The following is a 441,139-nucleotide window of genomic DNA, read 5'->3' as shown; positions in this document are numbered from 1 at the left end:
CTTGCCCGATCGGGACCAGCGTTGGGCGCTGCTGCCGGTGCCGGCGGTGGTGGGCTGGCTCGTCACCATGGGCTGGGGCTGCCTCGAGGACCTCGCGCGGCTGGGGCCGGGGGCGCTGCAACTGGGCGTGAGCCTGCCCTGCCTCGGCTTCATCATCGGGCTTGGCGTGCCGATGACGGCCGCCATCGCCTTCCTCACGCGGCATGCGGCGCTGCTGCGGCCGGTGCCGGTGGCGGCACTCGGGGCGCTCTCGGCGGCCGCCTTCGCCAGCTTGGGCCTGACGCTGGTGCATGAGCTGGATGCGGCGGTGATGGTCCTCGTCTGGCATGGCATCGCCGTGCTGGTGGTGACGGCGCTGGGCGCCATGGCCGGGCCGCTGCTGATGCGGCGCGCGGCGCATTGACGGGCCGGCGCGCCACGCTCGCCCTGCCCCTGGCCGCACCGCTTGCCGCCCGGGCCGAAGCGCTGGACCCGCGCCTGGCCGAGGCGGGCTGGCGCCTGCAGGGGGTGCGCGGCCGCGCGGTGGCGCAATTCGCCTGGGATGAGGCGGGGTTCGTGCGGATCACCGCGCGGGATTCCGTGGGCTTCCTGCTGCGCCCCTTTCCCGGGCCGGCCGAGCGCCTCGGCTGGCGCTGGCGCGTGGACAGCGCGGCCCCGCCGAGCGACGCGGCCCTGCGCGGCGCCGATGACCGCTCCGCCGCCGTCCATGTGCTCTTCGCGGCGGAGGGGCCGCTCTCCTTCATGCGCCGGAGCCTGACGCCCGAGGGCATGGCCGGGCGCGGCCTGACCTATTGCTGGGGTGGGGGCGCGCCGGGCCGGCGCCTGCCCAACCCCTATGCGCCGCGCGATGGCGCCGTCATCATCCTGCGGGGCACGGAGGCGCCGCTCGCCACCTGGCTGGAGGAGGTGGTGGATGTCGCCGCCGATTACCGGCTGGCCTTCGGTGAGGCCGCGCCCGCCGTGACCCATCTGGCGCTCTCGGCCGACACGGATGACCGCGGCGGCCTGGCCGTCGCGCGGATCATCCCGCCGCGCTGGCAGTGATGGGCGTAACCTCGTCCCCGGATGCAGCGAAACCGGCACAGCGCAGCGACAGGCCCAGCATGACCCATGATGACACTCCGCCGGCGGCGGCCCGCCGCCCGCGCCTGAAGGGCGGTGTCCTGCACGCCGATCTCTGCGTGATCGGCGCGGGTTCGGGCGGGCTCTCGCTGGCCGCGGGCGCTGTGCAGATGGGCGCCTCCGTCGTGCTGGTCGAGAAGCACCGGATGGGGGGCGATTGCCTGAACACGGGCTGCGTCCCCTCCAAGGCGCTGCTGGCGGCGGCCCATGCGGCCGACGCCGCCCGCGGGGCGGTGCGCTTCGGGGTGGATGTGGCCGAACCCGTGGTGGATTTCGCGCGGGTGCACGCGCATGTGCAGGGCGTGATCGCCGCCATCGCGCCGCATGACAGCGTGGCGCGCTTCGAGGCGCTGGGCTGTACCGTCATCCAGGCCGCGGCCCGCTTCACGGGGCCGCGCGAGGTGGCGGCGGGCGGGCAGCGCATCCGCGCCCGGCGCTTCGTGGTGGCGACCGGCTCAAGCCCCGCGATCCCGCCCATCCCTGGCCTCACCGGCACGCCGTACCTGACGAACGAGACCATCTTCGAGCTGACCAAGCGGCCCGCACATCTGCTGGTGCTGGGCGGCGGCCCGATCGGCATCGAGATGGCGCAGGCCTTCCGGGGGCTGGGTTCGGCCGTGACGGTGATCCAGCGCGACACGATCCTCCCGCGCGACGAGCCCGAGGCGGTGGCCATGCTGCGCGAGATCCTGGTGGGGCAGGGCGTCACCCTGGTCGAGGGCGCGCAGGTGGCGCGCATCCGCCCCGGGGGTGGGGCCGGGGTGGAGGTCGAGCTGGGGGATGGCACGGTGATCGCGGGTTCGCACCTGCTGGTGGCGGCAGGCCGCAGGCCGCATCTCGATGGCTTGGACCTGCAGCTTGCCGGCGTTGACACCACGCCGCGCGGCATCACCGTGGATCAGCGGCTGCGCTCCAGCAACAAGCGCGTCTTCGCGGCCGGCGATGTCGCGGGCGGGCCGCAATTCACCCATGTGGCCGGCTATCACGCGGGCGTGCTGATCCGGAACATCCTCTTCGGCCTGCCCGCCCGGGTGGATTACGGCGCCTTGCCCTGGGTGACCTATTGCGACCCCGAACTCGCGCATGTGGGCCTGACCGAGGCCGAGGCGCGGCTGGCCAGCCACCCGGTCCAGGTGCTGCTGCAGCCGCTCTCGGGCAATGACCGCGCGGTGGCCGAGCGCAGCACGGAGGGGCTGGCCAAGATCATCCTGGGCGGCGACGGGCGCATCCTCGGCGCCACCATCCTCGCACCCCGCGCGGGCGAGATGATCGGCCTCTGGGGCCTCGCGATCCAGCAGAAGCTGAAGATCGGCGCGGTGGCGCAGATGATGGCGCCCTATCCCACCATGTCCGAGCTCTCGAAGCGGGCGGCGGGCGGCTTCTACACGCCCAGCCTGTTCTCGGCGCGCACGCGGCGGATCGTGGGCTGGATCCAGAGGCTGCTGCCATGATGCCTCCATCCGATGGCCAAAAGCCCGAACGGCCTGGAGGGCTGAATCGGCTCGGCCGTTTGCTCAAGGACCGGCGCATGTGGCTCGCGCTCGGCGCCATCGCGCTGCTGCTCGGCCTGCGCGCGGCGGGGCTGGGTGAGCTGCTTTCGCTGGAGGCGCTGGCGCGGCATCGCGAGGCGCTGTCCGCGCTGGTCGCGCAGCATGCGGTGCTCGCGGCCGGCGGCTATGTCCTGACCTATGCGGCGGCCGTCGCGCTCTCGGTGCCCGGCGCGGTGATCCTCACGCTCGCCGGCGGCTTCCTCTTCGGCGCCTGGCTCGGCACGCTGCTCACCGTGCTGGGGGCCACCATCGGCGCCACCCTCGTCTTCCTCTTCGCCCGCACCATCTTCGGCGAGAACGCGCTGGACCGCTTCGGCGCCCCGGCGCAGCGCCTGGCCGAGGGCATCCGCCGCAATGCCGCCTCCTATCTGCTGGTGCTGCGGCTGGTGCCGCTGTTCCCCTTCTTCCTGGTCAATCTCGTTCCGGCCTTCGTCGGCGTGAGGCTGCCGATCTATGTGCTCACCACCTTTTTCGGGATCATGCCCGGCACCTTCGTCTTCAGCCTGACCGGAGCGGGACTCGGCTCCATCCTGGATGCCGGCGGCACGCTCGATCTCGGCTCGGTGCTGACCCCGCAGGTGCTCGGCGCCCTGCTGGGCCTTGCCGCGCTCTCCCTCGCCGCCATCCCGCTCAAGAACAGGTTCGCCGCGAAATGATCCGGCGCCGCGCCCTCGGCCTGCTGGCCCCTCCCATCCTGGCGGCCCCCGCACGGGCCGCCGAGTCCGCGCTCGACATGCTGCTCGGCCGCTACGCCAGCACGCCGGCCGATGGCGTCACGCGTGTCGCCTATGGGCGCTGGAAGGCGAATGCCACCGACATGGCGGCGCTGGATGCCTGGATCGCCGAGGCCGCGACGCGCCGACCCTCCGCCATGCCGCGGGGCGAGGCTTTTGCCTTCTGGGCCAATCTCTACAACGCCCTCACGCTCAAGGTCGTGCTGGAGCGATACCCGGTGCGCTCCATCAAGGAGATCCGCTCGACCGGCGTGGGGCTCGACCCCCGGCAATTCCTCGGGCCATGGCGCACGCGCCTCGTCACCATCGAGGGCACGCGCATGTCGCTCGACGACATCGAGCACGGCACCATGCGCCCGACCTTCCGCGACCCGCGCGTGCATGACGCGGTGAACTGCGCCTCGATCGGCTGCCCGAACCTGCCGCCGCGCGCCTGGCGCGCGGCGAGCCTGGAGGCGGATCTGGATGCGGCCGCGCGCGCCTTCGTGAACCATCCGCGCGGCGCCGCGTTGCTGCCGGGCGGGGGCTTGCGCGTCTCCTCCATCTATCGCTGGTTCCGCGAGGATTTCGGCGGCGATGATGCGGGGGTGATCGCGCATCTGCGGCGCTACGCGGCGCCGCCGCTGGCCGAGGCGCTGCGAAATGTCACCCGCATCGCGGAAGATGCCTATGATTGGGCGTTGAACGACGCGACACCGACCTGATTCCCGGAGAGCCCCGCCTTGTCCCTTCGCAGCCAGACCACCCCACCGCTCCAGCCCGGCAAGTTCCAGGACCCGGTGCTGACGTTGAAGGGCGAGCGGCGGGCCAGCGTCGGCCTCGCGGCGCTGGAGACGCTCTGGTTCAACACCGGCACGCTGTGCAACATCACCTGCGCCAATTGCTACATCGAGAGCAGCCCGCGCAATGACGCGCTGGTCTATCTCAGCGCCGCCGAGGTGCGCGACTACCTGGACGAAGCGGCCGCCTTCCCGGTGCGGGAGGTGGGCTTCACCGGCGGCGAGCCCTTCATGAACCCGGACCTCGTTCCCATGCTGGACGACGTCCTCTCGCGCGGCTTGCGCGCGCTGGTGCTGACCAACGCGATGCAGCCCATGCGGCGCTACGCGGCGCCGCTGCTGGCGCTGCGCGAGAAGCACGGCATGGGCAACCTCATCCTGCGCGTGAGCCTCGATCATCACGACGCCGCCATCCATGACCTGGAGCGGGGCCCAGGCAGCTTCGCGCGCAGCATGGAGGGAATCGTCTGGCTCGCGCGGGAGGGCTTCACGCTGAATGTCGCCGGCCGGGCGGGCTTCGGCGCGGAGGATGAGGCGGCGATGCGCGCGGGCTTCGCGGGCCTCTTCGCCGAATATGGCATCCCGGTGGATGCCCATGATCCCGTGGAGCTGATGCTCTTCCCCGAGATGGATGCGGGGCGGGACGTGCCCGAGATCACCGAGGCCTGCTGGGGCATCCTGAAGAAGTCGCCGGACTCCATGATGTGCGCCTCCTCCCGCATGGTCGTGAAGCGCAAGGGCGCCGCGCGCCCCGCCGTGCTGGCCTGCACGCTGCTCGCTTACGACGAGCGCTTCGAACTGGGCGACACGCTCGCCGAGGCGAACCGGCCGGTCGCGCTCAACCACCCGCATTGCGCGACCTTCTGCGTCCTGGGCGGGGCGGCCTGCAGCCGGTGATGCGCCACCTCCCTCGCCAGAAAGGCCGCGCCGCATGACATCCCGCCGTTCCCTCCTCGCGGCACCCCTGCTGCTCCCGGGCTTGGCCGCCGCGCAGTCCCGCACGCCGATCCGCTTCGCCGTCGGTCCCTTCCAGCCGACCGCGGGCGATACGCGCCGCGCCTTCGAGCCCTTCTTCGCGCATCTCGCGCAGGCCCTCGGCCGGCCCCATGAACTCACCGTCACCACCGACTGGGCGGGCATCGCCGTCGCGCTGGGGTCGGGCCAGGTTGATGCGGCCTGGATGGGGCCCTGGGGCTATGTGCTGGCGCGGGACCGCGCGCGGGCCGAGGCGCTGGCGACGGTGCTCTACCAGGGGCGGCCCACCTATCACGCCATCATCCTGGCGCGCGCCGGCCTCGCCCTCGCCCGCTTCCCGGATGATGCGCGCGGCCTCTCCATCTCCTTCGCCGATGCGGGATCCACCAGCGGCTGGCTCATCCCGCATCACTGGTTCGCGCAGCAGGGCATCGATGTGCGCCGCTTCTTCCAGTATCGCGACGGTGCCAGCCATGCGGCGAACGTGATCTCGGTGGCGTCCGGCCAAGTGGATCTCGCGACCGATTTCGACCGGAACTTCAACGCCATGCTGGCGGCCGGCCGGGTGCGGCCCGAGCAGGCGCGCATCGTCTGGCAGAGCGAGCCCCTGCCCAATGACGCGCTGGCCGTGCGGCATGACCTGGATGCGGGCACGAAGTCCGCCTTGGCCGCCGCCGCACTCGCCATCACACCCGAGCAGGCCCTGCGCGTCATGCCGCCCAATTACACGGGCTGGGTGGCGGCGACCCCCACCACCTATGCGCTGATCGAGGCGGCGGGGCGTTCGCTGGGGCGGCTGCGGACTTCGTGAAGCCTGTCGGCTGGCTTGCCTTTGTCGCGCTGCTCCTGGGCTCGGCCTGGGTGGTGGCGCCTGATCCGGCGCGGCTCGCTTCCGGCCTGCCGCGCCTCATGGGCTGGCTGGCCGGCGCCTGGCCGCCGGATTTCTCGGAAGGGCGCGACATCGCGCGCCGCGCGGGCGAGACGCTGGGCATCGCCACCCTGGGCACCTTTGCCGCCGCGCTGATGGCCGCTCCGCTCGCGTTGGTTGCCACACGGCAGGTGACGCCGAGCTTCGCGCTCTACCACCCGCTGCGCGCCGTGCTGGATGCGCTGCGCGGGGTGGATGGCTTCGTCTTCGCCCTGCTGTTCGTCGCCGCCGTGGGCCTCGGCCCCTTCGCCGGCATGCTGGGGGTGGCACTCCATTCGGCGGGCTCCGTCGCCAAGCTCTGGTCCGAGGCGATGGAGGAGGCCGACCCGCGGCCGGCCGAGGCCATCCTCGCCGTCGGCGGTTCGCGCTGGCATGTGGCGCTCTGCGCGCTGGTGCCGCAGACCCTGCCGCAGAATCTGGGCGGGCTGCTCTATGTGTGGGAGGCGAATATCCGCGCCTCCACCGTGCTCGGGCTGGTGGGCGCGGGCGGCCTCGGGCAGGAGCTGAAGAACGCGGTGGACCTGCTGGATTTCAACCGCGTGCTGGCCATCCTCATCGTCATTGTCGCGCTCACCCTCGCCGCCGATCGCATCAGCGGCGCGCTCCGGAGAAGCCTCGCATGATCCCGCTCATCCGCCTCGACGCGCCCATGCTCGTCTTCGGCGGGCCTTATTCGAATCTCCAGGCGACACAGGCCGTGCTGGCGGAAGCCGCCCGGCGCGGCATCGCGGGCGATCGCATCCTCTGCACCGGCGATGTCGTCGCCTATGCCGCCGATGCGGCCGCCTGCTGCGACCTCATGATGGAGAGCGGCGCCCTCGTGCTGATGGGCAATTGCGAGGAGAACCTGGCCGCCGAGGCGGAGGATTGCGGCTGCGGCTTCGAGGAGGACACGGCCTGCGACCTGCTCTCGCGCGCCTGGTACGCGCATGCCAACCGGCAGGTCACGCCGCGCCACCGCGCCTGGATGGGCGGGCTGCCGCGCCAGCTCCATCTGGAATTGCCCGACCGGCGGCGGCTGGCCGTGCTGCATGGCGGCGCCACCGAGATCAGCCGCTTCCTCTTCGCCTCCGCGCCCGAGCCGGTGCTGCTGGAGGAGCTGGCCGAGACCGCCTGCCAGGGCGTGATCGCCGGGCATTGCGGCATCCCCTTCGCGCGGCGGCTCATGGGCGGCGGGCTCTGGCTCAATGCGGGGGCGGTGGGCATGCCCGCCAATGACGGCACGCCGCGGAGCTGGTTCGCGCTGCTGACGCCCTCGCCGCGCGCACTCACCGTCGAGATCCTGCCGCTCGACTACGACCATGCGGCGGCGGCGGCGGCCATGCGCGCGGCCGGCCTGCCCGAGGGCTATGCGGCGGGGCTGGAGACCGGGCTCTGGCCTTCCTGCGACGTGCTGCCGAGCCTGGAGCTGGCCGCGCGCGCGCGGGCGCTGCAGCCGCTGCGCCTCGTCTGGTGAAAACGGCTACCGGTGCTCGCCGAAGCGCGCGCCGATCAGCGCATCCCAGGCGCGCAGCATGTAGGCGCGGGCCGAGGCATCGAGCTGCGGCGCGATGGCGCGGCCGGTCAGCCCCGCCCGCAGCTCGGGCGTGAGGCCCGCGGTCCAGAGCCGGTCGGTCGGCTGGGGGTCCGTCGCCATCGGGCCGGTGCCGGGCACGAGGCCGCGGCCGAAGACGCGGCGCTGCATCTCGGGCTGGCGCAGGAAGGCCAGCAGGGGCTCGATCAGCGCCACCCGCTCGGCCGCCACGCCGCGCGGCAGGGTGAGGATCATGCTGTGCGGCAGCAGGGGCGCCGCGTCGAAGAGCGTGCAGGCGATATCCGCCGGCAGCATGTCCTGCGCCACGCCGAGCAGGTAGGAGCCGAGCACGATGGGCGCCAGGTCCACGCCGCCATCTAGGAATTCCTCCGCCGCCGCCTGGCCGGAGCTGGGGTAATAGGCGACGTGGCGGCCGAGCTCGGCAAGGTAGGGCCATGTGCTGGTCCAGCCCCGGCGCGGATCGAGCGGGTCCGGGTCGTTCAGCAGGTAGGGCAGGCCCGTCACGAAGGCCTGGCCGAAGCGGGACTGGCCGGGGCGGGTGTATTGGAAGCGCTTCGGGTTCTGGCGCGCATAGTCCAGCAGTTCCGCCGCCGTGCGGGGCGCGCGGGCCAGGACGGAGCGGCGGTGCAGCAGCACCGGCCCGCCCGGCAGGCTGCCCAGCACGAGGCCCGTGCCGCCCAGGCGCGCCTGCACCATCCGCCCCGCTTCCGTCAGCCCCGGCGTGTTCCCGGCGAGCCAGGGGGCGGGTACCTCGCGCCAGAGATCGCGCGCGAGGCCGAGCGCGTGGCCCGCGGTGTTGGTCAGCACGGCTTCCGCCCCGGGGCTGCCGGCCTCCACCTCCTCGCGCAGGTCGGTCGTGATCCAGGGCAGGCCCTCCACACGGATCTCGGCGGGCGGGTTGAAGTCCGGATGGTGGTGCAGGTCGCTCAGCACGGCGGCGTTGAGGCGCCGGCCTTCGCCGGCCGCGACGACATAGGGGCCGTTCGCGGTCTGGGCGCGGGCGGCGGCCAGCGGCAGGGTGGCGGCGATCAGCCCGCGGCGGGTGAGGGCGCTCATCGGGGCGGAGCCAGGCCGCGCATCCCGGCGGCGACGCCGCGCACCTGCGGCTGCTCGGCATGCAGGTTGCGCGCCCATTGCGCCTGGGCGGGCGTGATGACGGGCAGGGGCTCGGCCTCCTCCTCGGCCGGGTCCCCGCGCCAGCGGGACCAGGCGGCCTGGGCCGCGCCCATCAGGCGCTCGGTGCGGCTGGGCGGGGTGGCGGGCGTGGGCGGCACCAGGGCGGGCGGCTCGATCGCCATGTGAGGCGCGATGCGCGTCTGCAGGACCAGCGCCGCGCCGAAATAATCCGGCGCATCCGCCACGCCGAGCGGCGCGCCCGTGCGCTCGCCGAAGCGGCTGCGGACCAGCGCGTGGATGGAGCGGACGCCGGCATGGCCGGGATAGGGGGCGATGGCGCCAGTGTTCAGATCCACCCAGGCGGGCGGGCGCTGGGTATGGCTCGGGGAGTCCCAGAAGCTGCGCGCCGAAGGCAGGGGCGTGGCATCCAGTTGCTGCCACGCGAGGTTGAGCGGCACGCGCACGGCATCCCAGGCGAAGCGGTTGGGCCAGCGGCCGGTGGCGACCGGCGGGCCGCCATGGGCGGGCAGCAGGAGCCAGTCGGGCGGCAGGCGCCAGCGGCCGAAGGCGGCCTCGCGCATCAATTGCAGCCCATCGCGCTCCAGCGCCGCCCAGCGCGCATCGGGCACGGCGCGGGAGAGGGCGCGCAGGGCGGGGAAGGCGTAGTAGGAGAGGTTGATGACGACGCCCTGCGAATCCTCGAAGCCATGGATGCCGGGCAGCAGCAGCGTGCGGCCGCGGAACTCGATGACGCAGCATCGCAGGATGTCGGCCGTGATGCGCTGCGCCTGCTCGCGATAGGCCGGCGCCTCCCAGCGTTCGGCGGCCATGAGCAGCGACCAGGCGATGAAGATGTCGCCATCCGTCGCGTTGTTCGTGTCGGTCACGCCGGCGCGGCTGTTGGGGTCGAAGCGCCAGGCGGAGAGGCTGTCGCCAGGGCGGGCGAGGTTGCGGCGCGTCCAGTTCCACATCTGGTCGAAGCGCGCGCGGTCATTGAAATGCAAGGCGAAGAGCATGGAATAGCCCTGGCCTTCGCTGTGCGAGATGCCGCGATTGGCGGTGTCGATGATGCGGCCTTCGGGGGCGAGGTAGCGGCGGACATAGGCCTGCCATTCGGCAGGGCCGGGCGGGGGTGGCGGCGCGGCGAGGGCGGGGGTGGGCAGGAGGGCTGCCAGCAGGGCGAGGGCATGGAGCATGGCGGCCAGTTTCATGCGGGCTTCTCCGGATGCATGAAACGGTTGCATGCACGCGCCCCGCCTTCAAGCGCGCATGCAAAATTTGCGTGCATGTCACTCGGCGCGGATGTTCGCCGCCCGCACCACCGCCTGGTAGCGCGCGAGTTCGGCGCGCAGCAGGGCCGTCATTTCCTCGGGCGTCTTGCGCCAGGGCGTCATGCCGATCTGGCCGAGGCGTTGGCGGAACCCGGCCTCGGCCTGCATCGCATCCAGCGCCGCGGCGAGCCGGGCGATGATGGCCGGATCGGTGCGCGCGGGGGCGAAGAGGCCCTGCCAGGCCAGCATCTCCACACCCGCGAAGGCCGGCAGGCTGGCCAGCGGCGGGAGGTCCTCGATGACGCCCAGCGAGGAATTGGCGAAGCCCTTGATCCGCCCCTCGCGCAGCAGCGGCGCCGTGCTGGTGATGGTCAGCACCGCGAGGTCGAGCCGCCCGGCGATGAGGTCCGAGGGGATCTGGGCCGCGATGCGATAGGGCACGTGCTCCAGCTTCACGCCCGCGCCGCGCGCGATGATCTCGCCCCAGAGATGCAGGGAGGTGCCGGTGCCGGAGGTGGCGAAGGTCAGGCCATCGGGACGGGCGCGGGCCAGCGCCAGGAGGGCGGGGAGGTCATTCGCCGGCAGGTCCGGGCGGCCAACCAGTGTCAGCGGGAGCGAGGCCAGCATGCCGATCGGCGAAAAATCGCGCAGCGGCTCGTAGCGCACGGCATTCGGCGTGACGAAGGGCGAGATGGTGAAGGGGCTCTCCACGCCGACCAGCAGGGTGTAGCCATCGGGCGCCGCGCGGGCCACGCGCTCGGTGCCGATGGTGCCGCCCGCACCCGGCGCGTTCTCCACCACCACGCTTTGGCCGAGGTGGCGGGTGAGTTCGGCCGCCGCCAGCCGCGCCACCGTGTCCACATTGCCGCCGGGGGCGAAGGGCACGACGAGGGTGACGGGCCGCGTCGGCCAGGATTGCGCCAGCGCGGGTGTCGCCAGCGGCGTGGCCAGCAGGGCGCGGCGGGGGATCATGCGATGGCTCCATCGGGGAAGGTCTCGGCGGCCAGCGCGTCGAATTCCTGGGCGAAGGCGCCCTCCAGGTGGCGGCGGGCGGGCTCGGGCAGGAAGGAACCGCGGATGCCGTTCAGCATGAAGCTGCGCAGATCGCCGAGGCCGAAGCCGAAATCCTCCGCCATCATCCGCCAGCAGCGCGTGGGCGTGACCTGGTGCAGCGGCGGGTCGTCGGTGTTGGGGTGGATCAGCAGCCCGGCCTCGGGCATGCGGGCGAGCGGGTGTCCGTCCGGCCAGTTCTCCAGCGTGCGGAGATAGTAGGAATTGGTGGGCACCACGGTGAAGAGGATGCCCCGCTCCGCGCAGCGCGCGGTGAGCGCGGGATCTTCCAGGATGGTGTAGCCGTGATCAATCCGGTCCACCTCGCAGAGGTCCAGCGCGGTCGCGACGTTGCGCGGGTGGCAGCCGAATTCGCCGGCATGGGCCGTCAATTTGAATCCGGCCTGCTTCGCGATGCGCCAGGCGCGCCAGAAGAGCTCGGGCGGGCGGTCGGTCTCGCGGTAGTCGATGCCCATGCCGATGATGGCGTCGCGCCGATGCGCCACCATCCACTCGGCCATCTCGGTGGCGGCCTCGGGCGGGGCCTCGCGGTCGATGGAGGGGATGAGCAGGGCGGAGACGCCGAAATCGGCCGCCGCATCGGCGAAGCCGGCGAGGATGGCGTCCGCGCCCTTGGCGTAGGGAAACAGATGCGCGGTTCCGGTCGGGTTCCAGAAGATCTCCGAATGGCGCACGCCATGCGCGGCGGCGTCCTGGAGATGTTCATAGGCGATGCGGTGCAGGTCACGCGCGTCGCGCAGGATGCGGCTCTCCAGCGCGCGCAGGATGTGCAGCACGCCCTTGGGCCTGGCGTCGCGGGCGTAGAGCTGGTCCACCTCGGGCGCGCCCATGCCGCAGCGGGCGGCCATCTCGGCGAAGGTGGATTGCCGCACGGCCCCCAGCAGGTGGACATGCAGGTCCACCTTGGGCAGCGCGTGGCAGAAGGTCTCGAGGCGGTCGGTCATGCGGGCCATCCTGCCATGCCCGTGGGGAGATGACAGGCCCGGCCGCGCGTGCCACGAAGCCTCCCATGCAGAAGCCCGCCAACCCCCGTTTCTCCTCCGGCCCCTGCGCCAAGCGGCCCGGATTTTCGCTGGACGCGCTGGAAGGCGCGCTGCTTGGCCGCAGCCATCGCGCGGCCGCCCCCAAGGCCCGCCTCGCCGAGGTGATCGAGCGCTCCCGGGCCATTCTGGGCATGCCGGCGGATTATCGCCTGGGCATCGTGCCGGCCTCGGACACGGGCGCCGTCGAGATGGCGCTGTGGAGCCTGCTCGGGGCCCGCGGCGTGGATGTGCTGGCCTGGGAGAGTTTTTCCGCCGAATGGGCGCATGACATCCAGGCCGAGCTGAAGCTCGCCGACCTGCGCCTGCTGAAGGCGCCCTATGGCCAGTTGCCGGACCTCTCGGCGGTGGACCCGGCGCGGGATTGCGTCTTCGTCTGGAATGGCACGACGAGCGGCGTGCGCCTGCCCCATGCGGACTGGATCCGCGACGACCGCGAGGGGCTGACCATCTGCGACGCGACATCGGCCGCCTTCGCCATGGATCTGCCCTGGCCCAAGCTCGATGTCGTCACCTGGTCCTGGCAGAAGGTGCTGGGGGGCGAGGCGGCGCATGGCATGCTGGCGCTCTCGCCCCGCGCCGTGGCGCGCCTCGAATCCCACAAGCCGGCCTGGCCGCTGCCCAAGGTGTTCCGCCTGACCAAGGGGGGCAAGCTGATCGAGGGCATCTTCAAGGGCGATACGATCAACACGCCCTCCATGCTCTGTGTCGAGGATGCGCTGGACGGGCTGCGCTGGGCCGAGGGCGTGGGCGGCCTGCGCGGGCTGAATGCCCGCGCCGAGGGCAACCTTGCCACCATCGCGGGCTGGGTCGCTCAGAGCGAGTGGGCGCGCTTCCTGGCGGAAGACCCGGCCACGCGCTCCTGCACCAGCGTCTGCCTCCGTATCGTCGCACCCTGGTTCACCGCGCTCGATGCCGGCGCGCAGGTCAAGGCGGCGGCGCGGCTCTCGGCGCTGCTGGAGGAGGAAGGCGTGGCGCTCGATGCCGCGAGCTATCGCGACGCGCCGCCGGGGCTGCGGATCTGGTGCGGGGCCACGGTGGAGCAGGCCGATGTGGCGGCGCTGCTCCCCTGGCTCGATCAGGCCTTCGCGCGGCTCGCCGCCGAATTCGCCGGCTGAGCGCGCCCGCCCATCCGCCAGCCATGCCGGCCGGCCCAGGGGGAGCCCTGGTCAAGGGCCGCCTGGTCCAGCAGCGCCTCGGCCATGGCGCGGATGGTGGCGTGGCGGCGCGTGGTCACATGCTCGCCGATGTTGCGGACCAGGCGCTGCCACCGCCGCGTGAGGGGCGCGGCCGAGAGCAGGTAGGCCCCGCGCGACTGCTGCTGCGTCATCTGGCGCCAGAGGGCCTCGGCATGCGCGGCATCGGCGCCGGCCGGCGGCTGGTCCCCCGGCATGCGCTTGCGGAAGGTGATCGAGGTGTGGGTGAGGTTCTCGCCCGCGCGCGGCGTGAAGCCCGCCTGCCAGGCCGCGGCGATCAGCGTCTGGGGCGTGAAGTTCCAGATATGGGCGGCGTGGAAGGTGTTGGCGAGCTGCTTGCGGATGCCCGCCAGGTTCGGCACCTCGATGAAGAGCAGCCCCTCGGGCGCGAGGGCCGCGTGGATGCGGCGCATCGCGGCCCAGGGGTCGGTCAGGTGCTCCATGACGTGGTTCATGGTGACGAGGTGCAGCGCCTCGCGCGGGAATTCGGGCGCGTCCCAGCCGCCCTGGCTGATGTCCACCGCATATTCGCGGCGGGCGAATTCGGCATAGCCCCAATTGGGCTCGAGGCCCGTGGCGGTGAAGCCCGCCTCGCGCATCACGAAGGTGAATTCGCCGGAGGAGGCCCCGATGTCCAGCACGCGGGCATGGGCGGGCAGCAGGGGGGCCAGGCGGCGGGCGCGGGCCATGGCGCCGCGCAGCGCGCGCAGCGCGTGCTTCCGCTTGGGCGAGAAGCCGCCCTTGTATTCCAGGCGGTAGCGCGTGGCGTAGAAATCGCTCACCTCGGCGTCATCCGGGATCTCGGCATGGCTGACGAGGCCGCAGCCGGTGCAGAGGACGGTCTCGAGCGGCGCGCCGCCGCGGCCGCGATCGGCCACCAGCCGGCGCGAGGCGGTGCCGCAGAGGCGGCAGGAGGAAGCCGGGTGATCGTGGCCGAGGGGCATGCGCGTCTCCATGGTTCGGCGAGCGCAATAATCGGCGGGCGCCCCGGCTGGCTGACACGGCGTGTCAGCGCGATGTCAGGAAAGGGGCGCTAAGGGGAGGGCATGCGGATCCTGGTGGTGGAGGATGAGGCGGGCATCGCGCGGGACGTCCTGCGCGCGCTGGCCCATGCCGGCTTCGCAGCCGAGCATCTGGCCGATGGCGCCGCCGCCTGGGAGCGCGGCGGGACCGAGCCCTTCGCCGCCGCCATCCTTGACCTCAACCTGCCCGGCGTGGACGGGCTCTCGCTGCTGCGCCGCTGGCGGGCGGAGGGAGTGGCGTTTCCCATCCTCGTGCTGTCGGCCCGCGCCACCTGGGCGGTGCGGGTGGAGGCGATCGACGCGGGGGCGGATGACTACCTCGTGAAGCCCTTCGCGATGGAGGAGCTGCTGGCGCGGCTGCGCGCCATCCTGCGCCGCAACGCGGGCCTGGCCGGCAATGTGCTGCGCGCGGGCGGGCTCGCGCTGGATACCCGCGCGCGGCGGCTGACGCAGGGCGGCGAGGCGGTGGAACTGACGCCGCTGGAATTCCGCCTCATCGCCTATCTCATGCATCATGCCGGCCGCGCCGTGCACCAGACCGAATTGATGGAACACCTCTACGCCGACGAGGCCGACCGCGCGGACAATGCCGTGGAGGCGCTCGTGGCGCGGCTGAGGCGCAAGATCGGTGCGGCCACCATCCGCACGCGGCGCGGCCATGGCTATGTGGTGGAGCCGTGACGCGCTCGCTGCGCGCGCGCTTCGCCTGGGCCGGCCTCGGCATGACGGCGATGGTCATGCTGGTGCTGGGCCTGGTGCTGCAGGGCCTGTTCGAGCGCCATGTGGAGCGCGAGGCGGAAGTCCAGCTGGAGGTGGATCTGCGCGTGCTGGGCCGCGTGGTGGCCACGGGCGAGGGCGTCTGGACGCGCCTTCCGCCGCTACCCGATCCGCGCTTCCTGGAGCCCTATTCGGGCCTCTACTGGCAGGTGCGCGATGCCCGCACGGGCGAGACCTGGCGCTCGTCCTCGCTGGGCGGCTTCACGCTGGAGATGCAGGCAGCGGCCCCCGCGCCGGGTGGGCTGCACCGGCTGATCCTGCGCGGCCCGGAGGGCGGCAAGATGATCGCGCTCGAACGCCCGCTGGGTGAGGCGGCGGGCGCGGATCTGCGCGCGGTGGTGGCGGTGGACCGCAAGGTGCTACGCGCGGCGAATCGCGCCTTTCTCTGGGAATTCCTGCCGGTGCTGGGGCTGCTGGCGCTGGCCCTGCTGGCCGCCTCGCTGGTGCAGGGCGTGATCGCGCTGCGGCCCATCGCCGATGCGCGGCGCGCGCTGGGGGCGCTGCGGGCGGGCCAGCGGGAGCGGCTGAGCGGGGCGCTCCCGGCGGAGCTGGACGGGCTCGCGCAGGATTTCGACGCGCTGCTGGAGGGGCAGCGCCGCGCCTCGCGCATCGCGCGCGAACGCGCGGCGGACCTGGCGCATGGGCTTCGCACGCCGCTCGCCCTGCTGGGCGCCCGGGCGCGCGATCTGGAAGGGCGCGGCGAGGCGGAGGCGGCGGGCGAGCTGCGCGAGTTGGCGGGCGCGATGGAATCGCGGATCGCGCGGGAATTGGCCCGCGCCCATATTCATGGGCCGGCGCGGCTGGGCGGACGCGTGGCGCTCGCCCCTCTCGCCCGCCGCATCGTGGACGCCCTGGCCCGCTCGCCCGCGGGCGAGCGCCTCACCTGGGAGGTGGCGGTGCCCGAGGGGCTGACGCTGACGGGCGATGAGGGCGATGTGCTGGAGCTGCTGGGCTCGCTGCTCGACAATGCGGGGAAATGGGCGCGGAGCCGGGTGCGCGTGGCGGCGGAGCCGGGCCTCGTCCTCCGCGTGGAGGATGACGGGCCGGGCATCGCGCCGCAGAACCGGCGGGCGGCTCTGACGCGGGGCGTGCGGCTGGACCCCTCGGTCAGCGGCACGGGGCTGGGCCTCGCCATCGCGCAGGATGTGGTGGCCGCCTATGGCGGGGCGCTGGAACTGGCCGCGAGCGAATGGGGCGGGCTGTGCGTGCGGGTCACGCTGCCCGCCGGAGCATGACGCGTCGCGCCGGAACCGGCGAGGCGCCGAATCATCCGCTCAACGACCGTCAGACGTCCACCACCACGTAGTCCTCCTCGACGCGCACGGGGAAGGTCTCTGCCTGCAGCGCCTCGCCCTTCTCGACGCAGGCGGGGAAGGCGCGGACCTTCATGCGGCGCGGATCGAAGCGGGATTTCCCGGTGCGGATGTCGAATTCCCAGGCGTGCCAGGGGCAGCGGATGATCTCGCCCGCGCGGCCATAATGATATTCGCCGGGGCAGGGGCTCTCGACCAGGCCCATGACCGGGCCGGCGGCCAGCGAGCCGCCCTGGTGCGGGCAGCGGTCGGACAGCGCGAAGAACTCGCCGCCCAGGTTGAACACCACCACGCGCTTGCCATTGGCCTCGACGAGGCGGCGCTCGCCGGGGGGGATTTCGGCGACCGGCGCCACGATGTGCTTCATGTCAGAAGCCGTAGAGCTTGCGCGCGTTCCCGCCATAGATGGCGGCGCGCTTGTCCTCGGGGATGAAGCTCGGGATCGCGGTGCGCGGGTCGTCGAAATCCCAGTGCGGGTAGTCGCTCGCGTAGAGGATCTTCTCCCAGCCGATCCAGCTCATGCAGTCGAGCAGATGCTCCGGCCGCGGCGGTTCCTCGATGGGCTGGGTGCTGACCCAGATCTGGTCGCGGATCTGCTGCGAGGGCAGGCGCTTCATGGCCGGCAGTTCGGACTTGAGCATGGGCCAGTGCTTGTCGAGGCGCCAGGCCACGCTCGGCAGCCAGCCGAAGCCGCATTCGATGAGGATGATGCGCAGGCGCGGGAAGCGTTCCAGCACGCCCTCGATGACGAGCGAGTTCACGAGGGACTGGCAGGAGGTGGCGTGCTCGCTCACCTCCTCGATGTAGAAGCTGGGCCAGCCGCCATTGGTCATCGCCCAGCCACTGTAGCCGAAGGCGTGGATGCCGATGGGCAGGTTCGCTTCCTGCGCCGCCTCGAAGATCGGCCAGTATTTCGGATTGCCGAGCGGGTGGGAGGTGCGGCTCATCAGCAGCACCTGGCAGAAGCGCGCATCGCCCGCGCGCTTGCGGATTTCGCGCGCGCTGGCTTCCGGGTCCTCGTAGGGCACGACGACGCTGGCGCGCAGCCGCGCATCGCGGTCCACCCAGGTGGCGAGCTGCCACTCGTTGACCGCATGCGCCATGGCGACCGAGAAGGGGTTGTTCTGGTCGCCCTGGGCGGTCGGCTGCAGCGGGTTCAGCACGCCGATATCCACACCGTGGAAATCGAGCATCTGTTCCTGCATGAAGGCGAGGTCGCTGGCCGGCGTGCCCTCGGCCGGCCAGGCGTCGCGGCGGCAGGCGAGCGGCTGCGACTTGAAATACGGCGTGCCCTTCACGAAGCCGTGGCGCGGGCGGATGCCGAAGGTGTTCAGCCGCTCGCGCATCTCGGCCGAGAGCCAGGGCTCGTAGTCGTTGATGGAGCGCGGACGGGGATGGATGTCCACATCCACGAGGCCCTGCGTGGCGGCCAGCGGGCGGCCGGGCGAAGCTTGCGGGCGGATCACGTTCATGGGGTCACCTCCAGGGCGAGCCGGTTATAGGTCGAAACCGCGTTCTCCACGCAGATTTTCCGCGCCAGCGTGGCGTCGATGCCGGGCGGCAGGCGGGGCGGGCCGTCGAATTGCCAATGCGGCCAGTCACTGGACCAGAGCAGCATGGCATCGCTGCCCAGGTGGTCCATCACGCGCTGCACCGTCTCGGCGTCTTCCGGCGCGTCGCAGGGCTGGATGGAGAGGCGCACATTCTCGCGCACCACGTCGAAGGGGTTGCGGTCGAGCCAGGGGACCTCGAAGCGCACGCCCTTCCAGCCCTTCACCAGGCGCCAGAGAAAGGCGGGCAGCCAGGAGACGCCGCTTTCGAGCAGCACGACCTTGAGCGTGGGGAAGCGGACGAAGACGCCCTCGGTGATCAGCGAGGCCATGGTGCTCTGGAAGGCCTGCTGGTTGGCCGCATAATCCTCGGCATACCAGGAGGGCCAGCCGAGCGAGGTCACCGGGTTGCGATAGGCCGTGCCGGCATGGATGGCGAGCGGGAGGTTGTGCTTCACCAGCGCCTCGAAGACCGGCCAGTTGTGCCGTCGGCCGAGTGGCGTCTCGCCCATCACCAGCACCATGGCCTGCACGAAGCGGGGATCGGGCGCGCAGCGTTCGATCTCGGCCACCGCATGCTCGGCGTTGAACATGGGCAGCACGATGGAGCCGGCGAGGCGCGGATCGGCGTCCAGCCATTCGGCGCGCGTCCAGTCGTTCAGCGCGGACGTGAAGGCATGCGCCATGTCCTCGTTGAAGATGAGCTGCACACCGTAGAGCGGTGTGACGATACCGCGCGAAACCTTCCACGGGTCCAGCACCTGCTGCTGGAGATGCCCGATGCGCGAGGCGGGCCATTCCCCATCCGGGCGCCAGTCTGCCCGCACCGTCTTGGGGGCTTTGGGCGGATAGGCCTGGGTGTCGAAGCCCTCCATCCCGCGCAGCGTGATCTGGTCCCGCCAGAGATCGGGCAGGTAGGGTGCGAGGGCCGAAAGCCCCGGCACCATGGGGTGGAGATCGGCGTCGATCGCGCCGGCGGGCAGGTCCATGGCTTATCCTCCGCCGGCGAGCCTCGCACGCGCTGGGCTCAGCGGCAAACCATCCGGCCATCCGAGGGGCGGCGCCAGCAATTGCGGCGCGGCGGCGGCTGCGGCGTGGTGATGGCGCCGACCGCGGCCCCCGTCAGCGCGCCCGCCACGGCGCCGATCGCCGCCCCCTCGCCACCGCCCGCGAGCGCGCCGATGGCGGCACCGCCGCCCGCGCCGATCAGCGCCCCGCCGGCCGCGCGCTGGCCGGTGCTGTAGGGGTTGGTGCAGCCCGCAGTGCCGAGGGCCAGCGTGGCCAGCAGCAGGGTCATCGGGATCGCGCGTGCGCGCATGGGAACCTCCGTTTCTGTTGCGGCTGGTGTCCCTCGCGAAAACGGCGAAAAGATGGGCGGATGCTACAGCTTGCAGATGTGGATGGTGCGGTCCTCGATCAGCGGTTCATAGGCGGCGCGGGTACGCGCGAGGCGCGGATTCTGCGTGTGCGCCTTGAAGGCCGCGTCATCGGCATAGACCTCGTAGAGCATGACGCGGGAGAGGTCGGGCCCTTCCTTGCTGCCCGGCTGCAGCACGTCGAAGCGTTCGCAGCCCGGCTCGTCGGCCAGCGTGCCGGCGGCGTGGTCGCGGATGATGGCGTCGAAGGCGGCATGCGCGCCGGGCTTCAGCTTGAATTCGACGACGAGGGCGATCTTGGCCATGGGGGTCCTCCCGGTTGTTTCCGGGGGCCATTGCGCGGCTTTCGCGCGCCTGCGTCAATCGGCCCCGATCCGGCAGAGGCGCGCGGAGCGGCCCTGGATCAGCGGCGCGAAGGCGGCCTTGGTCGCCTCATGGCGGGGCTTCGCCCAATGCGCCTCGCGCGCCGCCTGGTCGCGGAAGACCTCGTAGAGCATGAGGCGGGATGGGTCGGGCCGGCCCTCGGCATCCATCACCTCCAGCACGTCGAAGCGTTCGAGGCCGGGTTCGTCGGCGAGGCATGCGGCGGCATGCGCGCGCATCACGCCGAGCAGCGCGGCATGGCAGCCGGGCCGGACCTCGAACTCCACGATCAGGGCGATGCGGGCCATGCGGAAACCTCCTCGCGCCGCGCGCGATGAGATGGCATACCACGCACAAATCGGAGGAAATACATGTCCCAGATCACCCGCCGGACCCTTGGCCTTGGCTCCGCCCTTCTCGCCACGCCAGCACTCGCCCAGATGGGCTCCCCGGGCGGCTTCCCGCAGCGCAACGTCACCATCGTCGTCCCCTTCGCGCCCGGCGGCAGCACCGACGTGCTGACACGCCTGATGGCCGAGCGCATGACGCAGACGCTCGGCCGCCCCGTGCAGGTGGAGAACAGGCCCGGCGGCAACACCATCGTCGGTGCCGAGGCGGTGGCGCGCGCGCAGCCCGATGGCCACACGCTGCTGATGGCGGCCGGCACGACGCTGACGGTGAACCCCATCATCCAGCGCAACCTCTCCTACAAGATCGAGGATTTCGCGCCGGTGACGCTCTGCTCCACCTTCCCCTTCGCGGTGATCGCGCGCCATGACGGTCCGCGCGACATCCCGGCCCTGGTCGCCGCCGCCCGCGCGCGGCCTGGGCGCATCACCTACGGCACGAACGGGCCCACCACCCTCACCAACGTGGCGATGCTGATGGTGCTGGAGCGGCTGGGAGTGACGATGCAGGACGTGACCTATCGCGGCGATGCGGCGCAGCTGAACGACTTCCTCGCCGGCAACCTCGACCTTCTGGTGGTGGCGGGCAGCACCGCGCTGCCGGTGCACCGCAACAACCAGGGCCGCCTGCTCGGCTGGACCAGCGCGCAGCGCGTGCCCTCCACGCCCGACGTGCCGACCTTCGCCGAGTTTACCCCGGGGCTGGAGGCGCTGAGCTGGTTCGGCCTGCTCGCTCCCGCCCGCACCCCGCCGGCCGCGATCGAGGCGCTGAACGCGGCCGCCATCGCCGCACTGGGCGACGAGCGCATCCGAGACCGGCTGACCAATGACGCGCAATTCGTCCAGGGCAGCACCCCCGAGGCCTTCAGCCGCTTCCTGGCCGCGCAGCTCGAGGCCTGGCGGCCGGTGCTGAGCCGCATGGAGGTGCCGCTGAACTGATCCGATGCCCGCGGGGCGGATGCAGCGGCTGGCGCGGGGGGCGAGGCGGGATGCGCGCGCGCGCCGCGGATTGCTGGGAATTGTATTTCCGCGGGCTGGCCTGTTGGCTTGTCCCCACGCTGCTCTAGCCTGGGCCAACTCAATGCATCGTCCCCCGAATTGAGCGGCTTCCTCCACGCCCCCACCATCCTTTTCGCCGCGGGCTTCGTCGGGCTGGTCGGCAGCCTGCTTCTGGCGCGCAACAGCGCCCATGGCGCTGGGCGGGTGGTGCCGGGGGTCTGGCTGCTCGCCGCCTTCCTCCAGGCGCTTGCCTCCTTCGGGCATGCGATGCGGGGCGAGCTGCCGCCGACGGTGGTGTTCATGGGCGTGAACGCCACGCAGCTGCTGGCGATCAGCCTGCTCTGGCTCGGCGCCCGCGGCATGGCGGGGCGCGCGGCGGCGGCCCCCCTCGCGCTGCTGCCGCCGGGCCTCTGGCTCCTGGCCTGCCTCGTGCCGGGCTTCATGGAATCGCCGGTCGCGCGCCTCGCCCTCTACACGCCGCTCGCCTATGTCACCGCGCTCTGGGCCGCCTTCGAGATGTGGCGCCTGCACCGGCGGGAGGGGCTGCGCGCCGCGCTCGACATGGCGGTCCTGGTCACCATCGTCGTGCTCGGGCTGGTCGGCGTCGTCATCCATGCGCTGCTGGCGCCCCCCTTCCCGGACGGGCCGCAGGTCTTCTTCTTCGCCCTCCCGGCGCTGCTGACGGCGCTCTACGGCACCACGCTGCCCTTCCTCATGCTCGCCGTGACGCGCGAGCGGGATGCGCGCGAGGAGGGGGCGCGCCGCGCCGCGCTGCTGCGCGAGGGGCGCGCGCAGGTGGAGCGGCTGCATGCCGGGCTGCCCGCCCTGATCTTCCTCTCCGAGGTCTCGCCCGACCGGACCACGCAGCTGCTCTATCGCGGCGGCGATCTGGCGGCGGTGACCGGCTGGCCGGCGGAGGAGGTCGGCCGCCGGCCCGACCTCGCCGAACTCGCGCACCCCGAGGACATGACGCTGCATCGCGCCATGCCGGGCCTGCTGGCCGAGGGCCGCGCCAGCTATGAATGGCGCATCCTCCAGCCGGATGGCGGCTGGCGGTGGCTGCATTCGCTGGTGCGCGTGCTGGAGCGGAATGCGGCGGGCGGCGGCGTCATCGTCGGCTACACCATCGACACCCATGCCAGGCACGAGGCCGAGGCGCGAGCCATGGCGGCTGCGCGCCTCGCCTCGCTGGGCGAGATGGCGGCCGGCATGGCGCATGAGCTGCGCCAGCCGCTGCAGGTCATCTCGCTCGCCGCCGAGCTTGGCCAATATGCGGTCCGCGACGGCGATCTGCGCGAGGTGGATGAGCGGCTGGAGCGCATCGTGGAGCAGACGCAGCGCACCTCGCAGCTGCTGGACCGACTGCGCCGCTTCGCCCGTGGCGCGGAGGATGCGGCGCCGATGCAGCCCGTGCCGCTGGACGGCGCGGTGGCGGGCGCGCTGGAGCTGATGCGCCGCCGGCTGCTGGACCTTGACGTGACGGTGGAGGTGGCGCTGGGCGAGCCGCCGCCCGTGCTGCTCGCGCAGGAGATCCTGCTGGACCAGCTCTTCTCGAACCTGCTGCGCAATGCCTGCGACGCGCTGGCCGCGCGGCCGCCCGACGCGGTCCGGCGAATCCGCATCACGGCAGGGCCCGGGCCGGCGGGACTGGTGCGGGTGACGGTCACGGACACGGGCGGCGGCATCGCGCCCGAGGTCATGCCGCGCATCTTCGAGCCCTTCGTGACGACCAAGGGCCCGGACAAGGGCACGGGGCTCGGGCTTTCCATCTGCCACGGCCTGGTCACCGGCATGGGCGGGACGATCGAGGCGCGCAATGAGGGGGAGGGGGCGGTGTTCACGCTCACCCTGCCGGCGGCGCCGGCGTAAGGACCTGCCGGCGGCGCCGGCGTAAGGACCTGCCGGCGGCGCCGGGTTCAGCCCGCCGTCTCGGCCCTGGCCTCGGCCGCCAACAGCGTGATCACGAAGCAGGCGCCCTCCCCCTCGTTGCGCGCCTCGATCCGCGCGCCCAGCTTCTCGGCGAGCCCGGCCGCGACCGAGAGGCCGAGGCCGATGCCGCGATCGGGCCCCTTGGTCGTCACGAAGGGCTCGAAGATCCGGTCCATCACCTCGGGCGCGATGCCGCCGCCCGTATCGGTCACGCTGAGCCGCACCGTGCCGCCCGCCTGCTCGGCATGGATGGCGAGGCGGCGCGGCGCGCCGGGGGGCTGGCTTGCCAAGGCATCCCGCGCATTGCCGATCAGCGTGACGAGGATGTGCTCCAGCAGCGTGCGGTCTCCCAGCACGACCGGCGGCGTCGGGCCCAGCTCGACCTCCAGCTCCACATCGCGCAGCAGGCCGCTGGTGAGCGCCAGCGCGCCGGTGACCGGCCGGTCGAGCGGCACGGGCCGGATGCTCGGCTGGTCCTCCGGCCGGCTCGCGAAGCGGCGCAGGTCCTCGATGATGCGCGAGGCGCGCAGCGCCTGGTCGATGATGACGTCGAGGCCGCGCAGGGCGGAGGGGTCCGCCACCCCGTCGAGGGTGGCCTGGGCGTTCTCGGCCGTGAGCAGGATCGCGGTGAGCGGCTGCAGCAGCTCATGCGCGAGGCCGGTGGACATCTCGCCCAGCGAGGCGAGGCGCGAGGAGGAGATGGCCCGCGCCTCGGCCCGGCGCTCGCGGTCGATGTTCAGCGTGTAGGTCAGCACCTCGGCGCCGCCCGTGGCATCCTGCCGCAGGCGTATGGCGCCGCGGCGCACCCAGCTCCAGCCGCCATCGGGCCGGCGCAGCCGCACCTCGTCCTGGTGCGAGCCGTCGCGAAGGGTCTGGCGCAGCATGGCCGGCAGGTCGGGCGCGTCGGGGGCGAAGAGGTGGCGCGCGTCATTCGCGTGCCGCAGGGGCTCGGCCGGCCAGCCGGTGACGGCGGTGATGTCGCCCTCGCGGAACATCAGGCTGGAGCTGCCATCGGGTGCCACGCGCCGCAGCGTGACGACGACGGGCAGCGCGCCGAGGATGCGGCCGAGCTCCGCCTGGCCCTCGCGCAGCACCGCCGCCTCCCGCCGCGCGGCGATGAGCGAGGCGCGGCGGGCGAACCAGGCGGCCAGCGCGAGCCCGATGGCCACGGCGGCGCCGCCCAGCAGCAGCCAGCGCAATGCGGCCCAGGCGGTGGCCTCGATCTCGGCCTCGGGCTGCGCCACGGTGACCGACCAGCCGGGGGCGCTGGTCAGCCGCTCCACCGCATAGACATTGGGCTGGCCCTGCCAGCCGGGGCCGGTGATGAGCAGGCGCTGCGCGCCGGCGATCGCGGGGGCCACCCAGGCGGGGGCGGCCACGCCCGTGCGCTCGCCCGAAGGGTCGCGCGAATGGGCGATGATGCGCAGGCCGCCATCGGCGATGGCGGCGAAGCTCTCGCCCCGCCGGGCGAGGCGCCGCACCAGGGGACGCAGGAAGGAGGGCGGATACTCGAAGCACAGCAGGTGCTCCACCTCGGCCCCGCGCATCACCGGCAGGGTGATGGCGAGGCGAAGCGGCTGGCCCTCCTCCTCCAGCAGGTCGGAGACGCGGGCGGGCGGGCGGGGCTTCGGGCCCGGGTCGGTGGAAAGGGCCGTGGGCGGGAGGAGGGTAATGCGCCCGCCCAGCTCCTCGCCGAACTGGGCGATGTCTCGCAGCGTCATCGCGTCGGGCTCGCGCGGCAGCAGCCGGTGCGAGGCGGCGAGCGTCCTGAGCGCCGCCTCCAGCAGACCGAGCTCGGAATCCACGGCGGCGGCGAGCGCGCGGGCGGTGTCGGACAGCCGCGCATGCTCGGCGTTGCGATAGGCGGCGAGGCTTGTGCTGACCGCCGCCGCGAGAAAGGCGAGCAGACCGAGCAGCAGCGCGAGGATGGCGCAGAGGCGGTTCAACTCGATGCGCTTGCGGGCTTCGAGGGCGCTGGCCGCGCTGGCAGGGGCAGGGGGCTGCACGGGTCGCTTTCTGCAGGTCGGTGCGGATGGTGCAGCCGGTGGCGGGCTTCGCAAGCCGGAATGCGTTACATCGACAATTCTATGCAAAACACATCGCTCGCCCACGGCGGGGCGTGTCAGGCTATGGCGCGCCGCGCGACGGCGCGTGCATGGGCACGCGCGACCGCCGCCTCCAGCTCGGCCAGGCGGAAGGGCTTCTGCACGAATTCCAGCCCGCCGCCGGCCGCGGAGTCATCCGGGGCCAGCCCGTCGAGGTCGCGCGGCATGGCATGGCCCGAGATCAGCACCACCTCCAGCGCCTCGGCCTGGCCGCGCCCGGCCAGCGCGCGCAGCGCGAGATCAAGCCCGTTCTCGCCGGGCATGCGGATGTCTGTCACCAGCACGGCGATCTCGGGGTGGGCGCCCAGCAGCGTCGCCGCCGCCTCGGCCGAGCTGGCCTGGAGCACCGGGCTCCAGCGGCGGGAGAGCGCGCGCGCCATCTCACGCAGGATGTGCGGCTCGTCCTCGACCAGGAGCAGGCTGAGGGCTTCGCGCATGGGTTCGCTCATGGAGTTGGGGTCTCACGCTCCGGCGTGGCGGCCGGCTCAGCCACGGGGAAATCCAGCGTGAATTCCGCGCCGTCCGTGCCGTTGCGGACCCGGATGTCGCCGCCGAAGCCGCGCATGGCGGATTGGCAGATGGCGAGGCCGAGGCCGGTGCCCTTGTCGCTGCCCTTGGTGGTGAAGAAAGGGTCGAAGACCCGGCCGAGCAGTTCTGGCGGGATGCCGCCGCCGGAATCGGCGAAGCGTATGGAGAGGCGGCCCTCGGCCCGCCCGCCCGTCGCGGTGATCCAGATCTCGCGCGGGGCGCCGGGGGGCCGGGCCGCCAGCGCGTCCCGCGCGTTGAGGAAGAGGTTCACGAAGACCTGCTCGGCGCCGACGGCATTGGCGCGGATGGCGGGCAGGCCCGCCGGCAGGTGGTTGCGCAGCGTGATGCCGGCATCGCGCAGCGCGCCGCCCACCAGCAGCAGGGCGCCCTGCACCACTGTCTCCAGCCGCACATCCGCCAGGGTCTGGCGCTCATCGGGGCTGGAGAAGAGGCGCAGATGCTGCACCACCTCCTTGCAGCGCGCGGCCTGCTGGGCGACGAGGTCGAGCGTCTCGAGCGCGTCCGGGATTCCGGCCGGGCCGTCCTCGTCCAGGGCCGCCGCCGCGTTCTCGGCCGCGAGCGAGATGACGGCGAGCGGCTGGTTCAGCTCATGCGCCATGTTCGCGGCGAGTTCGCCCAGCATGTTCAGCCGCGCGCTGGCGGCGGCCCAGGCGGCGGCCTCGCGCTGTTCGGTCACGTCCAGCAGGTAGCCCACGATGTCGGATGCTTCGGCGTCGCCGTCGGGGCCGACGCGGCGCGCCTCCTCGCGCAGCCAGCGCCAGCCGCCATCGGGCCGGCGCCAGCGGTATTCCAGCAGCGCCCGGCCCTCGGCCTGGAGGCGGCGCTGGAAATCGGTGCGCGCGGAGGGGGCGCTGGCATCCATCCGGGCCTGCGCCTCTGCGGCGTCGAGGAAGATCCCGGGCGGCCATCCCGTCACGCGGCGCAGGTTGGGCGAGGCGAATTCGGCGCGGAAGCCCGAAGCGTCCAGCCGGCCGGCATAGATGGCGACGGGCGCGGCCTCGAGCAGCTGTTCGAGGCGCGCCCAGGCGGCCCGGGTGGCGGCCCGGTCGGCCTCGGCATCGGCCAGCAGGCGGCGGGCGGCGCGCAGCCCGCCGCCACGCAGCACCGCCACCTGCCCCGCCCCCAGCAGCAGCATGATCAGCGCGAAGGACCACCAGGCCACGCGCCGCAGGGCCACGAAGGGCTGGGCGACGACGGACCAGTCCTCGGCGGCGGCCACCACCATCCGGCCCTCCGGCACGCGGCGGAAGCAGATGAGAAGCTGCCGACCATCGAGCGCGCTGGGGGCGCGGACGCTGCCGCGCGGGGCCTCGCGCGCGGCGAGCACCGCGGGGTGGTCCGCCATGGGCGGGCGGGCGAGCTGCGCCTCGGCATCGCGGCTGCGCGCCAGCAGGGCGCCGTCATCGAGCCGCATGAGGGCCGAGAGGGCGCCCTCGGCGGTCGAGATTTCGGCCAGGCGGGCCGACAGGAGGATGGGGTCGAGGGAGACGATGGAAACGCCGCCGAAGCCGCCCTCGGCGTCGCGCAGCGGGTAGGTGAGCTGCAGGCTCCAGCGCCCCGAGATGCGGCCGACCAGCGGCTCGCTGACGTAGAGTTCCGCCGGGCGTTCCGGCGGGCGGGCGGCGTGTACGGCCACATGCGCGCGGTCACCGAGCGGGATGGGCGCCCAGCCCGGCACGGTGGAGAATACGAGGAGGCCCGCGGCGTCGGTGGCGGCGATCTCGAAGATTCCGAAGGGCTCCTGCGCCGCGACGCTGGCCAGGTGGTCGCTGATGGCGCTGGCGCCGCCCCCCTGGCCCCGGCGGAGCAGGTCCCGGTGCATCTGCTGCAGGGCATGGACGCGCTGGACCGCCTCCAGCGTGTGCAGCAGGGTGTGGTTGAGCGCGTCGACGGTGGAGAGGCAGCGCGCCTCGACCTCCCGCGACAAGCGCCGCTCCTCATGGCGGAGGAAAAAGAAGATGCCGCCCGCCCCGGCGACGAGGATCACCAGCCAGGCGGCCGCGGCGATGGAGGCGCGCCCCCTGGGGAGCGTTTCCTCCCGGCGCGTCTCAGCCACCTCTGGACCCGGCCATGGAGGGCTCAGCCATGGCGGGGCCTCGCGGGCGGGCCGGCCGCCGCGTCGAACCCCACGAAGACATAACCCACGCCGCGCAGCGCGTGGATGCGGCGCGGCCCGTTCTGCTCCGGCTCGATCTTGCCGCGCAGCTTGGCCACCAGCGTGTCGATCGCGCGATCCTCCACGCGGTAGGGGCGGCGGAGCACGCGGCGATGGCATTCCTCGCGGCTGACCGGCTGGCCCTGGCGCTCATGCAGCAGGTGCAGCAGCTCGAACTCGGAGGAGGTGAGGCGGACGAGCTGGCCCTCGGGGTCTCGCAGCGTGCGCTCGGCGGGGGAGAACTCCCAGCGGGCGGCCGGCGGCGCGGGTGGGGGCAGGGCCGCGCCCCGGCGGAGCGCGATGCGGATACGGGCGAGGATTTCCCGCGGGGGGGCGGATTTCACGATGTAGTCGTCGGCGCCGCCCTCGAGCCCCGCGATCCGCGTGGCCGCATCCTCGCTGCCGGTCAGCATGATGCAGGGCATGTCCGAGCTTTCGCGCAGGCGGCGGAGCACCTCCATGCCGGTGGCGCCGGGCATCATCTGGTCGAGGATGACAAGATCGGGCGCGGCGTCGGGCAGGGCGGCGAGGAAGGCTTCGCCCCCGCCATAGGCCACGGCGGTGAAGCCTTCGCGCCCCAGAAGGCGCGCGAGCTGGGTCCCGAAGGCGGGGTCATCATCCACGACGGCGATCTTGGCGGGCACGGGGTGCGGGCTGGTCCAAAGGGTTGCGACCGGCGGCTGGTTTGTCGCTCCGGTCATGGTTCAATCATCGTAGGTCGGCCGTACGGCCACGTGAATACGCGGCGTAAACCCTACTATAAAAAGAAACTTTATGGTTTGGCTCTCCCGTCATTTGCTGCGCTGCAAAATTTGTCTGGACATTTAGTAAAAAGAAACAAATTCTTGTTGAATTAAGTCTTGAATACACAAAAGGGCTATTTTGTAGAATTTTGTTTGTGTCTGTCGAGCGTCGTGGTCGTGAACATGATTTTCCGGGTCGGGACTTCAATGGCGTAGGTAGGGGGCACGCCAGCTCCGCGCGCAGGATGGCGGGCCGGCCGGTCAGGCGGGCGCGCAAGCCGGATGGTCTGCGCGTGTCTCGCCAGGATCGGCGGTCGGCTGCTGGCTGCGCCTCGTCGGGTCACCCGCCGGCCTGGCCCGGGCGCCCGCTTGGCCTGGCCGCCGGGGCCCTACGGCCTGCGTTTTCATTGCGGGTCCACAACCATGCGATGTGCTGGTTCAGCTTTCATCAAGCTTGCGCTTTACGGATTGTGGATTTTTGTACCTTTGCTTGTGAAGCGACGGCCCAGCGCGCAACTTCTTTCCCACATTGGCAGGAATTTATTGCGCGTGATGCATCGGGAGCCTTCCTCATTATGGCGGAGTTTCGATCCGGGTCGGGCCCGGCTCGTGCGGCTGCCTTCCGTCCTGACGGGGGCTCCCTCCCGCGCCTTGCCGAAGCACCGCAGGGAAACCCAAGCATGTCCGACATGATGCCCCATGCCCGTGACGGCGCCGGCGCGCGCCGCCAGCGCCTGGATCGGGAGCTGGACGCCGAGATCGGCCGTCGCCTGCGCGCCCGTCGCCGCGCGCGGCGGCTAACGCTGCAGCAGTTGGCCGACATTTCCGGCCTCACGGTGCAGCAGATCCAGCGCAGCGAGTCGGGCGCGGCACGCGTCACCGTCGTCGTCCTGCTGCGCCTGGCCGAGGCGCTGCAGACCCCGCCGCTCGCGCTGCTGCCCGACATGGCGCCCGAGGACCCCGCCGAGCCGGAGGTCGAGGAACCACCCGGCGCCACAGCGCATGACCTTGCGATCGGCCTCGCGCAGTATCTCTGGAAGCAGGGAAACACGCGGGGGGGGGCGCGCTGAGGCGCGCGGGCGAGGTTCGCTGAGGCGGCGCCTCAGCGCCGCGCGAGGCGCAGCGCCAGGCTGACGGCGAAGAGCGCCGCCGGCAGCAGCAGCCCCTCTGGCGGGCGCGCCCTCCGCTTCGCCTTCGCCCCGCCGCCCAGTCCGCCGTCCAGCCGCACCAGCCCCTCGGGCGTGCGCCGGACATGGTGGACGAGGGTGGGGCTCGCGGGTTCCTTGCCGCTCCAGGCGCGGGTGAACTCCGCGCCGAGCAGAAAGATCGCCACCGAATAATACAGCCAGAGCAGCACGACCGCGAGCGACCCCGCCGCGCCGAAGCCGGCCGAGACCTCGGCGTGGCCGAGATAGAGGCCGATTCCCGCCTTCCCCAGCGTGAAGAGAAGGGCGGTCGCGATGGCGCCCACCACGACGTCCCGCCAATGCAGCCGCCGGTCCGGCAGGATCTTGAAGACGGCGGCGAAGAGGCAGGCGATCAGCGTGAAGGAAAGGGCGAAATTGGCCAGGCGCAGCAGCCAGGCCGCCCCGGGCTGGCCGCCGGTCAGCCAGTCGCCGAGGGCCGCGATGGCAGCACTGGCGATGAGCGAGGCGAGCAGCAGGAAGCCCGTGGTGCCGACCAGGCCGATGCTGAGTGCGCGTGCCTTGAGGAAGGCCGCGATGACATTGCCCTGTGCCTCGGCGAGGGGCGCCTCGGTCTTCCAGATGGCATTGAGCGCGCCCTGCAGCGCGCCGAAGGCGCCGGAGGCGGTGATGACCAGCGTGGCCAGGCCGATCGTGAGCGCCCAGCCGCCGCGCACCTGGCCGAGCGCGCGCGCCGCCATCTCCTGCACCGTCGCCGCCGCCTCGCGCCCGAGCAGGCCGCCGAGCTGCGTGGCGAGGGCCGCCTGCACCTCGGCCTCGCCGAAGATCAGGCTGGCCAGGCCGGAGGAGAGGTAGATGAGCGGGCCGAGCGAGAAGAGGGTGAAATAGGCGATCGCGGCCGCGCGCGTCAGCGCGTCATCCTCGATGAAGCCGCGCAGCGTGTCCCGTGCCAGCCGATACGCCCCGCGCAATGCCGCATCCCCTGTCTGCCGCCCGCGCAAACGCGAGGGCGGCGGCCGGGTTGCGGCGCTCAGTGCAGGCGGGGCGCCTTGAGGTGGCGGGAGCGGTCCGTGCTGGTGATGGCGAGGTCGAGCTGGCGCGCGCCGCGGGCGAGCGTCAGCCGCACCTCGGCGCCCGCGGGGCCGGCCGCGCGGACGGCGGTCCAGAGCGAGGCGAGGTCATTCACCTTGCGGCCATCCACGGCGACGATGCGGTCGCGCGGCTTCACGCCGGCGCGCTCGGCCGGGCCGCCCTTGGCGAGCGAACCTACGCCCACCTCCTCGTCATCCTCGGTGGCATAGAGGCCGAGCCAGGGGCGGGCCGGGCGGCCGGAATGGCCGGTGCGGCGCAGCGTCTCGAGAATGGGCAGCAGCTCGCCCGTCGGCACCACCATGTTGAGGTCGAGCCTTTTGCCGCCCCGTTGCCCCTGCTGGAGGATGAGCGAGCCGATGCCGGCCAGACGCCCGGTGGCGTCGAACAGGCCCGCACCGCCCCAATGCGGATGCGCGGGCGCCGTGAAGATCGCGTTGTCCAGCAGGTATTCCCAGTAGCCGGCGAAGGGTTGGCGCGCGGCGACGGTGCAGGCCAGCGCGTGGCTGAGGCCGCCGGCCGCCGCCAGCACGCCCTGCGCGCCATGGCGCATCGCCTCGGAATCGCCGAGCTCGGCCACCTTCTGGCCGGGCAGGCGGCCCAGCGTCTGCACCAGGCCGAAGCCCGTCTCGAAATCCATGGCGAGCGGCGTGGCTTCCACCACGCGGCCCTCATTGTTGGTGATCCAGATCGTCTCGGCCTCGGTGATCAGGTAGCCGATGGTCAGCACGAGGCCACCCGCATCGATCACCACGCCCGAGCCCTCGCGCTCCACGCCCAGCGCGGCGGCGGAGGTCGCGTCGGGGGGGACGAAGGATTTCAGCGCGACGACGGTGGCGAGGCGCGATTCCAGGTCGAAGGCGAATTCGGTCGGGTCGGGCTGGAAGGCTTCCGGCACCTCCCAGTCATCGTCGTCATCGTCGGGCATGGCGCAACGTCCTTGTCATGCGCCCTTATATCAGGCCTCAGTCCAGGAGCGAGTGCGCCATCTCGAAGCAGCGCGCGACGGTCGCGGCGCGGATGGCGGCGCGGTCCCCCGGAAAGATCCGGCTTTCGGCGATGATGGCTCCGCCGCGCCGCCCGGCGGCCATCCAGACGAGGCCGACGGGCTTGAGCAGCGAACCGCCGCCCGGGCCGGCCACCCCGGTGCAGGCCAGCGCCATGTCGGTGCCCGCCGCGCGCAGCGCGCCCTCGACCATGCGGCGGGCCACCTCCTCGCTGACGGCGCCGACGCGCTCGATCAGCGCCGGGTCCACGCCCAGCATCCGGGACTTGGCCGCGTTGGAATAGGTGACGAAGCCGGCCTCGACACTGGCCGAGGAGCCGGGGATGGCGGTGAGTGCGGCCGCGATCAGCCCGCCCGTGCAGCTCTCGGCCGTGGAGATCGTCAGGCCCTTGGCCTGAAGGGCCAGCAGCAGGCGGGCGGCATCGTTCAGCGTGGCGTCTGGCAGCATCAGCGGATTCCGAAAGGGGCGAGGAGGAGGATCACCACCGCCGCCATGGCGCCGGCGATCACGTCATCGGCCATGACGCCGAAGGGGCCCTTTTGCCGGTCGGCCCAGCCGACGGGGCCGGGCTTGGTGATGTCGAAGAGACGGAAGAGGACGAAGGCCAGGATCACGCCGACCCAGCCGGTGGCGGCGGCCAGCGCCAGGGATTGCCCGGCGGCCTCGTCCACCACGACCCAGCCCGGGTCGGCGGCGGCCTCGGGCAGGCGGGTCAGCGCCCAATAGCCCAGCGCGGTGAAAAGCACGCCCGCCAGCAGCGCGGCCCAGGGCGGCAGGAAGGCCAGCGGCAGCACGGCGGCCGAGCCCCAGGTGCCCGGCGCCGGCTTCAGGAAGCCGATGCCACCCAGGGACGCGATGGCCTTCACCGCGCCCGCCCTTATCGGGTCCATTGCGCCATGGGATGGTCGAGCGAAGCGGCGCGGGGGTCCTTCGCGCGATAGACGGCGACGTTCTCGATGACGCGCTGCACGTAGTTCCGCGTCTCGCCGAAGGGGATCATCTCCATCCAGTCGAGCATGCGGATGCTGCCCGAGCGCGGGTCGCCATAGGTGGCAAGCCATTCATCCACCCGGCCGCTGCCGGCATTGTAGCCGGCGAAGGCGAAGGGCATGACGCCGCCGAAGCGATCCAGCCGCTCCTGGATATAGGCGGAGCCCAGGCGGATATTGTGCGTGGGGTCGCTGGTCAGCCAGGCGGGCTGGTGCGGGATGTTGAGGCGCCGTGCCACGGATTGCGCGGTGGCCGGCAGCAGTTGCATCAGGCCGCGCGCATTGGCGGTGGAGACGGCCTCGCTCTCGAAATTGCTCTCCTGCCTTGTGATGGCGAAGACGACGGCCGGCTCGGCGCCGGATTCGGGGGCGGGGTAGGGGCGGGGCCAGCCATCCTCCACCAGCATCGCGCCATGGGCGCCGGCGCGGCGCGCCACCCAGACGGCCTGGTCCGGACGGCCGAGCGCGGTGGCGAGGCGGGCGACGAGCAGGCGCTCGGCATTGCTGGGCGCGGTGTCCTCCAGGCGAAGCAGGAAGATGCGGCCGCGCCGCGCCTCGCCCAGTTCGGCGAGTGCCAGGAGGACGCGCGGCAGTTCGCGGTTCATGAAGGCCCGGGCCTCGGCCTCGGTGGGCCGAGGGATGGCGAGGTTGTTGATGCGGGCGGAGATCTGCGCGCCGTTCTCTCCGAGCGCGAGGGCCCCCATCTGGCCGTAGAAGGTGACGGGGAAGCCGGCGGCGCGCTCGAAATGGGCGCGGGCGCGGGCCTGGTCGGGCTCGGCGCGGCCCTGCCAATAGGCGACGCGGGCCTGGGTGATGGCGCTGCGGCTGCCCTCCGCCAGCCGCTGGAAATGCGGCAGCGCGCGGGCCGGGTCGTCCTGCAGGCGGAGCGCGATGAAGCCCGCCAGGAACTCGGCCTCCTGCCGGGGCTCGCCCGCGACCGTCTGGCCGTGCTGGGAAGCGACCTGATAGGCGGCGGTCGGGTTGCCCAGGCGCATCAGCTTGCGCGCGAGGATCTGGCGCTCGGTCCAGATCGCGCGCTGCGCTTCGGGCGGCAGGCCCGCCTGGAAGGCGGCGCCGGCGGCCCAGGCGGCGGCGGCCTCGGCGTCGCGATCGGCGCGGCGGAGCATGCGGGCGCGCTCCAGCGTGGCGCCGGCATCGCGGGCGGCAAGGGCCGGGTTGGGGTCGCTGCCGGAGGAAGTGGCGTAGGCGAGGCGGAGTTCGGCCATGGCACGGCGCTGCGCGTCGAGCAGGGGCACCACGCGCTGGGCCGCGCCGAAATCCCGGCCGAAGGAGAGGCGGTTGAAGCGGCGCCAGTGGTCGTCCGGCGTCAGGAACTCGCCGGCGCGGGCGAGGAAGGCGGCCTCGGCGCTCGCATCGGGGCCGGTGTCCTCGCCCCAGGCGCGGCGCGCGGCGGCGCGGGCCTCGCTCGCGCGGCCGGTGTTGACCAGGGCGGCGACGTGGCGGGTCGCGCCATCCAGCGTGCGGGCGGGGCGGCCGGTGAAGAAGCGCAGCGCCAGCGCGTCATCGCCGTCGGTCGCCAGCAATTCCTCGGCGCGGCGGGCGAGCGCGTCCTGGCTCGGCCAGTCGGACGCGCTTTCGATGAAGCCCACGATCTCGGCGGCACTTCCGGCGCCGCCGCGCTGCGTCAGGCGCATCCAGGTGACCATCTTGGCGATGAGCGGGTCGGCCTGGGCGGCGGCGGATTGCGCCTCGCCCCAGCGCTGGGCCTGGGCGGCGGCGATGGCGGCGCGGCCGGCATCGCGTGCGGGTTGCGCGAAAGCGGGCTGGATGGCGAGCAGGAGGCCCAAGGCCGGGAGGAGACGACGCATGGAGGCTTATTAGCCCGGGCGTGCAACCGGGTCATCCGGGAAGCGCGCTTGTGGCAAAGCGCGTGCGCTCCTAATTTGTGCGACTTCGATAAGGAAACACGCCATGTCCGCCACCCCGTTGCGCCTGCAGGGTCAGCTCACCGCCCTGATCACGCCCATGCGTCCCGATGGCGGCCTGGACGAGAAAGCCTTCGCCGATTTCGTGGAGTGGCAGATCGTGGAGGGCATTGATGGCCTGGTCCCGGTCGGCACCACCGGCGAATCTCCCACGCTCTCCCATGACGAGCACAAGCGTGTTGTGGAGATCTGCGTCGAGGTCGCGCGCGGGCGCGTGCCCGTCGTGGCCGGCGCCGGCAGCAACAGCACGGCCGAGGCCATCGATTTCGCGCAGCATGCTAAGAAGGCGGGCGCGGATGCCACGCTGGTGGTGACGCCCTACTACAACAAGCCCACGCAGGAGGGGATGTACCAGCATTTCTGGGCCATCGCCGAGGCGGTGGACCTGCCGATGATCATGTACAACATCCCCGGCCGAAGCGTCGTGGACATGACGCCCGAGACGATGGGGCGGCTCGCCAAGCACAGGAACATCGTGGGCGTGAAGGACGCGACGGCGAACCTCGCGCGGCCGCTGCACCAGCGCGCGACCTGCGGGGCGGATTTCATCCAGCTCTCGGGCGAGGACCACACCATGCTCGCCTTCAATGCCTCGGGCGGCCATGGCTGCATCTCGGTCACGTCGAACATCGCGCCGCGCCTGTGTTCCGACCTGCAGCGCGCCTGGCGCGAGGGCCGCGTCTGCGAGGCGATGCAGATCCAGGACCGGCTGCTGCCGGTGCATGACGCGCTGTTCTGCGAGACCTCGCCGGGGCCGGTGAAGTATGCGGCGAGCCTGCTCGGCAAGAGCAGCGCCTTCTGCCGCCTGCCGCTGGCGCCCATCGCCGAGAGCACGCGCGTGCGCGTGGAGGCGGCGATGCGTGAGGCCGGGCTGCTGAATTGATGCGTCCCGATGCTGAAGCGCAGCCGAAGCTGAATCGGACCGCGCCGTGAACGCGGCGCAGGTTCCACGCAAGAAGCCCATCATCAGCACGGGCACGGCGGCACAGAACCGCCGCGCCCGCTACGACTACAAGATCGGGCCGACCTATGAGGCCGGCCTCGTGCTCTACGGGCCGGAGGTGAAGAGCCTGCGCCTCGGCCGCGCCTCGATCGCCGAGGCCTGGGCGGGGGAGCGCGAGGGGGAGATGTTCCTCTTCGGCTGCCACATCCCGGAATACCAGGCCGGCAGCTTCATGGCGAAGTTCGACCCGGTCCGGCCCAAGAAGCTGCTGCTGCACCAGAAGCAGATCCGCGAGCTCGTGGGCGCCATCACGCGCGAGGGCGCGACGCTCGTGCCGCTCGAGATCCTGTTCAACGAGAAGGGCCGCGCCAAGGTGCTGCTCGGCCTCGCGCAGGGCAAGAAGATGCACGACAAGCGCGCCGACATCGCCAAGCGCGACTGGCAGCGCGACAAGGCGCGGGTGATGCGCAACAAGGGCATGGATTGATGCGCCGTCTCGCCGCGGCCGCGCTGCTGCTGCCGCTGCTGGGCGCCTGCGCCATCGCGGAATCCGACCTCAGCGCCGAACAGGCGGGCGAGACGGTGATGCTGCCGGCCGAGCATGTGCCGGGCGGGCTCTACACGCGCCTCTGCGCGCCGCCGCGCGGGGCGCCGCCGGGCCGTCTGGTGGTGATCAACCATGGCTCGCCGGGCGACCCCGCGATCAGGCCGGCGATGCGCCCGGCCTCCTGCCAGAGCGAGGCGGTGCGCTGGTTTACCGCGCGCGGGCATCTGGTGGCCTTGCCGATGCGGCGCGGTTATGGCCGCACGGGCGGCGTCTGGGCCGAGGGCTATGGCCGCTGCGATGCGCCCGACTATGTCCGCGCGGGGCGGGAGACGGCGCGGGACATCCTGGCGGCCACACGGGCGATGCGGGCGCGGCCGGGCACACCGCCGGGGCCCGCCATCATCGTCGGCCAATCGGCCGGCGGCTGGGGCGCGCTGGCGCTGGCGGCGCAGGACCCGCCCGAGGTGAGCCGCATCGTGAACATGGCGGGTGGGCGCGGCGGGCGGCAGAACGACCAGCCCAACAATGTCTGCCGGCCGGAGCGGCTGGTCAGCGCGGCGGGCGCCTTCGGCCAGATGGCGCGGATGCCCACGCTCTGGATCTACGCCGCCAATGACAGCTTCTTCGGGCCCGGCCTGGCGCGCGACATGGCGCAGGCCTGGCGGCTCTCCGGCGCGCCGGTCACTTTGCGGCAGAAGCCCGCCTTCGGGCGGGATGGGCATGGCCTGTTCTTCGGGCAGGGCGGCAGCGCGATCTGGGGGCCGGAGGCGGAGGCCTTCCTCCGGTAAGCTGCGGCCTCAGCGCGTCGCCTGCTCCAGGAAGCGCAGCAGCGCCGCCATCTCCTCGGCATTGCCCACCCGCTGCACCGGCATGCGCGTGCCAGGTGTGACGATGTCCGGGCCGCGGGTGAACAGATCGGCCACCGTCTCGGGTGTCCAGATGATATCGCCCTGGGCCAGGCGTTCGGAATAGGCGTAGCCCGGCACGCTGCCCATGCGGCGGCCGAAGAGCTGGTGCAGATGCGGGCCGGCCATGGGCCCCTGGTCGGGCCGCAGCGCGTGGCAGGCCTGGCAGGCGCGCCAGACCTCGGCGCCCTTGCGGTCGAGGCCGGCGGGCAGCGCCTCCTCCGCCTCGGGGGCGAGGGGGCCCAAGGGGCGGGCATTGGCGGCATCCCAGCGGCGGACGCGGCGGTCCTGCCCGCCGGTCCAGAGGGTCCGGCCATCGGCGGCGAAGAGCAGGGACCAGACCGGCAGGCCCGGGCCGTCCAGCCGGTGGCGCAGCCGGCCGGAGGCGACGTCGTAGAGGGCCACGCCGCCGCCGATGATCGCCACGGCAATGTTTCGTCCATCTGGACTTGCCGCCAGCGCCACCACGGGGCGGGGGCCGGCATGCAGGGCGCGCTGCGTGCCGTCGGGCTGGACGAGATGGACCGTGCCGTCCACGCCGGCAGTGGCGAGGCTGCCATCGGGGAGCGCCAGCAGCGCATTCTGCGGGAAGCCGAATTCGGCCAGGGTGGCGGGCGTCCCATCGGCGTCCCAGCGGCGCAGGGTGCCGTCCTGCCCGGCGCTGAACAGCGCCTCGCCCTGGAAGGCGACGGCATTCACATTGCCCTGGTGGCCCTCCATGACGCGCGCCGTGCCGGTGGCGAGATCCCACAGGCGCACCGTCCCGTCCCAGGCGGCGGAGGCGAGGAAGCCGGGCCGGGCGGCGAGGCCGGCGACAGGCTCGGAATGGCCTTCCAGCAGCAGGGCGGGCGCCTCGCCCTCGCCCCAGATGGCGATGCGCGCATCCTCGCCAGCGGAGGCGAGGCGGCCATCGGGCAGCGCCACCAGCGTGTTCACGGCGCCCTGGTGCCAGCGGATCACGCGTTCGGCCCGGCCGGTCGCCGGGTTCCAGAGGATGATGGCCTGGTCGAAGCCGGCGGAAGCGAGGCGCGGGCCGAGCACGGCCAGAGCCCGCACCGGCCCGCCATGGCCGGTGAGGTCCTGCGCGGTGGCGGGGGCCGCGGCGGAGAGGGCGAGGAGAATCAGCAGGCGGCGAAGCAGCATGCGGCATTCTCGCCAGCGGGGGCGGCTGCGCCAAGCTGGGCGGGCCGGCGGAGGTGAAGAAAGCCTTGCGTCTGGGGATGCCATAAATTACTGTTCAGCAATCTTACGGAAACAATGGAGAGAGTCATGCCGGCCCCTGTCGAGAATGACAAGATCCAGAATGGCAAGATGCAGACAGACAGGATTGCGATCCTGCTCCTCCTGCTCGGCGTCGGCCTCGCCATCGTCGCCACCTTCCTGCCCGTGATCCAGGTCGGCCCGCGCGGCGAGTTGCTGAGCATGACGACCTGGGACGTGCTGCCCTGGTTCACCAAGCTGAAATTCGTGGCGCTGACGCTGCTGCTGGCGGCCGCCTTCCTGCCGCAACTGCACAAGTGGCGGCTGCTGGTCGCGGTCATCGCCGTGGTCATGGTCTTCCTGCCGGCCATCGCCTCCTTCATCTCGGCGCTCTACGCCTGGGGCACCGTGCGGGCCGACATCGTGCGCCTCTCCGGCCAGCGGCAGCCCTTCGTGAATCCGGGCATCGCGAACCTCGTGCTGGTCTTCGCGGCCGTGATGGTCAGCTACGCCGTCTGGCGCATCGAGACCTTAGGCCAGCCGGCCCAGCCCCAGGGCGAGATGGCGGAGGCCTGAGCCCGCCCGCCGGGGCGTGCCTTGCGCATTCCCCGGCCCGCCGCTTTGCGTTACACCCGGCCCCGACAGATGAGGGTGTGATCGCATGGATGGCTACTTCTTCGAGGATCTCTCGGTCGGCCAGAGCGCCAGCTTCGGCAAGACCATCACCGAGGCGGACATCCTCCTCTTCGCCGGCGTCTCGGGCGACACCAACCCCGTGCACATCAACGCCGAAGTCGCCGCCGCCTCCATGTTCAAGGAGCGGATCGCACATGGCATGCTCTCGGCCAGCCTGATCTCGACGGTGCTCGGCACGCGGCTGCCGGGGGCGGGGACCATCTATCTCGGCCAGAACCTCAAGTTCCGCGCGCCGGTGAAGATCGGCGAGACGGTGACGGCGACGGTGACCGTGACCGCGCTCGATGCCGTGAAGAAGCGCGTGACGCTCAGCACGGTCTGCACCGTGGCGGGCAAGCCGGTGATCGATGGCGAGGCGACCGTGATGGTGCCCTCGCGTGGCTGAGGCTGCGGCGGGCGTGAACCTCCGGCGCGTCTGCGTCTTCTGCGGCGCGCAGCCGGGGCATGACCCCGTGCATGCGCGCCTCGCCGCCGATCTCGGCCGTGCCATCGCGAGCCGCGGCCTCGGCCTCGTCTATGGTGGCGGCAAGGTCGGGCTGATGGGCATCGTGGCCGATGCGGCGCTGAAGGCCGGGGCCGAGGTGATCGGCGTGATCCCCGAGGCGCTGATGGACCGCGAGCTCGGCCATGGCGGTGTCACGGAGCTGCGCGTCGTCCCCTCCATGCATGTCCGCAAGGCGCTGATGAATGACCTCTCCGATGGGTTCGTCGTGCTGCCGGGCGGCATCGGCACGCTGGAGGAAAGTGTGGAGATCCATTCCTGGGCGCAGCTTGGCATCCATGGCAAGGGCCTCGTCTATCTCGACGTGGATGATTACTGGGCGCCCTTCTTCGCCCTGCTGGACCGCATGACGGAGGGCGGCTTCGTGCGGCCCCAGCATGCGGGGCTCGCCCTGCGCGCCGGGACGCCCGAGGCGGCGCTGGATGCGCTGGCCGGCTGGACGCCGCCCAGCGTCACACGCTGGATGACGCAGAAAGAGGCATGAGCGCGCCCGTGATCGTGACCGACTGGCGCGCCGCCCCGCCGGAAGCGCGCGGCGCCACACTGGCGCTCGGCAACCTGGATGGCGTGCATCTGGGCCATGCCGCCGTGCTGGCCGCCGCCCACCAGGCGCGGCCGGACCTGGCCTTGGGCGCGCTCACCTTCGAGCCGCATCCGCGCGAGCATTTCCGCCCCGATGACCCGCCCTTCCGCCTGACCCTGCTGCCCGCCAAGGCGGCGGCGCTGGGGGCGGCGGGTGCGCGCGTCGTGGTGGCGCTGCCCTTCGGGCCCGAGCTCGCCGCCATGTCGGCGCGGGATTTCGTGGAGCAGGTGCTGCACCAGGGGCTGGATGCGAAGCACCTGGCCTGCGGCCCGGACTTCGCCTTCGGCCATCGCCGCGGCGGCGATGTGGGCTTCCTGCGCCAGATCGCCGAGGAACTCGGCATCGGCCTTTCCATCGTGCCGCATGTCGCCGACGGCGAGGGGACCATCAGCTCGACCCGCATCCGGCGGCTGTTGCAGGATGGCTATCCGGAGCGCGCGGCGGCGCTGTTGGGGCGGCCTTTTTCGATCGTCGGGCCCGTCACGCATGGCGATGCGCGCGGGCGGACCATCGGCTTCCCCACGGCCAACATCCCGCTCGGCCGGCATCTGGAGCCGGCGCGGGGCGTCTATGCGGTGCGCGCCACGCTGCCCGATGGGCGGGTGGTGCCGGGTGTGGCCAATCTCGGCCGCCGGCCGACGCTGGGGGGCGATCCGATCTCGCGGCTGGAGGCGCATCTCTTCGACCTGGCCGAGGATCTCTACGGGCAGGAATTGCGCGTGGCGCTGGTGGCCTTCATCCGGGAGGAGCGGAAGTTTCCCGACTTCCCGGCGCTGGTCGCGCAGATCCAGGCGGATGCGGCGACCGCGCGGAAGCTTCTGAAGGGTTAGGCCCCGCCCGGCAGCTCCATCTGCACGAGATGCGCGGGCAGGCCGCGCCGCTCCAACAGGCCGCCCGAGGCGGAGATGTAGAGGAACTGCCCGCCCGCCGGCCGCGGGGCGAGGGCGACGGCGGTGCAGCCCGCGATGTCGGGCGTCTCGAGCAGCGGGCTGATGGCGCCATTGGCGGCGACGCGCAGCACCACATCGCCATGGGTGGCGGCGAGGAAGCCGCCCTCGGGCAGGACCACGAAGTCATCCACGCCGGGCAGCGCCACCACGCGCTCCACCGGCCCGCCCGGGCTGCCATCGGCCGCGAGTTGCAGGCGGTAAATCCCCGGCCGCGCCGAGTTGGAGAAGAAGAGCGCGCCGCCGCTGATCTTGAGGCCATTCACCCCCGGCAGGCCGGGCCGCGCCGCATCGGGCGCCATCTCGGGCAGTTCGAGCCAGGTGGTGGCGGCGCCCGAGGCCAGGTCCAGCCGCCAGATGCGCCCGCGGCCGCTATCGGCGATCAGGTAGACGCTGTCGGATTGGCGCACCATGCCGTTGAGGAAGCCCACCTCGGGGAGCGCGATACGCCGGCCCGGCCGCCCCTCGCGGCTGAGCTGGAGCACGGCGCCGCTGCCGGCGAGGCGCGCGCCCTCGGTGAAGGGCACGCCGTGCAGCGCCAGCACCAGGCCTTCCGTGCCATGTGCGAGGGAAACGGGGTGGCCCTCGATGCGGGCGAAGACGGCCTGGCCCGCGCTCTCCGACCAGATGCCGATCTCGCTGGCGAAATAGCTGGTGAAGAGCACGGCGCCGTCCGGCCGGACCATCAGGTTCTCCAGGAAATGCCCGGAGGGGTAGAGCGCGACCACGCGATGGGCCGGCTGCTGCGCCGCCGCCGCGAGCGGGGCCGCGAGGGCCAAGGGGAGAGGCAGGGCGAGGGCGGCGCGGCGGGGCAGGGGCATCGGGTGGGGTCTCGTTGGCCAGTTGCGGCAAGCTCCCGCGCCGGGCGGATGCATGACAAGTGACGTTTCCGTGAGCCGCGCCGCCCTTGACCGGAAGGCCTGGAACTCCGCATACGCAAGGGATGCGCGTGACCCGCCCCTGCCGGTGCCGAATTCGGCGCCCGGCCTTCGCCTGAAGGCCGGGACCAGCCCCGCACGCCCCTTCCTTTTCCGCGCCCCGCGCGACCCGAGATCCCCATGAACGACGCCCCCGAGACGCCCGCTCGCGATTACCGCAAGACGGTCTTCCTGCCGCAGACCGGCTTTCCCATGAAGGCGGACCTGCCGAACCGCGAGCCGAAGCTGCTCGCCAAATGGGCCGCCGCCGAGAGCTGGACGCAGCTGCGCGCAAAGTCCAAGGGCCGCCCACCCTTCGTGCTGCATGACGGCCCGCCCTACGCCAATGGCCCGCTGCATATCGGCCACGCGCTGAACAAGATCCTGAAGGATGTGATCAACCGCGCGGCGCAGATGTCCGGCACCGATGCCGACTACGTGCCGGGCTGGGACTGCCATGGCCTGCCGATCGAATGGAAGGTCGAGGAAGAGTATCGCGCGAAGAAGCTCGACAAGGACCAGGTTCCGGTCCTCGAGTTCCGCGCCGAATGCCGCGCCTATGCGAAGAAGTGGCTCGCCGTGCAGTCGGAGGAGTTCCAGCGCCTGGGCGTCGCGGGCGATTGGGCCAACCGCTACGCCACCATGGATTTCCCGGCCGAATCCGTGATCGTCGGGGAGATCGGCCGCTTCCTGATGAACGGTTCGCTCTATCGCGGGCTGCGTCCGGTGATGTGGAGCCCGGTCGAGAAGACGGCGCTGGCCGAGGCCGAGATCGAGTACATGGATCACGTCTCGCCCACGCTGCACGCGCTGTTCCGTGTCCTGCGGGCGCCGGGCATGGCGGAGCTGGCGGGCAGCGACGTGGCGATCTGGACGACGACGCCCTGGACCATCCCGGGCAACCGCGCGCTGGCCTATGGGCCGGAGATCCAATACGCGCTCATGCATGTGGACAGCGTCGCCGAGGGCGCGCTGGTGAAGCCCGGCGCGCGGCTGATCGTGGCGCTGGCCCTGCTGCCGCAATTCTGCGCCGAGGCGGGCATCGCGACGCATACGCTGGTGACAACCTTTCCCGGTACCGCGTTCGAGGGTGCGGCCTGTGCCGCGCCGCTGCGCGGGCATGCGGGCGCGTACAATCACGAAGCGCTGATGCTGGCGGGCGACTACGTGACGGATGATGCGGGCACCGGCATCGTCCATATCGCGCCCAGCCATGGCGAGGAGGACTTCGCCCTCGTCGTGGCGCATAACCGCGCGCATCCCGAGGCGCGGATCGAGATCCCCGAATGCGTGGGCGATGACGGCACCTATACGATCCAGGCGCCGGGCTTCGAGGGCATCCATGTGTTCCGCGCGCATGAGCCGGTCTATGCGGCGCTCACCGCGCTCGGCACGCTGGCGGCCAAGGGGAAGCTGAACCACAGCTACCCGCATAGCTGGCGCTCCAAGAAGCCGGTGATCTACCGCGCGACGCCGCAATGGTTCATCGCGATGGATGACGGGAATGCGATCCGCCAGAAGTCGCTGGACGCGATCGCGGCCACGCATTTCGTCCCGGATATCGGCCGCAACCGCATCGGCGCGATGGTGGCCGGCCGCCCCGACTGGTGCATCAGCCGCCAGCGCGCCTGGGGCGTGCCGATCGCGGTCTTCGTCGAGAAGCGCACGGGCGAGGTGCTGCGTGATGCGAGCGTCATGCAGCGCATCGTGGACGCCTTCCGCACCGAGGGCGCCGACGCCTGGTACCAGCCGGATGCGGCCGCGCGCTTCCTGGGGAATGAGCGCAACCCGGATGATTACGAGCAGGTGATGGACATCGTGGATGTCTGGTTCGAGAGCGGCAGCACGCACGCCTTCGTCCTGCCGCCGCGCAACCTGCCCTTCCCGGCGGATCTCTATCTGGAGGGCTCGGACCAGCATCGCGGCTGGTTCCAGTCCTCGCTGCTGGAATCCGTCGGCACGCGCGGGGTCGCGCCCTTCAAGGCCATCCTGACGCACGGCTTCGTGCTGGATGAGAGCGGGCGGAAGATGTCCAAGTCGCTCGGCAATGTCACCGCGCCGCAGGAGGTGATGACCAAATATGGCGCCGACATCCTGCGCCTCTGGGTGATGAATTCCGACACGGCCGAGGATCTGCGCATCGGCAAGAACATCCTGGAGCAGCAGGCGGAGCTCTATCGCCGCCTGCGCAACACGCTGCGCTGGCTGCTCGGCAACCTCGCCGGCTTCGAAGAGAGCGAGCGCGTGCCGGTGGCCGAGATGCCGGAGCTCGAGCGCTGGGTGCTGCACCGCCTGACGGAGCTGGATGCGCGCATCCGCAAGGCCGCGCGCGACTATGACTGGAACGGCGTGGTGCCCGAGATCCATGCCTTCTGCGCGACCGATCTCAGCGCCTTCTATTTCGACATCCGCAAGGACAGCCTCTACTGCGACGCGAAGGACAGCCCGCGCCGCCGCGCCGCGCGCACGGTCCTGGACCAGCTGCATCGCTGCCTCTGCGCCTGGCTCGCCCCCGTGCTGGTCTTCACGGCGGAGGAGGCCTGGCTTTCCCGCTTCGGCGAGGAGGCGGAGAGCATCCACATGCAGGATTTCCCGGCCCTGCCGGCGGAATGGAAGGATGAGGCGCTGGCCGAGCGCTGGGTGGAGATCCGCCGCATCCGCAAACTGGTCACGGCCAGCCTGGAGGATCACCGGCGGGATGGGCTCTTCGGCTCCTCGCTGCAGGCGCGGCTGGGGCTGACCCTGCCCGGCGGCACGCTGAATGCCGCCGAGTGGGAGGAAATCCTGATCGTCTCCCAGGTCGCGATGGGCGAGGGCGCGGAGGTGGCGCTGGATGTGGCGCTCGCCCCGGGCGCGAAATGCGAGCGCTGCTGGCGCGTGCTGCCCGAGGTGGGCGCCTCGGCCGCGCATCCTACGCTCTGCCGGCGCTGCGAAGCGGTGGTGGAGGGCTGATGGCGCCGACGCTCCGCACCGGCCTGGTCTTCGCGGCCCTGCTGCTCATCGCCGACCAGGTGAGCAAGTACTGGATCCTGGAGGTGGTGAACCTGCCCGAGCGGCGGAACATCCCGATCTTCGAGATCGGCCCCGCCGGGCTCGACCTCACCATGGTCTGGAACCGGGGCGTCACCTTCGGGCTCTTCTCGGGGGAGGGCGCCTGGAACCACCTGATCCTTGCGGGCCTGGCGCTGATCGTGGCGGGCTTCCTGCTGCGCTGGCTGGCGCGGTCCGAGACGCGGATGGTGACCTATGCGCTCGGCGCCGTGATCGGCGGCGCCATCGGCAATGTCATCGATCGCATGCGCTTCGGGGCCGTGGTGGATTTCGTGGATGTTCACGCCTGGGGCTGGCACTGGTATGTCTTCAACGTCGCGGATGCCGCGATCGTCTGCGGCGTCCTGGCCCTGGTGGCGGATGCCTTGATCCGGCCGGAAAGCAAGCGCAAAGAGGCTCCATGATGAAGACGAATCCGGCCCCGCTCCTGCTTCTCGCCCCCCTGCTGCTGGCGGGCTGCGGCGACACGGCCCGCACCTTCGGCCTGACGCGCGACGCGCCGGACGAGTTCCAGGTGACGACCCGCGCGCCGCTCTCCATGCCGCCGAGCCTGGGCAGCCTGCCCACGCCGCGCCCCGGCGCCTCCCGCCCGCAGGAGCTCAGCATCCGCGAGCAGGCGGAATCCACGCTGGTGCCGGGCGCCGGCCTCGCCGCCGCCCGCGCGCCGCAATCCTCGGGCGAGCGCGCGCTGCTCTCCTCCACCGGCACGCCGGTCCCCGACAACATCCGCGACCGGGTGGATGAGGAAAGCATGCGTCTCGAGCGGGTGGACCGCAGCATCGTGGACCGCGCCCTCTTCTGGCGCCCGGCGCCGACCGAGCCGGGCATCCCGGTGGATGCGGCGCGCGAGTCGCAGCGCCTGCGCGAGAATGCGGCGCTCGGCCGGGATCTCTCCGAAGGGGCGACGCCGATCATCCAGCCGCAGCGCCGGCCCTGGTATGACGCGCTGAAATTCTGGTGATGGACGCGGCCCGGTTACACAAGGTGACGGGCCGCAACACGGAATGGCGAAGCTGGCGCTGGCGCGAAGCGCCGGCCACCCCCACATTAGGGACATGGATTCCCTGACCCGCCGAACCGCCCTCAAGGGCGCTGCCGCCGCCTCATTGGTCACTCCCTTGGTGGCCCCCTCTCTCGCCGCGCCGGCGCTGGCCCAGAGCGAAGCGCGCCGCGCGCACCGCCCGCTCTTCGGCGCGGTGAGCTGGAAGCTCGCCAATGGGCTGACCGTGGTGCTGGCCGAGAACAAGCGCGCGCCGGTCGCCGCGCATTACCTCTATGTCTCGGCCGGCGCGGGCGAGGACCCGGCCGGCAAGTCGGGGGTGGCCCATTTCCTCGAGCACATGATGTTCAAGGGCAGCCCGCATATCCCGTCCGGCGCCTTCAGCCGGACCGTGGCGCGGGAGGGGGGGCAGGACAATGCCTTCACCAGCCGGGATGTGACCGCGTATTTCCAGATCGTCGAGGCCTCGCGCCTGCCCCTGATGATGCGGATGGAGGCGGATCGCCTGGCCGCGCCCCTGATCCCCGAGGCGGAGACGGAATCCGAGCGCAACGTGGTGCTGGAGGAGCGCAGCCAGCGCACCGATGCGGTGCCGCGCGGCCGCTTCCGCGAGGCCTTCGACGCCGCCATGTGGGGGCCGCAGCATTGGCGCGGCCGCCCGCTGATCGGCTGGGAGAACGAGATCCGCGCCATCACCCGGCAGGACCTCGTGGATTTCCACGCGACGCATTATGCCGCCGCCAATTGCACCCTGGTCGTGGCCGGTGACGTGCGGGAGGCCGATCTGCGCCGCTGGGCGGAGGAATTCTACGGCCCCGTGCCCACCCGCCCGCGCCGCGCGCGCGACCGCGCCGCGCCGCCCGCTTCGGCGCCGGAGGCCCGCCTCGTCACGCGCGACCCGGCGGTGCGGGAGGCGAGCTTCCTGCAGGCCTTCGCGGCACCCTCCGCCACCTGGGGCGAGACGGGCAAGGCCGATCCGCTGGAGGTGATGGCGCATGTGCTGGGCGGCGGCCCTGGCTCGCGCCTGCACCGCGCGCTGGTCGAGGCCGGGCACGCGGTGAGCGCCGGCGCCGGCTATGACGGCGATGTCGTGGGCGTGGGCGGCCTCTTCGTCGCGGTGACGCCGCGGCCGGGCGTCACCCAGGCGCGCATCGAGGAGATCGTGGCCGCCACGCTGGCCGAACTCGTGCAGTCCGGCGCCACCGAGGCCGAGACGCGCCGCGCCATCCGCCAGCAGACGGCGGGCGCGCTGCTGGCCCTCGACGGTCTGGGGGCGGCGCCGCGCATGCTGGGGGGCGCGCTGGCCATCGGCCTGCCCATCGAGGCGGTGGAGCAATGGCCCGCGCGGATGGAAGCGGTGACGCAGGCGCAGGTGAATGACGCGGCCCGCGCCGTGCTGGCCCAGCCAAGGATCGCGACGACGGCCTGGCTGCTGCCCGCGTGAGAATGCACCCCTTTCGAAGCCCGGCAACCGCCCTTCGAGAATCCGGCCGCACAGCGGCCGGCGCCGCCCGCCCGACCTCCAACCCAGCGCACCCGATGCGCGGCGCAGCCAAGCCGGCGGAGCCGGCGCGTCGCGCCAGCGGCGCGCTTCCAGCGCGACTTGCCAGCGGCGCGCTTCCAGCGCGACTTGCCAGCGGCGCGCTTCCAGCGCGACTTGCCAGCGGCGCGCTTCCAGCGCGACGCGCCTGAGGGCCTAGAATCATGTCCCAAACCATCTTCGGCGTGACCCTGCCGCCCCGCCACGGCTTTTCCGTTCCCATCCAGCTGGTCGAGCAGGGCGGGATTTCCGCCTGGCTGGTGGAGGACCATACGGTGCCGGTCGTCTCGCTCGCCTGGGCCTGGCCCGGGGGTGCCGCGCGCGATCCGGTGGGGCGGGAGGGGCTCTCCGCCTTTGCCGCCGCCATGCTGAGCGAGGGGGCGGGCGAGTATGACAATATCGGCTTCGCCGATGCGCTGCGCGATTCCGGCATCGGCCTCTCCTTCTCGGCCGGGCGCGACAGTTTCGATGGCAGCTTCCGCGCCCTGACCACGGCCCTGCCGGACGCCGTGCGCCTCGCGCGCCTGGCCATGGCGCGGCCGCGCATGGATCAGGCCGCCATCGCGCGGGTGCGGGCGCGCGCCGTGCTGGGCGCGCGCCAGCAGCTGGAGACGCCGGCCGGCATCGCGCGCCGCGCCTTCTGGGAATCGGCCTATCCGGGCTTCCCGGCCGGGCGGCTTTCCACGCCGGAGAGCCTCACGGCCATCACCGAAGCGGAGATCCGCGGCGCACTCGCGGCCCAGCTTCGCCAGGGCGGCGTGATGGTCGCGGCGTCCGGCGCCATCAACGCCACGCAGCTTCGCGCCATCATGGCCGAGCTGTTCGCCGACCTGCCGCCCGGCGCGCCGGAGGCGGTGCCCGCCCTCCCGCCGCTCGCTTCCTTCGGGGTCGCCTCGCGGGAGAAGGCGGCGCCGCAATCCACGCTGGTCTTCGGGCAGGATGGGCTGGCGCCGAATGATCCGGGCTGGGAGGGCTTCCAGGTGGCGCTGCGCATCCTGGCGGGGGGCGGCTTCACCAGCCGCCTCATGCGCTCGGTGCGCGAGGAGCGCGGGCTGACCTATGGCATCGGCGCGGGGCTCGATCTGCTCTTCGGGCGCGGCATCGTCATCGGCAATGTGGCGACCGAGAACGCCAAGGTGGGCGAGGTCTGGGGCCTGGTCCGCGCGGCCTGGGCCGAGATGGCGGCGAATGGCCCGACCGTGGATGAGGTGACGGAGGCGGTGGATTTCCTGGGCGGTTCGCTGCCGCTGCAATTCACCGACAGCCGCCGCACCGCCTCGCTGCTGCTGGGGCTGCGCCAGGCGGGCCGGCCGCTCGACTGGCTGGCCGGGCGCCCGGCGCGGCTCGCGGCGCTGAACCGCGAAAATGTGGCCGCGGTGGCGAAGCGCATCCTGAAGCCGGATGGCCTGGTCCTGGCAGTGGCGGGGCAGCCACAAGGGCTGTAGTCTCAGTGTCTTGGCGAGATGGGTCAGGACATGACGCGCGATTCCCTGGAGGCGGCTTGGACGAGGGTCACGGAGCTGGGGGCCGCCCCGGGCGCTTCGGCGATCCGACCGCTCTTCGCCGCCGAGCCGGATCGCTTCGCGCGCTTCCATGCCCGCGGCGCGGGGCTGCTGCTGGACATCTCCAAGACCGCCATCTCGGATGAGGTGCGGGCCGCGCTGCTCGACCTCGCCCGCGTGGCGGGGGTGGAGCGGCGGCGCGACGAGATGGCGCAGGGCGCGCTGGTGAACGAGACCGAGCGCCGGGCCGCCCTGCACATGGCCCTGCGCGAGACCCTGCCCGGCGCGCCCGGCCCCTCGGCCGAGGCGGCGGCGACGCTGGAGGCCATGCGCGTCTTCACCGAGGCGGTGCATCGCGGCGAAATCCGGGGTGCCACCAACCAGCGCTTCGACACGGTGCTGAACATCGGCATCGGCGGCAGCGACCTCGGCCCCGTGATGGTCGGGCGCGCGCTCTGGCGCGCGGGCGACCCGATGCGGCCCATCCATCTGGGCAATGTGGACGGGCATGGCTGGGAGACGGTGCTGCCGCAGCTGGACGCCCGGCGCACGCTGGTGCTGGTGGCGTCAAAGACCTTCACCACGCAGGAGACGATGGCCAACGCCCATCTGGTGAAGCGCTGGATGGAGGCCTCCGTCGGCAAGCTCGGCGCGACCGCGCATTTCGTCGCACTCTCCACCAACATGAAGGCGACGGCGGAATTCGGCATCGCGCCGGAGCGCGTCTTTCCCTTCAATGACTGGGTGGGCGGGCGGTTTTCGCTCTGGTCCTCCATCGGGCTGTCGCTGGCGCTCTCCCTGGGTTGGGAACGGTTCCGTGCGCTGCTGGATGGCGCGGCGGCGATGGACCGGCATTTCCTCTCGGCGCCGCTGGCCGGGAACCTGCCCGTGCTGCTGGCGCTGACCGAGGCTTGGCATGTGAACGCGCTGGGGCTGAACCGCCGCGCCGTGCTGCCCTATGATGAGCGGCTGCGCCGCCTGCCCGCGCATCTGCAGCAGCTCGAGATGGAGAGCCTGGGCAAGCGCGTGCATCTCGATGGCAGCATCGTCTCGCGCGCGACGGGGCCGGTGGTCTTCGGCGAGCCCGGGACCTCGGCGCAGCACAGCTTCATGCAGCTGGTGCACCAGGGGCCGAAGCCGGTGCCGGTGGATTTCATCCTGGTGGCCAGGCCCGACCACACGCATGCCGAGAATCACCGCATCCTGCTGGCGAACGGCCTGGCCCAGGCCGAGGCGCTGCTGATGGGGCGCGATGCGGCGGGCGTGGAGGCGGATATGCGGGCCGCGGGCGCGGATGCGGCGACCATCGCGCGGCTGCTGCCGCACCGCATCTTCCCGGGCGACCGGCCATCCGTGACCATCGTGCTGCCGAGCCTCGACCCCGCCTCGCTCGGCGCGCTGATCGCCCTCTATGAGCACAAGGTCTTCGTGCTGGGCGCGCTGTGGCGCATCAACCCCTTCGACCAATGGGGGGTGGAGCTGGGCAAGGTGCTGGCGACGCCGCTGGTGCGCGAGCTGGAGCAGGGTGTGGCATCCGACGCGCATGACGGCTCGACGCGCGGCCTGCTCGCCGAGGTGCTGAAACTCCAGGGCAACTGAGCTAGACTAGGGGATGGTGATTCGCCGCCTCCCCGAGACCACCGCCAACCGCATCGCCGCCGGCGAGGTGGTGGAGCGGCCGGCCGCCGTGGTGAAGGAGCTGGTGGAGAACGCGCTGGATGCCGGCGCGCGCCAGATCCGCGTCAGCCTGGAGCAGGGCGGCATCGGCCGCGTGCTGGTCGAGGATGACGGGTGCGGGATGGGGCCGGAGGATCTGGCGCTCTCGGTCGAGCGCCACGCCACCTCCAAGCTGCCGGAGGAGGCGATGCTCTTCGCCATCGGCACGCTGGGCTTCCGGGGCGAGGCGCTGCCCTCCATCGGCGCGGTGGCGCGGCTCGCCATCACCTCCCGCCCGCGCGAGGGCGCGGCGCATCGCATCACGGTGGAGGGCGGGCGGGTCTCCGCCGTGGCGCCGGCCTCGGGCGCGCCGGGCACGCGGGTCGAGGTGAATGACCTGTTCTTCGCGACCCCCGCGCGGCGCAAATTCCTGCGGACGCCGCGCGGCGAGGGCGAGGCGGCGATGGACGCGCTGCGGCGGCTCGCCCTGGCCTGGCCGGAGGTGGGATTCGAGGCGGTGCTGGATGGGCGGGGCGTGCTGAGCCTCCCGCCCGCCACGCGGGATGCGCGCATCCGCGACCTGCTGGGCGAGGACTTCGCCGCCGCCGCCCTGCCGATCTCCGGCGGTGCGCCGGGGGTGCTGGAGCTCTCAGGCCTCGCCGGAGGGCCGGCCTATACGCGGGCGACGGCGATGGAGCAGCACCTCGTCGTCAACCGCCGCCCGGTGCGAGACCCCTTGCTGCGGGCCGCGCTGCGCGTGGCCTATCGGGAGGTGATGGCGCCGGGGCGGCATCCGGTGGCGGCGATCTTCCTGGACCTGCCGGCCTCGGAGGTGGATGTGAACGTGCATCCCATGAAGACCGAGCTGCGCTTCCGCGATGCGGCGGGCGTGCGAGGGGCGGTGATCTCGGCGCTGCGAAGGGCGCTGGGGCATGGCGTCGGGCAGGTGGCGGGGCCGTCGGGGCCCACGCTCGGCTATGCAGGGCCGGCGCGCCTCTCCTTCAGCGCGCCGCCGCGCCCGGCCTACAGCTCCGGCGGTTTCGCCGAAGCGCCCTTGCCGCTGGCCTTTCCCGCCCCGGCGCCCGCCGCAGCACCGCAGGCCGCGCCCGTGCCAGCCGAGCACCCGCTGGGGCGCGCCCTGGCGCAGGTGCTGCAGACCTACATCCTGGCGGAAGCGCCGGATGGCGCGCTGATCCTGGTGGACCAGCATGCGGCGCATGAGCGGCTGACGCATGAGCGGCTTTCGGAGGAAATGCGAGCCGGTTCCGTACGCGCCCAGCCCCTGCTGATTCCCGCCGTGGTGGAGCTGCCCGGCGCGGCGGTGCTGGCCGAGGCGGCGCCGGAACTGGCAAGGCTCGGGCTGGAGCTCGAGGGGTTCGGGCCTGGCGCCGTCATCGTCCGCGCGCTGCCCGCGCTGCTGGGCGCGCCCGACCCGGCGCCGCTGCTGCGCGACCTCGCCGAGGAACTCACCGAATCGGGCGAGGGGACGGCGCTGGCCTTGCGGCTGGATGCCGCCATCGCGCGGCTGGCCTGCCATGGCAGCATCCGCGCCGGGCGGCGGCTGACGCCGGCCGAGATGGACGCGCTGCTGCGCGCCATGGAGCGCACGCCGCGCGCGGCCACCTGCAGCCATGGGCGGCCGACCTATCTGAGGCTCGGCGCCTCGGAATTCGCACGATTGTTCGGGCGGAGCTGAACGCCCTCCCAGAGCACATCGCAGGCGGCGCCCGCGCGCAGCGTGAGGGTGAGGCCGTCCAGCTCCGCCAGCGGCAGCGGGCCGCGCAGCGCGGTCAGCACCGGCTCGACCGGGCCGGGCAGGGCGCAGCCCGGCAGGGTGATGCGCGCCACCTCGCCCGCCTGGAGGCGCAGGAAGGGCCGCGCGGGGCCGGCGGCGAGCGCCAGCACCGCGCCCTCGCCCAGGATGCGCGCGCGGCGCCAGTGATCCTCCGGGATGAGGCCCGGTTCCGCCTGCCAGAGGCGGCAGGCGGGGAAGGCCGGGCCCTCGCCCAGGCCGCCGGAGAGCTGGAAGGGCGGGCCCTCCGCCCGCACCGCGAGGGGCGGCCCCGGCAGCTCCAGCACCACCCAGCCGGCGGCGGGCGCGGCGAGGCGCGCCGCGCCGGCTTGCGTCTCCACGACCAGCGCCGAGGATGGCGCGGCGCGGGGCAGGTGCAGGGCCAGGAGGTTGCCGTCGGGCGGCAGGTGCAGCCTCTGGGGCGCCGCGCCCAGCCAGAGCCGGGTCTCGCCCGGCCAGCGCTGCCGGATCAGGCGCATGTGGCGGCCAGCAGGACGGCGGTGCGGCGGATCATCGCCGCCTCGTCCCAGGCGGCGGCGACGGCGCGCGCATGGGCGACACGGCGGGCCGTCCCCTCTTCGTCGGCCATCGCCTCGGCGAAGGCGGCCGCGATGTGGTCGGGCTCGCGCAGGATGATCCGGGCCATGGCCTCGGCCTCGGGCCAGGCTTCCAGCGCGGCGCGGGTGGCGAGGATGGGGCAGCCGGCGCGCGCCGCCTCCAGCACCGAGAGCGGGCAGCCCTCATGCTCGGAGGCGAGGAGGAAGGCGTCCACGCTGGCGAGGAGGGCCGGGATGTCATGGCGGGGGCCGAGGGTCAGCACGTTGCTCGCGCCGGTCAGCCGCGCGCGCAGCGGGCCATCGCCGGCCAGCACCACCTGGCCCGGGCGCAGCCGCGCGCCGATGGCGGGTGCGAGCTGCGCGCCCTTGCGGATGTCGAGCCGGCCGACCTGGGCCAGCAGGGGCACGCCCTCGGGCAGGCCGAGCGCCGGGCGATCCGGGGCGGCGGGCGGCCAGGGCGGGATGCCGTTCGGCACCGATGCCACGCGAAAGGGCGGCCAGCCGAACAGCGCCTCCAGCCGCCGGGCCGAGACCTCGGAGACGGCGATCCAATCGGCGCGGAGCCGGGGCAGGGCGGCGTGCTCGGCCTCGGCCAGCTCCCAGCCCAGCCGCACGAGATGCGCGACGGCCAGCGCCGGGATGCGCGCCGCGGTCAGCGCCTGGAGCGCGCCGAAGCCCTCCGTCGGCAGCGGGCAGCAGAGCAGGGCCGCCTCGGGCCGCAGGGCGGCGAGCGGCGCGGCCAGCGCGGCCCGCTGCCAGTCCATCGCGGCGTCACGCGGCATCTTGTCGGGCGGGCGCAGCGCGGCGGGAAGGCGGTGGGCGCCGCCCAGCGCGGGGCCGGCGGCGGCCAGCACCGCGGGCTCGGCCGCGACGGCGACCTCGGCGCCCATGGCGATCAGGCCACGCGCCACCTGGAGCGTCTGCGCCTCGGCACCGCCGAAGACGGGCGAGGGGATGATGACGAGAATGCGCGAGGGCTGGCCGCGCATCGCGGGCTCAGCCTTGCAGGATCAACAGGCGGGCCTTGCCGTGGCGGCGGTCATCCAACGGTGTGAAGCGCGTCTCGGGCGGCGTGTCGCGCTCGGCGAGCTCGGTGCAGATCAGCGCGCCGGCGGCGATCCAGCCCGCCGCATCCAGCGCCTCCAGCGCGGGAGCGAGGAGGTTCGCGCCATAGGGCGGGTCGAGGAAGATCAGCGTGGCGGGCTTCAGCGCGCGGGGGGGCTTCGTCGCGTCGCCTGCGATGACGGTCGCTTCCGCCTTGCAGTTCGCGATATTGGCGCGGAGTGCGGCCAGCGCCGCGCGGTCCTTCTCGATGAAGCTCGCCGCCGCCGCGCCGCGCGAGAGCGCCTCCAGCCCCAACGCGCCCGTGCCGGCGAAGGCGTCGAGCACCTGCGCGCCCTCGACCAGCTCCCGCCCGGCCCATGGGGCGTGCCAGAGCATGTCGAAGAGGGATTGGCGCGCCCGGTCGGAGGTGGGGCGGACGGTGTCGCCCTCGGGGGCGGTGAGGCGCTTGCCCTTCCAGCGGCCTGCGATGATGCGCATCACTTTGCGCCCTCAGACGCGTCACGCCGGAGGCGTGCTCTCCGCACGACGCGCCGGCTCCGCCGGCTTGGCTTCGCCGCGCCACGATGGGCCATGAGGCCGGTTGGGCGGTGCCGGCCGCTTTGCGGCCGGAGCTTGGCGGAGGCGGTCGCGGCGTCCAGGAGAAGCGCGCCGGGCCCGGCGGACCCTGCCCCGGTCTGGCGGTGCGCCTCGCGAATCCGCGCCGAATAGGCGCGGCGGAACGCTTCAGCGGTCCGGAGCCAGGCGGCCGGAGGCCGCGCCCGGCGCTTGAGGGCGCGAAGCATCAGCCCTTGCCTCGCCGCGTCGGCGCGGCCAGGCCCAGCTGCTCGCGCAGCACCTTCGGGTTCACCTCATCCACCATGCCGCGCTCCAGCGTGCCGAGCTGGAAAGGCCCGTAGGCGATGCGGATGAGGCGCGAGACCTCGAGGCCCATCCAGGCCAGGACGCGGCGAATCTCGCGATTCTTTCCCTCCTGCAGCGCGACCGTGAGCCAGGCATTGTCGCCCTTGCGGCTGTCCACGCCGGCCTCGATCGGCGCGTAGCGCACGCCCTCGATGGTGACGCCCTTCGCCAGGATCTCCAGCGCGCGCGGATCGAAATCGCCGAAGACGCGCACGCGGTAGCGGCGGACCCAGGCATTCGAGGGCAACTCCAGCCGGCGGGAGAGGGCGCCGTCATTGGTGAGCAGCAGCAGGCCCTCGCTGTTGAGGTCGAGGCGGCCGACGGAGATCAGGCGCGGCAGGCCCTCGGGCAGGCGCTCGAACACCGTGGGGCGGCCCTCCGGGTCGCGATGGGTGGTGACGAGGCCGGCCGGCTTGTGGAAGCGGAAGAGGCGCGTGCGCTCCGGCTCGTTCACCGCGCGGCCATCCACCGTCACGATGTCATCCGGCTGCACGAAGGTGGCGGGCTGCGTGACGAGCTTGCCGCCCAGCTTCACGCGGCCCTCGGCGATGATCTTCTCGGCGTCGCGGCGGCTGGCCACGCCCGCGCGGGCGAGCCACTTGGCGATGCGTTCGCCGCGTGCAGCGTCATCCGTATCGGGCGGGGTCATCGGCAGGCCTCCACGAAGGCGCGCAGGATCAGCGGGTCGGCCGGGTCCACGCTGTATTCCGGATGCCATTGCACGCCGAGCGCGAAGCGATGCGCGGGCGCCTCGATGCCCTCGATCAGCCCATCCGGCGCGGTGGCGTTCACCACCAGCCCATCACCCACGCTCTTCACCGCCTGGTGATGCGCGGAATTCACCGCCATGCGCGTGCGGCCGGTGATGCGGGCGAGCAGCGTGCCGGGTGCCACCAGAACCTCATGCCCCGGCTCGGTGCGCGGGTTGGGCTGTTCGTGCGGAATCTCGCTCGGGTGCTCGTCTGGGATGTGCTGGATGAGGGTGGCGCCCAGCGCCACCGCCAGCAATTGCTGCCCGCCGCAGATCCCGAGCACGGGCTGGTCCTTCGCCAGCGCCCGGCGCGTGGCGGCGAGTTCGAAATCGGTGCGGCCGGGCTTGAGCGTGACCTTGGGGTGAGGTTCGCCGCCGCCCCAGAGCGCGGGGTCCACATCGAAGGCGCCGCCGGTGACGAGCAGGCCGTCCACCGTATCGAGATACGCGGCGGCGAGCTCGGGCGCATGCGGGAGGGCGACGGGCAATCCGCCAGCCGCGATGACGGCGGAGAAGTAGTTCTGCCGCAGCGCATACCAGGGCAGCCTGGACCAGCCGCCCGCCGGTTCGGCATCCAGCGTCAATCCGATCACGGGGCGTCTTGTCATGGCCCCTGTGAAGCAGCGCCACGCGGCCAGCACAAGATGGCGTTTGCGTGATGCCGCCCGGCTCGGGCAGAAGCCAGCGCATGACACCGATGGAAATCGCGCTGGAAGAGGCGCGCGCGGCGGCGATGCGCGGCGAGGTGCCGGTGGGCGCTGTCGTCACGGATGCGCGCGGAACCGTTCTCGCCCGCGCCGGCAACCGCGTGGAGGAGCGGCGCGACCCCTCCGCCCATGCGGAGATGCTGGCGCTGCGCGAAGCGGCCGCCACGCGCGGCGAGAAGCACCTCGCGGATGCGACGCTCTGGGTGACGCTGGAGCCCTGCGCGATGTGCGCGCAGGGCGCCTCGCTCTTCCGCGTGGCGCGCGTGGTCTTCGGCGCCTATGACCCGAAGGGCGGCGGCGTGGAGCATGGCGCGCGCGTCTTCGCGCATGCCCAGTGCAACCACGCGCCGGAAGTGGTGGGCGGCGTGCGCGAGAGCGAGGCGGCGGCGCTGCTCAGGGAATTCTTCGCCGCGCGGCGCTGATCGAGGGGCCAGCCCCTCGAGCACCCCGGCCGGAACCTCAGGTTCCGACGCCTCCGATCACGCCGCGTGGATGCCGGTGATGGGGGCTTCGCCCGCGCGCCAGAGGCCGCGATACATGCCCTCCGTGCCGAAGGGCAGGGCCGCGTTGCCCGCCGCATCCACCGCGATCAGGCCTCCGCGCCCGCCGGCTTCCGGCACGCGGCGCAGCGCCACCTCCTCGGCCGCCTCCGCGAGCGACTTCCCCGCGAGGCGCATCAGCGCCGAGATCTCATGCGCCGCCGCGCTGCGCATGAAGGCTTCGCCCGTGCCGGTGCAGGAGATGGCGACGTGCCGGTCGGCCCAGGTGCCGGCGCCGAGGATGGGCGTGTCGCCGACACGCCCGGCGCGCTTGTTGGTCATGCCGCCGGTGGACGTCGCCGCCGCCAGCGCGCCGTGCCGGTCGCGCGCCACGGCGCCGATCGTGCCCATCTTCGTCGCCACATCATGGTCCAGCGCCACCACCTGCGCCGCCTGCGCGGCGAGCAGCTGCGCGTGGCGATGCTCTGTCCGGAAATAGGCGGGGTCTTCCATCTGAAGCCTCTGCTGCGCGGCGAATTCATCCGCCGCCGCGCCCGCCAGCAGCACATGCGGGGTTTCGCGCATCACGGCCTGCGCGGCGAGGATCGGGTTGCGGATGCGCGTCACCCCCGTCACCGCGCCGGCCTCACCGCCGCTGGTCATCAGCGCGGCATCCATCTCGATGGTGCCGGCGGCGGTGAAGGTGCTGCCGCGCCCGGCGTTGAAGAGGGGACAATCCTCCAGGCTCATGGCCGCCGCCAGCACCGCCTCCTCCGCGCTGCCGCCGGCTTCCAGCACGGCGCCACCCGCCTGCAGCGCGGCGAGCAGGCCCGCGCGATAGGCGGCCTCCTTCCCGGGGGTGAGTTCGTCGTGCCGGATGGTGCCGGCGCCGCCATGGATGGCGAGGGTCCAGATGTCTTGCATGCAGGGAAGCTTACGCGGCTACCCGCCGGGGCGCAGCCCCAGCTCGCGCACCGTCGCGATCTCCTGCGCGTTCACCTGGATCACGTCATTCGCATAGGCCTCGCTGTCGAGGTAGCGCACGGGCATGTCGAAGCGGGCGAGCACGGCCAGATGCTGCGGGTCATGCACCGCGGCCTTGAAGGCGTCGTGCAGGATGTTGACGATGGCGGGCGGCGTGCCGCGCGGGGCCGCGATGCCATAGGCGCTCTCGGCCACCACGTCATGCCCCATCTCGCGGAAGGTGGGCACATCCGGGAAGCGCGCGGCGCGGGCTGACATCCAGAGCGCCAGCGGCCGCACGCGGCCCTCCAGCGCCATGTCGGCCCAGGCCGAGGTCTCGGCCGAGAAATGGATCTGCCCGGCGAGCAGGTTCTGCAGATTGGGCGCCGCACCCCGGAAGGGCACGGCGGTCCATTCGATGTTGAGCATGCGGGCGAGGCGCGTCATCCCCACATCGGTCGTGTTGGCGCCGGGCGTGCCGTAGAAGAATTTGCCCGGATTGGCGCGGGCGTCGTCCAGCAGGGCGCGCATGCTGCGCCAGGGCGCGTCGGGCCGCACCACCACGCCGCCCATGTAGCCCACCATGCGCAGCACCCAGGTGAAGTCCTGCATGGGGTCGAAGGGCGGCGTCATGCCCTGGGCGCGCATCATGGCCGGCATGCGGAAGACGCCATTGGGCATCTGGCTCAGCGTATAGCCATCGGGCCGCGCCTCGCGCGCCAGCGTCTGCGCGCCAAGCGTGCCTGACGCGCCGGGCTTGTTCTCGACGATGACGGGCTGGCCCAGATGGCGCGAGGCGATTTCGCAGACCATGCGCATCTGGATGTCGGTGGCGCCGCCCGGCGTCCAGGGCACGAAGACGCGCAGCGGCTTGTCGGGGAAGCGGGATTGCGCGAGCGCGAGGCCGGGCGCGGCCAAGGGGGCAGCCAAGCCGGTGATCAGGCTCGCGCGGCGCGTCAGATGCATGGGGGCGCTTCCTCCGTTTGGGGGAAGCCTGCGGGTTTTGGGCGAAGCGGCGCAACACACCGCCTCGCAGGTGCAGCAATCAGCTCAGACGGAGACCGAGCTGCTGGATGAGCCGCCGCTCCTCCTCCATCGTCTGGCGGACGAAGGCGGTGTAGTCGGCGCTGCTCTTGTAGTTGGGCTGCATGTCGAAACGCTCCAGCACCGCGACATGCGAGGGATCGTTCAGCGCCTCGCGGAAGGCGTCGTGCAGGACGCGCACCACGCCCGGGTCCATGTTCTTCGGGCCGGCCAGGCCGTAGGGGCTGATCGAGACGATGTCGATCCCGCTCTCCTTCAGCGTCGGCACATTGGGGAAGCGCTTGGCGCGGCTCTCGCCCCAGGTGGCCAGCACACGCACGCGGCCTTCCTCGGCCATCGGCACCCAGCCCGAGCTGTCGGCCGTGATCTGGATCTGGCCGCCCAGCAGGTTCTGCAGATTCTCGGCCACGCCACGGAAGGGGATATGCGTCCACTCGATGCGCTGCATCTGCGCGATCTGCTCCATCGTCAGATGGAGCGAGGTGCCGACACCGGGCGTGCCGTAGTTGAGCTTGCCCGGCTCGCGCCGCGCGGCGGCGATGAGGTCGGCGAGCGTCTGCCAGGGCGCGTCATTGCGGACCACGATGCCGAAGAGATAGCCGGTGACGTGGATCACATAGGTGAAGTCGGTCAGCGGATCGAAGAGGGCGCGGCTGTTGAGCAGCGGCTGGCGGAAGACGCTGATGGGCATCTGGCTCAGCGTGTAGCCATCGGGCGCCGCGGTGAGCAGCGCCTGGGCGCCCAGCACGCCGCCCGCCCCCGCGCGGTTCTCCACCACTATGGGCTGGCCGAGCCGGCGGGAGGCGGCCTCGCAATAGGCGCGCATCTGCACATCGGTGGTGCCGCCCGCACCCCAGGGAACGATCATGCGGATCGGCCGGTTGGGGAAGTTCTGCTGGGCATAGGCCGGCGCGGCCAAGGGTGCGGAGATCGCGGCGGCGCCGGGCAGGAGGAGGGCATGGCGGCGGGTGAGCATGGGCGGGCTTTCCTCGGCTGTTCTTGTGCCCGTCTATCGCCCCCGTTCAGTCCATCCGCAAGCCCAGGCGGCGCACGGCCGCACTCTCTTCGGCGTTGAGCCGCCTTGCGAAATCCGCATAGGCCTCGGGGTCCATGTAGCGCAGCGGCATGTCGAAGCGCTCCAGCGTCGCCACATGCTGCGGGTCGAACAGGGCGGGCTTCAGGCCGTCATGCAGGGCGCGGACCACGCCGGGGTCCATGCCCTTGGGCCCGGCCAGGCCGAAGGGGCTGTCGGAGACGATGTCGATGCCCACTTCGCGCAGCGTGCGGACATCCGGGAATCGCTTGGCGCGCTCGGCGCTCCAGACGATGAGGAGGCGGAAGCGCCCCTCCTGCACCATGGGCGCCCAGCCGGTGCTGTCGGCCACGCATTCGACCGAGCCCTGAAGCAGCGCCTGCGTCGTGTCGGCGCCGCCGCGGAAGGGGACGTGCAGGAACTCGATGCCGCGCTCGGCCGCGATGCGCTCCATGGTGATGTGGAGCGAGGACCCCACGCCGGGCGTGCCATAGCTGACCTTGCCCGGATTGGCCTTGGCAAAGTCCAGGAACTCCTCCCAGCTCCGGTAGCGGCTGTCGCTGCGCACCACCACGCCGAAGACATAGCCGGTGAGGTGGATCACCCAGGAGAAATCCGTCATCGGGTCGAAGGTCGGGCGGCGGGACATGGCGGGGATGCGGAAGATGGTCACCGGCATCTGGCCGATCAGGTGGCCATCGCCGCGCGGCTCCTGCGCGATCATGGCGGGGCCGAGCGTGCCCGAGGCGCCGGGCCGGTTCTCGACGATGACCGACTGCCCGAGGTTGCGGCCGGCGATCTCGGCCAGCACGCGCAGATGGGTGTCGGCCGAGCCGCCGGGCAGCCAGGGGATGACGAGGCGGATCGGCCGGTTGGGGAAACCTGGCTGCGCGAGGGCGGGAGTGGCGAGGGCGATCGGGGCGAGAAGGGCGGCGCGGCGGGAGAGCATGGCGTTTCCTGTTCTGGTTTGCGCGCAGCATGGCAGGGCGAGGCGCCGCCGGTCCATCAAATCGGCTTGCCCGGCTGCCGGCCTGCGGCTAAGCGGCGGCGTGCCCGAAATGGAGAGATTTTCATGCAACGTCGCGCCCTGGCGGCCGCCTTCCTCGCCGCGCCCTTGGTCGCCCGCGCGCAGGGCTTCGCCTTCATCCCCGACGAGACGCTGCTGCCGCTGCTGCGGGCGGGCGGGCTGAACCTCTATGTCCGCCACGGCATCACCGATCGCAGCCAGGTGGATACCGGAAGGCGGGGCGACCGCGCCGGGCAGCGCAACCTGAGCGAGGCCGGGCGCCAGCAGGCGACGCGGCTCGGCCAGGCGTTCCGCGTGCTGGACATCCCCGTGCAGGAGGTGCTGACGAGCGAGGTGTTTCGCGCGCAGGACACGGCCGAGCTGGCCTTCGGCCGCGCCCGCGTGCGTGTCGAGCGCGACCTGATCGCCGATGACTATACGCCGGGCAATGCGATGGATGACGCGCGTGCCGTCTCCCGCCGGCTGGCGCAGCCCATCCCGGGGGGCAACCGCGTCATGGTGGGCCACATCGTGCCGCTGGGCATGATCCTGGGGCGCGGCCTCGCGCAGCAGGAATTCCCGGAAGGCGCGGCCGGCGTGTTCCGGCCGCGCGGCGGGGATTGGGAGTTCCTGGGCTTTTTCCGGGCCGAGCAGCTCATCGCGCTTGCCCGGCTGTGACGCCCGGCCTCAGCCGGTCGTGTGAAAGCTGTGCGCCAGTTCGCGCAGCAGCGTGTTCTCGCGCTCCGAGATGGGCGAGGTGAGGCCGAGGAAGCTGCCCGTCGCCGCCGCCACCTTGTGCGCCTGGGCCAGCACGCTGGCCTCCAGCGAGCGGCGTTCCTCCGGCGGCAGCGTCCGGGTCAGCGCCGCCACATAGTCCTTCCAGGCCTGGAAGAGCTCGGGGGCGGGGCGGCTGTGCAGCCAGGCCTCCAGCAGCTCCAGCGCGGGGCCGCCCTGCTGCAGCCCGGCCTGCTGCGCGCCGGCGAGCACGGCACGGCGTTCCTCGGTGGAGATCGCCCCATCCGCCCAGGCGACCAGCACCATGGGCACGAGGGTGAGGGCGGCCAGCGTGCCCGTGCCGATCTGCAGCGCCATGAGGCGGGCGATCACCGCCTCATCCACGATGCCGGTGGCGGCCATCAGCGCCTCGCGGCGGAACTTCTCCGCATCGGCCTGGAGCATGCGCTGGCGCAGCGCCTCATTGTGGCGGGCGAAGAAGGCCTCCTCCAGCCCGGCGCGGCGGCTGGCGAGAATGCTGTCGGACATGGCGGTTCCTCCTTGTGGTCCGGAGGCCATGTTATCGCGGGGCGGGATGGCGCTGTGTTATGATCTGGCGCAAGGGCGGCTCAGCCCGGCTGCACGACCGTGGCGAGGCGTACGCCGTGCCGCGCCATGGACTGCGCGATGAAGCCCGAGCGCGTCATCTCCGCGATGAAGGCGCGCAGCCAGGCCAGCGCCGCCGGATCACGGCCCCCGGCCAGGCCCATGGCATAGGGCACGGCGTGGAAGCGGCCGGGCAGCAGGCGCAGGCCACCGAAGCGGAGCGAATCGGCCTCCAGCTGCTGGCGCACCCCGGCCGCGACATCGATGTTCTGGCGCAGGAACTCCTCCACCACGCGCGGCGAGGTGGCGACGCGCACCAGCGTCGCGTCGCGGATCTCGCGGCGGAGGAAGATGTCGTAGACGCTGTTGAACCCCACGGCGATGCGGATGCCGCGCTGGTCCACCTGGTCATTCTCGGTGATGGGCGAATGCTCGCGCACCAGGAAGGTGCCCTCGACCTCGAGGAAGGGCGGCGTCAGCTCCACGCCCTGGCCGCGCGTGGCATCCACCGCGAAGAAGCCGACATCCCCCTCCTCGCCGCGGAGGAGTTCGATGGTCCGCGCGGCCGAGGCGACCACGATCAGCTCGACGGGCAAGGCAAGGCGGCTGGCGAGTTCACGCACCAGGTCCACGCCCAGCCCATAGGGGTCCGTCTCGCGCGGGCGGCGGTTGGCGAAGAGCGGATTGCCGACATTGATCACCGCGCGCAGCGTGCCGGTGGGGGCCATCTGCCGGGCGATGGCGATGGTGTCCTGAGCGCGGGCGGCGGGTGCTGCGGCGAGGAGGGCGAGGGCGGTCCGGCGGGCGATCATGCACGGCCTCGCGCGAGGGGGGATGGTGCCCGGGGGCGGAATCGAACCACCGACACTGCGATTTTCAGTCGCATGCTCTACCAACTGAGCTACCCGGGCGCGCTTGGTGGGCGGGTGATAGCGAAGCGGGCGGGGCCTGTCCAGCCGGGGTCAGCGTTCTTCTTCCTGATCCTCGGGGTCGACGGCGGGGACCGTGTAGCTTTCCGTCAGCCAGCGGCCGAGATCCACCTGGCGGCAGCGCTCGGAGCAGAAGGGCTGCGGGCCTTTCTGGCCCGGCACGCGGGGCGGGACGGGGCGGCGGCAGATCGGGCAATCAGGCATGGGCGATCCCGGGGGTGGGGGCGGGGCGCAGCGCCAGCGGGTGGCCGGCGCGTTCGGTGAATTCGGCGAGCGCCCCGGGCAGGGCTTCCAGCGCGGCGAGAATGGCGGGCGGCGCCTCCAGGGCCAGGCGTTGGCCCGGGCTCGCGGCCGATTCGCGCATGGCCTGGCGCAGCAAGGCGAGGCCGGCGGCCAGGGCACGGTCGGCCAGCACCTCGTGCAGCGGCGGATGGATGCGGGCGCGGCGCAGCTCGAACAGGCCGAGCGGGCCGAGGCCGAGACATTGCGTCAGCCCATCCGGGCCGCAGGCGCTGCGCAGATCCGGTTCGAGTGCCGCGCGCTGCTTCACCGAGAGGCCGGCGAGGTCGAGCAGGATGGGGCCGGCGAGGTCGCGCAGGCGAAGCTGGCGTGCGAATTCGGCGATGGCCCGGCGATTCACCTCGCGCGGGTCGGCGCCGCCGGAATCCACATCCACGGCGGTGAGCGCAGGCAGGGGAGAGAAGATCAGGCGGCCGCCCCCGGCCAGATCCCAAACCGGTTCGGCGAGGCGGGCCACCTCGTCTTCCAGCCCGGAATCGAAGGCCTCGGGGTGAAGCAGCACGCGCGTCGCGCCGAGCGCCCCGCGCAGCCGCGCGGCTTCGCCGGGCTCGTCGGTCACGATGCGTGCCTCGGGGTGGCTGGCGGCCCAGCGGAGCGCGGCGTCGGGGCCGCGGGCGATCAGGGCCAGGGCGCCGGGCGATTGTGGCGTGCGGGCGGAAAGGCGCGGGCCCTTGCCGCCCTGGCCGGCGCGGGTAACGCGCAAGGTCAGGATCGTGCCCTCGGGCGGGAGCTTGCGGCCCTCGCACTCGCTTTCGGGGAGGAAGCCGTTCTCCCCCTCCGGCAGGGCCACGAAGGCGCCGGCCAGCGCCGGCATGGCGGCCGCGATTCGTCCGCGCAGGATGTCGCCCACGCCATCGGGGCGGGCGGGGCGTTCGCAGCGATAGGCGAGGAGCGCGCCATCGCGCAGCAGCGCCACCCGCCGCTCGCCGGGCGAGCGGGAGAGGCGGATCTGCATCACGGCCTGAGCCAGCCGCAGCCGCGGAGAAGCTGCGCCGTCTCGAAGAGCGGCAGGCCCACCACGTTGGAATGGCTGCCCGAGAGGAAGCGGACGAACATCTCGGCCGCCCCCTGGATGGCATAGCCGCCCGCCTTGCCCCGCCATTCGCCGGATTCGACGTAAGCCTCCATCTGCTGGTCGGTCAGGCGCTGGAAGGCGAGGATGGTGCTGACCAGCCGGTGCGTCACGCGGCCATCGGCGTGGCGCAGCGCGACGCCCGTATGAACCTGGTGCCGCCGGCCGGAGAGAAGTTCGAGGAAGCGCCGCGCCTCGGCGGCATCGGCGGGCTTGCCCAGGATGCGGCGGCCCAGGCCCACCACCGTGTCGGCCGCCAGGACAAGCGCGCCGGGCGCATCCGCCGCCTCGGCCTTGGCGCGGGCGAGGCGGAGCGCCAGTTGGCGTGGCAGCTCGGCGCGTCTGGGCGTCTCATCAATGTCGGTGGGGGCCACGCGATCGGGCACGATGCCGATGCGCGCCAGCAGCTCGATCCGGCGCGGGCTGGCGGAAGCGAGGACCAGCGGTGGCCGCTCGCCTGGATTCGTCACGATGGGAGCCGGCTTACTTGAAGCGGAAGGTGATGCGGCCCTTGGTCAGGTCATAGGGCGTCATCTCGACATTCACCCGGTCCCCCGCGAGGACGCGGATGCGGTTCTTGCGCATCTTCCCCGAGGTGTGGGCAAGCACCATGTGCTCATTGTCCAGCTTCACGCGGAACATCGCGTTGGGCAGAAGTTCAACGACCTGGCCGCTGAACTCGATCATATCCTCTTTCGACATCAGATTCCTTTGGTGGGCTCTGTCCGGGGCGCATGGGGATGCGCCGCGGGCAACCCCCGGCGCTGGTGGGCCGCTGAATGCGCCCGGAATGAAGCAACGTCAAGCTTTGGCGGGATGGACGCGCGCGGCGCGCCAGGTTCAAGCTGGTGAAAACAGGGGGGAACGCGCCATGGCGCTGGTGGCTGCCGAGCGGATCGAGATCCAGGTGCTGGTGGACAATGTGCTGGACATGCTCTCCAGCACGCCGCGCTTCGTGACGCGGGAGACGCAGCAACTCCTCCGCCGGGGGATGAAGCGGACCACGGGCGGCGCGCTGTGCTGCGCGAGCCATGGGCTCTCGCTGCTGGTCACGGCGCATGGGCCGGGCGGGGCGCGGACCATGCTGTTCGATGGCGGGCCGGTGGACATGACCTTCGCGCGCAACACGGAGCGGCTGGGCGTGGATTTCGCGGGCATTGACGCCGCGATGCTGAGCCACGGCCATTGGGACCATGCGGGCGGGCTGCCCCAGGCCCTGGCGATGATCCAGGCGGCGACACCGGGGCGGCGCGTGCCGCTCTACCTGCATCCCGGCATGTTCCGCGAGCGGGGGATGCGCCAGGGCGATGGCGGCGTGCTGCCGATGGACTACATCCCGACCCCTGCCCAATGGGCGGAAATGGGGGCGGAGCCCGTGGTGACGGCCGAGGCGCGTCTGGCGCTGGATGACCTGTTCTACGTCAGCGCCGAGATCCCGCGCGTCACACCCTATGAGCGCGGCCTGCCCGGCCAGGTGGCGCGGGATGCGGAGGGCGCGCCCTGGGTCGCGGATGAGGCGCTGATGGATGAACGCTTCCTCGCGGTGCGGTTGGCGGGCAAGGGCATCGTGGTGTTCTCGGCCTGCTCGCATGCGGGTGTCGTGAACGTCCTGCATGCGGCCCGCGCCGCCTTTCCGGGGGAGAATCTGTTCGCGGTGATGGGCGGCTTCCACCTCTCGGGCGAGAACGAGAAGATCATCCCCGAGACGGTGGCCGACATCGCGGGCTTCGACCTGCCGCTGGTGATCCCGGCGCATTGCACCGGCTGGCGCGCGGTGAACGCGCTGGAGCGTGCGATGGGGGAGCGCGTGGTGCCGGCGGCGGTGGGGAAGCTGTTCACGCTGACGGCGGGGATGTGACGTTGCCGCAGGGGTCCGGGGAGCCCGTGGCTCCCCGGCGGCGTCCAAGGGGCGGAGCCCCTTAGGCGGCCGCGGCCAGAATCCGCGCCAGCGCCTCGTCCCGCCCCAGGGCAAACAGGGTCACGTCGATCGGCGGAGACATGGTGCTGCCGGTCAGCGCCACGCGCAGCGGCTGGGCCACGTCCTTGAGCTTGATGCCTTTCACATCGGCATAGTCGCGCAGCCAATGTTCCAGGTCGGCCTTTTCCCAGGGCGCGGCGGAAAGGAATTCGGCGAGGTCGGCCAGCCGCGCCTTGGCGTCGGCCGTCAGCAGGGCCGCGGATTTCGCATCCGGCTCCGGCGCGCCGTCGGTCACGGCGAAGGCGGCGCTGGCGGCGAGTTCGGCCAGGTTCTTCGCGCGCTCCTGCAAGGCGGGCAGCAGGATCTGCAGGCGGGCGATCTTCTCCGTGCCGAAGAGCTCACCCTGGGCCTGCAGGCGGTGCAGCACATCGGGCAGCAGCGCGGCGGGGTCGGCCTGGCGCAGATAGACGCCGTTCACATGCTCCAGCTTCTTGTAATCCATGCGGGAGGCGGCGCGGCCGACATCCTTGAGATCGAAGATCTGCTCGGCGCGGGCGCGGGGGATGATTTCCTCATCGCCATGGCCCCAGCCCAGGCGCAGCAGGTAGTTGCAGACAGCCTCGGGCAGCAGGCCCTGGTCGCGGAAATCGAGCACGGAGACGGCGCCGTGCCGCTTGCTGAGCTTGGCGCCGTCCGCCCCGTGGATGAGCGGGATGTGGCCGAAGCGCGGGCGGTGCCAGCCCATCGCGTCATAGACCATGCATTGGCGGAAGGTGTTGGTCAGGTGGTCATCGCCGCGGATGACGTGGGTGATGCCCATGTCGTGGTCGTCCACCACCACGGCGTGCAGATAGGTGGGCGTGCCGTCGGAGCGCAGGATGATCATGTCATCCAGCTCGGTGTTCGCGACGGTGACCGTGCCCTGCACTTGGTCTTCCACCATGGTCTCACCATCGCGCGGCGCCTTCAGGCGGATGGCGAAGGGCTTGCCGGCTTCCGCGGGGCCGGGCTCGCGGTCGCGCCAGGTGCCGTCGTAGCGGGGCGGGCGCTTCTCGGCGAGGGCGCGCTCGCGCATCGCGACGAGTTCCTCGGGGGTTTCGTAGGCGCGGTAGGCCTTTCCGGCGGCGAGCAGCTGGTGCGCGACCTCGGCGTGGCGGGCCTCGCGCTGCGACTGGAAGACGGGCGGCTCATCCGGCGAGAGGCCGAGCCAGGCGAGGGATTCGAGGATCTGGTCCACCGCCTCCTGCGTGCTGCGGGCGCGGTCCGTGTCCTCGATGCGCAGCAGGTAGGCGCCGCCATGCCGGCGGGCGAAGAGCGCGTTGAAGAGCGCGGTGCGGGCGCCACCGATGTGCAGGTAGCCGGTGGGCGAGGGGGCGAAGCGGGTGCGAACGGTCATGCCCCTTCATATCACGGCGCTGGACGGCGGGTGAGGGGTGGTGCTCCCTTGCTTGTGCATGGATGCCGCGACTCAACCCTGGGTGATCCGCCGCCTGGAGGGCGAGGTGGGGCGGCTCGCGCTCTGGTTGCCGGTGGCGCTGGGCGCGGGGGTGCTGCTCTATTTCGCGTGGCGCTTCGAGCCGCCGCTCTGGTGGGGGCTGGCGGGGCTGGTGCCGGGTGCGCTGGCGCTGTGGGTCCGGGCCGCACGGCCGCTGCTGGCCTGGGGCTTCGCTCTGCTGACGGCGGTGGCGGCGGGCTTCGCGCTCACGGCCTGGCATGCGGGGCGTGCCGCGCCGGTGCTGGAACTGCCGCGCGGCGCGGTACAGCTCACCGGGACGGTTGTGGAGGTGGACCCGCTGCCGGGCGGGCTGCGCCTGACGCTGGCGGGCGCGCGCTGGGCCGAGGGGATGCCGCCCGCGGCCCGGCTGATCCGTGTCCGGCTGCGCGGCAACGACCCGGCGCGGCCGGAGCCCGGCGATGCGGTGAGCCTGCGCGCCCTGCTGCGCCCGCCCGCGCCGCCGGCCTATCCCGGGGCGTGGGACTTCCAGCGCGCCGCCTTCTTCGAGGGGCTTGGCGGCTCGGGCTTCGCGCTGGGCCCGCTGGAGATCACGGCGCAGGGTGGCGCGGCGCCACCGCTCTCGGGCTTGCGCGCGCGGATCGAGGCGCGGGTGATGGCCGCACTCCCGGGCCCGGACGGCGCGATCGCGGCCGCGCTGCTGACCGGCGGGCAGAGCGGCATCCCGCCCGAGGCGATGCAGGCCATGCGGGATTCCGGCCTGGCGCATCTGCTCTCCGTCTCCGGGCTGCACATCGCGATCGTGATGGGGCTGGTCTTCGCCGTGGTCCGGGGCGGGCTGGCGCTCTGGCCGGGCTTCGCGCTGCGCTTCGGCACCAAGCCCTGGGCGGCTGTGGCCGCACTTGTGGCGGGCGGCTTCTACATGGTGCTGACGGGCAGCCAGGTGCCCATGCAACGCAGCTTCGCCATGGCGGCGCTGGTCACGCTGGCATTGCTGGCCGGGCGGCGCGCGCTGAGCCCGCGCGTGCTGGCCTTCGCGGCGCTGGTGGTGCTGCTGGTGCAGCCGGCCGCGCTTCTCGGCCCCTCCTTCCAGATGAGCTTCGCCGCCGTGCTGGCGCTGATCGCGGGTTTCGAGGCCGCACGGCCCTGGCTGATGCGGGGCGGCGCGCCGCGCCCGCTCTGGCAGCGCGGCCTCCTGCTCTTGGCGGGCACGGTGCTGACCTCGGTGATCGCGGGCCTCGCCACCACGCCCTTCGGCCTGCACCATTTCGGCCGGGTGCAGGTCTATGGCGTCGCGGCCAATGCGCTGGCCGTGCCGCTGACGAGCTTCCTCGTCATGCCCGCCGGGATGGCGGCGCTGCTGCTGATGCCGTTCGGCGCGGAGGGCGCGGCGCTGGCGGTCATGGGCTGGGGCATCGCCGGCATCCTCGCCGTCGCGCGCTGGGTCGCGGCCTGGCCCGGGGCGGCGCTGGCCGTCGCACCCTTGCCGGGCGCGGCGCTGGCGGTGCTGGCCTTCGGCATCTGCTGGCTCTGCCTCTGGCGCCGGCGATGGCGGCTGCTGGGCTTGGTGCCGATGGCGCTCGGCCTCGCGGCCTGGGGCTTCGTGCAGCTGCCGGCGGCACTCGCCGCATCGGATGGCCGGCTCTTCGCCTTCCAGGTGGCGGGCGAGGTGTTTCTCGAGCGTCGCCCCGGCGCCGCGCGCTTCACCGGCGAGGCCTGGCTGCGCGGCCTGGGCGACGAGGCCGCCACACCCTTGCCGGGTGAGGGCGAGCTGGCCGCGGGGCGCATCGCCTGCACGCCCGCCTCCTGCCTGCTGCGCGACGATGCCGGCGCGCCCGCCATCCTGCTGCTGCGCCCACCGCCCCCGCCGCGCGGCCAGCGCCCGGCGCCCGATTTCCGCCGCGGCCCGCATCCTGCCTGCGGCACGGCGCCCGTGATCCTCTCGCCCGAGCCGGTGCGGGGCGATTGCCCGGGCAGCGTGGTGGTGGATCGCTTCGCCGTCTGGCGCGATGGCGCGCATGCGGTGTGGCTCGACCCGCCGCGGGTGGTCTCGGACCGGGCGTGGCGCGGCGACCGCCCCTGGGTGCCGCCGCGCCCGACGCCACGCGGCGTGGGGCAGGAGCCGCTGGCCGAGACGGAGTGAGGCGCGCCTCAGTCCAGCCGGGCGCCCACCGCGCGGGCGATCGCGCCGAGGCGTTCCGTATCGGCGGCCAGCAGCCGGCCGAGCGCCTCCGGCCCTGTCGCCTGCACCTGCACCCCCTGCTCGGCCATCCCCGCGCGCAGGGCGGGGCGGGAGGTGACCTCCATCAGGGCGGCGCTGAGCTGCGCGAGGACGGGCGGCGGCACGCGCACCGGGGCGAAGAAGGCGAACCAGGTGGTCGCGTCATAGCCCGGCACCGTCTCCGCGATGGCCGGCAGCTCCGGCAGGGCGGCCAGGCGCTGCGGGGTGGAGATGCCGAGCAGCCGCACCTGCCCCTGGCGGCCGCGGGCGATGGCGGCATGCGCGCTGTCCAGATGCAGGTCCACCCGGCCGGCGATGAGATCGGGCACCGGCGTCCCGCGATAGGGCACGTGCAGCAGGCGGATGCCGGCCTCGCGCTGCAGCAGCTCCATCGCGAGATGGATCGGCGTGCCATTGCCCGGCGTGGCGTAGGTGATGGCGCCCGGCCTGGCGCGCGCCGCCGCCAGCAGCGCGGCCATGCTGGTGATCTCGTTCTGCGCCCCCGAGGTCAGCACCAGCGGCACATGGCCGAGCAGGCTGAGCGGCGCGAAATCCTTCAGCGGATCGAAGCTGAGGTTCGGCATGACCGCCGGCGCCGAGGCGATCGCGGCCGAGGTGAAGAGGATGGTGTGGCCATCCGGCGCGGCGGTGGCGACGGCGGCGGTGCCGATGGTGGAGCCGGCGCCGGGCCGCGTCTCGATCACCACGGCCTGGCCCAGTGCCTCGGAGAGCGGGGTGACGATCATGCGCGCCGTCACATCCATGGCCGCACCGGGCGGGAAGGGGATGATGATGCGCACCGGCCGGTTCTGCAGGGTTTGCGCACCCGCCTTGACGGCCGGGGCCAGCGCGGCGCCGGCGAGGATGAGCGTGCGGCGGTTCAGGCTCATGACTTGTCCTCCTTCTTGCGGGGGAGGTCGGGCGGCACCGGCGCGCGATAGGGCAGGCGCGAGCGGATCTTGGTCAGCGTCGGGCTGTCCCCGCTGCGGACATATTGCTTCGCGGCGTCGCTGGGCGGCTGCCAGTCCCAGGGCGGGCGGCGGCCATGGCCCAGCGCCTCGCGCAGCATGTGCCGCCGCGCCTGGCTCTCGCGCGCGGTCCGGTCCACGCAGGCCACGTCCCAGTGGGCATGGATGGCCGCGATCATCGCGGCCACCTCCTCGGCGTGCCCGGGCAGCTTCGCGAGGTCGCGCGCCTCATGCGGGTCGGCCGCGAGGTCGAAGAGCTGCGGCCCGTGCGTCCGGCTCCAGATCATCTTGCGATGGCCGCGGCGCAGCATGAACCAGGGTTCGTCGCAGCCCTCGGCGGTGTATTCGCAGAGTACGTCGCTGGGCCAGTCGGTGGCCGTGCCATGCGCCAGCGGCTGCAGGTCATGCCCCTCGAAGGCCGTTGCGCGCGGGCCATCCGCCGCCTGGGCCAGGATGGTGGGGGCGAGGTCGAGCAGCGAGGTGTTCTCCTCGCGCGACGCCCCCTCCGGCCAGCCGGGCCCGGCGATGATGAGCGGCACGCGGACCGAGCCCTCGAAGAGGCACATCTTGAACCACATGCCGCGCTCGCCCAGCATCTCGCCGTGATCGGCGGTGAAGATCACGACGGTGTTCTCATCGAGGCCGGCCGCCTTCAGCGTGGCCATGAGCTGGCCGAGCTTGTCGTCGATGTAGCTCGTCATCGCGTAATAGGCGTGGCGCGCGTCGCGCAGCCGGTCGGGCGTGATGTCGTGCTCGTCGCAGCGCGTCAGCAGGTAGTGGCGCTGGCTGCGGCCATCCTGCTCCTCGAAGGGGATGGGGCCCACCGCAGGCATGTCGATCTCGGCCGGATCGTAGCGGTCCCAGTATTCCTGCGTGGTGACGAAGGGGTTGTGCGGATGCGTGAAGGAGACGGTGAGGAAGAAGGGCCGCTTGTCCTCGTCGCGCGCCAGGTCGAACAGCTTGCGGTTGGCGGCGAAGGCCACCTCCTCGTCATAGTCGAGCTGCAGGCTGCGCGTGCAGAGCCCGGCCTCCACCACGCCCAGCAGGCTCATCCGCGCGCCGGAGACGGGCGGGTTGGAGGACCAGTCGGGCGTCCAGGTGAAGTCGGAGGGGTAGATGTCGGTGGTGATGCGCTCCTCATAGCCATGCAGCTGGTCCGGCCCCACGAAATGCATCTTGCCGGCGAGGATGGTGCGATACCCCTCCATGCGCAGGTGATGCATGAGCGTGGGCGTGGAGGAGGGGAAATCCGCGCCATTGTCGAAGGCCCCGATGCTGGTGGCGCGCTGGCCCGTCAGCATGGAGGCGCGCGAGGGCGCGCAGATCGGGAAATTGCAATAGGTGTTGCCGAAGACCGTGCCGCGCGCGGCGAGCGCATTGATGTGCGGCGTCTTCGCGACCGCATTGCCATAGGCGGGCAGCACGCCGGCGGTGAGCTGGTCGGCCATGACGAGGATGATGTTGGGCTTGCGCATGGAAGGCTCCGTCACGGGATGAGAACCAGCTTCGCCGCCGCGACGCGGCCGGCATCAATGTCGGCGACCGCCGCCGCACCCTCGGCGAGGGGGCGCGTCTCCAGCCAGTCCAGCGCGCCGAAGCGGCCGCCGATGAGCAGCGCGACCACGGTGCGGAATTCGGCGGGCGTGTAGCAATAGGTGCCGGTGAGGGTGATCTCCTGCAGCGTGATCCGCCGCACGTCGAGGCCATCCGCGCCCGGCAGCAGGCCGGCATGGACGATGACGCCGCCGGGCCGCGCGATGCGGCAGGCGGCGGCGCGGGTGGCGGCATGGCCGACCGCGTCGAGGATGAGGTCCGCGCTGCCATCCTCCGGCCCGTCTTCCGGCGCGCGGGCGAGTGCGATGCCCGCGCGCAGCGCCGTCTCGCGCCGGGCCGGGTTGGGTTCGATCAGCCAGACCTCGCCCGCGCCCGCCTGGCGCAGCACCAGCGCGCAGGCGAGGCCGATGGCGCCCCCGCCCAGCACCAGGCAGCGCGCGCCGGGCAGTGGGCGGCCCAGCAGCCGCGCGCCGTGATGCACCGCGTGATAGGCGACGGCGATGGGCTCGGCGAGTGCGGCGTGCTGCGCGGGCATCGCCTCGGGAATGACGCAGAGATTCTCGATGGGCGCGCGCACCCATTCGGCGAAGGCGCCGGGGCGCGGCGGCATGGAGAGGATCTCGCGCCGCGGCGAGAGATGCGGGCGCCCTTCGCGTGCGAAGGCGCAATCCGCCGGCACCCAGAGCGGGTTCACGGCCACGCGTTGCCCGGCGAGCGGCCCGTCCAGCACGCGGCCCGCCGCCTCATGGCCCAGGATGATCGGCGTGGGGCGGCGCGCATCATGGCCATGGATGGCGTGCATGTCGGAGCCGCAGATGCCCACCGCCTCCACCCGCACCAGCGCCTCGCCCGCGCGCGGCTCGGGTTGCGGCTCGTCGCGATAGACGAGGGTGTTGGGGGCGGTCTGGACCAAGGCTTTCATTGGAGGGCTTTCATTTGGCGAGGAATCCTCCATCCACCGCCAGGACCTGGCCCGTGACGTAGGCGCTGGCGTCGGAGCAGAGGAAGACGGCGGTGCCGTGCAGATCCTCGAGCCGCCCGTTGCGGCCGATGCAGGTGCGTTCGGCCAGGGCCGCGGCGCGGGCCGTGTCGTTGAAGACAGGGGCGGTGAGCGGCGTGGGGAAGAAGCCCGGTGCGATGGCGTTGCAGGTGATCCCCTGGCGGGACCAGGCCTCGGCGATGGCGCGGGTGAGCTGCGCGATGCCGCCCTTGCCCGCCCCATAGGGGGCACTGTCGGGAAAGGCGCGGAAGGATTGCAGCGAGGCGATATTGAGGATCCGCCCCCAGCCGCGCGCCGCCATGCCGGGCGCGAAGCGCTGCGTCAGCAGGAAGGGCGCGCGCAGATGCAGCGCCATATGCAGGTCGAAGGCCTCGGCCGTCACCTGCTGGAAGGGCTCGCGCAGATTCACGCCCGCCGCATTCACCAGGATGTCGGGCGATGCGGTCAGCGCCCTGAAATCGGTGGCCGTGAGGTCGAGCGGCAATGCCTCGGCGGCGATCCCCTCCGCGCCCAGTTCCGCCACGGCTTCGGCCAGTTCCGCCTCGCGCCGGGCGGAGAGGATGAGCCGTGCGCCGGCCTGGCCCAGAGCGCGCGCGATGGCGAGGCCGATGCCGGAATTGCCGCCGGTGACGAAGGCCGTGCGGCCCTCCAGCGAAAAGAGCTGCGCGACGCGGTTCACGACGGGCGGACCGCCATGGCGAGCGTCCGCTCATCCATGCGCGCCTCCATCCTGAGCCCGCTGCGGACGGCCCAGACATTGACGAGGTTATAGAGCGGGATCACCGCCACGTCGTCCGCCGCCATGCGCACCGCGTCGCGCAGCATCGCCTCGCGCGTCGCGTCATCCGTCGTGGTCAGGGCGCGCTCCACCAGCGCATCCATCGCGGGGTTGCTGTAGCGGTGGTGGTTGAAGGTGCCGAGGCGCCGCTCGCGGCTGAAGCTGCCGACCACGCTCATCAGCGCGCCGAAGGAATCCGCGGCGGAGGAGCCCCAGCCGATCAGGTGCATGGCGAATTCCTGCCGCGCCGCCCGCGCGGGGAAGGCGGCCCAGGGCATCGCCACCACCTCGGTGCGGATGCCGATGCGCGTCCACATCTGGGCAACGGCCTGGCAGGTGCGGCTGTCATTCGGGTAGCGGTCATTGGGCGTGTGCAGGGTGAGGCGGAAGCCCTGCGGGAAGCCGGCCTCGGCCAGCAGGCGGCGCGCGGCCTCGGGGTCGTGGGCGGGCGGCGGCACGGCGGGGTTGTGCGAGAAGATGCCGGGCGGCAGCCATTGCCCGGCCGGGCGCGCCGTGCCCTCCATCACGCGCGTGGCCAGCGCCTCGCGGTCAATGGCGATGGAGAGCGCGCGGCGCACCCGCACATCGCGCAGCGGGTTGGTGGCGAGCGGGCGGCCGTCATGGTCCGCGACGAAGACCGGGTTCTCCAGCCGCGAGAAATCAGGTGCCAGGAAGATCAGGCGCAGGCTCGGCGCCTCGGCGATGCTGACCCGCGCCTCGCGCCGCAGGCGGCCGAGATCGGCGGAGGGCACCTGGTCGATCACATCCACATCGCCGGCCAGCAGGGCGGCGAGGCGCGCGCTGTCATTGGTGATCATGCGCGTGCTGACGCGCGCCCAGGGCTGGGCGCCGCGCCAATAGGCCTCGTTGCGCACGAGCTCGATACGGTCCCCCGCGCGGAAGGAGATGAAGCGGTAGGGGCCGGTCCCGATGGTGGCCTTTCCGCTGTTGAAATCCTCGGTCGCCGCGCCGGTCGCCGCGTGGCGGGCGATGATGGCGATGAAGGACATGTCGCTCGGCATGGAGGGATGTGGGCGCTCGGTGTGGAAGCGCAGCGTCAGCGGGTCCACGACCTCCACGCGCTGGATGGCGCGCAGATAGATGGCGAAACCGCCCGGCGCGTTGGGGACATTGGGCGCGCGCTCGATGGTGAAGGCGACGTCATCCGCGGTGAAGGGGCGGCCGTCATGCCACGTGACGCCCGCGCGCAGCTTGAACTCCCAGATCGTGTCGGAGACGAGGCGCCAGCTCTCGGCGAGGCCGGGGACGAGCCGCGCATCGGCCGTGCGCTCGGTCAGCCGGTCGAAGACGTGCGAGGCGATGGCGCTGTTGAAGGAGGCGTTGAAGAAATGCGGGTCCATCGAGGTGACGGGCGCGCCGATGCCGACGGTCAGCGTGGGGCCTGAAGGTGCCTGCGCCCAGGCCGGGGTGGCGGCTGCGGTGATGAGCGCGGCGCGGCGAGTGATCGACATGGGCTTGATCCTTCTCATCGGGCGCGGATGACGCGGCCGGGGCTGGCCTCGGTGCGGCGGCCGTCGCGCAGGGTGCAGACGCCGCCGAGGACGACATGCTGGAACCCCTCGGGATGCCGGCGCGGTTCGCGAACGCTGCTCACGTCGCGCACGCGGGCGGGGTCGAAGACGACCAGATCGGCCACCGCGCCCGCATGCACCCGGCCACGATCCGTGAGGCCGAGGCGCTGGGCGGGCAGGGAGGTGATGCGCCGCACCGCCTCAGGCAGGGTGAGCACGCGCTCCTCGCGCACGTAATGGCCGAGCAGCCGCGCCACCCAGCCATAGCCGCTGAGCGAGCCAATGGTCTCGGCCAGCGGCCCGCGCGGCGTCAGCGCCTTGGTGTCGGACATCACGGCGCATTCCGCCTGTTCCAGGCAAAGGCGCACATCGGCATCGTCGAAGCCGCGCGACGTCCACATCACGTTGTTCAGCCCATCGCCCTCGGCCTCCAGCAGGTCGAGCGCGGCCTCCATCGGCTCCGTATTGCGGCGGCGGCCGATCTCGCTGAAGGAGAGGCCGACCAGCTCCGGATGCGCCTCGGAGCGCAGCAGCAGGATCTCCTCGAAGCGCCGCTCCGCGACGAGGCGCCACATGGGGCGGGGGTTGTGCTTCATCGCCTCGCGCTGGGCGGGGTCCCGCAGGCGGGCGAGAAGGCCGGGCGGCCCGCCCTCCCGCGCCCAGGCGGGGAGCGAGGAGACGACCGAGGTGTGGTTCCAGTCATGCGGGATGATGTCGAAGGCGACGTCCACATCCTCACGCCGGGCGCGGTCGAGCAGTTCCAGCGTGTGGGCCATGGCGTTCCGCGGCGCGCCGTATTTCGGCTGGATGTGGGAGATCTGCAGGCGCGCGCCGGATTGGCGGGCCGTCGCCACGGCCTCGGTGAAGCCCAGGTCGTAATGCACATCGCGGTTGCGGACATGCGTGGCGTAGAGGCGGTTGTGGCGCGCGCAGCACTGGCAGAGTTCCACCACCTCCTCCATCGGCGCGATATTGCCGGGGAAGTATTCGAGGCCGGTGGAGAAGCCGATGGCGCCCGCCTCGAACGCCTGTTCGGCGAGGCGGACCATCGCCTTCATCTCATCGGGCGTGGTGGGGGAGACGCTGTCGCATTTGATGGCCTGGCGGATCGCGCCATGGCCCACCATGGCGGCGACATTCACGCCGAGCGGCTGCGCGTCCAGGCGATCCAGATATTCACCGAAGCTGCGCCAGTTCACCTCCACGCCCGCATCATGGAAGCCGATGAGCTGGCTGGGCTTCATCTCGCCGGTGAAGGGCGCGCAGGAGAAGCCGCATTGGCCGATCACCTCCAGCGTGACACCCTGGCACACTTGGCTGTCGGCGCGGCCATCCACCAGCAGGGTGAAGTCGCTATGGGTGTGGATGTCGATGAAGCCGGGCGCCACGACGCTGCCCGTCGCGTCCAGGGTTTCACCGGCATGGCCGAGGTCGAGGCCGATGGCCGCGATACGGCCGCCCTTCACACCGATGTCGGCGCGATAGGCCGGCGCCCCGGTGCCGTCCAGGACCGCGCCGCCCGTGATCAGCAGGTCCAGCATGGTCAGGCCTTTCGCGCGGCAGCGAGTTCTTCGCCGATGATGGTGGCGATGACGCCGCATTCCGCTTCTGTGAGCGTCAGCGGGATGCGCATGTCGCAGAGGCGTTCCAGGACGCGGGCGGTCCCGGGTGGGGTGTGCGGGTCACGCAGGTAGCGCCAATGGGCGGAGACGCTGGTGTAGCCCACGGCCTCGCGCGCGCCGAACCACTTCAGATAGACGCCGCGCGCGCGGCAATGTTCCAGGAAGCGCGCGAAGGCGGCCTCATCCAGCCCGCTCACCGCGAACTGGATGGAGGATTGCACGAATTCCTCCTCCTGCGGGCGGTGCGGCAGGCGCAGGCCGGGCAGGGAGGCGAGGGCCGCGGCCAGCCGCCCGTAGCGGTCGTTCCAGACCCGCGCGCGCTCGGCGAGGAGCGCCAGTTGCGGCCGCGCGGCCGCGGCGACGAGGTTCGACATGCGCAGCGAGTAGTTGGGCGTGGCATCGCGCCAGCGGGCAAACACCGACTCATCGGGCCGCGCGCGGTGCTGGCCGTAGAGCATGTAGCTGCCCGAATGCAGGATGGCGCGGGCCGCCACTTCCGCGTCATCGGTCGCGAGCAGCCCGCCCTCGCCGCCATTCACATGCTTGTAGGCCTGCAGGCTGAAGCAGCCGACGCGGCCGAAGGTGCCGGTGGGCCGGCCCGCCCAGCCCGCGCCCATGGTGTGAGCGCAATCCTCGATGACGGTGATGCCCATCCGGTCGCAGAGCGCCATGAGGCGCGGCATGTCCGCGATGTGGCCGCGCATGTGGGAGAGCAGCAGGTGTTTCGCGCCGGACGCCTCGGCCTTGGCGGCGAGGTCGTCGAGATCGATCACCAGATCGGCCGTGACTTCCACCAGCACATGCTCTGCCCCCGCATGCGCCACGGCGCCGGGGACGGGCGCCAGGGTGAAGGCGTTCATCAGCACAGGATCGCCCGGCTTCACGCCGGTGCAGAGCAGGGCCAGGAACATGGCGCTGCCGCAGGAATTCACCGCCACCGCGTATTTCGTGCCGAGCAGCGCTGCGAACTCCGCCTCGAGCAGCGAGGCCTCGGAGGCATCGCCCCTCGTCTCGCCATAGCGGTGCAGCCAGCCCGCGCGCAACACGCTCTCCACGGCCGCGATTCCCTCCTCCGGGATGGGCGGTGGCGAGGAGAGATCGCGGTCCAGGCGCAGCATCAGCTCTTCACCGGCTCGCCCAGGTCGAAATTCGCGCCGGGGAAATAGCGCGCGAGGCGGATATCGGCCGAGCGCGCATGCGCCTCCATCCCCTCGGCACGGGAGATGCGGGCGGTGGCCAGCGCCACCTCGCGCGAGCCCTCGCGCGTCATGCTCTGCCAGGAGAGGGGCTTGAGGAACTTGTGCACCGAGAGGCCGGCGGAATAGCGGCCGGCGGATTTGGTGGGCAGGATGTGGTTGGGTCCGCTCGCCTTGTCCCCGTAAGCGACGGTGGTTTCCTCGCCGAGGAAGAGCGAGCCGTAGTTGGAGAGGTTCTCCCGCCACCAGTCGAGGTCGCGCGCCTGCACCTGGAGATGCTCGCAGCAATAGGCGTCGGAGACCTGCACCGCCTCCTCCCGCGTGTCGCAGAGCACGACTTCGCCGAAATCGCGCCAGGCGGCACCGGCGGCGTCGCGCGCCGTGGGCGGCAGCGCCTCGATCAGCGTCGGGATATGGGCCATCGCCGCCTCGGCCAGCGCGCGGTCGGTGGAGATGAGCCAGCCTGGGCTTTCATGCCCATGCTCCATCTGCGCCACGAGGTCCACGGCGACGATCTCGGGATCCGCCGTCTCATCGGCGATCACCGCGACCTCCGAGGGCCCGGCGAAGACGTCGATGCCGACCTTGCCGTAGAGCTGGCGCTTGGCTTCCGCCACGAATTTGTTGCCCGGTCCCACCACGATATCGGCGGGCTTGCCGGTGAAGAGGCCATGGGCGAGTGCGGCGATGGCCTGCACACCCCCCAGCGTCATCACGATGTCCGCGCCCGCGGCCCGCAAGGCGTAGAGCACGAGGGGATGCACGCCCTCGGCCCCCCGCGGGCCGGAGCAGGCGATGACGGTCGGCACGCCCGCCGCCTTGGCCGTGGCGACCGACATATAGGCGGAGGCGATATGCGCGTAGCGGCCCGCCGGCACGTAGCAGCCGGCCACCTGCATGGGCACGAGCTTCTGCCCCACGATGACACCCGGCGAGAGCTCGACCGAGAAATCCTGCACGCTGGCGCGCTGGGCCTCAGCGAAGCGGCGCACGCGGTCCACGGCGAAATCGATGTCCTCACGGATGCCAGCCGGAATATCGGCGAGGCGGCGATCAATCTCCTCGCCGGTCACGATGATCTCGCCGGTCCAGCCATCGAGGCGCGCGGCATGGGCGCGCACCGCCGCCTCGCCGCCGGCCGCGATATCGGCCAGCATGGTCTCGACCACGCCGCGCGCCTCGGCGGTGCTGTCCTCTGGCGTGCGGCTCGCGCGCTTGAGATGGGTGATGGCCATGGGGCGTGTCCTGAAAATGGGGGGCGCGGGCCGGAGCCCGCGCCGTGCGGTTACTGGTTCAGCGCGAAGGCGCGCAGCTGCGGGTTGTCGGCGATGCGGCGCAGCACCGCATCCGTCAGGTAGGCCGAGGTGGGCGGCGCGGTCGGCACCGTGCCCACCTGCTGCAGGAACTCGCCCAGGCCCTGGTACCAGCGGTCAGCCTGCGAAGGCCCATTGGCGCGAGACATCAGGCGCAGCTGCTCCTCCAGCCCGAAGATCGGCCGCCGTGCCACTTCGGCACGCAGGGCCGCCTCCGTCACAGTGACGCCGCCCGCCTGGTAGAAGCGGTTCATCACCTGGAGGGTCTGGTCCGGATTGGCCTTCATCCAGGCGATGCCCCGCAGGATCACCGCGAGGTAGCGGGCGACCATCTCCGGGTTCCGGTTCAGGAACTCCTCACGCACGATGATGTTGCCGGGAACGATGGCGTCCGCGTCGCTGCCGCTGCACAGCGGCACGGCGTTCATCCGCTCCTCCGCGGTGTAGATGTTGGGCGCCCAGAGGCCCGCGAGGCGTCCCTCGCCGGTTGAGAAGGCGGAGAGGATCTGCGCCTGGTTCAGGTTCACGACCTGGAGGTCACTGCGCGGGATGTTCCAGCGCCGCAGGCAGTTCTGCAGCACATAATCCACCGTGGTGTTCACCGTGATCAGCACGCGCTGGCCGCGCAGGCTGGCGGGGTTCGCGCGGATCGCCTCCACCTGGTCGCGGCGCGCCATGAGCACGTTGGTCGCACTCTCGTCGTTCGAGATGCCGATGGTGCGGATGTTGAAGCGCGCGGCCCCCAGCACGCCGGGGGCGGAGCCGGTGATGCCCACATCCCAGGTGCCGGCCGCGGCGGCGGCGATCTGCGGCGGACCCGCAGGGAAGGAGGAGAAATTGGGCTCGATGCCCATCTGCCGCCACCAGCCCTGCTCGGTGGCGAGATGCAGCGGCACCATGGAATACAGCGCCGGCTGCATCGAGATGTTGAGCCGCGTTGTCTGCTGCGCCATGGCCGGCAAGCCGGCGATGGCGAGCCCGGCCGCGACGAGGCCGCCGGTGAATGTCCTGCGAAGCATATGGGTCTCCTCCTTCGGGTTCAGTGATCGGCGGCGGCCTGTTCGCGCGCCTTGAGCAGCTTCCAGATCCGGCTGCGCATGTGGGTGAAGGCCGGCGTGTCCATCACCTCCTCGATCGGCATCTCCTCCCAGCCGCCTTCGGCGCGCAGCGGCTTGATGTCGATCGTCTCGATGATCCGGCCGGGCTTGCGGCCCATCACCACCACGCGGTCGGCCAGGTAGATCGCCTCATCCACCGCATGGGTGATGAAGATCACGGTTCGCGGGTTGCGGCGCGCGAGGCGCACCAGCTCCTCCTGCATCACGATGCGCGTCTGCGCGTCCAGCGCGCCGAAAGGCTCGTCCATGAGCAGGGCGGCCGGGTTCATCACATAGGCGCGGGCGATGGCGACGCGCTGCTGCATGCCGCCCGAGAGCTGGTGCGGGAAGCTGTCCTCGTGCCCCGCGAGGCCCATCAGCTCGATGTAGCGGTGGATCGCGGCATCGGCCTCGGCTTTGGGCGTGCCCTTGCACATCAGGCCGAAGCCGATGTTCTCGCGCACCGTCTTCCAGGGCATCAGCGCGAATTGCTGGAACACCACCGCGCGCTCGGGCCCCGGGCCGCGCACCGGCTTGCCGCCGACCTCGACGGAGCCGGTCGAGGGAAACTCGAGGCCGGCCGCCATGCGCATCAGCGTCGTCTTGCCGCAGCCCGAGGGGCCGACGATGGCGACGAATTCGCGCTCCTCGATGCGCAGGTCCGTCGTGTCGATCGCCAGGAATTCGCCGCCGCGGGGCAGGCGGAAGGTCTTGGTCACCGCCTTGAAGACGATCTCACTCATGCCGATTGGCCCCAACGCCTGCGGAACCAAGCCTCGACGCCGCGCAGCGCGACATCGATGGCGAAGCCCACCACCCCGATCCCGATCATCCCCGCGATCACCACATCGGTCGCGAGGTTCCCCTGGCCCTGCACCATGAGGTAGCCGAGCCCCGCCCCCACCACGATCAGCTCGGACCCCACCAGCGACTGCCAGCCGAGGCCCGCCGAGACGCGCAGCCCCGAGATGATGGAGGGCATGGCCCCCGGCACCAGCACATGCTGGATCACCTGCCGGCCACTCGCGCCCATGGTCTGCGCGGCTTCCACCAGCCGCGCCTCGACCAGGCGCGCGCCGCGATAGGCGCTGATGACGCAGGGCGCGAAGGAGCCGACGAAGATGATGAGCAGCGGCCCGCCGATGCCCGTGCCGAACCACAGCGCCGCCAGCGGCACCCAGGCGAGCGGCGCCACGAAGCGGATACTGTCGAAGAGCGGGGTCACGATCTCGTCCAGCAGCCTGTACCAGCCCATGAGCAGGCCAAGCGGGATGCCGATGGCGACCGCGATGGCCCAGCCCATCAGGAAGCGGCCCAGGCTCGCCAGCATGTGGTCGGCATAGACATGGCCGGCGAAGGGGTTGTTCCAGAGCCGCTCCAGCGTGGCCCACACCGCGCGCGGCGAGGGCAGGAGGTTGGGCGGCAGCCAGCCCGACCAGGCGAGCAGGCTCCAGCCGCCGAAGAAGAGCGCGAAGCCCGCGATGGTCAGCAGCCAGAACTCGCCGAGGCCCAGCACGGTGCCATGCGGCCCGAGGAAGTTGCGCTTGGCCATCAGACCGCCGGCCGCCAGTTGAGGACGCGCCGCTCCAGCAGGCCCAGCAGCCAGGTGGTGCCCGCGCCGCAGACGGCCACGGCCGCCATGCCCACCAGGATCATGCCCGGATAGATGTCCTGCCCCGCGATGTTCAGCACGCGCCCCAGGCCGAAGAAGGCGCCCACCAGCTCGGCCGCGACCAGCGTGGTCCAGGAGGCCTGGAGCGAGAGGCGCAGCCCGGTGAAGATCATCGGCATCGCCCCGGGGATCACCACATGGCGCAGCACCTGCGCGGTGGAGGCGCCCTGGGTGCGCGCGGCGGCGATCAGGATGGTGTCCACCTGACGCACGCCGGTGAAGGCGTTGATGACGGAGGGCACGAAGGCCGTCAGCCAGATGACGAAGACCTTGCCCGTATCGCCCAGGCCGAACCAGACGATGGCGAGCGGAATCCAGGCCAGCGCCGGGATGGGGCGCAGCAGCAGGAAGATCGGGTTCACCAGCGCCTCGGCCCGGCGGCTCCAGCCCATCAGCAGGCCGAGCGGCACGCCGGTGATGACGGCGACGGCAAAGCCGCGCGCGACGAGGCCCAGGCTGTGCAGCGCGTGCTCGATCAGCGTGGCGCCGGCATAGCCGCGGCCGTTGATCTGCTGGAAGGCGGCCCAGACCTCCGAAGGCGCGGGCAGGCGCAGCGGGTTGAGCAGGCGCAGCCCGGAGGTGGCGAGCCACCACAGGCCGAGCACGGCGAGCACCGTGGCCGCACCCACCAGCACGGCACGCGATGGGCGCAGCAAGGCATCGCCTGCGGCCAAGGACATCCTCCCACTCTCGCGGTTTCACGAAAGAATTTTCAGGATGGTTTCACCGGCTTTGCGCAGAGTCAAACACAATGCGCGCTCCATGGCTGAGTTCATGCTTGAAAAATTTTTCAGAACCGGCAGGATCACGCCATGAAACCGCGCCCCCGCCCGCGCCTCATGGACATCGCGGCCGAGGCCGGCGTCTCGCTCGCCACCGCCTCGCGCAGCCTGGCGCAGCCGGAGATCGTGGCCCCCGAGACGTTGGCCCGCGTGCGCGCCGCGATCCTCCGCCTGGGCGGGCCACGCGCGCTGGAGGCGCCACGCGCGGCGCAGGGCAGCGGCGTCGCCGCCATCGTCCCCACGCTGGACAACCCGATCTTCTCGCGTGCGCTGCAATCCATGCAGGCGGTGCTGAACGGGGCGGGGCATCACCTTCTCGTCGCCTCCTCCGACTACCAGCCCGAGACGGAACTCGCCGTGCTGCGCGGATTGCTGGCCCGCGGGGTGGAGGGTGTGATCCTGGTCGGCGCCCAGCGCCCGCCCGAGGCGTGGGAGCTGCTGGAAGCAGCGGAGATTCCCGTCGTTCTCACCTGGTGCGAGGCGCCGGGCTTCGACGCGGTGGTGGTGGATAATCGGGAGGCCGGGCGCATCGCGGCGGAACACCTGATCGCCCTCGGTCACACGCGCCTCGGCGTCGTCTGCGGCCTGACGCGTCACAATGACCGCCAGCGCCTGCGCCTCGAGGGCGTGCGTGATGCCGTGGCCGCGCATGGGCTGGAACTGCCCGAATGGCGCGTGGTGGAGCAGGAGTTCAGCCTGGCCGGCGGCCGCACCGGCTGCGCCGCGCTGCTCTCGCTGGCCGAGCCGCCGACCGCCATCATCTGCGGCATTGACCAGCTGGCCGTCGGCTGCCTGGTCGAGGCGCAGTCGCGCGGGATCGCGGTGCCGGAGCGGCTCTCGGTGGTCGGCATCGACAATCTCGAGATGGCCGCGCATCTCTCGCCGCCGCTCACCACCGTGCATGTGCCGACCGCGCGCATCGGCGCCGCGGCGGCGGAGCTTGTGCTGGCGCGGCTGCGGCGGCAGGCGCATCCCCGGCGCGTGGAGCTGCCGGTCGAACTCGTGACCCGTCGCTCCTCCGCGCCGCCGGCCGACGCCGCCGGCTGAGGCGCCCTCACGCCGCGATGATTTACAGCGCCGGGCCCGCCGCCCAGGATGCATCACGCATGATCGTCTCGTCGAGGAAGAACCCCATGACCTTTCGCGCCCCCCGCCGTGCCCTGCCAGGGCTGCTGGCCGCGCTCGCCCTCGCCGCCTGCGCCGGCCCGCCGCCGCAGCCCGCGCCGGCGCCGGACATGGTGGCCGCCCCCGGCTCGCTCTTCACGCTCTCGCCCGGCACGCCGGTGGACGGCCAGCTGCGCCTGACGCTGCGCCGCGGCCAATCCGATGCGAGCGGCATCCTCACGACCAATGGCCAGAACCTGCCCGTCACCGTCACCGGCCTCACGGTGCAGGGGGGCGGTGCGCGGGTGGATCTGCGCGGGCAGGTCTATGGCCTGCCGCGCGGCGGGCCCGACTTCCCCGGCACCTACAACATCGTGGATGCCGGCGGCGGCTCGGCCACGCTCACCGGAGGCCTGAGCCTCGGCAATGACAACCTCGTCCTCATCCTCCTGCAGCCCCCGCGCGAGGGCATGGTGCTGGGCGTGGCGCAGGGCGGCATGGTCGCGCGGCTCGGGCGGTGATGCGCCGCCGCCTCGCGGGGCTGCTGCTCGGCCTCGGGCTGCTCGCGGGCTGCCAGAGCCTGACCGTGCCGATGAACCAGCCGCTGCCCATGAACGCGGCGGGCGAGCCCGACTACGCCGCGAATTACGGCCTGGCCGGCACGCTCACGGAGCAGGCGACGGCGGCACGCCCCGCGGCGCGGAGCGACCTGCTGGTCTTCGTCACCTTCTCGGGCGGGGGCAAGCGCTCCTCCGCCTTCGGCCATGGCGCGCTGCGCGGCCTGCGCGCCATCCCGGTGCGTCCGCCGGGCGAGGAAGGCTGGACGCTGCTGGATGACGTGGACTACCTGGCCGGCGTCTCGGGCGGCAGCTTCCCCGCCGCGCATTACGGCCTGCACCGCGCCCGGCATTTCGAGACCTTCCGGCAGGATTTCCTGACGCGCGACATCAACAGCTACATCTGGGGTACCTACCTGCTGCCCTGGAACTGGGACTGGCTGGTGAACCCGCTGGTCGGCACCAATGACTACATGGCGCGCGTCTATGACCAGCTGATGTTCCACGGCGCCACCTTCGCCGACCTGCAGCGCCAGGGCGCGCCCATGGTTTCGATCAACGCGACCGATGTGGTGAATGAGACGACCTTCCCCTTCACCAACGGCCTCTTCGGCCTGCTCTGCTCGGACCTGAACAGCTTTCCCGTGGCGCGCGCGGTGGCGGCCAGCAACGGCTTTCCCATCCTGTTCAGCCCGATCACGTTGCAGAACCACGCGGCGCAGTGCGGTGGCCGCCGGCCGCCCAACACGCCGCCGCATGCCTGGGCCGAGCCGGCCTCCGTCGCCTCACGCCGTGCCGCGCTGGCCCGCCAGGCGGACCGCTACGCCAATGTGGAGGAGACACGCTGGATCCACCTGATGGATGGCGGCATCGCCGACAACCTGGCCCTCCGCGGCCTGCTCGATTCCATCACCGTCACCACGCAGAACAGCCCGGTCTTCCGCGAGATCGCGCTGCGGACGCGGCGCATCCTGATCCTCTCCGTGGATGGCGAGGCCGCACCCGACCGCTCGCTTGGCCGCCAGCGGGTGGTCAGCGGCATCGGCCAGGTGCTGAACGCCGTCTCCGGCACTGAGATCGACGCCTACAACTTCGAGACGCTGGGCCTCGCGGCCGAGATGTCGCAACACCTCGCCACCGCCTTTCGCGAGGTGCGCTGCCAGACCGCGCCCGTCATCGCGGGGCGGGCCTGCGGCGATGTGCAGGGCCAGTTCGTGCATGTGGCGCTCTCGGGCATTGACGACCCGGTCTGGCGCGCGCGGCTCGAAGCCATCCCGACAGGCCTCACCATCCCCGACGCGGATGTGGACGCGCTGGTGCAGTATGGCGAGCAGCTGGTGCGCCAGCACCCGGCCATCCTCGCCATCGCGGGTGCCGCGGGTGGGGTGGCGGCGGCGCCGCCGGCCCGCGCGGTGGCGCGGCGGGCGCGGGGCGGATGAACCTGCATGAGGTCGGCTTCTTCGAGCATGCCTGGGTCTGGGGCGTGCCCCTCCTCGCGATCACGGTCGTGATCCATGTGCTGGGGCTCGGCCTGGTCCGGCTGATGCTGGGCGGCTTCTACGAAACCGGACCGGCCCGGGCGGCAGGGCACCTCCTGGGCTTTGCCACGCTGATGGGCATCACGGTGACGCTCACCACCATCCTGCACATCATCCAGGCGGAGGTCTGGGCTCTGGCCTATCTCTGGCTCGGCGCGCTGTCCGGCGCGCGTGAGGCCATCGTCTATTCGCTGAACGCGCTGACCTCCTTCGGCCACACGGACGTCACGCTGCCGGCGCATCGGCAGGTGCTGGGCGCGCTGGAGGCGCTGAACGGGATCATGATGTTCACCCTTTCGGGCGCCTTCCTCTTCGGGATGATCCAGCGCGCCTGGCCGCGGAGCGGCGACTGAGGCTCAGTAGTAGTTGTTGATGACGGTCGGTGGCTGGCTGTAGTTCGCGACGCTGGCCGCTGCCGTGCCCACGGCCGCCCCGGCCGCCGCACCCACCAGCGCCCCGGCCGCGAAGCCGCCCGCGGGCGCGGCGTAATAGGGCGCGACCGCCACCGGCGCGCGCCAGGCGGTCGCCGGATAGGGGTGATAGCCCGCGACATAGCCGTGATAGCCGCCGCCATAGGCGTAGGCCCCGCCCCAGCGATTGCCGCCCGCATGCCAGGCGGTGCCGCCCGGCGTCACGCCGCCCGCGCGCCAATAGACCAGTTCCAGGCCCGGCAGCGGGCCGGGCGCCTGGAGATGCAGGCCGTGCTTGGGCCCGGCATCCGCCGGCAGCGAGACAAGGCCGAGCGCGAGCGCGCCGGCGGCAAGGGGGATCATGCGCATCGGGATGCTCCGGGCCATGGTGTCAGCGATCCAGCCGGTGCTGCTGCACATGCCGTCGCCAATCGGCCAGGCTGCGCTCGCAATAGCTGCGGTCCACCTCGTGGGAGGAGCCGGCGCCGAAGGAGGTGGCGAAGCGGAAGGCGGCGTTGGAGCCCATCTGCGCGATCAGCAGGCTGTTGAAGGCCAGCAGCGCCCCCTGGGCGGCGGGCCGGTCGGCCTCGGGCATGCACTGGAAGGCGTGGCCGGCCATGAGGCCGAGATTGACGAGGCCGCGCTCCAGGTTCTGCTCGGTCAGCGGCGGCGAGGTCTGCGCCAACGCGCCCCCGCTGATCGAGGCCACCAACAGCGACGACAACGCCATGCCCAGGATCTTCACCGGCTCTTCTCCTCAACCTTCGTTCAGCGATGTTGCGTCCAGGCTAGGTCAGGCGCTCCGCCCACGGCAAGCGCCCTCGCATGACGATTCATCAAGGCAGCACGAAACCCTGCACCAGGCTGGAGGAGAGCAGCGCCCAGCCATCCACCAGCACGAAGAAGATCAGCTTGAAGGGCAGCGCCACCACCGAGGGCGGCAGCATCATCATGCCGAGCGACATGAGGATGGAGGCCACCACCATGTCGATCACCAGGAAGGGCAGGAACAGCAGGAAGCCGATCTCGAAGGCACGCTTGAGTTCGGTGACCAGGAAGGCCGGCATCAGCGTGCGGAAGGGCGCGGCATCGGGCGTCGTGGCCGGCAGGCGGGCCAGCTGGGTGAAGAGGTTGAGGTCGCTCTCGCGCACATTGGCGGCCATGAACTTGCGAAAGGGCTCGGCCATGGCGGCGAGGCCCTCCATCTCGGTGAGGCGGCCCTCGTTCATCGGCACGACGCCCTGCGTCCAGGCCAGCTCCAGCACCGGCTGCATGACGAAGAAGGAGAGGAAGAGGGCGAGGCCGATCAGCACCGGGTTGGGCGGCACGCCCTGCGCGCCGATCGCGGTCCGCAGCAGGGCCAGCACGATGACGATGCGCGTGAAGGCGGTGGCCATCACCAGGATGGAGGGAGCGAGCGAGAGCAGGCCGATCAGCGCCGTGAGCTGCACGAGGCGCGCGGTGGCGCCGGGCTGGCTGCCGCCCAGGTCGAGCGAGACGGACTGCGCGAGCGCCGCGCCCGGCAGCAGCAGGGGCAGCAGCAGCGCGAGGAGGAGGAGCCACCTCATGGCGCGGGCGGCAGCCAGCCGAGGAACTGGTCGCCGGAGGGTCCGGTGAGCAGCAGCGCCTCGCGTCCGTCACAGCTGACGAGGATGAGGCGGCGGCGCGCATCGATCCCGATCGCCGAACGGATGGAAAGCCGCCCGGGCTGCGTGGTGACCAGGCCGCGCCGCCGTGCCACGCGCGCGGCCCCCCAGGCCAGCAGCAGCACGGCGGCGAGTGCCGCGAGCGCCTGAAGAGCGGGTTCGAGGGACATGGCGCGGCCTCCTGCCGGCGCTGGAGGGAAGGGCGTCTCAGGGCCGCGGCATGCAGAGGGAAAGCGCCTCCACCTCGCCCGCGAGGCGCAGCAGCGGCGGCAGCAGCGCCTCGCCGGAATCGCCCGGCATGCAGGCGACGGCGGCGCAGAGGCGCGCGGCCTCGCGGTCGAGCCCGCCGAGATCCACCTCGCGGCCGGCCAGCACCAGGGCGCGGGCCATGGTGAGCGTCGCGTGCAGGCTTTCGATCGCGGCGAGCATGGCCGCGATCTCGAAGCTGGGCGGCGGGGTCTCGGCGTGGCGCTGGGACTTCGGCATGCGCGCAGGATGCGGGGCGGAAGGTTAAGACTTCCTCAGCGCCGCGCTTCACGAAGTCTTAACCCCGGATGGTGTTGCCTGCGCCCATGGATGTCATCGGCCATTCCCCCGTCTCGCTTGCGGAGCGCCGCCTCGCCTGGCTCGATGCGCGCCAGAAGCTGCTGGCGCGCAACGTCGCCAATGCGGATACGCCCGGCTTCCGGCCGAGCGATGCCGTGCCCTTCCGGGCGGTGCTGGCGCGCAGCCATGCCACCGCCGGGCTGGTCACGACGGATGCGCGCCACCTCGTGCCCGCGCGCATGGCGAGCCTCGCCGCCGAGGCGCGCCGCGTGAGCGAGCGCACGCCCAATGGCAATGCCGTCTCGCTCGATGAGCAGGCGGTCCGCATCGCCGAGACCGACCAGGCGCATGCGCTGGCGATGGGCCTGCACCGCAAATACATCGGCCTGTTCCGCATGACGCTCGGCCGCTGATGCCCCACACCACCGACGCAGGAGACAGATGATGGACCTTGATCGCGCCCTTTCCATCTCGGCCGCCGGCATGGCGGCGCAATCCACGCGGCTGCGCGTGGTGGCCGAGAACATCGCCAATCGCGACAGCACCGGCCAGTCGCCCGGCGCTGACCCCTATCGCCGCAAGACGGTGACCTTCGCGAACCGCCTTGACCGGAACCTGGGCGCCGAGACCCTGCGCGTCTCCCGCATCGGCCGCGACCAGCGCGACTTCCCCGAGCGCTTCGACCCCGGCCACCCGGCCGCCGATGCGCGCGGCTATGTGAAGACCCCCAACGTGGACAGCCTGGTGGAGAACATGGACATGCGCGAGGCCAATCGCAGCTACTCGGCCAATCTGGCCGTGCTGGAGACGACGCGCGGCATGCTGCTGCGCGCCATCGAGACGCTGCGCTGATGGCCGCCCCGGTCATCGCGGCGCCCAGCCTCGCCATCGGGGGTGCGGCCGCCGCCTATCGCGCCGCCATGGGGGGTGCTGAGGCGCTCGCCCAGGGCGCCGGCTTCGGCGAGGCGCTGACCCGCGCCGCGCAGCGTGCCATCGATGTGGGGCAGGGGGCGGATGCCGCCTCGGCCCGCGCGCTGACGGGCGAGGGCAGCGTCACCGATGTCGTGCTCGCCGTCTCGCGCGCCGAAATCGCCTTGCAGACCGCGACCGCGGTGCGCGACCGCGTGATCAGCGCCTATCAGGACGTGATGCGCATGCCGATCTAGCGGGGCCGCTTTCCCGCTGGCGGCGCGCACCCGCAGGAGGCGGGGCCGCATGCTCGAACAACCTGTCGCGATGGCGATGCGCGAGGCGCTCTGGGTCAGCCTGCAGCTGGCGGGGCCGCCCCTGCTGCTGGTGCTGGCCATCGGCCTGGCCGTCTCGCTGTTGCAGGCGCTGACGCAGATCCAGGAGGCGACACTTGCCTTCCTGCCCAAGCTCGCCGCCATCGGCGGGCTTCTGCTGGTCATGGGGCCCTGGATGACGGGGCTGATGCAGGCCTGGTCCATCCGCCTCTTCGACCAGGTGATCGCGCTGGGCGGCCTGCCGTGACGCCAGCCGACGCCGCGCTGCTGGAGGCGCTGCCCGGCCTCGCCTTCCACGCCGTGCTGCTGCTCTGCCGCCTGGGGGCGGCCGCCATGCTGCTGCCTGGCCTGGGCGAGGCGGAGGTACCGGCGACGCTGCGCCTCGCGCTGGCGCTCGGCCTCGTGCTGGTGCTGCTGCCGGTGGTCTCGCCCGGCCTGCCCGCCATGCCGGGCGATGTTCCGGGCCTCGCCTTCCTGCTGCTGGCCGAGATCGGCATCGGCCTCTGGATCGGGCTGCTGGCGCGCTTCCTCGCCATGGCGCTGGCCCAGGCGGGGCAGGTGGTGGCGCTGCTCATCGGCCTCGCCTCGCCCTTGCAGGGGGATATGGTGCTGGGCGCCTCGGCCACCGCGCTGGCGCGCATGTTCGCGCTCGCCACCGCGGCGCTGGTGCTGGCCACCGGCCTCTACGAAATCCCGCTGCGCGCGCTGGTCGAGAGCTATGCCGTGCTGCCGGCGGGGATGGGCCTGCCCGGTGGCGCCGCGGCCGAGACGCTGGCGCGCAAGGCGGCGGACAGCCTCGCACTCGCCCTGCAGCTGGCCGCGCCCTTCGTGCTGGCGGCGATCCTGTTCAATGCCGGGCTCGGCCTGATCGCGCGCCTCGCCCCGCAGGCGCAGGTCTTCGTGGTCGCCGCCCCGGTGCAGATTCTGGGCGGCTTCCTGCTCATCATCCTGTTGCTGCCCGCCATCCTCGCCGTCTGGCAGGGCGCCATGGTGCAAGGCTTCCAGCGGCTGCCGGGGGGCTGAGCCATGGCCGAGGAGAATGAGGACGACAGCAGCGCCGAAAAGACCGAGCCACCCACCCAGAAGCGGCTCGACCAGGCGGCGCAGCAGGGCAATATCGCCCTCTCGCGCGAGGCGGTGGGCTTTGCCACGCTGCTTGCCACCACGCTCCTCGCCGCGATCCTGCTGCCCGGCCAGGTGGCGGAGGTGGCGGCCACGATGCGTGGCACGCTCGGCCGCGCGCATGAACTGGGCGTGGGGCTGGTGGCGCGCGAATGGCTAGGCCTATTCCTGCAACTGGCCTGGCCGGTCGCGGCGGCGGCGGCGGCGGGTGCCGTCATCGCCACCCTCGTGCAGACGCGCGGCGTAATCTCGGCCACCTCCATGGCGCCGACCCTCTCCAAGATCTCGCCCATCGCCGGTGTCACGCGCATCCTGGGGCCGGAGGGGCTGCTGGAATTCGCGCGCACGCTGATCAAGATCATCATCGTGGCCGCGGCCATCTGGTATGTCGCGGCGGACCTGCCGGCGCTGGCCGCGCTGCTCAGCGCGCCGCCGGCCGCGATGTTCGGCGCGGCGGGATGGGGCGTGCTGCGCCTGCTGGGCGCGACCCTCGCCGCCTTCGCGCTGCTCGTCATCCTGGACGTGATCCTGGTGCGCTTCCGCCACCTCGAACGCCTTCGCATGTCCCGCCAGGAGCTGAAGGACGAGATGAAGGAAAGTGAGGGCGACCCGCTCATCAAGGGCCGCCTGCGCCAGCTGCGCGAGGCGGCGGGTCGGCGGCGCATGATGGCCGCCGTGCCGCGCGCCACCGTCGTCATCACCAATCCCACGCATTATGCCGTAGCTTTGGCCTATGAGTCCGGGCAGGCGGCGGCGCCGCGCGTGGTGGCGAAGGGGGTGGATGAGATGGCAGCCCGAATCCGCGAGGTCGCGCGCCAGGCGGGCGTGCCGGTGATGGCGGATCCGCCGCTCGCCCGCGCGCTCTATCGCGTCGAGCTGGAGGAGGAGATCCCGGCCGAGCATTGGGACGCGGCGGCGCGCATCATCGCCTATGTCATGCGGCTGAAGGGCAGGCCGTGACGCGCGTGCCCCCCACGGCCGAGGCGCTGGTGACTGCCATGCCGCAACCCGCGGCCCTGCTGGATATCGGCGGCCGGGTGGTGCTGGCCAATGCGGCGATGCGCGGCGCGCTGGGCGGCGCCGTGCTGATCCGCCCGGGAGAAATCGCCGCGCGCCTCTTTCCCGCGGCGGAGGGAGCGATCCGCGCCGCGCTCGCCGGCCAGTCGCCGCCCCTGGTGGAGATCGCCTCGGTCGGCCTGCTGCGCCTCGTGCCGCTGAGTTCCGGCAGCGGCGCGCTGCTGCTGCTGGAGGGCGTGGCGCCCGGCCTCGGCGCGCGGCTTGAGATCCTGGGCCGGCTCGCCGGCGGTATCGCGCATGATTTCAACAACCTGCTCTCGGTGATCCTGGGCGCGGCGGGCTCGCTCCGGCACGTGGCCCCGGGCATGGCCGCCATGACCGAGCTGGAGGCGATCGAGGCGGCGGCCGAGCGCGGCTCGGCCCTGGTGAAGCAGCTGCTCGCCTTCGCGCGGCAGCAGGTGATGGCGCCCCGTGTGCTGGACCTGAACGATTCGATCCGCGCGCTGGCCGTCATGCTGCCGCGCCTGCTGGGCGCCCGCATCGAGCTGATGCTGGACCTGGAGGAACCCTCGCGCCGCATCCGCGTGGACCCCTCGCAATGGGACCAGGTGCTGCTGAACCTCGTGGTGAATGCGCGCGACGCCATGAAGGGGGAGGGGCGGCTGCGGATCGCCACCGGGCGGCGGCTGGTGCTGGACAGCCTGGCCCTGCCGGCCGGGCGCTACGCCATGGTGGAAGTCACGGATAACGGCCCCGGCATCGCGGCCGAATTGCTGCCCCACATCTTCGAGCCCTTCTTCACCACCAAGCTGGAAGCGGGCGGCACCGGGCTCGGCCTCGCCACCGTGCAGGGCATCATCGGCCAGCTCGGCGGCCAGATGGAGGTGGAGAGCGCGCCGGGCCAGGGCACCACCTTCCGCATCCTGCTGCCGCGCCACGAGGGCCCGGCCGATGCGCCGCCGCCCCCGCCCCGCCCGATTCCGGTGGCTGTGCCCGTCGGGCCTGTGCTGCTGGTGGATGACGAGCCCTCGCTGCTGCGCGTGGCCTGCCTCTGCCTGCAACAGGCCGGCTTCGAGGTGGTGCAGGCGTTGGATGGCGAGGAGGCGCTGGAGCGGCTGGAGGAAGGGCTGAAGCCCTGCCTGATCGCGACCGACGTCGCCATGCCCGGGATGGACGGGCTGACGCTGGCGCGCGCCGCGCGGCGGCTGATGCCCGATGTGCCCGTGCTGCTGCTCTCCGGCTATTCGGCCGCGGTGGTGGATTCCGACCTGGCGCAGGAGGGGTTCCGCTTCCTCGCCAAGCCCTATACGCCCGACACGCTGAAAATGGCGGTGGCGGGCGCTTTCCTCCCCCTTGCAACGCGGCGCGATATGGAACATTAATAGAACACGAACCCGAGCCGCCGTCCGGATTCATAATTTGAATCGGGTGGGCGGTGCGGGCATTGCGTGTAATCTGACCCGGCAAGGGTTGTAGAGGATCTCCAATATGGAAAAGGGAAAGGCGCTCGACGCCGCGCTGAGCCAGATCGAACGGGCGTTCGGCAAGGGCTCCATCATGCGGATGGGCAGCAAGAGCGCCATGGAGGGGATCGAGGTGATCTCCTCCGGCTCGCTTGGGCTGGATCTTGCCTTGGGCATCGGGGGCTTCCCCAAGGGCCGCATCATCGAGATCTACGGCCCGGAATCCTCGGGCAAGACGACGCTCGCGCTGCACGCCATCGCCGAGGCCCAGAAGAAGGGCGGCACCTGCGCCTTCATTGACGCCGAGCACGCGCTCGACCCCGGCTACGCCCGCAAGCTCGGCGTGGATGTGGAGAATCTGCTGATCAGCCAGCCCGATGGCGGCGAGCAGGCGCTCGAGATCGCCGATACGCTGGTGCGCTCGGGCGCGATCGACGTTCTGGTGGTGGACAGCGTTGCGGCTCTCGTGCCCAAGGCCGAGCTGGAGGGCGAGATGGGCGACACCCATGTCGGCCTGCATGCGCGCCTCATGTCCCAGGCGCTGCGCAAGCTGACCGGCACGGTCAGCCGCTCCAACACGCTGATGATCTTCCTGAACCAGATCCGCCTGAAGATCGGCGTGATGTTCGGCAACCCCGAGACCACGACCGGCGGCAATGCGCTGAAGTTCTACGCCTCCTGCCGGCTCGAGATCCGCCGCATCGGCGCGATCAAGGAGCGCGAGGAGACGACGGGCAACCAGACCCGCGTGAAGGTGGTGAAGAACAAGATGGCCCCGCCCTTCCGGCAGGTCGAGTTCGACATCATGTATGGCGAGGGCATCAGCAAGGTGGGCGAGTTGATCGACCTCGGCGTGAAGGCCGGCGTGGTCGAGAAGTCGGGCGCCTGGTTCAGCTGCGATGGCCAGCGCATCGGCCAGGGACGCGAGAACGCGAAGCAGTATCTGCGCGACAATCCCGCCATGGCCGACAGCATCGAGAAGCGCATCCGCGGCCAGGCCGCGACGGTGGCGGGTGCGATGATGGTGGCCCCCGACGGCGAGGGTGACGACGAGTAGCCAAGCGCGCTGCGCGCGGCCAAGCTGCGCGCTCCATCGCCTGGAGCGCGCCGCATGACATCTCCCTTCGTCCCTGGAAGCTCGATCCGCATCGAGGGCCGGCCGGGCGGCCCGCTCGCGGGCCTGACCTTCGCGGCGAAGGATCTGTTCGATGTGGCGGGCACGCCCACCGGCGGCGGCAATCCTGATTGGGCGCGGCAGAACCCCATCCCCACGCGGCATGCCTGGGCGGTGCAGACGCTGCTCGACGCGGGTGCGACGCTGGTCGGCAAGACCATCACGGATGAGGTCTCGCTCGGCATCCTGGGCGAGAACGCCTTCGAGGGCACGCCGCTCAACCCCGCCGCCCCCGGTCATGTGCCGGGCGGCTCCTCCTCCGGCTCGGCCAGCGCGGTGGCGCAGGGGATCTGCGACACGGCGCTGGGCACGGATACCGGTGGATCGGTCCGTGTGCCGGCGAGCTTCTGCGGGCTCTACGGCATCCGGCCGACGCATGGGCGGCTGGACCTGACCGGCATGCTGCCCCAGGCGCCGAGTTCGGACACCACGGGCTGGTTCGCGCGCGACGCCAAGACCTTCGCCCGCGTCTCCGAGGTGCTGCTGGGCGAGTCTGTCCCGGAGGCGCTGCCGACCCGCCTCGTCATCGCCACCGACGCCTTCGGCTTCGCCGAACCCGCGACGGCGGCGGCGCTGGAGCCCATGGTACGGCGCCTGAAGGCCATTATCCCGGACACCCGCTTCGACCTGATGGCCCCGCCCGGCCTCTCCGTCTGGGGTCGCGCCCAGCGCGTGCTGCAGCCGGTCGAGGCCTGGGAAACCTTTCGCGAATGGGTGGAACGCGACAATCCGCGCTTCGCCTTCTCCGTCGCCAAGGGCCTCGTGCTGGGGGCGATGTCGAGCGAGGCGGATCGCGGCTGGGCTGCGCTGATGCGGCAGGAGGTGCGCGGCCGCATGCGGCATCTGCTGCCGCCCGGCACCGTGCTGGCCCTCCCCACCACGCCCTTTCCGGCGCCCAGGGCCGGGCTGCCGCTCGGTGAGCTCATGCCGCTGCGGGACCAGATCCTCTGCCTCTGCGCCCAGGGCGGCCTGGCCGGCCATCCGCAGCTCAACATCCCCGGCGCCACGGTGGAGGGGCGGCCCGTCGGCCTCTCGCTGATCGCCGCCCGTGGCGCCGATGCGCTGCTGATCCGCACCGCCCTTGCTTTGGAGAACGCCGCATGACCCCCAATATCCCGGAAGTCGTCGAGGAAATCCGCGAGAAATTCGAGCGCTATGAGGCCGCGCTGATCTCCAAGGATGTCGAGGTGCTGGACGACACCTTCTGGAATTCGCCGCACACGCGCAGGCTGGCCATCCATGAGAACGGCTTCGGCTTCGACGAGATCCAAGCCCATCGCGTGCGCCGCCCGCCCGGGCCCGGCATCAAGCTGGAGCGCCTGCGCCTCGACATCCTGACGCTCGGGCGCGACTTCGCGGTGGTGAACCTGATCTTCAAGATGCGCGGCCGCGGCGACCTGCCGGCGCGCCAGACGCAGACCTGGGTGCGCTTCCCGGATGTGGGTTGGAAGGTGGTTTCCGCCCATGTCTCGGTGACGGAGGCGACGCCGGCCTATTGAGGCGGCTGCCCGGCCGGGGTAATTCCACGCCCTCAGTCATTTGGGCGCCCTTCATGAGCAGCAGCAACGACATCCGCGCGACCTTCCTCGGCTATTTCGCGCGCAACGGCCATCGCGTGGTGGAGAGCAGCCCGCTCGTCCCCCGGAATGATCCCACGCTCATGTTCGCCAATTCCGGCATGGTGCAGTTCAAGAACGTCTTCACCGGGCAGGAGAAGCGCGACTACGTGACCGCCACCACGGCGCAGAAATGCGTGCGCGCCGGCGGCAAGCACAATGACCTCGACAATGTCGGCTACACCGCGCGCCACCATACCTTCTTCGAGATGCTGGGGAATTTCTCCTTCGGCGACTATTTCAAGGAACAGGCGATCGAGCACGCCTGGACGCTGATCACCAAGGATTTCGCCCTGCCCAAGGACCGCCTGCTGGTCACGGTCTACTCCGAGGACGAACAGGCCGCGGGCTACTGGAAGAAGATCGCGGGCCTGCCCGACAGCCGCATCATCCGGATCAACACCGACGACAATTTCTGGCGCATGGGCGACACCGGCCCCTGCGGCCCGTGCTCGGAGATCTTCTTCGACCATGGTGACAAGATCCCGGGCGGCCCGCCGGGCAGCGACGACCAGGATGGCGACCGCTTCATCGAGATCTGGAACCTGGTCTTCATGCAGTTCCTGGAGGAGCCGAAAGGCACCCGGAACCCGCTGCCGCGCCCCTCGATCGACACCGGCATGGGGCTGGAGCGCTTCGCCGCCATCCTCCAGGGCAAGCACGACAACTACGACACCGACACCTTCCGCGCGATCATCCTCGAATCCGCGCAGCTCACGGGCCAGGAGCCGGACGGCCCGTTCCGCGCCAGCCACCGCGTGGTGGCGGACCACCTGCGGGCCGGCTCCTTCCTGATCGCGGACGGCGTGCTCCCCTCGAACGAGGGCCGCGGCTATGTGCTGCGCCGGATCCTGCGCCGCGCCATGCGCCACGCGCACATGATGGGCGCGGCGGAGCCCCTGCTGCACCGCCTCTTCCCCGCGCTGGAGCGGCAGATGGCGGCGGCCTACCCGGAACTCAGCCGCGCCGCCTCGCTCATCACCGAGACCTTCAAGTTGGAGGAGACGCGCTTCCGCACCCTGCTGGACCGCGGCCTCGGCCTGCTGGAGGCCGAGAAGGCCAAGCTCGGCGAGAAGGAAGCGCTGCCGGGCGACGTGGCCTTCCGTCTCTATGACACCTACGGCTTCCCACTGGACCTGACGCAGGACGCGCTGCGCGCCGAGGGCCGCGCCGTGGACGTGGCGGGCTTCGACGCCGCCATGGCCGAGCAGAAGAAGCGCGCCCGCGCCGCCTGGGCCGGCTCGGGCGAGGCGGCGACCGAGACGCTCTGGTTCGACCTGAAGGAGAAGCTCGGCGCCACGGAATTCCTCGGCTACTCGACCGAGAGCGCCGAGGGCAGCATCGTCGCGATCGTCGCCGACGGCGCCTCGGTGAACAGCGTGGCCCAGGGGCGCGAGGTTTCCGTCATCCTGAACCAGACGCCCTTCTATGGCGAAAGTGGCGGCCAGCAGGGCGATGGCGGCGTGATCCGCGTGGGCGATGCCGTGATCCGCATCCGCGACACGCAGAAGAAGCTGGGCGACCTCTTCGTGCATCTGGGCGTGGTGGAGAAGGGCGATGTCAGCGTGGGCCAGGCGGTGATCGCCGAGGTGGACCACACGCGCCGCGGCGCGATCCGCGCGCACCATTCGGCGACGCATCTGCTGCATGAGGCGCTGCGCCGGCGCCTCGGCACGCATGTCGCGCAGAAGGGCTCGCTCGTCGCGCCCGAGCGCCTGCGCTTCGACGTCTCGCAGCCCACGCCCATCGCGGCCGAGGACCTCGCCTGGGTCGAGGCCGAGGTGAATGCCCGCATCCGCGAGAATGCCGAGGTCACGACGCGCCTGATGACGCCCGACGCCGCGGTGGCCGAGGGTGCCATGGCGCTCTTCGGCGAGAAATATGGCGAGGAGGTCCGCGTCGTCGCCATGGGGCATGACCCGGCGGCGACGGACCGCGCGGGCCATTACTCCATCGAGCTCTGCGGCGGCACGCATGTGAAGCGCACGGGCGATATCGGCATGTTCCGCCTGGTCTCCGAGGGTGCGGTCGCGGCCGGCGTCCGCCGCATCGAGGCGGTGACGGGGGCTGCCGCCTATGCCGCGATGGAGACCGAGGCGCGCCTGCTGCGCGAGGCTGCCGCCGTGCTGAAGGTGAGCCCGGCCGACCTGCCCGCGCGCGTGGCCGCGCTGATGGAGGATCGCCGCCAGCTCGAGCGCGACCTGACCGAGACGCGCAAGAAGATGGCGACCTCGGGGGTCGAGGTGGAGACGGTGGCCGGGCTGCGCCTCGCGCTGAAGAACCTGGGCGACATGCCGGCCAAGGAGCTGAAGGGCATGGCCGAGGCCATCCTGAAGGGCGGCGCCGCCGATGTGGTGGCGCTGGTCTCGGGCGCCGAGGGCAAGGCCAGCATCGTGGTCGGCGTGGGCGAGGTGGCCAAGGGCCGGGCCGATGCCGTGGCGCTGGTGCGCGCGGCCTCGGCGGCGGTCGGCGGCAAGGGCGGCGGCGGCCGGCCCGACATGGCCCAGGCCGGTGGCCCCGATGGCGACAAGGTGGATGAGGCGCTGAGCGCGATCCGCGTGGCGCTGGCGACGGGCTGAGAAAAGGGCCTCCCGCGGCCGGGGCCGGGAGGCCCCGGACCCCGATCCTTGGGGCGGCGCCGCTCCTGTCAGCTCGGCTCCGGACCGAACGCCTGGGGTCTGGGGCCTCTCGGCCCCAGCCGCCGGAGGCCTCTTTTCTCTCTGCTCAACCCCGCCCTTCCCACGGCATGAGCGAGGCCTTCACCGTCAGGAAGGGCACATTCGCCTCGGGCGTCACGCTGTCCATGAACAGCACGGCATTGGCCACGTTCTGCACATCCATCGTGGCTTCCACCATCATCTCGCCATTGGGCTGCTTCACGCCCTTTTGCATGCGCGCCGTCATGTTCGTCGCCGCATTGCCGATGTCGATCTGACCGGCGCAGATGTTGTACTTGCGCCCGTCCAGGATGAGCGACTTGGTCAGGCCCGTGATGGCGTGCTTCGTCGCCGTATAGGCCACGCTGTCCGGCCGCGGCGTATGCGCGCTGATCGAGCCATTGTTGATGATGCGCCCGCCCTGCGGCGTCTGCTCCTTCATCATGCGGAAGGCCTGCTGCGCGCACATGAAGCTGCCGGTCAGGTTCACATTCACCACCTCCAGCCACTTCTCCACGGGCAGGTCCTCCAGCAGGTAGCCCTGCACGCCCATGCCGGCATTGTTGAACAGCAGGTCGCAGCGGCCCCACTTGGCCTTGAGCGCGGCAAACAGCGCGTTCACGCCATCGGGCGAGGCAACGTCGGTCGCCATGGGCAGGGCGTTGCCGGAATTGGCGCCGGCCATCTGGGCCGTCTCATCCAGCGCATCCTGGCGGCGCGCGGCCAGCGCCACGCGGTAGCCCGCCTTCAGCAGGCCCAGAGCCACGGCGCGCCCGATCCCCGTGCTCGCCCCCGTCACCACCGCCACCTTGCTCATCGCGTCTCTCCCTGAATGATGTGGGCGCAGATTGCGCCGGCCGCGCGATGCCCGCAATCTCACCCCATGGAACTCAGCTACACCTGCGCCCCCGCGAACGCCGTGACGAACCCGCCCCGGCAGCGCGCGCCCGAGGGCAGCTGCGACAGCCATTTCCACATCTTCGGTCCCTATGACCGCTGGCCCCTGAGCGCCACGCGGCCCTATACGCCGCCGCCCGCGCTGATCGGCCACTACCTCGACATGGCCAACACGCTCGGCCTCTCCCGCCGCGTCGTGGTGCAGGCCAGCGTCTATGGCACCGACAATGCCGTGACGCTGGATGCCGTGGCGCAATTCGGCCTCGACAACGCGCGGGCCATCGTCGTTGTGGATGACGCGGCGCCCGCGGCCGAATTGCGGCGCATGGCCGATGCGGGGGCCGTCGGCGTGCGGTTCAACGCCGTCAGCGGCAATGGCACGCCGGTCGAGCAGCTGGAATCGCTGGCGCGCCGCGTGGCCGATCTCGGCTGGCACATCCAGCTCTACATGAAGGGCGATGTGCTGGCGGCACTCGCCCCGCGCCTCGCCGCGCTGCCGGTGCCGCTGGTGCTGGACCACATGGCCGGCGTGGATGCCGCCCATGGGCCGTATGGCGCGCATCTCGCGGCCGCGCTCCGGCTGATCGAGACCGGGCGCGTGCATGTGAAGCTCTGCGGCTACCGCGCGAGCCGCGCCCCCTATGCCGACCTCACGCCCATCGCGCGCCGCTTCGTGGATGCGGCGCCCGAGCGCTGCGTCTGGGGCACCGACTGGCCGCACACGCAATTCGCCACACCCGCGCAGATGCTGGATGACGGGCTGCTGCTCGACTGGCTCTTCGACTGGGTGCCGGATGAGGCCGCGCGCCATCGCATCCTGGTGGACAACCCGGCCGCGCTCTACGGCTTCGGCCAACAGCCGCGCTGACGCTTTCCGGGGGCCGGCTGCAACCGGGCCGCGGATTGGGGCGTTCCCACGGGGTATTCGGACAACCCGTCCCGGAGGACTCCACATGCCCCAACGCCGCTTCTTCCTGCTTGGCGCCGCCGCCCTTCTGCCCGCCCCGCTCTTCGCCCAGGGCGTCGTGCTGGGTATCGTCCAGCCCACCAATGTCGTGGATACGCTGGCCGCCGCCGGCAACTACGACAACTTCATCGAGATGCTCTCGCGCGCCGGCCTGGTCGAGACGCTGCGCGGCGCGGGCCCCTATACCGTGCTCGCGCCCGACAACGCGGCCATGGCGCGCATGCCGAATTCCCTGCGGGAGATGCTGGACCCCAGCACCGGCGGCTCGGGACCGCAGCGCCAGGACCCCGACCGCGTGCGTCTGCTCGCCTTCGGCAACATGCACATCATCGAGGGGCGCTACCCCATGGAGATGATGCTGGGCCGCACCACCCAGGTGCGCACCCGCAACGGCAACCAGGTCGAGTTCATCGGCGGCCAGGGCAATGTCGTCCAGGCGCGGATCGTGGGCGACAGCGGCTTCGGCGTGGGCGGCATCAACATCCCCCTCTCGCCCATCACGCTGGGCGCGCGGGAGATCATCTGCAGCAACGGCATCGTCCTGCCGATCAGCGAGCCGCTGCTCCAGTAGCGGCCGCGACGCTGGTGGCGAAGGACTGGCGCAGCGCCTCGAAAGCGGCGCTGTGCAGTCTCTCCCGCCCCAGCAGGAAAACGCGCTGCGCGCCCCGCGTCAGCCCCGCCATCGCGGGATCGAGGACATCGAGCCCGCCGGTGAAGGCGCCGAAGGCCGGCAGCACCAGCCGCTGCCCGCTGGCAAGGAAACAGGGGCGCGTGATGCCCCCGGCGCGGGTCGGCAGCGTCGCCTTCGGATGGTAGTGGCCGCTCAGCTCGGCTTCGTGCCGGGGCAGGGGAGCGGTGCCGCCGATGTGCCGGAAATGCAGCCGCCCTTCCTTCCATTCCGGTACGCAGGTCCCAGGCAGTTCCGGCTGCGGCGCGGGGTCGTGATTGCCCGCGATCCAGAGCACCTCCAGCGGTGAGAGCAGGCGCGCGAGCGTCGCGCGGTCGGTGGGTGCCATGCGGGCCAGCGCGCCGTCATCATGCAGCGCATCGCCGAGCACGATCACGCGGCGGGGCGCGTAGCGGCGCAGGCTGACGCCCAGGCGCTCCAGCGTCTCCCGCGTGTCATAGGGCGGCACGGGGTGGCCGCGCATGGCCTGGGCGCTGCCCTTCTCGAAATGCAGGTCGGCCACGATCAGCGTGCGTGCCGCCGGCCAGAGGGCGACCCCGCTGGGACACAGCATCAGGCGTTCGCCCGCGAGGTGCAGGGGGGCAGCGATCATGGGGCGTTCCGGCGGGGCATGGCGCCCGTCTCATAGAGCATGATCGGCCGCCGCGGAATCGCGCCCGGCCGCGATCCATCCATCCCGAGGGCTTGAACGGGCAGGGGGAAGCCGGGTGAAGGCGGCATCGCCGGCCGGGTATTGCCGCTTGCCTGAACCGGCGCTTCGCCATCACCATGACCTGGAACGCATCGGAGCGGATTGGCGCGTGTTGCAACGGCTTTGGCTTCTGGCTCTCTGCTTCTGTCTCGCCTGGGCCCCGGGACGGGCGCAGGAGCAGCCCCCGCTCCGCATCGGCTGGTATGCCGAGGCACCCTTCCAGAAGGAGGGGCCCTCCGGCCTGACCGGGCTCGACATCGAGATGGTGCGTGCCGTCGCGCGCCACGCGGGCCAGGGCCTCGCCTTCACCCGGGTGCCCTATACCGAGCTGATGGAGGAGGTGGCCACCGGCCGCCGGGACCTCGCTTCCGGCATCGCCTGGACGCCGGAGCGCGCCGCTGCGGGGCGCATGAGCCGCGCCTATCGCCAGGATGTGAACGTGCTGATCCAGCGGCGAGAGGGCGGGGCGCCGCCCAGCGCCTTCGACGCGCCGGGCCTGCTCGCGCATCTGCGCAACTCGGAGTTCCGCATCGGCGTCATCGCCGGCTATTCCTATGGCGACGCGGCGCTGGACGCCTGGCTGGCCGATCCCGCGCGGGGCGCGCGGGTGCGGCGCAGTGGCGATGACGCCGCCAACCTGCGCCTTCTGCTGGCGGGCGAGATTGACGGCTTCCTGGCGGAGCGGCTGAGCGCGGCCGCCCTGGTCGCCGCCAGCGCCGCCCCGCGCGCGGTGGAGGAGAACCGCCATCTGCGTCTCTTCATCCCGCTGCACCTCATGTTCAGCCGGGAGGTGCCCGAAGCGACGGTGGTCGCCTTCGACGCCGCCATCGCCGCGCTGCGCGCCGATGGCACGCTCGACAAGATCGCCGTGCGCTTCCGTGCGCCCGTGCTGCTGGGCCTCACGCTCAATTCGCGCTGGTTCTTCGTGCTGGAGGTGATCGGCACGCTGGCGGGCGCGCTGGCCGGCTATCTCGCGGCGCGGTCCGGGCGCTACAGCCTGTTCGGCGCGCTGATCCTGGCCGCGACGACGGCCGTCGGCGGCGGCGTGCTGCGCGACCTGCTGGTGGGCCGGCATCCGATCGGCGTGATGAGCAGCCCGGTCTATCTGCAGCTGGTGCTGGGCACCGTGCTGCTGGCCTATGCGGTGGGGCGGGTGGCGGCCGCCCTGCCGCGCCTCGCGCCCCCCAGCCTCGGGCGAGCCTGGCGCGAGCGCCTCTTCGACCTCGCGGACGCGATCGGGCTTGGCACCTTCAGCGTGGTGGGCGTCGCCGTCGCGGTCGGCACGCCGGGGCCGCTCTGGCTCTGGGGGCCGCTGCTCGGCGCCATCACCGGGGCGGGTGGCGGCATCATCCGCGACATCATCCGCGGCGGTGGCGACGTGCCCAACCTCAAGACCGGCTTCTATGGCGAGGTGGCGCTGATCTGGAGCTTCCTCCTCGCCTCCTGGCTCGAGTGGCGCAGCGCGGTGATCGAGCGGGAGGAGGTTCTGCTGGCCGTTCTCGTCACCGTCTCGGGTGCGGTGGTGACGCGCATGGCGCTGCTCCGGATGCGCGCGCCGGGGCTGCCCTAACGCCGCCTTCGCTCGCGCGGGCGGCGGGGGCGCGGCTCGGGCGGCGGCTCGCCGGCTTCGAACAGCGGTTCCTCGAAGCTCTCAAGCCCGCCCGTCGCTTCCTCGACCAGCGCCGCGGCCTCGGCCAGCAGCGCCTCCTGCGCATCGCCCGCCACCCATTCGCGGCCGATCTCCAGCATGACCGGCACGGCGAGTGGCGAGACCTGGTCGAGCCCGCGGTGGCGGATGCGGCCCTTGGCGCGGGCCAGCATGGCGCCGATGCGGCGGATGTCCGTCAGGCCATGCGCGGCCTCGGCCCGGGTGGCGCGGAGCAGGATATGGTCGGGCTCATGCTTGCGCAGCACGTCGTAGATGAGGTCGGAACTGACGCTCATCTGGCGGCGGTTCTTCTCCTGCCCCGGATGGTGCTTCTCGAGCAGGCCCGCGATGGTGGCGATGTTGCGGAAGGTGCGGCGGAGCATGGAGCTTTCCGCCATCCAATCTTCCAGATCCTCGCCCAGCAGATCCTCGATGAAGAGTTCCGCGGGGTCGCCCGGCTCGAAGGCGGTCCAGCAGGCGAGGATATAATCGGTCGCGACGAAGCCGAGCGGCGCCCAGCCCAGCCGCTCCATGCGCCGGGTCGCGAGCATGCCGAGCGTCTGGTGCGCGAGGCGCCCCTCAAAGCAATATGCCACCAGATACCAGCGCCCGCCGCGCGGGAAGGTCTCGACCAGCAGGCCGTCGGCGCTCGGCAATTCGCTGCGCAAGCGCTGCATGCCGAGCCATTCGCGCACGCTCTCGGGCAGCATGGCCCAGTGGGTGGGGTCGCTCAGGATGCCGCGCACGCGGTCCGCGAGGTGTGTGGAGAGCGGCATGCGGGCACCGCCATAGGTGGGCACGCGCGGCTCCCGTCCGCCGCCGCGCGAGACCTCGGCCGTCACACCCGAGATGCCCTCATAGCAGAGGACCTGGCCGGCGAAGCGGAAGGTATCGCCCGGTGAGAGGGTGGAGATGAACCATTCCTCCACCTCGCCCAGGATGGGCCCGCCGCGCAGCTTCACCTTCATGAGCGGGAGTTCGACGATCGTGCCCAGGTTCAGGCGCAATTGGCGGGCCACGGCCGTGCCGCGCACATGGACGAGGCCCTCGGAATCGCGGAAGAGCCGCCGCCAGCGCTCGTAATTGGCGAGCGCATAGCCGCCATCCTCGACGAAGCGCAGCACATCGTCGAAATCGCGGCGGCTGAGTTCGGCATAGGCGCCGGCGCGGGTGACTTCGGCGTAGAGGTCATCCGGCCGGAAGGGCGCATGGCAGGCCATGGCGAGGATATGCTGCGCCAGCACGTCGAGCCCGCCGGGGCGCGGTTCCTCGCCATCCAGCTCGCCTGCGGCGATGCTCTCCAGCGCGGCCGCGCATTCGATCACCTCGAAGCGGTTGGCGGGGACGAGCATGGCCGCACTCGCCTCATCCATCCGGTGATTGGCGCGGCCCACGCGCTGCAGCAGGCGGGAGACGCCCTTGGGCGCGCCCACCTGGATCACCTGGTCCACATCGCCCCAGTCAATGCCGAGGTCGAGCGAGGAGGTGGCGACCACGCCGCGCAGCTTGCCGGCCGCCATCGCCGCCTCGACCTTGCGGCGCTGCTCGACCGTGAGGCTGCCGTGATGCACGGCGATGGGGAGCGAATCCTCGTTGATCTTCCACAGCGCGGCGAAGATCAGCTCGGCCTGGGCGCGGGTGTTCACGAAGACGATGGTGACGCGCGCCGCCGCGATGCGGGCCAGGATCTCGGGCGCGGAATCGAGGCCCATATGCCCACCCCAGGGCAGGCGGCCTTCCGGCAACTGCACGCCCAACTGCGGCGGCGCGCCGCCGGCCGCGCGGATGAGCGCCACATCCTCGGCCCGCGCGGTGGGCGAGAGCCAGGCGCGCAGCGCCTCGGGGTGGTTCACCGTGGCGGAGAGGCCGACGCGCCGCGCATCCGGGGCCAGCGTGGCGAGGCGCGAGAGGCAGAGGCATAACTGGTCGCCGCGCTTGGTGCCGGCCAGCGCATGCGCCTCATCCACCACGATGGCGGCGAGGCTGCCGAAGATCTCGCCCGCATCGGGCAGCGAGAGCAGCAGCGTCAGGCTCTCCGGCGTGGTCAGCAGGATATGCGGCGGTGTGGCGCGCTGCCGGGCGCGGCGATTGGCGGGCGTGTCGCCCGTGCGGGTCTCGACGCGGATGGGCAGGCCCATCTCGGCGATGGGCGCCTCCAGGTTGCGCGCGATATCCACCGCCAGGGCCTTGAGCGGCGAGATGTAGAGCGTGTGCAGACCCTCGCGCGGGTTCTCATGCAAGGCGATGAGCGAGGGCAGGAAGCCCGCCAGCGTCTTGCCGCCGCCGGTCGGCGCGATCAGCAGGGCGGAATGCCCCGCGCGCGCGGCTTCCAGCATGTCGAGCTGATGCGCCCTGGGCGCCCAGCCGCGCCCGGCGAACCAGCGCGTGAAGAGTTCTGGCATTGTTCTCACGGCACCCCAGCTATATGGGGTGGATCTCCCGAGGTGAAGTCCGAATGCCCCCCCATCCCGAAACCTGGCTGCGCGTGACGCCCGATGGCCTGTTCTGCGAGCCGGGCGGCTTCTTCGTGGACCCGGTGCGGCCGGTGGAGCGCGCGGTCATCACCCATGGCCATAGCGACCATGCGCGCCCCGGCCACACCCATGTCCTCGCCACCAAGGAGACGCTGGCCATCATGCGCGCCCGCATGGGCGAGGATCGCGCCGGCGCCACGCAGCAGGCGCTCCCCTATGGCGAGGTGCTCGGCATCAACGGCGTGAAGCTCTGGCTGCGCCCGGCCGGGCATGTGCTGGGCTCGGCGCAGGTGTGCCTGGAATGGCAGGGCTCCCGCGCCGTGGTCAGCGGCGACTACAAGCGCCGTCCTGACGCGACCTGCGCGCCCTTCGAACCAGAGCGCTGCGACGTCTTCGTCACCGAGGCGACCTTCGCTCTGCCCGTCTTCACCCACCCGCCCGCGGGGCAGGAGATCGCGCGGCTGCTGCGCTCCGTCGCGCTCTTCCCCGGCCGCACGCATGTCATCGGCTGCTATGCGCTCGGCAAGGCGCAGCGGCTGATCTCGCTGCTGCGCGAAGCCGGGTGGGATGCGCCCATTCCGCTGCATGGCGCGCTGATGAAGCTCTGCACGCTCTATGAGGAATTGGGCGTGCCGCTCGGGCCCCTCACACAGGCCACGGTGGCGGGGAAGGAGCGCCTGGCCGGCGCCATCGTCCTGGCGCCCCCCTCCGCCATCGCCGATCGCTGGGCGCGGCGGCTCTCGGATCCCATCCCCTGTCTCGCCTCGGGCTGGATGCGCGTGCGGCAGCGCGCCCGGCAGGGCGGCGTGGAGCTGCCCATGGTGATCAGCGACCATGCCGATTGGCCCGAATTGCTCGCCACCTGCACCGAGGTGGAAGCCGGCGAGGTCTGGGTGACGCATGGGCGGGAGGAGGCGCTGATCCATGCGCTCGCAAGCCGTGGCATCCGAGGCCGCGCGCTGCACCTGGTGGGCCGCGGCGAGGGAGAAGAGGAATGAGCGGCAGCCTCGAAGCCTTCGCGGAGCTGCTGGAGCGGCTGCTCTTCACGCCCGGGCGCAACGGCAAGCTGGCGCTGCTGCGGCAATGGTTCGCGGGCCAGCCCGACCCGGATCGCGGCATCGGCCTCGCCGCATTGGCGGGCGAACTCAGCCTGCGCACCGCCAAGCCCGCGCTGCTGCGCGAACTCATCGCCGAGCGCACGGACGCGACGCTGTTTGCGCTGAGCTACGACTACGTGGGCGATCTTGCCGAAACCATCGCGCTGCTCTGGCCGGAGGGCGACCGTCGCAACGCGCCGCCGCCGGGCCTGGCCGAGGTGATCCAGACGCTGGAGACGGCGCCGAAGGCCGCGCTGCCCGGCCTCATCGCCGCATGGCTGGATTCGCTGGAGTCCGGCGCGCGGCTCGCGCTGATCAAGCTCATCACCGGTGGCTTGCGCGTCGGCGCCTCGGCGCGGCTCGCCAAGGCGGCGCTGGCGGAATGGGCCAGCGTCGAACTAGGCGAGATCGAGGAGGTCTGGCATGGCGTCGCACCACCCTACCTGCCGCTTTTCGCCTGGCTGGAAGGGCAGGGGCCGCGGCCCGACCCGAATGGCGCGCCTGTGTTTCGCCCCCTTATGCTGGCGCATCCGCTGGAGGAGGCGGATTTCGCCAAGCTCCATGCGCCCGATTGGCGCGCCGAGTGGAAATGGGACGGCATCCGCGTGCAGCTCACGGCGGGGCCCGGCGGGGCGCGCATCTGGTCCCGCTCGGGCGAGGATATCTCCGCTGCCTTCCCCGAGATCCTCGCGGCGATGCGCTTCCACGGCGTGGCCGATGGGGAGTTGCTGGTGATGCGGGAGGGTGAGGTCGCCCCCTTCGGCGATCTGCAGCAGCGCCTGAACCGCAAGAGCGTCACGGCGAAGATGCTGCGCGACCACCCCGCGCATGTGCGCCTCTATGACCTGCTGTTCGAGGGCGAGACGGATTTGCGCGCGCTGCCCTTCGATGAACGCCGCGCGCGGCTTGAATCCTGGTTCGCGCGCGAAGCGCCGAGCCGCATGGACCTCTCCCCGCTCATCGGCTTCGGCACGATGGAGGAGTTGGCCGAGATCCGCGCCGGCACCCGCGCCGCCTCCATCGAGGGGCTGATGCTCAAGCGCGGCGACAGCGTCTATTCGCCCGGCCGCGTGAAGGGCCCCTGGTGGAAATGGAAGCGCGATCCGCTGAACGTGGACGCGGTGCTGATGTATGCGCAGCGGGGCCACGGCAAGCGCAGCAGCTTCTATTCCGACTACACCTTTGGCCTCTGGCGCGGGGATGAGCTCGTGCCCATCGGCAAGGCCTATTCCGGCTACACCGATGCCGAGCTCGCCTTCCTCGACAAATGGATCCGCGACCACACCACGGCCCGCTTCGGCCCGGTGCGGGAGGTGGAAAAGGCCCTGGTGCTGGAGGTGGAGTTCGACGCCGCGCAATACTCGCCGCGCCACAAATCCGGCGTGGCGCTGCGCTTCCCGCGCATCGCCCGCATCCGCCGTGACAAGCCCGCGGCCGAGGCGGACCGGCTGGAGACGCTGGAGGCGCTGATCAGGCGTTGAATCGCGGGCGCGGATGTCCCTAGGCTGGCAGCCCCGCCACGGAGACCGCCATGCTGATCCGCGCCGGCCTTGTGCTTCTCGCCCTCGCCAGCCCCGCGCTGGCGCAGCCGCAGGTGATCTCGACGCCCAATTCCCCCGCGGCCATCGGCCCCTGCAGCCAGGCGCTGCGGGTGGGGAACACGCTCTATCTCGCGGGCCAGATCGCGCTCGACCCGGCGACCAACCAGATGATCGCCGATCGCAGCATCGAGGCCGAGACCCGCCGCGTGCTGGACAACCTCAAGGCCGTGGTGGAGGCGGCCGGCTTCCGCATGAGCGACATCGTCAGCACCACCGTCTTCATGGCGGATCTGAACGAATTCGCGCGGATGAACGCGGTCTATGCCACCTATTTCCCGACCAATCCGCCGGCCCGCGCCACGGTGCAGGCGGCGCGCCTGCCGCGCGACGCGAAGGTGGAGATCGTGGGCATCGCCGCCCGGTGAGCGCTGGTTGACCCCCGGCACCCCGCGTGATGCGCTGGGCGCAAACCCAAGGGAGGTCATCCATGCCCATCGTGAAAAATCTCGCCAAGCAGCGCCTGGCCGAGGGCGGTCTCGCCATCGGCTTCGGCGTCCATCATCTGCGCGGCTCGGCGGTCGGCGCGCTCGGGGCGGCCACAGGCTTCGACTGGCTCTTCATCGACATGGAGCACGGCGCGATGAGCGTGGATGACGCGGCGCAGATCTCCATGGCCGCACTCGGCCAGGGCTGCACGCCCATCGTGCGCTGCTGCAAGGACGCGCTCTTCGAGGGCACGCGCTGCCTCGACAATGGCGCCATGGGCGTCGTCGTCCCGCATGTGGACACGGTGGCCGAGGCGAAGCGGGTGGTGGAGGCCTTCCGCTTTCCGCCGCTGGGCATGCGCAGCTGGGGCGGCCCGCCCATCCTCTACGGCTTCCAGGCGCCCGATGCGGCGACGGCGCAGCGCGAGAGCAACGAGCAGGTGCTGATCGCCTGCATGGTGGAGACGGAGGAGAGCGTGGCGAACGCCGACGCCATCGCCGCCATCCCGGGCGTGGACGTGCTGATGTTCGGCACGAGCGACCTCACCGCCACCATGGGCATCCCCGGGCAGATCGGCCACCCTCGCGTGCGCGCGGCTTACGCGAGCGTGGCGGCGGCCTGTGCGCGGCACGGCAAGGTGCTGGGCATGGGGGGTGTGTATGACGAGGTGGTGGCGCGCGACTACATCGCGCTTGGCGCGCGCTTCATCCTGGGCGGTTCGGACCATGTGTTCCTGATGGCGGGTGCAGGCCAGCGCGCGACATTCCTGCGCGGGCTGGCGCCGGGCTCAGCGGCCGGTTGATCCCGATCAAGGTGGGGGAGGGGCGTTGCGGCGCATCATGGCTCCAGTTGCGAAACATTCGCAAATAGACTTGCGAGTGGTTCTCAGTTGCGATAACCAGCGCCCAGACACCTCCACCCACAGGGAACGCCATGCACCGCCGCAGCCTGCTCGCCGCCACCACCGCCTCCCTCTTCACGCCCGCCCTGCTCCGCGCGCAGGAGCGGGTGCTGAGCCTCTATTCCTCCCGCCACTACGACACTGATCGGGAGCTGTATGACGGCTTCACCCGCCAGAGCGGCGTCCGCATCCGCCTGATCGAGGCCAATGCCGACCAGCTGCTGGAGCGCATCCGCTCCGAGGGTGCCAATAGCCCGGCCGATGTGCTGATCACCGTGGATGCCGGCCGCCTCTCCCGCGCGCAGGAGGCGGGCGTGCTCCAGCGGGTGGATTCCGCCGTGCTCCAGAGCCGCATCCCGGCCCATCTGCGCGACCCTGACGGGCACTGGTTCGGCTTCTCGATGCGTGCGCGCGTCGTGATGTACGACAAGACGATCGGCCTGCCCGCCGGCCTCACCCGCTACGAGGACCTCGCCAAGCCGGAATATCGCGGCATGGTGGTCACGCGCTCCTCCGGCAACATCTACTCGATCGGCTGGACGGCGAGCATGCTTGCCGCCAATGGCGCCGAGGCGACCGAGGCCTGGGCGCGCGGCATCGCCGCCAACCTGGCCCGCCCGCCCGCCGGCGGCGACACCGACCAGATCCGCGCGGCCGCCGCCGGGCAGGGGCGGCTTGCCATCTCCAACACCTATTACCTGGGCAACCTCGCGCGGTCGCAGCGCGCCGAGGATCGCGCCATCGCCGAGAAGATGGCCGTGCTCTTCCCGAACCAGGGTGACCGCGGCACGCATGTGAACATCTCGGGCGCGGGCGTCGTCCGCACCGCGCCGAACCGCGAGGCGGCGGTGGCCTTCCTGGAATACATGAGCGGCCAGGCGGCGCAGTCCATCTTCGCCGACGGCAACAGCGAATATCCGGTGGTGGCCGACGCCCAGCCCAGCGCCTTCCTGCGCGGCCTCGGGGCCTTCAAGCAGGACCAGCTGAACGCCGCGCGCATCGGCGCGCTCTCGCCCGAGGCGCTGCGGATCATGCAGCGGGCGGGTTGGCGCTGATGGTCGCCCGGGAGGGCGCGGGGCCATGGTGATCTGCCTCTGCAATGGCATGAGCGATGGCGACGTGCGGGCCGCCATCGCGCAGGGCGCATCCCGCCCGGCCGAGGTCTACGCCTGCTGCGGCGGCCGCGCGCAATGTGGTTGCTGCGCGCCCACGATTGTGCAAATTTTGAAGGAAGGCTCAACCAGGGGCTGAAACAGGAACGAAGGACAGCGCATGCCCAAGGGCGACCCCAAGGTCATCGAGCACCTGAACATCCAGCTCACCAACGAGCTGACGGCCATCAACCAGTATTTCCTGCATGCCCGCATGCTGGATGACTGGGGTGTCACCAAGCTCGCCAAGCACGAATACGCCGAGAGCATCGAGGAGATGAAGCACGCCGATGACCTCATCAAGCGCATCCTCTACCTCGGCGGCCTGCCCAATGTGCAGCGGCTGAACCCCATCCTCATCGGCCAGAATGTGAAGGAGGTCCTGGAATGCGACCTCAAGCTGGAGGTGAAGGCCCTCGCGGACCTGCGCGAGGGCATCGCCCATTGCGAGGGCGTGCGCGACTATGTGAGCCGCGACCTGCTCAAGGCCATCCTCGCCAATGAGGAGGAGCACGAGGATTTCCTCGAGACGCAGTTCGACATGATCCGCCAGATGGGGCTCGAGAACTACATCCAGCTCAACAGCGCGGCCGCCCCGGAACAGCACGGCTGAGCCTTCCCACGGCTTTTATGTTGCATCGCAGCATGGGCTGGGTGAAAACCCTCCTCGGCGCCCCTCGGGGTGCCGAGCGAGGAGCCAGCCATGCCGGATGATCTTCCCCCGCGTCCAGACGCGCCCCCCATCTTCTGGCCCTTCGGCGCCATCCAGGATTACTGGCTGGATGCGGCGCAGCGCGCCATCCTCACCCTCGACGCGCTGCGGCAGCGCGGCGACAACCAGATCGAGCGCGCGCGCGCCACCGCGCCGCACGTCCTCACCTTCGAGGTGGAGGTGCTGGTGGATGGCCGCCAGCTTGCCCGCCCGGTGAATTATGGCCTGGTCCGCATCGTGCCGCCGAAGGGTGTGACGGTGGACGCGGCCAAGCGCCCCTTCATCGTCTTCGACCCCCGCGCGGGCCATGGCCCGGGCATCGGCGGCATGAAGCAGGAGAGCGAGATCGGCGTCGCACTCGCTGCCGGGCATCCCTGCTATTTCGTGGGCTTCCTGCCCGACCCCGTGCCCGGCCAGACGATCGAGGATGTCTGCGCGGCGGAAGCGCATTTCGTCGAGACCGTCATCGCCCGCCACCCGGAGGCGGAGAGCAGGCCGTGCCTGATCGGCAATTGCCAGGCGGGCTGGCAGGTCATGATGATGGCGAGCCTCAACCCCGAGCTCCCGGGCCCCATCCTGCTGGCTGGCGCGCCGCTCTCCTACTGGGCGGGCGTGCGGGGGAAGAACCCGATGCGCTACACGGGCGGCCTCTATGGCGGCAGCTGGCTCACGGCGATGAGCGGCGACCTCGGTCATGGCGTCTTCGACGGCGCCAACCTCATCGCCAATTTCGAGGGGCTGAACCCGGCCAATACCTGGTGGAAGAAGCTCTACAGCCTCTATTCCAAGGTGGACACGGAGGCCGCGCGCTTCCTCGATTTCGAGAGCTGGTGGGGCAACCCCGTCACGCTGAACGCCGAGGAGATGCAGTTCATCGTGGATGAGCTCTTCATCGGCAACAAGCTCTCGGCCGCCGCCATCACCGCGCGCGACGGGCGGCGGATGGACCTGCGCAACATCGGCGGGCCGATCATCGTCTTCTGCTCCTGGGGGGATGACATCACGCCGCCGCAGCAGGCGCTGGGCTGGCTGACCGACCTCTACGACACGGATGAGGAGCTGCGCGCGGCCGGTCAGACGGTCGTCTACACCGTGCACCAGACGATCGGGCATCTCGGCATCTTCGTCTCCGGGCAGGTGGCGAGCCGCGAGCATGGCCGCTTCACCAACTGCATGGACATGATCGAGATGCTGCCGCCCGGCCTCTACGAGGCGGTGATCACCGAGGTGGACGAGGACACGGCGAACCCCGAGCTGATCCAGGGCAGATACCTGTTCCGGCTGGAGGGGCGCGGCCTGGACGATCTGCGCGCCATGGGCGGCAACGACGCGGCGGACCAGCGGCGCTTCGAGACGGTGGCGCGCGTCTCCGAGATCAATCGCGGTCTCTACGCGCAGTTCATGGCCCCCGCCCTGCGCGCGATGAGCACGCCGCAATCGGCGGAAGCGCTGCGGGCGCTGCATCCGCACCGCCTGCGCTTCGGGATGTTTTCGAGCCGCAATCCATTCCTCGCCGCCCTTCCCGCGATGGCCGAGGCGGTGCGCCAGGATCGCCGGCCGGTGGAGCCGGAGAATCCGCTGCTGGCGATGGAGCGCCAATTCTCCGATGGCGTGGTGCGCGCGCTGGATGCGTATCGCGACGCGCGTGACGCGATGAAGGAGGCGGTCTTCCTCTCCACCTACGGCTCGCCGCTGCTGCAGGCGCTGGTGGGCCTGGGCGCCGAGACGGGCCGCACGGGACGCCGCGTGGCGCGGGATCTGGTGCGCGAGGCTGCGGCCGAACGCGCCGCCGCCGCCCTCGCGCGCCGCATGGCCGAGGGCGGGCTGCCCGAGGCGATGCTGCGCGGCCTGATCCATGTCCTGCGTGGCGAGCGCGGCTTCGATGAACGCGCGGCGCATGTCATCGAGGCGCTGCGTGCGGCCCAGCCGCGCGAGATCCGCCTCACGCTGCCGCAATTCCGCGAGCTGGTGCGCGACCAGGCGCAGCTGCTCCGCATGGATGAGGCGCGCGCGCTGGCGACCCTGCCGGAGCTGCTGCCCCAGGATGCCGCGCTGCGCGCCAAGGCCTTCGCCGCGTTGCGCGCGGTGGTGCTGGCGCAGGGCGCGCTCTCCGCGGAGGGGCAGGCGCGGCTTGAAGCGCTCGCCGCCATGTTCGGCGCGGCGACGCCGGCGCTGGAATCGCCCGCGCCCCGGTTCGCCAAGCCGGAGCCCTCGCCACCGGAGCCCAAGCGCGCCGCGCTGCCCCGCACGGCCCGTCCGCGCAAGGCCGCAACGCCCGCGCCCGGGCCGCGCCGCCCGCGGGGGCGCGGCTGATGCAGGCCCCCCCGAGCCCGGTCCTCAAGGGCCGGCGCGCGCTGGTCGTCGGCGTCGCGAACGAGCACTCCATCGCCTATGGCTGCGCCAAGGCGTTCCGGGAGCTGGGCGCCGATCTTGCCATCACCTACCTGAACGAGAAGGCGCGGCCGCATGTGGCCCCGCATGCCGAGGCGCTGGGGGCGGAGATCCTGGCACCCCTCGATGTCTCCGTGCCCGGCCAGCTGGAGGCGGTCTTCGAGGAGATCACCCGCCGCTGGGGCCGCCTCGACATCCTGGTGCATTCCATCGCCTTCGCGCCGAAGGAGGACCTCCAGGGCGGCCTGCTGAACTGCTCGGCGGAGGGCTTCGCGAAGGCCATGGACATCTCCTGCCATTCCTTCGTCCGCATGGCGAAGCTGGCGGCGCCGCTGATGACCGAGGGCGGCTCCATGTTCGCGATGAGCTATTACGGCGCGGCCCGCGTCGTGCCCAACTACAACGTGATGGGCCCGGTGAAGGCGGCGCTGGAGGCCTCCTGCCGCTACCTCGCGCATGAGCTGGGACCCCAGGGCATCCGCGTGCATGCGATCTCGCCCGGGCCGCTCAAGACGCGCGCCGCCTCGGGCCTCAAGGATTTCGAGCTGCTGCTGGCGGAAGCGGCCGAGCGCGCGCCGATGGGCGAACTGGCCGACATCATGGATGTGGGCTTCGCCTGCGCCTATCTCGCCACTCCCTATGCGCGGCGCGTCACGGGGGGCACCATCTATGTGGATGGCGGCGCCAACATCGTCGCCTGAGAGGGCGCCAGCATCGTTGCCTGAGACATCGCATGACCTCCCGCTATGACCGCCTGATCACCGCCTGCGCGCAGCTGCCGCCGACCCGCGTGGCCGTCGCGCATCCCTGCGACGCGACCTCGCTGTTGAGCGCCATCGAGGCGATGCAGGCGGGCATCATCATGCCGATCCTGGTCGGGCCGCAGGCGAAGATCGCGGCGGCCGCGCAGGCCGCCGGTGTCAGCCTGGACGGCATCGAGCAGGTGGACGCGCCGCACAGCGACGCCGCGGCCGAGATCGCCGTCGGCCTCGTGCGTGAGGGCCGGGCCGAGGCGCTGATGAAGGGCAGCCTGCACACGGATGAGCTGATGCGCCCGGTGGTGGCGAGGGAAGGGCTGCGCACCAAGCGCCGCGTCAGCCACTGCTTCGTGATGGATGTGCCCGGCCATCCCGATCCGCTCATCATCAGCGACGCCGCGGTGAACATCGCGCCCACGCTGGCCGAGAAGGCGGACATCACGCAGAACGCCATAGACCTCGCGCATGCCCTGGGCTTCCAACAGGTGCGGGTCGCCATCCTCTCGGCGATGGAGACGGTCAACCCGGCCGTGCCCAGCACCATCGAGGCTGCGGCGCTGTGCAAGATGGCCGATCGCGGGCAGATCACGGGCGGCGTGCTGGACGGGCCGCTGGCGCTCGACAACGCCATCGATCCGGATGCGGCGGCGATCAAGAAGATCGTCTCGCCCGTGGCGGGCCGCGCCAATGTGCTGATCGTGCCCGACCTCGAGGCCGGGAACATGCTGGCCAAGAGCCTCACCTTCCTGGCCGGGGCGCAGGCGGCGGGCATCGTGGTCGGCGCGCGGGTGCCGATCATCCTGACGAGCCGGGCCGACAGCCAGGTGACGCGCATCGCCTCCTGCGCCATCGCGGCGCTGGTGGCAGCGGGGCGGCGGACCATGCCGGCGCGCGCACTGGGCGACTGAGGGATGGCTGAATTCTTCCTGGTGGTGAATGCCGGCTCCTCCAGCATCAAGTTCGGGCTGCATGAGACGCGCCCGCCCTTCGCCGCGCATCTGCGCGGGCTGATCGAGGGAATCGGGACCGCGCCGCGCCTGCGCCTGCGCGACGCGGCCGGCGAGACGGTGCTGGAACGCGACTGGCCGGCCGAGGGCTTCGACCATGCCCGCGCCATTGGCGAGATGCTGGCCCTGGAGCGCGAGGCGCTGGGCGGCGCGCGGGTCCTCGCGGCCGGGCATCGCGTGGTGCATGGCGGGTTGGATTTCGCGGGGCCGGTCATGGTGACGCCCGCCATCCTGGAGCGGCTGGCCACCCTCTCGCCGCTCGCGCCGCTGCACCAGCCGCACAACCTGGCCCCCATCCGCGCGCTGGCGGAGCTCGTGCCCGGGCTGCCGCAGGTGGCCTGCTTCGACACGGCGTTTCATCGCAGCCAGGCGCCGCTGGTCCAGGAATTCGCCCTGCCGCGCCGCATGACGGAGGCCGGCATCCGCCGCTACGGCTTCCATGGCCTCTCCTACGAATACATCGCGACGCGGTTGCCTGCGCTGGGCCTCGCGGATGCGCGCGTCATCGTTGCGCATCTCGGCAATGGAGCGAGCCTCTGCGCCATGCGGGGCGGGCGCAGCATCGCCAGCACCATGGGCTTCACCGCCTGCGACGGGCTGATGATGGGCACGCGCTGCGGCGCGCTGGACCCGGGTGTGCTGATCCATCTGATGGACAGCGAGGGGATGGATGCGCGCGCGCTGGAGGCGCTGATCTACAAGGAAGCCGGGCTGCTCGGCGTCTCCGGCATCTCGTCCGACATGCGTGCGCTGCGGGCTTCCGACGCGCCCGCGGCTGGCCACGCCATCGCCCTCTTCGTGCATCGCATCCTCCGCGAGATCGGCTCGCTGGCCGCGGCCCTGGGCGGGCTGGATGCGCTGGTCTTCACCGCCGGCATCGGCGAGAACGACGCGGCCACGCGTGCGGAGGTGGCGGTGGGCTGCGCCTGGCTCGGCCTGACGCTCGATACGGCGCGGAATGCGGCGGGGGAGGGGCGGATCAGCGCGGATGGCGCGCGCGTCTCGGCCTGGGTGGTGCCCACCGACGAGGAGGGCATGATCGCCCGCCACGTCGCGGAACTTCTGGCCTAGACCGCGCTGCGTTCGCAGGCGTTCACTGCGCGCGGTCCAGCCTTTCACTGAGAGGATGATTCAGCGTTTCGGCGTTTCCGCCTCAACGCATCATGCTCTAGCTCCGCTTCATCGCCCGCGTCAGCGCATAGACCGGCAGCAGACCGGCCAGAACGATGAGCAGCGCCGAGGTGCTGGCCTCGGCCAGCCGCTCGTCGGAGGCGAGGTTGTAGACGCGCACCGCCAGCGTGTCGAAATCGAAGGGACGGACGATCAGCGTCGCGGGCAATTCCTTCATCGTGTCCACGAAGACGAGGATTCCCGCCGTCAGCAGCGCGCCGCGCGAAAGGGGCAGCTCCACGCGCCACACCGCCTCGCCCGGGCCGCAGCCGAGCGAGCGCGCGGCCGCCTGGAAGCTGGGCTTGAGCCGCGCCAGCCCGCTCTCGACGGAGGAGAGGGCGACCCCCAGGAAGCGCACGAGATAGGCGAAGACGAGTGCGGCGATGGTGCCCGAGAGCAGCAGGCCGGAACTCACGCCGAAGCTCGCGCGCAGCCAGGAATCCAGCGCATTGTCGAAGATGCCGAAGGGCACCAGCGTCCCCACCGCGATGACCGAGCCCGGGATGGCGTAGCCCAGGCCCGCCGCCCGGTTCGCCCAGCGCGCGGTGGCGCTCGGATAAAGCCGCGCCGCCCAGGCCAGCCAGGCGGCCAGCAGCACGGCGAGCGCCGCTGTGATGGCCGCCAGCGTCAGCGAATGCGTGAGAAACGGCAGGAAGCGCGAGGGGGAAAGCGGGTCGCCCGCCTCGATCATCAGCGCGAAGAGCGCGCCGCCCGGGATGACGAAGCCCAGCAGCAGCGGCAGGGCGCAGCCCAGCGCCGCCAGCGCGCCCTTCCAGCCGGTGAGCTGCACGGGCCGGAAGGGCGCGTGGCGCGTGGTCATCGGGTGGAAGCGCCGCCCGCCGCGGCTCGCCTGCTCCAGCGCCAGCAGCAGGGCCACGCAGAAGAGCAGGGCGGCGGCGAGCTGGCTCGCGGCGCCGCGATCGCCCATGCCGAACCAGGCCTCGTAGATGCCGGTGGTGAAGGTGCGCAGGCCGAAATGCTGCACCGTCCCGAAATCGGCGAGCGTCTCCATCAGCACGAGCGCGAGGCCGGCCACCAGCGCCGGCCGCGCGAGCGGCAGCGCGACCCGCCAGAAGCAGCGCGAGAGCGAATGGCCAAGCGTGCGCGAGACCTCGACCAGGCAGGTGGACTGCGCGAGGAAGGCCGAACGGCAGAGCAGGTAGACGTAGGGGTAGAGCACCATGGCGAGCACCAGGGCCGCGCCATGCAGGCTGCGCATCTCCGGGAACCAGTAGTCGCCGTAGCGCCAGCCCGTGGCCCCACGCAGGCTCGATTGCACCGGCCCCGCCACATCCATCAGCCAGGTCCAGGCATAGCCGCTGACATAGGCGGGCATGGCGAGCGGCAGCAGCAGCGCCACCTGCAGGAAGGCACGGCCGCGGAACTCGCAGGCGGTGACGAGCCAGGCGGTGATGGCCCCCGCGCTGCCCGCCATGAGCGCCACCAGCAGCGCCAGCGCCGCGGTGGTGCCCAGCATCTCGGCCAGCGAGGTGCGCCAGATGTGCAGCCAGGCCTCGCCCGCGGGGGCGATGGCGGCGGCCAGCACCGCGGCGATGGGCAGCAGGATGATCCCCGCCACGCCGAGCGTCAGCCGCGCCCAGAGAGGGACACGGCGCGCGGGGGCGGCGGCCAGGGGGGCTGCGCTGGTGGTGACGCTCATGGTGAGTTGCGACGCATTCTCATCTGCGGCGCAGTCCTACAGCAAAGCCGGGCGGCGGTCAGCCCTTCTTGGCCGCTTCCCATTCGGCGAGGCTGATGCGCGGCACCTCCACCCGGTCCGTCGTCCGGGTGTACCAGCCGCGGCCATGCATGCGGCCCACCAGGTCGAGCTTGGGGGTGTCGATGTAGCGCTTCGCTTCGTCCATCACCGCGTCGTCGCGGACATGCATGGCGACGACGCGCCCCAGCACGATGGTGTGGTGGCCGACGGGGACCAGCTGGAAGGTCTTGCATTCCAGCGCCACCGGGCTCTCGCCGATGCGCGGCACGCGGATCTTGCTGGAGGGGATCTTGGTGAGCTTCGCCTCCTCCAGCTCATCCACCTCGGGGCCGAAATCGGTGGCGGTGATGTTCATCTGCGGCAGGTGCGACTGCGGCACGAGGCAGACGACGAACTCGCCCACGGCCTTGATGTTGGCCAGCGTGTCCTTGGTGGCGCCGGAGGGCTTGGGCCCGCAGCCGATGCCGATGACGACGGGGTCGTCCGAGAAGGCGTTGAAGAAGGAATAGGGGGCCGCGTTCACCACGCCCGCCTCGTCCTGGCTCACCACCCAGGCGATGGGGCGCGGCACCACGGTCGAGACGATGAGCTTGTAGCGGTCGGCGGTGGGGAGGGTTTCGAAGTCGAAGAGCATGGGGCGCGGCCTTCCGGATGGGGTGCCGGCAAATTGAGCGCGGGGCGCCGATCTGTCGAGGGGGCGTTCACCGGACCTTAAGTGCCGATGCCGGAGACTGGAACGGACAAGGAGAATCCTTCCCATGCGCTTCTTCCGGAATTTGTCCGTCGGCCGAAAACTGGCCCTCAGCGCCGGCGTCGCCCTCTTGCTGCTGGGCGTGCTCATCGGCCTCGTCACGCGCGAGAATGCCATGGTGACGGAGCAGCAGGCGGCCGAGCGCCGCGCCGCCGCCGCACGCTTCGCCGCCTTCGAGGCCGGACGTCACCTGATGGAGGCGAACAACGCCCAGCGCGGCGCGCTGCTCGCCAACCAGCCCCAGCGACTGGCCGCCGAGGCGGCGCTGATGGAGGAGAGCCTGACCGCCGTGACGCAGGCGCTGACGCGGGCGCGGGAGAGTGCCGCCGCCGCCGCCATCGCGCCGCTGGAGACGACGCAGCGCGATTTCGCCGAATTCGCCTCGGCCGTGCGGGCCACCGTGGAGGCCCGGCGCGAGCTGATCCAGAAGCGCGACGCCGATTTCTTCCCCCGCTTCGCCGAATTCGACCAGGCGCTGGAGGCCGCCGCCGCCAACCTGCAATTCGGCGTCGAGGGCGATGCGCGCGATGAGCTGCGCGACATCATGACCACCTTCGTCCAGGCGGTGAACGAGGTGCGGCTCAGCCTGCAGCGCTACCTCGCCACCGATGACACGGCGGCGGCCACCCGTACCCGCCGCGCCGCCTCCCAGGCGCGGGTGCATGCCCGCCGCCTCACCTCCGCCGCGCCGGATCCCGTGAAGGCCGACATGGAGCGCCTGACGACGACCGGCCTCGCCCTGGCCGAGCAGGCGGATGGGGTGATGGCGCTGGCCAGCCGCATCCAGGAGCTGCGCAACACCCGCAACACGCCGGCCCGGGAACGGACGGCCACGGCGCTGGGCGCGGCGAATGCGGCGCTGGAGGCCGAGGCGGTGCAGAACGCCGCCGCCGCCCGCGCGGCCATGGCGTCACTGGAGCGCAGCGTGTGGATCATCGGCGCGGTCGTTGCCCTCCTGCTCGCCATCTCCGGCTGGCTGACGGCGCGCGCCATCGGCACGCCGCTCGGCCGCATCGCCGCCGCGGTCCGGGAGATCGCCGGGGGCGATACCACGCGCGCGGTGCCCGACCAGGACCGCCGGGACGAGATCGGCCAGATCGCCGTCGCGCTGGAGGGGCTGCGGGGCGAGGTGGCGCAGGCCTTCGCACGGCAGCAGATGCTGGAGCAGATGCCGCTCGGCGTCATGATGGCCGATCCGAAGGAGGAGCTGCGCATCACCTACCTGAACCCCGAGGCGCGGGAACTGATGCGGCGGATCGAGCATGTGCTGCCGGTGCAGGCCGAGGCCCTGACGGGCCAGGAGGTCTCGATCCTGGACGGCGACCCTGCGCTGCAGCCAGGGATGCTGGCCGATGGCACCCGCCTGCCGCACCGCGCGCGGATCAGCACGGGCGGCGAGGTGCTGGACCTCAACATCACCGCGATCCGCGACCGCGCCGGCGCCTATGTCGGGCCCATGCTGTGCTGGCAGCTCGTCACCGGCCAGGCCCGCCTGGCCGACCGCTTCGAGGCGGAGATGGGCGGCGTGGTGGATGCGGTGGCCGCCGCCGCCGGGCAGATGCAGCAATCCGCCCACGCGCTGACCGGCGCGGCCGAGACTTCGGGCCGCGAGGCGGAGGCGGTCTCCGAAGTGTCGCAGCGCGCCGGCGCCGATGTGCAGGCCGTGGCGGCGAGTGCGGAGGAGCTGGCGGCGAGCGTCGCCGAGATCACGCGCCAGGTGGCCGAGGGGGCGGAGGTGGCGCGCGCAGCGGCGGATGAGGCGCGCGCGACGGACGGCACGGTGCAGGGCCTCGCTCAGGCGGCGGCCAAGATCGGCGATGTGGTGCGCCTGATCAGCGACATCGCGGGCCAGACCAACCTGCTGGCGCTGAACGCCACCATCGAGGCGGCGCGGGCGGGCGATGCCGGCAAGGGCTTCGCCGTGGTGGCGAGCGAGGTGAAGAGCCTCGCCGCGCAGACCGCCAAGGCGACCGAGGAGATCGCGGGCCAGATCGGCGGCATCCAGGGCAGCACCGGCGAGGCGGTGGGCGCGCTGCGCTCCATCACCGCGACCATCGAGCGCATGAACGAGGTGACGGCCGCCATCGCCGCCGCGGTGGAGGAGCAGGGAGCCGCCACGCGCGAGATCGCCCGCAGCGCCGCGCTGGTGGCGGAGGGCACGGGCGCGGTCGCGCGGCGCATCGAGGATGTGCGCGCGGCTTCGGGCGAGACGGGCCGTTCGGCGGGCGAGGTGCTGAACGCCTCGAACGATCTCGCGCAGCAGGCGGGGCTGTTGCGCGACAAATCGGCCGAGTTCCTGAAGCAGGTGCGGGCGGCCTGACCCTCACCGCCGCCGGGCGGCCTCGGCCTCGATCATCTCGCGCAGGCCCAGGCCCCAGGAGGAGATGCCGCGCAGGAAGGGCATGAGGGGCACGTCGAGCAGCTCCACCTTTTCAGGCGTGAAGATGTAGATCGCGCCCGACATGGGCGCGGGCGAGCCGGGAACGAAGACCATCAGCCGGCCATCGGCGAATTCATCCATGACGAGGGCGGGGCAGAGCCCCTCCTCGATTTGCGCGAGCGCCGGGCGGAGGGAGCGGCCATTCTGGCCGCCCCCGGGGCCCATGAGCGGCCCTTCAGCGGCGAAGGCGCGGGCCAGGCGATAGCCCGGAATGCATTCGAGCAGCCCCGTCTCCAGCAGCCGCCGCGCGTGCCGGCCCGTGGCCGAGCGCACCAGCACGCCCACCAGCGCGCAGAGCAGCAGCAGGAGCAGCACGGCGACGAGGGCCGGGTGGACATAGGTGCTGGAGAGCGGGTCCGCCATCGCCTGCAGCCGGTGCACGATGCCCAGCACCAGCAGCGCGACGGCGCCGAGCGGCAGCACCACCAGGGCGCCGTCCATCAGCGCCTGTCCGATCACCTTCATCTCGTCTCTCCTGCTCAAGCCCCCGGGAAGATGTGGGCCCAGTCCTGCCGCATGGAGGCGACGTGCCAGCCCCGCGCCGGCGCGTCATCCAGCCCGCGGGCCAGCCGGCCCACATGGCTCTGCCGGTCATAGGCGTATTCGCGCGCGGCGTCGTCGTGATGGATGATCATGCCGAGGCGCCGTCCCGCGCCTTCCGTCGTGTAGCGCAGCATGTGCCAGTCGCCATCCGAATTGCCAAAGGCGGCGATGGGGCGGCGGCCGATGAAGCGGGCGATGCCGACCGGCTTGCCCGGTCCGTCATCCACGAAATCCACGCGCGGCTCCATCGTCAGCGTGATGCGGCCATCGGCCTGCCCCGGCTGGAGCGCGAAGCTCGATCCCACCACCTGGTGCGGCGGGATGCCATAGGCGGTTTCCGAGAAGGCGCGCACGAACTCCACGCCCCCGCCCGAGACGATGAAGGTCTTGAAGCCATGGGCGCGCAGCAGGGCCAGCACCTCCAGCATGGGCTGGTAGACCAGCGCGGTGTAGGGGCGGCCCCAGCGCGCATCCCGCGCGGTGGCGAGCCATTCGGCCGCGAGCCGCCGGCCGGCATCGGGCGAGAGGCCCCCCAGCGCCAGGCCCAGCAGCCTGAGGATGCCCGCGCTGCCGCCGGCCAGCACGGCCGGCATGTCGCCCGCCAGCGCTGCGTTGAGCAGCGCGTCCTGCGCCCAGTCCGGATGGGTCGGCGCCAGGGCGCGCAGCCGATCCCGCGCGAAGAGGAGCTGCGTGTAGACGGGCTGCTCCACCCATAGCGTGCCGTCATTGTCGAAGGTGGCGATGCGCTCGGGCGGCGGCACGAAATCCGCCGTGCCCGGCGTGGTCACGGCGGCGACGAAGTCGAGGATCGCGCGGCGGCGCGGGCCCTCGCGCCAGGAGGGCAGGGGGTCCGTCTGCGCCCGGGCCGGGGCGATGGCCAACGACAGGGCGGCGAGCGAACGGCGGGCAAGGCGCATCGGTGGCCTCCTTCCGTTGTGGGGCCGGCGGGCGCCGTGAGGCGCGCCCGCCGGCTCGGCACGCCCCCACGGCCCGGGCCGCGAAGGCGCGCGAGAATCACCGCCCGGCGGCGGCCGTCCTCAGGCGGGACATGGCATCGCCCAGGCTGAAGCTGCCCGGCGCCTGGCGCGGCGGAAACTCGCGGAAGGTGGCCAGGAACTGCCCGACGAATTGCTGCGCGGGCACGAAGGCGAAGGCGCGTTCCACCCGCCAGCGGCCATAGTCGAAGCTTTCATCCGCGCGCTCGAAGGGGTCGGAGCGCAGGTTGAACAGCATGGGCATGCGCAGCGTCGTGAAACCGCGCTCCCAGACGCGCAGGCCATGGTTCTCCTGGATCAGGAAATGGATCTTCCACTGGTCGTAGCGCAGCGCGGCCAGGTCGCCGTCATCGGTGAAGTAGAACATCTCCCGCCGCGCGGCCGGCCCGCTGCCGGTGAGCAGGGGCAGCTGGTTGTAGCCGTCCAGATGCACCTTGTAGCTGCGCCGCCCGGCCTGGTGGCCAGCCAGCAGCTTGGGCTTGATGTCGGGGTCGCCGGCGGCGGCCACCAGCGTGGGCAGCCAGTCCTGGTGGGAGAAGATGTCGTTGATGACCTGGCCGGGCTGGATCCGGCCGGGCCAGCGGATCGCCATGGGGACCCGGAAGCCGCCCTCCCAGGCCGTCGCCTTCTCGCCGCGGAAGGGGGTGCAGCCGCCATCGGGCCAGGACATCACCTCGGCGCCGTTGTCCGTGGTGTAGAGCACGATGGTGTTCTGCGTGATGCCGAGGTCGTCCAGCTTCTTCAGGAGCTGGCCCACATGCCCGTCATGCTCGACCATGCCGTCCGGATAGACGCCAAGGCCGGTGACGCCGCGCGAGGCTTCCTTGAGCCGCGTCCAGATATGCATGCGCGTCGAGTTGAACCAGGTGAAGAAGGGCCGGTTCGCGCGGTGCGAGCGGTCCATGAAGTCGAGCGCGGCCCCCAGGAACTCCTCATCCACCGTCTCCATTCGCTTCATCGTGAGCGGGCCGGTGTTCTCGATGCGCTGCGTGCCGTCCGCATTGGCCCAGGATTTCAGCACGCCGCGCGGGGCGTATTGGCGGCGGAATTCGGGGTTGCGCGGATAGTCGGGGTTCTCCGGCTCATCCTCGGCGTTCAGGTGGTAGAGGCTGCCGAAGAATTCGTCGAAGCCGTGCATGGTGGGCAGATGCTCGTCGCGGTCGCCCAGGTGGTTCTTGCCGAATTGCCCGGTGGCATAGCCCATGGCCTTGAGCAGCACGGCGATGGTGGGGTCCTCCGCGCGCATGCCCTCGGCCGCGCCCGGCAGGCCCACCTTGGAGAGGCCTGTGCGCACCGGGCTCTGCCCGGTGATGAAGGCCGAGCGGCCGGCGGTGCAGGAATTCTCGGCATAGGCATCGGTGAACATGGCGCCTTCGCGCGCGATGCGGTCGATGTTGGGCGTGCGGTAGCCCATCATCCCCATGTTGTAGGCGCTGATGTTGGACCAGCCCACATCATCGCCGAAGATCACCAGGATGTTGGGGCGGCCCTGCGGCGCGGCGGCGGGCCGGGCGGGGGCTTGCGCCTGGGCGAGCTGCACGCCCTGCGCCGCCGTGGCGGCGAGGCCGGCGGCACCGCCCAGCAGCATGTTGCGGCGCGAGGGCCGGATGGTCTCGGTCATGATGTGGTTCCTCCGTTCTGGTTCTTGGGACGGCGGATGCAGCGGAAGCCGATATGGCTCATGCCGGTGTCCACCATCTGGGCGTGCCGCGCGGCGGGGCGGTAGCGGCGGCAATAGCTGGGCGCGCAGAGGAAGCTGCCGCCCTTCACCACGCGGCGCGGGATGCGGATGGCGGGCTGGCGCGGGTCGTAGCTGCCCGCCATCGCCGGGCCGCGAGGGTTCTGCGGCGCGCAGCAGGGCTTGGCGGGGTCGGCCGCGTGGCGGGCGGCGAACCAGTCCGCCGTCCATTGCCAGACATTGCCGGCCATGTCGTGGAGGCCGTAGCCATTGGCCGGGTAGGAGGCGACGGGCGCGGTGCCGGTGAAGCCATCCGTCTCGAAGTTGCGCCAGGGGAAGGGGCCCTGCCAGGTGTTGGCGAGATGCGTCCCGCCGGGCGCCAGCTCATCGCCCCAGACGAATTCCGCGCCATCCAGGCCGCCGCGTGCCGCGAATTCCCACTCGGCCTCCGTGGGCAGCTCCTTGCCGGCCCAGCGCGCATAGGCCTCGGCATCCTCGAAGGCGACATGCACCACGGGATGCTGTTCGAAGCCGGCGAGGTCGCTGGCTGGGCCATGCGGCCGGCGCCATTGCGCGCCCGGCGTCCAGCGCCACCAATGCGAGATGTCGCGCGTGTCGACGGGCCCGTCGGTCATGTGGAAGACCAGCGCGCCGGGCACCAGCAATTCGGGCTTCGCGCCAGGATATTGCGCGGGGTCGAGCGGGCGTTCGGCCACGGTGACGTAGCCCGTGGTGGCGACGAAGGCGGCGAATTCCGCGTTGGTGACGGTGGTGGCGTCCATCCAGAAGCCATCCACCCGCGCCTCATGTGCCGGCTTCTCCTCCGGGTAATGCAGGTCGGAGCCCATGCGGAAGCGGCCGCCGGGGATCCAGCGCATGCCCTCGGGCGGCGTCTCGGTCATCGCGCGCGTTTCTTCGCGTCAGGGTTCATCCGGCGTGGTCCTCACCGGATTGAGCTTGCCAGGGGAGCGCGACTGGGGGGTAATGATCGCTCGGCAATTTCCGATTGCTCAGGGTGCAAATGCTCGATGTCCGGGACCTCCGCCTGATCATCGCCATTGACGAGCATGGCAGCCTGCTGCGCGCCTCCCGCGCGCTGGCCATGGCGCCCTCCGCCGTCACGCGCGGGCTGGCCGCGATCGAGGCGCGGCTGCGCGGCCCGCTCTTCGAGCGCACGGGCCGGGGCACGATCACGACCGATCTCGGCCGCGCGGTGCTGGCCGATGCGCGGGACATCCTGGAGCGCATGGCCGGGCTCGACCGCCATCTGGCCGAGGCGCGCGGCGGCCAGGTGCGGGACCTCAACATCGTCGCCGGCAGCTACCTGGCGGAGGGCCTGGCGCTGAGCGCGGCGGGGCGGATGGTCAGCCAGTATCCGCAGGTGCGGATGCGCCTCACCGCCGCGAACTGGACCGAGGTGGCGCGCGCCGTGCTGGAACGCGAGGCGCCGATCGGCCTGCTCGACCTGCGCGGCCACCAGAGCGATGCGGGGCTGGAGGTGGAGGCGCTGCGGCCGCAGCCGGGGCTCTTCGTGGTGCGGCCGGGCCACCCCCTCACGCGGCTGCCGCGGGTGACGCTCGCCGCCATCATGGCGCATCCGCTCGTCTTCCTCGGCCGCGCGCCGCGCGAGGTGCAGGCGCCGCTGCTCAAGGCGCGGGAAGCGGCCCGCGAGGCCGGCGCGGTCCATCCGGCCTTCCCCGCGCTGGTGCACGAAAGCCCGACGGTGGCGCTGCGCCTCGTGGCTGATTCCGAAATGGTGGCTGCGGTGACCGCCAGCCTCGCCGCCGGCGCGCTGCGGCGGGGCGAGGTGGTGACGCTGCCCTGGCGAGAGCCCTGGGTATGCATCCGCCCGGGCATCCTCACCCTGCGCGGCCCCCGCCTGGGCGAGGCGGAGCAGGGCTTCCTCGACCTGCTGCGCGATGCGGACGCGGCGGCGGAGCGCGAGGGGCGCGAGATCTGCGCGTCCCTCGGCCTTTCCGCCGGATGCGCCTAGCCGATGGCGTGCGGCGCGGGCGTCTTGTGGATCAGCACCGCGTCGAGGTTCTCCAGCGCGCGATGGCCCATGGCGTCGCGCACCTCGATGGTGGCGGAGCCGAGATGCGGCAGCAGGGCCACGTTCTCAAGCACGAAATAGCCCGGGAACACCTTGGGCTCGCCGTCATAGACGTCGAGGCCGGCGGCGCGGGTGTGGCCGGAGGTGAGCGAGGCGACCAGCGCCGCGTCATCCACGCTGCCGCCACGGCCGGAATTCACGACGAGGTGACCGGGCTTCATCTTGGCCAGGCGCTCGGCGTTCAGCCACTTGCGCGTGGCATCGCCGCCCGGGACATGCATGGAGATGACGTCGATGGTGCTGAGGAAGCTGTCGTCATTGTCGTGGTAGATGGCGCCCTGTGCGGCCTCGGCCGGCAGCGGGTTGATGTCCCGGTAATGGATTTCCATCCTGAAGCCGCGCGCCATGGCGGCGAGCTCGCGGCCGATGCGGCCCATGCCGAGGATGCCGAGCTTCTTGCCCTCGAGCGTGACACCCATGAGCTGCGTCGGCGCCCAGCCCTCCCACTTGCCCGCGCGGACCATGCGCTCACCCTCGCCGGCGCGGCGGGCGGCCATGAGCATCAGCGTCATCGCGGTCTCGGCGGTGGCGAAGCTCAGCACCTCGGGCGTGTTGGTGCAGGTGATGCCGCGCGCCTTCGCGGCCGCCACGTCCAGGTGGTCGTAGCCGACGCTGAAGGTCGCGATGCACTTCACCGAGGCGGGCAGGGCCGCGATGGTTGCGGCGTTCATCGGATCGCCCGCCGCGCAGAGGATGCCGTCCGCACCCTGGGCGCGCTTGGCGATCTCCGCGCCGTCGCGGAACCAGGGCGCGTCATCGGGGTTCAGCCGGACCTCGTAGTCGCGCGCGGCGCGGGCCTCGATGGCGTCGGGCAGCTTGCGGGTGATGAGCAGCACGGGCTTCGGCATGATCGGTTCCTGGTCATTCACTGGGGACGCGCAACATAACCGCCGCGCGGCGGCTTGCCAGAGGGGGCGCGGCGCGGCAGGGTCAGGCACGATTTTTTCCAGGGGAATGGACCATGAATCTCGGGCTCAAGGGCAAGCGCGCGCTGGTGATGGGGGCCTCGAAGGGCCTCGGGCGTTCCATCGCGGATGCGCTGGCGGCCGAGGGCGCGGCGCTGGTCATCAGCGGGCGCGACCAGGCGAGCCTGGATGCGGCGGCCAAGGAGCTGGTGGCGGCGGGTGCGGCCTCCTGCACCGGCATCCCGGCCGATGTCTCGAAGCCCGAGCAGATGGACGCGCTGGCCGAAGGCGCGGTGGCGGCCATGGGCGGCGTGGACATCCTGATCCAGAACCATGGCGGCCCGCCGCCCGGCCCGGCGCTGGAGGTGACGGAGGCGCTGCTCAGCACCTGGTTCCAGAGTATCGTGCTTTCGCCTGTGCGGATCACGAATCGCCTGCTGCCCGGCATGCGCGAGCGGAAATATGGCCGCATCATCAATGTGGGCAGCACCGGAATGCTGCAGCCGCTGCCCAACATGGTGCTGAGCAACACGCTGCGCGCCAGCATCATGGGCTGGATGAAGACGCTCTCCGCCGAGGTGGCGCATGAGGGCATCACCTGCAACATCGTCGCGCCCGGCGCGATCCGCACCGATCGTTCGCTGGAGACGGCCTCCAGTCTTGCCAAGCGCCAGGGCAAGACGGTGGATGAGGTGATCGCCGAGCGCAGCAAGACGATCCCCGCCGGGCGCTATGGCCTGCCCGGTGAATATGGCCCGCTGGTGGCCTTCCTGTGCAGCGAGCAGGCGGCCTACATCACGGGCAGCATCATGCGCACCGATGGCGGGATGGTGCGCGGGTGGTGAACGTGTCTGATCGGCCGAGCGATAGCGAGGGCGTGAATCAGCCACGCAGCGTGAGCAACGCGCGTCTGGCCGTTGATATCGGCGGCACCTTCACCGATGTCGCGATCGAGGCGACGGTGGGCGAGGATCAGGTCCAGCGCTGGACGGCCAAGGTCCTCACCACGCCACATGCGCCCGAGCTTGGCGTGCTGGAAGGCGTCCGCGTGGTGCTGGCCCGCGCGGGCCTGCGGCCTTCCGACATCACGCTGATGATCCATGGCACCACGCTCGCCACCAATGCGCTGATCGAGCGCAAGGGAGCGCCGACCGCGCTGATCACCACCGAGGGCTTCCGCGATGTGCTGGCCCTTGGCAATGAGAGCCGCTACGATCAGTACGACCTGAACATCGAGCTGCCGCAGCCGCTGGTCCCGCGGCGCTGGCGCCTGCCGGTGACCGAGCGCCTGGACAACACCGGCCAAATCCTGGTGCCGCTGGACGAGGACGCCGTCCGCGCCTGGATTCCCTTCCTGAAATCCGAGGGCGTGCAGAGCCTCGCCATCGGTTTCATCCATGGCTTCGTGAACCCGGTGCATGAGCGGCGCGCCGCTGAGATCATCCGCGCCGAATGGCCCGAGCTGCCGATCTCGCTCAGCTGCGAAGTCAGCCCCGAGATGCGCGAATGGGAGCGCTTCTCCACCACCGTCGCCAATGCCTATGTGCAGCCGCTGATGGCCAGCTACCTGGCGCGGCTGGAGGCCGGGCTGCGTAGCGGCGGCATGAGCTGCCCGCTGTTTCTCATGCTCTCGGGCGGCGGGCTCACCACCATCGAGACGGCGTCGCGCTTCCCGATCCGCCTGGTGGAGAGCGGGCCGGCGGGGGGGGCCATCTTCTCGGCGCATGTGGCCAAGCAGCGTGGCTGGGGCAAGGTGCTGAGCTTCGACATGGGCGGCACCACGGCCAAGGTCTGCCTCATCGACGATTTCGCGCCCCAGGCGAGCCGCACCTTCGAGGTCGCGCGCGTCGGCCGCTTCCGCAAGGGCTCGGGCCTGCCGCTGCGCATTCCCGTGATCGAGATGGTGGAAATCGGCGCGGGCGGTGGGTCGTTGGCCCATCTCGACAGCATGGGGCGCATCCAGGTGGGCCCCGAATCCGCGGGCGCCGATCCGGGCCCCGCCTGCTATGGCCGCGGCGGCACCAGGCCGGCCGTGACCGATGCCAACCTGACGCTTGGGCGCTATGACGCGGCGGCTTTCGCGGGCGGTTCGCTGGCGCTGAACACGGGTGCCGCCGAGACGGCGCTGCTGGAGCATGTGGGCAAGGGGCTCGGCCTTGAGGCCGGCATGGCGGCACTCGGCGTGGTCGAGATGGTGGATGAGAACATGGCCAATGCGGCGCGTGTCCATGCCATCGAGAGTGCCAAGTCCTATGAGGGCCGCGCGATCATCGCCTTTGGCGGCGGCGGGCCCGTGCATGGCTATCGCGTGGCCGAGAAGATCGGCGTGAAGAAGCTGCTGGTGCCGAGCGGCGCCGGTGTGGGTTCGGCCATCGGCTTTCTGCGGGCGCCCGTGGGCTATGAGGTGGTGAAGAGCCTCTACACCCGCTTCGCGAGCTTCGACGTGGCGGGCGTGAACGCGCTGCTCGCGGCGATGAGCGCCGAGGCGTCCAAGGTGGTGGCCGAGGGCAGCTTCGGCGCACCCACCGTCGAGCATCGCATCGGCTATATGCGCTATGTCGGGCAGGGGCATGAAATCGCGGTCGCACTTCCGGTGCGGCCGCTGGTGGAGGCGGACATCGCCGCCATCCGCGCCGCCTATGACGCCGAGTACACGCGCTTCTACGACCGCCCCGTGCCGGGTTCGGATGTCGAGGTGCTGAGCTTCGCCGTCACGGTCGCGACGGTGGTGGATGCGGTGCAGGCTGCTGCCGAGGTGGCCGATGCGCCGGCGCCGAAGCCCATCCGCAGCCAGCAGGTGCGCGACACGGCGACGGGCGTTGTCGCCACCTGGCAGGTCTATGATCGCACGCAGATGGCGCCGGGTGCGGAAGTGCCCGGCCCCTGCATCATCGCCGAGGATGAGACGAGCACGCTGGTCGGTCCGGGCTGGTCCTGCCGGATGGATGGGCTGGGCTATCTGGAACTGACGAAGGGGGATGCGTGATGAACAGCGCACTCGAAAAGATCCAACGCCAGATCCAGTGGAACCGCCTCATCGCGGTGGTCGAGGAACAGGCGCAGACCATGATCCGCACCGCCTTCAGCACCACGGTGCGCGAGGCGGGCGATCTCTCGGCCGGCGTCTTCGACCTGGAGGGGCGGATGATGGCGCAGGCCGTCACCGGCACGCCCGGCCATGTGAACTCCATGGCCGAGGCCGTGGGCCACTTCCTCAAGAAATTCCCCGCCCACACGATGAAGCCGGGCGACCACTACATCACCAATGACCCCTGGCTCGCCACCGGCCACCTGCATGACCTGACGGTGGTGAGCCCCGCCTTCCGCAACGGGAAGATCGTGGGCCTCTTCGCCAATACGGCGCATATCATCGATATCGGCGGCCTCGGCATGGGGCCGGAGGGGCGCTCGGTCTTCGAGGAAGGGCTCTACATCCCGATCGTGAAGTGCTTCGAGGCGGGCCAGCCCAACGAGACCTTCTTCGACTTCATCCGCGCCGGTTCCCGCACGCCGGTGGAACTGGAGGGCGACATCTACTCGCTCTGCGCCTGCAATGACGCCGGCGCCAAGCGGCTCGTCGAGATGATGGACGAGTACCGGATGGAGAGCCTGGACGAGCTCGCCGCCTTCATCTTCGACAGCAGCATGTCTGCCACCAAGGCCGAGATCGCGAAGCTGCCGCAGGGCGTGGTCTGGCAGGGCGAGATCCGCTCGGACGGCTATGAGGCGCCGGTCACGCTGCATGCGGCGATGCGCGCCGAGGGCGGCGAGATCGTGGTGGATTTCGCCGGCACCTCGGGCCTTTCCACGCGCGGCATCAATGTGCCGCCGGCCTATTGCCGCGCCTATGCCTGCTTCGGCCTGAAATGCGTGATCGCGCCCGAGATCCCCAACAACTGGGCGAGCCTGCTGCCGTTCCGGATGGAGATTCCGGAAGGCTGCATCCTGAATGCGCCGCGCCCCTATCCGGTCAGCGTGCGCCACGTCATCGGCCAGCTCATCCCCGACCTGATGATGGGCTGCCTCTCCCAGGCCATCCCCGAGCGCGTGAATGCCGAGGGCTCCTCCGCGCTCTGGAATCCGCCGCTGCGCGGTGGTTCGCAGGTCAGCGGGCAGGAGGCGGAGGTCGAGGATTTCGAGATCATCACCTTCAATTCCGGCGGCACCGGCGCGCGGCCCACGAAGGATGGTCTGGACGGCATCGCCTTCCCCTCCGGCGTGCGCACCATGCCGGTGGAGGCGACGGAGAATGTCGCCCCCGTGATCTTCTGGCGGAAGGAGCTCCGACCGGATTCCGCCGGCCCCGGCAAGACGCGTGGCGGCTTCGGCCAGATCATGGAGATCGGCGCCAAGAAGGATGCGGAATTCGCGGTGAATGCGATCTTCGACCGCGTGGCCAATCCGCCCAAGGGCCGCTTCGGCGGCGGCGAGGGCGCGGGCGGCTGGGTCGGGCTGGATGACGCCAACGGCACGGTGCTGCGCACCAAGGGCTTCCAGGTGATCCCGAAGGGTCGGCACCTCGTGCTGAAGCTGCCCGGCGGCGGCGGCATGGGCGACCCGAAGCAGCGCGACCCCGCCTTGGTGGCGCGCGACGTGGCCGACGGGCTGGTGAGCCCGGCGGAGGCGAAGCGAGTCTATGGCCAGGGCTGACACGGCCCTCATCATCGGTGCCGGCGCGGGGCTTTCCGCCTCGCTCGCGCGCAAGCTCGCGGCCGCGGGATGGGATGTGGCGCTGGCGGCGCGGGATGCGGGGAAGCTGGCCGCACTGGCCGCCGAGACGGGCGCCAGCACCCATGCGTGTGAGGCGGCCGATCCGGCCTCCGTCGCCGCACTCTTCGATGCGCTGGATACCGCGCAGCGTGCACCGGCGCTGGTCGTCTACAACCCGAGCTTCCGCGTGCGCGGCCCGCTCATCGAGCTCGACCCGGAGCAGGTGCGCCGCGCGCTGGAGGTCTGCGCCTTCGGCGCCTTCCTCGCGGCACAGCAGGCGGCGCGGCGCATGCTGGCGGCGGGGCGCGGCACCATCTTCTTCACCGGCGCTTCCGCCGGCGTGAAGGGCTTTCCGAAGTCAGCCCCCTTCGCCATGGGCAAGTTCGCGCTGCGCGGTCTGGCCGAAAGCCTGGCGCGTGAGCTGCACCCGCAGAACATCCACATCTGCCATTTCGTGATTGATGGCGGCATCGCCTCCAGCCGCCGCGTGGCCGAGCCGGGCAGCGATTCCCTGCTCGACCCCGACGCCATCGCCGACACCTACCTGCACGCGCTGCACCAGCCGCGCACGGCCTGGAGCCACGAGATCGCGCTCCGCCCCTGGGTGGAAAACTTCTAGGCGGCGCCGCCGCGCTTCTCCACCATCGCGCGGCGCAGCGCGCAGAGACCGACGACGCCGGCGGTGCCGGCCACCGCGCCCAGCGTGAAGGCGCCGCGGATCGCGACTTTCGAGAGCAGCACCCGGGCGCAGATCAGTTTCAGCAACATGTCTCTTCTCCTCGGCTTTCGCCTCGAAGATGGGCTTTGCTGGCCATCTCCGGAAGGGGGCGGCTAGCCTCGCCGGCGGAGAAACCGCACGGAGACCGCCATGCCCCGCCTCGCCCTCGGCCTGCTTGCCGCGAGCCTCTGCATCCAGCCCGTCGCCGCGCAGCGCAGCGGCTTCTATGCGGTGGAGGGGCGCGCCGCGGACGGGACCATCTACATGGGCGCCGCCACGCTGACGCCGACCGGCCCGCAGACCTGGCGGATCACCTGGCGCGTCAGTGGCAACACCTCCGTCGGCGTGGGCCTCACCGTGGGCAAGCTTCTGGTGATCGGATACATTTCTGATCGTGAGACCGGCGTCGCGGCCTATGAGGTGCGGCCGGATGGCCGGCTGGTCGGCCGCTGGACGCAGGGAGCCGAGGGCGGCGTCGGCACCGAGACGCTCATCCCTCGTTGAACCCGTGCCGGATCAGCCGCGCAGGCTCTCCACCATCGCGCCATAGACCATGTTCTTGAACACCATGCGCGTATGCGTGCGGGAAGAAGGCCCCTGCGCCATGAAGACGCCGACCAGCTTCTCCGCGCGATCGATGGTGAAGCTGGTGCCCCAGGCGCCGGCCCACATCGCATCGCCCGGCGAGCCCGGGGCGACGGCGATGCCCTGCTCGCGCCGCACCGCGAAGCCAAGGCCGAAACCGTAGCCCGGACCCGTGCTGGCGGCCGGCGTGCCGCCCATGCTGCCCATGTGGTCGGAGAGCATCCAGTTCACGGTGGGTGCGGAGAGATAGCGCTTGCCCTCGAAGTGGCCGCCATTGGCGATCATCTGCGCGAAGCGGAAATAGTCCGCGCTGGTGCCGACCAGGCCCGCGCCGCCCTTGAAATGGCTGGCCGGGACCGGGTTCTGCTCGATGCGGTAGCTGGCCCACATCGGCGCCGAAAGCGGGTCGGAGGCGATGCTCTCCGCCACGCGCGAACGCCGCGCCGGGTCCACCCACCAGACCGTGTCCGTCATGCCGAGCGGGCTGGTGAGGCGCTCGGCGATCAGCTGGTCGAGCGGCTGGCCGGCCACGCGCTGCAGCAGGAGACCCAGCACATCCGTGCTGATCGAATAGAAGAACTGCGCGCCGGGCTGGAAGGCGAGCGGGATGGTGCCGAGGCGCCGCAGCATCTCATCGGCCGTGACGGGGCCGCGCCGGGCCTCGATGTCATGCTCCTCATAGAGTTCGCGGATGCGCGGGAAGGGGGCTGCGGCGGCGTAGACGAAGCCCGAGGAATGCCGCAGCAGATCCTGCACGGTGATGGGGCGCGCGAGCGGCACCTCGCCCTCGCGGGTCATCACCTTGAGCTCGCGCAGTTCGGGCAGCCATTGGGTGATGGGGTCGCCGATCTTCATGCGGCCCTCCTCCACCAGCATCATGGCGGCGACGCTGGTGATGGGCTTGGTCATGGAGGCGAGCAGGAAGATCGCCTCGCGCGTCATCGGCACGCGGCGGGCATTGTCCTGGTGGCCATAGGCCTCGTGATGGATGATCTGGCCGTTGCGCGCGATGAGCGCCACGCAGCCATTGAAGCTGCCGCGCTCCACCTCCCGCGCCATGGCGGGTTGGAAGCGGGCGAGGCGCGCGCGGGAGAAGCCCTGGACCAGGTCCTGGCTGCGCTCTGCCTCTTGCGCGATCGCGGGCGTGGCGAGCATGCCCGCGGGCAGCAAGGCGAAGTGTCGGCGTTGCATGGTCTCAGTTCCTGATCAGAGGGCAGCCGCCCTCATTGAGGGGGCGGAAGGCGTCCTCGGCGGGGACGGTCGCGCGCAGTTTGTAGAAATCCCACATGCCGCGGGATTCGCGGGGCGACTTCACCTCGAAGAGATAGGCCGGGTGGATCTTGCGCCCATCCTCGCGGATGCGGCCGGGGCCGAAGGCGTCATCCTCAGTCGGCATGCGCTTCATGACGTTCAGCACCTCGATCCCCGAGGCCTTGGCGCGCGGCACGCCCACCTCCATCACACCCTTGAGATAGTGGATGGCGCAGGAATAGGTGCCGGCATGCTCCTGGTTCGGCATGTTCTCGGGCGTGCGGCGCAGGATGCGGCTCGCGAGGCCGCGCGTGCGGTCGTTCAGGTCGTGGTAGAAGACCTCGCTCATCACCATCCCCTGCGCGGCCTCGAGGCCGATGGAGCGGATGTCCTGGACGAACATGATCATGCCGGCGAGCTGCTGGCCGCGGCGGGTGAGGCCGAATTCATGCGCCTGCTTCACGCAGTTCTGCATGTCGGCCGCCGCCATGGCGAGGCCCACCACCTTGGCCCGGCTCGCCTGCGCCTGCAGCAGGAAGGAGCTGAAATCCGTGGTGCCGGGGAAGGGGTAGCGCGCGCTGCCCATCACCCGCCCGCCCGAGCGGGTGACGAATTGCGAGGTGTCGCGCTCCAGCTGGTGGCCGAAGGCATAGTCGGCGGTGATGAAGAACCAGCTGTCGCCACCGGAGCGGACTGTCGCACCCCCAACGACGTTTGCGAACATCCAGGTGTCGTAGGTCCATTGCACCGTATGCGTGGAGCATTGCGGGCCGGTCAGCGCGGAGGAGGCCGCGCCGGAGGCGAGCTGGATCTTGTCCTTTTCGCGCACGAGGTTGGCGAGTGCGAGCGCGATGGCGCTGTTGTTCACCTCGCAGATCATGTCCACGCCCTGGGTATCAATCCAGCGGCGGGCCAGGGCCAGCGCCGCATCGGGCCGGTTCTGGTGATCGCCCGAGAGCACTTCCACCTGCACGCCGCGCTGCGCCATGCCGAGATCCTCGATCGCCTGCTGGACGGCAGCGACGGAGGTGGGGCCGGAGGTGTCGCGATAGGGGCCGCTCATATCGGCCAGCACGCCGATGCGGATCGTGTTGTCTCGGTCTGCGCCCGGCCCGGCAGCGGCGTGGCGGCAAGGGCGGTGGCGGCGCCGAGCGCGCCGCGGCGGGTGAACGGAGTCATGGTGTCGGGCCTCCCTGATTTTGCAGGGATGCTGCGCGGGGTTTCGGCCGCGCGCAAGCGCCAGGATTCAGGCGGCGATCCGATGCCCCGCATCAATGGGATGGACCGAAACCATCTCGGCCGCTGCCCAGAAGACCAGCAGCGCCAGGATCGCCTCGGCGCGGATGGAGCGCGCCAGATGCTCCCGCGCCGCCTCCCCGCCCGCCTCCAGCGCGGGCGTCAGGCGCAGCTTGTGCCAGGCGGCGAGGGCGATCAGGCCCAGCACCAGCGCCAGCTTCGCGATCATCGCCCAGCCATACCAGGCGGCGAAGAGCAGGCCCCAGCGCGGCACCAGCAGCACGGCGGCGATGCCGCCCGCCAGCACCACCACAGCCACCATGGCGATGGCGGCGCGCGACCAGGCGGCGATGAGGGGCGCCTCCCCCGCGCGGGCGGCGCGGATCAGCAATGGCAGGCTGCCGATCCAGAAACCCACGGCCAGCAGGTGCAGCGTCACCAGGGCCGAGAGTTCCTGCCGGGGCCGGTAGAGGGTGGAATGCCCCATGGCGGCGTAGCTCGCCGCCGCCATGAGCGCCCCCATGGCGGCCAGCGCCGGCGCCACCGGCCAGGGTGCGGCCGCCAGCGCCAGCAGCGCGAGGCCGCCTGACCGCAGCCAGAAGGCATCGCCGATGCGCGAGACCATCATGGCCCGCCACACCGCGCCGTCGAACCAGGCCTCGTTGCCGCTGAGGATGTAGGCGCGCAGCAGCAGGCCGAGCAGCGAGACGGCGATGCCGGCGAGCGCCACGCCCAGCAGCCAGCGCCGCAGATGGGCCATTCCCGCCGCGCCCAATCGAGGGCCGAAGCCGGCCAGGAACAGCCCGATACCCGCGGCACCCAGCGACGTGGCGTATTGCGCCGCGCGCAGCAGGACGGTCACGCCATCCAGCAGGCTCGGATCGGGCTGGAGATATTCGAGGATCATCGCGATGCCTCCAGCGTGAAGCGGATGGTGCCCCGGATCGGGTGGCCATCGGCCGAGATGGCGCGCCATTCCAGGCGCAGCGCGCCATGGGGCAGGGGGCCTTCCGGAGCCGCGCGCTCCTCCCGCCTGGGCGTGGCATCTCCGGCGCGCCGCAGCGGCAGCGCCTGGCCGGCGGCGTCAAGCAGGCGCAGCGACGTGACCTGCACCGCCTCGTTGAAGCGCAGGACGAATTCGGCGGGCGGCGTGGTGAGGCGCGCGCCCGGGGCGGGCGTGCTGCCGCTCAGCTCGGAATGCGCGAGCGCGAGGCCGGGCAGCAGGACCAGGGCGGCGGCAAGGGGGATTCGCATGGCTTGGTTCTCGACCTTCCCATAACGGCTGGGTCAAGCGCCGGGATGCGTCTCGCCCTCGATCTTTCCGTCGCGCAGATTCACCATGCGATCGAAGCGGTCGAAGATCTTCTCGTCATGGGTGACGACGAGGATGGCGGCCTGCTGTTCCCGCGCCACGCGGCGCAGCAATTCCATCACCACGCGCGCGCGTTCCGAATCCAGCGCGGCGGTCGGCTCGTCCGCCAGGATGATGCGCGGCTGGTTGGCGAGCGCGCGGGCGATGGCGACGCGCTGCGCCTCGCCGCCCGAGAGCAGGGCCGGCATGGCGCTGGCGCGGCGGCCCACCTGGAGGTGATCGAGCAAGGCGGCCGCCCGCGCCCGCGCCTCGGCGAGACCCACGCCAGAGAGGGTCATGGCGAGCGCCACATTGTCGGTGGCATTGAGGAAGGGCAGCAGGTTGTGCGCCTGGAAGATGAAGCCGATCTTCTCCCGCCGCAGCGCGCGCAGGTCCCGCCGCTTCCAGCCACCCTCCCATACCGTCTCGCCGGCCAGGCGCATCACCCCCGCATCCGGCTCCAGGATGCACGCGACGACGTTGAGCAGGGTGGACTTCCCGCTGCCCGAGGGGCCGCGCAGCCCCACCACCTCGCCCGGCGCCACGCTCAGATGAATGTCGGAGAGCGCCTGCACGCGCGCCTCGCCCCGGCCGAAGCCCTTGGCGATGCCGGCCAGCTCGACGAGGTTCATCCGCCCAGCGCCTGGGCGGGCTCGATGCGCAGCGCGGCGCGCACGCCGAGCAGGCTGGCCAGCAGGCAGATCACGAAGACGACGCCGGCCACGGCCAGCAGTTCCTCGGGCCCGAGCACCACGCGGCGGGGAAACACGTCCTTCACCAGCAGCAGCAGGGTCGCGCCGCTCGCGAAGCTCACCGTCCCCAGGAGCAGCGCCTGCTGCATGACGAGCGAGACGATGGCGCGATCCGGCGCCCCGATCAGCTTCAACGTCGCGATCTCGCGCAGCTTGTCCATGGTCAGCATGTAGACGATCAGCGCCACGATCACGCCTGAGACGAGCAGCAGGATGCCGGTGAAGAGGCCCAATTGCTTGCGCGCGCGCTCCACCACGCTGCGGGTCAGCACCTCCTCCTGATCGGCGGCCGAGAGTGCCGCCAGGTGCTTCCAGCGGCGCAGATGCTCGGTGATGAGCGCGGCATCGGCATGGGGGGCGAGGCGCGCGATGATGGCATTCACCGTGTCCTGCGGCTGGCCCCCGCTGCCGCTGGCCGTGGCGCGGCGCGCGGCGGGCGCGTTCAGCCGGAACTGCAATTCCTGCGCGTCGGCCAGCGTGATCCAGCCCAGCGGATCGCCGCCGGAGGAGACGGCGCGTGCCACCAGCCCCACCACGCGGAAGCGCAGCCCGCCGATCTCGACCATGGCGCCGAGCGGCTGGCCCGCGCCCCGGTCCAGCACCATTTCGCGCCGCGCCGCGACGCCGCGCCCCTGAATGAGCGCGGGCGGGCCGCCCGGCCGGTCCAGTTCATAACCCACGATCTGCACGCGCAGCGCCGCCCCTACGCGCTCGCGCCCCGCCTCGTTGCGGAAGGCGCCGGCGGCGCTGGCGGCGGCGGTGCCGGCCGCCCGCGCCTCGACGGTCTGGAAGGTGACGCTGCCGGCGGCGGTGACACCCGCGATGCGCGCCACCGCCTCGCGCGCGTCGCCCGGGATGCGGCTGGCTTCGGCGAAGGGGCCGCGCGTGCCGCCCTCCACCACCCAGAGATCGGCGTCCAGCGCGCGGGTGAGCGACAGCGCCTCCTCCACCACGCCGCGATAGATGCCGACCATGGCCAGCGCCACCCCCAGCAGCAGGCCGAGCCCCGCGCAGGTCAGCAGGAAGCGGCCGAGCTTGTGGCGGATGTCGCGCAGCGCGAGGTTCATGGGATGGCGCGCGCCGCCCGCCCCTCGCGGAAGCCGGGCAGGATGCGCGTCACCACCTCGGGCATTTCGGGGGCCAGCACCAGGCGCGCATCCAGCGTGCGGCCCACGAAGCGCAGCGGGCGATGGTGCAGCGCGCCGCCCTCCAGCACCCAGCCGCGCCCTTCCGCACCGTCGAAGCCGGTGATGGCGGCCTCCGGCACCAGCCGCGCTTCGGCGAGGCGCCCGGTCTCGATCTCGACCTGGAGCTGCTCGCCCAGGACCGGGCGTTCCGGGCAGCGTTCGCAGCGCAGATGCACGCGCCGCTCCTCCGTCACGCGGTCGCTCTCCAGGCCGATGCGGGTGACGCGGGCGGGGAAGACCTCGCCGGGGAGCGAGCGCAGGCGCACCTCGGCCGGCTGGCCCTCGCGGATGCGGCCGGCGCGGGCCTCGTCCACATGCGCCAGCGCCCAGAGGCTGCCCGGCGCGATGAGGGTGAAGATCGCCTCGCCCGGTGCGACGGCGGCGCCCGCCTCGCGGTTGCGGGCGATGACCAGCGCGTCGAAAGGGGCCCGCAGGCTGTGCTTGGCGAGCGTGCCGCGCTCGGCGGCGAGGTTGGCGCGGGCATCGGCCAGCAGAGCCTGGGCCACGGTGATGTCGGCCCGCGCGACCGCGAGATCGGCCGCCGCCGTCAGCGCCTCCGTCTCCGCGACCTCGGCCGCTTCCAGCGAGCCGCTGCCGCGATTGGCAAGCTCTCGCCGGCGCTGCGCCAGGCTGCGCTTCTGCGCGTAGGTCGCCGCCGCGCGCTCGGCGATGGCGGCGACACGGCCCTGCTGCGCCTCGGCGCTCTGCACCGTGGCCTCGGCGCGGGCGACGCGGGCGCGTTGCGAGGTCTCGTTCAGCCGGGCCAGCACCGTGCCGCGTGCCACCTGGTCCCCGTGGTCGGCCTCCAGCGCCACCAGCGTGCCGGAGATCTCGAAGCCGATGCGGGAGAGGATCTGCGCCTCGACCGTGCCGAGGCCGAAGACGCGCAGCGGAACGTCGCGCTCCACGCGGGCGACGCTCACCTCCAGCGGGCGCTGGCCCCAGGCGAGGAGGCCCGCGGCGATTGCCGCGGGGATCAGCAGCAGGAGGAGCCAGCGCAACCGTTTCATGGTGGGAAAGCTTGCGCCTTCCCACACCGGTCAGGTCAAGCCCGCGCCTGGCCCAGAGGATGATTCAGCGCTTCGGCGATTCCGCCTCCGCGCATCATGCTCTACCGGAACACCAGATCCGGCAGGAACATCACGATGGCCGGCACATAGGTGATGACCATCAGGCAGACGAAGATCACCGCGATGAAGACCGGCAGGTAGCGCATCATGCGATCAATGCTGGTGCCCGCCACCTGGGCGGCGGCGAAGAGGTTCACGCCGAAGGGCGGCGTGATCATTCCCATGGCGAGGTTCACCACCATCACCGTGCCGAAATGCACCTGGTTGATTCCCAGGCGCTCCGCCGCCTCGGCCAGGATCGGCGCGAGCACGATGATGGAGGCCGAGGTCTCGACGAACATGCCGACCACGAAGAGGAAGAGGTTCACGCCCAGCAGGTACCAGACCGGCGAGTCGAAGGTGTGCACGATGAGCTCGGCCGCCGCATCCGGCACGCCCTGGCGGTTGAGCAGCCAGGAGAAGAGGCCGGCGCAGGCGATGATGAACATGATCACGGCCGAGCTGATCACCGACTTCTTGAAGATCGGGTAGAGGTCCCGCACGCCGATCTCCCGGTGCAGGAACATGCCCACCAGCACCGCGTAGATCACGGCGATGACGGAGGCCTCGGTCGGCGTGGTGATGCCGCCATAGATGCCGCCCAGCACGACGAAGGGCATGAAGAGGGCGAAGCCCGCCTGTTTCGTGGCCTTGAGGAAGGGCAGGCGGCCCTCGCCGTCATTCTTCCCCCAGCCGGTGATGCGGCACCAGATGAGCACGGTCGCGATCAGCGCGCCGCCGATCAGGAGGCCCGGGCCGAAGCCCGCCATGAAGAGCTCGGGGATGCTGGTCTGGGTGGTGACGCCGTAGAGGATCATCGGGATGGAGGGCGGGATGATGACGCCGAGCTCGGCCGCCGTCGCCATCAGGGCCGCCGCGAAGGGCACCGGATAGCCCGCCTTGATCAGCGCCGGGATCATCACCGCGCCGATCGCGAAGGTGGTGGCGACGGAGGAGCCTGAGATGGCGGCGAAGATCATGCAGGTGACGATGCAGGTGGCGGGCAGCCCGCCCTGGATGCCGCCCACGATGGACTTGGCGAAATCCACGAGGCGCCGGGAGATGCCGCCCACATCCATCAGGTTGCCTGCCAGGATGAAGAAGGGGATGGCCGCCAGCGGAAAGCGGTCCAGCGCCACATAGAGCTGCTGCGCCGCCACGATCAGCGGGAAATTGGTGAAGTTCGCCACACCGATCACGGCCGCGATGCCGATGGCGACGGCGACCGGGATGCTGGCGGCGAAGAGCACCAGCATCGCGGTGAGCATGAAGGTGCTCATACGGCCATCTCCAGTTCTTCGGATTTGTGGTCGAGGAATTGCCCCAGCGCCCCCAGCACGGCGAAGGCCGCGCCGATGGGCAGCGCGGCATAGCCCCAGCTGATCGAGACCTCGAGGCCCGCCATCTCCTGGAACTTCACGCGCTCGGCCATGATCCAGCCGAACCAGAAGAGCACGCCCATGAGGGAGAGGTTGCCGGCCAGCACCGCCGCCTCGATCCCGCGACGGAAGGCGCCGCGCGAATAGCGGTGCGCCATGTCGATGGAGACGAGGGAGCCGGTGCGGATGGCGGCGGCGAGGCCGAGGAAGGCCATCCAGACCAGCGCGGTGCGGACCAGCGCCTCGGACCAGACGGAGGGCGTCTCGGTCGCGAAGCGGGCCACCACCTGCCAGAAGCCTGCGAAGACCGCGACAAGCAGGGCGGCCACCGCGATGGCGGTGGCGATGCCGGTGGTGACGCGGTCGGCCGCGAGGACGGCGCGGCGGATGCCCGCATGCGGCCCCGCGCCGGGCCGGCCGGCCCAGAGGGCCGCCAGCACCAGCGCGATGGTGCCGCCCAGCACGATCGCGAGCGGCATGGTGTTCATGGGATTCACGCGGGGGGCCCCCTCAAGCAAAAGGCCGCGGGGGGGTACCCCGCGGCCAGGATCGTCAGCGTGGCCGGCTTATTGCGCCGGGCGCCAGTCACGGATGCGGCGCAGCGTGGCGGCGTCCATCGTGCGCTCCCATTCGGCGAAGGCCGGGGCGAGGGCTTCCTGGAAGGCGGCGGTGTTGACGGTCGTGATGACGGTCATGCCGCGGCGGCGCAGCTCCTCGACGCCGGAAGCCTCATCGGCTGTGACGCGGGCGCGGTTGGCGGCCTGCGCGGCGCGGGCGGCGGTCATGAAATGCGCGCGGTCGGCGGCGTTCAGGCGCTGCGTGGTGCCCGGGTTGCAAATCATCACGGCCGGCGAATAGACGTGGTTGGTCAGTGTCATGTAGCGCTGGACCTGGTTCAGGTTGTTGGCCACGATCACCGAGATCGGGTTCTCCTGCCCATCCACCGTGCCCTGCTGCAGCGCGGGCACCAGCTCGCTGAACGCCATCGGCGTGGGCAGCGCGCCGAGGACGGAGAAGGCGCGCATATGCACCTGGTTCTCCATGGTGCGCACCTTGAGGCCGCGGATATCGGCGGGCGTGTTCACGTCGCGGCGCGAATTGGTCAGGTGGCGGAAGCCGTTCTCGGTCCAGATCACGCCATGCAGGCCACGCGCGTTGAAGCGGGCCAGCACCTGCTGGCCGATCTCGCTGTCCAGCACGCCGCGGGCATGGGTGGTGTCACGGAACAGGAAGGGCACATCGAAGATGCGGACCTCGGGCACGAAATTGCCGACGGGGCCGGTCGAGGTGAAGGTGCAGTCGATGGTGCCGATCTGCACGCTCTCGATCATCTCGCGCTCGTTGTCGTTGCGCTGGACGACGATGCGGTAGCGGTTGTTGGTCAGCCGCTCGAAGGTTTCCTTGAACGCGATGGGACCCGCGCCGGTGTGGCTGTTGGGCGGCAGGGCGTGCTGGATGGTGATCTGCGTCTGCGCCAGCGCAGGGCCGCCCATCACGAGGGTGGCGAGGCCCGCCAGCAGGGCGGAACGCCGAAAGGCAGTGCCGAGAATCGTGGACATGTTTCTCTCCGGATTTTGTATGTCCTGGATACGGTATTACTGTCGGCGCACGCAACATGGCGCTTTCGCGCGCCGTGGCCCATGATGACAAAAATCGAGGTTGAGGAACCGGAATGACCCTGCGCTGTGACCTGGTGATCCGCAATGCCACCGTCTTCGACGGCACCGGGGCGCCCCGCTTCGCGGCGGATGTGGCGGTGGAGGGCGATCGCATCGTCGCCGTCGGCGCGCTCGGCAGCGCTTCGGGGCAGGAGGAGGTGGACGCGAAAGGCCTGGCGCTCGCCCCCGGCTTCATCGACGCCCACACGCATGACGACCGCGCCGTGGTCTGCGGCCCCGAATGCATGCACTGCAAGACGAGCCAGGGGGTGACCACCGTCGTCGTCGGCAATTGCGGCGTCTCGCTGGCGCCGCTGCGCCTGTCGAACCGCCCGCCGCCGCCGCTCGACCTGCTGGGCGATGAGAGCTGGTTCACCCTGGGCGGCTTCGGCGAATACGCCGAGGCGCTGGCGAAGAAGCCCACCTCGGTGAACACCTTCGCGTTCTGCGGCCACATGTCGCTGCGCGTCGAGGCCATGGCGGGCGATGTCTACCGCGCGGCGAATGACCGCGAGATCGCCCATATGCAGGAACGCCTGCGCGGCGCGCTTCGCGAGGGCGCGGGCGGCTTCTCCACCGGCCTCTACTACCCGCCCAACGCGCAGGCGCCGACCGAGGAGGTCATCGCCATCGCCGAAGTGCTGCGCGAGGAGGGCGGCCTCTACGCCACCCACATGCGCGACGAGGCGGATTTCGTGATGGAGAGCATCCGCGAGACGCTGCGCGTGGGCCGCGAGGCCGGCACGCCCGAGAAGCCGCTCGAAGTCGTGATCAGCCATCACAAATGCAGCATGAGCGAGAATTTCGGCCGCTCGCGCGATACGCTGGCGCTGATGGACCGCCTGGGCCAGGACCAGCCCGTGGCGTATGACGTCTATCCCTATCCGGCGGGCTCCACGGTGCTGATGCCCGACAAGCTGCGCCAGGACGTGCCGGTGCAGATCACCTGGTCCATCCCGCACCCCGAGATGGCCGGCCGCAACCTTGATGACATCGCGCAGGAATGGGGCATGACGCGCCGCGCGGCGGCGGATCGCCTGCTGCCGGCGGGCGCCATCTCGTTCTCGATGGACGAGGCGGATGTGCGGCGCATCATGGCGCATCCGCGCGCCATGATCGGCAGCGACGGCATCCCGCATGACGCGAAGCCGCATCCGCGCCTCTGGGGCACCTTCCCGCGCGTGCTGGGCATGTATGCGCGCGACTTGGGCCTCTTCACGCTGGAGAGCGCGGTGCACAAGATGACGGGGCGCACCGCGCAGGTCTTCGGCCTGCCCGACCGCGGCGTGATCCGCGCCGGCGCCTTTGCCGACCTCGTGCTCTTCGACCCCGCCCGCGTGCGCGACAACGCGACCTATGCCGAGCCCATGCTGGTCTCGGACGGCATCGCGCAGGTCTGGTGCAACGGCGTGCGGACGCATGTCGAAGGGCAGGGGCCGGGGAGCGCGGCCCCGGGGCGGTTCCTCGGGAATCCGCGCCGCAAAGCCGCCTGATGGCGTCACACCCGGAGGATACGGCGGTCATGCAACCAGGCACCATCCGGCGGGCGGCCATGGTGGGCGGCGTGATCCTCGCGGGCGTGGCCCTGATCGCGGTGGTCTGGCCCGACCACCGGCCCGTCACGCCGGTCGAGATCTATCTCCGGCAGGGCACGCGCCAGGCGACCGAGGCGCTGAAGCGCGAGGTGGACCAGCTCTCCCCGCGCGGCGCCGACCCGGGGCCGGCGGTGCAGCGCCTCAACACGCTGGGCTTCAGCTGCACCGCGCCGGCGGGTGCCGCGGGCGAGTGGAACTGCACCATGCGCCGCCCGATGGAGAACCGGCAGATGCTCTCCATGGAGGTCGTGATCCGTGTGGATCGCGGCAATGTGACCGAGACCGCGGCGCGCATCTGGGACCAGGGCCCGCGCTGACCTTCATCACCAACAACGGAAACGATCCTTGAGCACCGCTGCTGAACGCCTTGTCGGCTTCCTGGTCGAACACGGCATGGACCGGGCCTTTTGCGTCCCGGGTGAGAGCTACATCGCATTGCTGGACGCGCTGCATGACGCGCCGGTGGACCTCGTGGTCTGCCGGCATGAGGGTGGGGCGGGCTTCGCCGCCATCGCGGACGCCAAGCTGACCGGCCGGCCCGGCGTGGTGCTGGTCAGCCGGGGCCCCGGCGCCTGCAATGCCGCGATCGCCCTGCACACGGCCGAGCAGGATGCGGTGCCGCTGATCCTGCTGATCGGCCAGGTGGAGGCGCGGGACCTGCGCCGTGATGCCTTCCAGGAGATCGACTACGGCCGGATGTTCGGCGGCTTCTGCAAATTCGTGGGCGAGGCGAGTCGCCCCGAGCAGGTGCCCGAGCTGATCGCCCGCGCCTATGCGGCGGCGATGCAGGGCGTGCCGGGTCCCGTCGTGCTCTCGCTGCCCGAGGATGTGCTGGCGATGGAATGCGGCGTGGCCGCGCCGGCCATCACCCCCGCGCGCCCCGCGCTGCCCGCGCCGGCCGAGGTGGCCCGCATCTCGGACCTGCTGCACCAGGCCGAACGGCCCATCCTGCTCGCCGGCCACGGCTTCGAGAGCGCGGAGGGCCGCGCGGCGCTCGCGCGTTTCGCGGCGCAATGGGAGGTGCCGGTCGCCGTCTCCTTCCGGCGGCAGGATCTGTTCGACAATGCCAGCCGCTTCTATGCAGGCGATCTGGGCCTCAGGAACCCCGACGCGCAGCGCGCGGCCTTCGCGGAAGCCGATCTGGTGCTGGCCTTCGGCACGCGGCTGACGGACATCACCACCCAGGGCTATTCCTGGCCGGCGCCGGGCCAGCGCCTCGTGCATCTCTGCGCCGATCCGAAGCACCTGAACTGGCAGTTCCCGGCGGATGTGGCGATGACGGCCGATCCGGTGGCCTTGATGACGGTGCTGGGCGCGCCGGGCAAGCGGCCGCCGCGCGGCGAATGGATCGCGCGGCTGCGCGCCCTGCATGTGGCCGATTGCCAGGTGACGCCGCGCGACTGGCAGGATGGCCTTGCCTTCGCCGAGGTGGCGCAGGTGGTGCATGCGGCGCTGCCGGCGGATGGCATCATCACGCTCGATGCCGGCACCTTCGGTGCGCCCTTCTACCGCAAGGCGATCTGGCGGCCGGGGCAGCGGCTGCTCGCGCCGGTCTCGGGCGCCATGGGCTTCGGCGTGCCGGCGGCCGTCGCGGCCCTGCTGCGCGAGCCGGAGCGCACCGTGGTCTGCGGCGTGGGGGATGGCGGCATCCTGATGACGGGGGGTGAGATGGCGGTGGCGCTGGAGCGGCAATTGCCCATCAAGCTGCTGCTCTCGGAGAACCTCGGCTACGCCTCCATCCGCATCCACCAGGAGCGGCAGCATCCCGGCCGCGTCAGCGGCACCATGTTCGCCAACCCGGATTTCGCGCATTGGGCCCAGGCCTTCGGCCTGCCGGTGACGCGCGTGAACACGCGGGACGACTTCGAGGCCATGCGCGCGGCCATCGCCGCCCCCGGGCCGGCGGCGATCCTGGTGAAGACCTCCATGCAGGCGGTGCTGCCCCATGTCGGCTGAGGTTCTCGCCCAATTGGCGCCGACGGGCGTGCTGCGTGCGGCCATCAACATGAGCAACTTCCTGCTCGTCACCGGGCGCGGCCCGGCGGGCGAGCCGGACGGCGTCTCACCCGGCATGGCGCGCGCCATCGCCGACCGGCTGGGCGTGCCGGTGCGGTACATGCCATTCCCCCGGCCGGGCGAGCTGGCTGATGCCGTGGCCCAGTGGGATATCGGCCTGATCGGCGCCGAGCCGCAGCGGGCGGAGAAGATCGCCTTCACGCCCGCCTATGCCGAGATCGAGGCGACCTATCTGGTGCGGGGCGAGAGCCCGATCACCGCCCTGGACCAGGTGGACAAGCCCGGCGTGCGGATCGCGGTGACGGCGCGCGCGGCCTATGATCTCTGGCTCGCGCGCAACATCCATCAGGCGACGCTCGTGCGGGCGGAAAGCCTGGATGGCGCCTTCGAGATTTTCCAGCGGGACGGGCTCGAGGTGCTGGCGGGCCTGAAGCCGCGGCTGCTGGCAGATGCGGAGGCGCTGCCCGGCTCGCGCCTCCTGCCCGGAAATTTCACCACGGTGCAGCAGGCCATCGGCACGGCGCGAGCGAATGCGGCCGCCGCCGCCTGGCTCGCGGATTTCGTGGCTGAAGCCAAGGCGAGCGGGCTGGTGGCCGGGCTGATCGAACGTCACCGGGTGCGGGGCCTCTCCGTCGCGCGCTGAAAATGGTGCAGCCTGCCCAGAAAAGCCGCGATTTCTCCGCCGGTTGCGTTTTGCGGCGGAAACTTCACGCCATGTGACGTTGACTTCGTTTGGAAACTCACCAGTTTCTGCAATGATCATTGTTGGGTGCCCGATATGCCGCCTGTGACCGCTCATGCCGCCGCCTCGCCCCCCCGCCGTGCCCTGTTCTGGCTGGGCATGCTGCCGGCTGCGGGGCTCGCGCTGCTGCTGGCGGGCTGCGATGAGCCCAAGGCGGGCGCGACCCAGGCGCCGGCCGCGCCCGCGCCCGTCGCCGTCACGGTGGTGACGCTGGAGCGCAAGGAGATCCCCGTCAGTTCCATCCTGCCCGGGCGGACCGCGCCGCTGCGCGTGGCCGAGATCCGCCCCCAGGTGGGCGGCCTGCTGCGCGAGCGCCTCTTCACCGAGGGCGAGGCGGTGCAGGCAGGTCAGTCCCTCTTCCAGATCGACCCCGCGCCCTTCGAGGCGGCGGTGCGCCGCGCCGAGGCGAACATCATCCGCATGGAGGCCGCCGAGCGCGTGGCGCAGAGCACGGTGAACCGCCTGCGCACCCTCGCGCGCTCCCAGGTGGTGAGCGAGCAGAACCTGGAGAATGCCGAAACCACGCTGCGCCAGGCGCAGGCGGACCTCATCTCGCTGCGCGCCACGCTGGAGACGGCGCGCATCGACCTGGGCTATACCCGCGTGGCCTCGCCCATCGCGGGCCGCACGGGCCGTTCCACCGTGACCCCGGGCGCGCTGGTCACCGCGAACCAACCCACCGCGCTGGTCACGGTCGCGCAGCTCGACCCCATCCTGGTGGATTTGACGCAGCCCAGCGCGGCCCTGCTCCAGCAGCGGCGCGATGTGGAAAGCGGCGCTCTGCGCCGCCCCTCGGCCGACCGCGCCACGGCGCGGCTGATCCTGGAGGATGGAACGGAATACGGGCATCCGGGCGAGGTGCAGTTCGCCGAGGTCATCGTGGACCAGGGCACCGGCTCCGTCACCATGCGCGCGGTGTTTCCCAACCCGGACCAGCTGCTGCTGCCCGGCATGTTCGTCCGCGCCCGCGTCGAGGAGGGGGTGACGGACCGCGCGCTGCTGGTGCCCCAGCGCGCCGTGCTGCGCACCCCGCGCGGCGAGCCCATGGCCTTCGTGGTGAACGCCGAGGGCGTGGTGGAGAGCCGTGTGCTGCGCGCCAGCCGCGCCTTCGGCAATGACTGGATGGTGACGGCGGGCCTCAATCCGGGCGACCGCGTGGTGGTGGAGGGGTTGCAGCGCATCCGCGCCGGCACGCGCGTGCGCGCGACCGAGCGCGGCGCGGCCGCGAGCTAGGCCCGCGCCCATGGCCCGCTTCTTCATTGACCGCCCGGTCTTCGCCTGGGTCATCGCCATCGGCATCATGCTGGCGGGTGTGCTCGCCTTGCGCGGCATGGCCGTCTCGCAATATCCGGCCATCGCGCCGCCCACCATCGCGATCAACGTGACCTTCCCCGGCGCCTCGGCCGAGACGGTGCAGGCGACGGTGGTGCAGGTGATCGAGCAGCAGCTCACCGGCATCGACAACCTGCTCTTCTTCGACAGCCAGACGACGAAGGACGGCCAGGCGCGCATCCAGCTCACCTTCGCGCCCGGCACCAATGCCGATACGGCGCAGGTCCAGGTGCAGAACCGCGTGCAGCTCGCCGTCCCCCGCCTGCCGCAGACGGTGCAGCAGCAGGGCATCCGCGTCGTGAAGTCCGCCGGCAACTGGATGCTGATCGTGGGTTTCTACACCACCGATGGCAGCATGGAGCGCCTGGACATCACCGACTATCTGGCGGCGAATGTGCAGGACCCGATCAGCCGCACGCCCGGCGTGGGCGATTTCCAGGTCTTCGGCGCGCAATTCGCCATGCGGATCTGGCTCGATCCCGCGAAGCTCATCAATTTCGGCCTGACGCCCTCGGACGTCGCGGCCGCGGTGCGCGCGCAGAACGTCCAGGTCTCGAGCGGCGAGATGGGCGGCCTGCCCGCCGTGCCCGGGCAGCAGCTCAACGCCACCATCATCGGTCCCTCCTACCTGCAGACCACCGAGGATTTCGGCGCCATCCTGATGCGCGTGCGGCCCGATGGCTCCCAGGTGCGGCTGCGCGACGTGGCGCGGTTGGAAATCGGCGGGGAGAACTATGCCATCACCACGCAGCTCGATGGCCGCATCTCCAGCGGCATCGGCATTCGCCTCGCCAGCGGCGCCAATGCGCTGGACACGGCGGCGGCGGTGCGGGCCACGATCGAGCGCCTGCGTCCGAGCTTCCCACCCGGCCTCGAGGTGACCTATCTGCAGGACACGACGCCCTTCGTGCAGCGCTCCATCAAGAGCGTGATCATGACGCTGATCGAGGCGGTGGCCCTCGTCTTCCTCGTCATGCTGCTCTTCCTGCAGAACATCCGCGCGACGCTGATCCCGACCATGGCGATCCCGGTCGTGCTGCTGGGCACCTTCGCGGTGCTTTCGGCGCTGGGCTTCAGCATCAATACGCTCACGCTCTTCGGCATCGTGCTGGCCATCGGCCTCCTGGTGGATGACGCCATCGTGGTGGTGGAGAATGTCGAGCGCGTGATGGCGGAGGAGCACCTCTCGCCGCTCGAGGCCACGCGCAAATCCATGGACCAGATCACGGGCGCGCTGATCGGCATCGGCCTCGTGCTCTCGGCGGTGTTCCTGCCGATGGCCTTCTTCGGCGGCTCGGTCGGCGTGATCTACCGGCAGTTCTCGGTGACCATCGCCACCGCCATGGGGCTTTCCGTGCTGGTCGCGATCTTCTTCACGCCCGTGCTCTGCGCGACGATGCTGAAGCCGCACAAGCCGGGGCAGGGCACGCGCGGCTTCTACGGCTGGTTCAACCGAGGCTTCGACCGCACGACGAACGGCTATCTCTGGGGCGTGCGCGCCAGCCTGCGCCGGCCCGCGCGGATGCTGGTGGTCTATGTCGCCCTGCTGGGCGCGCTCGGCTATTCCTTCCTGCGCCTGCCCGGCGGCTTCCTGCCGAACGAGGACCAGGGCATCGCCTTCGTGCAGGTCACCGCCCCCCCGGGCGCCACCTCCGATCGCACGCAGCGCGCGCTGGACGATGTCGGCCGCTACCTGCGTGAGGAGGAGGCCGGCGTGGTGGACAGCCTCTTCGCCATCAACGGCTTCAGCTTCGGCGGGCGCGGGCAGGCCTCCGGCCTCGGCTTCATCACGCTGAAGGACTGGGATGAGCGGCGTGGCCCGCAGAACTCCGTCAGCGCGCTGACCGAGCGCATCAACCGCCGCTTCGCCACCTACCAGGATGCGCTGATCATCGCCTCCTCGCCGCCCGCGATCCGTGAGCTCGGCAATGCGACCGGCTTCTCCTTCCAGCTGCTGGATCGCGGCGCGCAGGGCCATGCGGCGCTGATGGAGGCGCGGGACCAGCTTCTGCGCCTGGCCCAGGCCAGCCCCGTCCTCTCCCGCGTGCGCGCCAATGGGCTGAATGACGAGGCGCAGTTCCGCCTCATCATCGACTGGGAACGCGCGAGCGCGCTTGGCCTCACCATCTCCGAGATCAACCAGACGCTCTCCACCGCCTGGGGTGCGACCTACGTCAACGACTTCATGGATCGCGGACGGATCAAGCGCGTCTTCATGCAGGGCCAGCCCGAGGCGCGCATGGTCCCCTCCGACCTCGACAAATGGTATGTCCGCAACGCGCAGGGGCAGATGGTGCCCTTCTCCGCCTTCGGACGCGCCGAATGGCAGTTCGGCTCGCCGCGCCTGGAGCGCTTCAACGGCATCCCCTCGCGCGAGATCCAGGGCGGGCCGGCCCCCGGCTACACCACCGGCCAGGCGATGGAGGAGATGGAGCGGCTGATGCAGCAATTGCCGCCCGGCTTCGCGCATGAATGGAGCGGCATCTCCTTCCAGGAGCGGCAATCCTCCGGCCAGGCGCCGGCGCTCTACGCGCTCTCGCTCCTCGTGGTCTTCCTTTGCCTCGCGGCCCTTTATGAGAGCTGGTCCATTCCCACGGCGGTGATGCTGGCCGTGCCGCTCGGCGTGCTCGGCGCCGTCGTCGCCTCGCTCATGAAGGGCATGGCGAATGACGTGTATTTCCAGGTGGGGCTCCTCGCCACCATCGGCCTCACGGCGAAGAATGCCATCCTCATCGTGGAATTCGCGCGCGAGGGCTTCGACCGCGGCCTCTCGCTGACCGAGGCCGCGACGGAAGCGGCGCGCCAGCGCCTGCGGCCGATCATCATGACCTCGCTCGCCTTCACGCTGGGCGTGGTCCCGCTGGCGATCGCGAGCGGCGCGGGCTCGGGCGCGCAGAACGCGATCGGCGTCGGCGTGATCGGCGGCGTGATCGCGGGCACGGTGCTGGCGGTGCTTTTCGTGCCGGTCTTCTTCGTGGTGGTGCTGCGCCTGTTCCGCGCGCGATCGGCGGCCGAAAAGAAGGCGGCGGCGGCGACCGGGAGCGCCCATTCCAAGACGGCGCCGGCGGAGTAGCCCGGTGAGCTCAGAGACGGCCGTCCCTCGCTGCCGGCCCGGCCCCAGCCCGATGCCCGAGGGCGCGCGGCGCGCCGCGCTGATGGAGGCGGCGGCCAGCGTCTTCATCCGCGACGGCTATGCCGCGGCCAGCATGGACCGCGTGGCGGCGGAGGCGGGGATGTCCAAGCGGACGCTCTATCGCCTTTTCCCCTCGAAGGCGGCGCTTTTCGAGGCGACGATCCATGATTCGCTCGCCCCCACGCCCTTCGACCCGGCGCATGCCCATGCGCCCGACCCGCGGACGGCATTGACCGGAATCCTTGAGGCTTCGGGCCGGCATCTCCTGGCCTGGCGCCGCACCGGCATCCTGCGCCTCGTCATCGCCGAGCAGGCGCGCACCCCCGAACTGGCGGAGACGGTGCATCGCGTGCTGGTCCGGCGTGGGGCCACGGCGCTGCAGCGGGTGATCGCGGCGGAGATGGAGCGTGGGCGGCTCAGGCCGGGGGACCCGGAGGCGACGGGACGCATGCTCTACGGCATGGCCTTCGGCTCGACGCAGATCCGCCTTCTGCTGGGCGTGCGGCAATTGCCGAGCGCCGAGGAGATCGTGGAATTGGCGCGCGACGCGGTGGAGGTCTTCCTGAACGGGGCGCGGGCGGAGACGGTCCGGCTGGACCGGCTCTCGGTCGCCGCCGGTTAGGCGAGGCCCAGCCGCGCGTCGCGCCGGCGCAGCAGCGCCACGATGGGCAGCGCCAGCAGCACCATCCAGGCCTTCCCGATCACCTGGCCCGCCAGATAGTCCAGGCTGCCGAAGGCGAGCCAGAGGAAGATCACGCTGTCCACCACCAGCCCCACGAGCGAGGAGACGGCGACGGCCAGCACCAGCCCGCGCTTCTGCAGCGGCGTGTAGACGCCGAGGTCCACCAGCTCGGAGAGCAGGAAGGCGACGGTGGAGGCGATGACCAGGGCGGGCGGGGCGATCCAGGCCGAGAGCACGGCGCCCACCGCGATGGCCGCCAGCGCCCAGTTCACGCCGAGGCGCCGCTGCACCAGGTCCCGCAGCACCAGCGCGAGGCCGATCATCAGCACGCCCGAGGGCGCCATGATTCCCGGCGCCACGGGGATCAGGCAGGGGCCATTCGGCACGCAGACCGTACCGGCATTGCCGATCAGCCAATTGGCGGCGGGGATGCAGAGGGCGAAGGCGAGGAGGAAGAGCAGGCCTTCAAGGCGGGTGCGGGTCATCATGCGCGCCCGCATAGGCCGCCCAGCCCCTGGCGCGCAAGTCACAAGCGGGGCATTGCCCGCAACCATGGCCCCAGGGGTGCAGCGTGGCGCGCTCGCCCTTGTAGCAGGAATGGCTCTCCACGCGGATCAGTTCGACGAGGGCGGGGCCGCCCAGGCGCTCGGCCAGGCGCCAGGTCGCGGCCTTGTCGCGCCACATCAGCGGCGTGTGGAGGACCAGGCGCGTCGCCATGCCGAGGTTGATCGCGGCCTGCAGCGCCTTGATCGTGTCGTCCCGGCAATCGGGGTAGCCCGAGTAATCCGTCTCGCACATGCCGGCCACGATGTGCTTGAGGCCACGCCGATAGGCGAGGGCCGCGGCGAAAGTCAGGAAGATCAGGTTGCGCCCGGGGACGAAGGTGTTGGGCAGCCCGTCCTCGCGCAGCGCGATCTCGGCCTCGCGCGTCAGGGCGGTTTCGCTGAGTGCGCCCAGCACGCCGAGGTCGAGCGTGTGGTCCGGGCCGAGGCGGGGCGAGGCCATGCCGGCGCGGAGCGCGTCCCGGCAGGTGAGCTCGACCGCGTGGCGCTGGCGGTAGTCGAAGCCGAGCGTCTCGACATGGGGGAAGCGGTCCAGCGCCCAGGCGAGGCAGGTGGCGGAATCCTGGCCGCCGGAAAACAGGACAAGCGCGCCGTCAGTCATGCGGTCAGTTGCTCCACAGCCCAGCTTGCGGCCTCGGCCACCACGGGGTCCGCATCCTCGCACAGGCGGCGCGCCACGGGCAGGAGGGCGGCATCGCCGCTGTTGCCGATGGCGATGAGCACGTTGCGGGTGAAGCGGTTGCGCCCGATGCGCTTGATGGGCGAGCCCGCGAAGCGGGCGCGGAAGGCGGCATCGTCCAGGGCTGCGAGTTCGGCCAAGGGCGGTGCCACCGCACCACGCGGGGCGAATTGCAGCTCGGCGGCGGCGCGGGCGAATTTGTTCCACGGGCAGACGGCCAGGCAATCGTCGCAGCCATAGATCCGGTTGCCCATGGCGCGGCGGAACTCGTGCGGGATGGGGCCGTGGTGCTCGATCGTCAGGTAGGAGATGCAGCGCCGCGCATCCAGCCGATAGGGGGCGGGGAAGGCGGCGGTGGGGCAGGCGTCGAGGCAGGCGCGGCAGGAGCCGCAATGGTCGGGTTCCGGCGCGTCGGGCTCGAGCGTGAGGGTCGTGTAGATCTCGCCCAGGAACAGCCAGGAGCCATGCGTGCGGCTGACCAGGTTCGTGTGCTTGCCCTGCCAGCCGAGGCCCGCCTGGGCGGCGAGCGGCTTTTCCATCACGGGCGCCGTGTCCACGAAGACCTTGAGCTCGCTGCCCTTGAAGTGGCGGACCATCCATTGCCCGAGGGCTTTCAGGCGCTTCTTCACCACATCGTGGTAGTCGCGCCCCTGGGCATAGGCGCTGATGGTGGCGCGATCGCGCTGTTCCAGGCTGGCGAGCGGGTCGTAATCCGGGCCGTAGTTCAGGCCAAGGGCGATGACGCTGACCGCCTCGGGCCAGAGGGCGCGGGGCTGGGCGCGTTCTTCGCGCCGCGTCTCCATCCAGGCCATGCCGCCATGGGCGCCGGATGCCACGAAGGCTTCGAGCCGGGCGCGGGCGGCTTCAGGCAGCAGGGCCTCGGTGAAGCGGACGGCGTCGAAGCCGAGGCGCAGGGCTTCGGCCCGTATGACCTCGGTGGCTTCGCCTCGCGGCCGATTCAGACCTCCGGGCCGCGCCCTGCGGTCATCGGGCGCGGTCACCCCTTGGGCAGGATGGCCGTCGCCTCGATCTCGACCTTGGCCTCCTCCTCCACCAGCGAGACCACCTGCACCAGCGTCATCGCCGGGAAGTGGCGGCCCATCACGGCGCGATAGGCGGGGCCGAGCTCGGCCAGGCTCGCGCGGTATTCCCCGATATCCGTCACATACCAGGTGAGGCGGGCGATGTGCTCGGGCTTGCCGCCGGCCTCGGCCAGCACGGTGACGATATTGGCCAGCGCCTGGCGCACCTGGGGCACGAAGCCCTCGGCGAAGCGGCCGGATGCGTCCCAGCCGATCTGGCCGCCGATGATGACGAGGCGGCCCTCGCCCATCAGGCCGTTCGCATAGCCACGGGGGGCGGGCCAGCCCTTGGGTTGCAGGTTGATCAGGCTCATGGGGCAAGGCTTTCGCAGGCGGCGGCGTAGCGCGCAAGGGCGGCGCGCAGATCCTCCGGGATCGGCTTGGGGCGGGCGGTGTCGAGATCCGTCGTCGCGTTCACGAAGCGGAAGCGGACCAGCTCCGTCTCGCCCTTGTGGGCGTGAAGGGTGGTGGCATAGGAGGCGCCGCCGATGCGGGTGATGAGCGGCGTGAAGACCACATGATCTCCCATGCGGCCGGGCGAGAACCAATCGGCCTCGGCATGGACGAAGCCGGTGCCGGTGCGGCGCTCGCCATGGATGTGGTGAAAGTCGAGCTTGAGCGTCAGCTCGAAGAAATCCTCGATGGCGGCATTGGCCAGGGTGAACCAGGCGCCGAAGAAGGCGATGCCGGCGGGGTCGCAATCGGAGAAGCGGATGCGGCCCGGGATGCGCGCGGCGGCAGGGGGGAGCGCGCTGGCGGCGATGGGGGTGGGGCGCATCAGCCCTGCCTCAGGGCGAAGCGTTGCAGCTTGCCCGTGCCGGTGCGTGGCAGGCTGTCCGTGAAGACGACGCGGCGGGGGTATTTATAGGGCGCGATGGTCGCCTTTACATGCTCCTGGAGAGCCAGGCGCATCGCGTCATCGGGCGCATGCCCCGGGTGCAGCACCACATGCGCCGTGACCAGCATGCCGCGCTCGGGATCGGGGGTGCCGACCACGCCACATTCGCGCACGGCCGGGTGGGTGAGGAGGGCGGTCTCCACCTCCGGGCCCGCGATGTTGTAGCCGGAGGAGACGATCATGTCGTCGCTGCGGGCCTGGTACCAGAAGTACCCGTCCTCATCCTGGATGTAGGTGTCGCCGGTGACGTTCCAGCCATCCTGCACGTATTTCCGCTGCCGCGGATCGGCGAGGTAGCGGCAGCCGGTGGGGCCGCGGACAGCGAGCCGCCCGGGCGTGCCGCGCGGCACCTCGCGCCCCGCGTCGTCGATCACACGGGCTTCATAGCCGGGGACGACGAGGCCGGTGCTGCCGGGGCGGATCTTCTCCTCGGGCGCGCCGATGAAGATGTGCAGCATCTCGGTCGCGCCGATGCCGTCCATGAGCCTGAGGCCCGTCTTCTCCTGCCAGAGGTCGAAGATGGGCTTGGGCAAAGCCTCGCCGGCCGAGACGCATTTGCGCAAGCAGCCGATATCCTGGCCTTCCACCTGTGCGGCCATGGCGCGATAGGCGGTCGGCGCCGTGAAGCAGATGGTGGCGCGGTGGGCCACGATGGCGCGCAGAAGGTCCTCGGGGCCGGCGCGTTCCAGCAGGATGGCGGTGGCACCCACGCGGAAGGGAAAGAGGACGAGGCCGCCCAGCCCAAAGGTGAAGGCGAGCGGGGGCGAGCCGATGAAGCGATCGGTCGGTTCGGGCTTCAGCACCTGGGCGGAATAGGCGTCGCAGATGGCCAGCATGTCCCGGTGGAAATGCATGGTGCCCTTGGGCTCGCCCGTGGTGCCGGAGGTGAAGCCGATGAGGCAGGTCTCATCCGCCCTGCTGTCATGGGCGGTGAAGGCGTCGCTCGCGGCGGCGCAGCGGGCTTCCAGCGCGCCATCGCCCCAGGTGACGATGTGGCGCAGATCAGGGGCATCGGCGCGTTGCAGCTCATCCAGCAGGCGCGCATCGCAGAGCGCATGGGTGATGCGCGCCTTGCGGGCGATCTCGCCGATTTCCTTCGCACGCAGCAGCGGCATGGTGGCGACGACGATGCCGCCCGCCTTGAGCACCGCGAAATAGGCCGCGACCATCCAGGCGTTGTTGGCGGAGCGCAGCAGCACGCGGTTGCCGGGGATGAGGCCCAGTTCGCCCACCAGCACATTCGCGATGCGGTTCACGCGGGCCGCGAGTTCGGCATAGGTCAGCGTTTCGGCGGGGGTGACGATCGCCGGGTGGCAGGCGCGTGTTGCAAGGTTGCGGTCCAGCAGTTCCACCGCGCAGTTCAGCCGCTCGGGATAGGGGAGGAGGCGCAATTCCGGCCATTCGGATCGGGGTGGGAGGTTCTCCGCGGCGAAGTGGTCCATCACATCCTCTCCCGCTCGGCGCGGGCGATGATCACGCGCTGGATCTCGGAGGCGCCCTCATAGACGCGCAGCGCGCGCACCTCGCGCGTCAGCCGTTCCGGCGCGGAGTCGGTGACGACGCCGAGGCCGCCATGCAGCTGCGCGCAGGCATCGGCGATGCGCCCGGCCGCTTCCGTCGCGTGCAGCTTGGCCATGCTGGCCTCGCGCGAGACGCGCGGCGTTCCCTGGTCCTTGAGCCAAGCGGCGCGGTAGGTGAGCAAGGCGGCGGCTTCCACATCCAGCGCGGCGTCGGCGATGGCGGCCTGGGTCATCTGCTGATCGAAAAGCGGCGCGCCGAAGAGCTTTCGCCCTGTGGCGCGCGCCAGCAGCAGGTCGAGGCCGCGGCGCGCGAAGCCGAGCGCGGCCGCGCCCACGGTGGCGCGGAACACGTCCAGCGTCGCCATGGCGATCTTGAAGCCATCCCCCGGCGCGCCGATGCGATGCGCGTCGGGCACGCGCACGCCCTCGAAGCGCAGGCGCGCGAGCGGATGCGGGGCGGAGACCTGGATGCGCTCGGCCGTCACGAGGCCCGGCGCATCGCCCGGCACCCAGAAGGCGGTGAGGCCGCGGGCCCCCGGCGCCTCGCCGGTGCGGGCGAAGACGACATGGCTGCCGGCGATGCCGCCATTGCTGATCCAGGTCTTTTCGCCCTCGATCCGCCAATGCGCGTTGCCGTCGCGCGTCGCCGTCGTGGCCAGCGCGGCCACGTCGCTGCCGGCCTCGGGCTCCGAGAGGGCGAAGGCGGCGAGCGCCTTGCCGGCGCGCACGCCCGGCAGGACCGCGCGCTTCAGCTCCTCGCTGCCGAAGAGGGTGACAGGCCCGGTGCCCAGCCCCTGCATGGCGAAGGCGAAATCCGCGAGGCCCGAATACCGCGCCAGGATCTCGCGCGCGATGCACAGGCTGCGCACATCCAGCGCGCCGGCTTCCGGCACGGCCATGCGCAGCAGGCCCGCTTCACCCAGCGCGCGGGCGAGGGCGCGCGTGCTGCCATCGGCATCGTGGTGGTCGGTGAGGCGATCGGCATGCGCGGCGGCCCAGGCCTCGACCTCGGCCGCGAAGTCGCGGTGGCGCGCTTCGAAGAAGGGCCAGTCGAGGAAGCTCTTATCCGCCATCAGTCGCCCTGGAATACGGGGGTCTGCTTGGCGGCAAAGGCCTCATAGGCGCGGCGGAAATCCTGGGTGGTCATGCAGAGCGCCTGGGCCACCGCCTCGGCCTCGATGGCCTGCTCCACGCCCATGGCCCATTCCATGGCGAGCATGCGCTTCGTCATCCCGTGGGCGAAGCCGGGCCCGGCGGCGATTTCGGCGGCGAGCGCGGCGGCATCCTCGGCCAGGTGCTCGGTGAGGCGGTTGAAGAAGCCCCAGCGCTCGCCCTCCTCGGCACGCATGGCACGCCCGGTGAAGAGCAATTCGCTGGCGCGCCCCTGGCCGATGATGCGCGGCAGGATGGCGCAGGCCCCCATGTCGCAGCCGGCGAGCCCCACGCGGTTGAACAGGAAGGCGACGCGGGCGCGCGCGGTGGCAAGGCGGATGTCGCTCGCCATCGCGATGATGGCGCCGGCACCGGCCGCCACGCCATCCACGGCGGCGATGATGGGCTGCGGGCAGGCGCGCATGGCCTTCACCAGCTCGCCCGTCATCGCGGTGAAGCGCATCAGCCCCTTGGTGTCGCGTTCCAGCAGCGGCCCGATGATCTCATGCACATCGCCGCCCGAGCAGAAATTGCCGCCGGCGCCGGTGACGATGAAGGCCTTGGCCGCGTCGTCCTCGGCCCCGGCACGGAAGATGCGGACCAATTCCGCATAACTTTCGAAGGTCAGCGGGTTCTTCCGCTCCGGCCGGTTGAGCGTGAGGGTGATGACGCCGCCCGCCTCGCTCAGCTGCAGATGTTCCGGCACGTAGCGGGCGAGGGGGGTCATGGCGTATCGAGGCTCTCGCGGATGGAGGATTTGGCGCGGCCGAGCAGGCGGTGCAGCTGCCCGCGCTCGGCTTCTGTAAGTTGGCCCAGCAATTCGGCGATCCAGGCCTCATGCGCGCGGGATTGGCGGGCGAATTCGCGCGCCCCCTTGGCGGTGAGGCGCAGCCGGAAGGCCCGGCGATCCTCGCTATCCAGGCGGCGCTCGATCAGGCCCTCGGCCTCCAAGCGCGTGGCGAGGCCGGTGACATTGCCGTTGCTCACCATCATCCGGCGCGAGACATCGCCGAGCGTCAGCCCCTCGCCATTGCGATCGAGGGCGGCCAGCAGGTCGAAGCGGGGGAGGGTGGTGGAGAATTCCTCGCGCAGGCGGCGGCGGATCTCGGTCTCGATCAGCGTGGCGCAGGTGAGAAGGCGCAGCCAGAGGCGCAGCGAATCCTTGGTGCCGGGCGGCGCATGGGCGAGCTGCGTCTCGGCATCCATCAGACCTCACCCCCGCTGACGGGCAGCGCCGCACCATGGATTCCCGACGCGGCTGGCGTGCAGAGGAAGACGGCCAGCGCCGCGATTTCCTCGGGTTGCAGCAGGCGTCCTTGCGGATTGTGCTTCGCGAGTTCCGCGCGGGCCGCTGCCTCGTCCATGCCGGTCTTCTGTTGGATCACGGCCAGGCTCCCGGCCAGCAGCGGCGTCTCGGTGAAGCCGGGGCAGATGGCGTTCACCGTGACGCCCTTGGCGGCCACCTCGAGCGCCAGCGCCCGGGTGAAGCCCAGCAGCGCATGCTTGGCCGCCACATAGGGCGCGACATAGGCATAGCCCTTGAGCGCGGCCGTGGAGGCGATGTTGATGATGCGCCCGTGGCGCGTTGACAGCATGGCCGGCAGCACGGCGCGGGAGAGTGCCACGGCCGACATCACATTCGTCTCGAAGGCCGCGCGGAAATCGGCATCGCCGGTCTTGAGGAAGGGCGCGCTGACGGCCGCCCCTGCCGCATTCACCAGGATGGTGACGCGGGGCAGGGCGGGCGGCGCCGTCGCATCGGCCGGCAGCGCCGCATCGGCCGCACCCTCGGCCAGCGCGGCCTGCAGCGGCGCGGCGCGGCGCCCCAGGATCGTCACATGCGCACCGGCGGCCTTGAGCGCGCGGGCGCAGGCGAGCCCGATGCCCGTGCCGCCGCCGCTCACCAGGGCGAATTCTCCCGCCAGCTCCTGCATGCTTTAAGCTTAAAGCATTGCGGGGCGCCTGCCTTCAAGCCTAATTTGCGCCCGCAGCCTGATGGAGAGCTTCATGCGCATCGCGGTGATCGGCGGCGGCCCCGCCGGCCTCTACTTCGCCATCCTGATGAAGCGCGACCGGCCCGAGGCCGAGATCACCGTGGTGGAGCGCAACCAGGCGGATGACACCTTCGGCTTCGGCGTCGTCTTCTCGGATGCCACGCTCGACACCTTCCGTGACGCGGATGAGCCCTCCTACCGCGCCATCGCCCGGAACTTCGCCTATTGGGATGACATCGCGATCATCGCGCGCGGCCATGAGCATCGGGTGGGCGGCAATGGCTTCTGTGGCTGCTCTCGCCGCACGCTGCTGACGCTGTTGCAGGCCCGCGCGCGGGAACTCGGCGTGACGCTGGAGTTCCGCCGCGAGGCGCGGCCCGAGGACTTCCCCGATGCGGACCTGATCATCGCGGCCGATGGCGTGAACAGCGCCATCCGCAACCGCTTCGTGGACCACTTCCAGCCCGAGGTGGATCTCCGCCCCAACCGCTTCGCCTGGATGGGCAGCACCCGGCCGCTCGATGCCTTCAGCTTCTTCTTCGAGGAGCGGCCTGAGGGCATCTTCATCGCCCATGCCTACCAGTATGAAGCGGGTGCGAGCACCTGGGTGCTGGAGACCGACCCCGAGACCTTCGCCCGCGCCGGCCTCGACCAGATGAACGAGGCCGAGAGCGCCGCCTATCTGGAGGGCGTCTTCGCCGAGGCGTTGCAGGGCCATCAGCTCATCACCAATCGCAGCATGTGGCGCCAGTTTCCGATGATCCGCTGCGCGCGCTGGACGCGCGACAACATCGTCCTGCTGGGCGATGCCAAGGCGAGCGCCCATTTCTCCATCGGCTCGGGCACCAAGCTCGCCATGGAGGATGCCATCGCGCTGCATGCGGCCTTCATGGCGGGCGGCGATGTCGCCACCTGCCTCCATCGCTTCGAGACGGGGCGGCGCGAGGAGGTGGAGAAGATCCAGCACGCGGCGGATGTCTCGCTCGTCTGGTTCGAGCATGTGAAGCGCTTCTGGAACTTCCATCCCGCGCGCTTCGCCTTCGGTGTGATGACGCGCAGCAAGGCCATCACCTGGGACAACCTGCTGCTGCGCGCGCCGGAATTCGTGGAGGAGGTGCAGGGCGTGGTGGCGGCCGAGACGCCGGGCGGGGATGCGCGCAACCCGCCCATGTTCCAGCCCCTTCAGCTGCGCGGCATGCGGCTTCCCAACCGCGTCGTGGTCTCGCCCATGTGCATGTACTCGGCCGAGGACGGCGTGCCGAATGATTTCCATGTGATCCATTACGGCGCGCGCGCCATGGGCGGCGCGGGGCTGATCTTCACCGAGATGACATGCCCCGCGCGGGACGCCCGCATCACGCCGGGCTGCGCCGGGCTCTGGAATGACGCGCAGCAGGCGGCCTGGACGCGGATCGTGGGCAATGCCCATGCGGCCGGGGCCAGGATGTGCCTCCAGCTCGGCCATGCCGGCCGGAAGGGGGCGACCAAGCTCATGTGGGACGGCATGGACCAGCCGCTGGCCGAGGGCGCCTGGCCCATCCTCTCGGCCAGCGCCATCCCCTATCTCCCGCACAGCCAGACCCCGCGCGCCATGGACCGCGCGGACATGGACCAGGTGAAGGCGGATCTCCTCGCCGCCACCGAGCGCGCCATCGCCTGCGGCTTCGACATGCTGGAGCTGCACTGCGCCCATGGCTACCTGTTGGCGAGCTTCCTTTCGCCGCTGACCAATCACCGCAGCGATGAATATGGCGGCAGAGTGGAGAACCGCCTGCGCTATCCGCTCGAGGTCTTCACCGCCATGCGCGCCCTCTGGCCGGCGGATCGGCCCATGTCCGTCCGCGTCTCGGCCACCGACTGGGCGGAGGGCGGCATCACGGACGAGGACATGCTGGTCATCGCCCGGGCCTTCCGCGATGCCGGCTGCGACCTGCTAGATGTCTCCACCGGCCAGACCGTGGCGGATGCCGCGCCCGTCTATGGCCGCATGTTCCAGCTCCCCTGGGCCGACATGCTGCGCAATGAGGCCGGAATCGCCGTGATGTGCGTGGGCTCCATCACCACGGCGGACCAGGTGAACACCATCATCGCGGCCGGGCGCGCGGACCTCGTGGCGCTGGCCCGCCCGCATCTCACCGACCCCTCCTTCACGCTGCACGCCGCGGCGGAATATGGTGTGCGGGGGGTGAACACCCCCGTGCAATATGGCTGGGGCAAGGACGCGCTGTTCCGCAACGCGAAGCGCGCGAGGGAGGATCTGATGGAACTGCGTCGCAAGGCGAAACCCGCGAGCCACGCACCGCGATGACCGCGCCCATCCTCATCGCCGGTGGCGGCATCGGCGGGCTGACGCTGGCCCTCTCGCTGCATGAGCGCGGCATTCCCTGCCTGGTGCTGGAGGCGGCGGCCGAGGTGAAGCAGCTCGGCGTCGGCATCAACACGTTGCCCAATGCGATCCGCGAGCTGACGGCGCTCGGCCTGCTGGAGGAGCTGGACGAGGTCGCGATCCGCACGCGCGAACTGCGCTACCTGGACCGCTTCGGCAACCGCATCTGGACCGAGCCGCGCGGGCTGAATGCGGGGCATGACGCGCCGCAGCTCTCCATCCATCGCGGCCGCATGCATGGGGTGCTCTGGCGCGCGGCGCTGAAGCGGCTGGGCGGCGATGCGGTGCGGACGGGCATGCGCCTCACCGGTTTCACGCAGGATGCGAAGGCCGTCACCGCGCGCTTCGCCGATGGTACGGAAATCCAGGGCAGCGCGCTGATCGGTGCGGATGGCATCCATTCCATGCTGCGCGCGGCGCTGCACCCGAATGATCCCGGCATCCGCTGGAACGGCATCCAGATGTGGCGCGGCGCCATCGAATGGCCCTGCTATGAGACGGGCGACGTGATGTTCGTGGCCGGCGACATGAAGGAGAAGCTGGTCTTCTACCCGATCGGCGGCGGCTCGACGCCACAGACGCGCCTCACCAACTGGGTGGTCTGCGCGCAGATCGGCGACCCGACGCGCCCGCCGCCCCGCCGCGAGGATTGGGCGCGGCCGGGCCAGCTCGCCGAGGTGCTGCCGCATGTGCAGCGCTTCTGTGTCCCCGGCCTCGATGTGGAGGCCATGGTGCGCGCGACGTCGGAATTCTGGGAGTATCCGATGTGCGACCGCGACCCGCTGCCCTTCTGGACGCAAGGCCGTGTCACGCTGCTGGGTGATGCGGCGCATGCCATGTACCCCACCGGCTCCAGCGGCGCCTCGCAGGCTATCATTGACGCCCGCCTTCTGGCGCGGCTGCTGGATGAACTGCCGGTCGAGGCGGCGCTCACGGCCTATGAGGCTGAGCGCCTGCCGGCGACGCGCGAGATCGCGCTCTCCAACCGCCGCGGCGGGCCGGAGCGCGTGGTGGATGTGGTGAGCGAGCGCGCGCCGGATGGTTTCACCGACCTCAACGCGGTGATCGCGCATGAGGAACTCGCCGCCATCGCGCGCGGCTATGCGAAACTGGCGGGGATGGTGCGGTGAGGATCGAGATCACGCGCGAGGGCGATATCCGCCGCGTCACCATCGCCAATGACGCGAAGCTCAACACGCTGAACTCGGAGCTTCTGCTGCAACTGGCCGCGGCCTTCGAGGTGGAGAGCGACATCCGCGCCGTGGTGCTGGCGGGCGAGGGGCCGCGCGCCTTCATCGGCGGCGCGGATATTCGGGAAATGGGCGCCATCGAAACCCCCGATCAGGGCCGTGCCTTCATCGAGCGCGTGCATGGCGCCTGTGCCGCCATCCGCGCCTGCCGCGTGCCGGTCATCGCGCGCATCCAGGGCTGGTGCCTCGGCGCGGGGCTTGAGATCGCCGCCGCCTGTGACCTGCGCATCGCGGCCGATGTCGCCAAGTTCGGCATGCCCGAGGTGCGCGTCGGCATCCCCTCGGTGGTGGAGGCCGCGCTGCTCCCCGGCCTGATCGGCTGGGGCCGCACGCGCCGCCTGCTCCTGCTGGCCGAGACGCTGGATGCGGCAACGATGGAGTCCTGGGGTTTCCTGGAGCGCGTCGTCCCCATGGAATCGCTCGACCCGGCGGTCGAGGAATGGATCGCGCTGCTGCGCGAGGCGGGGCCGGTCGCCATCGCCAACCAGAAGGCGCTGATCCGCGCCTGGGAGGACCTGCCGCTGAGCCAGGCCATCGCGGCCGGCATCCCGGCCTTCGCGAAGTCCTGGGAGACGGATGAGCCGCGCGCGATGATGGGGCATTTCCTCAACCGCAAGCGGTGAGCGTGAGCGGGGCCTTGCGCCCCGCGCAAATATTCACGCGTGGCGGGAAACCCTCGTCCATCTGCGGTGTTCAGGGAGCAGGGGCAGCGCTGTCGCGCTGCGGCCCCGGCGCGCAAACAGGCCCATCGCCCGTCGATGGGAACCCCCTTGCGCGCCTCGGCACCCGTTCACGCCCCACGAGGTATGTCCATGACCCTTCGCACCCTGCTGCAGGCCGCCCCCGCCCGCGCCAATGAGCTCTTCGCCAAGCTTGCCGAGACCTCCGACGGCGCGGTGAAGACCCGCGAGCGCCTCTTCGCCGAGCTCAAGTCCGAGCTGGAGCAGCATGCCCGGCTGGAGGAGGAGCACCTCTTTCCCGTGCTGAGCCGCAACCCCGAGACGCGCGAACTGGCCACCGAGGCCAAGCGTGAGAACAAGGAGCTGCGCGCGAATCTCGCCGAGCTGGATGCCATGCCGAAGGGCGATGCGGGCTTCGCCGAGCGGCTCGCGGCCCTGCAGAAGGCCTTCAGCCAGCATGCGCGCGACGAGCGCAAGGAATTGCTGCCGGCCGTGCGCCGCGCGCTGAGCGACGAGGAGATGCAGGGCGTCACGCAGCGCATGGAAGCCGGCATCGCCGAGGCCGAGCAGTCCCGCCAGGACGAGGCCGAGGAGCGCCGCATGCGCGCCCGCCAGGAGCGCGAGCAGGCCGAGCGCGAAGCGCGCGAGGCGGAGGAGCGCGATCAGGCGGTGGCCGAGGCGGCGCGCAGCCGTGCGGAGGGAGAGCGGCGCCTGCGCGAGCAGGCCAGCCAGCTGGCCGAGACCGCGCTGCGCCCCATGGCGGCGACGGCGCGTGCGATGGATGACGCGGTGCGCCAGGCCAGCGGCGGGCGCCGCGCGGAGATGCCGGCCATGGCGCTGACCCGCATGTTCATGTGGCCCTGGATGTCCGCGCTCGAGGCCGCCACGGCCCCCGCGCGCCACGGGGAGGCTGGGCCGGAGGAGGTGATCCAGCTGGGCGAGGAGGTGCTGGATGTCGGCAAGCGGACGGAGAATCGCGGCACCGCGCGCATCCGCCGCTACATCGTCGAGAACCCCGTCGAGCGCGAGGTCACGCTGCGCAGCGAGCGTGTTGTGGTCGAACGCCGCCGCCCGGTGCAGGACCAGGTGACGGGCGAGATCCTGACCGAGCTGACCCTCGAGGTGATGGAGACGGAGGAGGTGCCGGTGATCGAGAAGCGCCAGCGCCTGCGCGAGGAGATCATCGTCCGCACCGAGCGCTCGGAGCGGACGGAGATGGTGCGCGACACGCTGCGGCGCGACGAGGTGGAGATCGAGCAGCCCAAGGGGCGGCGCAAGGCGCGCTGACGCGAAGGGGTAACCGGCGGGGCGGGGCCGGCGAAAGCCAGGGAGGCCGGCATCCCGCCGGCCGGAGGCCACGCGCCATGCCCGAATCCCGCCTCGCCCTCGCGCTGCGCGTGCTGCGTCTCACGCTCGGCATCTTCTTCCTGCAATGGGGGATCGAGAAATTCGTCGTGCCGGCGACGACGCTGGCGATCTTCCGCAACTTCTACGGGATCGACTTCGGCAGCTGGGCCCCGCCCCTGCTGGGCACGGCCCAGGTGCTGATCGCGATCGCCCTGCTGCTGCATGGTGTGACGGTGATCGTCTCCGTCCCGCGAATCCTCTCTCCGTGGAACCCGGTGAGCAACCACTTCTTCATCGCGGGCGTGTCGATCCTGGCCGCCTTCTTCGCGCTCTACCTTCTGCGCGACTGGGACCGGTATCGCGTTGGCCGCGTGACCCGCGCGGCATGACTCCGTGCGCCATCCGCGCAGAATCCTCGTGCGCTACCCGCGCAGAATCTTCGTGCGCTACCCGCGCAACGCCTTGATCTGCGCCGGATAGCTGGAGGGGTCCGTCCGGACGTCGATGAGGCGCGGGCCGGGCGTGGCCAACGCCTCGGCCAGGGCGGCGTCCAGCCCTGCCGCATCCGCCGCGTGCCAGGCGCGTCCGCCCAGGCCGCGCATCACGGTGGCGAAATCCGCCATGGGCCAGTCCAGCGCGCCATCGGGCAGGTCGCGCTTGTCCTTCTTGATGTCGATCAGCGAGAGCGTCGCGTCATTGAACACGACCACGGTCAGGTTCACGCCCATGGCGGCCGCGGTGGCGAGTTCACCGATCGCCATGAGCAGCCCGCCATCGCCGGTGAAGGCCACGGCGCCGCGAACAGGGTCATGCCAGGCGGCGGCGATGGCCGCGGGAAGCGCATAGCCCATGGTGGCGAGGCCGTTGGAGATCAGCAGGTCGCCCGGCCGCTCCGCCTGCCAGAAGGTGGTGGCGGGGAACATGTGGGCGCCCGCATCCACGCTCACGCGCGGATCGGCGCCGAGGCGCCGGCAGGCATCCTGCGTCACGCGCACGATGTCGGACGGCGCCATGCCGCGATTGCCGCCGGGCGCGTTCTCCAGCGCGGCGAGCCAGGCGGCGCGCAGGGCCGCCACGCGGCCCTCGGGCCAGGGGCGGCGCGGGGCGTCCTCGGCGAGGGCCGCCGCCGCCACCTCCCAGGCGCCGATCAGCGCCAGTTCCGGCTTGCGGTATTCCATCTCGCGCGCGCAGCAGGCGAGGTCGAGGATGGGCGCCGCGTAGCGCCAGGGCTGGCCGATGAACTCCACCGGATCGGCGCCGGCGAGGATGATGAGGTCGGCCTCGCGCAGCAGGGGCGCCTCCGCCTCGCCGCCGGTGAAGACGCCGCCGAAGAGCGGGTGCGCATCCGGCAGCACGCCCTTGGCCTTGTAGGTGACGAGGGCGGGGCAGCCCAGCGCCTCCACCAGGCGGCGGGTCGCGGCGGCGCGGGCGGGCTCGGTCGCCTCCAGGCCGATGATGATCGCGGGGCGCTGGGCCGCCTCCAGCAGGCGCCGCGCCTCGGCGATCGCGCCGGGGGAGGGGGCCTCCAGCACGGGCGGGGTGAAGGGCGCGGCGGGGGCGGCGGGCGCGCGGGCGGCGTCGCCGGCCAACTCCAGATAGCCAGGGCCGCGCGGGGCCCCGAGCGCCGCTTCCAGCACGCGCGGCGCCTCGGCTGCGCCCACGCCGCGGGCGCGCGTGACCGGCGCCATCATTGCCGCCTGGTCGAAGAGCTGATGGGTGACGTAGCGGCTCTCCCGCGCGGCGAAGCCATCGGCCACCAGGATCACCGGCGCGCGCTCGAGCGCGGCATTGGCCATGCCATTGGCCGCATTGGAGACGCCGGGGCCGCGCGTGGTGAGCAGGCCCACCGGCTTGTGCGTGAGCTCGGCCAGCGCCGAGGCCATGATGCCCGCCCCGTTCTCGGTGCGCGCCAGAACGAAGGCGATGCCGCGCGCCTTGGCGGCGGCGATCAGGTCGAGGCTGGAGCCGCCGCCCGGCACACCGAAGATGGCGGGCATGCCGGCATCGGCGAAGCTCGCCAGCATGGCTTCGGCGCCGGTGGTGAGGTGCGGCTGGTCGTTCATCGGATTCTCCCTGGGCGGGCGCAGCATAGGCGCTGCGCCGCCCGCGCCAAGCTGCCTGAGACTTGGGCAGATCGGGGGGGCAATGCCGCGCCGCGGGCCGCGCATTCCACGCTGGGCTGGCTTGTGCGGGGCGCCGGGCTGCGGCAAAGCTCATGCAATTTGCCAGGAATTGTTTTCATGACGAGCCAAGCCTTCGACGAGATGGGGAAGGGTGCCTCCCTCCACCCCGCCTATGCCGCCATCGCCGATTGGCTCCGCGAGACGCCGGCCGCCGACCTCGCCGCCAAGCGGGCCGAGGCGGAGGTGCTGTTCCGCCGCGTCGGGATCACCTTCGCCGTCTATGGCGAGGGCGGCGATCCGGAGCGGCTGATCCCCTTCGACATCATCCCGCGCATCCTGGCGCGCGCGGAGTGGCAGACGCTTTCGGCCGGCCTCACCCAGCGCGTGCGCGCGCTCAATGCCTTCCTGGCCGACATCTACGGCCAGCAGGAGATCATCCGTGCCGGCCGCATCCCGGCGCACCTGATCCAGGGCAATGAGCAGTTCCGGCCGGAGATGCAGGGCTTCCTGCCGCCCGGTGGCATCTACACCCATATCGCGGGCATCGACCTGGTGCGCACGGGGCCCGACCAGTTCTACGTGCTGGAGGACAATGCGCGCACGCCCTCGGGCGTCTCCTACATGCTGGAGAACCGGGAGGCGATGCTGCGCCTCTTCCCGCGCCTGATGGCACGGCACCGCATCGCCCCCGTGAACCGCTACCCCGAGGATCTGCTGGCGACGCTGAAAGCTGCCGCGCCCGAGCGCGCGGGGCCGGACCCCACCGTCGTGATCCTGACGCCGGGTTCCTTCAACAGCGCCTATTACGAGCATTGCTTCCTGGCCGACGAGATGGGCGTGGAGGTGCTGGAAGGCCCGGACCTCTTCGTCCAGGACGACATCGTCTACATGCGGACCACGGCGGGTGCGAAGCGCGTGGACGTGATCTATCGCCGGATTGACGACGACTACCTGGACCCCAAGGCCTTCCGCCCCGACAGCATGCTGGGCGTCCCCGGGCTGATCGCGGCCTATCGCGCGGGCAATGTCGCGCTGTGCAACGCGCCGGGCTGCGGCATCGCCGACGACAAGGCGATCTACCCCTATGTGCCGGCCATGATCCGCTTCTACCTGGGCGAGGAGCCGCGGCTGGCCAATGTGCCCACGCTGCTCTGCGAGCGCGAGGAGGACCGCAAGGAGGTGCTGGCGAACATCGACAAGCTGGTGGTGAAGCTGGCCCAGGGCTCGGGCGGCTACGGCATGCTGATCGGCCCCCACGCGACGAAGGCCGAGCGCGAGGAATTCGCGGCCCGCATCCGCGCGCGGCCGCAGGACTACATCGCGCAGCCGACGCTGGCGCTTTCCACCGTGCCGACGCTGGTCGAGCAGGGCATCGCGCCCCGCCATGTGGACCTGCGCCCCTTCGTCCTCAGCACCAAGGATGCGGTACGGATCGTGCCGGGGGGCCTGACCCGCGTGGCGCTGCGCGAGGGCTCGCTCGTGGTCAATTCCAGCCAGGGCGGCGGCACCAAGGACACCTGGGTCCTGGAGGCCGACCCGGTCGTCTCCCAATCGCAATCGCAGTCCGTGGGGAGCGTCGCCGGATGCTGAGCCGCACCGCCGACAGCCTCTTCTGGCTCGGACGCTACACCGAGCGCGCGGCCAATGTCGCGCGCGGGCTTTCCGTCGCCTCGCGCATGGCGGGGCTGACCGCGGAACTCAACCACGAGGGCGACGAATGGCGCGCCCTTCTCGTCGCCGCCGGCTGCGAGCCCGGCTTCTTCGAGAAGCACCAGGAGGTGACGGAGGAGGCGGTGATCGACTTCCTCGTGCGCGACCCGGACAATCCCTCGGGCATCATCCCCTGCTTCGCGGCCGCCCGGCACAATGCGCGCACGGTGCGCACCGCGCTCACCGTGGACATGTGGAGCGCCATGTCCGACAGCTGGAACCATCTGCGGCGGATCGGCCCCGCGGATTTCCAGGGAGAGAAGCTGCCGGGCTTCCTCGAATGGGTGCGCGAGCGCGTGCTGCTCTTCAACGGCGCCGCCATGGACACGATGATGCGCGGCGAGGCCTGGCTCTTCGTCCAGCTCGGCACCGCGCTGGAGCGCGCCGACAACACCGCCCGCCTGCTGGACGTGAAGCATGAGGTGCTGGAGAGCGCGACCGAGACCACGGTGGCGCACGGGCAATGGCACGCGGTGCTGCAGTCCTTCTCGGCGCTGCGGGCCTATCACTGGGTGTTCCGCGATCGCATCACGCCCGCGCGCATCGCGGAGCTGCTGATCCTCAGGCCCGAGCTGCCGCGCAGCCTGATCGCCTGCTACAACCGCGTCTGCGAGGTGCTGGACCTCATCGCCGCGCAGCAGGAGGGCCGCCGCGGCGAGCCGCACCGGCTCGCGGAGGAGCTTCGCGCGCAGCTTCGCACCGGCCGCATCGAGGACATCATGGAGGCGGGGCTGCACGAGTACCTCACCGCCATGATCATCAACACGGCGGAACTCGGCGACGCGGTCCAGGCCTTCTACATCCGCGCCTGATCGGGCATCCTCCCCGCCCGGAACGGAGGGCGGGGAAGATGACCTATTGCGTGGGGCTGTGCGTGGATGAGGGCCTGGTCATGCTCTCGGACACGCGAACCAATGCGGGCCTCGACAACATCTCGACCTTCTCGAAGATGTTCGCGGTGGAACAGCCGGGCGAGCGGGCGCTCGTGCTGATGACCGCGGGCAACCTCGCCATCACCCAGGCGGTGGTGAACCACCTCCAGGCCGGCGTCTGGCACAACGGGCTGCAGCAGCGCCTGACCGATGTGCCGGACATGGTGAGCGCGGCCCAGCTCGTGGGTGCGGCGGTGCGCCTGGTGCAGCAGCAGGATGGCGCGGCGCTGGGCGCGCAGGGCCTCGGCTTCGATTGCAGCCTGCTGCTGGGCGGGCAGATCACGGGCGGGCCGCCGCGGCTCTTCCTCATCTACTCGGCCGGCAACTTCATCGAGGCGACGGAGGACACGCCCTTCCTGCAGATCGGCGAGCACAAATACGGCAAGCCCATCCTCGACCGCGTGCTGACGCCGCAGACCTCGCTCGTCATGGGTGTGGCACTCACGCTGATCAGCATGGACAGCACGCTGCGCTCCAACCTCTCGGTGGGGATGCCGCTCGACATGGCGGTGATCCGCACGGGCGAATGCGCCATCGCTTCGCGCCGGCGCTTCACCGAGGACGATCCGTATTACCAGACCATCCGCAATGGCTGGTCCCAGGCGCTGCGGGAGGCTTATCTGGCGCTGCCTCGGCCGGAGTTCATTCCCTGAGATCCGCCGCCCGGGCTTACGCCCGGCTCAGGTCCTGCCCCGCCAGCGGGAGCTGGCGGATGCGCTTGCCGGTCGCCGCGAAGATCGCGTTGCAGACGGCGGGTGCGAGCGGCGGCACGCCGGGTTCGCCCACGCCGCCAAGCGGCTGGCCGCTGCGGATGATGTGCGTCTCCACCACCGGCGCCTCGCTGATGCGGGCGATGCGGTAGCTGTCGAAATTCCGCTGCTCCGCCCGGCCCTGCTTCAGCGTCACCGCCTCATGCTTCATGGCGGAGAGCGCCCAGACCACGCTGCCCTGCATCTGCGCCGCCACCGTGTCGGGGTTGATCACATCGCCGCAATCATAGGCGACGGTCACCTTGTGGACGGTGAGTTCGCCGCGGGTGATGGAAATTTCGGCCACCTCGGCGCAGAGGCTGCCATAGGCCTCCATATAGGCGATGCCGCGATGGCGCCCAGGCGGCAGCGGCGTGCCCCAGCCGCCCTTCTCGGCGGCGAGGTTCAGCACGGCGAGCGCACGCGCGTCATGCGCCAGCAATTCGCGGCGCAGCGTGAGCGGGTCCTTGTTCGCGGCGGCCGCGACCTCATCCAGGAAGCTCTCGACGAAGAAGCCGTATTGCGAGGAGCCGACCGAGCGCCAGAGCCAGACCTTGGGCGGCAGGTCCACGCGCGCATATTCGGCGCGGAAGGCCTGGCCGAAGCGGTAGCGCGTGTCGGTGACACTCTGCAGCGCGAAGGGGTCCACGAAATTGGGGTTGCGGAAAAGCCAGGGGCGATAGTCATACATCACTGAGCCGCCGGCGCCGCGGATGTTGAAGCCGGTGACGCGGCCTGCGGCATCCAGCGCCGCCTCCATCTTCGCGGCGAAGGCGGGGCGGTAGTACCCTTGGGCGAATTCGTCGCCGCGCGACCAGATGAGCTGCACCGGCCGGCCCAGCGCGCGCGCCGCATGGGCCGCCTGGGCCACGACCTCCACATGCAGGCGCCGGCCGAAGCCACCGCCGGCATAGGTGGTGTGCATGGTCACGTTCGCGGGCGGGATGTTCAGCGCGGCCGCCACGTCGCGCACGCACCAATCCTGGTGCTGGGTGGGGGCCCAGACTTCCGCGCGATCGCCGCCTTGTCCGCCCGGCGCCGCCGGGACGATGCGGACCGTGGCGTTCTCCGTCTCCATCGGCGCATGCGCGAGGTAGGGGACTTCGTAGGTCGCGCTCACCACGCGGCTGGCTGCGGCGCGCACCGCCTCCCAGTCGCCGTCATTGCGCGGGCGCTGCGCCTGGGGCTGGTCGAGGGCGGCGCGGAGGCGCGCGGAGACGCCGGCGGAATCGAGATCGTCATGCGGCGTCGCCTTCCAGCGCACCACCAGCGCCTCGGCGCCGCGCATCGCGGCCCAGGTGGTGGTGGCGGCGACGGCGAGGCCGCGCGGAATCGGCACCACCTGCACCACGCCGGGGATGGCGAGCGCGGGGGCGGCGTCGAAGCTCTCCAGTTCCGCGCCGAAGACCTCGGGCAGGCGCGCCACGGCGAAGAGCATGCCGGGCAGGCGCACATCCACGCCATAGGTCGCGGCCCCGCGCGTCTTGGCCGGGATGTCGGCGCGCGGCGCGCTGCTGCCGCTGATGCGGCGCTCGGCGGCCGGCTTCATCGCGGGCATTTCCGGCAGCGGCAGGCGCGCGGCGGCCTCGGCCAATTCGCCGAAGGTCAGCGCGCGGTTGCTCGCGGCGTGCACCACGCGGCCCTCGGCCACGGTCAGGCTTTCCGCCGGGACACCCAGGCGCTCGGCGGCGGCCTGCACCAGCACGGTGCGCGCGGCGGCGGCGCCCCGGCGCAGGCGCGGCGCCCATTGCCGGATGCCGAAGGAGGCGCCGGTATACATCTCGTTCACGCCAGCGAGGCGCAGCGCGGGCTCGGGCTGGCCGACGGTGACGGTGACCGACTCCAGCGCGCAGCCGAGTTCATCGGCCACGATTTGCGCATGGGCCGTGTGCGTGCCCTGGCCGAGTTCGCTCGTGGTGGTGAAGAGGGTCACGCGGCCATCGGTGCCAATGCGAAGGAAGCCGCTCAGCGTGCCGTTGGCGCCGCTGCCGGTGATGGTCGGCGGCGGGGGCGCGGCCGGCGCCTGGGCCATGGCGGCCTCCGCCATGAGGGGGACGAGAAGGGCGGATTGCAGCAGGGCGCGGCGGTCGAGCATGGCCATCACCCTTGCGCCGCCTGGTGCACCGCGGCGCGGATGCGCTGGTAGGTGCCGCAGCGGCAGATATGGCCCTCCAGTGCCTCATCGATCTGCGCGTCGGTCGGGCGCGGGGTTTCGCGAAGCAGGGCGGCGGCCGCCATGATCTGGCCGGACTGGCAATAGCCGCATTGCGGCACCTGCTGCGCGATCCAGGCGAGCTGCACGGGGTGGCGGCCATCGGGGTGCAGGCCCTCGATGGTGGTGACGCGCTTGCCCGCGGCATCGGCCAGCGTGGTCTGGCAGGCGCGGGCTGGCTGGCCGTCCAGATGCACGGTGCAGGCGCCGCATTGCGCGATGCCGCAGCCATATTTCGTGCCGGTCAGGTTCAGGATGTCGCGCAGCGCCCAGAGGAGCGGCATGTCCGGCGCGGCATCGAGGCGGCGCGCCTGCCCATTGATGGTCAGCTCGATCATCACGTTCTCCCTGGATGGCGAATTGATTGCCTTGGTGAAATCTATGACGGCGACGGCGTGCCGCTGCAAGTCCCACTTGCGGGGTCGGGGAACGCGGGCGATGAAGCGGGGAGGGAGAACATGTCCATGCTGCATCGCCGTCCTTTCCTGCTGGCCGCGCCGGCGCTGATCCTGGCGGGGCGCGCTTCGGCCCAGGTGCCAACCCCGGCCTGGCCGCAGCGGCCCGTGCGCATCATCGTCCCCTTCGGCCTGGGCGGCTCGGCCGATGTCGCCGCGCGCTTCCTGGGCGAGCCGCTGGCCGCCGCCTTCGGCCAGCCCTTCGTGATCGAGAACCGGCCGGGGGCCGGCGCCACCATCGGCACGGACCAGGTGGTGAAGAGCCCGCCCGATGGGCAGACGCTGCTGCTGATGAGCAACACGCACACGGCGAACGAGACGCTGCTGCCGAACCGCCCCTATGTGCTGATGCGCGACCTGGCGCCGGTGGCCGCCATCAACATCGCCTATCACGCGCTGGTGGTGCATCCCTCCATCCCGGCGACGACCGTGCCGGAGCTGATCGCGCTGCTGAAGGCGAATCCGGGCCGCTACGATTACGCCAGCAGCGGGCCCGGCACGCCCTATCACATCGCGGGCGAGGTGTTCCGCGCCATGGCGGATGTGCAGATGCAGCACATCCCCTTCCGCGGTTCCAATGAGGCGCGCACGGCCGTCATCTCCGGCCAGGTGCCGATCATGTTCGACGCGATCCCGACCATGCGCGAGCAGATCGCGGCCGGGCGCGTGCGGGGGCTGGCCACGAGCGGCCCGCAGCGCAGCCCGCTGCTGCCCGAACTGCCAACCGTGGCCGAGGCGCTGCCAGGCTATGAGGCCTCGATCTGGCTCGGCCTCATGGCGCCGACGGGCACGCCGCGCGCGATCGTGGACCGGCTGAATGCCGAGGTGAACCGCATCCTCGAACGCCCCGAGACGCGGGAGCGCCAGGCGGCGGCAGGCGCGCAGCCGCTGCCCATGTCGGTGGAGGATTTCGGCAGCTTCCTCACGCGCGACATCGAGCGGCAGCGCGAATGGATCCGGATGGCGCGGATCACCGCCGGGTGATCACCTTCACGCTCAACGGCGCGGAGATCGCGCATCCGGGTGGCGTCACCCTCCTGCACGCGCTGCGCGGTGATTTCCTGCTGAACGGCCCGCGCTTCGGCTGCGGGGCCGAGGCCTGTGGCGCCTGCCATGTGCTGCTGGAGGGCCGCTCGGTGCCGGCCTGCGCGCTGCCGGTGGAGGCCGTGGCGGGCCGCGCGGTGACGACGCTGGAGGGGTTGGGCACGCGCGCCGCGCCCCACCCGCTGCAGCGCGCCTTCCTCGAAGAGCAGGCGGGGCAATGCGGCTTCTGCCTCTCGGGCATCATCGTGACGGCGGCCGCCTTCCTGCGTGAGAACCCGGCGCCGGATGAGGAGGCGCTGCGCGTGGCGCTGGATGGCCACCTCTGCCGCTGCGGCAGCCACAACCGCATCATCCGCGCCATCCAGCGCGCGGCTGAGGAGATGCGGGCATGAACCTCGCCTTCGCGGGCGCTGGGCCGGATGACCGGCCGAAGCTGCCCGGCAGCCTGCATGTGAACCGGCGCCTGGACACTTGGCTGACCTTCCACGCCGATGGCCGCGTCGCGATCCATCCGGGCAAGGTGGAGCTGGGGCAGGGCATCCTGACGGCGCTCGCGCAGATCGCGGCGGAGGAGCTGGATGTCGCGCTGGAGCGAATCCTCGTGACACCCACCATCACGGGTGTGAGCCCGAACGAGGCGGTGACCTCGGGCAGCCTCTCCGTCCAGGAAGGCGGGATGGCGCTGCGCCATGCCTGTGCGGATGCGCGCGCATTGTGCCTCTCGGTGGTGTCGCAGGCGAGCGGCGTGCCGCTGGACGCGCTGCGGCTGGAGAACGGCGTCTTCCTCGGCCCCGATGGCCCTGTCGGCTCCTACGCCGCGCTGGCCGGGCGCGACCTGCTGGATGCCGAGGCCTCGCCCGACGCGCGGCCCAAGCCGCCCGCCGCGCGGCGCGTGACGGGCACCTCCGCCCCACGGCTGGACCTGCCGGCCAAGATCTTCGGCGAGGCGCGCTTCATCCACGACCTGCGCTTCGCGGGCCTACGCCATGCGCGGATGATCCGCCCGCCCGCACCCGGCGCGCGGCTGCTGGAAGCCCCGCCCGGCGTGCTACGCGATGGCGATGTGCTGGCGGTGGTCGCGGAGACCGAGGCGGAGGCGGAAAACCTCGCCGAACGCGCCGCCCGCGCCGCGCGCTGGAGCGCAGGCGCGGGGCTGCCGCAGGACTGGCCAAGCTGGCTGGCGACCGCGCGGGGCGAGGACAGCGTGGTAGCCGAGCACGGCGCGCCCGCGCCCGTCACGCGCAGCATCACGCGCCGGTTCTTCCGCCCCTTCCTCGCCCATGGCTCCATCGGCACCTGCTGCGCCATCGCGCATTTCGACGGTGCCGTGATGCGCGTCTGGAGCCACACCCAGGGGCCCTACAATCTCCGCGCCGATCTGGCGATCGCGCTGGGACTGCCCGCCGAGCGGATCATCGTCGAGCATGTCGAGGGTGCGGGCTGCTACGGCCACAACGGCGCGGATGACGTGGCGCTGGATGCGGCGATCTGCGCGCGCCTCTGCCCCGGCGCGCCCATCCGCGTGCTCTGGTCCCGCGCGGAGGAACTCGCTGAAGCGCCGCTCTCGCCCGCCATGCTGGTGGAGGTCGAGGCCGGGCTCGATGCCGCCAACACGCTCGCGTCCTGGCGCGTGCATGTGCGCTCCAACGGGCATTCGGGCCGGCCGGGGCGGGTGAAGACGCCGGTCCTGCTGGCGGCACCCCTCATGGAGGGCGGCCAGCCCATCCCGCCCGCGATCAACCCGCCGCTGGCCGGCGGCGGCGGTGCGCAGCGCAACATGGTGCCGCTCTATCGCGTGCCGGGGCTGTCGGCGACCATGACGCGGCTGACGGAGATGCCCATCCGCAGCTCCGCGCTGCGTGGCCTGGGCGCGCTCATTCATGTCTGGGCGATCGAGAGCGTGATGGAAGAACTCGCGGCATTGGCCGGCGAGGATGCCATCGCCTTCCGCCTGCGCCATTGCGACGACGAACGCGCGGCGCATGTGCTGCGCGAGGCGGCGCGCATGGCGGGCCGGGGCCGCGCATTGCCCGAGAATGAGGGCCTCGGCATCGCCGTCGCGCGCTACAAGAACACCGGCGCCTGGTGCGCCGTCGCGGCCCATGTCCGGGCGGAGGAGCGCGTGCGCTGCCTCTCGCTCCATATCGCCGCCGACATGGGCGAGGTGATCAACCCGGACGGCGCGATCAACCAGCTCGAAGGTGGCGCGATCCATGGCGTCTCGGTGGCGCTGCACGAGGCCGCCACCACGGATGGCACGCGCATCACCTCCGATTCCTGGGACGCCTATCCCGTGCTGCGCTTCCGCGATGTGCCGCGCGTGCAGGTGAATCTCATCGCCCGGCCCGAGGCGCCGCCGCTTGGCGCGGGCGAGGCGAGCATGGCGCCCAGCATCGCCGCCATCGCCTCCGCCATCCACCAGGCGCTGGGCGTGCGGCCCAGCCATCTGCCTTTCACTCCCGAGAACCTGACCCGATGACCCAGAAGCTGCGCATCACGCTCGCCTGCACCCTCTCCGACCGCACGCGGCCCATCCTGGACGGGCGGGTGCAGATCCCGGGCGTGGAGTTCATCGCCCTGCCGGGCGAGCCGGAGGATATTTTCAAGCGGGCGTTGCGCGACCGCGCCTTCGACGTGACCGAGCTTTCCATGGGCAGCCACATCACCACGACCGCGCGCGGCGACAGCCCCTATATCGGCGTGCCGGTCTTCCTCTCCCGCGCCTTCCGCCACAGCGCGATCTACATCCGCACCGATCGCGGCATCACGCGGCCGGAGGACCTCGCCGGCCGGACCATCGCCCTGCCGGAATACCAGCAGACAGCGGCCCTCTGGGTGCGCGGCATCCTGCGCGAGACCCATGGCGTGGACACGCGCGCCATCCGCTGGCGCATCGGCGCCGAGCGCATCGCCATCACCCTGCCCGAGGGCTTTGACGTGGCCCCCTTGGGCGAAAGCCCCGAGCAGGCGCTGCGCGAAGGCCGTGTGGATGCGATGATCGGCCCCCGCCCGCCCGCGCCACATCCGCAGATCGCGCGGCTCTTCCCCGACTATCCCGCGGCCGAGAAGGCGTGGTTCGGGCAGACGGGCTTCTTCCCCATCATGCATTGCCTTGCCGTGCGGCGGGATGTGGCGGAGGCCAATCCCTGGCTGCCGCTGGTCCTCTTCCGCGCCTTCGCCGAAGCGCGCCGCCTCTCGCTGGAGGAACTGCGCCTGGTGAATGTTCTGCGCGTCTCGCTGCCCTGGATCGCAGCGGCGATGGAAGAGCAGGAGCGCGCCATGGGCGGCGATGTCTGGCCCTATGGCTTCGCCAAGAACCGGGAGGAGATCGCGGCCATGATCCGCTTCGCCCGCGCCGATGGGCTGGCGGCGCGGGACCTCTCGCCGGAGGAGCTGTTCCATCCTTCGGTGCTGGCGGAGGTCGCATGACAGAAGAAAAGAGGCCGGAGACCCCATGAAGATCCTCATCGCCGGTGGGGGCATTGGCGGGCTGGGCGCTGCGCTGGCCCTCGCGCAGCGCGGGCATCACGTCCAGGTCTTCGAGCGGGCTTCGGAGTTCCGCGAGATCGGCGCGGGCATCCAGCTCGGGCCCAATGTCTTCAAGATGTTCGACCGGCTGGGGCTGCGCGACGACATCCTGGCGCGCGTCGCCATTCCGAAGGCGCTCGTCATGCGCTGCGCGCTTCAGGGCCACGAGATCACGCGCGTGCCGCTGGGCGAGGGTTTCCAGGCGCGCTTCGGCCAGCCCTATGCCGTCATCCACCGCGCCGATCTGCACGGCGTGCTGCTGGCCGCCTGCACCGCGCATCCCGCCATCACCCTCACCACCGGCCGCACCGCGCGCGACTACAGCCGCATCGGCGCGCAGGTCTCGCTCCACTTCGAGGACGGGTCGAGCGAGCGCGGTGATCTCGTCATCGGCGCGGATGGCCTCTGGTCGCGCATTCGCACCGCCATGCTGGGGGCGGAGAGGCCCGTCGTCTCCGGCCATATCGCCTATCGCGCCGTGCTGCCCATGGGCGAGGTGCCGGACGGCATCCCGCGCGACGAGGTGCTGCTGCATGCCGGCCCCCGCCTGCACCTGGTGCATTACCCGCTGCGCCGCGGCGACCTCATGAACCTCGTCGCCGTCTTCCACAGCACCGAGTATTCCGAGGGCTGGGACCAGGCGGGCGATCCGGCGCTGCTGCGCAGGCACTTCGCCCGCACGCGGCCCGAGGTGCGCGCCATGCTGGAGAAGATCGAGACTTGGAAATACTGGGTGCTCTGCGACCGTGAGCCGAAGCGTGGCTGGCAGGATGGCGCGGCCGTGCTGCTGGGCGATGCGGCGCACCCCATGCTGCAATACCTGGCGCAGGGCGCGAACATGGCGCTGGAGGATGCGCTCTGCCTCGCCGACATGCTGGCGGCACTGCCGCTTGATCGCGCCCTGCCGGCCTATGAGGCGGCCCGCGTGCTGCGCACCGGCCGCGTGCAGTCCATGGCCCGCCTCTATGGCGAGATCTACCACGCCGCCGATGTGCGGGCCGAGCTGCGTGATGCCATGCTCATGGGCCGCGCGCCCGAGGCCGCGTGGGAGGGCATGGCCTGGCTTTACGATGGGCCGGATTGGCAGGCACCATAGCCTCCAAATCACGGAGGAATCGGCGCCATGCAACTTACCCTCAACGGGCGGAAAGCCCTGATCACCGGCGGCTCCAAGGGCCTCGGCCTCGCCATGGCGAAGACCTTCGCGCAGGCGGGGGGGCATGTGGCGCTGGTGGCGCGCGGCGCCGATGCGCTGGAGGCCGCGAAGGCCGAGATCCAGGCGGCGGCGCCGGCCGCGAAGGTGGCCGCCATCCCGGCCGATATCCGCACCGCCGAGGGCTGCGCGAATGCCGCCGCCGCGGCCGCCGCCGCGATCGGGCCCATCGACATCCTGGTGAACAATGCCGGCACCTCGCAGCGCGGGCCCTTCATGGACATCAGCGACGCGCTCTGGGAGGACGACCTCAACCTCAAGCTGATGGCGGCCGTGCGCCTCTGCCGCGCCGTGCTGCCAGGGATGCAGCAGCGCCGCTGGGGCCGCATCATCAATGTGCTGAACATCGGCGCCAAGGCGCCGCTTGCGACCTCGACGCCGACCAGCGTGAGCCGTGCCGCCGGCATGGCGCTGACGAAAGCCCTGGCCAACGAATACGCGCCGCACAATGTGCTGGTGAACGCGCTGCTCGTCGGCATCATCGAGAGCGACCAATGGGTGCGCCGCCACGCGACCGACCAGCGCAACATCACCTGGGAGGAGTGGAAGGAGGAGCAGGGCCGCTCCGTCCCCCTCGGGCGCATCGGCAAGGCGGAGGAATTCGCCGCCATGGCGCTGATGCTGGCGAGCGAGCAGGGCGGCTACGTGACCGGCACCGCCATCAATGTGGATGGCGGGCGCTCGCCCGTGGTCTGACGGCGCGGCTCAGAAGGTCCAGAAGAGCTGCGCCTGGAGCATCGTCCAGTTGGCGCCGCCGCCGCCCGCCGCACGGATCGCCTCGCCCGGCTGGGCGAGGCCGGCCACGCCCAGCAGGTTGAGCTTCTCGTTCAGCGGCATGCCGGCGGCACGGCTCACGCTGGTCGGCGTCGAGGTCGCAAGCGGCGCCTTGGCGCCGATGTTCAGCACATTGATGATGCGGCCCCAGCGGCGCTGCTGCATCCCCGGCAGCACGGCGCGGCAGAGGCGCACGGCCGCCGTCATGCTGTAGGCGCTGATGGTGTTCAGCTTGTAGCTGTCCAGCATCTGCGTCTCGGTCACCGCCAGAGGGTCCGCGTTCACGCCGCCCCAGCCGACATTGTTCACCAGCATGGAGATGCCGCCGAAGGCCGCCACGGTCGCGGCGACGAGGGCCTGGATGTCGCCCTCCCTCGTCACGTCGCAGGCCATGCCGCGCACGTCCTGGCCGGTCTCGGCAGCGATGGTGGCGGCGGTGGCGGCGGCCTTCGCGCCATCGAGGTCGGCGATCATCACGTGGGCGCCGGCACGCGGGCCAGCGCCTGCGTCTTGATCGCGCCGGGGGCGATGGCATTCACGCGGATGCCCCTGGGCCCGCGGTCGAAGGCGATGTTGCGCGTGAGGTGGTTCGCCGCCGCCCGCTTCCTGCCTGTGGGGTGCTGCGAGCTGGCAGAGGCGGAAGACGGAATAGACGTTGAGGCGATAGGCCCATTCGAAATCGGCCATCGGCATGTCGAAGGGCTTGGGCCCGCCGCCGCCCGCATTGTTCACAAGGGTGTCGAGCCGGCCGAAGCGCGTGATGGCCTGGCCGACCAGCGCGGCCAGCGCCGCCTCCTCCGTCACGTCGCAGGGCAGGGCCAGCGCCTCGCCGCCGGCCTCGCGGATCGCTGCCGCCGTCGCCTCGGCCGTCGCGGCGTCGCGGTCACTGACGACGATGCCCGCGCCCGCTCCCGTCACGATGGCCGCCTGGCCGGCCAGGCTGATCTCGATGCCCATCTTGTGGTTCCCTCTCCCTGGCCCAGGGCTTGCCGCCTGGATGACGTGGCCGAAGGTTTTGAGTGCCCATTCCGGGCACCAAGGAAATCACCCGGCCATGCCACGCGCCCGCCCCGGGCCCGCCGTCACGGGAGAGGCCTTCCGCCGCGCCTATGCCGAGCGCTTCGCGGAGTATCACCTGGCCTGGTGGTTGTTTTTCGTGGGCCACATGGCCGATCTCCGCACGCAGCTGGGCGACCTCGAGGACGCGCTGCCGCTGGCCGCCTTCGGCCCTGGTCCGCTCGCCGAAAAGCTGCGCGTGGCGCGGCGCGCGGGGGATGCGGGCGCGCTGGCCTATGGCGCCCGGCCGGTGAACAAGGGCTGGACCAATGCGCGGCGGCTGGCCGAGGTGACCGGCATCCCGCGCGAGACGGTGCGGCGCAAGCTGGAGGGGTTCCGACGGCGCGGCTGGGTGGAGCAGGCGGAGGACCGCTCCTGGCGCATCGCGCTGCGCCCTGATGGCAGCGCGCCCCTTTCCGCCGACATGAAGGCCGCCAATGCGGAGTTCGTCGCAGGGCTCGCGCGGCTCATGGCGGAGTTCAGGCGCATCGAGATCAGCGCCCAGGGCTGAGTGATCGCCCTTTCAGATGGCAGAATGCCCATAAAATGAACAGAAATCGTTCCGGTAGGAGATTAATGCCGCGCGTCAGGGCGTCCGGGTGGCTTGGAATCGCTGGCACAGCATGTGCATAGGCGCGGCAACACCAGGGAGCGCCCGATGGCCCAGATTTTCAACCGTCTCTGTGATTGCGGCACCAGCCACGCCGCCGGCTTCACCTGCATGGAGCAGGCCCCTGCCGATGGCACGGGCGAGCTCGGTCGCGCGGTGAACGAGGCGGCGATCCGTGCCGCCTTCCCTGATGCCGGCACGCGCCGCAACCTGCTGACCGCCTTCGGCGCCGGCACGCTGCTGGCGGCCCTGGAGGGCGTGCTGCCGCTCACCAATGCCCGCGAAGCCATGGCGCAAGCGACCGGCGCGCCCGAGAAGCGCGACCTCAAGATCGGTTTCATCCCCATCACCTGCGCGACGCCCATCATCATGGCCGACCCGATGGGCTTCTACCGCAAGCATGGACTGAACGTGGAAGTGATCCGCACCGCCGGCTGGGCGGTGATTCGCGACCGCTCCATCGCGCGCGAATATGACGCGGCGCATATGCTGGCCCCCATGCCGGTGGCCATGTCGCTCGGCGTCGGTGTCGCGAACCCCATTCCCTTCTCGGTGGCCGCCATCGAGAACATCAACGGCCAGGCCATCACGCTCGCCAACAAGCACCGCGACAAGCGAGACCCCAAGGATTGGCGCGGCTTCCGCTTCGCCGTGCCCTTCGACTTCTCGATCCACAACTACCTGCTGCGCGCCTATGTGGCCGAAGCGGGCCTCGATCCCGACCGTGACATCCAGATCCGCGCCGTGCCGCCGCCCGAGATGGTGGCCAATCTGCGCGCCGACAACATCGACGGCTTCCTGGGGCCTGATCCCTTCAACCAGCGCGCCGTGTTCGACGGTGTCGGCTTCATCCACATCCTGACGCGTGAGCTGTGGGACGGGCATCCCTGCTGCGCCTTCGCCGTGCCGCGCAGCATGATCACCGACACGCCCAACACCTATGCCGCGCTGCTGCGCGCCATCGTCGAGGCCACCGCCTATTCCGACAACCAGGCGAACCGCGTCGAGGTGGCGAACGCCATTCATGGGCCGAACTACCTGAACCAGCCGCTGACCGTGGTGCAGCAGGTGCTGACCGGCACCTTCGCCAATGGTCTGGGCCAGGTGGTGCGCCAGCCCAACCGCATCGGCTTCGACCCGTACCCCTACCACTCGATGGCGGTCTGGATCCTCACGCAGATGCGCCGCTGGAATCAGCTGCAGCGCGACGTGGACTGGCGCGCGGTGGCGGAGCAGACCTTCCTCTCGCTCGATGCCGGCCGCGTGATGCGCTACCTCGGCATGCCGGTGCCGGCCAATTCGATGCGCGTCGAGACCATCCTCGGCAAGCGCTTCGACCCGACGCAACCGGAAGCCTACATGGCGAGCTTCGCGATCAAGCGGAACTGACATCATGAACACCACAGTTCCGGTGTGGCGGGCCGCGCTGCTTTCGGCCGCGCTGCTCTTCGCCCTCTTGTTCGCCTGGGAGATGGCCGTGAAGGGCAGCGCCACCGGCGGCGCCGCCACGGTGGACCCCGAGCTGGCGGCGCTGCTCAGCCCCGAGGCCGCGCGCGGCGGGCAGACCGCCCTGCCGGCGCCGACCGATATCGGCAAGCGCCTGGTCGAGCTGCTGAGCGACCCCTTCCACCAGCGCGGCACGAATGACCAGGGCATCGGCATCCAGATCGCCTGGTCGCTCTGGCGCGTCATGGCGGGCTTCCTGCTGGCGGCCGTGATCGCGATCCCACTTGGCTTCGTCATCGGCATGAGCCCGTTGCTCAACGCGGCGCTCAATCCCTTCATCCAGGTGCTGCGGCCCGTCTCGCCGCTCGCCTGGATGCCGCTCGCCCTCTACACGATCAAGGATTCATCGATCAGCTCGATCTTCGTGATCTTCATCTGCTCGATCTGGCCGATGCTGCTGAACACGGCCTTCGGGGTCGCTTCCGTGCGGAAGGAATGGCTGAACGTGGCGCGCACGCTGGAGGCGGGTCGCTGGAAGACGGCGATGCGCGTGATCCTGCCGGCGGCCGCCCCCACCATCCTCACGGGCATGCGGATTTCCATCGGCATCGCCTGGCTGGTGATCGTGGCGGCGGAGATGCTCGTGGGCGGCACGGGCATCGGCTACTGGGTCTGGAACCAGTGGAACAATCTGAGCATCGCCGACATCGTCATCGCGATCCTGATGATCGGGCTGGTGGGGCTGGCGCTCGACCGGCTGCTGGGCTTCATCGCCCAGGCCGTGGCTTGGCAGGAGTAGTGCGATGACCAACCGGATCGTTTCCGTGGAAGGAATCGCGCGGAAATTTCCTGGCCTCACCGTGTTCCAGAATGTCTGGTTCACCATCGAGAAGGGCGAATTCGTCTGCCTCGTCGGCCATTCGGGCTGCGGCAAGACGACCATCCTGAACATCCTGGCCGGGCTCGACACGCCGAGCGACGGCGTGGTGCTGGTGGAAGGGCGCGAGATCGAGGGCCCCTCGCTCGAGCGCGCCGTGATCTTCCAGGGCCATGCGCTGATGCCCTGGCTCTCGGCCGAGCAGAATGTCGCCTTCGCGGTCTCCTGCCGGAACCCGTCCTGGGACAAGGCGCGCGTGCGCGACGCCGCGCGCGAGGCGCTGGCGCGGGTGGGCCTCTCCCAGGCCGCCGAGCGCAAGCCCTCGCAGCTTTCGGGCGGCATGAAGCAGCGCGTGGGCATCGCCCGCGCGCTGGCGGTGAAGCCGAAGCTCCTGCTGATGGACGAGCCCTTCTCGGCGCTGGATGCGCTGACCCGTGGCTCGTTGCAGGAGGAGGTCTCGCGCCTCGTCACCGAGGCGGGGCAGACCGCCTTCATGATCACGCATGACGTGGATGAGGCGATCCTGCTCGCCGATCGCATCCTGCTCATGACCAACGGCCCCGAGGCGCGCGTGGCGGAGGTGCTGCACAACCGGCTGCCGCGCCCGCGCACCCGCGCCGACCTGCACCACATGCCGGGCTACCATCCGCTGCGCGACCACATCATGGATTTCCTGATCACGCGCAGCCGGACTTTGGCGGGCACGCCGCCCGCCGATTACGACGCCCAGCATCCGCCTGTCGTCGAGCTCGGCGGCTGACATCAACCCCAACCCCCAGGGGCCGGCCGCACAGCGGCCGGCGGCGCCCCAGGGACCTTGCCACCGGCGCGACCGCCGCGCGCCGAAGCCAAGCGCACGGAGTGCGCGCCGGCGATTGAGGGAAAAACGCAATGACACGTGCGCAACTGACCGAGAAGATCCTCGACATCAAGCGCGAGAACGCCTGGACCTGGAAGTATATCTGCGAGGAGATCGGCGGCATGTCGCCGACGCTCATCGTCGGCGCCCTGATGGGCCAGATGAAGCTGGTCAAGCCGCTGGCCGCAAAAGCGGGAAAACTCTTCGGCCTGACCGAGGTGGAGGAGCGCATGCTGAACGAGGTGCCCTATCGCGGCACGCCCATGCCGCCGACCGACCCGCTGATCTATCGCTTCTACGAGATGGTGATGGTGAACGGCCCGGCCTGGAAGGCGCTGATCGAGGAGGAATTCGGCGATGGCATCATGTCCGCCATCGATTTCGACTTCGACTTCGAGCGCGTGGCCAATCCGAAGGGCGACCGCGTGAAGATCACCATGTCCGGCAAGTTCCTGCCCTACAAGTATTACGGCAATGAGCAGGGCATCCCGGATTACGGCTTCAAGGAAGACTGAGCCGCACCCGGGCGGCCGGCTCTCACCGCCGGCCGGCACGGTCCACCGGGCCGCCGCGGTTCGTGGGCGTTCCCGGGCGGATGCCGGGGCCGGCGGCGCCCGCTCCGGCTCCCGGGGCGGCGCCGGGGCCAGGTGCGCCAACCCCCGGCGTGCCGACGCGCGGGGCAACGCCCACACCGGGCGCGCCCACCCCGACCCCCGGCGCCACGCCGACGCCCGGCGCCCCGACGCCAGGGGCGACGCCGAGGCCGGGCCGCCCCAGATCCTGCACGCGCCGCCACGCCTGATCAGGCGTGACCTCATGGCGCGGGAGGGAGGGGGGCGCCGCGGCCGCAGGCTAGGCGGCCAGCCCCAGGATGACGGCAGGGACCATGATGTTCATCGGCGGTGCTCCAGCACGGTTCGGGGAAGGCTATCCCCCCGCATGTCATGCGTCAGCCTGACCGGGGTGCAGCGGAGACAGGCGGTCCGCGCATGACCGCGCCCTGTCTTCGCGCCGGCCCGATCTGGTGCTTTATCCCTCCCGAGGTCTTTCGGGAGGGTTATCCATGTCCAAGGAATTGACGGTCGGCATCGCGGGGCTCGGCGCCATCGGGCTGCATCTGGCGCGCGCGCTGGACAGGGGCGTGCAGGGGCTGCGCCTGGTCGCGGTGAGTGCGAAGGACCAGGCCAAGGCCGCCGCCAACATCGCGGGCTTCGCCCACAAGCCGGCCATCGTGCCGCTGGCGCAGCTCGCCGAGCTGGCGGACATCGTGGTCGAAGCCGCGCCCGCCGCCGTCTTCGAGGAGGTGGCGCTCTCCGCCATCGAGCGCGGGCGCGTCTTCGTGCCGAGCTCCTGCGGCGCGCTGCTGCCGCGCATGCATCTGGTGGAGCGCGCGAAGCAGACGGGCGCGCGCATCATCGTCCCCACCGGCGCGCTGCTGGGCCTCGACGCCGTGCGCGCGGCGGCGGAGGGCAATGTCTCCTCCGTCACCATCGAGACGCGCAAGCCGCCGGGCGGCCTGGTGGGCGCGCCCTATCTCGACCTGAACAAGATCGACGTGCTGGCCATCACCACGCCCACCATGATCTTCAAGGGCAACGCCTTCGACGCGGCGCAGGGCTTCCCGGCCAATGTGAACGTGGCCGCCGCCCTGGCGCTGGCCGGCATCGGGCCCGAGCGCACCATGGTCGAGATCTGGGCGGACCCGGCGATGACGCGCAACCAGCACACCATCCGCGTGGAGAGTGCGGAGGTGCGGCTGACCATGACCATCGAGAACGTGCCGAGCGTCGAGAACCCGCGCACGGGCAAGATCACGCCGCTCTCGATCCTCGCCTGCCTGCGCGGGATGACGAGCACGCTCAAGGCTGGCAGCTGAGGCTTGCGCCATTGAACCACTGAGGCTTGCGCCTCGGGGCGGCGCGCGCCCAAGCTTGGGGTCCGGAGAGGAAACACCCCATGCGACACATCGCACTCATGCTGGCCCTCGCGGCCACGCCCGCCGCCGCGCAGGTGGCGCGCTTCGAGATGGAGGCGCCCACCCCCGCCTATGGCGGCGCCAGTTTCGGCGCCGCCGGTGGTTATGAGCTGATCCGCGGGCGCGCCACCATCGCGCTCGACCCCGCCGATCCGCGCAATGCGGTGATCGCCGATATCGGCCTCGCGCCCCGCAACGCGGCGGGCCGGGTGGAGGCGGTGGCGGATGTGCTGATCCTGCGGCCCACGGATCCAGCGCGGGCCAATGGCACGCTGCTGGTGGAGCCGCCCAATCGTGGCCGGCAGATCATCGGGCAATTGCTGAATGATGCGCCGGGCGCCAGCAATGGCCGCTATGCCAGTGCGACCGATGCCGGAAATGGCTGGATGTTCCGCCAGGGCTACACGCTGGCCTGGATCGGCTGGCAGGGCGACCCGACGCCGGGGCAGGGGATGCGCGTGCAGGTGCCGCGGGTGCCGGGTGTGACCGGCGCGGTGCGCGATGAATTCGTCTTCGACAACCGCACCAACCCCGCGACCGGCACGCTCACCTATGAACTGGCCGATCCCGCGAGCCTGCGCGTCACGGTGCGCGCCCGCACGGAGGATGCGCGCGCCACGCCGCCGGGCCTCGCCGTGGCCTTCACGGCGCCGGATCGCATCACCATCACCCGGCCGGAGGGCTTCGACGCCGGCGCGATCTACGAGGTGACCTATACGGCGCGCGAGCCGGGCGTGATGGGCCTGGGCTTCGCCGCCTTCCGCGACGTCGCGGCCGCGCTGCGCCATGGCGAGGCGCCCATGGATCCGCAAGCGGGTGGCAATCCGCAGGCGGGGCGGGCCTCGGCGCGGGCCGTCTCGCTCGGCGTTTCGCAATCCGGGCGCTTCCTGCGTGATGCGGTGTATCTGGGCTTCAACGAGGACACGGCCGGGCGCCAGGTCTTCGAGGGGATGATCCCGCACATCCCCGGCGCGCGGCGCACCGATGTGAACACCCGCTGGGCGCAGCCGGGCCGCAACCCCTCCGACCACACCGACCGCCTCTACCCGGCCGACCAGTTCCCCTTCACCTATGCCGACACGACCGACCCGCTGAGCGGCGCGACGGACGGTCTGCTGCGCCGCTGCACCGAGCGCCGCAACTGCCCGCGCATCATGCAGACCGACAGCGAGTTCGAATATTGGGGCGCGCGCGGCTCGCTCACCGTGACGGATGCGGCGGGTGCTCATGTCGCGCTGCCGGCGCAGGTGCGGGCCTACATGTTCGCCGGGCACCCGCATTACGCGGCGGCCAATGCCTGGGCGCAGCAGGGCCAGCTCTGCGCCATGCCGCTCAATCCGCTGCAGGCCGGCGCCCCGATGCGCGCGCTGATGGTGGCGATGGAGGCCTGGATTCGCGAGGGGGTGGAGCCGCCGGCCTCGCGCACGCCGAGCGTCGCGGATGGCACGCTGCGGCCCTCGGGCCTGCTCGCGCGGCGGGGCGAGGGTGCGGCGGGCTTCGCCTTCCCGGCGATCCCGGGGCTCGTCGCGCCCGATTCCATCACGCCCGCCTATCGGCTGGACCTGAGCGTGATGCCGCCGCGCGCGATCGGCGCCTGGCCGGTGCTGGTGCCGACGCTGGATGCCGATGGCAATGCCGTGGCCGGCATCCGCCTGCCGGTGATCGCAGCGCCGCGCGCCACCTATACGGGCTACAACCCGCGCGCCCAGGGCTTCGGCGCGGGCGCGCTCTGCACCAACCAGGGCGCGGCGCTGGCGTTCGCGGCCACGCGGGCCGAGCGGGAAGCGCGCGGCGACCCGCGCCCCTCCATCGCCGAGCGCTGGCCGGACAGCGCGGCCTATGTCGCCGCCGTGCGCGCGAGCGCCGAGCGGCTGGTGGCCGAGCGCCTGCTGCTGGCCGAGGATGCGGCGGCGATGGTGGCGGCGGCCGAGGCGGGGACGCTCGCGCGGATCAGATGACGCCTTCCAGCACCACGCGGCCGCCGGTGCCCTTGTCATCCATCACGCGGGCCATGTCGTCGCGCACTTCGGGGATGCGGCGGTAGAACTGGTGACTGGCGTCGAGCGTGTGGCCGGGGCCCATATCCACCAGGCGCTCGCAATCCACGAAGCGGGTGGTGTCGCGCGGGTAGCGGGCCAGGTCCGTGCGGTCCACCGGGCCGCTGCGGCCCAGGCGCTGCATGTTGTTCACCACCTGGCTCAGCCGCAGCACTTGGTCCGCCGCCGAGTGGTAGAGGCTGAGCCGGCCTGAGACCGTCGCGAGATGACCGAGCCAGGCGGGCCCGCGCATCGCCTCCGCATAGGGGCAGTCGGCCGCCGCGCTCAGCGCCTCGTCGAACAGCACATCTTCCGGCAGGCCCATCGCGGCCCAGCGGTTCAGCGCATGCTCGATGGCCCGGTTGCCCATGGAATGCGCGAGCAGGAAGACGCGTCCGCCGCGCTTGCGCACGCGCCGGATGGCGGGGCGCAGCCGGTCGAGGAAGCTCACCAGATCGGCCGCGGAGGCGGCGGCGGCGGCCTGGTCCTCGAAATAGGCGCGGGCCAGCGGCGAGGCGGTGATGCCGAGCAGCTTCAGCGCCAGCGTCATGGGCCCGAGCGCGATCCCGCCCAGCACGTCATCCGGGTCCACCACCACGCCGCGCGAGGGCCAGGAGAAGCTGACCACGCTGCAATCGGCGGCGGCAACACCCGAGGCGGCGAGGAATTCGCGGTTGAAGGCGGCGCGGGTGAGGCTGTCGGTGAAGCTGTTGGCGAAGCCGTGGACGAAGATGAGCAGGTTGCGGCCGGAACTGAGGTCGGCCGTCACCGTGTCGCTGAAATCATCCGCCGCCACGCTTTCGATGCGCGCGAGGCGCCCCGCTTCCAGGCGGGCGAGGTCGGTGCCTTCCACGAAGGCGACGGCGTGGGTGACGCGGCCGGGCTGGCCGGCGGGGCCGGTTTCGCCCGCATAATGGCTGGCGCTGGTGCCGTCACCCTGGAGTTGCCGGTTGGTGGCGAAAAATACTGTCGTGTGCATGTATCCGACGATGACATGCAACCAGGCCGTGCAACAGGGGGCGCATTGCACTCAATGCAAGAAAATTGCACCGATGACCGCGCCCGCACCCAGCACCCAGAGCGGGCTGAACCGGCTTCGCCAGACGAAGAGCGTGCTGGCGATGGAGATGCCGATGGCGAGCGGTGCGCCCCCCGTGCCGAAGGCCGCGCCTTGGGCCAGCAGCAGCCCCGAGGCGGCGATGAGGCCGACCGCGATGGGCACCATGCCGCGCTCGAAGACGCGCATCGCCATCGCCCCCTGCAGATGGCCGCGCAGGCGGCAGAAGGCGTAGGCGAGGATGGAGGTCGGCCCGCACATGGCGAGCATGGCCGCGAACATGCCCGTGATCCCCGCCACATGCCAGCCGAAGAGGCCCACCACCATCACATTCGGGCCGGGGGCCGCCTGGGCCAGGGCGTAGCGCTTGGAGAAGGCGAGGTCATCCATCCAGCCGTGGTTCTCGACCATCAGCCGGTGCATCTCGGGCAGTGCCGCCACGCCGCCGCCCACCGAGAGCAGCGAGATGCCGAGGAAGCCCCAGACGAGCGCCCAGAGATCGTCGCCCTCGCTCATCGGCGCAGCGCCCACCAGGCGGATGCGAGGCCGAAGGGCGCGAGGCCCAGCACCACATAGGGCAGGGGCGCGCGCAGCAGCGCGAGGCCGAGCGCGGTGAGGCCCACGAGCAGCAAGGGCAGCGTGGGCCTCAGCTTCACCGCCATCTTGATCGCGGTGCCGAGCACCATGCCGGCGGCGGCGGCGGCGATGCCGGTCAGCGTCGCGCGCACCAGGGGCAACTGCCCATAGGCGTCATACAGCGCCGCGATGCCCGCCAGCAGCGCCATGGGCCCGGCGAAGAGGCCGAGCGCGCAGGCGGCCGCACCCATGGCGCCGCCGAAGCGCGTGCCCACGCCGATCGCGGTGTTGAGCGCATTGGGGCCGGGCAGCACCTGGCCCAGGCCCAGCGTCTCGGCGTATTCCTGCTCGGTCAGCCAGCCGCGCTGCTCGACCAGCACATGCCGCGCCCAGGCGTTCACGCCGCCGAAGCTGGTCAGCCCGATCTGCAGATAGGTGAAAAAGAGCGCGCGGTTGGAGGGATGCGCGCGCCGGCTCACAGCAGCAGAAGCCCCAGCGCGCCGCCGCCCGCCAGCACCCAGAGCGGCGAGTATTTCGTCCGCCAGACGAAGATGGTGGAGACGGCGATGATGACGAAGCTCAGCCAATCCGTTCCCGCCGCCTGCGCCATGATGACGCCCGAGCCCGCGATGAGGCCGACCGCGAGCGGCACCAGCCCGAATTGCGCGGGCTTGAGCCAGGTGGCGCCGCGCAGCCGCTCGGTCAGCCCCTGCATGCCATAGGCGAGGATGGCGGCGGGCAGCAGCATGCCGATGGTGGCCATGGCGAGCCCCGCACCGCCCGCGATGTGCCAGCCCATGACGGAGGCCGCCAGGATATTGGGGCCGGGTGCGGCCTGGGCGAGCGCGAAGAGCTGGCTGAAGGTCGCGTCATCCATCCAGCCATGCACATCCACGACGAGGCGATGCATCTCGGGCAGCACCGCGTTCGCGCCCCCGATGGCCAGCAGCGAGAGGGTGCCGAAGGCGAAGAGAATCTGCAGCAGCAGGGTCATGGCGCACGCTTCCAGGATCGCCGCAGGGAAAGCCAGATGCCCAGCGGCGCCAGCACCACGACGATGAGCGGCAGCGGCAGGCGCAGGAAGGCCGCCCCCGCGACGGCGAGCAGGCCGACCACGATCAGCTCCGGTGGCGGGCGGAGATTCTGGCCCATCTTGAGCGCGGTGCCGATGACCATCCCGGCCGCCGCGGCGGCGACACCCTGCATGAAGGGCGCGACCCCCGGCTCCGTGCCGAACCGCTCATAGAGCACGGAGAGGATGATGAGGATGCAGAGCGGGCCGATATAAAGCCCTGCGGTGGCGATCAGCGCGCCGGCCAGCCCATGAAAGCGCCGCCCGATCATCACCGAGGCATTGCCCACATTGGGCCCGGGCAGGATCTGGCCGAGGCCCAGCACCTCGGCATAGTCGCGCTCGGAGAGCCATTTGCGCTCCTCCACGATCACATGGCGCGACCAGGGGCCGACGCCGCCGAAGCCGAGCAGCCCGATCTTCACATAGCCGAGGAAGAGCTCGAGCTTGCCGGGGATTTTCGGTGGGGCCTCACTCACGGGGCAGAAGCTGCTCGGCCAGCGTCACCCAGTAGCTGGCGCCGATCGGCAGGATGTCGTCGTTGAAGTCGTAGAGCGGGTGGTGGACGCTGGCTTCGTTCCCGGTCTTGGCGCCGCCCAGCATGATGTAGTTGCCGGGGCAGGCGTTCAGCATGAAGGCGAAATCCTCGGCCCCCATGGTGGGCTTGGGCATATGCGCCACCCGCGCCTCGCCGCTCACGGCCAGCGCCGCGCGTCTGGCGAGCTGCGTGCTCTCGGCCTCGTTGATGGTGGCGGGATAGGCGCGTAGGAATTCGGCGGTGGCCGTGGCACCGAAGCTCGCCGCGATGCCGGTGACGAGGGACTTGAACCTCGCCTCCAGCATGTCCCCCACCTCGGGGAGGAACCAGCGCGCGGTACCGAGCATGCGGACCGTCTCCGGGATCACATTGTAGGTGTGGCCGCCGCTGATGTGGCCGATGGTGATGACGCCGGCATCCGCGGCGTCGAGGTTGCGGGCCACCACGGTCTGCAGCGCCTGCACGATGGCGGCCGCGATGACGATCGGATCATTGCCCTGGAAGGGCAGCGCGCCATGCGCGCCCTTGCCGGTGATCGTGACTTCGAGGTTGGCGACGGCCGCCATGACCGGGCCCTCGCGCCAGGCGAAGGTGCCCTCCGGCATGGCGGGCCAGTTGTGCAGGCCGAAGATGCGCTCCATCGGGAAGCGCTCGAAGAGGCCCTCCTGCACCATCACGCCGCCGCCGGCGAGATTCTCCTCGGCCGGCTGGAAGACGACATAGACGGTGCCGTCGAAGTTGCGTGTCTCGGCCAGGTATTTGGCCGCGCCCAGCAGCATGGTGGTGTGGCCGTCATGGCCGCAGGCATGCATCTTGCCGGGAATGGTGGAGGCATGCGGCAGGCCGGTCGCCTCCTCGATCGGCAGCGCGTCCATGTCGGCGCGCAGGCCGATGGCGCGGCCGGTCTTGCCGCGGCCGCCATGGATGATGCCGACGACGCCCGTTTTGGCGATGCCGGTGACGACCTCGTCGCAGCCGAAATCGCGCAGCTTCTGGGCCACGATGCCGGCGGTGCGGTGCTCCTCGAAGCCGAGTTCGGGGTGCATGTGGAAATCGCGGCGCCATTCCGTCATCTCGGGATGGAATTCGGCGATGCGGTTGATGATGGGCATGGGAAACTCCTGTTCCCCTCAACAAAACGTCCGCTTGAGACCTTCCGCAAGGGGGATGGGTGTCACGCCCAGCGTTGCGCGCATGGCCGTGATGTCGAAGGCCTTGTCCTCGGTGAGGCGGCGGATTTCCTCCGCGCCGATCCTGGGCAGGAAGGGCAGGATGCGCGTGATGGGACTGAGCGCCATCAGAAGGCTGGCCGGGATGGGCAGGACGGCGCGCGGCGGGATGCCGGCGGCGCGGGCGACTTCCGCGCAGAAGGCGCGATAGGGCAGGGGTTCGGGCCCCGCGATGATGGTGACCTCGGGCGCGGCATTGGCGCGGCTGCTGGCCGCGACCAGGCAGCGCGTCACATCCGCCTGGTGGATGGGCTGGACGAGACTGCCGCCGCCGCCGGGCAGGGGCAGCACGGGCAGGCGGCGCATCAGCGCGGCGAGGCGCTGGACATTGTCCTCGCCCTCCGCGCCGTAGATCATCGTGGGGTGCAGCAGGACCCCCGGCCGGCCGCTGGCCAGGAAGGCGGCCTCGCCCGCGCGCACGCCATTGCCGTGATCGTCGGGCCAGCGCGAATGGCGGCGCGTGCTGCCCATGAAGACGAAGCGGGCCCCGGGCGGCGCCGCGGCGAGGATGGCCGGGATGTGCCGCGCATGCGCGCAGGAGATGATGGTGGTGGCGCCGGCGAGTGCGGCGCTGAGCGCGCCTTCGTCGCGCAGGTCGGCCACCGCATGCGGGGCGGCGATGCCGAGCGCCTGCCACTTCGCGGCATCGCGCACCACGGCGCGGAAAGGCTGATCCAGCGCGCGGCAGAGTGTCGCGCCGGATCGGCCGGAGGCGCCGAGGACGGCGATCATCGCCGCGGCGTCACACGCCCTCGCTGCGCAGGAAGCGGAGATCCGCGCCATCGGGCGCCTGGAGCACCTGCTCATGCACCAGGCGGTCCCAGCCGCGCTTGGGCGTGGCGCGCGCGGACCACCTGGCGCGGCGGGCGGCGAGGGTCGCTTCATCCACCAGCAGGTCGAGGCTGCGGCTCTTCACCGAGAGGCGGATGCGGTCGCCGGTCTCGGCGAAGGCGAGCGGGCCGCCGGCCTGGGCCTCGGGCGCGATATGCAGCACCACCGTGCCGAAGGCGGTGCCGGACATGCGGCAATCGCTCATCCGCACCATGTCCTTCACGCCGGCGCGCGCGAGCTTCTTCGGAATCGGCAGGTAGCCCGCCTCGGGCATGCCGGCCGCCGAGAGCGGGCCCGCATTCTTCAGGATCATGATGGTCTCGGGCGTCACGTCCAGGTCATCGCGGTCGATGCGCTCGGCGAGATCCTCGACGCTGTCGAAGACCATGCAGGGCGCCTCATGCTCGAAGAGGGATTCGGTGGCGGCCGAGCGCTTCAGGATCGCGCCATCGGGCGCCAGCGAGCCGAAGAGGGCGACGAGGCCACCCACGGGAGAGACCGGCTTCTCCCGCGCCTTGATGTAGGTGCGGTCCACGAAATGCGTGCCGTCGCCGATGCGCTCGGCCAGCGTGCGGCCGTAGACGTCGCGGGTTTCGAGGTGCAGCAGGTCGCGGATTTCCCAGAGCAGGGCGCGCATGCCGCCGGCGAAGTGGAAATCCTCCATGTACCCCTCGCCGGTGGGCTTGAGGTCCACCAGCACCGGCGTCTCGTCGCTCATCTCATCCAGGCGCTTGAGATCCACGCGCAGCCCCGCGCGGCCGGCGATGGCGGCCAGATGCACCAGGGCATTGGTGGAGCCGCCCAGGGCCAGCAGCACGCGCATCGCGTTCTCGACCGCCTCGATCGTCATGATCTCGGAGGGGCGGACCTTGAGGCCCATGGCCAGCCGCCCGGCTTCCTCGGCGATGCGCAGGCGGTCGGCATGGACGGCGGGCGCGCTGGCCCCCTCCAGCGGCATGAAGCCGAGGGTGGCCACGAGACAGGCCATGGTGCTGGCCGTGCCCATCACGCCGCAGGTGCCGGCGGTGACGGCGAGCGCGTTCTCCACCTCATTGATGCGCGCCTCGCTCACATCGCCCGAGCGGTAGCGCGCCCAGTAGCGGCGGCAATCGGTGCAGGCGGCCAGCCGCTCGCCCTGGTAGCGGTTGGCGCTCATCGGCCCCGTCACGAGCATGACGGCCGGCACATCGGCCGAGACCGCGGCCATGAGCTGCGCGGGCACCGTCTTGTCGCAGCCGCCCACCAGCACGACGGAATCCATGGGCTGCGCGCTCACCATCGCCTCGGTGTCGAGCGCCATGAGGTTGCGGTAGTGCATGGAGCAGGGGGTGAGGAAGGGCTCGCAGAGGCTGATGGTCGGGAAGGCCATGGGCAGGCCGCCCGAGAGCATGACGCCGCGCTTCACCGCCTCGATCAGGTCGGGCACGGAGCGGTGGCAATTGTTGAAGTCGCTCGCCGTGTCCACGATGCCGACGACGGGGCGGGTCAGCGCATCCTTCGAATAGCCCATGGAGGCGGCGAAGCTGCGGCGGAGATAGAGGGCGAATTCGCGGTCGCCGTAATTGGCGGCGTTGCGGCCGAGACCATGGGCGGCGGGGTTGGTGGTGTCGTCGGTCATGGCGCGCTCTCCTGCTGGCTTTCGCCCGTCATAGGCCGGAAGCGCGAAGCGGCGAAGCCCCGTCGGGAATCGAGCCGGGCCGTCACTCCGTACTGCAGATGAAGTCCAAGACCCGCCCCGTCAGGCGCAGGATTGCTCCGGCACTGGGCTGGCTGATGGTGCGGCCGCAGTCAGCCGTCGCTTCCCAACGCATTTTCCAGGACTGCACATGGAAGCGGACGGCATAGGGGCTCTCGAGGCGCACCAGTATCGCGACTTGCCCGCAACCCGCATCCAATCGATATCGCTCCCGAACCCGTCGCGCCTGCCCTGCTGGATCTTGACCCGCGTTTGAACGGCCAGCGTGTCATTCGCAAAGCGGAAGAGCTGGCCGGCCGATTGGGCCGCGGCCGGCAGCGGTGCGCCAAGCAGGGCCAGCAGGAGGAACTTGCGCATGGTTTTGCCGCCAGTCTGATGCTGGCCGGATCACGCAGGCCAACGCGCGGGCTTGCCAATCGGCGCTGCCAGGGGTGCCGTTCGGCGACATCCATCGTGACGGGCGGCGCAGGGAGGACGTGCTTCCGCAAGGGTTTCCAGGCTGCCGCCCTGGCCCCTGGGCGGCTACTGGATGCTGCATTGCAGCGCCGCGCCCTGGCCGCCGGTGACCATCATCCGCGCACGCCCGCTCGGCTGGTTGACCGTGACCGCGCAGAGGATGAACGGCACGGCGCCCGGCACCACGGAGCTCATGGTCACCTCGTAGCGCACCGCGGCGGCGCCCTGGAGAGGCGCGCAGACCTCCATCATCGGGAGGAAGGACTGCCAGGTGGCGGGGGCGATGTCCTGCCCGTTGGCGGCCTGGAGGTGCAGCCGCACACTCAGGTTCTGGTAGGTGTTGTTCAGCGCGCAGGCCATGGGGCCCTGCGCCGCGGCGGGCGGCAGGGCGAGGAGCAGGGCAGGGAGCAGGAGCGGAAGCTGGCGCATGGGGGATCCCTTCGAGGAGGGCGGCAGCCTCCCACGGGCGGGTTGCCGAACGACGAATCGCCCGGCTCATCCTTGGTTAACCCGGCCGCGCCAGGCTGGTGCGCATGCCCATCCGCCCGCACGCCGCCCTCTGCCTCGTGATCGCCGGCCTCGCCCTCGCCCTCGCGCATGCGCCGGCGGCCATGGCCGGGCGCGCGCCCACGCCCTGCGGGCCGCGCGTGACCGCCGTCTTTTCCTCCCTGCAGGAAGCTGGCACGCGCTTCGCCTATCTCATCCAGCTCACCGCGCATGAGGCGCTGCATCTGCGCGTGACGATGACGCTGCCAGGCGCGGATTCCCGCTGGCCCAATGGCGGGCCCATGGTGCTCTCCGCGGGCGCCTCGCGGAAGGATGTCTATGCGCTCTGGGACGGGCCGCGGGTCAGTGACGCCGAGATGCGGGCCCGCACCACGCTGATGTGCTGGTAGCGCCGCTTCACCCGGCGTTAAGGCCGTGGCGCGAGGCTCTCGCGCATGCACATGATCCGTCCCGCCGCCCTGGCCCTCTGCACCCTGCTGTCAGGCGCCGCCGCCGCGCGCGCCGATGCGCCCACGCCCTGCGGGCCGCGCGTCACCGCCGCCTACAGCTCGTTGGCGGAGGGGAATTGGCGCTACCTCTATCTGATCGAGCTGGTGGCGCATCGCGCGATGGAGGTGCGGGTCACGCTGCAACTGCCCCAGACCGCAGCCCGCTGGCCCAATGGCGCGGCGATCAACATGCACCCGGGCATGACGATCCGGCATCCCTTCGCCGAGGGCGTGCTGCGGCACTACAGCCCGGCCGAGATGCAGGCTTACACCACGCTGATGTGCCGCGACCTGGGCTGAGGGCCGGCCGCGGGGCCCCGTGGCGGGGGGGCCTTGCCGCTACATCCAATGGCACATGAAGCCGAAGCCGCTGCCGGTCGCGCGCAGGGTCGCGTCGCGGCCGGGCTGGCTGAGCGTGCGGGAGCAGGTCGGCACGCCTTCCCACCTCGGGGAGATGAATTGCTGGACCTCGAACCGGACGGCGGCGGGCCTCACCAGACGGACGCAGTGCCGTGACCCTCCCGGGACGCGCGTCCAATCGGTCGCGCTCTCCTGCCCCGAGGCCGTGAACTCGCGGATCCTGGCGCGCATCGGCACGTTGTGCGTCTCATTCGCGAAGCAGAAGACCTGGCTGCCCGATTGCGCCGCGGCCGGCAGCGGTGCGAGCAGCAGGGGGAGCAGGAGGAACTGGCGCATCGGGATGACTGGCGGCTGGATCATTCGGCCCTCCTATCCGAGACCGCAGACGAACTGGCCCACCGCCGTCCGCCCGGCGCCGACCATGACGCCGGTCGGATTGCTGATCGTCACGCTGCACCCGCTGGCGGTCGGGAGCGAGGCGCCGTTCCAATGCTCCATCTCGAGGCGGACCGAGCGGGACAGGGGGACGTGCCGGCAATGCCGCTGGTGCGGCGCGACCCTCTCCCATCCCGAGCCGCTGACCTCGGCGCCGCCGACAGGCGTGTGATGCGCCTTGGCCCGGAACAGGACGATGTTCGTCTCGTTCTCGAAGCAGACCGGCAGGCCGTCGGATTGCGCCTCGGCGCGCAGGGGGGGCGCGAGGTTTGCCAGAAGGGCAGGGGCTGCAAATCGGCGCATGACGGCCTCCGACATGTGATGTGTCGGCATGTTAAGCGCGCCGCGCGTCCCTCCGCCAATCGGCGATCCCGGGGCCGCCCTTCGGCCGCGCCGATGGCCGCGATATGTGGTATCTCGTTACCACAACAAAAAATCGCGCCTCTGGCTTGACCTTCCGGACGGCCTCAGGCACACACCGGCCCCAGATCCAGCGTATTTGAAGGTTATCATGCTCAGCACACAGACCCGCTCGCTGAAGCCGGCCGAGGTGACGAAGAACTGGTGGGTGATCGACGCCGAGGGCCTCGTGCTCGGCCGTCTCGCCACCATCGTCGCCAACCGGCTGCGCGGCAAGCACAAGCCCCAGTTCACCCCGCATGTGGATTGCGGCGACCATGTCGTCATCCTCAATGCCGGCAAGGTGAAGCTGACCGGCAACAAGGCCGAGCAGTCCATGTTCTACTGGCACACGGGCTATGCGGGCGGCATCAAGGAGCGTTCCAAGGGCCAGCTGCTCGACGGCCGCTACCCCGAGCGCGTCATCACCAAGGCCGTGGAGCGCATGATCACGCGCGGCCCGCTGGGCCGCAAGCAGATGAAGAACCTGCACGTCTATGCCGGGACCGAGCACCCGCATGCCGGCCAGCAGCCGGTGGCCCTCGACGTCGCCGCCATGAACCGCAAGAACAAGGTCGCCTAAGTCATGAGCGAGCAGACCACCGCCAATTCCCTCGCGGACCTCAAGAACCTCGTGCAGGGCAACACCGTTGCCCCGGGCGCCGAGGCTTCCGCTCCCGTCCAGCCGAAGCGTGACGCCCAGGGCCGCGCCTATGCCACGGGTGGCCGCAAGGAATCCGTTGCCCGCGTCTGGGTGATGCCGGGCAAGGGCAAGTTCACCATCAACGACAAGCCGGCCACGCAGTATTTCGCGCGCCCCGTGCTGCGGATGCTGATCGCCCAGCCCTTCCTGGTGGCCGACCGCTACCAGGCCTTCGACGTGGTCGCGACCGTCACCGGCGGCGGCCTCTCGGGTCAGGCCGGCGCGGTGCGCCATGGCATCAGCCGCGCGCTCGTGAACTACGAGCCGGAGCTGCGCAGCATCCTGAAGAAGGCGGGCTTCCTCACGCGCGATCCGCGTGCGGTCGAGCGCAAGAAGTACGGCAAGGCCAAGGCCCGACGTTCCTTCCAGTTCTCCAAGCGCTGACGTCCAGGATCCGGGCGTCACGCCCGGCCCGCATGCCGGACATACGAAAGGGGCGGATCCGCAAGGGTCCGCCCCTTTTGCCTTTCAAACCCTACCTGGTTCACTCTGCATCCTCACGGAGGTTCACATGGCGAGCATTTTCATCGACGGCGAAAGCGGGACGACGGGGCTGCAGATCCGCGCCCGCCTGCAGAATCATCCCTCGCTCACCATCCGCTCGATCGCGGAGCATGAGCGCAAGGACCCCGCCGCGAAGCGCCGCCTGATGGAAGAGGTGGACGCCGTCGTGCTCTGCCTGCCCGATGCCGGCGCCAAGGAAGTGGCCGCCATGGCCGCCGAGATGGGCGAGGCCGCGCCGAAGCTGCTCGACGCCAGCACCGCGCATCGCGTGAACCCGGACTGGGTCTATGGCTTCCCGGAACTCACCGAGGGGCATGCGGCGCTGATCGCGGGCGCCAAGCGCGTGGCGAACCCGGGCTGCTACCCCACGGGCGGCATCGCGCTGCTGCGGCCGCTGGTGGATGCGGGGCTGCTGCCGGCCGACCACCCCGTCACCGTCAACGCCGTCTCGGGCTACACGGGCGGCGGCAAGGCGATGATCGCGGAGTTCGACGAAGGCACGGCGGCGCCCTTCTTCCTCTACGGCCTCGCCTTGGAGCACAAGCACGTGCCAGAGCTGCAGCTCTATGGCGGGCTGACGACGCGGCCGATCTTCGTGCCCAGCGTCGGCAATTTCGCGCAGGGCATGCTGGTCAGCATCCCGCTCCACCTGGACGCGCTGCCGGGCAAGCCCAAGCCCGCCGATCTCGAAGCGGCGCTGGCCGCGCGCTACGCCAAGTCCGGCTGGGTGCGCGTGATGCCGGCCGATCCCGCCGCCCGGCTGGAGCCCGAGCCGCTCAACGGCTCCAACATGCTGGAGCTGCGCGTCTATGGAAACGCGAAGCACAACCAGGCGGTGCTGGTCGCGCGGCTCGATAACCTGGGCAAGGGCGCGTCCGGGGCCGCGGTGCAGAACCTCGGGCTGATGCTCGGCGTGGATGTGAGCGAGGCGCTGCCGCTGGCGGCGTAGTCAAGACAGCGAGAGGGCTCCGCCCTCTCGCGCTCTCCCGCCAAGAAACCCGGTGTCCCGGACCTTCGGGCTTCAGGCAGCCCAGGTCAGATGAGGCAGGCCCAGCGGAAGAGACGACATCTCCTCCGCATCCTCCACCCCAAAGGCGCGCAGCACAGCCAGCGCCACGCCCTCGGCATGGCCGGATGGCGCCTCGCCGCGCAGCACGGCGCGCATGCCCAGAATCCCCGCCCCCAGCACGATGTCCGACGCCGCCTGCATCGAGGCCGCGCGGAAACGGCCGCCCTCCAGCCCCTCGCGCAGATCCTGGCCGAGATCCTGCGTCATCCGCGTGCCCAAGGGCGCGGCCACGAAGGCGATGCGCACCACCGCCCAGCCCCATTCCGGCGCCGCCCCCGCCCGCCGGATGTAGCAGCGCAGCGAGGCCGCCAGCCGCGCCGCCGGGTCCCGCCACGCCCGCAGCGGCAGGATCTCCAACCCGATCACCTCCGCCGCCTCGATCGCCACCGCCGTCAGCAGCGCCTCGCGCGTCTCGAAGTGGTTGTAGATCGTGCCCCGCGCGACGCCGGCCGCATGCGCCACATCCTCCAGCGCCGGCGCATCCGGGCCGAGGCGGGCAAACACCTGCGTGGCCGCGCCCACCAGCCGCGCGCGGGTGCGGGCGCGGCGCGCATGGCCGATTTCGGCGCGGGAGGCGGGCCTGGATGTCATGGGAAGGATTATATTGACGAAATCGTCAATTTGACAATAGCGTCAATCCGGATCGAGCCAGAGAGGACCCCCATGCCCCAGCTTCCGCAGCCCAGCCGCCGGGGCATCCTCCTCGGGGCCGCGATGGGCGCCACGCTCACCCAGGCGCGGGCGCAGCCCGCCGCACCCGGCCTCGCTTTGCGCGGCGACAGCCGCCGCCCGCCCAACCTGCTCTTCATCTTCACCGACCAGGAGCGCTACGCGGCCCGCTGGCCCACCGGCCTCTCGCTGCCGGGGCATGAGCGCCTGGCGCGCCAGGGCATCACCTTCCACGCCCATCAATGCCCGGCGGTGATGTGCACCTCCTCGCGCGCCGTGCTGATGACGGGCCTCCAGACGCCCGACAACCGCATGTTCGAGAACACGGACGTGCCCTGGGTGCAGAAGTTGCCGGACAGCATCCCCACCATCGGCCACATGCTGCGCGAAGCCGGCTACTACACCGCCTATAAGGGCAAGTGGCACCTGAACGACAGCTTCGACAGCCAGGAGCCCGAGCGCCTCTTCACCCGCGAAATGGATCAGCACGGTTTCGCCGACTACAACGGCGTGGGCGACATCATCGGCCATGCCCGCGGCGGCTTCGAGTTCGACCACCTGATCGCGGGCAGCGCCGCCACCTGGCTGCGCCGGCACGGGCGGGAATTGCAGGATCAGGGGCGGCCCTGGGCGCTCTTCGTCAGCCTCGTGAACCCGCATGACGTGATGTATTTCAACACCGACCTGCCGGGGCAGCCGGTGCAGGAGGTGCCGGGTCTGCTGACCACGCCGCGCCGCGCGCCCGACCACGCGCTCTATCGCGCCAGCTGGGACACGCCCGTCCCGCCCACGCTGAACGAGAGCTTCGACGCCCCCGGCCGCCCCGGCGCGCATCGGGAATTCCTGCGCACCTGGGACGTGGTGCTGGGCCATATCCCGCGCGAGGCCGAGCGCTGGCGGCGCTTCCATGACTACTACATCAACTGCATCCGCAACGTGGACAATTCGCTCGCGGGCCTGCTGGGCGAGATGGATGCGCTGGGTGTGGCCGACCGCACGGCGGTGGTCTTCACGGCGGATCATGGCGAGATGGCGGGCGCCCATGGCCTGCATGGGAAGGGGCCCTTCGCCTACAAGGAGACGACGCATCTGCCGCTCTACGTGACGCACCCGGATGTGCGGGGCGGGCAGGATTGCCGGGCGCTCTCCAGCCATATCGACATGGTGCCCACGCTGCTCGGCATGGCGGGGGTCGCGCCCGGCCGCGTGGCGGAGCTCGCGCGGCGCAGCCTGCCGGGGCGCGACCTCACGCCGCTGATGGCCAATCCGGCCGGGGCCGAGGTGAATGCGCTGCGCGAGGCGGCGCTCTTCACCTATAGCGGGCTCGGCACCAATGATTCGGCGTTGTGGCAGGCGGTGCGGGCGGCGCGCGTGGCGGGCCTGGACCCCAGGGAGGAGCTGAAGCGCCAGGGCTTCCAGCCGGATCTGACCAAGCGCGGCAGCCTGCGCAGCATCTTCGACGGACGCCATCGCTTCACGCGCTATTTCGCGCCCATCCAGCGCAACAAGCCGGAAAACCTGGACGAGTTGTACCGCTGGAACGATGTGGAGCTCTTCGATCTCACGACCGACCCGCAGGAGGTGCGCAACCTGGCGCTGGACCGCGCGGGGAATGCGGCGCTGATCGAGGCGATGCGCGCCAAGCTCGAGCGCGCGATCGCGGCCGAGATCGGCGTGGATGACGGGCGGGAGATGCCCGACATCCCGCGCATCGAATGGACGATTGATCGCGTGGATTTGTGAGCGCGGCGCCGGCGCTGTAGGAGACGCTCCCCATCCAGGAGCGCACCGCGTGGAAGTGTCCCTCGTCTCCGCCATCGGCCTCATGGCCGCCTGCTGCACCACGCTCGCCTTCGTGCCGCAGGTGGTGAAGACCTGGCGCACGCGCTCCACCGCCGATGTCTCGCTGGGCATGTTCGTGCTGATGGTGGTGGGGATGAGCGCCTGGCTGGCCTATGGGCTGCTGATCGGCGACCTGCCGCTGATCCTGGCCAATGCGGTGACGCTCTCGCTCGCCTCCATCATCCTCGTGCTGAAGCTGCGGCACGGGTAGGGGGCGGGATTCTCAGTCCGCGTTGACCACGTTGAAGTCGCGCAGCTCCCGCGGCGTGAGCCAGCGGATATCGGCATGGGCGGTGCGGAAATTGGGCTCCAGCAGGCGGAGCGAGACGCCCATCTCGATCGTGTAGTAGGCGAGTTGCGCGGCGAATTGCGCCGAGGATTCCTCGATCAGCCGGATCAGGGCGCTGGCGCCGGCCGCCCCGTCGCGGCGGATCGCCTCCTCCGCGCGGCGCAGCAGGCCCGGACTGTTGCTGGCGCTGAAGATGTGCACGCCGTAGCGTGCGCCCTGTTCCATCGTCCGCACCGTGCCGCCGAGATAGGCATAGGTGCAGGCGCTGGCGCATTGCGTGTTGGCGGGCAGGTGGGTGGCGATGCCGGCGCGGCGGATGACGCGCCCCACCGCCATCCCCTCATCCGCGACGCCGCCGGGCGAGCGGAAGACGATCACCTGGACGTTCGGCGTCCGCCGCAGCAGGGCCTCCAGCCGGCTGGCATCGCCGCGCTCGAAGGCGCCGGCGGCGAAGATCGCATTCCCGCGGCCCTGGTTGAGGACGGTGAAGTCCAGCGCGGCGGCGGGCCGGGCGAGAGCCAGGCTCAGCAGGCCCAGGGCCAGCCGGCGGGTCACGTCTGGCGCGTCCAGGCGCCATTGTCGCCGCGGCAGTAGCGGGTGTCCTGGCGGACCTCCTGCCCGCGCACATAGGCGATTTCGCGCACATTGCGGCAATTCCCGCCATCGGTGACGCGCACCACCTCCGTCGTGCCGCGCGTGGCCGGATTCTCGGGCGAAATCCATTGCTCGCGTGGCAGGGGCGCGTTGGGCTTGAGCGGCGCGTCGAGCACGCGCTGGTTGGCGGCCAGCTGGCGCTGGCGCTCGGCCTCCGAGAGGCGCTGGCCGATCATGTTCCCGGCCACGCCGCCGACCGCGGCGCCCACCAGCCCGCCGATCAGCGCGCCGGAGGAGCCCGAGCCGCCGATCTGCCGGCCGATCAGCGCGCCGGCGAGGCCGCCCGCCGCCGTGCCGATCCCGGTGGCGACCGCCTGCTGGTTGGTGCCTTCGCAGCCGCCGAGCATCAGGCCCGAGGCCGCGACGCATGCCAGAAGACCCGCCCTTGTCCGCATCATCCGCTCCTTCGCGCTGGGTTGCTCCGGCCCACCCCGCGCGAACCACATGCGTGACAAAGGATTACAGAATTGATGACAACGCGGCAATCTTTGCGCCTCAGCACCAGCCGCCGCGCGGGCCGCGGCCGTGATAGGGGCGGGCGAGCCCCTCGCGGACCAGCACCGCGCCCAGATCCTCGCCGGCGCGGTTGCGCGCCACGGCCAGGGTGCGGCCGAAGCGGTCCTCGCCCGTGGCCTGCAGGCTGACACCGCCTTCGAGCAGGTGGGTGAGGCGCTCGGTCGCGGCCTCGGCCAGGCGGCGCTCCGCCTCGCAGCGGGCGCGCAATTCGGGCGCGTCAATGCCGGCGAGGCGCACGCGCTCCTCCCCGCAGCGGATCGTGTCCCCATCCAGCGCGCGGCAGACCTGCAGGGGCGCGGGCTGCCAGCCGAGCCAGGCCGCGATGAGCGTGGCGCCGGTGAGAAAGATCATGACGAGGCGGGGGGCGAGGCGGCGGCGGGGCAGGGGAGGGGCTTTCTTGTTGATTCCATGGCGCTTCCTAGTCTATGTTCTTGTTATGTTCAAGTCCCTTCCCCTCGCCGCATCACCACCTTCCCGGCCCGGTTTCGCGCGCGTTTCGCCGGCGGCGGCCTTGGCCGCCCTGTCGCGCGGCGCCTGGGCCGGCGGCCCTGGGGCGGGGGCGGCATTTGTCCGAAAGCGCGGTGGACCTCCTCTGGCGCTGCGTCCAAGATCAGCCCCTGCAAAATGGGGGGAGAGCCCGATGATCCACAGCAAGGCGGCCGCGTGATGGGCCCGCTCTACACCTTCGAGGGCAAGACGCCCGTCGTGCATCCGCGTGCCTGGGTGGCACCGACGGCCGCCGTGATCGGCGATGTCGAGATCGCCGAGGAAGCGAGCATCTGGTATCATTGCGTCCTGCGGGGCGACACCAACATCATCCGCATCGGGCCGCGCACCAACATCCAGGACGGCACGATCGTGCATGTGAATGCCGGGCGGCAATCCACCATCATCGGCGCCGATGTGACAGTGGGGCATGCGGCCATCATCCATGCCTGCCGGCTGGAGGACCGCGCCTTCGTCGGCATGGGGGCGACCGTGCTGGATGACGCGGTGATCGAGGCGGGGGGCGTGCTCGCCGCGGGCTCGGTCCTGCCGCCGGGCAAGCGCATCGGCGTGCTGGAGCTCTGGATGGGCAATCCGGCCAAGCTGGTGCGGGTGCTGACGGAGGAGGCGCGGGCCGGTTTCGACCGGACGGCGCCGCATTATGTGGAGCTGGCCGGTCGCCACCGTTCCATTTCGTAACTTGGGCAACACGGAAGGGAGGGCTTAAGCGGAGATCATGCTGAAGATGGCCCTTCTTCCGGTGCTGCTGCTGGCCGGCTGCGCGACGGGCGAGCTGCCGCCCTCCGTGCGGCTGCCGCCCGATGCGCTGCAAGCGACGTCGGACCCGATGCGTGCGGCCATCCTCGCCAGCGCCTATGCGCTGGGCGCGCCCGCCTCGCCCTCGGCCAAGCTGCGCGCGGCCGCGCTGGTCGAGTTCATGGCGGCCGATTACCGCTGGGGCGTGCGCTGGAGCGAATACACGCCGACGACGGGCCTCGCCCTGGATGCGGCGCGGGACGAGATCCGCCGCAGCTTCGGGGTGGCACCCGGCGCCTCGCCCCAGGCGGTGGCGGATGGGCTCTTCGGCGCCTCGCGCGCGCTGGAGCGGGGGAACGAGATCTTCCTGCCGCCCGGCCTTTTCATCGAGCCCGCGCAATCCCTTGCGCGACTCGCCACGCCACCCGATCTCCCGGTGGCGCGGGACGCGACGGCGCTGGCCGAACGCGAGCTGTATCGCATCGAGAGCGAGCGCCAGAGCGGCGGTGGCCCGGGCGGCAGCGGCGGCGGCGGCGGCGCCCACCCATGAGTTCTGACCTGTCGAGGAAAAACAAGATGCACCGTTCCTTCCTGCTGATGCTGCCGCTGCTGGCCGCCTGCGCCCAGGGCCCGCTGCCCGATACGGCGCGCCTGCCGCGTGACGCCGTGATCGGCGCGGGGGACCCGATGCGGACGGCCGTGATCAGCGCGAATGCGGTCTTCGCCCAGCGCAGCCCGGCGGCCGGCCACCCGGCCGATGCGGCGCGCGCCATCGCGCAGATGGAGTTCCTGGCGGTGGACCTGCCGCAGAACATGAGCCTGACCACGGCCTCGGCCACGCTGGTGCCGGACCTCAACATCGCCCGGCGCGAGTGGCGCAGCGCGCTGGACATCGCGCCCGACGCCCCGGCGCAGCCCGTGATCAACGCCCTCTACGCCGCGGGCCGCGCGCTCGACGCCGGCAATGCGGAGGCGGCGGCGGCGGCCCTGCCGCAGAGCATCTTCCGCAAGGGGGGCAGTGCCACGGTCGCGCAACTCTCGGCGCTGCCGCGCCTGCCGAACACGGCCACGGCCGTCGCCACCGCGCAGCAGGCCCTGCAGCCGCCGCCCGGCGCGACGCGCGCCCTGTGAGGGGGGTGTCGTGAAGGCGGGGGGCGCGCTTCTCGCGCTCGGGCTGCTGGCGGGCTGCGCGGATGTGGCCCTGCCCGATCCGGTGCGGCTGCCGCGCGATTCGGTGGAGGGCGCCGGCGATCCGACGCGGGCCGCGGTCTCGCGCGCGGCCTATGTCTTCGCCGATCCGGCGCGGCTTTCGGGCCAGCCGGCGGCGATGGCGCGCGCCATCGCGGATATGGAGTTCCTGGCGGCGGCGCTGCCCTTCGACCCGCGCTACCAGCAGCGCGACCCGCTGCTGCCCTGGCAATTGGCGCAGGGCCGCGCCGAGTGGCGCGCCGCGCTGGGCATCCCGCGCGGCCAGCCGGCGCAGCCGCTGATCGACGGCCTCTATGCCATGGCGCGCGCGCCCGGCGCCGCGCCGCCCGCGCCGCTGCCGCCCGATGTGGCGGCGCGGCTGGCCGAGATGCCGCCCTTGCCCGAGACGACGCGGGCCGCGGTCGCGGCGCAGCGCGCGGAATTCGAGGCGCAGTTTCCGGTGCGGCGGCTCCCGTGGTGAGGCGGCGGATGTTCTTGCTCGCGCCGCTGCTGGGCGCCTGCACCGAGCTCACCACGCCCCGCCCGCCCGAGCCGCCGCTCGACCTCGCGGGGCGCGTCACGGCCAATCCGACCATGGCGATCCTCGACGCCGCCGCGGCGGATTTCGCCAATGGCGGCGCGCGGCTTCTGAATCGCCCGGCGGCGACGGCGCTGGCGGTCGCGCGGCTGGAGTGGATCGGCGGCGAGTTCCGGCTGGGCCGTCGCCTGGCGCAGCTGCCGGATTCCTACATGTTCGCCACGCGGCGCGCCGTGGCCGAGGGGCGGGAGGCGCTCGGCATCCTGCCCGAGACGACGCCGGAGGCGGCGGTCTCGGCGCTGATCCTCGCCGCGCGCGCGCTGGCGCGGGGGGATCAGCCGGCGATCCAGGTGGCGCTTGCCTCGCCCATCTTCGTGCTGCCGGGCGCGCGGCCAGTGATCAGCCGGCTGACCGAGCCCGGCGCCTGGCCTGACGCAACGCTTGCCATCACGGCGCTGCGCGACGAGATGGCGCGCCGGGTGGCGCAGCTCGACGTCGACCATCGCATGATGGTCGAGGGGCAGATCTTCGGGAACAGCACCACGGGCCTGGGCCCGGAGACGGGATACTGAGAGCCTGATCGCCTTTGGTGGGCTCACCAAAGGCGTGAATCAGTCTCCCGTTGAAGCGCGGCGCGCCTCAGTCGTTCACCATCACGCGCACATAGCTGCCCGGCGCGTTCTCGATCGGCGTGAGCTTGCCGTCGCCGGGCTGGCGCGCCTTCACCTCGGTGCGGTCCAGCGCGGTCACCCAGCGGTGCCAGTCCGGCCACCAGCTGCCGGAGAGTTCGGTGGCGCCGGCCAGCCACTCATCGGGGCTTTCGGGCAGGTTCTCGTTCACCCAATGGCTGTACTTGCCGGAATCGGGCGGGTTCACCACGCCCGCGATATGGCCCGAGGCGGCGAGGACGAAGCGCACCGGGCCCTTGTAGAGCTGCGTGCCGCGGTAGGTGCTCTTCCAGGGCGCGATGTGATCTTCCCGCGTCGAGATCATGTAGGTTGGCACCTTGATCTTGCGCAGGTCGATCTTGGCGCCGAGCAGCTCGATCGCGTCCGGGTCGCTGGCCGGCTTGCAGAGGTCGTTCTGCTGGTACATCCGCCGCAGGTAGAAGCTGTGCATGCGGGCCGGCATGCGCGTGCTGTCGTCGTTCCAGTAGAGCAGGTCGAAGGGGAAGGGGTCCTGCCCCATCAGGTAGTTGTTCACGACGAAGGACCAGATGAGGTCGTTCGCGCGCAGCATGTTGAAGGTCGTCGCCATCTCGCGGCCGTCGAGGAAGCCGCGCTTGCCCATCTTCTCCTCGAGGGCCTTGAGCTGCTCCTCGTCGATGAAGACGCCGAGTTCGCCCGCTTCCTCGAAGTCGGTCATGGTCACGAAATAGGTGGCGGACTTGATGCGCGTGTCGCGCTTGGTCGCCATGTAGGCGAGTGTGGTGGCGAGCAGCGTGCCGCCCAGGCAATAGCCGATGGCGTTCACCTCGCGCACGCCGGTCGCCTGCTCGATGGCGTCGAGCGCCGCCAGCACGCCCTCCTGCATGTAGTCGTCGAAGCCCTTCTCGGCCAAGGCCTCGTCCGGGTTCACCCAGGATGCCACGAAGACCGTGTGGCCCTGGTCCACCGCCCAGCGGATGAAGCTGTTCTTGGGCCGCAGGTCCAGGATGTAGAACTTGTTGATCCAGGGCGGGAAGATGACGAGGGGGCGCTTCAGCACCTTCTCCGTCGTCGGGCTGTATTGGATGAGCTGCATGAGCGGCGTCTGGTAGACGACCTTGCCCGGGGTGACCGCGATGTTCTCGCCCACCTTGAACTTGCTGTCATCCGTCATGCGGATGCGCAGCTTGCCCTTGCCGCGCTCCAGGTCGAACAGCAGGTTGGAGAGGCCCTTCAGCAGGTTGGCGCCGCCCGTCTCGGCCGTCTTGCGCAGCACTTCGGGGTTGGTCATCACGAAGTTCGCCGGGCTCATCGCATCCACGAATTGCCGCGTGTAGAAATCCACCTTCTGCGAGGTCTTGGGGTCGAGCCCGTCGGCGCTGTTCACGGCGGAGGTGAAGTAGCGGGCCGAGAGCAGGTAGGATTGCCGGATGAAGTCGAAGACTTCGTTCTCGCGCCAGGCGTCGTCCTTGAAGCGGCGATCGCCCTTGCCCTCCTCGATGACGGGGCCGACATTCTCGCCCATCATGCGGCGCGCGGTGTTGGACCAGAGCGTCAGGTAGTCCTGCCAGAAGCCCATCTGCGCCTGGACGAGGCGCGCGGGGTTGGTCATGAGCTTCGCCGTCATCTCCATGAAGGCGCTGCCGATGTTCAACGGATCGGGGTTGCCCGTCTCATCGGCCTGGCGCTTCAGGAAATCCTGGACGATGCGCTGCCCGCGCTCGGCCACCTCGGCCATGGTGCGGGAGACCAGGGCGGGGTCGGGCAGGTTGTATTCGGGCGCCTTGCCGGCGGGGCCGTCGGTCATCTTCGTGCTCATTCCTGCCTCCGCTTCCCTTTCGGTCCGGCCGGGTGGCGGGATACGTCGGAAGGGCGTCTTGCCTCACTTCGCGGCCGGGGCCGGAGGCGCTATGGATCAGGCGAGATCCAAGGGATGCCGCGTGACGCCACAGCCTGCCTCCTCGAACCGGCCTCTACGCCAGGGTAAAGAGCGCCCGGCGCCGGGGCAAGCGCGGCCATGGGGGCTGCTGCCCCTTCTGGCCGCCCTCCTGGCCCTGACCGCCTGCGAGGTGCCGGGCCAGATCAACCCGCGGCTGCTGGCGCGCGACATCTCCGGCGCGGCGGGCGAGGCGCGGCTTCCGCCGCCGGGGCTGGACCGCCCCTTTCCCAACCTCGCCAGCGTGCCCCCCGTGCCCGACCGGCCGGACCCGGCGGCGCGGCTTGCCATCACCGCGCAACTTCAGGCGCAGCGGGATGCGCTGACGGAGCCGCTGGCGGACCGGCGGCGCAGCACGCCGCTGACCGAGGGCCGGGCGGAAGGCCAGCCGCCGATCGCCGCCCGCCCGCCCGCGCCACCCGTGCTCTCGCGCGCGCCCGTGATCCCCTGGACGGTGAGCGGCGCGCCCGTCGCCCCCGGCCGTGCGCCGGTCGGCGCGCCCGCCGTGGTCGAGCCGGAACCCGAGGCGCCCACCCCCGGCGCGGTGCCGGATCTTCCCTCGGCCGACCTGCTGGCACCCGCGGCACCGCCGCCGCCGCCCCGGTAGCCCGCCGAATCGCAGCCGGTTTTGCGGCCCCGCGCCCCATGATCTAAAGACCGGGGTATTGCATGCCGCCGGGCCCACCATCGCCCGGCCTCATCCTTGACGCGCGTTTCTCCGGGAGGGCCATCATGGCCGAAGAGTTCCACCGCATCCGCCGCCTGCCCCCCTATGTCTTCGCCGAGGTGAACTCGGCCAAGGCCAAGGCACGGGCGAATGCCGAGGACATCGTGGATCTCGGCATGGGCAACCCGGACAGCCCGACGCCGCCGCATATCGTCGCCAAGATGATCGAGGCGGTGCAGGACCCGCGCACCCATCGCTATTCCATGTCGAAGGGCATCCCGGGCCTGCGCCGCGCGCTGGCCGGCTACTACGCCAACCGCTTCGGCGTGAAGCTGGACCCCGAGACCGAGGTGGTGGCCACGCTGGGTTCGAAGGAGGGCCTGGCCAACCTGGCGCAGGCCATCTCGAGCCCGGGCGATACCATCCTGGTGCCGAACCCGTCCTACCCGATCCATCAGTTCGGCTTCATCATCGCCGGCGCCTCGGCGCGCTTCATTCCCTACACGCCGGATGACGCGATGCTGGAGGCGATCGTCCGCGCGGTGAAGCACTCCGTGCCCAAGCCCACCGCGCTGATCGTGAATTTTCCTTCGAATCCGACGGCGCTGCTCGCCTCGCGGGAATTCTACAAGGATCTCGTCAAGATCGCGCGGCAGCATGAGCTCTTCATCCTGAGTGACCTCGCCTACGCCGAGCTCTATTTCAACCCGGCCAATCCGCCGCCCTCCGTGCTGGAGATCCCGGGCGCGATGGACTGCACCGTCGAGTTCACCAGCCTGTCCAAGACCTACAACATGCCGGGCTGGCGGATGGGCTTCGCGGCCGGCAATCCGCGCCTCATCGGCGCGCTGGCGCGGGTGAAGTCCTATCTCGACTACGGCGCCTTCACGCCGATCCAGGTGGCGGCCGCGGCCGCGCTGAACGGACCGCAGGATTGCGTGGCCGAGATGCGCGAGCTCTATCGTGACCGTCGCGACGTGCTGGTGAAGGGTCTGCAGCAGGCCGGCTGGGACGTGCCGCCGCCCGAGGGCTCCATGTTCCTCTGGGCGCCCATCCCCGAGAAGTTCCGCCATCTCGGCTCCGTCGGCTTCTCCAAGCTGCTGCTGGAGAAGGCGAAGGTCGCCGTCGCCCCCGGCATCGGCTTCGGCGAGCATGGCGACGGCCATGTGCGCATCGCCCTCGTCGAGAACAACCACCGCATCCGCCAGGCGCTGCGCGGCATCCGCAGCTTCCTGCAAGGCGACAACGCCGCCCCCGTTGAGGAAATCCACTCCGCATGAGCAAGCCTTTGAAACTTGGTGTGGCCGGCCTGGGAACCGTTGGTGCCGGCGTGGTGAACCTGCTGCGGCAGAATGCCGAGGTGATCGCGGCGCGCGCGGGGCGGCCCATCGAGGTGGTGGCGGTCTCGGCGCGGGACCGCACGCGGGATCGCGGTCTGGATGTGAGCGGCCTCACCTGGCATGAGGATGCGGTGGCACTCGCCGCCGACCCCGATGTCGAGGTGGTGGTCGAGCTGATCGGCGGCTCGGAAGGGCCGGCGCGGAAGCTCGTGGAAGCGGCGCTGGCCGCCGGCAAGCCGGTGGTCACCGCGAACAAGGCACTGCTGGCGACGCATGGCGCGGCCCTCGCGCAGCTCTCCGAGGCGAAGGCCACGCCGCTCGCCTATGAGGCGGCGGTGGCCGGCGGCATCCCGGCCATCAAGGCGCTGCGCGAGGGCCTGGCGGGCAACCGCATCAGCCGCGTCGCCGGCATCCTGAACGGCACCTGCAACTACATCCTGACCGAGATGCGCGTGAAGGGCCTGCCCTTCGATGTGGTGCTGAAGACCGCGCAGGAGCTGGGCTATGCCGAGGCCGATCCGGCCTTCGACATTGACGGCGTGGATGCGGCGCACAAGCTGGCGATCCTCGCGGCACTCGCCTTCGGCCATCAGGTGGACCTCAAGGCGCTGCATATCGAGGGCATCCGCAACGTCTCGGCACTCGACATCGCGCTGGCCGGTGAACTCGGCTATCGCATCAAGCTGCTGGGCATCGCCTCCTGTGATGAGGCCGGTGTCACCGCGCGCGTGCATCCCTGCATGGTGCCGGAAGCCAGCCCCATCGCCAGCGTGGATGGCGTGTTCAACGCGGTGCTGGCCGAGGGCGACGCCGTGGGCCGCGTGGTGCTGCAAGGCCGTGGCGCGGGTGCGGGCCCAACGGCCAGCGCCGTGGTGGCGGACCTGATCGACATCGCGCGCGGCCGCACCGCGCCGGTCTGGGGCGCGGCCTCGGCCACGCTCGCCACCGCACCCGGCCTGCCGATGGAGCGGCATCGCGGCGCCTATTACCTGCGCCTGATGGTGTTGGATCAGCCCGGCGTCATCGCCGATGTGACCGGCGCGCTACGGGATGCGAAGATCAGCCTGGAATCCATGCTCCAGCGCGGCCGCGCGCCGGGCGAGGCGGTGCCCGTCGTGCTCGTCACCCACGAATGCGAGGAGGCGCAGATGCAGTCGGCCCTCGCCCGCATCGCATCCCTGCCGAGCGTGGTGGAGCCGCCCGCCGTGATCCGCATCGAGGAGCTGTAGCCGATGATCCGCCGCCTTCTTCTCGTCGCCGCGCTGATGGCGCCGCTGCCTGCCATGGCGCAATCCGAGACGCGGCTGCGCCTCTCGGAATCCGGCAGCGCCACGGTGCAGCCCGATGAGGTGGCGGCGTCGCTGCGCATCGAGGCGCGGGCAGGAACGGCGGCGGCGGCGCAGGAGGAGGTGAACCGCCGGATGGCGGCAGCGCTGGCCACCGCGCGCGGCACGGAGGGCCTGCGCGTCACCACCGGCCATTACAGCGCGCGGGCGGATCGCGAGAAGCAGGAATTCCTGGCCCAGCAATCGCTGAACCTGCGCGGGGGCGAGGCGGTGATCGGCCTTGTCGGTCGGCTCCAGGCCGATGGCCTGCTGCTCGACCATGTGCAATGGCAGTTGAGCGAAGCCGCCCAGCGCCAGGGCCGCGACGAGGCCACCCGCGCCGCCATCCGTGCGGTGCAGGAACGCGGGGCCGCCATCGCGCGCGACCTCGGCCTGCGGGTCGCGGCGCTGCGCGACCTTTATGTGGAAGCCTCGCCCGAGGCGCGGCCCATGATGGCCGCGCGCGCCATGACGGCCGCGGCGCCCACGCCGCCCAGCGTGACGGCGGAGGAGATCACCGTCATCGCCCGCGTCACCGCTGATCTTCTTCTGCGTCGCTAAAGGAAAGAGTCCATGTCCGAGACCAAGACCGTCGCCGATCGCAACCTTGCTCTGGAGCTGGTCCGCGTGACCGAGGCGGCGGCGCTGGCCGCCAGCCTCTGGGTCGGCAAGGGCGACAAGAACGCCGCCGATGGCGCCGCCGTGGAAGCCATGCGCCGCGCCTTCGACAGCGTGGCCATTGATGGCACCGTCGTCATCGGCGAGGGCGAGATGGATGAGGCGCCTATGCTCTTCATCGGCGAGAAGGTGGGCCTCTACGCCAAGACCGGCGGCGGCGTGATGGCCGACATCGCGGTGGACCCGCTGGAGGGCACGACGCTGACCGCCAAGGGCGGGCCGAATGCCATGGCGGTGGTGGCGCTCGCCAATCGCGGCGGCTTCCTGCACGCGCCCGACGTCTACATGGACAAGATCGCGATCGGCCCGGGCTATCCCGAAGGCATCGTGGACCTGGACCGCACGCCGGGCGAGAACCTGGAGGCGCTGGCCAAGGCCAAGGGCGTGCCGGTGGGTGAACTCACCGTCTGCACGCTGGATCGGGACCGCCACAAGGACATCATCAAGGCCTGCCGCGCCGCCGGCGCGCGCCTCATGCTGATCCCCGATGGCGATGTGTTTGGCGTCGTCGCCTGCGCGCAGCCGGAGACGGGCGTGGACATGTATCTGGGCTGGGGCGGCGCGCCGGAGGGCGTGCTGGCGGCGGCGGCGCTGCGCTGCATCGGTGGCCAGATGCAGGGCCGGCTGATCTTCGAGGATGAGGGCCAGGTGGTCCGCGCCCGCGAGATGGGCATCGAGGACCCGCACCGGAAATACTCCATGACGGAGATGGCGTCCGGCGAGGTGATGTTCGCGGCGACGGGTGTAACCAGCGGCCCCATGCTGCGCGGCGTCCGCCTCTATCCGGGCGGCGCCGTCACGCACTCCATCGTGATGCGCAGCAAGTCCGGTACCGTCCGTTATGTGGAAGGCCGCCACAACTTCAAGCTGAAGCCCATCTGATGCAGACGGCGCTCGGCGTCGAGCGCAGCCTCACCGGGCGCCGCTGGGTCTGGCGGCACAGCGAACCACGGCTGGCGGCGGCGCTTTCGCAGCAACTGGGCCTGCCCGAGATCACCGCAAGGCTGCTCGCCGCGCGCGGACTGGATGCGGATTCCGCCGGGATCTTTCTGGCCCCCACGCTGCGCGCTTTGCTGCCCGACCCCTCCGTGCTGCTGGAGATGGACCAGGCCGCGCGCCGCCTGGCGGAGGCCGTGCAGCGCGGCGAGACCGTCGCCGTCTTCGCCGATTACGACGTGGACGGCGCCTGCTCGGGCGCCATCATGACGCATGCGCTGCGGCAACTGGGCTGTACCGTCATCCCCTATGTGCCGGACCGCCTGGCCGAGGGCTATGGCCCGAACGGCCCGGCCATTGCGGGGCTGGTGGCGAAGGGGGCGACCCTCATCATCTGCGTGGATTGCGGCATCGCGGCGCATGAGGCGCTGGCGGGTGCGGGTGCTGAGATCGTCGTGCTCGACCACCACAAGGCCGAGGGCCCGCCGCCGCGCGTGGTGGCGGCGGTGAACCCGAACCGGCTGGACTGCCCCTCGGGTCTGCGCCAGCTCTGCGCGGCGGGTGTCGCCTTCCTCGCCGCCGTCGCCATGCAGCGCGAATTGCGGCGGCGCGGCTTCTTCGCCAGCCGCCCCGAGCCCGACCTGCGCGAGCTGCTCGACATGGTGGCGCTGGCCACGGTCTGCGACGTGGTGCCGCTGCTCGGCGTGAACCGCGCCTTCGTGCAGCATGGCTTGCGCATCCTGGCGAAGCGCGAGCGCGCGGGCCTTGCGGCCCTCATGGAACTGAACGCGGTGCGCGAGGCGCCCAGCGCCCATACGCTGGGCTTCGTGCTGGGTCCGCGCATCAATGCGGGCGGGCGGATTTCCGCCCCCGATCTCGGCCTGCGCCTGCTGCTGGAGAGCGACCCGATCGAGGCGCGTGGCATGGCCGAGCGCCTCGATGCCGTGAACCGCAAGCGGCAGGAGGTTGAGGCCGGCGTGCTGCACGCTGCCATGCTCCAGGCCGAGGCGCAGCAGGAGCGGGGCCATGCCGTGCTGCTGCTGCAGGATGAGGGCTGGCATCCGGGCGTCGTCGGCATCGTCGCCGGCCGCGTGCGCGAGCGCTTCAACCGCCCGGCCTGCGTGGCGGGCGTCGAGGCGGGGAAGGCCAAGGGTTCGGGCCGCTCCGTCCCCGGGCTGGACCTGGGCGCCGCCATCATCGCGGCCCGGCAATCGGGCATGCTGATCGCGGGGGGCGGGCACGCCATGGCGGCGGGCTTCACCTGCGAGGCCGGGCGCCTGCCCGAGTTGCACGCCCATCTGGATGAGCGCCTGGCCGCCGCGCGCGACCTGCCGGGGGCCGCCGAGCAGGTGCTGGAGGGCGCGCTCACCGTGCGGGGCGCGACGGCGGAACTGGCCGAGAGCATCGGCCGCCTCGCGCCCTTCGGCGCCGGCAATGACGAGCCCGCCTTCGGCATCGCCCGCGCCCGCGTGGTGAAGGCCGGCCGCGTGGGGAAGGAGGGTGCCACCATCCGCGCCTTCCTGGAGGGCGAGGATGGCGGGCGGCTCAAGGCCATCTGCTTCCGCGCGAAGGAAGGCCCGCTGGCCGAGGCGCTGCTGGCGCAAGGTGGCGCGCCGCTGATGCTGGCGGGCCACCTCCGCGCCGAGACCTGGAACGACCAGACCAGCGCCGGCTTCTTCGTGACGGATGCGGCGCGGCTCTGAGCGCGGCGCTCAGAAGGTGATGCCCCGCGCCGCCAGCGCCTTCAGGAAGTTGGGCTCCGGATTGGGCAGGGGCGGCAGGTCCCAGCTGCCGGTGCCGATCGGCCGGATCTCGCGGTCCACCGGCACTTCGACGAGGTAGGGGACGTTGGCCTTCACCGCCATGGCGATCGCGTCCTCCAACTCGCCCGCGTGTGTGACGCGGTGCGAGGCGACGCCCATGCTCTTCGCCATCATCGCGAAATCGGGGCTGTAGCTCTCGCCCGTGCGCTGGATCTCGAAGGCGGTGGCGAGTTCCCGCCCGCCGAACATGCCGTGCTGGATGTCGCGGATCGAGCAGAAGCCCGAATTGTTCCACACCACCCAGACGACGGGGATGCCGTATTCCACGGCCGTCGCCAGCGCATGCGGCGTCATCAGGAAGGAGCCATCGCCCACCACCGCGACGCAGGGGCGGTCCGGGGCGGCGAGCTTGGCGCCGAGGATGCCGGATGTCGCAAAGCCCATCGCCGCGAAGCCCCAGCTGTGGATCAGGTGGCGCGGGCGCAGCGTGTCCATCAGCTGGATGATCCAGTTGTGGTGCACGCCGACATCGGAGGCCACCACCGCATCCTCCGGCACGGCGCGGGAGAGCGCGGCCATCAGGCGCTCCGGCCGCAGCGGCATCTGGTCGGAGAGGGCGAGGCCCGACTGGTATTCGCGCCAGACCTCGCGCCCGCGCGCGAGCCGGTCGAACCAGGCGCCGCCTTCGCGGGCGCTGCCCATTCGGGCTTCCGCCATCTGCAGCAGGAGTTCCAGGCTCGCCTTGGCATCGCCCAGGATGCCGTATTCCGTCGGATAGTTGCGGCCGATCTCGGTGGGGTCGATGTCGATCTGGATGAGCTTGGACGGCGGGATGCTGAGCGTGTAGCCATCGAGCCAGGCACTCGTCGCGCGGTCATCGAAGGAGAACCCGATGGCGAGGATCACATCGGCGTTGCGCGTCGCGTCATTGGCCGCATAGGCGCCGTTGCGGCCGATCGCGCCGAAGGCCAGGCGATGCCGGTCGGGGATGGCGCCCTTGCCATTGGGGCTGGTGACGACGGGAATGCCCGTGCGCTCGGCGAAGGCCAGCAGCGCGTCGCAGGCCTTGCCCAGGATCACGCCCTGGCCCGCGATGATGACGGGCTGCGTGGCCTTGAGCAGCAGGTCGAGCGCGGCGGAGAGCGCCTTGGGGTTGCCCGGCGCGCCGTTGATCACCGCCTTCACGGTGGAGGAGGGGACGACCGAGGCCTCCTCGACGAAGACGTTCAGCGGCACGTCCAGGTTGACCGGGCCGGGGCGGCCGGCGGTCAGCTGGTCCCAGGCCTGGGTGACGGCGAGCTGCACCATGTCGGCCCGCATGGGCTGGTAGCTGCGCTTGACGTAGGGGCGGATGACGCTCGGGAAATCGCCCTGGAAATGTCGGCCCGTCTCCTGGAAGGGGCCCCGGTTGAACTGGCCGGTCGGCACATTGCCGGTGATGGCGAGGAAGGCGCTGCTGTCCATCATGGCCGCCGCCAGCGCCACCACCAGATTGGCCGAGCCCGGCCCGCAGGAGGTGAAGGTGGCCACCGGCTCGCCCTTCACCTTGTAATAGGCATCGGCCATGTGGCCGGCCGTCTGCTCGTGATGGGTGGAGATGGTCTTGATGCGGTTCTGCGCCTTGAAGGCCGCATCCATGAAACCCGTGATGCCATGGCCGCAGAGGCCGAACAGGTAGGGCACGCCCTGCTTCGTCAGGTGGTCCACGATGATGTCGGCGCCGTTCATCAGTGTGGCGCGGCTGTGGCTGTCCATGATGTTCTCTCCCGGAAGTGTCGTTGTCGTTGAAATCAGGCGGCGGCCGCCGAGGGGCTGCCCAGCATGCGCGAGACCTGCAGGGCGGCGGCCTTCACGCGCGGCAGCAGGGCCGCGCGCCGCGCCTCATCCATGCGGCTGGCGGGGGCCGAGATGCCCAGGGCCGCGCTGGGCCGGCCGCTCTGGTCCGTGATGGGGGCGGCCAGGCAGCGCAGCCCGGGCTCGATCTCCTCCGCATCGGGCGCCCAGCCCTGCTGGCGGATCTGATGCAGCGCCTCGCGCAGCGCCTCGGCCGTCGTGATGGTGGCCGGCGTGAAGGCGGGCAGGCCGTGGCGGGCGATGATGGCCTCCACCTCGGCATCCGGCAGATAGGCCATGAGGAGCTTGCCCAGCGCGCTGGCATGGGCCGGGCTGCGCTTGCCGACGCGCGAATGCATCCGCACCGCATGCGTGCCTTCCACCACCTGCACGGTGACGACCTCTCCCTCATGGAGGATGCCGACATGCACGGTCTCGCCCGTCTCCTCGGCCAGCGCCTGGATGGGCGGCAGGGATTGCCAGCGCAGCTGCTCCTGCCGGACGGCGGCATTGCCCAGCGCGTGAAGCGCGAGGCCCGGCACGTGGCGCCCGTTGCCGTCCTTCGCCAGGAAGCCCGCGGCTTCCAGCGTGTGCAGCACGCGGAACAGCGTCGCCTTGTTCTGGCCAAGCTCGGCGGCGAGTTCGGCGAGGCTCCATGAGGGGCGGCGCGAGAAGCAGCCGATCACCTCCAGCCCCCGATGGAGGGAGGCGAGGTGATAGGGGTCCTTCGCGCTGGGGGCCATGGTCGTCTTTCGGTCTGCGGAACGCGGTGCGGTGACGATACGCTTGACCGCGCCAGACGAAAAGGGTTTCGATATGCGAAACAGGTGGACGGCGGCCGCGCCACCCCCCAGACTGTCTCAAACGTCCAGGAACGCCGGGCCAAAGACGCCCGCGCATAGGGAGAAAGACCGGATGAAGACGCGCATCCTCGCCGCCGCGGCGGCGCTTTGGCTGGGCCTGGCACCCCAGGCGAAGGCCCAGGAATTCCCCGCCCGCCAGATCAACATGATCGTCGTTTTCGCGCCCGGCGGCGCCACCGACGTGCTGGCGCGCATCGTGGCGCAGAGCATGTCCCGCACGCTCGGCCAGTCGGTCGTGGTCGAGAATGTGACCGGCGCGGGTGGCACCATCGGCGGCACGCGCGGCGCCAATGCGGCGCCCGACGGCTATACGCTGACGGTCGGCAGCCTTGGCAGCCATTCGGCCTCGGCCTCCATCTACCGCAACCCGGGCTATGACCCGCGCGAGCTGCAGCCCATCGGCCTGATCGCCGGCACGCCCATGTTCTTCGTGGTGCGCAACGGCCTGCCCGCGCGCACCATGCAGGAATTCCTGGCCCTGGCGCGGGAGAATCCGGGCCGCGTCTCCAACGCGAATGCCGGCATCGGCAGCACCAACCACCTGGGCTGCGCGCTCTTCTCCCACGTCACGGGCGTGCGGATGAACGAGGTGCCCTATCGCGGCGAGGGGCCGGCGCTGAATGATGTGGTGGCGCAGCAGGTCGACAGCGCCTGCCTGCTGGCGCCCGCCGCCGTGCCGCAGATCGCCTCTGGCACCATGCGCGGCCTCGCCGTCGCCGCCACCGCGCGCAACCCCAATGCGCCGAACGTGCCCTCGGCCACCGAGGCGGGCGTGCCGGAATATGTCTTCCAGGGGTGGAACGCGATCTTCGCGCCGCGCGGCACGCCGGCGCCCGTCGTCGCCCGCCTGAATCAGGCGCTGCGCACCGCGCTGGAGGACCCCGCCATCATCCGCCGAATCGAGGAGCTGGGCTCCATCCCCGCGCGGCCCGACCAGCGCAGCCCCGAGGCGCTGCAGGCGCTCGTTCGCAGCGAGGTGGACCGCTGGGCGACGGTGATCCGCGCCGCCGGCATCCAGCCGCAATAGGGCGGCGGATTTCGCGTGCGGGCGGCTCACGCCGCCTGCTAGCCTCCCGCAAAAACACAGGGAGGAACACATGATCCAGCGCCGCGGCCTCATCGCTGCCAGCACGCTTCTGGCCACCCCGGCCCTGGGCCAGGGGGTCGGGCAAGCCGCCTGGCCCAACCGCCCGGTGCGCGTCATCGTCGCCTTCCCGCCCGGCGGTTCGCTCGATGTGATGACGCGCCTCGCCTGCGAGGTGATGACGCAGCGCCTGGGCCAGAGCTTCGTGGTGGAGACCCGCAGCGGCGCCTCCGGCAATATCGGCACCGAGGCGCTGGCCCGCGCCACGCCCGATGGCTACACCATCGGCACGGTCAGCATGCACAACATCGTGATCAACCCCATGCTGTTCACGCGGCTGCCTTTCGATCCGGCCAAGGATTTCCAGTGGATCAGCGCCATGTGGGACCTGCCGAACGTGGCGGTGGTCCCGGCGCAGCACGTGCCCGCGCGCACGCTGGCCGAGTTCCTCGCCTGGGCGCGGGAGCGGCCGGGCGGCGTGAGCTACGGCTCCTCCGGTGTGGGCACCACCATCCATCTCTCGGGCGCCTATCTGCTGAACCGTGGCGGAATCCAGGGCACGCATGTCTCCTTCCGCGGGGCGGCGCAGACCATCCCAGCCATGCTCTCGGGCGACATCCAGGTGGCGGTGGACAACCTCGCCAGCTATACGCCCGTCATCGCGGAGGGCCGCATCCGCGCGCTCGCCGTGACGATGCCCGAACGCTGGCCGACGCTGCCCGATGTGGTGACGATGGCCGAAGCCGGCCTCGACAATTTCAATGTGAGCCCCTGGCACCTTTGGGCCGCGCCCGCCGGCACGCCGCGCGCGGTGGTGGACCGGCTGAGCCGCGAGATCCGCACGGCCTTCGCCGACCCCGCGCTGCAACAGCGGGCGATTGCCATCGGCACGCGGCTGACCGGCTCCACGCCCGAACAGGTGGCCGAGCGCCTCCAGCGCGAGACGCCGCGCTGGGCGGAGATGGTGCGGATCTCGGGCGCTACGCCGGAGTAGTCAGGTAGGCGAGCCGTGCCTGCTCGATCTCGGCGAGCTTCGCGTGGAAGGCGCTCCAGTCGTCGCGCTCGGCGATGGGTTCCCACAGCGCCTCCACCTGCTGGATCAGCAGCGTGGCCGGACCTTCGCCCGCGAAATAGGGGTGGTCCGGACCGGCCCGCTCGTAGCTGGCCAGCGCGGCCCGCACCGGGCCCCAGGCGGCGTGCGGATAGTCGCGCACGCGCCCGCCGCGCCAGTCGAAGAAGGCCTGCTCGAAGGGCGCCTCGCTCTCCAGCAGGGCGGTGAAGAACAGGCCGGAGAGGGTCGCGTCCCGCTCCGCCTCCACCGGTTTCAGCCCGAGCCGCCAGAGCACGCAGCGCGCGAACTCCTTCTGCACCAGGGCGCCGAAGCCATGCAGCGATTCCTCGAGCCGCGCCTTGAGGTCCGTCTCGCCCGCCAGCGGTAGCAGGCAGCCGCCGAGGCGCGCGAGATTCCACAGCAGCGTCTCGGGCTGCCGGCCGAAAGCGTAGAGGCCGCCATAGTCGAAATAGGCGGCCGTGAATTTCGGGTCGTATGTCGGCAGGAAGCGCCAGGGGCCGTAGTCGAAGCTCTCGCCCGTGATGTTGATGTTGTCCGTGTTCAGCACGCCATGCACGAAGCCGGCCGCCATCCATTGCGCGCCCATGCGCGCCACGCGGCGGCAGACCTCGGCGAAGAAGCGCGCCGCGCGCTCGGGCGTCTCGCGCGCCTCGGCCTCGGGCAGGTAGTGCCGCACGGCGTGGTCCAGCAGCGCGCGGATCGAGGCCTCGTCGCCCAGATAGGCGAAGCGCTGGAAGGTGCCGATGCGGATATGCGAATGGCTGAGCCGCACCAGCACCGAGGCCCGTGTGGGCGAAGGCTCGTCATGGCGCTGCAAGGCCTCGCCCGTCTCGATCAGCGAGAAGCTCTTCGACGTGTTGACGCCCAGCGCCTCCAGCAGCGAGGTCGCCAGCACCTCGCGCACGCCGCCCTTGAGCGTGAGGCGGCCATCGGCGGTGCGCGACCAGGGCGTCTGCCCGCTGCCCTTGGTGCCGAAATCGAGCAGCCGTCCGTCCTCGAGATCATGCATCTGGGCGAAGAGGAAGCCGCGCCCATCGCCGAGATCGGGGTTGTAGTGGCGGAACTGGTGGCCGTGATAGCGCAGCGCCAGCGGCTGTTCGAAGCTGCCGGGCAGGGGCTCGAAGCGGCCGAAATGCGCGATCCATTCGGCATCCGTCAGGCCATCGAGGCCGAGCCGCGCCGCCTGGCGCTGGTCCCGGTGGCGAATGATGTGCTGGGGGAAGCGCGCGGGCTCCACCACATCGAAGAATTCGGCGCCCAGCGCGGCATGGGTTCGTGCGGGGTGGAAGGCGGGGCTGACTGGCATGGGGCCTGTTATCGCAGAAGCGGGTATGGGGGTAAGCTCCTCGCAACATCGGAGGTTCCCATGGCGCTGCAACATGTCATCGGTCTGGATCACGTCGTCGTCTCGGTGCGCGATCTCGACACCGCCGCCGCCGCCTGGCGCGCGCTCGGCTTCACCGTCTCGCCGCGCGGCACGCACAGCCCGCATATGGGCTCGGCCAACTACACGATCATGTTCGGCGAGGACTACATGGAGCTGCTCGGCGTGCTGACGCCGACCGAGCACAACGCCGCCATGCGCGAATGGCTGGCCGGGCAGGAGGGGGTCGAGCGCGCCGCCTTCACGGCGCTCGATGCGGCGGCGGGTGTCGCCGAATTGCAGGCGATGGGTGTGGCCGCCATCGGCCCCATCGCCTTTGGCCGTCCGGTGGAGCTGCCCGATGGCCGCATCGCCGAGGCGCGATTCAACGTGATGCGCTGGCCCGTCGGCCTGCGCCCCGGCGGCCTGCGCATCTTCGCCTGCCAGCACCTGACGCGCGAGAATGTCTGGGTACCCTCCTTGCAACGGCATGCGAATGCCGCGAGCCGCATCCTCCGCCTGGAGATGCTGACCGCCGACCCGCGCGCGGCCGCCGCCGAGATGGCGAAGCTCATCGGGCAGACGCCCCGGCAGGACGCCGATGGCGGATGGGTTGTGCCGACCGGCGCGGATCGCGCCGACCTCGTCTTCCTCGATCACACCATCCTCGCCGCCCGCCATCCCGGGATCTCGCTGGAGGGTCTGCCGGCGGAGGGGGCCGCGGCGCTCGTGCTGGCGACCTCCGACCTCACGGCCGCCGCCCGGGCTCTGGGCGTGGCCCCGGGCGCCACCGTGGCCGTTCCCGCCGCCCGCGCCACGGGCGTGCTGCTGCGCTTCCTGCCCGCCTGAGCGATTGACGCATGGCGTGCCGCACGCCCATGCTGCGGCGCACCCAAATGAGGATGAAGCGCATGGATTTCTCCCGCCGCGCCGCGATGCTCACCTCGGCGGCCATCGCCGCCAGCGTGAACGCGCCCGAACTCGCCCTCGCGCAGGAAACGCCGCGACGCGGCGGCACGATGACGGTGCATTTCGCCACCGAGCAGCGCATCCTGAACCCGAGCCTCCAGGCCTCCACCGGCGTCTATATCGTTGGCGGCAAGATCCAGGAACCGCTGGTGGATCTCGACGCGCAGGGCCGCCCCGCGCCGTGCCTCGCCACCGCCTGGGAATCCACGCCCGATGGCCGGACCATCACCTTCCGCCTGCGCCAGGGTGTGACCTGGCATGACGGGCGCCCCTTCACCTCGGCGGATGTGCAGTTCACCGCCATGGAGATGTGGAAGAAGATCCTGAACTACGGCACCGCGCTGCAGCTCTTCCTGGAAGCCGTCGAGACGCCGGACGCGCACACCGCCGTGTTCAGGTACGCGCAGCCCATGCCGCTGAACCTGCTGCTGCGCGCCCTGCCGGACCTTGGCTACATCTCGCCGAAGCATATCTACGAGGGCACGGATATCCGGCAGAACCCGGCCAATACCGCGCCCATCGGCACCGGCCCCTTCCGCTTCGTGCAGTATGAGCGCGGGCAGTTCATCATCGCCGAGCGGAACCCGAACTACTGGCGCGAGAACCAGCCCTACCTGGACCGCATCGTCTGGCGCGTGATCACCGATCGTTCGGCGGCGGCGGCGCAGATGGAGGCGGGGCAGATCCTCTACAGCCCCTTCTCCGCGCTGGCCCTGGCGGATCTCGCGCGCCTCGGCCGCGATCCGCGCTTCGAGGTGACGACGCGCGGCAATGAAGGCAATCCGCGCACCAACACGCTGGAGTTCAACTTCCGCAACCCGATCCTGGCCGATATCCGCGTGCGGCGGGCCATCGCGCATGCGATGAACATTCCCTTCTTCATCGAGAATTTTCTCAGCCCGAACTTCGCCAAGCTGGGCACCGGGCCCATCCCGTCCGTCTCCACGGATTTCTACACGCCCGGCATGCCGCAATACGGCTTCGACCGCGCGGCGGCGAACCGCCTGCTGGACGAGGCCGGGCACCGTCGCGGCGCGGGCGGCGTGCGCTTCACGCTGCGGCTCAACCCCGCCCCCTGGGGCGAGGACATCGCGCTCTTCACCACCTTCATCCAGCAGAGCCTGCAGGAAGTCGGCATCCGCGTGGAGGTCGTGCGCCTGGATGCCGCGGGTTTCCTGCGCACCGTCTACAATGACTGGAACTTCGATCTCGCGACCGGCTGGCACCAGTACCGCAATGACCCGGCTGTCTCGACGACCGTGTGGTATCGCTCCGGCTCGCCGCGTGGGGCACCCTGGACCAACCAGTGGGGCGTGACCGACCCTGAGCTGGACGCCATCATCGACAGCGCGGCGACCGAGCTCGACCCCGCCCGCCGCAAGGCGCGCTACGCGGATTTCGTGCGGCGCGCCAACACCGAGCTGATGCTCTGGATGCCGATCGAGCAGCTCTTCATGACCTGCATCAACCGGCGCTGCCGCAACCACTCCAACACGCCGCGCTGGGGTTCCTCCTCCTGGCATGACCTCTGGCTGGCGTCATAGGTCAGGGTGCGGATCTTCTCCCTCGCCGGGCGGCGTCTCGCCGCCTCGATCCCCTCGCTGCTCATCATCCTGGTCGGCGTCTTCCTGCTGCTGCAACTGGCGCCGGGCGATGCGGTGGACGCCCTCATCGCCCAGATGGGCGGCGGGGGCGACGCGGCCGCGATGCGCGCGGAACTCGGCCTCGACCAGTCGGTCGCGGCGCAGCTCGTGCAGTATCTCTGGCGGTTGGTGCGCTTCGACCTCGGCTTCTCCACCATCTACGGCAAGCCGGTCGCGACCGTGATCTTCGAGCGGCTGCCGGCGACGCTGCTGCTGATGACCTCCTCGCTCTCCTTCGCCTTCTTCCTCGGGCTGCTGTTCGGCGTCATCGCCGCGCGGCGGGTGAACCGCTGGCCGGACACCATCATCTCCACCATCGGCCTGCTCTTCTACGCGACACCCTCCTTCTGGTTCGGGCTGATGGCGATCGTGCTCTTCGCGGTCCACCTGCAATGGCTGCCGGCCGGTGGCTATGAGAGCGTGGGCGAGGGGCTGACGGGCCTGGCGCGCGCGCTCGACATCGCCCGCCACTTCGTGCTGCCGACGCTGACCTTGGGCCTCATCTTCCTCGCCATCTACCTGCGGATCATGCGCGCCTCGATGCTGGAGGTCCTGACGCTGGATTTCGTCCGCACCGCCCGCGCCAAGGGGCTGGACGAGACGCGCGTCGTGGTGCGCCACGTGCTGCGCAATGCCATGCTGCCCATGGTGACGCTGATCGGGCTGCAGGCCGGCACCATGCTGGGCGGCTCGGTCGTGGTGGAGAGCGTGTTCTCGCTGCCCGGCCTGGGGCGGCTCGCCTATGAGGCGGTGGTGCAGCGCGACCTCAACACGCTGCTGGGCATCGTCTTCATCTCGGCGCTCCTGGTGATCTTCGTGAATTTCCTGGTGGACCTGGTCTATGCGCGGCTCGATCCGCGGATCGCCGGGCGATGAGGCGTTTCCTCGCCAATTACCTCCGCAGCCCGCCGGCCGTGATCGGCCTCGCCCTGCTGCTGGTCATCATCTTCATGGCGGTCAGCGCCGACTGGTTCTTCCCCAATGACCCATTGTCGCTCGCCGGCCGCCCGCTGCAATGGCCCGGCCAGAATCCGCGCTTCTGGTTCGGCACCGACAATTCGGGCCGCGACATCGCAGCGCAGATCTTCCATGGCGCGCGCATCTCGCTGCTGATCGGCCTCGTCGCCACCTCCATCGCGGTGACCATCGGCATCGTGATCGGCGCCATCGCCGGCTATTACGGCGGCTGGGTGGATGACGTGCTGATGCGCGTGACGGAAGCCTTCCAGACCCTGCCGAACTTCCTGCTCCTGCTGCTCTTCGTCTCGATCTTCGGCTCGGACCTCACCACGGTGGTCATCGCCGTCGGCGCCGTCTCCTGGCCGGCGCCGGCGCGGCTCACGCGCGCCGAATTCCTCTCGCTGCGCTCGCGCGAATTCGTCGAGGCCTGCCACACGCTCGGCATGCGGGACCGGCAGATCATCTTCCGCGAGATTCTGCCCAACGCCCTGCCGCCGGTCATCGTCTATGCCAGCGTGGTGATGGCCGTCGCCATCCTGCTCGAGGCGGCCCTCGCCTTCCTGCGCCTCTCGGACCCGAATGTCGCCTCCTGGGGCAACCTCATCGGCCTCGGGCGCGATGTGCTGCGGGTGCAGTGGTATGTCTCGGCCATTCCGGGTGTGGCGATCCTCATCACCGTGCTCGCCGTCTCGCTGGTCGGGCAGGGGCTGAATGACGCGCTGAACCCGCGCCTCAAGGGCCGCGGAGGCCCGACATGAGCGCGGTCCTCTCGCTTCAGGGCCTCACCGTGGCACTGCCCCGGGGTGCCGACCGGCCGCATGCGCTGCGTGACGTGAACCTGGAACTCCATGCGGGCGAGATCCTCTGCGTCGTGGGCGAGTCCGGCTCGGGCAAGTCCATGACGGCGGGGGCGATCATGCGCCTGCTGCCCCCGGGTGTCGCCATCGAGGCGGGCCGCATCCTCTTCGACGGGCGGGACCTCGCCAGCGCGGATGAGGCCGGGATGCGCGCCATCCGCGGTGCGGGCATCGCCATGGTGTTCCAGGAGCCGATGACGGCGCTGAACCCGCTGCGCCCCATCGGCGACCAGATCGGCGAGATGTTCCGCATCCACACGAAGCTCGCCAGGGATGAGATCGAGGCGAAGGTGCTGGAACTCCTGGAGGAGGTCCGCATCCCCGACCCGCGCCAGGCCTTCCGCGCCTATCCGCATGAGCTCTCGGGCGGGCAGCGCCAGCGCGCGATGATCGCGATGGCCTTGGCGCTGAAGCCCCGGGTCCTGATCTGCGATGAGCCGACCACGGCGCTGGACGTGACCACCCAGGCGCAGATCCTCTCGCTGATCCGCGATCTGCAGCAGCGCCTGGGCACCGCCGTCCTTTTCATCACGCATGATTTCGGCGTGGTGGCCGAGATCGCCGACCGCGTGGCCGTCATGCAGCACGGGCTGGTCGTCGAGCAGGGCGCGGCGCGAGACGTGCTGGAGCGGCCGCAACACGACTACACCCGCGCGCTCATCGCCGCCGTTCCGCCGCTCACGGCGCCGCCCCCGCGCCCGATCGCCGAGGAGGCGATCCTCCGGATCGAGCATGTGAGCAAGACCTATCGCAGCGGCGGCTTCCTCGGCCGCCGGCGGCGCGTGACGCGCGCGGTGCGCGATGTGTCGCTGACGCTGCCCAAGGGCGGCACGCTCGGCATTGTGGGGGAGAGCGGCTCGGGCAAGTCCACGCTGGCGCGCTGCATCATGCGGCTGGTGAAGCCCGAGGCCGGCGCCATCCGCCTCGGCGCCACCGATTTCGCCACGCTGAGCAAGGCGCAGCTGCGGGCCAGCGCCAAGCGCATGCAGATGGTCTTCCAGGACCCCTACGGCTCGCTCAATCCGCGCCGCCGAGCGGGCGAGTTGGTGGCGCAGGGCCCGATCATCCATGGCATGCCGCGCGAACAGGCCATGGCCCGCGCGCGGGAACTCTTCGCGCTGGTCGGCCTCGACCCGGCCGCCGTCGAACGCTACCCGCATGAATTCTCCGGCGGGCAGCGCCAGCGCATCGGCATCGCGCGCGCGCTGGCGCTCGAACCCGAGGTGCTGGTGGCGGATGAGCCGGTCTCGGCGCTCGATGTCTCGGTGCAGGCGCAGGTGCTGCGGCTCCTGGCGGAACTGCGCCAGCGCCTCGGCCTCTCCATCATCCTCATCACGCATGACCTGCGGGTCGCGATGCAGGTCTGTGACCTGGTCGCCGTGATGAAGGATGGCGAGGTGGTGGAACACGGCCCGGTGGCGCGCGTATTCGCCGCCCCCGAACACCCCTATACTCAGGCCCTCCTCGCTTCCGTGCCGGGACGGGGGTTCGCGACCAGTTGAGGACGCCGGACATGCTGCGTTTCATCCTGCCGGCCCTGCTGCTGGCCATGCCGGCGCTCGCGCAGATCACCGCGCTCCCGCCCGAGACCCAGGCCGCGATCCGCGCCATCGGCCCGACCATGGGCGCGGAAGCCGTCACGCGCACCGCGGAGGCCCTGGCCGCGCTGCAACCGCCGCCCGCCGTGGAACCGCTGCGCGACCAGCGCTACGGCCCCGATCCGCGCCACCGGCTGGATGTGTTCTCACCCGGCGCGGGGTCGCGCCCCGTGCTCGTCTTCGTGCATGGCGGCGGCTTTGTCGGCGGCGACAAGACGCGGCCGGGCGCCTTCTACTACGACAATATCGGCCAATGGGCGGCGCGCTCCGGCCTGGTCGGCGTGAACATCACCTATCGCCTCGCGCCGCAGCACACATACCCGGCCGTGGTGGAGGACATCGCGGCCGCGCTCGCCTGGGTGCGGGCGAACATCGCAGCACTTGGCGGCGATCCGGCGCGGATCGTGCTGATGGGGCAATCGGCGGGAGCGGCGCATGTGGGCGACTACCTGGCCGCGCATGCCGCTTCGCCGGGTGTGGCTTCCGCCGTGCTGGTCTCGGGCGTGCATGATGTGGCGTCCTACCCGGCCTCGCCCACCACCGGCGCCTATTACGGCAATGACCCGATCAAGCTGGCGCAGCGTTCGGCCATTCCGGGGCTGACGCGCCTCACCATCCCGCTGTTCCTCGCCTCCGCCGATCTTGAGCCGCGCGCCTTCCAGGAGCAGGTGGCGCGGCTGAACGCGGCACTCTGCCTCGCCGGGCGCTGCCCGCCCTATCTGCACATGGCCGGGCACAACCATTTCTCGACCGTCTTCGCCATCGGCACGGCGGATCAGGAGCTGACCATCCCCATCCTCGCCCTGGCCAACCGATGATGGCGCCCTTCGCCGTCATCGGCGCCGGCCCGGCCGGGCTGATGGCGGCGGAGAGCCTGGCCGCGGCCGGCCAGGAGGTGGTGGTCTTCGACCAGATGGCGGCGCCCGCGCGGAAATTCCTGCTGGCCGGCCGCGGCGGGCTGAACCTGACGCATTCCGAGCCGCTTGAGGTCTTCCTCACCCGCTACGGCAGTGCCGCCGAGCGATTGCGCCCGGCCATCGAGGCCTTCCCGCCCTCGGCGCTGATCGCCTGGGCCGAGGGGCTGGGGCAGGCATGCTTCACCGGCAGCTCGGGCCGCGTCTTTCCCCGCGCCATGAAGGCCTCGCCCCTGCTGCGCGCGTGGCTGGCGCGGCTGGAGGGGCAGGGGGTCACGCTCCGCCGCCGCCATCGCTGGCTCGGCTGGGACGAGGCCGGCGCGCTGCGTTTCGAGACGCCGGAAGGCGAGGTCGGCTTCGCGCCGCGCGCCACCATCCTGGCGCTCGGCGGCGCGTCCTGGCCGCGCCTCGGTTCGGATGGCGCCTGGGCGTCGCTGCTGCCGGGTGTGACACCCTTCCGCCCCGCCAATATGGGCTTCCGCGTGGCCTGGAGCGCGCATCTCAGCGTGCGGTTCGCGGGCCAGCCGTTGAAGCGCGTTGCGCTGCGCTTCGGCGGCGAGACGAAGCGCGGCGAGGCGATGATCACGCGGGAGGGCATCGAGGGCGGGCTGCTCTACGCCTTCAGCGCCGCGCTGCGCGAGGCCATCGCGCGGGACGGCTTCGCGGACATCGTGCTGGATCTGCGGCCTGACCTGCCGCGCATCACGCTCCCTGGCGGTTCGCAATCGCTCGCCAACCAGCTTCGCAAGCAGGCGGGCCTCTCGCCCGTGGCGGTGGCGCTGGTGCAGGAGGTGCTGCGGGCCGGCACCACGCGGCCGGTGGCGGAGCTGGTGAAGGCGTTGCCGCTGCGCCTGACCGGCACGCAGGGGCTGGAGCGCGCCATCTCCTCCGCCGGTGGCCTGCCCTTCGATCCGGGCCTCGCCGTCCCCGGCCACCCGCGCGTCTTCGCCTGCGGCGAGATGCTGGACTGGGAGGCGCCGACCGGCGGCTACCTGCTGCAGGCTTGCTTCAGCACGGGCGTGGCGGCGGCGCGAGCCGCGCTCAACTCCTCACGCAATTCGTGATGTTGACCGTCATCCGCGCTGCGCGCAATTCGTGATGTCCACCGTCAGCCGCGTATTGGCCAGCGAGCCCTGGGGCGCCTCGCCGCCGCCCATAATATTGTAGGCCGAGTAGGGCATCATGGACGCGCGGAACTCGGGATTCACCTTGGTGCCCTGAGGGCCGGTGATCACCGTATGGGCGGAGATCCAAACGAACCTCTCGCCGGCGTTGTACATTTGGACTCTGAGGGGATTGTTGGTCCCGACCCAGACTATTGCGCCTGTCACCTGGATGTTGCAGCCGTTCATCGTGGCGCCGTTCACCACCAGATCCGAGCCGGTCCAGACATGCCCCGTCTCGGCGGCGGCGGGCAGGGCGGCCATCAGAAGCGGGGCAGCGAGGAGGAGATTGCGCATCGGCATGGCTTTCCGGGCAGGGTTTCGACGGAAAAAACATGCCTGATGCGATGAATGAACGCGATCCTGTTTACCCGATGATGCGGATCGCTTCCCTCTATCGCCCCCCTTCCATCCCTCTGGCCTACCGTTGCGCCGGCTGGAAATCCCGCTCCAGCTTCTGGCTGTATTTCGACATGGCGAAGCACAGCACGAAATAGACGCCGGCGGCGAAGACATAGGCCTCGGTCGGGAAGCCCAGCCAGTTCGGATCGCCCAGCGCCGAGCGCAGGGTGGTAAAGAAGTCGAAGACGCCGATCACGATCACCAGCGTCGTGTCCTTGAACAGGCCGATGAAGGTGTTCACCTGCGAGGGGATGGTGATGGAAAGCGCCTGCGGCAGGATCACCAGCCGCATCTTCTGCCAGTAGCTGAGGCCCACCGCATCGGCGGCCTCATACTGCCCGCGCGGCATGGCCTGCAGCCCGCCCCGCACCACCTCGGCCATATAGGCCGCGGTGAAGATCGTGTAGGCGACCAGCACGCGCGCGAGACGATCGAGCGTGACGCCCTCGGGCAGGAAGAGCGGCAGCATGATCGCCGCCATGAAGAGCAGGCTGATCAGCGGCACGCCGCGCACGCATTCGATGACGGCCGTCGAGAACCAGCGGACCAGGGTCAGGTTGGAGCGCCGGCCGAGCGCGAGCAGGATCGCCAGCGGATAGCCCAGCGCGAGACCATAGACCGCGATGATGCCGGTGATGGTGATGCCCCCCCAGAGGCGTGTGGCCACCGGCGTCAGGCCAAAATAGCCGCCGCCCATCAGCACCAGCATGGTGGGGGCCGCCACCACCCAGGCCACCAGGAGCCACTTGTTCCAGAAGGCGCGGAAGGTGGAGGAGATGACCAGCGTGACGAGGATGATGAGCATCAGCCCCGGCCGCCAGCGCTCCTCATAGGGGTAGAGGCCGAAGACGCTGAACCAGAATTTCTCGCGGATGAAGGCCCAGCAGGCGCCGCCGTTTTCGCGGCAGGTGGCGGCCGTGCCGTTCCAGGTCGCGTTCAGCACCGCCCAGGAGAAGAGCGGCGGGACGAGCCAGACGAGCAGCGCGATGCAGGCCGCGCTGATCGCGATGTTGACGGGGCCGTTGAAGCAGGCGCGAGCGAAGGCGGCGCTGCGCTCGGTGAAGGAAGGAAGAGCGGGGGCGGCCATCTCAGCGCTCCTTCAGCGCGACTGCGCGGTTGTACATGTTCATCAGCAGCGAGGTGACGAGGCTGATGGCGAGGTAGATCGCCATGAAGAGGCTGATCACCTCGACCGCCTGGCCGGTCTGGTTGATCGAGGTGTTCGCCACCGAGACGAGGTCCGGATAGCCGATGACGACGGCCAGCGAGGAGTTCTTCGTCAGGTTCAGGAATTGCGAGGTCATCGGCGGGATGATGACGCGCAGCGCCTGCGGCAGGATGACGAGGCGCATGATGCGGCCCGGGGCGAGGCCCAGCGCCCGCGCCGCCTCCCACTGCCCCTTGTGCACCGACTGGATGCCCGAGCGCACGATCTCGGCGATGAAGGCCGAGGTGTAGATGACGAGGCCGATCAGCAGCGCGAAGAATTCGGGGCTGAGGGCCAGGCCGCCCTCGAAGTTGAAGCCGGTGAGTTCCGGCCACTGCACGGTGGGCGCGCCGAAGACGAGGCCCGCCAGCACCGGCAGGCCGATCACCAGCGCGAAGCCGGGGATGAGGGTGGATTTGCGCTCGCCCGTCTCGATCTGCCGCGCGCGCTCGCGCCGTGCGAGCCCGTACCAGAGAATGGCGGCGGTCAGCAGCGCCAGCAGGCAGGAATAGAGCGCGGGCTCGGCCAGCAGCGCCGGCATCTTCACGCCGCGCTGCGAGAGGAAGAAGCCGGGCAGCGGGTTCAGCGCCTGCCGCACCGAGGGCAGCTGCAGGATGATGGAGTGCCAGAAGACGAGCTGCAGGACGAGCGGCGTGTTGCGGATGATCTCGATATAGCCGCCGGTCAGGCTGCGCAGCAGCGGATTGGCGGAAAGCCGTGCGAGGCCCAGCAGCACACCGAGCACGGTGGCCAGCACGATGCCGACGATGGCGACGCGCAGCGTGTTGAGGAAGCCCTGCGTCAGCGCGCGGGCATAGGTGTCGGACGGCGTGTAGTTGAGCAGGCCCTCGCCGATGGGGAAGCCCGCGGAGCGGTTGAGGAAGCCATAGCCGAACTGCAGGCCGCGCGCGGCCATGTTCGTCAGCATGTTGTTGTAGACGGACCAGCCGATGAAGATCACGGCGGCGGCGAGCCCGGCCTGCCAGAGAAGGCCGCGCATCGTGGTGCCGGCGGGCAGCGGGATCAGCGGCTTTGCCGCCGGCATGATCGGGGAGGTGGTGCTCATGCGGCGCCCTTTTCACTCAACCGGAAAACAGAAAATCGGGCCGGGGATGTCTCCCCGGCCCGGCTCGGCCGTTCAGCGGGCCGGGGGCGCGTAGAGCAGGCCGCCCTGCGTCCAGATGTTGTTCTGGCCGCGCTCGAGGCCGAGCGGCGTCTGCGGGCCCAGGTGGCGCAGGTAGATCTCGCCGTAATTGCCGAACTGGCGGATGATCTGGCGGGCATAATCGGCGCGGGCCGCGCTGATGCTCTCGCCCATGTTGCCCTCGACGCCGAGGAAGCGGCGGACCAGCGGGTTGGTGCTGCTGCCCGCGATCTGCTCGACATTGGCCTGGTTGATGCCGAGCTCCTCGGCCTCGATCAGCGCGAACACGGTCCAGGCGACGATGTTCGTCAGCTCCTCGTCACCCTGGCGGATCACGGGGCCGAGCGGCTCCTTGCTGATGCGCTCGGGCAGGATCACGTGATCCGCCGGGCGGGTCAGCAGCGTGCGCTGGGCGGCGAGCGCGGCGAAGTCGTTCGTGAACACGTCGCAGCGACCGCTGTCATAGGCGCGGCGCAGCTCGTCCAGGTCGGAGATGACGACGGGCGTGAAGCGCAGATTGTGCTGGCGGAAGAAGTCATTGAGGTTCAGTTCGGTCGTCGTGCCGGGCTGCACGCAGACGGTGGCGCCATTCAGCTGGCGGGCCGAGTTCACGTTCAGGCGGCGGGGCACCATCACGGACTGGCCGTCATAGAAGACGATCGCCGGGAAGTTGAAGCGGTTCACGTTGGAATCGCGCGTCAGCGTCCAGGTCGAGTTGTTGGAGAGGATGTCCACCTCGCCCGAGGCCAGCGCCGGGAAGCGGCTCTGCGAGGTGACGGGGACGAATTCCACGCGGTTCGCGTCGTTGAAGATCGTGATCGCGACGGCGCGGCAGATCTCGACATTGAAGCCCTGCCAGCGGCCCTGGCTGTCGGGCACGCCGAAGCCGGGGTTGGACGGGCCCTGGACGCCGCAGCGCAGGGTGCCGCGGCTGCGGATCTGGTCGAGGTCACGGCCGGCCAGCGCTTCCACCGGCCCAAAGACCAGGAAAGCCGCCGCGGCAGCGGCAAAGGCGGTCAACTTCATCGGAAAATCCCTTTTCGTTGGCTCCGGCGAGGTATGCCCTCCCGGCTGGGCTGCCATGTGCCCGGAAGCTAGCCTTGTTGCAAGAGGGTTAACTCAGCGCAATCACGTGCCTGGGCAGGGGTCGCCCATGGCTTGGGCAGGGGCGGAAATCCTGCCGGGATTCCGCCTGGGGCGCGGGCAAGGCTGGGATTCTCAGCGGCGGACCAGATGGCTCGGCAGCAGCGCGACCGGCCGGCCGGTGATGGGAACGGGGTTGGAGCGATACGCGTCGAGTCCGCGCCCGCCGCCCCCGCTGGCCGGGAGAATCTGCGCCCGGTCCTCGCGATTCGAGAGGGAGAGCCCGCTGGGCGGCGCCATCGCGAGCGTGCGGGGCAGGTTGAGGCCGACCAGCGCGCGATCCTCCGCGGCGCGGGCCTGGGCGGCGGGCCAAGCCGCCTGGACGCGTGCGCGGTAAGCCTGGGCGAGGTCGGGCGTGTGGGAGTGGTAATGGCCCGCCGCCACCATCCAGTCGCCGCGGGCGGCGTGCAGCTGTGTCAGGAACTGCGCGGCATAGCGGGCATTGCTGACGGGATCGAAGGCCTCCTCCAGGCTCGCGAAGGCGCGGGGGTGATGGTGCAGGTTCACCTGCATGCAACCGACATCGATCACGCGCACCCCGCGGCCCTGCAATTCCCGCACGGCGGCAATCGCTGCCGCCTTGTCCGGGAAGAAATGGCCGCGCCCCTCGGCATTGATGGTCCAGGGCCAGGGGCCGCTGGTGCCGGTTTCGGGGTTCCGCCGGCCTGATTCCACCCGCCCGATGGCCTGGAGCAGCCCCGTCGGGATCTGTGCATCCTGCTCGGCCCGGGCGATGGCTGCGCGGCATTGCACCGTCGGATCAATGGCTTGCGCGCTTGCCATAGCAGCAAAGGACCACAGCAGGGCGAGGGGGAGGAGGAGGCGAAGCGGCATATGACGCTCTGCGCAAAACGCATGCCAGATCTGATGCAAATTTGCGATGCTGCAATGCAAAAAATCGCTTGCACACGAGCGACCTCCCGCCTATGTTTGCGGAGGCGGCAGGAACTACGGTTCTTGCCTGCTTTCTTGGACGTTTCCTCCCTAAACTTGGCGGCGCAGCAATGCGTCGCCATTTTTTTTGAAACGAACTTTGCCGCCGTCTTTACGGCGCCTCCACCAGCTTGGTCTCGAAGCTCGCCGGCGCGGTGATCTCCACCAATTCCAGGTCATCGGAATGGGCGATCTCCCGATGGCGGATGCGGGGCGGTTGCAGCACGCTGGTGCCCGCCGTCAGCGTCACCTCGCCGATATCCTCGTATTCGAAGCGCACCCACCCCTTCACGATCCAGACCATCTGGAACTCCAGCTCATGCAGGTGCCATTGCGGCTCGGCGTGCACGCCGGGAATCGCGCGGATCACATGCGCGCCGAAGCCGCCCTTGGTGGCCTCGGCGATGCCGAGGTCGCCATATTCGAAGAAGGCGCGCAGCCCACGCGTGAAATCCCGCCCCTCGGCATGGCGGACGATGGTGCGGCCCTTGGCTTGCTCGCTCACGACATCGGCACTCCCACATGGCGGGCATAGCCGGGGCGGGCCATCAGCCGGCCATGCCAGGCCTGCAGCCGTGGCTGGGGCGCGCGGATGATCGGCAGCGCCAGCCAGCGGTGGAGATAGGGGCCGAGCGCGATATCGGCCAGGCTCAGATGATCGCCGCCCAGATAGGGCGCGATGCCGAGGCTGTTCTCCACCACGTCCCACAGCGCCTGCGCCTCGTCCCGGGCCGCGTTCGTGGCGGGCCAGTTCCGCTCGGCCTCGGGGGTGCGGACATAGGTGAAGAAGAGGGTGGTCATCGGCGCGTTCAGGTGGCCGAGCTGCCAGTCCATCCAGCGCTCCACGCGCGCCCGGGCGCGGGGCTCCGTCGGGTGCAGCGCATGGCCCGGCGCGCGCGTCGCGACCAGATAGCGGCAGATCGTGTTGCTCTCCCAGAGCGAATAGCCGTCCGGCTCCTCGATGGTGGGCACGCGGCCATTGGGGTTCATCGCCAGATAGGCGGCCTCCTTCGTGCGGCCGAAGCTGCCGCCGGCATCCAGCCGCTCATGCGGAATCCCCAGCTCCTCGCAGAGCCACAGCAGTTTCATGACGTTGGAGGAGCTGGCGCGGCCCCAGATCTTCAGCATGATGTGTCTCCCTTGACCGGGGGGAGCCTAGGCCGGGCGGCGCGGGGCGGGGAAGGGCGGGACATTCATGGCAGCGCCCGGGCCGCCCGCGTAACTTTCCCATCATGTCCCGCGTAGCCCGAAGAGAAACAAGGAAGGACACGCCCATGCAACGCCGCCCGCTCGCCCTCGGCCTAGCCGCCGCCCTGACCGCCTGGCTCGTCGCCCCCGAGGCGCGCGCCCAGCCGAGCCCGGAGGAGATCATCAACGGCTTCGAGGGCGTGCTGGGCCCTGTCCGCAGCTATCGCCCGAGCCACCCCAAGGGGCTTTGCGCCGCCGGCCATTTCACCGCGACACCGGAAGGCACGCGCCTCTCGGTCGCCCCGGTCTTCAGCGGGCAACGCGTCACCACCCTCATCCGCTTCGGCGTCGCCGGCGCCAATCCGCAGGCCGATGACCGGGCGCGCAGCACCCGCGGCCTCGCCATCCGCTTCGAGACGGCGGCGGGTGACGTGCTGGACATGGCGAACATCTCGGCGCCCATCTTCGGCGCGCCCAACCCGACCGTCTTCCTCGAAAACCTGCGGGTCCGCGCGCCCGACCCCGCGACCGGCCGGCCCAATGCCGAGCGCATCGCGGCCTTCGTCGCCGCCAACCCGGCCGTGACGTTGCAGGGCGCCTGGCTCGCCGCCACCCTGCCGCCGGCGAGTTGGGCCACGACGCCCTATTGGGGCGTGAACGCCTTCCGCTTCCAGGGCCAGGATGGCCAGGTGCGGCACGCGCGCTGGGTCTTCGAACCGCGCGCCGGCGTGCAGCGCGTGACAGCCGAGCAGATGCAGTCCCTCCCGCGCGATTTCCTGGCCGATGAGATCCGCGGCCGCATCGCCCAGGGGCCGGTCGAATTCGACATGGTGCTGCAATTCCCGGGCGCGGGCGATGACGTGACCAATCCGACCATCGCCTGGCCGGAGGACCGGCCGCGCGCGGTGGTGGGGCGCCTCACCGTGACCTCGGTCGCCGCCGGGCCGGGCGGGCCTTGCGACCCGATCAGCTTCATGACGCTCGACCAGGAGCCGGGGATCAGCTTCAGCGATGACCCGACCCTGCATGCGCGGGCCGCGCCTTACGCCGTCTCCCTCTCACGGCGCACCAACTAGAAAGAAAGCCTCCGGCGGCCGGGGCCGAGAGGCCCCGGACCCCATGACTTGCCCGGGGCCGCCGGACGGCGCCAGATAGGCCCATGGCCTCCGCATTGCTCATCGCCATTCTCGCCTTTGGCGCGCCGCTCTTCGCGAAGGGCTCCGAAGGCTGGTTCGGACTGGCGCCCTGCGAACTCTGCCTCTGGCAGCGCTGGCCCTATTGGGTCGCGGGTGCCTTCGCCCTGATCGGCCTCTTCGTCTGGCGGCGGCCCGCGCTGCGACTCGCGGGCCTCGCCGCCGCCGCCTCGGCTGGCGTCGCGGCCTTCCATCTCGGCGTGGAGTTCGGTTGGTGGCCCTCGCCCCTGCCGGGCTGCCAGGCGCCGAGCTCGGGCGGCGCGATGAGCGTGGAGGAGATGCTCCGCAGCCTAGCCCCCACCCCCAACAAGCCCTGCGACCAGCCGGCCTATCTGATTCCGGGCCTCCCCCTTTCCATGGCGGGGATGAACCTGATCTATGGGGCGAGCCTCGCCATCCTGGCCTGGCGCCTCGCCCGCAAGGAGCCCCGCGCATGAGCACGCCCCGCCGCTACCTGGAAGAGGTGATCCGCGTGGACCACGCGGGCGAATATGGCGCGAAGCGCATCTACCAGGGGCAGCTCGCCATCCTGCGCGGCACGAAGCACGAAGAGACCATCCGCCACATGCAGGAACAGGAGCAGGAGCACCTCGACACCTTCTCCCGCCTCATCGCCGAGCGCCGCGTCCGCCCCACCGCCCTGCTGCCCTTCTGGCATGTGGCCGGCTTCGCGCTGGGTGCGGCCACGGCGGCGATGGGCGCGCGCGCCGCCATGGCCTGTACCGTCGCCGTCGAGGAGGCGATCGACGAGCATTACCAGGCGCAGGAGGCGGCGCTGGGCGAGGACGAGGCCCCGCTCAAGGCCGACATCGCCCGCTTCCGTGCCGAGGAGCTGGAGCACCGCGACATCGGACTCGCGAATGAGGCGGAGCTGACGCCGGGCTACCGGCTGCTCTCGGCGGCCATCAAGATGGGCTGCAAGGTGGCGATCAAGCTCTCGGAAAAGGTCTGATTCGGCGCGGTTTTGCGCGCCTGTCACGCTTTGGCACGATCCTTGCCTAATCCTTGCCTTGACCCCCGGGGGCCACACCCCCATAGAGGCGGGGTGGATCACGGCACCCCCCCTCTGCGCAGCCCGGACATCGAGAGCCTGGAGACGGCGCGGCGCGTCCTGCGCCTGGAAGCGTCGGCGCTCGAGGCGCTGGCGGCCGGGCTGGATCACCGCTTCGAGGAGGCGGTGCGCCTGCTCGCCACCACCACGGGGCGCGTCGTCGTCTCGGGCATGGGCAAGTCCGGCCATGTCGGCCGCAAGATCGCCGCGACCTTCGCCTCCACCGGCACGCCCGCGCAATTCGTCCATCCGGGCGAGGCGAGCCATGGCGACCTCGGCATGATCATCCGGGGCGATGCGGTGCTCGCCCTCTCCAATTCGGGCGAGACGGCGGAACTGGGCGACCTCGTCGCCCATGCCCGGCGCTTCGGCATCCCGCTCATCGCGATCGTGGGCCGGCCGGCCAGCACGCTCGCGCGCCACGCCGATGTGGCGCTGGTGCTGCCCGCGGCGCAGGAGGCCTGCCCGCTGGGCCTCGCGCCGACCACCTCCACCACCATGCAGCTGGCCCTGGGCGATGCGCTGGCCGTGGCCCTACTGGAGCGGCGCGGCTTCGGCCCCGAGGATTTCCGCGTCTTCCACCCGGGCGGCAAGCTCGGCGCCCGCCTCTCCCGCGTGGCGGACCTCATGCACGGGCCGGAGGAGCTGCCGCTCGCCACCCCCGAGACGCCCATGGCCGACGCCCTGGTGGCGATGACGGCGCGGCGCTTCGGCTGCCTCGGCATCACGGACGAGGCTGGCCACCTGATCGGGATCATCACCGATGGCGACCTGCGCCGCGCGCTGCAGCCCGGCGGCGCGCTGCTGACGCGCCTGGCCGGCGAGGTGATGACGCGCCAGCCCCGCAGCATCCCGGCCGATGCGCTGGCGGCCGAGGCGCTGCGACTGATGAACGAGGGCGGCATCACCACCCTTTTCGTGGTGGATGCCGAGCGCCGGCCCGCCGGAATCCTGCACATCCATGACCTGCTGCGGGCGGGTGTCGCCTGATGAGCCAGGAGATCCGCCGGTCGGACTTCCTGGATGTCGCGCAGGACCGTCGCCGCGCGCTGACCCCCTCCCGCGCGCGCGAGGTGCCGCGCGCCGAGCAGATCGCCCGCCGCCAGCGCCTCGTCCAGGCGATGAAGTTCCTGATGCCGCTGCTGGCGGCCGGCGTGCTGGCGCTGATGGTCTTCTGGCCGGACATCGAGGGCAATAATTCCCGCCTCTCCTTCCGGCGCGGCCCGGCCCTGGTGCCCGAGGCGCTGCAACTCGTCGCCCCCCGCTTCCAGGGCGTGGACGAACTGAACCGCCCTTACACCGTGACCGCCCGCCTTGCGCGCCAGCCGGGGCAGGAGGAGGTGCTGCTGATGGACCTGCCGCGGGCGGACCTCCAGCTCAACGACGGCGGCTGGGTCTACGTGGAAAGCGACCGCGGCCGCTATGACCGCGCCACGCAACTGCTCGATCTCGAGGGCAATGTGGAACTCTATCACGACAATGGCACCCTATTCCGCACCGAGGCGGCGGCGGTGCGGGTGAATGCCGGCACCGCCCATGGCGAGCGGCCGACACAGGCGCAGGGCAGCTTCGGCACCATCGAATCCGAAGGATTCGAGATGCGGGACCGCGGCACGGTGATGATCTTCACCGGCCGCGCGCGAGCCGTGCTGGAGGGCCGCCAGCAATGAGGCGCCCGCTCACCCTGCTCGCCCTGCTGCTGGCCAGTCCGGCTTTCGGCCAGGGCATCGACATGTCCCAGGGCGGGCCGGTGGACATCACCGCCACCAATGGCATCGAGTGGCGCCAGGCCGAGCAGGTGGTGGTGGCGCGTGGCGATGCGCGCGCCGTGCGCGACGGAACGACGATCGAGGCCGCGCGCCTCATCGCGCGCTACCGCTCGCAAGGGGGCGCCCAACCCGCGAGCGCCTCGCCCGCCGCCCGCCCGGCCTCGGCCGCCGAGACGCCGCTCAGCGGCGGCAGCCAGATCTGGCGCGTGGAGGCGGAGGGCGATGTCCGCATCTTCACGCCGACCGACACCGCCCGCGGCGACCGCGCCGTCTATGACATGGACCAGGCCGTGCTGGTGCTGACCGGCCGCGCCATCAGCTACACCACGCCGCAGCAGGTCATCACCTCGCGCGACAGCCTGGAATACTGGACGCAGCGGCGAATGGCGGTCGCTCGCGGCTCCGCCCTCGTCGTGACGCAGGATGGAAGGCGCATCGCGGCCGATACGCTGGTCGCGCACATGCTGGAGGACCCGCCGCCGGGCGCCACGCCAGCGGCGGCCGCCCGCCCCGGGACCGAGGGCACGGCGGGCCCGCCGCCGGGCCAGGGCCGCATTGATCGCATCGAGCTCTTCGGCAATGTCGAGATCCGCACCGAGGCCGAGGTGATCCGCGGCGAACGTGCGGTCTATTCGGCGGCGACCGGCCTGGCCCGCGTGCTCGGCAATGTCCGCATCACGCGGGGCGAGAACCTCGTCTCCGGCCGCGAGGCCATCGTGAACATGAATACGGGCGTCTCCCGCATCCTCTCCCAGCCCGGGCAGCGGGTGCAGGGCATCATCATTCCGCAGCAGGGGAGCGACCCGACCTCCCCAGGAGCCAGCCGATGAACAAGTTGGGCCAGACGCCCGGGCCGGCCAGCACCGGCAAGCCCGCCCTCTCGGCCATCGAGGGCTCGGGCGGGCTGATCGCGACGGGCCTCGGCAAGCGGTACAAGAAGCGGCCGGTGGTGCGGAACGTCTCCATCTCGCTCAAGCGCGGCGAGGCGGTGGGGCTGCTCGGCCCCAATGGCGCGGGCAAGACCACCACCTTCTACATGATCACCGGCCTCGTTCAGCCCGAGGAGGGCACGGTGATGATGGATGGCGCGGATGTGACGCGCCTGCCCATGTATCGCCGCGCGCGCCTGGGCCTCGGCTACCTGCCGCAGGAGGCCTCCATCTTCCGCGGCCTCTCCGTCGAGCAGAACATCCTCGCGGCGCTGGAGGTGGTGGAGCCGCTGCGTGACCGGCGGGAGCAGATGCTGGAGAGCCTGATGGCCGAATTCGGCATTTCCCACCTGCGCCGTGCGCCCGCGCTGGCGCTGTCCGGCGGCGAGCGGCGCCGCTGCGAGATCGCGCGCGCGTTGGCCACGCACCCCTCCTACATCCTGCTGGACGAACCCCTGGCGGGCATCGACCCCATCGCCGTCGCCGAAATCCGCGACCTCGTGAAGCACCTGAAGAATCGCGGCATCGGCGTGCTCATCACCGACCACAATGTGCGCGAGACGCTGGAAATCATCGACCGCGCCTACATCATGCATGACGGCCAGGTGCTGATGGAGGGCCTGCCGCACGAGATCGTGGCGCATGAGGGCGTGCGCCGCGTCTATCTCGGCGAAAAGTTCAGCCTCTAGCCCCCATGCAGGTGGCCGCCACACCAGCAAGACCAGCGCGGCGGGACTAGGCATGGCGCTCGGCCCGCGTCTCGACCTGCGGCATTCGCAGTCGCTGATGATGACGCCGCAGCTGCGGCAGGCCATCAAGCTGCTGCAATCCTCCAACCTCGAGGTCATGGCCTTCGTCGAGGAGGAGCTGGAGCGCAACCCGCTGCTGGAGCGGGATGAGACGCATGTGGCGGTGGCCGAGACCATCGCCGCCCCCGCCGATGCCGCGGCCGTCGCCACCTCCGACAATCTGGCGGTGGGCGATGCCGCGCCGCTGGATGCCGACTTCTCCAACGTCATGGATGAGGGCGAGGCGTATCAGCCCAGCATGGGCGCCGGCGGGCGCATGGATTTCAGCGATGACCTCTCGGGCATCGAGGCCATGGCCGCCGCCGGCCCCACGCTGCGCGAGCGGCTGGCCGAGCAGATCCGCCTGAATTTCGACGAGGGGCGGGACCGGCTGATCGCCTCCGCGCTGCTGGCGATGGTCGAGCCTTCGGGCCGGCTCAGCCTGGATGCCGAAGCGCTCGCCGCGCGGCTCGGCTGCGAGGTCGCGGTGGTGGAGCGCGTGCGCCGCGCCATGCAGCGCTTCGAGCCCACCGGCATGTTCTGCGCCGACCTTCGCGAATGCCTGATGGTGCAGTTGCAGGAGGCCGGCCGCTTCGACCCCTACATGGCCCGGCTGCTGGACAACCTGCCCCTGCTGGCGCGGCGTGACATGGCCGCGCTTCGCGAGGCCTGCGGCGTGGATGCCGAGGATCTGGCCGAGATGGTGGCGGAACTCCGCCGCCTCGACCCCAAGCCGGGGGCGGGCGGCGATGATGAGCCGCTTTCCATCATCCAGCCCGATGTCCTGATGCGCGCCGATGCCGAGGGCGGCTGGGTGCTGGAGCTGAACCCCGAGACGCTGCCCCGCGTGCTGGTGAACCGGGGCTTCGCCGCGCGCTGCACCGTGGGCCTGAAGGACAAGGAGCAGAAGGGCTTCCTGGCCGAGCAGCTGCAAAGCGCCAATTGGCTGGTGAAGAGCCTGGAGCAGCGCGCCAGCACCATCCTGAAGGTCGCCTCCGAGATCGTCCGCCGGCAGGATGGCTTCTTCCGCCACGGCGTGGGGCATCTGCGCCCGCTCATCCTGCGCGACGTGGCCGATGAGGTGGAGATGCATGAAAGCACCGTCAGCCGCGTCACCGCCAACAAGTACATGGCCACGCCGCGCGGCATGCTGGAGCTGAAATACTTCTTCACCACCGCCATCCAGGGCACGGCGGGCGGCGAGGCGGTGAGTGCCGAAGCGGTACGCCATCGTATCAAGGGACTCGTCCAGGCCGAGACCTATGAGACGGTCCTCTCGGATGACGCAATCGTATTGCGGCTGCGTGAAGAAGGCGTGGACATCGCGCGGCGGACCGTGGCCAAATACCGGGAAGCGATGCGCATCCCGTCTTCGGTGCAGCGCAAGCGCGAGAAGGCCGCCACGGCCTGAAGGGACACCCCCTGCTGGCCGGATGGCGGCTGGCCAAGGACGAGAACTTAACGTTCTCGTTCTGATTGACTGAGGGGAAGTGACCAACATGCACATCACTGTCGCCGGCAAGCAGGTCGCCACCAGCGATGCTCTGCGCGCCCATGTGGAAGATGGGCTGGGCACGATCACGGCGAAGTATTTCGACCACGCGCTTGAGGCGCGGGTCACCTTTCGCAAGGATGCCAAGGGGAGTGCCGGGGGGCACTTCGCCTGCGACATCAACCTGCATGCGGGCCGTGGCCTGATGATGCGGGGCGAAGGGCAGGGGGTGGATGCGCACAAGGCCTTCGACCAGGCGGCGGAGCATGTCGCCAAGCGCCTGAGGCGCTACCGACGCCGGGTGAACGAGCACGCGCGCGGCGCGGCGGCCGAGCGCGAGCCGCGCGAGACCATGCGGGAATATGTGGTGCAGGCCGTGGAGGATGCGGAAGAGGCGCCTGAAATCAACGGCGCCGAGCACCCCGCCGTGGTGGCCGAGCCGCTGGGCGAGCTGCACCAGCTCACGGTCGGTGAGGCCACGATGCGGCTGGAGCTGGCGGGTCATCCCGTCGTCGTGTTTCGCAACCGCGCGAGCGGCGGGATCAACGTGGTCTATCGCCGCCAGGACGGGCATGTGGGTTGGATTGATCCGGGATGATTTGATGCCCTCAAACGTCGGGCGCGCGCTCCGCGCGCTTGGCTTCGCGCCGCGTCTGGTGCGCTGAGGATATAAGGCGGTCTGGGCGCGCCGGCCGCGTTGCGGCCAGATTCTGGTTTGGCGGCGCCAGGCTTGGCCGGGCGCCGCTTTTTCGCGCGCTCGGCGGCCTCCGCTTTCTCAATGCGCGAAGATGTCGGGCTCCTCATAGCCCATCAGGTCCAGCTTCCCGCGCGCCGGCAGGAAGCGGTAGCAATCCTGCGCCAGTTCCAGCCGCCCCTCACGCACCAGCAGCGCCTCCAGCCGCGCCCAGAGCGCATGCAGGTGCAGCACGTCGCTTGCGGCATAGGCGCATTGCTCGGGCGTCAGCTCGGGTGCGCCCCAGTCGCTGGTCTGCTGCTGCTTGCTGATCTCAACCCCCAGCAGGTCACGGCAGAGATCCTTCAGCCCGTGCCGGTCGGTGTAGGTCCGCACCAGCTTGGAGGCGATCTTGGTGCAGCGGACGGGTGCGACCGTCGCGCCGATTCCCTGGAACAGCGCCGCCACGTCGAAGCGGGCGAAGTGGAACAGCTTCACCACGGCCGGGTCTTCCAGCAGCCGCACCAGGTTGGGGGAGGGGCCGCCGCCCGGGATGATCTGCACCAGATGCGCCGTGCCGTCGCCGGCGGAAAGCTGCACTAGGCACAACCGGTCCCGCCGTGGGTCGAGGCCCATGGTCTCGGTATCCACCGCGATGACGGGGCCGAGCGAGAGGTCGGGCGGCAGGTCCTGGCGGTGCAGCTGGATCGGGCCGGCGGGTGTGAACATCGTCTTTGCCATCAGGAAAACCTCGCTGTCCCGGTCGGAGCGGGTGTCTCTGCCGCATCGGCCGGAGGGTGTCCAGGCGAGGGCGCCGCCGCGGCCGGTTCGTCGCTCAGAGCATCGGTGGCGGCGGTGGCACCGCGCAGGGGGGCTCCATCAATCTGGGCGGCGTCTTCACCGTCGACAATCTGCCGAGCGTCACGCCAAGCGGCACCTTCACCGTCAACCTGGGCGCCAAGGGCGGCGCGGGCGGCGGCGGCGTGGCCGCCGATGGCTCGACCGCGCCGGGCACGGCCGAGGCCTATCTGGGGCCCACTGGCAGCGTGCCGGCCGCCACCAACCGGAACGGCGGCACGGTGACGATCAATGGCACGGCCAGCACCATCACGCGCGGCAGCCCGACGCTGTCGAATCTTGGTGGCCTGCAGCGCGCGACCTACACGCTGGGCGGCGAGGAATTCTACCTGCGTCCCTCGATGACGCTGAGCCTGATCCAGGCCCGCTCCGGCGCGTGGCGGGAGAGCGGGGCGGGGGGTGCTGAACCTGGAGGTCGCGGGCGCGCGCACTTCGCCAATGGCGTGGGGATGCGCCTCTTCACCACGCCCGGGGTGAGCCTGCTCAGCAGCGGGCAATGGAGCCAGGAGAGCCGGCTGGTCAGCTCGCCCTCGCCCGCGCGGTTCGGGACGGTGGTGCGGACGGATCAGGTGGTGGGGCGGCTCGCCGCCGGTGCGCAGGTCTTCGCGACGGACCGGCTGGAGGTGCGGCTGCAATGTGAGAGCGAGTACAGCGCCAAGCTGACGGGCCATGGCGGCTCCGTATCGGTGGCGCTGCGCTTCTGAGGCTTCGGCCCGGCACGAGGCGGCGCGTCGCCCGTACTTCACGGGTGGCCGGACCTGCTCATCGGATTATAGGGGAGACTGGTGCCCAGGAAAGGACTCGAACCTTCACGACCTTGCGGTCACTGGCACCTGAAGCCAGCGCGTCTACCAATTCCACCACCTGGGCAATTCAGCGTGGTGACGGCGAGATAGACGGGCCGCCGGGACGCGTCAACCCCGCCCCCCTGAGGTGTCGCTTGGCGTGTTGCGCCGCACGCCATATGAGGAATGCCGACGGAGGGCGGCGAAAATGCGCAAGGTTGCGACGGTATTCGGCGGTGCGGGCTTCATCGGGCGGCAGGTGGTGCAGCGCCTCGCGCGCGAGGATTGGGTGGTGCGCGTCGCCACGCGCGATCCCATGGGCGGGCGCGGCATGCACACCATGGGGCGCGTGGGGCAGATCGCGGCGCTGGCCGCCGATGTGACGGATGAGGCGGGTGTCGCCCGCGCCGTCGAGGGGGCCGGCGTCGTCGTGAATTGCGTGGGCATCCTGCATGGCAGGTTCGACGCGGTGCAGGGCGAGGGCCCGGCGCGAATCGGCCGACTCGCCGCGGCGGCGGGCGTGGAACGGGTGGTCCATATCTCCGCCATCGGCGCCGATGCGGCGAGCGAGAGCGCCTATGCCCGCAGCAAGGCGGCCGGCGAGGCCGGGCTGCTGGCCGCCTTCCCGCGCGCCACGATTCTCCGCCCCTCCATCGTCTTCGGCGAAGGGGATGCCTTCTTCAATCGCTTCGCCCAGCTCGGCACGCTGCTGCCCTTCATGCCTGTAATCTGCGGCGACACGAAGTTCCAGCCGGTGCATGTGAACGACGTGGCCGCCGCCGTGATGGCCGCCCTGCACGACCCCGTGACCGAAGGACGGATTTATGAACTGGGCGGCCCCCGCGCCTGGAGCTTCCGGGAACTGCTGGCCTTCATCGTGGCGCAGACGAAGCGCAACCGCCGCCTGGTCGAGATCCCGCTCGGCATGGCGCAGGTCCAGGCCCGCTTCGCCGAGCTGCTCCCCAACCCGCCGCTGACGCGGGACCAGCTGATCCTGCTGCAACGCGACAATGTGGTGGCACCGGGCGCGCTGACGCTGGCCGACCTCGGCATCCAGCCCGGCGCGGTGGAGGCGCTGGTGCCCGCCTATCTGGCGCGCTTCCAGCCCGGCGGGGCGCGGCGGGTGCGGTGAGTTGATTGGTCCAGATCGGACCAAAACAGATGGTTCGGATTTCCTGAATATGACCGATCCAAGGCTACCCGAAGAAAGAAGGACAGCAAAACTGTCCTGAATGCGATTTTCCCTCTGGCGCGACGGGAAAAGCTTGGTTAAGGGCATCCCGCGCCGCGCATCCTTGCGGCGAAATCCGTTTCGAGGGTGTTCCGATGGCTGAGCGCATGCTGCAATTCGTCCGCCTCCAACAGCAGACGCCGGAAAAACGCGCCGCCACCGCCCGTCGCGAGGATTTCAACGAAATCTACGCCCGCTTCGCGCCCGAGAAGGCGGCCGAGCAGGCCAGCCGCTGCAGCCAGTGCGGCGTGCCCTTCTGCCAGGTGCATTGCCCGCTGCAGAACAACATCCCCGACTGGCTGAAGCTCACCGCGGAAGGCCGCATGGAGGAGGCCTATGAGGTCGCCTCCGCCACCAACACCTTCCCCGAGATCTGCGGCCGCGTCTGCCCGCAGGACCGCCTGTGCGAAGGCAATTGCGTCATCGAGAAGGGCTTCGACTCCGTCACGATCGGCTCGGTCGAGAAATACATCGTGGACACCGCCTGGGAGAATGGCTGGATCAAGCCGCCGACCCCCACGCGCGAGCTGCCCTGGTCCGTCGGCATCATCGGCGCCGGCCCGGCCGGCCTCGCCGCCGCCGAGCGGCTGCGCGTGCGCGGCTTCCAGGTGCATGTCTATGACCGGTACGACCGCGTCGGCGGGCTGATGATCTACGGCATCCCCAACTTCAAGCTGGAGAAGGACGTCGTGCTCCGCCGCTGGGAGCAATATGCGGCGGGCGGCATCCAGTTCCACCTGAACGTGGCGGTGGGCCAGGACATCACGCTGGAGCAGCTGCGCGAGCGGCACGACGCCGTCTTCATCGCGACCGGCGTCTACAAGGCGCGCGACGTGGAACTGCCCGGCAGCGCGCTGAATGGCGTGGTCCCCGCGCTCGACTACCTCACGGCCTCCAACCGCAAGGGCCTGGGCGACGCCGTGCCGGAATTCGACAGCGGCGCGCTGAACGCGGCCGGCAAGGATGTGGTCGTGATCGGCGGCGGCGACACCGCCATGGACTGCGTCCGCACCGCCATCCGCCAGGGGGCGAAGTCCGTCTCCTGCCTCTATCGCCGCGACAAGGCGAACATGCCGGGCTCCATGCGCGAGGTGAACAATGCGGAGGAGGAGGGCGTTCAGTTCCTCTGGCTCTCCGCGCCAGAGGCCTTCCTGGGTGCGACCGATGTCACCGGCGTGCGCGCCGTGAAGATGCATCTGGGCCTGCCTGACGCCACCGGCCGCCAGCAGGTGGAGCCGATCGAGGGCAGCCATTTCGTCCAGCCCGCGAGCCTCGTCATCAAGGCGCTGGGCTTCGACCCCGAGGACCTGCCCCGCGCCTTCAATGAGCCCGCGCTGCCGGTTTCGCGCTGGGGCACGCTGAAGGTGGACCACAAGACGATGATGACGGCGCTGCCGGGCGTCTTCGCGGGCGGCGACATCGTGCGCGGCGCCTCGCTGGTGGTCTGGGGCATTCGCGACGGCCGCGACGCGGCCGCGCAGATCGAGGCTTATGTCAGGGCAAAGGCCAAGCTGGCCCCCTCTGAAATGATGACGGCGGCGGAGTGAGGACCATGGAAAGCAACTACATCCAGAACTACGTCTCCAATGCGGCCCTGCTGAACCAGGCCGGCATCGACACGACCGAGCATGACGCCTGCGGCGTCGGCCTCGTCGCCTCGCTCAACGGCAAGGCCACGCGCGCCGTGGTGCTGGCGGGCATTGATGCGCTCAAGGCCGTCTGGCACCGCGGCGCCGTGGATGCCGATGGCAAGACCGGCGATGGCGCCGGCATCCATGTCGAGATCAGCCAGGAATTCTTCGCCGAGGCCGTCCGCAATGGCGGCGACACGCTGAAGCCCGGCCCCATCGCCGTCGGCCAGGTCTTCCTGCCGAAGACTGATTTCGGCGCGCAGGAGCGCTGCCGCCAGATCGTCGAGACGGAGATCCTCGCCAGCGGCTACGGCATCTATGGCTGGCGCCAGGTGCCGATCAACGCGAGCGTGATCGGCGAGAAGGCCAATGCGACCCGCCCCGAAATCGAGCAGATCCTGATCCATGACCCCGAGCAGCGCGACATCGCGACGATGGAGCGCGACCTCTACGTCATTCGCCGGCGGATCGAGAAGCAGGCCATCGCGGCGCAGATCCCGGAGCTGTATCTCTGCTCGCTCTCGGCGCGCAGCATCATCTACAAGGGCATGTTCCTGGCGGAATCGCTGAGCGAATTCTACCCGGACCTGCAGGATGAGCGCTTCGTCAGCCGCTTCGCCATCTACCACCAGCGCTATTCCACCAACACCTTCCCGACCTGGCGGCTGGCGCAGCCCTTCCGCATGATCGCCCACAATGGCGAGATCAACACGCTCTCGGGCAATGTGAACTGGATGAAGGCGCACGAGACGCGCCTCTCGCACCCGCTGCTGGATGCGCATCTGGAGGACATCAAGCCGGTGGTGCAGGCCGGCGGCTCCGACACGGCGAGCCTCGACAACGTCTTCGAGTTGCTGGTGCGCGGCGGCCGCGATGCGCCCATGGCCAAGGCCATGCTCATTCCGGAATCGCTCGGCAACAACGCGACCATGCCGCCGCGCCACCATGACCTCTTCCTCTACTGCAACGCGGTGATGGAGCCCTGGGACGGGCCGGCGGCACTTTGCGGCACGGATGGCCGCTGGGTGGTGGCGGGCCTCGACCGCAACGGGCTGCGCCCGCTGCGCTACACCGTCACGCAATCGGGCCTGCTGATCGTGGGTTCCGAGACGGGCATGGTGAAGATCGCGGAGGACGCGATCTCGGCGAAGGGCCGCGTCGGCCCCGGCCAGTGCATCGGCGTGGACCTCGATGACGGCCGCCTCTACCTCGACACCGAGCTGAAGGACATGCTCTCGGCCCGCAAGCCCTTCGGCCAATGGGTGAACCGCACCACGCGGATTGACGAGATCGTGAAGGTCGCGAGCCCGCAGCCCGCGCCGATGACGGGCGAGGTGCTGCGCCGTTCGCAACTCGCCATGGGCTATACGCTGGAGGAGCTGGAGCAGATCCTGCACCCGATGGTGGAGGATGCGCAGGAGGCGGTCGGCTCCATGGGCGATGACACGCCCATCGCCGTGCTCTCCAGCCAGTATCGCGGCCTGCACCACTACTTCCGCCAGAACTTCGCGCAGGTGACCAACCCGCCGATCGACAGCCTGCGCGAGACGCGGGTGATGTCGCTCAAGACGCGCCTCGGCAATCTCGGCAATATCCTCGACGAGGATCCGACGCAGTGCGACATGCTGATGCTGGACAGCCCCGTGCTCTCCAGCGCGCAGTTCGGCGCCATGCGGCACTACATGGGCCCCAGCGCCTTCGAAGTGGATTGCACCTTCCCGGTGAGCGAGGGCGAGGCCGGCCTGCGCCATGCGCTGGCCCGCATCCGCCGCGAGGCGGAGGAGGGCGTGCGCAGCGGTTGCCAGCACGTCATCCTCACCGATGAGGCGCAGGGCCGCGAGCGTGCGGCGATCCCGATGATCCTGGCCGTCTCGGCGGTGCACACGCATCTGGTGAAGACCTCGCTGCGCACCTTCACGAGCCTCAACATCCGCTGCGCCGAGTGCCTGGATGTGCACTACTTCGCGGTGCTGATCGGCGCGGGTGCCACCACGGTCAACGCCTATCTGGCCGAGGCCTCCATCGCGGATCGCCACCGCCGCGGCCTCTTCCCGAGCCTGACGGTCGAGGAGGCGATCGAGCGCTTCAAGAAGGCCGTGGACAAGGGCCTGCTGAAGACCATGTCCAAGATGGGCATCTCGGTCATCTCCTCCTATCGCGGCGGCATGAATTTCGAGGCCATCGGCCTCTCCCGCGCGCTGATCGCCGAGTATTTCCCGGGCGTGCCCTCGCGCATCTCGGGCATCGGCCTGGCCGGCATCGCGCGGCGTGTGCTGGCGCTGCATGAGCGCGCCTTCGGCTCGGAGGTGATCACGCTGCCGGTCGGCGGCCTCTACAAGCTGCGCCAGTCGGGCGAGGCGCATGCCTTTGGTGGCACGCTGATCCACACGCTGCAGAAGGCGGTGGAGACCGACAGCTACCAGACCTTCAAGCGCTACAGCGAGGCGGTGCGCAAGCAGGCGCCGGTGGCCCTGCGCGACCTGCTGGATTTCCGCATGGACGGCCGCAAGGCGGTGCCGCTCGAGGAGGTCGAGAGCATCACCGAGATCCGCAAGCGGCTCGTCTCGCCCGGCATCTCGCTCGGCGCCCTCAGCCCCGAGGCGCATGAGACGCTCTCCATCGCCATGAACCGCATCGGTGCCCGCAGCGACAGCGGCGAGGGCGGCGAAGACCCGGATCGCGCCAAGCCGCGCGCCAATGGCGACAACGCGAATTCCGCCATCAAGCAGATCGCCTCGGGCCGCTTCGGCGTCACGGCCGAGTACCTGAACAATTGCCGCGAGATCGAGATCAAGGTCGCGCAGGGTGCGAAGCCGGGCGAGGGCGGGCAGCTGCCCGGCTTCAAGGTGACGGGCCTGATCGCGAAGCTGCGCCACTCCACGCCGGGGGTGACGCTGATCTCGCCGCCGCCGCATCACGACATCTACTCGATCGAGGATCTGGCGCAGCTCATCTATGACCTGAAGCAGATCAACCCGGATGCGACGGTCTGTGTGAAGCTGGTGTCGCGCTCCGGCATCGGCACGGTCGCGGCCGGCGTGGCCAAGGCGAAGGCGGATGCGATCCTCGTCTCCGGCCATTCCGGCGGCACGGGTGCCTCGCCCGTCACCTCGATCAAATATGCCGGCCTGCCCTGGGAGATGGGGCTCAGCGAGACGCACCAGGTGCTGCTGCTGAACCGGCTGCGCCACCGCGTGAAGCTGCGCACCGATGGCGGCCTGAAGACCGGCCGCGACGTGGTGGTGGCCGCCATGCTGGGTGCGGAGGAATTCGGCATCGGCACGGCTTCGCTCGTCGCCATGGGCTGCATCATGGTCCGGCAGTGCCACTCCAACACCTGCCCCGTGGGTGTGTGCACGCAGGATGAGGCGCTGCGCGAGAAATTCGCGGGCAGCCCGGAGAAGGTCATCAGCCTCTTCTCCTTCGTGGCGGAGGAGGTGCGCGAGATCCTGGCCTCGCTCGGCTTCCGCAAGCTGGAGGAGGTGATCGGCCGCACGGACCTGCTGAAGCAGGTGAGCCGCGGCGCGGATGACCTGGACGACCTCGACCTCAACCCGCTGCTGGTGAAGGCCGATGCGGGCCCGCATGCACCCTACTGCACGCTGGAAGGCCGCAACGAGGTGCCCGAGACGCTGGACGCCGACATGCTGCGCGACGCCGCACCGCTCTTCGAGCGGGGCGAGAAGATGCAGCTGGCCTACAACATCCGGAACACGCACCGCGCCATCGGCACGAAGGTGTCGTCGAAGATCGTGCGGCAATACGGCATGAGCGGGTTGCAGGACGGGCACCTCACGGTGCGGCTGCGCGGCTCGGCCGGCCAGTCGCTCGGCGCCTTCGGCGTGCGGGGCCTCAAGCTCGAGGTCTTCGGCGATGCCAATGACTATGTGGGCAAGGGGCTCTCGGGAGCGACCATCGTGGTGCGCCCGGCGCCGTCCTCGGGCCTCGCCTGGCATGAGAACAGCATCATCGGCAACACCTGCCTCTACGGTGCGACGGCCGGTGCGCTCTTCGCCGCGGGCCAGGCCGGCGAGCGCTTCGCCGTGCGCAACTCGGGCGCCATCACCGTGGTCGAGGGCGTGGGCGCCAATGCCTGCGAATACATGACCGGCGGCACGGTGGTGATCCTGGGCGGCGTGGGCGACAATTTCGGCGCGGGCTTCACCGGCGGCCAGGCCTTCGTCCACGATCCGCAGAACCTCTTCGAGCGGCGCGTGAACAAGGACACGCTGCAGTGGCAGCGCCTCGCCTCCGCCCATTGGGAGGGCGAGCTGAAGGCGCTGATCGAACGCCATGTGGCCGAGACGGGCAGCCGCCATGCCGCGCGCATCCTCAACGACTGGGAGAATGAGCGCGCCGCCTTCTGGCACATCGTGCCGAAGGAATACGCCAAGTACCTGGCGCGGCCGATGACGGAAGTGGCCGCGGCCGCCGAGTGACGCGAAGCGGGCAGGGCTGTCTCACGGCGGCCCTGCCTTCCCGCGCCGCGCCCCGGGTGGCATAAAATCCGGGTGAGAATCCTCCATCACCTTCCCCTCTCGCCCTATTCGCGCAAGATCCGTCTCGCGCTGGCCGAGAAGCGCATCCCCTTCGAACTGCGCGTGGAGAAGGTGTGGGAACGACGTCCGGAATTCCTGGAACTGAACCCGGCCGGCACCGTACCCGTGCTGGTGGAGGAAAACGGCCTCGTCATCGCCGACAGCTACGCCATCGCCGAATATCTCGACGAAGCCTATCCCGACATTCCCCTCTTCGGCCGGACGCTGGCCGAGCGCGCCGAGGTGCGGCGCCTGCTCTCCTGGTTCGACAACCTCTTCGGGCAGGAGGTCTCGCGCAACCTGATCTGGGAGCGGCACCTGAAGCGCCAGTTGGGCCATGGCCACCCGGACGGCACGGCGATCCGCCAGGGCTATGCCAACCTCAAGCACCACCTGGACGAGATCGGCTTCCTGGCCGAGCGCCGCACCTGGCTCGCCGGCGCGCAGATCAGCATGGCGGATTTCGCCGCCGCCGGGCATCTCTCGGCGCTGGACTACGCCAATGACGTGGATTGGGGCCACAACCAGTCGGCGCGCGACTGGTACGCCCGCGTGAAGTCGCGCCCCTGCTTCCGCGCGCTGCTGGCCGACCGGATCAGCGGCCTTGAGCCGCCGCCGCACTACGCCGACCTTGACTTCTGACACGCCCGCCTGGCCGCGGGCGCTGCGCAACGCGGTGATGCTGGCGCTGCTGGTGCTGGCGGCGCTCCTGCTGGTGGCGAGCGGCGAGGCCGCGACGCTGCCGCAGGTGCTGGCCAGCCTGCCGCTCGCAGTCCTCGCCTCCCTCTGCGCGCATGTCCCGCAGATCCTCTTCACCGCCTGGGCCTGGCTGATCCTGCTGCCGCAGGCCGACCGCCCGACCCTCACGCGCATGCTGAAGCTGCGCTGGTACCGTGAGGGCGCGGATGCGCTGCTGCCGGCCGGCTCCGTCGTCGGTCAGGCGGCCATCACGCGCCTGATGGTGCGGGACGGCATGCCAGGCGACCTCGCGGCCGGGACGGCCACCATCGGCATCTCGCTGGAGGCGATGGGGCAGATGGTCTTCACCATCCTCGGCCTCGCCTTCTTCCTCACGCTCCGCGACGACGCGGAGATCTCGGGCTTCCTCACCGGCATCGCCGTCGCCGCGGGCATGGTGGCCCTGCTGGTGGCGGCGCAGCGCCCCTTTGCCCTCGGCCTGCTGCGCCGCGTGCTGGAGCGCCTCTCGCGCCGCTGGCCGCGCCTGGAGCCGCACTGGCTGGACCGCTTCCAGTCGGCGCTCCTGCGCCTGCACGCCGATCACGGGAAGCTTGCCGTGGCCTTGATGCTGCATGTGGGCTGCTGGGTGATGGGCGCCATCGAGATGATGCTGGTCCTCACCCTGATCGGCCACCCGATCAGCCTCGCCGAGGCCATGGTGATCGAGGCCTTCGCGCAGGTGCTTCGCAATGCCGGCTTCCTGCTGCCCGGCGCCGCCGGCGTGCAGGAGGGGGCGATCATCGCGGGCGGCCTGCTGATGGGCGTGCCCGTCGCGCCCATGGCCACCGCCGCGCTGGTCCGCCGCACGCGCGAGATCCTGGTCGGCAGCACCGCGCTGCTCGCCTGGCGCCGCGACGAGGTGCGCGGCTATCCGTAAGTGAGGGCGTTGTCCGCCCGGCTGCCCGAAGCCCGCACCGGCCCGCCATCCGTCATGGCCAGCGCCACCGCCTCCGCCACGCGGATGCCATCCACGCCGGCCGACATGATGCCCCCCGCATAGCCCGCCCCTTCGCCCGCCGGATAAAGCCCTGGCGTGTTGAGGCTCTGGCAATCCACCCCGCGCGGGATCCGCACGGGGGAGGAGGTGCGCGTCTCCACCCCCGTCATCACCGCATCCGCCAGCGCGAAGCCCGGGATCTCGCGGTCGAAGGCCGGCAGCGCCTCGCGCATCGCCGCCACCACGAAATCCGGCAGGCAGGTGGAGAGGTCCGTCGGCGTCACCCCCGGCCGGTAGGAGGGGATGACCTCGCCCAGCGAGGTCGAAGGCCGCCCCGCCAGGAAATCCCCCACGCGCTGCGCCGGCGCCGCATAGGTGCCGCCGCCGGCCGCGAAGGCCTGCTCCTCCCAATGCCGCTGGAATTCGATGCCGGCGAGCGGCCCGCCGGGGTAATCCACTTCCGGCGTGATGCCCACCACGATCCCCGCATTGGCATTGCGCTCGGCCCGCGAATACTGGCTCATCCCGTTCGTCACGAGCCGCCCCGGCTCGCTCGCCGCCGCGACCACCGTGCCGCCCGGGCACATGCAGAAACTGTAGACGGAGCGCCCATTGGCCGCGTGATGCACCAGCTTGTAATCCGCCGCGCCCAGGAGCCTGTGCCCCGCATGCGGCCCGAAGCGCTGCCGGTCGATCAATGACTGCGGATGCTCGATGCGCACGCCGATGGAAAACGGCTTGGCCTGCATCGCCACCCCGCGCTCCAGCAGCATGCCGAAGCTGTCGCGCGCCGAATGCCCGATGGCCAGCACCACATGCCGCGCGGCGATCCGCACGCCGCCCTCCAGCACCACGCCCTGGACGCGGCGCTGATCATCCAGCTCCAGATCCACCACACGGCAGCCGAAGCGATACTCGCCCCCCAGCCCCTCGATCGTCTCCCGGATGGATTCCACCATCTGCACGAGCCGGAACGTCCCGATATGCGGCTTGCTGACGTAGAGGATCTCCTCCGGCGCGCCGGCCCTCACGAACTCCTCCAGCACCTTGCGGCCGAAGTGGAAGGGGTCCTTGATCTGCGACCAGAGCTTGCCGTCCGAGAAGGTGCCGGCCCCGCCTTCGCCGAACTGCACATTGCTCTCCGGGTGCAGCGTGTTCCGCCGCCACAGGTCCCACGTATCCTTCGTGCGCTGCCGCACCACCTTGCCGCGCTCGAGGATGATCGGCCGGAAGCCCGACTGCGCGAGGATCAGCGCCGCCAAGAGCCCACACGGCCCGGTGCCGATCACCACCGGCCGCTCGGTCATCCCCTGGGGTGCCGTTGCCACGAAGCGATAACCCGTATCCGGCGCCACCCGCAGCGTCGCATCCCGCGCCAGCAGCGCGGCCTCGCCCTCCACCTCCACGTCGATCGTGTAGGCCAGCATGATCCGCTTCGGATTCCGCGCGTCATAGCCGCGCCGGAAGATGGTGAAGCCCTGCACCGCCGCCCCGCCCAGCCGCGCGCGCACCGCGGCCTCCAGGGCCTCGGGCGGATGGTCGAGCGGCAGGCGGATCTCGGTCAGGCGCAGCATGGTACCCCCTCAACCCCGATCGCCCCTGGCGTCAAGCCCGCCATGCGCAAGGCCCCGTATCGCCCCGCGCGCGCCTGGGCTACACAGCCCGTGATGAGCTTCAAAGACACCCACGAAAACCGCGCGGCCAAGGCCGCCGAGGCCAAGCGCAAACTCATGGAGCGCTTCCGCGCCCAGCCCGGCCCCGATGACCCCGCCGTGATCGCCCGCCTGGCCGAGCAGAAGGCCGCCGGCGAAGCCCGCGCCCAGCGCCAGGCCGAGGCCCGCGCCCGCGCCGAGGCCAAGGCCGCCGCCATCGCCGCCGCCAAGGCCGAGGCCGAGGCCGCCAAGCAGCGCGAGGCCGAGGAAGCCACCCGCATCGCCGCCGAGGCCAAGCGCAAGGCCGCCCAGCTCCTCATCGAGCAGAAGGCCGCGCGCGACGCGCGCTACGCCGCCCGCAAGGCGAAAAAGCGTTAATTCGCTTCGGTTGTGAGGAAAGGACCGGTCGCGTGACCGGTCCGTGCGACCAGTGGGGCGCCGCCCCGCTCACGCCGCCTTCGTATTGGCGCGCTCCTTCAGGAAGCGGAAGAACTCCACCCCCTCGCGCAGGCGCCGCACCAGCATCTGCCGGTCCGTGATCATCTCGCCGCAGATGGACGCGATCTTCGGCGCGCGGAAGTAGAACTTCCGGTAGAAGGTCTCGACGCTGTCGAAGATCTCCGTATGCGCCAGGTGCGGATAGGCCAGCGGCGCGATCTGCACGCCATGCGCGTCCACATATTCCGTGTTCGCCGTATCGAGCCAGCCCTCGCGCGCCGCCTGATCCCACAGGAAGGTCCCCGGATAGGGCGCGGCCAGGCTCACCTGGATGGTGTGCGGGTTGGTCTCCACCGCGAAGCGGATCGTCTCCTGGATCGTCTCCGTCGTCTCGCCCGGCAGGCCCAGGATGAACGTGCCGTGGATCTTGATGCCGAGCTCGTGGCAGTCCTTCGTGAACTGCCGCGCCACATCCACCCGCATGCCCTTCTTGATGTTGTGCAGGATCTGCTGGTTGCCGCTCTCATAGCCCACCAGCAGCAGGCGCAGGCCGTTCTCCGCCATCACCTTCAGCGATTCCCGCGGCACATTGGCCTTGGCATTGCAGGACCACGTGACACCGAGCTTGCCCAGCTCCTTCGCGATGGCCTCGGCGCGGGGCAGGTCATCGGTGAAGGTGTCGTCATCGAAGAAGATCTCCCGGTTGCCCGGGAAATTCGCCTGGATGTACTTGATCTCCTCGATCACATGCCCGACCGAGCGCGTGCGATACCGATGCCCGCCCACCGTCTGCGGCCAGAGGCAGAAGGTGCAGCGGCTCTTGCAGCCGCGGCCGGTGTAGAAGCTCACATAGGGGTGCTTCAGATAGCCGATGAAGTACTTCGTGTAGTCGAGGTCGCGCTTGTACACCTCGCTCACGAAGGGCAGGTCATCCATGTTTTCCAGGATGGGGCGCTCGGCATTGTGGACGATCACGCCCTCGGCATTGCGGTAGCTCAGGCCCTTGATGGCGGACATGTCCATGCCCGAGGCCACGTCCTTCACCGTGAAGTCGAACTCGTTGCGGGCGACCCAGTCCACCACCGGCGCATCGCGCAGGCTCTCATTCGCCTGGACGGCGACCTTGGCGCCGATCAGCCCGATCTTGAGGTTCGGATTCTCGGCCTTCAGCCGCTCCGCCACCTTGATGTCCGACGCAAACGAAGGCGTGGAGGTGTGCAGCACCGCGAGGTCATAATCGCGCGCCATGGGGGCGACATCGGCCAGCGTCTGCTTGTGCGGCGGCGCATCCACGAGCTTGGAGCCGGGAATGAGGGCGGCCGGCTGCGCGAGCCAGGTGGGGAACCAGAAGCTCTTGATCTCACGCCGCGCCTGGTAGCGCGAGCCGGCGCCACCGTCGAAACCATCGAAGGAAGGGGCCTGGAGGAAGAGCGTGCGCATCATGGGCAAAGCGGGCCTTCGAGCTTGGGCCACCCCCGGACAAGCCAGGGAGTCGGCGGACGGGAGACGGATGCCGGGTTTGCCGGTTGAAGTCCAGCGGCGGATGCGCGGACGGGGCATGCGGCGGCGTCGCTGCGGGCGCGCGGTGCGTTTTTCGCGGATATGCGGTTTCGGACAAATTCCCCTCTGGCGCCGAAGGGGGGAGGGGCCGGGATTTGCAGGGGGTGGGGGAGGGTGGCGCGCATGCGCTGGATTTTAGGAAAAAATGCCGGAAAAGTCGAGGGAAAGTGACTTGGGGAGCCACGGGCGCGGTGTTGTAACGGGCGACGTTCAACGCAACGAACGCGCTCATATCGGGCATCGATTTCATGAAGCGAAGTTCACGTAGTGTGCTACCATAACTTAAGTGAGGGTCTGACCGGCAGGCCTATCAATTGGGAGCGTTGTGTCCTTTCATGGCTTTTCGACCCATCGTCCGTAATTCGCTCAAGTACCCCTCGCCCGAGGCCCTTTTCAATGACTGCAAAAAGCGGAAATATCCAGGCCTTCTGTCTCATCAGGCTGATGTTTTGCGCGCATATCAGAAAGATGCACTAGATAAGCCGGATGTAGCGTTTCAGCTTCCGACCGGAAGTGGCAAAACATTGGTCGGCGTTCTGCTGGCTGAGTGGCGTCGGCGTACATTCCAGGAGCGCACACTATTCCTTGTTCCCACGCGACAACTTGCGTTTCAGGTCGCCAACGAGGCGAGGGAAAAATATGATATACGTGTTTTTCCTCTCATTGGTAAGAAAAATCAGTTTCCTCCTGATCAGCAATCTGCCTGGGAGGCGAGTGATGCCGTTGTCGTGACAACATATCAGGGATTATTCAATGTCAACCCTGCATTCAGGGATCCTCAGGTTATTATTGTTGATGATGCGCATGCTGCAGAAAATAACTTCGCATCATACTGGTCGCTTTCCGTAAAGAAAATTGACCATCCCAATCTCTGGAAGGGCTTAGTTTCGCTCTTGTCCGGCAATTTACGCAAAATAGATCAAAAAAGAATGCTAGAGTCTTCACGATATATTGACGATGCTGCTTGGATTGAGAAGTTGCCTACTCCAGCTCTACATTCGATTGCCGATGGACTTACGGAACTATTAGATGAGAATCTCCTTGAGAGATCTGATGCATGGTATTCGTGGAATGTGCTCCGCAGCCATATTCTCGCATGTCATCTGTATTTAAGTTCTAATGAAATTCTCTTGCGGCCTCTGGTTGTTCCAAGTTCGTCTCACACACCATTTAATAGTGCTAAACAGCGGATTTATATGTCTGCAACTCTCGGTCAAGGTGGCGACCTTGAGCGGTTAACCGGTCGCAGGGCCATTCATCGCATTCCTGTTCCTGAAACTTGGGCGACCCAAGGGCTTGGGCGTAGGCTGTTCCTTTTCCCGTCAAAGAGTCTGGCCGAGCAGAAGGATATTGAGCTGCTTCCAACGCTCATTAAGGCAGTCCCTCGGTGCACAGTTCTGGCGCCCACCACCGTACGTGCCACCTATCTCGGAGACCTTATCAGAAATTCCTGTAGTCACGAGATATTTACAGCTGAGCAGATTGAAAAAAGCAAGTCTTCATTTGTTGAGACAAATAACGCAACGGCTGTTCTTGCAAATAGATATGATGGAATAGATTTTCCTGGAGATGAGTGTCGCCTCCTTGTTGTTGATGGGATGCCTCGTGCCATCAATTTACAAGAAAAATTCATCATGGCCCGAATGGGGGCGGCAATTCTACTTAATGACCGTATGATGACGCGGGTCGTCCAGGCCTTTGGGCGATGCACTCGGGCAGCAACCGATTTCTCCTGTGTTGTTGTTCTGGGAGATGAGGTTCTCAATCTTCTTCAAAAAAGGGAGAAAAGAGCTCTTCTTCATCCCGAGTTACAGGCAGAGGTTGAGTTTGGTTTGGAGCAGTCGAGCGGAGCCACGGCGGCTGATTATCGTGACTATTTGAAGGCATTTCTTGAGCAAGACACCAGTCCTGAATGGCAGGAGAACGGCGAGCCTGCCATTCAGGGTCTTCGCGAGGACGCTACGCAGAGGCGTGCTGATGGTGATGCCGAACTCGCCGCCGGAGTGGCTGCGGAAGTTGATTTTCAGAATCGTATGTGGAACGCAGACTATGAAGGCGCCGTGGAAGCCGCTCGACGCGTGTTAGCAAACCTCAAGGGGGATCCACTTAGCGGCTATCGCGGCCTGTGGAGCTATTTAGCGGGAAGTGCCGCTTATCTCGCGACGGTTGTAGATGGCCGCCAGTTGGATCAGGTCGCGAAGGATTTCTTTTGGGGCGCCGGTAAGGAAACCCGTGGGATCAGTTGGCTAACTGCACTCGGTCGCTATTCAGACCGTAAGGCCGATGTTGCTGAGGGCGGCCAGGCCGATGCTCAGTTAGTGGAGAGACTAGAGGCCGTTATTGAGGAAGTCGGATCGACCACCGACACAAAGCTGGTTCGGATAGAGAAGGAAATTCGTGAAGGAATCAATGGAACTTCCAGCGAAAAATTTGAAGCTGCTCACGAAAAGTTGGGTAGGCTGTTAGGCTACGACGCTGGGAATAAAGAAACTAGCGGTGCGCCAGATCCTTGGTGGATTGTTGACGAGAATTTATGCTTTATATTCGAAGACCACTCAGAGGGCAAAGGTGGAGCGCTTGACGTCACAAAAGCGCGTCAGGTTGCCAGTCATCCGGCTTGGGCGAGAGCGAATCTTCAGTTAGCGCCAGATGCAATGATTATACCTGTCCTCATTTCTGGAGCCCAGTCGGCTGATACCGACGCTGTTCCGCATCTTGAAGGCGTATCCGTTTGGCCGCTTGACGATTTTCGCGCCTGGTCTGAGCGAGCTTTGGCCGCGTTTCGTCATATACGTAACATTTATCCTGGTAACCCAGGCGATCTGGCATGGAGGGCAGAGGCACGAGCCGCTCTTGCTCGTGAAAATGTCGATCTCGACAGCATCTTAAAGAAAATGAAAGAAAATAGCGCTGCGAAGATCCTTGGCTTCCGACGAAGCTAAAGGAAAGTAACTTCCCTCATCGACTAGCGAAGATTGATTCGATCGGATGAGCCGCAAATCAGCGGCTCATCCCGCCCCAATCAGCCCCCTGATCCGCCGCCCATGATTGATCACCGCCCCCAGTGACCCCAGGTTCCGCCCATCCGCCAGCGCGGAGAGCGCCGCCCCGATCTTCCCCTCGCGCAGCCGGGCGAAGCTGTCCCCCAGCGCCACCGAGAAATGCAGCATGATGCTCGCATCGCGGTAGCAATCCGTGGTGCAGGCCTGGCAGCCGTCGCGCACCGCCATCTCGGGGCGGTAATCCATGACCTTGCTGATCGGCGCGTTCCAATCCTCGCAGCGCCAGAGGTCGTAGTTCCAGTCGAGGTAGAAGTACTTGTACCCCGCATGGCAGATGAAGCGCTCGCCCTGGCCCGTCAGGCGGCGCCGCATGTCGGCGATGCCCTCCTTCGGGTTGAACACCGGGATCACGGCCCGCGCCTTCTCCACCCCGTCAAACGCCGCGATCAGCTCGGCCACCGACATGTCCACCAGCTCGCTATCCTCGGAATAGACGAGCGAGGAGGAACCCAGCGCCGCCTTCCGCGGGTAGGAGAAGGTGACGGCCGCAAACCCCAGCTCGTTCAGGAAGCGCCCGAGCGCGGCGTAATCCCGCACCAGCCGCGTCATCGCGACGGACGCGATGGGCGTGATCCCCATCGCCTTCATCCGGCCGGTGCTTTCCTTGATGCGCTCGCACACGCCCTTCAGGCCGCGGTTCTTCTCATGCGCCTCCGCATCCTCGCTGTCGATCGAGATGAAGATCGTGCTGATCCCCGTCCCCTTCAGCGAGTCCAGCTGCCCGGGCAGCAGCCAGCCATTGGTCACCATGGTGGGCTGCACGCCCATCTCGCTCGCGGTGCGCGCCATCTCGGCGATTCGCTTGTGCAGCAGCGGCTCGCCGCCCATGAAGGTCACAAAGCGGACATTGGCCTTGAGGCGCATATGCGCCAGCGCATCGGCGAATTGGTCGGCGTCCATCATGCGCCGGTCGGTCACGAAGCCCTTGTCATGCGCGAAATTGCAGAAATCGCAGGTCGCGTTGCAGAGATTGGTGACGGAGGCGTTCAGGATCGCCGGCCCCCCCTGGGGAACCAGCTTCAACAGATCCAGGAAACCGGAACGATTCGCCGCCATGATGCATCCTCTGCCGCGCCCCCCGGGGGCCCGTCGATGGATTGCCCCAAACCGCCCCGGATGTCACGCGATGGCGCGGAATCCGGCCTCGGCCGCGTCCAGCACCAGGGCGATATCGGCCTCGGTATGCGCGGCGCAGAGGAACATGTTGTGCCGCGGGTGGAGATAGGCGCCGGCCTTGAGCGCGGCCGCGCAGAACGCCCGCCCCAGGCGGAACTCCTCATCGCCCTCGAAGAGAAACAGCGGCATGGAGACCGGGCCGGATTGCCGGAGGCCCACATTGAACCCCCGCGCCCGCTCGGCCAGCCCCTCCCGCAGCAGGGTCCCCAGCCGCTCCAGATGCCCCACCACATCCCGCCGCTCCAGCTCCGCCAGCGTGGCGACGGCGGCAGCCATGGAGACGGCCGAACACCAGAAGGAGCCGGTGACGAAGACGCTTGCCGCCGCCTCCCGCAGCGAATCCCGCCCGGTGATGGCGGCCAGCGCATGCCCATTGGCGATGGCCTTGCTCCAGGCCGAAAGATCGGGCCGCACCCCCAGCCCCTCCCAGGAGCCGCCGGGATGCAGCCGGAAGCCCGCGCGCACATCATCCACGATCAGCGCCGCGCCCTTCGCATCGCAGATCCGCCGCGCGGCCTGGGCGAAGGCGAGGGAGGGCAGCTCCTGGTCCACCACATTGTCATGCCGGAAGCCGGTGACGATGATGCCGGCGAGGTCACCGCCCGCCGCGTCGGCGGCCGCTTCCAGGCTCGCCACGTCATTATAGTCGAAGCGGCGCTGGTTCGCCCGGTCCTCCGGCCGCGTGCCCACCGGCACCGGCGTGCACCAGGGCGCCGCCCCGTGATAGGAGCCCTTTGCCACCAGGATCGTCCCGCGCCCCGTCGCCGCGCGGGCGATAGTGACGCAGGCGGTGGTGGCATCCGTGCCGTTCTTCATGAACATCGCCCAATCGGCGGCGGGGATGCGCTCCACCAGGCGTTCGGCCAGTTCCACCAGCACCGGGCCGGGCCCGTTCAGGCAATCGCCCAGCTCCGCCTGGCGCCGCGCGTGCGCCTCCACCACCGGGTCGTGATGGCCGAGCACGATGGGCCCCCAGCTGCACATGAGGTCCACATAGCGGTTTCCGTCCACGTCCCAGACATGCCCGCCCTCGCCACGGGCGAAGAATTGCGGATAGCCCTCGGGCAGCCTGGCGGCGTTCAAGTGCCCCCACATGCCGCCGGGGATGACGCGCGCGGCCCGCGCGCGGAGTTGCGCGTCGAGGCTCAAATCCGCGCCTCCCAGAACATCGGATAGGCGGCGCGCGGCAGGTCCCGCACGCGCTCGCGATAGCCGGCGGGGATGGTGAACTGGCCCCAGATCACGCTCGGCACATGCGCCACGGACGCCGTCTGGATTTCCGCCGCGATCCGCCGCCGTTGCGCGCCATCCGTCGCCAGCGCGAATTCGCCGAGCAGCCGCTGCACCTCGCGGTCGCAATCCCAGCCCGGGAAATCGGCGCAGGTGTTGGAGACGTAGAAATTGGTGAGCGGCGAGAACATGTCCGTCCCGTTCGCGTAGACGGCGAAGAGGTGCCATCCGTCGCGCCGCGCGCGGCGGGCCAGCAGCGTGCCCCAGTCCATCACCTGCTCGGTCACGTTGAAGCCGGCCTGTTGCATGGACTGGATCATCACCTGCGCCGCCGTCTGGCTGATGCCGCCCGCGGTGGTGAGGAAGGCGAGCGGCTGGCCGCGATAGCTGCTCGCCGCCAGCATGCGCCGCGCCTCGGCCGGGTCGAAGGCGGCCTGGGCCGCGCCGCCCGCACTCGACAGCGGCGCGTCGCAGAGGAAGAAGGATGGGCAGGGCGGGGCGCGGAACTGCGGCGGGATGCCGATGGCGGTCAGGATGCTCGCCTGGTCCACGCAGCGCCAGAGCACGCGGCGCACGGCGGGGTCATCCATCGGCGCGGCCGCATGGTTGATGCGGAAATTCCCCTGGAACTGATGGATGCCGCCCAGGCCCAGCATCCGCACGCCCCGCGCGCGCTCGAGGCGCCCCAGCAGGTCGAAGGGCAGGTACTGCATGTAATCCACCTCCCCCGCGATCAGCGCGCTGGCGCCGGTCGCCTGGTCGGGCATGACGCGGAGGTTGATGGCGTCCAGATGCACGCGCTTGCCGCCGGCCAGGAAATCCGCGGGCTCGGCGCGGGGCACGTAGTCGGCGAAGCGCTCCAGCACCATCACATTGCCGGGACGCCAGTCGGCGGCGCGGAAGCGGAAGGGCCCGCTGCCGATGATCTCGCGGATGCGTTGTTCCACCGGCACGGCGGCCAGCCGCGCGGGGAGGATGACGGGCAGCGGCGCGTTGGGCTTGCCCAGCACATCCAGCACGAGCGGGAAGGGGCGGGAGAGCGTGAGGCGGAAGCTGCGCGGATCGGTCGCCACCAGCTCGGCCTTGGCGGCCCAGAGCATGCGGCCCAGGCTGTCGCGCGGGGCCCAGCGCTCCAGGCTGGCGACGACATCGGCCGAGGTGACCGGCGCGCCGTCGTGGAACTTCAGCCCTTCCCGCAGCCGGAAATTCCAGGTGAGGCCATCGGCGCTGGTCTCATGCGCCTCCACCATCTGCGGGCGGATCATGCCCTGGCCATCCATGGCGTAGAGCGTGTCGAAGACGTGTGTGGCGAAGGTGCGCGTGATGGCCGCCGTGGTGGCATGCGGGTCGAGGATCACCACCTCGCTCTCCAGCACCAGGTTCAGCGTCCCCGCCGCCCGCGCCGATGGCGCGAGGAAGGGAAGGGCGAGGCCCGCCAGCCCCGCGCGCCGCGTGATGTTCATCGCCACCTCTCCCTGTTCGTTTCCGCCGGAAGGGTATTTGCTTCCCGCGCGGCGCGTCCAGCGCCGTCAGGGGGAAGGCATGGATTACGCTGACATGGCGCGGGCGGCGCTGCCGCAACTGGATGGCACACTGCGCATCGCGGGGCTGGCCGCGCCGGTGGAAGTGCGGCGCGACGGCCTCGGCATCGCGCATATCCGCGCGGGGAATGTGCGGGACGCCTTCTTCGCCCAGGGTTTCTGCCACGCTCAGGATCGCCTCTTCCAGATGGAGCTGAACCGCCGCCGCGCGCTGGGCCGCAGCGCCGAATGGCTCGGGGCAGGGGCCTTCGCGGCCGATGCCCTGGCCCGCCAGCTCGACGTGGCGGGCGTCAGCCAGCGCGACGCCGCCGCCCTGGGCGAAGACGCCCGCGCGATGATCGAGGCCTATGCCGCCGGCGTGAACGCCTTCATCGCGAGCGAGGCACCGCCGGCGATCGAATACCAGCTCCTCGACGCCACGCCCGAGCCCTGGGAGGGTTGGCACACCATCGCGGTCATGCGCCGCCTGGGCCTGCTCATGGGCTCGGTCTGGTTCAAGCTCTGGCGCGCGGCGGCGCTCCCGGTGGCGGGCGAGGCCGTCACCAGCCTGCGCTACGATGATGGCGGCGCGGACCTGCTGCTCCTGCCGCATGGCGCGGAGACGCAGCGCTGGCGCGCGGCGCTGACCGACCTCGCCCCCGCCGTCGCCGCCCTGATGGAGGCCGCGGCCCCCGACGCGACGGGCGGCGGCAGCAACAACTGGGCGGTCTCCGCCGCGCGCAGCACCACCGGCCGCCCCGTGCTCGCGGGCGACCCGCACCGTGTCTTCGAACTGCCGAACATGTACGCGCAGGGCCATCTCGCCTGCCCCGAATTCGACGTGATCGGCCTCACCGTCCCCGGTGTTCCCGGCTTCCCGCATTTCGCGCAGAACGGGAAGGTCGCCTGGTGCGTGACCCACGGCTTCGCCGACATCCATGACGTCTATGTCGAGCGCTTCGACGCGGGCGCCCGGCACGCCCTCTTCCAGGACGCATGGGAGCCCGTCCGCCGCCGCCGCGAGACCATCGCCATCCGCGGCCAAGCCCCGCGCGCGATCGAGGTGCTGGAAACCCGCCACGGCCCCGTCATCGCCGGGGACCCGCTGAAGGGCCATGCCCTCACGCTGAAATCCGTCCAATTCGCCGAGACCGACCTCTCCTTCGACTGCCTCCCCCGCATGCTCCGCGCCGAGAGCGTGCCGGCTCTGTTTGAATCCACGCGCGGCTGGGGCCTGATTGATCACAACCTCGTCGCCGCCGACACGCATCACGGCATCGGCTGGCTGCTGCGCGCGCGCATCCCCCGGCGCGGGCCCGAGAATGGCTGGCTGCCCGTGCCCGGCTGGAGCGGCGATCACGAGTGGCAGGGCTGGATCGCGCATGAGGACATGCCCGCGCTGCACGACCCCGAGGGCGGCCTCATCGTCACCGCCAACAACCGCATCGTGGCCGAGGAGCACCCCGACTACCTGCTGACCGATTGCCACCCGCCCTACCGCGCTCGCCGCGTCCTGACCCTGCTGCAGCAGGCGTCGCTGCGCAGCCCCGAGGGGGCCGCGACGATCCACGCCGATGTGCAGTCCCAGCCCGCCCGTGACCTCATCGCGCGCCTCGCCACCCTCCGCTGCGAGGGCGCGGCCGAAGCCCTGCGCGCCGAACTCACGGCGTGGGATGCACGGATGGACGCAGGCTCCGTCGCCGCCGCGCGCTACATCGCCTTCCGCCTGGCTCTGACCCGCCGCTTCGCGCAGGCCAGCGGCCTTGGCGCGCTGGCCGGCCATCCCTGGCTGGCCCCTGCACCCGGCGTCGCCCCGCTCACCCAGCTCTGGTGGGCGCTGCCCGCCCTGCTGCGCGCGGATGACGCCAGCCTGCTCAACGGCGCCGACTGGAACAGCCTGCTGCGCGAGGCGCTCACCGAAACCGCCGCCGACCTCCCCACCCAGCCCTGGGGCGAGGCGCATCGCCCGCGCTTCACCCACCCGCTCTCCGCGCTCTTCCCCGAGGCCGCGCCGGTGCTCGACCCGCCCTCCCAACCCATCGGCGGCGATGGCGACACGGTCTTCGCCAATGGCCTGATCGCCCCCTTGGGCCCGCGCGCGCAATACGGCGCCCTCTCGCGCTACGCCTTCGACGTGGGCGCCTGGGAGAACAGCCGCTGGTCCGTCTTCCTCGGCGCCTCCGGCCATCCCGGCAGCCCGCACTACGCCGACCAGCACACAAGATGGGCCAATGCCCAAATGACGCCCATGCGCTACGCCTGGGAGGGCATCGAAGCCACGCAAACGCAGCTTCTCCAGCCCGCCTGATTCCGGATAGCGTGACGTATGACCTATTCGCTGACCGCGCGCTGCGCCGTGACGGGGGCCTTCGGCACCATCGTCACCTCCTCCTCCATCGCCACCGCGGCGCGCTGCGCCTGGGCGGGCCCGCTCGGTGCCGTCGCCACGCAGAACCTCTCCGACCCCGCGCTCGGCCCGCAGGGTCTGACGTTGCTGCGCCAGGGCCTCGGCGCCCAGGCGGTGCTGGAGAATCTGCTCAAATCCACCCGCGGCGTGGAGCATCGCCAGGTCGCGGTGGTGGACCGCATGGGCGGCATTGCCTGGTTCTCCGGCGCCAAGGCCATGCCCGAGCACGCCGTCGCCGTGGGGCGCGACTGCGTCTCCATGGGCAACCTGCTGGACAACACCGGCGTGCCGCAAGCCATGGTGGATGCCTTCACCGCGAGCGAGGGCGCACCGCTGGCCGAGCGCCTGATGCAGGCCCTCGAAGCCGGCCTCGAAGCCGGCGGCGAATTCGATGATGAGCGCGGCGGCGGCATGCTGGTGGCCGACCGCTACGACTGGCCCGTCGTGGACCTCCGCGTGGATTGGCACGAGGAGCCGGTGGCCGAGCTTCGCCGCCTCTGGACGCGCTACGCCCCGCAGCAGGCCGCCTACGTCGCGCGCGCCCTGGATGCGGATTCCGCGCCGGGCTTTTAGGGCCTGATCGCCTTTGGTGGCATCACCAAAGGCGTGAGTCGGTCTCTCAGCGAAGCTTAGCGGCTGTTGCGCTGCCGCCAGGCGTCAATCGCCGCGATCATCTCATCCGCCGTCGTGATGTCGGCATAGCGGCGGCCGACATCCTTCAAATTCTGGTCATGCGCGGCCTGGTCATGATCCCCCACGCAATCCTCCGGCACCTGCACGCGGAAGCCGAGGGAGAAGGCATCGATCACGCTGGCCCGCACACAGCCCGAGGTGATGCAGCCCGTGACGATCACCGTATCCACCCGCTCCCGCGTCAGGATCGCGCCCGCCGCCGTGCCGAAGAAGATGGAAGGGGCCGTCTTGGTCAGCACCACATCCGGCTCCTCCGCCGCGATGCGCGGATCGAGCGCGGTGGCGGGCGTGCCGGCCAGCAGGTCATGAACCGGCGCCACCTTCCAGCGTGGCGCCCCCTTGGGGCCATCGAAGGCGACGACGCATGCGATGACCGGCACCCCCGCCGCCTTGGCCGCGCGCATCAGCCGCGCGGTGTTGCCCACGGCGCGGTCCACCATCGGCGCGCCGCCCATGGGGAAGGCGGGGTCGGTGAAGCCCGTCTGGAAATCCACGACGACCAGGCCCGGCTTCTCGCCGAAGCCGATGGGCAGCGCGCCATAGCCGCGTTCCTCGAAGACATCACTGGTCATCGCCAAGCCCTCCGCATGGAAGGCGCAGCCTCGCACAATGCGCGTGAAAATCCAGGGGCGCGCATGATCTTCACCGCAGGCGCGGAGCGTGAGAGGCTTACGCCATGAGCCATGTCCGTGATCCCGGTCGCATCCGCGACCTCTCCGCCGCCATCGCCAGCGGCGCCCTGACTTCCGAGGCGCTGGTGCGCCGCTGCCTCGGCCGCATCGCCGAGGTGGATGGCGCGGTCCAGGCCTGGCTCGACGTGCTGGCCGGCGAGGCGTTGATCCAGGCCCGCGCGCTGGACAAGGAACCCGTGAAGCGCGGCCCGCTGCACGGCATTCCCGTGGCCGTGAAGGATGTGATCGACGTGCGCGGCCTGCCCACGCGCGCCTTCAGTCCCTCCCGCGCCGAGATCGCACCCGCCACCGCCGATGCCACGGCCGTGGCCCATCTGCGCGCCGCGGGCGCCGTGATCCTCGGCAAGGTCCACACCACCGAATACGCCTATTTCTCGCCCGCGCCGCCCACGCGAAACCCCTGGGACCTGACGCGCACCCCAGGCGGTTCCTCCGCCGGCTCGGGCGCCGCCGTCGCTTCGGGTGCCGTGCCGCTCGCACTCGGCACGCAGACCGCGGGCTCGGTGAACCGCCCGGCCGCCTATACCGGCACCGGCGCCTTCAAGCCCTCGACGCTCTCCATCGGCGGTGTCGGCATCGTCCCGCTCGCCCCGTCCTTCGACACGCTGGGCGCCTTCGGCCAGACGGCGCAGGACGCGGCCTTCCTCGCCGCCGGCTATGCGGCGGATCATCTGGCATTGCGCAACCCGCCCTTCATCCCGCCGCGCATCGTGGTGCTGGAGGATGCGATGATCACGCGCCTCGCCCGGCCAGGCACGGCGGCGCGCGTGGCCGAACTCGCGCAGCGGCTGGAAGGGGCGGGGTTGCCGCTCGCCACCGCCCGGTCCCCCGTGCCGCTGGAGGGCATCATGGCCACGCATCGCCAGGTGCTGCTGGCCGAGGCCGGGCGCACCTATGCGACGCTGCCGCGCCACCAGGTCTCGCCACGCCTCGCCGCCGACATTGATGCCGGGCTCGCCATCCCCGACGCCGCCTATCACGCGGCGCTGCGTGAGCTGGCCCAGGCCCGCGCCGCCTTCTGGGCCGGCTTCGGCCAGACCGACCTGTTGCTGCTGCCCGCGGCACCCGATGTGGCGCCCGCCGATGGCACGACGGGCGACCCCTCCTTCGTCATCCCCATGACGGCGCTGGGTGGCCCCATCGCCACGCTGCGCGCGGGGCTGGATGGCGGGTTGCCGGTGGGCGCGCTGCTTGGCGCGGCGCCGGGCGCGGATGCGCGGCTGGCCGGCTTCCTGTTCTCCGTGGTGGCGACGCAGCTGGATCTTTGGGGGAGACCGCAGGGCCCCGCCGGCGAGAAACGCACGCAGGCCGTTGCTGTCAAGGCCGCGTCGGCCAGGAGCTTGGCTGACGGGGGCAGGCGGGCGAGTAGGTCGTGAGCGGGGCGCATGTCGCCCATCTGGCCGGGCGTCACGACGAAGGTGAGAACGCGGCCCGTGCCATCGGTTACGAGGTGGATCTTGGTCCCGCGACCGCCGCGGGAGCGGCCAATGGCCTGGAACTCGGCCCCCCTTTTCCGCCCGCCGCCGCGCGCTGTGCCTTGGCTGTCGTGCTGTCGATCAACTGCAGACCACCTGGCGTCGCCTGTACCAGCGCGGTCAGCATCTGCGTCCAGATGCCGCGCTGCGACCAGCGGTGATAGCGATTGTAGATCGTGGTGGGCGGGCCATAGATCCGAGGGCAATCCTGCCAGCGGCCGCCATGCTTGAGCATGTGCACGATCCCGCTGAGCACACGCCGGTCGTCCACCCGACGTGCCCGGGGGGCCACAGAGCGCGGGCAAAGGGGTCGAAGACAGGCCCGGCGCCCCGCGGGGTCTGAGCACCAAGATCCACTGGGCGGGGCGGCGTCCCGAGGTTTGCCTGACGGTGGCAAGCGGCGATGCCGCAGGCAGGCGATCGAGGCTGCCGCGAGGTCGTCATGGCAATGCCGCCACGATGGACGTGGCAAGCCACGCGGCAAGGGCGCGTGGCCGTCATCCCCAATAACCCGCTCGCGCCCAAATACCCATCGAAAGCACCCAGCAAGCCACTGATCGAGTGTTGCTTCTCCAAGCTCAAGAGTTCCGCCGCGCGCAACCGCTCGAAAGACAGCTCGAAACTACCTCGCCGTCGTCACACTCGCCGCCACAATCCTGTGGTAGATAAGTGTCCAACGTAGAGCGTGATGCGTTGAGGCGGAATCGCCGAAACGCTGAATCAGCCTCTCAGCAAAGGCTGAAGCGGGATCAATCTCTGTTGATCACGCTTCAGGCGGCGAAGGCCACCGGCCGCGCGCCGCCGAAGCCCACGCGCAGCGTGGCGCCCACCGGCCAGCGCGCCATGGCCGCCTGGCCCGGCAGGCGCAGCATGAGCCGCCCCGCGCTGCCGCATTCCACCACCAGCTCCGCCCGGTCGCCCAGATAGGCGCGGCTGAGGACGGTGCCCTCCAGCCCTTCGCCCGTCTCGATCGGGTGCAGATCCTCGGGCCTGAGATAGACCGAGACGGCAGCCCCCGGCGCCGCATCCCCGAGCGTTTCCGCCGGCACGGTGAAGGCAAGCCCGGCCGCCTCCACCCGCGCTTGCGCGCCGTCGCGCGCGAGAAGCCGCCCCGGCAGCACCGTCGCATCGCCGATGAAGCCGGCGACGAAAGGATGCGCCGGCCGCCCATAGATCACCTCGGGCGTGTCGAGCTGCAGGATGCGCCCCTCCGACATCACGGCGACACGGTCGGACATGGACATGGCCTCGCCCTGATCGTGTGTGACGAAGATGGTGGTGACACCGAGCCGCCGCTGGATCTCCTTCAGCTCGAGCTGCATCTCGGTGCGGAGGTTGCGGTCGAGTGCCGAGAAGGGCTCGTCCAGCAGCAGGAGCCGGGGGCGGATGACCAGCGCGCGGGCGAGTGCCACGCGCTGCTGCTGCCCGCCCGAGAGCTGCTTCGGCCGGCGGCTCGCCATGGCGGAGAGGCGCACCAGGCCCAGCGCCTCGGCGACACGCGATGCCTCCTCCGACTTCGGCACCCCGCGCGCGCGCAGCCCGTAGCCCACATTGCGCGCCACATCCATGTGCGGGAAGAGCGCGTAGGACTGGAACACCATGCCGAGGTCACGCTCCCAGACCGGCAGCGTCGTCACCAGCTTGGCCCCGATGAAGATCTCGCCCGCATCGGCCTCCAGGAAGCCCGCGATGAGGTTGAGCAGCGTCGTCTTGCCGCAGCCGGAAGGGCCCAGCAGCGTGATGAACTCGCCATCCTGGACCTTCAGCCAGGCCTCATGCAGCGCGGTGACGGCGCCGAAGCGCTTGGTGACGCCTTCGAGGCGGAGTGCGTCATTGGCGGCCATCTTCGGTCCCCAGGATGCGGCCAAGGCCAAGGAAGCGGTTGGCGATGACGAGCAGGATGGTCGTCAGCAGGATGTAGAGCGCCGAGATCGCCGCCATGGAGGGGTCGGCATATTCGCGGACGTAATTGTACATCGCGACCGGCAGCGTCTGCGTGCGCTGCGAGGTGACGAAGAGCGAGGCGGTGAACTCGTTGAAGGAGAGGATGGCGGCAAACAGCCAACCTCCCGCGAGGCCCGGCGCCAGGGCTGGCAGCGTCACGGTCCAGATCACGCGCCCCGGCTTCGCGCCCAGTGAGAGCGCGGCCTGCTCCAGGCGCGGATCAATGTTCTTCAGCGAGACATAGAGGCTGCGCAGCACGAAGGGCAGCACGAGGACGACATGCGCGAGGATCACCACCGGCCAGCCGCGCGACTGCCCGATCTGCGCGGCCAGGATCAGCGCGCCGAGGCCGATGGTGAAATGCGGGATGGCGAGGGGGGCCAGCAGCAGCGCCTCCAGCGTCGCTTTTCCGCGGAAGCTGTATCGGTCCATCGCATAGGCCGCCATGGAGCCGATGACGACCGAGATGGTGGAGGCGATGGCGGCGACGAAGACCGAATGCGCGAAGCCGATGCGGAAATCCTCATAGTTCAGCGCGCGCTCGAACCAGCGCCAGGAGAAGCCCTGGGGCGGGAAGGCGATGATGGGCCGCGGTTCGAAGGCGGCGATGATGGCGACGGCAGCTGGCATGATCACGAAGGCCAGCAGCAGCAGCACGAGGAGGCGGAAGGCCAGGATCACGTGAGCCCCACCTTGTGCAGTGGTCGCAGCAGCAGCCGGAAGGCGGCCAGCGCCACCGCCGTCAGCACCAGCCCCGCGACGGAAAGGGCGGCCGCAAACGGGAAGTTGAACGACGAGAAGCCCAGCGAATAGACGAGGTTGGAGACCATGTTCACGCGGCCCCCGCCGATGAGTTGCGGGGTCGCGAAGGCCGAGAAGGTCCAGGCGAAGCCGGTGGTGAGCCCCGCGATGATGCCGGGCATGGAGAGCGGCAGCGTGACCGTCCAGAAGACGCGCAGCGGCTTCGCGCCCAGGGCCGCCGCCGCGCGCTCCAGATCGCGATCTATGTGCGCGATGGCGGCGGCCAGCATGATCACCACCACCGGCAGCGTCACATGCACCAGCGCCACCACGACGCCGAGCCGCGTGAAGAGCAGGGGGATGGGCGCGTCGATCAGGCCCAGCGCCATCAGCGTCCCGTTCACGAAGCCGCGATTGCCCAGCACGATGATCCAGGCATAGGTGCGGATCACCTCGCCCAGGAAGAGCGGTGTCACCGAGACGATCAGGATCGCCGATTTCAGATAGGGGTTGCGCGCCCGCACCAGCGCCAGCGCCAGGGGGTAGCCCGCCAGCAGGGCCAGCACCGCCGTCAGGAAGCACAGCTTCACCGTGTCGTAGAAGACGCCCGCATAGAGCGGCTTCATCATCTCCCGGAAGTTCTGGAAGGTGAAGCCGCCGGGCTGCAGCTCTCCGGGGATGAAGGCCAGGAAGGCGTATTGCAGCACCGCCGCCATGGCGAGCAGGAAGCCCGCCGCGACCAGCGCGGCGGGGCTGATGAACCAGCCGAGGAAGGGGCGGCGCACGCGATGCTCAGCGCGCGATGATGTTCTCCTGGAACCAGCGGCGCCATTCATTCGTCTTCTCGGCGCGCAGGCGGTGATCAATGATCAGCGCCTGGGTGCGCCACTGCTCGGGCGTGGTGAAGACGCCGGGCAGGGCGGCCACCGCCGGGTCCAGCACCGCGTTCGTCACCGTCGGGCTGCCCTTCTTGTCGGCCGCGATGGCCGCCTGGATCTGCGGATCGAGGCAGGTGTTGACGAACTGGTAGGCCAGCTCCTGCCGGCGGCTGCCGCGCATGATCGAGACGCAGTCCACGCCCAGCACCGCGCCCTCGCGCGGGATGGCGAGACGCACATTCACGCCCTGGGACGCCATGTGGTGCGCGTTCATCGAGAGGATGACCTGCACCGGCGTCTCGCCGCTCGCGATCAGCTGCTGGCTGTTCGCGTCATTCGTGTAGAAGGCGCGGAAATTGGGCCGCAGCGCGCGCAGCCGGGCCTGGCCGCGCTCCCAGGTGGACGCATCGCCGCCTTCCAGGATCGCCGAGACCACGATGATGTGGGACGGGTCGAAATCGGGCGCCGCCAACTTGTTCGCCATGGCGGGCGACCAGAGATCCGCCCAGGAGGAGAAGCTGACGCCCGGCAGCAGGTCGGGCCGGTAGCCGATGGTGTAGACATAGGCCCAGGTGCCGATATGCCCCGGGCTGATCCGCGCCTGGTCCACCAGGTTCCGCGCATTGGGGATGCGCGACATGTCCAGCGTCTCGAAGAGATTGTCGTTCTGGTAGAGCCAGCCGATATGCGAGGTGGTGAAGTTCAGATCGCTCTCCGGATTGCCGCGGGCCAGGCGCGCGCGGTTCAGGCGATCAATGGTGCCGCCGGTCTGGAACTCGACGGTGGCGCCGGTATCGGCGGTGAATTTCCGCGCGATGATGTTCTGCACCATGTCCCGCCAGGAACCGCCCCAGACGGAGACGGAGATGCGGTTGGCCTGGGCATTGGCGATGGCGGGGGCCGCAAGCAGTCCGGTGCCCAAAAGGGCAGCTTGGCGGCGGGAAACCTGAACCATGATCCGTCTCCTTCTCCGATTGCGAGGTGGGTTAAGCAAGTGCCATGCCGCGCGACTGCGGCAGGGCCAGGTCTCAACGCCACCCCGTCACGGGGAGGCGGGAATCTCCGCGATGATGTCGATCTCCATCATGTATTCGGGCTTGGCCAACCCGTTCACGATGATGCCGGTGCTGACCGGAAACACGCCCTTCAGCCACTTGCCGATCACGCGATAGACCGGCTCGCGATAGGCGCGATCGGTGATGTAGATCACGATCTTGCACACGTGGCTGAGGTCCGAGCCTGCCTCCTTGAGCAGGATCTCGGCGCAGCGCATGGCGTTCTCGGCCTGGGCGGCGGGGTCGCCGATGCCCACGATCTTGCCGTCCAGGTCCATCGCGGTCTGGCCGCGCAGATAGACCGTGTTGCCGGCGCGCACCGCCATGCAGACGTCATTGTCGAGCGACTGCTCGGGATAGGCGTCCTTCGTGTTGAAGGGGCGGATGCGGCTGTGCGTCGGCATCAATGCGTCTTCCCACCCATCACGCGGTCGGAGAGCTTCGCGCTGTTGCGCACGAAGTCGAGCGGGCCCGAGAAGTCGAAGCTCTTGTAGACCGCCGCCAGATGGTTGAAGTGCGGCGCCTGCGCGAATTGCACGAAAGCGAGGCGATGGCCTGCATAATCGCTGTTCAGCAGGTCCCGCGCGAAGGCCAGCAGCTTGCGGCGATCCTCCGCACCCCAATTCTGGTTCAGCGTGTAGAACTTCTGCAGCCAGTTGCCCGCGCCGCCCTCGAACTGCACGGAATCCGGGGTCACGCAGATCTGCCCGCCGATCAGCTCCCGCGCCGCATGCATCATCACCGGCAATTGGCTGCAGGCCAGCACGCGCCCCGCATAGAGGATGGACTGGTTGGGCATGAGCAGCCCCGCGGGCGAACGCTCGGCCGTCGCGATGGCGGCGACGAGATGCGCGCGGATGCCCTCGCGGTAGCAGACGAGGTCGGCCAGCTTCTCCTGCACCGATTGCAGCTTCTCAAGACCCGTCTGCTTCGCGTTCCACATCGCCGCGCCGATCATCATGTCGGCCACGTAGAGGACGCGCAGAACATAGGGGAAGGCGCTGTAGCGATGCAGCGTGGCGCGCACCTGCTGCGCGGCCGCCGTGTGGCGATAGAAGAACACGTCCTCCCACGGGATCAGCACGTCGTCGAAGACGCAGAGCGCCTCCACCTCATCGAAGCGGGACGCCAGCGGGATGTCGGCCGCGTTCCCCTTGGTGGCGAAGGGCGCGCGGCAGATGTGCTTCACGCCGGGTGCGCCCATCTTCACGATGCAGCCGACGGCGTGGATGCTCTCCTTCTCATCCGTCCAGGCGCCCACGGTCGGCTTCAGATACGCCTGGTCCGCATAGGCCGAGGCCGTCTCGAATTTCGCACCTCGGATGATGATGCCGGCATCCGTCTCCCGCACCACGCGGATCATCATGTCCGGGTCGCGCTGATCCACCGGCAGCGAGCGGTCGCCCTTCGGGTCGGTGTTGGCGGAGACGTGGAAGATGTCCTTCTCCACCACGCGGCGGATGTGGTGATCAATGTTGTCGGCGAAGCGCGGATCAATCTGCGCCAGCACGTCGCGGCCATCCTGCAGCGACCACATCTCGCCCACCGTCTCGTCACCGAGGCGGGTGGCCACGCCGCCGATATCCTTCATCAGCAGGTCCACGCTGGCCCATTTGCGATGCCAGTCCTCCTGCGTGGTGGGGGGCTGCTGGAAGACGCTGTGCCGCTCGTTGTTCTCGACATAGGTGAGCGTGTCCTGGTGCCGCTCCTCATGCGCCATGTCATACATGCGCGCCTTCACGTCCACGATGGGCTTGAGCGCGGGATGCGTCGTCACATCCTTCACCCGCTCCCCATCGATCCAGACCTCGCGGCCGTCGCGCAGTCCCTCGCGATATTGGTTGCCGGTCCGGATCATGGCGAAGCTCCCCTGGATGCGGTTCGCACCTTGCGGGAAAGGGAAGCATCGGGGAAATATCTTGTTCCGAGCTTTGGCATAGGGAAATCCGATGCAGATCGCGAGCCTCTCGCTGCGCTCCCTGCGCTACCTCGTCGCGGTGGCCGATGCCGGCTCGGTCACCGGCGCGGCACGGCGGCTGCACGTCTCCCAGCCCTCCATCTCGGAGGCGGTGGCGGCGCTGGAGGCCGAACTGGGCGTCGCCCTGCTGCTGCGCCATCACGCCCGCGGTGTCACGCTGACGCCCGCCGGCAGCCGCGTGGTGGCCGAGGCCCGGCTGCTGCTGCGCCACGCCGAGGATTTCGTCCATGCCGCCGCTTCGCTCGGCGCCGAGGCCGTGGGCGAGGTCTCCATGGGCTGCTTCCTGACGCTGGCGCCGCGCTATCTCCCCGCGCTTCTGGCAGGCCTCGGCCGCGATATTCCGGGCCTCTCGGTCCGGGTGGAGGAGGGCGACCACAACGAGATGCTGGCGGGCCTGGAGGCCGGCCGCACCGAGATCGCGCTCACCTATGATTTCGAGATGCCACCGGGCCTGACCGTCACGCCCATCGCCCAGCTCGCCCCGGTGGCCGTGCTGCCCACGCGGCATCGCCTGGCGCGTGGCGCCCGCGTGCGCCTGGCAGATCTTGTCGCGGAACCCTTCCTGCTGCTCGACCTGCCACACTCGCGCGACTACTTCGCCGGTATCTTTCGTGCGGCGGGGCTGACGCCCCGCATCGCCTTCCGTTCCCGCAGCCAGGAGCTGCTGCGCGGCCTGGTGGGCAACGGCCTGGGCTGGACCATCCAGAACGTGCAGCCCGAAAGCCCCTACGCCATTGATGGCACGCGCATCACGTCACTCCCGCTCGACGCCGGCCTGCCCGCCGTGCGCCTGGTGCTCGCCGCAGCACCAGGCCCCGCGAGCCGCCCTGCCGTGCGGGCGCTGGCCCGCTACATCGAGGCCGCCTTCCAGAAGGGCGGCGTCTTCGACCCTCAATACCCCCGCGCCGGGTCCACCTGATGCAGCGGCGCCTCGCCGCGCAGCACGCGGCGGATGCTCTCCGCCACATCCGCCGCAGCCGCTTCCGGGATGGTGATGGAGGCCAGATGCGGCGTGATCCGCACATTCTCCATCGCCCAGAAGGGATGGCCAGCGGGGAGGGGGCTCTGCTGGAACACGTCCAGCGTCGCCTCCGCGATGTGGCCTGACCGCAGCGCTGCCAGCAGCGCCTCCTCATCCAGCAGCGCGCCGCGCGCCACATTGATCAGGTTCGCCCCGCGCGGCATCCGCGCCAGTTCGGCGGCGCCGATCAAGCCCCGCGTGGCCGGCGTCAGCGGCAGCAGCATCACCAGCGTATCGGCCTCCGCCAGCGCGGTGGCGAAGCCTGCCTCCCCATGCAGGCAGCGCACGCCGGGAATGGATTTCGGCGTCCGCGCCCAGCCCGTCACCGCATAGCCCATCGCCGCCAGCGCGGCCGCCGCCGCCCCGCCCAGCTCGCCCAGCCCCAGCACGGAGACGCGGTGCGTGTGCAACGCGCGCGGATGGATGTAGCGCCACTCGCCCGCCCGCTGCGCGCGCTCAAACAGGTGAAAATCGCGCGCATAGCGCGTGACGGCATAGGTCACGTAGCTGCACATGAGCTGCACCATGCCCGGATCGTTCAGGCGGGAGATCGGCAGCGGCGGCAAATCATCCCGCGCCACCAGCGCATCCACCCCCGCGCCCAGATTCACCACCAGCTTCAGGTCGCGGAAGCCCGCGAAGAAGCCTGTCGGCGGCTTCCAGGCGAGTGCGGCCACCACGCCCTCGGGCGGCCCATCCACGCGCAATTCCAGCTCCGGCAGATGCGCGCGCAGAGCGCGCTCCCAGGCCACGGGGTCGTCATGCTCGCTGTAGAAGGCGACGGGGATCACTTGCGGCATAGATCCACCATCGCCTGGATCGCGAGCTCATAGCCGAGCGGCCCGAGCCCGCAGATGCTGCCCACCGCCGCCTTGGACGTATAGGTCTTGTTCCGGAACGGCTCGCGCCGGTGGATGTTGGACATGTGCACCTCGATCACGGGTCCATCGAAGGTCAGCAGCGCATCCATCACGGCGATGGAGGTGTAGGAGAGCCCGGCCGCGTTGATGATCAGCCCCGCCGCCTCGCCCCGCGCCTGCTGGATCCAGGTGATGATCTCGCCCTCATCCTGGCTTTGCCGGAAATCCAGCTCCGCCTCCAGGCTCGCCGCCTTGCGCTGGCAGCGCGCCGCGATGTCGCCAAACGTCTCGCGCCCATAGGTCCCGGAGGGGTCGAGCCCGTAGAGGTTCGCATTCGGTCCGTTGATGAAGAGCAGCCTCATGCAAGCTGGTTCTTCACGAAGCGCCCGCCCTGCATGATGGCGGGCAGATGCGCCCCCTGTTCCGTCAGCACCGCGAGATCGGCCAGCGGGTCGCCATCCACCACGATCAGATCGGCCAAGGCGCCCGGCGCCACGACGCCGAGCCGGCCTTCCTGGCAGAGCAGCTTGGCCGCATGGCTGGTGGCGCTGCGCAGGATCTCGGCCGCCGGCAGCACCTCGCGCCGGATCAGGAATTCCTCCGACTGGCGCCGATGCATGGGCCCCAGCAGATCGGTCCCGAAGGCCATCATCAGCCCGGCCTTGTGCATCCGCTCCAGCGATTCCAGACCCGCGAGGCGCACGTCATCGATCTTCGCGACACTCTCCGGCCCGAGGCCGAGCGACGCCCCTTCCTCCTTCAGCGCCTGGTAGGTGACGAGCGTGGGGCAGGCGATGGCGCCCGCCGCCGCGGCCTCGCGCGCGGTCGCCTCGGTGATCAGGTTGCAATGCTCCAGGCTCCGCACGCCGCAGCGCACGGCCCGCGCGATGGCGGCATCGGTGTAGAGATGGGCCGCCACATAGGTCTGCGCCATCTCGGCCTCTTCCACGGCCGCGCGCAGCTCGCTCTCGGAGAAGCCGAAGAAGGCGATGGGATCGGAGGGCGAGGCCACGCCGCCATTGGCCATGAGCTTGATGTAGTCGGCGCCGCCCTTGATCTCCTCGCGGGCCGCGCGGCGCACCTCATCCACGCCATCCACGAGGCGCCCGAGCGAACCCAGGCGCGCCGCGAAGAAGCCGAAATCCCGCGTATCGGCGCGGCCCCGGAAGTCGCAATGCCCGCCGGTCTGCGAGAGCGCCTTGCCGCAGATCGAAAGCCGCGAGCCGGTGATCAGCCCTTCCTCCCAGGCCATGCGCAGCCCGAGGGTGGCGCCGCCCAGGTCCCGCACCGTGGTGAAGCCGCGCATCAGCATCTCATGCATCAGCCGGCCGGCGCGGAAGGCGACGACGGCATCGGGCAGCATGGCATTGGCCGCGATATTGGCGAGCGAGGCGACGACATGCACATGGGCGTCAATCAGCCCGGGCATCAGCGTCCGGCCCTTCAGGTCCACCCGCGTCGCGGCGGAGGCGATCGGCCGGTCCGACACCTCGCGGATCACCTCGCCCTCCACCAGCACCGACATGCCGGGCAGCGAGGCCTCGGCGAAGCCATCCCACAGGCGCGCATTCTCGAACAGGATCATCAGGGGCCCTCCGGCCGCTCACTCAAGACGCTTCCCGGGCCCCTGTGAAGCGGGAACGCCCTTGCATCCGCCCCCGCATCGGATGCATGACGGCGCGTTCATCTTTTGGAGAGCTTCTATGCCGACCCGCCGCGCCACCCTGCTCGCAGCCCCCTTGCTGGCCTTGCCCGCTCGTGGCTTTGCCCAGGCGGGCTCAGCTCCGGCAGGCTTCCCCGACCGGCCCGTCCGCATGCTGGTGGGCTTCGCCGCCGGCGGCCTGACCGATGTGACCGCGCGCGCCCTCGCCCAGGGCATGAGCGAGGCGGTGGGCCAGCCCGTGGTGGTGGAGAATCGTCCGGGGGCCGCCGGCAACCTCGCCAGCGAGCAGGCGGCCCGCGCGCCCGCCGATGGCTATACGCTGCTGATGGCCTATTGCGGCCAGGTGACGATCAACCCGCACACCTACGGCAATCTCAGCTTCGACCCGCTGCGCGACCTCACCGGCATCACCCGCGTCTCCCGCACCGATGTGGCGCTGGTGGCGCATCCCTCCTTCCCGGCCAATGACCTCCAGGGTGTCATCGCCGAAGCCCGTCGCCAGCCGGGTGCCCTGAACTACGCGACGGCCGGCAATGGCAGCCTGCTGCATGTGATCGGCGAACTGCTCCAGCGCCGCACCAACACCCAGATGCAGGGCGTGCATTTCCGGGGCTCGGCCGCCGCCATCCCCGAGGTGCTGGCCGGCCGCATACCGCTGCTGATCGACCCCGTGCCGACCATCGCCGAGCATGTGCGCGCCGGCCGCCTCAAGGCGCTGACGGTCTTCGCGGAGGCGCGCAGCCCGTTGCTGCCCAACGTGCCGACCGCGGCCGAAAGCGGCCTGCCCGACTTCGCCTTCGACAATTGGTTCGGCCTGCTGGCCCCCTCGGCCACGCCGCCCGCCCTCGTCGAGCGCCTCTCGGCCGTCGCCGGCCAGGTGCTGCGCCAGCCCGCCATGGTGGAGCGCATGACGGGGCAGGGCATCATCCCCGCGCCCACCACGCCGGCCGAGGTGCAGCGCCTGCTGGCCAGCGAATCCCGCGTCTTCGGCGAGGTGATCCGCGCCGCCAATATCCGGGCGGATTGATCCCGCTGGACAGGCCCCCGCCTGACCAGCATGTTGCACCACCGTCATTTCCTGGGAGGAACACCCTCATGCGCAAGTTCTCGTGGCGCGCCGCGCTCCTCGGCGGCGCCCTCGCCCTGGCCTCGCTCTCGCCCGCTTCCGCCACCACCTTCACCTGGGCCACGGCGAACGACATCCTGGGCCTCGACCCGCATGCCAACAACCATGGCGTCACCAACGCCATGAAGAGCAACATGTATGAGCCGCTGGTCCGCCGCGAGGCCGATGGCTCGCTTCGCCCGGCACTCGCCGAGCGCTGGGAGATGCCGACGCCCACCACCTGGCGCTTCCATCTGGTGCGCGGCGTGCGCTTCCATGGCGGCCAGCCCTTCACCGCGGCCGATGTGCTCTACAGCCTGGAGCGCGTGCGCCAGAACGACATGGCCTATACCGTCGCCTCCATCACCGGCGCGCGGGCGATCGACGACTTCACGGTGGAGTTCGAGACGCGCGGCCCGAACCCGATCCTGCTCCAGGACCTCACGCTGTTCTTCATCATGAACCGCGCCTGGGTCGAGCAGAACAACGCCTTCGCCGTGGCGCGCGCCGGCCAGGCGGGGGCCACCAACAGCTTCGTCCAGCTCAACGCCAACGGCACCGGCCCCTTCCGTCTGGTCGAGCGCCTGGCCGATGAGCGCACGGTGCTGGTGCCGAACCCCGACTATCGCGAGCGGCTGGAGCACGGCATCACCCGCGCCGTCTTCCGCCCCGTGGCCAGCGCGCCGACCCGCGTGGCGGCGCTTCTGAGCCGCGAGCTCGACCTCATGTACCATGTGCCGCTGCAGGACATCCCGCGCGTGCAGAATGCGCCCGGCATCCGCCTGATGCAGGGCCCGACGGCGCGCACCATCTACCTCGCCATGGATGTGGCGCGCGCGGAGAGCCTCGAAGCACCCGGCACGCCGAACCACATGCGCGACGTGCGCGTCCGCCGCGCCATGTACCAGGCGATCGACATGGACACGATCCGCCGCGTCATCCTCCGCAACTCCACCACGGCGGCGGGCCTGCCCATCGCGCCGGCCGTCGGCGGCTTCGACGCGGCCGCCAATGAGCGCTTCCCCTTCGACCTCGAGGCCTCGCGCCGCCTGCTGGCCGAGGCGGGTGCGACCAACTTCCGCGTGGCGCTGGGCTGCCCCAACAACCGCTACGTGAATGACGAGGCGATCTGCCAATCCGTCGTCGCGATGCTGCAGCGGGCCGGCATCCAGGCGCGGCTCGATGCCGTGCCCTTCGGCCGCTTCCTCCAGCGCGGCGCGAACAAGGAGTTCCAGTTCTGGCTGCTGGGCTGGACGCCGGGCAATTTCGACATCACCAACCCGGGCCGCGAGCTGCTGGGCGAGGGCAGCTTCAACTGGGGCGGTTTCCAGGATGCCGAGATGGCGCGCCTGCTGGGCGAGATCGGCGTCGAGGCCAACCAGGCCCGCCGCCAGGAACTGGCACGCGCCTATTGGGCCCGCTTCCGCGAACTCGTGCCGATGATCCCGCTCCACCAGGAGCCGCAGGTCTTCGGCGTGCGCGAGACGGTGGCCGACTTCCAGATGCGCGTCTCCGAAGACCTGGAGCTGCGCGGCGTCCGCATGCGGCGCTGAAGCCGGAACATCGTCCCGGCGAAGGGGGGCTCCGGCCCCCCTTTTTCATGGCCGGCGCTGGGCCGCCTCAACTCCGGCGACGGCGCCAGGCGCCCGGCGTCATCCCCATCCGCCGGCCGAACAGCGCGGTGAAATGCGACTGGTCGGCGAAGCCGCAGAGCTGCGCGATCTCGGCGAGCGGCAGGCTGTGATCCTCCAGGTATTCGCACGCCTTTTCGATCCGCCGCGCCGTGACATACGCGCGCGGCGTCTCGCCCATCGCCGCCTTGAAGGCGCGGCCGAAATGAAAGGACGAAAGGCAGGCCACCGCGGCCATCTCCGTGATCCCGAAGGACTCCGCGAGATGCGCCTCGGTCCAGTCGAGTACGGCCTTGAGCCGCGCCGGCGCCAGCGCCCGCACCTCGCCCGTGCTCGCCACCGCAGGCCGCCGGAGCCGGAGCAGCAATCCGACCAGCGCCATCGCGGCCCCCTCGCTGAACAGCCGGCCTTCCGGATTTTCGTCCACCGCCTCCGCCCAGATCAGCTCCATCAGCCGGGCGATGGCGGGCGAACGGAAGCTGCCCGCGTGCAGCGCGCCGAAATCGGCGGTGCAGCCCGCCTCCTCGGCCAGCTCCCGCAGCAGCCGGGCGGGCAGGGAGAGGAAGCTCTTCTGGTGCGGCGCGTCCACGGCGAAATGGGTGGCGACGCCGGGCGGCTTCAGCACCAGGTCCCCCGCGCGGAAGGGCAGGCTGTGCCGCCCGGCGCCGATGTCGAACTCCATCCGTCCGCGCCCGCGCTCATTGATGGCGAGGGTGTAGTCGGCCGTCGGCGGGTCGGGGAAGGCGCCGGCCGGCTGGCGGAACCGCACCAGCGCGAAGGGCGCCATGCCGATCCGCCGGTGGGCGCTGACGAAGCGGGCGTAGCAGCCCTGGCCATAGACATCGGCCAGACTGGCGCCGCGACTGGCATCAGGGCTGGCCTCGGGCGCGGATGGGGCGGGGCGTCGCATGCCTCGCCTACGTTCCGAAACCGGGACTGGTTACGGCCCGGGGCGCCATCCGCTTTCCGCAATCGGGCAACAGGCTTCCGCCCGAATCTCCAAGAAGCGGCGCCGCCTCCCCCCGCAGTCTTGGTCGCAGGGGGTCGTCCATGCCGGGTGGCCCTCTCGGGTTGAGACCAACAAGGCAGGAGCCACACATGACACAGCCATCCACCCTTCGGCGCGCGCTTCTCTCCACGGGCCTCGCATTCCTCGCGCTCGGCATGGCGAATGCCGTGCGGGCCGAGGGGGAGGGCACGGCCAACTACATGCCCGACCGCGTGGCCGAGATCCTGATGGAACAGGCCCGTCTCGCCGGGATGCCTACCTGCGAGGCGGTGCTGGTGCCCGTCGGCAATGACGGCACCTTCCGCCTGACCTATCGCGTGGTGCGCCCGGGCCAGCCCGCCGTGCCGCGGCCCATCAACGCGATGAGCGCGGTGGTGCAGAGCTCGGCCTGCCCACGCTGAGGATCATGGCCGGGGCGCGCACCGCCCCGGCCGCCCTCAGCCAAACAGGAAGTCGCTGGTCGAGAGTTGATTCGCGCTGGTGAGGCCGGTGAGCGTGATGGCGATGTCCGACGTGCCGTCGCCATTCACATCCACCAGCACCTGGCCCGCCTGCATCCGGGCCTCGCTGTTGTCACTGCCGCCCGTGAAGGCGCCGGTGCCGAGCCAGGCGAAGCGGCCGACCATGGGGGACTGGATGACCAGCAGATCGCCCTCCGCCGCGCCGCCATCCAGCGTGTTGAAGTCGGTGACGCGGTCCGTCCCCGCGAGGCCCGGCGAGAAGTGGAAGCGGTCCGCCCCGGTGCCGCCGATCAGCACGTCCGAGCCCGCGCCGCCGGTCAGCCAGTCATCGCCCGAGCCGCCCGAGATCCGGTCCGCCGCCGCGCCGCCGGTCAGCGTATCCGCCCCGCGCGTGCCCGAGAGCGAGAGCCGTCCATCGGCGCCGGCCGGGTCGTCATCCAGGATGGTGCCCACGCCCATGCCATCGGCGATGGTGGCCCGCTGCGGGTTGCTCAGCACCAGGGTGAAGCCCTCATTCGCCTCATCCAGCGCATCGCCTCGGATCGCGACCTTCACGGTCTTGCTCTGCTCGCCCGGCGCGAAGGTCAGCGTCCCCGCGGCGGCCACGAAATCGGCCTCCGTCGCGGTCCCGGCGCGCGTCGCGTAGTCCACCGTGACGGTGGTGGTGGCGGGTGCCGAGAGCCGCACCTCGAAGCTCGCCATGGCGCCGCCCGCCGCATCGTCCAGCAGCTCGAAGGCGAGCGGGCGGAGATAGTCCATCTTGTTCTCGTTCACCGTGCGCCAGTCATCCTTCAGGATGCCGCCGGTGTCGCCCGAATTGGGATTCCAGGACCAGAAGGTCCAGCTGATGCCCTGCTGGCCGGGCGCGAGGTCATTCGTGCCGTTGTTGTCGAAATCGCCGGAAAGGTAGGAGGTGATGGCCTCGAACCAGGGCGCGTCCTTCGGGTCCTGCAGCTTCGTGCCGAATTCGCCAATATAGACCGGCGCGATCCCCTCCTTGAAGATGTAGCCCCACATCTGGTCGAACTTCGCCGGCAGGTTGGCCGGGAAATCCGGGCCCTGGAACCAGGGCTGGGCGTAGATCGAATTCGGGTAGTCATGCGCCGAATAGACCAGCTTGCCCGCGACATCGAGCTCGATCGGGCGGTCGCGCACACCCATCAGGTTGCCGCCCCACCAGTAGTTCTGGCCCTCATAGCTGGCGACACCTTCGACGAAGATCAGCCAGTTCGGGTTCACCTCGCCGATGGCATTGCCCGCGCGCTCGGCCGCCGCCGCCCAGTCCCGCGCGCCGCCGCCGCCCCAGGTGCCGTTGTGCGGCTCATTGTGCAGGTCGGCGCCGATCACCGTCGGATCATTGCCGTAGCGTGTGGCGAGCATCTGCCAGTCGGAGATCCAGCCCGCCTCGGTATAGCGGTCATTGTACCAGAGCCCGTTCTCCGAGGTGCCGTTGCCCGCATTGCTGCGATGGTGGTCCAGGATGACGCGCAGCCCGATCTCGCCCGCCTGGGCGATGATCCTGTCCATCACCTGGAGCGGCGTCAGGCCGCGCAGATCCGGGTTCTGGTTGTAATCAATGCCCAGCGCCTGGCCGGTCGCGTGCAGCATCTCGCTCGAGAAGGGCAGGCGGATGGTGTTGAACCCCTCATCCGCCATCTGCTGCATCATCTCCTTGTAGGAGCGCGTCCAGAGCCCGTTGGGCGACATGTTCGTGCCTTCGAAGCCGAACCAGTTCACCCCGCTGATCAGCACGCTGTCGCCGGCCGAATCCACGATCTGGTTGCCGCGCGTGCTGAGCCAGCCCGTGGTGGCGATGAGGTTCCCCTCCTGGATCGAGGCGTCGCTCACGGTCAGGCTCGGCAGGTCGTCATTCAGGATGGTGCCGGTCGCCGTGCCGCGGCCGATGGTGGCGCCGCTGGGCGTGGAGAGGACAAGGCTCAGCGTCTCATCCGCCTCCATCGCCGTGTCGCGGGTGACGGCGACGCTGACGGTCTTGCTCGTCTCGCCCGCCGCGAAGGTCAGCGTGCCGCTGCGCGCCGCGTAGTCCGACCCGGCGGTGGCGCTCCCATTGGCGGTGGCGAAGTTGACCGTGACCGGCGTGGCGCTCGCCTGTGAGAGCGTGACGGTGAAGACGAGGCTCCCGGCCCCCTCCGCCGCGCTGGCATTCGCCACCGAAAGCGTGGGCCCGCCCGGCGCCGTGTCGTCATTGCGGATGGTGCCGATGGCCGACCCATCGCGGATCGTCGCCCCCTGCGCGCCGGAGAGGGTGAGGTTCAGCGTCTCATTCGGCTCCACCACCGTGTCGCCGCGCACCGCGACGGTGATGGTCTTGCTGGTCTCGCCCGCCGCGAAGGTCAGGCTGCCGCTCTTCGCCGTATAGTCGGAACCGGCCGTCGTCGTCCCGTCCGAGGTCGCGTAGTTCACCGTGACCGGCGTCGCGCTGGCCTCTGAGAGCGTGACCGTGAAGCGCATGTCGCTGGTGCCGCTCGCCCCCTCGGCCAGGCTCGCATCGGCGATGGAGAGGCTGGGCGTGCTGGGCGTCGCCGTGCCGTTCAGGACCAGGCCGCTGACCGACCCGCTCGGCCCGCCCGAGGCCTGGAAGCCGAAGCTCGTCTCGCCACCCGCCGCGACCTTGCCGTTATAGTCCTGGTTGCGGATCACGTAGCGGGTGCCGACATGGCTCACGATCACGGCATTCCAGATGTTCGTGATGGTGAAGGGCGCGTCGAATTCCGCGGTCCAGCCGTTCAGCCCGCCCGCGCCGGCCGTCACCGTCATGGCGGCGGTGAAGCCCGCCCCCCAGTCGCTGCTCACCTTGTAGGCGAGCCTGGCGTTGCCAGGCGCGGGTGAGGCGTCGTCATTGGTGATGGTGGCCGTCGCACTCCCATCGGCGATGGTGGCCCCCATGGCGTTGCTGAGGTTGACGGTGAAGGCCTCATTCGCCTCCACCGCCGCGTCGCCCGTGATGCTGACCTGGATGGTCTTGCTGGTCTCGCCCGCCGCGAAGGTCAGCGTGCCGGATTTCGCCGTATAGTCCGAGCCCGCCGTCGCCGTGCCATTCGCCGTGGCATAGGCGACACTCACCGGCCCGCTCGCGGCGGCGGAGAGCGTCACGGTCAGGTTCATCACCTTCGTGCCCGCATTGCCCTCCGTGATGCTGGCATCCGCGATGGCGAGGCTGGGCAAGGCGGGCGCCGCGCTGTCGTCATTCACGATGGTGACGATGCCGATGCCATCGGCGATGGTGGCGTTGGTCGGCTCGGAGAGGCGGATGCGGTAGCTCTCCGTCGCCTCCAACAGCCGGTCGCCATTGATATGCGCGTGGATGGTCTGCGTCGTCTCGCCCGGGGCGAAGGTCACGATGCCGTCCAGCACCTCGTAATCCACATCGCCGTTCGCCGTGATGTCCTCGCTCGTGTAGCGCACCGTGACGGGGACGGCGGAGGCCTTGGAGAGCGTCAGCACGATCCGCATATGCGTCAGATCCGCATCGCCCTCATTGGTGCTGTAGTCGGTGATGGAGATGCTGGGCGGGGTCGTGGGGGCCGTGTCCACGTCATTGTCCCGGATGGTGCCGATGGCCGTGCCATCCAGGATGGTGGCCCCGCGCGCGGCGGAGAGCTGCACCGTCATCGTCTCGGTCAGTTCGGGGATGCGGTCGCCCAGCACGGCCACGCTGAAGGTCTTGCGCGTCTCGCCGGGCGCGAAGGTGACGGTGCCGACGGCCGCCGTGAAATCCTCGCCCGAGCGCGCGCTGCCGGTCAGCGTGGAATAGCTGACGCTCACCTCCGTGCTCGCCGCCTGGGTGAGGGTGACGGTGAAGACCAGGTTCACCGGACCGGCATCGCCCTCCACCACCTGCGCATCGCTCACGGAAAGCCCGGGCGGGGAGGGCGCGGCGTCGATCGCCGCCTGCCACTCGGCGCGCAGCCCCGGGTCGCGCGCCACGATGTTGCTCATCTCCAGCGCGCCCAGGCTGACCCCCGCCAGCGTGTAGCTCTGCCGGTTGCCGACGATGGTGATGACGGTGGAGCCGCCCACTTCCGTGATCTCGATCTCGCTCGCCTTGAACCAGCCGAAATCCAGCTTGTCCGCCGCCGGGTCGAAATCGAGCCGCGCGGCCACGCCGTAATCCCAGTCCAGCGTGAAGGTCTCGCCCGTGACGCCGCTGGGCGGGCTGCCACTGCCGACCCCGGTCGGCCAGGCATTCGTCCCCGCGATGGGCAGCCCCTGCGGGACCACCTGGCTGTCCGGCACCACGGTGAAGCCGAGCTGCAGATGCACCCGGTCCTCCCGCACCTCGGCCGGGTAGAAGATGAAGTTGGTGACGCTGAGCTGCGCCTTCGTCACCCCCAGCAGGATCAGCGCCTGGCCGGTGCCCGCATTGGCGATGATCACGCCCTCCGCGCCATCGCTCATCGAGATCTGCTCGCGCGAGCCGTAGTAGCGGAAATCCACCCGGTCGGTCGCCGGGTTGAAGGCGACGCGGTCGATCTGCCCCAGCTCGTGCGAGCGCGCATAGACGGTGTTGGGCGCGGCGGTGACACCCTGCTCCCAGGCCAGCGCGCCGCTCAGGCATTGCCGCAGGTGGTCGTTCTCGATCGGCGTGAAGCTGTTGATGGTGAGCTGCCCGAGCGAGACGCCCTGGATGATGATCGTCTCGCCCGACCAGGGGTCCATGAAGCCCACGCCGGTCGCCGTATCCACGACGATGAAGTTGTGCACCGAGACTCCGCCGAAATCGAGCTTGTCTCGCGCGGGGTCGAAGCCGGTGATGTCGGCGCCGCTGGTGGTGACGGCGAAGATGCGTCCTTCGGTGGCCATGGTCAGGTTCCTCTTCCGGCGATGTCGCGGGCGGTTAGCAGCAGCATCGCCGCCGGCGGCCGCGCGGGGGCCGGGCAATCGATGAACCGGGCCGGAAACTCGTTGAGGCGGGCCGCATCGCCTCCCTGCGCGCGGCCGTGCTGTAATGCGCGCCGAGGACGGGCGGATTCCCCGCCGCGCCGGAAGGAGGTGCCATGGCGGATCTGCGCGCGCCGCACGGGAGCTGGGTGCGCCGCCCCGGCCTGTGGCGCGTGCTGGCCGCCGGCTGGGCTGTCTTCGCGGTCATCGACGTGATGACGCGGCTGCGCCTCTACGAGGAGGCCTGGGTCGCGCTCGGCGTCTCGCTCGCGCTCGATCCGCTGATCTTCCTGCTGGCGGCCGGGCTCTTCCTTGCCTTCGACCGGCTGGGCTTCGAGGGGCGCATCACCTGGCGCGCGCTGCCCTGGATCCTGGGCCTCAGCCTCGCCGCCTCGGGCGTGGTGGTGGCGGCGGGCTCCTTCATCCGCAGCCGCTTCGAGCTCGCCATGGCCGGATGGGGGCCGCATGAGGCGGTGGCCATCGTGGCCGTCCACTACTTCCTCATCTTCACCATCTGGAGCCTGGTCTGCTTCTGGATCAAGGCGGAGATCGCCCGCCAGGTCGAGGCGGAACGCGCGCTGGAGGCCGAGGGCCAGGCGCTGCGCACCGAATTGCAGCGCCTGCGCCTGCAGCTCGACCCGCATTTCCTGTTCAACGCGCTGAACGGCATCGGCGAGGAAATCCCAGAGAATCCCGAGGCCGCGCTCGCCATGCTGCGCGACCTCTCGACCTTCCTGCGGCAATCGCTGACCGGGATGGACGTGACGATCGCGACCGTGGCGGATGAGGCCGAGGCGCTCGCCTCCTATCTCCGCGTGCAGGAGGCGCGCTTCGGCGCGCGGCTGAGGGCGCGGGTGGATGTCGAGGAGGCTGCCGGCATGCGCCCCATCCCGAGCTTCCTGCTGCAGCCTCTGGTGGAGAACGCGATCAAGCACGGCCGGCGCGAACCGCGCCTCGAGGTCACCGTGGAGATCCGCGCCGAGGGCGAGGCGCTGGCCATCCGTGTCGCCAATACCGGCGCGCTGGCGCCCGCTTCACCGGGCGGCGCCGGCATCGGCCTCGCCAATATCCGCCGCCGTCTCGCGCTGCATTATCCGGGCCGGCACGATTTCGCGCTGGAGCAGGCGGGCGGCGTGGTGGTGGCGCGGCTCAGGCTGGAGGGGGCGCCATGCTCCGCGCCGTGATCGTGGATGACGAGCCGCTGGCCATCCGCGCCATGCGCCGCCTGCTGCTGGCCCATCCCGAGGTGGAGGTGGTGGAGACGGCCGACAGCCTCGCCACCGCGCTGGAGGCGATCGGCCGGACGCGGCCCGATGTGGTGCTGCTCGACATCGAGCTGGGCGCGGGGGATGGCTTCGAGGTCATCGCGCGCCTTGCGCCCGCGCCGCGCGTCATCTTCGTCACCGCCCATCCGCAGCACGCGGTGCAGGCCTTCGCCGTGGAGGCGGCGGACTACCTGCTCAAGCCCGTCCGCCCCGACCGCCTGGCCGAGGCGCTGGCCCGCGTGGCGCGGCATCGGGGCCCTGCCGCCGCGCCGCTCGGCCCGCCGATCGAGCTGCGCATGCCAAGCCGCACCGTCATGGCCGACCCCGCCGAGGTCGCGGCGCTCTGCGCGGAGGGAGATTTCACGCGCGTGCACCTCGCGGGCCAGGGCTCGCTGCTGATCCTCAGGACCCTCAGCCATTTCGAGGCGCTGCTGCCCGCGCCGCCCTTCCTGCGCGTGGGCCGCTCCGTCCTGCTCAACCTTGGCCGCGTGCGGCGCGTGGAGGCCGAGGGGCGCAACCTGACGCATGTGACGATCGAGGGCATGGAGGCGCCGCTGGGCTTGGGCCGCGTCGCCGCCGCGCGGCTGCGCGCGGCCCTGTCGGCGCGGTGAGGGGACCTCAGCCGGGACGGATGTCGTTCTCGCGCACCACCTGGCCCCATTTCTCCCAATCCGCCGCATAGACGCGGGCGAAGGCCGCGCGCCCGCCGCTGGCCGGCTCCGCGCCGAAGCCGCGGATGCGGGTGATGACATCGGGCTGCGCCAGGATCGCGCCCACCTCCTCGGCCAGGCGGTCCAGGATGGGGTCGGGCGTGCCGCGCGGGGCAAGCAGCCCGCCCCAGAAGCCCACATCATAGCCCGGCAGGGTCTCGGCGAAGGCCGGCACATCGGGGTAGAGGGGCGAGCGTTGCGCGGTGGTGACGGCAATCGCCCGCAGCGTGCCCTCCTGCAATTGCGCGCGCGGCGTGAAGAGCCCGTCATGCGCGAGGTCCACCTCGCCGCGGATCAGCGCGGTGATGGAGGGCTGGTTGCCGGAATAGGGCACGAGCGTGGGCTCGATGCCCGTGCGCCGCATCAGCAGCGCCATGGCGAGGTGGTTCACCGCCCCCGTGCCGGGGTTGGAGATGGTGAGGCGCGCGCCACGCTCGCGGGCGAGGGCCAGGAATTCCGGTACGCTGCGTGCCGGAAAATCCGGGCGGCAGACGAGGGCGAGCGGCGCCGACTGCGCCATCACCACCGGCACCAGCGCCTGCATCGGGTCCATGGTCGCGGTGCGGTTCACCAGGATGGCGATCTGCGTGGAGGGCGAGGTGTAGAAGAAGGTGGTGCCATCCGGCGCCGAGCGCGCCACGAGCTCAGCCGCGACCACCGTGCTGGCGCCGGGCCGGTTCTCCACGATGAAGCTGCTGCCCGGGATGCGTTCGGCGAGCTTGGCGGCCAGCAGCCGCGCCACGATGTCATTGGCGCCGCCGGCCGCGAAGCCAACGACGAAGCGCACCGGGCGGTTGGGCCAGGCCTGCGCGCGGGCGAGGCCGCCGGTGAGCGCGAGGCTCGGCGCTGCGAGCATCAGGACGCGGCGTTGCATGTTCATCCTCCCCCTGTTTCGCCGGAGGCTGTCACGCGCCGCCCGCGCCTGTCCACCGCCACTATTCGAGACGGATGTTGAGGTCCCGCACCACCACGTTCCAGCGCTCACGGTCGGCCGCGATGAAGCGGCCCGTCTCCTCCGGCGTCATCGTCACCGGAAGGGCGGCCTGGGTGCGGAAGATCTCCTGCACGGCCGGCTGGCGCACCGCCTGGCCCGCGACCGCGGAAAGGCGCTGCGCGGCGGCGGCGGGCATGCGCGCGGGGCCAAGCAGGCCGAACCAGTTGGCCGCCTCCACGGGCGTGCCGAGCTCCGCCATGGTCGGCACATTGGGCAGAAGTGCCAGGCGCTCCGTGGCGCCCAGCCCCAGGATGCGCGCGCGGCCGTCGCGCGCGATGGCCTCGGCCGGGCCGGCATTGAGGAACATCACATCCACCTGGCCGCCCAGGATGGCGGTGGAGGCCGGCGCCGCACCCGTGAAGGGCACGTGCAGCATCTCGACGCCCGTCGAGCGCATCAGCCGCTCCATCGCGAGGTGCGAGGTGGAGCCGATGCCCCAGGAGGCGAAGGTGAGCTGCCCGCGCCGCGCGCGCGCCAGGCCGAGGAAGCCGTTGAGATCCTCCACCGGCAGGCCGGGCCGGGTGATCAGCACGAAGGGACCGCGGGCGAAGATCGTCACCGGCGTGAAATCCGCCACCGCGTCATAGGCGAGGCGCGGATAGACCAGCGGGTTGATCGCATGCGTCTCGGCATTGGCGAGGATGAGCGTGTGCCCATCTCCGCGCGCCTGCGCCACCGCCTGCGTGCCCACCGCGCCATTCGCACCCGCGCGGTTCTCGATCACCACCGGTTGGCCGAGCGAGGCGGACATGACGGGGGCGATGGCGCGCATGACGACATCGGCGAGTCCGCCCGCATTCCAGGGGACGATGACGCGCACCGCCTGGTCGGGGAAGGCGAGCGCCGGCGTGGCCAGCACAGGCAGGATGGCACCGGCGCCCAGCAGCGCGCGGCGGGTGATGCGATGGGTCATTCTTCTTCCCTCCCAGGAATGCCGCCGGTGATCCGGTCTGGCGTTGTTACCGATCCCGGCCAGAGTGGCCGGAATTGTCAAATTTGGAGTTGATCGCCTCTGGTGGGCTTACCAAAGGCGTGAATCAGCCTCCCGCCGAAGGTGGGACATCGAGGCGAACGGCGATACCCTCCAGCTCCGGGCTCACGGCGGGGTAGCGCGTCATTACCAGCGGGTCATGGCCGGGGATGATATGCGCTTCGCTGTCCGCCACCGCGCGCAGCCGGTCGAAGCCCTCCAGCATCTCGCCCACATGGAAGGCGGTGCTGAAGGGGCGGCCCTCCTCCATGTTCGCGTAGAAATGCGTGACGTCGGAGGCCAGCACGACGCAGCCGCGCGCCGTCTCCACAGAGACGAATTGCAGCCCGGCCGAATGCCCGCCCGTGGGGTGCAGCTTGATGCCGGGCCAGGGCTCCACCACGCCGTCATGGAAGGCGACGCGGCCGGCGAAGTTCATCCGCACGATGCCCACCACATCCTCCACCTCGAAGGAATGGGCGAGGTGCCTGTGCCGCATGTAGCGCCCGGTCGCGTAGTGCATCTCGGGCTCGCGCAGGTGGAAGCGCGCGCGAGGGAAGAGGTGGAAGGAGCCGACATGGTCGTAGTGCAGATGCGTCAGCACCACGTCTTCCACCGCCTCGGGTGCCACGCCCAGCAGGCGCAGCGATTCCACCGGGCAGCGCAGCCATTCGCGCTTGCGTTTCGCCGCGACCTCGGCCGTGAAGCCGGTGTCCACCACCACCGCGCGCCCCGCCTTCACGCAGGCCCAGACGAAGTAATCCATGGGCATGGGGCCATCATGCGGGTCGCCGCCGATGAAGTGCTGCGCCGCCGTCGCATCGCGCCGCGCATAGCGCAGCGCATAGACCTCCCAGCTCATGCCTCTTCCCCGATGGTGACACCCGCCCATTCCTCGACGACGCGCGCCACGCTGGTGAAGTCGCTCTCGGGGCCGAATTTCGCGCTGGTGACGGCGAGCATCTGCCGCACCGCGCTGCCCACCACCATGGGAATGCCCATCGCCTCGGCCTCGTCCACGCAGAGCCGCACATCCTTGTGCGAGAGGCCGGTGGCGAAGCCGAAATCGAAGCGGCGCGGGATGATCGCCTTGGGGAACTTGTCCTGCGTCGCGCTGTTGCGGCCGGAGGAGACGTTGATCACCTCGCACATCAGCTTGGGGTCGAGGCCCGCCTTCACGCCCATCGCAATGGCTTCGGAGGAGACGACGAGCGTGGCGGCGGCCAGCAGGTTGTTGCAGAGCTTCATCACCTGAGCCGCCCCCGGCTTCTCACCGCAGAAGAAGGGCTTGCCCACGATCCTGAACACCGGCTCCAGCGCGTCGTAGCGCTCGCGCGGGCCCGAGACCATGACGGCGAGCGTCCCCGCCGCCGCGCCGGATCGCCCGCCACTGACCGGCGCATCCAGCACGCTGCGACCCTGCGCGCCGAAGGCCTCGTGCAGTTCGCCCGCCACGCGCGGGCCGGTCGTCGAGAAATCCACCAGCGTGCGCGCGCGCTGTCCCTCGATCACGCCGCCGGGGCCGATCGCCACCTCGCGCACGATGGCGGGCGTGGGCAGGCTCACGAAGACCACATCGGCGCGGTCCGCCACCTCGCGGATGCTGCCGGCCGGCTGCGCGCCAAGCGCCACCAGCGCCTCCACCGCCTCCGGCACCCGGTCATACACCACCACCGCATGGCCGGCGGCGAGCAGCCGCCCCACCATGGGCCGCCCCATCTGTCCCAATCCCACGAAGCCGATCACCTGGTCCTGCATGGCGTTCTTCCTTCCCTTGTGTCGTGATGCGTCGCTCAGGTGCTGGCGCGCTGGATGATCTCGAAGCGCAGATCCACCGTCGCCGGTCCCGATTGCCGGCGCCCGATCCGGTCCAGCAGGATCTGGGCCGAGCGCGTGCCGATCTCGTGGCGCGGCAGATGCAGCGTGGTGACCGGCGGGTTCATGTGCGCCAGCAGGTCCACATTGTCGAAGGCCGCGATGGCGACACGGCCCGGCACCGCCCAGCCGCGCCGCTGGCATTCCAGCACGGCGCCGGCGGCCAGCACGTCGCCCGCGAAGAAGATGGCGTCGGGCGGCTCGCTCTCCATCAGCCGCACCAGGGCCTCCGCACCCGAAGCCAGGCCCGGCGGCATTTCCAGCATCCAGCGCGGCTCCAGCGGCAGGCTCAGCTCCGCCAGAGCCTCAGCGAAGCCCAGCTGCCGGTCGCGCGAACGGGCATTGGCCGCCGAGGGCAGCGTCACCAGCGCGATCCGCCGATAGCCGAGCCGCGCCAGGTGCCGCGTCATCGCCCGCGCCGCCTCGCGGTTGGAGTAGGAGACGACCATGTCGAGCGGCGCCTCGGTCAGCGTGCCGTTCTCCACCACCGGCACGCCGGCGCGACGGATCATCTGGATCGCGCCCTCGGTGTGCAGCGTGTCATGCAGGATGAGGCCGGCCACGCGCTGCTCCAGGAAGGCGCGGATCGCGGCTTCCTCCGCCTCGGGCCCATAGCCGGAATCGGCGATCATCAGCTGGAATCCGGCGCGGCGCAGCACGTCCGAGATGCCCTTCACCGTGGCGGCGAAGAGCGAATTCTCCAGCGAGGGCACGACGAGGCCCACCACCTCCGACCGCCGCGAGGAGAGCGACCCCGCGAGGCGGTTGGGCACATACCCCACCTCCCGCACTGCCGCCTCGACGCGCGCGCGCAGCTCGGGCGAGACGAGTGCGGGCTCGCGCAGCACGCGCGAGACGCTCATGGCCGAGACGCCGGCCGCGCGCGCCACATCGCGCATACGTAGCCCGGGCGATGTCTCCCCGGCCACTTCGCTACTCGACCCGGATGCGCGCGTCGCGCACGACGGCCGCGATCTTCTCCACCTCCGCGCGGTAGAAGCGGCCGAATTCCTCGGCCGTGCCGCCCACCACCTCGGCGCCCATCTCCAGCAGGCGGGCGCGTTCGGCGGGCTCTGCGATGACCGTGTTGAAGGCGGCGTTGATGCGCTCCACCGCGCGCGGGTTCATGCCGGCAGGCCCGAGGCAGGCATACCATTCCTCGATGGCGAAGCCGGGCAGGCCCTGTTCCGCCACCGTCGGCACATTCGGCAGATAGGGCGCGCGCGTGGCGGAGGTGACGGCGATGGCGCGCAGCGAACCGTCCCGCACGAAGGGCAGGGTGGAGGAGGCATTGCCGAACATGAGCTGGATATGCCCGCTCACGAGATCCGCCAGCGCCGGCCCGCCGCCGCGATAGGGCGCATGCACCATGTCCACCTGCGCCGACAACTTGAACATCTCGCCCGAGATGTGCACGGCCGAGCCAATGCCCGGCGAGCCGAAGGTGAGCCGCCCCGGCTGCGCGCGGGCCAGCGCGATCAGATCGGGCACGTTGCGCACCGGCAGCGAGGGATGCACCACGAGGATGTTCGCGACGCGCGCCAAATTGATGATGGGTGCCAGGTCCCGCACCGGATCATAGGGCTGGCGCGTGAGAAGTGCGGCCGAGATGACGGTGGAGGTCACCATGCCGAAGGCGTGGCCATCCGTGTTCATCCGCGCCATCTCGGCCGCGCCGATCGCGCCCGAGGCGCCGCCGCGATTCTCCACCACCACCGGCTGGCCGAGCAGGGCGGCGAGGCGTGGCTGGAACTGTCGCGCCAGGATGTCCGTCGTGCCGCCCGGCGGCCAGGTGACCAGCATCCGCACGGGGCGCGTCGGGAAATCCTGCGCCAGCGCAGGCGTGGCGAGCAGGGCCCCGCCCAGCAGGGCGGCACGGCGCGTTGTCGGCATCACCATGGTCATCTCTCCCGTGTTTTTGTTCTTCATGCGGCGGACCAGCCGCCATCCATCGGCAAGGCGGCGCCCGTGATCGCCGCGCCCTGGGGACCGCAGAGGAAGGCGACGAAACCACCCACCGCCGCCGCCTCCACGAAGCGCCCCGAGGGCTGCTTGCCCGCGAGGAAGCGCGCGGCGGCCGCTGCCTCGTCCAGCCCCTCCCGCGCCGCCAGCGCCGCGACGCGGCCCTGGATGTTGGGCGTGAGCGTGGAGCCGGGGCAGAGCGCGTTGCATGTGATGCCCGTGCCCGCCGTCTCGAGCGCCACCGCGCGCGTGAGGCCGATCAGCGCGGTCTTGGTGACGACGTAGCCCACACGCTCCGTGGCGCCGACAAGCCCGTAGATCGAGGACATGTTGATGATGCGCCCCCAATCCCGCGCGCGCATGCCCGGCAGCAGCAGCCGGATCAGGTGGAAGGGGGCGGAGAGGTTGGTGGCGAGGTCGCAATCCCAATCCGCGGGCGGCATGGCTTCGACCGGCCCGAAATGCCGTGTGGCGGCGTTGTTCACCAGCACATCCATGGCGCCCGCTGCTTCGGCCAGCGCCGTGACGGCGTTGGCATCGGCGAGGTCCGCGCGGATGTAGCGCGCCGCCACGCCATGGCGCCGCGCGATGGCCTCGGCGGCGGCCGCACCCTCGGCGGGCTCGGCCAGGCCGTGCAGCACCACGGCGCAGCCCTGGGCGGCCAGCGCCTCGGCGACCGCGAGGCCGATGCCGCCGGTGGAGCCGGTGACGAGGGCGCGGCGGCCTTGAAGCATGCGGGTCTGCTCTGGGATCGGTATCACAAATGCGAGTGAAGCGCGTCGCCCAGCTCATCGCAAGCCCTGGCAGCATGCCTTGCCGGCATCGGCCCTGCTGGTTAGCGTTACCAAAATCCCGGAGATACCGCCTTGCTCAGCCCGACGCCCGTCGCCACCGCCCTCGGCCGCTTCGTGGCGGAGACCCGCTGGTCCGGCATCCCCGCAGGGGTCCGGCGCGAGGCGCCGCGCGCGCTGCTGAACCATCTGAGCTGCGCCTTGGGTGTCGCGCAGAGCCCGGTGGTGCGGGGCGCGCTGGCCGCGCTCAGCCCCTTCGCCGGCGCGCCCACGGCCACCGTCTTCGGCCAGGGTGTGAAGCTCGATCCGATGTCGGCGGCCTTCGTCAACAGCATCGCCGGCAACCTGCTCGACTATGACGACACGCATCTGGCGACGGTCATCCACCCCGCCGCACCCGTGGCGCCCGTGGCGCTGGCGCTCGCCGAGCAGCGCGGCCTGTCAGGCCAGGCGGTGCTGGAGGCGCTGCTGCTGGGGATGGAGGTGGAATGCCGCATCGGCCTCGGCGTGGCGCCCGGGCATTACGATCGCGGCTGGCACATCACCTCCACCACCGGCGTCTTCGGTGCGGCGGCGGCGGCGGCGAAGCTGATCGGGCTGGACGCCGCGCGCACCACCCATGCGCTGGGCCTTGCCGCCAGCCAATCCTGCGGCATCATCGAGAACCTGCCCAATGCCGGGAAGAACGCCAGCATGGGGAATGCCGCGCGCAACGGCATCCTCGCGGCCTTTCTGGCGGAAGCGGGGTGGGAGGCCGCCCCCACCGCCATCGAGGGCCGCAACGGCTGGGCCCGCGCCACGGGCGACGAGCCCGATGTGGCGGCGATGGCGGGCGATCTCGGCACGCGCTGGGAGGCGTCGCGCATCACCTACAAGCCCTATCCCGCCGGCATCGTCTTCCACGCGGTGATCGAGGCGGCGATGCGGCTGCAGGGCCCGGCGGAGGAGATCACGCATGTGCTGGTGGAGGGTGACGCCCTGCTGCTCAAGCGCGGCGACCGTGTGGTGCGGACGGGTGGCGATTCCCGCGTCAGCATCCATCACAGCGTGGCGCTGGGTCTCGTGCGGCGGCGCGCGGGCGTGGCGGAGTTCGAGCAGGCGGCGGTGGATGATCCGGCGCTCAGCGCCGTGCGTGCCCGCGTCGAGGCGCGGGTGGATGCCAGCCTGCCGCGTGGCGCTGCACGCCTGACGGCCACGCGGCGCGACGGCACGCGCCAGGTGGAACTGGTGGAGCACCCCACGGGCAGCGAGGCCAATCCGATGAGCGACGCGGCGCTGGAAGCGAAGCTGCGCGAGAACCTCGAACTCGGCGGATTCGCGCCGCGCGGCGATGCGCTCGTCGCCGCAATCCGCGGCCTGGAGGGCAGCGCCGGCACATCCGAACTCATGGCGCTCCTCGCCTGAGCCTGATCGCCCTGGGTGCAGGCACAAAAGGCGTGAATCAGCCTCGCACCCGGCCTCAATCCGCGTCGAATTGCAGGGCGGCGAGCCGGGCATAAAGCCCGCCCTCGGCCACCAGCGCATCATGCGTGCCCATCGCCGTGATGCGCCCGCCCTCCATCACCACGATGCGATCCGCGCGCCGCACCGTGGCCAGGCGATGCGCCACCACCAGCGTCGTGCGCCCCTGCGCGAGGCGGGCCAGGGCCTGCTGCACCGCCTGCTCGGATTCCGCATCGAGGGCGCTCGTCGCCTCGTCCAGCAGCAGGATCGGCGGGTCGCGCAGGATGGCGCGCGCGATGGCGATCCGCTGCCGCTGCCCGCCCGAGAGCATGACACCCTTGGCGCCGAGCGAACTCTGATAGCCCTCGGGCAGCGCCATGATGAAATCATGCGCCGCCGCCGCCCGGGCCGCCGCCTCCACCTCGGCATCCGTCGCCGCCGGCCGGCCGTAGCGGATGTTCTCGGCGGCGCTCAGGCTGAAGATCACCGGGTCCTGCGGCACCAGCGCGAGCCTTCCGCGCAGCGCCTCGGGATCGAGCGCGCGCAGGTCCACGCCGTCCAGCGTCACGCGGCCCTCGGCCGGGTCGTAGAAGCGCAGCAGCAATTGCAGCACGCTGGTCTTGCCCGCGCCCGAGGGGCCGACCAGCGCGACCGTCTCGCCCGGCCGCACATCGAGCGAGAAGCGGTCGAGCGCCGGCGTGTCCGGGCGCGTCGGGTAGCGGAAGGTGACCGCCTCGAAGGCGAAGCGCCCCTCGGGCGGCGAGGGGAGGGGCAGCGGGTTCGCCGGCGGCGCGATGCCGGGCCTGGTCTCGATCACTTCGATCAGCCGGTCCGCCGCGGCCGCCGCGCGCTGGATCTCGCCCCAGAGCTCGCTGATCGTGGCCCCGCTGCTTGCCAGCAGCACGGCATAGAAGACGAAGGCGGAGAGCTGGCCGCCCGTCATCCGCCCCGCGATCACATCCTGCCCGCCCACCCAGAGGCTGAAGGTGATGGCGCCGAAACCCAGCAGGATGACGATCAGGATCAGCACGGCGCGCGATGCCACGCGGCGCAGCGCCGCGCCCACGGATTGCTCGATCTCGGCTGCGAAGCGGGCCCGGTCCTCGCGTTCATGGGTGAAGGCCTGCACGGTGCGCAGGCCGTTCAACGTCTCCTCCGCCGTCGCGGCCAGGTCGGCCACGCGCTCCTGCGCGGCCTTGGAAAGCCGCCGCTCCCGCCGGCCGAAGAGCACCAGCGGCCCCACCACGAGGGGGACCACCACCACCACGATGCCGGCGAGCTTGGGGCTCGTCATGATCAGCAGCGCGAGCGCGCCCGTCGCCGTCAGTGCGGTCCGCAGCCCCATGGAGATGGCCGAGCCGATGAGCGATTGCAGCAGCGCGATGTCCGCCGTCATCCGGCTCAGGATGTCACCCGTGCGCGCCGTCTCGAAATAGGAGGGCGAGAGGGTGATGACATGGTCGAACACCGCGCGGCGCAGATCGGCCGCGACGCGCTCGCCCAGCCAGGAGACGAGGTAGAAGCGCGTCGCCGTCGCGACACCGAGTGCGGCCACCACCGCGAACATGAAGAAGGCGGCGCTGTTCAGGCTGGCCGCGCTGCGGTCGGCGAAGCCCTGGTCGATCAGGCGTTGCAGCCCCTGGCCCAGCAGCAGCACAAGCCCCGCCGCCACCAGCAGCGCGACGGCGGCGGCCGCGGTGCGCCCGGCATAGGGACGCAGGTAGGGCAGGATCACGCGCAGCGAGGCGACGGAGCGGCGGGGGCGGGCGGTTTCACTCATGCGGGGGCAGCATCGCACAAAGCCTGTTGGCGCGCAGGTGGCGCGTGGCCTAGCTTCTCGTAAAAGGATTGAGGACAGGCCTTGGACCATCCACCGATTTGGGCGCCCCCGCTGCGCGCGGCCGCGCCGCGCGGCCTTTGCACCGATTGCGGCGTCTCGCGCCTGGAGAACCCCAAGGCCTGCGGCGCCGCCTGCCAGTTCATCGCGCCCGACTACCCCCGGATGGAAGCCCAGGTGCATGGCCGCGCGCGCGACCCCGCGCGGCCGGACGAGCTGCATTTCGGCCCCTTCCGCCGCATGCTGAAGGCGTCCCTCAAGGCCCCGCTGCCCGGCGCGCAATGGACGGGCATCACGACGCGCCTCGCCGCGCGCCTGCTGGAGACCGGCGCCGTCCAGGCCGTGCTGACCATGGCGCCCGATGCCGAGGATCACTGGAAGCCCGTGCCCGTCCTCGTCACGCGGGCGGAAGGCATGGCGCAGGTGCGCGGCATGCGGATGGGCTATGCGCCGCTGCTGGCCCTGCTCGAACCCGCGCGCGCGGCGGGGTACACGCGCCTCGCCGTCATCGGCATTCCTTGCCAGGTCCATGCCCTGCGCGCGCTGGAGAAGGAACTGGGGCTCGAGCGGCTCTACGTCATCGGCACGCCGTGTTCGGACAACACGACGACGGAGAGCTTCCATCGGTTTCTCGACCTGCTGGATGACGATCCGGCTTCCATCACCTACCTGGAATTCCGCGCCGATTATCACGTGGAACTGCGCTTCACCGATGGCCGCACGCGGACCATCCCCTTCCTGCAACTGCCCATCTCGCAATTGCCGCCGGATTTCTTCCCGCTCACCTGCCGCACCTGCGTGGACTACACCAATGTGCTGGCCGACATCACCGTGGGCTACATGGGCGGGCAGGGGGAGCAATGGCTGCTGGTCCGCAACGAACGCGGCGAAGAGCTCGTGCAGCTCCTCGGCGATGAACTCCGCGCGGCGGCCCCTGGCAGCAAGGGCAAGCGCGCGAACGCCGTGAAGGGCTTCCTCGCCAATGTCGAGCGCGCGTCGGGCGGGTTGCCGCTGCGCCGCATGCCCGACTGGCTGCGCCCGATCGTGGGCTGGCTCATGCCGCGGATCGGGCCACGCGGCCTGGAATTCGCCCGCACCCGTGTCGAGATGAAGGCCTGCGAGACGGTGGTGCATCTGCGCCGCGAGGAACCGGCCAGCGTCAAGAACATGGTGCCCGCCCATGTCTGGGCGCTGGTCGAGCCTTATGGGATCAGGCCGCGCGAGGGCGAGCGGCGCGATCCGTGAAGCCCATGCCATAGCCGACCCGCCAAGCCCTGCTCCTGATCGGCGGTCTTGCCTTGCTCGGGCTGACGCCGCGCCAGGGTCAGGCGCAGACCGTCTCCTGCTGCCAGGGCCGCCTGATCGGGGCCAGCTTCCATCTCGGCAGCCGCGTCCTCAGCCCGGCCAGCGCCGAGCTGCGCTACAACATGGTGCTGCAAAACCCGGGCAACACCGCGATCAACTGCATCGTAAGGTTCCCGCAGCCGAGCAGCAGCGGCGGGCAGATCAATCGCCTGATGACGCTCGGCGCGGGGCAGCAGCAGGTCGTCCTGCTCGGGATCGAGACGATGCACCCCGATCTCGCGGGCGACGTGATGCGGGATTACGGGCCGCGATTCATGGTCGGATACGCCCGCGTCGAGTGCGGCGGCTGAGGCAGGAGGGAGCGCGCCTCAGAACACCATGTCGGTGTGCGTCACGCGCAGCATCAGGTCGTTGAAGTCGCCATCGCCGAAGGGCAGGCGGGTATCCTCGAAGCCGATCACAAGGCTGCTCGAGGGATCCAGCCGCGAGAGCGCCTGCACGCGCCCGCCGGCATTCAGCGGGTTCACGAGGTCGATCCGGTCGGCGTCCAGCGTGTGGAAGATGTCGCCCTCGACGATGCGTCCATCCCCCTCGCGGACCAGGAGCGGCGCACGGCTCCCGAGGCCGGCCTCGGTCAGATCCGCCCGCTCGCGGAAATAGAACTCGCCCGAGAGGCTCTCGTTCTGCGCCTGGCCGCCGCTCAACAGGAACAGGCCGAGCGTGTGGCCCTCGTGCATGAGCTGGATGTTCAGCAACTCGCCGGCCTGCGCGTTCAGGTCCAGGAAACGTGCCGCCCCCATCCGCCCCTCGGCATCGATGATGTAGTAGCCGAGCGCATTGTCATGCCGCGTGTTGCCCCCGACCAGTGAGACGGTCAGCGACTGGCTGCCATTGCCGGTCATTCGCGCGGGGCTGACGCCGTTGATCGCCCCGTCGCTGACCCTCTGCCCCTCCACCAGCGTCACCTGCGTTTCGATCGGCTTGGCCGCTGTCTCGTTGCCGTAGATGTAGAGGTGGTCGTCGGAGTTGTAGCCGCTCGCCAGGTCCGGCTTGCCGTCGCCATTGTAGTCGAACCCGGCGACGGCCAGGATGTCCGTGCCGAAGTCGAAGCCCGAGAACCAGAACATGTTCCCGGTCGTGCCCTGCCAGTCATAACCCACGATGACGTTGGAGGTGGCGCCATCCACCGAGACGATGTCGGTCAGCCCGTCGAGGTCGTAGTCCAGCAGCTTGCCGAGGTTGCCGCGCCCGATGCCGGGGAAGGTGATGTAGTTGTCCTGCTGGAGTGTCCGGTCCGGATTGAATCGCGCGACGTGGAGCGAGGAATTGAAGCTGATCACCACCTGGTCGACCGTGTCGCTCGCCTGACCGAGGACGCCCGCGATATCCTGCGGCTGTAACCAGTTGTTCGAGTACTTGTTGGACGAGGCCGTGTTGAGCAGCCCGGTCGTGGCCGCATTCGCGTCGCCCCAGAGGATGTAGGCGGGTGGGAAGGCGCCGGCACTGGTCCCCTGATCGCCATGCATGGCGAACGCCACGTCCACCTGGCCATCCCCGTCGAAATCCCCCGTGCTGACGCGCGGGGTGATCAGGGCGTCCCGGCCGCTGAAGAAGCTGGATGACTGGCCGCCGAAATTGTCTCCCGTCGGCTGCCAGCCGTTGAGGAAACTGAACGTGCCGGTGCCGTTGCCGTAGCCGATCGCGTAGCAGATCGAAGTGACGACCGAGTTCCCGTCGGATGCGTTGGTCGAATAATTGTTCACGCCCACGACGATGACGTCGAGGAAGCCGTCATGGTTGAAATCCGCCGTCGCCAGATCGGACGCCTGGATGATGGCGCCCTCGATGTCCAGCTGCATCGAGCCGGGGCCGATATAGGACACGACCTCCGGGGTATTCTGGAAGGGCAGGATGCCAAGCCCCGTCGCGCCGTCGGACTTGAGCGCCGTGATGTAGGTGGCCCCGGGCTCGGCCTGCGTGGATGCGGTGAGGTTGGCGGTGATCAGATCCTGGTAGCCGTCATTCGAGAAATCCACCGCGATGGCGTAGGTGTAGTAGTGCGAGCCGAAGAGGATCGAACTCTGGAAGCTTTCGCTGCCCGGATTGTAGGTCCGGTAATGCAGCCCGTCGGACTGCACGAAGACCACATCGGCCGTGGCCAGCGAGGCGAAATTCCCCCCGGTCGTGCCGGAAATGTCGTTGCTTTCCTGGAGCCGGAAGGCCAGCGGCGCGTAGAAAGTGCTGTAGGCCTCGACATCAGACCCGATTGTGAAGCTGCGAGGGAGCGTGTTGATGCCCGATGCCATGTCTTCGTCTTCCCCACGGAATGCCGCGTCGTAGTGCGATGATGGGTGCAGTCGGGCGGCGCCGCAATGGGGCTTGCCCCCATGGGCAGGTCTTGGCGGCCCGTCCGCCCTCACGCCACCGCGTAGCGTGCCGGCGCCAGGTCCGTCGCTTCGATCTCGGGCTTGCGCGCGCTCATCAGGTCCGCCAGCACACGGCCCGAGCCGCAGGCCATGGTCCAGCCCAGCGTGCCGTGGCCGGTGTTGAGGAAGAGGTTCTCGTAGCGCGTGGGGCCGACGATGGGCGTGCCATCCGGCGTCATCGGGCGCAGGCCGGTCCAGAACTGCGCGTGCTCGATATCGCCGCCCTCCGGAAACAGGTCGCGCACGGAATGGGCCAGCGTCTCGCGCCGCGGCGCGCGCAGCTTGAGCGAGAAGCCCGCCAGCTCCGCCGTGCCGCCGACCCGGATGCGATCACCCAGGCGCGTGATGGCGACCTTGAAGGTCTCGTCCATCACGGTGGAGACCGGCGCGGCATCCGGGTTCGTCACCGGCATGGTCAGCGAATAGCCCTTCACCGGATAGACCGGCACATGCACGGCCAGCGGCTTGAGCAGCGCCGTCGAATAGCTGCCCATGGCGACGACGTAGCGATCGGCGGTAAAGATGCCCTGGTCCGTCTCCACGCCGGTGATGCTGCCGCCCAGATTGTGCAGCCGCCTGATCGTGACACCCTGGCGAAAGGTCACGCCGGCCGCGGCCGCCATCTCGGCCAGGCGCCGGGTGAAGATATGGGCATCCCCCGTCTCGTCGCCCGGCAGGCGCAGCCCGCCCACATATTTGCCGGCCACGCGCGCCAGCGCGGGCTCGGCCGCCACGCATCCGGCCGCGTCCAGCACGTCATAGCGCACGCCGAACTGCTCCAGCACGCCAGTGTCGGCGCCGACCGCGTCCAGCTGCTTCTGCGTGCGGAAGAGCTGCAGCGTGCCCTGCATGCGCTGGTCGTAGGCGATGCCGGTCTCGGCGCGCAGGTCGCGCAGCGCATCGCGGCTGTATTCGGCGAGGCGCACCATGCGCGCCTTGTTGGTGGCGTAGGCGGCCTCGGTGCAATTGGCGAGCATGCGGGCCAGCCAGCCATAGAGCCCGCCCTCGGCCTGCGGCCAGACCACCAGGGGGCGGTGGCGCATCATCAGCCATTTCAGCGCCTTCGTCGGGATGCCCGGCGCGGCCCAGGGGGCCGAATAGCCTGGCGAGACCTGGCCCGCATTGGCGAAGCTGGTCTCCATGCCGGGGGCGGATTGCCGGTCCAGCACCGTCACCTCATGGCCGGCACGGGCCAGGTACCAGGCGCTGGTCACGCCGACGACGCCGGAGCCGAGAACGAGGATGCGCATGGAAGCCTCCGCCTGTGGGATGGAGGAAGGATAGGCAGCGACAGGCGGCATTTCCGCCGATTTCGGCGTGTATCCTGCGAATGCGACGCTGATCTTGCACGATCCTGCGGAGATGTCGCAGATTCCACGCATGCACGCCCTCGACGAGATCGACCTCGCCATGCTCCGCGAACTCCGCCGCGACGCGCGGATGAGCAATGCGGCGCTGGCCGCCGCCGTCGGCCTCTCGCCCTCGGCCTGCCTGCGCCGCCTGCGCCTGATGGAAAGCCGCGGCGTCATCCGTGGCTACACCGTGGTGCTGGAGGAACCGGTGGAAAGCGCGGGTGTCACCGTCGTCGTCCAGATCACGCTCGACCGGCAGACCGATCAGCATCTGGCCCGCTTCGAGGCCGCCGTGCGCCGCTGCCCGGAGGTGCGCGCCTGCTACCTGATGACCGGCATCGCCGACTACCAGCTCCGCGTCGAGGCGCGGGATGCCGCGGATTACGAGCGGATCCACAAGGAACAGCTCAGCCGCATGCCGGGCGTGGCGCGGATTCAATCAAGTTTCGCCATCCGGGCCGTGATTCGGGGCTGAAGCCCGCGTTTTTTGCTGGCGAAGGCCTTCTTCGCAGGTGCAGCATGAATGCATGCCTGACGCCGCCCCCCCGCCCTCGCTCCTCGATGACCTGCTGGCGCGGCTGCATGCCGCCCGCGAAGGCGCGGCGCAGGACCCCTTCGGCGATCCCGTCCTGCTCATGGCACTGGCCATCAGCCGCCGGGTGGATGACGGCGCGCTGGACCTGAAAGCGCTGGAAGCGCTGGTGCAGCATCTGGCCGATGACGCGGCGGCCGGCCGCGCGCGGCGCCTCGCGGCCTATCTCGGCCACCAACCGGGCATCGCGCCGCCGCTCGAAGGGATCGCAACCCGCCTGGTCCGGCCCGACCCGCTGGACAGCCCCGTCCCCTTCGCCGCCTATCGCGAGGCGGTGGAGCGCACGCGCTTCTCCGCCGTCTTCACCGCGCACCCCACCTTCTCGCTGCCCGCCAGCACGGGCGAGGCGCTCGCCATCGCCGCCACCCATGGCGAGGCCCCGCCGCGCGGCCTGCCGCATCGCCCGGCGCCCATTGATCTCGCCGCCGAATTCGCCCAGGCGAACGCCGCGATCACCCGCGGCCGCGATGCGCTGGACGCCTTCGCCCGCGCGCTCTTCCAGGCCGCGCAATCCGTCTGGCCCGACCGCTGGGCGACGCTGCGCCCGAGCCCCATCACGCTCGCCACCTGGGTCGGCTATGACACGGATGGCCGCACCGATATCGGCTGGTGGGACACGCTGCGCCTGCGCCTCGCCATGAAGCGGCTGCAGCTGGAGCGCCTCGCCGCGCAGCTCGCGCCGATCGCCTGTGCCGCCCCCATCACCGCGCGCCTGGGAGAAGCGCTTGAGGCCGTCGCCGCGCAGATCGCCGCCGTGCCGGAAAAGCCCGAGCCCGCCTCCGTCCAGGCGCTGGCCGCCGAGATGGTGACGCGGCGCGAGGCGGCGATGACCGATCTTGCCCCCATCCTCACCCTCTTCGAGGCCGCGCTGGCGCAGGCGCCGGATGACGAGACCCGCCTCGCGCTGGCCGTGGCGCGCGCCGGTTTCGCCGCCCACGGCCTCTCGCTCGCGCATACCCATGTCCGCCTCAACTCGCTCCAGCTCCATAACGCGCTGCGCCAGAGGCTTGAGCTCAGCACCGCGCCCGAGGACATGGCGATGCGCCGCGGCCTGCTGGCGCAGATCAATGCGGCGCTGGCCAGCGTCACCCCGCGCCCGGTGGATTTCGGCGCGCTGCTGGCCGAGCAGGCCTCCGCCGCCAAGCTCATGATGAACATCGCGCAGATCGCGAAGCATGTGGACGGCTCCGCCCCCGTGCGCTTCCTGATCGCGGAGACCGAGACGGGCTACACGCTGCTCGCCGCCCTCTGGCTCGCCCGGCATTTCGGCGTGGAGCGGCATGTCGAGATCTCGCCCCTCTTCGAGACCGCAAGCGCCCTCGAACATGGCGAGCGCGTGCTGGACGAGGCTTTGCGCAGCCCGCATTTCCGCGACTATCTCCGCCTGCATGGTCGGCTCTGCCTGCAATTCGGCTATTCGGATTCCGGCCGCTATGTCGGCCAGCTCGCCGCCTCCTACCTGGTCGAGCGGCTGAAGCTGCGCCTTGCCGAACTGCTGCGCCGGCATGGCCTTTCCGATGTGGAGCTCGTCCTCTTCGACACGCATGGCGAGAGCATCGGCCGCGGCGCGCATCCCGCGAGCCTGCGTGACCGCCTGGAATATCTCTTCCCGCCGCAGCAGCGCCTCACCCTCGCCGAGGCGGGCTTCGCCGTGCGCGAGGAATCGAGCTTCCAGGGCGGCGACGGCTACCTCCTCTTCGGGACGGAGGCGCTGGCGCAGGCCACCATCGCCCGCATCGCCGAACACGCCTTCGCCAAGCCGCCGCGCGAGCGCGATCCGATCTATGCCGAGGCCGATTACGGCGCCGATTTCTTCGCGACGCTGCGGCGCGAGGTGCAGGCGCTGGTGGAAGATCCGGGCTATGCCGCGCTGCTGGGCGGTTTCGGCCCCGGCCTGCTGGAGCGCACCGGCTCCCGCCCGGCCGCGCGGCAAACCGACGGCATGGGCGGCCCCGCGCGGATCAGCCACCCCTCGCAGCTCCGGGCCATCCCGAACAACGCGATCCTCCAGCAGGTAGGGTGGCTCGCGAACACCATGCATGGCCTGGGTGCCGCCGTCGCCGCCAACCCCGAGGCCTTCAACGACCTTCGCGCCCGCTCGCCGCGCTTCGCCCGGGCGCTCGCCATGGCGGCGCGCGCGGCCGAATGCTCCGATATCGGCGTGGTGCGCGCCGTGATCGGCACGCTCGATCCCGGCACCTGGCTGGACCGCGCCGCCGCCACCTCACGCCCCGGGCGCGCGCAGAAGCTTCTCGCCGTCTCCGAACCACTGGATGAGCTGAACCTCCAGGCGCCGCTGCGCCGCCTCTATCGCCGCTTCCAGTCGGATCATCTCGCCTTGCGCGCCGCCTGGCCCGAATTGCCGGTGATGCCCGAGCGCCTCGTCCTGCTGCACGCGCTGCGCCTCGCATTCATCCATCGCCTCTGGCTGCTGGCCGTCAGCATTCCGGAATTCTCGCCGCGTCATGGCGCCACGCGGGAGACGGTGATCAGCCGCATCCTGGCGCTTGACGTCGAACCCGCCCTCGCTTTGCTGGAGCAGGTCTTCCCCGCCGCGCCCGACCCCGTCGCCGGGCTCGATTTCCATGAGCCCTCCGTACCGGGGGAGGGGGCCAGCTATGCGCGCGAGCACGCGGAGATCTTCCAGCCGATGCGCCAGCTTATCGGGCTGGTGCGCTTCTGCTCGGCGGCGGTGGCGGAGGAGGTCGGCTTCTTCGGGTAGACGAAAAAAGAGGCCTCCGGGGTCTGCGGCCATTGGCCCCAGACCCCGTTCCTTGGCTACGCTTCCCGCATGGACATCCAGACCCAGCTCTTCGCCGAAATCCCCGCTTCCCTCCGCCGCCCTGTCGTCACCGAATGGTCCCGCGCCAACAAGCGCGGCGAAGCGGTGGCCAGCTTCCTCGAAGGGCCCTGCTTCGACCGGCAGGGCCGCCTCTACGTCACCGACATCCCGCACGGCCGCATCTTCCGCCTGGATGCGCCGGACGACTGGACCCTCATTGCCGAATATGACGGCGAGCCCAACGGCCTCGCCCTGCACCCCGATGGCGAGCGCATGTTCATCGCCGACTACAAGCAGGGCATCCTGGCGCTCGACCTCGCCAGCGGCGGCATCACGCCGGCGCTGCCCCGCCGCAACAGCGAGCGCTTCAAGGGCCCGAATGACCTCGTCTTCGCCCGCAACGGCGATCTCTACTTCACCGACCAGGGGCAGTCCGGCCTGCATGACCCGACGGGCCGCGTCTATCGCTGGCGTGCGGATGGCGGGCTGGACATGCTCATCAGCAATGGCCCGAGCCCCAATGGCCTCGTCCTCTCGCCGGATGAGGAGGTGCTCTTCGTGGCGATGACGCGCGACAATTCCATCTGGCGCGTGCCGCTGATGCCCGATGGCGGCACGGCCAAGGTGGGCCGCTTCGCCAGCTTCCATGGCATCAGCGGGCCGGATGGGCTGGCCATGGACGGGGAGGGGCGGCTCATGGTCTCGCATGCCTCGCTCGGCTGCGTGATCGTGCTCAGCCACCAGGGCGAGCCTGTCGCGCGCCTGCGCTCCTGCCGTGGGCCCACGGTGACCAACCTCGTCCTGCGGGAGGGGCGCGCCTTCATCACGGAATCCTCGACCGGTGCCGTGATGGTCGCGGATTGGCCCTAGCCTATCGCCGCAAGCCGGGCGCCTCGACGGGCATGCCCCGCGCGCGATGCGCGAGATACAGCTCCAGCGTCAGATACTCGCGCGATCCCAGCGGGAATTGCGTGGCGCGCACGCCCAACGAACAGGCGCGCAACCGCCGGTGCAGCGAACCCATGCTGTTCCACTCCAGCCGATAGGCCGGATAGCCCGTGCCGAGCCCGTTGGAGATCACATCGCCCCGCAGCCGGCGCCCCGCATTCGCGTCATGGCACTGCCCGCAGGCGAGGTTGAGCTGCCCTTGCCGCGTCTCGTAGAAGGCGCGCCCTTCCGCGAGAAACGCGGCTGCCGGCCCATCCACCGGGACCGACATCGCCATTCCGCGCGACTGCCGCGCGACCGCCGCCGTCATCGCCAGCAGGGCCTCGCTCTCCAGCCCGAAGGGCGGCGCGCCCTGGTTCTCCACCCGGCAGCGCTCGATCCGCCCCTCCAGATTCAGGAGCGCCCCATCCGCCGTGACGGCCGGATAGCGCGTCGCCACGCCGCGCATGGCGCTGATGTCGCCATGGCAGGATTGGCAGGAGGGCTCGCCCCGGCGCCAGAGCGCCTCGCCCTCATCCACCCAGAGCCAGCCCGGATGGCGCGACGGGTCCTCCTGCTGCGCGCGCAGCATGGGCGACAGGAACTCCTGCGAGGGCCGCACCTCCTGCGCCGAAACCGCGAGCGGCAGCAGCGCGAGCGCCAGCCAGCGCATCAGGTGACGACCAGCCGCGCCTCGCGCCGATAGACCGCGCCGCCATCCTCCTGCCATTCGAAGACCATCTCGCCCGTCTCCACCGCGATGGTCGTGAACTCCACATAGGGGTTGGCGGTGATGCCGGGCGAGAGCGCCATGCGGAAGACCTCCTCGCCCGCATAGGTCACGCTGAGCCTGTGCAGGATCTGCCGCGGCACCGGCGTCAGCCCGGGCCCGTCGAAGCCGCGCTCCATCGGGTGGCGGACGATGACGCGCACCGTCACCACCTGGCCGCGTTGCGCGGATGTCGGCAGCGTGATGCGGGCGATGATGTCGGACATCTCAACCCCCATCCACGCAGGCGCCGAGGATGACGATGACCTCCCGCGCGGCGCGATGCACCTGGCCGCGGCTGGTCTCGGCCAGCACGAGGATGGTCTGCGTGGTGGCCAGGCGAATGCGCGTCGCTACCTCGGCTCGCCCCGAGCGCGGCCCGAGCGTGAAGCTCGCCACGCGCGGGATGGGATTCTTCTCCGCGAGGATATGGATCGCCGTCACATGATCGGCCCGCGTGTTCGGGCTGTCCACGCGGATCGCAATGTCCACCGAATTGCCGTTCTCGGACAGTGTCGGCATCTCGATGGTGATGCCGGTCGGCGCCGGCAGCCGCCCCGCCAGGATGGATTGCTCCGCCGCCTCATAGGTCTCGGCGGCGAGCGCGGGACCGGCCACGAGCGGCAGGGCGAGCAGGCTTCGGCGTTGCATCACGTCACTCCTTCAGCCGCGCGAGATAGGCCACGACATCCTCGATTTCCAGCGCCGTCAGCACCGGCCGCCCGGCGTAGCGCGGGTCCACGCGCGTCAGTCCCTCCATGCGATGATAGGCGGGCATGATCGCCGCCGGATTGAGACGCGTCGGGTCCACCAGGCGCAACCGGATTTGCCCCGGCGTGAGGCGCGAGCCCACGCCGGCGAGCGAGGGCCCCACATCGCCCATGAAGCGCTCGCGCGCGTCGGGGATGGCGTGGCAGATCAGGCAATTCGCCGTCTCCCGGTTCTTCACGATCGCCTCGCCGCGCGCGGCATCGCCCGGCGAGGGGACGAGCGGCGCCTCGATGGCGTCGCCCGTCACGCTGAAGCGCGCCACCTCGGCGGAGGCCGGGGTAGCGAGCAGCAGCAACGCAAGCGCGCCCCGCATCAGGCGCGGCGCAGATCCTGGTCCTTCAGCGGCACGGAGCGGATGCGCTTGCCCGTCGCGGCGAAGATCGCATTCAGCACGGCGGGGGCCGCCACCATGATGGTGGGCTCGCCCACGCCGCCCCAGAACCCGCCGGAGGGCATGACGATGGTCTCGACCTTCGGCATCTCCTCCATCCGCAGCACGGGGTAGGTGTCGAAATTCGTCTGCTCGATGGCGCCGTCCTTCACCGTGCATTCGCCATGGAGCAGCGCGGAGAGGCCATAGACGAAGCTGCCTTCCACCTGCATCTCGATCTGCTTCGGGTTCACCGCCACGCCGCAATCCGTCGCCGCCACGATGCGATGGATCTTGAGCTGCCCCTGCGCGTTCACCGAGACCTCGGCCGCGGCCGCCACATAGCTGCCGAAGCCCATCTGCTGCGCGATGCCGCGGAAGACGCCCGCGGGCGGCGCCGAGCCCCAACCGATGCGCTCGGCCACCGCGTTCAGCACGGCCAGATGCTTCGGGTGGTTCGCCATCAGCTTGCGGCGCAGCGCCAGCGGGTCCTGGCTGGTCGCATGCGCCACCTCGTCCAGGAAGCACTCGAGGTAGATGGCGTTCTGGTTGTGGTTCACGCCGCGCCAGAAATGCGGCGGCACATGCGTGTTCCGCATCGCGTGATCAATGAGCAGGTTCGGGAAGCTGTAGCCGATGGCGCCCTCGGCGCCCCCCGCGTTCAACCCCTGGAACTGCACCGGGTCACGCCCGTTCTGCAGCGCGTTGGGAAACACGAAGGAGAGGATGGACTGGCCCGAGATGCGCATGTGCAGGCCGGTGATCTCGCCATTCGCATCCACGCCCGCGGTCATCTTGGCCTTGGTGACGGGGTGGTAGCGCCCCTGCACCATATCCTCCTCGCGGGTCCACATGGTCTTGATCGGCACGCCGGGCACCTGCTTCGCGATGAGCACGGCGTCGATCAGCCAGTCATGCGTGGTGCGCCGGCCGAAGCCGCCGCCGAGATCCACGCGGTGCACGTCGCATTGCGTCTGCGGCAGGCCGGCGGCCTGGGCGGTGGCGACCAGCGCGGCCTCGCCATTCTGCGTCGGGCACCAGACGTCGCAGCGCGTGGGCGTCCAGACCACCGTCGCGTTCATCGGCTCCATCGGCGCGTGGTTCTGGAAGGGGTAGGAATAGACCGCCTCGATCTTGCGGGGCGCGGCCGCGATGGCGGCGCGCGCATCGCCATTGCTGTTGCCGACGAAGGCTTCGGTCGCGTTCAGCCCCTCATCCAGGCGCGCCTCGATGTCGGATTGCTGGATGCGCGCATTTGCGCCGCCATCCCACTGGATTGGCAGCGCGTCCAGCGCGGTCTTGGCCTGCCAGAAGGTGTCGGCGACGACGGCGACGCCGTAATCCCCCACCTGCAGCACATGCTTCACGCCGGGCATGCCCGCCACACGCGCCGCGTCGAAGGACTGCACCTTGCCGCCAAACACCGGGCTGCGCTTCGGCACCGCCACCAGCATCCCCGGCATCTTGAGGTCCGAGCCATAGATCAGCTTGCCCGTCGTCTTGTCCGCCGTGTCCAGGCGCGGGACGGAGTGCCCGATCAGCGTCCACTGCCCAGGCTCCTTCAGCGGCACCTGGGTAGGGGGCGAGAGGCGAGCGGCCTCCGCCGCCACCTCGCCATATCTCAGCGTCCGGCCGGTCGGCGTGTGGGTGATCACGCTGTCTTTCGCCGTGCAGGTGGCCGGCTCCACGCCCCAGCGCGCGGCGGCGGCCTGCACCAGCATGATGCGAGCGGCGGCTCCGCCCCGGCGGACATAATCCTGGCTCTGTCGGATCCCCTGGCTGCCGGCGGTGAGGAAATTGCCCCAGGCGCGGTTGCGCGCCAGGCTCTGGCCGGGCGTGACGTACTCGGTCGAGATCTTCGACCAGTCGCAATGCAGCTCCTCCGCGATCATCTGGCAGAGGCCGGTGCGCGTGCCCTGGCCCATCTCGGTGCGCGCCATGCGCAGCACCACCCGGTCATCCGGGTGAATCACCACCCAGGCATTGATCTCCGGCGTGGCATCGGGGGAGGAGCTCGCCCCTTGGGCCAGCGTGCCGCGCGGTGCCAGGTGGAAGCCGACGACGAGCGCGCCCGCCGCCTGCATGAGCGAACGGCGCGAGGTGCGGATATGGTTCATGAAACGCGCCCCCCTCAGCCGGCCAGCCCGCGCGCCGCGCGATGAATGCCCTCGCGCACGCGGTTGTAGGTGCCGCAGCGGCAGATGTTCGTCATCGCCGCGTCAATATCCTCATCCGTGGGGCGCGGCTTCTCGGCCAGCAGGGCGGCGGCCGCCATGATCATGCCGGACTGGCAGAAGCCGCATTGCGGCACGTCCAGCGCGCGCCAGGCCACCTGGATCGGGTGGTTCCCATCCGGCGAGAGTCCCTCGATCGTCACGATCTGCTGCGCCTCGGTCACCGAGCCCAGCGTCACGCCGCAGGAGCGTGTCGGCACGCCATCCAGATGCACCGTGCAGGCGCCGCATTGCGCGACGCCGCAGCCATACTTGGTGCCGGTCAGGCCCACATGGTCCCGGATCGCCCAGAGAAGGGGCGTGTCGGGCGAGGCATTCACCTCCACCACGCGTCCATTGACGTTCAGCTTGGCCATGTCGGCTCTCCTTGGATTCTTCCGTTGCGCCGGGATATCGGTACAGGCATGGGTTGTTCAAGCGCGATCGCGCGTCACAGCGTGCGCGCGATGATCTCGCGCATCACCTCGGAGGAGCCGCCATAGATGCGGCCCACGCGCGCATCCGCCCAGGCGCGGCCGATCTCGTATTCGGCCATGTAGCCATAGCCGCCATGCATCTGCAGGAAGTCATCCAGCAGGCGGTTCTGCATCTCGGTGCCCAGCAGCTTGGCCGCCGCCGCCTCCTCGCCCGAGAGCTCACCCTTCATGTGGCGCGCGATGCAGTCATCCACATAGACGCGGAACATGGCGATCTCGGCCTTGGCCTGGGCCAGCTTGAAGCGGTGCACCTGGAAGTCGAAAACCGAATGGCCGAAGACCTGGCGCTCCTTCGTGTAGGCGATGGTCTTCTCCAGCATGGTCTCCATGCTGGTCGCGGCGCGGACCGCGATCACCAGCCGCTCCTGCGGCAATTGGTGCATCAGGTGGCGGAAGCCGCCATTCTCCTCGCCGATCAGATTGCCCACCGGCACACGCACATCCTCGAAGAACAGCTCCGAGGTATCCTGCGCATGCATGCCGATCTTCTCGAGCTTGCGGCCCTTGGTGAAGCCGGGCGTGCCTTCCTCCACCGCGATGAGCGAGACACCGCGCCGCCCCGCCTCCGGGTCCGTCTTGCAGACGACGATGACGAGGCCGGCATTCTGCCCCGAGGAGATGAAGGTCTTGGCCCCATTGATCACCCAATGGTCGCCATCGCGCACCGCGCGCGTCCGCACCGCCTTGAGGTCGCTGCCCATGCCGGGCTCGGTCATCGCGATGGCGCCGATGATCTCGCCCGCGGCCATCTTCGGCAGCCATTCGCGCCTGCGCGCCTCGCTCGCGTAAGCCGCGATATAGGGCACCACGATGTCCGAATGCAGCTGGAAGGCGACGCCCGAGGCGTTCACCCGGGCCAGTTCCTCGATGATGATGGCCGCATGGCCGAAATCGCCGCCCGCGCCGCCATGTTCCGGGTCCAGCATGGTGCAGAGGAAGCCCTGCGCGCCGGCCTTTCGCCAGACCTCGCGCGGGACGATGCCCGCGCGCTCCCAATCGCGGTGATGCGGTGCGATCTCGCGCTCGACGAAGCGGCGGAACTGCTCGCGGAACATCTCGTGCTCCGCGTTGAAGACCGTGCGCGGGCGGGGCGGGCGCGGGGCGTTGGTGTCCATGGGGTTCCTCCTGGCTTTGGGCGTGAGGCTAGCGGGTCGCGCGCTCGGGTGCGAGGGCATTGATCTCGGCCTCGGAGAAGCCGAATTCCGCCAGGATTTCCTGGCTGTGCTCGCCGCGCAGCGGCGGGGGCGCGGTGAAGCCGCCCGGCGTGCGGGAGAAGCGGGGTGCGGGGGCGGGCTGCATCGCGCCGTGATGCTCGACGAAGCTGCCCCGCGCCGCATTGTGCGGATGGTGCGGCGCTTCCGCCATGGAGAGGATGGGCGAGACGCAGGCATCGCTTTCGGCGAAGATCGCGGCCCATTCGTCGCGCGTCTTCGTCATGAAGGCCGCCGCCAGCAGCGCCTTGTGCGCGGCCCATTTCGCGGGCTCCATCCGGCCTTCGAACAGCTTCGGGTCCAGGCCCATCCTGGCCACCATCTCGTCGAAGAATTGCGGCTCGATGGGCCCGACGGCGACGAAGCCGCCGCCGGCGCAGGCGTAGCTGTCGTAGAAGGAGGCCGCGCCATCCAGCAGGTTCGCCGCGCGATCCTCGCCCCAGCGGCCGCGCGCCTTCATGCCGAAGATGGGCGCCATGAGCAGGGCCGCGCCATCCACCATCGCCGCATCCACCACCTGGCCCTGGCCGCTGCGCTCCCGCTCCAGCAGCGCGGCCAGGATGCCGAAGGCCAGCAGCATCCCGCCGCCGCCATAATCGCCGACCAGGTTCAGCGGCGGCGCCGGCGGCTCTCCCGCGCGGCCCATGGCATGCAGCGCACCGGTGAGCGCGATGTAGTTGATGTCATGCCCCGCCGCCTTCGCCAGCGGCCCCTCCTGGCCCCAGCCCGTCATGCGGCCATAGACGAGGCGCGGATTGCGCGCGCGCACCACCTCCGGGCCGAGGCCCAGGCGCTCCATCACGCCTGGGCGGAAGCCCTCGATCAGCGCGTCCGAGGTCTCGGCCATGCGCAGCACCGCCTCGATCGCCTCGGGCCTCTTGAGGTCCAGCGCCAGCGAACGGCGATTGCGCAGCGAAACATCGTGCCGCGATCCGGCCGGGCCTTCGGCGCGCTCGATGCGGATGACGGTGGCCCCCAGATCGGCCAGCAGCATGGCGCAGAAGGGGCCTGGCCCGATGCCGGCGATTTCCAGGATCTTTTGGCCGTGCAGCGGACCCATGATGACCTCCCATCTTTGGACGGGAGGCTAGGCGGGGAGGGGCGTTCCGTCGAGGGCGGCCTCAGCCCGTGGGCAGGCCGCGCGCACCGGCATAGCGCTGGATGCTGGCCTCGGCTGCGACATGCGGATAGGCCCGCGCACCCTTGGGCCAGGCGCGGGCAAAGGCCGCGACCTCGGCATGGTCCATGCGGCGAATGGTGCGGACCAGGGCGCGCGCCGCCTTGGCCGGCTTCAGCTTTTCGCGCTTCAACAGATGCACATGCCATTCCTGCGCGCGCAGCGGGCACCAATCCACCAGGGACTCGCGCAGCGCCGCGCGCACCTCGGGGGGCAGCGCGTCATAGGCGCGCCAGGCATCGCCCTTCAGCTGGCTGCGGGGCTTGGTGGCCGTATTGTTGTCCATGATGGACGAGGGCTTACCCCAGGGCCCGTGGGTTTGTCACGGCACAGCGCATGCGGACCATCTCGCGGAGCAGGGCGGCCGCGCCTGTGTAGGCGGGCGTCCCCGGCTGGTACGCGCCGGCGCGGATGCGGGAGGCGAAATGCGCGAGGTCCTCGGCGAAGCTCGCCACGCGTGCCTCCAGCGGCTTCGGGTCCACCGCGCCGGCTCGGCCCGCGATCGCCATGGCGTTGGCGATCATCCGCGCCTCGTAATGCAGATGGGCGGGCAGGGCGGGCAGCAGCTTCTCGAGCAGCGCCGCGCGGGCCGTCGCCAGCAGGTCGGCCGCGTCAGGCTGTTCCAGCATCGAGCGCCTCCACCTGGGCCAGGATGTCCATCTCAAGCTCCGGGATGATCTGCGCGGTCAGCGCGAGTTCCAGGCTCCGCTCCACGCCCGAGATATGCCGCGCCCCCTGATCGGCTGCGATCACCGCCCAGCGGATGGTCGCTCCCAGTTCCCAGAAGGGCAGGCGGGACGGATCGGCGCCCGGCCCATACCCCTTCAGGAAGGCCGCGCGGGAGCCGAGGCCGCCGGCCTCCAGCGCGCGATTGCCGAAGCGCCAGCAGGGCGCGCAGAACCAGCCGAGATCCGCATGCGGGTCGCCCCAGGCGGCGAATTCCCAGTCGAGCACGGCGGTGACGGCTTGGCCCTCGATCATCAGGTTCCCCGTGCGGAAATCATTGTGGTTCAGCACGGGGGCCACGGGCGGCGGCAGATGCCGCTCCATGGCCGCCAGGCCCCATTCGACCACCGGGCGCGGCGTGGCGGCTTCATCCAGCCGCGCGCGCATCGCCGTGATGAAGGCCGCCCCAGCATCCGCGGGCGGCGTGCCCAGGAAAGCGAGGTCCGCGCGCGGTGGCGTGATGCGGTGGATGCGCGCCAGTTCTGCGCCGAGCGCCCGCACCAGTACGTCATCGCCCCCCTGCGCGGCGGCGGCCTTGGCCAGGCGAAAGCCCGTCGCCGTGCCGCGCACGCGGCGCATCACGAAGAAGGGCGTGCCGATGACGCTGCGGTCCTCGCAAAGCCTCAGCGGCTCCGGCACCGTCACCCCTTCGGCATGCGCGGCCCGCAGCAGCGCGAATTCGGCCGAGCGCGGCAGGGAGACGGCGAGCGTCGCGGCATTGTCCGTCCGCAGCACCCACTCCTCGCCACCTTCGAGCGTCAGCGCCCAATTCTGTTGGATCGCCCCGCCTGAAAGCAGGCTGGCCTGCGTGATGCGAAGGCCGAGCCAGGCTTCCAGCGCGCTCCGCCGCGCCTCATCCATGCGTGCGCCAGCCGAAATACTCGCTGCCCTCGCGCCGCAGGAAATTGGCGATCACCATGCGATGCACCTCGGAGGCGCCATCCACCAGGCGCGCCTGGCGGGCATAGCGGTACATCCACTCCACCGGCGTGTCCTTGGAGTAGCCCTTGGCGCCGAGCAGCTGGATCGCGGTGTCCGCCGCGCGCTGCAGCGCATCGGCGGCGACGATCTTGGCCGTGCTGATCTCCTTGCGGGCGAAATCGCCCTGGTCGAGCTTCCAGGCGGCGCGCATCGTCAGCAGGCGGGCGATGTCGAGCTGCATCGCCGCTTCGCCCACCATCATCTGCACGCTCTCCTTCTCGGCGAGCTTCTGGCCGAAGGCGTGCCGCTCCTCGATGCGCGCCATCGCGATCTCCAGCGCGCGGCGGCCCATGCCGGTCCAGCGCATGCAGTGGGTGAGGCGCGCTGGGCCCAAGCGGATCTGCGTCATCTTCAGCCCGTCGCCGACACCCATGAGGATGTTCTCGTCCGCGACCTCGAGCCCGTCGAAGGTGATCTCGCAATGCCCGCCATGTTCCTCCGGTCCCATGATCGGGATGCGGCGCTCGATCTTCCAGCCGGGCTGGTCGGCGTGGAACAGGAAGGCGGTCAGCCCCTTGCGCGGATCATCGCTGGTGCGGGCCATGACGATGAAGTGCCTGCTCTCGCCGGCGCCGGTGATGAACCACTTGCGGCCGTAGATCTTCCAACGGTCATTGCCCACGCGTTCGGCGTAAGTCTTGGTCATCCCGGGGTCGCTGCCCGCGCCATCGGGCTCCGTCATCGCGAAGCTGGACTGCACCTCGCCGCGGACGACGGGCATCATCCACCATTCCTTCTGCGCGGCGGTGCCGACCTTGTTCAGCACCATCATGTTGCCGTCATCGGGGGCCGCCGAATTGAAGCAGACGGGGCCGAAGATGGAGCGGTTCATCTCCTCGTAGCAGGCCGCCATGCCGGTGAAGGGCAGGCCCTGGCCGCCGACATCCTCCGGCATCTGCAGGCACCAGAGACCCGCGGCCTTCACCTCGGCGCGCAGCGTCTTCAGCAGGTCCGGCGCGATGTTCTCGTGGTGGTCATAGCTCTTGGGGTCGCGCTCCAGCGGGATCAGCCGGTCCTGCACGAAGGCGCGCACGCCCTGGCGCTTGGCTTCGCTCTTGGCGTCGAGGGTGAAGTCCATGGAAGTGCTCTTTCAGAGGGGATTGATGCTGTGGCCGCCATCCACGGTGATGACGCTGCCCGTCATGTGCGCGCCGGCCCGGGACGCCAGCAGCAGCAGCGGTCCGTCCAGGTCCTCCGCCTTGCCCAGGCGTCGCTGGGGGATCCGCTTGATCATCGCCTGGCCCGCGTCCGAGGCGAAGAAATCGGCATTGATGTCGGAGGCGATATAGCCGGGTGCGATCGCATTCACGCGGATGTCGTGGCGCGCGAGTTCGACGGCCATCTGCCGCGTCATCTGGATCAGCCCGGCCTTGGCGGCGGTGTAGCCGACCACGCCCGGGATCACGCGCTCACCCAGCACGGAGGCGATGTTGATGATGGAGCCGCCGGTCTTGTTCGCCACCATCCGCCGCGCCGCCGCCTGGCCGACGAGGAAGGCGCCGCGCAGGTTGATGGAGACCACCTGGTCGAAATCCGCCGCTTTGTGATCGAGGAATGATTTGGTCGCCGCGATGCCGGCATTGTTCACCAGGATGTCGCAATCGGGTGCCGCTTCGAAGGCGGCGGCGATGCTCGCCTCATCCTGCACGTCGAGGCGGATGGCGCTTGCCTCCGGCCCCAGTTGCCGCGCCAGCGCCTCGCAGGATTCGATGCGCCGCGCGGCCAGGACCACCTGGGCGCCGGCCGCATGCAGCACACGTGCGAAATGCGCGCCCAGCAGGCCCGAGGCGCCGGTGATGAAGGCCTTGCGGCCTCGCAGTGAAAACATGGCCTTGCGCCCTCCCGCCCCGAAGATCGGGGCGGGGCGGCGGATGGTCAACCCAAGGGGCTTCAGCCGGGGGTGATTCGCGCCACGATCGGCGCCCAGCGCGCGACTTCGGCGGCCACATGCCGCGCCGCGGCCTCGGGCGAGGGGTCGGGCCAGGTCTCGACATTGGCGGCGAGCAGCCTGGCCTTCACCCCCGGATCAGCCACGGCGGCCAGGGCTGCCGCCTGCACCGCCCGCCGCGCCTCTTCCGGCCCGCCCGGCCGGGTGAAGAGCACCTGCCAGGCGGTCAGGTCATAGCCGGGCAGGGCGCTGGCGATGGGCGGCAGGCCGGGGGCCAGCGCCGAGGCCTCGGCACTCGTCACGGCGATGGGCTTGAGCTTGCCGTCGCGGATCAGCGGCATCATCAGCGTCGGGCTGTCGATGGAGAAGTTCATCCGCCCCGCCAGCAGGTCCTGCACGGCGGCGGCGGCGGTGCGGTAGGGCACGATGGTGAATTGCGTGCCGGAGAGCTGCTTGAAGAACTCGCCCGCCAGATGGTTCGTGGCGCCGGGATTGGCCGAGCCGTAATTGGCCGCCTCGCCCCGCGCCCGCAGCCAGGCCAGCAGGCCGGGCAGGTCGTTCGCCGGGACGTCGGGATGAACGGCGAGGATGAAGGGCTGCCGGCCAATGCCGGCGACGGCCACGAAATCGGTCACGGGGTCATGCGGGAAATTCGGATAGACCGCGCGCATCACCGGGTGGTTGTTGGTGCCGATGAAGAGGGTCTGCCCGTCATTCGCCGCGCGGTGGAAGGCGGCCGCGCCGACGGTGCTGCCGGCGCCCACCACATTCTCCGGCACGATGGGCTGGCCGAGTTGCCCCTGCATGCCTTCCGCCAGGATGCGACCCACCACATCCGTCACGCCCGCGACTCCGACCGGGATGATGAGGCGCAACGGCCGCGTGAACTGCGCCTGCGCGGCAACAGGCGTGAGCGTGGCGGCGGCGAGCAGGTGGCGGCGGTGCAGCATGACGGGGCCTCTCTTGGCGGTGCGTCCAGTCTGATCGGCTTTGGTGGAATCGCCAAAGATGTGAATCAGCCCGGCAGCAATCGCGGGCCGCGGGGAGCAACCTCGGTTGATCCCCCACGGCCCGTGCCGCAGGATGCCGGGATGCGCCAGATCACCCTGCAAGAGCCCTTCCGGGCCGTCTTCTACGCCCCCTACTACGCAGCCCTGGCGCGCGACGCCTATGCCCAGGCGGGTGTGAGCGTCACGGTCCGCGCCGGCACCCAGCCATCGCTGGCCAAGGATGCGGTGCTGGAGGGCCACGCGCATCTGGCCTGGGGCGGGCCCATGCGAATCCTTCTGGCGCACAATGCCGACCCCGATTCCCCCCTGCGCAATTTCGGCGCCGCCATCCTGGGCGACCCCTTCTTCCTGATCGGCCGCGCGCCGCGCCCCGGTTTCAAGCTGACCGACCTCGAGGGGATGAAGCTCGGCACGGTGAGCGAGGTGCCCACCCCCTGGTGGACCCTGCAGGACGACATCCGCCGCGCCGGCCTGGACCCCGACGGCATCGCCCGCGTGACCGACCAGCCCATGGCCGCCAATGCCGCCGCCGTGATGGAAGGCCGCCTCGACGCGGCCCAGCTTTTCGAGCCCTTCGCCAGCCAGATGGAGCGGGACGGCACCGGCCATGTCTGGCATGCGGCGGCCTCGCGCGGGCCCACCAGCTACACCACCTTCTATTCGACGGCCGCCAACATCGCCGAATACGCGCCGGAGTTCCGCGCGATGATCCGTGGCCTGGCCGCGACGCAGGCCTGGTTCATGGCCGCCACGCCGGAGGAGATCGCCGCCACCATCGCGGGCTTTTTCGAGGGCATGGACCAGGCGCTGCTCGCCCTCTGCATCGCCCGCTATCGCGGTCTTGGCATCTGGACGAAGGACCCGCATTTCCCGCCAGAGCCGTGGAACCGCCTCGAATCGGCCATGCTCAGCGCGGGCGCCATCCAGCGGGCGCCCGGCTATGCACATTGCGTGGATGACGCCATCGTCACCGCCGCACTTCAAGAGACGCAGTGATCCCTCGGGAGGGGACGATGCCCAAAACGATGTTCGACAAGATCTGGGACCGGCACGTCATCGCCGATCTCGGGGAAGGCTGGTCGCTGCTCTATCTCGACCGCATCCTGGTCCATGATCTGAGCGGCGGCCGCGCCATGGCGGAACTGGCCGAAGCCGGGCGCCGCGTCGCCGAGCCGAAGAAGGTCTTCGCCACGCCGGACCACGCCGTCTCCTCGGCACCCGGCCGCACGGCCGCGAGCTATCCGAAGGGCGAGCGCCTGATCAATTCGCTGCGCGAACGCTGCGCCGCCGAGGGCGTGCGCATGTTCGACCTGAACAAGCCGGGCAATGGCATCGTCCATGTCATCGCGCCCGAATTGGGCATCGTGCTGCCGGGCCTGACGCTCGCCTGCGGCGACAGCCACACCTGCACCAATGGCGGCGTGGGGGCCATGGCCTTCGGGATCGGCGCCAGCGAACTGGGCCATGCGCTGGCCACGCAGACCCTGCCGCAGCGCCGGCCGGGCACCTTCCGCATCCGCTTCGAGGGCGAGCGCCCGCCCGGTGTCACCGCGAAGGACATGATCCTTGCCGCCATCGGCCGCTTCAGTGCCGCCGCCGGCACCGGAATGGCGATGGAGTACGCCGGCAGCGCCGTGCGCGCGCTGTCGATGGAGGAGCGCCTGACACTCTGCAACCTCTCCATCGAGATGGGGGCCAAGGTCGGCATGGTGGCGCCGGATGACGTCACCTTCGAATACCTCGCCGGCCGCGAATATGCGCCGAAGGGCGCCGCCTGGGAGGCCGCTTTGCGCGACTGGCGCGAGTTGCCCAGCGACCCCGGCGCGACATTCACCCGCGACGAGGTCATCCACATGCGCGACATCGCGCCGCAGATCACCTGGGGCACCAGCCCCGAGCAGGTCGCCGCCGTCACCTCCCATGTGCCTGATCCGCGCGAGGCGCCGAATGACGCGAAGCGCGCCGCCTGGGAAGCCGCTCTCGACTATATGGGCCTGCAGCCCGGCCAGAAGCTGGAGGGCACGCGGGTGGACTGGGTCTTCATCGGCTCCTGCACCAATTCCCGCCTCTCCGACCTGCGGGCCGCCGCCGCGGTCATCAAGGGCCGCAGGAAGGCCGATCACGTCACCGCCTGGGTGGTCCCGGGCAGCGAGACGGTGAAGGCCGAAGCCGAGGCGGAAGGGCTGCACCACCGCTTCCGCGAGGCCGGCTTCGAATGGCGCGAGCCAGGCTGCGCCCTCTGCGTCGCGGCCAATGGCGAATCCGTGCCCGATGGCGCGCGCTGCGTCTCCACCTCCAACCGCAATTTCGTGGGCCGCCAGGGCACCGGGGCGCGCACCCATCTGGCCTCCCCCGCCATGGCCGCGGCCGCCGCACTCGCCGGCGCCATCGTGGATGTGAGGAGCTTCTGAGATGGAAAACTTCCAATCCGTCACCGGCTGCGCCATCCCGCTGATGGAGGCCAATGTGGACACGGATGTGATCATCCCGATCCAGCGCCTGGTCGGCACCGGCCGCAAGGGTCTCGGGGTCCATGCCTTCGAGCGCCGCCGCTATCTGCCCGACGGCCGTGACAATCCCGACTTCATCCCGAACCAGGCGCCCTATCGAGAAAGCCCCATCCTGCTGGCGGCGGAAAACTTCGGCTGCGGCTCCTCCCGCGAGGGCGCGGTCTGGGCGCTGATGGGCATGGGCGTGCGCTGCGTCATCGCCCCCAGCTTCGGCGATATCTTCTTCTCCAATTGCTTCCAGAACGGGCTGCTGCCTGTGAAGCTGCCGATCGAGGTGGTGCGCCGCATCGCGGAGGAAACCCAGGCCAGCCCCGGCAATGCCCGCACCACGGTGGACCTGGAGCGCCAGGTGGTCATCACCCCCTCCGGCGAGGCCATTCCCTTCACCGTGGACCAGCGCAAGCGCGAGGCGATGCTGCACGGGCTGGACGACATCGCGCTCACGATGAAGCACGCCGATGCCATCGAGGCCTGGAAGGCCAAGGACCGCGCCGAGCGCGGCTGGGCCTGGGAGAATGTGGCATGAAGGTCCTCGTCCTGCCCGGCGATGGCGTGGGCCCCGAGGTCACGGCCGAGGCCGTGCGCGTCCTGCGTTGGTTCGCCGAGCATCGCGGCCTCGCCCTCACGCTGATCGAGCGCGATTTCGGCATCGTGAACTGGCACAAGCACGGCACGCTGATGCCCGACGAGACCTGGGCGCAGATCGAAGCGGCCGATGCCATCCTCTTCGGCGCCACTGGCTCCATCGACCAGCAGGGCGTGGTCCCGCCGGAGGAGCGGCGCAAGGGCTCGCTGCTGCGGATGCGCAAGGCGCTCGACCTCTTCGCCAATCTCCGCCCGGTGCGGATGCCGGCGGCACTCGCCGAGGCCAGCCCCTACAAGCCGCGCATCACGCAGGGCGTGGATCTCTGCTTCGTGCGCGAACTCACGGCGGGCATGTATTTCGGCACCCCGCGCGGCGTCGAGACGTTGCCCGATGGCACGCGGCGGGGGATCAACACGCACAGCTACACCGAGGCCGAGATCGCCCGCGCCGCTCGCTTCGCCTTCCAGCTCGCCCGCACGCGGCGCAACCATGTGACCAGCGTGGACAAGGCGAATGTGATGGAGGCCGGCGCCCTCTGGCGCGAGGTGGTGGGCAAGATCCATCGCGAGGAATTTCCCGATGTGGAATTCCAGAACATGCTGGCCGATAATTGCGCCATCCAGCTCGCCCGCGCGCCCGGCCGCTTCGACGTGCTGGTGACCGACAACCTCTTCGGGGACCTGCTGAGCGATGCGGCCGGCGCCATCATCGGCTCGCTCGGCATGCTGCCCTCGGCCTCGCTCTCCGCCCCCGATGCCACGGGCCGCCGCCGCGCGCTCTACGAGCCCATCCACGGCTCGGCGCCCGACATCGCGGGGCAGGGCATCGCCAACCCCTTGGGCGCCATCCTCTCCGTCGCCATGCTGCTGCGCTGGAGCGCCAACCGCCCCGAGGACGCGGCGGCCCTGGAGCGGGCGGTGGAGCAGGCCCTGGCGAAAGGCGCCCGCACCGGCGACATCGCCGCGGAAGGCGAGACGGTGATCGGCACCCGTGCCATGGGCGATGCGGTGCTTGCGGCCCTCGCCGGCTGACGCGATGGGCGCGCGTATCCTCCTGGTCGAGGACCAGCCGCTCATCGCGCTGCACATGGCGGAACTGCTGGCCCTCGAAGGCTTCGAGGTGATGGGCCCGGCCCATGCCGTGGCTCCGGCGCTCGATCTCATCGCGCAAGGGCCGCCGGATGCGGCGCTGCTCGATCTCGATCTGGGCGGCGTCACCTGCCTGCCGGTGGCCGAGGCGCTGGCGGCCCAGGACGTGCCCTTCGCCTTCCTCTCCGGCCACGGCGTGGAGCACCTGCCCGCCGCGATGCACGACCGGCCCCTGATCGCCAAGCCGGCCATGCCGGAACCGCTGCTCGCCGCGCTGCGGGCCTTGCTCGGCTGACCGCCTCAGGCGGCGCCGATCACCACGGCCACGTTCTGGCCGCCAAAGCCGAAGGAATTGGACAGGGCGGCGCGGAAGCTGTGCGGCCGCGCCACGGGGATGGTGTCCACGCCCAGATCCGGGTCCACATCCGCCTGGTTGATGGTGGGCGGCAGCATCTGGTGGCGCAGCGCCAGCAGGCAGATTCCGGCCTCGATCGCGCCCGCGGCCGAGAGCGTGTGGCCGATCATGGATTTGGTCGAACCCACGGGCGGCGGCGGCGCGTCGCCGAAGAGCGCGCGCACCGCCATCGCCTCCATCTTGTCGTTCTCGGGCGTGGAGGTGCCATGCGCGTTGACATAGCCGATCTCGGCCGGCGTCAGCCCCGCATCATCCAGGGCGCGCTGCATGCAGCGGATGATGGCCGAGCCGTCGGGCGCGGAGCGCGTGCGGTGGAAGGTGTCGGCCGCCTCGCCCGCGCCCAGCACATAGCCGAGGATGTTGGCCCCGCGCGCCCGCGCGTGGTCCTCATCCTCCAGGATCAGGGCGCCGGCGCCATCGGCCATGACGAAGCCGTCGCGCGAGAGGGTGAAGGGGCGCGAGGCGCCCTCCGGGTCGTCATTGCGCGTCGAGAGCGCCTGGAGCAGGCCGAAGCGGATCAGCGTCTCGGGCTGCAGGCTGGCCTCGCTGCCGGCGGCGATCGCCATCTTCGCCTCGCCGCGGCGGATGGCCTCCAGCGCCAATTGGATGGCCGAGGCGCCGGAGGCGCAGGCGGTGGTCACCACCTGCGGAACGCCCCGCGTGCCGAAGCGCTCGGCGATGCGGGTCGCGGCACCGCCGAAGAGGAACTCCTCATACAGCGCCTGCTGCCCGGCCGCGGCCTGGATCAGTCCGGCATAGGTCGTGCCACCGAAGCCCGCGCGCTGCGGCCATTCGATCTCGACCGGCGGCATGCCGATGCAAAGGGGCCCGTCGAAGGGCGCGGCAAGGCCTGCCTGGGCCAGCGCCTCGCCCACCGCGGCCTCGCCCAGGCGCTGCGCGCGGGCGGAGACGGAAAGCGGCAGGCCCGGCTTGTCCTCCGGCAAATCCACGCAGCCGGCGATGCTGGCGCGCATGCCGGTCGTGTCGAAGCGCGTGATGCGGCGGATGCCCGAGCGGCCGGCGACCATGGCCGCCCAATTCGCCTCGGCGCCGAAGCCCAGCGCGGTCACCATGCCCAGCCCGGTGATGGCGATGCGCTTGTTCATCAGGGCGCCTCCAGCAGGGCCACGGCCTCGCCGCGCCATTGCCCGGCGCCGGTGACGAGCACCTGCTTCGCACGGCCTTCCGCGATGGCGAGTGCCGCGAGTGCCACGCCGGCCGGGAAGGCGGGTTCGACCAGGTGGCCGAGGAGATCGGCCGAGAAGAGATCGGGGGCCAAGCCGAGGGCGGTCAGCTCGTCCCGCGTCGCGGCCTCGGCGCCGCTGGCCGTCGAGATCACCATGCAGCCGCCCGCGCGCGCGGGTGTTGCGGCCAGCAGGGCCGCGAGGCGTGCCACGCGGCCCTCCGGCCGGCCCTGGTCGGTCGCCACATGGCGCAGGATGGCGGCCGGCTTCGTGGCCCGCTCCAGCGGCTCCAGCGTCAGGAAGGCGCCGGCGCTGCCGAAGACGATGCCGCGCCGCTCGGGCAGGGGCAGCCAGGGGCCGGCATGCAGCACATCGCCCATGGCGAAGAGCAGCAGAACCTCGGGCCGTTCGGAGGCGAAGGCGCCGCCCACCAGGCAGAGGTCGGAGGTGGCGGTCGCGACACGCGCGGCGGCCACGCGCAGCGCCTCGGCGCCCGAGATCTCCTCGCCCAGGAAGGTGCGGGACGAGCCGGCGACGTTGTGGACGATGGAGATCGAGCCCGCCATGAGGTTGGAGAGCTGCGCCAGGAAGAGCGTCGGCCGCAGCCCGTCCAGCAGCATGCGGTGCCGCTGCACCTCATCCGGCGCCGCGGCCAGGATCTGCTCGTCCAGCTTCCAGTCGCGCTCGCCGCCGCCGGCGGCGACCAGCAGGTCCATCTCGGACACGCGTTCGCGGAGGCCCCCATCGTCGATGGCGAGGCCGGCGGTGTAGACGCCGAGGCGCTGCCATTGCTCCATCTGGCGCATCTCGCGGCGCGGGATCGCGGCCTCGAAGGGCAAAGCGGGCAGGGGATGGACCGGGTGGGGGGCGAAGCTCACTTCGTCCAGCACCGGGGCCGCGCCGCCCAGGAGTGCGGCATGCGCCGCCCGGCCCTCGCCATGCGAGGAAGCGAGGCCGATGCCGGTGATGGCGACGGGGCGCAGCATCAGGCGAGACCGATCACGGAAGCGCGGGCGCGCACGGCGGATTCCAGCTCGGGCGCCGGGAAGGGCAGGGTCTGCAGGCGCAGCGTCGCCTCGGCCACCTTGCGCCCGGCCTCGGTGAGCGCGCCGCGCAGCTCGGCATAGCCGGAGCTCTCCTGCAGCAGCTCCACCGCGATGGTGAGGACGGCGCCGGGCTTGACCATGCCGCGCATCTTGGCCTCGCGCGTCTGGGCCAGTAGCGCCATGCGGGTGAAGCCGCTGCGCGCCACCATCAGCCAACCGCTGGCCTGGGCCATGGCCTCGATCATCAGCACGCCGGGCAGGATGGGGAAGCCGGGGAAATGCCCCTCGAAGACCGGGCTCGCATCGGGCACGCGCGCCTCGGCGGTGAGGGTGGTCGCGTCATGCGCCAGCACCCGGTCCACCATCTCGAAATATTCGAGGCGCAAGGTCCTCAGCCCTGCTTGGCCGCGACCAGCTCGTCAATGCGATCGCACAGCGCGCCGAGGATGAAGAACTGCTCGGCCGGGGCCTTGCCGCTGTTCACCTGCTCGGTCCAGGCCTCGACCGGGACCTTCACGCCGAAGCGCTTGTCGATCTCGAAGACGATGTCGAGGAAGTCGAGGCTGTCGATGCCCAGGTCATTGATGACATGGGCCTGGGGCGTGATCTTCGCCCGGTCCACGCTCGCCGTCTCGGCGATGATGTCGGCGATGGTCTCGAAGGTATTGGACGCGGCCGGGGACATGGCGGCGGACTCCGTGCGGATGATGGATCGGCACGCGGTTTGGCGCGGATGGCCGCTTCTGTCCAGCCGGGCGGGGGCTAGGCCGCGACGCGGGCGGCCGCCAGGAAGTTCTTCAGGATGGCATGCCCATGCTCGGAGGCGATGCTCTCGGGGTGGAACTGCACGCCATGGATGGGCAGTTCGCGATGACTGAGGCCCATGATCAGCCCATCCTCCGTCTCCGCCGTGATGTCCAGCGCGGCGGGCAGGCTTGACCGCTCCACGATCAGCGAGTGGTAGCGCGTGGCCCGGAAGGGCGAGGGCAGGCCCGCGAAGACGCCGCGCCCCTCATGCAGCACGTCCCAGACCTTGCCATGCACCGGCTCGGGCGCGCGGATGACATTGCCCCCGAAGGCCTGGCCGATCGCCTGGTGGCCCAGGCAGACGCCCATGAGCGGCAGGCGGGCCTCCGCGCAGGCGGCGATGAGGGGGAGGCAGATGCCAGCCTCATTGGGCGTGCAGGGGCCGGGCGAGAGCATCACCGCATCGGGCCGGAGCGCGAAGACGTCCTGCACCGTCAGCGCGTCGTTGCGGCGCACCACCGGCTCCACCCCCAGGTCACCCAGGAAGTGGTACAGGTTGAAGGTGAAGCTGTCGTAATTGTCGATGAGCAGGAGCATGCGGGCAAACTGCCCGCCCGCCGCCGCCTGCGTCAACCTCGCGCATGATCCGCCGCGGCGAAACGCCGGGGCGGTGAATCATCCGCGCAGCAATCTCGCGCATGATCCGCCGCGGCGAAACGCCGAGGCGGTGAATCATCCGCGCAGCAATCTCGCGCATGATCCGCCGCGGCGGAACGCCGAGGCGGTAAATCATCCGCGCAGCCGAAAGCCTCAGCCCGCCGGCCGGTCCTGCCGGATCGCGATGCAATTGGGATCGCCCAGCGGGCAGCCCACGATATAGACGGCGCGCTGGCCGCAGCCCGCCACCCCCACCGTGTATTCCGCGCGTTCGACGGCGCGGCGCAGATCCTCGGGGATGACGACGCGGCTCGACAGAACGCTGCCCTGGGCGGCCGGGCAGTTCATCTCGAAGCGCGCCCGCGCCTCGGCCGTGCGGATCGCCGGGGCGTCGCCGCCCGCCAGGAGCTGGTCGGTGGATTGGCAGCCCGCGAGGGCAACCAGCAGGGCGAGGGGGGCGAGGCGACGCATGCGATGACCCTTCTTCGGTTCCGATGCCGGATCATCCGCCCGGCTTACGCCGGTTGCAATCCTGCCTCCGCCGCCATCTGCCGCAGCGCGACCTTCGCGGCGGCGCGGGCGTGGCGGTCATGGCCCGCCTCGGCCCCGGTGCGCCGCGCCTCCGCCTTGGCGGCCAGCAGCTCCGGCAGGCCGAAGCGGGCCAGCAGCGCCTGGAAACCCGCATGCCGCGCCGCGTCGAAGGGGCGGGGCTCCAGCATCGGCGTGCGCATCGGGTGGGCGGGGAAGATGTCGAGCACGCTCACCCAGCCCTCGGGGATGGGGCTGGTCGCCGCATGGGCGCGCCCGGTGCCCAGCAGCTTGGGCAGCAGATGTGTGTGCGGCCCCTCGGGCGAGCGGCCATCCGGCGGCGGGATGGGCTGGAAGACCTCGATCCGCGCCAGCTTCGAGACGAAGACGCGGTGCGGCGAGTGGTGGATGATCGCCATCGCCGCCGGGTTGTCGCGGTCCAGCAGCGGCATGCCGCAGGAATCGCGCAGCACCCGGATCAGCGCGGGATCCGAGGTGCGGACGCAGGCGCGCAGATGCGCGAAGCCCACGCCCATGTCGAAGAGTTCCGCCGTCCGGTCCTCCTCGCGCAGTGCCTGGTTGTCGGGGCCGAGTTCCGTCACGGCCGCATTGCCGCCGATCGCTGCCTCCTCCTCCGGCAGGATCAGCGCCGCCGCCTGCTTCCAGAGGCGTGGATCGGTCGAGGGTTCCTCCCAGGCGATGAGGCGCGGTTCGGCGCGCGCCAGACGGATGGCGATTCCGCCGCGCGCGGTCAGCCGCCCGAGCGGCGTTTCCACCACCGGCTCGCCCTCATCGCGGATGAATTCGCCGATCGCGCCCAGCACGCCGACGGCGAAGCCGGTCTCGTGCTCGGTGAGGAGGTCGGTCAGCGCGTCTTGCATGGGCGCATGCTGGCGCGGGCGCGCCAGGGCGGCAAGTGCGCGCTACCGCCCGCCAGCGGCGAAGCGCACCGCTTCCTCGGCCGCGCGGAACAGCGCCTTGGCCTTCTGGATGCATTCCTCATGCTCGGCGCGCGGGTCGCTGTCCGCCACCACGCCGGCGCCGGCCTGGACATGCAGCACGCCCTCCTTCACCAGCGCGGTGCGCAGCGCGATGCAGACATCCATGTTGCCATCCACGCCGAAATAGCCGAGGCCGCCCGCATAGAGGCCGCGCCGCGAGGGTTCCAGCTCCTCGATGATCTCCATGGCGCGCACCTTGGGCGCGCCCGAGAGCGTGCCGGCGGGGAAGCCCGCCTGCAGCGCATCCAGCGCGGAAAGCCCCTGGCGGAGCCGCCCGCGCACCTCGGAGGCGATGTGCATGACCTGCGAATAGCGCTCGATGCGGAACTGCGCCGTCACCTTCACCGTGCCGATGGCGGCCACACGGCCCACATCGTTGCGGCCGAGGTCGAGCAGCATGAGGTGCTCCGCGCGCTCCTTCGGGTCGGCCAGGAGCTCCGCCTCCAGCGCCAGGTCTTCCTCGGGCGTCGCACCCCGGCGGCGCGTGCCGGCCAGCGGGCGGATGGTGACTTCGCCCTCCTTCACGCTCACCAGGATCTCCGGCGAGGCGCCGACGGTGGCGAAGCCGCCGAAATCGAAGAAGGTCAGGTAGGGCGCGGGGTTGATCCGGCGCAGCGCGCGATACAGGGCAAAAGGCGGCAGCGCGAAGGGCGCCGAGAAGCGCTGGCTGGGGACGATCTGGAAGGCATCGCCCGCGCGGATATATTCCCGCGCGCGCTCGACGGCCGCCATGTAGCCCTCGGCCGTGAAGTTCGAGGTCGGCGCGGGCGGCGCCGGCAGCCGGGCCGGGGGCGCCGGGCGGGGCAGGGGGCGGTCCAGCGCGGCCTCGGCCTCGTCCAGGCGCGACTGCGCCAGCGCCCAGGCGGCCTCGGCGTCCAGCCCGCAATCGGCCCAGACGGGGGTGACCAGCGTCAGCGCATCCCGCACATGGTCGAAGACGGCGACGAGGGTCGGGCGGATCATCACCGCCTCGGGGATGCCCAGCACGTCGGGGTTGGTGGCCGGCAGGCGCTCCATCTGGCGCACCATGTCATAGCCCAGATAGCCGAAGAGGCCCGCTGAGATCGGCGGCAGGCCGGGCGGCAGGGTGGTGCGGATGGCGGCGATGCGCTCGGCCAGCGCCTGGAGCGGCGGCAGCGCCTCCGGCTCGAAGGCGTGGGGGGCGGCGAGCGCCTGGGTGTTGCACTCCGCCTTCCCGTCCCGGCAGCGCCAGATCAGGTCAGGTGCGAGGCCGATGGCCGAGAAGCGGCCGCGCGCGGCGCCGCCTTCCACGCTCTCCAGGAGGAAGGAATGCGGCTGGCCATGCGCCAGCTTGAGGAAGCTGCCGACCGGCGTTTCCAGATCGGCCACGCGTTCGCGCCAGAGGAGCCGGGATTGCCCGGCCTCGAAGCCCGCGCGGAATTCGGCGAAGCCCGTCACGTCAATTCCCCGCCATCTGGTCCACCAGGCGCGGATTGATCCGCACATTGGCGCGCGCCCTGAGGGCCGCCTGGTATTGCGTCTCGAAATCCTCCGCCATGGCCTGCGCCGTCTCGCTCCTGAGCGCGCCGAGTTGCGCCGCCTCGCCCGAGAGATCGGCAGGCGTCACGCTGAGCAGTTGCATCACGGCGAAGGATTGCGCGCGCTCGATCATGGTGGTGGCGTTGGGGGCCAGCTCGAAGACCGGGGCCAGCAGGTCGCGCGGCATGGGGTTGCCGCCGCCGGGCTCGCGCGGGAAGGGGCCCAGCTCCTCGGCCTTGATGTCCGCCGCCTCGGCGGCCGCGGCGAGGGTCTGGCCGGCACGGGTCGCGGCCAGCAGGGTGGCCGCGCGCTCCTCCTGCCAGCGGCGGCGCGCGGCGGCGAGGAAGCCGGCCACAACCTGCTCGCGCACCGTGTCCAGCGGGCGCAAGGCGGGCGGTGTGATCTCACGCACGTCAAGCGCGATGAAGCCCCATTCGCCCTCCTGCAGGCGGGGCGGGGCGCCGCGCTCGGCGGTGAAGATGGCGCGCAGCACGGGGGCGCGCACGGTGGGGGCCACGGGCAGCGCCACCTCCGCGCCGTCCGGCGCGCGGCCGGTCGCATCCAGCCGCGCCTCGACATAGCCGAGCCCATAGCGGCGCGCGGCCTCGGCCAGGCTGGCACCACCGGCCAGCGCATCCTCCACGCGGTTCACCCGCTCGAAGGCCAGGTCGGCGGCGCGTTCGGCCTGGATTTCGGCGCGGAGTTCGTCGCGCACCTCGTCCAGGCTGCGCTCGGCGCTGGCCTCGACGCTGCCGACGCGCAGCACATGCCAGCCGAAGGGCGTCCGCACCGGGGCGGAGACATCGCCGGGCGTGAGCGCGAAGGCGGCATCGGCCAGCGCGGGCAAAGGCAGGTCGGCGCGGCTGGAGAGGCCGAGCGCGGTGGCCATGCCCCCCGCCGCCTGCGCCGCCTGCTCGATCGCGGCGAAATCCGCCGCCTGGCGCCAGGCGGTTGCGATGGCCTGGGCCGCCGCCTCATCCTGCATCACGGCCTGGAAGACCTCACGTTTCTCGGGCGTCTCGTAGCGGGCGCGGTTGGCGGCATAGGCGTCCTCGATGTCGCGCTCGCTCACCTGCACCTCGCCCATCAGGCGGGCGGCGTTGAGCGTCGCCAGCGCCACGTCGCGATATTCGGGCGTCGAGAATTGCCGGGCATTGTTCTCGTGATAGCGGGCGAGCTGCGCCTCGGTCGGCGCCTCGGGCTCGGGCGCCTCGGCGAAGGGGAGTTCGACCAGCGTGGCCGTCCGGCGCTCCAGCGCCCAGGCCAGCATGCGAAGGCCCAGTGCCTCGGGCGCGACCGCGCCCGCGCGCACCGCGCCGGCCAGCTGCTGGCGGCCCAGATCGGTCCGCAGCAGGTCGAGGAAGCGGGCCTCCGTCATCTCATTGCTGCGGAGGAAGTTGTTGAAGACCTCGCGCGAGAAGCGGCCATCCAGGCCGGCGAAGCCCGGGATCTGGAAGATGTAGTCCCGCACCACGTCATCCGGCACGGAGATCCCCATCCGCGCCTGTTCCTGGCGCAGCACGCGGTCCAGCACCAGGCCCTCCAGCGCCTGTTCGGCGACGGCGCGGCGAATGCGGGCATCCAGCTCCATCCGGCCCTGAAGCTGCCGCTGGATGCGCTGCAACTCGCGCCGCGCGGCCTCCTGCGCCTCCTCGACCTCGATCGCGTCGTCGCCCACCCGGGCGACGGCGGTGTCGCGCCCGATGTTGCGCAGCATGTCCTCGATCCCCCAGACCGCGAAGGAGAGGATCAGCAGGACGAAGAGGAGCTTGGCGAACCAGGTGCCGGCCAGCCGGCGCATTGCGGTGATCATGCACAGGCGAATAGCGGTTTGCCGGCCGGTTGCCAAACGCGGGCGGTTTCTGTCCAATGCCCGCAACCAGAAAGAGCAAAGCCATGACACCCGGGATTCGACCGCTGATTGCGGGCAACTGGAAGATGAACGGCACTCAGCGCGAAGCCGCGCGCCTGGCCGAGGCGCTGCGCGGTGGGGCCGAGAATGCCGATCTTCTGATCTGCCCCCCCTTCATCCACATTCACACGGTGGCCGCCCTCATGCTGGGGAGCCGCGTGGCCGTGGGCGCGCAGGATTGCCACGCGGCCCATCACGGCGCCCATACCGGCGATGTGAGTGCCGCGATGCTGCGCGACGTGGGGGCGACGCATGTCATCCTCGGCCATTCCGAGCGCCGGACGAACCACGGCGAGAATGACGCCGCCGTCCTGGCCAAGACCGAGGCGGCGCTGACGTCCGGCCTCATCCCCATCATCTGCGTGGGCGAGACGGAGGCCGAGCGCCTCTCGGGCCTGGCCGATTCGGTGGTGGAGAAGCAATTGGCCGGCTCCATCCCCTATGGTTTCATCACGGCCGGCGGCATCGTCGCCTATGAGCCGGTCTGGGCCATCGGCACCGGCCGCACACCGACCGAGCGCGACATCGCCGCCATGCACGCCACCATGCGGACCGCGCTGGTGGAGCGTTTCGGGCCGGCCGCGCGCACCACGCGGCTGCTCTATGGCGGCTCGGTGAAGCCCTCCAACGCGGCGTCCATCATGGCCCTGCCCGATGTGGACGGCGCGCTGGTGGGCGGCGCGAGCCTCGTGGCCGAGGACTTCCTGGCCATCGCCAAGGCCGTCCCCGAGTAGGATTTCTTGCATCCAGGGGCGTCCAGGCCCCAGGCTGCCTCCCAACCAAGGGGAGGACAGGCCATGACCCATGCAACCCGCCGCGCGCTGTTCGCCGGCGGCCCTTCCCTCGTGCTGGCGGGCCACGCGGCCGCCCAATCCGCCGCCAGCTGGCCTGACAAGCCCTGGCGCGTGCTCGTGGGGGGCGCACCGGGCGGCGCCAGCGACATCTTCATGCGCATCCTGGAGCCGAGCCTGCGCGAAAGCCTCGCGCATGGCTTCTGGCTCGACAACCGGCCCGGGGCGGGCGGCATGCTGGCGGCCGAGATCGCCGCCCAGGCGCCGGCGGATGGCTACAACTTCCTGGTCAACCACATCGCGAGCAACGGCATCGGGCCGCACCTCCACCGCCGCGCGGGCTTCGAGCCCAATCGCGACCTGACGGGCGTGGCGCGCATCGCCTCCATGCCCAATTGCCTGATCACGCTGCCCTCGCGCGGGTTCAACAGCGTCTCCGACCTCGTGGCCTTCATCCGCGCCAATCCGCGCGCGGCCACCTTCGGCTCGGCCGGCGTGGGCACCTCCTCGCATCTCAGCGGCGTGATGTTCGGCCAGCGCATCGGCGTGGAGCTGACGCACATCCCCTATCGCGGCACGGCGCCCAACATGCAGGCGGTGCTGAGCGGGGAGATTCTCTTCGCCATCGACAATGCCCCAGCCTCCGCCCAGCAGGTCCGCGCGGGGATGCTGAAGGCCCTGGCGGTGAGCTCCGCCACCCGCTGGTCGCAATTGCCCGACCTGCCGACCATGCAGGAGGCCGGCATCGCCGATTTCGATGTCGCCTCCTGGTATGGGCTGGTCGCACCCAGCGCCACGCCGCGCCCGGTGATCGAGAAGCTGAGCGCCGCCATCCTGCGTGCGCTGGCGGACCCCGCGACGATCCGGAGGCTGCGCGAATTCGGCGCCGATCCCTGGCCGCTCGGCCCCGCCGAATACACCGCCTTCATGCGGGCCGAGGAGGCGAAATGGGGCCCCATCGTCCGCGCGGCGGGGGCGACCGCCAATTGAGGGAAGCCCCGCGCTTGGCGTGACCTCGGGCGCATGCCTAACATGTCCGGACCTTCAAGGAGCGACCGTGTGATGAGCCTGAAGCGCCGCCATCTCCTGCTCTCGCCGCTGGCGCTGCCCGCGGTGGCAAGCGCCCAGACGGCAAGCCCGGCCGAGGAGCCCTGGCCCAACCGCCCCATCCGCTGCATCGTGCCCTTCCCGGCGGGCGGCGGCACGGACCTCGCGGCGCGGATCGCGACGCGGCGCCTCTCCGAGGCGCTGGGCCAGCCCATCGTCATCGAGAACCGGCCCGGCGCGGGCGGCACCATCGGCAGCAACGCCGTCGCCCGCGCAACGCCGGATGGCTACACCATCGGCGTCGCCACCACGAGCACGCATCCCGTCGCGACCGTCCTGCAGCGCGACGTGCCCTATGACCCCGTCACCTCCTTCACCGCCATCACCATGCTCGGCACCACGCCCTATGTGCTGGTGGCGGGCCGCGCGATCCCGGCGAACAACCTCGCCGAATTCCTGGCCCATGTCCGGGCGCGGCCGGGGCAGGTGAGCTATGCCTCGGTCGGCGTCACCACGCTGGGCTACCTGCTGACGCGGCAATTCGAGCTGCTGACGGGGCTTCAGATGCACCACGTGCCCTATCGCGGCTCCTCCCAGGTCTATCCCGACCTGCTGAACGGGACGGTGGGCGCGCTGCTGGACAATCCGCCCGCCTCCGCCGCCATGGTGCGGGACGGGCAGCTCAAGGCCTTCGCCGTGACGCAGCGCTCCAACCTGCTGCCCGGCGTGCCGACCTTCGAGAGCCTGGGTGTCGCGGGCTTCGACGCCGTCTTCTGGTATGGCCTCGTCGCACCCGCCGGCCTGCCGCCTGCCATCGCCACCCGCATGCAGCAGGCGCTGGCCGCGCATTTCCTGACCGATGCCGGCCGCGCCGAGATGCGCGCGAGCGACATCGAGCCCGTGATGTCCACGCCCGCCGCCTTCGCCGCCAGCATCGCCGCCGACTCAGCCCGCTGGCGCGCGCTCGCCCAGCGCCTCGACATCCGTCCCGAATAGGCCCGAACAGGAGACACCGCCATGGATGGCATGAACCCCCCGTTTCGCGTGAACGAACTCACGCCCGACCCGCGCGTGAGCTTCGACCCCAAGGTGAGTGGCGACTATGTGAAATACGCGCATCGCCTGGCCGCGCGCGGCCTCGTGAACAGCAGCGTCGGCGGCATGGTGATCCGCGTGCCGCACCCGGATTACGAGCAGGGCATCTGCTACGCCAAGCCCCAGGGCATCAGCCTGGAGGAAGTGGAAGTCGAGGATCTCGTCATCACCGACATCCCCTATGGCCGCATCCTGGCCGGCGAGCGCGCCACGACCGTCGGCCACCAGATGAACCGCGAGATCCTGCGGCTGCGCCCCGATGTGAACTGCGTGATCCATCTGCATCATGACGAGACGATCGCCTTCCTGGCAGCGGGCTATGAGGAGATCCGCTCCTTCAGCCTGACCTATGGCTTCCTCATGCAGAAGCCCGCCCATTACCTGCCGGCCTCCATCAACGTCGAGGAGGATGTGGCGCCGATCAAGACCTTCATCCAGGACACGAACTGCATCATCATGCGCCGCCACGGCTTCACCGTGCTGGGCCGCACGCTGTCGGAGGCCTATCACCGCACCTGCGTGCTGGTGAGCGAGGTGAAGCGCAACATCATCGTGGAGCAGCTCTGCGCGGTGAATGGGCGGACGCCGGAAGTCATCACCGAGGCGGAGCTCGCGAAGATGTTCACCCATGGCGACAAGGTGATGTATCCGGAGGTGGTAAGGAAGGGGTGAAGCCTACGCGGCCACCACCGCCGTCCCCACCAGCATGTGCCGCGTGACCATCGGAACCAGCTCCTCCACCGGCCGCTCTGCGGCACCCGGCGGCGGCATGGGCAGCACGAGGTAGCGCATGTCCGCATTGGAATCATGCACGCGCACCTCGACCTCCGCCGGCAGTTCCAGCCCGAATTCGGCAAGCACCTGGCGCGGCTCGCGCACCGTGCGCGCGCGGTAATTCTTCGAGATGTACCACCAGGGCGGCTGGCCGAGCAGTGAGCGCGGGTAGCAGGAGCACAGCGTGCAGACGATGACGTTGTGCAGCGCAGGCGTGTTCCGCACGACGATGAGCTTGGCTTCCTTGATCCTGAAGCCCAGCTCGGCGGCCGCCTTGGAGCCATCCTCCACCAGCCGCCGCGCATAGGCTTCGTCGCGCCAGGCCTGCGCCACGATGCGCGCCCCCCAGGTGACGTTGGGCGCCTCGAGGGCCGCGATCACGCGGTCCGTGTCGGCCGCCGCCAGCAACTGCTTCTCGAGCAGGATCTTGTGCAGCGCCTCGGTCATCAGCGCGTAGTAGTCGGCACCGTGATGGCCCTCGACCACGGGGCGGTTCGGGTCGATCGCATCGGCCGAGAAGCGGGTGGGCGGCACGGTGGAGGGGATGGGCATCAGGCGGGCACCAGCCAATGGTCGTAGACTTCGATCTCCAGCGTGTCATGCGCCGGCCCCACATAGTCGGGCCAGAGATGCGCCTGGCGGAAATGCACGCGGTAGAGATCAATCGGCGGCAGGCCGGGGCGGCCATGGCCGAGTTCCTCGGGGTTCGGATAGGCGCCGCAATGCCGCTCCACCACGCCCGTCTTCTGGCGGACGAAGAAGGGGATGCGGACATGGCCGGGCTTGTGCAGATCCACCACGCGCACCGTGTCGCCGGGCTGGAAGCGGGGCATCACCCGGCCTCCGTGCCGAGGGGGGCAACGGTCTTCGCCGCATGGTCCACGCGCTGCCCGCGGCCGGCGGCCAGCGCATCCATGCGGGCCAGCACCTCGGCGCGGTCCACCAGGCCCTTTTCGTCCAGCAGCAGGGTCAGCGCCTCGGCACGGCGTTCGTAAAAGCCCAGCGTCTCGTAGAGCGGTTCGCCGAAGCTCTCGAAAGCGCGGCGCATCTCGTCGAGGGAGACGCAGCGGTCCTTCTGCTCCAGCGCGCCGCGCATGGCCTCGGAGAGCTTCTGCCACTCGGCGAAGGGGTGCTCGTCCTGCTGGATGGGCCCGCCCGGCAGGCCGCCAATGTCGTGGTATCCGCGAAAAGGTGGCTCGCCCATCAGCTTCCCCCTACGGCATGCCGGAAGACCTCTCCAGCGCGTGCGCCTTGATGCGCAGGAATTGAGGACGGGTCAACGTGGCGCGGCTGCGCGAACGGGGCGGCGGACGGGCGGCGTGCCTGGCCAGGATGTGAATTCGGCGGCGGTGATGGCAGGGTCGGCCAAGGTGCCATATCCGAGCAGAACGGGAGGGAATTCCTAACGTAACTGAATCAATCTGACGTAAGGATTTGCCTGTTCCGTAGCCAAAAAATAACGTCAAAAACTGCCGCCAAAGGTATGAAAATTCGATTTTTTCGCTGAAGCCACACTTTATCTCATGATGAGGAATGCGAAAAAATTAAAAAAAGCGGAGAAAAAGCCTAATTTTCCTTGCGAACCTCTGTGGATAAAGCAATCTTCTCTCATAGGTTGTGTTTTTTCCCAGGGGGGGCTGTCATGGTTGCGGCGACGCGACGCGTTCAGGAAGAGAGGCTGGACCACCAGGTGCGACAAAGCCTCGGCCATTGGCCCCAGCGCCCGCCGGGACTCGAGCCTTCCTTCAAGCAGCCGGGAACCTGGCTGCGCGCGCGGCCCGACCTTGAGCGCAAGATCACCCAGCCCTACCTGAAATTCCCCGGCGCCGACCGGCTGAAGACGCTGCCCGACGGGCTCTACCTCCATTTCAGCACCAAGGCGGCCGAGCCCTATGTGGACATCCTCTGCATCGAGGCCTGCGGCACCTACCAGAACCTGCTCGACAAGCGCTCGCGCTTCGCGCCCAGCACCGGCTCGCTCCTCGCCGTCTGCCCGGTCGAGTGGCTGCTCCAGCCCGGCATGCCCGGCAACAACATCCCGCGCTGGCGCCTGATCCGCATGCTGAAGACCGAGCCCCGGACGGACCTCGTCCTCCCGGTGCGCGATGCGCGCGTGCTCTTCGCGCTGAAGCCCAGCCACTTCCGCGGCTTCATGGCGACGCAGACCGCCCATGCGCACGAGTTCTTCTGCCCGATGGATGCGCTGACGGCCGAGGATGGCGCGAAGAACCCGGCGCTGCGCGCGCTGCTCGCCCGCGCCGCCTCCGCCGCCAACTACATGGAGCTGCCCGAGGGGCCGCGCCGCGGCCCGCGCTCCGATCCGGCCTGACGCGCGGCGTTCACGGCGCCTCGGGCGGCATGGCATGCGGCCACGCCTCGTGGCCCGGCATGTAGTTGCGGTTGTTGATGGCCGCGTTGCGGTTCACGAGCGGCCGCGCGTAGAGCGGATGGGTCATGCTCCGCACCTCATGCTCCACACGGAACAGCGCGTTGCCCGTCTCCGGCTCCACGATGTCGAGGAAGCGGTACTGCCAGGGGTTGCTTTCCTCGCTGATCAGCCCCGCCGCCTTGAGGCGCGCATGCGGCCCGCCGAAATCCGCCAGCGTGATCTGGATGTGGTGGCCGTCGTAATCGGGCTGCGGCGCGTCGGTCTCGCGGAAGACCAGGTATTGCCCGTTCGCCACCAGCGCGCGCGCCACGCCGCCCTCGGCGCTCGCAGGCGCCTGCAGCACCTCGCGGTAGAAGCGCGCGATGCCGGGCGTGGTGCCCGGCGCCACGTCGAACTCCACATAGGGCATGCCGAGGGTGATGCGCCCGAAGCGCGCCGCATCGGGCGCATGCACGCGGATGCGGTTGCCCCAGGGGCAGGTGGTCTCCACCGCATCCTCGGTCTCGCGGAAGTCGAAGCGCGTGCCGGCGAGGTTCTTGCGCTGCGCCGAGAGCCGCCGCAGCAGCGCCGCGCGGTCGGGCAGGACCAGCGCCGTGGTGCCGCGCAGCACCTGGGGCGCGCCCGCGGGCAGGTGGAACTGGCTGATGCCGACATTGGCCCACATGTTGTCGGTGCCGGTCATCAGATACGGATCGCGCGTGAGGCCGAGGCCGCTGATATAGAAATTCGTGGCCGCGATCTGGTCCGGCACGCGGATGTTCACATGCTGCAGCTCGACCACATGGCCCAGCGATTCGGCATGCCGGTCATAGGGCTGGTTCATCGCGCATTCTCCCTTTGCGCCGAGCTTCGCGCGGGTCCGCCCGCGCCACAAGCACCCTCGACAGATGCGCCGCGCGGGCGGACAAAGCCCTGCGCCACGGAGTGGGGAAGGTGATCATGCGGATGCTGGGTGTGCTGGGGGGGATGGGGCCGCTTGCCTCGGCCGAGTTCATGAAGGCGCTGACGCTAGAAACGCCCGCCGAGCGCGACCAGGACCACATCCCGACCATCCTCTGGTCCGACCCACGCGTGCCCGACCGCACCGCCGCCCGCAAGCATGGCGGCGAGGACCCGCTGCCCTGGCTGATGCGCGGGATTCGCGGGCTGGAGGCGGCCGGGTGCGGCGCCATCGCCATCCCCTGCAACACCGCCCATGGCTGGTTCGACCAGATGCAGGCCGCGACCGCGCTGCCCATCCTGCACATCGTGGATGCCGCCGCGGCCGATCTCCGCCGCCAGGGCGTGACCTCGGGCCGCATCGGGCTGATGGGGACGACGGCGACACTCGCCATGCGCCTCTATCAGGAGCGGCTCGGCATCGAATGCATCACGCCCTCCGACGCGCTGATGGAAAGCCATGTCATGCCGGCCGTGGGCCTCGTGAAGGCCAATCGCGTGGCCGAGGCCTATGCGCCGCTGGCCGAGGTCGCGCGTCACCTGCACGCCGAAGGGGCGGCCGCCGTCGTGCTCGGCTGCACGGAGATCCCGCTGGGGGTGGCCGCCGGCCCAGCGCTGGAATTTCCGGTGGTGGATACGGTGGCGGCCCTGGCGCGTGCCGCCATCGGCTGGGCGCTTGCCGAGCGCGCGACCGCTGGCTAACCGTTGCGCCGCAAGTCAACCAAGGAACGTCCGATGAGCCAGGCTCAGCATTTCCACAACCTCGCCGACGTCACGCAGGGCATCGCGCGCGAACTGGCGCCGGGTGTGACCACGCGCATCTTCCCCGGCGAGCACGCCATGCTCTCCGTCGTCACCATCGCCCCCAATGGCGAGGGCACGATGCATTCCCACCCCGAGGAGCAATGGGGCGTCTGCCTCGAGGGCACCGCCATCCGCATCCAGGGCGGCGAGGAGATCCCGGTGAAGAAGGGCGATTTCTGGCGCACGCCGGGCGGGGTTCCGCACACCATGCGCGCCGGCCCCGAGGGCTGCCAGGTGCTCGATATCTTCGCCCCCCCGCGTGAGGCCTATCGCGTTGCCGGTTCGGGCTTCGGGACCACCTGAGCGCGGCTCTGGCTTGACGGCGGCGCGCTGGGCAGGCGCAATCAAGAAATCGAATGCCCAGGACATGACCATGCCGTTCTCGCGCCGCGCCGCCCTCCTGCTGGGCGCCTCCAGCCTCTCCGCCTGTGCGGCGCTGGAGCGCGGCCCCGCCGTACCGCGCGGCCAGACCGGGCGCGCCACCGTGCTCGGCATCCCCAATGAGCGCTTCTTCCCGGCGCTGGGCACGCGGCCACTGGTCGCCGAATTCATGGCGGCGCTGGAGCGGCGGCACGCCTTCCTCGGCGTCCCGATGGGCGGGATGATGCCGGCACTCGACCTGCTCGCCATCTCGGGCGGCGGCGATGACGGGGCCTTCGGCGCGGGGCTGCTCACCGGCTGGACGCAATCGGGCACGCGGCCGGAATTCGCGCTCGTCACCGGCGTCAGCACGGGCGGGCTGATCGCGCCCTTCGCCTTCGTCGGCCCCGACTACGATCCGGCGCTGCGCCGGGTCTACACGCAGAGCACGCTCTCCGACATCCTGATCCAGCGCAGCCTGATCACGGGCGTCCTCTCGGACGGGCTGGCCGACACCACGCCGCTCTTCCGCACCATCGCGCGCGAGCTGGACGCGACGATGATCGCGCGCATCGGCGAGGGGTACCGCCAGGGCCGGCTGCTGCTGATCGGCACCACGGATCTCGATGCGCAACTGCCGGTGATCTGGAATGTCGGCGCCATCGCGGCGAGCGGCCATCCGGGCGCCCCCGCGCTGATCCACCGCATCATGCTGGCCTCGGCCTCCATTCCCGGCGCCTTCGCGCCCGTGCTGTTCGATGTGACGCTGGATGGCGCGCGCCACCAGGAACTGCACGTGGATGGCGGCGCCTTCGCCCAGGCCTTCCTCTATCCGGTGGCGGTGACGCAGGCGCGGCGCGCGCGCATCGCGCGCCGCCTGCCGGTGCAGCCGATCCGGGCCTGGGTGATCCGCAACGCCCGTCTCGACCCCAACTGGGCCGCGACCGACCGCCGGACCATGAGCATCGCCGGCCGCGCGGTCGAGACGATGATCGCCGCCAGCGGCCTGAACGACGTGATGCGCATCTGGCTGAACGCCCAGCGCGACGACGTGGAATACAACCTCGCCTTCATCGGCGCCGATTTCGACGTGACCTACACCACGCCTTTCAACCCGGCCTATATGGGCCCGCTTTTCGAATATGGCCGGGCGCGCGCGGCGCGGGGCTATGACTGGGCGAAGCAGCCGCCTCTCATCGAGTAGCCCCGTCGCCAGGGTGGCTCAGTCGTCCCCGCACTCGCAACCGGGGGCCGGGGCCAGGCTCTGCCGCGTCACGTGATGGTCCACCCATTCGGCGACCAGCCGCCGCGCCTCGGCGATCGAGGCCTCGGGGTGGTGCACGCGATAGAGCGTCGTGCAGGCCTGGAAGGCGGCCATGTCCGTGGTGCCCACATCGCGCAGCTCGCGATAGGCGGTGACGACGGCGCGCTCGCAGCGGCGGGCGATATGGCTGAAATCGCGACCCATGGTGCTCTCCAGTTGCGAGTCACTCGCAACGAGCGAAAACATAGCCACATCTGAACAGCCGTTCAAGTGACGCATGGGACAGTCAGGCGGTTTTTCGCGGGATCAGCAGAAGGGCCAGCAAGGGCAGTATCCCGGCCAGCCCGAAGCCCCAGGCGAAGCCCGCCAGAAAGGCGCCCTCCGGCGCGGCGCCGGCCGCCAGCGCCCGCGACTCGCCCGCGCCGAAGACCAGGGTGAGGAGCGAGGCGGCGAGCACCACGCCCAGCGTCCGCATCAGGAGGGTCAGGCTGCCCGCCACGCCGCGATCCTCGCGCCGCATGGTGGCGGTCACCATGTCGGTATAGGCGAGGGTGAAGAGACCGATCCCGAAACCCTGGAGCAGCAGGCAGGCCAGCAGCAGGGCAGGGGGCGTCCCGCTGCTCCAGAAGGCGACGGAGAGCAGGCCCATCCCCGCCAGCAGCGCGCCGACCCAGGCCACGCGCGCCCCGCCGCCGAGCCGCCCGCCGAGCGCCGAGCCCAGCATGGCCCCCCCATGCCCGCCCGCCAGCACGAGGCCCAGCCAGGCTGGCGGCAGGGCGGCGATGCGCGCCAGGTAGAAGGGTGCCAGCAGCATCACGGCGAAGCCGGCCAGGTTGATCAGCAGGCTCGCCAGGTTCAGCCGCGCGAAGCCAGGCCGGCGGAAGAGCCGCAGGTCCAGGATCGGCCGCGTGACCGAGAGGCTGCGCCAGATGAAGCCGCCCAGCGCCAGCCCGGCCAGCAGGAACAGCGGGAGCGAGGCGCGGTTGATCGCCAGCAGCAGGCTCGCCATGCCGAGTGCCAGCAGCACCGCGCCCGGGCCGTCGAAGCTCTCGCGCGGGCCGTCGCGCGGTGGTGTCACGTGGTGCCGCATCAGCCAGAGCGAGAGGAGCGCCACTGGCACGCGGATCCAGAACACCGCGGGCCAGTCCCAGAGTTCCACCAGCACGCCGCCCAGCAGCGGGCCGAGCGCGGCGCTCGCCGCGAAGCTCGCCGCATAGGCGCCGAGTGCGCGCGCGCGCATCGCCTCCGGGTAGAGGCTGGTGGCGAGTGCGGCGCCACAGCCGATGACCAGCGCCGCGCTGATCCCCTGCAGCACGCGGGCCGCCAGCAGCAGCGGGTAGCTCGGCGCCAGGGAACACAGCAGCAGCGCCACGGCACTGGTGATGAGGCCCCAGCGGAACACCCGCGCATGGCCCCAGATGTCGCCGATGCGGCCTACCGCCAGCATCAGGCTGCCATAGGTCAGCACATAGGCGATGATGAGCCACTGGATCGCCGGCAGCGGCAGGGCGAAGGCCACGGTCACCGCCGGGAAGGCCACGTTCAGCGCGCTGTCGAAGGGCACGACCAGCGTGCCCAGCGCGAGAGGTGCCAGGCGAAGGAGGCTCCGCTCCCTCACCCGTCCAGGCGGATGTTGTTGGCGCGCACCACGCGCGCCCAGCGCTCGGTCTCGGCCGCGGCGAAATTGGCGAAGCCCTCGCCCGAGACGGCCAGCACATCCATGCCCTGCTGCTCGACGCGGGCGCGGGTCTCGGGCTCCGCCAGGATCTGCGCGAGCAGCCCGGCCATCCGATCGCGGATGCCGGCCGGCACGCCGGAGGGCGCGAAGACGGCCCACCAGGTCGGTGCCTCGAAGCCGGCCACGCCCTGCTCCTGGAAGCTCGGCACACCCGGCAGGTCACGCCAGGAGGCCGCGGTCGTGACGCCCAGGCCGCGCAGCGCGCCGCTCCGCACATGTGGCCCGCCGACGGGCGCGTTGGTGACGAAGAGCGGCACCTGCCCGGCCAGCGCATCGGCCAGCGCGGGCGCGCCGCCGCGATAGGGCACATGGGTGAGTTCCACACCCGCGAGGTTGCAGAGCTGCACCATCGCCACATGCATCATCGTCCCCACGCCGGCGGTGGCATAGGTGATGCGGCCTGGCGGCTGCGTGCGCGCCGCGGCCATCAGCGCCTGGAAGCTCGGCCAGGGCGTGGAGGGATGCGCCGTCACCACCAGCGGCCCGCGGCCGATCAGCATGATGGGCGCGAAGTCGCGGCGCACATCATAGGGCAGGTTCATGATGGCGGGCGTGATGACCTGGCTGTCCTGCGCGATGAGCCAGGTGTGGCCATCGCCGCCCGCGCGCGCCACCTCGGCGGCACCCACCGTGCCGGTGGCGCCCGCGCGGTTCTCGACGACGACAGTCTGGCCGAGCAGCGCCTGCAGCCGCGGCTGCAGCAGCCGCGCCACGATGTCCACCGAGCCGCCCGGCGGCCAGCCGACGACGAGGCGGATGGGCCGGCTCGGCCAGGCCTCCTGCGCGCTGGCGAGGGCAGGGGCCGCGAGCAGCCCGAGGGTGAGGGCGCGACGTTGCATGGTGTCTCCTCCTGGATGGCCGGTTGATGTCCGGCTTGTCAGGCAAGGGTGGAGGAAAGCCGCCCGTGCATACAAGCGCTCAATAGCCGATGCGGCGATCCACCAGTTCGCGCAGGGCCGCGCCGTCGAGGAAGCGGCGCAGATTGTCGGTGAAGAGCGCCGCCACCACGCGGTCCCGCTCGGGATGCATGCCGCCGATATGCGGCAGCACCATGATGCCCGGCGTGGTCCAGAAGGGGTCGCTGGCCGGCAGCGGCTCCACGCGGAACACGTCGAGGATGGCGCCGGCGATGCGCTTTTCCGTGACGGCGGCGATGAGGTCCGCATCCACGATCGCGCTGCCGCGGCCGAAATTCAGCAGCCAGGCACTGGGTTTCATCTTCGCCAGGCGCGCGGCGTTCATGAAGTTGTCCGTCTCGGCGGTGGAGGGCAGCAGCAGCAGGACGAAATCCGCGCGGGCCAGCACTTCATCCGTGCGCTCGGGCGGCAGCACCTCGCTCACATGCGCCATGGGGGCCGGATTGCGCCGCGTGCCGATCACCTCCATCCGCAGCGCGGAAGCCAGCCGCGCGACCTCCGCCCCGATGGCGCCGAGGCCCAGGATGCCCAGCACCTTGCCGTTCAGCGGCGTGGCGATGCGGCGCTTCCACATGCTCTCCTTCTGCGCCTCGGCGATGGCGGCATAGCCCTTGGTGATGTGGAACAGCCCGCCCAGGATGTTTTCGGGCATGGAATCCGTATGCGTGCCGCGCGCGCAGGTGAGCAGCAGCGCCTCGGGCAGGTCGGGCAGGGCGAGCCAGCCTTCGACGCCCGCGGTCAGCGACTGCGCCCAGCGCAGGCGCGGCATGCGGGGCAGCAGGCCGGCCGGCGCACCCCAGCCCAGGATCACCTCCGTCTCCGCCATCTGCGCCTCGGAGGGCTGCTGCGCGCGGGGAAGGGCTTCGACCGCGACGCGCGCATCGAGGCCCGCGGCATTGATCGCCTCGACATAGGGGCCGGGCGTGTCGGTCCAGAGCAGGATGCGGGTGCGGTTGGTCATGCGGGTCTTCCAGCTTGCGTCGCACCATGCTGCACCGCTTCGTGAAATCCCGCCATTGCCGAAGGCCGCGCGCGCGGTTCAAGCTGCGCGCGCACAAGCAGAGGGAACGCACGCCGATGAGCCAATCCATCCTCTTCCCCGGCCAGGTCGAATGGTCGGGCGAGAATCCCGGCATCTCGCTGAAGGAGGACGCCTCCGGCCCCTTCACCACGCTCGCCTCCTTCTTCCGCGTCGTGCTCTCGCCGCATGGGCGCGGCCATGCGCTGGTGCTGCTGCAGAATCCGGGGAGCGAGGGCGCGGGCAATGTCTGCCTGACGGACAATGAGCCGCTCGCCCGCTGGCTCGTGTCCGACTACGTCTCGCATTTCGGCGCCTGGCGCGGGCTGGCGGGGCTGAAGAACCTCGCCTATCGCCCGATCGAGAGTGTCGCCGCGGGCGGTGACGCCATCACGCACTACAGCGAGACGGTGACGGGCGCGGGCATGACCGTGGCGCTGGAATGGAAGGGCCTCGGCAAGCCCTTCTGCTTCGCTCTCGCCCCCGCGCAATCCGCCACGGGCTCGCACCACATGCCAAGTCTCTTCGTGGGATGCGAGACCGCGACCGTCACGGTGAACGGTGTGCCCCGGCCCGGGGCGCCCATCCCGCGCGAGATCGTGGGGCAGCACATCTCCACCGCCATGCTGGCCTTCTCGGAGACCTGGCTGCGCGTGTGAGGCGCTCAGGCCCTCGCCACGGCCTCGGCGATGGCCTTGCCCACATCCTCCGTGCCGGCCTGGCCGCCCAGGTCTCGCGTGCGTGGCCCGCCTTCGGCCAGCAGCTTCTCGATCGCCGTCGTGATCGCCGTCGCCGCCTCATGCTCGCCCAGGTGGTCGAGCATCATCGCACCCGACCAGATCTGCCCGATCGGGTTCGCGATGAAGCGGCCCGCGATGTCGGGGGCCGAGCCATGCACCGGCTCGAACATCGAGGGGAAGGCCTTTTCCGGGTTGATGTTGGCACTCGCCGCGACACCGATGGAGCCGGCGACGGCGGGCCCGAGGTCGGAGAGGATGTCGCCGAACAGGTTGGAGCCCACCACCACGTCGAACCAGTCCGGGTGCTGCACGAAATGGGCGCAGAGGATGTCGATGTGGAACTGGTCGGTCTTCACCTCGGGGTAGTTCTTCGCCATCGCCTCGAAGCGCTCATCCCAATAGGGCATGGTGAAGGTGATGCCATTGGACTTGGTGGCGCTCGTCACCTTCTTGCGCGGGCGCTTCATCGCCAGCTCGAAGGCGTATTTGATGATGCGGTCCGTGCCCGTGCGCGTCAGGATGGATTGCTGGCTGACGAATTCGCGATCCGTGCCCGGGAACATGCGGCCGCCGACGGAGGAATACTCGCCCTCCGTGTTCTCGCGCACCACATAGAAGTCGATCTCGGCCGGCGTGCGGTTGGCGAGCGGCGTGGCCACGCCCGGCAGCAGCTTGCAGGGCCGCAGCGAGACATACTGGTCGAAGCCGCGGCGGATCGGGATCAGCAGGCCCCAGAGCGAGACATGGTCCGGCACGCCGGGCCAGCCGACGGCGCCGAGGAAGACGCTGTCACTGTCCTTCAGCTGGTCCAGGCCGTCTTCCGGCATCATGCGGCCGGTCTTCACATAGGTCTCGCAGGACCAGTCGTAATGGGTGAGCTTGAGGTCGAAGCCGAAGCGCCGCGCGGCGGCATCCAGCACGCGCAGCCCCTCGGGCGTGGTTTCCTTGCCAATGCCGTCGCCGGGGATGACGGCGATGCGATGCGTGCGGGCCATGGGGCGTTCCTCGGGTGATTCGTGGCGCGAATGCATCACGCGCGCGGGCGCGCGGCAAGATGCGGCGGTTCAGAACCGCCGCGGCCGGAGCCCGGCATGGAACCAGTTGATCATCGAATAGATGTCATGCACCGGCAGGCCGGTCGCTTCCGCCACATCCGCCGCATAGGGCGGCATGTTGGTGCATTCCAGCACGATGGCGCCGACATCCGGATGGCGCGCGGTGAGGCGCGCGGCCGCGTCCAGGATGTCCTGCCGGGCGAGGTCCAGGTCCATGTCGGTCTTCTCCGCGCGGATCAGCACGCGGAAGAATTCGCGCCCCCCCTCGGTGCCCTCCATCGGCACGTCGAGCGGCACGCCCGCCGCTTCCAGATGGCGCGGTGTCACGCCCGCCTTGTTCACCGTGATGACGCCGACGCGCTGGCCCGGTGGCAGCGTGGCCTGCACCCAGGGCACCTGCATGAGCGAGGAGGTGGCGACCGGCACGCGCACCGCCGCCGCCAGTTCCCGCTGGAAGAGCGAGAGGAAGCCGCAATTGGTGGTGATGCCCTCCGCGCCGAGGTCCACCAGATCCCGCGCCGCCTCGATGAAGGCATCGAGCAGGCCCGGCGCGCCCTGTTCCACGACGCGCGTGGGCGAGGCGCCGCGCACCACGCGGAACAGCACGGGGAAGTTCCAGGTCAGCCCATTGCCCATGTCGCCCAGGATGCGCGGAAAACGGGCTTCCAGCATGAGGATGCCAAGCGGCGCGCCATAGATGGACTTGCCGCCCTTCGCGATCTGGCCCGCCATCATTCCCCTCCGCCTGTTGCGCCCCTACATAAACGGCCAATCGTCTGAAGGAGAACCCCGATGCGCCGCCGCTCCCTGCTCGCCCTGCCGCTTGCCGCACCCGCTGTGGCGCTTGCCCAGGACGCCTGGCCCAACCGTCCCATCACGATCCTGAGCGGCTTCCCCAATGGCTCGGGCATCGACATCTACATGCGCCGCATGGCCGAGCCGCTGGGCCGCGCGCTGGGCGGGGCCACCATCATCGTGGATCATCGCACGGGCGCGGGCGGCAATATCGGCTCCGACTTCGTCGCGAAGTCGCGGCCTGATGGATACACCTTCTATTTCGGCACGGCCGGCACGCATGCGATCAATGCGAGTCTCTACCGCACGCTGCCCTTCGACGTGGTGCGTGACTTCACGCCCATCGCCCATATGGGCGACGTGCCGAACGCGCTCACGGTGAGCATCGAGCGCCGCCCGCAATACACGGATTGCGCCACGCTGCTGGCCGCCGCCCGCGCCAATCCGGGGCGGCTGAACTACGCCTCCACCGGCAACGGGGCATCCACGCATCTCGCCGGCGCGCAATTCGCGGTCGCCGCGAATCTCGAGCTGACGCATGTGCCCTATCGCGGCCAGCCCGGCGCTCAGACCGCGCTGCTCGCGGGCGATGTGGATTTCTTCTTCAACCAGGTGGGTCCGGCACTGGGGCCCATCCGCCAGGGGCAGACGCGGGCGCTGGCGGTGACGACGGCGCAGCGCCTCTCCGTGCTGCCCGACGTGCCGACGGTGGCGGAGGCCTGCAACCTGCCGGGCTTCGTCAGCACCACCTGGTACGGCATCTTCGGCCCCGCGAACCTGCCCGCGCCCATCGTGGAGCGCATGTCGGCCGCGATCACCAGCGTCCTGCACGACCCGGAATTCAGCAACTGGCTGGTGACGACGCAGGGCATCGCGCTGCCGCCCGTCTTCACGCCCGCCGAATTCGCCGCGATCCAGCGGCGGGACATCGCGAGCTGGGCGGAGATCGTCCGCCGCTCCGGCGCCTCGGTGGATTGAGGCACGGCGCCCGGGGCCCAGGCCCCGGGCGCGAATTCGCCGCTTGCGTGACATGGATGTCGCTGTGTAGTCTCACTGACATGTCAGTGAACGAAGCAGCTCCATGTCGCTGGTAAGCCCGCTGGTGACCTCGATGGAAGTCCCGCCCTCGCTCACCGAGCGGGCGGTGGCGGCACTGCGGCGCGACATCCTGACCACGCGCCTCGCCCCCGGCGAGACCGTCTCCGAGGCGGCCGTCGCCGCCCATCTTGAGCTCGGCAAGGCGCCGGTCCGCGCGGCCCTCGCCCGCCTCGCCGAGGAAGGCCTGGTCCAGGCCGTCCCGCGCCGGGGCTGGATGGTCAGCCTCGTCACCATCCGCGACATCCATGAGGTCTTCGACCTGCGCCTGATGCTGGAGCCCGAGGCCGCGCGCCGCGCCGCGGGCCGGGTGGATGCCGTGATGCTCCGCCGCCTCGATGCCATCTGCGCCGAGGGCTATGACTGCGCCGACACCGAGAGTGCCATGTGCTTCCTCGACGCCAACAAGCAGTTCCACGTCGCCATCGCCGAGCTCTCCGGCAATGCGCGCCTGGCCCGGCAGCTCGACCGCCTGCTGGATGAGAGCACGCGCATGCTGGTCCTCGGCCTGCGCCCGCGCGACCGTACGGGCGAGATGGCGCATGAGCACCACGCCCTCGTCGAGGCGCTGGCGCTGGGCCGTGCCGAGGAGGCCGCCCGGATCATGCATGAACAGGTTTCCGCCAGCCGCCAGATGGTGCTGGCCGCGCTGACCGCGCCCGATGCGAGGACCGCCGTATGAACATGATCGCCGCCCGCTCCGCCATGGAAAAGGCCGGGCTCGATAACCTGCTCTCGGAGATCCGCGTCGCCGCCCGCCGCCCGCTGGAGGAACGCCCCGCCGCCGTCGCCGCCGCCATCGCCCCCTATCTCGGCGATGCCTGCCTGCTGGACGGCAAGGACTGTCCCTCCAACCCCGACCGCTACGTGCGCCACCTGCTGGACGAGGGCGAGGGCTATGCGGTCGTCGCCCTGGTCTGGCGCCCGGGCCAGATGTCGCCCGTGCATTCGCATCACACCTGGTGCGCGCTCGGCGTCCATCGCGGTACGCTGACCGAGCATTTCTTCGCCCCCGGCGCCATTCCCCGCCCCAAGGCCGCCCATCTGCGCGCCGAGGGCGACACCAGCCACGGCCCCGGCTGCCCCGAGCTGATCCACCGCATCGCCAATTGCTGCGCGGAGACGGCCGTCTCCATCCATGTCTATGGCGTGCCCTATGCGCAATTCGCCGATGGGGTGAACCGCATCCTCGCCTGACCGCCATGCAGCGGCGCGGGTTGACGCAACCCTCGCGTGCATCGCTAGTTGGGGCGTGAACATCAGCCCCAAGATCCTGGCCGGCCTGCTCATCGGGCTGCTGGCCTCCACCATCTGGGGTGGGCATGCCGCCGTCGCCCGGCTCGCGCTGAGCGGGCAGGGGCTGCATGTGCTTGACCTGCTCTTCTGCCGCTACATCCCCGCCTCGATCCTGCTGCTGCCGCTGATCTGGCGGGAGCGGGCGGCGATGCGGAATCTCGGCTGGCGCCGGATCTTCGCGCTCTTTCTCTTCGGCGGCATGTGCAACCTGATCCTCTTCGTCGGCGCGCTGAACTACGCGCCGGCGACGCATGGCTCCACCATCGCGCCCATGACCAACCCCGTGGCGGGCGCGCTCTTCGCCTGGTGGCTGCTGAAGGAGCGGCCTACGCCCGGACGCCTTGCCGCACTCGCCGTCATGCTGGCCGGCGTGCTCATCATCGCCTGGGATGGCTTGGGTATGCATCCGGGCGCCTGGCGCGGGGATTTGATGCTGGTGGGCGCCGGCGCCACCTGGGCCATGTTCACCATCCTGCTGCGGCGCTGGCAGGTGCCCGCCATTCCGGCGACGGCCGCCGTCACCCTCGTCTCGGTGCCCTTCGTGCTGCCGCCCTTCCTCTGGTTCCGTGCGGAGGCCTTCTTCGCGCTGCCGACGCCGCTCATCCTCTGGATGCTGGTGGCGCAGGGTGTGCTGCTGGGCGTCGTCTCCATGCTGCTCTTCGCGCGCAGCGTGGAGATGCTGGGTGCCACGCGCGCCAGCACGCTCTCCGTCGTGGTGCCGGTGATGGGGCTGATCACCTCGGCGCTGCTGCTGGGCGAGACGATCGGGCCGGTGAAGGCCTTGGGCGCCACGCTTTCGGTGAGTGCCATGCTGGTCGCGGTGCTGTTTACCGGCCGACGCGTGGGCTGATCAGAAGGCGCGCAGCCAGTCCCGCAGGGCCGGCGACGGCCCGCCGAGCGCGAGGGGGCGGAGCGCCCGGCCGGCCATGGCGGCCGCGCGGACCTCGCTTGGCGTCGCGCCGAATTCGCGGCGGAAGGCGCGGCTGAAGGCGGAGGGATCATGGAAGCCGCAGGCCTCGGCCACCTGCGCGATGCTGCGGCCGTCCCGTCCGTCGCTCAGCGCCGCGTGGCTGGCTTCCAGCCGGAGCTTCTGGATGTAGCGCGCCACACCCCCTTCGTTCTCCAGCAGGCGATAGAGCTGCGAGCGCGACGTGCCGGCGAGGCGACAGAGCAGCTGGGGCGACAGCCGGGCCGACCCGAGATGGCCACGGATGGCGCGGCGCACGCGGGCGAGGCGGGTGGCCTCGATCTGCCCTTCGGCCTGGGCCAGCCGGTCGGGGTTGGGTTGCATGCAGGCGGCCACCATGGCGGCGATGGCATCCGGCAGGCGCGCCGCCTCCTCGGGCTCGAGCTGTGGGATGTGTTGCGCCAGGAGGTGCATGTAGTCGGCCAGGAGCTGGCCCAGCATCCCCTGCAGCGGCATGTCACAGGCCGCGTCCAGCGGGCCGGCCAGCGCCTCCAGCCGGTCGCGCGAGAGGTAGAGTTGCAGCCGCGTGTCGGCCGCGCGCTCGCTCACGAGCTCCTGGCCGAGCGTCACGATGAAGGGCACGCCGGGCGGGATCCGCACCGGGCCGCGCGGCGTCAGGAGCCGCGTTTCGGCGCCGCCGAGCGTGAGCGACCAATGGTCCACGGGGTTGCGGCGGACAAGCTGGCGCGTGCGCATGACGCGCAGGCGAGGGGCCGTCACCTGGCTGATGCCCATGCCGGCCAGTGGCCAGGCCAGGCTTTCCGCCAGGAAGCCATCGCCCTCCGGCTCGGGCTGCTCCAGGTCGAAGACGGAATCGAACCAGCCGCGCCAGGCGGCGACCTGCTCGGCCGCCGGCAGGTCATGAGTCCGCAGGGTCACGGGGCGGAAGCCCTGGGGCGCCGGCGGGCCGCCCATCAGGGCGGCGCCGTGGGCGGGCGGCTGCGCACCCAGCTCGTGGTCACATGCACGGACACATCCTCCGATCCCGTGGGGCGGACCAGGATTTCCCCAAAGATGCTGCGGCCCTGGCCTTTGATCAGCCGCGCAGTGGCGGATATGGGGCCCGGCCCGCAGGGATGCAAGAAATTAACATGCATATTGGCGGTAAGGCTCTCATCCCGTCCACCGGTGGCGGCCAGCAGGACGGCCCACATGGCCATGTCGGCCAGGCCCATGATGGCGGGGCCGGATACGGTGTCGCCCGGGCGCAGCAGGGCCGGGTTGCGGGGCAGCTCCAGCACCGCCTCCTCCGCGCTGGCCGAGAGGACGCGCACGCCCCAGGCGGCGGCCAGCGGCACGCCGCGATGGATGATCGCCTCGATCGCGGCTGGACTCACGCCGGCACGCCCGCGACCACGCGGCCCGTACAGGGATTGCCGCCGAGCCAGTAGCAGAGCTCGGCCGGGCGCTGGATGCGGTAGAGCGCGAGGTCGCAGCGCATGCCTTCCGCCAGGATGCCGCGATCGGTGAGGCCAAGGGCGGCGGCGGCATGGCGTGTGACGCCCAGCAGCGCCTCGGGCACCGTCATGCGGAAGAGTGTGCAGCCCAGGTTGAGCATCAGCAGCAGCGAGAGGGCGGGCGAGGAGCCGGGGTTCATGTCGGTGGAGAGCGCCATGCGGCAGCCATGCGCGCGCATCGCCGCCACATCCGGGAAATGCGTCTCGCGCAGGGTGAGCGTGGCGCCCGGCAGCAGGACGGCGACGGTGCCGGCCTGTGCCATGGCGGCGATGCCGGCCGCGTTGCTGCGCTCCAGGTGATCGGCCGAGAGCGCGCCATGCGCGGCGGCCAGTGCGGCGCCGCCACCATCGGTGAGCTGGTCGGCATGCAGCTTCACCGGCAGGCCGAGACGCTTCGCGGCGGTGAAGAGTTCCTCCGTCTCCGCGGGGGTGAAGGCGATGCTCTCGCAGAAGGCGTCCACCGCATCGGCCAGGCCCTCGGCCGCGGCGCGCGGCAGGATCTCCTGCACCACAAGGCGCAGGTAGTCGCCCTGGCGGCCCTTGTATTCCGGCGGCACCGCATGGGCGGCGAGCAGGGACGTCACGACGCTCACGTTCCGCTGCCTGCCCACGGCGCGCGCGGCGCGGAGCTGGTGGAGTTCCGCCTCCAGCTCCAGCCCATAGCCCGACTTGATCTCGACGGTGGTGACGCCCTCGCGCAGCAGCGCATCGAGCCGGGGCAGGGCGGCCTGGACGAGTTGCGTCTCATTCGCCGCGCGCGTGGCCCGCATGGTGGAGAGGATGCCACCGCCGGCCCGGGCGATCTCCTCATAGGTGGCGCCGCCGAGGCGCATCTCGAACTCGGCCGAGCGATTGCCGCCGAAGACGAGATGGGTGTGGCAGTCGATCAGCCCCGGCGTGATCCAGGCGCCGCCGCAATCGGTGATCGGCGCCGCATGCGCGGGCAGTGCCGCGCGCGGCCCGATCCAGGCGATACGCCCCTCCTTCGCGGCGATGGCGCCATCCTCGACGATCCCCAGCGCGTCATCGCGCATGGTGGCGAGATGCGCGTTCAGCCAGACATGATCGAAGCTCATGCGAGCGGCACCTGCACGTCACGCAGCAGCGCGCGGGCGGCGGCGATGTCGGGCGCCATCAGCCGGTCCTCGTCCCAGGGGGCGACCACATCGCGCAGCCGGGCGACGGCGGCCTCGATCGGCGCGCTGCTGGTGAGCGGGCGGTGGAAGCCGATGCCCTGGGCGGCGGCGAGGTATTCGATGGCGAGGATGCCCTCGACATTCTCCGCCATCGGCGTCAGCCGCAGCGCGGCGTTGGTCGCCATGGAGACATGGTCCTCCTGGTTCGCGGAGGTGGGCAGGCTGTCCACACTGCGCGGCGTCGCCATGGCGCGGTTCTCGGCGGCGAGTGCGGCGGCCGTCACCTGCGCGATCATGAAGCCGGAATTGAGCCCGCCGCCCTGCACCAGGAAGGCGGGCAGCCCCGAGAGCACCGGGTCGGTCAGCAGGGCGATCCGCCGTTCGGCGATGGCGCCGATCTCGGCCAGCGCGAGGGCCAGCGTATCGGCGGCGAAGGCCACGGGCTCGGCGTGGAAATTGCCGCCGGAGAGCAACTCGCCGCCCTCGACCAGCAGCGGGTTGTCGGTCACCGCATTGGCCTCACGTCCGAGGGTCACGCCGGCCTGCTCGATGAGGTCGAGGCAGGCGCCGATGACCTGAGGCTGGCAGCGCAGGCAATAGGGGTCCTGCACGCGGATGTCATTGTCCCGATGGCTGTCGCGGATGGCGCTGCCGGCGAGCAGTTGGCGCAGCGCCTCGGCCACGCGCGCCTGGCCGGGCTGGCCGCGCAGCGCATGGATGCGCGGGTCGAAGGGCGTGTCGGAGCCGCGCGCGGCATCCACGCTCATGGCGCCCGTCAGCAGCCCGGCGCGCAGCAGGTCATTGGCGCGGAAGTAGGCGTCGAGCGCGATGGCGGTGCTGACCTGGGTGCCGTTCAGCAGCGCCAGCCCCTCCTTCGGCCCCAGCACCAGCGGCGCGCGGCCAATGGCTGCGAGCGCCGTCGCACCCCCATGCGTGACATGCTGCGCATCGCTGGCCGAACCCTCGCCCACCAGCACCAGCGAGAGATGGGCAAGGGGCGCGAGGTCGCCCGAGGCGCCGACCGAACCCTGCGCGGGTACGTCGGGCAGCATGTCGGCCTCCAGCAGGGCCAGCAGCGTCTCGACGATCTCGGGCCGCGCCCCGGAGGCCCCGCGGGCGAGCGAGGCGGCCTTGAGCGCCAGGATCAGCCGGACCACCGGGCGCGGCAGGTTGGGGCCGGTGCCGGCCGCGTGGCTCCGCAGCAGGTTGAGCTGCAGCTTCGCGAGATCGCCCGCCGCAATGCGCGTGGAAGCGAGCTTGCCGAAGCCCGTGTTCACGCCATAGAGGGCCGCGCCGCTGGCCAGCGCGCGCTCCAGCGTGGCAAGGCCGGCGGCGACATCCGTCCGCCAGCCGGGCGCGAGTTCGAGGGCGGCGCCGTCGCGGATGGCGCGCCAATCGGAGAGCCGGGCCTGGCCGGCGGCGAAGGTGATGCGGGTCATCGCGCCAGCCTATACCGAAGCGCCGGGCAAGCTTCCATCACAGGCTTGCGCGCAGGGGGCGGCCCCGCGATGTTTCACGGCATCGTCTCCAAGGGATTCCGATGGCCGAATTCTTCGCCGCCCATGCGCTGCTGCCGACCGGCTGGGCCGCCGATGTGCGGATCGCCTGCGATGCGGCGGGCCGCATCACCGAGGTCACAGCCGGCGCCACCCCCGGCCCAGCGCGCCGGCTGCGCGGCCACGTCATTCCCGGCATCGCCAATCTGCACAGCCACGCCTTCCAGCGCGCCATGGCCGGCGGGGCCGAGCGGCGCAGCCCGGCAGGCCGCGACAGCTTCTGGACCTGGCGCGAGACCATGTACCGCTTCGCGCTCAGCATCACGCCCGAGGATGCCGAGGCCATCGCCGCGCAGCTCTACGCCGAGTGCCTGGAGCGCGGCTTCACCCAGATCGCCGAATTCCAATACCTGCACCACGCGCCGGATGGTTCGCCCTATGCCGATCGCTCGGAGATGGCGCAGCGCCTCTTTGCCGCCGCCGCGAAGACGGGGCTGGGCATCACCATGCTGCCCAGCCTCTACCGCCATGGCGGCATCTTCGGCGCGCCGCCACATGACGGGCAGCGCCGCTTCCTGAACGATCTGGACGGCTTCCACGCGATCCTGGAGCGCGTGCGGGCCACCGCCGCCGCGCAGCCCCACGCCGCCTGGGGTGTGGCGCCGCACAGCCTGCGCGCCGTGACCCCCGCCATGCTGGCGGCGATGGCCGAGCTGGACTGCCCGATCCACATCCACGCCGCCGAGCAGGAGAAGGAGGTGGAGGAATGCCTCGCCGCCACCGGCCTGCGCCCCGTGGAATGGCTGCTGCGCCACACGCCGCTGGACCGCCGCTGGGTGCTGATCCATGCGACCCATATGACGGCCGAGGAGACGCGCGCGCTCGCCGCGACCGGCGCCGTGGCGGGGCTCTGCCCGAGCACCGAGGCCTCGCTGGGGGACGGCATCTTCCCGCTGCCCGACTACCTCGCCACCGAGGGGCGGCTTGGCTTCGGCACGGACAGCCATGTGGGCATCTGCCCGGCGGCCGAATTGCGCCAGCTCGAGACCAGCCAGCGCCTGGCCCTCGAGCTGCGCAGCGTCGCGACCGACGAGGCGCGGCCGCATCCCGCGCGCGGCCTGCTGGAGCGCGCGCTCGCCGGCGGCGCCCAGGCCTGCGGTGTCGCGATGGGCGGCATCGCGCCCGGCCTGCGCTGTGATCTGGTGGAGCTGGATGACGAACACCCGACGCTGGTGGGCCGCCACGGCGACGGGTTGCTGGACGCCTGGTGCTTCGGCCCGGCGGACCGGATGGTCCGCAGCGTGGCCGTGGGCGGCGCCGTGGTGGTGGAAGGCGGCCGCCACATCCGCGAAGGCGCGATCCGCGCGGATTTCACCCGCACGATGAAGAGGCTCGGCGCATGACCCTCCCGCTGCAAGGCAAGATCGCGATCGTCACCGGCGGCAGCCGCGGCATCGGCCGCGCCTCAGCCATCGCCTATGCCGAGGCGGGCGCGGATGTCGCCATCTGCCACCTGGATGACGAGGCCGAGGCGAAGACGCTGGTGCAGGCGGTGACGGCGCGCGGAAGACGCGGCTTCCAGATGGCCGCCGACATGGGGGATGTGGCGCAGATCAACGCCTTCGCCACGGCGGCGGAAGCCGCGCTCGGCCCCTGCGACATCCTGCTGAACAATGCCGGCATGAACATCCGCAATCCCTTCGGCGAGATCACCGAGGCGGAGTTCGACCGCATGGTGGCGGTGCACCTGAAAGGCATGTTCTTCATGGCCCAGGCCGTCTATCCAGGCATGGTCGCGCGGGGTGGCGGGCGCATCATCAACATCGCCTCGCAACTGGCACTCAAGGGCTCGCCCGGCATCGTCACCTATTGCGCGGTGAAGGCCGGCATCATCGGCTTCACCCGTGCGCTGGCGCATGAGGCGGGGCCGAAGGGGGTGCTGGTGAATGCGATCGCGCCGGGGCCGGTGGAGACCGACCTGACGCGCGCGCGTGGCCCTGAGTGGGAGGCGCGAATCTCGGCCAGCCTGCCGCTGGGACGCCTGGGCCAGCCAGAGGAGATCGCGGCGACGGCGGTGCTGCTGGCGGGGCCGGGGGGCAGCTTCTACACGGGCGCCTGCCTCTCGCCCAATGGCGGGGATGTGATGCATTGAGCGACGCTCTCGACATCCGGCCCATGCGGCCGGCCGAAGTCCCGCAGGCCGTCGAATGGGCGGCGCGCGAGGGCTGGAATCCCGGCCTCAACGACGCCACGGCCTTCGGCGCGGCGGACCCTGAAGGCTTCCTCTGCGCGATGCGGGGCGCCGAGATGCTGGCCTGCATCACGGCGGTGAAGACAGGAACCGATTTCGGCTTCATCGGCTTCTACATCGCCCGGCCCGACATTCGCGGGCAGGGGATCGGCTTCGCGCTGTGGCAGGCGGCGATGATGCGGCTGGCGGGGCGCTGCATCGGCCTGGATGGCGTGGTCGCTCAGCAGGCGAATTACCGGAAGGTGGGCTTCACGCTGGCCTGGAACAATGCGCGCTACCAGGGCGAGGCACCTGTGATCCTGGCCGGCGGCGGCGTGCGGATCGTGGATGCGGCGGAGGTGGATTTCGCGGCGCTCGCCGCCTTCGATGCGGAGGTCTTCGGGACGCCGCGCGCCGAATTCCTGCGCGCCTGGCTCACCACGCCCGGCCATCGCGCGCGCGTGGCGCTGGGGCCTTCGGGCATCGCGGGCTATGCCGTGCTGCGGCCTTGCCGGGAGGGATCGAAGCTCGCTCCGCTCTTCGCGCTCGATGGTGCGGTGGCGCGCGCGCTGATCGCCGATCTCGCGCCGCATCGCGCGCCCGGCCCCTTCATCCTCGACCTGCCCGAGCCGCATGCCGAGGCCGTGGCGCTGGCGCAGGGAATGGGCCTCGAGAAGACCTTCGAGACGGCGCGGATGTACACGCGCGAGCCGCCGGTGATGGCGCGGGAGCGGATCTTCGGGCTGACCAGCTTCGAACTCGGTTAGTCAGTCCACGATGAACAGCGTCACGCCGGTGTCGGTGCGCGAGCGGTGCGGGAAGTCTCCGAAGTCGGAGACCTGGTAGCTCATACCGGCCTTCATCGGGAAGGCGCGGCCGTCCTTGAGTTCGGAGACCATCTCGCCCTTCACGACGTAGATGATGTGGCCGCGGTCGCACCAATGGTCGGCCAGGTAGCCGGGCGAGTATTCGACGAGGCGCACGCGGATGTCCCCGATGTTGAGGGTGCGCCAATGGCCCATGCCCGTCTCGCCCGGGTGTTCCGTGCGCGGGACGTGGTCCCAATCGGTCACGGTGAACGGCAGCGCCGGAATTTTCATGGGGATGCTTCTCGTCGGAGGTGCAGGAACCTGAGGTTCCTGCTGGGATGCGCGAAGGGCAAAGCCCTTCGAACACGCCCTTCATGCTCGCTTACGCGAGAACGAACACCGGCACCGGGGCGCCATCGCCCTCGGTCGCGCGGAACTTCACCTTCACCTTCTGCCCGACCTTCAGCGCGTCGAGGTCGCACTCGACGATGTTGGTCAGCATGGTGGGGCCTTCGGCCAGCGTCACATAGGCCACGCAGAAGGGCTCCTTCCCGCGCGCGACGCTGTAGCTGTAGATCACGCCATCGCCCGAGGCTTCCACGAACTCGACATTGTTCGAGAGCGTGAAGGGCGAGACGTGCCGCGGGTAGTGGAAGAGCTTGCCGGTATCCAGGCACTTGCCGAGGATCAGCTTGCCCGCGCGGCAGCCGTCGAAATAGACCTTGTTGTCCGGGCTTTCGGCCGGGGCCGCGGGGGTGCGGTCAAAGGACATGGTCGCCATGGGTGTCACTCCCGCTCCAGGATGACGGTGCCGCAGCCATGCCGCGAACCGAGGTTGCCGCCCTTGCCATTGGCAAGCACGAGATCAGCGTTCTTCACCTGCACCGCCGGATGCGCTTCGCCGCGCGCCTGGCGCACCGCCTCGATCACCTTGGTCATGCCGCCGCGGTTGCTCGGGTGGTTGTTGCAGAGGCCGCCGCCATCCGTGTTGAAGGGCAGCTTGCCGACGCCGGAGATCAGGTTGCCGTCGGCGACGAACTTGCCGCCCTGGCCCTTCTCGCAGAAGCCGAGGTCTTCGATCTGCACCACGACGCTGATGGTGAAGCTGTCATAGATGGAGGCGTATTTGATGTCGGCCGGCTTCACGCCCGCCTTGTTGAAGGCCATCGGGCCCGAGAACTTCGTGGCGGAGTAGGTGAGGTCGATGCCGCCCGCATTCTGGTGCTTGTAGGCCTCGCCCCAGCCCTTCACGCCGACCTTGGGTCGGTTCAGCGTCTTCGCGATCTCGGGACGCGCCACGATCAGCGCGCCGCCGCCGTCCGAGATGACGCAGCAATCGAGGCGATGCAGCGGGTCCGCCACCATCGGCGAATTCACCACATCTTCCACGGTGACGACCTTGGGCAGCATGGCATGCGGGTTGTGCTGCGCGTGGTGCGAGGCCGCGACCTTCACCCAGGCCAGCTGCTCGCTCGTCGTGCCGAATTCGTACATGTGCCGCATGGCGACGTTCGCGTGCATCGTCGCGATGGTGCGGCCATAGGGCAGCTCGAAGCTCTCATCGGGCACGCCCACGCCGGCGGAGCGCACGGCGGTGCCGGTCTGCATGCCCTCGGCGCGCGGACGGCCGGCGAGCGTGATGAGCGCGACATTGCACTTGCCCGCGATGATGGCTTCCACCGCATGGCCGACATGAATGACGTAGGAGGAGCCGCCGCTTTCCGTCGTGTCGTAATGGCGCAGCTTGGTGAGGCCCATGTAGTCGATCATGGACAGGCCACCCATGCCGGGCGCATCGCCCGCGCAGAAATAGCCATCAATGTCGGCGGCGGTCAGGCCGGCATCCTGCAGCGCGCCGTAGGCGACCTCGGCATGCAGCTGCGCGGTGGATTTCGTCTCGGCCTTGCGCGTCGGGTGCTCGAAAGCGCCCACGATGTAGGCGGGATTCTTCATGGGGCTCGGTGCCCTTTCCTGGCGATCATCGCATCCTCCCGGATGAGTGGTCCGCTGCCTTGTGGCGCGGCGCCGAGAGCCTCGCTTCCATGCCGCGATCCGTCAACCTCGGCAGGCGCGTCTCAGCCGAGATTGAGCCGCCGCGCGAGGTTCCGATACAGCGCGATCTGCGCCTCCACCATCGCGCGCATGGCTGCCCCGTCGAGGTATCGGGGCACGCTGCCGGTGCGGCGGGTGGCGGCGAGCCATTCGGGATCCCCTGCCGTGGCCCGCGCCACGCGGCTCCAGAATGCCAGCACGGGATCCGGCAGGCTCGCGGGTGCCGCGAGCGCGTTCCAGCCGGCGAGCTGCGACAGCGCCGGCAGCCCCGCTTCGGCCGCGGTCGGCACGCCGGGCAGGTTCGGCAGGCGCGCCTCGCCGCTCACCACCAGGGCGCGGACCTGGCCCTGCTGGATGGCGCCCAGCATGTCGCCCAGGTTGTTGCCGACGAATTGCGCGTGGCCGCCCAGGAGCGCCGTCAGAGCTTCGCCGCCGCCGCGGAAGGGCACCGCCTGGGCGGCATCGATGGGCAGGCCGGCGCTGGCCAGCATGTGGCGGATGCCGAGGTCGAGGATGGTGGCTGGCCCGCTGGTCGCGAAGTTCAGCGTGCCGGGGGCGGCGCGGATCGCGGCGATCAGCGCGGGCAGGTCCCGCCAGGGCGCATCGGCGCGCACGCAGATGACGAAGGGATTTTCATCCAGCAGCGCGAGCCAGGTGAAGTCCTCCACCGTGTAGGGCGTGCGCGGATCGGTCGCGGGCAGGATGGCCGAGGAGCCGACGCGGGCCAGCAGCAGCGTATGCCCATCGGGCTTGGCGCGGGCGACATACTGCGTGCCGATGGCGCCCGAGGCGCCGGTGCGGTTCTCCACGATGATGGGTTGCCCGGGCTGCCCCAGGTGGCGCACCGCATGGGCCGCGAAGAGGCGGGCCGCGATGTCGGCGGCGCCGCCGGCCGAGAAGGGCGCCACCAGCGTCACCGGCCGGTCCAGCACCGGCCCCGGCGCCTGGGCAAGGGCAGGTGCCGCGAGGCAGGTGAGCATGAGGGTGCGACGTGCGATCATTGGGGGTGTTTGCCTCCCGGTTCGTGACTGGCCTGCAGGGCAGCATGGCCCGGTTCGGACAGGAAGGGTTGCCCTTTCGCTTCACGCCATGCTACCGCATGTTGCATGTTAACCAAGACTGGCCTGCCCAGGGGGGCGAGCGCACGCTTCGCGCCCCGGCACCCATCACTGGTTCGCGCGCCGCACCGCGTCGTGCAGCGCGGGTCCTTCCCCCGGGGAAGCCTTCGTGGCCTCGCTCTCGGCGCCTTCACGGCCTGGGTGCTGGGCGCGTTCACCTGGGCCCTGCCAGGGACCGCGCGCGCCACCGAAGCCCGCCCCCAGGCCGCGAGCCGCCCGGCCGTCTCGGCACCGGCGCGCCCGACGCCCCGGCCCGCTGCGAGCCCATCGGCCCGCCCCAGCGGCGCCAATGCCGCCCGCCGGCCCGCCAACACGCGCAGCGCCCAGCGCGCCCGCCCGCCCTCCGCCACACCCCGCATGCGCGACGCCCCGCAGGAGCTGATCCCCGTCCTGGCCTCCGACATGCCCCGCGGCACGGCCCAGCTCTCGCCCCGCGCCGCCTGCCTCCAGGCGACCCAGCGGGCCGAGCAGGTGCACGGCCTGCCCGCCGGCCTGCTGACCGCGGTGGCCCTGGCCGAAAGCGGCCTGCACGCTTATGCGCTGTCCATCGGCGGCCGTGCCCATTTCCCGGCGACCGAGGAAGCCGCCCGCCAGCTGCTGAACAGCGCGCCGCCGCGGCGCAGCGTCATGGCTGGCTGCGTGCAGGTGAATGCCCGCGTGCACGCCCGCAACTCGCATTGGCCACTGAACCCCGATGCCTCGGCCGACTGGGCCGGCGGCATGATGGCCCGCTGGGCGCGTGAGACGGGAAGCTGGTCCACCGCGCTGCGCCGCTGGCATGGCGGCAGCCCCGCCTCGACCCAGCGCCTGGTCTGCCGCGTGAAGGCCAAGATGGAAGTCACCAGCCCCGGCAGCGACATCTTCGAGGACTGGAACTGCGCATCGGGCCTCGCGGACCGCACGCGGCGCAATGGCGAGGTCCACCTCGCCACCGCGCAGCGCCAGACGGAATAGGCGCCCGACGGAGGAGCGGGCGCTACTCCTTCACAGCACCGGTCAGGCTGCTGACATAGTAGTCCACGAAGAACGAGTAGAAGATCGCGACCGGCAGCGAGCCGAGCAGGCTGCCCGCCATGAGCGCGCCCCACTGATAGACATCGCCCGTCACCAGCTCGGTCAGGATCGCGACGGGGACGGTCTTGTTCTCGCTGCTCTGGATGAAGGCGAGCGCGTAGATGAACTCGTTCCAGCTCAGCGTGAAGGAGAAGATGCCCGCGCTGATCAGCCCCGGCACCGCTAGCGGCAGCGTGATCTGCCGCAGGATCTGCAGGCGCGTGGCCCCATCGATCAGCGCGCATTCCTCCAGCTCGTACGGGATCGACTTGAAGTAGCCGATGAGGAGCCAAGTGCAGAAGGGCACGAGGAAGGTCGGGTAGACCAGGATCAGCGCCATCGGGCTGTCGAAAAGGCCGAGCTGAACCACCATCGTCGCCAGCGGGATGAAGAGGATGGAGGGCGGCACGAGATAGGCCAGGTAGATCGCAAGCCCGACATACTGGCTGCCGCGGAAGCGCAGCCGCTGGATCGCATAGGCGGCGAGCGTGCTGGCGAAGAGCGACAGGAAGGTCGCCCCCACCGAGACCATCATCGTCGTCCACAGCCAGGAAGGGTAGGAGGTCTCGAACAGCAACTTCCGGATGTGCTGCAGCGTGGGCGAGGTGATCCAGAATGGGTTGTGCGTGGCGAAGTCATAGAGCTCCGCATCGGGTTTGAAGGCCGTCACCGTCATCCAATAGAACGGGAAGAGCAGGATCAGCAGGAAGCAGGCCAGCGGGATCCACAGCAGCACCATCCGGCGCGCGCGACTGTCCCACTGCATCGTCTCCGGCGCGGCCGTCGAAGCTTGGCTCATGGCGTAGGCCCTGTCTGAAGGTGCGGCATGGGTCGGGGTTGCGCGGCGAGGGGCGCTGCCCCTCGCACTCCCCGCCGAGGCCCCAGGCCCTCGGAACCCATGTGATGGGATTTTGGGAGAGGGGCGGAGCGGGGCTTCGGGCCCGGAGCTTGGCACGGCCCCTCTCCCAAAACCCCTTGAGCGGTTTCCAAAGGCCCCCGGCCTTTGGTGGGGTACAGGGGAAAAGCCCCTGCGGCGCAGCCCGTCACGCGCGGCCCTTCAGTCATTGCCTTCGCCCTGCTGCCACTTGCGGCGGGCGAGGGCGAAGTAGCTGAAGAGGGTGGCGAAGACCAGGAAGGGGATCATCGAGACGGCGATGGCCGCGCCTTCGCCGAGTTGTCCGCCCGGGATGCCGCGCTGGAAGGCGAGGGTGGCCAGCAGGTGGGTGGAGTTGACGGGGCCGCCGCGCGTGATGGCGTAGACGAGCTGGAAATCGGTGAAGGTGAAGATGATGGAGAAGGTCATCACGATGGCGAGGATGGGCATCAGCATCGGAAAGGTGATGTAGCGGAAGCGCTGCCAGCCGGAGGCGCCGTCGAGGAGCGCGGCCTCGTAGAGCGAGGGCGAGATGGTCTGCAGCCCGGCGAGGAGCGAGATGGCGACGAAGGGGATGCCGCGCCAGATGTTGGCGACGATGAGCGAGAAGCGCGCCGGCCATTCGCTGCCGATGAAGTCGATATTGGTGGTGCGCCAGCCCAGCACGTCCACGAAGACGTAGCTGATGATGGAGAATTGCGGGTCGTAGATCCACCAGAAGGCGATGGCGGAGAGCACGGTGGGCACGATCCAGGGCAGCAGGATGATGGCCCGGATCAGCGACTTGAACGGCATATGCTGGTTGAGCAGCAAGGCAAGCCAGAGGCCGAGGGCGAATTTCCCGATGGTGGCGATGGCCGTGTAGAAGACGCTGAAGAAGACGGCGTTCCAGAAGATCGGGTCGGTGAAGAGATATTCAAAGTTCTCGAGGCCCACATAGATTCCGCGCCGGCCGATCGTGGCATCGGTGAAGGCGAGGTAGATGCCCAAGCCCAGCGGATAGGTGAGAAAGACGCCGAGCAGGCCCATCGCCGGCAGCAGGCAGGCGATGATAAGCACGGCCTTGTTGTCGAAGAAGCGGGAGAGCGCCGTCTGCGGCGGGCGCATCCGGGACCAATGCATCTGGGTGGTGGCGTCCATCAGGCTACTCCCGTGGGGCAGTCTCCACGCGGCGGCTGCCGCGCGGAGTGTCGCTGGGTTTGGGCTTACCGCCGGCGGAAGAAGCGCGCGGCGCGGCGCTCGGCCTCGCGTGCCGCAGCTTCGGGCGTGGCCTGGCCGGAGGCGACCGAGGCGCACATCTGCACCATCACATAGTCGGCGTTGGCAGCTGCCGAGCCTTCCGTGATCGGCCCCTTGAAGCCGTTCCAGAAGTCCGTATCCATCGTGTCCCTGAAGATCGCGACCTTGGGGTCGCCCTGCCAGGTGCGTGAGGCGTTGTAGGCGTTCAGCGGCTGCGCCCAGTAGCCGATATTGGCCTGCAGCCAGGGGTCGTATTGCGGCGCTTCCATCATGAAGGCGAGGAAGGCCTTGGCCGCGTTCGGGAAGCGCGTGTGGCGGAACACCATGGCGTTGAGCGTGAGGCCAGCATTGGGCGGCGAGGCGGCAAGGCCCTTCGACGCCAGGCTGTGTTCCGTGTCGGCGGCGATGGGCGCCGTCGCCGGGTCATTCTTCATCGAGAAGTAGAGCGAGACGCCGTTCTGCGTGAGGAAGCACTCGTTCGAGGCGAAGGCGCGGTTGTTGCTGATGTCGCCCCAGGCGAGCGTGCCGGGGATGAAGGTGGGGTAGAGTTCCCGCAGGTAGTTGAGTGCCGCGATGGTCTCGCGGCTGTTGATGCCGGGCGTGCCGTCCTCGTTCACCAGATGGCCGCCGAAGGACCAGATCAGCCAGCTGGCGAAGGCATTGCCGTCGCCCACTGCATTGCCCAGCGCGAAGCCGGCCGGCTTGCCCGCGCGGCGCAGCGCCTGGCAGAGGCGCAGGAAGCCCGCATGGTCTTCCGGGATGCTCTGGAAGCCCGCTTCGTTCACGACGGACTTCCGCCAGACGAAGGGGCCGCCCGAGGCGCCGAAGGGCAGCCCGATCCAGTTGTTGGTGTTGTGCCGGCGGCCGTAGCGCAGCGCCAGCTTCTTCCAGCCGCCATATTTCGCGCCGAGATATTCGGCGATGTCGGTGACCTCGATCAGCTTGTCCTGGAAGACGTGCGGCGCCTCGTTGAAGCCGATGATCACGTCGGGGCCGGCGCCGGTATTGGCGGTGACGCCCGTCTGCTGGGTGATGTCCTCCCAGGCCACGAAATCCACGCGGACCTGCACGCCGGTCGCCTGGGTGAAGCGGGCGGCGTTCGCGCGGAACACGTCCTCATCGGGCTGGACGAAGCGCACGGGGCGCAGCACGCGCAGTGTCGCGCCATTCTCGATCGGCAGGCGCGGCGGCGCGACATTCGCGGCCGCGATGTTGCTCGCATTCTGGGCGAGCGCCTCGCCGGCGATGAGGCCTGCGCCAAGACCGCCCACGAGGCGGCGGGTGATGCTGAAGGTCATGTTCGTTGTCTCTCCCTGTGGTCTGTTGGACGCCCGGTTACATCCGGTCGCCGGTCTGCTTGTTGAAGAGATGTGCCTGCGCGGCCGAGGGCATGATGGGCAGCCGCTCGCCCGGCTTGGCGGAAATCCGCTCGCGGAAGACGCCGTTCAGCTTGGTCTCGCCCATGCGGAGCATCACCAGCGTCTCGCTGCCCATGGGCTCGACGACGATGACCTCGGCCGGCATGCCGTCGCCGGCCAGCCGGAAATGCTCGGGGCGGATGCCATAGACGGCCGGGCCGTCCGGGTAGGTGCCAGGCGGCAAGGGCCAGCTCACGCCCTCCGGTGTCAGGAAGGCGCCGTGCTCGATGCACCCTTCCAGCAGGTTCATCGCGGGGCTGCCGATGAAGCCCGCGACGAAGAGGTTGGCCGGCTTGTCGTAAAGCTCCAGCGGCGGCCCGGCCTGGCGGATATGGCCGAGCTCCATGACGACGATCTTGTCCGCCATGGTCATGGCCTCGATCTGGTCATGCGTCACATAGATGGTGGTGACGCGCAGCCGCTGGTGCAGCTCGCGGATCTCGGAGCGCATCTGCACACGCAGCTTGGCGTCGAGGTTGGAGAGCGGCTCGTCGAACAGGAAGACCTGCGGGTCGCGCACGATGGCGCGGCCCATCGCCACGCGCTGCCGCTGCCCGCCCGAGAGCTGGCGCGGATAGCGGTCGAGCAGGTTTTCCAGGCCCAGGATTTTCGCGGCGCGCGCGACCTCGGTCTGCATCACCTCCTTCGAGGCGCGGGCCAGCTTCATGGAGAAGGCCATGTTCTCGAAGACGGTCATGTGCGGATACAGGGCGTAGTTCTGGAACACCATGGCGATGTCCCGGTCCTTCGGCGGCACGTTGTTCACGACACGCCCGCCGATGGAAATCTCGCCGCCCGTGATGTTCTCAAGGCCTGCCACCATGCGCAGCAGCGTGGACTTGCCGCAGCCCGAGGGGCCGACCAGGACGACGAACTCGCCATCCTCGATGTCGACCGAGACCCCGTGAAGCACGGAGGTGCTGCCGAAGCTTTTTCGCACCTTGTCGATCTGGACGGTTGCCATGGGGGTCGCGTTACCTCGGGTTGTTGGGTGGACGTGCTGGCTGCCCGTGGCAGGCCGGCGGGAAGGCCTGGGCGGCTTGTCGGAAAACTTGACGGTTGCGGCGCGGAGAAGGGAGGCGACGGATCAATGGATTGAAATAAAACATAAAATATCCAGGCACGCTTTTTGCTCTCCGAGGTTTGCGGCGACACATTCCGTGGCCCGCGAAGGAGAGACCAAGATGTTTTCGACGTTCAAGCGAATCCTGATGGCGGGCGGCGCGACCTGCGCGCTGGTCGCAACGCTGGCCACCAGTGCGATGGCCGGGCCGAGCTACAGCTTCACGGTGCGGACCGCGAACCAGGGCGGTGCGCAGTTCGATGCCGCCAACCCCGCCACCGGCTTCAATGCGGCCGGGGCCATCACAGCGACCTTCAACTACAATGGTCCGCTGTCCTTCAATGTCGGCCCGCCGCAGAACAACAACAACGCCGGCGATCTTAACTCGGCATTCTTCGGAGCCAATGCGGGCGCGATCTCGAGCTATTCCGGCGCGGGCAGCCTGCCGCTTCCGAGCGGCGCCAACTTCAGCACGCTGGCCAGTTTCCTGGGCTCCAGCGGCAGCGCTGCCAACTACCAGTATGGCTCGCTCTACACCATCGGCCTGGGCGTGCTCTCGGCCGGAACCCGGCTGACGATCACCCATGATGACGGCGTGAGCGTCTATCAGGGCGGCGTTCGCATCGGCAGCACGACGGCCGGGCCGACCTCCGCGATCACCGAGTCCGTGGTGCTCAGCAACACGGGTGCCACGACGCTGTACTTCGGCCGCCAGAACGGAGCGCCCTCGGTCTTGACCGTGGCCGTGCCGGAGCCGGCGAGCATCGCGCTGTTCGGTGCTGGCCTGCTCGGGCTGGCCGCTCTTCGCGGCCGTCGTTCCGGCAAGCAGGCGGGCAACGCGGCCGCCTGAGGCGTCCGTGCCAGGCAGCGGTCCTCCTCGCGGGGGCCGCTGCCGCAAGGCGGATGCGGGCTGGATCAAAACCGCGACACCTGCGTTTCCTTCGAGGTGATGAACTCCAGAAGGGCAGGGGTGCCATTCTTCGTCTGCTCGATGCCGCGCTGGATGGCGGGCACGATCTGGTCCGGCGTGAGCACGCGCTCGCCATAGCCGCCGAAGGCGCGCGCCATCTCGGCATAGTTGCCGCTGATGTCGGTGGTGCGGAACTTCTCCGTGCTGAGCGCCATGATCTTCAGCTCGATCGCCATGGAGAAGTTGTTCAGCAGGATGGAGAGGATCGGGATGCGCTCGCGCACCGCGGTCTCGAAATCCATCCCCGTGAAGCCGATGGCGGCATCGCCCCAGACATTGATGCAGAGCTTGTCGGGTGCCGCCAACTTGGCCCCCATGGCGAGGCCGAGGCCGTAGCCCAGCTGCGTCGTCTTGCCCCAACCCAGATAGGAGAGCGGTGTGCGGCTGATCCAGAAGGGCGAGAGCTGGTCGCGCGGCGAGCCCGCATCATGGGTGATGATGGTCTGGTCCGGGTCCACCGTGCGCCAGAGGTCGCGCAGCACGCGATAGGGGTTGAGCGGCGCGTCGTTGGAATCTCGCTTCTCGGCCCATTTGGCGAGCCAGGGCGCGCGCAGCGCCTCGATCGCGGCCTGAACAGGCGCATGCGGGCGGGCCGCCATGCCGCGCAATTCGTCGATCAGCGCCTGGAGCACGAGCTGCGCATCGCCGAGCAGGCCGATGTCGCAGCGGATGTCCTTGTCGAGGTGATCCGGGTCCAGCGTCGCGTGGATGTATTTGGGACCGCCATCCTTGGTTTGGGCCGGCATCTTGATGCCGAAATTCGTCTCGGTGAAGGAGCAGCCGACGCCGAAGATCACATCGGCATCATCGAGGAATTTCCGCACCGGATGCGGCATGGCCAGCCCACCCGAGCCCAGCGCCAGCGGATGATCCTCCGGGAAGGAAGACTTCCCGCCGAGGCTGGTCGTCACGGGTGCGGCCAGCATTTCGGCCAGCTCGCGCAGCTGCGGCCAGGCCTTCGCCCAGTGGATGCCGGTGCCGGCATAGATCACGGGGCGCTTCGCGTTCCGCAGCATTTCCGCCGCGCGCTTCACATCGGCGGGGTCGGGCGCGGAGCGGACGGCGAGGACCGGCGTGTAGCTCCAGTTCTCGGGCATCTCCTCCTGGAACATGTCGGTCGGGATCTCGACCACCACGGGGCCGCCGCGGCCATTGCGCAGGCGGGCGAAGGCGCGGCGCATGATGTTGGGCACCTCGGCGGCGGACATGATCGCCTCGGTGGACTTCGTGATGCCCTTCATCTGGATGGTGCTGTTGTAGTTGGGCGGCACATGCGCGATGCGGCGCGGATAGCCCATCGGCAGGACCAGGACCGGAACGCTTTCACCAAAACACTGCGCCACGCCGCCATAGGCGTTCTCGGCGCCCGGGCCGTGCTGCATGCAGAAGGCGCCGAGCTTGCGGGCGGAGGTGACGCGGCTGATGGCGTCCGCCATGTGCAGCCCGATGCGCTCCTGCCGCACCATGACAGGCCGGATGTCGATGGCCGCGCAATGCTCGATCATGTGGTTCACCGGATAGCCGGTGAGCACCTCGATCCCCTCGCGCCGCATGATTTCCGCGATGGCGTCTCCGACCTTCATGCCGCCGTGTCCTCCTCAAATTATTTCTTGGGAGGAAGGCTAGCCCCCGCTTCGCATGGCCTGCAAGCGTGGCAAGCTATGCTGCTGCGCAGCAGAAATGGAGATCCCGATGCCCGAGCCGCTCCCGCCCGATCACTTCGCCACGCTGATGGCCCAGGCGGGCATCAGCCTGCCCGCCGCGGAGGTCGAGGATCTGCGCCACGCGCACGCGAAGCTGGCCGGCATGCTGGAGGCGCTGCGCAAGCCCGCGCCGAAGCTGGTGGCGGAGCCGGCCTTCACCTTCAATGTCGGCTTCGCAGCGCGGCCAGCCGCGACGGAGAAGTGAGCATGATCCCGACCATCGCCGAAGCCGCTGCGCTGATCGCGGCGAAGAAGCTCTCGCCCGTCGAGCTCATGCGCGAATGCGAGTCGCGCATCGCCGCCCAGAACGGTGCGCTGCACGCCTTCATCCTCGAGACGCCCGAGCGCGCCCTTGCCGACGCCAAGGCCGCCGAGGCGCGACAGATGGCCGGCACGCTGAAGGGCAGGCTCGATGGCATCCCCATCGGCCACAAGGACATCTACTCGACCGCCGGCATCCGCACGACCTGCCATTCGGCGCAACTCATCGACAATGTGCCGGTCGAGGACGCCGTCACCGTCGCCAAGTGGCGCGATGCGGGCGTGGTGCTGATGGGCAAGCTCGCCACCCACGAATTCGCCTTCGGCGGCCCGAGCTTCGACCTGCCCTGGCCGCCCGCGCGCAACCCATGGAACACGGAATGCTTCACTTCCGGCTCCAGCAGCGGCACGGGTGCCGCGGTGGCCGCGGGCCTGATCCTGGGCGGCACGGGCTCGGACACGGGCGGCTCGATCCGCGGGCCGGCGGCGCTGTGCGGCATCGCCGGCATCAAGCCGACCTACGGGCTCTGCTCGCGCACCGGCATCTATCCGCTGGCGCAGACGCTGGACCACGCCGGCCCCATGGCCTGGACCAGCGAGGATTGCGCCATCCTGCTCGAAGCCATGGCGGGCCATGACCCGAGCGACCCCGGCAGCGCCGACCGGCCGGCGCCGCGCTTCGACCTGGCGCAGGATTGGCGCGGCCGCCGCGTCGGGCTGATCCGCCACATGCATGAGCAGGACAATCCCGTGAGCGCCGCGACGCTCAAGGGCATCAACGAGACGGCCGAGATCCTGCGCAAACTGGGCGCCACCGTCGTGGACGTCACGCTGCCCTCGCTGCATGAGTTCAACGCGGCGGGTTGGGTCACGCTCTCGGGCGAAGCCTGGGCGGTACATGAGGAGTGGATGCGCAGCCGGCCGCTGAAATACGGCGAGTTCCTGCGCGGCCGGCTGGCGCTGGGCGGCCTGCTCTCGGCGGGCGACTATGTCCAGGCGCAGCGGGTGCGGCGCGACCTCATCGCGCGCAGCTTCGCGGCCGCGGCTGATGTGGACCTGCTGCTGACCGCCGCCGCGCCCGGCGAGGCCCCGAAGATCCGCGACGTGCCGAAATGGGCGAGCCTCGAGAAGCCCAACTTCACCATCGCCTTCAACCTGCTGGGCTGGCCCGCGCTCACCATCTGCACCGGCCATGGCGAGGGCGGGTTGCCGGTGGCCGCGCAGATCATCGGCAAGCCCTGGCAGGATGGCCTGGTGCTGGCCGCCGGCCATGCGGTGGAGCGGGAGAACGGGGCGCGCGGCAAGCGGCCGTAAGGCAGGGAGCCAGTCGGATGGAACGCAGCTATGACCTGATCGTGGTGGGTCATGGCATCCTGGGCCTCGCGCATGCACTGACCGCGGCGCGGGCCGGGCATCGCGTGGCGGTGCTGGACCGGGACGCGCAGCCCAATGGCGCCTCCATCCGCAATTTCGGCTTCGTCACCGTCACGGGCCAGGGCTGGCCCGACACCTGGCGCCGCGCCCGCCGCGCGCGCGCCGTCTGGGCTCAGGTCGCGGAGGAGGCGGGCATCCCCATCCTGCAGCGCGGCCTGCTCATGGCGGCGCGCCGGCCCGAGGCGCTGGCCGTGATCGAGGAATTCGCGGCCGGCCCGATGGGGGAGGGCTGCCGCATCCTCCGTCCCGGCGAATTGCCGGGGCCATTCGCCCCCGGCCTGCTCGGCGCGCTGCATTCGCCGCATGAGCTGCGCGTGGAAAGCCGAGATGCGCTGCCCCGGCTGCGCGCCTGGCTGGCCGAGCGGCATGGCGTGGCGCTGTTTCCGCAATGCGCGGCGCTGGCCGTGGAGACGGGCGCGGTCCATACGCCGCGCGGGCGCTTCGCCGCGCCGCACATCGTGGTGTGCCCCGGCACGGACCTCGTCTCGCTCTTCCCCGAGGCCTTCGCCGCGCGGCGGACGACGCTGTGCAAGCTGCACATGCTGCGCCTCGCCGATCCCGGCTGGAGGCTGCCCGCGCCGGTGATGAGCGACCTCGGCCTGCACCGCTATCGCGGCTATCACGGCGCGCCCTCGCTGCCCGCGCTGCGCGCGCGGCTCGATGCCGAGCAGAAGCCGCAGCTCGACAACGGCGTGCACCTCATCGTCGTGCAATCGGCCGATGGGAGCCTCGTCGTGGGCGACAGCCACCACTACGCGGCTACACCCGACCCCTTCCAGCCGGAGGGCGTGGATGCGCTGATCCTGGAGGAATTCGCCGCCGTGCTGGGCGCGCCGCCGCCTGTGACAGAGCGCTGGATCGGCGTCTATCCCTCGGGCCCGGAGGATGCCTTCTTCGAGGCGCCACTGCCCGGCGTGCGCCTGGTTTCCGTCACCTCCGGCACCGGCGCCTCCACCGCCTTCGGCCTGGCGGAGGAAGTGCTGGCCGACCTGATGCGGATGGAGTTCCCCCCATGATCCAGGCTGTCATCCTCGACTGGGCGGGCACCGTGCTCGACCATGGCAGCCGCGCGCCCATGGCCGCCTTCGTGAAGGCCTTCGCGCATTTCGGCGTCACCATCAGCATCGCCGATGCGCGCGGCCCCATGGGCTTGGCCAAGCGCGACCACATCCGCCTCGTCGGCCGCGCGGTGAACGCGGCCTGGCGCGCGAAGCACGGGCATGACTTCAACGAGGCGGACATGGAGGCGATCTTCGCCGTCTTCGAGCCGCTCAACGTCGTCGCCGTGAAGACGGCCGAGCATTCGACACTCATCGCCGGCGCGCGCGAGGCGCTCGACTGGTGCAAGGCGCGCGGCATCCGCGTGGGTTCCACCACCGGCTACACGCGCCCCATCATGGAGGAACTGGCACCCCTCGCCGCGGCGCAGGGCTTTTCCCCGGAGGTGATGGTCTGCGCGGGCGATCTGCCCGCCGGCCGGCCGGCCCCGCTGCAGATGTGGCATGCCATGGCGCGGATGGGCGTCTGGCCCGCGAAGATGGTGGTCAAGTGCGACGACACGCCGCCCGGGATCGGCGAGGCGCGCAATGCGGGCTGTTGGGCCGTGGGCTTCGCGCTGTCCGGCAATATCGCGGGCCTGTCCGAGGCGGAGATGGCCGTGGCGAGCGAGGCCGACAAGGCCGCGATGCGGGCGCGCGCCACGGCTGAGTTGACCGAGGCCGGCGCGCATCTCGTCGTGGATTCCATCGCCGACCTGCCGCGCGCCCTGACCGACATCGAGGCGCGGATGGCGAAGGGCGAGGCGCCCTGACCTACGCGGCGCCCGCGATCCGCGCCTGGTTCCGCCCGCCTTCCTTCGCCGCATAGAGCGCCGCATCCGCCGCGTTGAAGGCGGCCTCCAGCGCCGCAGCATCGGAATGGGCGACGGCCGCGATGCCGGCCGAGAGTGTCAGCATGCGCGCTGGCGCGCCGGGATGCGGCACCGTCGTCATGATCACCTCGCGCATGCGGTTGACCAGCGGCAGCGCCTCCTCCGGCGTCAGGTTGGGCAGCACCATCGCGAATTCCTCGCCGCCCACGCGTCCCAGCGCATCCTCGCGGCGGATGGCGCCCTTCGCGGCATGGGCCACGCCCCTCAGCAGGGTGTCACCCGCGCCATGGCCCCAGCCGTCATTCACCGCCTTGAAGTGGTCGATGTCGAGCATGACGGCGACACTCGGCTGGCCCTGGCGGGCGGCGCGGGCCAGCACCGCCTCGGCCATGCGCGCGAAGCCCATGCGGTTGGGCAGGCCGGTCAGCGGGTCATGCTCGGCGGCATCGGCCAGTTGCGCCTCCAGCCGGTCGCGCGCCGCGAAGGCGTGCGCCATGCGCAGGAAGAAGAGCGGGACGAGCGTGTCCACGCCGAGCCAGACCCAGTTGATCAGCTCGACCTGGATGCCTGCCTTGCGGATCCCCTCATCCAGCCCGCTGCCCAGATGCAGCAGGCCGACCAGTACCATGAGCAGCGCGCCAACGAGGCCGCGAAGGCGGCGATCGGGGTGGTGCACATAGCCCATGCCCATCCGCCAGCCGACATGGCCCGCATAGAAGCACAGCGCCGCCAGCCCGATGCGGGCGGCGAGGAAGAACTCGTCATCCCAGTTCATTCAGCGCGGATGTTCCCGGCGCGGATCACCTGGCCCCAGGCGGCGATTTCGGTCTGGAGGAAATCGCGGAATTGCTGCGGCGTGAGATCCACCACCACGCCGCCCTGGGCCACGATGCGCTCGCGCTCCCGCGCGCTGGTGGCGAAGCGGCGGCCCTCGATGTTCAGCCGCTGCACGATGGCGGGCGACGTGCCGGCGGGGGCGACCAGCCCGGACCAGGTCTGCGAGGCGTAGCCCACCGCCCCCTGCTCGGCCATGGTCGGCAGGTCGGGCCAGGAGGGGTGGCGCTCGCGCGTCGTGATGGCGAGCGCCTTCAGCCGCCCGCCGCGCGCATGCGGGCCGGAGGAGGAGGAGCTGTCGAACAGCACGTCGCAATGGCCGGCGATGGTGTCCACCACGGCCGGGCCGGAGCCGCGATGCGGGATATGCGTCATCTCCACGTTCATCGCGCGCGCGAACATCTCGGCCGAGAGATGCGAGGGCGAGGCGACGCCGATCGAGCAGTAGTTGATCTGCCCCCGACGCGTGCCGGCCCAGGCCACGAATTCCTGCATGGTGTTGGGCGGCCGGTTGGTCGGCACCACCATCATCAGCGGCGTCACCGAGGGCAGCAGCACATGCTCGAAGCTGCGGATCGGATCATACCCGGCCTGGAGCATCTGCGGCAGGATCGAGAGCGGGCCGCTTGCCGTCATCGCGAGCGTATAGCCATCGGGCGCGGCGCGCGCCGTCATTTCCGTGCCCAGCATGCCCGAGGCGCCGGAGCGGCTTTCCACGACGAAGGGCTGGCCGAACACCTCCTGGTAATGCTGCGCGACCAGCCGGGCCACCGCCTCGGTCGCGCCGCCGGGCGGGAAGGGGACGATCACGCGCACCGGGCGTTCAGGCCAGGCCTGGGCGAGGGCGATGCCGGGGATGAGCAGGGCGGCAAGGACGAAGCGCAACATGGATGGGCCTCCATCTCGGGGAAAGGCAGCGTGGCATCCACCGCGCCCTGCTTGCAAGCAGGCCCGGAGCGGCTATGCCGGATGGGTGATGAACATCCTCTCGATCCAGTCCTGGGTGGCCTATGGTCATGTCGGCAACGCCTCCGCGATGTTTCCCCTGCAACGCCTCGGCGCCGAGGTCTGGGCCATCCACACGGTGCAGTTCAGCAACCACACGGGCTATGGCGCCTGGCGCGGCCAGGTGCTCGGCGCGCCGCTCATCCGCGACTGCGTGCGGGGCATCGGTGAGCGCGGCGCGCTGCCCGCCTGCCACGCGGTGCTGAGCGGCTACATGGGCGATGCCGAAATCGGCGCCGCCATCCTCGATGCGGTGGCTGAGGTGAAGGCGGCGAACCCGGCGGCGCTCTGGTGCTGCGACCCGGTGCTGGGCGATGACGGGCGCGGCATCTATGTGCGGCCGGGCATTCCCGAATTCCTGCGCGACCGCGCCATGCCCATGGCCGACATCGCGACGCCCAACCGCTTCGAGCTGGAATGGCTCACCGGGATGAGGGTGACGGACCTCGCCTCGGCCCGCGCGGCGGTGACGGCGCTCCAGACCTTGGGCCCGCGCTGCGTGCTGCTGACCAGCCTCGACCTGCCGGACATGCCGGAAGGCACCATCGGCATGCTGGCCGCCGAGGGAGGGCGCTTCTGGCGCGTCACCACGCCCCTGCTGCCGGTCAGCGTGAACGGCGCGGGCGATGCGATCGCGGCGCTCTTCCTGTTCCACCGGCTGCGCAGCGGCGATGCTGGGTCCGCGGTTTCGGCGGCCGCCTCCTCCGTCTTCGGCGTGCTGCGACGCACGGCCGAGGCGGGCTCGCGCGAATTGCTGACGGTGGCCGCGCAGGAGGAATTCGTCGCGCCCTCGCGCGTGTTCGACGCCATCGCCTGCTGAGTCGCTCCCGCTGCGCGCATGAACGCCGTGTCATGCAGCCGGGGCGTCATGGCCGCGTTCACGCTGGCGCCGATGGCGGGAGCGGGCGGATGCTGGACTCGACGGAGCGCGTGACGACGGGCCTTTGGCGCCCCAGCCGGCTGCGCCAGGCGCTGGCGCGGCTGGCCTATCCGCTGATCTGGGTGGCGAACCGGCCGGCCGGCGCTTGGTTCGGCCGGGCGCTCCATGACCTCGCGCTGCGCTGCCAGGGGATCGCGATCAACTTCCCCGGCAACCATGGGCTGACGCGGGGCGAGGAGGCGTTCCTCGCGCGCATCGCGCCGCAACTCCAGGGCGGCGTGCTGCTCGATGTGGGCGCGAACCATGGCTTCTACACCGAGCATCTGCGCCGGCTCGCACCCAATGCCCGCATCCACGCCTTCGAGCCGCATCCGCGCACCTTCGCCCGCCTCGCCGCCCGCCTGGACCAGCCGGGCGTCACGCTGGTGCAGGCGGCGCTCGGCGACAGCTCCGGAACGCTCGAGCTTTTCGATTTCGCGGGCCAGGACGGCTCCACACAGGCGAGCCTGAGCCGGGAGGCGGTGGCGCTCTACACGGAGGCCGTCACCAGCCACCGCATCCCCTGCACGACGCTCGACGCCTATCTGGAGGCGCAGGGGATCGGGACGGTGGATTTCCTGAAGATTGATACGGAAGGGCACGATCTGCACGTGTTGAAGGGCGCGGCGCGCGCCATCGCGGCGCAGCGCATCCGCGTCATCCAGCTGGAATTCATCCCCGCCAACATCGCGACGCGCGTGACGATGCGCGACATCTTCGAGGCCCTGCCGGGATACGCCATCCACCGGCTCTGCCTGAACGGCGCGCTGCTGCCGCTCGCCCCCTATGACGTGAAGCACTGCGAGATCTACGTGACGCAGAATCTGGTGGCGCTGCCCGTCAGATGACGGCGACACCCACCAGCGCGAGGACTGTGATGAAGAGCGTGGCGGCGACACCGAGCAGCAGCGGCGCCGCACCCCGCGCATGCAGCGCCCGCAGGTCGGTCTGCAGGCCGAGGGCCGCGACCGAGGCCGCCAGCATGATCGGCACGACGAAGCGCGAGGCATCCACCACCAGCTTCGGCACCAGGCCCGTGCTGCCGATCACCACCAGCGCCAGGAAGCCGAAGGCGAACCAGGGCACGGGCGCCTTGGCGTGCCCGGCCTCGCCCATGTGGCTGCGCGCCACCCACCAGCCCAGCGCGACGACCGCGGGGGCGAGGAGGAAGACGCGGGCGAGCTTCATCACCGTGCCGGTCTGCGCCGCTTCCGGCCCGCCGGCCGCGGCCGCACCCACCGCCTGCACCACCTCATGGATCGCGGCCCCCGCCCAGAGGCCATAGGTATTGGCCGACATGCCCATCAGCTCCCCCAGATAGGGGAAGAGGATCAGGGCCACCGTGCCGCAAAGCGTGATGACGGCGAGCGCGTAGGTCACATCCTCATCGCGCCCGCGTGCCACCTGGTTGGCGGCGACGATGGCCGACGCGCCGCAGATCGCGGTGCCGGTGCCGATGAGCAGCGAGAGCTTCGGGTCCACGCCCATGACGCGGCCAAGCCAGATGGTGAAGGGCAGCGTCAGCCCCACCACGAGGAAGGCCAGCACCAGCGCGCCGAGGCCGAGCGAGGCCAGCATGCCGAGCGTCACCTGGAAGCCCAGCAGCACGATGGCGGCCCGCAGCACCGGCCGCACGGCATAGCTGATGCCGGGCTTGAGGCTGGCCGGCCGGCCGATCACGGCACCCAGCCCCACGCCCAGCACAAGGGCCACCACCACCGGGTTGAGGGCCGCGATGCCGGTCATGTTGCGGATGATGATGGCGATGGCCGCGATGACGAGGCAGACGCCGAGGCCAGGGGCCAGGCTGCGCAGCCGGTCCGGGAAGGATTGGGCGGCGCTGGGGGCGCTGGTCGGGGCTGCCATGGATGCTCGCAATCTAGTCTGGAAAGGATGACGAGACGGTCCACCCGTGGGGGTGCCGCGTCAACCCGCCCCGCCAGGCCACCGGCTATTCGGCGGCGATCGGCATGGGTTTCGTGAGGCCGAAGGCCTCGGCCAGCAGCGTCACGCTGCGGGCGCGGGCGGCCGCGTCATGGCAGGGGGTGAGCACCGCCACCTCCTGCGCGCCAAGCTCCGCCGTGAGGGCCGCGAGGCGGTCGCGCACCTGCTCGCCCGTGCCGATGATGGCCGTCGCCCGCATGCGCTCGATTCGTGCGCGCTCGGATTCGGAATAGGGGTGCGCCAGCGCCTCCTCGGCGGTGGGGAAGGGCGGGAAGCTGCCGCGGTCGCGATACAGGCGCCAGAGCGCGCGCGGCGCGAAGAGGCGTTCGGCCTCCTCCACCGTATCGGCCGCCAGCGCATAGACCGCGACGGCGGCGTGGGCCGGCTGGCCGCGCATGTCGCGATAGCCCTCGCGGTACATGTGCAGCGCCTCGGCCGCGCCCCGCCCGTCGGTGATGAAGTGGGCGAAGCAATAGGGCAGGCCGAAGAAGGCCGCGACCTGCGCGCCATAATCGCTGGAGCCCAGCACCCAGACCTCGGGCGCCGTCGCCACTTCGGGGCTCGCGCGCACCTCGCGGAAGGGGTGGTTCTCGGGCAGGCCGTCGCCGAGCCAGCCCAGCAGGTCTCGCAGTTGCGCGGGGAAGTGGTCGGCCGCACTCGCCGCGTTGGGGTTGAGCGCATAGGCGGTGCGGCCATCGCTGCCGGGCGCGCGGCCGAGGCCGAGGTCAATGCGGCCGGGCGCGATGGCTTCCAGCGCGCGGAACTGCTCGGCCACCTTCAGCGCGGAATAATGCGGCAGCATCACGCCTGCACTGCCCACACGGATGCGCCGCGTGGTGGCGGCGATGGCGCTGATCAGGATCTCGGGCGCGGAGCCCGCATGGCTCTGGCTGTTGTGGTGCTCGGCCAGCCAGTAGCGCGCATAGCCGAGGCGATCGGCCAATTGCGCGATGGCCAGGCTCTCCTGGATCGCCTCGGCCGGCCCCTTGCCGGAGACGATGGTGGATTGATCGAGGATTGAAAGCGCTGGCATGGTCATCCCTTGAGTCTACCGGCAGCAGGGGATACCATGGAAGAGACGTTCCTTCGCCGCGCCTTCGCGCTGGCCTGCCAGGGTGTCGCCGAGGGCGGCGGCCCCTTCGGCGCCGTCGTGGTCAAGGATGGCGCGATCATCGGCGAGGGGCGGAACAACGTCGTCCCGGGGCGTGATCCGACGCAGCATGCGGAGGTGGTGGCGATCCGCGCCGCCTGCGCGGCGCTGGGCACGCATGATCTGACCGGCGCCGTGCTCTACACGAGCTGCGAGCCCTGCCCGATGTGCCTCTCGGCCACCTGGTGGGCGCGCATCGGCGAGATCGTCTATGGCAATGACCGGGCGGATGCGGCGGCGATCGGCTTCGACGATGCCGCGATCTACGAGGAGGTGGCGCGCCCGCTGGAGTCGCGGGCGCTGCCCATCCGCCGCCTGCTGGCGAGCGAGGCGCTGGAGGCGTTCCGGCTGTGGGACAACAAGCCGGACAAGATCCGCTACTAGCCTACTCCGTCCCGAAGCAGCGATCCCCGGCATCGCCCAGCCCCGGGACGATATAGCCATGTTCGTTCAGCCGCTCATCCAGCGCGCCGGCCAGGATCGCCACATCCGGATGCGCGGCCTGGAGCGCCGCGACACCCTCGGGCGCGGCCACCACGCAGGCGAAGCGCACCACGCGCGCGCCCGCCTGCTTCACGCGATGAATGGCCTGGATGGCCGAACCGCCGGTCGCCAGCATCGGGTCCAGCACCAGCGCGCCGCGGCGGGCGAGGTCCTTGGGCAGGCGGACCACATACTCGCTGGGTGTCAGCGTCTGCTCATCCCGCACCAGGCCGAGATGGCCCACCGGCGCGTCCGGCAGCACCATGCGCGCGCCGTCCAGCAGGCCGAGGCCGGCGCGCAGGATGGCGACGAGGCAGGGCTCCTGCTGCGTCAGCACCGGGGCCTCCATGGCGCTCACCGGCGTCTGGATGGTGGCGGTGGTCTCGGGCAGGTCGCGCAGGGCCTCGCTCGCCAGGATGGCGCCGATCTCGGCCAGCACGCGGCGGAAGGTGGCGCTGTCCGTCTCCTGCTTGCGGATGCGGGTGATCTTCGCGCGCAGCAGGGCGTGGCGGGGCGTGTGGAAATTGGCGCGGGTCTGGCTCATGGCGCGGGCTTAGCCCCAGCGCCAGCGCCGTTCAATCGGGGGTCAGCGCGGTGCGGTCGGGCTCAGGATGTCCACCGCGTCCCGCCCGTTCGGCGTGCGGCCGAGCGCGCGGATATCCACCCGCGTCTCGGTGAGCCCGCCTGCCACCAGCGCGGCCTTCACGGCGCGCGCGCGGGCGAGGGTCAGGCGGCGATGGGTGGAGAGGTCCTCGCCGACGCTCGCCTCGCTGTTGAGCAGGATGCGGCCGATGGTGCTGGCCTGCAGCGCGGCGCCCAGGCGTTCCAGGGCGGCGCGCGGCTCGGCCTCCAGCGTGTCGCGATCAGCCGGGAAGGTCACGCGCCAGATGCCCTGCGGCAGCTCCGTGATGCCGCGCGGCAGGTCGAGCGGCGGCATGGGCGGCAGGGCCGCGGGCGGCGTGGCGGGCGTGCCCAGAGGCTGGGACAAGGCCGGCGCCGTGGTGGGCGAAGCCAGCAGCAGCGCCAGGAAGAGCCGCCGGCGGGGCATCAGCCGGCCTCGGCGCGGCCCTTGGCGGCACCCTGGGCGGCGGCGGCGATGCTCTCGGCCACCACCTCGCGCAGCTTGCCATGCAGATGCTGGTTGCCGGCCACCACATGCCCCTCGGCATAAGGGTCCCCGCCATCGGGTGCGGTGACGATGCCGCCCGCCTCGCGCAGCAGGACCAGGCCCGCCGCGATGTCCCACTTGTTCAGCCCCAGCTCCCAGAAGCCGTCGTAACGCCCCGCCGCCGTCCAGGCGAGGTCGAGCGCCGCCGAGCCGAAGCGGCGGACGCCCGAGACCTGCGGCATCAGGCGCACGAGCGTGTGCGTGAACTCCGCCTTGCGCGGGATGGCGGCGAAGGGGATGCCGGTGGCGAAGAGCGCCTCGCGCATCTCGCGCCGGCCGGAGACGCGCAGGCGCTTGTCGTTCAGGAAGGCGCCCATGCCCTTCTCAGCCCAGAAGAGCTCATCGGCCGCCGGGTTGTAGACCACGCCGGCCACGACCTCGGTCCTGTCCTCGGCGATGCGCTTCTCGATGCCGACGCTGATCGCCCAATGCGGGATGCCGTGCAGGAAGTTGGTCGTGCCATCCAGCGGGTCCACCACCCAGCGCCATTCCCAGTCGGCATCGCCATGGGCGCCGCTCTCTTCCATCAGGAAGGCGAAGCCGGGGCGGGCCTTGTGAAGATCCTCGCGCAGGGTCTGCTCGGCGCGCAGATCGGCCTGGCTCACGAAATCGCCCGGCCCCTTCATCGAGACCTGGAGCTGCTCCACCTCGCCGAAATCGCGCAGCAGGCGGCGGCCGGCCTTGCGGACGGCTGAGACGACGACATTGAGGGCAGGGGAGAGCCGAGGGGAAGCGCCGGACATCCGGAAATCCTAACAGGAGGCGGTCATGAAAAGACAGGGCCGCGAGCCGCCCACCCGCCGCCCCCTGGAGCCCTTCGGTGGCTTTGCCATCGAAGGATGAACCGAACCACCCAAGGCAAGGGCCAATCCGGGGCCCCCGCGAAGACGCCCAAATCAAAAGACAGGGGCGGGTTCGTGGGGAAAAGGCCTAGCCCTTGGCGCGCTCGACGTAGGAGGCGTCCTCGGTGCGGACCACGATCTTCTCGCCCGCCGTGATGAAGGGCGGCACCATGGTCTTCACGCCGTTCACGAGAAGGGCGGGCTTGTAGGAGGAGGAGGCGGTCTGCCCCTTCACCACCGGATCGGCCTCGGCGATCTCGAGCGTGACCGTCTCGGGCAGGTCCATGGAGACGGGGTCGCCCTCGATGAGGCGGACATTCACCGTCATGTTCTCCTGCAGGAAGGCCAGGCGGTCGCCCAGGATGGCGGAGGGCACCTGCGTCTGCTCATAGGTCTCGGGGTCCATGAGCACGAGGTTGTCGCCATCGGCGTAGGAGTAGGTGAACTCCTTGTCCTCGGTGGTCAGGCGCTCCACGACATCGGCCGTGCGCCAGCGCTGGTCCTTCTTGGCGCCGGTCTTGATGTTGCGCATGTCCACCTGGATGATCGCGTTGCCCTTGCCCGGGATCATGATGTTCTGCTTGAGGATGGTGTAGCGCTGGCCTTCGAATTCGATGACCATGCCGGCACGCATCTGGTTGGCCTGCATCTTCGCCATGGGCGGGGACCTGCTAATTTCTCTGGGGTTGATCTCAGGCGGCAGGGCTTACACGCGGCCGCCCGGATCGGCAAGTTTGCGCGTCGGCGGTGTCCCGTTCAGCCGGGCTCGACCTCGCCGCCCGCCGCCACCCAGTCCTTGAAGCCGCCGAGGTTGCGGACGTCATTGTAGCCCATGGCCTTCAGCGTCTGCCCCGCCAGCGCGGCCCGGCCGCCCGAGGCGCAATGGATGATGATGGTCTTGGCGCGGTCGAACTGCGCGTCATGCGTCGGCGCCTCGGGGTCGGCGCGGAATTCGAGCAACCCACGCGAGACGGCGAGCGCGCCCTTGGCCTTGCCGGTGGTCTTCACCTCGGCGGCGTCCCGCACGTCGAGGATCAGCACGTCCGGCCGTTCGGCCAGGGCCACGGCCTCGAGGCCGGAGATGCGGGGCACGGCGGCATTGGCGGCGGCCAGCATGGCTTGCACGGTGACGGTCATGTTCGTTCCTCCCGGTTGTGTTGGCGGGGGAGGCTAAAGCAGGACGCGGCCCGGTGAAATCCCGGCGACGCCCGATGCGCCGGGCCGCTCAGATCCGCTTCCACCGGCCGCGCCCGGCCGTCAGCGCGATGCCCCTGGCACGTCCCCCGGTCGTCAGGTGGCTGGCCCGCGCGAGGAGCATGGCGGGCTGGCGCAGCGCGAGGAAATCGCCGGGAAGATGGAACACCGCCTGCCATTGGCCCTTGGACGAGGTCGCGACCTGCTGGTGCAGCAGGGTGGGATGCGCCTCGAAGCAGCTGAGTTCCACCTGCACGCGCTCGCGGCGCTGCGGCGGCGGCGCCTCGAAGCGGAGTTCAAGCCGCACCCGGTCCCCGGGCGCGACCCAGCCCGGCACGGCGAGCGCGGCCGCCTCCTCGCCCCGGCGACCGACGAGCAGGGTCTCGGCGGTCTCCCACGCGCCGCTCGGCGTCCCGGAAGGCGGTGCGGGTGGCCGCAGAGCCGCCGCGCGCCGCGCCCGCTCCATGTCGGCCAGGCAGAGGATCACGCTCTCCCGCGCGGTGCGCGCGAAGAAGGCGTGGTGCAAGCATTCCAGCTCCTCGGCGAAGACCGGCGTCACATCCGCCTCCAGCGCGGCGATCACCGCCTCGGGCACCGGCTGCGCCAGCTCCTGCCGGAGGTAGCGAAGGGCCGAGACCCCGAAGGCGGAGAGGCCGCGCCGCACCACCTCGCGTTCGACCAGGCCCCAGTCGAAGTCGGGCGTGGCGAGGGCGGCGGCGGCGTCGAAGGCCCAGTCGGTCGGCCGGCCCGGGCTGTGGAGGAGGCCATGGCCGATCGCCATGACCAGCCGGTCCTCCGCGCCGGGCACATGCACGGGCAGCCCGGCGAAAACGCCGGGCACGGAGCGCGCGCGGAGGCCATCATCATCGCCCACGCAGCGGTTGCGCTTCATGGCGTGCAGGTGCAGGTCGATATTGGCCTCGGCCAGTCGCAGCCCGACGCCGTGATAGCGCTGCCGGATGTTCAGCACCTCGGCGCGCGTCAGTTTCTCCGGCGTCATCCCCGCATCCATCAGCAGGCTCGCCGCGCGGCCCCATTCGGCTTCGGGCACCAGCGCGTCCACATCGTGGCTGTAGCGCTCCAGCGCCTCAGCCGGGTCGAGCGCGATGCGTGCCGCCCCCTTGGTCAAGACCAGGGGAATTCCCGCATCGAGCAGCAGCTTCAGCAGCGGCGCGACGGAGCGGTGCAGGATCCGCGACTTGGTCCAGAGGAAGCGGCGCACGCCGATAAGGCGCGGCAGCAGCGGGCTGTCCAGCCCCAGTTCCGGCAGGCGGCGAGCGACGATCGGAAAAACGCGCAGCTGCGCCCAGTTGGTCGCGTCGAAGCGCCCGGGATCGTCCCAGGCGCGCCAGGCGGCTCGAGCGGCTTGCGGATCGGGATGCAGCGCCGCCGCGAGCAGCCAGGTGGTCTCGGCCGAAGGCCAGTAGCGGGTCGGCTCCAGGAACATCAGGGGGGCACCTTGTCCGCAGGGGGGCGGCCGCGGCGCCGGGCGATGGCGCGGCGGGCCACCTCGATGTATCCGGCATCCGAGCCACCCGCGCGGGAGGAGAGCGAGCCCAGGCGGATGCGCCGCCGCAGCACCACCCTCGGCAGGGTCTCGAAGGCCAGCCCCGCCGCCCGGGCCCGGTGCATCCAGTCGAGGTTGTAGCCGATCCGCAGCGTTTCCTCGTAGGACCCGATCGCCTCCAGGGCGTCGCGGCGCAGCAGCAGCGCGCCCGTCGTCAGGCAGGGCACGGGGGGCAGGCCCAGCTGGCGGCGCGCCGGAGCATCGGCGGGGAGGCTGGGGCAGGCGAAGCTCTCCATCAGCCCACCGATTCCGGCGAGGCGCGGGGCCTCGGCCAGGGCGGCGAGCTGCGCCGCGATCCGTCCGGGCACCCAGAGGTCGTCGGCGTCGCTCGACGCGATCCAGGCGCCGCGCGCGGCGGCGATGCCCAGGTTCAACGCGGCCGCCGCCACGCGGTTCGGCTGGACCAGGAGCTTGGCCGAGGGCAGGGCGGCCCGCGCCACCTCGGCCGTCGCGTCGGTCGAGCCGTCATCCACGACGATCACCTCGTCCGCCGGCGTCAGCTCGGCCGCGACGCTGGCCAGGGTCTCGGCCAGGGTGGCGGCGGCCTGCCAGGCCGGCACGATCACGGAAAGCCGCGTCACGCTGCCCCCTTGGCCCGCCGCCGCGCGACCGAGCGCGCGATGGCACGGGCCAGCTCCTGCTTCCGCCGAGGGTCGGGGGTGGTCAGCAGGGAACCGGGATAGCGGCGGTGCCACAGCGTCACATCGGGCAGGGCCGCCTCGCGCAGCCCGGCATCGCGCAGGCGCAGCTGCAGATCCCAGTCATCGGCGTAGAGCATGGTCTCGTCGAAGGGGCCGACCTCGGCCAGCGCGGCGGCGCGATAGAGGCAGGCCCCCACGCAGACGGTCTGTTGCCGCTCGATCCGCGCCCCGGCCGGCGGCGCCAGCGTGGCCGGGTCGATATGGTCGCAGAAGCCGGTGATCCCGCGAACGAAATCAGCGCCTGTGCCGCGCAGCGCGTCGAGCCGCAGGCCGAGGGAGCCGCGTGGCCAGGCATCGTCGCCGTCCATCACCGCCATGATGCCGCCCTTGGCCTGCGCGAGGCCGATGTTGCGCGACCGCGCCGGGCTGTGCCGCGGCGCGGGGAGGACGCGGATGCGGGAATCGGCCGATGCCAGGGCGGCGGCCAGCCCCGCCGTGCCGTCCTGCGATTCGGCGACGACGACCAGGATCTCCGCGACCGGCGCCTCCTCCGCCTGCACGGAACCGATGGCGTCCGCCAGGAAGCGCTCGAAGTTCAGCGCCGTGACGATGACGGAGACCGCATCCCCCCGCGTCATCCCACGGCTCCGTCGCCCAGGAAGGCGCCGATGCGGGCGGCCGCCTCGGCCGGATCGCGGCCAAGATCCAGATCCAGGCAGGGCAGGCTGCGGACGAGGCGCGCCGCCAGGGCGAAACTCGCTTCCGGCGTCACGCGCATCACGAAGCCCGAGACCGGGCCCAGCGCCCGGAGCGCAGCGGCGGCGGAGCCGGGCGCGATGACGCTGCGCGCGCCCCCGGTGAGCCGTGGCAGGAGGATGGCCCGCAGGGGAACCATGGGCGACAGACGCCCCTTGCCCAATTGCCGCAGCGGCATGATGTGCTTCGCGAGGCCCGGGCCGGTGGCCGCGCTGCCTGAGGGCGGCCGCGCACCGGTCAGCCGCAGCGTCTCCTCGCTCAGCTTCACCGCGTCGAAGGCGGCATGGGCCACCGGGGTGCCCTCCGGATCCCAGGCGATCAGCGTCACGTCGTCGCCCGCGCTGCCCATCCCGGCCAGCAGGGCCGCGGCGGTGGTGGTGGATTTGCCCACGCCCGTGGTTCCGGCCAGCAACACGCCGCCTCGCGCATCGCCCATGACGGCGCCGTGCAGCAGCCCGAACGGCTCCTCCCGCGTGGCCCAGGCGATCAGCCGCTTGAGGGGCGAAGCCCATTCCCAGGGCGCGACGCGCGCCGCGTCGGCCACGAGAAGCAGGCCGGTCCGGCTTGCGGCGTCATAGGTCTCCCAGGCGCGCGCGCCGGCCTGATGGATGGCGATGATGCGGCCACCGGCCCGCAGGTTCACCTCATCCATCGGCGGCGTGAGGTGCTCGGTGCCGGGAACCATGGGCGGCGCGGGAAGCCCGGCCTGCCCCGTGTCCACCGCCGCGACGCGGATGTGACAAGGGCCGGGCCCGTCGCTGCGCGCATGGTGAAGGGCGCCGCCCAGCAGCGCCGCGAGGCGCGCATCGGCGGCATGCAGGGCGATGGAGAGCGGGCCGATGCGGTAGAAGAGGGGCGGCACCCGCGCGAAGATGGCTGCGAGTTGCGGGGCGGGGACAAGGTCCGCCAGGCGGTGCGGCGGCGTGGCGCCCTGCGTCATGCGGCGCCGGAGCGCGGCCAGCCCATCATCGCGTCCACGTCATGCACCGGGTCGATCGAAACCAGGTCGGCCAGGTCCGAATAGGTCTCGATGACGGCCGGCGCGTAGGAGAAAGGGGTGATGGCGGGCGGGGTGCCCTCGGTCTCGGCCGGCAGGACCAGGCCGCTCTCCAGGAAGCGGGCGACCAGGCGCTCCAGCTCGGCCGCCAGTGGCGCGAGACCCGGTGAGGTGTCTCCCGCCGCCGCGTGCAGGACGGCCGCCATGCCCTCGATGGAGGCGGGGACCTGCAGGATTTCCCACGCCGGCAGCGCGAGCCCGCCCAGGCTGAAATAATGCCCGGTCTCGAACTGGATGATGACGAACTCATCGCCGAAGCGCTCGGCCGCGGTGGCCGCCCTGTTCGCGACATGGACCGAAGAGGTCATGGGGTTGGCATCCTCCAGCCGCTCGGCCGCCGTCGAGGGGCCCCGGCGTTTCGCCTTCAGTAGAGGTCTTCCGCCGCCCCTCGGCAAGCAGAGGGCTGGCCGGGGGTGCGGCCGTGGGGAGCCCTGGGCGGGAACTGTCGGCGGCGGGGTTGTCAGGCCGGCGGCTGGCCTATAGGAAGCGCCTCGGCTTGCTGTTGTAGCTCAGTGGTAGAGCACTCCCTTGGTAAGGGAGAGGTCGAGAGTTCAATCCTCTCCAACAGCACCATTCCCCCCTAATGCCCCTCCAGAACCTTCAGCGCCGCGAGCCGGCCTGACAGCGCGGCCATCGGCACGCCGGCCCCCGGATGCGCGCTGCCGCTCGCCACGTAGAGGCCGGGCAGCCTGGTCGTCGTCCCCGGCCTTGCGAAGGTCGCGGACCAGCCATGCACCGCCTGGCCGTAGAGCGCGCCGCCCGTGGAAGGGAACAGGGCATCGAACCCGGTCGGCGTGGTCAGGATCTCGCGCGTCGCATCCCGTTCCACCGTCAGGCCGCAGCGGGCCAGGAGGGCGAAGGTGGCGCGCTCGGCCTCGGCCAGGGCGGAGTCCGGAATGGGGCGGTAATCGCCGCGCGCCGGGGCGTTGATCAGGCAGAGCAGGCGCTCCGGCCCGTCCAGTGCGCTGTCGTCATCGCCGCGGTCCTGCGCGCAGACATAGACGGTGGGGGTGGAAGGCAGGCGGGCCTGCTGCGTCAGTTCGTCGAATTCGCGCGTGTAGTCGCCCGAGAAGAAGACATTGTGCCGCACCAGCGGAAAGCCCCCGGTCCGCACATGCATCGCCCAGGTGACGGCTGAGAGCGATCGCCGCGCGCGCGGCACCGGCGCCACGGCACCCGCGGCCGCCTGGCCGAAGCGCCCGGCCGAAAGGGCCGCCACATCGCCGTTCGAGATGATGGTTCCGGCCTCCAGCACCTCGCCATCCGCGAGTCGCACCCCGGCCGCACGGCCGCCCTTCACCAGGATCTCGGCCACGTCGGCCCCGTAGCGGAAGCGGGCACCCCTGGCCGTGGCCAGCGCCTCGAAGGCGCGTGCCACGCGGTGCATGCCGCCTTCGACCAGCCAGACACCTTCCTGCTCCACATGGGCGATGAGCATGAGCGTCGCCGGTGCCAGGAAGGGGGAGGAGCCGACATAGGTGGCGTAGCGGCCAAAGAGCTGACGCAGGCGCGCATCCTGGAAGTGCTCGCCCAGCGCGTTCCACATCGTGGTGAAGGGCGAGGTGGCGAGCAGCCGGCCCATTCCGCCCAATCCCGCGCGGCCGACGAGCCCCATGGGCGAAGGGCGGGAGCCCCGGATGAAGGGCGCCTCGAGTGCCGCGAAGGTCTTCTTCGCGCGCGCCACGAAGTCGAGATAGCCACGCGCCTCGGCCGCGCCGGCGAAGGCGCCGATGGCGTCCGCCGAGCGCTGGATGTCGGCGAAGAGGTCGAGCCGACCGGGCCGGCCGTCCCAGGCATGGCGCGCCAGTACCTCGACCGGCTGCAGCGTCAGGTGCTCGGGCAGGCTGGTGCCGCAGGCGGCGAAGATCTCGTCGAAGACCCAGCGCATGGTGAACACGGTGGGCCCGCCATCAATCCGCGCCTCGCCGATGGCGAGGTGGCGCATCTTGCCGCCAGGCGCCGCCTGGCGCTCAAGAATGGTCACATCATGCCCGCGGCTGGCGAGCATGGCGGCGGCGGTGAGGCCGGCAATGCCGGCCCCGATGATGAGGACGCGCTGGGTCACGCGCTCAATCTGGCATGCCTCAGGCGAAGACGTCAGCCGGGGATTCCACGAGCAGTTCCTCGCCCAGCGCCCGGCCGATCCGCTCGGCGTCGCAAGCATCGCCGGTGATGGTCCGGCGCAGGACGAAGCTGCCATCGGCGCGCGCGATCAGCCCGGTGAGGCGGATCTGCCCGTCATCGGTCAGCGTGGCGTGCCCGCCGATCGGCGTCCGGCAGGAACCATCCAGCGCGCCCAGGAAGGCGCGCTCGCACAGGCTGACGGGGCGCGAGCAGGGGTCGCAGATGGCCGAGAGCAGCTCATGCAGCTCCACGTCATCGGCGCGGACGGTGACGCCGATGATGCCCTGGCAGGCCGCCGGCACCATGTCATCCTCGCTGATCACGACCCCCGCGTGATGCTCGAGGCCAAGGCGCTTCAGCCCCGCCAGCGCCAGCAGCGAGGCGTCGAACTCGCCGGTCGCGACGCGGGAGAGGCGGGTCTGCACATTGCCGCGGATCACCTCGCAGCGCAGATCGGGCCGCGCGTAGAGCAGCTGCGCCTGGCGGCGGACCGAGGCGGTGCCGACCAGCGCGCCCTTGGGCAGGGCGGCGAAGGGGTCGGGATTGTCGTGATGGGCGGCGCTGGTGAAGCCGCGTGGGTCGCGGAAAGCCTGGCGATGGCAGGCATCGCCCAGCACGATGGCATCGCGCGGGTCCTCGCGGCGCAGCGTGCAGGCAAGCACGATGCCGGGCGGCAACTCGGTCTCCAGGTCCTTCAGCGAATGGACCGCGAAATCCACGCGGCCATCCAGCAGCGCCTCATGGATCTCCTTGGCGAAGAGCCCCTTGCCGCCGATCTCGGCGAGCCTGCGATCCTGCACGCGGTCCCCCGCGGTGCTGATCTCATGCTCCTCGAAGGCGTCCACCTCGCGCAGCAGCGGGCAGACGGCACGGATCAGGTCCAGGAAATGCCGTGTCTGGTAGAGCGCCAGCGGCGAGCCGCGGGTGCCGACCTTCATGGGCAGCGTCGGGCCGTGATGGCGCTTGGCGCGGGCCCGGGCGTGGTGGGGGTTTGCGAGGTCCATTATGCGCGCGCCAATCCGAGAAGGTGTGCCATGTCCTTGAAGAAGATCTTGATGTGCGCCAGCGGGTCCTTCCGGACCAGTTCCTTGTTCATGTAGGATTCCCACGTCAGGCGCTGGACATCCTTGTCCATGCACATCTTCACGAAACGCTCCCGCACCCAGTCATTGCGGTACCAGAAGAACTGCATGATCCCGAGGACCATGAAGACCTTGCCGTGATCCTTCATGAAGCGCTTGCGGGCGCTCTTCAGGGCGGCGGCATCATTGGTGGCGAGCGCCATCTGCACGGCTTCGGCCGCGAGCCGCCCGCCCAGCATGGCGTAGTAGATGCCCTCGCCCGAGGCGGGGGCGACGACACCGGCGCTGTCACCCGCCAGGATGACATCTCGCCCGTTGTCCCACTTCTTCAAGGGCTTCATCGGAATGGGCGCACCCTCGCGCCGGATGGTCTCGACATCCGCGAGGCCATTCTCTTCGCGCACCATCGCGGTGGCGCCGCGCAGCGAGAAGCCCTTCTTCGCGCTGCCGGTGCCGATGCTCGCCGTATCCCCGTGCGGGAAGATCCAGGCGTAGAAATCGGGCGAGGTGCGGCCGTCATAGATCACGTCGCAGCGCTGGCCGTCGAAGCCGCTCTCCGGCGCCTTCACGATCTCGTGATAGGCGAAGACGCATTTGGGGTGACCCTGGCCAGGAATGGCCTGCATCGCGAGATCGCTGCGCGCGCCATTGGCCACGATCACCATCCGCGCGCGGATGCGCTGGAGACCTTCGCCCCCCTTGGGCTCATAGGTGATGACGGCGGTGCCGTCCGGGTCGCGCTCCAGGTCGTGCGAGGTGCCGCGGATCCATTCGGCGCCAGCCTCCGCCGCGCGTTCGCGCAGCCATTCGTCGAACTCGCAGCGATCCACCATGCCGACATACCCGCCGTTCTCGACGGGCATGTCCACGCGGCGCCGCTTGGGCGAGACGATCTGCGCGTTGTTGATCTTCGCCTTGATCAGGTGGTCGGGGATGGCGAAGTCGCGGATCGCGCGCGGCGGGATCGCTCCGCCACAGGGCTTGATGCGCCCCGCGCGGTCCAGCATGGCGACGCGCCTGCCGGCGCGGGCCAGGTCATGCGCCGCCGTCGCGCCCGATGGCCCGCCGCCGACGACCAGCACATCATAGGTGTCTTGGCTCACGAAAGGGCCTCCTTCATCGGGGTCATGCGGAGTTGGGCCAGCCGAGGCACGGCAAGCCGGGTGGCGATCAACGCCGAGAGAACGAAGAGGCCCGCCTCGCCCAGGAAGACGGCTGCATAGGCCTGCGCCGGATGACCCAGCAGCCAGCGGGCAAGATCGCAGACGACCGTGCCGCCGAAGCCGCCCAGCGCGAAGGCAATGGCCTGCGCCGCACCCCAGAGGCCCATGCGGGTGCCGGTGCGCGCGGCCCCGGCCAACTGCATCATCGAGGCGATGGCGGCCGCGGCGAAGGCGCCGTTCGCGAGCCCCAGCGCCACATAGAGCGCCTCAAGCGGGACGCTCGCGGTCACGCGCGGCGCGAAGGCCAGCGCCACCAGCGCCGCCGCCGAGGCGACGCAACCCCAGACCGTCCATCCGCGCAGCGAGGCAAGCCGCTGCCCGAAGAGGCCCGAGCCGAAGATGGCCATGATCACCATCCCGCCCAGCGTGCCGCCATTCTGCAGCCCCGCGAGAGCGGTGGATTGCCCGATGGTGCGGCCGAACACCTCGCCCGCGAAGGGCTCCAGCACCAGGTCGGCCGCGCTATAGGCCAGCATGGAGATGAAGACGAAGACGGTGAAGCGCCGCGCCGCCGGATCCTCCCAGACCTCGCGCAGCACGGCGGAAAAGGCGGGGCGCTCGCCGTCGTGCGCGACGGGCGCCCTCGCACCGCGCTCGATGCCGATCAGCGCGACACACGCCAGCAGGAAGGCGACGAGGGACACGCCGCCCGTGACCACGACGAGCCGCAGCGGCGAAAAGGGATCGAGCAGCTTGCCTGCCACACCCGCCGTGACCGCGAAGCCCACGATCATCATCACCCAGAGGATGGTGGCCGCCGGCGCGCGCCGCTCGGGCTCCACCATCGAGGCGAGCATGGCGAGGAGGGAAGTGCCCGCCGCACCCACGCCCAGGCCCACCAGGAAGAAGCCCAGCGTGGCCAGCGCGACACCCCAGCCCAGCGATGTGCTCATCAGCGCCACCGCGCCTGCGGCCGTGACACCGCCCAGGGCCAGCACCGCCATGCCGCCGATGATCCAGGGCGTGCGCCGCGCGCCCATGTCGCTGCCATAGCCGAGGCGCGGGCGCAGCATCTGCACCGCGTGGTGGATCGCGACCAGCACGCCCGGCAGCATGGCCGGAAGCGCGTATTCCACCACCATCACACGGTTCAGCGTGGAGGTCGTCAGGACGATGATGGCGCCAAGCGCGGTCTGCACGAGCCCCAGCCGGACGATGCTCATCCAGGAGAGGCCGGCCGCCTCCGATCGCCGAAGGGCCCTGGCCTGGGGGCGTGAATCGGCGGCGCCCATCTCCATCAGGCCATCCCCCGCAGCGCGAAGGCCGTGGCCAGCATGCCGAGCACGTACATCCCGATGCCGGTCGCGTTGTACCAGGGGGCGAGCGCCTTCGGGTCGCGCAGCATCTTCACCATGGCGGCCACCTGGCCCGCGAGGAGGAGCACCACGACCAGCGCATGGATCGGCGTGCCCCAGGCGAAGAGGAGGGCGATCACCACGAGTTGCGGCAGCGCCATCATCCAGCAGGCGACCAGCGCCGCGCGCTCCGCACCCAGTTGCACCGGCAGACTGCGCACGCCGGTATGGGTGTCGCCCTCGATGGACTTGAAGTCGTTCAGCGTCATGATGCCATGCGCGCCGAGCCCATAGAGCAGCGCCATGGCGATGACGGGCAGGGCAGGGGCGCCGCCGGAGATGACGGCCGCCGCCGTGATCCAGGGCAGCGACTCGTAGCTGAGCCCACAGGCGAGGTTGCCCCACCAGCCATTCAGCTTGAGCCGCAGCGGCGGCGCCGAATAGGCCCAGGCGAGCGCGAGCGCCACGACGGTCGCGGCAAAGCCCCAGGCGCCGAGCGTCGCACCCACCAGCAGCGAGGCGAAGCTCCAGAAAATGGCGATGTAGAGGCCGAGCCGCCCCGGGATGCGGCCCGAGGGAATCGGCCTGTGCGGTTCGTTGATCGCGTCCACATGCCGGTCGAACCAGTCATTCACCGCCTGGCTCGTGGCGCAGACCATCGGGCCCGCGAGCAGCAGGCCGAGGGCCGCGAAGCCCCACTTGCCCGACATCGGCGCGCCCGAGGCCACCACGCCGCAGAGGAAGGCCCAGACCGGCGGGAACCACGTGACGGGCTTGAACAGCTCGAGCACGGCCGCGGGATCGGGGCGGATGATGGCCGAGTCGGACATGTCAGCCCTCCTCATCCGCATCGGCTTCGCCGATGCCGTAGCGGCGCAGCTTCACGTAGAGCGACTGGCGCGAGAGGCCGAGCATCTCCGCGGCCGAGGCGCGGTTGTTGCCGGTGAGTTCGAGGGCGGCCTCGATCGCCAGCTTCTCGATCACGTCCGTCGCCTCGCGCACCAGCTCCTTCAGCGGCACGCGACCGACGAGGTCGGTGAGCTGGCCGGCAGCCGGCAGCGCCGAGGCGGCCTCGGGCTGCAGCGCGGGGCGGGTGCCGATGTCGCGGATGGTGAAGCCGAAACAGGGCTGCCCGCCATCCAGCACCGAGACGGCCGAGACCTCGACTTCGGCCTGCGAGCCATGGTCGCCGCGCATGATCGTGCGGAACAGGCGCACCGGGCCGCGGCCGCGCACCTGGGCCAGCAGCACGTCAAGCTCGATGGATTGGCGGCCGAGGAAGCGGGAGAGCTCCTCGCCGCGCGCCTGCGCCTCATTGGGCAGCTCGGCGAGATCGAGGAAGGCCGGGTTCGCGGTGATGATGCGGCCATCCGCGCCGATCAGCACGAAGGCATCGGGCGTGCTCTCGACGAAGCCGGCCAGACGCGTGCTCGTGGCGGCGGCGACGGGCTCGCGCTCGGCGCCCAGATAGGCCAGACGGACGAGGAAAAGCGCGCTGCGCTCGTGGCGCAGGAGCGAGGCGGAGAGCAGCACCTCGCGCCCCGTGCCGGCCAGCATGACGCGCCGCTCCTCGGCCGTGCCGGCGCTGCGGACGGCGGCGAGCAGGGCCTCGATCTTCGGTCGCTCCTCGGGCGCGAAGGCGTCGAGGAAACTGGGCTCGGCGCCGAAGAGGCGGTCGGCGGCGAGGTTGGCCTCCAGCACGCGAAGGCTCGCGGCATCGAGCACGAGAACCGGCTCGCCCGACATCTGGAAGAGGAGGCGATAGCGCGTCTCGGCCTGGCGCAGCCGGCCATATTCGCGCTCCATCGCCTGCTGTGCCTCGACCAGCCGCTGCTGCAGCGAGGCGAGCAGGCGCAGATCCCGCGCGAAGACCACGCTGCGGTCCGAGCCGGTGACCTGATTCGCGGCGCAGAGCAGCGGCAGCGTCACACCATCCATGCCGCGCAGATTCAGGTGCCGCCAGCGCGGCGCCTCATGCACGGCGGCGCCCGCCAGCATCTCCTGCACCTTGGCGCGGCTGTCCTCCGCGACCGAATTGACGAGGGCACGGCCGACCCAGGCCTTCCGCCCACCCAGGGCGGCGGCGAGGTCGGCATTGCCGAAAGCCATGTCGCGGATCACGCCATCACCATCCACCACCAGCGTCGCGTCAGCGGCGGCGGCAATCAGGCGGGATGCGGCTTCCGCATCCATGTCTCCCAGCGACTGGCCCGGGGTGCCAAATCCCAACACGCGATGTCCGTTCCTTCCAACAGGGGGGTGGGTTGTACGTCGCTGTTATCATGGCGCCTCGATCATGAGAGCCACCAAGGCCTCGGCCCGGCGAAGCGCCTCGGCCGCGTCGGTGGCGGTGGCATCCGCCCCGGCTGCGGCGGCGAGTCCGGGGTTGGCGAGCACGGCGGGGCCGCCCAGCATCACGGCCACGTCGGGGTTGCGGGAATGCCTCCGGATGGCGGTGATCTGCCCGGCGAGGCCTGAGACGCCGTCGGAGGAGCCGACGGAGATGGCGACGAGGCCGAACCACTGCCCGGCGACCCGCGTCATGAGCGTCGCCTCGCTGTCCACCGCGTCATCCACGATGGCCCAGCCACCGGCCCGGAAGAACTCGGCCACCATGGCGATTCCCATGGTGTGCTGATTGCCGATGCTGCTCATCATCAGGGCCGAGCGACCGCCGCCGATCCGGGCGTTGGAGGTCAGGCCGGGGGCGAGGCCGCGCAGCTGCTCGTGCAGGACGATCATGCCGAGCGTCACCTCGACGAAGGTGCAGCGATCCTGCTCCCACCATTCGCCCAATCGGCGCGCCAGGAGTGTCAACAAAGTCAGACACAGGTGCTCGGATGATTGCCCGTCCGTCCTGCGCTGTTCGATGGCAAGGGCCAGGGCCTCCCGTTCCCCGCGGCTGAGGGATGCGGTCAGGCGCTCGACCTCCGCGACATCCACGGGCTGCCTCAGTTCGGTCAGCAGGGGGATGACGTTCTGCCCTACGGCAAGCTCGATCTGTCGTGAAATGACGCCGAGGCGACGGCCGAAGATCGAACGGGCGGGGGGGGTGTCCACGGCTCCGTTTCCGGGTCTCTGGGCCGCCTTCCTCGCCGCGCTGTGCAACATGATCTCGGCTTCCTCAATGACCCATGGCGGCGGATCATCCCCCGAGCGGAGCTCAATTGTCAATTCATCTTTACGTCAATCTTGCTTGACACCCACGAGGGCTAGCACCTAGCTTTCCACCATCCAAAGGGAGCCGAGACAGCCGGGGGATGCGAATGGATCGGACCAGTTGCCCGACCCGCTCAGCAGACCGGCCCCGTCTCCCCGCAGCGGAGGGCTAGTCCACCATGCTTTCGAACCAGATGCTCGATCGGTTGATCAACGCGGTGGATTCCTGCCCTTACGGCATGGCCTCGGGCCGCAAGCACAAACATGTGGCAGGCGCAGCAAACAGCCGCCCGCCGCTCTACACGGCCGAGGAAAAGGCCCGCCGCGACGCAACCCCCTGGACGTTGGTGCAGGGCATCCTCGCCCCCGTCCAGTTCCTGGTCTTCATGGTCAGTGTGGGTCTCGTCATCCGCTACCTCGGCAGCGGCGAGGGCCTCGCCTGGGCTGAGGGTTCGATCGTGCTCAAGACCTCGCTGCTCTACACGATCATGATCACCGGCTGCATCTGGGAACACGAGGTCTACGGCAAGTACCTCTTCGCGCCCGCCTTCTTCTGGGAGGATGTGTTCAGCATGCTGGTGCTGGCGTTGCACACGGCCTATCTCGCCGCGCTCTTCACCGGCTGGGGCGACACGCATTTCCAGATGTGGCTGGCGCTCGCCGCCTATGCCGCCTACGTCATCAACGCCACGCAATTCGTGCTGAAGCTGCGCGCCGCCCGCCTGCAGGCGGAGGCCGCATGAGCGTCACGCTCGACCGCCCAGCCGCCCCGGCGCCGGCCGAGGTAGGCTGCGACACGCGCCCCATCCTGCGCGAGCGGGGGCAGCGCGAGGTTTTTTGCGGCCTGACCGGCATCGTCTGGATGCACCGGAAGATCCAGGACGCCTTCTTCCTCGTCGTCGGCTCCCGCACCTGCGCCCACCTGCTGCAATCGGCCGCCGGCGTGATGATCTTCGCCGAGCCGCGCTTCGCCACCGCCATCCTCGATGAGCGAGACCTAGCTGGCCTTGCCGACGCGCAGGACGAACTGGACCGCAACGTGGCGCGCCTGCTGGAGCGCCGGCCGGATATCAAGCTGCTCTTCCTGGTGGGTTCCTGCCCGTCAGAGGTCATCAAGCTCGACCTGCATCGCGCCGCGCAACGGCTGGACCGCCGGTTCAACGGCGTGCGCGTGCTGAATTATTCCGGCTCGGGAATCGAGACGACCTTCACCCAGGGCGAGGACGCCTGCCTGGCCGCGCTGGTGCCGGAGCTGCCGCAATCGGACGTGGCGCAGCTCATGGTCGTGGGCGCGCTGGCGGATGTGGTGGAGGACCAGTTCAGCCGCCTCTTCGCGGCCTTGGGAATCGAGCGCGTGGCCTTCCTGCCGGCGCGGCGCGCGGGCGGCATGCCGGCCGTCGGGCCCGGCACGAAGTTCCTGCTGGCGCAGCCTTTCCTGGCCGAGACCGGCCGCCTGCTCGAAGCCCGTGGCGCGCGGCACCTGGCCGCACCCTTCCCATTGGGTGCGGAGGGCACGACGCTCTGGCTCCGCGCGGCTGCGCAGGCCTTCGGCGTGAGCCCGACCCGCTTCGGGGAGGTGACCGCGGCCGGTGAGGCGCGCGCCCGCCAGGCGCTGGCCGCCCCCCGCGCGCGGCTTGAGGGCAAGTCGGTCTTCTTCTTCCCCGACTCGCAGCTGGAGGTGCCGATGGCGCGCTTCCTCACGCGCGAATGCGGGATGGAGGCGATCGAGATCGGCACACCCTACCTGCACCGCCAGCATCTGGCGGAAGAGATGCCGCTGCTGCCCGAGTCGGCCCTGCTCTCCGAAGGCCAGGATGTCGAGAGGCAGCTGGACCGTTGCCACGCCGCGCGGCCGGATCTGGTGGTTTGCGGCCTCGGCCTCGCCAATCCGCTGGAGGCGCAGGGGATCACGACGAAGTGGTCCATCGAGCTCGTCTTCACGCCGGTGCAGGGCTACGATCAGGCGGGCGACCTCGCCGGCCTTTTCGCGCGCCCCTTCGCGCGGCGCGATCTGTTGAGGGTCTGAGGTCATGCAACTCACCCTCTGGACCTATGAAGGCCCGCCCCATGTGGGGGCGATGCGCGTGGCCTCCGCGATGGAGGGGCTGCACTACGTGCTGCACGCCCCCCAGGGCGACACCTACGCCGACCTGCTCTTCACCATGATCGAGCGCCGCAACTCGCGCCCGCCCGTCACCTACACCACCTTCCAGGCCCGCGACCTCGGCGGCGACACGGCGGAGCTGTTCAAATCCGCCCTGCGCGACGCCGCCGAACGCTTCCGGCCCGAGGCCATGCTGGTTGGCGCTTCCTGCACGGCCGAGCTGATCCAGGATGATCCGGGCGGACTCGCCGGCACTTCGGGGCTCACGATCCCGGTGATCCCGGTGGAACTGCCGGCCTACCAGAAGAAGGAGAACTGGGGCGCGGCCGAGACGCTCTACCAGCTCATCCGACGCTTCGCCGTGAAGATGGAGCGTGCACCGGGCGCGGCGCCCCGCTGCAACATCCTGGGCCCGACGGCGCTCGGCTTCCGCCACCGCGATGATGTGAAGGAGGTGCGCGGGATTCTCTCGCGGCTCGGGATCGCGGTGAATGTGGTGGCACCGCTTGGGGCTCGGCCGTCAGATCTCGGTCGGTTGGGTGACGCCGATTTCAACGTGGTACTCTATCCGGAAGTCGCGGGCCAGGCAGCGTCCTGGATGCAGCGCAACCTGGGCCAGCCCTTCACGCGCTGCATCCCGATCGGCGTCGGCGGTACGCGTGACTTCATCGCGGAGGTCGCGGGCTTGGCTGGCGTGGATGCCGGCGAGTTCCTCGCCGAAGAGAGTTCGCGCCTGCCCTGGTATTCGCGCAGCGTGGACAGCACCTACCTCACCGGCAAGCGCGTCTTCATCTTCGCCGATGCGACGCATGCCGTCGCCGCTGCGCGGGTCGCCGCCGAGGAGTTGGGCTTCCAGGTGGTGGGCCTCGGCACCTATTCCCGCGAGCAGGCGCGCGAGGTGCGCGAGGCCGCGAAGCGCCACGGGCTCGAGGCGCTGATCACCGACGACTACCTGGAGGTCGAGGCCGCCATCGCGGCCGCGCAGCCGGAGCTGGTGCTGGGCACGCAGATGGAGCGGCACGTGGCCAAGCGCCTGGGCGTGCCCTGCGCGGTGATCTCCGCGCCGGTGCATGTGCAGGACTTCCCCGCGCGCAACTCGCCGCAGATGGGATTCGAGGGGGCCAACGTCCTCTTCGATACATGGGTCCATCCGCTGATGATGGGCCTGGAGGAGCATCTGATCGGGATGTTCCGCGAGGATTTCGAGTTCCATGCCGAGGCCGCACCCTCGCATCTCGGCCACGCCGCCGCGCCGCGCGCGGCGGAGCCGGTGGATCCGACGCCCGAGGCCGCCGTCATCGAAGCGCCGGGCGCCGTCAGCTGGACGCCGGATGGCGAGAAGGAACTGAAGAAGATCCCGTTCTTCGTGCGCGGCAAGGCCCGCCGCAACACGGAGCGATTCGCCGAGATGAACGGCATCCGGACCATCACGGTAGAGACCTTGTATGACGCAAAAGCATACTTCTCCCGCTAGGGGGGCTCAGCCCCTCCACGTCGTCATCGTGACCATGGACGGTCACTTTGGCGCTGCGGTGGAGCGTGCGCAGGCGGAGCTGGCGGCCGAGATGCCGGGGCTGCGCCTCTCTGTGCATTCGGCGGATGAATGGGCCAGCGACGCGCATGCGCTGGCTGCCTGCCATGCCGACATCGCGCGCGGCGACATCATCATCGCCGCCATGCTGTTCCTGGACGACCATGTGCGCATGGTGATGCCGGCGCTCGAGGCGCGGCGTGCCGATTGTGCCGCCATGGTCGGCATGATGTCGGCGGGCGAGGTGGTGAAACTCACGCGCCTCAAGAAGTTCGACATGTCGGCCGAGGCGCGCGGCGTGCTGGGCCTGCTGAAGAAGCTGCGTGGCTCCAAGGGGCCGAAATCCTCCGGCGCCGGCCAGATGAAGATGCTGAAGGAGCTGCCGAAGCTGCTGCGCTTCATCCCCGGCGTCGCTCAGGACGTGCGGGCCTACATGCTCTGCCTGCAGTATTGGCTGGCGGGCTCCTCCGAGAACCTGGCGAACCTCGTGCGGCTGCTGGCCCATCGCTACGCCGATGCGCCGGTGGCCAAGCCCGGCGCGCCGGTCGAGTACCCTGAGATCGGGCTCTACCACCCGGCCCTGCCAAACCGCTTCGCCGATGACGCGGCGGCGCTTCCGCGGCGCTCGGGCGCGCAGGGCAGGGTGGGGTTGCTGGTGCTGCGCTCCTATGTGCTCGCGGGCAATGCGGGTCATTATGACGGCGTCATCGCCGAGTTCGAGAAGCGCGGCATCGAGGTGGTCCCCGCCTTCGCCTCCGGCCTCGACCAGCGCCCGGCCGTCGAGCGCTTCTTCATGCGGGACGGCCGCGCCACGGTGGATGCGGTCGTTTCGCTCACCGGATTCTCGCTGGTGGGCGGCCCCGCCTACAATGACGCGCGCGCGGCCGAGACGATGCTGGCGGCGCTGGATGTGCCTTATGTCGGCGCACATCCGCTTGAGTTCCAGCCGATCTTCCAGTGGCGCAAGGATGCGCGCGGGCTGACGCCGGTCGAGGCCACGATGATGGTGGCGCTGCCCGAGCTGGATGGTGCCATCCTGCCGATGACCTTCGGCGGGCGCTGCGGTGCGACCACGCCGGGCGACCGCTGCCCGGGCTGCGATGGCACCTCATGCGGGCGTGACATGGTCGCGCATTACGAGCGCGCCGGTATGCTGGCGCAGCGCGTGCAGAAGATGATCGTGCTCCGCCGCAAGGCCCGGGCCGAGCGGCGCGTGGGCGTCGTGCTCTTCAACTTTCCGCCCAATGCCGGCAACACCGGCACCGCCGCCTACCTCTCGGTCTTCGAGAGCCTGCACGCCACCCTGCTCGGCCTGCGGGACGAGGGTTACACGGTCGAAGTGCCGGAGAGCGTGGATGCGCTGCGCGAAGCCATCATCACCGGCAATCGCGAGCGCTACGGCTCGCTCGCCAATGTCGCCGCGCGCGTCAGCACGGATGATCACGTCCGCAAGCAGCGCTGGCTGGCCGAGATCGAGACCTGCTGGGGCCCCGCCCCTGGCCGGCAGCAGAGCGACGGGGCCAGCATCCATGTGCTGGGCGAGCGCTTCGGCAATGTCTTCGTCGGCGTTCAGCCGGGCTTCGGCTATGAGGGCGACCCGATGCGTCTGCTCTTCGAGCATGGCTTCGCCCCCACCCACGCCTTCGCCGCCTTCTATCGCTGGCTGAGCGAGGAGTTCCAGGCCGATGCGGTGCTGCATTTCGGCACGCACGGCGCGCTCGAATTCATGCCAGGCAAGCAGGCTGGCATGTCCGGGGATTGCTGGCCGGACCGGCTGATCGGCGACCTGCCGAATTTCTACCTCTACGCCTCCAACAATCCCTCCGAGGGCATGCTCGCCAAGCGCCGCGCCGGCGCGACGCTCATCAGCTACCTCACGCCGCCGGTGGCGAGTGCGGGCCTCTATCGCGGTCTGATGGATCTGAAGGCGAGTCTCGACCGGTGGCGCGCGCTGGAGCCTGACACCGATCCCGCCATGCGCGCCAGCATGGCGCAGCTCGTCCAGGCGCAAGCCGCCGCGGTCGAACTGGCCGAGGCCGAGCCCGCCTGGGAGGCCGAGGCCTGCGAAGTGCGGATGATGAAGCTCACCGCCGAGTTGCTGGAACTGGAATACACGCTCATTCCCTACGGCCTGCACGCGCTGGGCCAGCCGATGAGCGCGCAGCAGCGCACCGAGATGCTGGACGCGGCCGGCGTGACGGATCCCGCCGAGCGCAACCGGCTCGAACAGCTTCTGGCCACCGAGCACGAGATTCCGGCCATCCTGCACGCGCTGGATGGCGGCTACACGAAGCCCGCACCGGGCGGCGACCTGCTGCGCACCACGGATGTGCTGCCGACGGGCCGCAACCTGCATGGCTTCGACCCCTTCGCCATCCCGTCCAACTTCGCCATCCGTGATGGCGCGCAGCAGGCCGACCGCCTGCTGGAGCGGCATGGTGCGCAGGGTGCCGCCCTCCCCGAGACCATCGCCATGGTCCTCTGGGGCACGGACAATCTGAAGACCGAGGGCGGACCCATCGCACAAGCGCTCTGGCTGATGGGCGCCGAGCCGCGGCACGACGCCTATGGCCGGCTTTGTGGCGCGCAACTCGTGCCGTTGGAGCGCCTCGGCCGCCCGCGCATTGACGTCATGATCAGCCTCTCTGGCATTTTCCGCGATCTCCTGCCGCTCCAGACCAAGCTGTTGGCCGAGGCCGCGCTGCTCGCCGCCCAGGCCGATGAGCCAGAGGCGATGAACTTCATCCGCAAGCACGCCATGGCCTATCTGGCCCAACATGGCGGCAGCATCGAGGATGCGTCGCTGCGCATCTTCGGCAATGCCGACGGCACCTATGGCGCCAATGTCAACCAGATCGTGGACAATGGCGGCTGGCAGGATGAGGACGAGCTGGCCGAGGCCTATCTCAAGCGCAAGGGCTTCGCCTATGGCGCCGATGGACGCCCGCGCCGCCAGGACGCGGTGATGAACGCGGTGCTCGGCACTGTCGAATGCACCTACCAGAACCTCGACAGCGTCGAGAGCGGCATCACCACCATCAGCCATTATTTCGACAGCCTGGGTGGCATGAGCCGCGCCGTGCTGCGTGTCCGCGGGCAGGAGCCCTCGGTCTATATCGGTGATCAGACCAAGGGCGCGGGCACCGTCCGCTCGCTGGCCGAGCAGGTCAGCCTCGAGACGCGCACCCGCGCGCTGAACCCGAAGTGGTTCGAGGCCATGCTGAGCCATGGCTATGAGGGCGTGCGCCAGATCGAGGAGCACGTGACCAACACCATGGGCTGGTCGGCCACGACCGGCCAGGTGCAGCCCTGGGTGTATCAGCACCTGGCGCAGACCTACATGCTGGATGACGAGATGCGCGCGCGCCTCGCCAACCTCAACCCCACCGCTTCCGCCAAGATCGCGAACCGCCTGATCGAAGCGACCGAGCGTTCCTACTGGACACCCGACGCCGCGACGCTCGAGGCGCTGCGCCGTGCGGGCGAGGAGCTGGAAGACCGGCTCGAAGGCATCACCCCGGAGATGGCTGCATGAACCACATCACGCGAACCGAACTGATCCGCGGGGCAAACACGGCGAAAGTCGGCGATGGAGCCGGCAGCGTGCAGGTCCATATGGACCAGGTCGCGAAGATCGAGACCGCCAAGGTCTTCGCCGTCTATGGCAAGGGCGGCATCGGCAAGAGCACGACCAGCTCGAACCTCTCGGCCGCCTTCGCCAAGCTCGGCAAGCGCGTGCTGCAGATCGGCTGCGACCCGAAGCATGACAGCACCTTCACGCTGACCAAGCGCATGATCCCGACGGTGATCGACGTGCTGGAAAGCGTGGATTTCCACGCGGAAGAGCTGCGCGCCGAGGATTTCGTCGTCGAGGGCTATGGGGGCGTGATGTGCGTGGAGGCGGGCGGCCCGCCGGCCGGCACGGGCTGCGGCGGCTATGTAGTGGGCCAGACGGTGAAGCTCCTGAAGGAGCATCACCTGCTGGAGGATACCGATGTCGTGGTCTTCGACGTGCTGGGCGACGTGGTGTGCGGCGGCTTCGCTGCGCCCCTGCTGCATGCCGATCGCGGGCTGATCGTGGCGGCGAACGACTTCGACAGCATCTTCGCCATGAACCGAATCGTGGCAGCCATCCACGCCAAGGCGAAGAATTACGGCGTGCGCATCGGCGGCGTGATCGCCAACCGCTCGAAGGATGTGGACCAGATCGAGCGCTACAATGACGCGACGGGCATGAAGCTTCTGGGCCATTTCCCCGATCTCGACGTGATCCGCCGCTCGCGCCTCAAGAAGGCGACGCTCTTCGAAATGGATGACAGCCCGGAAGTGGAGGCGGTGCGCGCGGAATACCTCCGTCTCGCCGCCAGCCTCTGGGCCGGCGTGGACCCGCTGGAGGCCGGCCCGCTCAAGGATCGTGAGATCTTCGACCTGCTGGGTTACGACTGATGCACAGCGCCACCTACACCGAGCGCCGCAGCAAGCTCGAAGCCTATTTCGATCGCACGGCCGCCGCCGCCTGGCAGCGTCTGACCTCGGACGCGCCGGTCAGCGGCATCCGCGCCACGGTGCGGGCAGGGCGCGAGGAGATGCGGAACACGCTGCTCTCCTGGCTGCCGGAGGATCTGACGGGGCTGCGCATCCTGGATGCCGGTTGTGGCACGGGCGCCCTGGCGAGCGAGGCGGCGCTGCGCGGCGGCGAGGTGGTGGCGGTGGATCTCTCGCCCACCCTGATTGAATGCGCGCGGGAGCGGGCGTTGGAGATCGGCGGACCGCAGCCTGAATTTCACGCGGGTGACATGCTGGGCGACGAGCATGGCGAATTCGACCACATCGTCGCCATGGACAGCCTGATCCATTACGACGCGCCGGATATCGTGGCTGCACTTGCGCGCGCGGCCAAGCGCTGCCGGCGCTCCATGCTCTTCACGGTCGCCCCCAACTCGCCGCTGCTGACCGCCATGATCACGGTGGGCCGCATGTTCCCCCGCGGTGATCGCGCGCCCTTCATCGCGCCGCTGGCGGAGGCCAAGCTGCGCCGGCTGATCGCGGCCGAGCCCGCGCTGCGCGACTTCACCGCCGGGCGGCACCGCAAGGTACAGCGCGGCTTCTATACCTCCCAAGCCTATGAATGGGTGAGGCGATGAGGGGCTTCAGCCTCGCCAAGCAATGGATGCGGCTCTCGCCCGCGATGCTGCCCTTCGCCGATGCGGCGACGGAGGAACTGCCGCTTTCGCGCCTTCTGCGCCTTTCCCTGTTTCAGATCTCGGTCGGCATGGCCGCGGTGCTGCTCATCGGCACGTTGAACCGCGTGATGATCGTGGAACTGCAGGTCCCGGCCGGCCTGGTCGCCGTCATGGTGGCGTTGCCGCTGGTCTTTGCGCCGCTGCGCGCGCTGATCGGCTTCCGCTCGGACAACTACGCCTCGGCGCTTGGCTGGCGGCGCGTGCCCTATATCTGGTTCGGCACGATCTTCCAGTTCAGCGGCTTCGCGATGATGCCCTTCGCCCTGATCCTGCTGTCGGGCGACACCACGGGCCCGATGTGGGCGGGGCAGGTGGCGGCCGCCATCTCCTTCCTGCTGGTGGGTGCGGGCATGCACATGGTGCAGACGGCGGGCCTGGCCTTGGCCACCGACATCGCGCCGCCCAAGGTCCAGGCCAAGGTTGTTGCGCTGCTCTCGGTGATGTTCCTGCTCGGCATGCTGCTGGCCTCCATCGTCTTCGGCGCGCTGCTGACACCCTTCAGCCAGATCAAGCTGATCCAGGTGATCCAGGGGGCGGCGGCGCTCACCATGGTCATCAACTTCATCGCGGTCTGGAAGCAGGAACCCCGCGTGCCCAACCGCAACATGGACCGCACGGAGGAGCCGAGCTTCATCGCCGCCTGGCGCGAGCTGCGGCAGACGGGCCCCTGGGGGCGACGGCTGCTGGCCACGGGGATCGGCACCTTCGCCTTCTCGGCACAGGACATCCTGCTTGAACCCTATGGCGGGCAGATCCTGGGCCTGAGTGTGGGCGCCACGACTCTGCTGACCGCACTTTTCGCCTCGGGCGGTATCCTGGGCTTCTGGCTTGCGGCCAAACGCATCGGCGATGGTTCGGATGCCAACCGCATCGCGGGCTTCGGCGCCATGTTCGGAACGCTGGGCTTCGCGGGTGTGCTGCTGGCCGCGCCGCTCGCCAGTGCGGGCCTGTTTGCCTGCGGCATCGGCGTGATCGGCTTCGGTGCCGGGCTCTTCGGCCACGGCACGCTGACCAGCTGCATGCAGGCCGCGCCGGCCGACAAGGTGGGCCTCGCGCTCGGCAGCTGGGGCGCCGTGCAGGCGACGGCCGCGGGCCTCGCCATCGCGACCGGCGGCCTGCTGCGGGACACGCTCGCCAGCCTCGCCACCGGCGGAATGCTGGGAGATGTGCTCACCGGACCCGCCGTCGGCTACGGCGCGGTCTACCTCATCGAAATCGCGCTTCTCTTCGCGACCCTCGCCGTGATCGGGCCCCTGGTCCGCAATCGGCGACGCCTTGACTCACCGCTCGGACTGTCCGGGCCGCAGACTGCAACCTGAAGCCAAGAGGAGGTCCGCCATGCAGGCAGGCACCTATCTGACCAGTATCGATTACGCCACCGTCTCGATCTACGCCTTCTGGATCTTCTTCGCCGCGCTGGTGCTCTACCTGAACCGGGAGAGCAAGCGCGAGGGATATCCGCTGGTGACGCCGGGGCGGCCCAAGCAGAACAATGTCGGCGGCTTCCCCGGCATGCCGGACCCCAAGACCTTCCTGCTCGCCAATGGCACCACCGTGCAGGCGCCCAAGCCGCAGACCGAGCGCGAGATCGCGATGGTGCCGATGGATCCCTCGCCCGGCTCGCCGCTCATTCCCACGGGCGATCCGCTCGTGGATGGCGTGGGCCCCGCGGCCTATGTGATGCGCGGCCAGCATCCGGCCCTGCTGCATGATGACGGCACGCCCTCCATCGTGCCGCTGCGTATCGCGCCCGAATTCAGCGTGGACAATGGCGACCCCGATCCGCGCGGCTTCGACGTGCTGGACGCCGATGGCGTCGTCGCCGGCAAGTGCGTGGATGTCTGGCTCGACAAGTCGGAGATGATCTTCCGCTACATCGAGGTCGCGGTTCAGACCGATATGGGCGAGCGGACGATGATGTACCCTGTCCCGCTCATCCGCGTGGATGGCGAGCGCCGCGTGGTGACGGTCCGCACGTTGCTGGCCAAGCACTTCGCCAATGCGCCGCGCCTGAGCTACCGCGACAGCATCACGCTGCGCGAGGAGGACATGGTCTCGGCCTATTGCGCAGGCGGCCAGCTCTACGCGAAGCCGGAGCGATCGGAACCCTGCCTGTGAGAGAGCACGAGATCGAGCCGGTTCCGGGCCTGCCCGAGAAGTTGCCGGAGGGAGAGGGCATCCTCTGGCAGGGCAGCCCGCGTTGGTGGTCGCTCGCCAGCCGCGCGTTGCATCTGCGCGGTCTCGCCCTCTATTTCGCGCTGATGGTGGGCTGGAGCATCTACAACGCCGCCACCACCTCGGCGAGCCTCGGCGAGGCGGCCATCGCCTCGGCGAGTTCCATCGGCCTGGCGCTGTTCTGCCTCGCGGTTCTGGTCGTGATCGGCCGGGCGCTGGCGCAGGCCGCCTTCTACACCATCACCAACCGGCGGGTGGTGCTGCGGGTGGGTGTCGCGCTGCCGATGACCATCAACATTCCCTTCACCGCGATCGAGGCCGCCGCGGTGAAGCGCCATGCGGACGGGACGGAGGACATCGTCCTCACGCTCTCGTCCAAGCAGAAGATCGCCTGGCTCGCCCTTTGGCCGCATGCGCGGCCCTGGCGCGTGGCCCGCGCGGAGCCGATGCTGCGCGCCGTGCCCGTGACCTCGGGGGCGGCGCAGGTGCTGGCGCGGGCGCTGGCGGCCAGCGCCTCGGTGCCTGTGACGCCGGTGATCGAGGAAGGACGCGGGGTGCGTGACAGCGCGCTTCCCGGCGCGGCGGTGGCCTGATGTTCACGCTCACCGACCGCGGCAATTTCCTGCCCTTGGCGACGATGCTCGGCGTCATTTGCGCCGTGCTCTTTCTTGTCGGTGGGCGCCAGCCGCGCTCGGTGGAAGTGCGCGGCCTCGAGCAGCCGGCCGCCGAGCGCCTGGTTCGTTTCGAGGATGGCGCGGATGGCTCCATTGTCATCCGTGATGCGCAGAATTCCGCGGTTCTGGCGCGGTTTCCAGTAGCCGAAGGCGGCTTCGTGCGTGGTAGCATCCGTGCGTTGGCGCGTGAGCGTCGGCAGGAAGGCCAGGGTCGTGAGGCGCCGTTTCGCCTCGCCCGCTGGGCGGATGGCCAGCTCACGCTCGACGATGCGGCGACCGGACGCCGGATCGACCTGACGGCCTTTGGCGCGACGAACGCCGGGGTCTTTTCGCGGCTGCTGACCGCGCAAGGAGAAGACTGATGAGGAAGGAGGCTTCGTCCTTCTGGGCTGGTCTGTGGGAGGATTTCACCGCCCCACGCACCATCACGGTTCCCTGCACCGTGGAGATCGAGCAGAGCTTCGACAGTTTCCACGCCCATGCGGTTCCCGAAGGCATCATGCTTCGCCCTGGCGATCGCGTGGTGGTGAACGGCGCGCCCGAGCACATCGCCTATGGCGAGTGCAGCAGCTACGAGACAACGGCCACCGTCTATCGCGCGGGGCCGCTCACCCGCCTCTGGACCGAGGTCTCGGCCATCATCGAGATCACCGAGCTGTACCACTGTGGCTTCGAGCCGAAGGAATACGCGGCATGAACCACATCAACCCCAACCCGCCGCGCCAGCTCAACGAGACGACGCGGATGGCGACCACCGAGACGGTGCTCTCGCCGCGCTTCTACACGACCGACTTCGCGGCGATGGATGCGCTCGACGTCAGCTCCATCCGCGAGGATTGGGACGCACTGATGGCGGAATTCCGTCGCGACCCGAACAAGGGGCACTTCGTCCGCACCGCCGTGTTCGACGAGTTCCGCATGGATGACCTGCCGGAGCCGCTGCAGAAGGAGCTGCTGGAATTTCTGGTCAGCTCCGTCACCGCGGAATTCTCGGGTTGCGTGCTCTATGCCGAGATCAAGAAGCGCATCAAGAACCCCGACATCAAGGAGCTCTTCGCGGTGATGAGCCGCGATGAGGCGCGCCATGCGGGCTTCATCAATGACAGCCTGAAGGACCTCGGCGTCGGCGTGGATCTGGGCTTTCTGACCAAGGCGAAGAAGTACCACTACTTCCAGCCGAAGTTCATCTTCTACGCGACCTATCTCAGCGAGAAGATCGGCTACGCCCGCTACATCACCATCTACCGCCAGTTCGAGCGGCATCCGGAGCTGCGCTTCCACCCGATCTTCAACTGGTTCAAGGAGTGGTGCAACGACGAGTTCCGCCATGGCGAGGCCTTTGCGCTGCTGATGCGCGCGAACCCGCAACTCACCAGCGGGATCAACGTCCTCTGGTGCAAGTTCTTCCAGCTCGCGGTCTTCGCCACCATGTATGTGCGCGACCATGCCCGGCCCGAATTCCACAAGGCGCTCGGCATGACGCCCACCGAGTATGACATGGAGGTGTTCCGCATCACCGCGGACATCTGCAAGCAGTGTTTCCCGGTGACGCTGGACATCGAGGCGCCGGCCTTCCTGCGCAACATGGACCGCATGCTCGCCATCGCGGAGGCCATGGGCGAGACGCGGCGCAAGCCGGGCTTCCTCTCCAGCGTTAAGCGCTTCGGGCTGAGCATCGGGGCGGCGGCCGTCTTTGCGCGCCTCTACCTCATTCGCGGCCGCAAGGCGGAGCTGCCGGCGCAGGTGCGCCTGAGCCCGGCCTGGTAGAGGGAGCCCCGCGTGCTGCAGCACATCCTCCCCGTCATCTTCGCGGTCTTCGTCTGGTGGTTCGGCACGGCGCTGGTTTTCGTGCTGGACCAGCTGCCTCGGCGGAGCTTCCACTGGACGATGGCGGGGGCGAGTGCTGCTCTCGTGGGCGCGCTCTACGGGGTGGTGGCGCTGGCGCAGGATGTCAGCGTCGTCGGGGCCTATCTCGGCTTCGCCTGCGGCGTGGTGATCTGGGCCTGGGGGGAGATCGGCTTCCTGACGGGCCTGGTCACCGGCCCCAGCCGCCAGCCATGCCCGCCGGGCGCGCAGGGCTGGGTGCGTTTCCTGGCGGCGCTGAGGACCATCCTCTACCACGAACTGGCGATCCTGGGCCTCGGCCTGGTGCTGCTGGTCCTGCTTTGGGATGCCCCTAACCAGATGGCGCTCCACACCTATCTGGTGCTCTGGATCATGCGTCAGAGTGCGAAACTGAACATCTATCTGGGGGCGCGCAACCTCGGCGAGACCATGCTGCCGCCGCATCTCCTTCATCTGGCGAGTTATTTTCGCCGCGGGACGATGAATGCGCTCTTCCCGGTCTCGGTCACGGGCGGGACCATCGCGGTCGTCGTCCTGGTCCAGCATGGGCTGGGCGCAGGCCCCCATGAAGCCGCCGCCTATACCCTGCTGGCGGCCTTGATGGCATTGGCCGTGATCGAGCACTGGTTCCTCATGCTGCCCCTCCCGCTTGACGGTCTCTGGACCTGGAGCCGGCCGGGGCAGGCTGCCATCCACACGGTCCCATGCCCGCAGCATGGGGAGACGGCCCGCCTGCCGTTGCGGCCCTGAAACAAGAAAGGCCAGACGATGAACTATGATACCCTCTTCCGCACCCAGCTCGACGGCCTCCGCAAGGAGGGGCGCTACCGCGTCTTCGCCGACCTCGAGCGCCAGGCCGGCGCCTTCCCCAAGGCGAAGTTCCATGGCTCCGGCGGCGTGGGCGAGGTCACCGTCTGGTGCTCCAACGACTATCTCTGCATGGGCCAGAACCCGAAGGTGCTGGCCGCCATGCATGAGGCGCTGGATCGCAGCGGCGCCGGCGCCGGCGGCACGCGCAACATCGGCGGTACGAATCACGAGCACATCCTGCTGGAGCGTGAGTTGGCCGACCTGCACGGCAAGGACGCCGCGCTGCTGTTCAACTCGGGCTACATGTCCAACTGGGCGACGCTCTCCACGCTCGCCTCGCGCCTGCCAGGCTGCATCGTCCTCTCCGACGAGCTGAACCACGCCTCAATGATCGAGGGCATCCGCCATAGCCGCGCCCAGTGCATCGTCTGGAAGCACAATGACCTGGCCGACCTGCGCGAGAAGCTCGCCGCCATCCCGGCCGAGACGCCCAAGCTGATCGCCTTCGAGAGCGTCTATTCGATGGATGGCGACGTCGCCCCCATCCACGCCATCTGCGACCTGGCCGATGAATTCGGCGCGATGACCTATCTCGATGAGGTGCATGCGGTCGGCCTCTATGGCGCGCGGGGCGGCGGCATCTCCGAACGGGATGGCGCGCAGCATCGCCTGACCGTGATCGAGGGCACGCTGGCCAAGGCCTTCGGCGTGATCGGCGGCTATATCGCGGGGTCGGCCGACATGGTGGATTTCGTCCGCAGCTTCGCCTCGGGCTTCATCTTCTCGACCTCGCTGCCACCAGCCGTGGCCGCCGGCGCGGCCGCCAGCATCCGCCACCTCAAGGAAAGCGCCGTCGAGCGCGAGCGGATGCATGAGCGCGTGGCCCAGGTCCGCAACCGGCTGGATGAGCTGCAGATCCCGCATCTCGACAACCCGAGCCACATCGTTCCGGTGATGGTCTACGACGCCAAGCTCTGCAAGCAGATCAGCGACACGCTGCTGGAAGAGCACGGCATCTATGTGCAGCCCATCAACTTCCCGACCGTGCCGCGCGGCACGGAGCGGCTGCGGTTCACGCCCTCGCCGGCGCATACGGACGCCGACATTGATCATCTTATGTCCGCGCTGCAGCAGGTCTGGGCGCGCTTCCAGCCGAGGCGGGTCACCTGAGCATGGACGGCTCAATCGTCGGGACGAGGCCGCGAAAGGCGAAGTCGGCCAGGACGGCGCCGCCCCAGCCCCGGCTGGTCTTTCCCTTCACGGCCATCGTCGGCCAGGAGGAGCTGCGGCTTTCGTTGAGCCTCTGCGCGGTGGACCCCAGCATTGGCGGTGTCCTGGCACTGGGCGACCGCGGCACGGGCAAGTCCACCGCGATCCGCGCGCTGGCGGCGTTGCTGCCACCCATGCGGGCTATCCAGGGCTGCGCCTATAACTGCGAGCCGGGCAAGCCGGCTCCGGGCTGCGAGGCCTGCGCCCGCCGCGCGCCCAAGGCCGTGACCGTGCCCGTGCCCGTGGTGGATCTGCCGCTCGGCGCCTCGGAGGATCGCGTGGTCGGCGCGCTCGATCTCGAAAAGGCGCTGGCCCAGGGCCAGAAGGCCTTCGAGCCGGGGCTGCTGGCCCGTGCCCATCGTGGCTTTCTCTACATTGATGAGGTGAACCTGCTGGAGGATCACCTCGTGGACCTCCTGCTCGATGTCGCCGCCTCCGGCGAGAACGTGGTGGAGCGCGACGGCCTGTCCATCCGCCACCCCGCGCGCTTCGTGCTGGTGGGCAGCGGCAACCCCGAGGAGGGCGAATTGCGGCCGCAGTTGCTGGACCGTTTCGGCCTCTCCATCGAGGTGACGACACCCGCCGACCTGCCGACGCGCATCGAGGTCATCAAGCGCCGCGACGCCTTCGAGCGCGACCCTGCCGGCTTCTGCGCGCAATGGCACCCGGAGGAGGAGGGGTTGCGCGCCCGCATCCTCGCCGCGCGGGCCTTGCTGCCGCGCGTGGTCCTGCCCGATGACGTGCTGGAGATGGCGGCGAAGCTCTGCCTCACCGCAGGCACCGACGGGCTGCGCGGCGAATTGACACTGATGCGCACCGCCCGGGCGCTCGCCGCCTTCGAGGGTGCGACGGAAGTCGGCCTCGATCATCTGCGCCGTCTGGCGCCCATGGCCCTGCGCCACCGCCTGCGCCGCAACCCGCTGGATGACGCGGTGGCCACCACCCGTGTGGCCCGCGCCGTGCAGGAAGTCTTCGGGCCGTGACCAGCCCGGCCCGGGCGCCGTCGCCGGGCGAGGATGCGGCCATGGCCGCCTGCCTGCTGGCGGTGGACCCTTTCGGCCTGGGCGGTGCGGTGCTGCGCTGCCGTCCCGGGCTTGAGCGCGATCGCTGGCTCTCCACGCTGCGCGAATTGCTGCCCGGCGACATGCCCCAGCGCCGCCTGCCGCCCGGCATCGGCGATGACGCGCTGCTGGGTGGGCTTGACCTCACCGCCACCCTGGCGCGCGGCCGGCCGGTGCAATCCGTGGGCCTCCTGGAAGCGACGCGCGCGGGCCTTCTGGTCATGCCCATGGCCGAGCGTCTCTCCCGGGCCACCGCTGCCCGGCTCACGGCGGGGCAGGAGGCGCATGGCTATGCCATGGTGGCGCTGGATGAGGGCCTGGAGGACGAGGCGCCGCCCCCCGCCCTGGCCGACCGCCTCGCCTTCCAGCCCGACCTCAGCGAGGCGCCGGCCGCGGCACCCTTCACCGGCGGGCAGGTCGCCGCCGCGCGGGAGCGCCTGGCCCGCGTGGAGAGCGATGACGCCCTGATCGAGGCCATCCTCGCCACCGCCATGGCCTGCGGCATCACCTCGCTGCGCGCGCCCGCCCTGACGCTGCGGGCCGCCCGGGCCGCCGCCGCGCTGCATGGCCGCACCGTTCCGGGCCCCGAAGATGCGCAGCTCGCCGTCCGCCTGGTGCTGGGGCCGCGCGCCGTGATGCTCCCCGCGCCCCCCGAGGAGGCGCCGCCGCCCGACCAGGCACCTGAGCCGCCGCCCGAGAGCGAGTCGAGGGCCGAGCCACGCAATTCCGACGCGATGGAGGATGTGCTCCTCGACGCGACGCACGCCGTGCTCCCGGCGCAATTGCTGGCAACCCTCGCCGCCGCCGGGCTGCGTGCCCGCACGCCCACGGCCGGCAAGCAGGGCGCCGAGCGCATCTCGCTCAAGCGCGGCCGGCCCATTGGCACCCGCCCGGGCGAGCCTCGCAACGGGGCCCGCATCGCGCTGCTGGAGACGCTGCGCGCGGCCGTCGCCTGGCAGAGACTGCGCCCGCGCGCCCCGCATGCCGCCATCGCCGTCCGGCGCGAGGATTTCCGCATCAAGCGCTTCCGCGAGCACAGCGAAAGCACGGCGATCTTCGTGGTGGATGCCTCGGGCTCGGCCGCGCTGCATCGTCTGGCCGAGGCCAAGGGCGCGGTCGAGCTGCTGCTGGCCGAATGCTATTCGCGGCGGGACCGGGTCGCCGTCATCGCCTTTCGCGGCAAGGCGGCGGAGCTGCTGTTGCCGCCGACGCAATCGCTGGTGCGTGCCAAGCGCGCGCTGGCCGGCTTGCCGGGTGGGGGGGCGAGCCCGCTCGCCTCGGGCATGGATGCGGCGCTGGCGCTGGCCCGCCTGGAACGCCGCGCAGGCCGCACGCCGCTGATCGTGGTCCTCACCGATGGACGCGCCAATATGGCGCGCGATGGCCGCACCGGCCGCCCGGTGGCGGAGGAGGATGCACTGGCCGTCGCCAGGCTGCTCCGCGCCGAGGCGCACAGCATCCTGGTGGTGGATACGGCACCGCGGCCTCAGCCATTCTCTGCCACGCTGGCCACGGCCTGCGGCGGGCGCTGCCTGCCTCTGCCGCAGGCGGGCGCCCAGGCGCTGGCCGGCGCCGTGCGGGTCGGACTGGCAGCATGAGTCTGGCGCTCACCCTCTCACCTGAGGCAGCGAGCCCAGATCTGCGGGAGGATTGGCCGCACCGCGCCGCCAGCCGCTTCCAGCATGCGGGCGGGCTTCGCTGGCATGTGCAGGTGATGGGCCCAGGGGAGGGCAACTCGCCTGTCGCGCTGCTGCTGCATGGCACCGGCGCCTCCACCCATTCCTGGCGCGGGCTGATGCCCCTGCTGGCGCGCCGGTACACGGTGATCGCGCCCGACCTTCCGGGCCAGGGCTTCACGGGCGAGGCGCCGGCCGATGCGCTCTCCATGGAGGGCATGGCGCGGGCCCTCGGCGCGCTGTTGCAGACGATGCAGGCCGAGCCTCGTCTTGTCATCGGCCACTCCGCGGGGGCGGCCATCGGCGCGCGCATGTGCCTGGACGGGCTGGTGGCGCCCGAGCTTCTGGTCTCGATCAACGGCGCGCTTCTGCCGCTGGGCGGCTGGGCAGGGCAGGTCTTCTCGCCCCTCGCGCGGCTCATGGTGCGGCTGCCCGGTATGCCGCGCCTCTTCGCCTGGCGCGCGGCGGATCCCGTGGTGGTGCGCCGGCTGCTGGATGCCACCGGCTCGAAGCTGGATGAGGAAGGGATCGAGTTCTATGCGCGCCTCTTCCGCCGGCCGGAGCATGTGGCCGGCACGCTCGGCATGATGGCCGCCTGGGATCTGCACGCGCTGCGGCGCGACCTGCCGAATCTGAAGACGCCGCTGCTCCTGGTGATCGGCCAGCAGGACCAGACGATCCGGCCGAGCGAGGCGCGGCGCCTCATGCGTATCCTGCCCCAGGCGCGCATCCATGCGCTGCCCGGTCTTGGTCATCTCGCCCATGAAGAGGCGCCCGAAAGCGTCCTGCACGCCATCCTGGAGGATCACCCATGAGCGACACGTTCCAACAGGACCTTGCCGCCTGTCGTGAGTTGCTGCGCGTGGGCTCCAAGAGCTTCCACGCGGCCTCGCTGCTGCTGCCGCGCCGCGTGCGGGACCCCGCGACGGCGCTCTACGCCTTCTGTCGCCTGGGCGATGACGCGGTGGATGACGCGGCCGACCCGGCCGAGGGCCTCGCCATCATGCGCGCGCGCTTGGACGCCGCCTATCGCGGCGCGCCACAGGACCATCCGGCCGACCGCGCCTTCGCCCATGTGGTCGAGGCGCACGAGATGCCGCGCGAATTGCCCGAGGCGCTGCTGGACGGCTTCGCCTGGGACGCGGCCGGCCGCCGCTATGAGACGCTGGATGACGTGCACGCCTATGCCGCGCGCGTGGCCGGCACGGTGGGTGCGATGATGACGCTGCTGATGGGCGTGCGGCGCCACGCGGCGCTTGCGCGCGCGACGGATCTCGGCACCGCCATGCAGCTCACCAACATCGCGCGCGATGTGGGCGAAGATGCGCGCAACGGCCGTCTCTATCTGCCGCGCCAATGGCTGCGCGAGGCCGATGTGGACCCCGACGCCTTCCTCGCGAACCCCGTGTTCTCCGCCGGCGTGGCCAGCGTCACCGCGAGGCTCCTGGCGGAGGCGGCGCGGCTGTACACGCGCGCCGAAGCGGGGATCGCCATGCTGCCGCGCGATTGCCGTCCGGCGATCCGTGCCGCGCACCGCATCTATGCCGAGATCGGCGCCGAGGTGGTGCGGGCTGGGCATGACAGCGTCTCGCGCCGCGCCGTCGTCTCCTCGCGCCGCAAGATGGCGCTGCTCGCCCGCTCCTGGCTGCCGGCCATGCCGCGCCGCGCGGTGGCGCCCGAGCCGCCGCTCGAAGCCAACGCGTATCTGGTGCAGGCGGTTCCAGCCGAGGAACTCGCCATCGCGGAGCAGAGCCTCGGCGAGCGCATCGGCTGGGCGATCGAGCTTTTCGCGCAGCTCGAGGAGCGGCAAAAAATCGCGCAGCGCACGGCGCAACCCTGACCGTTTTGCGCCACATCAAGGAGCGCTGACGCGGCCGCACCTAGGCTTTCCGATGGAAGCCACGAAAGGTGCAGCATGCGGATCGTCCTCGTTCATCCGAACTACCATTCGGGCGGAGCGGAAATCGCCGGCAACTGGCCGCCGGCCTGGGTTGCGTACCTCGCCGGCTACCTGAAGGCGGGCGGCTACACCGACATCACCTTCATCGACGCGATGACGAACAACCTGACGGATGATCAGGTGCGCGACATGCTGGCGGAGGCGCAGCCCGATGTGATCGGCGCGACCGCCATCACGCCCGCGATCTACAAGGCGGAAGAGCTGCTCAAGATCGCGAAGGAAGTCTGCCCCGATGCCGTCACGGTGCTGGGCGGCATCCACGGCACTTTCATGTACCAGCAGGTGCTGGCCGAGGCCCCCTGGATCGACGCCATCGTGCGCGGCGAGGGCGAGCAGGTCTTTCTCGATCTCGTGAGCTGCGTGGATCGCGGCAACTGGATGGAGGGGCGGCACCAGGTGAAGGGCCTCGCCTTCCTCGTTGGCCAGCAGGTGAAAGCCACGCCGGCGGCACCCACCATCAAGGACCTGGACCGCATCCAGCCCGATTGGGGTGTGCTGGAATGGAGCAAGTACATCTACATTCCGAAAGGGCGGCGCGTCGCGATCCCGAACCTGGCGCGCGGCTGCCCCTTCACCTGCTCCTTCTGCAGCCAGTGGAAGTTCTGGCGCGACTACCGCGTGCGCGACCCCAGGAAGGTGGTGGACGAGATCGAGACGCTGGTGCGTGAGCATGATGTGGGCTTCTTCATCCTCGCCGATGAGGAGCCCACCATCCACCGCAAGAAGTTCATCCAGTTCTGCGAGCTGATGATCGAGCGCAACCTGCCGGTGGAATGGGGCATCAATACCCGCGTCACCGACATCCTGCGCGACGAGGAGCTGCTGCCGATGTATCGCAAGGCGGGCCTCGTCCATGTCTCGCTCGGCACCGAGGCGGCGGCGCAGCTGAAGCTCGACCGCTTCAACAAGGAGACGACGGTCGCGCAGAACAAGAAGGCGATCGACCTGCTGCGCAAGAACGGCATCGTCTCCGAGGCGCAGTTCATCGTGGGGCTTGAGAACGAGACGGTCGAGACGCTGGAGGAGACCTACCAGATGGCGCGGGACTGGAATCCCGACATGGCGAACTGGGCCATGTACACGCCCTGGCCCTTCAGCGACCTGTTCCGCGAGCTGGGCGACAAGGTCGAGGTCTTCGACTTCGACAAGTACAATTTCGTCACACCCATCATGAAGCCGGACGCGATGGATCGCGCCACGCTGCTCGACCGCGTGATGCACAATTACCGCCGCTTCTACATGAACAAGGCGTTCTTCCAGTATCCCTGGACGCGCGATAAGCGCCGGCGGAGCTACCTGCTTGGCTGCCTCAAGGCCTTCCTCAAATCGGGCTTCCAGCGGACCTTCTACGACCTCGGCAAGGTCGGCTACTGGGGCCCGCAATCGAAGAAGAAGGTGGACTTCCACTTCGACAACACACGCAAGCTCGATGCCGAGGCGCGCGACTGGAAGAACGCGCCGCCGCGCAAGCGTGAGGTGGTGAAGGCCTGCGGCGGCGGCGACCAGCAGATGACCGAGGCCGAAATGGAGGCGGTCAAGCCGGCGCCGCGTGTCTGAAGCGCGCATCGGCCCCAATGCCATCATCCGGGTGGCGGAGGCGCTGACGCAGATGCGGGGCAGGGCGGTCGCGGCGGATGTCTTCGCCGCGGCCGGTCTTTCGGATGCGCTGCGTGAGCCGCCGCAGGGCATGGTGCCCGAGGTGCAGGTGGTGCGACTGCACGCCGCGTTGCGCGGCCTGCTTGGCGTGCCCACCGCACGTGCCATTGGTGCCGAGGCCGGGCGGAGGACCGCGCATTACCTGCTGGGCCATCGCGTGCCGCGGCCGCTCGTGCTGCTTCTGCCGCGCCTTCCAGCCTGGCTCTCAGCGCGCGTGCTGCTCAGCGCCATCTCGAGGCATTCCTGGACCTTCGCGGGAAGTGCCGCCTTCTCGGCCCGCGTCGCGCGGCCGGTGGAGGTGGGGCTCGCGGGGTGCGCGATCTGCCGGGGCGCGCATGAGCCGGGTCCGCTTTGCGACTATTACGGCGAGACACTGGCGGGGCTGTTCAGGGCGCTGGTTTCCCGCGATTGCCAGGCCGCGCAGGTCAGCTGCGCCGCTGCGGGCGCATCCGCCTGCCGCTTCGAGCTGGCCTGGTAGAGCGCGGGATCCTCCCGGAAATCATGAGGGTCAGGGGCGCAGCTCCTGGCCTTTTCTGTGGTCGCGGGCCGTATCACCGTCCTGCTGCCGGACATGAAAAAGCGCGGGAAGCTCTCGCCGCCCGCGCCGATGAGTGAGGAAGTAGGCCCGCGCTAGTTGCGCGCGGGCTGCTCGAGGCCGGCCCGCCGCGGCGGCGGGTTCAGCTCAGGGTAGTCCTGCAGCATCCGCGCACCGCGCAGGGGCTCATTCACGCCCTGGTGGCAGGTGGTGCAGTTCACCTTCAGCGTGTCGCCCAGCGGGCCCAGGCGGTGCGGCGGGAACTCCGGCCGCAGCGGCTCGATGTAGTCATTGTTGATGGCCCGCACCATGCGGATGCCGTGCCAGGCCGTCACGCGTTGCGGCGTGCTGTCCTGCCAGCCGGAGAAGTTGCGGCTGTTGTGGCAGAAGGTGCAGTTCACGCCGAGCGAGGACGACATGTGCATCATCAGCGAGTAGGTCCACTCGGTGCCGAGGATGCTCGAGTTGTTGTCCGCCTGGCGCGAGGTGGAGGACTGCACGCCGATCGGGTTGTCACGCAGGAGATAGGGCGTGAAGGGATCGGTGGGCAGGCTGCTGAGCGCATTGGCCGCGACGGGGCGGTTCTGCTCCGGCGCCGTCGAGAGCAGGCGGTGCAGGCGCGCATTCGGGGGCGAAGTGGCCCAGACGGCGGCCGGCACGGCCTGGCCACGGTGGCAGGTGTAGCACGTGACACCGACCTGCTGGACGTGGCTGTTGTAGGTGGTGTTGATGGTCTGCACCATCTGCAGCATGCGCCGCGCCACCGTCTTCTGGTACTTGCCCTCGGCCGCGAAGTTCCCTTCCACGTGACAGCCGTTGCAGCCCTGGTTTTCGCCCTCGCCGGGATACACCCATTCGGTCATCGCCTGCATGATGCGGCCGAACTGCTCGACGCTCAGATGGCCGAGCACGCGGACGTTCTCGTAGATCTCCGAGGCGCGCGGGCTGGTCGGGTCATCCTCCGCCGGCTCGAGAGCCGGCGGCGCGACATTGCGGGCGTTCACCACCGCCACGGTGCGGGGGTTTTCCACCCGCCCCATGGAGGTGCCGCGGAAGCCACCCTGCTCGGTCGCGACGGGCGGCCGCTCGAAGGTGACGACGAAGAAGGCCAGGCCCGCCACCGCCGCGACCAATCCGCCAAAGATGAGATTGAACTTCATGTCTCGCTCTCCTCTCAGCGGCCGGGCACGGGGATGACACCCCACACCGCGGGATAGGCGGGCGCGAAGCGCTTCTCGACCGCCCACAGGTACCAGTTGTCCACCACGGTGCCCGTCAGCAGGATGCCGATGCCGCCGGTGATGGGCGTCAGGATGGCGAACCACCAGGCCCAGCGGTGGATGCTCTCGTAGGTGGCGTTGAAGCCCATGGTCCAGCGCCAGAAGATGCCGGCGCGCTCGGCCGCGGTGCCACGGTCCACGGTCTGCTCGACCTCACGCTCGCCGCCGAAGCGGCCCACGGCCAGGATCGTGGCGCCATGCATCGCGAAGAGCAGCGTGGAGCCATAGAGGAAGACGATCGAGAGGGCGTGGAACGGGTTGTAGAAGAGGTTCCCGTAGCGGATCGAGAAGGCGGCCGTCCAATCCAGGTGCGGGAAGATGCCGAACGGCACCGCCTCGCTCCAGGAGCCCATGAGGATGGGGCGGATGAAGCCCAGCACCAGGTAGAGCCAGATGGCGGCCATGAAGGCCCAGAAGGTGTGCTGCCCGAGGCCGAGAGCGGCAGCCCGCCGCCAGATCCGCGCCGCCCAGAGGAACATGGAGGCGGTGAGGAAGAAGCCGGCGGCCAGCCACCAGCCGCCCTCGGCGAGCGGCGGGATCCGCAGCCCGTGCTTGGGCAGCGGCGCCTCGAGGGCCAGCCAGGGCAGCAGCTTGATGAACTGGACGACGTTCCAGTTCACCGAGGCCAGCATGTTGAGCCCGATGATCTCGAAGGCGATGAAGCCGCAGAGGATCGAGAGCACGCCCAGGTTGCCCAGGTAGAAGGGCCCGATCTGCGCATCGGCGAAGTAGCCGAGCAGTCGGCTGCTGGTCGGGTGTCCGATCCGGGCGTCATTGCCCGGAGGGAGCTTCACGCCGGGGTAGTGCGGCCCGGATGGCTGCAGCCGCGTGAAGAGGTATTGGTATTCCATGTGCGGAGTCCCTTCCTCTCAGTTCCAGATCGGCAGCTGAAGCCACCAGTTCCACCATTCCGGCCAGCCGCGGGTCCAGAACGGACCGCTGATGACGATGCACACCGCGCTCCAGAAGCCGGCCGACAGAGCGACGAACAGGCCGAGCCGATGGATGCCCAGCGTGCCGATCGAGTAGCCGATGAAGTCGCGGTAGAAGGTGTTCTCATGCTCCGGCGTCTTCACCGGTTCACCCTTGGCGGGGTTGATCGCGGCCAGTACCAGCGCGGCATGGAGCGAGAGCGCCAGCGTCGTGGTGAAGAAGAAGCTCACCGCGATCATGTGCGCCGGATTGTAGTGGAAATGCAGGTACTGGTATCCGACATTCGACACCCAATCGAGGTGGCTGAAGATGCCGTAGGGGAAGCCGTGCCCCCAGGCGCCCATCAGCACGGGGCGGATCACGACGAGCGTGAAGTAGGCGAAGACGGCCATGCCATAGGCCCAGGGGATGTGCATCCCCATGCCAAGCTTGCGGGCGATTTCGGCCTGGCGGAACGCCCAGGAGACGAAGGCGCCGAGCGCGCAGATGGTGATGGCCTGCCACAGCCCGCCCTCGTACATCGGCGCGAGGCCGAGGCCGTATTTCAGGTCGGGCGGGGCGATGTTGATCAGCCAGGGATTCCAGGTGCCGCCATGCGCGGCGCCCACCAGAATCAGGCCGACACCGACCAGGGTGAAAAAGATCGTCGTGACGCCGAAGAAGCCGACATAGAAGGGCCCGACCCAGAAGTCGAAGAGGTCCCCTCCCACCAGCGTACCGCCGCGGACGCGATATTTTTGTTCGAAACTCAGCATCGCCATGGATTGATGCTCCTGTCAGGGCAGCGCCGAAGCCCACCCGGGTGTGTCGTCATCCTCGGCAGCGGGCGACGCCCGCTGCGCATGCCTCGCCCACTGCCGTGGAGCGACACTCTTCGCCCGGGCTGGGAGGGATCGGATCACGCCCCGAAGGACGTGATCCGCATGCCCTCGTCAGTTCGAGCTGCGAAACCCGCGCGCGCTTCTGGAGAAGCGCCCGTGGATCAGCGGCCGACCGGCTGCCCGGGGGTGAAGGTCGGCGTGGTCGCGCACCAGCCCAGGTGGTCGCAGTAACGCGGCGAGCTGAGCACGGCGAAGTGAATCACCGCGGCGATGCCGACGACACCCAGGGTGCCGAGGACGCCGACGCGGAGGGGATTCACCACCATCCAGATCTTGTGCATTGAATACTCTCCTCTCGATTGAGAATGCCGGGCTGCCGATCAGGACCGGAAAGCCCGGCGGCTGATCACAGGAACATCCGCCAATCGGGCGGAACCACCTGGGTCCCGTAGACGAGCGGACGCCAGAGCCAGACGAGGATGTGCGCGCCCATCGAGGCGAACACGGAGAAGATCCAGCCTTGCATCACCAGGCGGTGAATTTCACGCGCCTCGGCTTCCGTCACACCGGACCTCGTAGTCACATCGGCCATGAATTTGACCTCCAACCGGCCTTGCGGCCATTACCGTGCAAGTCCCGCGCGGCAAGGATGTACGTGGCGAAAACGCCACGCACGGCTGACGGCCCGGTGTTGCCAGGCAGACAGAGGGTGAGGGGGAGAGGCGCGCTCATGCGGGCACCGTCTCCACCGATCTTGTTTCGGGAACGCGCAGCCTCTGAGCGACGCGCGCGCGCGTAATCTTCGCTTCGCCGGCGTCACGCGCCGCCTGCTCCACTTCCTCGCGCATGCGCTTGGCGGCCGAGATGCGGATCAGGAAGGGCTCGCGCTCGACCAGCGCATCCAGCAGCGCCTGCGCATCCTCCTCCCAGACATCCGAGGGACGCGCCGGCGTGGCCGGGATCTTGTCCATCTCGGTGCCGAGCGGGAGGATATGGAAGAGCGCGTCGAACAGCGCGTTGCAGTATTCCTGGATGATGTAGGTCGCACCCGCGTAGCCCATGTAGGGCGTGCCGGTGGCGCGGCGGATGATCGCACCCGGGAAGCTCGCCGGGATATAGGCCGCGCGCGTCCCGGCTTCCGCCATGTACATGCGCTCGTTGAAGCTGCCGAAGACGACGAGACCGGGCTTCTTCATCGCCTCGCGCGTCGCGGCATTGTCGGGCTTCTGGCCGGCGCGGCGTTCAGCCGCATAGGCGCAGGGGATGCCCATCTCCTCCGTCAGGAACTGCTGCAGGCCATGCGTGTAGGTGTGCGTGGCGACGACCGAGTAGGGGGCGGAGGCGAAGAAATCCTGCGTCACCGAACGCCAGAGATCCCACATGGGCTTCAGCGTCGTGTGCTTTTCGCGCTCGATGAAGGGCTCGGGGTCGAGGCCCGTCAGCTCACCCAGCTTCCGGAGGAAGTTGGTGGTGGCGAACATGCCGATCGGCGCCTGGAGATAGGGGCGCTCCAGCTCCTCGCAGAGCTTGCGCCCGAATTCGCGGTACATGCAGATGTTCACATCCGCGTTCGGCAGCTTCGCGATGTCCTCGACATGGCTGCCCAGCGGGAAGACCAGGTTGATCTCGCAGCCGATGCCCTCGACCAGGCGGCGGATCTCCGCGAGATCGGACGGCATGTTGAAGGTGCCATAGATGGGGCCGATGATGTTGACGCGCGGCGCCTCGCCATCCTTGCGGACGCGCGGCTTCATCTTCCGCCCCTTGGCGCCGAATTCGGTCCAGAGCCAGTTGATGGCGCGGTCCGCCGCCTGCCACTGGTCCTCATCAATCGTGCGGCAGATGAAGCGCTGCAGGTTGGAACCCTGCGGCGTGACACCGCCGCCGATCATCTCGGCGATGGAGCCGGTGACGACCACGGCCGGCAAGTCCGGATCCTGCGTCGCGGCGGCGCGGCGCATGTTGGGCTCGGTGCCGTTCTGGCTGAGGCTTTCCTCATCGAGGCCGGTGACCACGATGGGCAGCTCATGCGGCGGCAGGCCGTCCGTGTAGTGCAGCACGGCGGTGACGGGCAGGTTCTCGCAGCCTACCGGGCCGTCAATGACGACGCGCATGCCGCGCACCGCCGAGAAGGCATAGATGGCACCCCAGTAGCCGCCGGCACGATCATGATCGAGGACGAGCATGGCGTTACGTCCCCACCGCTTCTTCGGCCTTGGCCTTCGCCGCGCGCAGCTTGCGCTGCCGCTCGCGGAAGCCCGGCGGGTCCACCGGCCTCTCGCGGAAGCCGTAGCCCGCGCCATCGGGCGTGCCGACGCCTTCGAAGAAGCTGACCATGCGGCTGAAGCGCTCGCGGCCCTTGGTCTGCGCCGCGACGATCCCGGCCATGGAGCCCGCACCCGCGATGGAAAACAGCGGCCGGGCGCTCACCATGTTGGTGAAGTAGAGGGCTGGGATGCCCATCTCCTTTGCCTTCTGGACGAGCGGCGTGGTGCCCAACGCGAGGTCCGGCTGGACCTCCTTCATCGCGGCCATGTCCTGCTCGAGCGAGGCGCGATACTGCACATGGCAGCCCTGGGCCTTCAGCCACTCCGCGTCGGCCGCGCTCCATTCAGTGCGCGGGGCGGCGGTGCCGACATAGGGCACCTCGGCGCCGGCTTCGATCAGCAGGCGCGCCACCAGCAGCTCCGAACCCTCATAGCCGGAGACGGTGATGCGGGCCGCGATCGGGTTGGCGGCGAGGACGCCGCGGATCGCGGGCAGCACGGCCTGGCGGGCGGCCTCGCGCTGGCTTTCGGGCACACCGGCGGCGCGGCCGATGGTCTCGATCCAGGCGGCGGTGCCCTCGACGCCCACGGGGCCGGAGCCGACGACGTTGCGGCCGGCGGCGCGGAACTCGCGCACGCTCGCCGTGTAGAAGGGATGGAGCGCCGCGACGGCGACGGAGTCCAGCGCGGAGTAGAGATCACGCCACTCGCGGCAGGGCGCCTGCGCGCCGGCGGCGAGGCCCATCGGCGCCAGGATCTGGCCGATGCCGACGGGGTCGGCCGGGAAGAGCTCGCCGACCAGGCAGACGTTGCGCACGTCGTCGTTGTGGTTGCGCGGGCGCGCCACCGGGCCTTGCTCGGCCTCGTTGCGCGCATAGCGCAACATGGCGCCCGTCAGCACGTCCTTGGCTTCCGCATGCGTCGGCACGCCGAAGCCCGGCACGTCGATGCCGATGATGCGCACGCCGTTGATCTCCTTGGGCAGGAGCTCAAGCGGCACGCCGGAAGCCGTGGGCACACAGAGATTGGTGACGACGACGGCGTCGTAATCCTCGGGCTTCGCCGTCTCGTTCACCGCGTCGCGGATATCCTCGAAGAGCTTGCCGGTGACGAGCGTCTCGGAGTTGAACGGCACATAGCCCACGGTCCGCTTCGCGCCGTAGAAATGCGAGGTGAAGGTCAGGCCATAGACGCAGCAGGCGCTGCCCGAGAGGATGGTCGCCACGCGCCGCATGCGCAGGCCCACGCGGAGGCTGCCGAAGGCCGGGCACATGCTCTGCGGCTGGTCATGCGGACCGCGCGGGTAGTCCTTCATCAGCTGGTCCATGACCTCCGTCTTGCCCGCGGCGCGCGCCGCGGCGTCGAAGGTCTCGCGGCCCGCATGACAGGGCTGGCCGCTGGGATCCGGAGGGCTGGCTGGGGGGAGGGCGTCCATGCCTCAGGCGCCCTCGTAGACCACTTCGAGGGAGGGCTTGTTCAGCACATCGGTGCCGCACATGTCCTCCATCGTCGCCGGCTGCAGCGTGACGCCACGGCCCACCGCATCGCCCTTGAAGAGGTTCAGCAGGTTCTCGTGGCTCAGCGGCGTGGGACGCAGCGGCGGGGCCTCCGCCACCTGGATGCCCAGCGCCTCAAAGAGCGGGGCCCATTGGCCGCCCGGCATGCCCACGATCTCGTAATTCGCGCTCTTGCGGCGGATATCCTCATCGGCCGGGATCGCGGCCAGCACAGGGATGCCGACCGCGGCGGCGAAGGCCTGCGCCTCGCCCGTGCCGTCATCCTTGTTGATGACCAGGCCGGCCACGCCGACATTGCCGCCGAGCTTGCGGAAATAATCCACCGCCGAGCAGACATTGTTCGCCACATAAAGCGACTGCAGGTCATTGCTGCCGACGACGATGACCTTCTGGCACATGTCGCGCGCGATCGGCAGGCCGAAGCCGCCGCAGACCACGTCGCCCAGGAAGTCGAGCAGCACGTAGTCGAAATCCCATTCGTGGAAGCCCAGCTTCTCCAGCAGCTCGAAGCCGTGGATGATGCCACGCCCGCCGCAACCGCGGCCGACTTCGGGTCCGCCCAGTTCCATGGCGAAGACACCATCGCGCTTGAAGCAGACATCGCCGATCGTGACCTGCTCGCCGGCCGCCTTCTTGCGGGACGAGGTCTCGATGATGGTGGGGCAGGAACGGCCGCCGAAGAGGAGGGAGGTGGTGTCGCTCTTCGGGTCGCAGCCGATGAGCAGGACGCGCTTGCCCTGCGCCGCCATCATGTAGCTGAGATTGGCCAGTGTGAAGGACTTCCCGATGCCGCCCTTCCCGTAGATGGCGATGATCTGCGTTTCCTTCTTCGCCGGGATCACCTCCATGGAGGCGTCGGCGTCGGAAGGCTGCATGTTCCCGGGGACAGCATTCATGCTTTTGTTCTCCAATCGAGGACCATCTTGAGACAGCGCGCATCGCCGAAGGCGGTGCGGTAGGCGTCAGGCGCGTCGCCGGCGTGCTGGCGATGCGTGATCAGGTTGTCGAGGGAGAGCTTGCCCTCGGTGATGAGCCGGTTCAGCGCCGCCATGTCCTGCGCCTGCCACTCGGCGGCGATGCGCAGCCGCATCTCCCGCATGAAGGCGGGGGCGAAGGCGAAGGAGAGGCGCTCATAGAAACCGGCCAGCGTGATCTCGCCGCCGGGTGCCAAGCGCGCCACGAGCTGGTCGAGGATGTTCTGGTCGCCGCTCGCATCGCAGATGCGGCGGTAGTCGCGGCGCGCATCCGTCTCGGGCGAGAGCACGGTGTACCCCTCCGCACCCTCAGCGCGTTCGGGGCTGAGTTCCCAGACGGTGGGCGCCGGATGGCCCATGGCCAGCGTGATGCGCGCGAGCAGTCGGCCCAGCACGCCATGGCCGATGATCAACTCCGGCGGATGGTCCACGATCGCGTGATAGGCTGTGGCGGCCAGCGCCAGCAGGATCGCGGTATCGCCCAGCGACTCGTCCACCGGGATGACGCGCGCGCCCGGAGTCACCAATCGACCGGCGGCGCCGCCGAAAAGGCCTCGCACGTCACGGAAGCCGCGCGAGCCGGGGATGAAGACGCGCCGGCCCACGGCCTGGCCTGAGGCCGGGCCGGCCTGGACGATGCGGCCGACGCTCTCATAGCCAGGGACGAGCGGGTAACCCATGCCCGGGAAATTCGGCATGCGGCCCAGCCAGAGGAGCTTTTCCGTGCCCGTGCTGATGCCGGACCACTCGACATGGATCACCACATCTTCCTCGCCGGGTGGCAGGAGGTCGACGCGCTGGAGCATCAGCTGCTCCGGCTGGGTCATCAGGACCGCGATGGTGTCCACGGGTGGTTGGCTCCCTTTCAGGGACGGTATGTCAATCTAGGACTACGGTAAGAAGTGTCAAGCAAAATGGACAATCGATCTCGGCAACATGTCACGCGGACGCAACAAGCACGCGCGTCAGAAGCGGTGTCGCGGTCGGCAGCAGCCGCGGCTGCCGGAAGCCCGCGGCCTCCAGCAATTGGCAGAGCTTGGCGGGCGTGCGCGGCCGGCCGGTGCCCATGGCGCGCAGGTAGAAGCCGAAATAGGCGGCTCCCATGGCCTCGGCGCCGCGAGTCTCGGCCATGGGCTCGGCCACCAGCAGGGTGCCGCCGGGGGGCAGGGCGGCATGGGCCGCGCGCAGCATCCGGGCCACATCCGCCTCGTCATGATCGTGCAGGACCCGGACGAAGCTGATGATGTCGGCACCCTGCGGCAGGCTTCCCGCGTGGAAATCGCCGCCCATGGCGCGGGCGCGATCGGCCATGCCGGCCGCGGCGAATCGCGCTTCGGCGCGGGCGGCGACGGCCGGGAGGTCGAAGAGGATGACGCTCAGCGCCGGGTGCGCCGAGGCCACCGCGCGCAGGAAGGAGCCATCGCCCCCGCCCACGTCCAGCAGGCAGCGATGCTTCGAAAAATCATAGGCATCAAGCACTTCGCCCGAAATCATCGGCTGCGAGGCCGCCATCAGCGCCGTGTAGGGCGCGACCTCGGCATCGCCCAGCGCTTCGGGGCGCTCCACGCCCGCATAGGGCCAGTAGGCCGCGAGCTTGCCGCCGCCGCGCTCGCCGCGCAGCAGGGCCACGGGGTCGGTCAAGTCGGCGTAGAGCATCGCATGGTGGGTCACCATCGATTCGATGGCGGCATTGCCGACCATCACCGCACCCAACTGCCCCAGCGCCCAGCGGCCATTGCGGCGCTTGGTGAGGCCAAGCGACTCGGCCGCCTCCAGCAGCTGCGCGGCCGCATCGGCGGGCAGGCCCAGCCGGTGGGCGAGGGTACGCTCCTCCTGCGGGCCCTCGGAGAGGATGGTGAAGAGATCCAGCCGCACGCAGGCGTAGAGCACCTGCGAATAGACGAAGCCCGCCGCGAGGTCGAAGAGGGAGCGCGCCCTCCGCCTGGCCATGCCGCGCGTGAGCGGGAAGCGGCCGGCCCAGCGGCGGAAATCGGCGCTCGCGACCAGCCGGTCATGCCAGGCGGCCAGGCGGTCCCGCCAGTTCAGGGGGGAGGTCAGGGCCACCATGCTCAGAGCGCGTGGGCGGGGAGGGTCTTGGGCACCAGGCGCCGCGCCTCGTGCCGCATCAGGGCGCCCAGCTCGGCGCGGCCGGGGCAGGGGGGAATCGCTTCCACCGCCAGATCCGCGAGTTCCTCCAACCGCTTGACGGCGCCCTTCAGGCCGAGTTCGCGCACCGCGCTCGGCCGGTCATGCGCCGCGTCCTGGCCAACCGGCTTGCCCAGCTGCTCGGCATCCGAGATCGCATCGCCGATGTCATCGGCCACCTGATAGGCCTCACCCAGGCGCATGCCGACATGGCTCCAGGCTTCGACAGGCCCGCCGGCGGCGGCGGCCCCCGCCATGGTGGCGCCGGCGAAGAGGGCGGCCGTCTTGGCGCGGTGATAGGCGGCCACATCCACGCGGGTCTCGCATTCCCAGGCCTGGCCGGCGACGATGCCGAGCGGCGTGCCGACGGAATCGCCCACGATCCGCATGACCGCGCCCAGTCGTTCCGGATGGGCACACTGGGCGGCCGCCCGCGCGATGGTCTGGAAGGCGAGGACGATCAGCGCATCGCCCGCCAGCAGGGCGAGCGGCTCGCTGAAGGCACGATGGACGGTGAGCCGCCCGCGCCGCGTCGCCGCGTCGTCGAAGCAGGGCATGTCATCATGCACGAGGGAGGCGCAGTGGAGCATCTCGATGGCGGCGGCCGTCGCGTCCACCAGCACCGGGTCATCCATGCCGCAGGCGGCGGCGGCGGCCATGCAGAGGCGCGGGCGCACGCGCGCGCCGCCGGGGAAGACGGCGTGATGCATGGCGAGCGAGAGCAGGGGCGGCGTGGCCCCGGGCGCCAGGGCCTCGGTCAATTGCCGTTCGATGCGACGGTTCGCGTCCATGGAAGTGCTCCCTTCGGAAGGGCGAAGATGGCACTCTCCTCATTGACTGTCACGTTCAATTGACAGCAATCTCGCGTCAGTACGAAAAAACTGTCAACCGATCCTGACCGTCACGGTCGGGCAACGAGCGACCCGCAGGGTCCAGGAGATCCGCCCTTGCCCTTGGACGATCCCTCGAACGGCCTCGGCCCCGGCTTCCACCACACGCCCCCGAAGGACGGCTACGCCTGGTGGTATCTGGACGCGCTGAGCGAGGATCATCGCCACGGGCTGACCATCATCGTCTTCCTGGGCTCGGTCTTCTCGCCCTACTACGCCATCGCCCGCCGCCAGGGCCCGGCGGACCCCATGAACCATTGCTGCATCAACGTGGCGCTCTATGGCAGCCCCGCGCGCTTCGCGATGACCGACCGGCCCGCCCGTGCGCTGAAGCGCGACGATGTCAGTATCACCATCGGCCCCTCCGCCATGCGCTGGGACGGCCAGGTGCTGACGCTGGATCTCGACGAGGTTGCGGTCCCCCTGCCGCGCCGCATCCGCGGCAAGGTGCGCCTTACGCCCGGCCCGATGAACCGCCGCGTCTTCACCTTGGATGCGGCCGGCCATCATCATTGGCGGCCGATGAGCGCCGCCGCCAAGGTCGAGGTGGAGCTGGAGCATCCAGGCCTCTCCTGGAAGGGCCATGGCTATTTCGACAGCAACTGGGGCTCGGCGCCGCTGGAGCGCGACTTTCGCGAGTGGGACTGGTGCCGCGTGCCGCTGAAGGAGGGGGCCGCCATCCTCTATGACGCGCGCCGCCGCGACGGTACGCGCCAGCAACTGGCCCTGCGCTTCCACGCGGATGGCCGCATCGAGGAGATGCCGGTGCCGCCCGACGTCACCATGCGCCGCTCCATGTGGGGCATCCGCCGCGCCACCCAGAGCGAGAAGGGGGCGCGCATCGTGAAGACGCTGCTCGACACGCCCTTCTATGCGCGCTCCGTGCTGGAGACGACGCTCTGCGGCGAGACCGCCATGGGGGTGCATGAAAGCCTGGATTGCGATCGCTTCGCGGCTCTGCCCATCCAGCTCATCCTGCCATTTCGGGTTCCGCGGCGCTGGGTCTAGACTGCGGCCAACGCCCCGGAGGAATGACAATGCTCGAACAATCCCCCATGCCCGTCCTGGACATCCCCTCGCTGCGCGACAAGGTCTCGCCCGCCGAGTGGCAGGCCCGCGTGAACCTCGCCGCCTGCTACCGCCTGATCGCGCTCTACGGCATGAGCGACATGATCGCGAACCACATCTCCTGCCGCGTGCCGGGCGAGGACGGTGCCTTCCTCATCAACGCCTATGGCCTGCTCTATGAGGAGATCACCGCCTCCTCCCTCATCAAGATCGACGTGAAGGGCAATATCCTGCTCAAGCCCGATTTCGGCGAGCTGAACTACGGCGTGAACCGAGCGGGCTTCGTCATCCATGGCGCGATCCATGAGGCGAGCCACGAGATCGATTGCGTGATCCACACGCACACCTGGCCGGGCATGGCCGTCTCCTCGCTGGAATGCGGCCTCCTGCCGATGAACCAGACGGCGATGCGCTTCCTCAAGATCGGCTATCACGATTATGCGGGCGTCGTGCTCGACACCGCGATGCAGGCGAAGCTCGTCGAGGATCTCGGCACCAACAATGCGCTCATCCTGCGCAACCATGGCCTGCTGACGGTGGGCAAGACCATCGCCGAGGCCTTCAACGCGATGCACCGCCTGGAACTCTCCTGCCGGGCGCAACTCGCCGCACTCGCCTGCAACGCGAAGATCATCCAGGTGCCGCAGCATGTGCTGGACGAGACCTACATGAACTACCAGCCGCAGACGCGCCGCCCCTATGGCGTGATGGAATGGCCCGCGCTGCTGCGCCGTCTCGACCGGTTGGACCCTTCCTTCCGGAACTGAGGGAGGTCAGGGAAAGGGCAGGCGGACCCGCTCGCGGAACCAGAAGGCGCCTTCCGCCACCAGGCTCGCGTGATAGGGCGGCTGCCGGTCGCCCAGCGGGAATTCCCCGGTGATGACCACGCTCTCGCCCGGCGCCACGTCGCGCTCCAGCGCGCCGCGCGCCATCAGCTCCATCTCGCCCGCGCCGGAGGCGAGGCTGCCGGTGGCACCCATCGTGACCAAGCCCTCCTCGCGTTCGGCCCTGGCGCGCCAGGTGGTCTGGCCGGTGTTCTCGGCGCGCAGCACCACGCGCAGCGTGCCGGGGCGGGGCTCGCGCGCCTCGACCACGGCGAAGCGCGCCGAGGTCAGCTCCGGATCAAGCCCACCGGGCCGCAGCGCGGGCGGGCGCCGCGCCACGCAGGTGTTCCAGCCGCGCTCATGCCCGTCGCCCGCCGCCTCCGCAATGGTGCGCTGTCCCTGGCCGGCCGGGAAGAAGCCGTTGACGCTGTGCAGGAACTCGATTTCGGTGAAGCCCGTCTCGCGCAGCAGATGCGTCAGGTAGTCGCGCGCGAAGGGGCTCTCCAGCGTGCCGTAGCGTTCCATCTCGGCGTCCAGCTCTGCCTCCAGCGCGCGGTCGCCGGGGTTCCAGCGGCTCTCACCCAGCACCGCCATCCGCCCGCCTGGCGCCAGCAGGCCGAAGACGTTGCGCGCGGCCTTCGCCTCGTCGATCACGTGATGCCAGGCCTCGTAGAACACCACGGCATCCGCGCGGCCTGAGCCTTCGAGCTCCGGCGGCAGGCTCTCCATCGTGCCGCGCAGGAATTCCGCGCGCGCCAGCATGTCGATGTCCCATTTGGCCGAGGCGCGCTCGATCCGCTGGCGCGCGATGTCGAGCATGTCCTGGCTCGGCTCCAGCAGGATGACGCGGTAGCCGATCATCAGGAACTGCTCGGCCAGCCAGCCGGGGCCGGCACCCGCATCCACGATGGTGCCGCCCGGCAGGTCGAGCTTCTGGATGATGTTCAGCGCGTTGTAGATGGCGCGGAAATAGTGGGCATGCCCGCGCGTTGCGTCGAGCGGCTTCAGCAGCAGACCGGTGCGATGCTCGGGCGGGATCTTCCAGGTATAGGCCTCGGCGGCCGCCACCAGCGCCTCGTAGCGATCCTGCGCGGCGGTGACGTAGCGGCGCGGGCCGGTAAAGCCGGGTGCCGGCTCGGGGCTGCGCCGCAGCACGCGCCGCAGCCAGCCCGGCGGCTCACCGGCCATGGGCGGGCGAGGGGATGTTCGTGGCCATGGCTACTCCCGTAGCACGATCACATCCCCGGGCGAGAGGCCCTCGCGGATCTCCACGCCCTCGGGCGTGCTGATGCCGAGCGTCACCGGCCGCGAGACGACGCGCCCGCCCTCGCGCACGCGCACCACACGGCTCCCGCCTTCGTCGCGGATCGCGTTGGGCGGCAGCACAACTGCATCCTCCCGCTCATGCGTGATGATGGAGAGGCTGGCCGACATGCCGACGGCCAGCCGCGCGCGCTGCTCGGGCGTCAGGTCGGTGATGGCGATGCTGACGGCGAAATTCGGCATGCCGCGGCCCATGCCGCCCTGGTCGGCGCTGGCCTGGGCCGCGACGGAGGCGACGCGGCCCGACAGCACCTCGCCCGCGAAGGCATCGCCGGTGACGGTCACGCTCTGGCCCGGCCGCACCTGGTTCACGTCGATCTCGTCCACCTGGCCGCGCACCAGGAAGCCCGCGAGGTCGCCAATGCCGAACATGGTCTGTCC

General features: G+C 70.5%; 433 protein-coding genes, 3 tRNA genes and 1 pseudogene (2 of these 437 running past the window's edge). 209 read left to right on the top strand and 228 right to left on the bottom strand.

Features of this window, described 5'->3' with window-relative positions:
• The 9 genes from ACQ860_RS05520 to ACQ860_RS05480 form a co-directional block, all read left to right on the top strand.
• Positions 1-403, top strand: partial view of an NrsF family protein gene (locus ACQ860_RS05520; RefSeq protein WP_431302411.1) — the 3' portion only. It extends 251 nt beyond the left edge of the window; the window shows 403 of its 654 coding nt (coding positions 252-654); its start codon lies off the left edge, out of view; its stop codon occupies positions 401-403.
• On the top strand, positions 400-1,044 hold the full coding sequence (locus tag ACQ860_RS05515; RefSeq protein ID WP_431302410.1) for a DUF3047 domain-containing protein: 645 nt from the start codon (positions 400-402) through the stop codon (positions 1,042-1,044). The genes ACQ860_RS05520 and ACQ860_RS05515 overlap by 4 nt, the downstream gene beginning before the upstream one ends.
• A gap of 59 nt (positions 1,045-1,103) precedes the next feature.
• Positions 1,104-2,573, top strand: a complete 1,470-nt coding sequence (locus ACQ860_RS05510; protein ID WP_431302409.1) for a dihydrolipoyl dehydrogenase family protein — start codon at positions 1,104-1,106, stop codon at positions 2,571-2,573.
• 77 nt (positions 2,574-2,650) lie between these two features.
• On the top strand, positions 2,651-3,328 hold the full coding sequence (locus tag ACQ860_RS05505) for a TVP38/TMEM64 family protein (protein ID WP_431302408.1): 678 nt from the start codon (positions 2,651-2,653) through the stop codon (positions 3,326-3,328).
• Positions 3,325-4,110 (top strand): DUF547 domain-containing protein, encoded by a 786-nt coding sequence (locus tag ACQ860_RS05500; protein ID WP_431302407.1) that lies wholly within the window; start codon positions 3,325-3,327, stop codon positions 4,108-4,110. The genes ACQ860_RS05505 and ACQ860_RS05500 overlap by 4 nt, the downstream gene beginning before the upstream one ends.
• Positions 4,111-4,128: 18 nt before the next feature.
• Positions 4,129-5,082 carry a radical SAM protein gene (locus ACQ860_RS05495; RefSeq protein WP_431302406.1) on the top strand — a complete coding sequence of 318 codons (954 nt, stop codon included), beginning with the start codon at positions 4,129-4,131 and terminating at the stop codon, positions 5,080-5,082.
• A gap of 34 nt (positions 5,083-5,116) precedes the next feature.
• Positions 5,117-5,971 carry a phosphate/phosphite/phosphonate ABC transporter substrate-binding protein gene (locus ACQ860_RS05490; RefSeq protein ID WP_431302405.1) on the top strand — a complete coding sequence of 285 codons (855 nt, stop codon included), beginning with the start codon at positions 5,117-5,119 and terminating at the stop codon, positions 5,969-5,971.
• Entirely contained in the window at positions 5,968-6,711 is a 744-nt protein-coding gene (phnE, locus tag ACQ860_RS05485; protein WP_431302404.1) for a phosphonate ABC transporter, permease protein PhnE, read from the top strand. The genes ACQ860_RS05490 and phnE overlap by 4 nt, the downstream gene beginning before the upstream one ends.
• The gene (locus tag ACQ860_RS05480; protein WP_431302403.1) at positions 6,708-7,544 is read left to right on the top strand and encodes a metallophosphoesterase family protein; all 837 of its coding nucleotides are present in this window, start codon (positions 6,708-6,710) and stop codon (positions 7,542-7,544) included. Before phnE ends, ACQ860_RS05480 begins: the two co-directional genes overlap by 4 nt.
• Positions 7,545-7,550: 6 nt before the next feature.
• Here ACQ860_RS05480 and ACQ860_RS05475 read toward each other — a convergent pair whose 3' ends face one another.
• The 4 genes from ACQ860_RS05475 to ACQ860_RS05460 all read right to left on the bottom strand — a co-directional run bounded on the left by ACQ860_RS05475 (position 7,551) and on the right by ACQ860_RS05460 (position 12,024).
• A complete protein-coding gene (locus tag ACQ860_RS05475) occupies positions 7,551-8,678 on the bottom strand; it encodes a hypothetical protein (protein WP_431302402.1) in 1,128 nt (375 codons plus the stop codon).
• Positions 8,675-9,949: a glycosyl hydrolase family 8 gene (locus tag ACQ860_RS05470; RefSeq protein WP_431302401.1), complete on the bottom strand. Its 1,275-nt coding sequence runs from the start codon at positions 9,947-9,949 to the stop codon at positions 8,675-8,677. The genes ACQ860_RS05475 and ACQ860_RS05470 overlap by 4 nt, the downstream gene beginning before the upstream one ends.
• A 78-nt stretch (positions 9,950-10,027) precedes the next feature.
• Positions 10,028-10,981 carry a Bug family tripartite tricarboxylate transporter substrate binding protein gene (locus ACQ860_RS05465; protein ID WP_431302400.1) on the bottom strand — a complete coding sequence of 318 codons (954 nt, stop codon included), beginning with the start codon at positions 10,979-10,981 and terminating at the stop codon, positions 10,028-10,030.
• Positions 10,978-12,024 (bottom strand): adenosine deaminase family protein, encoded by a 1,047-nt coding sequence (locus ACQ860_RS05460; RefSeq protein ID WP_431302399.1) that lies wholly within the window; start codon positions 12,022-12,024, stop codon positions 10,978-10,980. Before ACQ860_RS05460 ends, ACQ860_RS05465 begins: the two co-directional genes overlap by 4 nt.
• A gap of 29 nt (positions 12,025-12,053) precedes the next feature.
• On the opposite strand from ACQ860_RS05460, the gene ACQ860_RS05455 reads away from it, so the two are divergent.
• Positions 12,054-13,238: a phosphoserine transaminase gene (locus ACQ860_RS05455; protein ID WP_431302398.1), complete on the top strand. Its 1,185-nt coding sequence runs from the start codon at positions 12,054-12,056 to the stop codon at positions 13,236-13,238.
• Here ACQ860_RS05455 and ACQ860_RS05450 read toward each other — a convergent pair.
• Entirely contained in the window at positions 13,199-14,260 is a 1,062-nt protein-coding gene (locus tag ACQ860_RS05450) for a class I SAM-dependent methyltransferase (RefSeq protein WP_431302397.1), read from the bottom strand. The genes ACQ860_RS05455 and ACQ860_RS05450 overlap by 40 nt on opposite strands.
• Positions 14,261-14,362: 102 nt before the next feature.
• Here ACQ860_RS05450 and ACQ860_RS05445 point away from each other — a divergent pair, with 102 nt between their 5' ends.
• Together ACQ860_RS05445 and ACQ860_RS05440 are read left to right on the top strand one after the other, a co-directional pair.
• On the top strand, positions 14,363-15,019 hold the full coding sequence (locus ACQ860_RS05445) for a response regulator transcription factor (protein WP_431302396.1): 657 nt from the start codon (positions 14,363-14,365) through the stop codon (positions 15,017-15,019).
• Positions 15,016-16,350 (top strand): sensor histidine kinase, encoded by a 1,335-nt coding sequence (locus ACQ860_RS05440; protein ID WP_431302395.1) that lies wholly within the window; start codon positions 15,016-15,018, stop codon positions 16,348-16,350. Before ACQ860_RS05445 ends, ACQ860_RS05440 begins: the two co-directional genes overlap by 4 nt.
• A 49-nt stretch (positions 16,351-16,399) precedes the next feature.
• On the opposite strand, the gene ACQ860_RS05435 is transcribed toward ACQ860_RS05440, so the two are convergent.
• The 6 genes from ACQ860_RS05435 to ACQ860_RS05410 form a co-directional block, all read right to left on the bottom strand.
• Positions 16,400-16,795: a Rieske (2Fe-2S) protein gene (locus ACQ860_RS05435; protein ID WP_431302394.1), complete on the bottom strand. Its 396-nt coding sequence runs from the start codon at positions 16,793-16,795 to the stop codon at positions 16,400-16,402.
• A gap of 1 nt (position 16,796) precedes the next feature.
• On the bottom strand, positions 16,797-17,900 hold the full coding sequence (locus ACQ860_RS05430) for an amidohydrolase family protein (protein WP_431302393.1): 1,104 nt from the start codon (positions 17,898-17,900) through the stop codon (positions 16,797-16,799).
• Entirely contained in the window at positions 17,897-18,967 is a 1,071-nt protein-coding gene (locus ACQ860_RS05425) for an amidohydrolase family protein (protein WP_431302392.1), read from the bottom strand. The genes ACQ860_RS05430 and ACQ860_RS05425 overlap by 4 nt, the downstream gene beginning before the upstream one ends.
• Before the next feature lie 38 nt (positions 18,968-19,005).
• Positions 19,006-19,296, bottom strand: coding sequence for a YMGG-like glycine zipper-containing protein (locus ACQ860_RS05420; RefSeq protein ID WP_431302391.1), 291 nt, complete (start codon positions 19,294-19,296; stop codon positions 19,006-19,008).
• 63 nt (positions 19,297-19,359) lie between these two features.
• Entirely contained in the window at positions 19,360-19,659 is a 300-nt protein-coding gene (locus tag ACQ860_RS05415; protein WP_318651155.1) for a putative quinol monooxygenase, read from the bottom strand.
• 54 nt (positions 19,660-19,713) lie between these two features.
• A complete protein-coding gene (locus ACQ860_RS05410; RefSeq protein WP_431302390.1) occupies positions 19,714-20,025 on the bottom strand; it encodes a putative quinol monooxygenase in 312 nt (103 codons plus the stop codon).
• Between the two features lie 63 nt (positions 20,026-20,088).
• On the opposite strand from ACQ860_RS05410, the gene ACQ860_RS05405 reads away from it, so the two are divergent.
• Both ACQ860_RS05405 and ACQ860_RS05400 read left to right on the top strand, forming a co-directional pair.
• Complete coding sequence (locus ACQ860_RS05405; RefSeq protein WP_431302389.1) at positions 20,089-21,063, top strand: Bug family tripartite tricarboxylate transporter substrate binding protein; 975 nt, start codon at positions 20,089-20,091, stop codon at positions 21,061-21,063.
• A 159-nt stretch (positions 21,064-21,222) separates the two neighbouring features.
• Complete coding sequence (locus ACQ860_RS05400) at positions 21,223-22,992, top strand: ATP-binding protein (RefSeq protein WP_431302388.1); 1,770 nt, start codon at positions 21,223-21,225, stop codon at positions 22,990-22,992.
• Positions 22,993-23,039: 47 nt separating this feature from the next.
• Here ACQ860_RS05400 and ACQ860_RS05395 read toward each other — a convergent pair whose 3' ends face one another.
• From ACQ860_RS05395 to ACQ860_RS05380, 4 genes are all read right to left on the bottom strand, one after another.
• Positions 23,040-25,058, bottom strand: coding sequence for a sensor histidine kinase (locus ACQ860_RS05395; RefSeq protein ID WP_431302387.1), 2,019 nt, complete (start codon positions 25,056-25,058; stop codon positions 23,040-23,042).
• A 116-nt stretch (positions 25,059-25,174) separates the two neighbouring features.
• Positions 25,175-25,594, bottom strand: a complete 420-nt coding sequence (locus ACQ860_RS05390; RefSeq protein WP_431302386.1) for a response regulator — start codon at positions 25,592-25,594, stop codon at positions 25,175-25,177.
• A gap of 8 nt (positions 25,595-25,602) precedes the next feature.
• Positions 25,603-27,762, bottom strand: coding sequence for an ATP-binding protein (locus ACQ860_RS05385; RefSeq protein ID WP_431302385.1), 2,160 nt, complete (start codon positions 27,760-27,762; stop codon positions 25,603-25,605).
• 23 nt (positions 27,763-27,785) lie between these two features.
• Positions 27,786-28,562, bottom strand: coding sequence for a response regulator transcription factor (locus ACQ860_RS05380; protein ID WP_431302384.1), 777 nt, complete (start codon positions 28,560-28,562; stop codon positions 27,786-27,788).
• A gap of 722 nt (positions 28,563-29,284) precedes the next feature.
• Between ACQ860_RS05380 and ACQ860_RS05375 the strand changes: the two genes are divergently transcribed.
• On the top strand, positions 29,285-29,674 hold the full coding sequence (locus ACQ860_RS05375; RefSeq protein ID WP_431302383.1) for a helix-turn-helix domain-containing protein: 390 nt from the start codon (positions 29,285-29,287) through the stop codon (positions 29,672-29,674).
• Between the two features lie 32 nt (positions 29,675-29,706).
• Here the strand turns inward: ACQ860_RS05375 and ACQ860_RS05370 are convergent, their stop codons facing one another.
• The 5 genes from ACQ860_RS05370 to ACQ860_RS05350 are packed head-to-tail and all read right to left on the bottom strand — an operon-like array spanning position 29,707 to position 34,663.
• Entirely contained in the window at positions 29,707-30,720 is a 1,014-nt protein-coding gene (locus ACQ860_RS05370; protein WP_431302382.1) for a YihY/virulence factor BrkB family protein, read from the bottom strand.
• 59 nt (positions 30,721-30,779) lie between these two features.
• On the bottom strand, positions 30,780-31,766 hold the full coding sequence (locus tag ACQ860_RS05365) for a S1C family serine protease (protein ID WP_431302381.1): 987 nt from the start codon (positions 31,764-31,766) through the stop codon (positions 30,780-30,782).
• Between the two features lie 37 nt (positions 31,767-31,803).
• A complete protein-coding gene (locus ACQ860_RS05360; RefSeq protein WP_431302380.1) occupies positions 31,804-32,292 on the bottom strand; it encodes a CinA family protein in 489 nt (162 codons plus the stop codon).
• Entirely contained in the window at positions 32,292-32,711 is a 420-nt protein-coding gene (locus tag ACQ860_RS05355; protein WP_431302379.1) for a phosphatidylglycerophosphatase A family protein, read from the bottom strand. Before ACQ860_RS05355 ends, ACQ860_RS05360 begins: the two co-directional genes overlap by 1 nt.
• 11 nt (positions 32,712-32,722) lie before the next feature.
• Positions 32,723-34,663 carry a transglycosylase SLT domain-containing protein gene (locus tag ACQ860_RS05350; protein ID WP_431302378.1) on the bottom strand — a complete coding sequence of 647 codons (1,941 nt, stop codon included), beginning with the start codon at positions 34,661-34,663 and terminating at the stop codon, positions 32,723-32,725.
• A 103-nt stretch (positions 34,664-34,766) separates the two neighbouring features.
• Between ACQ860_RS05350 and dapA the strand changes: the two genes are divergently transcribed.
• The 3 genes from dapA to ACQ860_RS05335 are packed head-to-tail and all read left to right on the top strand — an operon-like array spanning position 34,767 to position 37,058.
• A complete protein-coding gene (gene dapA / locus ACQ860_RS05345; RefSeq protein WP_431302377.1) occupies positions 34,767-35,663 on the top strand; it encodes a 4-hydroxy-tetrahydrodipicolinate synthase in 897 nt (298 codons plus the stop codon).
• A gap of 46 nt (positions 35,664-35,709) precedes the next feature.
• Positions 35,710-36,210, top strand: coding sequence for an SsrA-binding protein SmpB (smpB, locus tag ACQ860_RS05340; RefSeq protein ID WP_431302376.1), 501 nt, complete (start codon positions 35,710-35,712; stop codon positions 36,208-36,210).
• Positions 36,210-37,058 (top strand): alpha/beta hydrolase family protein, encoded by an 849-nt coding sequence (locus tag ACQ860_RS05335; protein ID WP_431302375.1) that lies wholly within the window; start codon positions 36,210-36,212, stop codon positions 37,056-37,058. The genes smpB and ACQ860_RS05335 overlap by 1 nt, the downstream gene beginning before the upstream one ends.
• A gap of 9 nt (positions 37,059-37,067) precedes the next feature.
• On the opposite strand, the gene ACQ860_RS05330 is transcribed toward ACQ860_RS05335, so the two are convergent.
• Positions 37,068-38,318, bottom strand: a complete 1,251-nt coding sequence (locus ACQ860_RS05330; protein WP_431302374.1) for a hypothetical protein — start codon at positions 38,316-38,318, stop codon at positions 37,068-37,070.
• A 126-nt stretch (positions 38,319-38,444) separates the two neighbouring features.
• On the opposite strand from ACQ860_RS05330, the gene ACQ860_RS05325 reads away from it, so the two are divergent.
• From ACQ860_RS05325 to ACQ860_RS05310, 4 genes are all read left to right on the top strand, one after another.
• Positions 38,445-38,951, top strand: coding sequence for a hypothetical protein (locus ACQ860_RS05325; protein WP_431302373.1), 507 nt, complete (start codon positions 38,445-38,447; stop codon positions 38,949-38,951).
• An 85-nt stretch (positions 38,952-39,036) separates the two neighbouring features.
• A complete protein-coding gene (locus ACQ860_RS05320) occupies positions 39,037-39,456 on the top strand; it encodes a MaoC family dehydratase (protein ID WP_431302372.1) in 420 nt (139 codons plus the stop codon).
• The gene (locus ACQ860_RS05315; RefSeq protein ID WP_431302371.1) at positions 39,449-40,057 is read left to right on the top strand and encodes a TIGR00730 family Rossman fold protein; all 609 of its coding nucleotides are present in this window, start codon (positions 39,449-39,451) and stop codon (positions 40,055-40,057) included. The genes ACQ860_RS05320 and ACQ860_RS05315 overlap by 8 nt, the downstream gene beginning before the upstream one ends.
• Positions 40,054-40,986: a bifunctional riboflavin kinase/FAD synthetase gene (locus ACQ860_RS05310; RefSeq protein ID WP_431302370.1), complete on the top strand. Its 933-nt coding sequence runs from the start codon at positions 40,054-40,056 to the stop codon at positions 40,984-40,986. The genes ACQ860_RS05315 and ACQ860_RS05310 overlap by 4 nt, the downstream gene beginning before the upstream one ends.
• Here the strand turns inward: ACQ860_RS05310 and ACQ860_RS05305 are convergent.
• Positions 40,983-41,924, bottom strand: a complete 942-nt coding sequence (locus ACQ860_RS05305) for an SMP-30/gluconolactonase/LRE family protein (protein ID WP_431302369.1) — start codon at positions 41,922-41,924, stop codon at positions 40,983-40,985. The two genes, ACQ860_RS05310 and ACQ860_RS05305, sit on opposite strands and share 4 nt — an antisense overlap.
• Positions 41,925-42,161: 237 nt before the next feature.
• On the opposite strand from ACQ860_RS05305, the gene ileS reads away from it, so the two are divergent.
• From ileS to mutL, 7 genes are all read left to right on the top strand, one after another.
• Positions 42,162-44,972 (top strand): isoleucine--tRNA ligase, encoded by a 2,811-nt coding sequence (gene ileS / locus ACQ860_RS05300; RefSeq protein ID WP_431302368.1) that lies wholly within the window; start codon positions 42,162-42,164, stop codon positions 44,970-44,972.
• Positions 44,972-45,475 (top strand): signal peptidase II, encoded by a 504-nt coding sequence (gene lspA, locus ACQ860_RS05295; protein ID WP_431302367.1) that lies wholly within the window; start codon positions 44,972-44,974, stop codon positions 45,473-45,475. The genes ileS and lspA overlap by 1 nt, the downstream gene beginning before the upstream one ends.
• The gene (locus ACQ860_RS05290) at positions 45,472-46,032 is read left to right on the top strand and encodes a DUF3035 domain-containing protein (protein ID WP_431302366.1); all 561 of its coding nucleotides are present in this window, start codon (positions 45,472-45,474) and stop codon (positions 46,030-46,032) included. The genes lspA and ACQ860_RS05290 overlap by 4 nt, the downstream gene beginning before the upstream one ends.
• A gap of 160 nt (positions 46,033-46,192) precedes the next feature.
• The gene (locus ACQ860_RS05285; protein WP_431302365.1) at positions 46,193-47,515 is read left to right on the top strand and encodes a M16 family metallopeptidase; all 1,323 of its coding nucleotides are present in this window, start codon (positions 46,193-46,195) and stop codon (positions 47,513-47,515) included.
• Between the two features lie 260 nt (positions 47,516-47,775).
• Complete coding sequence (locus tag ACQ860_RS05280) at positions 47,776-49,056, top strand: M16 family metallopeptidase (protein ID WP_431302364.1); 1,281 nt, start codon at positions 47,776-47,778, stop codon at positions 49,054-49,056.
• A 30-nt stretch (positions 49,057-49,086) separates the two neighbouring features.
• Positions 49,087-50,712: a glucose-6-phosphate isomerase gene (gene pgi / locus ACQ860_RS05275; protein ID WP_431302363.1), complete on the top strand. Its 1,626-nt coding sequence runs from the start codon at positions 49,087-49,089 to the stop codon at positions 50,710-50,712.
• 13 nt (positions 50,713-50,725) lie between these two features.
• Complete coding sequence (gene mutL, locus ACQ860_RS05270; RefSeq protein ID WP_431302362.1) at positions 50,726-52,465, top strand: DNA mismatch repair endonuclease MutL; 1,740 nt, start codon at positions 50,726-50,728, stop codon at positions 52,463-52,465.
• Here mutL and ACQ860_RS05265 read toward each other — a convergent pair.
• The 5 genes from ACQ860_RS05265 to ACQ860_RS05245 form a co-directional block, all read right to left on the bottom strand.
• A complete protein-coding gene (locus ACQ860_RS05265; RefSeq protein ID WP_431302361.1) occupies positions 52,414-53,040 on the bottom strand; it encodes a hypothetical protein in 627 nt (208 codons plus the stop codon). The two genes, mutL and ACQ860_RS05265, sit on opposite strands and share 52 nt — an antisense overlap.
• Entirely contained in the window at positions 53,031-54,107 is a 1,077-nt protein-coding gene (locus ACQ860_RS05260; RefSeq protein ID WP_431302360.1) for a glycosyltransferase family 4 protein, read from the bottom strand. Before ACQ860_RS05260 ends, ACQ860_RS05265 begins: the two co-directional genes overlap by 10 nt.
• Before the next feature lie 7 nt (positions 54,108-54,114).
• Positions 54,115-54,660 (bottom strand): 16S rRNA (guanine(966)-N(2))-methyltransferase RsmD, encoded by a 546-nt coding sequence (gene rsmD, locus ACQ860_RS05255; protein ID WP_431302359.1) that lies wholly within the window; start codon positions 54,658-54,660, stop codon positions 54,115-54,117.
• Between the two features lie 304 nt (positions 54,661-54,964).
• The gene (locus ACQ860_RS05250) at positions 54,965-55,732 is read right to left on the bottom strand and encodes a pseudouridine synthase (RefSeq protein ID WP_431302358.1); all 768 of its coding nucleotides are present in this window, start codon (positions 55,730-55,732) and stop codon (positions 54,965-54,967) included.
• Positions 55,729-56,442 (bottom strand): gamma-glutamyl-gamma-aminobutyrate hydrolase family protein, encoded by a 714-nt coding sequence (locus ACQ860_RS05245; protein WP_431302357.1) that lies wholly within the window; start codon positions 56,440-56,442, stop codon positions 55,729-55,731. The genes ACQ860_RS05250 and ACQ860_RS05245 overlap by 4 nt, the downstream gene beginning before the upstream one ends.
• A gap of 89 nt (positions 56,443-56,531) precedes the next feature.
• Between ACQ860_RS05245 and ACQ860_RS05240 the strand changes: the two genes are divergently transcribed.
• Entirely contained in the window at positions 56,532-56,963 is a 432-nt protein-coding gene (locus tag ACQ860_RS05240) for a nucleoside deaminase (RefSeq protein WP_431305724.1), read from the top strand.
• A 57-nt stretch (positions 56,964-57,020) separates the two neighbouring features.
• On the opposite strand, the gene ACQ860_RS05235 is transcribed toward ACQ860_RS05240, so the two are convergent.
• From ACQ860_RS05235 to ACQ860_RS05220, 4 genes are all read right to left on the bottom strand, one after another.
• The gene (locus ACQ860_RS05235) at positions 57,021-57,944 is read right to left on the bottom strand and encodes an isoaspartyl peptidase/L-asparaginase family protein (protein ID WP_431302356.1); all 924 of its coding nucleotides are present in this window, start codon (positions 57,942-57,944) and stop codon (positions 57,021-57,023) included.
• Positions 57,945-57,962: 18 nt separating this feature from the next.
• On the bottom strand, positions 57,963-58,949 hold the full coding sequence (locus ACQ860_RS05230; RefSeq protein ID WP_431302355.1) for a tripartite tricarboxylate transporter substrate binding protein: 987 nt from the start codon (positions 58,947-58,949) through the stop codon (positions 57,963-57,965).
• Between the two features lie 79 nt (positions 58,950-59,028).
• Entirely contained in the window at positions 59,029-60,003 is a 975-nt protein-coding gene (locus ACQ860_RS05225) for a tripartite tricarboxylate transporter substrate binding protein (protein WP_431302354.1), read from the bottom strand.
• Between the two features lie 46 nt (positions 60,004-60,049).
• Positions 60,050-61,009 (bottom strand): tripartite tricarboxylate transporter substrate binding protein, encoded by a 960-nt coding sequence (locus ACQ860_RS05220; protein ID WP_431302353.1) that lies wholly within the window; start codon positions 61,007-61,009, stop codon positions 60,050-60,052.
• A 123-nt stretch (positions 61,010-61,132) separates the two neighbouring features.
• On the opposite strand from ACQ860_RS05220, the gene ACQ860_RS05215 reads away from it, so the two are divergent.
• Positions 61,133-61,744, top strand: a complete 612-nt coding sequence (locus tag ACQ860_RS05215) for a histidine phosphatase family protein (protein ID WP_431302352.1) — start codon at positions 61,133-61,135, stop codon at positions 61,742-61,744.
• Positions 61,745-61,753: 9 nt separating this feature from the next.
• Here ACQ860_RS05215 and ACQ860_RS05210 read toward each other — a convergent pair whose 3' ends face one another.
• The 7 genes from ACQ860_RS05210 to infA all read right to left on the bottom strand — a co-directional run bounded on the left by ACQ860_RS05210 (position 61,754) and on the right by infA (position 65,389).
• Positions 61,754-62,329, bottom strand: coding sequence for a hypothetical protein (locus ACQ860_RS05210; RefSeq protein WP_431302351.1), 576 nt, complete (start codon positions 62,327-62,329; stop codon positions 61,754-61,756).
• Between the two features lie 80 nt (positions 62,330-62,409).
• Positions 62,410-63,198 carry a transporter substrate-binding domain-containing protein gene (locus ACQ860_RS05205; RefSeq protein ID WP_431302350.1) on the bottom strand — a complete coding sequence of 263 codons (789 nt, stop codon included), beginning with the start codon at positions 63,196-63,198 and terminating at the stop codon, positions 62,410-62,412.
• Between the two features lie 23 nt (positions 63,199-63,221).
• Positions 63,222-63,297, bottom strand: a tRNA-Phe gene (locus ACQ860_RS05200).
• Positions 63,298-63,348: 51 nt separating this feature from the next.
• Entirely contained in the window at positions 63,349-63,519 is a 171-nt protein-coding gene (locus ACQ860_RS05195) for a DNA gyrase inhibitor YacG (protein ID WP_431302349.1), read from the bottom strand.
• A complete protein-coding gene (locus tag ACQ860_RS05190; RefSeq protein ID WP_431305723.1) occupies positions 63,512-64,570 on the bottom strand; it encodes a ribonuclease E/G in 1,059 nt (352 codons plus the stop codon). The genes ACQ860_RS05195 and ACQ860_RS05190 overlap by 8 nt, the downstream gene beginning before the upstream one ends.
• Complete coding sequence (locus ACQ860_RS05185) at positions 64,570-65,157, bottom strand: Maf family protein (RefSeq protein ID WP_431302348.1); 588 nt, start codon at positions 65,155-65,157, stop codon at positions 64,570-64,572. The genes ACQ860_RS05190 and ACQ860_RS05185 overlap by 1 nt, the downstream gene beginning before the upstream one ends.
• A 13-nt stretch (positions 65,158-65,170) precedes the next feature.
• Positions 65,171-65,389: a translation initiation factor IF-1 gene (gene infA, locus ACQ860_RS05180; RefSeq protein WP_007003972.1), complete on the bottom strand. Its 219-nt coding sequence runs from the start codon at positions 65,387-65,389 to the stop codon at positions 65,171-65,173.
• Between the two features lie 169 nt (positions 65,390-65,558).
• Here infA and ACQ860_RS05175 point away from each other — a divergent pair, with 169 nt between their 5' ends.
• Positions 65,559-66,545 carry an MBL fold metallo-hydrolase gene (locus ACQ860_RS05175; protein ID WP_431302347.1) on the top strand — a complete coding sequence of 329 codons (987 nt, stop codon included), beginning with the start codon at positions 65,559-65,561 and terminating at the stop codon, positions 66,543-66,545.
• A 61-nt stretch (positions 66,546-66,606) separates the two neighbouring features.
• Here ACQ860_RS05175 and gltX read toward each other — a convergent pair whose 3' ends face one another.
• Positions 66,607-68,001, bottom strand: a complete 1,395-nt coding sequence (gene gltX / locus ACQ860_RS05170; RefSeq protein WP_431302346.1) for a glutamate--tRNA ligase — start codon at positions 67,999-68,001, stop codon at positions 66,607-66,609.
• Between the two features lie 58 nt (positions 68,002-68,059).
• On the opposite strand from gltX, the gene ACQ860_RS05165 reads away from it, so the two are divergent.
• The gene (locus tag ACQ860_RS05165; RefSeq protein ID WP_431302345.1) at positions 68,060-70,201 is read left to right on the top strand and encodes a ComEC/Rec2 family competence protein; all 2,142 of its coding nucleotides are present in this window, start codon (positions 68,060-68,062) and stop codon (positions 70,199-70,201) included.
• A gap of 8 nt (positions 70,202-70,209) precedes the next feature.
• On the opposite strand, the gene ACQ860_RS05160 is transcribed toward ACQ860_RS05165, so the two are convergent.
• From ACQ860_RS05160 to ACQ860_RS05105, 12 genes are read right to left on the bottom strand one after another with little or no spacing between them, the layout of a single operon-like run.
• The gene (locus tag ACQ860_RS05160) at positions 70,210-71,169 is read right to left on the bottom strand and encodes a Bug family tripartite tricarboxylate transporter substrate binding protein (protein ID WP_431302344.1); all 960 of its coding nucleotides are present in this window, start codon (positions 71,167-71,169) and stop codon (positions 70,210-70,212) included.
• Positions 71,166-72,722, bottom strand: coding sequence for a choline-sulfatase (betC, locus tag ACQ860_RS05155; protein ID WP_431302343.1), 1,557 nt, complete (start codon positions 72,720-72,722; stop codon positions 71,166-71,168). The genes ACQ860_RS05160 and betC overlap by 4 nt, the downstream gene beginning before the upstream one ends.
• A gap of 11 nt (positions 72,723-72,733) precedes the next feature.
• The gene (locus ACQ860_RS05150) at positions 72,734-73,723 is read right to left on the bottom strand and encodes a zinc-dependent alcohol dehydrogenase (protein WP_431302342.1); all 990 of its coding nucleotides are present in this window, start codon (positions 73,721-73,723) and stop codon (positions 72,734-72,736) included.
• Between the two features lie 10 nt (positions 73,724-73,733).
• Positions 73,734-74,480, bottom strand: coding sequence for an SDR family NAD(P)-dependent oxidoreductase (locus tag ACQ860_RS05145; RefSeq protein ID WP_431302341.1), 747 nt, complete (start codon positions 74,478-74,480; stop codon positions 73,734-73,736).
• Entirely contained in the window at positions 74,477-76,051 is a 1,575-nt protein-coding gene (locus tag ACQ860_RS05140; RefSeq protein WP_431302340.1) for an ABC transporter substrate-binding protein, read from the bottom strand. The genes ACQ860_RS05145 and ACQ860_RS05140 overlap by 4 nt, the downstream gene beginning before the upstream one ends.
• Before the next feature lie 14 nt (positions 76,052-76,065).
• On the bottom strand, positions 76,066-77,652 hold the full coding sequence (locus ACQ860_RS05135; RefSeq protein ID WP_431302339.1) for an N-acyl-D-amino-acid deacylase family protein: 1,587 nt from the start codon (positions 77,650-77,652) through the stop codon (positions 76,066-76,068).
• Positions 77,653-77,654: 2 nt separating this feature from the next.
• Complete coding sequence (locus tag ACQ860_RS05130) at positions 77,655-78,851, bottom strand: DegT/DnrJ/EryC1/StrS family aminotransferase (protein ID WP_431302338.1); 1,197 nt, start codon at positions 78,849-78,851, stop codon at positions 77,655-77,657.
• The gene (gene hisD, locus ACQ860_RS05125) at positions 78,851-80,164 is read right to left on the bottom strand and encodes a histidinol dehydrogenase (RefSeq protein ID WP_431302337.1); all 1,314 of its coding nucleotides are present in this window, start codon (positions 80,162-80,164) and stop codon (positions 78,851-78,853) included. The genes ACQ860_RS05130 and hisD overlap by 1 nt, the downstream gene beginning before the upstream one ends.
• Before the next feature lie 50 nt (positions 80,165-80,214).
• The gene (locus ACQ860_RS05120) at positions 80,215-81,261 is read right to left on the bottom strand and encodes an ABC transporter substrate-binding protein (RefSeq protein ID WP_431302336.1); all 1,047 of its coding nucleotides are present in this window, start codon (positions 81,259-81,261) and stop codon (positions 80,215-80,217) included.
• 20 nt (positions 81,262-81,281) lie between these two features.
• Positions 81,282-82,082 carry an ABC transporter ATP-binding protein gene (locus ACQ860_RS05115; RefSeq protein WP_431302335.1) on the bottom strand — a complete coding sequence of 267 codons (801 nt, stop codon included), beginning with the start codon at positions 82,080-82,082 and terminating at the stop codon, positions 81,282-81,284.
• A complete protein-coding gene (locus ACQ860_RS05110; protein ID WP_431302334.1) occupies positions 82,079-82,891 on the bottom strand; it encodes an ABC transporter permease in 813 nt (270 codons plus the stop codon). Before ACQ860_RS05110 ends, ACQ860_RS05115 begins: the two co-directional genes overlap by 4 nt.
• Positions 82,891-83,691, bottom strand: a complete 801-nt coding sequence (locus tag ACQ860_RS05105) for an ABC transporter permease (protein WP_431302333.1) — start codon at positions 83,689-83,691, stop codon at positions 82,891-82,893. Before ACQ860_RS05105 ends, ACQ860_RS05110 begins: the two co-directional genes overlap by 1 nt.
• 132 nt (positions 83,692-83,823) lie before the next feature.
• Here ACQ860_RS05105 and ACQ860_RS05100 point away from each other — a divergent pair, with 132 nt between their 5' ends.
• From ACQ860_RS05100 to ACQ860_RS05085, 4 genes are all read left to right on the top strand, one after another.
• Positions 83,824-84,840 (top strand): substrate-binding domain-containing protein, encoded by a 1,017-nt coding sequence (locus ACQ860_RS05100; protein WP_431302332.1) that lies wholly within the window; start codon positions 83,824-83,826, stop codon positions 84,838-84,840.
• An 86-nt stretch (positions 84,841-84,926) separates the two neighbouring features.
• Positions 84,927-85,418: a hypothetical protein gene (locus tag ACQ860_RS05095; protein WP_431302331.1), complete on the top strand. Its 492-nt coding sequence runs from the start codon at positions 84,927-84,929 to the stop codon at positions 85,416-85,418.
• Entirely contained in the window at positions 85,418-86,893 is a 1,476-nt protein-coding gene (locus ACQ860_RS05090; RefSeq protein WP_431302330.1) for a patatin-like phospholipase family protein, read from the top strand. Before ACQ860_RS05095 ends, ACQ860_RS05090 begins: the two co-directional genes overlap by 1 nt.
• On the top strand, positions 86,890-87,345 hold the full coding sequence (locus ACQ860_RS05085) for a hypothetical protein (RefSeq protein ID WP_431302329.1): 456 nt from the start codon (positions 86,890-86,892) through the stop codon (positions 87,343-87,345). The genes ACQ860_RS05090 and ACQ860_RS05085 overlap by 4 nt, the downstream gene beginning before the upstream one ends.
• A gap of 3 nt (positions 87,346-87,348) precedes the next feature.
• On the opposite strand, the gene ACQ860_RS05080 is transcribed toward ACQ860_RS05085, so the two are convergent.
• The 5 genes from ACQ860_RS05080 to ACQ860_RS05060 all read right to left on the bottom strand — a co-directional run bounded on the left by ACQ860_RS05080 (position 87,349) and on the right by ACQ860_RS05060 (position 89,534).
• Positions 87,349-87,765 carry a hypothetical protein gene (locus tag ACQ860_RS05080; protein ID WP_431302328.1) on the bottom strand — a complete coding sequence of 139 codons (417 nt, stop codon included), beginning with the start codon at positions 87,763-87,765 and terminating at the stop codon, positions 87,349-87,351.
• 28 nt (positions 87,766-87,793) lie between these two features.
• Entirely contained in the window at positions 87,794-88,147 is a 354-nt protein-coding gene (locus ACQ860_RS05075; protein WP_431302327.1) for a hypothetical protein, read from the bottom strand.
• Between the two features lie 91 nt (positions 88,148-88,238).
• Positions 88,239-88,970 (bottom strand): flagellar type III secretion system pore protein FliP, encoded by a 732-nt coding sequence (gene fliP / locus ACQ860_RS05070; protein WP_431302326.1) that lies wholly within the window; start codon positions 88,968-88,970, stop codon positions 88,239-88,241.
• Complete coding sequence (locus ACQ860_RS05065) at positions 88,967-89,218, bottom strand: hypothetical protein (RefSeq protein WP_431302325.1); 252 nt, start codon at positions 89,216-89,218, stop codon at positions 88,967-88,969. Before ACQ860_RS05065 ends, fliP begins: the two co-directional genes overlap by 4 nt.
• Before the next feature lie 37 nt (positions 89,219-89,255).
• Positions 89,256-89,534, bottom strand: a complete 279-nt coding sequence (locus tag ACQ860_RS05060; RefSeq protein WP_431302324.1) for a hypothetical protein — start codon at positions 89,532-89,534, stop codon at positions 89,256-89,258.
• Between the two features lie 86 nt (positions 89,535-89,620).
• On the opposite strand from ACQ860_RS05060, the gene ACQ860_RS05055 reads away from it, so the two are divergent.
• The 11 genes from ACQ860_RS05055 to alaS all read left to right on the top strand — a co-directional run bounded on the left by ACQ860_RS05055 (position 89,621) and on the right by alaS (position 99,809).
• Positions 89,621-90,007 carry a flagellar basal body protein gene (locus ACQ860_RS05055; protein WP_431302323.1) on the top strand — a complete coding sequence of 129 codons (387 nt, stop codon included), beginning with the start codon at positions 89,621-89,623 and terminating at the stop codon, positions 90,005-90,007.
• Between the two features lie 31 nt (positions 90,008-90,038).
• Entirely contained in the window at positions 90,039-90,446 is a 408-nt protein-coding gene (flgC, locus tag ACQ860_RS05050; RefSeq protein WP_431302322.1) for a flagellar basal body rod protein FlgC, read from the top strand.
• Positions 90,446-90,760: a flagellar hook-basal body complex protein FliE gene (locus ACQ860_RS05045; RefSeq protein ID WP_431302321.1), complete on the top strand. Its 315-nt coding sequence runs from the start codon at positions 90,446-90,448 to the stop codon at positions 90,758-90,760. The genes flgC and ACQ860_RS05045 overlap by 1 nt, the downstream gene beginning before the upstream one ends.
• Positions 90,761-90,809: 49 nt before the next feature.
• Entirely contained in the window at positions 90,810-91,085 is a 276-nt protein-coding gene (locus ACQ860_RS05040; protein WP_431302320.1) for a flagellar biosynthetic protein FliQ, read from the top strand.
• A complete protein-coding gene (locus ACQ860_RS05035; protein ID WP_431302319.1) occupies positions 91,082-91,861 on the top strand; it encodes a flagellar biosynthetic protein FliR in 780 nt (259 codons plus the stop codon). Before ACQ860_RS05040 ends, ACQ860_RS05035 begins: the two co-directional genes overlap by 4 nt.
• 3 nt (positions 91,862-91,864) lie before the next feature.
• A complete protein-coding gene (locus ACQ860_RS05030; protein ID WP_431302318.1) occupies positions 91,865-92,920 on the top strand; it encodes an EscU/YscU/HrcU family type III secretion system export apparatus switch protein in 1,056 nt (351 codons plus the stop codon).
• Complete coding sequence (locus ACQ860_RS05025) at positions 92,917-94,359, top strand: ATP-binding protein (protein ID WP_431302317.1); 1,443 nt, start codon at positions 92,917-92,919, stop codon at positions 94,357-94,359. The genes ACQ860_RS05030 and ACQ860_RS05025 overlap by 4 nt, the downstream gene beginning before the upstream one ends.
• 106 nt (positions 94,360-94,465) lie before the next feature.
• Positions 94,466-95,497: a recombinase RecA gene (recA, locus tag ACQ860_RS05020; RefSeq protein WP_431302316.1), complete on the top strand. Its 1,032-nt coding sequence runs from the start codon at positions 94,466-94,468 to the stop codon at positions 95,495-95,497.
• 54 nt (positions 95,498-95,551) lie between these two features.
• A complete protein-coding gene (locus ACQ860_RS05015) occupies positions 95,552-96,718 on the top strand; it encodes an amidase (protein WP_431302315.1) in 1,167 nt (388 codons plus the stop codon).
• Positions 96,715-97,113 carry an AtzH-like domain-containing protein gene (locus ACQ860_RS05010; protein ID WP_431302314.1) on the top strand — a complete coding sequence of 133 codons (399 nt, stop codon included), beginning with the start codon at positions 96,715-96,717 and terminating at the stop codon, positions 97,111-97,113. Before ACQ860_RS05015 ends, ACQ860_RS05010 begins: the two co-directional genes overlap by 4 nt.
• A gap of 53 nt (positions 97,114-97,166) precedes the next feature.
• Positions 97,167-99,809 carry an alanine--tRNA ligase gene (gene alaS, locus ACQ860_RS05005; RefSeq protein ID WP_431302313.1) on the top strand — a complete coding sequence of 881 codons (2,643 nt, stop codon included), beginning with the start codon at positions 97,167-97,169 and terminating at the stop codon, positions 99,807-99,809.
• Between the two features lie 145 nt (positions 99,810-99,954).
• Here the strand turns inward: alaS and ACQ860_RS05000 are convergent, their stop codons facing one another.
• Positions 99,955-100,704: an SDR family oxidoreductase gene (locus tag ACQ860_RS05000; RefSeq protein WP_431302312.1), complete on the bottom strand. Its 750-nt coding sequence runs from the start codon at positions 100,702-100,704 to the stop codon at positions 99,955-99,957.
• 66 nt (positions 100,705-100,770) lie between these two features.
• On the opposite strand from ACQ860_RS05000, the gene ACQ860_RS04995 reads away from it, so the two are divergent.
• Together ACQ860_RS04995 and ACQ860_RS04990 are read left to right on the top strand one after the other, a co-directional pair.
• Positions 100,771-101,652 (top strand): amidohydrolase family protein, encoded by an 882-nt coding sequence (locus ACQ860_RS04995; protein WP_431302311.1) that lies wholly within the window; start codon positions 100,771-100,773, stop codon positions 101,650-101,652.
• Positions 101,653-101,737: 85 nt separating this feature from the next.
• The gene (locus tag ACQ860_RS04990) at positions 101,738-102,322 is read left to right on the top strand and encodes a fasciclin domain-containing protein (RefSeq protein ID WP_431302310.1); all 585 of its coding nucleotides are present in this window, start codon (positions 101,738-101,740) and stop codon (positions 102,320-102,322) included.
• Here ACQ860_RS04990 and pdeM read toward each other — a convergent pair.
• A complete protein-coding gene (gene pdeM / locus ACQ860_RS04985) occupies positions 102,300-103,031 on the bottom strand; it encodes a ligase-associated DNA damage response endonuclease PdeM (RefSeq protein WP_431302309.1) in 732 nt (243 codons plus the stop codon). The genes ACQ860_RS04990 and pdeM overlap by 23 nt on opposite strands.
• A gap of 211 nt (positions 103,032-103,242) precedes the next feature.
• Here pdeM and ACQ860_RS04980 point away from each other — a divergent pair, with 211 nt between their 5' ends.
• Positions 103,243-104,700 (top strand): TRIC cation channel family protein, encoded by a 1,458-nt coding sequence (locus ACQ860_RS04980; RefSeq protein ID WP_431302308.1) that lies wholly within the window; start codon positions 103,243-103,245, stop codon positions 104,698-104,700.
• Here the strand turns inward: ACQ860_RS04980 and ACQ860_RS04975 are convergent.
• On the bottom strand, positions 104,697-107,180 hold the full coding sequence (locus ACQ860_RS04975) for a ligase-associated DNA damage response DEXH box helicase (RefSeq protein WP_431302307.1): 2,484 nt from the start codon (positions 107,178-107,180) through the stop codon (positions 104,697-104,699). The two genes, ACQ860_RS04980 and ACQ860_RS04975, sit on opposite strands and share 4 nt — an antisense overlap.
• 53 nt (positions 107,181-107,233) lie before the next feature.
• Here ACQ860_RS04975 and ACQ860_RS04970 point away from each other — a divergent pair, with 53 nt between their 5' ends.
• The 11 genes from ACQ860_RS04970 to ACQ860_RS04920 all read left to right on the top strand — a co-directional run bounded on the left by ACQ860_RS04970 (position 107,234) and on the right by ACQ860_RS04920 (position 118,367).
• Positions 107,234-108,250 carry a ligase-associated DNA damage response exonuclease gene (locus tag ACQ860_RS04970; protein WP_431302306.1) on the top strand — a complete coding sequence of 339 codons (1,017 nt, stop codon included), beginning with the start codon at positions 107,234-107,236 and terminating at the stop codon, positions 108,248-108,250.
• Entirely contained in the window at positions 108,247-109,830 is a 1,584-nt protein-coding gene (locus ACQ860_RS04965) for a cisplatin damage response ATP-dependent DNA ligase (RefSeq protein ID WP_431302305.1), read from the top strand. The genes ACQ860_RS04970 and ACQ860_RS04965 overlap by 4 nt, the downstream gene beginning before the upstream one ends.
• 50 nt (positions 109,831-109,880) lie before the next feature.
• The gene (locus tag ACQ860_RS04960; protein ID WP_431302304.1) at positions 109,881-110,315 is read left to right on the top strand and encodes a Rid family detoxifying hydrolase; all 435 of its coding nucleotides are present in this window, start codon (positions 109,881-109,883) and stop codon (positions 110,313-110,315) included.
• A gap of 62 nt (positions 110,316-110,377) precedes the next feature.
• Positions 110,378-111,178, top strand: a complete 801-nt coding sequence (locus ACQ860_RS04955; RefSeq protein ID WP_431302303.1) for an HpcH/HpaI aldolase family protein — start codon at positions 110,378-110,380, stop codon at positions 111,176-111,178.
• Positions 111,179-111,309: 131 nt separating this feature from the next.
• Complete coding sequence (locus tag ACQ860_RS04950) at positions 111,310-112,332, top strand: Fe(3+) ABC transporter substrate-binding protein (RefSeq protein ID WP_431302302.1); 1,023 nt, start codon at positions 111,310-111,312, stop codon at positions 112,330-112,332.
• 25 nt (positions 112,333-112,357) lie between these two features.
• Positions 112,358-112,528: a (2Fe-2S)-binding protein gene (locus tag ACQ860_RS04945; protein ID WP_431302301.1), complete on the top strand. Its 171-nt coding sequence runs from the start codon at positions 112,358-112,360 to the stop codon at positions 112,526-112,528.
• Between the two features lie 21 nt (positions 112,529-112,549).
• Positions 112,550-113,041 (top strand): bacterioferritin, encoded by a 492-nt coding sequence (gene bfr, locus ACQ860_RS04940; RefSeq protein WP_431302300.1) that lies wholly within the window; start codon positions 112,550-112,552, stop codon positions 113,039-113,041.
• Positions 113,042-113,131: 90 nt separating this feature from the next.
• The gene (locus ACQ860_RS04935) at positions 113,132-115,453 is read left to right on the top strand and encodes a DUF3141 domain-containing protein (RefSeq protein WP_431302299.1); all 2,322 of its coding nucleotides are present in this window, start codon (positions 113,132-113,134) and stop codon (positions 115,451-115,453) included.
• Complete coding sequence (gene fabI, locus ACQ860_RS04930) at positions 115,453-116,232, top strand: enoyl-ACP reductase FabI (RefSeq protein WP_431302298.1); 780 nt, start codon at positions 115,453-115,455, stop codon at positions 116,230-116,232. Before ACQ860_RS04935 ends, fabI begins: the two co-directional genes overlap by 1 nt.
• 32 nt (positions 116,233-116,264) lie before the next feature.
• The gene (locus ACQ860_RS04925) at positions 116,265-117,197 is read left to right on the top strand and encodes a phosphate acetyltransferase (RefSeq protein WP_431302297.1); all 933 of its coding nucleotides are present in this window, start codon (positions 116,265-116,267) and stop codon (positions 117,195-117,197) included.
• Between the two features lie 3 nt (positions 117,198-117,200).
• The gene (locus ACQ860_RS04920; RefSeq protein ID WP_431302296.1) at positions 117,201-118,367 is read left to right on the top strand and encodes an acetate/propionate family kinase; all 1,167 of its coding nucleotides are present in this window, start codon (positions 117,201-117,203) and stop codon (positions 118,365-118,367) included.
• A gap of 97 nt (positions 118,368-118,464) precedes the next feature.
• On the opposite strand, the gene ACQ860_RS04915 is transcribed toward ACQ860_RS04920, so the two are convergent.
• Together ACQ860_RS04915 and ACQ860_RS04910 are read right to left on the bottom strand one after the other, a co-directional pair.
• Positions 118,465-120,126: an ABC transporter permease gene (locus ACQ860_RS04915; protein ID WP_431302295.1), complete on the bottom strand. Its 1,662-nt coding sequence runs from the start codon at positions 120,124-120,126 to the stop codon at positions 118,465-118,467.
• 58 nt (positions 120,127-120,184) lie between these two features.
• On the bottom strand, positions 120,185-120,820 hold the full coding sequence (locus ACQ860_RS04910; RefSeq protein ID WP_431302294.1) for a flavin reductase family protein: 636 nt from the start codon (positions 120,818-120,820) through the stop codon (positions 120,185-120,187).
• Between the two features lie 124 nt (positions 120,821-120,944).
• Between ACQ860_RS04910 and ACQ860_RS04905 the strand changes: the two genes are divergently transcribed.
• Entirely contained in the window at positions 120,945-123,257 is a 2,313-nt protein-coding gene (locus ACQ860_RS04905; protein WP_431302293.1) for a methyl-accepting chemotaxis protein, read from the top strand.
• Between the two features lie 3 nt (positions 123,258-123,260).
• On the opposite strand, the gene ACQ860_RS04900 is transcribed toward ACQ860_RS04905, so the two are convergent.
• From ACQ860_RS04900 to ACQ860_RS04885, 4 genes are all read right to left on the bottom strand, one after another.
• On the bottom strand, positions 123,261-123,842 hold the full coding sequence (locus ACQ860_RS04900; protein WP_431302292.1) for a hypothetical protein: 582 nt from the start codon (positions 123,840-123,842) through the stop codon (positions 123,261-123,263).
• A 14-nt stretch (positions 123,843-123,856) separates the two neighbouring features.
• Positions 123,857-124,837: an HAD family hydrolase gene (locus ACQ860_RS04895; protein WP_431302291.1), complete on the bottom strand. Its 981-nt coding sequence runs from the start codon at positions 124,835-124,837 to the stop codon at positions 123,857-123,859.
• Between the two features lie 97 nt (positions 124,838-124,934).
• A complete protein-coding gene (locus ACQ860_RS04890; RefSeq protein ID WP_431302290.1) occupies positions 124,935-126,536 on the bottom strand; it encodes an arylsulfatase in 1,602 nt (533 codons plus the stop codon).
• Positions 126,533-127,495, bottom strand: coding sequence for a formylglycine-generating enzyme family protein (locus ACQ860_RS04885; protein WP_431302289.1), 963 nt, complete (start codon positions 127,493-127,495; stop codon positions 126,533-126,535). Before ACQ860_RS04885 ends, ACQ860_RS04890 begins: the two co-directional genes overlap by 4 nt.
• Before the next feature lie 119 nt (positions 127,496-127,614).
• On the opposite strand from ACQ860_RS04885, the gene ACQ860_RS04880 reads away from it, so the two are divergent.
• Entirely contained in the window at positions 127,615-128,586 is a 972-nt protein-coding gene (locus ACQ860_RS04880) for a LysR family transcriptional regulator (protein ID WP_431302288.1), read from the top strand.
• Here the strand turns inward: ACQ860_RS04880 and ACQ860_RS04875 are convergent.
• The gene (locus ACQ860_RS04875) at positions 128,583-129,554 is read right to left on the bottom strand and encodes a 2-hydroxyacid dehydrogenase (RefSeq protein ID WP_431302287.1); all 972 of its coding nucleotides are present in this window, start codon (positions 129,552-129,554) and stop codon (positions 128,583-128,585) included. The two genes, ACQ860_RS04880 and ACQ860_RS04875, sit on opposite strands and share 4 nt — an antisense overlap.
• A 113-nt stretch (positions 129,555-129,667) precedes the next feature.
• Here ACQ860_RS04875 and ACQ860_RS04870 point away from each other — a divergent pair, with 113 nt between their 5' ends.
• The 4 genes from ACQ860_RS04870 to ACQ860_RS04855 are packed head-to-tail and all read left to right on the top strand — an operon-like array spanning position 129,668 to position 134,940.
• A complete protein-coding gene (locus ACQ860_RS04870; RefSeq protein WP_431302286.1) occupies positions 129,668-130,456 on the top strand; it encodes an SDR family oxidoreductase in 789 nt (262 codons plus the stop codon).
• Between the two features lie 50 nt (positions 130,457-130,506).
• Positions 130,507-132,597, top strand: coding sequence for a hydantoinase/oxoprolinase family protein (locus ACQ860_RS04865; protein WP_431302285.1), 2,091 nt, complete (start codon positions 130,507-130,509; stop codon positions 132,595-132,597).
• On the top strand, positions 132,597-134,261 hold the full coding sequence (locus tag ACQ860_RS04860) for a hydantoinase B/oxoprolinase family protein (RefSeq protein ID WP_431302284.1): 1,665 nt from the start codon (positions 132,597-132,599) through the stop codon (positions 134,259-134,261). Before ACQ860_RS04865 ends, ACQ860_RS04860 begins: the two co-directional genes overlap by 1 nt.
• On the top strand, positions 134,248-134,940 hold the full coding sequence (locus ACQ860_RS04855) for an SDR family NAD(P)-dependent oxidoreductase (protein WP_431302283.1): 693 nt from the start codon (positions 134,248-134,250) through the stop codon (positions 134,938-134,940). The genes ACQ860_RS04860 and ACQ860_RS04855 overlap by 14 nt, the downstream gene beginning before the upstream one ends.
• Here the strand turns inward: ACQ860_RS04855 and ACQ860_RS04850 are convergent.
• The gene (locus ACQ860_RS04850; RefSeq protein ID WP_431302282.1) at positions 134,937-135,089 is read right to left on the bottom strand and encodes a hypothetical protein; all 153 of its coding nucleotides are present in this window, start codon (positions 135,087-135,089) and stop codon (positions 134,937-134,939) included. The genes ACQ860_RS04855 and ACQ860_RS04850 overlap by 4 nt on opposite strands.
• 100 nt (positions 135,090-135,189) lie before the next feature.
• On the opposite strand from ACQ860_RS04850, the gene ACQ860_RS04845 reads away from it, so the two are divergent.
• On the top strand, positions 135,190-135,543 hold the full coding sequence (locus ACQ860_RS04845) for a hypothetical protein (protein ID WP_431302281.1): 354 nt from the start codon (positions 135,190-135,192) through the stop codon (positions 135,541-135,543).
• Between the two features lie 12 nt (positions 135,544-135,555).
• Here the strand turns inward: ACQ860_RS04845 and ACQ860_RS04840 are convergent, their stop codons facing one another.
• The 10 genes from ACQ860_RS04840 to dctP form a co-directional block, all read right to left on the bottom strand.
• Entirely contained in the window at positions 135,556-136,815 is a 1,260-nt protein-coding gene (locus ACQ860_RS04840; RefSeq protein WP_431302280.1) for a serine hydrolase domain-containing protein, read from the bottom strand.
• 4 nt (positions 136,816-136,819) lie between these two features.
• The gene (locus ACQ860_RS04835; protein WP_431302279.1) at positions 136,820-137,938 is read right to left on the bottom strand and encodes an ABC transporter substrate-binding protein; all 1,119 of its coding nucleotides are present in this window, start codon (positions 137,936-137,938) and stop codon (positions 136,820-136,822) included.
• 183 nt (positions 137,939-138,121) lie between these two features.
• Positions 138,122-139,018: a CopD family protein gene (locus ACQ860_RS04830; RefSeq protein ID WP_431302278.1), complete on the bottom strand. Its 897-nt coding sequence runs from the start codon at positions 139,016-139,018 to the stop codon at positions 138,122-138,124.
• On the bottom strand, positions 139,015-139,365 hold the full coding sequence (locus tag ACQ860_RS04825; RefSeq protein ID WP_431302277.1) for a copper resistance CopC family protein: 351 nt from the start codon (positions 139,363-139,365) through the stop codon (positions 139,015-139,017). Before ACQ860_RS04825 ends, ACQ860_RS04830 begins: the two co-directional genes overlap by 4 nt.
• 33 nt (positions 139,366-139,398) lie before the next feature.
• Positions 139,399-140,094, bottom strand: a complete 696-nt coding sequence (locus ACQ860_RS04820) for an ABC transporter ATP-binding protein (protein ID WP_431302276.1) — start codon at positions 140,092-140,094, stop codon at positions 139,399-139,401.
• Positions 140,091-141,281: an ABC transporter permease gene (locus ACQ860_RS04815; protein WP_431302275.1), complete on the bottom strand. Its 1,191-nt coding sequence runs from the start codon at positions 141,279-141,281 to the stop codon at positions 140,091-140,093. Before ACQ860_RS04815 ends, ACQ860_RS04820 begins: the two co-directional genes overlap by 4 nt.
• Entirely contained in the window at positions 141,278-142,402 is a 1,125-nt protein-coding gene (locus ACQ860_RS04810; protein WP_431302274.1) for an efflux RND transporter periplasmic adaptor subunit, read from the bottom strand. Before ACQ860_RS04810 ends, ACQ860_RS04815 begins: the two co-directional genes overlap by 4 nt.
• Positions 142,403-142,512: 110 nt before the next feature.
• On the bottom strand, positions 142,513-143,790 hold the full coding sequence (locus ACQ860_RS04805) for a TRAP transporter large permease (RefSeq protein WP_431302273.1): 1,278 nt from the start codon (positions 143,788-143,790) through the stop codon (positions 142,513-142,515).
• Positions 143,787-144,368, bottom strand: a complete 582-nt coding sequence (locus tag ACQ860_RS04800) for a TRAP transporter small permease (protein WP_431302272.1) — start codon at positions 144,366-144,368, stop codon at positions 143,787-143,789. The genes ACQ860_RS04805 and ACQ860_RS04800 overlap by 4 nt, the downstream gene beginning before the upstream one ends.
• 87 nt (positions 144,369-144,455) lie before the next feature.
• Positions 144,456-145,448: a TRAP transporter substrate-binding protein DctP gene (gene dctP, locus ACQ860_RS04795; RefSeq protein WP_431302271.1), complete on the bottom strand. Its 993-nt coding sequence runs from the start codon at positions 145,446-145,448 to the stop codon at positions 144,456-144,458.
• A 113-nt stretch (positions 145,449-145,561) separates the two neighbouring features.
• Between dctP and ACQ860_RS04790 the strand changes: the two genes are divergently transcribed.
• The 7 genes from ACQ860_RS04790 (at position 145,562) to ACQ860_RS04760 (ending at position 154,987) form a co-directional block, all read left to right on the top strand.
• Entirely contained in the window at positions 145,562-147,040 is a 1,479-nt protein-coding gene (locus ACQ860_RS04790) for an N-acyl-D-amino-acid deacylase family protein (RefSeq protein WP_431302270.1), read from the top strand.
• 29 nt (positions 147,041-147,069) lie between these two features.
• Complete coding sequence (locus ACQ860_RS04785; RefSeq protein ID WP_431302269.1) at positions 147,070-147,459, top strand: hypothetical protein; 390 nt, start codon at positions 147,070-147,072, stop codon at positions 147,457-147,459.
• A gap of 28 nt (positions 147,460-147,487) precedes the next feature.
• Entirely contained in the window at positions 147,488-149,098 is a 1,611-nt protein-coding gene (locus ACQ860_RS04780) for a thiamine pyrophosphate-binding protein (RefSeq protein ID WP_431302268.1), read from the top strand.
• Entirely contained in the window at positions 149,088-149,801 is a 714-nt protein-coding gene (locus tag ACQ860_RS04775; RefSeq protein ID WP_431302267.1) for a transporter substrate-binding domain-containing protein, read from the top strand. The genes ACQ860_RS04780 and ACQ860_RS04775 overlap by 11 nt, the downstream gene beginning before the upstream one ends.
• Positions 149,802-149,945: 144 nt before the next feature.
• Positions 149,946-151,133: an efflux RND transporter periplasmic adaptor subunit gene (locus ACQ860_RS04770; RefSeq protein WP_431302266.1), complete on the top strand. Its 1,188-nt coding sequence runs from the start codon at positions 149,946-149,948 to the stop codon at positions 151,131-151,133.
• Positions 151,134-151,143: 10 nt separating this feature from the next.
• Entirely contained in the window at positions 151,144-154,305 is a 3,162-nt protein-coding gene (locus tag ACQ860_RS04765; protein ID WP_431302265.1) for an efflux RND transporter permease subunit, read from the top strand.
• A 4-nt stretch (positions 154,306-154,309) separates the two neighbouring features.
• Positions 154,310-154,987 carry a TetR/AcrR family transcriptional regulator gene (locus tag ACQ860_RS04760; RefSeq protein WP_431302264.1) on the top strand — a complete coding sequence of 226 codons (678 nt, stop codon included), beginning with the start codon at positions 154,310-154,312 and terminating at the stop codon, positions 154,985-154,987.
• Here the strand turns inward: ACQ860_RS04760 and ACQ860_RS04755 are convergent.
• Genes ACQ860_RS04755 through ACQ860_RS04710 form a run of 10 tightly spaced genes read right to left on the bottom strand, consistent with a single transcriptional unit; the run spans position 154,984 to position 162,875 of the window.
• Positions 154,984-155,532 (bottom strand): VUT family protein, encoded by a 549-nt coding sequence (locus ACQ860_RS04755; RefSeq protein WP_431302263.1) that lies wholly within the window; start codon positions 155,530-155,532, stop codon positions 154,984-154,986. The genes ACQ860_RS04760 and ACQ860_RS04755 overlap by 4 nt on opposite strands.
• Positions 155,513-156,211 (bottom strand): 7-cyano-7-deazaguanine synthase QueC, encoded by a 699-nt coding sequence (queC, locus tag ACQ860_RS04750; protein ID WP_431302262.1) that lies wholly within the window; start codon positions 156,209-156,211, stop codon positions 155,513-155,515. Before queC ends, ACQ860_RS04755 begins: the two co-directional genes overlap by 20 nt.
• Positions 156,208-157,290, bottom strand: coding sequence for a tRNA epoxyqueuosine(34) reductase QueG (gene queG, locus ACQ860_RS04745; RefSeq protein ID WP_431302261.1), 1,083 nt, complete (start codon positions 157,288-157,290; stop codon positions 156,208-156,210). The genes queC and queG overlap by 4 nt, the downstream gene beginning before the upstream one ends.
• Entirely contained in the window at positions 157,287-157,685 is a 399-nt protein-coding gene (locus ACQ860_RS04740) for a RidA family protein (RefSeq protein WP_431302260.1), read from the bottom strand. The genes queG and ACQ860_RS04740 overlap by 4 nt, the downstream gene beginning before the upstream one ends.
• Entirely contained in the window at positions 157,682-158,149 is a 468-nt protein-coding gene (locus ACQ860_RS04735) for an acyl-CoA thioesterase (protein WP_431302259.1), read from the bottom strand. Before ACQ860_RS04735 ends, ACQ860_RS04740 begins: the two co-directional genes overlap by 4 nt.
• Positions 158,149-159,711, bottom strand: a complete 1,563-nt coding sequence (locus tag ACQ860_RS04730; protein ID WP_431302258.1) for an AMP-binding protein — start codon at positions 159,709-159,711, stop codon at positions 158,149-158,151. The genes ACQ860_RS04735 and ACQ860_RS04730 overlap by 1 nt, the downstream gene beginning before the upstream one ends.
• Positions 159,711-160,862 (bottom strand): acyl-CoA dehydrogenase family protein, encoded by a 1,152-nt coding sequence (locus ACQ860_RS04725; RefSeq protein WP_431302257.1) that lies wholly within the window; start codon positions 160,860-160,862, stop codon positions 159,711-159,713. The genes ACQ860_RS04730 and ACQ860_RS04725 overlap by 1 nt, the downstream gene beginning before the upstream one ends.
• Positions 160,862-161,668 (bottom strand): enoyl-CoA hydratase family protein, encoded by an 807-nt coding sequence (locus tag ACQ860_RS04720; RefSeq protein WP_431302256.1) that lies wholly within the window; start codon positions 161,666-161,668, stop codon positions 160,862-160,864. The genes ACQ860_RS04725 and ACQ860_RS04720 overlap by 1 nt, the downstream gene beginning before the upstream one ends.
• The gene (locus tag ACQ860_RS04715; protein WP_431302255.1) at positions 161,665-162,147 is read right to left on the bottom strand and encodes a MarR family winged helix-turn-helix transcriptional regulator; all 483 of its coding nucleotides are present in this window, start codon (positions 162,145-162,147) and stop codon (positions 161,665-161,667) included. The genes ACQ860_RS04720 and ACQ860_RS04715 overlap by 4 nt, the downstream gene beginning before the upstream one ends.
• A complete protein-coding gene (locus ACQ860_RS04710; protein WP_431302254.1) occupies positions 162,147-162,875 on the bottom strand; it encodes an SDR family NAD(P)-dependent oxidoreductase in 729 nt (242 codons plus the stop codon). Before ACQ860_RS04710 ends, ACQ860_RS04715 begins: the two co-directional genes overlap by 1 nt.
• Before the next feature lie 73 nt (positions 162,876-162,948).
• On the opposite strand from ACQ860_RS04710, the gene ACQ860_RS04705 reads away from it, so the two are divergent.
• The 5 genes from ACQ860_RS04705 to ACQ860_RS04685 all read left to right on the top strand — a co-directional run bounded on the left by ACQ860_RS04705 (position 162,949) and on the right by ACQ860_RS04685 (position 168,987).
• Positions 162,949-165,243 (top strand): bifunctional salicylyl-CoA 5-hydroxylase/oxidoreductase, encoded by a 2,295-nt coding sequence (locus ACQ860_RS04705; protein ID WP_431302253.1) that lies wholly within the window; start codon positions 162,949-162,951, stop codon positions 165,241-165,243.
• The gene (locus ACQ860_RS04700; protein WP_431302252.1) at positions 165,240-166,451 is read left to right on the top strand and encodes a flavin-dependent oxidoreductase; all 1,212 of its coding nucleotides are present in this window, start codon (positions 165,240-165,242) and stop codon (positions 166,449-166,451) included. Before ACQ860_RS04705 ends, ACQ860_RS04700 begins: the two co-directional genes overlap by 4 nt.
• Positions 166,448-167,194, top strand: coding sequence for an enoyl-CoA hydratase (locus tag ACQ860_RS04695; RefSeq protein WP_431302251.1), 747 nt, complete (start codon positions 166,448-166,450; stop codon positions 167,192-167,194). Before ACQ860_RS04700 ends, ACQ860_RS04695 begins: the two co-directional genes overlap by 4 nt.
• Before the next feature lie 189 nt (positions 167,195-167,383).
• Positions 167,384-168,538 (top strand): DUF2382 domain-containing protein, encoded by a 1,155-nt coding sequence (locus ACQ860_RS04690; RefSeq protein WP_431302250.1) that lies wholly within the window; start codon positions 167,384-167,386, stop codon positions 168,536-168,538.
• Positions 168,539-168,615: 77 nt separating this feature from the next.
• Positions 168,616-168,987 carry a hypothetical protein gene (locus ACQ860_RS04685; protein WP_431302249.1) on the top strand — a complete coding sequence of 124 codons (372 nt, stop codon included), beginning with the start codon at positions 168,616-168,618 and terminating at the stop codon, positions 168,985-168,987.
• Positions 168,988-169,044: 57 nt separating this feature from the next.
• Here ACQ860_RS04685 and ACQ860_RS04680 read toward each other — a convergent pair whose 3' ends face one another.
• On the bottom strand, positions 169,045-170,661 hold the full coding sequence (locus ACQ860_RS04680; RefSeq protein WP_431302248.1) for a thiamine pyrophosphate-dependent enzyme: 1,617 nt from the start codon (positions 170,659-170,661) through the stop codon (positions 169,045-169,047).
• A 177-nt stretch (positions 170,662-170,838) separates the two neighbouring features.
• On the opposite strand from ACQ860_RS04680, the gene ACQ860_RS04675 reads away from it, so the two are divergent.
• Genes ACQ860_RS04675 through ACQ860_RS04665 form a run of 3 tightly spaced genes read left to right on the top strand, consistent with a single transcriptional unit; the run spans position 170,839 to position 174,016 of the window.
• Entirely contained in the window at positions 170,839-172,311 is a 1,473-nt protein-coding gene (locus tag ACQ860_RS04675; RefSeq protein ID WP_431302247.1) for a circularly permuted type 2 ATP-grasp protein, read from the top strand.
• The gene (locus ACQ860_RS04670; RefSeq protein ID WP_431302246.1) at positions 172,305-173,243 is read left to right on the top strand and encodes an alpha-E domain-containing protein; all 939 of its coding nucleotides are present in this window, start codon (positions 172,305-172,307) and stop codon (positions 173,241-173,243) included. The genes ACQ860_RS04675 and ACQ860_RS04670 overlap by 7 nt, the downstream gene beginning before the upstream one ends.
• Positions 173,244-173,281: 38 nt before the next feature.
• Positions 173,282-174,016 carry a peptidase gene (locus tag ACQ860_RS04665; protein WP_431302245.1) on the top strand — a complete coding sequence of 245 codons (735 nt, stop codon included), beginning with the start codon at positions 173,282-173,284 and terminating at the stop codon, positions 174,014-174,016.
• 16 nt (positions 174,017-174,032) lie between these two features.
• Here the strand turns inward: ACQ860_RS04665 and ACQ860_RS04660 are convergent, their stop codons facing one another.
• Positions 174,033-176,207, bottom strand: coding sequence for a molybdopterin cofactor-binding domain-containing protein (locus ACQ860_RS04660; RefSeq protein ID WP_431302244.1), 2,175 nt, complete (start codon positions 176,205-176,207; stop codon positions 174,033-174,035).
• A gap of 5 nt (positions 176,208-176,212) precedes the next feature.
• Entirely contained in the window at positions 176,213-176,662 is a 450-nt protein-coding gene (locus tag ACQ860_RS04655; protein WP_431302243.1) for a (2Fe-2S)-binding protein, read from the bottom strand.
• Positions 176,663-176,788: 126 nt separating this feature from the next.
• On the opposite strand from ACQ860_RS04655, the gene ACQ860_RS04650 reads away from it, so the two are divergent.
• From ACQ860_RS04650 to ACQ860_RS04625, 6 genes are read left to right on the top strand one after another with little or no spacing between them, the layout of a single operon-like run.
• Positions 176,789-177,763, top strand: a complete 975-nt coding sequence (locus ACQ860_RS04650; RefSeq protein WP_431302242.1) for a tripartite tricarboxylate transporter substrate binding protein — start codon at positions 176,789-176,791, stop codon at positions 177,761-177,763.
• Positions 177,760-178,215, top strand: a complete 456-nt coding sequence (locus ACQ860_RS04645; RefSeq protein WP_431302241.1) for a (2Fe-2S)-binding protein — start codon at positions 177,760-177,762, stop codon at positions 178,213-178,215. Before ACQ860_RS04650 ends, ACQ860_RS04645 begins: the two co-directional genes overlap by 4 nt.
• Positions 178,212-180,302 (top strand): molybdopterin cofactor-binding domain-containing protein, encoded by a 2,091-nt coding sequence (locus ACQ860_RS04640; RefSeq protein WP_431302240.1) that lies wholly within the window; start codon positions 178,212-178,214, stop codon positions 180,300-180,302. Before ACQ860_RS04645 ends, ACQ860_RS04640 begins: the two co-directional genes overlap by 4 nt.
• Positions 180,299-181,252 carry an ABC transporter substrate-binding protein gene (locus ACQ860_RS04635; protein ID WP_431302239.1) on the top strand — a complete coding sequence of 318 codons (954 nt, stop codon included), beginning with the start codon at positions 180,299-180,301 and terminating at the stop codon, positions 181,250-181,252. Before ACQ860_RS04640 ends, ACQ860_RS04635 begins: the two co-directional genes overlap by 4 nt.
• 25 nt (positions 181,253-181,277) lie before the next feature.
• Positions 181,278-182,447 carry a 3-hydroxybenzoate 6-monooxygenase gene (locus ACQ860_RS04630; protein ID WP_431302238.1) on the top strand — a complete coding sequence of 390 codons (1,170 nt, stop codon included), beginning with the start codon at positions 181,278-181,280 and terminating at the stop codon, positions 182,445-182,447.
• A 27-nt stretch (positions 182,448-182,474) separates the two neighbouring features.
• Positions 182,475-183,260: an SDR family NAD(P)-dependent oxidoreductase gene (locus tag ACQ860_RS04625; RefSeq protein WP_431302237.1), complete on the top strand. Its 786-nt coding sequence runs from the start codon at positions 182,475-182,477 to the stop codon at positions 183,258-183,260.
• A gap of 9 nt (positions 183,261-183,269) precedes the next feature.
• On the opposite strand, the gene ACQ860_RS04620 is transcribed toward ACQ860_RS04625, so the two are convergent.
• Positions 183,270-184,295 (bottom strand): SDR family NAD(P)-dependent oxidoreductase, encoded by a 1,026-nt coding sequence (locus ACQ860_RS04620; RefSeq protein WP_431302236.1) that lies wholly within the window; start codon positions 184,293-184,295, stop codon positions 183,270-183,272.
• A gap of 97 nt (positions 184,296-184,392) precedes the next feature.
• On the opposite strand from ACQ860_RS04620, the gene ACQ860_RS04615 reads away from it, so the two are divergent.
• From ACQ860_RS04615 to ACQ860_RS04585, 7 genes are all read left to right on the top strand, one after another.
• Entirely contained in the window at positions 184,393-184,905 is a 513-nt protein-coding gene (locus tag ACQ860_RS04615; RefSeq protein WP_431302235.1) for a hypothetical protein, read from the top strand.
• 147 nt (positions 184,906-185,052) lie between these two features.
• Positions 185,053-186,393, top strand: coding sequence for a CmpA/NrtA family ABC transporter substrate-binding protein (locus ACQ860_RS04610; RefSeq protein WP_431302234.1), 1,341 nt, complete (start codon positions 185,053-185,055; stop codon positions 186,391-186,393).
• A gap of 4 nt (positions 186,394-186,397) precedes the next feature.
• Positions 186,398-187,249, top strand: a complete 852-nt coding sequence (gene ntrB / locus ACQ860_RS04605; RefSeq protein WP_431302233.1) for a nitrate ABC transporter permease — start codon at positions 186,398-186,400, stop codon at positions 187,247-187,249.
• 4 nt (positions 187,250-187,253) lie between these two features.
• A complete protein-coding gene (locus tag ACQ860_RS04600) occupies positions 187,254-188,087 on the top strand; it encodes an ABC transporter ATP-binding protein (protein ID WP_431302232.1) in 834 nt (277 codons plus the stop codon).
• A gap of 131 nt (positions 188,088-188,218) precedes the next feature.
• Positions 188,219-188,701, top strand: coding sequence for a cyanase (gene cynS / locus ACQ860_RS04595; protein ID WP_431302231.1), 483 nt, complete (start codon positions 188,219-188,221; stop codon positions 188,699-188,701).
• A 548-nt stretch (positions 188,702-189,249) separates the two neighbouring features.
• Positions 189,250-190,062, top strand: coding sequence for an aspartate dehydrogenase (locus ACQ860_RS04590; RefSeq protein ID WP_431302230.1), 813 nt, complete (start codon positions 189,250-189,252; stop codon positions 190,060-190,062).
• A gap of 80 nt (positions 190,063-190,142) precedes the next feature.
• Entirely contained in the window at positions 190,143-192,119 is a 1,977-nt protein-coding gene (locus tag ACQ860_RS04585; protein WP_431302229.1) for an alpha/beta hydrolase domain-containing protein, read from the top strand.
• Here ACQ860_RS04585 and ACQ860_RS04580 read toward each other — a convergent pair.
• From ACQ860_RS04580 to ACQ860_RS04540, 9 genes are all read right to left on the bottom strand, one after another.
• A complete protein-coding gene (locus ACQ860_RS04580) occupies positions 192,112-193,197 on the bottom strand; it encodes an alpha/beta fold hydrolase (RefSeq protein ID WP_431302228.1) in 1,086 nt (361 codons plus the stop codon). The two genes, ACQ860_RS04585 and ACQ860_RS04580, sit on opposite strands and share 8 nt — an antisense overlap.
• A gap of 30 nt (positions 193,198-193,227) precedes the next feature.
• The gene (locus tag ACQ860_RS04575; RefSeq protein ID WP_431302227.1) at positions 193,228-193,770 is read right to left on the bottom strand and encodes a chromate transporter; all 543 of its coding nucleotides are present in this window, start codon (positions 193,768-193,770) and stop codon (positions 193,228-193,230) included.
• Complete coding sequence (locus ACQ860_RS04570; RefSeq protein ID WP_431302226.1) at positions 193,767-194,309, bottom strand: chromate transporter; 543 nt, start codon at positions 194,307-194,309, stop codon at positions 193,767-193,769. Before ACQ860_RS04570 ends, ACQ860_RS04575 begins: the two co-directional genes overlap by 4 nt.
• Positions 194,306-194,824: a chromate transporter gene (locus tag ACQ860_RS04565; protein ID WP_431302225.1), complete on the bottom strand. Its 519-nt coding sequence runs from the start codon at positions 194,822-194,824 to the stop codon at positions 194,306-194,308. Before ACQ860_RS04565 ends, ACQ860_RS04570 begins: the two co-directional genes overlap by 4 nt.
• Positions 194,821-195,381: a chromate transporter gene (locus ACQ860_RS04560; protein ID WP_431302224.1), complete on the bottom strand. Its 561-nt coding sequence runs from the start codon at positions 195,379-195,381 to the stop codon at positions 194,821-194,823. Before ACQ860_RS04560 ends, ACQ860_RS04565 begins: the two co-directional genes overlap by 4 nt.
• A complete protein-coding gene (locus ACQ860_RS04555; protein ID WP_431302223.1) occupies positions 195,374-196,552 on the bottom strand; it encodes a M20 aminoacylase family protein in 1,179 nt (392 codons plus the stop codon). The genes ACQ860_RS04560 and ACQ860_RS04555 overlap by 8 nt, the downstream gene beginning before the upstream one ends.
• A gap of 18 nt (positions 196,553-196,570) precedes the next feature.
• Complete coding sequence (locus ACQ860_RS04550; RefSeq protein WP_431302222.1) at positions 196,571-197,401, bottom strand: NAD(P)H-binding protein; 831 nt, start codon at positions 197,399-197,401, stop codon at positions 196,571-196,573.
• A gap of 10 nt (positions 197,402-197,411) precedes the next feature.
• Positions 197,412-199,118 carry a dihydroxy-acid dehydratase gene (locus tag ACQ860_RS04545; protein WP_431302221.1) on the bottom strand — a complete coding sequence of 569 codons (1,707 nt, stop codon included), beginning with the start codon at positions 199,116-199,118 and terminating at the stop codon, positions 197,412-197,414.
• 600 nt (positions 199,119-199,718) lie between these two features.
• Positions 199,719-200,081, bottom strand: coding sequence for a hypothetical protein (locus tag ACQ860_RS04540; RefSeq protein ID WP_431302220.1), 363 nt, complete (start codon positions 200,079-200,081; stop codon positions 199,719-199,721).
• 104 nt (positions 200,082-200,185) lie between these two features.
• Here ACQ860_RS04540 and ACQ860_RS04535 point away from each other — a divergent pair, with 104 nt between their 5' ends.
• Positions 200,186-200,548 carry a hypothetical protein gene (locus tag ACQ860_RS04535; protein WP_431302219.1) on the top strand — a complete coding sequence of 121 codons (363 nt, stop codon included), beginning with the start codon at positions 200,186-200,188 and terminating at the stop codon, positions 200,546-200,548.
• Between the two features lie 45 nt (positions 200,549-200,593).
• A complete protein-coding gene (locus ACQ860_RS04530) occupies positions 200,594-200,947 on the top strand; it encodes a hypothetical protein (RefSeq protein WP_431302218.1) in 354 nt (117 codons plus the stop codon).
• Positions 200,948-200,986: 39 nt separating this feature from the next.
• Here ACQ860_RS04530 and ACQ860_RS04525 read toward each other — a convergent pair whose 3' ends face one another.
• Positions 200,987-201,367 carry a hypothetical protein gene (locus tag ACQ860_RS04525; protein WP_431302217.1) on the bottom strand — a complete coding sequence of 127 codons (381 nt, stop codon included), beginning with the start codon at positions 201,365-201,367 and terminating at the stop codon, positions 200,987-200,989.
• A 9-nt stretch (positions 201,368-201,376) separates the two neighbouring features.
• Positions 201,377-201,760 carry a hypothetical protein gene (locus ACQ860_RS04520; protein ID WP_431302216.1) on the bottom strand — a complete coding sequence of 128 codons (384 nt, stop codon included), beginning with the start codon at positions 201,758-201,760 and terminating at the stop codon, positions 201,377-201,379.
• A 193-nt stretch (positions 201,761-201,953) separates the two neighbouring features.
• On the opposite strand from ACQ860_RS04520, the gene rplM reads away from it, so the two are divergent.
• The 3 genes from rplM to argC all read left to right on the top strand — a co-directional run bounded on the left by rplM (position 201,954) and on the right by argC (position 203,997).
• Positions 201,954-202,424, top strand: a complete 471-nt coding sequence (gene rplM, locus ACQ860_RS04515; RefSeq protein ID WP_431302215.1) for a 50S ribosomal protein L13 — start codon at positions 201,954-201,956, stop codon at positions 202,422-202,424.
• Between the two features lie 3 nt (positions 202,425-202,427).
• A complete protein-coding gene (rpsI, locus tag ACQ860_RS04510; protein WP_431302214.1) occupies positions 202,428-202,928 on the top strand; it encodes a 30S ribosomal protein S9 in 501 nt (166 codons plus the stop codon).
• Positions 202,929-203,055: 127 nt separating this feature from the next.
• Positions 203,056-203,997: an N-acetyl-gamma-glutamyl-phosphate reductase gene (gene argC / locus ACQ860_RS04505; protein ID WP_431302213.1), complete on the top strand. Its 942-nt coding sequence runs from the start codon at positions 203,056-203,058 to the stop codon at positions 203,995-203,997.
• A 72-nt stretch (positions 203,998-204,069) separates the two neighbouring features.
• Here the strand turns inward: argC and ACQ860_RS04500 are convergent, their stop codons facing one another.
• Positions 204,070-204,708 (bottom strand): TetR/AcrR family transcriptional regulator, encoded by a 639-nt coding sequence (locus ACQ860_RS04500; RefSeq protein WP_431302212.1) that lies wholly within the window; start codon positions 204,706-204,708, stop codon positions 204,070-204,072.
• Positions 204,709-204,780: 72 nt separating this feature from the next.
• Between ACQ860_RS04500 and ACQ860_RS04495 the strand changes: the two genes are divergently transcribed.
• Complete coding sequence (locus ACQ860_RS04495; protein WP_431302211.1) at positions 204,781-206,529, top strand: sulfatase-like hydrolase/transferase; 1,749 nt, start codon at positions 204,781-204,783, stop codon at positions 206,527-206,529.
• Positions 206,530-206,578: 49 nt separating this feature from the next.
• Complete coding sequence (locus tag ACQ860_RS04490; protein ID WP_431302210.1) at positions 206,579-206,839, top strand: SemiSWEET transporter; 261 nt, start codon at positions 206,579-206,581, stop codon at positions 206,837-206,839.
• Positions 206,840-206,851: 12 nt separating this feature from the next.
• Here ACQ860_RS04490 and ACQ860_RS04485 read toward each other — a convergent pair whose 3' ends face one another.
• The 3 genes from ACQ860_RS04485 to ACQ860_RS04475 all read right to left on the bottom strand — a co-directional run bounded on the left by ACQ860_RS04485 (position 206,852) and on the right by ACQ860_RS04475 (position 208,438).
• Positions 206,852-207,472: a hypothetical protein gene (locus tag ACQ860_RS04485; protein WP_431302209.1), complete on the bottom strand. Its 621-nt coding sequence runs from the start codon at positions 207,470-207,472 to the stop codon at positions 206,852-206,854.
• On the bottom strand, positions 207,469-207,969 hold the full coding sequence (locus tag ACQ860_RS04480; RefSeq protein WP_431302208.1) for a glycine zipper domain-containing protein: 501 nt from the start codon (positions 207,967-207,969) through the stop codon (positions 207,469-207,471). Before ACQ860_RS04480 ends, ACQ860_RS04485 begins: the two co-directional genes overlap by 4 nt.
• 97 nt (positions 207,970-208,066) lie before the next feature.
• Positions 208,067-208,438 (bottom strand): thermonuclease family protein, encoded by a 372-nt coding sequence (locus ACQ860_RS04475; protein WP_431302207.1) that lies wholly within the window; start codon positions 208,436-208,438, stop codon positions 208,067-208,069.
• Between the two features lie 315 nt (positions 208,439-208,753).
• Between ACQ860_RS04475 and ACQ860_RS04470 the strand changes: the two genes are divergently transcribed.
• The 5 genes from ACQ860_RS04470 to ACQ860_RS04450 are packed head-to-tail and all read left to right on the top strand — an operon-like array spanning position 208,754 to position 211,627.
• Entirely contained in the window at positions 208,754-209,272 is a 519-nt protein-coding gene (locus ACQ860_RS04470) for a gamma carbonic anhydrase family protein (protein ID WP_213609801.1), read from the top strand.
• A gap of 46 nt (positions 209,273-209,318) precedes the next feature.
• A complete protein-coding gene (locus ACQ860_RS04465) occupies positions 209,319-209,879 on the top strand; it encodes a hypothetical protein (protein ID WP_431302206.1) in 561 nt (186 codons plus the stop codon).
• Positions 209,880-209,905: 26 nt separating this feature from the next.
• A complete protein-coding gene (locus ACQ860_RS04460) occupies positions 209,906-210,460 on the top strand; it encodes a hypothetical protein (RefSeq protein ID WP_431302205.1) in 555 nt (184 codons plus the stop codon).
• Positions 210,461-210,470: 10 nt separating this feature from the next.
• On the top strand, positions 210,471-210,998 hold the full coding sequence (locus ACQ860_RS04455; protein ID WP_431302204.1) for a hypothetical protein: 528 nt from the start codon (positions 210,471-210,473) through the stop codon (positions 210,996-210,998).
• 8 nt (positions 210,999-211,006) lie between these two features.
• Positions 211,007-211,627: a hypothetical protein gene (locus ACQ860_RS04450; RefSeq protein ID WP_431302203.1), complete on the top strand. Its 621-nt coding sequence runs from the start codon at positions 211,007-211,009 to the stop codon at positions 211,625-211,627.
• Positions 211,628-211,694: 67 nt separating this feature from the next.
• Here ACQ860_RS04450 and ACQ860_RS04445 read toward each other — a convergent pair whose 3' ends face one another.
• Positions 211,695-213,521, bottom strand: coding sequence for a PHA/PHB synthase family protein (locus ACQ860_RS04445; protein ID WP_431302202.1), 1,827 nt, complete (start codon positions 213,519-213,521; stop codon positions 211,695-211,697).
• 121 nt (positions 213,522-213,642) lie between these two features.
• Here ACQ860_RS04445 and ACQ860_RS04440 point away from each other — a divergent pair, with 121 nt between their 5' ends.
• From ACQ860_RS04440 to recJ, 6 genes are all read left to right on the top strand, one after another.
• On the top strand, positions 213,643-214,245 hold the full coding sequence (locus ACQ860_RS04440) for a hypothetical protein (protein ID WP_431302201.1): 603 nt from the start codon (positions 213,643-213,645) through the stop codon (positions 214,243-214,245).
• A gap of 125 nt (positions 214,246-214,370) precedes the next feature.
• Positions 214,371-215,585, top strand: coding sequence for an LL-diaminopimelate aminotransferase (locus tag ACQ860_RS04435; protein ID WP_431302200.1), 1,215 nt, complete (start codon positions 214,371-214,373; stop codon positions 215,583-215,585).
• Positions 215,582-216,874 carry a homoserine dehydrogenase gene (locus ACQ860_RS04430; RefSeq protein WP_431302199.1) on the top strand — a complete coding sequence of 431 codons (1,293 nt, stop codon included), beginning with the start codon at positions 215,582-215,584 and terminating at the stop codon, positions 216,872-216,874. Before ACQ860_RS04435 ends, ACQ860_RS04430 begins: the two co-directional genes overlap by 4 nt.
• A 3-nt stretch (positions 216,875-216,877) precedes the next feature.
• Positions 216,878-217,531 (top strand): SIMPL domain-containing protein, encoded by a 654-nt coding sequence (locus ACQ860_RS04425; protein WP_431302198.1) that lies wholly within the window; start codon positions 216,878-216,880, stop codon positions 217,529-217,531.
• Positions 217,532-217,543: 12 nt separating this feature from the next.
• Complete coding sequence (glpX, locus tag ACQ860_RS04420; protein WP_431302197.1) at positions 217,544-218,530, top strand: class II fructose-bisphosphatase; 987 nt, start codon at positions 217,544-217,546, stop codon at positions 218,528-218,530.
• Positions 218,530-220,287, top strand: coding sequence for a single-stranded-DNA-specific exonuclease RecJ (recJ, locus tag ACQ860_RS04415; protein WP_431302196.1), 1,758 nt, complete (start codon positions 218,530-218,532; stop codon positions 220,285-220,287). The genes glpX and recJ overlap by 1 nt, the downstream gene beginning before the upstream one ends.
• A gap of 9 nt (positions 220,288-220,296) precedes the next feature.
• Here the strand turns inward: recJ and ACQ860_RS04410 are convergent, their stop codons facing one another.
• A complete protein-coding gene (locus ACQ860_RS04410; protein ID WP_431302195.1) occupies positions 220,297-222,102 on the bottom strand; it encodes a thiamine pyrophosphate-binding protein in 1,806 nt (601 codons plus the stop codon).
• 35 nt (positions 222,103-222,137) lie between these two features.
• Complete coding sequence (locus tag ACQ860_RS04405) at positions 222,138-222,923, bottom strand: IclR family transcriptional regulator (protein ID WP_431302194.1); 786 nt, start codon at positions 222,921-222,923, stop codon at positions 222,138-222,140.
• 172 nt (positions 222,924-223,095) lie between these two features.
• Here ACQ860_RS04405 and ACQ860_RS04400 point away from each other — a divergent pair, with 172 nt between their 5' ends.
• Together ACQ860_RS04400 and ACQ860_RS04395 are read left to right on the top strand one after the other, a co-directional pair.
• Positions 223,096-224,070 (top strand): Bug family tripartite tricarboxylate transporter substrate binding protein, encoded by a 975-nt coding sequence (locus tag ACQ860_RS04400; RefSeq protein WP_431302193.1) that lies wholly within the window; start codon positions 223,096-223,098, stop codon positions 224,068-224,070.
• Positions 224,071-224,140: 70 nt separating this feature from the next.
• Complete coding sequence (locus ACQ860_RS04395; RefSeq protein WP_431302192.1) at positions 224,141-225,121, top strand: Bug family tripartite tricarboxylate transporter substrate binding protein; 981 nt, start codon at positions 224,141-224,143, stop codon at positions 225,119-225,121.
• Here ACQ860_RS04395 and ACQ860_RS04390 read toward each other — a convergent pair.
• Positions 225,108-226,505: a protein adenylyltransferase SelO gene (locus ACQ860_RS04390; RefSeq protein ID WP_431302191.1), complete on the bottom strand. Its 1,398-nt coding sequence runs from the start codon at positions 226,503-226,505 to the stop codon at positions 225,108-225,110. The genes ACQ860_RS04395 and ACQ860_RS04390 overlap by 14 nt on opposite strands.
• A gap of 60 nt (positions 226,506-226,565) precedes the next feature.
• On the opposite strand from ACQ860_RS04390, the gene ACQ860_RS04385 reads away from it, so the two are divergent.
• The 7 genes from ACQ860_RS04385 (at position 226,566) to ACQ860_RS04355 (ending at position 234,567) form a co-directional block, all read left to right on the top strand.
• Entirely contained in the window at positions 226,566-227,411 is an 846-nt protein-coding gene (locus tag ACQ860_RS04385) for a VOC family protein (RefSeq protein WP_431302190.1), read from the top strand.
• Between the two features lie 62 nt (positions 227,412-227,473).
• Positions 227,474-229,075 carry an ABC transporter substrate-binding protein gene (locus ACQ860_RS04380; protein WP_431302189.1) on the top strand — a complete coding sequence of 534 codons (1,602 nt, stop codon included), beginning with the start codon at positions 227,474-227,476 and terminating at the stop codon, positions 229,073-229,075.
• Positions 229,076-229,081: 6 nt separating this feature from the next.
• A complete protein-coding gene (locus ACQ860_RS04375; RefSeq protein ID WP_431302188.1) occupies positions 229,082-230,050 on the top strand; it encodes an ABC transporter permease in 969 nt (322 codons plus the stop codon).
• Complete coding sequence (locus tag ACQ860_RS04370) at positions 230,047-230,892, top strand: ABC transporter permease (RefSeq protein ID WP_431302187.1); 846 nt, start codon at positions 230,047-230,049, stop codon at positions 230,890-230,892. The genes ACQ860_RS04375 and ACQ860_RS04370 overlap by 4 nt, the downstream gene beginning before the upstream one ends.
• The gene (locus ACQ860_RS04365) at positions 230,889-232,493 is read left to right on the top strand and encodes an ABC transporter ATP-binding protein (RefSeq protein ID WP_431302186.1); all 1,605 of its coding nucleotides are present in this window, start codon (positions 230,889-230,891) and stop codon (positions 232,491-232,493) included. Before ACQ860_RS04370 ends, ACQ860_RS04365 begins: the two co-directional genes overlap by 4 nt.
• An 11-nt stretch (positions 232,494-232,504) precedes the next feature.
• A complete protein-coding gene (locus ACQ860_RS04360) occupies positions 232,505-233,407 on the top strand; it encodes an alpha/beta hydrolase (RefSeq protein ID WP_431302185.1) in 903 nt (300 codons plus the stop codon).
• Complete coding sequence (locus tag ACQ860_RS04355; protein WP_431302184.1) at positions 233,404-234,567, top strand: TIGR03862 family flavoprotein; 1,164 nt, start codon at positions 233,404-233,406, stop codon at positions 234,565-234,567. The genes ACQ860_RS04360 and ACQ860_RS04355 overlap by 4 nt, the downstream gene beginning before the upstream one ends.
• 9 nt (positions 234,568-234,576) lie before the next feature.
• Here ACQ860_RS04355 and ACQ860_RS04350 read toward each other — a convergent pair whose 3' ends face one another.
• The 7 genes from ACQ860_RS04350 to ACQ860_RS04320 all read right to left on the bottom strand — a co-directional run bounded on the left by ACQ860_RS04350 (position 234,577) and on the right by ACQ860_RS04320 (position 240,623).
• Positions 234,577-234,963: a hypothetical protein gene (locus tag ACQ860_RS04350; protein ID WP_431302183.1), complete on the bottom strand. Its 387-nt coding sequence runs from the start codon at positions 234,961-234,963 to the stop codon at positions 234,577-234,579.
• Positions 234,964-235,087: 124 nt separating this feature from the next.
• Positions 235,088-236,155 (bottom strand): amino acid ABC transporter permease, encoded by a 1,068-nt coding sequence (locus tag ACQ860_RS04345; RefSeq protein ID WP_431302182.1) that lies wholly within the window; start codon positions 236,153-236,155, stop codon positions 235,088-235,090.
• Between the two features lies 1 nt (position 236,156).
• Positions 236,157-237,341, bottom strand: coding sequence for an amino acid ABC transporter permease (locus ACQ860_RS04340; RefSeq protein ID WP_431302181.1), 1,185 nt, complete (start codon positions 237,339-237,341; stop codon positions 236,157-236,159).
• A gap of 72 nt (positions 237,342-237,413) precedes the next feature.
• Positions 237,414-238,445: an amino acid ABC transporter substrate-binding protein gene (locus tag ACQ860_RS04335; protein ID WP_431302180.1), complete on the bottom strand. Its 1,032-nt coding sequence runs from the start codon at positions 238,443-238,445 to the stop codon at positions 237,414-237,416.
• Between the two features lie 192 nt (positions 238,446-238,637).
• Positions 238,638-239,396, bottom strand: coding sequence for a transglycosylase SLT domain-containing protein (locus ACQ860_RS04330; protein ID WP_431302179.1), 759 nt, complete (start codon positions 239,394-239,396; stop codon positions 238,638-238,640).
• A gap of 211 nt (positions 239,397-239,607) precedes the next feature.
• Positions 239,608-240,000: a cupin domain-containing protein gene (locus tag ACQ860_RS04325; protein WP_431302178.1), complete on the bottom strand. Its 393-nt coding sequence runs from the start codon at positions 239,998-240,000 to the stop codon at positions 239,608-239,610.
• Positions 239,997-240,623: a glutathione S-transferase family protein gene (locus ACQ860_RS04320; protein WP_431302177.1), complete on the bottom strand. Its 627-nt coding sequence runs from the start codon at positions 240,621-240,623 to the stop codon at positions 239,997-239,999. The genes ACQ860_RS04325 and ACQ860_RS04320 overlap by 4 nt, the downstream gene beginning before the upstream one ends.
• A gap of 146 nt (positions 240,624-240,769) precedes the next feature.
• Here ACQ860_RS04320 and ACQ860_RS04315 point away from each other — a divergent pair, with 146 nt between their 5' ends.
• The 9 genes from ACQ860_RS04315 (at position 240,770) to hpf (ending at position 248,503) form a co-directional block, all read left to right on the top strand.
• A complete protein-coding gene (locus ACQ860_RS04315; RefSeq protein WP_431302176.1) occupies positions 240,770-241,759 on the top strand; it encodes a catalase family peroxidase in 990 nt (329 codons plus the stop codon).
• An 83-nt stretch (positions 241,760-241,842) separates the two neighbouring features.
• Positions 241,843-242,313: a disulfide bond formation protein B gene (locus ACQ860_RS04310; protein ID WP_431302175.1), complete on the top strand. Its 471-nt coding sequence runs from the start codon at positions 241,843-241,845 to the stop codon at positions 242,311-242,313.
• Positions 242,310-242,828, top strand: coding sequence for a demethoxyubiquinone hydroxylase family protein (locus tag ACQ860_RS04305; RefSeq protein ID WP_431302174.1), 519 nt, complete (start codon positions 242,310-242,312; stop codon positions 242,826-242,828). Before ACQ860_RS04310 ends, ACQ860_RS04305 begins: the two co-directional genes overlap by 4 nt.
• 93 nt (positions 242,829-242,921) lie before the next feature.
• Positions 242,922-243,917: a KpsF/GutQ family sugar-phosphate isomerase gene (locus ACQ860_RS04300; RefSeq protein ID WP_431302173.1), complete on the top strand. Its 996-nt coding sequence runs from the start codon at positions 242,922-242,924 to the stop codon at positions 243,915-243,917.
• Complete coding sequence (gene lptC / locus ACQ860_RS04295; RefSeq protein ID WP_431302172.1) at positions 243,917-244,597, top strand: LPS export ABC transporter periplasmic protein LptC; 681 nt, start codon at positions 243,917-243,919, stop codon at positions 244,595-244,597. Before ACQ860_RS04300 ends, lptC begins: the two co-directional genes overlap by 1 nt.
• Positions 244,594-245,526: an LptA/OstA family protein gene (locus ACQ860_RS04290; protein ID WP_431302171.1), complete on the top strand. Its 933-nt coding sequence runs from the start codon at positions 244,594-244,596 to the stop codon at positions 245,524-245,526. The genes lptC and ACQ860_RS04290 overlap by 4 nt, the downstream gene beginning before the upstream one ends.
• 5 nt (positions 245,527-245,531) lie before the next feature.
• Positions 245,532-246,314, top strand: coding sequence for an LPS export ABC transporter ATP-binding protein (gene lptB / locus ACQ860_RS04285; protein ID WP_431305722.1), 783 nt, complete (start codon positions 245,532-245,534; stop codon positions 246,312-246,314).
• A gap of 52 nt (positions 246,315-246,366) precedes the next feature.
• Positions 246,367-247,824 carry an RNA polymerase factor sigma-54 gene (gene rpoN / locus ACQ860_RS04280; RefSeq protein ID WP_431302170.1) on the top strand — a complete coding sequence of 486 codons (1,458 nt, stop codon included), beginning with the start codon at positions 246,367-246,369 and terminating at the stop codon, positions 247,822-247,824.
• 88 nt (positions 247,825-247,912) lie between these two features.
• Positions 247,913-248,503 (top strand): ribosome hibernation-promoting factor, HPF/YfiA family, encoded by a 591-nt coding sequence (gene hpf, locus ACQ860_RS04275; protein ID WP_431302169.1) that lies wholly within the window; start codon positions 247,913-247,915, stop codon positions 248,501-248,503.
• A 177-nt stretch (positions 248,504-248,680) separates the two neighbouring features.
• Here hpf and ACQ860_RS04270 read toward each other — a convergent pair whose 3' ends face one another.
• The gene (locus ACQ860_RS04270; RefSeq protein WP_431302168.1) at positions 248,681-249,319 is read right to left on the bottom strand and encodes a ribonuclease D; all 639 of its coding nucleotides are present in this window, start codon (positions 249,317-249,319) and stop codon (positions 248,681-248,683) included.
• Positions 249,320-249,375: 56 nt separating this feature from the next.
• Between ACQ860_RS04270 and ACQ860_RS04265 the strand changes: the two genes are divergently transcribed.
• Entirely contained in the window at positions 249,376-250,140 is a 765-nt protein-coding gene (locus ACQ860_RS04265; protein WP_431302167.1) for a hypothetical protein, read from the top strand.
• Positions 250,141-250,219: 79 nt separating this feature from the next.
• Here the strand turns inward: ACQ860_RS04265 and ACQ860_RS04260 are convergent.
• Positions 250,220-250,306, bottom strand: a tRNA-Leu gene (locus tag ACQ860_RS04260).
• Between the two features lie 123 nt (positions 250,307-250,429).
• Between ACQ860_RS04260 and ACQ860_RS04255 the strand changes: the two genes are divergently transcribed.
• From ACQ860_RS04255 to ACQ860_RS04235, 5 genes are all read left to right on the top strand, one after another.
• Positions 250,430-251,353 carry a complex I NDUFA9 subunit family protein gene (locus tag ACQ860_RS04255; RefSeq protein WP_431302166.1) on the top strand — a complete coding sequence of 308 codons (924 nt, stop codon included), beginning with the start codon at positions 250,430-250,432 and terminating at the stop codon, positions 251,351-251,353.
• A 194-nt stretch (positions 251,354-251,547) separates the two neighbouring features.
• The gene (locus ACQ860_RS04250) at positions 251,548-252,999 is read left to right on the top strand and encodes an NAD(P)-dependent oxidoreductase (RefSeq protein ID WP_431302165.1); all 1,452 of its coding nucleotides are present in this window, start codon (positions 251,548-251,550) and stop codon (positions 252,997-252,999) included.
• 5 nt (positions 253,000-253,004) lie between these two features.
• Positions 253,005-257,522, top strand: coding sequence for a glutamate synthase large subunit (gene gltB, locus ACQ860_RS04245; protein ID WP_431302164.1), 4,518 nt, complete (start codon positions 253,005-253,007; stop codon positions 257,520-257,522).
• 72 nt (positions 257,523-257,594) lie between these two features.
• Entirely contained in the window at positions 257,595-258,263 is a 669-nt protein-coding gene (locus ACQ860_RS04240; protein WP_431302163.1) for a glutathione S-transferase family protein, read from the top strand.
• Complete coding sequence (locus ACQ860_RS04235) at positions 258,253-259,236, top strand: lysylphosphatidylglycerol synthase domain-containing protein (protein ID WP_431302162.1); 984 nt, start codon at positions 258,253-258,255, stop codon at positions 259,234-259,236. Before ACQ860_RS04240 ends, ACQ860_RS04235 begins: the two co-directional genes overlap by 11 nt.
• Here the strand turns inward: ACQ860_RS04235 and ACQ860_RS04230 are convergent.
• Positions 259,227-260,870 carry an NAD(P)/FAD-dependent oxidoreductase gene (locus tag ACQ860_RS04230; protein WP_431302161.1) on the bottom strand — a complete coding sequence of 548 codons (1,644 nt, stop codon included), beginning with the start codon at positions 260,868-260,870 and terminating at the stop codon, positions 259,227-259,229. The genes ACQ860_RS04235 and ACQ860_RS04230 overlap by 10 nt on opposite strands.
• 93 nt (positions 260,871-260,963) lie before the next feature.
• Between ACQ860_RS04230 and ACQ860_RS04225 the strand changes: the two genes are divergently transcribed.
• Positions 260,964-261,326: a DUF6481 family protein gene (locus ACQ860_RS04225; RefSeq protein WP_431302160.1), complete on the top strand. Its 363-nt coding sequence runs from the start codon at positions 260,964-260,966 to the stop codon at positions 261,324-261,326.
• Positions 261,327-261,395: 69 nt separating this feature from the next.
• On the opposite strand, the gene hpnJ is transcribed toward ACQ860_RS04225, so the two are convergent.
• On the bottom strand, positions 261,396-262,829 hold the full coding sequence (hpnJ, locus tag ACQ860_RS04220; RefSeq protein ID WP_431302159.1) for a hopanoid biosynthesis associated radical SAM protein HpnJ: 1,434 nt from the start codon (positions 262,827-262,829) through the stop codon (positions 261,396-261,398).
• Between the two features lie 452 nt (positions 262,830-263,281).
• Here hpnJ and ACQ860_RS04215 point away from each other — a divergent pair, with 452 nt between their 5' ends.
• Positions 263,282-265,888 carry a DEAD/DEAH box helicase gene (locus tag ACQ860_RS04215; protein WP_431302158.1) on the top strand — a complete coding sequence of 869 codons (2,607 nt, stop codon included), beginning with the start codon at positions 263,282-263,284 and terminating at the stop codon, positions 265,886-265,888.
• A 66-nt stretch (positions 265,889-265,954) separates the two neighbouring features.
• Here ACQ860_RS04215 and ACQ860_RS04210 read toward each other — a convergent pair whose 3' ends face one another.
• The 3 genes from ACQ860_RS04210 to ACQ860_RS04200 form a co-directional block, all read right to left on the bottom strand.
• Positions 265,955-267,031 carry a radical SAM protein gene (locus ACQ860_RS04210; protein ID WP_431302157.1) on the bottom strand — a complete coding sequence of 359 codons (1,077 nt, stop codon included), beginning with the start codon at positions 267,029-267,031 and terminating at the stop codon, positions 265,955-265,957.
• A 96-nt stretch (positions 267,032-267,127) separates the two neighbouring features.
• The gene (locus ACQ860_RS04205; protein ID WP_431302156.1) at positions 267,128-268,333 is read right to left on the bottom strand and encodes an aminotransferase class III-fold pyridoxal phosphate-dependent enzyme; all 1,206 of its coding nucleotides are present in this window, start codon (positions 268,331-268,333) and stop codon (positions 267,128-267,130) included.
• Positions 268,330-269,877 (bottom strand): ABC transporter substrate-binding protein, encoded by a 1,548-nt coding sequence (locus ACQ860_RS04200; RefSeq protein ID WP_431302155.1) that lies wholly within the window; start codon positions 269,875-269,877, stop codon positions 268,330-268,332. Before ACQ860_RS04200 ends, ACQ860_RS04205 begins: the two co-directional genes overlap by 4 nt.
• A gap of 79 nt (positions 269,878-269,956) precedes the next feature.
• Here ACQ860_RS04200 and ACQ860_RS04195 point away from each other — a divergent pair, with 79 nt between their 5' ends.
• On the top strand, positions 269,957-272,242 hold the full coding sequence (locus tag ACQ860_RS04195) for a penicillin acylase family protein (protein WP_431302154.1): 2,286 nt from the start codon (positions 269,957-269,959) through the stop codon (positions 272,240-272,242).
• Between the two features lie 18 nt (positions 272,243-272,260).
• Complete coding sequence (locus ACQ860_RS04190) at positions 272,261-272,914, top strand: DUF1028 domain-containing protein (protein ID WP_431302153.1); 654 nt, start codon at positions 272,261-272,263, stop codon at positions 272,912-272,914.
• Between the two features lie 56 nt (positions 272,915-272,970).
• Here the strand turns inward: ACQ860_RS04190 and ACQ860_RS04185 are convergent, their stop codons facing one another.
• A complete protein-coding gene (locus ACQ860_RS04185; protein WP_431302152.1) occupies positions 272,971-273,606 on the bottom strand; it encodes an isochorismatase family protein in 636 nt (211 codons plus the stop codon).
• Positions 273,607-273,710: 104 nt separating this feature from the next.
• Here ACQ860_RS04185 and ACQ860_RS04180 point away from each other — a divergent pair, with 104 nt between their 5' ends.
• The gene (locus ACQ860_RS04180; protein ID WP_431302151.1) at positions 273,711-275,102 is read left to right on the top strand and encodes an amidase; all 1,392 of its coding nucleotides are present in this window, start codon (positions 273,711-273,713) and stop codon (positions 275,100-275,102) included.
• On the opposite strand, the pseudogene ACQ860_RS04175 reads toward ACQ860_RS04180, so the two are convergent.
• From ACQ860_RS04175 to ACQ860_RS04140, 8 genes and pseudogenes are all read right to left on the bottom strand, one after another.
• A pseudogene (locus ACQ860_RS04175) lies at positions 275,093-275,182 on the bottom strand (IS5/IS1182 family transposase); the annotation flags it as partial. The gene ACQ860_RS04180 and the pseudogene ACQ860_RS04175 overlap by 10 nt on opposite strands.
• A complete protein-coding gene (locus ACQ860_RS04170; protein WP_431305721.1) occupies positions 275,170-275,598 on the bottom strand; it encodes a transposase in 429 nt (142 codons plus the stop codon). The gene ACQ860_RS04170 and the pseudogene ACQ860_RS04175, both read right to left, overlap by 13 nt.
• Before the next feature lie 373 nt (positions 275,599-275,971).
• A complete protein-coding gene (locus ACQ860_RS04165; protein ID WP_431302150.1) occupies positions 275,972-277,045 on the bottom strand; it encodes an ABC transporter ATP-binding protein in 1,074 nt (357 codons plus the stop codon).
• Positions 277,032-277,826, bottom strand: coding sequence for an ABC transporter permease (locus ACQ860_RS04160; RefSeq protein ID WP_431302149.1), 795 nt, complete (start codon positions 277,824-277,826; stop codon positions 277,032-277,034). Before ACQ860_RS04160 ends, ACQ860_RS04165 begins: the two co-directional genes overlap by 14 nt.
• Positions 277,823-278,671 carry an ABC transporter permease gene (locus ACQ860_RS04155; RefSeq protein WP_431302148.1) on the bottom strand — a complete coding sequence of 283 codons (849 nt, stop codon included), beginning with the start codon at positions 278,669-278,671 and terminating at the stop codon, positions 277,823-277,825. The genes ACQ860_RS04160 and ACQ860_RS04155 overlap by 4 nt, the downstream gene beginning before the upstream one ends.
• A 7-nt stretch (positions 278,672-278,678) precedes the next feature.
• A complete protein-coding gene (locus ACQ860_RS04150) occupies positions 278,679-279,719 on the bottom strand; it encodes an ABC transporter substrate-binding protein (protein ID WP_431302147.1) in 1,041 nt (346 codons plus the stop codon).
• Positions 279,720-279,806: 87 nt separating this feature from the next.
• A complete protein-coding gene (locus ACQ860_RS04145; RefSeq protein ID WP_431302146.1) occupies positions 279,807-280,223 on the bottom strand; it encodes a RidA family protein in 417 nt (138 codons plus the stop codon).
• Complete coding sequence (locus ACQ860_RS04140; protein ID WP_431302145.1) at positions 280,223-281,677, bottom strand: 4-hydroxyphenylacetate 3-hydroxylase family protein; 1,455 nt, start codon at positions 281,675-281,677, stop codon at positions 280,223-280,225. Before ACQ860_RS04140 ends, ACQ860_RS04145 begins: the two co-directional genes overlap by 1 nt.
• Positions 281,678-281,768: 91 nt before the next feature.
• On the opposite strand from ACQ860_RS04140, the gene ACQ860_RS04135 reads away from it, so the two are divergent.
• Entirely contained in the window at positions 281,769-282,716 is a 948-nt protein-coding gene (locus ACQ860_RS04135) for a LysR family transcriptional regulator (protein WP_431302144.1), read from the top strand.
• Here the strand turns inward: ACQ860_RS04135 and ACQ860_RS04130 are convergent.
• From ACQ860_RS04130 to ACQ860_RS04120, 3 genes are read right to left on the bottom strand one after another with little or no spacing between them, the layout of a single operon-like run.
• On the bottom strand, positions 282,689-283,618 hold the full coding sequence (locus ACQ860_RS04130) for a 2-hydroxyacid dehydrogenase (protein WP_431302143.1): 930 nt from the start codon (positions 283,616-283,618) through the stop codon (positions 282,689-282,691). The genes ACQ860_RS04135 and ACQ860_RS04130 overlap by 28 nt on opposite strands.
• Complete coding sequence (locus ACQ860_RS04125) at positions 283,606-284,040, bottom strand: type II 3-dehydroquinate dehydratase (protein ID WP_431302142.1); 435 nt, start codon at positions 284,038-284,040, stop codon at positions 283,606-283,608. The genes ACQ860_RS04130 and ACQ860_RS04125 overlap by 13 nt, the downstream gene beginning before the upstream one ends.
• Positions 284,037-285,263 carry an amidohydrolase family protein gene (locus tag ACQ860_RS04120; RefSeq protein WP_431302141.1) on the bottom strand — a complete coding sequence of 409 codons (1,227 nt, stop codon included), beginning with the start codon at positions 285,261-285,263 and terminating at the stop codon, positions 284,037-284,039. The genes ACQ860_RS04125 and ACQ860_RS04120 overlap by 4 nt, the downstream gene beginning before the upstream one ends.
• Before the next feature lie 118 nt (positions 285,264-285,381).
• Here ACQ860_RS04120 and ACQ860_RS04115 point away from each other — a divergent pair, with 118 nt between their 5' ends.
• Together ACQ860_RS04115 and ACQ860_RS04110 are read left to right on the top strand one after the other, a co-directional pair.
• Positions 285,382-286,368 carry a Bug family tripartite tricarboxylate transporter substrate binding protein gene (locus tag ACQ860_RS04115; RefSeq protein ID WP_431302140.1) on the top strand — a complete coding sequence of 329 codons (987 nt, stop codon included), beginning with the start codon at positions 285,382-285,384 and terminating at the stop codon, positions 286,366-286,368.
• Between the two features lie 68 nt (positions 286,369-286,436).
• A complete protein-coding gene (locus ACQ860_RS04110) occupies positions 286,437-287,999 on the top strand; it encodes an ABC transporter substrate-binding protein (protein ID WP_431302139.1) in 1,563 nt (520 codons plus the stop codon).
• A 67-nt stretch (positions 288,000-288,066) separates the two neighbouring features.
• Here the strand turns inward: ACQ860_RS04110 and ACQ860_RS04105 are convergent, their stop codons facing one another.
• Complete coding sequence (locus tag ACQ860_RS04105) at positions 288,067-288,987, bottom strand: helix-turn-helix domain-containing protein (protein ID WP_431302138.1); 921 nt, start codon at positions 288,985-288,987, stop codon at positions 288,067-288,069.
• 188 nt (positions 288,988-289,175) lie between these two features.
• On the opposite strand from ACQ860_RS04105, the gene ACQ860_RS04100 reads away from it, so the two are divergent.
• Positions 289,176-289,487 (top strand): hypothetical protein, encoded by a 312-nt coding sequence (locus ACQ860_RS04100; protein ID WP_431302137.1) that lies wholly within the window; start codon positions 289,176-289,178, stop codon positions 289,485-289,487.
• 36 nt (positions 289,488-289,523) lie between these two features.
• On the opposite strand, the gene ACQ860_RS04095 is transcribed toward ACQ860_RS04100, so the two are convergent.
• The gene (locus ACQ860_RS04095; RefSeq protein ID WP_431302136.1) at positions 289,524-294,371 is read right to left on the bottom strand and encodes a Calx-beta domain-containing protein; all 4,848 of its coding nucleotides are present in this window, start codon (positions 294,369-294,371) and stop codon (positions 289,524-289,526) included.
• A gap of 194 nt (positions 294,372-294,565) precedes the next feature.
• On the opposite strand from ACQ860_RS04095, the gene ACQ860_RS04090 reads away from it, so the two are divergent.
• Both ACQ860_RS04090 and ACQ860_RS04085 read left to right on the top strand, forming a co-directional pair.
• Positions 294,566-295,633 carry a sensor histidine kinase gene (locus tag ACQ860_RS04090; protein WP_431302135.1) on the top strand — a complete coding sequence of 356 codons (1,068 nt, stop codon included), beginning with the start codon at positions 294,566-294,568 and terminating at the stop codon, positions 295,631-295,633.
• The gene (locus ACQ860_RS04085; protein ID WP_431302134.1) at positions 295,618-296,325 is read left to right on the top strand and encodes a LytR/AlgR family response regulator transcription factor; all 708 of its coding nucleotides are present in this window, start codon (positions 295,618-295,620) and stop codon (positions 296,323-296,325) included. Before ACQ860_RS04090 ends, ACQ860_RS04085 begins: the two co-directional genes overlap by 16 nt.
• Positions 296,326-296,332: 7 nt before the next feature.
• Here ACQ860_RS04085 and ACQ860_RS04080 read toward each other — a convergent pair whose 3' ends face one another.
• The 7 genes from ACQ860_RS04080 to ACQ860_RS04050 form a co-directional block, all read right to left on the bottom strand.
• A complete protein-coding gene (locus ACQ860_RS04080; RefSeq protein ID WP_431302133.1) occupies positions 296,333-297,298 on the bottom strand; it encodes a Bug family tripartite tricarboxylate transporter substrate binding protein in 966 nt (321 codons plus the stop codon).
• Positions 297,299-297,359: 61 nt separating this feature from the next.
• Positions 297,360-298,331 carry a Bug family tripartite tricarboxylate transporter substrate binding protein gene (locus ACQ860_RS04075; protein ID WP_431302132.1) on the bottom strand — a complete coding sequence of 324 codons (972 nt, stop codon included), beginning with the start codon at positions 298,329-298,331 and terminating at the stop codon, positions 297,360-297,362.
• 124 nt (positions 298,332-298,455) lie between these two features.
• Entirely contained in the window at positions 298,456-299,250 is a 795-nt protein-coding gene (locus tag ACQ860_RS04070) for an N-acyl homoserine lactonase family protein (RefSeq protein ID WP_431302131.1), read from the bottom strand.
• Positions 299,247-300,185 carry an NAD(P)-dependent oxidoreductase gene (locus ACQ860_RS04065; RefSeq protein ID WP_431305720.1) on the bottom strand — a complete coding sequence of 313 codons (939 nt, stop codon included), beginning with the start codon at positions 300,183-300,185 and terminating at the stop codon, positions 299,247-299,249. Before ACQ860_RS04065 ends, ACQ860_RS04070 begins: the two co-directional genes overlap by 4 nt.
• Complete coding sequence (locus ACQ860_RS04060; protein WP_431302130.1) at positions 300,182-301,162, bottom strand: LacI family DNA-binding transcriptional regulator; 981 nt, start codon at positions 301,160-301,162, stop codon at positions 300,182-300,184. Before ACQ860_RS04060 ends, ACQ860_RS04065 begins: the two co-directional genes overlap by 4 nt.
• 34 nt (positions 301,163-301,196) lie before the next feature.
• Entirely contained in the window at positions 301,197-302,162 is a 966-nt protein-coding gene (locus tag ACQ860_RS04055) for a tripartite tricarboxylate transporter substrate binding protein (protein ID WP_431302129.1), read from the bottom strand.
• Between the two features lie 26 nt (positions 302,163-302,188).
• Entirely contained in the window at positions 302,189-302,959 is a 771-nt protein-coding gene (locus ACQ860_RS04050; RefSeq protein WP_431302128.1) for an SDR family NAD(P)-dependent oxidoreductase, read from the bottom strand.
• 132 nt (positions 302,960-303,091) lie between these two features.
• Here ACQ860_RS04050 and ACQ860_RS04045 point away from each other — a divergent pair, with 132 nt between their 5' ends.
• Entirely contained in the window at positions 303,092-304,420 is a 1,329-nt protein-coding gene (locus ACQ860_RS04045; protein WP_431302127.1) for an MmgE/PrpD family protein, read from the top strand.
• A 55-nt stretch (positions 304,421-304,475) separates the two neighbouring features.
• On the opposite strand, the gene ACQ860_RS04040 is transcribed toward ACQ860_RS04045, so the two are convergent.
• Positions 304,476-306,239 carry an ABC transporter transmembrane domain-containing protein gene (locus tag ACQ860_RS04040; protein ID WP_431302126.1) on the bottom strand — a complete coding sequence of 588 codons (1,764 nt, stop codon included), beginning with the start codon at positions 306,237-306,239 and terminating at the stop codon, positions 304,476-304,478.
• A gap of 81 nt (positions 306,240-306,320) precedes the next feature.
• Here ACQ860_RS04040 and ACQ860_RS04035 point away from each other — a divergent pair, with 81 nt between their 5' ends.
• Together ACQ860_RS04035 and ACQ860_RS04030 are read left to right on the top strand one after the other, a co-directional pair.
• Positions 306,321-307,541: a Coenzyme F420 hydrogenase/dehydrogenase, beta subunit C-terminal domain gene (locus ACQ860_RS04035; RefSeq protein WP_431302125.1), complete on the top strand. Its 1,221-nt coding sequence runs from the start codon at positions 306,321-306,323 to the stop codon at positions 307,539-307,541.
• A gap of 53 nt (positions 307,542-307,594) precedes the next feature.
• The gene (locus tag ACQ860_RS04030) at positions 307,595-307,951 is read left to right on the top strand and encodes a hypothetical protein (protein WP_431302124.1); all 357 of its coding nucleotides are present in this window, start codon (positions 307,595-307,597) and stop codon (positions 307,949-307,951) included.
• Between the two features lie 18 nt (positions 307,952-307,969).
• On the opposite strand, the gene ACQ860_RS04025 is transcribed toward ACQ860_RS04030, so the two are convergent.
• Together ACQ860_RS04025 and ACQ860_RS04020 are read right to left on the bottom strand one after the other, a co-directional pair.
• Complete coding sequence (locus ACQ860_RS04025) at positions 307,970-309,907, bottom strand: FG-GAP repeat domain-containing protein (RefSeq protein WP_431302123.1); 1,938 nt, start codon at positions 309,905-309,907, stop codon at positions 307,970-307,972.
• A 110-nt stretch (positions 309,908-310,017) separates the two neighbouring features.
• Positions 310,018-311,277: a D-amino acid dehydrogenase gene (locus tag ACQ860_RS04020; protein WP_431302122.1), complete on the bottom strand. Its 1,260-nt coding sequence runs from the start codon at positions 311,275-311,277 to the stop codon at positions 310,018-310,020.
• Between the two features lie 130 nt (positions 311,278-311,407).
• Between ACQ860_RS04020 and ACQ860_RS04015 the strand changes: the two genes are divergently transcribed.
• The 3 genes from ACQ860_RS04015 (at position 311,408) to ACQ860_RS04005 (ending at position 315,623) form a co-directional block, all read left to right on the top strand.
• Entirely contained in the window at positions 311,408-311,854 is a 447-nt protein-coding gene (locus ACQ860_RS04015) for an Lrp/AsnC family transcriptional regulator (RefSeq protein WP_431302121.1), read from the top strand.
• Between the two features lie 52 nt (positions 311,855-311,906).
• Positions 311,907-314,693, top strand: coding sequence for a phosphoenolpyruvate carboxylase (locus ACQ860_RS04010; protein ID WP_431302120.1), 2,787 nt, complete (start codon positions 311,907-311,909; stop codon positions 314,691-314,693).
• A 69-nt stretch (positions 314,694-314,762) separates the two neighbouring features.
• Positions 314,763-315,623 carry an SMP-30/gluconolactonase/LRE family protein gene (locus ACQ860_RS04005; RefSeq protein ID WP_431302119.1) on the top strand — a complete coding sequence of 287 codons (861 nt, stop codon included), beginning with the start codon at positions 314,763-314,765 and terminating at the stop codon, positions 315,621-315,623.
• Position 315,624: 1 nt separating this feature from the next.
• Here ACQ860_RS04005 and soxA read toward each other — a convergent pair whose 3' ends face one another.
• From soxA to ACQ860_RS03935, 14 genes are all read right to left on the bottom strand, one after another.
• Positions 315,625-316,353 carry a sulfur oxidation c-type cytochrome SoxA gene (soxA, locus tag ACQ860_RS04000; protein WP_431302118.1) on the bottom strand — a complete coding sequence of 243 codons (729 nt, stop codon included), beginning with the start codon at positions 316,351-316,353 and terminating at the stop codon, positions 315,625-315,627.
• A complete protein-coding gene (locus ACQ860_RS03995) occupies positions 316,353-316,676 on the bottom strand; it encodes a thiosulfate oxidation carrier complex protein SoxZ (RefSeq protein WP_431302117.1) in 324 nt (107 codons plus the stop codon). The genes soxA and ACQ860_RS03995 overlap by 1 nt, the downstream gene beginning before the upstream one ends.
• Position 316,677: 1 nt before the next feature.
• A complete protein-coding gene (locus tag ACQ860_RS03990) occupies positions 316,678-317,100 on the bottom strand; it encodes a thiosulfate oxidation carrier protein SoxY (RefSeq protein ID WP_431302116.1) in 423 nt (140 codons plus the stop codon).
• Between the two features lie 4 nt (positions 317,101-317,104).
• Positions 317,105-317,533: a sulfur oxidation c-type cytochrome SoxX gene (gene soxX / locus ACQ860_RS03985; protein WP_431302115.1), complete on the bottom strand. Its 429-nt coding sequence runs from the start codon at positions 317,531-317,533 to the stop codon at positions 317,105-317,107.
• Positions 317,533-319,707, bottom strand: a complete 2,175-nt coding sequence (locus ACQ860_RS03980) for a molybdopterin cofactor-binding domain-containing protein (RefSeq protein WP_431302114.1) — start codon at positions 319,705-319,707, stop codon at positions 317,533-317,535. The genes soxX and ACQ860_RS03980 overlap by 1 nt, the downstream gene beginning before the upstream one ends.
• A gap of 14 nt (positions 319,708-319,721) precedes the next feature.
• The gene (locus ACQ860_RS03975) at positions 319,722-320,180 is read right to left on the bottom strand and encodes a (2Fe-2S)-binding protein (RefSeq protein ID WP_431302113.1); all 459 of its coding nucleotides are present in this window, start codon (positions 320,178-320,180) and stop codon (positions 319,722-319,724) included.
• Between the two features lie 74 nt (positions 320,181-320,254).
• Positions 320,255-321,415, bottom strand: coding sequence for an acyl-CoA dehydrogenase family protein (locus ACQ860_RS03970; protein WP_431302112.1), 1,161 nt, complete (start codon positions 321,413-321,415; stop codon positions 320,255-320,257).
• A gap of 28 nt (positions 321,416-321,443) precedes the next feature.
• Positions 321,444-322,571 (bottom strand): CaiB/BaiF CoA transferase family protein, encoded by a 1,128-nt coding sequence (locus tag ACQ860_RS03965; RefSeq protein WP_431302111.1) that lies wholly within the window; start codon positions 322,569-322,571, stop codon positions 321,444-321,446.
• Positions 322,572-322,632: 61 nt separating this feature from the next.
• On the bottom strand, positions 322,633-322,974 hold the full coding sequence (locus ACQ860_RS03960; RefSeq protein ID WP_431302110.1) for a DUF6525 family protein: 342 nt from the start codon (positions 322,972-322,974) through the stop codon (positions 322,633-322,635).
• Positions 322,975-322,987: 13 nt separating this feature from the next.
• The gene (locus ACQ860_RS03955; protein WP_431302109.1) at positions 322,988-323,317 is read right to left on the bottom strand and encodes a DUF6285 domain-containing protein; all 330 of its coding nucleotides are present in this window, start codon (positions 323,315-323,317) and stop codon (positions 322,988-322,990) included.
• The gene (locus ACQ860_RS03950; protein WP_431302108.1) at positions 323,301-324,275 is read right to left on the bottom strand and encodes a phosphotransferase family protein; all 975 of its coding nucleotides are present in this window, start codon (positions 324,273-324,275) and stop codon (positions 323,301-323,303) included. The genes ACQ860_RS03955 and ACQ860_RS03950 overlap by 17 nt, the downstream gene beginning before the upstream one ends.
• On the bottom strand, positions 324,268-325,473 hold the full coding sequence (locus ACQ860_RS03945) for an acyl-CoA dehydrogenase family protein (protein WP_431302107.1): 1,206 nt from the start codon (positions 325,471-325,473) through the stop codon (positions 324,268-324,270). The genes ACQ860_RS03950 and ACQ860_RS03945 overlap by 8 nt, the downstream gene beginning before the upstream one ends.
• 12 nt (positions 325,474-325,485) lie before the next feature.
• Positions 325,486-326,223, bottom strand: coding sequence for an SDR family NAD(P)-dependent oxidoreductase (locus ACQ860_RS03940; RefSeq protein ID WP_431302106.1), 738 nt, complete (start codon positions 326,221-326,223; stop codon positions 325,486-325,488).
• A 62-nt stretch (positions 326,224-326,285) separates the two neighbouring features.
• The gene (locus ACQ860_RS03935; protein WP_431302105.1) at positions 326,286-327,233 is read right to left on the bottom strand and encodes a Bug family tripartite tricarboxylate transporter substrate binding protein; all 948 of its coding nucleotides are present in this window, start codon (positions 327,231-327,233) and stop codon (positions 326,286-326,288) included.
• A gap of 141 nt (positions 327,234-327,374) precedes the next feature.
• Here ACQ860_RS03935 and ACQ860_RS03930 point away from each other — a divergent pair, with 141 nt between their 5' ends.
• Genes ACQ860_RS03930 through ACQ860_RS03910 form a run of 5 tightly spaced genes read left to right on the top strand, consistent with a single transcriptional unit; the run spans position 327,375 to position 331,772 of the window.
• Complete coding sequence (locus ACQ860_RS03930; protein WP_431302104.1) at positions 327,375-328,289, top strand: ABC transporter substrate-binding protein; 915 nt, start codon at positions 327,375-327,377, stop codon at positions 328,287-328,289.
• 17 nt (positions 328,290-328,306) lie between these two features.
• Positions 328,307-329,704, top strand: coding sequence for a 3-isopropylmalate dehydratase large subunit (gene leuC, locus ACQ860_RS03925; protein WP_431302103.1), 1,398 nt, complete (start codon positions 328,307-328,309; stop codon positions 329,702-329,704).
• A gap of 1 nt (position 329,705) precedes the next feature.
• Positions 329,706-330,329, top strand: coding sequence for a 3-isopropylmalate dehydratase small subunit (leuD, locus tag ACQ860_RS03920; protein ID WP_431302102.1), 624 nt, complete (start codon positions 329,706-329,708; stop codon positions 330,327-330,329).
• On the top strand, positions 330,326-331,420 hold the full coding sequence (gene leuB, locus ACQ860_RS03915; RefSeq protein WP_431302101.1) for a 3-isopropylmalate dehydrogenase: 1,095 nt from the start codon (positions 330,326-330,328) through the stop codon (positions 331,418-331,420). The genes leuD and leuB overlap by 4 nt, the downstream gene beginning before the upstream one ends.
• A 4-nt stretch (positions 331,421-331,424) precedes the next feature.
• Positions 331,425-331,772 (top strand): response regulator, encoded by a 348-nt coding sequence (locus ACQ860_RS03910; RefSeq protein ID WP_431302100.1) that lies wholly within the window; start codon positions 331,425-331,427, stop codon positions 331,770-331,772.
• 5 nt (positions 331,773-331,777) lie between these two features.
• Here ACQ860_RS03910 and ACQ860_RS03905 read toward each other — a convergent pair whose 3' ends face one another.
• The 9 genes from ACQ860_RS03905 to ACQ860_RS03865 form a co-directional block, all read right to left on the bottom strand.
• Positions 331,778-332,998 carry a beta-ketoacyl synthase N-terminal-like domain-containing protein gene (locus tag ACQ860_RS03905; RefSeq protein ID WP_431302099.1) on the bottom strand — a complete coding sequence of 407 codons (1,221 nt, stop codon included), beginning with the start codon at positions 332,996-332,998 and terminating at the stop codon, positions 331,778-331,780.
• Positions 332,998-334,062, bottom strand: coding sequence for a beta-ketoacyl-ACP synthase (locus ACQ860_RS03900; protein ID WP_431302098.1), 1,065 nt, complete (start codon positions 334,060-334,062; stop codon positions 332,998-333,000). The genes ACQ860_RS03905 and ACQ860_RS03900 overlap by 1 nt, the downstream gene beginning before the upstream one ends.
• Positions 334,062-334,508 (bottom strand): 3-hydroxyacyl-ACP dehydratase FabZ family protein, encoded by a 447-nt coding sequence (locus tag ACQ860_RS03895; RefSeq protein ID WP_431302097.1) that lies wholly within the window; start codon positions 334,506-334,508, stop codon positions 334,062-334,064. The genes ACQ860_RS03900 and ACQ860_RS03895 overlap by 1 nt, the downstream gene beginning before the upstream one ends.
• A 5-nt stretch (positions 334,509-334,513) precedes the next feature.
• The gene (locus tag ACQ860_RS03890) at positions 334,514-334,807 is read right to left on the bottom strand and encodes an acyl carrier protein (protein WP_213611940.1); all 294 of its coding nucleotides are present in this window, start codon (positions 334,805-334,807) and stop codon (positions 334,514-334,516) included.
• A gap of 77 nt (positions 334,808-334,884) precedes the next feature.
• Positions 334,885-335,466 carry an anthranilate synthase component II gene (locus ACQ860_RS03885; protein ID WP_431302096.1) on the bottom strand — a complete coding sequence of 194 codons (582 nt, stop codon included), beginning with the start codon at positions 335,464-335,466 and terminating at the stop codon, positions 334,885-334,887.
• 213 nt (positions 335,467-335,679) lie between these two features.
• Positions 335,680-335,997 (bottom strand): hypothetical protein, encoded by a 318-nt coding sequence (locus ACQ860_RS03880; protein WP_431302095.1) that lies wholly within the window; start codon positions 335,995-335,997, stop codon positions 335,680-335,682.
• Positions 335,998-336,041: 44 nt separating this feature from the next.
• Complete coding sequence (locus ACQ860_RS03875; protein ID WP_431302094.1) at positions 336,042-336,935, bottom strand: DUF6925 family protein; 894 nt, start codon at positions 336,933-336,935, stop codon at positions 336,042-336,044.
• 42 nt (positions 336,936-336,977) lie between these two features.
• Positions 336,978-338,522 carry an anthranilate synthase component I gene (gene trpE, locus ACQ860_RS03870; RefSeq protein ID WP_431302093.1) on the bottom strand — a complete coding sequence of 515 codons (1,545 nt, stop codon included), beginning with the start codon at positions 338,520-338,522 and terminating at the stop codon, positions 336,978-336,980.
• A complete protein-coding gene (locus tag ACQ860_RS03865) occupies positions 338,476-340,356 on the bottom strand; it encodes a SurA N-terminal domain-containing protein (RefSeq protein ID WP_431302092.1) in 1,881 nt (626 codons plus the stop codon). The genes trpE and ACQ860_RS03865 overlap by 47 nt, the downstream gene beginning before the upstream one ends.
• Positions 340,357-340,463: 107 nt before the next feature.
• Here ACQ860_RS03865 and tpiA point away from each other — a divergent pair, with 107 nt between their 5' ends.
• The 4 genes from tpiA (at position 340,464) to ACQ860_RS03845 (ending at position 344,072) form a co-directional block, all read left to right on the top strand.
• Entirely contained in the window at positions 340,464-341,201 is a 738-nt protein-coding gene (tpiA, locus tag ACQ860_RS03860) for a triose-phosphate isomerase (RefSeq protein ID WP_431305719.1), read from the top strand.
• Between the two features lie 63 nt (positions 341,202-341,264).
• Positions 341,265-342,248, top strand: coding sequence for a Bug family tripartite tricarboxylate transporter substrate binding protein (locus ACQ860_RS03855; protein WP_431302091.1), 984 nt, complete (start codon positions 341,265-341,267; stop codon positions 342,246-342,248).
• 72 nt (positions 342,249-342,320) lie between these two features.
• Positions 342,321-343,301, top strand: a complete 981-nt coding sequence (locus ACQ860_RS03850; protein WP_431302090.1) for a Bug family tripartite tricarboxylate transporter substrate binding protein — start codon at positions 342,321-342,323, stop codon at positions 343,299-343,301.
• Positions 343,302-343,322: 21 nt separating this feature from the next.
• Positions 343,323-344,072: a class II aldolase/adducin family protein gene (locus ACQ860_RS03845; protein WP_431302089.1), complete on the top strand. Its 750-nt coding sequence runs from the start codon at positions 343,323-343,325 to the stop codon at positions 344,070-344,072.
• A gap of 3 nt (positions 344,073-344,075) precedes the next feature.
• Here ACQ860_RS03845 and ACQ860_RS03840 read toward each other — a convergent pair whose 3' ends face one another.
• Genes ACQ860_RS03840 through ACQ860_RS03830 form a run of 3 tightly spaced genes read right to left on the bottom strand, consistent with a single transcriptional unit; the run spans position 344,076 to position 345,378 of the window.
• On the bottom strand, positions 344,076-344,726 hold the full coding sequence (locus ACQ860_RS03840) for a nitrile hydratase subunit alpha (RefSeq protein WP_431302088.1): 651 nt from the start codon (positions 344,724-344,726) through the stop codon (positions 344,076-344,078).
• Positions 344,726-345,007 carry an SH3-like domain-containing protein gene (locus ACQ860_RS03835; protein WP_431302087.1) on the bottom strand — a complete coding sequence of 94 codons (282 nt, stop codon included), beginning with the start codon at positions 345,005-345,007 and terminating at the stop codon, positions 344,726-344,728. Before ACQ860_RS03835 ends, ACQ860_RS03840 begins: the two co-directional genes overlap by 1 nt.
• A complete protein-coding gene (locus ACQ860_RS03830; protein WP_431302086.1) occupies positions 345,007-345,378 on the bottom strand; it encodes a hypothetical protein in 372 nt (123 codons plus the stop codon). The genes ACQ860_RS03835 and ACQ860_RS03830 overlap by 1 nt, the downstream gene beginning before the upstream one ends.
• Before the next feature lie 486 nt (positions 345,379-345,864).
• Here ACQ860_RS03830 and ACQ860_RS03825 point away from each other — a divergent pair, with 486 nt between their 5' ends.
• The gene (locus tag ACQ860_RS03825; RefSeq protein WP_431302085.1) at positions 345,865-346,503 is read left to right on the top strand and encodes a hypothetical protein; all 639 of its coding nucleotides are present in this window, start codon (positions 345,865-345,867) and stop codon (positions 346,501-346,503) included.
• A gap of 10 nt (positions 346,504-346,513) precedes the next feature.
• Here the strand turns inward: ACQ860_RS03825 and ACQ860_RS03820 are convergent, their stop codons facing one another.
• The gene (locus tag ACQ860_RS03820; RefSeq protein ID WP_431302084.1) at positions 346,514-347,386 is read right to left on the bottom strand and encodes a hypothetical protein; all 873 of its coding nucleotides are present in this window, start codon (positions 347,384-347,386) and stop codon (positions 346,514-346,516) included.
• Positions 347,387-347,502: 116 nt separating this feature from the next.
• Between ACQ860_RS03820 and ACQ860_RS03815 the strand changes: the two genes are divergently transcribed.
• The 3 genes from ACQ860_RS03815 to ACQ860_RS03805 all read left to right on the top strand — a co-directional run bounded on the left by ACQ860_RS03815 (position 347,503) and on the right by ACQ860_RS03805 (position 349,870).
• On the top strand, positions 347,503-348,204 hold the full coding sequence (locus ACQ860_RS03815) for an aspartate/glutamate racemase family protein (protein WP_431302083.1): 702 nt from the start codon (positions 347,503-347,505) through the stop codon (positions 348,202-348,204).
• 33 nt (positions 348,205-348,237) lie between these two features.
• Positions 348,238-348,609 carry a cupin domain-containing protein gene (locus ACQ860_RS03810; protein ID WP_431302082.1) on the top strand — a complete coding sequence of 124 codons (372 nt, stop codon included), beginning with the start codon at positions 348,238-348,240 and terminating at the stop codon, positions 348,607-348,609.
• A gap of 64 nt (positions 348,610-348,673) precedes the next feature.
• Positions 348,674-349,870 carry a patatin-like phospholipase family protein gene (locus ACQ860_RS03805; protein ID WP_431302081.1) on the top strand — a complete coding sequence of 399 codons (1,197 nt, stop codon included), beginning with the start codon at positions 348,674-348,676 and terminating at the stop codon, positions 349,868-349,870.
• A gap of 18 nt (positions 349,871-349,888) precedes the next feature.
• Here the strand turns inward: ACQ860_RS03805 and ACQ860_RS03800 are convergent, their stop codons facing one another.
• The 4 genes from ACQ860_RS03800 to ACQ860_RS03785 all read right to left on the bottom strand — a co-directional run bounded on the left by ACQ860_RS03800 (position 349,889) and on the right by ACQ860_RS03785 (position 353,546).
• On the bottom strand, positions 349,889-350,134 hold the full coding sequence (locus ACQ860_RS03800; protein WP_431302080.1) for a hypothetical protein: 246 nt from the start codon (positions 350,132-350,134) through the stop codon (positions 349,889-349,891).
• Positions 350,135-350,216: 82 nt separating this feature from the next.
• Positions 350,217-351,548 (bottom strand): MFS transporter, encoded by a 1,332-nt coding sequence (locus tag ACQ860_RS03795; RefSeq protein WP_431302079.1) that lies wholly within the window; start codon positions 351,546-351,548, stop codon positions 350,217-350,219.
• The gene (locus tag ACQ860_RS03790) at positions 351,545-352,507 is read right to left on the bottom strand and encodes a tripartite tricarboxylate transporter substrate binding protein (RefSeq protein WP_431302078.1); all 963 of its coding nucleotides are present in this window, start codon (positions 352,505-352,507) and stop codon (positions 351,545-351,547) included. Before ACQ860_RS03790 ends, ACQ860_RS03795 begins: the two co-directional genes overlap by 4 nt.
• Before the next feature lie 79 nt (positions 352,508-352,586).
• A complete protein-coding gene (locus ACQ860_RS03785) occupies positions 352,587-353,546 on the bottom strand; it encodes a D-2-hydroxyacid dehydrogenase (protein WP_431302077.1) in 960 nt (319 codons plus the stop codon).
• A gap of 116 nt (positions 353,547-353,662) precedes the next feature.
• Between ACQ860_RS03785 and ACQ860_RS03780 the strand changes: the two genes are divergently transcribed.
• Positions 353,663-354,262 carry a hypothetical protein gene (locus tag ACQ860_RS03780; protein ID WP_431302076.1) on the top strand — a complete coding sequence of 200 codons (600 nt, stop codon included), beginning with the start codon at positions 353,663-353,665 and terminating at the stop codon, positions 354,260-354,262.
• A 5-nt stretch (positions 354,263-354,267) separates the two neighbouring features.
• Here ACQ860_RS03780 and ACQ860_RS03775 read toward each other — a convergent pair whose 3' ends face one another.
• Both ACQ860_RS03775 and ACQ860_RS03770 read right to left on the bottom strand, forming a co-directional pair.
• On the bottom strand, positions 354,268-355,338 hold the full coding sequence (locus ACQ860_RS03775) for a tartrate dehydrogenase (RefSeq protein ID WP_431302075.1): 1,071 nt from the start codon (positions 355,336-355,338) through the stop codon (positions 354,268-354,270).
• A 69-nt stretch (positions 355,339-355,407) separates the two neighbouring features.
• Positions 355,408-356,130 (bottom strand): aspartate/glutamate racemase family protein, encoded by a 723-nt coding sequence (locus ACQ860_RS03770; protein ID WP_431302074.1) that lies wholly within the window; start codon positions 356,128-356,130, stop codon positions 355,408-355,410.
• Positions 356,131-356,190: 60 nt separating this feature from the next.
• Between ACQ860_RS03770 and ACQ860_RS03765 the strand changes: the two genes are divergently transcribed.
• From ACQ860_RS03765 to ACQ860_RS03750, 4 genes are all read left to right on the top strand, one after another.
• Entirely contained in the window at positions 356,191-357,171 is a 981-nt protein-coding gene (locus ACQ860_RS03765; RefSeq protein WP_431302073.1) for a Bug family tripartite tricarboxylate transporter substrate binding protein, read from the top strand.
• Positions 357,172-357,274: 103 nt separating this feature from the next.
• Positions 357,275-357,970, top strand: coding sequence for a GntR family transcriptional regulator (locus ACQ860_RS03760; RefSeq protein WP_431302072.1), 696 nt, complete (start codon positions 357,275-357,277; stop codon positions 357,968-357,970).
• Entirely contained in the window at positions 357,967-358,485 is a 519-nt protein-coding gene (locus tag ACQ860_RS03755; RefSeq protein ID WP_431302071.1) for a cysteine dioxygenase, read from the top strand. Before ACQ860_RS03760 ends, ACQ860_RS03755 begins: the two co-directional genes overlap by 4 nt.
• A gap of 55 nt (positions 358,486-358,540) precedes the next feature.
• Positions 358,541-359,434, top strand: coding sequence for a DMT family transporter (locus ACQ860_RS03750; RefSeq protein ID WP_431302070.1), 894 nt, complete (start codon positions 358,541-358,543; stop codon positions 359,432-359,434).
• Here the strand turns inward: ACQ860_RS03750 and ACQ860_RS03745 are convergent, their stop codons facing one another.
• The 4 genes from ACQ860_RS03745 to hutH are packed head-to-tail and all read right to left on the bottom strand — an operon-like array spanning position 359,435 to position 363,583.
• Positions 359,435-360,466, bottom strand: a complete 1,032-nt coding sequence (locus tag ACQ860_RS03745) for a helix-turn-helix domain-containing protein (protein WP_431302069.1) — start codon at positions 360,464-360,466, stop codon at positions 359,435-359,437.
• Entirely contained in the window at positions 360,466-360,888 is a 423-nt protein-coding gene (locus tag ACQ860_RS03740) for a PaaI family thioesterase (protein WP_431302068.1), read from the bottom strand. Before ACQ860_RS03740 ends, ACQ860_RS03745 begins: the two co-directional genes overlap by 1 nt.
• Positions 360,885-362,084, bottom strand: coding sequence for an imidazolonepropionase (hutI, locus tag ACQ860_RS03735; protein ID WP_431302067.1), 1,200 nt, complete (start codon positions 362,082-362,084; stop codon positions 360,885-360,887). The genes ACQ860_RS03740 and hutI overlap by 4 nt, the downstream gene beginning before the upstream one ends.
• Positions 362,081-363,583: a histidine ammonia-lyase gene (gene hutH / locus ACQ860_RS03730; RefSeq protein ID WP_431302066.1), complete on the bottom strand. Its 1,503-nt coding sequence runs from the start codon at positions 363,581-363,583 to the stop codon at positions 362,081-362,083. The genes hutI and hutH overlap by 4 nt, the downstream gene beginning before the upstream one ends.
• Before the next feature lie 101 nt (positions 363,584-363,684).
• Here hutH and ACQ860_RS03725 point away from each other — a divergent pair, with 101 nt between their 5' ends.
• The 3 genes from ACQ860_RS03725 to ACQ860_RS03715 are packed head-to-tail and all read left to right on the top strand — an operon-like array spanning position 363,685 to position 366,637.
• Complete coding sequence (locus ACQ860_RS03725; RefSeq protein WP_431302065.1) at positions 363,685-365,043, top strand: formimidoylglutamate deiminase; 1,359 nt, start codon at positions 363,685-363,687, stop codon at positions 365,041-365,043.
• Complete coding sequence (locus ACQ860_RS03720) at positions 365,040-365,792, top strand: SDR family NAD(P)-dependent oxidoreductase (RefSeq protein ID WP_431302064.1); 753 nt, start codon at positions 365,040-365,042, stop codon at positions 365,790-365,792. The genes ACQ860_RS03725 and ACQ860_RS03720 overlap by 4 nt, the downstream gene beginning before the upstream one ends.
• On the top strand, positions 365,789-366,637 hold the full coding sequence (locus tag ACQ860_RS03715; protein WP_431302063.1) for a GNAT family N-acetyltransferase: 849 nt from the start codon (positions 365,789-365,791) through the stop codon (positions 366,635-366,637). Before ACQ860_RS03720 ends, ACQ860_RS03715 begins: the two co-directional genes overlap by 4 nt.
• On the opposite strand, the gene ACQ860_RS03710 is transcribed toward ACQ860_RS03715, so the two are convergent.
• From ACQ860_RS03710 to ACQ860_RS03695, 4 genes are all read right to left on the bottom strand, one after another.
• Positions 366,638-366,970, bottom strand: coding sequence for a DHCW motif cupin fold protein (locus ACQ860_RS03710; RefSeq protein WP_431302062.1), 333 nt, complete (start codon positions 366,968-366,970; stop codon positions 366,638-366,640).
• 91 nt (positions 366,971-367,061) lie between these two features.
• The gene (locus ACQ860_RS03705; protein WP_318651520.1) at positions 367,062-367,460 is read right to left on the bottom strand and encodes a Zn-ribbon domain-containing OB-fold protein; all 399 of its coding nucleotides are present in this window, start codon (positions 367,458-367,460) and stop codon (positions 367,062-367,064) included.
• A gap of 5 nt (positions 367,461-367,465) precedes the next feature.
• Complete coding sequence (locus ACQ860_RS03700; protein ID WP_431302061.1) at positions 367,466-368,632, bottom strand: thiolase domain-containing protein; 1,167 nt, start codon at positions 368,630-368,632, stop codon at positions 367,466-367,468.
• A 122-nt stretch (positions 368,633-368,754) separates the two neighbouring features.
• Positions 368,755-369,732: a tripartite tricarboxylate transporter substrate binding protein gene (locus ACQ860_RS03695; RefSeq protein ID WP_431302060.1), complete on the bottom strand. Its 978-nt coding sequence runs from the start codon at positions 369,730-369,732 to the stop codon at positions 368,755-368,757.
• A 258-nt stretch (positions 369,733-369,990) separates the two neighbouring features.
• On the opposite strand from ACQ860_RS03695, the gene ACQ860_RS03690 reads away from it, so the two are divergent.
• The gene (locus ACQ860_RS03690; RefSeq protein ID WP_431302059.1) at positions 369,991-370,803 is read left to right on the top strand and encodes a transglycosylase SLT domain-containing protein; all 813 of its coding nucleotides are present in this window, start codon (positions 369,991-369,993) and stop codon (positions 370,801-370,803) included.
• Between the two features lie 22 nt (positions 370,804-370,825).
• Here the strand turns inward: ACQ860_RS03690 and ACQ860_RS03685 are convergent, their stop codons facing one another.
• The 4 genes from ACQ860_RS03685 to ACQ860_RS03670 all read right to left on the bottom strand — a co-directional run bounded on the left by ACQ860_RS03685 (position 370,826) and on the right by ACQ860_RS03670 (position 375,397).
• On the bottom strand, positions 370,826-371,701 hold the full coding sequence (locus tag ACQ860_RS03685) for a carbohydrate ABC transporter permease (RefSeq protein ID WP_431302058.1): 876 nt from the start codon (positions 371,699-371,701) through the stop codon (positions 370,826-370,828).
• Positions 371,702-371,959: 258 nt separating this feature from the next.
• Positions 371,960-372,916: a carbohydrate ABC transporter permease gene (locus ACQ860_RS03680; RefSeq protein WP_431302057.1), complete on the bottom strand. Its 957-nt coding sequence runs from the start codon at positions 372,914-372,916 to the stop codon at positions 371,960-371,962.
• A 65-nt stretch (positions 372,917-372,981) separates the two neighbouring features.
• Entirely contained in the window at positions 372,982-374,313 is a 1,332-nt protein-coding gene (locus ACQ860_RS03675; protein WP_431302056.1) for an ABC transporter substrate-binding protein, read from the bottom strand.
• Positions 374,314-374,350: 37 nt separating this feature from the next.
• Positions 374,351-375,397: an ABC transporter ATP-binding protein gene (locus tag ACQ860_RS03670; protein WP_431302055.1), complete on the bottom strand. Its 1,047-nt coding sequence runs from the start codon at positions 375,395-375,397 to the stop codon at positions 374,351-374,353.
• Between the two features lie 220 nt (positions 375,398-375,617).
• Between ACQ860_RS03670 and ACQ860_RS03665 the strand changes: the two genes are divergently transcribed.
• A complete protein-coding gene (locus ACQ860_RS03665) occupies positions 375,618-376,346 on the top strand; it encodes a PEP-CTERM sorting domain-containing protein (protein WP_431302054.1) in 729 nt (242 codons plus the stop codon).
• Between the two features lie 65 nt (positions 376,347-376,411).
• On the opposite strand, the gene ACQ860_RS03660 is transcribed toward ACQ860_RS03665, so the two are convergent.
• Positions 376,412-378,049, bottom strand: a complete 1,638-nt coding sequence (locus tag ACQ860_RS03660) for a thiamine pyrophosphate-requiring protein (RefSeq protein WP_431302053.1) — start codon at positions 378,047-378,049, stop codon at positions 376,412-376,414.
• 109 nt (positions 378,050-378,158) lie between these two features.
• On the opposite strand from ACQ860_RS03660, the gene ACQ860_RS03655 reads away from it, so the two are divergent.
• Genes ACQ860_RS03655 through phnX form a run of 4 tightly spaced genes read left to right on the top strand, consistent with a single transcriptional unit; the run spans position 378,159 to position 381,674 of the window.
• The gene (locus tag ACQ860_RS03655) at positions 378,159-378,374 is read left to right on the top strand and encodes a hypothetical protein (RefSeq protein ID WP_431302052.1); all 216 of its coding nucleotides are present in this window, start codon (positions 378,159-378,161) and stop codon (positions 378,372-378,374) included.
• Between the two features lie 2 nt (positions 378,375-378,376).
• Positions 378,377-379,744 (top strand): amidase, encoded by a 1,368-nt coding sequence (locus tag ACQ860_RS03650; protein WP_431302051.1) that lies wholly within the window; start codon positions 378,377-378,379, stop codon positions 379,742-379,744.
• A gap of 17 nt (positions 379,745-379,761) precedes the next feature.
• Positions 379,762-380,880: a TIGR03364 family FAD-dependent oxidoreductase gene (locus ACQ860_RS03645; RefSeq protein WP_431302050.1), complete on the top strand. Its 1,119-nt coding sequence runs from the start codon at positions 379,762-379,764 to the stop codon at positions 380,878-380,880.
• Entirely contained in the window at positions 380,877-381,674 is a 798-nt protein-coding gene (phnX, locus tag ACQ860_RS03640; protein ID WP_431302049.1) for a phosphonoacetaldehyde hydrolase, read from the top strand. Before ACQ860_RS03645 ends, phnX begins: the two co-directional genes overlap by 4 nt.
• Before the next feature lies 1 nt (position 381,675).
• On the opposite strand, the gene ACQ860_RS03635 is transcribed toward phnX, so the two are convergent.
• Entirely contained in the window at positions 381,676-382,509 is an 834-nt protein-coding gene (locus tag ACQ860_RS03635) for a GGDEF domain-containing protein (RefSeq protein WP_431302048.1), read from the bottom strand.
• A complete protein-coding gene (locus ACQ860_RS03630) occupies positions 382,506-383,456 on the bottom strand; it encodes a Bug family tripartite tricarboxylate transporter substrate binding protein (protein WP_431302047.1) in 951 nt (316 codons plus the stop codon). The genes ACQ860_RS03635 and ACQ860_RS03630 overlap by 4 nt, the downstream gene beginning before the upstream one ends.
• An 88-nt stretch (positions 383,457-383,544) precedes the next feature.
• Here ACQ860_RS03630 and pdxY point away from each other — a divergent pair, with 88 nt between their 5' ends.
• A complete protein-coding gene (pdxY, locus tag ACQ860_RS03625; protein ID WP_431302046.1) occupies positions 383,545-384,393 on the top strand; it encodes a pyridoxal kinase PdxY in 849 nt (282 codons plus the stop codon).
• A gap of 89 nt (positions 384,394-384,482) precedes the next feature.
• Positions 384,483-385,340: an FkbM family methyltransferase gene (locus ACQ860_RS03620; protein WP_431302045.1), complete on the top strand. Its 858-nt coding sequence runs from the start codon at positions 384,483-384,485 to the stop codon at positions 385,338-385,340.
• Here ACQ860_RS03620 and ACQ860_RS03615 read toward each other — a convergent pair.
• Positions 385,333-386,358 (bottom strand): YeiH family protein, encoded by a 1,026-nt coding sequence (locus ACQ860_RS03615; RefSeq protein WP_431302044.1) that lies wholly within the window; start codon positions 386,356-386,358, stop codon positions 385,333-385,335. The two genes, ACQ860_RS03620 and ACQ860_RS03615, sit on opposite strands and share 8 nt — an antisense overlap.
• Before the next feature lie 85 nt (positions 386,359-386,443).
• A complete protein-coding gene (locus ACQ860_RS03610) occupies positions 386,444-387,469 on the bottom strand; it encodes an LLM class flavin-dependent oxidoreductase (protein ID WP_431302043.1) in 1,026 nt (341 codons plus the stop codon).
• Between the two features lie 36 nt (positions 387,470-387,505).
• Here ACQ860_RS03610 and ACQ860_RS03605 point away from each other — a divergent pair, with 36 nt between their 5' ends.
• The gene (locus ACQ860_RS03605) at positions 387,506-387,970 is read left to right on the top strand and encodes a nucleoside deaminase (RefSeq protein ID WP_431302042.1); all 465 of its coding nucleotides are present in this window, start codon (positions 387,506-387,508) and stop codon (positions 387,968-387,970) included.
• Position 387,971: 1 nt separating this feature from the next.
• Here the strand turns inward: ACQ860_RS03605 and upp are convergent, their stop codons facing one another.
• From upp to ACQ860_RS03555, 10 genes are all read right to left on the bottom strand, one after another.
• On the bottom strand, positions 387,972-388,613 hold the full coding sequence (gene upp / locus ACQ860_RS03600) for a uracil phosphoribosyltransferase (protein WP_431302041.1): 642 nt from the start codon (positions 388,611-388,613) through the stop codon (positions 387,972-387,974).
• 42 nt (positions 388,614-388,655) lie between these two features.
• Positions 388,656-389,117 (bottom strand): hypothetical protein, encoded by a 462-nt coding sequence (locus ACQ860_RS03595; protein ID WP_431302040.1) that lies wholly within the window; start codon positions 389,115-389,117, stop codon positions 388,656-388,658.
• Positions 389,117-389,980 carry an inositol monophosphatase family protein gene (locus ACQ860_RS03590; protein WP_431302039.1) on the bottom strand — a complete coding sequence of 288 codons (864 nt, stop codon included), beginning with the start codon at positions 389,978-389,980 and terminating at the stop codon, positions 389,117-389,119. Before ACQ860_RS03590 ends, ACQ860_RS03595 begins: the two co-directional genes overlap by 1 nt.
• 187 nt (positions 389,981-390,167) lie before the next feature.
• Positions 390,168-390,737, bottom strand: coding sequence for an elongation factor P (efp, locus tag ACQ860_RS03585; RefSeq protein WP_431302038.1), 570 nt, complete (start codon positions 390,735-390,737; stop codon positions 390,168-390,170).
• Positions 390,738-390,835: 98 nt separating this feature from the next.
• Positions 390,836-391,216, bottom strand: a complete 381-nt coding sequence (locus ACQ860_RS03580; RefSeq protein ID WP_431302037.1) for a rhodanese-like domain-containing protein — start codon at positions 391,214-391,216, stop codon at positions 390,836-390,838.
• A gap of 88 nt (positions 391,217-391,304) precedes the next feature.
• Positions 391,305-392,720: a nucleotidyltransferase family protein gene (locus ACQ860_RS03575; RefSeq protein WP_431302036.1), complete on the bottom strand. Its 1,416-nt coding sequence runs from the start codon at positions 392,718-392,720 to the stop codon at positions 391,305-391,307.
• Positions 392,720-393,421 carry a glycosyltransferase family 2 protein gene (locus ACQ860_RS03570; RefSeq protein WP_431302035.1) on the bottom strand — a complete coding sequence of 234 codons (702 nt, stop codon included), beginning with the start codon at positions 393,419-393,421 and terminating at the stop codon, positions 392,720-392,722. Before ACQ860_RS03570 ends, ACQ860_RS03575 begins: the two co-directional genes overlap by 1 nt.
• Entirely contained in the window at positions 393,418-394,119 is a 702-nt protein-coding gene (locus tag ACQ860_RS03565) for a glycosyltransferase family 2 protein (protein ID WP_431302034.1), read from the bottom strand. The genes ACQ860_RS03570 and ACQ860_RS03565 overlap by 4 nt, the downstream gene beginning before the upstream one ends.
• On the bottom strand, positions 394,116-395,177 hold the full coding sequence (locus ACQ860_RS03560) for a hypothetical protein (RefSeq protein ID WP_431302033.1): 1,062 nt from the start codon (positions 395,175-395,177) through the stop codon (positions 394,116-394,118). Before ACQ860_RS03560 ends, ACQ860_RS03565 begins: the two co-directional genes overlap by 4 nt.
• Positions 395,174-395,602, bottom strand: coding sequence for a hypothetical protein (locus tag ACQ860_RS03555; RefSeq protein ID WP_431302032.1), 429 nt, complete (start codon positions 395,600-395,602; stop codon positions 395,174-395,176). The genes ACQ860_RS03560 and ACQ860_RS03555 overlap by 4 nt, the downstream gene beginning before the upstream one ends.
• A 190-nt stretch (positions 395,603-395,792) precedes the next feature.
• Between ACQ860_RS03555 and ACQ860_RS03550 the strand changes: the two genes are divergently transcribed.
• A tRNA-Thr gene (locus ACQ860_RS03550) sits at positions 395,793-395,867 on the top strand.
• A gap of 7 nt (positions 395,868-395,874) precedes the next feature.
• Here the strand turns inward: ACQ860_RS03550 and crtD are convergent.
• From crtD to ACQ860_RS03515, 7 genes are all read right to left on the bottom strand, one after another.
• A complete protein-coding gene (gene crtD, locus ACQ860_RS03545; protein WP_431302031.1) occupies positions 395,875-397,359 on the bottom strand; it encodes a 1-hydroxycarotenoid 3,4-desaturase CrtD in 1,485 nt (494 codons plus the stop codon).
• 19 nt (positions 397,360-397,378) lie between these two features.
• Positions 397,379-398,422: a hydroxymethylbilane synthase gene (hemC, locus tag ACQ860_RS03540; RefSeq protein ID WP_431302030.1), complete on the bottom strand. Its 1,044-nt coding sequence runs from the start codon at positions 398,420-398,422 to the stop codon at positions 397,379-397,381.
• Positions 398,422-399,603: a geranylgeranyl diphosphate reductase gene (locus ACQ860_RS03535; RefSeq protein WP_431302029.1), complete on the bottom strand. Its 1,182-nt coding sequence runs from the start codon at positions 399,601-399,603 to the stop codon at positions 398,422-398,424. Before ACQ860_RS03535 ends, hemC begins: the two co-directional genes overlap by 1 nt.
• Positions 399,600-400,886: a BCD family MFS transporter gene (locus ACQ860_RS03530; protein ID WP_431302028.1), complete on the bottom strand. Its 1,287-nt coding sequence runs from the start codon at positions 400,884-400,886 to the stop codon at positions 399,600-399,602. The genes ACQ860_RS03535 and ACQ860_RS03530 overlap by 4 nt, the downstream gene beginning before the upstream one ends.
• Before the next feature lie 74 nt (positions 400,887-400,960).
• Positions 400,961-401,848 carry a chlorophyll synthase ChlG gene (gene chlG, locus ACQ860_RS03525; RefSeq protein ID WP_431302027.1) on the bottom strand — a complete coding sequence of 296 codons (888 nt, stop codon included), beginning with the start codon at positions 401,846-401,848 and terminating at the stop codon, positions 400,961-400,963.
• 1 nt (position 401,849) lies between these two features.
• Positions 401,850-403,211, bottom strand: coding sequence for a transcriptional regulator PpsR (gene ppsR, locus ACQ860_RS03520; RefSeq protein ID WP_431302026.1), 1,362 nt, complete (start codon positions 403,209-403,211; stop codon positions 401,850-401,852).
• An 87-nt stretch (positions 403,212-403,298) separates the two neighbouring features.
• The gene (locus ACQ860_RS03515) at positions 403,299-404,078 is read right to left on the bottom strand and encodes a cobalamin B12-binding domain-containing protein (protein WP_431302025.1); all 780 of its coding nucleotides are present in this window, start codon (positions 404,076-404,078) and stop codon (positions 403,299-403,301) included.
• Positions 404,079-404,371: 293 nt separating this feature from the next.
• On the opposite strand from ACQ860_RS03515, the gene bchF reads away from it, so the two are divergent.
• From bchF to bchJ, 20 genes are all read left to right on the top strand, one after another.
• Positions 404,372-404,920, top strand: a complete 549-nt coding sequence (bchF, locus tag ACQ860_RS03510; protein ID WP_431302024.1) for a 2-vinyl bacteriochlorophyllide hydratase — start codon at positions 404,372-404,374, stop codon at positions 404,918-404,920.
• Complete coding sequence (locus ACQ860_RS03505) at positions 404,917-406,203, top strand: ferredoxin:protochlorophyllide reductase (ATP-dependent) subunit N (RefSeq protein WP_431302023.1); 1,287 nt, start codon at positions 404,917-404,919, stop codon at positions 406,201-406,203. The genes bchF and ACQ860_RS03505 overlap by 4 nt, the downstream gene beginning before the upstream one ends.
• Positions 406,204-406,207: 4 nt before the next feature.
• Entirely contained in the window at positions 406,208-407,755 is a 1,548-nt protein-coding gene (gene bchB / locus ACQ860_RS03500) for a ferredoxin:protochlorophyllide reductase (ATP-dependent) subunit B (RefSeq protein ID WP_431302022.1), read from the top strand.
• Positions 407,727-411,347: a magnesium chelatase subunit H gene (locus tag ACQ860_RS03495; RefSeq protein ID WP_431302021.1), complete on the top strand. Its 3,621-nt coding sequence runs from the start codon at positions 407,727-407,729 to the stop codon at positions 411,345-411,347. The genes bchB and ACQ860_RS03495 overlap by 29 nt, the downstream gene beginning before the upstream one ends.
• On the top strand, positions 411,344-412,258 hold the full coding sequence (gene bchL, locus ACQ860_RS03490; RefSeq protein WP_431302020.1) for a ferredoxin:protochlorophyllide reductase (ATP-dependent) iron-sulfur ATP-binding protein: 915 nt from the start codon (positions 411,344-411,346) through the stop codon (positions 412,256-412,258). Before ACQ860_RS03495 ends, bchL begins: the two co-directional genes overlap by 4 nt.
• The gene (gene bchM / locus ACQ860_RS03485; protein WP_431302019.1) at positions 412,258-412,956 is read left to right on the top strand and encodes a magnesium protoporphyrin IX methyltransferase; all 699 of its coding nucleotides are present in this window, start codon (positions 412,258-412,260) and stop codon (positions 412,954-412,956) included. Before bchL ends, bchM begins: the two co-directional genes overlap by 1 nt.
• Positions 412,953-414,374: a BCD family MFS transporter gene (locus ACQ860_RS03480; protein ID WP_431302018.1), complete on the top strand. Its 1,422-nt coding sequence runs from the start codon at positions 412,953-412,955 to the stop codon at positions 414,372-414,374. The genes bchM and ACQ860_RS03480 overlap by 4 nt, the downstream gene beginning before the upstream one ends.
• Before the next feature lie 19 nt (positions 414,375-414,393).
• The gene (gene puhA, locus ACQ860_RS03475) at positions 414,394-415,173 is read left to right on the top strand and encodes a photosynthetic reaction center subunit H (protein ID WP_431302017.1); all 780 of its coding nucleotides are present in this window, start codon (positions 414,394-414,396) and stop codon (positions 415,171-415,173) included.
• Positions 415,170-415,823, top strand: a complete 654-nt coding sequence (gene puhB, locus ACQ860_RS03470; RefSeq protein ID WP_431302016.1) for a photosynthetic complex putative assembly protein PuhB — start codon at positions 415,170-415,172, stop codon at positions 415,821-415,823. The genes puhA and puhB overlap by 4 nt, the downstream gene beginning before the upstream one ends.
• Positions 415,823-416,266, top strand: a complete 444-nt coding sequence (gene puhC, locus ACQ860_RS03465) for a photosynthetic complex assembly protein PuhC (protein ID WP_431302015.1) — start codon at positions 415,823-415,825, stop codon at positions 416,264-416,266. The genes puhB and puhC overlap by 1 nt, the downstream gene beginning before the upstream one ends.
• Positions 416,266-416,601 carry a hypothetical protein gene (locus ACQ860_RS03460; protein WP_431302014.1) on the top strand — a complete coding sequence of 112 codons (336 nt, stop codon included), beginning with the start codon at positions 416,266-416,268 and terminating at the stop codon, positions 416,599-416,601. Before puhC ends, ACQ860_RS03460 begins: the two co-directional genes overlap by 1 nt.
• Entirely contained in the window at positions 416,598-417,671 is a 1,074-nt protein-coding gene (gene acsF, locus ACQ860_RS03455; RefSeq protein ID WP_431302013.1) for a magnesium-protoporphyrin IX monomethyl ester (oxidative) cyclase, read from the top strand. The genes ACQ860_RS03460 and acsF overlap by 4 nt, the downstream gene beginning before the upstream one ends.
• A 12-nt stretch (positions 417,672-417,683) precedes the next feature.
• Positions 417,684-418,499 (top strand): putative photosynthetic complex assembly protein PuhE, encoded by an 816-nt coding sequence (puhE, locus tag ACQ860_RS03450; protein ID WP_431302012.1) that lies wholly within the window; start codon positions 417,684-417,686, stop codon positions 418,497-418,499.
• Between the two features lie 18 nt (positions 418,500-418,517).
• Positions 418,518-419,729 carry a 5-aminolevulinate synthase gene (hemA, locus tag ACQ860_RS03445; RefSeq protein ID WP_431302011.1) on the top strand — a complete coding sequence of 404 codons (1,212 nt, stop codon included), beginning with the start codon at positions 418,518-418,520 and terminating at the stop codon, positions 419,727-419,729.
• A gap of 2 nt (positions 419,730-419,731) precedes the next feature.
• On the top strand, positions 419,732-420,811 hold the full coding sequence (gene bchI / locus ACQ860_RS03440; protein WP_431302010.1) for a magnesium chelatase ATPase subunit I: 1,080 nt from the start codon (positions 419,732-419,734) through the stop codon (positions 420,809-420,811).
• The gene (locus ACQ860_RS03435; protein WP_431302009.1) at positions 420,808-422,487 is read left to right on the top strand and encodes a magnesium chelatase subunit D; all 1,680 of its coding nucleotides are present in this window, start codon (positions 420,808-420,810) and stop codon (positions 422,485-422,487) included. Before bchI ends, ACQ860_RS03435 begins: the two co-directional genes overlap by 4 nt.
• Positions 422,484-423,380, top strand: a complete 897-nt coding sequence (gene bchO / locus ACQ860_RS03430; protein ID WP_431302008.1) for an alpha/beta fold hydrolase BchO — start codon at positions 422,484-422,486, stop codon at positions 423,378-423,380. Before ACQ860_RS03435 ends, bchO begins: the two co-directional genes overlap by 4 nt.
• The gene (locus ACQ860_RS03425; RefSeq protein ID WP_431302007.1) at positions 423,377-424,405 is read left to right on the top strand and encodes a phytoene/squalene synthase family protein; all 1,029 of its coding nucleotides are present in this window, start codon (positions 423,377-423,379) and stop codon (positions 424,403-424,405) included. Before bchO ends, ACQ860_RS03425 begins: the two co-directional genes overlap by 4 nt.
• Positions 424,406-424,480: 75 nt before the next feature.
• Entirely contained in the window at positions 424,481-426,082 is a 1,602-nt protein-coding gene (gene bchE / locus ACQ860_RS03420) for a magnesium-protoporphyrin IX monomethyl ester anaerobic oxidative cyclase (protein ID WP_431302006.1), read from the top strand.
• The gene (bchJ, locus tag ACQ860_RS03415; RefSeq protein WP_431302005.1) at positions 426,075-426,659 is read left to right on the top strand and encodes a bacteriochlorophyll 4-vinyl reductase; all 585 of its coding nucleotides are present in this window, start codon (positions 426,075-426,077) and stop codon (positions 426,657-426,659) included. The genes bchE and bchJ overlap by 8 nt, the downstream gene beginning before the upstream one ends.
• A gap of 152 nt (positions 426,660-426,811) precedes the next feature.
• Here the strand turns inward: bchJ and pufC are convergent, their stop codons facing one another.
• The 11 genes from pufC to ACQ860_RS03360 all read right to left on the bottom strand — a co-directional run bounded on the left by pufC (position 426,812) and on the right by ACQ860_RS03360 (position 437,444).
• Positions 426,812-427,876, bottom strand: coding sequence for a photosynthetic reaction center cytochrome PufC (gene pufC / locus ACQ860_RS03410; protein ID WP_431302004.1), 1,065 nt, complete (start codon positions 427,874-427,876; stop codon positions 426,812-426,814).
• A 14-nt stretch (positions 427,877-427,890) separates the two neighbouring features.
• Complete coding sequence (gene pufM / locus ACQ860_RS03405; protein ID WP_431302003.1) at positions 427,891-428,847, bottom strand: photosynthetic reaction center subunit M; 957 nt, start codon at positions 428,845-428,847, stop codon at positions 427,891-427,893.
• Positions 428,848-428,865: 18 nt separating this feature from the next.
• The gene (pufL, locus tag ACQ860_RS03400) at positions 428,866-429,690 is read right to left on the bottom strand and encodes a photosynthetic reaction center subunit L (RefSeq protein ID WP_431302002.1); all 825 of its coding nucleotides are present in this window, start codon (positions 429,688-429,690) and stop codon (positions 428,866-428,868) included.
• A gap of 221 nt (positions 429,691-429,911) precedes the next feature.
• Positions 429,912-430,091 carry a light-harvesting antenna LH1, alpha subunit gene (gene pufA / locus ACQ860_RS03395; RefSeq protein ID WP_296739960.1) on the bottom strand — a complete coding sequence of 60 codons (180 nt, stop codon included), beginning with the start codon at positions 430,089-430,091 and terminating at the stop codon, positions 429,912-429,914.
• A 65-nt stretch (positions 430,092-430,156) separates the two neighbouring features.
• Complete coding sequence (locus tag ACQ860_RS03390; protein WP_213612039.1) at positions 430,157-430,342, bottom strand: light-harvesting protein; 186 nt, start codon at positions 430,340-430,342, stop codon at positions 430,157-430,159.
• Positions 430,343-430,478: 136 nt separating this feature from the next.
• Positions 430,479-431,936 (bottom strand): chlorophyllide a reductase subunit Z, encoded by a 1,458-nt coding sequence (gene bchZ, locus ACQ860_RS03385; RefSeq protein ID WP_431302001.1) that lies wholly within the window; start codon positions 431,934-431,936, stop codon positions 430,479-430,481.
• A gap of 4 nt (positions 431,937-431,940) precedes the next feature.
• Positions 431,941-433,344, bottom strand: coding sequence for a chlorophyllide a reductase subunit Y (bchY, locus tag ACQ860_RS03380; RefSeq protein ID WP_431302000.1), 1,404 nt, complete (start codon positions 433,342-433,344; stop codon positions 431,941-431,943).
• Between the two features lie 111 nt (positions 433,345-433,455).
• Complete coding sequence (locus ACQ860_RS03375; RefSeq protein ID WP_431301999.1) at positions 433,456-434,409, bottom strand: chlorophyllide a reductase iron protein subunit X; 954 nt, start codon at positions 434,407-434,409, stop codon at positions 433,456-433,458.
• Between the two features lie 17 nt (positions 434,410-434,426).
• Complete coding sequence (bchC, locus tag ACQ860_RS03370) at positions 434,427-435,356, bottom strand: chlorophyll synthesis pathway protein BchC (protein ID WP_431301998.1); 930 nt, start codon at positions 435,354-435,356, stop codon at positions 434,427-434,429.
• 91 nt (positions 435,357-435,447) lie between these two features.
• Complete coding sequence (locus ACQ860_RS03365) at positions 435,448-436,575, bottom strand: methyltransferase (protein ID WP_431301997.1); 1,128 nt, start codon at positions 436,573-436,575, stop codon at positions 435,448-435,450.
• Between the two features lie 2 nt (positions 436,576-436,577).
• Positions 436,578-437,444 carry a polyprenyl synthetase family protein gene (locus ACQ860_RS03360; RefSeq protein WP_431301996.1) on the bottom strand — a complete coding sequence of 289 codons (867 nt, stop codon included), beginning with the start codon at positions 437,442-437,444 and terminating at the stop codon, positions 436,578-436,580.
• Between the two features lie 156 nt (positions 437,445-437,600).
• Here ACQ860_RS03360 and ACQ860_RS03355 point away from each other — a divergent pair, with 156 nt between their 5' ends.
• Both ACQ860_RS03355 and ACQ860_RS03350 read left to right on the top strand, forming a co-directional pair.
• The gene (locus ACQ860_RS03355) at positions 437,601-438,551 is read left to right on the top strand and encodes a carotenoid 1,2-hydratase (protein ID WP_431301995.1); all 951 of its coding nucleotides are present in this window, start codon (positions 437,601-437,603) and stop codon (positions 438,549-438,551) included.
• 29 nt (positions 438,552-438,580) lie between these two features.
• The gene (locus ACQ860_RS03350) at positions 438,581-439,378 is read left to right on the top strand and encodes a class II aldolase/adducin family protein (RefSeq protein ID WP_431301994.1); all 798 of its coding nucleotides are present in this window, start codon (positions 438,581-438,583) and stop codon (positions 439,376-439,378) included.
• A 6-nt stretch (positions 439,379-439,384) separates the two neighbouring features.
• Here the strand turns inward: ACQ860_RS03350 and ACQ860_RS03345 are convergent, their stop codons facing one another.
• Entirely contained in the window at positions 439,385-440,623 is a 1,239-nt protein-coding gene (locus ACQ860_RS03345; RefSeq protein WP_431301993.1) for a class I SAM-dependent methyltransferase, read from the bottom strand.
• 30 nt (positions 440,624-440,653) lie between these two features.
• On the bottom strand, positions 440,654-441,139 hold the 3' end of the coding sequence (locus tag ACQ860_RS03340; RefSeq protein WP_431301992.1) for an HlyD family efflux transporter periplasmic adaptor subunit. The gene runs 1,668 nt beyond the window's last position; 486 of the gene's 2,154 nt are visible here — the last part of the coding sequence; the start codon falls outside the window, past its right edge; the stop codon is at positions 440,654-440,656.

Source organism: Sediminicoccus sp. BL-A-41-H5 (assembly GCF_050632405.1).
In the GTDB taxonomy this organism is placed as follows: Bacteria; Pseudomonadota; Alphaproteobacteria; order Acetobacterales; family Acetobacteraceae; genus Roseococcus.
The sequence above is the reverse complement of the archived record's forward strand: the minus strand, read 5'-3'. Positions and strand labels throughout refer to the sequence as shown.

Excerpts from the sequence above, each read along its gene's own strand:
- ACQ860_RS05510 (WP_431302409.1), top strand. The coding sequence starts at position 1,104 with ATGACCCATGATGACACTCCGCCGGCGGCGGCCCGCCGCCCGCGCCTG.
- ACQ860_RS05505 (WP_431302408.1), top strand. The coding sequence starts at position 2,651 with ATGTGGCTCGCGCTCGGCGCCATCGCGCTGCTGCTCGGCCTGCGCGCG.
- ACQ860_RS05500 (WP_431302407.1), top strand. The coding sequence starts at position 3,325 with ATGATCCGGCGCCGCGCCCTCGGCCTGCTGGCCCCTCCCATCCTGGCG.
- ACQ860_RS05490 (WP_431302405.1), top strand. The coding sequence starts at position 5,117 with ATGACATCCCGCCGTTCCCTCCTCGCGGCACCCCTGCTGCTCCCGGGC.
- ACQ860_RS05480 (WP_431302403.1), top strand. The coding sequence starts at position 6,708 with ATGATCCCGCTCATCCGCCTCGACGCGCCCATGCTCGTCTTCGGCGGG.
- ACQ860_RS05475 (WP_431302402.1), bottom strand. The coding sequence starts at position 8,678 with ATGAGCGCCCTCACCCGCCGCGGGCTGATCGCCGCCACCCTGCCGCTG.
- ACQ860_RS05470 (WP_431302401.1), bottom strand. The coding sequence starts at position 9,949 with ATGAAACTGGCCGCCATGCTCCATGCCCTCGCCCTGCTGGCAGCCCTC.
- ACQ860_RS05465 (WP_431302400.1), bottom strand. The coding sequence starts at position 10,981 with ATGATCCCCCGCCGCGCCCTGCTGGCCACGCCGCTGGCGACACCCGCG.
- ACQ860_RS05460 (WP_431302399.1), bottom strand. The coding sequence starts at position 12,024 with ATGACCGACCGCCTCGAGACCTTCTGCCACGCGCTGCCCAAGGTGGAC.
- ACQ860_RS05455 (WP_431302398.1), top strand. The coding sequence starts at position 12,054 with ATGACAGGCCCGGCCGCGCGTGCCACGAAGCCTCCCATGCAGAAGCCC.
- ACQ860_RS05450 (WP_431302397.1), bottom strand. The coding sequence starts at position 14,260 with ATGCCCCTCGGCCACGATCACCCGGCTTCCTCCTGCCGCCTCTGCGGC.
- ACQ860_RS05445 (WP_431302396.1), top strand. The coding sequence starts at position 14,363 with ATGCGGATCCTGGTGGTGGAGGATGAGGCGGGCATCGCGCGGGACGTC.
- ACQ860_RS05435 (WP_431302394.1), bottom strand. The coding sequence starts at position 16,795 with ATGAAGCACATCGTGGCGCCGGTCGCCGAAATCCCCCCCGGCGAGCGC.
- ACQ860_RS05430 (WP_431302393.1), bottom strand. The coding sequence starts at position 17,900 with ATGAACGTGATCCGCCCGCAAGCTTCGCCCGGCCGCCCGCTGGCCGCC.
- ACQ860_RS05425 (WP_431302392.1), bottom strand. The coding sequence starts at position 18,967 with ATGGACCTGCCCGCCGGCGCGATCGACGCCGATCTCCACCCCATGGTG.
- ACQ860_RS05420 (WP_431302391.1), bottom strand. The coding sequence starts at position 19,296 with ATGCGCGCACGCGCGATCCCGATGACCCTGCTGCTGGCCACGCTGGCC.
- ACQ860_RS05415 (WP_318651155.1), bottom strand. The coding sequence starts at position 19,659 with ATGGCCAAGATCGCCCTCGTCGTCGAATTCAAGCTGAAGCCCGGCGCG.
- ACQ860_RS05410 (WP_431302390.1), bottom strand. The coding sequence starts at position 20,025 with ATGGCCCGCATCGCCCTGATCGTGGAGTTCGAGGTCCGGCCCGGCTGC.
- ACQ860_RS05405 (WP_431302389.1), top strand. The coding sequence starts at position 20,089 with ATGTCCCAGATCACCCGCCGGACCCTTGGCCTTGGCTCCGCCCTTCTC.
- ACQ860_RS05390 (WP_431302386.1), bottom strand. The coding sequence starts at position 25,594 with ATGCGCGAAGCCCTCAGCCTGCTCCTGGTCGAGGACGAGCCGCACATC.
- ACQ860_RS05380 (WP_431302384.1), bottom strand. The coding sequence starts at position 28,562 with ATGACCGGAGCGACAAACCAGCCGCCGGTCGCAACCCTTTGGACCAGC.
- ACQ860_RS05375 (WP_431302383.1), top strand. The coding sequence starts at position 29,285 with ATGTCCGACATGATGCCCCATGCCCGTGACGGCGCCGGCGCGCGCCGC.
- ACQ860_RS05365 (WP_431302381.1), bottom strand. The coding sequence starts at position 31,766 with ATGCCCGACGATGACGACGATGACTGGGAGGTGCCGGAAGCCTTCCAG.
- ACQ860_RS05360 (WP_431302380.1), bottom strand. The coding sequence starts at position 32,292 with ATGCTGCCAGACGCCACGCTGAACGATGCCGCCCGCCTGCTGCTGGCC.
- ACQ860_RS05350 (WP_431302378.1), bottom strand. The coding sequence starts at position 34,663 with ATGCGTCGTCTCCTCCCGGCCTTGGGCCTCCTGCTCGCCATCCAGCCC.
- dapA (WP_431302377.1), top strand. The coding sequence starts at position 34,767 with ATGTCCGCCACCCCGTTGCGCCTGCAGGGTCAGCTCACCGCCCTGATC.
- ACQ860_RS05335 (WP_431302375.1), top strand. The coding sequence starts at position 36,210 with ATGCGCCGTCTCGCCGCGGCCGCGCTGCTGCTGCCGCTGCTGGGCGCC.
- ACQ860_RS05330 (WP_431302374.1), bottom strand. The coding sequence starts at position 38,318 with ATGCTGCTTCGCCGCCTGCTGATTCTCCTCGCCCTCTCCGCCGCGGCC.
- ACQ860_RS05325 (WP_431302373.1), top strand. The coding sequence starts at position 38,445 with ATGCCGGCCCCTGTCGAGAATGACAAGATCCAGAATGGCAAGATGCAG.
- ACQ860_RS05320 (WP_431302372.1), top strand. The coding sequence starts at position 39,037 with ATGGATGGCTACTTCTTCGAGGATCTCTCGGTCGGCCAGAGCGCCAGC.
- ACQ860_RS05310 (WP_431302370.1), top strand. The coding sequence starts at position 40,054 with ATGAGCGCGCCCGTGATCGTGACCGACTGGCGCGCCGCCCCGCCGGAA.
- ACQ860_RS05305 (WP_431302369.1), bottom strand. The coding sequence starts at position 41,924 with ATGCCCCTGCCCCGCCGCGCCGCCCTCGCCCTGCCTCTCCCCTTGGCC.
- ileS (WP_431302368.1), top strand. The coding sequence starts at position 42,162 with ATGAACGACGCCCCCGAGACGCCCGCTCGCGATTACCGCAAGACGGTC.
- lspA (WP_431302367.1), top strand. The coding sequence starts at position 44,972 with ATGGCGCCGACGCTCCGCACCGGCCTGGTCTTCGCGGCCCTGCTGCTC.
- ACQ860_RS05290 (WP_431302366.1), top strand. The coding sequence starts at position 45,472 with ATGATGAAGACGAATCCGGCCCCGCTCCTGCTTCTCGCCCCCCTGCTG.
- ACQ860_RS05280 (WP_431302364.1), top strand. The coding sequence starts at position 47,776 with ATGTCCCAAACCATCTTCGGCGTGACCCTGCCGCCCCGCCACGGCTTT.
- pgi (WP_431302363.1), top strand. The coding sequence starts at position 49,087 with ATGACGCGCGATTCCCTGGAGGCGGCTTGGACGAGGGTCACGGAGCTG.
- mutL (WP_431302362.1), top strand. The coding sequence starts at position 50,726 with ATGGTGATTCGCCGCCTCCCCGAGACCACCGCCAACCGCATCGCCGCC.
- ACQ860_RS05265 (WP_431302361.1), bottom strand. The coding sequence starts at position 53,040 with ATGCGCCTGATCCGGCAGCGCTGGCCGGGCGAGACCCGGCTCTGGCTG.
- ACQ860_RS05260 (WP_431302360.1), bottom strand. The coding sequence starts at position 54,107 with ATGCGCGGCCAGCCCTCGCGCATTCTCGTCATCATCCCCTCGCCCGTC.
- rsmD (WP_431302359.1), bottom strand. The coding sequence starts at position 54,660 with ATGCGCATCATCGCAGGCCGCTGGAAGGGCAAGCGCCTCACCGCCCCC.
- ACQ860_RS05250 (WP_431302358.1), bottom strand. The coding sequence starts at position 55,732 with ATGACCCCGCCCGATACGGATGACGCTGCACGCGGCGAACGCATCGCC.
- ACQ860_RS05245 (WP_431302357.1), bottom strand. The coding sequence starts at position 56,442 with ATGACAAGACGCCCCGTGATCGGATTGACGCTGGATGCCGAACCGGCG.
- ACQ860_RS05240 (WP_431305724.1), top strand. The coding sequence starts at position 56,532 with ATGGAAATCGCGCTGGAAGAGGCGCGCGCGGCGGCGATGCGCGGCGAG.
- ACQ860_RS05235 (WP_431302356.1), bottom strand. The coding sequence starts at position 57,944 with ATGCAAGACATCTGGACCCTCGCCATCCATGGCGGCGCCGGCACCATC.
- ACQ860_RS05230 (WP_431302355.1), bottom strand. The coding sequence starts at position 58,949 with ATGCATCTGACGCGCCGCGCGAGCCTGATCACCGGCTTGGCTGCCCCC.
- ACQ860_RS05225 (WP_431302354.1), bottom strand. The coding sequence starts at position 60,003 with ATGCTCACCCGCCGCCATGCCCTCCTCCTGCCCGGCGCCGCCGCGATC.
- ACQ860_RS05220 (WP_431302353.1), bottom strand. The coding sequence starts at position 61,009 with ATGCTCTCCCGCCGCGCCGCCCTTCTCGCCCCGATCGCCCTCGCCACT.
- ACQ860_RS05215 (WP_431302352.1), top strand. The coding sequence starts at position 61,133 with ATGCAACGTCGCGCCCTGGCGGCCGCCTTCCTCGCCGCGCCCTTGGTC.
- ACQ860_RS05210 (WP_431302351.1), bottom strand. The coding sequence starts at position 62,329 with ATGTCCGACAGCATTCTCGCCAGCCGCCGCGCCGGGCTGGAGGAGGCC.
- ACQ860_RS05205 (WP_431302350.1), bottom strand. The coding sequence starts at position 63,198 with ATGATCGCCCGCCGGACCGCCCTCGCCCTCCTCGCCGCAGCACCCGCC.
- ACQ860_RS05195 (WP_431302349.1), bottom strand. The coding sequence starts at position 63,519 with ATGCCTGATTGCCCGATCTGCCGCCGCCCCGTCCCGCCCCGCGTGCCG.
- ACQ860_RS05190 (WP_431305723.1), bottom strand. The coding sequence starts at position 64,570 with ATGCAGATCCGCCTCTCCCGCTCGCCCGGCGAGCGGCGGGTGGCGCTG.
- infA (WP_007003972.1), bottom strand. The coding sequence starts at position 65,389 with ATGTCGAAAGAGGATATGATCGAGTTCAGCGGCCAGGTCGTTGAACTT.
- ACQ860_RS05175 (WP_431302347.1), top strand. The coding sequence starts at position 65,559 with ATGGCGCTGGTGGCTGCCGAGCGGATCGAGATCCAGGTGCTGGTGGAC.
- gltX (WP_431302346.1), bottom strand. The coding sequence starts at position 68,001 with ATGACCGTTCGCACCCGCTTCGCCCCCTCGCCCACCGGCTACCTGCAC.
- ACQ860_RS05165 (WP_431302345.1), top strand. The coding sequence starts at position 68,060 with ATGGATGCCGCGACTCAACCCTGGGTGATCCGCCGCCTGGAGGGCGAG.
- ACQ860_RS05160 (WP_431302344.1), bottom strand. The coding sequence starts at position 71,169 with ATGAGCCTGAACCGCCGCACGCTCATCCTCGCCGGCGCCGCGCTGGCC.
- betC (WP_431302343.1), bottom strand. The coding sequence starts at position 72,722 with ATGCGCAAGCCCAACATCATCCTCGTCATGGCCGACCAGCTCACCGCC.
- ACQ860_RS05150 (WP_431302342.1), bottom strand. The coding sequence starts at position 73,723 with ATGAAAGCCTTGGTCCAGACCGCCCCCAACACCCTCGTCTATCGCGAC.
- ACQ860_RS05140 (WP_431302340.1), bottom strand. The coding sequence starts at position 76,051 with ATGTCGATCACTCGCCGCGCCGCGCTCATCACCGCAGCCGCCACCCCG.
- ACQ860_RS05135 (WP_431302339.1), bottom strand. The coding sequence starts at position 77,652 with ATGCTGGACCTGCTGATCACGGGCGGCGCGGTCCTGGACGGCACCGGG.
- ACQ860_RS05130 (WP_431302338.1), bottom strand. The coding sequence starts at position 78,851 with ATGCTGCGCCTGGACCGCGATCTCTCCTCGCCACCGCCCATCCCGGAG.
- hisD (WP_431302337.1), bottom strand. The coding sequence starts at position 80,164 with ATGGCCATCACCCATCTCAAGCGCGCGAGCCGCACGCCAGAGGACAGC.
- ACQ860_RS05120 (WP_431302336.1), bottom strand. The coding sequence starts at position 81,261 with ATGCTTCGCAGGACATTCACCGGCGGCCTCGTCGCGGCCGGGCTCGCC.
- ACQ860_RS05115 (WP_431302335.1), bottom strand. The coding sequence starts at position 82,082 with ATGAGTGAGATCGTCTTCAAGGCGGTGACCAAGACCTTCCGCCTGCCC.
- ACQ860_RS05110 (WP_431302334.1), bottom strand. The coding sequence starts at position 82,891 with ATGGCCAAGCGCAACTTCCTCGGGCCGCATGGCACCGTGCTGGGCCTC.
- ACQ860_RS05105 (WP_431302333.1), bottom strand. The coding sequence starts at position 83,691 with ATGTCCTTGGCCGCAGGCGATGCCTTGCTGCGCCCATCGCGTGCCGTG.
- ACQ860_RS05100 (WP_431302332.1), top strand. The coding sequence starts at position 83,824 with ATGAAACCGCGCCCCCGCCCGCGCCTCATGGACATCGCGGCCGAGGCC.
- ACQ860_RS05095 (WP_431302331.1), top strand. The coding sequence starts at position 84,927 with ATGACCTTTCGCGCCCCCCGCCGTGCCCTGCCAGGGCTGCTGGCCGCG.
- ACQ860_RS05090 (WP_431302330.1), top strand. The coding sequence starts at position 85,418 with ATGCGCCGCCGCCTCGCGGGGCTGCTGCTCGGCCTCGGGCTGCTCGCG.
- ACQ860_RS05085 (WP_431302329.1), top strand. The coding sequence starts at position 86,890 with ATGAACCTGCATGAGGTCGGCTTCTTCGAGCATGCCTGGGTCTGGGGC.
- ACQ860_RS05080 (WP_431302328.1), bottom strand. The coding sequence starts at position 87,765 with ATGATCCCCCTTGCCGCCGGCGCGCTCGCGCTCGGCCTTGTCTCGCTG.
- fliP (WP_431302326.1), bottom strand. The coding sequence starts at position 88,970 with ATGAGGTGGCTCCTCCTCCTCGCGCTGCTGCTGCCCCTGCTGCTGCCG.
- ACQ860_RS05065 (WP_431302325.1), bottom strand. The coding sequence starts at position 89,218 with ATGTCCCTCGAACCCGCTCTTCAGGCGCTCGCGGCACTCGCCGCCGTG.
- ACQ860_RS05060 (WP_431302324.1), bottom strand. The coding sequence starts at position 89,534 with ATGCCGAAGTCCCAGCGCCACGCCGAGACCCCGCCGCCCAGCTTCGAG.
- ACQ860_RS05055 (WP_431302323.1), top strand. The coding sequence starts at position 89,621 with ATGGATGTCATCGGCCATTCCCCCGTCTCGCTTGCGGAGCGCCGCCTC.
- flgC (WP_431302322.1), top strand. The coding sequence starts at position 90,039 with ATGGACCTTGATCGCGCCCTTTCCATCTCGGCCGCCGGCATGGCGGCG.
- ACQ860_RS05045 (WP_431302321.1), top strand. The coding sequence starts at position 90,446 with ATGGCCGCCCCGGTCATCGCGGCGCCCAGCCTCGCCATCGGGGGTGCG.
- ACQ860_RS05040 (WP_431302320.1), top strand. The coding sequence starts at position 90,810 with ATGCTCGAACAACCTGTCGCGATGGCGATGCGCGAGGCGCTCTGGGTC.
- ACQ860_RS05030 (WP_431302318.1), top strand. The coding sequence starts at position 91,865 with ATGGCCGAGGAGAATGAGGACGACAGCAGCGCCGAAAAGACCGAGCCA.
- recA (WP_431302316.1), top strand. The coding sequence starts at position 94,466 with ATGGAAAAGGGAAAGGCGCTCGACGCCGCGCTGAGCCAGATCGAACGG.
- ACQ860_RS05015 (WP_431302315.1), top strand. The coding sequence starts at position 95,552 with ATGACATCTCCCTTCGTCCCTGGAAGCTCGATCCGCATCGAGGGCCGG.
- ACQ860_RS05010 (WP_431302314.1), top strand. The coding sequence starts at position 96,715 with ATGACCCCCAATATCCCGGAAGTCGTCGAGGAAATCCGCGAGAAATTC.
- alaS (WP_431302313.1), top strand. The coding sequence starts at position 97,167 with ATGAGCAGCAGCAACGACATCCGCGCGACCTTCCTCGGCTATTTCGCG.
- ACQ860_RS05000 (WP_431302312.1), bottom strand. The coding sequence starts at position 100,704 with ATGAGCAAGGTGGCGGTGGTGACGGGGGCGAGCACGGGGATCGGGCGC.
- ACQ860_RS04995 (WP_431302311.1), top strand. The coding sequence starts at position 100,771 with ATGGAACTCAGCTACACCTGCGCCCCCGCGAACGCCGTGACGAACCCG.
- ACQ860_RS04990 (WP_431302310.1), top strand. The coding sequence starts at position 101,738 with ATGCCCCAACGCCGCTTCTTCCTGCTTGGCGCCGCCGCCCTTCTGCCC.
- pdeM (WP_431302309.1), bottom strand. The coding sequence starts at position 103,031 with ATGATCGCTGCCCCCCTGCACCTCGCGGGCGAACGCCTGATGCTGTGT.
- ACQ860_RS04975 (WP_431302307.1), bottom strand. The coding sequence starts at position 107,180 with ATGCCAGAACTCTTCACGCGCTGGTTCGCCGGGCGCGGCTGGGCGCCC.
- ACQ860_RS04970 (WP_431302306.1), top strand. The coding sequence starts at position 107,234 with ATGCCCCCCCATCCCGAAACCTGGCTGCGCGTGACGCCCGATGGCCTG.
- ACQ860_RS04965 (WP_431302305.1), top strand. The coding sequence starts at position 108,247 with ATGAGCGGCAGCCTCGAAGCCTTCGCGGAGCTGCTGGAGCGGCTGCTC.
- ACQ860_RS04960 (WP_431302304.1), top strand. The coding sequence starts at position 109,881 with ATGCTGATCCGCGCCGGCCTTGTGCTTCTCGCCCTCGCCAGCCCCGCG.
- ACQ860_RS04955 (WP_431302303.1), top strand. The coding sequence starts at position 110,378 with ATGCCCATCGTGAAAAATCTCGCCAAGCAGCGCCTGGCCGAGGGCGGT.
- ACQ860_RS04950 (WP_431302302.1), top strand. The coding sequence starts at position 111,310 with ATGCACCGCCGCAGCCTGCTCGCCGCCACCACCGCCTCCCTCTTCACG.
- ACQ860_RS04945 (WP_431302301.1), top strand. The coding sequence starts at position 112,358 with ATGGTGATCTGCCTCTGCAATGGCATGAGCGATGGCGACGTGCGGGCC.
- bfr (WP_431302300.1), top strand. The coding sequence starts at position 112,550 with ATGCCCAAGGGCGACCCCAAGGTCATCGAGCACCTGAACATCCAGCTC.
- ACQ860_RS04935 (WP_431302299.1), top strand. The coding sequence starts at position 113,132 with ATGCCGGATGATCTTCCCCCGCGTCCAGACGCGCCCCCCATCTTCTGG.
- fabI (WP_431302298.1), top strand. The coding sequence starts at position 115,453 with ATGCAGGCCCCCCCGAGCCCGGTCCTCAAGGGCCGGCGCGCGCTGGTC.
- ACQ860_RS04925 (WP_431302297.1), top strand. The coding sequence starts at position 116,265 with ATGACCTCCCGCTATGACCGCCTGATCACCGCCTGCGCGCAGCTGCCG.
- ACQ860_RS04920 (WP_431302296.1), top strand. The coding sequence starts at position 117,201 with ATGGCTGAATTCTTCCTGGTGGTGAATGCCGGCTCCTCCAGCATCAAG.
- ACQ860_RS04915 (WP_431302295.1), bottom strand. The coding sequence starts at position 120,126 with ATGAGCGTCACCACCAGCGCAGCCCCCCTGGCCGCCGCCCCCGCGCGC.
- ACQ860_RS04910 (WP_431302294.1), bottom strand. The coding sequence starts at position 120,820 with ATGCTCTTCGACTTCGAAACCCTCCCCACCGCCGACCGCTACAAGCTC.
- ACQ860_RS04905 (WP_431302293.1), top strand. The coding sequence starts at position 120,945 with ATGCGCTTCTTCCGGAATTTGTCCGTCGGCCGAAAACTGGCCCTCAGC.
- ACQ860_RS04900 (WP_431302292.1), bottom strand. The coding sequence starts at position 123,842 with ATGAAGGTGATCGGACAGGCGCTGATGGACGGCGCCCTGGTGGTGCTG.
- ACQ860_RS04895 (WP_431302291.1), bottom strand. The coding sequence starts at position 124,837 with ATGCGCCTTGCCCGCCGTTCGCTCGCCGCCCTGTCGTTGGCCATCGCC.
- ACQ860_RS04890 (WP_431302290.1), bottom strand. The coding sequence starts at position 126,536 with ATGACCGAGACCATCCGGCCCTCGCGCCGCAACATGCTGCTGGGCGGT.
- ACQ860_RS04885 (WP_431302289.1), bottom strand. The coding sequence starts at position 127,495 with ATGACCGAGACGCCGCCCGAGGGCATGCGCTGGATCCCCGGCGGCCGC.
- ACQ860_RS04880 (WP_431302288.1), top strand. The coding sequence starts at position 127,615 with ATGCTCGATGTCCGGGACCTCCGCCTGATCATCGCCATTGACGAGCAT.
- ACQ860_RS04875 (WP_431302287.1), bottom strand. The coding sequence starts at position 129,554 with ATGCCGAAGCCCGTGCTGCTCATCACCCGCAAGCTGCCCGACGCCATC.
- ACQ860_RS04870 (WP_431302286.1), top strand. The coding sequence starts at position 129,668 with ATGAATCTCGGGCTCAAGGGCAAGCGCGCGCTGGTGATGGGGGCCTCG.
- ACQ860_RS04860 (WP_431302284.1), top strand. The coding sequence starts at position 132,597 with ATGAACAGCGCACTCGAAAAGATCCAACGCCAGATCCAGTGGAACCGC.
- ACQ860_RS04855 (WP_431302283.1), top strand. The coding sequence starts at position 134,248 with ATGGCCAGGGCTGACACGGCCCTCATCATCGGTGCCGGCGCGGGGCTT.
- ACQ860_RS04850 (WP_431302282.1), bottom strand. The coding sequence starts at position 135,089 with ATGTTGCTGAAACTGATCTGCGCCCGGGTGCTGCTCTCGAAAGTCGCG.
- ACQ860_RS04845 (WP_431302281.1), top strand. The coding sequence starts at position 135,190 with ATGCCCCGCCTCGCCCTCGGCCTGCTTGCCGCGAGCCTCTGCATCCAG.
- ACQ860_RS04840 (WP_431302280.1), bottom strand. The coding sequence starts at position 136,815 with ATGCAACGCCGACACTTCGCCTTGCTGCCCGCGGGCATGCTCGCCACG.
- ACQ860_RS04835 (WP_431302279.1), bottom strand. The coding sequence starts at position 137,938 with ATGAGCGGCCCCTATCGCGACACCTCCGGCCCCACCTCCGTCGCTGCC.
- ACQ860_RS04830 (WP_431302278.1), bottom strand. The coding sequence starts at position 139,018 with ATGATCCTCGAATATCTCCAGCCCGATCCGAGCCTGCTGGATGGCGTG.
- ACQ860_RS04825 (WP_431302277.1), bottom strand. The coding sequence starts at position 139,365 with ATGCGAATCCCCCTTGCCGCCGCCCTGGTCCTGCTGCCCGGCCTCGCG.
- ACQ860_RS04820 (WP_431302276.1), bottom strand. The coding sequence starts at position 140,094 with ATGAACCTCGTCGAGCTGGCCGGCATCGCCAAGGGCTTCGGCCGGGGC.
- ACQ860_RS04815 (WP_431302275.1), bottom strand. The coding sequence starts at position 141,281 with ATGAACCTCGCGCTGCGCGACATCCGCCACAAGCTCGGCCGCTTCCTG.
- ACQ860_RS04805 (WP_431302273.1), bottom strand. The coding sequence starts at position 143,790 with ATGAGCACCTTCATGCTCACCGCGATGCTGGTGCTCTTCGCCGCCAGC.
- ACQ860_RS04800 (WP_431302272.1), bottom strand. The coding sequence starts at position 144,368 with ATGCCGCTCGCGATCGTGCTGGGCGGCACCATCGCGCTGGTGCTGGCG.
- dctP (WP_431302271.1), bottom strand. The coding sequence starts at position 145,448 with ATGTCCACGATTCTCGGCACTGCCTTTCGGCGTTCCGCCCTGCTGGCG.
- ACQ860_RS04790 (WP_431302270.1), top strand. The coding sequence starts at position 145,562 with ATGACCCTGCGCTGTGACCTGGTGATCCGCAATGCCACCGTCTTCGAC.
- ACQ860_RS04785 (WP_431302269.1), top strand. The coding sequence starts at position 147,070 with ATGCAACCAGGCACCATCCGGCGGGCGGCCATGGTGGGCGGCGTGATC.
- ACQ860_RS04775 (WP_431302267.1), top strand. The coding sequence starts at position 149,088 with ATGTCGGCTGAGGTTCTCGCCCAATTGGCGCCGACGGGCGTGCTGCGT.
- ACQ860_RS04765 (WP_431302265.1), top strand. The coding sequence starts at position 151,144 with ATGGCCCGCTTCTTCATTGACCGCCCGGTCTTCGCCTGGGTCATCGCC.
- ACQ860_RS04755 (WP_431302263.1), bottom strand. The coding sequence starts at position 155,532 with ATGACCCGCACCCGCCTTGAAGGCCTGCTCTTCCTCCTCGCCTTCGCC.
- queC (WP_431302262.1), bottom strand. The coding sequence starts at position 156,211 with ATGACTGACGGCGCGCTTGTCCTGTTTTCCGGCGGCCAGGATTCCGCC.
- ACQ860_RS04740 (WP_431302260.1), bottom strand. The coding sequence starts at position 157,685 with ATGAGCCTGATCAACCTGCAACCCAAGGGCTGGCCCGCCCCCCGTGGC.
- ACQ860_RS04735 (WP_431302259.1), bottom strand. The coding sequence starts at position 158,149 with ATGCGCCCCACCCCCATCGCCGCCAGCGCGCTCCCCCCTGCCGCCGCG.
- ACQ860_RS04730 (WP_431302258.1), bottom strand. The coding sequence starts at position 159,711 with ATGGACCACTTCGCCGCGGAGAACCTCCCACCCCGATCCGAATGGCCG.
- ACQ860_RS04725 (WP_431302257.1), bottom strand. The coding sequence starts at position 160,862 with ATGGCGGATAAGAGCTTCCTCGACTGGCCCTTCTTCGAAGCGCGCCAC.
- ACQ860_RS04720 (WP_431302256.1), bottom strand. The coding sequence starts at position 161,668 with ATGACCCCCCTCGCCCGCTACGTGCCGGAACATCTGCAGCTGAGCGAG.
- ACQ860_RS04715 (WP_431302255.1), bottom strand. The coding sequence starts at position 162,147 with ATGGATGCCGAGACGCAGCTCGCCCATGCGCCGCCCGGCACCAAGGAT.
- ACQ860_RS04710 (WP_431302254.1), bottom strand. The coding sequence starts at position 162,875 with ATGCAGGAGCTGGCGGGAGAATTCGCCCTGGTGAGCGGCGGCGGCACG.
- ACQ860_RS04705 (WP_431302253.1), top strand. The coding sequence starts at position 162,949 with ATGCGCATCGCGGTGATCGGCGGCGGCCCCGCCGGCCTCTACTTCGCC.
- ACQ860_RS04700 (WP_431302252.1), top strand. The coding sequence starts at position 165,240 with ATGACCGCGCCCATCCTCATCGCCGGTGGCGGCATCGGCGGGCTGACG.
- ACQ860_RS04690 (WP_431302250.1), top strand. The coding sequence starts at position 167,384 with ATGACCCTTCGCACCCTGCTGCAGGCCGCCCCCGCCCGCGCCAATGAG.
- ACQ860_RS04685 (WP_431302249.1), top strand. The coding sequence starts at position 168,616 with ATGCCCGAATCCCGCCTCGCCCTCGCGCTGCGCGTGCTGCGTCTCACG.
- ACQ860_RS04680 (WP_431302248.1), bottom strand. The coding sequence starts at position 170,661 with ATGAACGACCAGCCGCACCTCACCACCGGCGCCGAAGCCATGCTGGCG.
- ACQ860_RS04675 (WP_431302247.1), top strand. The coding sequence starts at position 170,839 with ATGACGAGCCAAGCCTTCGACGAGATGGGGAAGGGTGCCTCCCTCCAC.
- ACQ860_RS04670 (WP_431302246.1), top strand. The coding sequence starts at position 172,305 with ATGCTGAGCCGCACCGCCGACAGCCTCTTCTGGCTCGGACGCTACACC.
- ACQ860_RS04665 (WP_431302245.1), top strand. The coding sequence starts at position 173,282 with ATGACCTATTGCGTGGGGCTGTGCGTGGATGAGGGCCTGGTCATGCTC.
- ACQ860_RS04660 (WP_431302244.1), bottom strand. The coding sequence starts at position 176,207 with ATGCTCGACCGCCGCGCCCTGCTGCAATCCGCCCTTCTCGTCCCCCTC.
- ACQ860_RS04655 (WP_431302243.1), bottom strand. The coding sequence starts at position 176,662 with ATGATCGAGCTGACCATCAATGGGCAGGCGCGCCGCCTCGATGCCGCG.
- ACQ860_RS04650 (WP_431302242.1), top strand. The coding sequence starts at position 176,789 with ATGCTGCATCGCCGTCCTTTCCTGCTGGCCGCGCCGGCGCTGATCCTG.
- ACQ860_RS04640 (WP_431302240.1), top strand. The coding sequence starts at position 178,212 with ATGAACCTCGCCTTCGCGGGCGCTGGGCCGGATGACCGGCCGAAGCTG.
- ACQ860_RS04635 (WP_431302239.1), top strand. The coding sequence starts at position 180,299 with ATGACCCAGAAGCTGCGCATCACGCTCGCCTGCACCCTCTCCGACCGC.
- ACQ860_RS04630 (WP_431302238.1), top strand. The coding sequence starts at position 181,278 with ATGAAGATCCTCATCGCCGGTGGGGGCATTGGCGGGCTGGGCGCTGCG.
- ACQ860_RS04625 (WP_431302237.1), top strand. The coding sequence starts at position 182,475 with ATGCAACTTACCCTCAACGGGCGGAAAGCCCTGATCACCGGCGGCTCC.
- ACQ860_RS04620 (WP_431302236.1), bottom strand. The coding sequence starts at position 184,295 with ATGGGCATCGAGATCAGCCTGGCCGGCCAGGCGGCCATCGTGACGGGA.
- ACQ860_RS04615 (WP_431302235.1), top strand. The coding sequence starts at position 184,393 with ATGCCACGCGCCCGCCCCGGGCCCGCCGTCACGGGAGAGGCCTTCCGC.
- ACQ860_RS04610 (WP_431302234.1), top strand. The coding sequence starts at position 185,053 with ATGGCCCAGATTTTCAACCGTCTCTGTGATTGCGGCACCAGCCACGCC.
- ntrB (WP_431302233.1), top strand. The coding sequence starts at position 186,398 with ATGAACACCACAGTTCCGGTGTGGCGGGCCGCGCTGCTTTCGGCCGCG.
- ACQ860_RS04600 (WP_431302232.1), top strand. The coding sequence starts at position 187,254 with ATGACCAACCGGATCGTTTCCGTGGAAGGAATCGCGCGGAAATTTCCT.
- cynS (WP_431302231.1), top strand. The coding sequence starts at position 188,219 with ATGACACGTGCGCAACTGACCGAGAAGATCCTCGACATCAAGCGCGAG.
- ACQ860_RS04590 (WP_431302230.1), top strand. The coding sequence starts at position 189,250 with ATGTCCAAGGAATTGACGGTCGGCATCGCGGGGCTCGGCGCCATCGGG.
- ACQ860_RS04585 (WP_431302229.1), top strand. The coding sequence starts at position 190,143 with ATGCGACACATCGCACTCATGCTGGCCCTCGCGGCCACGCCCGCCGCC.
- ACQ860_RS04575 (WP_431302227.1), bottom strand. The coding sequence starts at position 193,770 with ATGAGCGAGGGCGACGATCTCTGGGCGCTCGTCTGGGGCTTCCTCGGC.
- ACQ860_RS04565 (WP_431302225.1), bottom strand. The coding sequence starts at position 194,824 with ATGACCCTGCTGCTGCAGATTCTCTTCGCCTTCGGCACCCTCTCGCTG.
- ACQ860_RS04555 (WP_431302223.1), bottom strand. The coding sequence starts at position 196,552 with ATGCCCATCATCAACCGCATCGCCGAATTCCATCCCGAGATGACGGAA.
- ACQ860_RS04550 (WP_431302222.1), bottom strand. The coding sequence starts at position 197,401 with ATGATCGCCGTCCTCGGCGCCTCCGGCCGATCCGGCGCGACACTCTGC.
- ACQ860_RS04545 (WP_431302221.1), bottom strand. The coding sequence starts at position 199,118 with ATGACCGACGACACCACCAACCCCGCCGCCCATGGTCTCGGCCGCAAC.
- ACQ860_RS04540 (WP_431302220.1), bottom strand. The coding sequence starts at position 200,081 with ATGCGCCAGCTTCCGCTCCTGCTCCCTGCCCTGCTCCTCGCCCTGCCG.
- ACQ860_RS04535 (WP_431302219.1), top strand. The coding sequence starts at position 200,186 with ATGCCCATCCGCCCGCACGCCGCCCTCTGCCTCGTGATCGCCGGCCTC.
- ACQ860_RS04530 (WP_431302218.1), top strand. The coding sequence starts at position 200,594 with ATGCACATGATCCGTCCCGCCGCCCTGGCCCTCTGCACCCTGCTGTCA.
- ACQ860_RS04525 (WP_431302217.1), bottom strand. The coding sequence starts at position 201,367 with ATGATCCAGCCGCCAGTCATCCCGATGCGCCAGTTCCTCCTGCTCCCC.
- ACQ860_RS04520 (WP_431302216.1), bottom strand. The coding sequence starts at position 201,760 with ATGTCGGAGGCCGTCATGCGCCGATTTGCAGCCCCTGCCCTTCTGGCA.
- rplM (WP_431302215.1), top strand. The coding sequence starts at position 201,954 with ATGCTCAGCACACAGACCCGCTCGCTGAAGCCGGCCGAGGTGACGAAG.
- rpsI (WP_431302214.1), top strand. The coding sequence starts at position 202,428 with ATGAGCGAGCAGACCACCGCCAATTCCCTCGCGGACCTCAAGAACCTC.
- argC (WP_431302213.1), top strand. The coding sequence starts at position 203,056 with ATGGCGAGCATTTTCATCGACGGCGAAAGCGGGACGACGGGGCTGCAG.
- ACQ860_RS04500 (WP_431302212.1), bottom strand. The coding sequence starts at position 204,708 with ATGACATCCAGGCCCGCCTCCCGCGCCGAAATCGGCCATGCGCGCCGC.
- ACQ860_RS04495 (WP_431302211.1), top strand. The coding sequence starts at position 204,781 with ATGCCCCAGCTTCCGCAGCCCAGCCGCCGGGGCATCCTCCTCGGGGCC.
- ACQ860_RS04480 (WP_431302208.1), bottom strand. The coding sequence starts at position 207,969 with ATGATGCGGACAAGGGCGGGTCTTCTGGCATGCGTCGCGGCCTCGGGC.
- ACQ860_RS04475 (WP_431302207.1), bottom strand. The coding sequence starts at position 208,438 with ATGATCTTTCTCACCGGCGCCACGCTCATCGCGGCCTGGCTCGGCTGG.
- ACQ860_RS04470 (WP_213609801.1), top strand. The coding sequence starts at position 208,754 with ATGGGCCCGCTCTACACCTTCGAGGGCAAGACGCCCGTCGTGCATCCG.
- ACQ860_RS04465 (WP_431302206.1), top strand. The coding sequence starts at position 209,319 with ATGGCCCTTCTTCCGGTGCTGCTGCTGGCCGGCTGCGCGACGGGCGAG.
- ACQ860_RS04460 (WP_431302205.1), top strand. The coding sequence starts at position 209,906 with ATGCACCGTTCCTTCCTGCTGATGCTGCCGCTGCTGGCCGCCTGCGCC.
- ACQ860_RS04450 (WP_431302203.1), top strand. The coding sequence starts at position 211,007 with ATGTTCTTGCTCGCGCCGCTGCTGGGCGCCTGCACCGAGCTCACCACG.
- ACQ860_RS04445 (WP_431302202.1), bottom strand. The coding sequence starts at position 213,521 with ATGAGCACGAAGATGACCGACGGCCCCGCCGGCAAGGCGCCCGAATAC.
- ACQ860_RS04435 (WP_431302200.1), top strand. The coding sequence starts at position 214,371 with ATGGCCGAAGAGTTCCACCGCATCCGCCGCCTGCCCCCCTATGTCTTC.
- ACQ860_RS04430 (WP_431302199.1), top strand. The coding sequence starts at position 215,582 with ATGAGCAAGCCTTTGAAACTTGGTGTGGCCGGCCTGGGAACCGTTGGT.
- ACQ860_RS04425 (WP_431302198.1), top strand. The coding sequence starts at position 216,878 with ATGATCCGCCGCCTTCTTCTCGTCGCCGCGCTGATGGCGCCGCTGCCT.
- glpX (WP_431302197.1), top strand. The coding sequence starts at position 217,544 with ATGTCCGAGACCAAGACCGTCGCCGATCGCAACCTTGCTCTGGAGCTG.
- recJ (WP_431302196.1), top strand. The coding sequence starts at position 218,530 with ATGCAGACGGCGCTCGGCGTCGAGCGCAGCCTCACCGGGCGCCGCTGG.
- ACQ860_RS04410 (WP_431302195.1), bottom strand. The coding sequence starts at position 222,102 with ATGGACAGCCACAGCCGCGCCACACTGATGAACGGCGCCGACATCATC.
- ACQ860_RS04405 (WP_431302194.1), bottom strand. The coding sequence starts at position 222,923 with ATGGCCCCCAGCGCGAAGGACCCCTATCACCTCGCCTCCCTCCATCGG.
- ACQ860_RS04400 (WP_431302193.1), top strand. The coding sequence starts at position 223,096 with ATGAAGACGCGCATCCTCGCCGCCGCGGCGGCGCTTTGGCTGGGCCTG.
- ACQ860_RS04395 (WP_431302192.1), top strand. The coding sequence starts at position 224,141 with ATGATCCAGCGCCGCGGCCTCATCGCTGCCAGCACGCTTCTGGCCACC.
- ACQ860_RS04390 (WP_431302191.1), bottom strand. The coding sequence starts at position 226,505 with ATGCCAGTCAGCCCCGCCTTCCACCCCGCACGAACCCATGCCGCGCTG.
- ACQ860_RS04385 (WP_431302190.1), top strand. The coding sequence starts at position 226,566 with ATGGCGCTGCAACATGTCATCGGTCTGGATCACGTCGTCGTCTCGGTG.
- ACQ860_RS04380 (WP_431302189.1), top strand. The coding sequence starts at position 227,474 with ATGGATTTCTCCCGCCGCGCCGCGATGCTCACCTCGGCGGCCATCGCC.
- ACQ860_RS04370 (WP_431302187.1), top strand. The coding sequence starts at position 230,047 with ATGAGGCGTTTCCTCGCCAATTACCTCCGCAGCCCGCCGGCCGTGATC.
- ACQ860_RS04365 (WP_431302186.1), top strand. The coding sequence starts at position 230,889 with ATGAGCGCGGTCCTCTCGCTTCAGGGCCTCACCGTGGCACTGCCCCGG.
- ACQ860_RS04360 (WP_431302185.1), top strand. The coding sequence starts at position 232,505 with ATGCTGCGTTTCATCCTGCCGGCCCTGCTGCTGGCCATGCCGGCGCTC.
- ACQ860_RS04355 (WP_431302184.1), top strand. The coding sequence starts at position 233,404 with ATGATGGCGCCCTTCGCCGTCATCGGCGCCGGCCCGGCCGGGCTGATG.
- ACQ860_RS04350 (WP_431302183.1), bottom strand. The coding sequence starts at position 234,963 with ATGCGCAATCTCCTCCTCGCTGCCCCGCTTCTGATGGCCGCCCTGCCC.
- ACQ860_RS04345 (WP_431302182.1), bottom strand. The coding sequence starts at position 236,155 with ATGGCCGCCCCCGCTCTTCCTTCCTTCACCGAGCGCAGCGCCGCCTTC.
- ACQ860_RS04340 (WP_431302181.1), bottom strand. The coding sequence starts at position 237,341 with ATGAGCACCACCTCCCCGATCATGCCGGCGGCAAAGCCGCTGATCCCG.
- ACQ860_RS04335 (WP_431302180.1), bottom strand. The coding sequence starts at position 238,445 with ATGAAGTTGACCGCCTTTGCCGCTGCCGCGGCGGCTTTCCTGGTCTTT.
- ACQ860_RS04330 (WP_431302179.1), bottom strand. The coding sequence starts at position 239,396 with ATGCCGCTTCGCCTCCTCCTCCCCCTCGCCCTGCTGTGGTCCTTTGCT.
- ACQ860_RS04320 (WP_431302177.1), bottom strand. The coding sequence starts at position 240,623 with ATGCTGAAGATCTGGGGCCGCGCCAGCTCCTCCAACGTCATGAAACTG.
- ACQ860_RS04315 (WP_431302176.1), top strand. The coding sequence starts at position 240,770 with ATGCAACGCCGCCCGCTCGCCCTCGGCCTAGCCGCCGCCCTGACCGCC.
- ACQ860_RS04310 (WP_431302175.1), top strand. The coding sequence starts at position 241,843 with ATGGCCTCCGCATTGCTCATCGCCATTCTCGCCTTTGGCGCGCCGCTC.
- ACQ860_RS04305 (WP_431302174.1), top strand. The coding sequence starts at position 242,310 with ATGAGCACGCCCCGCCGCTACCTGGAAGAGGTGATCCGCGTGGACCAC.
- lptC (WP_431302172.1), top strand. The coding sequence starts at position 243,917 with ATGAGCCAGGAGATCCGCCGGTCGGACTTCCTGGATGTCGCGCAGGAC.
- ACQ860_RS04290 (WP_431302171.1), top strand. The coding sequence starts at position 244,594 with ATGAGGCGCCCGCTCACCCTGCTCGCCCTGCTGCTGGCCAGTCCGGCT.
- rpoN (WP_431302170.1), top strand. The coding sequence starts at position 246,367 with ATGGCGCTCGGCCCGCGTCTCGACCTGCGGCATTCGCAGTCGCTGATG.
- hpf (WP_431302169.1), top strand. The coding sequence starts at position 247,913 with ATGCACATCACTGTCGCCGGCAAGCAGGTCGCCACCAGCGATGCTCTG.
- ACQ860_RS04270 (WP_431302168.1), bottom strand. The coding sequence starts at position 249,319 with ATGGCAAAGACGATGTTCACACCCGCCGGCCCGATCCAGCTGCACCGC.
- ACQ860_RS04255 (WP_431302166.1), top strand. The coding sequence starts at position 250,430 with ATGCGCAAGGTTGCGACGGTATTCGGCGGTGCGGGCTTCATCGGGCGG.
- ACQ860_RS04250 (WP_431302165.1), top strand. The coding sequence starts at position 251,548 with ATGGCTGAGCGCATGCTGCAATTCGTCCGCCTCCAACAGCAGACGCCG.
- gltB (WP_431302164.1), top strand. The coding sequence starts at position 253,005 with ATGGAAAGCAACTACATCCAGAACTACGTCTCCAATGCGGCCCTGCTG.
- ACQ860_RS04230 (WP_431302161.1), bottom strand. The coding sequence starts at position 260,870 with ATGCTGCGCCTGACCGAGATCCGCCTGCCGCTCGACCATCCGCCCGAG.
- ACQ860_RS04225 (WP_431302160.1), top strand. The coding sequence starts at position 260,964 with ATGAGCTTCAAAGACACCCACGAAAACCGCGCGGCCAAGGCCGCCGAG.
- hpnJ (WP_431302159.1), bottom strand. The coding sequence starts at position 262,829 with ATGATGCGCACGCTCTTCCTCCAGGCCCCTTCCTTCGATGGTTTCGAC.
- ACQ860_RS04215 (WP_431302158.1), top strand. The coding sequence starts at position 263,282 with ATGGCTTTTCGACCCATCGTCCGTAATTCGCTCAAGTACCCCTCGCCC.
- ACQ860_RS04200 (WP_431302155.1), bottom strand. The coding sequence starts at position 269,877 with ATGAACATCACGCGGCGCGCGGGGCTGGCGGGCCTCGCCCTTCCCTTC.
- ACQ860_RS04195 (WP_431302154.1), top strand. The coding sequence starts at position 269,957 with ATGGATTACGCTGACATGGCGCGGGCGGCGCTGCCGCAACTGGATGGC.
- ACQ860_RS04190 (WP_431302153.1), top strand. The coding sequence starts at position 272,261 with ATGACCTATTCGCTGACCGCGCGCTGCGCCGTGACGGGGGCCTTCGGC.
- ACQ860_RS04185 (WP_431302152.1), bottom strand. The coding sequence starts at position 273,606 with ATGACCAGTGATGTCTTCGAGGAACGCGGCTATGGCGCGCTGCCCATC.
- ACQ860_RS04180 (WP_431302151.1), top strand. The coding sequence starts at position 273,711 with ATGAGCCATGTCCGTGATCCCGGTCGCATCCGCGACCTCTCCGCCGCC.
- ACQ860_RS04165 (WP_431302150.1), bottom strand. The coding sequence starts at position 277,045 with ATGGCCGCCAATGACGCACTCCGCCTCGAAGGCGTCACCAAGCGCTTC.
- ACQ860_RS04150 (WP_431302147.1), bottom strand. The coding sequence starts at position 279,719 with ATGGTTCAGGTTTCCCGCCGCCAAGCTGCCCTTTTGGGCACCGGACTG.
- ACQ860_RS04145 (WP_431302146.1), bottom strand. The coding sequence starts at position 280,223 with ATGCCGACGCACAGCCGCATCCGCCCCTTCAACACGAAGGACGCCTAT.
- ACQ860_RS04140 (WP_431302145.1), bottom strand. The coding sequence starts at position 281,677 with ATGATCCGGACCGGCAACCAATATCGCGAGGGACTGCGCGACGGCCGC.
- ACQ860_RS04135 (WP_431302144.1), top strand. The coding sequence starts at position 281,769 with ATGCAGATCGCGAGCCTCTCGCTGCGCTCCCTGCGCTACCTCGTCGCG.
- ACQ860_RS04130 (WP_431302143.1), bottom strand. The coding sequence starts at position 283,618 with ATGCCGCAAGTGATCCCCGTCGCCTTCTACAGCGAGCATGACGACCCC.
- ACQ860_RS04125 (WP_431302142.1), bottom strand. The coding sequence starts at position 284,040 with ATGAGGCTGCTCTTCATCAACGGACCGAATGCGAACCTCTACGGGCTC.
- ACQ860_RS04120 (WP_431302141.1), bottom strand. The coding sequence starts at position 285,263 with ATGATCCTGTTCGAGAATGCGCGCCTGTGGGATGGCTTCGCCGAGGCC.
- ACQ860_RS04115 (WP_431302140.1), top strand. The coding sequence starts at position 285,382 with ATGCCGACCCGCCGCGCCACCCTGCTCGCAGCCCCCTTGCTGGCCTTG.
- ACQ860_RS04110 (WP_431302139.1), top strand. The coding sequence starts at position 286,437 with ATGCGCAAGTTCTCGTGGCGCGCCGCGCTCCTCGGCGGCGCCCTCGCC.
- ACQ860_RS04105 (WP_431302138.1), bottom strand. The coding sequence starts at position 288,987 with ATGCGACGCCCCGCCCCATCCGCGCCCGAGGCCAGCCCTGATGCCAGT.
- ACQ860_RS04100 (WP_431302137.1), top strand. The coding sequence starts at position 289,176 with ATGACACAGCCATCCACCCTTCGGCGCGCGCTTCTCTCCACGGGCCTC.
- ACQ860_RS04095 (WP_431302136.1), bottom strand. The coding sequence starts at position 294,371 with ATGGCCACCGAAGGACGCATCTTCGCCGTCACCACCAGCGGCGCCGAC.
- ACQ860_RS04090 (WP_431302135.1), top strand. The coding sequence starts at position 294,566 with ATGGCGGATCTGCGCGCGCCGCACGGGAGCTGGGTGCGCCGCCCCGGC.
- ACQ860_RS04085 (WP_431302134.1), top strand. The coding sequence starts at position 295,618 with ATGCTCCGCGCCGTGATCGTGGATGACGAGCCGCTGGCCATCCGCGCC.
- ACQ860_RS04080 (WP_431302133.1), bottom strand. The coding sequence starts at position 297,298 with ATGCAACGCCGCGTCCTGATGCTCGCAGCGCCGAGCCTCGCGCTCACC.
- ACQ860_RS04075 (WP_431302132.1), bottom strand. The coding sequence starts at position 298,331 with ATGACCCATCGCATCACCCGCCGCGCGCTGCTGGGCGCCGGTGCCATC.
- ACQ860_RS04070 (WP_431302131.1), bottom strand. The coding sequence starts at position 299,250 with ATGAGCTGGGAGGTCTATGCGCTGCGCTATGCGCGGCGCGATGCGACG.
- ACQ860_RS04060 (WP_431302130.1), bottom strand. The coding sequence starts at position 301,162 with ATGCGCGATGTGGCGCGCGCGGCCGGCGTCTCGGCCATGAGCGTCTCG.
- ACQ860_RS04055 (WP_431302129.1), bottom strand. The coding sequence starts at position 302,162 with ATGGTGATGCCGACAACGCGCCGTGCCGCCCTGCTGGGCGGGGCCCTG.
- ACQ860_RS04050 (WP_431302128.1), bottom strand. The coding sequence starts at position 302,959 with ATGCTTCAAGGCCGCCGCGCCCTCGTCACCGGCTCCACCGGCGGCATC.
- ACQ860_RS04040 (WP_431302126.1), bottom strand. The coding sequence starts at position 306,239 with ATGAGTGAAACCGCCCGCCCCCGCCGCTCCGTCGCCTCGCTGCGCGTG.
- ACQ860_RS04025 (WP_431302123.1), bottom strand. The coding sequence starts at position 309,907 with ATGGCATCGGGCATCAACACGCTCCCTCGCAGCTTCACAATCGGGTCT.
- ACQ860_RS04020 (WP_431302122.1), bottom strand. The coding sequence starts at position 311,277 with ATGCGCATCCTCGTTCTCGGCTCCGGCGTCGTCGGCGTGACCAGCGCC.
- ACQ860_RS04015 (WP_431302121.1), top strand. The coding sequence starts at position 311,408 with ATGCACGCCCTCGACGAGATCGACCTCGCCATGCTCCGCGAACTCCGC.
- ACQ860_RS04010 (WP_431302120.1), top strand. The coding sequence starts at position 311,907 with ATGCCTGACGCCGCCCCCCCGCCCTCGCTCCTCGATGACCTGCTGGCG.
- ACQ860_RS04005 (WP_431302119.1), top strand. The coding sequence starts at position 314,763 with ATGGACATCCAGACCCAGCTCTTCGCCGAAATCCCCGCTTCCCTCCGC.
- soxA (WP_431302118.1), bottom strand. The coding sequence starts at position 316,353 with ATGCGCTGGCTGGCGCTCGCGCTGCTGCCGCTCGCGGTTTCGGCGCAG.
- ACQ860_RS03995 (WP_431302117.1), bottom strand. The coding sequence starts at position 316,676 with ATGTCCGACATCATCGCCCGCATCACGCTGCCGACATCCGCGCAACGC.
- ACQ860_RS03990 (WP_431302116.1), bottom strand. The coding sequence starts at position 317,100 with ATGCAACGCCGAAGCCTGCTCGCCCTGCCGCTCGTGGCCGGTCCCGCG.
- soxX (WP_431302115.1), bottom strand. The coding sequence starts at position 317,533 with ATGCGGGGCGCGCTTGCGTTGCTGCTGCTCGCTACCCCGGCCTCCGCC.
- ACQ860_RS03980 (WP_431302114.1), bottom strand. The coding sequence starts at position 319,707 with ATGAACCATATCCGCACCTCGCGCCGTTCGCTCATGCAGGCGGCGGGC.
- ACQ860_RS03975 (WP_431302113.1), bottom strand. The coding sequence starts at position 320,180 with ATGGCCAAGCTGAACGTCAATGGACGCGTGGTGGAGGTGAATGCCTCG.
- ACQ860_RS03970 (WP_431302112.1), bottom strand. The coding sequence starts at position 321,415 with ATGGACACCAACGCCCCGCGCCCGCCCCGCCCGCGCACGGTCTTCAAC.
- ACQ860_RS03965 (WP_431302111.1), bottom strand. The coding sequence starts at position 322,571 with ATGGGTCCGCTGCACGGCCAAAAGATCCTGGAAATCGCCGGCATCGGG.
- ACQ860_RS03960 (WP_431302110.1), bottom strand. The coding sequence starts at position 322,974 with ATGGACAACAATACGGCCACCAAGCCCCGCAGCCAGCTGAAGGGCGAT.
- ACQ860_RS03955 (WP_431302109.1), bottom strand. The coding sequence starts at position 323,317 with ATGCTGGAACAGCCTGACGCGGCCGACCTGCTGGCGACGGCCCGCGCG.
- ACQ860_RS03950 (WP_431302108.1), bottom strand. The coding sequence starts at position 324,275 with ATGGATGAGGCGCGGCGGAGCGCGCTGGAAGCCTGGCTCGGCCTTCGC.
- ACQ860_RS03945 (WP_431302107.1), bottom strand. The coding sequence starts at position 325,473 with ATGGACTTCACCCTCGACGCCAAGAGCGAAGCCAAGCGCCAGGGCGTG.
- ACQ860_RS03940 (WP_431302106.1), bottom strand. The coding sequence starts at position 326,223 with ATGTTTTCACTGCGAGGCCGCAAGGCCTTCATCACCGGCGCCTCGGGC.
- ACQ860_RS03935 (WP_431302105.1), bottom strand. The coding sequence starts at position 327,233 with ATGCTGCACCGCCGCCACCTGCTCGCCGCCGCCACGCTCACGCCTGTT.
- ACQ860_RS03930 (WP_431302104.1), top strand. The coding sequence starts at position 327,375 with ATGCGCCAGATCACCCTGCAAGAGCCCTTCCGGGCCGTCTTCTACGCC.
- leuC (WP_431302103.1), top strand. The coding sequence starts at position 328,307 with ATGCCCAAAACGATGTTCGACAAGATCTGGGACCGGCACGTCATCGCC.
- leuD (WP_431302102.1), top strand. The coding sequence starts at position 329,706 with ATGGAAAACTTCCAATCCGTCACCGGCTGCGCCATCCCGCTGATGGAG.
- leuB (WP_431302101.1), top strand. The coding sequence starts at position 330,326 with ATGAAGGTCCTCGTCCTGCCCGGCGATGGCGTGGGCCCCGAGGTCACG.
- ACQ860_RS03910 (WP_431302100.1), top strand. The coding sequence starts at position 331,425 with ATGGGCGCGCGTATCCTCCTGGTCGAGGACCAGCCGCTCATCGCGCTG.
- ACQ860_RS03905 (WP_431302099.1), bottom strand. The coding sequence starts at position 332,998 with ATGAACAAGCGCATCGCCATCACCGGGCTGGGCATGGTGACCGCGCTG.
- ACQ860_RS03900 (WP_431302098.1), bottom strand. The coding sequence starts at position 334,062 with ATGCTGCGCCCCGTCGCCATCACCGGCATCGGCCTCGCTTCCTCGCAT.
- ACQ860_RS03890 (WP_213611940.1), bottom strand. The coding sequence starts at position 334,807 with ATGTCCCCGGCCGCGTCCAATACCTTCGAGACCATCGCCGACATCATC.
- ACQ860_RS03885 (WP_431302096.1), bottom strand. The coding sequence starts at position 335,466 with ATGCTCCTGCTCATCGACAATTACGACAGCTTCACCTTCAACCTGTAC.
- ACQ860_RS03880 (WP_431302095.1), bottom strand. The coding sequence starts at position 335,997 with ATGCGTCGCCTCGCCCCCCTCGCCCTGCTGGTTGCCCTCGCGGGCTGC.
- ACQ860_RS03875 (WP_431302094.1), bottom strand. The coding sequence starts at position 336,935 with ATGCAAGACGCGCTGACCGACCTCCTCACCGAGCACGAGACCGGCTTC.
- trpE (WP_431302093.1), bottom strand. The coding sequence starts at position 338,522 with ATGTGCGGATCAATCCGCGCCTGGTGGACCAGATGGCGGGGAATTGAC.
- ACQ860_RS03865 (WP_431302092.1), bottom strand. The coding sequence starts at position 340,356 with ATGCGCCGGCTGGCCGGCACCTGGTTCGCCAAGCTCCTCTTCGTCCTG.
- ACQ860_RS03855 (WP_431302091.1), top strand. The coding sequence starts at position 341,265 with ATGACCCATGCAACCCGCCGCGCGCTGTTCGCCGGCGGCCCTTCCCTC.
- ACQ860_RS03850 (WP_431302090.1), top strand. The coding sequence starts at position 342,321 with ATGAGCCTGAAGCGCCGCCATCTCCTGCTCTCGCCGCTGGCGCTGCCC.
- ACQ860_RS03845 (WP_431302089.1), top strand. The coding sequence starts at position 343,323 with ATGGATGGCATGAACCCCCCGTTTCGCGTGAACGAACTCACGCCCGAC.
- ACQ860_RS03840 (WP_431302088.1), bottom strand. The coding sequence starts at position 344,726 with ATGCCCATCCCCTCCACCGTGCCGCCCACCCGCTTCTCGGCCGATGCG.
- ACQ860_RS03835 (WP_431302087.1), bottom strand. The coding sequence starts at position 345,007 with ATGCCCCGCTTCCAGCCCGGCGACACGGTGCGCGTGGTGGATCTGCAC.
- ACQ860_RS03830 (WP_431302086.1), bottom strand. The coding sequence starts at position 345,378 with ATGGGCGAGCCACCTTTTCGCGGATACCACGACATTGGCGGCCTGCCG.
- ACQ860_RS03820 (WP_431302084.1), bottom strand. The coding sequence starts at position 347,386 with ATGAACCAGCCCTATGACCGGCATGCCGAATCGCTGGGCCATGTGGTC.
- ACQ860_RS03815 (WP_431302083.1), top strand. The coding sequence starts at position 347,503 with ATGCGGATGCTGGGTGTGCTGGGGGGGATGGGGCCGCTTGCCTCGGCC.
- ACQ860_RS03810 (WP_431302082.1), top strand. The coding sequence starts at position 348,238 with ATGAGCCAGGCTCAGCATTTCCACAACCTCGCCGACGTCACGCAGGGC.
- ACQ860_RS03805 (WP_431302081.1), top strand. The coding sequence starts at position 348,674 with ATGACCATGCCGTTCTCGCGCCGCGCCGCCCTCCTGCTGGGCGCCTCC.
- ACQ860_RS03800 (WP_431302080.1), bottom strand. The coding sequence starts at position 350,134 with ATGGGTCGCGATTTCAGCCATATCGCCCGCCGCTGCGAGCGCGCCGTC.
- ACQ860_RS03790 (WP_431302078.1), bottom strand. The coding sequence starts at position 352,507 with ATGCAACGTCGCGCCCTCACCCTCGGGCTGCTCGCGGCCCCTGCCCTC.
- ACQ860_RS03785 (WP_431302077.1), bottom strand. The coding sequence starts at position 353,546 with ATGACCAACCGCACCCGCATCCTGCTCTGGACCGACACGCCCGGCCCC.
- ACQ860_RS03780 (WP_431302076.1), top strand. The coding sequence starts at position 353,663 with ATGAGCCAATCCATCCTCTTCCCCGGCCAGGTCGAATGGTCGGGCGAG.
- ACQ860_RS03775 (WP_431302075.1), bottom strand. The coding sequence starts at position 355,338 with ATGGCCCGCACGCATCGCATCGCCGTCATCCCCGGCGACGGCATTGGC.
- ACQ860_RS03770 (WP_431302074.1), bottom strand. The coding sequence starts at position 356,130 with ATGGCGGGCCAGATCGCGAAGGGCGGCAAGTCCATCTATGGCGCGCCG.
- ACQ860_RS03765 (WP_431302073.1), top strand. The coding sequence starts at position 356,191 with ATGCGCCGCCGCTCCCTGCTCGCCCTGCCGCTTGCCGCACCCGCTGTG.
- ACQ860_RS03760 (WP_431302072.1), top strand. The coding sequence starts at position 357,275 with ATGTCGCTGGTAAGCCCGCTGGTGACCTCGATGGAAGTCCCGCCCTCG.
- ACQ860_RS03755 (WP_431302071.1), top strand. The coding sequence starts at position 357,967 with ATGAACATGATCGCCGCCCGCTCCGCCATGGAAAAGGCCGGGCTCGAT.
- ACQ860_RS03745 (WP_431302069.1), bottom strand. The coding sequence starts at position 360,466 with ATGGGCGGCCCGCCGGCGCCCCAGGGCTTCCGCCCCGTGACCCTGCGG.
- hutI (WP_431302067.1), bottom strand. The coding sequence starts at position 362,084 with ATGAGCTTCGATCATGTCTGGCTGAACGCGCATCTCGCCACCATGCGC.
- hutH (WP_431302066.1), bottom strand. The coding sequence starts at position 363,583 with ATGACCCGCATCACCTTCGCCGCCGGCCAGGCCCGGCTCTCCGATTGG.
- ACQ860_RS03725 (WP_431302065.1), top strand. The coding sequence starts at position 363,685 with ATGGCCGAATTCTTCGCCGCCCATGCGCTGCTGCCGACCGGCTGGGCC.
- ACQ860_RS03720 (WP_431302064.1), top strand. The coding sequence starts at position 365,040 with ATGACCCTCCCGCTGCAAGGCAAGATCGCGATCGTCACCGGCGGCAGC.
- ACQ860_RS03710 (WP_431302062.1), bottom strand. The coding sequence starts at position 366,970 with ATGAAAATTCCGGCGCTGCCGTTCACCGTGACCGATTGGGACCACGTC.
- ACQ860_RS03705 (WP_318651520.1), bottom strand. The coding sequence starts at position 367,460 with ATGGCGACCATGTCCTTTGACCGCACCCCCGCGGCCCCGGCCGAAAGC.
- ACQ860_RS03700 (WP_431302061.1), bottom strand. The coding sequence starts at position 368,632 with ATGAAGAATCCCGCCTACATCGTGGGCGCTTTCGAGCACCCGACGCGC.
- ACQ860_RS03695 (WP_431302060.1), bottom strand. The coding sequence starts at position 369,732 with ATGATCGCACGTCGCACCCTCATGCTCACCTGCCTCGCGGCACCTGCC.
- ACQ860_RS03685 (WP_431302058.1), bottom strand. The coding sequence starts at position 371,701 with ATGAGCCAAGCTTCGACGGCCGCGCCGGAGACGATGCAGTGGGACAGT.
- ACQ860_RS03680 (WP_431302057.1), bottom strand. The coding sequence starts at position 372,916 with ATGGACGCCACCACCCAGATGCATTGGTCCCGGATGCGCCCGCCGCAG.
- ACQ860_RS03675 (WP_431302056.1), bottom strand. The coding sequence starts at position 374,313 with ATGACCTTCAGCATCACCCGCCGCCTCGTGGGCGGTCTTGGCGCAGGC.
- ACQ860_RS03670 (WP_431302055.1), bottom strand. The coding sequence starts at position 375,397 with ATGGCAACCGTCCAGATCGACAAGGTGCGAAAAAGCTTCGGCAGCACC.
- ACQ860_RS03665 (WP_431302054.1), top strand. The coding sequence starts at position 375,618 with ATGTTTTCGACGTTCAAGCGAATCCTGATGGCGGGCGGCGCGACCTGC.
- ACQ860_RS03660 (WP_431302053.1), bottom strand. The coding sequence starts at position 378,049 with ATGAAGGTCGGAGACGCCATCGCGGAAATCATGCGGCGCGAGGGGATC.
- ACQ860_RS03655 (WP_431302052.1), top strand. The coding sequence starts at position 378,159 with ATGCCCGAGCCGCTCCCGCCCGATCACTTCGCCACGCTGATGGCCCAG.
- ACQ860_RS03650 (WP_431302051.1), top strand. The coding sequence starts at position 378,377 with ATGATCCCGACCATCGCCGAAGCCGCTGCGCTGATCGCGGCGAAGAAG.
- ACQ860_RS03645 (WP_431302050.1), top strand. The coding sequence starts at position 379,762 with ATGGAACGCAGCTATGACCTGATCGTGGTGGGTCATGGCATCCTGGGC.
- phnX (WP_431302049.1), top strand. The coding sequence starts at position 380,877 with ATGATCCAGGCTGTCATCCTCGACTGGGCGGGCACCGTGCTCGACCAT.
- ACQ860_RS03635 (WP_431302048.1), bottom strand. The coding sequence starts at position 382,509 with ATGAACTGGGATGACGAGTTCTTCCTCGCCGCCCGCATCGGGCTGGCG.
- ACQ860_RS03630 (WP_431302047.1), bottom strand. The coding sequence starts at position 383,456 with ATGTTGCGCTTCGTCCTTGCCGCCCTGCTCATCCCCGGCATCGCCCTC.
- pdxY (WP_431302046.1), top strand. The coding sequence starts at position 383,545 with ATGAACATCCTCTCGATCCAGTCCTGGGTGGCCTATGGTCATGTCGGC.
- ACQ860_RS03620 (WP_431302045.1), top strand. The coding sequence starts at position 384,483 with ATGCTGGACTCGACGGAGCGCGTGACGACGGGCCTTTGGCGCCCCAGC.
- ACQ860_RS03615 (WP_431302044.1), bottom strand. The coding sequence starts at position 386,358 with ATGGCAGCCCCGACCAGCGCCCCCAGCGCCGCCCAATCCTTCCCGGAC.
- ACQ860_RS03610 (WP_431302043.1), bottom strand. The coding sequence starts at position 387,469 with ATGCCAGCGCTTTCAATCCTCGATCAATCCACCATCGTCTCCGGCAAG.
- ACQ860_RS03605 (WP_431302042.1), top strand. The coding sequence starts at position 387,506 with ATGGAAGAGACGTTCCTTCGCCGCGCCTTCGCGCTGGCCTGCCAGGGT.
- upp (WP_431302041.1), bottom strand. The coding sequence starts at position 388,613 with ATGAGCCAGACCCGCGCCAATTTCCACACGCCCCGCCACGCCCTGCTG.
- ACQ860_RS03595 (WP_431302040.1), bottom strand. The coding sequence starts at position 389,117 with ATGCCCCGCCGGCGGCTCTTCCTGGCGCTGCTGCTGGCTTCGCCCACC.
- ACQ860_RS03590 (WP_431302039.1), bottom strand. The coding sequence starts at position 389,980 with ATGTCCGGCGCTTCCCCTCGGCTCTCCCCTGCCCTCAATGTCGTCGTC.
- efp (WP_431302038.1), bottom strand. The coding sequence starts at position 390,737 with ATGGCGAAGATGCAGGCCAACCAGATGCGTGCCGGCATGGTCATCGAA.
- ACQ860_RS03580 (WP_431302037.1), bottom strand. The coding sequence starts at position 391,216 with ATGACCGTCACCGTGCAAGCCATGCTGGCCGCCGCCAATGCCGCCGTG.
- ACQ860_RS03575 (WP_431302036.1), bottom strand. The coding sequence starts at position 392,720 with ATGTTCCTGGAGCCGACCCGCTACTGGCCTTCGGCCGAGACCACCTGG.
- ACQ860_RS03565 (WP_431302034.1), bottom strand. The coding sequence starts at position 394,119 with ATGACGCGGGGGGATGCGGTCTCCGTCATCGTCACGGCGCTGAACTTC.
- ACQ860_RS03560 (WP_431302033.1), bottom strand. The coding sequence starts at position 395,177 with ATGACGCAGGGCGCCACGCCGCCGCACCGCCTGGCGGACCTTGTCCCC.
- ACQ860_RS03555 (WP_431302032.1), bottom strand. The coding sequence starts at position 395,602 with ATGACCTCTTCGGTCCATGTCGCGAACAGGGCGGCCACCGCGGCCGAG.
- hemC (WP_431302030.1), bottom strand. The coding sequence starts at position 398,422 with ATGGACCTCGCAAACCCCCACCACGCCCGGGCCCGCGCCAAGCGCCAT.
- ACQ860_RS03530 (WP_431302028.1), bottom strand. The coding sequence starts at position 400,886 with ATGAGCATCGTCCGGCTGGGGCTCGTGCAGACCGCGCTTGGCGCCATC.
- chlG (WP_431302027.1), bottom strand. The coding sequence starts at position 401,848 with ATGTCCGACTCGGCCATCATCCGCCCCGATCCCGCGGCCGTGCTCGAG.
- ppsR (WP_431302026.1), bottom strand. The coding sequence starts at position 403,211 with ATGGATGCGGAAGCCGCATCCCGCCTGATTGCCGCCGCCGCTGACGCG.
- bchF (WP_431302024.1), top strand. The coding sequence starts at position 404,372 with ATGCTCGATCGGTTGATCAACGCGGTGGATTCCTGCCCTTACGGCATG.
- ACQ860_RS03505 (WP_431302023.1), top strand. The coding sequence starts at position 404,917 with ATGAGCGTCACGCTCGACCGCCCAGCCGCCCCGGCGCCGGCCGAGGTA.
- bchB (WP_431302022.1), top strand. The coding sequence starts at position 406,208 with ATGCAACTCACCCTCTGGACCTATGAAGGCCCGCCCCATGTGGGGGCG.
- ACQ860_RS03495 (WP_431302021.1), top strand. The coding sequence starts at position 407,727 with ATGACGCAAAAGCATACTTCTCCCGCTAGGGGGGCTCAGCCCCTCCAC.
- bchL (WP_431302020.1), top strand. The coding sequence starts at position 411,344 with ATGAACCACATCACGCGAACCGAACTGATCCGCGGGGCAAACACGGCG.
- bchM (WP_431302019.1), top strand. The coding sequence starts at position 412,258 with ATGCACAGCGCCACCTACACCGAGCGCCGCAGCAAGCTCGAAGCCTAT.
- ACQ860_RS03480 (WP_431302018.1), top strand. The coding sequence starts at position 412,953 with ATGAGGGGCTTCAGCCTCGCCAAGCAATGGATGCGGCTCTCGCCCGCG.
- puhA (WP_431302017.1), top strand. The coding sequence starts at position 414,394 with ATGCAGGCAGGCACCTATCTGACCAGTATCGATTACGCCACCGTCTCG.
- puhC (WP_431302015.1), top strand. The coding sequence starts at position 415,823 with ATGTTCACGCTCACCGACCGCGGCAATTTCCTGCCCTTGGCGACGATG.
- ACQ860_RS03460 (WP_431302014.1), top strand. The coding sequence starts at position 416,266 with ATGAGGAAGGAGGCTTCGTCCTTCTGGGCTGGTCTGTGGGAGGATTTC.
- acsF (WP_431302013.1), top strand. The coding sequence starts at position 416,598 with ATGAACCACATCAACCCCAACCCGCCGCGCCAGCTCAACGAGACGACG.
- hemA (WP_431302011.1), top strand. The coding sequence starts at position 418,518 with ATGAACTATGATACCCTCTTCCGCACCCAGCTCGACGGCCTCCGCAAG.
- bchI (WP_431302010.1), top strand. The coding sequence starts at position 419,732 with ATGGACGGCTCAATCGTCGGGACGAGGCCGCGAAAGGCGAAGTCGGCC.
- bchO (WP_431302008.1), top strand. The coding sequence starts at position 422,484 with ATGAGTCTGGCGCTCACCCTCTCACCTGAGGCAGCGAGCCCAGATCTG.
- ACQ860_RS03425 (WP_431302007.1), top strand. The coding sequence starts at position 423,377 with ATGAGCGACACGTTCCAACAGGACCTTGCCGCCTGTCGTGAGTTGCTG.
- bchE (WP_431302006.1), top strand. The coding sequence starts at position 424,481 with ATGCGGATCGTCCTCGTTCATCCGAACTACCATTCGGGCGGAGCGGAA.
- pufC (WP_431302004.1), bottom strand. The coding sequence starts at position 427,876 with ATGAAGTTCAATCTCATCTTTGGCGGATTGGTCGCGGCGGTGGCGGGC.
- pufM (WP_431302003.1), bottom strand. The coding sequence starts at position 428,847 with ATGGAATACCAATACCTCTTCACGCGGCTGCAGCCATCCGGGCCGCAC.
- pufL (WP_431302002.1), bottom strand. The coding sequence starts at position 429,690 with ATGGCGATGCTGAGTTTCGAACAAAAATATCGCGTCCGCGGCGGTACG.
- pufA (WP_296739960.1), bottom strand. The coding sequence starts at position 430,091 with ATGCACAAGATCTGGATGGTGGTGAATCCCCTCCGCGTCGGCGTCCTC.
- ACQ860_RS03390 (WP_213612039.1), bottom strand. The coding sequence starts at position 430,342 with ATGGCCGATGTGACTACGAGGTCCGGTGTGACGGAAGCCGAGGCGCGT.
- bchZ (WP_431302001.1), bottom strand. The coding sequence starts at position 431,936 with ATGCTCGTCCTCGATCATGATCGTGCCGGCGGCTACTGGGGTGCCATC.
- bchY (WP_431302000.1), bottom strand. The coding sequence starts at position 433,344 with ATGGACCAGCTGATGAAGGACTACCCGCGCGGTCCGCATGACCAGCCG.
- ACQ860_RS03375 (WP_431301999.1), bottom strand. The coding sequence starts at position 434,409 with ATGCAGCCTTCCGACGCCGACGCCTCCATGGAGGTGATCCCGGCGAAG.
- ACQ860_RS03365 (WP_431301997.1), bottom strand. The coding sequence starts at position 436,575 with ATGGTGGCCCTGACCTCCCCCCTGAACTGGCGGGACCGCCTGGCCGCC.
- ACQ860_RS03360 (WP_431301996.1), bottom strand. The coding sequence starts at position 437,444 with ATGGACGCGAACCGTCGCATCGAACGGCAATTGACCGAGGCCCTGGCG.
- ACQ860_RS03350 (WP_431301994.1), top strand. The coding sequence starts at position 438,581 with ATGCTCGAACAATCCCCCATGCCCGTCCTGGACATCCCCTCGCTGCGC.
- ACQ860_RS03345 (WP_431301993.1), bottom strand. The coding sequence starts at position 440,623 with ATGGCCGGTGAGCCGCCGGGCTGGCTGCGGCGCGTGCTGCGGCGCAGC.